The organism is Butyrivibrio proteoclasticus B316 (assembly GCF_000145035.1).
In the GTDB taxonomy this organism is placed as follows: domain Bacteria; phylum Bacillota; class Clostridia; order Lachnospirales; family Lachnospiraceae; genus Butyrivibrio; species Butyrivibrio proteoclasticus.
Genome location: NC_014387.1, coordinates 115344 through 576716, shown reverse-complemented (window position 1 = coordinate 576716; position 461373 = coordinate 115344). Strand labels below are relative to the sequence as shown.

Below are 461373 nucleotides of genomic sequence, written 5' to 3'. Positions count from 1 at the left end.
TTATCCCATGAATTCCTATACTTTTTTTCTTCAATCCTACAAGCAACAGGCATAATCATAGCGGCTTGAAGCATTTGTATTCCTCTATACGAATTAGCCTCACTAAACTTTAATGACAAAATACACCATAGTGCTTCAAAAAGAGATACTCCCGGCACATAGTCTTTGTGTTCAAACCTATGTTCAGAAATGCAAAATAAGGCATCATTCTGATAAGATTCTCTTACAAACCATCCCCAATGGGAAAATTCATCCCACATATTGTAATGTTTACCAACATTCAAAATAAAAATAACGCCGTACATAATAATAAACATTATGACGGCCCACTCTATAGTACCTTTTTCATTCAAATATACTTTTTTTATAGCATCAAATGACTTCTCTCTAACCAATTTAGCAAAAATCGTCATAGAAGAACATATAACGCCAAGCATTATTCCAACAGATAATTTTTCTACTACTATCCCAGAAACTATCATCAATATAATCTGGATAAAAAAAGCTGGTGCCAGAGAGTCAATAAGCTTCCTCTTGAAAGCCATGCTATAAGCCGTTCCAACTAAAATACAGTATAAAAAAGGCAATAATATTTTTATTACAAACATAACCTCAATTCCAGTCTCCCTCAACATAATGTACGCTCCTAAACACGCCAAGGCTCTCACGTACCCAATCCTTAAATACATAGTAAATACCTTTGATTCCAGACTTCTCAACCTGTTCCCCAAGGTAATCCCAGTAACTCTTTCTCTTAAGTGGCATATCCTTGCATGGCGACTTCTTGTAATACTCAAGCCATACATCGTCATAGAGGAAGCATGAATACTTCCATGGCTTGGCTGCTCCATCAAAGTGGATTACAACCGCATCCTCAACGACCTCTTTATGGCTCCTGTAGTTAGTTCCATAGAAGGCATTAAGATCAGCAAGCTTGTAATACATTCTCTCATACACTAGCTTTCTGATTGGAAGATCAAACTTGATTGGCATCTTCTTAAAGCCAGCTCCGAGGTACTCATTAAACGTAGTATTATCCATGGACTTACGATTACCAAGACTTACTCTATAGTCAATCAGCTTCTGAGGAATATCATCCTCTATCATCTTCTTGGAATCATATACATATGCTCCAGTAAGGAACTGTCCTTTTCCACGCACGATATCTACAGTATTCTGAGGGCCGCCAAGATAATAACCTGTCAGATCTTCCATAAAGAACTCTGTCAGATCCTGCATGATAAGTACATCGCCATCAATGTACAAGAGCTTATCATACTCTGTAACAAGCTGTGGAAGATTGAACTTAACAAGAGAAGCCTGAGATACATGTGATACCTGACTGATACTTGCATATGCAGACATATCAGCGTTTCTGAAATGAATGTCTACATTTTTCTCATTTCTAAATGCCTCAAGGCAGCTAAGATCTGCATCTTCACAGTCTACTCCAATGAGGAAGATATCATAAAATGTGTCTTCATTTCTGTTCTCAAGCATTGATGTAATCGCAACACTTGTAGGCATTATAAAATTCTTATCATAAATAAAACAAACTGGAATTACCATTATTCACTCCTATTAATTAAAACTTAACTACAACAACCCCATTTATAACTTTAATCGATCCATCCTTGGGATAATTAGGCATGCTCTCTATTTCACTGGCATTACCAATTTCTGCAGCATCAACCACATTAGGCTTATACCCACACCAGTTCTGCATAAAATCAAGCCACGCATAATTATTTATAGATTCATCAACTGACCAATAAGGTATTAGATTGATGTCATCAAATACACCTCTTCTAACCTTTTCAACTCCACCAAGAGATGCATCATGTATATTCCCCACATTAACAAAAGCTACTGGATACTCGTCATCATATCCTTCAGCACTTTTTATTCTGGTAATCAATGTATTGTAATAGCTGATTGCCTCTTGCTGTGCGTAATTTGCAAGGAAATAACACTTATTATCATATCTGATATACATGACTAAAAGAATGCAACACAACGTAATAAATATTCTGTTAGCATGCACTGAATCTTTGACGTGAATATTCTTATCAAACAGATACGCAACCAGCACAAATGGCATAACGGATGCATACATCATATATGAATGCAAAACATTCACACCAGTCATAACTATAATGAAATTTGTAGCTAATGGAACTAGCGCAAACAGTCCTGCCAACGCAACTGTCAGAATCATGGATTGTTTAGTTTTTCTGTAAATGCAGTACCCTACAAAACAAACGCCAATCATAGCAAAAATGTAGTATAAAACGCGTACATTCGATGGATACATATAAAAATCAGTATCTTTTGATGGCAATATGAACTGTTTATAAGCCACACATACCCTTATAAAGTATTCTGAAATAGAGATATTGCCAACATCATTAACGCCCTTATAATTGGACATCTCTGCCCCAAGAATTCTCAAATATATTTTATTGATAATGAAGTAAACTGCCATAAAGCCAATAATATATACAGGCTTAAGCAATATACTTATGATTGTCTCTTTTTCTGTAGTATGATCCGCAAGGATAACCCTATGTATACAGTGAAAAAGGATAAATGAAAGAATCATCGGAATAAATGCCTGATATATTCCTACAGATATGGCAGCTAACAATATACCGCCCAGTATCCATGTCAGCTTCTCTCCTTCGCACATTAGATATGCACCAAGAATGCCAACCAACAATCCAAACATTATTATATGTGCACCATAAATAAAACCAAATGCTGTAGTAACTGTCGGAAAGCATGCCATTACAGCTCCGATAAAAGCACTAATATAATTACTACTAATATCCAACGCCCTAACTATTATGCATGCAGTTAACGCTATAAACATCAGACTTAACAGCCCGTTATATAATGGCAAGCTGTAATTAGCATCTCCAAAAAAATCCTTCTCAAATCTGCCAATAAAATCCAACGCCCATCGGCCAACATTATAGGTGGATCCTAATCCAAATAATGAGTTAGCATCGTCATGTACTGAGAATTTATTGAACAAGCCCATTCCCTGAGACATAACTCCAACTATGATACACGTCAAAAACGCAACTTTTTCCTGTTTTCTAAGCTTATCTGCAATAGGCATAAACACTCGCTCCCAAATAATAATCAATTATCCATACTTTTTGGCCCATTTTTCAATAATATATCTATTTAGTAACCGTCACTAAAAAAGCCATTTATCACTCCCAAGCTTTTATTTTCTTTTTCTTCCTGTTTCTTCTGTCAGATAAGATCTTAAAAAAACCAGCTAATCCCTGCTCATTGACAGATTTACGCATTTTATCGAATCTGTAGCTCCATATTCCCCTTAACTTAAATTCAACATTTTTGTATGGAGACATCATGTAGTACTTGTACCACTCCTTGGCCCATGGCCTAAAGGTATACCTCCATGGCTTTTCTCCTGATGCATAGTGTATAATAACAGCCTTATCCACCAAGTCCTGAAGACTAGTATAGCTGCTGCCATACAGCTTGTTTATCTTAGCCACATCACTTTCCTGCATAGCAAGAACCCTAGGCGGAATGCAGTTATATCTGATATCCACGTATTTATAATTCTTGCCGGTGGCAATATTATAAGTCTGCTGATCCATTGAAGATCTATCTCCAAGACTACGCCTAATCTCGCGCATCTTGATGTTAAGCTTCTCATCACGAATGCGCTTAGCATTAAACACCATAATACCTGCGTTAACATTGCCTGTTTCTTCAGTAATATTAGCAAGCTCTTTTACACCAGCTGCGTAGCTGTCTCCAAGTTCAACATTGTAAAGCTCACTAAGATCGCCTCTTACAATAATATCACCATCCAGATATAGGAGCTTATCATAGTCAGGAACAAGCTCACTTACATCGAATTTTAGAAGACAAGCTATGGAAATATGCGCAAGCTGCTTGATATCTCTGTACTCATCAAGAGATGCTCTGATCAGATTGACACTTGTCCCAAGGTCATTAAGTTCCTGAATCTTGGCATACGATTCATCGGAGCACTCTGCCATTATGATGTAAATCTCATATTCTGTCTCAGGGGCCTTATTCACTATGAGTGAAGTAATTGCGACACAAGTGGGCATAATGAAGTTGTCATCACTAATTAGTACAACAGGTATTTTTCTATTCATATATATCCTCTATCTGTAAAACAAATCCTCAACAGATATGCTCTTCACTCCTAAATCATTCAGCTTGCCTTGAATTAACTCATATTGAGAAATATCGGTTACTATTACCACCTCAGATCCAATACAGTTTTCCATTTCAGTCACAAACTTATACTCAACGCCTGCTTTATCAAGTTTGGATCTAAGCACAGCTGAAATTGAATTATCTCCAAGAATACAAATATCTTCATCAAGATTAGTGATAGAACTGACAAGCGATTGTCCCTGCTCTTCTGCTACCATCCACTTGCCCATGAACTTGAAAAGCCTCAGATATTTATCATGTTCTTCTCTCTCTATCTCAAGCTTATAATGAGTAGAGCTATAAGCTTTAATCCCAATTATCACCGATAAAGCAACCAGGATACCTAACACTATATATCCAATCATTTAGTTTTCACCTTACTTAAACAAATCCTGTTTGTTTTTCAATTCAATCTTACCATCAGCAACTTCATAAATATAATCACAGTTTCGAATTGTTGAAAGTCTATGTGCTATAATAACCAGCGTTGTCTTACCCTGCAGATAATTAATAGATTCCATAACCGCATTTTCAGTTTCTGTATCCAACGCTGAAGTAGCCTCATCCAGGAAAAGAACTGAAGGCTTAGTGTAAAGAGCTCTGGCAATACCTACTCTCTGTCGCTGTCCACCAGACAACTTAACTCCTCTATCACCTACTACAGTATCAAGACCATCTGGAAGACCCTTCACATAATCCTCAAGTCTTGCTTCTCTTAAAGCTTCCCATATCTTGTCATCATTAGACCTGCTATTATCGAAAGATACATTTGCTCTAATAGTGTCATCTATCAGATAAATATTCTGCGGAATATAACCAACAGCCTTGTGCCAGGAATCTTCATTTTCAAAAATGTCTCTTCCATCAACTGTAACTGTACCTTCATATGGTTTTAATAGTCCCAGCATTATATCTGCAAGAGTTGTTTTTCCTGCTCCAGACTTTCCTACAAAGGCAACAGACTTGTTCTTACCAATGCTAATATTGGCATTTTCAAAAACACTCTTTACACCCTCTGGATATTTAAATGAAACATTATGAACCTCAATAGAATCTTGAAAGTTCATCCTCTCTACAGCCGATTTATCTGCACCACTACCTATCTTAAGTGCCTCAATCTGTCGAAGATCATCATATACCGCATCTACAGATGCTTTTCCATATAATACATTTCCTGTGTATTCCGTGATTCTGTTAAAACTAGGAAGCATCTTCATAGCAGCCAATGCAAACGCCGTGAGTGTTGTGGCAAACTCCATAAGATTAACACCCATCAGCATTCTGATTGAGACTGTCAGAAGTAACGCAGTCATAGCTAGCATCTCAGTAATATATTTAGGTCTATACAAATATAACTTATATCTCTTATTAGCATCAGCATTTTCATCAAAAGATCTGCTGAAGTTATCCAAAAAGAACTTCTCCATTCCAAGAACCTTAAGCTCTTTTATTCCTCCAAAAGACTGTAATATCCACTTATTCATCTCAGCATAAGATAAACGTTCCTGTTCTCCAGCCTCTATCTGCTTCTTTTTATTTATTTTATAGATTATAACAAAAGAAACACCAAAAATAAGGCCAATCAGTATTGTTGTAACCACATCATTGACAAGCAGGAATCCCATCATACATATGCAGGTAAATATTTCTACAACTATGCTAACTACAGCAGAAATAACTGCCATAAAATTCCCGACGTCATTATGAACATTTCTCTGGAGATCTATAGGATTGTGATTAACATGAAATAGATAATCCTGATCAAGATATGTTGTCATAAGCTTATAAGAAAGCTTTTTGCGATTATTATATATAAAATCCAACTGAATCTTATATCGTTGTATCAAATAGAGATTCTTTATCACATAAAGAACAATCAGAAAAACTGAAAAAAGCACGATAAATTTTGTAAGAGTATGCGCATTAAAAACATCTGCAAACAAACTATAATACTTGTTCGTCTCAATAGCAGAAGAATCAAGTATTATATTAACCAATGGAATCAGCGCTGATACGCCTAGCAACTCAAACAATCCTGCTATCAGCGCAAGAACGATATTTACTCCCAACTCCATTTTCTGTTTTCTATTAAAAATATAATTTATTTTCTTTATAACATTCATTACAAACTATCTCCAACAAAACTCCCGTTTTATTACTTTACCAATGCCAACATAGCATTTGCACGAGCTTTCCACGAATACTTCTGTACATCTAATTTGGCCTGCATAGCTCTTTTAGCCGCCGCATCACTATGAAATCTAATATCATCAATACACTTAACCCACTCATTTTCATCATTAGCATTAGCCAAATAGGCATTTGCTTCGCTCAGTACTTCTCTGATTACTGGCAGATCAGAAGCGATAATACATCTACCACTTGCCATATACTCAAACAGCTTAAGCGGAGATGTAAATCTTCCTATGTCTTCTCCCATATTCATCAGCTTGTCCTGATTGGGCAGTATAAGAACGTCCATATCACACATAATGGCAGGAATATCCTTATTATTTACTCTTCCATGAAATATGACATTAGACGGAAATTCATGTCCCGTTTCTTTTATTGCTTCTTCTATTGTTCCACCATAAATTTCAAATATATCATTTTCATCAGCAATAGCTACTCTTCTGACCAATTCTATGCCCTTGCCAACTAATATTTTACCAAAATATCCTATATGTAGGCTATCTTTATTTACTATAAGCTCTTTACCTGCAAATGGCATAAAATCGTCCAAATCTGCACCGTCTGCAAGGACTGTTATTCTATCGTCATTCAAGTCATAGTTCTCAATATAGTAATCTTTAAGTCCCTGAGATATAGTAACAAGATGGAACCTTCTATTATCTACAAACCATTTCCATCTCAGCATTCTATAAAATCTTCCAGTCAAATGCTTGATATCTCCATGAAGGTCAAGAACTGCATCTATTCCTCTTATAACAGCAATCAGTGCTGTAAAAGGGTCTCTAGTCACAATAATATTACATCCATTATTCCTTGCCTTATTCACAGCCTTCATAGCCCATATAATCTGTCCTATCCTACTGTTTCTACCCGGCTTTATCCTATACACAGGAAAATCATTTCTAACTCCATATATTTCACGCATAGTAGCCTCTGCATCTCCTCCATGAACAATAAGAATAAAGTCCTCAGAAATTGATGCAAAGGCATCTGCTATTTTCGCCACATGTATGCTGTTTGTTGAGCCAGATGGAACTGATGCTCTGGCTATATAAGCAACTCTTTTTTTCATTTCAATTGATTAACGGGATATCTGATATATTATACAAATATATATCATACGCTCCTATACTAGCCCCATTCATAATGTCTAATACTGCTGATACATTGTTTACAACCATCTCAAAATCATTAAAGCTAGAATCGCCATTCCAAAATGGTATGCCAAAGACATCCGGATATTCAGCCTCTCCAGTCCAAACGCATAAATTCATATCATCAAGTGTATTTATTAGTTCTGGCTTTTCATATCTGGTAGAATAGGCTACATAATCGTATTCTTCAATTTTATGCATCATTCCACTTTCATCCACAGTTAATATGTCGCTTAAATCCTGGGATGTCATATTACCATCACCTGTGCTTCTGATTCCTCCAGGACAAAAAGCAGAATAATACATTGACTTAGTTTTCTCATTGGATATACCATTTAGCAGACAATAGTCTTCCTGCTGCGCTCTAACATCTTGATTCTTATAATATGCCGATGCACATACCACAGCTGAGGCACTTATTGATTCACTTATAGTAATAACTGTAAATGCAATAGTAATTACTTTGATCAACTTTGAACGCATATTCCACATCCATAGAATTCCAGCAACCATAAGTATAATTTCCGCAAAATACAACTCCAGAGCCCATCTAGGAAATGTTCTATTCATCATACATAGAATCACCACTTTGATAACAGCTAATAAAAGAATTGTATATCTTTTGTCTCTTTCCGCTAATACAACTAATAATCCAATTATTATCAGCGCAATTAAAGCCATCCCTCCGATATGTATATAGCCGTAATTTAAATATGCTCGAAGATTATTCCACCATCCAGCTCCTTGCCCACCATCATATACAGCTACTCCCAAAAAGCCATCAATAATAGCCGTCTTATAATTCAAAACTATGTTTGGTGCTATAGCTACAATTCCGACTAAAAAACTCAACAATGCAATGACTTCTCTGAATAAAAAATCCTTGACCGACTTAGAGTAAAACAAGATTATAAAAGCTACCATACCGTAACATGCCCCGCCATGCCATTTCTCCATTATAGCCATAGAAGATGTCAGCGACATGAGCACAAGATATCTATATAGTCTGGCTTCTGTATATTTGAGCGCTAATAGCATTGTTAATGAGGCAAAAAAAAGTGAAGCAACATCACCTGTATCCTGCTTAGCAAGGCATACCATATGCGGTGATACCGAAAGAAGCAGTGCACTGATTGTCCCTAGTCTGCTTTTTAGTTTATTGCCAATAAGAAAAATCACATATATTGTAACAACTCCTGCAACAGCTGTGATTATCCTACATATCCAGTACTCCTGAACTGAACGATATGATATCTCATGTCCAGAAGCATTAGAATATATCATCAAAACCAACGCTTGTATCTTGGAAAAAGACTGCGCAGGATAATAAAAAGTATCCCAAATAAGCCTTTTGCTTGAAGCCATAGCAATTGCTGGAGCAACCATCCATATTTCATCTGGCTGATATATTGATTCTCTTCCCCAGTCAAATCCTATGAGACGCAAAATAGCACCTATTAACAGACTAACAAACAACACTACAAAATCTATCCTATCCAGTTTATATTCAGATTTTGTTTTCTTACTCACGATCCTATAATCCCTTACATTTTAATCAGCCAAAGCCTTTAACCTAAGTTCAATTTCTCCCTGGTCATTATAACCAACGCCATATATTCGTCCATCTATAATTTCATCAGCAAACAGACTTCCATACATATCCTTAAATTCTTCATTCGTGTTAGCAATATACACATTTGTACACTGGCTCAAAAGCCCTGCCCATTCTTCAACAGTCAAATATCTCTCTTCGCTATCATCTCCAAGCCATTCACCATCAACTGTCATATCACTAAAATAATAATTCTGCATCGTACCTGGAGATACCCTAAAATTAAACCTTGAATAATCAGTTTCTTTTCTCTGATCTATTAAAAAGAATTTACTGAACTGATCAACATACACATAGTTGAGCCCATCAAAATTATAAAAATCATCTTCAGCAAAAATCTGAGTCCATAGTCCTGAAATATTGCCTATAAGCAGCACTACCGCTACCATAAACACAGCGATAATTCTATAAATACTCCTGCTTATATCTGAATATTTCAAATATAAAAACATGAACACTATAAGATACACAACAATATAAGCATATAAGTATCTCTCTGCCTCTTTAGCCCTCGCTGCCTGCCCTGCACTTCTAGCAAAGTAACCAGACATAAAAACAAATGACGCAAAAAGCGCAAATCCTGAATGAACTGATATAACCATTCTCTTATCAAGAACAGTTACTTTATCATTAGTATTCTTTATTAATTCCCATATAAAAACAAGTAAAAAAATAAGTAAAGCGTATGGAACATAAAACCTATACCCAAACCCAAAATTTCTGTTTGGTGCACTAGTTGAAAAAATAACACTTGAAAAATTCTTTACTGCTTCATTTCTTATATCCACTGGCATTATCAGGTATGCTGCAAAAAATACAAAAAAGCCTCCTACAATCAATAATGCACAATACTCACGGAACATTCCTTTTTCTGCAATTCTTTTTAAAATCAGTAATGCTACAGCTAAAACAATTATCCCCACAGGGATCAAGTAAATATGCCTCATTATCATCTGCAAAAGCAGTAAGATAGATCCTTCAAACTTATCTTGCCCGTCATGAGCGCTTACGAATATCTCCCATGGCAATCTTATCGCTATTATACTTGCTATGCATGCAATAGAAAACTTCACTCTATGTAGAGACATTTTCTTATGCCCATCAATTATATCCATTCCTACTAACATAAGCACTGTAATTCCCGCAAGAAACATGCCCGTTGATTTAGTTATGGTCAAAAAGCCAAGAGCAAGACAAACAGCGACATAGTAGTATCTATCTCCATATTCACGAGCTTTATGGTACATACATAGTATATATGCAACAGTAACTCCCATCACAAAGTCACTCTGTAGCACAAAGTATACGTCGCGTTTCAATGTCATAAGAGGCAATAAAACTATAAAGAGCACAACAAAAATATAATGCCATATATTTTTCTTTTCTCTCGATGAAAAAATAGCTAATAGCATCGCCACACAAATCATAGCAACTGCCCAAAACAAAACGCTTTCAGAAAAAACTCTCCAGAATTTCTCTGACAAGTATTCCCACATCATCATTCCAGGGATGTAATCATATCTGTATATCTTACCCACATGATAGAAATCAGAGACATACTTGCCATAGGCCATAAGATCATCCTGTTCAGCCAACATTCTCCCTTTACAAACAAGGCCATAATATATGCCAAGTATAAGATAAGAAACACCTCCAAATGTCAGCATATCCTTGAATGACTGCTTTTTTGACACAAAATATACCGTAAAAATGCAGCTTATAATAGCCAGACCTCCAACTAGTATAGTAGAGTATGCCAAGATGTCTAAAATCCCGCATGAATATGCCAAAAAGGTAGCTATAAACATAGCTACCGGAATTCCCTCTTCAATTCTTTTGTTATATGCCACTGCTATGGCTCCAGCAATCGGCAACACCACTAAAAAGGCCATATTTCTCCTATATTTTATAAAATATCTAGAATATCATCTCTAGTTGCGTCATATCTGCCAATAATCATAGGCTTTGTTCTGGACGCTTTTAAATCCTCTTGTAAAGTAAGTGCAATCGTCTTAAAAAGACTCAGTTTGCTAATTAACTTAATATTTCCAATAGTAACAGCATACGGTGAACCATAAGGAAAAGCAAAATGTACAACCTTTTTACCAGTTATATCCTCCAAATATACATTTGCTTTTCTTACTTCCTGCTCAAGCTTCTTTTTATTACTCTTCCTTGCCATGATATGATTCATTGTATGATTACCTATTGTACAAAGAGTATTTGCAGAAAGTGTCTTCAAATCCTCCTCTGAGAGATATCCGACGTCTCCAATCCTAGAAGGAATCACATATACGCAAAAAGGTATATTGTTATCATTTAAGTATGGCACACAATCAAGTGCACTCTTATATCCATCATCAAATGTAACAATACATTTTTGCTCAAAATTATCCACATTTTCCAGGTCATTAAGTGAAATAAAAGAATACCCCTTTTTCTTATGTGCATCTAATATTTCCTTGAATCTCTCCAGGCTGATAGTAAGTTCTCCACCCATGTCAGAAACATCATGAAACATGAGCACATGCCCATTAGTAAACTGAGGTTTTTGAGAGTTTCTTCTCTCTATTCTGGCATTTACCAGTTCACTCTGTTTATGAGCAATCTTATCTTTAACACGAGTAATCCTTTTTTCAACTTTTGCTAAATAAGATTTTCTATATTCTTCTTTTGAATAGGGTAATAGTCTTTCTTTCCAATGATTATAAAGCTCATAGTGAAGTCTTGTATGATTCTCAACATCACGTTTTAGTTCATAACCATCATATGGCAACTTATATAGAAAGATATCATCTCCGTCAACGCCTTTTATCACATTTTCTTCTATAGGCCTTAGCATAAGTGCATATGATGCTATAAGTTCCAGCTCATCACGCCGTTCAAGCGTCAACACATACTTAAATCCGTTAACTTGTCTATGCTGTGCATTGAGATCAAAACAAATATCATTAGAGTTTATTCCGGCTATAATAGTATTACGTAATACTCTTTCAAAGAACATATCATACTTGATAGCCTTATCCATCGGAGCAAATCTATACTCATAATCTCTATCAGCATATAACAACATTACCTGATGAGCAGTATTCATTGCCGCGCCATGAACTCCTGCTTCAGAATAATTCGTAGAAAGCGATGTGTAAGGAATTACATAATACCTATCAGTATCAACCACATAGCATGCATAGTATCTTCCCCAGGACTGATCTCCAAAGTACTCAATCTGCTCTGGTACATTATAATTAGGCACTACAAATTTCTGATGTTCCATGTACCAAGCCCTGAAACGCTTCCAATGCTCTCTGGTCCAACACTGTCCCCAGGTAATAGAGAACTGTCCAAGATAAGTATCATATTGGTTTTTCTGGGGCAAAAACTGATAATTGGAATAGCCATTCCATGCGTGACTGTACAAAGATATTCCAGCAATAGCATCCTCGTCATGATAATAATCCAGAGCCTTACATACATACTCATAGAATGATCTGGCTACAACTAGGTCATCTTCTAAAATTATCACTGCTCCGAACTCTTCTGTCATATCTCCACATTTTAAAATGTGATCTTTTAGTCCAAGCCGCTTGGGATATGTTCTGATATCCATAATTCCATGGCAAAATCCAATTCTCTTAACCTGCTTAATTATGTCATCTGTCACATCAGATTTATCCAGACTAACAATAAGATGTATATCTTCAGAAGGATAGTATGCTTCATTAACACTCTCAAGAAGTCTTGAAATACAGTCTATTCTATTGTATCCAACCAGAACGATTGCTGGTTTGCTACTATATCCCATATAAAATGATTTTTCCCACTTTCACTTCAATTAGTATCTGACAGTTTTATAATAAATAAATAATAATAATCTGCAATGGTATAAAAATAACGCAAGTCTTATACTTCGTTTTATTCCTCTTTCATAATTAAGAACTTCTCTACATTCATTCCTAATTTGTTCTATCTTGTAAAATTCTCTAAACAACTTGCAAAATGACTTCCAGCCTTTAAAAATAGCCTCTTCTCGCAGCAGTCCTATTATCAGTTCAGTTCTCTGATCTATAATAAAAAACTTTTTTGAATCGGATATTCCATTTTGTTTGTATAGAGATTCTTCCAGATCAATTCTGTTACTTACAGTAACAAATGCATTCTCTCTATAGGAATAAGTAGTACTGCCTGTTCGCTGATAGTAATAATATAATGGCTTATTAATATAATAAATCCACTGGGCATTCATAAATGCATCGAGTGCAAATGCTCCGTCTTCATTAAATCTATATTTCCTATCAAACCTTATCTTATATTCTTCTAAAAACTGCCTTCTATAAATCTTAGTGCCCATACAAGAAACGATATTCATAGGTAATCTCGTATGAAAATTCTCGATCAGTTCTCTACATTCATACAGCCTTTCGTTTAAATCAGCTAGAACCCTGTACTCCTTACCAATATCGCTTAGGCTATAGCAAAAACCAGTCAAAATGAAATCAACATTTTCATAATTATCAAATACTTTTTTGGCAAGTTTTAATGTTGTGTTATCAATACTGTCATCGGCATCCAAAAAAAAGACATACTCTCCATTAGCAATATCCAGTCCCTTATTTCTGGTTGCCTCCACTCCAAGATTAACACGTTTATTACTAGTATCCTCAAGATGACAAGCGACAGTTATATTATCGTATTCACGTTTCAACTGAAGGCATTCTTCATATGTGCCATCAGTTGAACCATCATCAACAAGAATAACTTCAAAGTTTGTGTACTCCTGCTCCTGAAGCTTTTGTACACAATGCCTAACATATTTCTCTACGTTATAGCATGGAATAATTATACTGAACATTCCTTTCTTCAAGCACTTTTCCTCTCCAATTACCTTCCAAATAATAGTCTTCCAAATTCATCATTTCTCACTATTCTAGATATACATAACGGAATAAGTATGCCTGTTACTACTCCAAGTACAATCTCCACTGCAAATACACCAATGTTAATCATATTAATAAAATAAAAATGAAGCAAATATATCTCCATTGTATTACGTCCAACATACTCCGTATATTTTGTAGGAATAAAATGCATTAATATATCTGTCATTGATACTAACATCATTATTCCAAATAACGCATTCAAATATGAAACTCCTCTCCCAGCTATCATTGTCATAACAGATGACAAAATTTGAGTATTACTATTATCTGCCATCACATTTACGCAACCACCTCTTTTCCACATTGATAATAATAGCAACCATATTCCGCCCGAAAAAACAAGCACAATTATCTTGTATGTTATTTTATTAACCTTTGAAACGATTTGGAACTGATTTACATAATATCCAATTATGTAGAAGAAATAGTAATATGATATATTAGCTATCCCCAATGGTAAATGTATCAAATTTAGGACACTCGCCAATGCAACAATAGCCATATCAATCATTACTATTTTTAAAGTAATTACATCACTTTTAACCTTGAAAAAGCTACGAGATAAAGCATAAACTGCGTGGTTAAAAAACAAGCTGATCAAAAACCAATATGTAATTGTTGGATCCCAAAAAACTTCCAACAAATAGTGCAAAAAGCCACTCCAATTACGCTTGAATACCCAAGGAATAATAAGCCACACTACAAATGGAATTATCAATGCCTTGGCCTTTCTGACAATCCATTTTCCCCACTCATTTTGCTTATTGCTTATTGTTATTCCACTAATAAACATAAATAATGGCATATGGAAAGAATAAATCGCTTTATAAATCCAAATTTCATCATAATTATCCGTTGCAAACTGTATCGCATGCCCTACAACAACTAGTATTATTGCAAATCCGCGCAAACAATCTATGAATGAATTTCTTTTCATCATAGACCCATCTCCCATCACTTCTCCAATCTTAGCATTTCAATTATCAAAGCCTGAAAAAAGATATGAAACACTATCATCACTAATTGCGCCCGAATAATATAACATAATGACAACGCTAGGCTTATAAGATTCAATTAATTCAGGCGTAATGCTGGACACATTAACATTATCAACAAAATATACTTCCTTGAATCCCAAAGAAAGATACTGATTAACTGCTTTTCCAAAAGAATCTGTAATTACAAGCAGCTTAACATCATTCTTGGCTTCAAGGTTCACATATTGTCCTAATGTTTTTCCTAATACAAAATCATAAGTATATCTGGATGTGTAGTCTTTAACCTTCAGCGGATCTGTATTGATCATCATTTCCTGCATAGTACCTACATTACCATTTGCATCCTGTAGTCTTGTATTAAAATCTGGCAAAATAAGATCGAAATCATCAATTCCTGCATAATATATTCCAGTCCTCTGGCCATTAGATCCCAAATGCCATTTATTGTACCTTGTAACCGTATAATTGCTGATATCTGATATTCTGCTATCAACATCACAGCCAGTCTTATCCTGAATATAATCCTCTAATACACCATAGGCATAGAATCCTGCCTCTGTAGTCCAATGATGATCTGTCCTATACATCATATCATACTGATCAATGTCATCATCATGCATCTCTTCTCTGAAATCGATAGTATCTATCCCTGCCTCTCGCATACCTGATACCAATCTATCTACATTAGAATTACCATAATCCTCTATTCCCTTTGGCAACTCATCATCATATTTACTACACGTATACGGCGTTGCTGCATAAACAAGTTGTATACCTTTTTCTTGAAGATACTCATTAAATGTTGCTGTATTATCAACACACTCATTTATCTTTTCATCTGAACACTTATCCATAGGTGATAATAAGTAGCCATTATTGAGCTTTATAACTCCATTCATTTCTGGCTGGTTCAATACATTTCTAATGGCACCATTGATATTAACAAACCACATCTTCTTATAAAAAGTGCTGGCTATATTAGTTTCAAACTCATTACCCAGTTCAGGAGTCCACTCATTGTAACTGACTACATCGTTAATATAATAATTTAGTAATTTCCCAAAACTCGGAACACCTAGTCCAAATATAGCTAAACCAAGCACAACTATGTACAGATAATTAGAATGTTTCCTATTTATCACTGTTCCAAAAAATCCTTTTCTTATTCCACATAGCATTTATGCGTTTCTATCCATAAAGCCAATATCAATAGTTCCCACTTTGGCCAACCTTCTGCACCATCTAATACTTGTTGAGCACCATTATAATCTATAACTGAGAACACTTTACCATTTGGATTTCTCAGTAAATCTCCAGTCATAGCGACTATTTCTCTATCCTTAAGCCACTCCCCCATTGGAGGTGAAAAACCATTTTTGACGTTATGCTTAATTTCATCTGTCCACTTATCAGAAAAAGCTTTCCGGAGAATATATTTATCTATATTCCCTTTTACCTTATATTCGAATGGCAACGAGATACAAAAATCAGCAAGTTCATAGTCACAAAAAGGTGTTCTACTCTCAAGAGAAACTGCCATAGTTGTCCTATCTGTCTTGAGGAATCCATTTCCTGGCAAATACCCAACTATATCGTATCTCAATAAATTATCCAATTGATTTCCTGGCAGATACTGATCACTAATAAAATAGCTTTCATCAAATGGTAGTATTCCAAGTTTGCCAAGCATGTCTTCATCCATTATCCTATTACTATTGCGGTAAAAATCTATAATATCAGAGAGATCCAGCTTGGCATTTTTAGCTGCATTGTGCTTCAAAAAATTATCACGCCTTCTTATATCGGTAAGTGAGTCATATCTTCCTTTTTTCTCTAGAGCTTTCATACTCCTATAGTCAAAGTGTTCTATCACATGTAATAAGAATTCTCTCAATCCCAAAGGTATAGCACTCTGCTGATATTTAAGAGCATACGCCATAGTCCTATATGCATAACTGTATCCACCTAGCAGTTCATCACCTGCATCCCCAGTTAGCACTACCTTGACATTATCTCTTGCAGCCTTGGATATCAAGTACGCTGGAACAGTAGCAGGATCAGCTAAGGGTTCATCAAATAAAACATTCATCTTATTGAGCAAATCTGCTATATTATAGTCCCCACTATGTAAAGTGATGTGGTTAGTACCATATTTCTTGGCCATTCCCTCCGCATATTTGGATTCATCCACACCATTTTCAAATGCAAAAGAAATCGTTGTAAGATTAGGCTTATATTCCGATGCTACAGAAACCACTGTGCCGCTATCAAGTCCGCCGCTTAAAAAAGCTCCTAGAGGAACATCTGCAACAAGCTGATTCCTTACTGCCTTATGAAAAAGCCTTGTAAATTCTTCAACTGCCTCTTCCTCTGTTATTAACTTGTTCGTTTGAGGTAAATCCCAATACCTTGATATATTAGCCTCACCCTCCAAATCAAATATCAATTGATGAGCAGGTGGTAAAGCAAATACATTTTTATATATCGTCTTCGTAGGATACACGTACGAACGTTTTAAATATGATCCTAGAACGTTCTTGTCCAATACCGGTTCCACCAGTCCTGTTGCCAGTATTGCCTTTATCTCAGATGCAAATATGAATTCTCCATTTCTTCCGAATGCATAATAAAATGGCTTCTCGCCAAATCTATCTCTTGCGCAGAACAAACGCTGATTAAGATCATCCCAAATTGCAAATGCAAACATTCCAGGGACTTTCTTCATCATATCAGTTCCATATTTTTCATATAGAGCCAACAATACTTCTGTATCACAACTAGTGGAAACTCTATTAGTAAGATCCTCTTTAATTATGATATCTCTATATCCGTATATCTCTCCATTAAAAACAACAGCCGTTTTATTCCTATTATTTAACATTGGCTGCTGACCATTTTTTATATCAATTATGCTTAATCTCACATGGCCAAGTGCACAATTATCAAAATAATACTCACCTTCTTCATCCGGCCCTCTATAGCGAATAGACTCGCGCATATTGTATAATTCATTCTTATATTGTCTAGCACGCTCTTTTATAACAATTCCTGATATGCCACACATATCTAACTCTCTTTCATCGTTTCATATAACAATATCTATAGCAGTATGTCTCTTCCTGCCATTCTATCTCATATCCATTTCGTTCAAACTCTTTGGTTTGGTCAAAGTCCAATCTATTAACTAGCAAAATAGCATCTGGAAGGCTTGGGCAAATTTCATCTATATCCGTATACATCAGTGGCATAATACGAGCGTCTGCAGACAAATTATAGGCTGCCTCATATATTATCTCTGCATCCAGATTATGAATATCCTGTTGAATAGCTACGACATCTTCTATTCCAGACTCCCTAACATGCTGTAATGGTTCCTTGTCCTGAGAAAAAACAAAATCCACTCTCAGTCCACTAACTGAAGAATAAACGATAGACGCAATGATAAATCCAACTATAATCTTAGAATATACTGATTTATTAGTAATGTTAATAAATGCTACCAAAGTACTAGCACTAATCAGCGCAAGAATAGGGTATATGTAGGAGGTGTACCTTGTCTGCACATAGAAATTGAAACATGTAGCAACGACCATAAATAGAGCAAATGAACTTAAAATAACTTTCTCCATCGTTCCAGAAAGAAGTTTTCCTTTGGTTTTAATCATTGTATACACAAAAATGATAACAAATAAAAGGAAAACTGGCCAAAAGCCAAATCCATACTTACCCATATACAAAAATGTATGTGCTAATCGATTAATAAAAGCTATGGGATTCAATGACAAGTAACTATCTAACATCCATATTGCGGGCCCAATAGCAACATCTATTGTTTCTGATGGATCAAACAACATGTCTAAATAATATGAATTCTTGTATATATATATCCCCCCACCACACAACATTGGAAAAAAATACAAAATAAATTTTGTAATATGTCTATGGGATAATAAAGCTATACCATAAATGATTATAAATATTGAGTAAAAAAATAAAGTAAGCTGCGTAGATCTCACGGACAAATACGCGCTCAATAGTGCCATTGCCTCAAACAACAATCGTTTGAACCAGTCTTCTGTTTGTAAATCCCACATAATTACATGAAAGCCTACGAACAGCATTAAGAGCATAGTAGAAAAGCTATAGAATCTTACATATGTAGCCATAGATACTGCCATCCCACTAAATCCATACATTACTATAGCTAATAACGCTTTATTATCATCTCTGAATATCTTCTTTACAGCATTCCATAGTACAAATTGTGATACAAGAAATGAGCCTATATTAAGCCACACTCCCGGCCATTTTGAAACTTGTCTTGGCGAAAAGACTGCTTCTAAAGCATTTAAAAGTACAAAATATGGATCTTTAAGAAATGTTTTTGCTAAGAATGGCAACTTAACAAAAAAAACCGACTCTCTTCTATCTACGAACAGAGTGTACTGAACATAACCTGCGCCAAGCCACTGATTGATACTATACTCTTTGTCATCGTTAATATAATGATTTCCATATTCTGTATCAGTAATATAGTGAGTTTTCTCAAAACTATAAAAAGTATCCCAGTATAAGCTACCTTGCCTAGATACCCAAACTAAAACTAATAGAACCTGCACAAAAACAACAAAAACACCTATCTTCTGTTGTTGTGAAATATCTATTTTATTATCATGTGCAAATAACCTATCTATCATCAAAAACATCCCCAATCAATTGATTCTATGAAGCCAATCCAAATATACAAGTACATACCAAATACTTTCATTCCACTTACCACCATCTATATAATCACGCCACATTTTCAATATACTATTAGTATCAAGAACCGAAGCGCTCTCTATAGATGCTGGACTCATCAGTGCCTCAGCCCATTCCCGCAACTCGCCATCTCTCATCCACTTGTCCAGTGGAATCGAGAAGCCAGTTTTAGGGCGCTCTAATAGTTCCTTTGGTACATATGTGTAAACAATTTTCCTAAGAACTCTTTTGGTAACGCCATTATGAAACTTATACTCTAAAGGTAGTCTCCAAGCAAATTCTATTACATCTCTATCCAAAAAAGGCACTCTTGTTTCCAACGAATGAATCATTGATGCTCTATCTACCTTAGCTAAAATATCGTCCGGTAAATACATCTTGAAATCCATTGCCATCAATCTGTCTTGATCAGAAAGTATATCATCGCTAGGAAATAGATCAAAATAGTCTTGGTAATTATCAGGATTCTTTAAAAAACTAGTATCGGAAACAGAAACAGCCGCATATAATTCAGGCAAAGAGCTTGCCATAAGTCTCTTAACATATGGATCATTTTTACTCTTTCCCGCCAACATCATTGCTCGCGCCCTAGCATGCTGTATACCAAAAGGCAATTTCTTTTGTTTGCTCCAAGAATCCGTAACCCAACCATTATACCTAGGATAGCCGCAGAATAGCTCATCTCCGCCGTCGCCACTTAGAACAACGGTAACATCTTGTTTTGCTATCTGACTGATAATACTCGTCGGTATTTGTGATGAATCTGCAAAAGGTTCTGTATATATTTTACTTAAACTAGGAATAACTGATTTAAGTTCTTCAACGGAAACATATTTTTCAGTGTGTTTTGTACCCAAAATCTTGGCAGTCTGAGCAGCTATAGGCGCCTCATTATACTCTGGAGAGTCAACTCCTATAGTAAATGATCTAATTGGCTGTGAAGAAACTTGTTGCATCAAAGAAATAATCGTAGTGCTATCTATCCCTGCAGATAAAAACGCTCCTAGTGGTACATCAGAAATCATTTGTCCGCTTATAGAATCTTTGAGCAATGACTCAATTATTTCTGCCGCTTCATCCATGCTTCCATTAAACTTGTTTTTTTGACACTCCACATATTTATCATATGAAGACCAATATGTAATATCCTCCACCGTATCATACGGCTCTTTTATTTTCAGATAATGTCCTGGTTCAAGTTTCTTAATTCCTTTATAAATAGAGAATGGCGCAGGAATATATCCTCTTCTAAAAAACAATTCAGTGGCCGAATAATCTATTTCTCGTTTAAAATCATCTAGCGCTGTGAAACATGATAATTCTGATGCGAAAGTAAATCTTCCATTTATAAAACCATAGTATAAAGGTTTTTCCCCAGCCCTATCCCTAACTAGAAATAGCTCTTTATTCTTTCTGTCATAAAGAGCTATAGCAAACATTCCCTTAATAGCTTCTAGAGTTTTATCAATCCCAAGATATTCAAAAGCTTCTAGTAATATCTCAGTATCTGTAATACTTCTAAAATGAATATTCTTATTCCTAATCTTTTCAGTCAACTGCTTATGATTATATATTTCACCATTAAACGCAATCACATAATCACCGCTAGCTGAAATCATCGGCTGCGAACCAGCCTCCGAGACATCCAATATAGCAAGTCTTCTGTGCCCAAGAACTACAGAATCATCTTCAGTTTTCCAGTACCCAAATGAATCAGGCCCTCTGTGCCTGATTCTATCTGTCATATTCTTTATATTATCTATTGAATCATCTTTTCCGTGGCAAAAGCCTGCTATTCCACACATGTATCACCAGCCTATTTATCTATGACCGTCATCCATTCAAGATTGGATATTTTTCCTTACTTCGGCAAAACCGCTCACATTCTCAAACAAATACTCCCCTATAACTTCCATTAACACAAAATCATTCTCATGATCCAAATCCAGAATACCCGTATCGTACATCTCAACCACTTCGCAATATCCGTCCAAAACGCCTTTTCCAGTTCTCAAATAATCTGGGTTGTACGCGTAGATAGATGCATTCATATCATAAATTTCAGGAGCCTGCTGTCTGGATGTAAAATCAGATGAAATAACTTTTTTAACCCCATGTTCAGTTCTCTTGACTTGGTTGAAATATGGATTACGTCTAGCTAGCGCAACTGTGGTAGTAACATCTGCTTTTTTCTCAACATGAAGATTTATTACATTCTCTATATCTTCAACAGTTCTTAGCGGAGATGTGATATCAAGGTCTACAACTACATCATAATGAGTACGTGCCTGCTGTTCCATTCTAGAAAGACAATCATTAATTACATCTATCTTGCCTATGGTATCCCCTGCCAAGCAAGAATCTCGTTCAATCTTATTCACTTTCATAAACTTGTTATTGCTTACAAGTTCCAATAGTTCCTGGCTATCAGAGTTAACAACCACATCATACTCAATTTCTGGATGTCGTTTTACATACAAATCAATAGCAGATAATGAATAATGAGCCAAATAATATCCGCAAAACTTACGAAGATTTTTATTCTTTATTCCTTTTGAACCAGCTCTTCCGCAAATAGTAAATAATATTTTCATTCTTTATATATTTCCTTGTGTTAATTCCAGCACTTTAAGTGCATGGTAATAATCACTATCACAAGACGTCTTCCCTTCTATAATATCTAAAAAATGCATAAGTTCTCTCTTTTGATAGTCATCGCGATTCTCATCAAAAGAAATCTCTCTTCCTTCTTTCAAAAATCTTATGCTATTCCCTACTATGTCTCCAATAATAGTATCTTCTCTTGTAAAAAGCTGTATCTCTCGGATTGTATTCCTGCCAAAATAATCCAAGTGCAATTCCGCTACCATTTTATCATACTGTGCGATATAAATAGCGTAATCATCACTATCGATTTCCAAGTCAGAAACTCTTCCAATCATAGATTTTACACTATTAGGGAACCCAAAAAGATATGACAGATAATCCCATTCATGTATTAAATCTATGCTGACTCCTCCTCCTAAATCTCTGTGTGCACTGTATGTATCTCTATAATCCTGTCCAGGTCTCCAGTCCGGAAGATAACTCGAAGATATACTTCTAACAGATATTACGTCATTCAAATCAATATTATCTTTTATGTAATTAATGACAGCATTATATCTTAGTGGGCATGCCACATAGTACACCGAATCTATTTTCGGTTCAAATTTCCTTGCATTACTAATCTGGCCAAGAGAAACAACAGGTTTTTCGATAAAAAAGTTCTTGCCCTTTTTATTAAACTGTTCTATCGAGGCTAGATGTAACTCCGTAGGATTTGTTATAAAGACTATATCATAATCATCCGGAACATCCGATATTTCCTGATAAACATCGCTGATTCCATAGTCCTTATCGGTACCGCGTCTAAACGCATCAATTTCAAATTGTGCTCCAATCTGTTCTCCGATGTCCAGCATATTCCTTATATGCCTTCTTGCTATAGAACCTATTCCCACAAAAAGAACTTTATATCTTTTCATCTCCATTAAGCCCCTAGTTCACCTATCAGCTTTATTATCTTTTTATCCTTTTCAAAACTATGAAGCGGTTCTCTACCACTTTTTATCATTTCAAAAAAGTCCTCAATCTCATTTTTGTAGGCATTTTCAACAACAAAAGAGCTATAGCCTTCAACATGCTCTGTCTCTTCCGCAAATAACACTTTTTCAAGGCTATTACTGTTCTGTTTATACTCAAATAAACTATCTGGCGTACCACTCCATGATAAATACTTGCCTTCTGAATAAGCCTCAAACTTTCTCACTGCCACCGGAGATACAACATCAACCATTAGAAGACCTTTGTTTCCATTTTCGTGAAGAAGTTGTATAGCGTAATTATCATCATAATCTATGCCTAGGGCTGTTATCCTATCCGCTACCGCACTATACTTATTGACATTTCCAAATGTCTCTACAAGCCAAGGGAGTTCAATTGCTAATATTTCGCGACAACCATTTGTGCGCTTATTTCCTACAAAATAGTCCTTATAGTTCTCCCAAGGATGCCAATCAGGAAGATACTGCCCTATGTGGTAAACGTAATTCCATTTGCAACTATCATCTACTTTAGAGCGAATGTACCTAGTCTCATCTCTATAAAGAAATGTTGAAGAAAGAAAGAGTTTACAGCCATTGTTCCTCGCAAGCTCTATATTGTCATCGTAACCATCGTCCACCAGATTTATCTCTGTAAAAACATTCCATTTTTTTGAAAGACAATCTCGTATTATTGCAGCATGAGAAAGCGGAGATGTACATACAAAAGCACAATCCACATTTTGCAATAAGTCAACGGATTCAAACGAATCTACGCCTAGTTCTTCTTTGGCAACATTTCTTCTATCTTCTCTGCTATCAACTCCATATACTGTATACTCGGGATATAACGCCTTAATCAGCCTTATTCGACGCTTTCCCATGGATCCAAGTCCGATTACTACTACATTCATATATTATATTAGATCATAAAATTTCTTTTTAAGATCTATTCTCCCCTCTTTTATTACTTCAACAATCTTTTCAGCTATTCTTTCCGCAGCATGTCCATCACCGTATGGACTTATCACATCCTTGCAAATAGCTTTATGCTCTTCAGACATAGCCTTCTTGATAGCACTGATAATGCTCAAACTATCTGGTTGGCAATTGATTATGCTATCAGACTGCAATCGGCCTCTCTGCCGATCTCCAATATTTACAGTAGGAACATGAAACGCTGGTGTCTCTATAATTCCACTAGATGAATTTCCAAGAACAAATTCAGAATACTTCATAAGAGATAAATATCTTTTCACTCCAAGCGAAGTATATACATGCATATTATCCATGTTTTCAGCCGCTTCATCTAACAGTTCATTGATTCTATTTCCGCCCTGATCTGCATTGGATTTGGTCACAATAAACTGGATGTCAGGAAAAGCTTTTATAGCCTTGATAAACTCCCCAATTTGATAATCAACACTTTCGTTTTCCATGGTCACAGGATGGTACGTGCAAACTGCATATGTACAATCGTAAAGTCCCACACTCCTGAGTGCGTCTACTTTACTCATATCAGCAATCCGCATTATATTGTCGATGCTCGTAGAGCCGAAATTAAATACTCTCTGAGGATCTTCACCAAGCTGAACCACTCGTTTCCTGCTTATTCCATTAGTAGTAAAATGAAGATAGCTCATCTTGGTAATGGAATGTCTTATCCACTCATCAATTGCGCCTTCTGTGGTATCTCCTCCGCACAAATGAAAAATCGGCGTCTTAGTATTGCCAGCCGCAATAGCTATTGCAAGCATTTCATATCTATCTCCCAAAAGAATTACTGCATCATACCGCTCTTTTGCAAAATGTTTAGTAAATTTTACAAGCGTATCTGCTTGATTAAAAGATACGTCAACATCTGATGCGTTATCTACAGAAATATTGATTCTATAATCAACCCTTATATTATCATTTTCTATTTCGCTGACAGTGTTGCCGTATGTGTCGCTTAAGTGCGTACCAGTTACAATCAAATCCACTTTGAAATCGGATGACTCATATTCTCTTAGCTTTCTGATAACTGGTGACAACAGCCCATACTCAGCCCTTGTAGCCGTTACAATAGCAACCTTTTTCATACTTCTATCAACTCATCCTCTGCAAAATCGCGCTTAGCTTTTTGGCCTAGTATTTCATTCCATCTCATAGGGTTAATTCCTGTACCTGGGCGCTTAGTAGTTATATTCTCTTCAGAAAAAACCTCTCCCGCCTTGATTTCCTTCAATGCAATAATACTCTTTCTTGCAACAGCAATATTTGCAATCTCGGATTGAGAAGGAGTCTTCTCTCCATTTCCAAGCGCTTTTTCAATATTTCGAATTGATTTGACCATCTGTGCAAATTCATCCGGTTCAATGCTGGCTTTATGATCAGGGCCTTCCATATTTTTGTCTAAAGTGAAATGTTTTTCTATAACAGTAGCACCTAATGCCACAGCAGCTATTGGAACTTCAATACCCTGAGTGTGGTCAGAATAACCTATCTTGCATCCAAATTTCTCTTTCAAAGTGAGCATAGCCCTCAAGTTAACATCCTGCATAGGTGTAGGATAATTGGTTGTGCAATGCAAAAGTATAATTTCACTTGCACCATTTTGCCTTAATACATTAAGTGCATCTTCTACTTCCTGAAGTGTACTCATCCCAGTAGAAAGAATAATGTCTTTTCCTGTTCTAGCAATTTCAACCAAATAAGGATAGTTAGTTATTTCACCTGAAGGAACTTTCCATATATTCTGCATGGAATCAAGGAATTGTATACTTTCAATATCAAAAGGTGTAGATAAAAACTGTATTCCAACTTCCTTGCAATAATCTGCCAGCTCCTCGAATGTCTCAAATGATAGCAATAGCTTGCTAAGCATTTCTTTTTGAGATTCTTCTTTGCCTATATTTTCCTTCTGGTACTCTGCCATCTTTGCTGTCTTTGAAACAAGTGAATCAAGCTTAGCTGTTTGGAACTTAACAATATCTGCACCGCATTCCTTAGCCTTAACTATCAATTTCTTTGCAATTTCAATGTTGCCGTTATGATTAACACCTGCCTCTGCGATTATTATAGTATCATTCATTACTTTTCCCTATTATTCTTAATCACTTTTGCAGGAACACCTACCGCTGTAGTCCTAGCTGGTATATTTTTCGTAGCCACTGCTCCTGCTCCTAAGACTACTCCCTCTCCAATAGTTAACCCTTGTATTATTTTGGCTCCAGTACCAATAAATGTATTAGAATTTACTGTCACTTTTCCAGAAACATTAACACCAGGATTAATAGTAACATAATCCCCAATTACAGTATCATGGCCCACAGTACAGTTTAAATTTATAATATTATGATTTCCAATTGTAATATCTACAGTCAGTATATTTCCAGCGCATACAATATTACCCTCGCCTAAATCTAGGCTATCAGACATAATCACGCTAGGATCAATAAGATTTGCAAAATATATTTTAGGATTACGCTTATACTTTTCAACTATTCTTTTCCTAATATCCGGAGATCCAATTGCTACAACTGCATATAATTCCTCTCTTGCAGATAGCATATATTCATCATTCCCAATCACATCGGGATTGCTAACGTCATTGTCAATGAATCCTAAAAAATCCCAAATATTCTCGGCATGATTGATTCTTTCAACTAGCCACTTTACTTCTCTTGCGAATTCTCCACTTCCAACAACAACTATTTTTTTCATCATGCCACCTCCTTAAGAAGCGGCTTAATTACTGAGTTTCGGTCCCCCCCCCGAATTTTTAGACAATATTCCGCAAACCTTCATTTCATCTCCAATATTGTAAAGTACCGTACTATTAGCTCCTATAACTACATTCTTCCCTATACAAACACTTTGAATAATTGTACTCCCTGCCCCTACAAAACTATTGTTTCCAACATGAACTCCCCCGCAAAGGATTGCCCCTGTTGCAATATGGCACTTATCTCCAATTACAGATTCATGCTCAATAATGCATCCTGTATTTATAATACAGTGACTACCAATAGATACACCAGTATTTATGGTCGCATTTTTCCCTATGAAGGTTCCTTGGCCTATATGGACATCATCAGCAATTACAGCTGTAGAATCAATAATGATCGGACTAAGAAAACCCAATTTCTCTATTTCCTCTACTAGAGAAGCTCTAACGTTAGGTTTGCCAACGCTTCCCATAGTAATAAATGCATAATCAAATCCGTTATTTTTCAAATCTGGTAAGCAATCGTCATTACCTACAACATTGCATCCATTAACTATTGTGCCTTCTGGAAGAGAATAGTCCGTGATAACAATCTCTGAATACTCGCTTTTTTCTGATAATGAGTCAATTACAGATTTGCAATGACCTCCACCGCCTACTAATACTAGTTTTTTATCCATTTACTAATGCCTCAAGAAGCTTTTTTATCTCATCTGCAACATAATGAATCTCATCTTCTGTAATGCTAGTACTTGAAGGAATATTAAGAATCCTATCAGCATAATAAGGAGCTTTCTCAAGCTTATATGTCTCATAATTCAAATATGGCTTTTGCTCGTTTATAAGTCCCCATATTGCCCTGGTCTCAATGCCTTTTTCTTTTAACATCAGAATAATATCGCGCATTGGCGTTATTATAACATTCCTGTCAATACACAAAGAATAAAACCACTTATTAGAAGATACCCCCACTCTAAATGGCATCAATTCAGCATACTTACAATCAACGAATTCATTTTTATATAATTCAAAGTTTTTTTGCTTTCTCTTAATGAATTCCGGCAATTCTTCCATTTGAGCAACGCCAAGTGCTGCTTGTAAATTAGTCATTCTATAGTTATATCCAATTTCATCATGAATATAAAAATGTGGATCAGTCTTGGCCTGAGTTGAAAGAAATCTTATATGGTCTACTACTTCCGGATTATTGGCAGTAATTGCCCCGCCGCCTCCAGTTGTAATAATTTTATTACCATTAAAGCTAAAGCATCCAAAATTACCAATAGTTCCAGCATATCTGCCTGAATATTTTCCCTCAAGGTAATATGTGCCCAAAGCCTCTGTAGCATCTTCTATTACCTTAAGTCCGTACGTCGAAGCAACATCCATAACTGCTTCCATGTCTGCCATGTTACCAAACACGTGGACAACCACTATGGCTTTTACTTCTTTTCCATTATGTTTAAGAGATTCGCCATCCCAATCACACTCATCCTGACAAAAATCTCTAAGCTTATCAGGATCCATGCAGAAACTATCATCACAATCAATGAATACAGGTTCTGCAAACTGATATCTGACAGGATTAACTGCCGCTATAAACGTTAGCGGTGGGACTAGTACAACGTCTCCAGGTTTTACCCCTGCCTCAACAAGCGCCATATGAAGCGCAGATGTTCCACTTTGACAAGCCGCTACATTTTCCACATGCATAAAATTTGCCAGCTCTTTTTCTAACCTAGAAATATATGCCCCGCCTGTAGATACCCAGCCCTGATCTATTGCATCATCAACATACTTTCTTTCATTCCCCTCAAAATTGGGGACTGAAAGGGGGATAAACTTATCCATTAGTGCCTCTCTATATTACATTTTACTATCAAGTGATTTTCCGGTTTCGATGTGTTCAAAATTCGGTAAGTATTCATGCATTATTCTAACCACATCTTCTTTAGATGCTTTATCCTGATCAAATACTTCTTTCAATTCAGCAAATAGTTTTTCAATTCTAGTCTTATCTGGAATTATCTTATCAGTGATTACTCCTAAAGAAGAAAATCTATTTAAATCAGTCTTTTCCTCTTCTGTAACAAATTCCTCGAAAGCCTTTTCACCAGATGTATTTGAAACAGAATAGTGCACGGGATACTTCCTACTTCCCTTTTTTAGCTCCTCTGCATGATCAATAGCTTCCTCATCTGAATCACATTGCAAAACTTCATATCCATATGCTTTTAGAAGCTCCGTTCCAATTGCATCAAAAGTCATCATCTGAGCTTCTTCAAGTTTAGGATAAAAGATTTCTCTGTTATTACCTAACACGCAGGAAAGTAGGCATATTTGGCCCGATTCCTCGGGAGAAACAAAAAATCTTCTAACATCTAAAGGTGCTGATAATGGTTGCAATTTCTGTATTCTTGCTATAAAGCCTGCCGGAAGCGAGCCATTTGAAAACGCCACATTAGCAAATCTGGCAGTTTTAACTGGGAATCTGTCTGAATAAGAAAAAATGACATCTTCCATTATCCTTTTACTAGCTCCCATTATGTTAACGGGATTTGCAGCTTTATCGGTGGATACACAAAAGTATTCTTCCGGTGGATACTCTGAAAGAAGATCCAGAAGCTTTTTAGCATGCAGCACATTATTCTGAATCAATGCCTCTACAGAGTATATATCTTTCTCAGATCTGACATGTTTATGTGCTGAAAAATTACCTACTATATCAAATCCGCCTCTATCTCTGAACATCTTCTCAAAAACAGGAGACGAAAAATCCATTGGATATGGTACATAATCATCTGGGACATACATACCCTTTGTAGATCTAAGATCTCTAGTAAGTTCTGCCAATGCGTTTTCGTTTGTATCTACCACAACCAATGACTTTGGCTTAAATGGAAGAAGCGCTTTTATAAATGAGGAGCCAATAGATCCAGCTCCTCCAATTACTAAAACGGATTTATCTTTTACTTTCCCTGTGATTTGCTCACTATTATTCTTAATATCTTCAGCAAACATCGACACAGGTCGTTTGATTACTTTTTCAGATATAAATTGATCTAAACTAAACATCACTTCGCCTTAATCCATTGATAGTCTTTCTGCGCCTTTAAACCTCAATATACACTTCTCGCATATCGTTCCCTTATCATCCGCATCGTCAATAAAAATCTGCCTAAGACGCTTATATCCATCACTATACCATGCTTCTTCAAGGTCAAGTTTCTTGTTCAGATCATATACATAATAATCTGTATAAGGCGCATTACAACAAGGTATAACATGTCCATCGCTATTGATATACATTGTATTAAACAGTATTGGACACTTAAACTCCTTATTTAGTACCATTTCACCCTGGTCATATACACCAAATTCCTCTTTTGCTTTGTCCATATCACTAAGGTTGTCCAGCATTACTGGAATAAAGAGAATATCATCCACTTTATCAGCAAACAGTTCTCTAACTTTCTGCTGAAGATCCGGACCCTGTTTTTTGGTTACGACGCAGGAAATAGAGGTAGCAACATTCAAATTGTTCTCTTGAATATAATCATGCATAAATGTGATATTTCTAACCACTGCATCAAAATCATCAGAGCCGTGAATAGTCTTATATGTTTCTCTATCTGCAGCATTAACAGAAAACCTTATGCTATCAAGTCCTGCATCCAATACAGCTTTTATTCTTTCAGGTGTAGCTAGAGCACCATTTGAAGTAATAAACGTATACTTAAATCCTAGTGCTTTAGTATATGCCACAACTTCTGCAAAATCAGGATATAAAAAAACCTCACCACTTAAATAAAAGCCTACTTCCTTCTCGCCAATGCCTACTCTCTTTGCTTCTTTTAAGATTTCTTTTACGAAATCCAGCTTAAGCATTGATGGCTCAAAATCCCAAGTCTTATACTTACCATGATACCCACAGAATTCACATTTTTGATTACATACGTTATTAAGCTCTATGTTTAAAGAGTTAGGTAACGGCGGGTTATAGGATAAATCGTTGTTAATCTTGCCAAACCTTTCTTTCATGTGCTCACGCATTGTTTGTTTACTCATAATAGTTTTCCCCTGATATTTTTGAATAAATATCCATATTTGCGACTTGTTCCTTCAACGTACACAATCTATTATCCATATCATCATTTAAAAAGGCGATAACTTCACGATATAATCCAGGTTTATATTTCTCGTCCAGACTATAATCTGTGTCAACTTCGTAAATCTTCACACTTCCCCTATCTTGAAGTTGCAATTTCTCTAACGGTCTAAAAATCAACCTATGTTCTGAAGTATTAAGTTCAATTCCCCATCGACCAGGGGCATTCCAATTGGCTGAATATGTAAAAATCTGCTTTTTATCTGTAAATCCAACGCCGCCAAAAACAGAACCACTTCTATGCCATTCAATTATATCTTTCCCACTTATCACTGGCGAAACTGAATCTATTTTTCCACCAGATAAAAACATTGCCATATCAATTACATGTGATGAATTAGCCAAAACCATTTTATCAAAACAGTCTTTGTTTTCCATCTGATCGAATATGTGCTTCCATTCTGTAAATTCAATGTTAAAAGAAGATACTCCGCCATCCTGGTTTATTATTTCTTCAGCAGCATATGTTGATGCATAAAAGCGTCTGTTATATGCAACATAGATACTGCAGTTTTGAGACAAACATAATATTTCTTTTCCTTCGTTTACATCAATTACACCAGGCTTTTCAACTAAAATATGCTTACATCCAGCCTGAACAAGCAATTTGGTAACTTTTCCCAAAGCTCGTTCATTAACAGCAACTATTGCATAAACATCGTCGTCTATTTTTAAACTCTCCAAATATTTCTGTATTCCGCCATATCTTACTTCAATTCCGCATTCATTTTGAAGTTTTTCAGCGTTTTCCTTGCTATTTCCAACTACTTCTAAATTCACTTCCAAATCACGTACAACCTTAATGTACTCTCGCGCCATAAATCCTGCACCAATTAGCAGAATCTTTTTCCTATTTACGTTATTTGACATACATCATTCTCCAAATCACCTGTAATCATATTTTCTTTTTCTAGCAAGGTTTTTAAAAAAACAAGATGCGCTTTCATGCTAATATCAAAAACAGGCAAATCACATTTTCCATAATCAAGGATATCTGAATATATACCTGTCATTGCAACACTTGTAGGCAAGTTACCAACCTCACATGATTTAAGCTCATAACCATCCTCAGCAATTCTATATCTACATTCGTCATTACTTTCAATTATTTCAAAAAAACCTTTATCAGAATGTATGCTAGTAATCATCGGGCAATCACTATCGTGAATACAAGTCAATGTTAGACTTCCTTTTGATCCAACGAAAGAAACAGTACCATTGAATTCTATGTATCCATCTCTTTTTGACTTATATATTACATTATCAAGCCCACTATTTCTTGCTTCTAGTTCTTCACTATCCGCTAATAACATGTTATACAAATCAAGATGATGGATACCATTACAAGCCAATCCCCACTTTCCACCTGTTACTAGCATATTCAAATACCTAGCATCAGACAAATGTTCTGCCAATTTTTTATAGAAAGGAATTGCTCTATACGTAGTATTTACCCACACACTAACATTATATTTTTCAAAAATTTCTCTTGCCCTATAAAAGTCTTCCTCTCGATTGAACAAAAACTTTTCTAATACCATTTTTTTGCATTCTGTTTTTGATAAGAATTCTGTAATAATATTCAATCTAGGCCCTGATGACGTCGCTATTATAGCCATATCAACTGCTTTAGGTATTATATCAATATTTTCTCCAAATATAACATTATGCACATCACTATTATCTATTTGGCGAAATCTTTCGTCAGCTAACGATAATGAATCCTTATTTGGATCAATTACATAAATCTGTAATGGCGTATCTACGTTTGCTAAAGCTTGCAGGTGCCTACTTCCAATATTACCTGCTCCGACTAAAGCTATCACCTTTCTTTCACTCATATTACTAATTTCCTTCCCATACAAACTCTAACATCCCAAGCAATTAAGCCATAAACTCGAAAGCTTGTGATTTAGGCGGAAAATCATTACAATCATATCTTTTTATTTGTAAATCCAATTTGCCGCCTATTGTAGCAATACCTCTTTCAGTAGTAAAACCAGCAATTGCTCCATTTTTCTTAACAAACTCAAGCACATTCTCATTGTAACTACCATATGGATAATTCATAGTCCACTCATCATGATTAGTAAATTCATCCATTACCTCAAGTGCTTTTTTTATATCATTTTGAGCGATTTCATTTGACGCTCTTCCAAGCCACATGTGGCTATAACCATGTATTCCGATATGCATACCATGCCTCTTAAGAGTACGAATCTGGTCTCTTGTCAAATACAAATCTCGAGCCATGATTTCTTCAGAGACATCTAGATATTTTGCAAACAGCTCTGAAGATATTATTCCTCTAAGCTTTTCTGGTAATGCTGTTTGCAATACTCTTTTAATAAAAATAACTTCTTTAGTGTCCCAACTGTTCGCATGTGCAAATTCATTTATGAGTTCATCGTTTGAAGGAAAGTCATACTCAGTCCCTCTATAATAATCCAGTTTTTCTAGCAAATCATTTAACAGCGAATCTACATTAGCTACAGCTAAGATTAAATGAATCTTGTTAACGTCTAACAAGCAATGCTCTTCCACCGGCTTACCAGGAATAAAAAAAGAACCTTGAAATCCATATTCTTCAAGTAATGGTAAAGCATAGGTATAGTTGTCTACATATCCGTCATCAAATGTAAGAAGTAACGCCTTTTCTGGCAAAGTGTACTTCCCTTTTATCGCCTCTATTACCTCTTCCATTCTGACAACATTAAAGTTTTCCTTAAAGAAGGATAGCTGCTTTCTAAAACTCGCCAAATCCATCCCCTTAATTTGTGGATAACGACTATATTGCAACTCCCTCGTATAATGGTACATTGATACTGTTAACTGCTGATTTTGATTTGGCATCTCTTTTTCCCTTATGACATTACATATATCAATTAATATATCTCTTTATCATTTCAAGAATCGCTTCCGCAGACTCAAAATTATCTGGATCTATCTCAGTAGGATCAATTTCAATAGAATACTCTTCTTCTATAGACGAAACAATGCTTATAATATCTATTGAATCTAATACACCATCAGTAACTAAACTCTTGTTGTTTTCAAAGTCCACTTCTGAATTTACCTGTTTTAATAAAGTCAGTAATCTCTCCATAGTTATCCCTCCGCATATAATTTATTAAGTTTAACCCTGTCTATTTTGCCATTTATATTCATTGGCATTTTATCTAAATACTGATATTTGTTTGGATGCATATACCCAGGCAGCTTTTTGCTAATATAACTAGCTATGTTTTCAGTTTTGTTCGTACCGGAGTATACAACTATTATTTCACTAGTATCCCTATTATATAAACAGCATGCACTATCTACGCCCTCTATAGAAATAACTGCATTCTCTATTTCCCCCAATTCGATTCTATGTCCTAAACGCTTAATCTGATAATCTCGTCTACCGGAAAAATAAAAAACATCCTCTGTTCTGTATGCCAAATCCCCTGTCTTGTACATTATTTCCATCCATTTATCATTCGTAGGATTTTGAACGAATACTTCTTTTGTCCTTTCTGGCGCACCATAATAACCATTTGACAGACACTGTCCCAATATACACAGTTCTCCTATTTCTCCCTCTTTAGCTACATTCCCCTCGTCATTTATTACTAGTACAGCACTATTTTCACACGCTTTCCCCAATGGGAGTACTTCCTCGTCACTAAATGCTCTTTCAATATCATAATACATGCATGCATATGTTGCTTCTGTAGGGCCATACATATTAACATACTTTGCCAAAGGAACATTTTTTATCCATTCATTTAAATGTTTACATGGCATAACTTCTCCGCAAAAAATAACAAGCCTTATAGTTGATGGCTTTATAATTTCAAACGCCTTACAATTAACAACATTACACAGCGCTGAAGGCACCCATACCAATGTATTTATCTCATTTTCGACTATATATTGAAGTATCTTTTTAGGAAAAGTATACCTCATTTTTGATGGAATAAATGTTGTTGCACCCGTTTTCAGCGGGATAAAAAGATCCGGAACCGAAGCGTCAAAATAGAATGGTGCCTGATTGCATAGCCTTACAGCCTCATCAAGTCTGTACCTTTCACAAATCCATTCCATAAAATCTATAACTGCCAAATGAGATATTGTAACCCCCTTTGGCACGCCAGTAGAGCCGCTTGTGAATAAAACATATAATAAATCAGTGCTTTTTGATTCACATCTAATGCTGTCAAGCCTTTTCTGATCAATATTTGTCAATACCGCTTCGCTTATGTGAACCCTATCAATACTACAATCAATATCATCTACTTCTTTAGAGGTAGTATCGTCATAAATTATAAGTGCCGGTTTTAATGTCTCAAAAATAAGCTTTACCCTATCCAACGGCATTTGACTATCAATCGGCACATAAAAGCAACCTGCATAAACAGCCCCCAAAAATGCTGCAACACAGCTTGCTTTTTTCTCGGTATATATCACAATTGGGGAATGCTGCCCCACTTTAAATGCAACCATAGTTCCAATTCGTTTTGCACAATCTAGGAGTCTTGTAAATGAGTATTCCTCAGATTCATCTGCATATGCTATCTTATCTCTATATTTTGCTTCAGTTTCTTCTAAATATTGTAAAATATTGTAATACATGCCCATATATCCCATAATCTTTCTAATAATGTCTAATTTGGTCTATCCTGATCGCCATCAGCTTTGGTAAATAATCCCGTTTCAACATTACCAGAAACCCATATTTCTACATTTCTACGTTCAAACGGATTAAAATAATCTGGAATAACTATACTATCGTTTTCCATTCGTTCTGTAAAGCCAGCTTCAAAGATATACTCATATTGAAAACCATAGGTGTAAAAATCTACATATTCGCAATCGTTCTCAGACAAAAGTTCCCGGATAAACGAATTAATTCCAGAAAAGCATATCTGCTCCCCAATATAATCGACAATTCTAACAACGCTTCGTTGCTCATATTCTTGTTTTCTTATAACTATAAGAGCTTTGGAATCATCTAGCTGAATCCCATATACATCATAATTGTATATAGGATGCTTAAAATACCTATGATTTATATATGATAAATCTTTATATGGCACTACACCATGATCATAGAAATTGACATACTCTTGGGTTTCACTAATATCATCTATTTTTTTTACTTTAGCTACTCTGCTTATGTATTTTGGCTCTTGTATATATTTGTCTTTTACATCAGCAATAAAAAAATCATTTCTATCAGCTAAATAATAGAAATGTCTCATTCTCCACGTATTGAATGTTTTAGTTAGTTTTCGTAATAATGGTCCTGTAGTTGTCTGAGAGTCACCAACACCCAGAATTGTCCGTGCCCCAACCATCTGTGGCAATCTTTTATACAACTCCATCCCCAAAAGGGGTAGCACTCCATCTCTTACCTTCCATATACCGGTCCATATGTCAAAAGTACTTGCATCGTGCGATGCCGGCAAAAAGCCCAATATTCCCTCAATCTCTTTACTTTTTCTGTCTATAGCTAAAAGGAAATTAATTCTATCTTGGTCTGCATGTTCATATAAGAAAAACTCTTTATTATTCCCTAATATATGGCCTTTTTTCCAATACTCATCTATAAAACACATAATCCCGTCCACATCAGCCATCTCTGCTAGACGTATTATATACTTATCATCATAGTTCAAAGTAATAACCTAACTGCCATATCATTCGTGATATGGCATACTCCTTTCTTTGCCAAAAAACTCAGCCCATTTCACCACCGCTTAATCAATATATCTTGCCTCGTATAACCAAATGGTAGTTCTACACTTTGTGGTAGCAAAAAAGATTCATAACCCCAATTTCGAATCTCAAGCAGTAAGTCACAGACTTTTTTATCGTCCATAATATCAAAAGGCTCGGTTACGTTGTTTTCAGACTTAATTATATCCTCTTGGGTAAGATTTGTTAATTGGTGCTTATACTCTTTATCAATTTTTCTGCCTACCTCACTATTGGAATATCGTTCCTTAACACTAGTATTCACAACATCCCCAACAAGCATTCTCCCACCTGGTTTAAGCAGATCACAAGCTTTTTTTATAAAGTTTCTCTTGTTATCATATCCATCTATATACATAAGAACACTATAAATCAAAATACAATCATATTGTTCTTCAATTTTTAATTCTGAAAAATCTCCAACTATAAAGCTTACATTATCTAAGTCTTGCGTTCTTTTTTTTAATCTTTCTATTGCAGATTCACCATCAACTCCCGTACAGGAATCGCACATAAACGATAATGGTATTGTAATATCTCCACAATTGCACCCTATATCAAGAAGCGAATCTTCCGCTCTAAGTGACAACTTATTAGCAATATCAACCACAACATGTTTCATAGCGCTTTTCTGAAACGAAAATCTTCCAGATACATTTAAAGATGAAGACAAATGCTTCGCATCTTCTTGAAATTTGTTCATTCTGATATTGTTCATTTTCTGTAGCATGAACTCAGTATATATTTCATGCATTCCTTTCTACATGTTCAATCAAATATTTAGACTGTTATTTTGTATTTATAGACAAACACATTCAGTATCATCTTGAATCACTAAGTCTTTTCTCCATTCGTTTCATTTCCTCAAACTCGCCCATGTCCAAAAAAGAATTATCATCTATAGGATACATTCCGACTTTTTTTTGTGAATCTATCAATTTCTGCGCTAACTGTGTCATATGAAACACTTCCTTTTCGGGTATCCAATCGATAAATTTCGGATTGATTATATACATTCCAGTGTTCACCATTGTCGGAATAGACGGTTTCTCCCTCATCGATAACACTTTTCCATTTTCTCCAGTCTCCAGTACACCATATGGAATAGAAATATTCTTCAATGAAGATACAATTGTCATATCATTATTCAGTTGTTTATGACATGATATGATATCTTCATAATCAGCTTCTATAAGAATATCACAATTAGTCACTATAACCGGAGAGGTAAACACTCTATCAATTAATCTTATCCCTCCAGCAGTTCCCAAAGGTTCTTCTTCATTTACGAACTCTACCTGATAAGGAAGCTTCTGATCCATAAAATAGGATTTTATCATCTCTCTTTTGTAATTTAATACTAGATAAAAATCACACGCTCCATACTTATGGAACTGATTCATAATACGCTCTATAATTGGTACTTCACCTATCGGAATAAGCGGCTTAGGAAGAATCTTTGTATATGGGTACAACCTAGTCCCCTTGCCTCCCGCCATAATTATTATAGGAACATCTTTAAGGCAATCATTTAATCCTGCAGAAGAATAAAACTCGTCAAATACTATATCTTTGATAAAACCATTATCATCAATTATAGGGAGAGATCTAACCCCTAATGTATTCAAAACATTATCTGCTATATCTCTCTGGCTCTCCATTATGCACTTTGCATTTCTATTCAAAAACATGGAAACGGTGCCTGTTATATTGCCGGTCTGGATAACCCAGCGACGAATATCTCCATCGGTTACACTTCCCAAAAACTTTCCATTCTCATCAACAATATACAAGACTCCTCTAGCATTGTCTTGTATTTTTTTCATAGCATCCACAACAGTAATGTTTTCTGTACTCAGGCAATTTGCAATATTCTTTTTCATATATATTCTTCTCATCAAATTCTTTTTTCGGACAGTACTTAATTCTATATAACTTCCTTAATCGTACATTCTAACTCACTTATGGTAGTTGGTGTGTAATTGATACACCCCTCTTTTTCGATTTCTTCCAATGACCATTTCCAGTACTTCTCGTCCAACAACCATTCTTTATATGGTTGTATGTCTCGCAACCAAATAACTTTCATTTTACGGTGCATTAATAGCGCTGATAAAAAAACTGCACTAGTATCATCTGCAATAATAACCTTATCACTCAATTCATTATTCATACAATACAATTCCCATGGATAGGCTTTTTCGGCTACTCTAACCCTATATTTGTCATAATACCCAACCGGAGTTCTAGGATGGGGTTTTATATACAACTTTTCAGGTTTTATCCATTTTAAAATCACGTTCAACTCGGAAATCAATGTTTCTTCCGCTTTGGTTTCACCTGGGACTCCTAATAGTAAAATATACTTCTGATTTATAGTATATTTAGAATCATAACCAAATACATTATTGATAATCTTTATCATTTCTGGTCTTCTAAATAAATCTGTAGAAACATCGATGGTCCGTCTCCTACGAATTATTGGCGAAATATCACTTCTGAACATATAATAATCAAAACTAAGCTTATTATACGTAAATTCGCCATTTCTAAGTCTAAATAATCTGTCATATGTTCCATCACAATACACAGGATACCCACATTTAAGAAGAGCAAATGGATCTTCACGAAAAAAGCCCACAAAACAATCACTATACACGTGAACATTCATGTCTTTATTATTGTTTTTCAAGTATAAATATATGCATGTAAAAGCTGTATTCGGATTCCAAAAAAATAAATCATCGTATTGTCCAACCAAATCGGTACCAATAATTTTATTAATCGCACATTTTAAACTCAAAATGCCCCAAATTTTCTTGTCCATTCTATTAAGGGCATCTGTATTTGCCAAATAAACCTCGTCAAATATAGTTTTTAAAGTGCAACTGCTGATAATTCTTTCAACTTCTGGAATACTATTACTAAGTACAATATCAAAAACGCAATCCCTAAAATGCTGTGTTCTTATTGCAATTGCAATCATCAAATTTGGAAGGCTATCCACAATTATAATCTTTTTAAACTTTTTTTCCATGTACAAATAGTCCTTCAACATTTATTTATGCAGAAACAAATCCCCTATAACGAGATCCAGCCCCAATATGCAATATTGCTATTTTCAAAACAATTCATCCACCTATTAGGTGAAACAACAACTTTCCCGTTGTTGTATTCAAGATACGCCCCCCACCAACTAAATGAACTATTTGCAATTATATTGTTTTTACATTTACTCATAAGAATCAGATCGTAAATAGCACCTTTTTCAGAATTATAATCAATCCAATTTATTTTATGCTTTGCTAACAATGCTGAAGCTTTATCGACATCATCTGAAAAGCCGTAATATACAGGATTAGATATATTTCCTTCAATATAACTAAAAGCTCTATCATAATAATCGGCATCACAAATTCCGCCGTACAAATCTTGGAGATTTAAATAATCCCCCATACGAACATGCACGGCTACTGAATTCTCATTTTCCATCTTCTCTGCTAACTTTTTTTGTTCTAGCGGCAAACATGGAAACTTCATATGTTTTAATAATTCATCTTTTATATCATCAAAATACCTGTAATTTTGCCAATAGCCTTCTAAATAACAATCATCATAGCTTAGAATCTTTTTATTATATACATATGGTTTCTTTTCAAAATAATAATGCCTGTGTTGAAGAAATCCCGGCACAAATCTAATGGTTTTTCTATTCAAATATTCAGCTATTTCATCTGCACTAGCAATATTAAATTCAATGCCCAATTCGTCTAAATAAAAAAACCTTTTTTCGTTCCCATCCCCAAATGCACTTATATCAGCCTTTACGTCTTTTCCAAGTATCCTCATCTTTTCGTAAAGTGCATACTGAAAAAGTTGATTTCCCAAAGCTCCACAAAATTTAATAATTATCATACTACATTCCAAACATGTTAATTATAATAACCTAATGGTATTTCCGGTAACTGATCGATATTTTTCTCATCTAGATCCGTAGGGAAAAATCTATTAGAATCCTTAAATTGATAGTTATTCCTGTTAACATACGTCACTTCCAACATGTCTGGGAGTATCCAGCCATCCAAATTTATAGCGCCTCCCCAATTATTTGCGTGTACATGAACCAACTGATGGGTTCTATTAAGATTCTCTAGTCCCGCAAGGATCAAATCCTTATGCCCTAGATTATGCATTCCATGCAGTTCCATCACAATCTGATCAAATGCCTTAAACGTATCGCTACTGACATTTTTTAACACTTCCCACTCAAAACCTTCTATGTCCATTTTTAGTATCATATTCTCTTCACTATCGTGGCAATTATCATGAACAATTTCTTCAAGCGTTTTCATATTACTGCTAGAATTACACTTTCCGCATATCCCTATTGGCTTCCAGTGTAGGAAATCATTATGAACCGGAATATCCTTAATTGTATGGTCATACATATAAACATTCACTTTTCTATCGGAAAAGTACGTGTCAAAAGATATCTCATCACCTATTCCTATACTATATATTTCCGTAACCTTATCCATGTCGTCAACCATAACATAACCGCCATCAGCAGGGCTACCTACTCTAGTATAGTTTTTTCCATTTACATCTTTTACTTTTAACGCTGATCTCAGCTTACGTGTATACTCAACTTCCTCTAAAAATAAAGGGCGTAAAAAGTCATCCGTATTTTTCTGCTTTAATAATTTAGTCTGAATCTTTTCTAAAGAATCCAGGTTTCTATTCATGTTCTTTAAAATATTGGCATATTTTTCAATTTTTTTCATCGTTTTACCTCATTTATTTTTCATTTCGCCTTACAGAACTTCTTCTTTTTGACGTTCAAAGGCAATCCCATCTTTTATTTCATACACTCTATCACAATTTCGTATTGTTGTAAGCCTATGCGCTATTATTATAAGTGTTTTTTGCCCAATAAGCGCATCTATAGATTCCATAACGGCATTTTCTGTCTCCGTATCAAGCGCTGAAGTAGCTTCATCTAGAATCAATATTTCTGGATTCTCATATAGCGCTCTGGCTATTGCTATACGTTGCCTCTGACCACCAGAAAACTTAACTCCTCTTTCACCTACAACAGTATTTATTCCATTTGGCAAACCGCTAACAAAATCTCCCAATTGAGCTTTACTAATAGCATCCCAAACTTTATCTTCCTGAACCATATCTTCTGGAATACCAAAAGCCACATTCGCTTTTATTGTATCATCTATTAGATAAACAGACTGTGGTACATATCCTATTGTTTTAGCCCACTCATGCGGTATTGAATATATGTCTGTTCCATCAACAATAATACTACCACTTTGGGGTTTAAAAAGACCTAATAGCATATCTGCAAGAGTAGTTTTCCCCGATCCAGAAGCACCAATAAGCGCAATAGATTCTCCTTTATTTATCTTCAAACATAAGCCATTTAATACGCTATCATTGGAATTTTTATATCTCCATACAACATCTTTAATCTCTATATTATTCTCAAATACAAATGTATTAGAATCTGTCAAATACTGAGAAGATGTATTTTCTTCACGCATTCCAATATTGTCTTTTTCTATTTGCCTCGCCTCTCGAATATTATCATAGCATATGGTCAATCTCGCTTGGTTATACACTATGTTGTTAATTCTAGAAGACATCTTGGAAATTGATGGAAGTATCTTAAAAGCGCCCAAAGCAAAAGCACCTAAAACCGGAATGAAATGAATTGCATCTGTTCCTATTGCTATTCTTATACACGCTATTCCTATGAATCCACCAACACACACTCCTTCTAATATTCTATCTGGGCATGCGTTAATGAAATTATTTGTCACATTTAATTTTTCAACTATTTTGGAAGCCTTTTCGTACTGCTCAATAAAAATACCTCTCCTATCCATAACAGTTATTTCTTTAATACCATTTACAGCCTGATAGCTATACATGAACTGTTTTGTATTCGCATCTATAAAAGCTTGTCCTGCATATTTAAGCTTCTTTTTAAAGCCGTACACTATTACCAAAAAACATATTCCAGCTAAAAGAAGAGCTCCCACTGCAACAAACAAATCTGTGTATAATAAATAAACACCTATCATAACTGCAGTCAAAAAGCTGGTTAAAAACTCAAATATACTCAGCATTACCTGATAAGCAGCTGAGGTATCTCCATTTATTCCTCGTATTATGACCGCACTATTAGTGTTTACAAAGAATTCATATGGTCTTTTTAAGTAAGACTCAAGCATTAGTGTTGACAGTTCTCTAAGAAAGCTTGCAGAAAATTTCTGTTGAATATAAGTGCATAATAACGCAACACAATTTTTCAGCAAAAAAACAATGATTATAATGATACCAATGAATAATACCATCGTTACAGGTGTGATTTCTGGCCAAATCTTATATATTATGTGTGCGTACCACTTTTCGCTCATATTATCCATATCTACCATGGCATCAAGAAATGGATATATCACAGATACACTCAGTAATTCTAACAATGAACATATAATCATTGAAGCAAAGACTATTACTGATTTCTTTTTTTGCTTCTTTGTCATTATTTCTGTTAATTCACTAATTATTCTTTTAACAGACTTCAAATCTTTCATGCATCAACCTTTTTTATCTGAGTTTTATTCTTTTTGATAGTATCATACACATACTGTGCTAAAAAGGCTATTACAATGCACAATATGTACAGAATTATGTGCGATAAATAGCCATGATTTATTCCATGCTTATTCAATAATTCGATATAAATCAAGCTGATTGCCTCGTGAAATAAATATAATGGAAAACTTGCTCTTCCTAAAAAGCTAAAGATTTTATGGCTAAGTAGGCTATCATCAGTACCCCCGCTAAAAGATATCGCAACAGCTATTGTCAAGAGCATAAACATAGGATATTCAAATTCTATCTGTAAGTCTGAACTAATATACACTATTGTCAACAAATAGATTGCTGCTTCGGCTATTCGCAATGTAATTCCATGTCTATATATCTCTTCAGTATTTTTAATATTCTTTGCAAGTTCATAAGCAATGCATCCAGCACACATCACAGCAAGCGGATACCATAAACCACTAGCTATTCTAAATCTATTCTTATAATTCAATAAAACATATAGGCTAGCAATTGAGGTTAATGGGGCAATAATTCGAATAAAAATCTCTCTCTTCCACAGTATTAGCGGAAATAAAACCAATGAACAAATCATTAGCGCAGATAAATACCATGAAGCAGGCACATAAAAGCCATTAGGATATAATTCTCCGCCATTTAACCCTATATACTGCATCATAAAAAAGCCTGAAATATTGTATAGCGAATGCTTTATTCCTCCAGAAATGCTTTCTCTCATGCAATCCCAAACAAAATTCAAGATAAAAGCTGGAATATACCACGTCATAAAATACTTATATTTCTTCCAAAGATATTGCGTAGTAACCTTTGGAATGTCCGCAGAATCAACTATTTTGTCAGTTGACTTTGCCAACAAAGCTCCAGAAACAAGAAAGAAGAATACTACTGCAAAACCACCGCCTCTTTGACTAACTACTTGAAAATGCAAACCAAAAGCATCAAAAAGGTCTGTTCTCATTCCAAGATGGTGTAGCATTATTACTATTGCAAAAACAAAACGTAATAAATCTATTTTTCCATTTCTTTTCATCTTATTTTATCCCACAAAATTGTTAGTTTATTGGTTTTTATACCTATGTTCTTCTTTTTTCACACTTATAATCGAAGGTACTGAACATATGCTAAACAGCTTAAATACTCCCCATGGCTTTTTTTCAGCTTTACTTACATGCATTATTTTCTTATACCAGTAATATCTAAACTCCCGTTCAAATAGATATTTGTTAAACTTCTGTAAATGTCTATTAATTTGAAACATACTCTTTAATGCCATTATTGTCTCTTTAGGAGAATATTCACTATCATTATATGGTAATTGAGAAATAATCCTGCATTCTCTTTCTGACAAGCCTTCAAATGTATTAAAAAGTCGTTTCGAAGCTGTCATTATAGAACACTCCATCTGCCCACCATTAAAACCATTTGATATTTGACCTTCATGCTCTCGATATTTGAGCAAGGATTTCTCTATTCTATGGATTTTACCGTCATTTAGTATAATATCAGTTGTAATAGCATAATCCTGTGCGTATCTTAAGCTTTCATTATATCGTATTCCATGTTCAAACAAAAAGGATTTTCGCATCATATATGTCGAATGCGCAAATCCTGTGTTTTGAACCAGCATTCTGATTTCTGCAATCTCTGGTCTTCTGACCCTGCTATTTATTTTGCTCTCATCAAATAGTATCTTATCACCGTCAAAGCCTATAGAATTAGCGCCCAAAAGGCTCACTTCAGGATGCGTCTCCATATACTCAATCTGAATTGCAAATCTTTCAGGCATTGAAATGTCATCAGCATCCATCCTGGCTATGTATTTGCCCTGACAACTATCTAGTCCGACATTAAGCGATTTGGTTAAGCCAATGTTTTCCGAATTTCTGATAAGTTTTATTCTGCTATCTTTGATACTATATTCCTTCAGGCAACTTACAGTATCTTGATTAGAGCAACCATCATCAATAATAATAAACTCATATTCTCTAAATGTCTGGTTCAATATACTATCAATTGACTCATGCAAATATTCAACAGGTGTTTCATATACTGACATTATAACAGATAACGTCAATTCATTATGTTGCATATATTCAAATCCTCAAATACTTAATTACCTAAAACCTTAGTAGCCTGTTGTTCTATTTCTTCGCGTAAAACTCCGTCCCCGAAATGAATCCATTCCAAATCCTTACCTTTATGTTTTTCTGCCACAATTCCCAGTGCTTCAATGATAAGATTTACTCTTTTCAAAGGAATCAACGAGGCGCAGCTAACAATTCTATGACAATCATCGCTTTGGCTAGCAACAATATCTTCATTTTCTCTTGTAGCATTTTCTACCGGAGTATAGCTACCTGATCCCAAAAAACTTACAATACATTTACTATCGTCAATGCTATGCCTTTTACAATAGTACTCTTTTCCTGTATTGCATACAAAGACCATTTTATCAATCAATGTATCTATCACAGGAGCAAATGGCTTGCGCATTCTTTTTCCCCATTGTTCATCCTGGTAATCGTAACCATGTACTCTAGTTAATATCTTGGATATTCCTATTTTATTTCTATTAAGGCATAGTCCCAAGACTGGCGGAAGGTTCCAAAACGAATATATGATTGTATCCTCTTTATCAAATTCAGTCTTGAAAGTCTCACTATACCAATTATAGAAAGCCAGTGCTTCTCCATAATACTTTATAGATTCCCATAGTTTGATGCTCATTTTGTTTTTACTATGGACAATTTCTTTTCTTTCCAGTTTTACCCTTTTATCAAAGAAATAACTCAGGGCACAGGGAATTAGTGCCAAAAAGCTGTATTTATATGTGTACTCACAAAAAGTAACTTTGCCCTTTAGTGATTCAGAGTTTAGCAGTTTTAGAGCATTAGCTTCGAAAATTCTTTTTTTAGAATCATCTATCTCAGTTGTTATACAGGCAATAATTGTCACATCAAAACTTTTTAATAATTCCTTAAGTTCAGCTTGTAGAAACCCAATCTCACTACCAAGATAAGGATATCCATTTGTAATGAGAATGATATTCTTTAGCTTTTTGCCTCCTTCTTTGCCAAGAAAGCTCACAAATTCCTTGGCATTTTTCTCAGCATCAAGCTTTTCTTCCCATATTTGCCTTGATTTCTTTCCTAATTTTTCTCTTTCCTCTTTAGGCAATTCCAAGAGTTCTACTATCTTATCAGCCATTTCTACTGGTGTGAAATTAATAGGTAATAAAAAGCCATTACCATCTATCATCTCCTTAACTCCACCTACATCTGTAGAGATAATCGGGATTCCAGCACTTTCTGCTTCCATAATGGAAACAGGCGCCCCCTCTAGCTCAGAAGCATGCACAAAGCAGTCTATTCTGTTTTTGTTATAGTACTCTAATACCTGTTCATTGGAGACCTGCCCCATAAACTTATACTTTATCATCACGCTCCACTTCAAACAGAAACATTAAATATCTTAACCCAATGCGCCGAGTCAATTATTCTCCAGATCATGAAATTGCCTCTTTTGATATTATCCTTATTATCATCAAACCATCGTAATACTCTATCTGTGTCAAACAAATCCCTGTATATCTCCAAGGCATCCACTAATTCCTTGCGGAATACATCACTATTGTCCTTGATCCACTGATTTTCAGGCGTCACGAATCCAAATTTGCTGATACGCATCCTAACTTTTTCAGGTAGAATACCTTTAAGTCCATCTCTCATAACAGCCTTGCTATAGCCATTTCTTATTTTGTACTCGTAAGGCATCTCATATACGCTGTTCACCAGCCTATAATCCAGAAAAGGCAATCTGGATTCTATTGAAAAAGCCATAGAATTTCTATCACACCTATGTAACAGCTGCAGTAGCTCATTTTCCATATATGTCTTAATATAGTTCCTAGGCTTTCCCTGTGGATAAATCAACTCACTGGACACCACCTGCTTAATCAATTTCTTATCAAACGGTATTTTAGCAACTTTCTCAAGATATACCTTCTTTATATGCCTATGAATTGCTCCTGGCGTAAAACACTCTCTTATAGCAGACAGTATAACCTCTCTTGATGAAATGTGCTTTTCAGAGTTTGCACGCAGTGCAAGATAAGCATCAATTTCTTTTTTTAAGTATTTAAACTTACACTTCTTAATTGCATTAACAAACAACACTGTATAGAAATCAGTATACCCAGCCAGTTGCTCATCAGCACCTTGTCCATCCAGCATTACAGTAAGGCCATTTTCCTTGGCCGCCTTACACACTGACCACTGCGCATATGTAGAGGTTGATCCCAATGGCTCGTCCATATGCCAAATAATCTTGTCCAGGTCATTCCACAGATTATCTGTATTAGGAAAAATTTTATGCGAAGTAATATCTGTAGCCTTTATTACTTCATCCATATACTCCTGCTCATCATAGTTTTTGTCCTCAAAACAGGATGAGATTGTATGCTGCTCTTTAAAACCATCATTTACACTCGCGTTACCAATGATTTTATCTGCGGCGCAAACTATAGCGGAACTATCCAAACCTCCAGATAAGAAATATCCGACTGGAACATCCGACCTAAGCCTTAGTTTTACAGCTTCGAAAAAAGCATCTTTAAATTTTGCACAGGCATCCTCATACTTAATATTTTTTTCTCGACTATCGCCTATATCATAATATCTTTCTTTTGAAAAAGAATGCGATTCAAGGTCATATACCATATTGTATCCAGGCTCTAACTGATAAATATCATCGAACATAGTATAAGGAGGAACATCGTTAGTGCCACGAATAATATACCGTAAAAGCATGTCTCTGTTCGCACGTGGCCGCTCCTGTAGTATTTCAAAAAACTGTTTAATCTCAGAAGCAATCAAAAAAAAGCCTTCCTGATCGGTATAATATAATGGTTTAACACCAAATCTATCTCTGGAACAAAATAAACTTTTATTCTTCTTATCATACAAAACAAATGACCACATACCATTAAAATGGCGGACGCATTCGTTCCCCCATTCTATATAGGAATGAATTATTATCTCTGTATCCGTCTGTGTTTTGATATGATATCCTTTTTGAGATAGTTCATTTCTTAACTCTATATAATTGTATATTTCGCCATTAAATATCAGAACATAGTCATCAATTTTCTCAAATGGCTGATGCCCATCTGCAGAAAGATCTATTATAGAGAGCCTCCTATGCCCTAATGCCAAACCATCGTCAAAATATACTCCTCGATCATTCGGCCCTCTATAACTGATTATATCAACCATTCGATCAAATCTGTTTCTATCGATATGTCCAGTCTTTTTAATGCAAGCTGCTATTCCACACATATATATCTGATTACCTACACTCTATTATTAGGTTTACTTATTATCAAAGCGCCCCTCAAATTCCAGTGTTGAGCATTCCGCTAAAGGAAACTTCACTATTTCTCCGGATGCAGCAGACTTATATATAGCTAAAACAAGCTCGAGAGCTCTTTTACCAGCCTCTGCATCTACATATGGCTGTCTATCACTCTGAATCGCATCAATAACATCAGCATATAATGGTGTGTGCCCAAATCCATATACATTTGGTGGATTTTCATGAAACCTTGCCTTAACTTCATCTGGATCATCAAGCATATCTGAGAAACGCCACTCTTCAATCACATTAACTGATGTACCTCCAGCTTTTACCGTTCCCTTTTCTCCAAAAAGATACAACGTTTCCTCAAGATTCTTGGGATAAATGTTGGTAGTTCCCTCTACTATACCGTAAGAACCATTTCTAAACTTAATAAGTGCAATTCCTAAGTCTTCTGCTTCAATGTAATCATGTTTGAGGCGATCAGTCATCCCAACAACGCAATCAATCTCATCTCCCATCATCCATCTGAGAAGATCGATATTGTGAATACATTGATTCATAAGCGCGCCACCGTCCTGAGCCCAAGTACCTCTCCACTTAGCACGAGAATAATACTCATAATCTCTGGCCCACCTAATATGTGCTGTTCCATGGAGCAGTTTACCAAATCTCTCCATATCAACAGCTTCTCTAATCTTCTGAATAGACTTGTTAAACCTATTCTGATGGCAAGCACATACTTTTAAACCTTCCTCTTTTGCTGCAGCAATTATCCGATCAGCATCTGCAAGCGATAAAGCTATAGGTTTCTCTACGATAATATTAGCATGTCCTTTTTTCAAGCAATTAATCGCGATTTCAGCATGTTTGCCTGATTCTGTCGCTATAGCGACAAGTTCAGGCTTTTCCTTATCTAACATTTCAAGGTAATCAGTATAGCAATGTACCTGTTCAGGCAACTTGAACTTCACCATCTTGTCATGCATATTTTGCTCAACAATATCACAAATAGCAACAATCTCAAGGCCGTTATTCTGCGCTGCCACAATATGGTTAGGTGATATACGGCCACAGCCAATTAACGCATATTTCATAAACTACTCCCTTTTAAATCCAAAAAAGATGAAAAATATTTAATCAATCATTTCATTATAGCAATATTTCCCCTAAAAGCCAAAACGCTTTATACTCATTTCTTAAGATACTCTAGAACTGGCTTCATAGTAATATTCATATCAGCATTTTTTCTACAAAAATCAACGATAGTCTCCTTCAGTGTTTCCTTTGTTCCATATTGTTCTAAGTTCTCATAAAAATGCACTATTTTGTCCATATCTATAACAGAACTATCATTATTGAACTGGATAAAAAAAGGAACGTCTTTACCTATAAAAATATCTTCTCTACATCCCGACACTATAGGTAGTCCATGTAATAGATACTCTCTAATTTTAAGCGCACTGGATAGGTATAGTTTTCTTTTATATGCGCCAAAGATTCCAAGCCCAATATCTGCCTTTTTATATACTTCTTCTAGCCTTTCCCCTGTTAATTTCCCATAAAAAAAAATCGAATCTGTCAATCCGAGTTTTTGAACTAATTTCTTGTAATAATTAAGTTCTGTTCCTTCACCTACCATATGAAACAAAAATTCGACTTCATGCTCTTCTTCATTGTATTGTTTCAGACCTTTAATAACGCGCTCATACCCATGAGACTTTTGAAAATTCCCCACAGTGAATAGATTTATTACTTTTTTCTCCATTTCACATTCCTATTCCATTAATAATTCTTATAGTCTTTATTCCCCAAATATAATCATCTTCAGAGAACGTCACCAATCTATCAACGTACTTTTTTAGTTGCTTCCTATAATGTCTATCCTTAAAAAACCATGGCCACATAGTGCCATTCTGAAAAAGCTCACGATCATAAGGATAGGTCGGTAGCTCAAATACCACTTTAGCATCAGGATAATTCCCCCTGATTTTGCTCAAGAAATGCATGTATTTCCTGTCCATTACCTGAGCTCGAATATAGAAAAAATTCACTTTATTCCCATTAGCTTTTTCTTTTATTTCATCCAGCGCCTCTTCATATTTAGCCCCCCATGAGCCACCAGGAAGACGCCATAAAATGGATTTTATAATGTTTGATTCTTCTTTTTCGATGACTATCCTATCTACATCATACTCCTGTGATAAAGCCTTGATTTGTGCAAGAACTTTTTTCTCAACGCCCAGAAATGCTGTTTTAGAGCCAATATGTATATAAAATCCTTTTTCCAACTAACCTACCTCTTTTATACAGGAACAATCTTCCATTTATCACAAATAAATGCTTTCATCAACTTCGTATTTTTCTCTTCATCTTGAAGCCATTTATCCGGAACAAGTACAATCTTATCATCACGATCTGACAACCAAGCAGACCACCAACTAAAAGTCGAATTTGCTGTAATAAGGCACCTGGATTTTTTCATCATCAGCATATCGATATCAGCTGAAGAACTGATAGTATTATCTACAAAGGTAACATTTCCGATGTCCGCAAGATTCGCTTTACACCAATCTATATCGTCAGAAAAAACATACAGGGGAATATTATTATCTCCTAGTTCCTTACAAGCAATTGAAACTGCTCTTTTATAGTATTCTTTGCTCAAAGAAATATAGATTTTATTATATCCTTCCTGAGTATAATCGCCGCGTCTTACATGAATTGCTATGGCATTATGCGCTTCCAACATATTCAAAAGTGCATTTTCTTTTTCTGAAACATTCCCAATATAAGACAATTCGTTTCTTATGTCATTTGAAATATTCTCAAAATACTGCTTGTTCTGCCAGTAGCCATAGTAAAATCTATAATTAAACAGAAAAACCCTTGGATCCAACTGATATTCAGAATACTCTTTGTAGGTTCCTGCTAGCCAAGCCACAAACGGGATTTTCTGAAACAGCAGCCTTATTTTATTATAGTATTCATGATTGCAAAAATCATATTTATGAATGTTATAGTTTTGAATGGCTAATTTCCTATCATTTACCGTACTATAAAACCCAGTATCAAATTCAATCAAACAATGTTTCCTGTCTTCTAGCATTCTAGCAAATGCATACTGGAACATCTGATTTCCAAGTCCACCATTCAAGGCAATTATTCTTTTTCTCATAATTTATCTCAGCGATATACCATCTTCTTAAAACGAAAAAGCATCCTATCTACCATATGAAGCATCACGAGTTTTTTATTTATGTATAGACGATATCTTAGCTTATTTATAAACTTCAACTTTATTTCCTTTTTATTAGACACGAAGAAGTTCTTATTATCTTCCAAAATGCCACTTAATGCCACTTTCTTTTCACTCAAGCTTATATCTCGTTTATTGTATTTAAATAAATGCTCCATTACAGTATTCAGCGCATTGGAATCATACGATAATAATAGTTCATTGGCTTCAGATGAACTATACTTTTGATCATCACAGATTTTCTGTACAATTCCTCTCACCTTGCTATATATATAAATCGCATCCCTAATATCCTTTTCGCTTTTATAATGAACAATACTATCATCCCTCAATATATAATTGTAAAGGCATTCATTTATTAACAAAAAGTCAGAAGCATATTTGATAATATATGCTGTCTGAAGCTTATCTTCACCAATATTAACTGCACAATCATAAATTTCATCTATGTGTTCTTTAAGGAAGTTCCCTTTTACAACTTTCCCCCATACACGATTATATTTGTCAGTACCGGCAAATTTCTCTAGCATTGACTCTTTAGATATAGATTCTGCTTCAAAATCAGTTACGATGCATCTTTTTTTATTGCATCTACCACATAAAAAATATCCACACACCAACACATCTGGATGACCATCACTTATGTAGTGATCAATCACATCCAAAAAATTATTTTCTATAAAATCATCAGAATCAACGAATATATAATACTCTCCTGACGCATTTTTCACTCCTGTAGCTCTGGCCTGCAAAAGTCCAGAATTATCCTGATGAAAAACAAATATGTTCGGATATTTAGCAGCATATCTATCACACATTTCGCCGGAATAATCTGTAGACCCATCATCCACTAAAATCACTTCGCAACTAGACGAAAACTGCCTTTGGATTATAATTGATTCCAAACACTTTTCTAAGTATTTATCTACGTTATAAACTGGTACCAAAAAACTGTATTTTATGTTCAACACTCAATCCTTATTTCGTTCTTACATTACATATTGCTTAATCTTTTTAGGTACTATCTGCGACAACAGAAATGTAGCTATTCCACTAATAACATATACTCCCAAAGCCCACATTGCATTTCGCTTAGGAATATTTAAATTGAAAGCAATTCTAATTCCACATAAAACTTCATTGACTAGTACATGCAAAACATAAATTCCCATAGTTAGAGAAGATAGTTTCTTAATTACTTCTCTTATCACGATAGGTATCATCTCACCATCAATTTGATAAAATAAGCCAAAGATAATTGTCGAAACCAACATTATTTCAGCTCCAGCATACTCAAAGCTTTTCTCACTGATATTCACGAATATTCCGCAATATCTAATAACCGCAATTGATATCAAGGCAGGTATCCAAAAGACTCCCTTAATATGATGTAAATATCTTTGAGCAAAAATTCCAATTATCATATAAGGAATCATTTCAGTAATTCTTCCTAACGAATACACCAACTCAATCCTGAGTTTCCCAAATAGCATCATGTTGATGCCACTATATTGCATAAATATAGCAGCAATAAACAATAATACCAATAAATATGTCCGTTTTCTCTCTGGTATTTTATTAAGTAAAAATACCAGTATCGTTAGAATCAATAAAACAAAATTAAACCACAAAGGTGGATTCAGATTTGGAGAATGACCTGTAATAGATTGCCAAAAAAAATCGTTAATCGAAACATCAATACCATCGGCAGCGCTACTACCAGCCAATCTGGCTCCAGCAGCCATCATTTTAAATACAATATAATATATTACCGCCCAAACAAGCATTGGTAAATACAACCTTGCCATACGGCGTCCTAGTTCTTTCCTTGTCGTCACATAAGTAAAGTAAAAAGCTACTATTACAAAAACTGGCACCGCCATACTTGTTAGATAGCTTAGCCATCCAAGAACTCCGCTATCGTACATATCTGAGCAATGTAATAGCACCACTTCAAAGCACATGATATTCTTCAATAACGCCAGTCCATAATTATAAGTGTGATTACTTTTTCCCTTTTCAGTCATTTTTCCCTTATTTATAAAAGATCAATTTTAATATTGCGCCCAATATAGTATATTGTTTTCGAAAACCATTTGATTCTTAGGATTAAATGTGTCAAAATCCTCCCATTTCATATCCGAAAACAGCCTATTTGCATCTTCTTCCGACATATCCTGTCTTTTATAGTTCTCACTATTAACATAGTTTAAAAATTCCACATCGCACCATTCCTTGTTTATTACCATGTGTGTACTAGGATATCCCATATATTTCATGTATGTATTCACCTTATCATATGCATATATCCCAGTTTTTAGATGCGTTACAACAACTGTATCAACGGTATTTCCTGATTCTTGTTCATACTCCTCAATGATGTCCTGCATCATCCGCATTTGAGCCATTTCCATTTTATTTGTAACGAGCACATCAGCAGCTGTTGTCTGAATAGAATAAAAATTCACAAGAAAATATATCGCTATCATTCCCTGCACAATAGCAGCTACTATTCTAAAATTGTTATAATATTTCTCTATAACCTTATATGTCATCAGTAATTGAGCGCTAAATGCTACAAAAATACCAATCAGAGTCCTGCTAGGCAGATATATAGTTGCCATAACTATACTAAACGATGCTGGAATCATCCAAATGATAATCGAAGTCACAATATAGGATATTATTCTATGTCTATCATTCTTAATCAAAATGCAAATACATACTAATTGAAACATTATGATCAATACTGCCAAAAAATACATTGGAAGCAATCCATAATTATGTTTCAAAATATTTAAATACTCTCTATATGCATAAAAAATATTGAGTCCTAAAGAATGTTTATCTGTCTGTCCGATAATTGTCTCTTTAACTTCATTGCTCTGTGTAATTAATGAATAGAATTTTGGACACAGCAATACTATCATGGCTGAACCACCTGCAATAATAAAAAGTCGAATTCCTTGTACCAAAGTTTTTTTATTCCAACTTGTTTCACATATAAAAAGAAGTGCTAATCCATAGATTAAAAATATTTGATAATTGATCTGATAAGTTCCAACGGATAAGAAGCAAAAAAGAAATGATATCTTATATTTTCCTCTATAGAAAAAAAGGAGCCCCATAGCAGCCAATAACGCTCCCACGCCACCTGTTGGGCCTCCAAAGACAAAATACTCAACGTAAAAAGGAGAAATTAGCCCCAGCGCAATAATAATCCATATCCACTTTTGGCTAATCTTCTCGAATTCATCTGAAAACGTTGCATACAAGACAGTTAAACCTGCAGAAAGAAAAAACATCAGCATTAGCTGCAAAACAAAAACATTATTTAAATAATTAATTCCTAATCTGTCCAAAGGAATCGTGATTGCCATCAATAAAACGCCTATCGGCCTACCTCCCAATAAGCTATTAATCATCATATCAGGCCAATTCACATTATATCCATAGCCTTCCCAAAGTGCCGCTGTATTATCAGGGTCATATGTCTGGTTAATAAAAAGAACAAATGACATATACACAAGCAAAAAGAAATAAGCAAATATAACTAAATATTTATATAATCCTTCCTTCTTAGTTTCCATTTCTCACCATTAAAATTAGTTATGAATTTAATCCTGTTCTGTGCGCTTCCAAAACGCCATGTCTAAAGTACGGATACTTCTGTTCCCCCATGCTAGGAACAAGCCTGTACCCTTTTCTAACATTGAACTCATAGCCATCTAATATACTCTTAATCTCTTCTTCTGCATCTTGTGAATGATAAACACACACAAGTAAAATAGCATTAGGATTTCGTTCCAATACCTTCTTCATACCACGAAGAGCGCTCTGTTCAGCCCCTTCTATATCCATCTTGATCAAGCCTATATTGTCTGGTATTTCGTCACCAAAGAATCCATCAAGTGATATTTCCTCTCCCTGATTCTTATCTGATACATATTTTTTTACTATTTCAACTTTATCCTTATACTTCTCGAATGTTCTATTTAAACACTCTATATAACTATCATTATATTCAAACAAATATACTTTTTCTGCCTTATCAATGACATCCGCTGTAAAAATACCTTCTGCCGCTCCAAGATCTATCACAGTTCCATAATTATCTATCTTTTCCAATTCATCAGTAAAATAAGCATGACTGCTATTCTTGTCTTGCTCGACAAGTAAAGATCTCATGTAACTCTTACACTTAGTTTTTGTCCATTCCCCTGGAAAATAAAGACAGAAATTTTTATATTTTACAACTTTATGCCCATTATTAGAATCAACCTCTATTTCAGCACCCCTCCTTATTTTTTTCCCGATTTCATCGTTATATGGAAAAAAATAGTGCTTAACAGAAATACTCTCCCCAAGTTCCCTGTACTCAGGTACATCTGATGTGCAAAGTTCTGATTTTATCCTTTTTAAAAATCCTCTGTATTTAATTTGGGAACAAAAGCCTATAAAAAAATCAAAAACAGATTCAGGGAAAATGCTAAAAATCGAAACTATAAACTCATACATAATTACTAATCTTCCTAATACAGTTCTATTGTAGAATATATTTTAATTCCTTTTGTGCCATTGAATTCAGAGTGTAGTGATTTCTAATATATTCGCTTCCATTTTTTCCCAAGCTAGCTCTTAACTCATAAGACTCATTGACTTTCAGCACTCCTCGTGCCATAGCATCTATATCCAAAAACGGGCAATAAATAGTTCCTTCGGGGAACAATCTTTCAAATATTGGCAACCTATATGCCACGACAGGAGTACCTGCTGTTAACGCTTCCGCTACAGCCATTCCCCAACCTTCCTCATGACTGGTAAAAAGAAAGCAATTAGATTTTTTTATTACTGACCATGCATCTTCTGAAGACATGAATCCCAATAAGTCTATCGATTCAGATACTCCCATATTATCAATCTTACTACGTAGTTCCTCTTCAAATTCTTTATTTCCTTTACCCATTATTGCAAGTTTAGCACCTGGTCTTTCAGAAATAACTTTTTGCCATATCTCAGGTAGTTCTAAAACTCCCTTTGAATAATTAAGTCGTGCCAAAAAACATGCATCGTATCCGTTCACCTCACTATTAGCTCTGTCAATAGCCTCAATATCAACAGCACAGTCTGTCAAATACACCTTTTTTGATTTGCATCTTTTTTCTAAGTAATTGAGTACAATCGGACTAGTTGTAAAATACTTATCTGCGTACTTTACTCCGCTAGATATTGACGCTTTCTGCTGTTGGCATGATAAAAAATTAGTAAAAACATTTCCAGGTCGTTTGTAAAATTTTTCAAACAAATGATAAGTTGTTATTTCCCATATGACAGTCTTGTTTTTTTTCTTGATCCAACACCCAGGCATAACATCAGGCATAATATCAGTCGATGAATATATTATATCATTAGTTTTAACTCTTTCTTTTAAAAGCCGGTAACACTCTGCCATTCTTTTAAAGTACTCAACGATTATATTCTTTCCATTCTTTTCTTTATCGGTATAAACTATTTCATATTTATCAATTCCTTCTTCAGTAAGTAATCTTGCAAAATCATGCGTTGTATATACCAAAAATCTATACTCAGAAGTATTATTCCACCGGCGTAACATCTCAATTGTGCGTCTGTCTCCACCGCTCATACCACTTCCCCAGTAACAATTAATCAATATATGTATAGTCTTCATCTTAATCCTCTTCTGCCAAAGTACTATCGAATCGACATAGTCTTTCGTAATTTCCCTTTATTCTCTCTTCAGACCATTCCCACCATCTTATTTTTTTCATTAAAGCTATCTTTTCTTTGTCAAATCTCCATTTAATGAATTTCGCTGGTACACCACCAACGATTGAAAACGGCTCCACGTCCTTAGTGACCACACTTCTAGCCGCTATGATGGATCCATCTCCAATTTTCACACCACCTTTTACAGTAACATTCTCCCCAATCCAAACATCCGAACCTATGCTTGTAATCGGGTATTGGGTTATTCTAGGCTTAATTATGTTATCATCATCTATTTCCGCACCTATCATATCAGGCAATTCATCATTGATAGAAAAGGCATCATATTCATGAACAAATCCCAAAACTCTAAATCCTTCAGCAAAAACCGTGTAATTTCCCACTTCTATATTGGTGTATACCGAATAACCAGAGACTTTTGTTCCACGTCCAAAAGAAACTTTACCGTAATATGTTTTAGGTCCATAACTAAACTTGACCTTCTCCCCAAACTTTGGTTTCCAATATAGCTTAGAAATTAATGCCTGAGTTCCAAACGGTAGCCTATATAAAAGAATCTTGCAAATATCATAAAAGCCTTTCATTCCACCAGTGTTCCCCACCGCTTATTTCGTACAACCATCTCATTAATTATGTCATCAATAGTTTTATCAAATGGTATTTCCGGTTTCCATCCAACCGAATCATATATCCTATAATTAGCTCCAATGATTATTGGATTTTCATTTGGTCTAACTAATTTGGCATCAATACTACACTCTATCTGCAAATCTAGATGTGTAGCAATAGACTCTATAACGCTCTCCAATGATCTTCCTTTTCCACTGCAAATATTGTATATTTCGCCTTTGGTTCCACGCTGTAATAGTAACCAATAAGCTCTTACAACATCTCTAACATCAATAAAATCCCTTATGACGGATATATCCCCAGTAACAATTGTCCCCTTTAATAGACCTCTATCTTTTATATCTAATATTTTTCTAACAAAACTAGGAATCGCAAAACGTTCATCCTGCCATGGACCGATATGATTAAATGAACGAGTAAGAATTATATCCAGACCAAAACTATCCACAAAAAGTTTTGAAAGCATTTCCTGTGATACTCTAGCTACTCCATATGGGCTAGTAGGGATAAGCCGTTGTCTTTCTTTGATTGGGATATCATCTTTCCCTACGTTACCATATTCCTCAGAAGAACCAACAGATAGGATTCTACATGTAGGCACATATTTGGCCACGGCATTAACTACATTCAGAAATATATTTGTATTATTCATAAAACTTTCTGTAGGATGTTCCCAACTATAAGCCACACTACTAAATGATGCCAAATGCAGCAGGTAATCAGGCTTATACTCTTGTATAATCCTCTCAACACTATTAACATCTAATAAATCAACCTTCTGAATCGATATTTGTAAAATGTCACCATATTTATCAGTATTATAAAGCGGCATGGATATATCAAGGCCAAGAACATCCATCTCTTTCCGAATATCATATAGATACTGTAAAAAATGATGTCCTACAAACCCAGAAATGCCCGTGATTATAATTTTTTCCATTGCTATCCCAATCAATTGTCAATTATTTTTATATGAACAGTAATACCATTTCACGATTTATATAATAATTTGTTTTGTACAACTTGCACCAACTCAGGAAAAAGCTTAATCAAAAGTCCCTTAGTCTTCGCTGTGACTTCTTTTACAATAGACATCCTCCGTCTAGCTGAAAAATCTATCCAATAACCATTCTTCTTGCAATGCTTAACTCCCTGATTAAGCCACTCCCCTTTTCTAACTGCCTCCATATATGGAAATCTATATGCTCTACTTTCAAGTAACAGTATTGGCTCATCTTTACATTTCATACTGTACAGCCTTTCAAATTCCCACGCAGTCATACCATCCTTCAAATAGCGCAATAAAAAAGAACTGTCCCAAATCCCTGCCTGTGTAGATAAGCAATAAGATGACCCCGGAATAAGCCTCATATATTTACTATTTAATGCAAAAGGCTCCATCTTACTAACATTTGTTTCTAAAAGGCGTATATTCTGAGCCTTATAGCATTCCATATCTGCCAATGCTTCACTAAGCTTATCTTCATCTATATAGTCAGTCAGCAAATAATCATCCATGAATAGCATAACATATCCCGTCCCAGCTCTTTCAATTGAAGCCTTTATCATTTCTGCCCAACTACTATCTAATTCTACAACATCGTCAAAAGCGTAATTGCCTTCTTCATATTTATCCGTAGCCAATATTAGTTTGCAAGTACTTTTACTATAATAACGTCTATAAAAGAAAGAAAAAGCAGCCCACATATCTTTATTTTTATAACACGAATATACTATTATCGCCAAATCAATTCTATCATTCATCTTTTTTCACTCTTAAATAAATTATAGATAAAAATACCGAAAGGACCATTACTATTGACATTCCAATAGGAATGTATCCGATATTTGGTTTATATAATACAACTCCTATCCCATAAACTCCACCCACTATAGCTGTAATTATGGAAAAAGATTTTATGAGTGAGGTGACAACTGCATATTGATAAAAAATCCAAAACATTCCTAGAACAATCGAAAAGCCAGCGCATGGAGCTATGTATGATGCGCTTTCAATATAATTCTTGCCATACAAAACTTCTATAAGAGTTCCTCCAAGCAAACAGAATACTATTGAATAGACAAGCATCAACACAAAAGTAATAACTTCAGCAAAAAGCAATATCTTTCCTTGCTTTCTTACATTTTCATAATTATGGGCTATTTTAGGCATAATCATAGTTGCTATGGGTGAAGCAATGAGGAAATAACTTATTTTTGCAAGGTTTATTGCAACAGAATAAAGTCCCATTTCCGTTTTACTACAGTAAAGATTGCCTAATAATAAATCGCCATTATTTAAATAAAGAGACACAACTGCATACAAAAGCAACGTCCATGCAAAGCTTTTTAAGACCTCTTGATCCAACCCAAACTCGTAATTTTTCCAGTGACGCCTAGCCCCCTTTATACTACTAAGCAAATACCAAATACATACTAGCTCAGAAAATGCCATTCCAACTATTACTGCCTGATAACCATTTCCTATTATTCCAAGTCCCCATCCAATGGCTAACTTAACAACATAAAATATTATTGTGCATGTTCCTAACGGTATGAATAACTGTTTCCCTTGTAACACTCCATTTAGCAATAGAAAAACATTATTAGTGATGACTAAAAACGCAAACAAAACGTACACAACCAATTTCTCAAAATGCAAATATTGCATAAGAATTTTCGAACCAAAGACCATTACAAGTGTAATAAGTATATTAACCAAAATAAAGAGGCTTATGGCATTGTAAACATCTCGAGATTCTTTCTTATCTTCAGCAATACTTTTACATACTATTATCTGAATCGGAATCACTAACACGCCTAAATTTGTCACAGCAGCCTGAAGTGTAGACACCACGCCATAATCTTCAACAGAAAAAACTCGTCCAAAAATAATAAGCGTAAAGAAATTAATTGCTGAAGCAATAGCCACCAACATACTATAAGTAAGTGGGGACTTCCTAAGAAAACTAACTAATCTATCTATCATCTGTAAACATTACCCATAATTCATTTATCCGTATTGCTGATTTTCTATTGTTTTGCCAATTATTTTCAAACAATATTGGATTATTATTTCTATCATTACATACCAAGAATACAGTGGATGTAGTAAAAAACTAGCATCTTTGTAATAAATGCTCATCCGCACAGCATCTATAACTGGGAATACTATACTAATACAATATAGCGGATATCCCCATTTTCGACGATTCAAAGCCACATTATTCTCTGCCACAGCAGAATACCCAGAACCATTTTTATCAAAAACATTATTAACAACACGAAATTTCAATTTTTTAAAATATGTTGATAGACTTGAAGACGTATAATGAACAATATCATCGCCCTCAATACAACCAATATATTTAGTATCTCGAACAGTTTTTTGAAACAATACTGTAGAATTAACTTCGTCAAAAAGATCCGAATATTTCGTTCTTAAATATTCTCCTCTAAAAAGAGTGCAACTATCTCCTATAGGAATTATATCATCATCCTTAAACTGGCCAATATAATAACCTTTTTGCTTAAGAATATCTGTTTTTTTAATAAGACCTATATTTCCATCTATAAACCAATTATATGCATATGCAGTAAATGGATCGCCCACAGCACTTATATACTTACCACTTATTCCGCTCTTCTTTGGAGGAACATAACGCGCCAGCAAACAATTCACCTCGGTGTGCGCATCCATAAAATCTATTCGTCTTTTTAAAACATAGGATGTAGCAAAAACTTCATCGGAATCCATTATCTGTATATATCTACCAGTACATGCTTTTAGTCCGATTCTCTTTGCAATTTCAGGTAAACGCTTCGAATTATCAAATATAATACAATTATATTTTCGAGCTATTTCCCTTGTATTGTCAGTTGATCCTCCATCTATAACCAAGACTTCAACTTCAGACTGTTCGAGATTCTGTTCCCGAATACTCTTAAGAGACATTTCTATAGTACGCTCTGAATTATACGCTGCCATAATAATACTTATAATTGGCTTGTCCATATATTACCTTCTTATCTATTGCAAGAAATTATCTTTTCTAACACTTCATCTAGAATGGAAATATAGTCCTTTCCTAAATAAGTCACTGTGTAATCATAAGCTGCATCTCTCATCTTATCATAATCGGCTTTTTCCTCAATTACCATTCTCATACATTCTGCTGCTGCATCTGCCGACCTTTCTTTGGTGACATACCCCGCTCTTCCAAAATTAACAGCATCTCTAAGTCCGGGACTATCAAAAACAATGCTAGGCGTTCCAACATATGCTGCTTCAGATATCGGAATTCCCCAGCCTTCTCTAACCGACAAAAATAGCAGTGCATGAGCGCTGCCTAGAATTTCTACCTTCTCTTTTTCTGAAATGAATCCTGTACAACGTATATCATAAGTCTCATCATTTGGGCTTGCTCCTATAGTCATACCATACTTTTTGCAAATAGGAATAAGATTATCTGAAACATATTTTTCATCATACTTTCCTATAATAGACAACTTAGCAGAAGGATATTTTTTCTTTATAATTCCCAAAGCCTCCACAACTATATCTATCCCTTTGTATGGAATAAAACGTCCAACATATACAAATGATGGAAATTCTGTTTTTCTTGGAAATTCTTCTTTAGGCAATGGTTTTTGTCTGAGTACCTGTGGCACAATCAGTATCCTATTCCTATCAAAGCCTAACTTTACCAAATCCCTGGCCGTTGATTCAGATACAGTAATTGTAAATCCTTTTCGATACAGCCTTGTCATATATTTCTCAGCAAACTGCCCCACTACACTAAATGGAAATTTCATATTAATTTTCCAAATTTCTTTGGTCATCTGGTGTATGTAAAATATTCTCTTTTCCAATGGAACATAAAATGGAGTAAAGAATCTATGGGTATTGCATTGATCTAGCACAAAATCTATAGCATCTTGGTTATGCTTATAAAAAGCATACGCCAAAGCTATTACTGAAAAAACATTTCCAGCTCTATAATATGTTATTCCATCTATTTCAGAATAATCATCCATGCCATCATATAACGCAGAAAAATGAATTATACGATATTTACCTTTTGGCAACAATGAAAGCATTGCATGCGTCTGTACTTCTGCCCCTCCTTTGTTGGGAGACTCTATATCTCGCCATGACAAGGCTAAAATAGTTATTTTATTGTGATCCTTTTGAATTCTTAATGATTTTATATTCATAGTCATTGCTCAATGAGAAAATAATATAACATTATCAAACTCATTTTATTCTATCAGCTTTTACTGTTTTTTATCCAGCTTATATATTTAATATTGACTGTAATTTTGCGTATTAGTAAATTAATAAGCCCCGATGTAAATAGTGTTAATAGCACTACAACAAGTACGTACAAAGTTCCATTTAGTACCGGTTTCAATATCTCAATCCATATTCCATGAATAAAGAACATAATCAAACTCATTTTTCCAATGTACTCTAACATGCTAAAACTCATAGTTACGAACAGCATTACCTGCACAACCATTACAAGCATCATCAATGTCGCTATATTGCGCTCAATTTGCATCACAACAGAAACATTTGGATATGAACCATTTATTATGTATAAATAAATCATTCCTAGCGATATAAGAGCACAAAAAATTATAATTCCATATCTGTAAGCTCTTTTTTTCTGAATTAGTTTATTTGCTACTAGTACATAAAACACACTTCCATACGCAAACCCTAATGACTGATGCGGCCACCAGAAAAATGGATTAGGAAAAACATGCACCACTATACTATATGCTGTCCAAAAAACAACAATTATTATCCAAGCTCTATCAAGTAACAACTTATGCGAAACACCTTCAATAACATAGGATAATAAAAACGCATTAATCCACATCATTCCTGAAGAAGCAACAGAGATATTTAATATCATCTTTAGAAAGCAGAAGCAGATATAGAGAACTATCACGTTAAAAAACTTCTTTATAAGCCATTTATAAAATCCTGCCTTGTCTTTTTGATACTTAATTTCTATTCCGTATGATGATAAAAATGAGAACAATCCTACCGCTATAGCAGAAACATAATTATCTACCACTTGCATTATTCCTTGATGTATCTCCATCTCGAACGAAGAATGGTATACAACAATAACAAGTATTAAAAAGCCTTTTAAAGCAGTGGATTCCTTGGCAGTCCAAAAGGTATCTATCGGATCCTTACGTAGTTTCAGGGCTAATAGCAAGACTATAATCAATATTATTTGAATTAGCAATTTCTCTATTTACCTTTTATTTTTTTATAGTAATAATTCAAGTGCTCAACTGTGCGTGTCATATAACAATTCATCAAGCCAAGCTGGTCAAATAAGCTGTATAAACAGTTATTTATTTTACCATTTTGCCAATGTTACTTGCTTTTGCAATATAGATTGGCCTACCCTTAAGTTCCAAATATATACGAGCCATATATTCTCCTATAACCCCTAGAAGTGTAATGATCACTCCACCTATAAGCATCAGAAGAAGTAAAATGGTCGTAGTATCTTCCCAGGCTCTTACACCCGAAAGAGTATTTTTTAACAAAATAACTGCATAAACAACAGTAGCAGATACCAAGCAAATCCCAAGCCATATAGCTGCACGAAGGGGTGTCGTAGCAAATGATACAAAGCCATGCCATGCATATCTTGCCAGCCCCCAGAAAGACCACTTACTATTTCCTGCAAATCTCTCAACATTTTTGTACTCAATCCATACCGTATCAAATCCCACCCATGACATGATGCCTTTGATAAATCTCTCTCTTTCAGAAAGAGAGACTATGGCATCAGCCATCTGCTTGGTCATTATTCGATAGTCAGATCCTCCTGGAACTAATTTCATAGAGGTCACTTTATTGATAATCCGATAGAAGCCTCTAGAAAAGAAGCTTCTGATTATTGGCTCGCCGTTTCTACTAACTCTCCTAGCCCCACAACAATCATGTCCTTCTTCCAACTTAGCTATCATATCAGGTAGTAGAGCTGGAGGATGCTGAAGATCTGCATCCATAAGTGCAACATAATCTCCCTGACAGTTTTCGAATCCGGCATATATAGCAGCCTCTTTGCCAAAATTACGAGCAAAAGATATGTACCTTATCTTGTCATCACCATAATCACTTGCAAGTTTTTGTATTTCAACTAGTGTATCATCACTACTTCCATCATTTATGTACAATAAAGAAAATGAATAGCCAGACAACTGGCTAAATACCTTATTAACCTCTATATATAGTTTTGCTATACATTCTTGCTCATTATAGCAAGGCACAATTATTTCTATATGCTTCATTATGATATTTCGCCTTCATCTTTTGATTCTGCTTTTCAATTCTTATATCAGGTTCAAATAGCCATCTACCATTGCTTCAATGCTAAATTTCCCTACTGCTTCATTAGCTTTTTTTTCACACTCATGTACAGCATTCTCTCCAGACAATGCCTGTATAACAGCATTTGCAAGATACTGTTCCTCAATTTGCAATGGCTCTGCCGCTGAACACTCTTTTTCGCTACATATTGGAGAAATAATACCATATTCTGCTTGGTATATATTGCCTAAAAGTTCGTCTTCTAATGGCAATTCTGGTGCCAACACCTCCCTGGCGCCGGATTTAAAGTCAGTGGCTACGCAAGGCATGCCCAATACCAATGCTTCAATCAGCGAACTCGGTAATCCTTCAAAAATAGATGACATGACAAATAGGTCTGCTCTAGCCACATACTTAAATGGATTATCTACTGCACCTTTAAATACAACTCTGTCCTGAATACTTAGGTCCTCACATAACTGCTTAAGGTATTGCTCCTGTTCCCCAGCACCTAGTATTAGTAATAGCGCATCAGGAATATCTCTGACTATTAACTGCATGGCTCTGATAAGGTGCCAATATCCTTTAGCCTTGGTCAATCTTCCTACACTAATCAAAACGGTATGACCATCAAACATTTCACTCTCATCATCTGACAATTGTTCTTTTGACTTAGTCCTGATTTCGTTAAAATCAAATCCATTATATATTGTCACAAGATTATTGCCTTTATAATGTATCTGCTCTCGAAGGTCCTTCTCAACTCCCTTTGATACTGCAACCACATTATTAGCGTGTCCATACAGAAGTCTAACTAATGGAAAAACTATATATTTGTATTTCCAATCAAATCCTGAAGCCGAAAGTTTCGAATGTACTGTTGTGATTACTTTGGTATTTTTTTTGCCAGTAATAATATTTGCTACATTGGCACTATCAAGGAAACTAATAGCCGCATCATAATTTCCTGTCTTTTTTATCTTGTGAAGCTTAGATAGCCTTCTAAAAAAAACACGTATCTGATAGGATAATTTGCCTTTATCGTCTTCATGAGGCATTCCTAAATCTATGATATTGCCTTTGTACGGATAGGATACGTCGCTTGCATCATTAAGCAGAATATCCACTTCACAATTTTCTGGCAGTCCCATTATCAGGTTAGACGCCACTCGCTGCGCACCACCATTACTTAAACTGGATACTATAATCAGTAACTTCATTATTGTCCTTTATGTCTTTATTTGATGAATGCATCCTTCCAACCGCTTGAAGGAACAAATCTCCAATTTGTATCATCATCCAAATCATCTAATAATCCACAGTATCCCTTAATATTTGATGAGATACACGGATTGATATTCTTACTAAATCCGTATTTTTCAACATTTAGCGCCGTCTGAATAGTTGGTATTTTTTGAATATCTGCTCCCATTAAAGAAGCAATTACATAATCAAAAGCTAATTGATTTTCTCCTAATGCTATAACTCCAAGATTCTTGGGTGACGGCATTACAGGGCCTTCTTTTTCTCCGGATATTATCATATCTGCAATTATCACCACTTTTCGCTGTGGTGTTTCACAAAGTTTGCCATTTTTATCTGCATACACGAGAATCTTGTTTAAATCATTTATCGTCCTACTTATAGTATGATTACCGCTCCAACTGCCTTCTCCAGGTTCTCTATGTATAACATTAGCAAGGATTTTGAATCCATAAGCCAGAAAGAAAGCAGGTCTGGCTATCAAGTATTTGCCTTCCCCTTCTTTCATGTTCTTGTAATCATATAATTTATCGCTCATTACGCGAAGTATACTCTTGTGTTTGTACTCATCTCCACCATTTTCCACACTACCTATTGTATGATGAGGAAGATACTCTTTTCTTGCATTTATGCCCACCATATTTTTCATGGCTATAGTGACACCTGCTTTACGATGTGTTTTAGGCTTTGGCATGTTGATTACGACATCTGCAGCAAGAAGATGATTACTAACATAATACTCATGTTTTTCTGAATTATGATGAGAAGCAAGCCTTCTAGGATCGTAATTTGTAATTCTCAAATTCTCCAATGATTCTGCGCTGTCATCATAGAACTCACTATCTTCAGCCAGATTTATTATTGTCCCAGAATTCCTATTGTCTATAGTCTGCTTATGGGTGCCCATTACAATATCAGATTTAAGCTCTCTGAAATCAACTAGTGAAATATCTATTCCCTTAGATTTGTAATAATTAACCAAATCCTCTAATCCGCTTTCACGGATGAGAACATCAAATTTGCATTCCTGCATCGGGGCATCGCCTATTGTTATAGTCCCTTTACCATTCTGTGCCTTAATCACATAATCTATAACTGGCGCTATAACAGATGGATTAGTAAACAGACAGTCAGTTCCCTCTCCAGACCGGTTATTATCCATTACTAGATTAGGTTTGATTAGTACATTTGATGTCTCATTTATAAATTTTCCAAACGGGTTCCAATCTTCCAAGCCATAATGTTCTGCATCATAGCCATACAGATGAATCGCTTCCCTCACAGAATTATATACATCATTTTCACCTGAAGAAATCTCTTCAAAAATGTATTCCGGATATTTTTGAGATGGTCTGAATAATTCTCTCTTAGACGGATAATAAGTCTTTTCGGTTTTATATATAGAAATATCACACTGTGTCATAAATAATCTCGCTATTTATTAGGTATTTTTATATAATCGCCCATTGTCTTACCAAATTCAGCTGGCTTGAATGTCTCACATCCTGATCCATGATAAAGTGTTATCTCTCCGAAATAGATTTTGTCATAAATAACGTATAAATCCACTCTAGCCTGTGTTAAGCCTTTGGAAAGTTTAGATGCCACCTCAAGCATTTCTCGCAAACATTCTGGTCTAGTAATTTGATGTCTGGGGTTAGTAGGATACTTGATCTGCGCTGGAATATATTCCCATTCAGGTGTATACAGATTTCGTTCATGCTTGGTAAATCTGCCAAAATCCACTTGGATAACCTTGGGTACTCCATCAAAGCAAAATATCTTATAGTCTTTTAATTCGGTACCAGACTCATCCACCAAGTATTTCTCTGCATATACTCTTGGCACCAACCCCTTATATGCCCATTCTCGTCCATGAAGATAATAGTCTCTTTTAATTCTGTTTCCTAGAAATCTGCTCGCCCTCTTACTATCAAAAGAATCCTTATTATGGCAGATTACGATTCCCCCACTATCATGCGTGCATTTTAGTACAAACTGATTGGGTAGTTTATCATAGTCAATATCGTCGCAAGAATCCCATGGTCCTCCCACTACTGGAATGAGGTATTCTGCACCAATTCTATCTGTCACAAATTTTCTTACTTCAAGTTTATCAGCCAATTTATGATAATCAGGGTTGTGATCATATATCTTAATCCATTGTATTTTATCATTATATGTCTTTGGATTTTTTAAATTAAGTTTACCACCATTCACAAGTCTATACTGCAATTTAGCAAATGATAAGTCATCAATTGGCGAAAGTAAAACATATATTAAATGGGTTAACTTATCTCTTATTATCTCGTTCATCTTTTCTCTGGCAGTATAAGTTTCTGTCCTAATTTGAAATCCCAATCACCTGGAATAAATTTAAAGAAACCATCCCAGGTATAGAAAGTCATTTCACCAAAAATATAGTCATCTTTATCTACATAAAAATCTACTCTTACTGTAGGAAAATCCTGTGCAAGCTTCTCCGAAGCATTTATCATATCTTTAATACATTGGGGCATTACATTTTCTTCTTTAGAATTAGCATAGTAATTTGTTACCATATCTAGTCTGTTTAAATCTCTATCATAGAAATCATTTGTCCTAAAATCTAATCTACTATGTGCAATTCCCTTACACACAGTAATGAACTCTACTTTACCATTTAGGCATGTAATCTTGTATTCTACTGAGCTACTTTTTCCCAGCGTATCAACATATGGCTCCGCAATAATTCTAGGCTTTACGTTCTTATACTGCCACTCTCTTCCAGCATAATAGAAATTTCTCTGTAATCTGGAATTAAGAAACGCATTAGTTTCTTCTACATCACACTGCTTCTTATCCCTTATAATACGTAAGCCCCCACTGTCATGCGTTACTTTAAGTACAAATGCATCTGGTAGCCTGTCATAATCAATATCTTCTGCATTATCCCATACCCCAATGCATGGAATTACATGGCTTTCGCCAATCTTATCCGCAACATACTTCTTTACTTCATACTTATCCACCATCTTTGTAAGAAGTGGATCATGGTTATTAACCTTAAGCCACTGCAATTTTTCTGAAAAGGTCTGTGGATCATTAAAATCCATTTCTTTTCCATAAAAATATTTACATAATTTATTAAGATACTTTTCATCTGGAACATCATGAAAATGACCGTGAGCTCCAAGATATTTGTAAATACAATATCTCAAGTTGGTCGCTTTAACCATCTGGATGTTAAAAATCAAGCTATTTAATCCCATATTTAATCACTCCCCCTTATCGCCTATTATATTTCTAGACAATAAGACTTCTCCCCTATAGTACCCTTTTATCATTAGTTCTCAGATAAACAGTTATTTTCTTTTGAATACGAGTGTCCACAGTCTGGACATATATATTTTCCATTTTCTGCCAAATCAAGTACCTGCCCACATTCGCATACCCAACCTATCTGCTTTGCAGGAACTCCAGCCATAAGAGCATGAGGTTTTACATCACAGGTCACTACCGCTCCTGCAGCAATCGTTGCATGATGCCCAATCTCGTGTCCGCAAACTATTGTGCAGTTGGCGCCAAGGGTAGCATCATGTCGAATTACAGTAGGCAAATATTTGTGATTCTTTGGATAACGAGATCTTGGAGTAAGATCATTTGTAAACACGCAACTTGGCCCACAGAACACATAGTCTTCTATAGTGACACCTTCATAGATGGATACATTGTTCTGTACTTTTACCCCGTCCCCAAGGGTAACGTTATTGGAAATGTTTACATTCTGGCCCAGAGAACAATTTGCACCAATAACTGCACCTGATTGAATATGACTAAAATGCCAAATCTTGGTATTATCACCTATCTTGACATCGTTATCTACTATTGACGATTCATGTATATAGTAATTACTATCATTCATCTTTTTTATTTCCAAATTCCTCTATCGACTTCACGCTATATGGCGCATCAACATGTACACCATAATATGTCTTGATAAGTATCTCGCTCATAAGTCCAAATATGATCATGATGAGACCAATGATAACGAAAAAAATGGTTAGCAGGGGAGGGAAGATATTGTTGGACATTTTCCTTCCCATTGCAAATAACGCAATTGACCAAATGCCACAGGCAAATCCCAACAATTCAAAAATCATTCCCATTCCACCAAGAAGATGCAAAGGCCTGGTTGCAAACTTATTCCAAAACCATACAGAAATCATATCAACAAATCCCTTGATCGTACGCTTCCAGTTGTATTTTGTGTAGCCTGAAGTCCTAGGTCTGTGGTTAACAACTACTTCTCCTATGGTGAAACCTTTAATCTTAAGGATCGCTGGAATAAATCTATGCTGTTCTCCATAGAGGTTTACTCCCTTGAAGCACTCTCTTTTGTAAACTTTAAGAGAGCATCCACTATCATGAATTCCATCATGTACAAGGAGATATCTCAGGAAATTCGCCCCTCTTGAAACAAATCGTTTCATAAAGGTATCCTTACGGTTCTTGCGCCACCCGGAAACTACATCAACGCCTTCTTTTTCCAAATATTCCAGCATCTGAGGAATATCAGCAGGATCATTTTGGCCATCTCCATCCATAGTTACTATGTAGTCATACTGCGCAGCCTTGATTCCCGCATCCATTGCAGCTGTCTGTCCAAAATTCTTGCGCATTTTGATATATTTAAGTGGACTAAGTGTTCTACATACTTCATCAGTTCTATCAGAAGATCCATCATTAATAAATATAATCTCATATATATAATTGTTCTTCTCACAGACATCCTTAATTTCTCTGTGAAGATTTGCTATGTTGCCTTCCTCGTTGTAAACAGGAACCACAACAGATATTCTGTATTGCATAAAAGTCTCTCCCTACATATTTTGGTTAATGCATAATAACATAAAAATAATAAACTAATGAGAAAACGTTTGCAATCTTCAACTCAGTGAATCCATCACATCTTTTAAAGCCTTGCAAATATAATCGACTTCATCATCATGCAAATATGGATGTATCGGCAAACATAGAACAGTACTACAAAGTTTCTCAGTATTTGGACATTCTGCCTCAGCACTTCTTGTCTTTTCAAATGCTCCCTGCTTGTGCATAGGTTTTATATAGTAAATATTGGTTGGGATACCGGTTGAGCGCAGCTCTTTTTGAACTACAGATCTGTCAATGTTTTCTGGAAGCTGAATTGTATACTGAGCCCAAGAACTATAGTATCTATCTGTTATATGTGGCACTGATAATCCCATAACATCTTTTAATAATTCATGATATTTTTCAGCAACATGGTTGACCCTATCAAGTTCATTAGAACAAAATGTTGGAAATTTGGCCAACAGTACTGCCGCCTGCATAGTATCAAGGCGAGAGTTCATACCAAGTCTTATATTATTATATTTGGCATTTGGATCATCCGGATGTTCCATATCCTTGCCATGTACTGCTATTGACCTGCATAGCTCAGCCAGCCTGTCATCATCTGTGAAAATAGCTCCCCCATCTCCATAACAGCCAAGTGGTTTAGCAGGAAAGAAACTGGTAGTAGAAATTGTCCCTAATTTACCAGCCTTTATCTTTTCTCCATTATCCATTGTATATTCACCGCCGAATCCTTGAGCAGCATCTTCCAACAATATAAGCTTATATTCTTCACATATATTTTTGACAGCCTGATAGTCAAATGGCTGTCCAAAAAGGTCGACTGCCACGACAGCCTTAGGCTTTAATTCGCCTTCTTCTAAAATTGTATCTATGGCCTTTCTAAGTGAAGAAGCTGAAATATTATATGTATCTAAATCAACATCAACAAATATCGGAGTCGCGCCAACAGAAGCAGGACACTCTCCCGAGGAAAAGAAAGTAAAATCGGGAACAAATACTGCATCCCCTTTGCCTACTCCAGCTGCCATTAATGCAATAGAGATAGCATCTGTACCATTAGCACAAGAAATGCAATGTTTGCGTCCCACGTAATCAGCAAGCGTTCTCTCTAGTTCTTTTACCTGTGGTCCACTAATAAAATGGCAACCTTCTATTACTGAGGATATCTCTGTGTTTATCTCATTTTTAATTACTTCATACTGTCTTTTTAAATCTCTAAATTCTATAGTCAAAATAATTCACCTCTTTTACTTAATACCATTCCAATCAGAGAATGTCTTTTTATCCAAGGATTCCACATCAGGATAAACTATTAATGGATTCATACTATCATTAAGGTATGCTGCCCATAACGAGAACGTGGAATTAGCAATAATATTGTTTTTCATTCTGCTCATCAAAAGCATGTCCACATGCGCTAATTCATTATCATACCCCGCCACAACAGTTTTATTATCAATCCATTCAAATGCTGTCTCAGCATAGTACTTGTCATCTGAGAAAATGAAAAACTTAGCCTGATCTACCCTATCCAGTACATACTCAACCGCCTTCTTATAATAGGACAATCCTACTTCTTTTTCATATTCACTTCCAACATAATCTCCACGTCTTACATGCAATGAAACAGCATTATCCCTGAGCATTTCATCAGTTATGTATTTGTCACATTTCTCAGAAAATTTGAGTTTATTCCTCAAGTCTTCGATATTGCCTTTGAAATAATCTATATTCTGCCAATATCCATCAAAATACCTTATACCATTGTTTAGCGCATTTATGACCTCTGATACATCTGTATTACTAATTTCTGTGTAGTACGAATGTTTTCTCTTGCTAAAAAATCTGTCATTCACATTTGTTCTTACAGAATTAAGCCTGTCAGCACCCTTTCCCCCATACATTATGGGAATTTGATCAGAATATTTAATGATATCCCAATTAGATGCTACTTCAATATTTATATTTGGAAAGATGTTCCAAATACCAAGTTCACCATGCGCTGATCTTATCTTGTAGTATGACAAATCTGCCAAGACTTCATAATCTGAATATTGTTGTCTTAGCCATTCGCAAAATGCATATTCATATAATTGATTTCCAAGTCCTCCTTGGAATTTAACTATTAGCTTCTTTTCGTTTTTTGTCACTTTTGTTCCTTTTGCACAATAATCTTATCAAATAAAGCCATATATGCTTCTGCTGTCTTTTCCCATGAGAATGCTTCTTTAATAAGGTATTTGCTACGTTTTCCCATAGTCTTTAATTCATCCGGTTTAGATAACATATCAACCAGTATTTTTCCAAATTCATATACTTTGGCAACTTTTCCATTGCCATCAACTAACTCATCACTTCCCTGGCATGGAGTCATAAGGATAGGAAGCCCATAGGACATAGCTTCTAACACAACATTTGGCATCCCCTCTTTTCTAGATGGGAATACAAATATGTCTGCATTTCTATAGAACTCAGGAAGTTCTTTTTTGTTTTTTTGACCATAAAAAGCTACGACGTCCTGTAGGTTATGTACTTCTGTGAGTTTTTCTAGTGTTTCCCTATAAGGGCCATCACCAACAATCTGAAATTTTATATTTTTACCAATATTTTGGCTCTGTTGCTGAATCTCGGAAAGCTGCGGAATAATATCTTGTAAACCTTTTCTTTCTATAAGCCTAGAAACAAAAAGAAGATTGATGTTTTCGTCATGGCATGCCTCAGTGTATGCAATAGATTTATAGTCGTTATCTTTTTCTTCAAAGGCATTCAGATCTGCGCCATTGGGTATTACCAAGATTTCTTTTTTATCATAGAAATCTTCAGCTAGTTTTTTAAGACCTATACTATTTGCAACAAGAGCGTCTGCTTTTTTCCAAATCATCTTAATTGCTGGTCCTATAAGCTTATAAACTTTAGTAAATCTATCCTGGAATCCAGGGATATCTCCGCCACCAAATCTTATCACATATGGCAGTTTATATTTCTTTTTTAGATAATAACCGACAGGGCCACTTGGAATACCAAAAAATATCTGACATATATCATAATTGTTCTCTTTTTCCAGTCTATCAGCTACTGGAATCGCCTTTTTCAAATAATCAAGCATTTCTGAGAAGCTACAATGTTCTTTATGTTTTCTTTTGGCTTTGAGCCTAGTGATGGTTATTTGACCGTTTGTTATGCTATCCTTGATTGTTTCATGTTCATCAAGACCATCAAACCATACCGTTACAATATCTACTATATGCCCTTGCTTGGCATATTGCCTCGCAAGGTTCATACAAGCATTGGCTCCGCCTCCACCAACGGGAGGATATTCGTGGGATATTATTATTATTTTCATTAATGGTTGTTCCCCTGTTATATACGCTTATAGGCCAAGTTCCGCTTTGGTTTTTTCAATAAGTTTTCCATTAGAAACCTCGTATATTCTATCGCAGTTTCTAACTGTTGATAATCTGTGAGCTACAATAATCAGCGTTTTTTCTCCATGAAGCGCATCAATTGACTCCATAAGTGATTTCTCGGTTTCATTATCGAGCGCAGCAGTAGCTTCATCAAATACAATAACCTGAGTTTCAAAGTAAAGTGCTCTTGCTATCGCAACTCTCTGTCTCTGCCCTCCAGAAAACTTGACACCGCGCTCACCTACTATTGTATCAAGGCCATCATCTAATGTCTTCACAAAGTCGCCAAGCTGAGCCTGCTCGATTGCTTTCCATACTTTATCATCATCAATTTCTTCCGGAGTAAGTCCAAAAGCTATATTATTTCTTAGAGAATCATCTGTAAGGAAAATGCTCTGTTGAACATACGCAAGCATATGACTCCAAGAGTCTATGCATTTTGTAATATCAATTCCATTTACTTTAACTTCTCCACTTTGAGGTGTGAACAGGCCTAATATAATATCAACAAGTGTTGTTTTACCGGAACCAGAGGCTCCAATGAACGCTACTGATTCCCCTCTTTTTATTTCTAGTGATAACCCGTTAATGACGTCTTTGTCTGCACCTGTATATCGCCAATGAATATCATTAAGTGTTATATTTTTAAATTCCATTTCTGGAGTAATGGCAAGAGACGATTTATCAGCTTCTATCACTCCTTCTGCATTAAAGCTTACTAGATTATCATACGCTTCATCAACACCAGGTTTTTGGAAAATAATCTGCGTCGCAGATCTAGAAATTGTTGACATTGCTGGAAGCATCTTGATTCCACCAACAGCGAATACCGCAAGCTGAGGCAGGAACGACGTAAGATCTGCACCCTGCAGCACTCTTACATACAGAATAAATATGATACCAGACATGAATACTGTTTCAATAATTCTGATTGGAAATGTCTGTACAGTGATGTATTTGGCTTCTAGTTTTCCTTTATTTTCAAATGCTCCTTCATAGGCATCAATAAATCGATCTTTCCTGCGCATTGCCATTATCTCTTTGATACCTTCAAGTATCTCATAAGAATACTTGGTAACACGTGTTTCAGCAACTCGCTGTTCTCTACCTAGAAAGCTTGTTTTTTTCCTGAGGATAACTACAAGAATATACACGCAAATCAATGAAATGCCAAGAAGTCCCATAGCCATTGTCAGATCTGTATATGCTAGAAACGCTGCTATCATGAGCAGTGTCAGTATCTGTGTAACAAGATCAAATAATGTTCCAAGTGCATCTTTCACACAGCCCACATCATTACCTATTCCACGGATTATCACAGAACTGTTAGTCTCTACAAAAAATTGATATGGCTTATTCATATATGCTCTTAACATCTTAACAGATAGCTTTTTCTGCAATTTGAATCTGTATGAATTCTGAAAATATGCTGAATACATCAAGAATGCATTCTTAAGTATATAGAATATAACTAGCGCAAAGCTCATGAACAAAACAAGCGATAAACCACTTATTCCCATTATGACAATGATATTGCCAATTACAGGATATTCTCTAACCTTCTCAGGTGACGCGATGGCATTAATAAAAGGGACTATAAGGCTTACTCCGACTGTCTCCAAAACTGCGCACAACAAAATATCAGCCAAAACCACATAGGATCTTCGCCTGTCTCCCTTATCAAGGATTCCAAATATTCTTTTTATTACATCGATGAATTTTTTAATGTCGTTAGTCATTTTGTGTATCCACTTCATTTATTTACATTAAAACTATTATGGTAATACTTTTCCTCTGATATCTGAATGGTATAAGGAATATTTGCAAATACATTTTCCATGTTCTTGAGTATATCTTCGGTTTTTCCCTCCCTCGCAGCTCGCTTTATCAGATCAACTGTCGCTGAAAAGTCCGCGATATCCTCATCCACAAAAAGAGAAACTATATTTTTCTGAAATGAGTCTCTTACTTCTTTACCCAAACATACAGGCGTACTTTTTATCCATACTGATATCCGTCAGACTATTCAATTTACTAAAGATAGATAACTTAGCGAACTTAATAACACCAGTCATGAATACAAAACGTTCATACTGCTCATATCCTTTGATCATCTGATAGAACGCTTCCATAAAGTCACGAAAGGTTTCCGCCTCACTCTCATTTTCGAGATGTTCCATGATAGGCTTATCATATTCATCTATAAGAACTACTACTCCTTTTTGATTCTTATGATATAACGTCTCAATGAGCTCCCCAAATAGAAGCGCAGGGTCTTCATTGTTAACATCTACTCCATATTTACCCGCTATAGTCTTAAGCGTCTGGACAAGCCACGAAGACAGCAAATCTATACTTAATACATTTGCTCTGCCAAAATCAAGATGGATAATCGGATACTCTTCCCATTTATAATCTGTTTCCTTACAAATATAGCAGTCTTTAAATAAATCCTTTTGGCCGCTAAAAATGGCTTCAAGAGTTGAAATTGTTAGACTCTTACCGAATCTCCTTGGGCGGGCGCAAAAATATTGCCCCTTTGCAGTTGTAATGGCATCATACAGATACTTAGTCTTATCAACATATATACAGTTATTTTCAATTAGATCTCTAAATGAATAAATTGACGTTGATATTTCTTTTCTCATGGAATATCTCCAATTTCCTCTTTACCATCTATTTTTCAACAGAGAGCTCTTGCTCTTGAAAAAATGCGATGTGGAAAATCCACACCGCATCCACTCTAGACATTATACAACATCCCGAAGATGATAGATAGAGTTCGTATATCTTCTACTTAATCCTAGCTTCAGTATTAACTTACACTTCTTTAACCCACAGGCCGTGAAGATTGCAGTACTCGTAGACTGCCACAGCTTTTTCGCCAGCTGGAAGTACAAATTCAGCAACTGGTTTCTCGGAAGGCTTCAGGTACTTGATCTGAGCACCGGTTGTTGTCTCAAGTGCTATGAACTGGATGTAGTGGTTATCCATCATAGGATGTTCCACTTCTCCAATCTGAACTTTAACAGTGTTTCCCTCTACTGTTACATCTGGTACGTGCTTTTCTACTGCACCGTCAACAGCGCCAGGTACAAGCTCTTTCATTGGCTGTCCGCAGCACACTACTGGAACGCCTGAATCATTAAGCTTGGTGATAATGTTTCCGCAAGTTTCACATCTGTAGAATTTCATGAGAACGCCCTCCATATACACTTATATTTGTAATGTTTTGAAATATCTTCTAGACTCCATTATTAGTTCTATCTCTGTTCAATGCACTTCTTTAGATATGTTGCTCTGGTACTAGCAAGGTGCTTATTTATAAATGTACTGTAGATATCTTTATCTATTTCTTTTCCCGAAATGTACTGATCCATAGTGGCTTTGAATTCTTCATAATCCTTGATGTTAGGGCATATCTTGTTAAGCTCGAGTTCTCTTGTCTCTTCGTTGTCGGTGTATCTGCCTATGAGGTGGCAGTAGAAAACTGCGCTCTCATAGAATCTTGCTGTAACGAGATCTGCTCCGCCGAATACATTTCGGCTGTTGTCACACTTAGGTGTAGAGACAATGCTGACTCTTGCTCTTCTCATCATATCAACAAACTCAGGTCTACCTGGGAGCTTACCTATATCCCCTCTGGTTGTTGAGGTGTAGTGCAGAGAAGCGTTCTCGCCCTGGTAAATGTACTCTACATCAGGATGTTCCTTGCAGTAATCCAGCATGTATTGGTGCATTACTGGGTTCTTCCTGCCTATCTGGATTACATCTATATCTTTGTCCGGTACTTCCTGTGTATAGTACTGATCTGATACACACTGATGGATGAAGTATACGTTCTGGCAGCCCTTGGATTTCATCTCGTTATAGATATCCTTGGATGCTACAAAGAATGCTGGAAGGGCTCTGGTCGCTTCCATAATCTCATCAATCATGTTTCTGGCGAAATCGAGATATATGGGGATGATGTTCCTGGTAGGAATCATATAGTAGCCTTCAGCATCCATTATGATAAGAACGCCCATCTTATCTGGGTCAGTTATTATATATTTCCATACTTTCTTAGGTAACAGTTTTTTGGTATATCTTTTTAGTCTGCGTAAGATTTTGTCAAACAGGTTGTTGGTAAGGCTCTCTACTGTAGTGCCCCACTCTTTGGCCCATATGTCTTCCCACTCGAATAGTACATCCCATGATGGCCATGTGATGTAGCCTCTTTCTGAATATACTTTCATTTGTATGTCCTTCTTGCTAGAACCGTTTTGAATACAAGTCTATTTTCTATGATATATTCACAGACCAAGTTCAGCCTTAGTTCTTTCTATAAGCTTACCTTGAAAAACTTCATATATTTTGTCGCAATTTCTAACTGTTGATAATCTGTGTCGCAGATCTTGAAATTGTTGACATCGATGGAAGCATCTTGATTCCGCCGACAGCGAATACCGCAAGCTGAGGAAGGAATGAAGTAAGATCTGCGCCTTGTAATACTCTTATATACAAAATAAATATGATACCAGACATAAAAACAGTTTCAATAATTCTGATAGGAAATATGCGGTGTGGAAAAACCACACCGCATCCACTCTTGATATTATACAACATCACGCTACCGAATGATAGAATGCATCTGCCTTCTCACTTATCACTAGATGTTGCATTTGTATATGTATCTGGAATAAATATGTCAACCATCCCATCTTCAGATATTACTGCCACTACAAAATATATTTTACCAGCGTCCTTAACTAAAGATGAGCCATATGTATAAAGCGAGTTAAAACGTGCACCTCTGCCTGGATCGCCTTCCAAGATGGCTTTTCCATCGACTATTGCTCCTACGCCGTAGCATTCACCCTCTAAATTAAGCAATATAGCGCCATCTATCGCAGTAACTCCAGAAGATTCTATTAGCTTTTTGTCCAATTGCCTAGGCTGAATTTTTCTTGCTCTTTTTAGATTTGTTAATCTGTCAACCTCGATCAGCAAGTGCTTATTCTTATTTTTTCCCTTATCCCCGATAAAAACTAGGCCTGTCCCATGAGAAGCAAACTGACTTGCGCACTCTATTACTGCTTTTACTGTAGCAGCATCTTTAGATTCAAGATATCCATCCAGTTTAGACAACTGAGCAGACACTTCGTTTTTTGGCTCCAAGAAAGGAATGTGGAACACGCCTTCTCTATAGTCCAACAAAACATCCTGCTGTTTTGACACATTTCTGTATACCACCCAGGATAACTTACTTTTGATGTCTATGTATACACTTCCTTCTTTCAACCTATTATTTTTGACAATTCCCAGCATCTTATATTCATATTTGCCGTCTTTTTTACAAACAGAAATCAGTAAACTATTATTCTTACCCGCTAATTCCATATATTTCTTAATAGTCCTGAGATTATCAGTTGCAAATAACAGCGGTCCATCATCACTGATAAATTTAACTAGCATTTTATTATCGCATTTATCTAATCCCTTAGTAAAAAAGCATAGCGTCGATTTATTAAATCTTTTTTCATATTCCATGGCAGAAACATGTATCAAAAGCTCAGTCTCAGGTAACTTATACTTCTTCATTACCTTCTTGCGATACTCTTCTATAAACCAATCTTTCTTTGAAAAATTACCTAACAAATAGTTGACTCGGTTGGCATCGCATCTTCTGTTGAGATTATCCACCAGCAATGATAGTACTAAATCATCCTTTAGTGATTTCTGTAATTCGTCACATATTACTTCCAGTATAAAGCTTAATGAATCTGCTTTTTTCTGATATTCTTTAGCCACTTCCCAACATAAAACGTGTTTTACAGCTTTACACGATATTTTGTCAGAAATATCCAGACTCTGCTTCATATCAAATATTTTTTTTATTCTTTCAGAAATGTCTTCCAGTACCTTTTGGCTGTCAGTCTCAGTGTTCCCCATTTTTTAGTAGTTTCTCCCAATTATTCTCACCAATTTCGTTATAGTAATTAGCAATATGTTTATGAATATCAATAATAATATCGCTTATTCCAACTCCACCTTTTTCAACAGAAAAGAGCTCAAACATTTCTTTTACACTTTTCCGTTTCATATCTCTCTTTTCATTCTTTTCGGAATTAAGTTCATCCAGCTTGCTTACGCAATGCATAAGGTACTCAGCTATAAGTTTTAAAACGTACTTATCTTCCATGATGGTTAAACTAGATATTCCATCCCTTGTTAGTTCCTTTTTATTCTTAATAGAATCCGCTAACTTTTTTATTTCTTTTCCCTTTTCTTGTCTTTCGCGAGATAGGTATTTGTCCATTTCCTCCTTGGCTATTCTTGCAGTTTTAACGCAGTCGCTATCTGTAAAAGCGTTATCACCACACTGTATATCTCCTTTCTTCCAATGATACTTTTGGCAGTGGATCATACAATAAGTAACAAGTGCTGATCTAAGTGAAAAAACTGTAATGCAATCAAAATCCTCTTGTCCTTGGTATTTAAGTTCTCTTACAACCAACTCTATATACTCACTAAATGAATATTGTAAAGTCTTTATACAAATTAGATCTGCTATGCATTCTTTGTATAAGTAAAAGAGTATAGAAAAGACACCTTTAATATCAAATAATCCTCTAAGAGTTTCACCTGTAAATTCCTGTCCCCAGCGATGTATATCCTGTGACAATTCTTCGATTTTCTTGTCAGGTTCTTCATTGTCCAATTGATAATAGTATTCTCTTTGCAACAGAGAATGCCATATTTTCTTCGGATCCATCTGTACAATACAGACCATCACGTTCTTTTCCCTTGGCACCACCCATTCTCTATGATAGATTCGTTTTTTTAAATGATTTGACATAGGGTCATCTTTACTGAAGTTTTTGGCTATCCATATTTCATTAGCCTCTTCTGCTAAAGTTTCTATATTCTCTGCCATCTCGTCCCAAATATCATCATAAAGCGCAAACATAAATCTCTTATCTCTGCCTTTTTCCTGCCTGGATTTCTGAAATGATAATCTGATGTATTTTACATACATATATGCCATTATCTTCGTAGTAATCTCAGCACGCTCTTTCCTGTTTCTTATTCCTCCCCCGACGTTATGTGCCACCTCATGTCCCAAAATAAACATCAAATCACGTGGTCGATAGGTATTTATTTCCGGAAGTTCCATTAGAAATAGCCTCTTTGTGTCAGATATTGTGCTAAACTTTTCTCTTAATTTCACAAAATCAGAGACTCCAGGATAAGCCAGAAAAACATATTCATGTTCCTCTTCGTTATCATTCACAAATGTACCGAGATATTCCTTCATGTTATAAATATAGGCATTGTAAAATGCCAGTAGTTTCACAGGAGTTTCATACACTCTCACATCAAAGTCTGGAGCCTGAGTAAACTGACGATCAGACCTAACAGAATTCTGAACCAACAAGCTGAATTCTCTAACAAACCCATAAGCCGATCTAAAAAAAGCGTTACGTATTTGCTCAATTCCTCTATCTGCAGCTTCTGGGTTTTCCTTGTAATAATCAAGCATTTCTTCTTCATCGTTCAATGCCTGCTCGGCCAAGTCTATCAAAATTGACATCTGCGTAAGCATCGTTTGAAATAGATAATCATGAATAGGGCTTACCTCAAATTTGCCTAAAGAATTTAAAATACTCAAAAAATATCGTCCAAGATGAGAGATTTCCCCATTTTTACCAGCTCTACTCTGCCATTCTTTACATCGATCAACCAACACTCTACATAAGACAGGCTCATTTTCACATATCTTTCCAGTCTTATTCGCCACAGGGAGTCCTTTATTGCTGATCTTATTCGCATCATAATCCGAACCTATGATTGTAGTAACTCCAACTAGATTGTCCTGATATATTTTACTGGTATGGTTGAAAATGCCTTCATTCTGCTTATAGAAAGAAAGGAAAATATCCCACGGCAACTCTCCTATCTCAAATTTGATATCATTGCAGCCTAGCACACCCTGTTTACTAATAGTTCCAATATATTCTTCGCCACCTTTTTCTTTTATCTCCTCAAGCATATGGTTATAAACAACATCAGCCAATTCTAGTTCTAGCGCAATAATATATATCTGTATATTTCTTGCTATTCCAAGCTCCTTTCTACATTTACCTTTATTGATCATTTTCATATTGATTGAAGCAAAAGAATAGCCATAGCTCACTCTAAGCCCAGCTTTTCCTAAATGAATATCTTCTATTATCTTGGCTCCATCTTCATATTTTTTGCATTTGAGAACAAGTATAATATCACTATAGTCAATGCTAAAATACGTTATAGCCTTAACATCTGTATTTTCGACACTGTCCTCTAATGCCGCAGCCCTTTTTAGTGATTCCTTGGAGCAAATGTCCTTGTCTATTTGAAGCATGGAAAAAAACAGGAATGGATAATCTGCAGTTTCACTATCCTTCCAGAAAATAGCATCCCTCTGTTTTGTATCATCGTCATCTCTAAATCCAAACACCGTTTGTATGGAATAGCTTCCGCACAGCTCCTCGCTTTGAGATCTCTGTGCATGCCATAATTTTTCAAAATCTAAAGCGCCTTCCATGTTTTCAAAAAGATTTTCACCCACCAACATGTCGTCATAATATCCCAGTATTTTCCACTGTACGTCCTCTACAGCCGGCTTAGAAGGTGGAAGATAATCATTAAACAAATAAAACGGTCTACATACTTTTCCCATACTTTTCCCCTAACAATCCCCATGTTTTATAATAAAAAAACTGGCAAGAACCTTCGTCCTGCCAGTCAAATACTAACTTCACAAAAATATTTAATACACATTAACACTATCACACCTTAACCAGCTCACCCAACTCATTATGTCTTGCTCTACTACGTGTTACTGTCCTACCATTTACATCTCTTCTATCAATAAAGCAACTGTACTCTTCATCCTCTTGATCACCATATATCAATTCATACAAATCTTCTATCGAGTACGGTATTTCTCTTCTAACATCTGCTCTCATAATAACGCCTCCACTTGGTTACTCTTTCCAAAAAAACAAAGTTGGGTTAGTGGTATCTGCTATTATAGCAGAGCACTATCACTACATCAACAATTTTTTCTGAAAAAAAGCATTAAAAAAAAATAATCCTCCCTAAAATTACCTACAATAATAATATAATAATAGTATATTACAAAAAAAATAATATATTTGTTAAATCTATCAAAACTGTAACATTTTTTCGATACTTCTCTTCTAATAATAACATATGTACTGTATTTTGTGTTTATTTTCTCTTTTTTCATATATTTAGTATTTTCCTTGCATATGAACACGTCGCTGTAACTTTCGCATTGTTACGCTCAGCTTCTTCCAATACTTTATATACCAAACGCTTAGCTATTCCTTTGCCTTGATAAGCTGAGGATACGCCTGTGTGGTAAATATTCCAAACGTCATCAGTAATCTGATAATCGCACTCACCTATTTCTTTTCCATTGTCTAGAGCGATGCTTTGGTTACTTTCTTGATCAAACGTCACATCTATATCATGTCTATACAAGCATGTCAGTGCGCCTGATGGGCACTGACTAATTGCCTGCCAAATTTCTTTGGTCTCAGCATTATTAAGATTGATCCATGGCTTTTGCCCTGGACAAAAGGTCTTGGGGCTACCATTGACACATCTTCTCGCATGAAAACACTTATCAGAATTCCAAAATACTACGATATCATCATTCTCATAGGTTCTGTGCATAAGATATCTCCGTAATTATCGCTTTTTGCATCTATCTACAACAACTGATAATAACACCGTTAAAACGAACGAGATCAAGCTCCATAGCCATATATTAACGTCACCAATACGTCTTAGAATACCATGCATCAAGCTGATAGCAGGAACATGTATGAGAAATGCATATTGGGATAATGAGGCTATTACAAGAAGCGGCTTGGTTATCATGTCTATCGTCCTGCTGTCATTAAGCTTAAGTGCGTTTATGCCCTCTAGTGTAACCAAGTGATAAATCAGGATTACTGAAGGTATAGTAAAATAGAACCCAGAATTCATTATCCAGCTATAATCTGCTGGAATAACGTTGTTTCGCGGAATTCCAACATAAATGAGGAATATTGAAACTGCTAATGCCATTACTACGATGATAACCGGTAATGCCATATGCTGATACTTTTGTTTTTTTCCCTTTTGTCCATAAAAGTATCCAGCCTGCATTGCTATAAGATAATCCCCTACTCTTGATAGAGGGCTCTCGTATATATATAGCATGGATGAATCCTTGTAGTGATTAACAAGCATAATGTTGATCACTATTGTAAGGGCATATATCAGTGCTGAAATAAGTAGCACTCTGGGCAGCATAAAAGCTTTAGCCTTTTCTGAACCATAGAATCTATGCATTATTCTAAGGAAGAGCGGTGTTAAAAAGAATAATAACAAGCTCAGTGATAAATACCATGAGACAATGTTGTATTCGCTAAAAATATTGTACCACCAGCCACTCTTAGGTCCCCAGTCAGAAATCAAAAGGGCATTGGATGCTAGTTTCCCAATTGCTATTGGTAATCTCTCCCATAGCACATCCCTGATAGCATCTTTTACGCTATATGCGTATAGTACAAAGGCAATGACCAGCATCACTAGGTGCAGCGGATAAATACGACCTATTTTCCTCTGAGCATATTTCCAAGAAGCTCCAGGGTTGCAATCTATATCCTTATCGCATCCATGAACAGCATTCAAGAATCCACTTAGCATCAGAAACACTGTTATGCTCCACCTGGAGAATACGTCAGGCAGGAGAGTTGTGTGGAAGAAGAAGATGCCAAGGAAAGCTAGCGCGCGTAGTATTTGTAATGTGTTGAAACATCTTTTAGACTTCATTATTTGTTCAATCCTGTCTTCTGGTACAAAAACCATACATATCTGTCCATGTCACTTTGGCTGTAGTCATCAGATTCTTTTACCAAAGTATATAAATCTTGTTCGTTCTGAAGCTGGATACGTTTATAAGCATTCTTGTCATAGAAGCGTAGAGCTCTCTGATTAACTGGATCAACACACCAATATACTTTGGTAATTCCAAGTTCTGTGGTAGCTTTATCGAGAATTGCAGCCATCGCTGCCCTAGAATAGTCTTTACCCATAGCTGCCTTTCTGATTGTGATGCCGAATTCAGCTGACTTATTCTCTTTATTAATATTCTTGAGGCTTATTGTGCCCATATATTCATCAGTATCGTCATCTGCTATAGCAAGGTGAAGGTTCTGATTCTGACTTTCCAGGCTTTTCCTGATAAAGTTCTCACAATCCTCTAATGTGAGCTTGGAGAAGTTTCTGTGAAGGTCATGGACGACAGAGTCGTCATGCATCCATTCAAGCATGAGTGGAGCGTCTTGTAATTGTAATGAGCGAAGTTTCATTGTGTTATGCCTCGTTTTTCTATAGTTTTCAGGATCATGTTTGCCACGTTTTCGCTAATGCAATCAGCATACAGTTCCTCTATCTGGCTATGGTCCACTGTTTGACCTTTATATTTCTGAGCAAACTCTTTCAAATTCCTTGCAATATCATCTATATTCTGATCAGGTGATGCGCTAAGTGCCATAGGGTATCGTTCCATATATGGAAACGATGGGCAATTAGGAATCTGACATATATTCAGAATAGGCTTACCTGTGTTGATATACTCAATGAGCTTTGAAGGCAGCATGTTCTTGATATTGTTATTTAGATTAATGAGTACATCAGCTTCCTTCTGAGCCTTGATAGATTCTGATGAGCTTACCCATCCATGAAGGATGAGTCTATCTCCCAATATTTCTTTGTATCTAGCTAGAGTTTTCTCAGATCCGCCTCCGTACAAGTTGAGAACATAGTTCTCAGGAAGCTTAGTGAATAGCTTCAGCATAAGTTCTGGATTTCTGATATCGTCATATAACTGGCCCACGTAAACGAAGATAATCTTAGTAGTAGCATCTGTAAATTCTTGTATCTTTTCTATGTTTGGCTTTAAAGAATGCTCACTTGCAGTTGCTGTCTTCATATCCAACTTCTGAACTTTTGGCACACGGAAGGTTACTACTTTCTGTTTTAATTCAGCGGGCAGGTAGTCCATGTCATTGCCTACAAAATCTAGCGCGAATACCTTCTGGGCTGCTTCAAATACGTTCAATTCTTTTTGCAAATGCTTATCTTTTAATCTCTGCGTTGTAGATGGATTATTGGTATATGGATCCATCATTATGACGTATTTGTCGTTGCCAATATTTGCATTAGCTAGTGCTTCTGCAATATAAAATGGCTCTGTTACAGCAATTACTGCATCAAAGTTATCCTCTGCACACACAGTCTCAATCTGTCTCTTATACTCATTTCTGATCTCAGATGATTCAAAATACTTCTTATCTACTAGCTTTTGCAAAAATGACAGATGTGATGCTGCAAAAAAAGCTTTACCAAGTGACGAAGCATTGATCCACCTATCACTTTTGGTAACACCGTTGAGCACGTCATCCTCGAGAACTTTGAATGTCCATACACCGCTCAGGGTAGTCTCTTTTTCTCGATCTAGTTCATGGAATTTATCTTCTCTAGCCAGGCAATATACTTCATTTCCGTAAGCAAGCCATGTCTTGGTAAGCTCATAGATTATACCGACATTTGCGCCACAGCTAGATGATAAATTGTCTAGTACAAGCAGTATTCTCATATTTATCGCTCCATTTTTATTTTCGTTCCTATTATACTATGGTTTAATTTCCACTTCCATTTTAGATAATTACATGATAGGATACTTTTTTATATTATAGTTTCCAAACAACTATTGTTCCACACCCCCACAGATTCACGTGGCGTTCCACCTTTTATTTACCATTTATTTCAAAACAAAATTTCACATTTTCATAATACCGTGTTATTAATTATCATTTTTCACATATTGTTCATAATTTTGGCATTGTTTTGACTTGCACAAAAATACAAAATACAGTATTTTATTTAAACGTTGTAGCGACAAATATATTTGTCGTAAGCAGTCGTTACCCCAATACCTCGTTTTGCCCCTGCCCCAAATCTCGCGAAACGGTATTGATTCTGTGGTAACACGCATTAAAAATATCAAAATACTGTTTTTTATATAAAACGCCCTGCCAGATAACTACAAGCTATCTGACTGGGCGTTTTATAATTTATATCAGTTTAGATGCTATTTCATTAGCTACTGCTTCTGGTGCAAATTTTTCTTTGCATTTCTCTGATACAAATTTCATATGCTCACTACTAAATCTACTCGCATTGCTTTCATAGTCTTTTAGCATTTCCTTCATAGCTATAGCAAGGGCATCCACGTCATCGACTGGCACAAGAATACCGTTTGTACTATCCACAAAGTCTTCTGGTCCACCACATTTAGTTGCTATGACCGGAATCCCGGTTGCAAGCGCCTCAATATAAACAATACCAAAGGTTTCAGATCTACTCGCAAGGACGAAGCAGTCACTCCTTGTCAGGTTATCTGCAAACTCTTTTCTCACATAGGAACCAGTAAAAGTGATGTTATCGGTGATTCCAAGCTCTAGAGCCAAATCTTGGATAATGGGAAGTTCTGGGCCATCGCCCATAATTGTAAGATGAGTCTTAGCAGAGGTTTCGCCTATGAACTTAGCATATGCCTTAACAAGGATATCAAAGCCCTTTCCATGATTAGCACTAGCTGCGGATAAGAATTCAAATGTATTAATTTTCTGTGAGCCTAAATCCTGCTGCCTGGGCTTTGTATCACTGTACTTAAATTCTCTAAGATCCACGATATTAGGGATTACGACGCTATCTGCGCCGTAGTTTCTCATAACATCTCTTGCAAGCGCGTTGCTAACTGCTATAACAGTTCTGGCACCTTTAAGAGCCTTTTCTTTTCTCTTTTCTATAGCATCTCCCTCGTTAAGAGGAGTGATATGCTCAGTTACAATGTATGGAATGCTTTTCTTTTCGCAGTAGCTCGTCACCGATATTGCCTGCTGACAACAGTGCACATGTACGCAGCGCGGTACTCCAAATTCTTTTTCTATTTTCTTGATTGCTCTTTTAAAAGAGAAGTCCTGAGCTTGGTATTTGAGCTGCGGGGAAAAAGGCCCCCATGGAAAATTATATTCGATGACAGGAATTCCTGCCTTCTCAAATCTGTTATAGCCCCACTTACGAAATCTCCTAAATGATCTCATATCAAGGGCCAAAAATACTATCTTTTCCCCAATACTATGAAGGGCCCTAGCTTGGTCAAACTGAAAGAGGCCATTTATAGGATATTTCTCTGACGGGCATCCCCATGACACCTCCAAAATGTAGCTATTATCATTCATTCTTCTTATTCAACCCTCATATAATGCCATAAATTACCAATAATGCATTATACGTGCATAAAATAGTTTTATCCGTTATATGCGAATAATTTTAAAAACATTACACCTTCTACATTCCATTTCCGGAAAGAACACCCTCAGTGTCATAGATGTGGTAGTAGATTGTCTGTCTGTCATAAAAAGAGTCTCGGCTTGCTGAGTAGATAGTTCCAGCAATTACCTCGAAGAGAGCCATAATACTAAGGGCAACCAGAACTGCTGCTATGCCTTTTCTAAGAGCCAGAGCACCTTCTGATCTGATTATCATCGCAAGTGATGATGCAAAGCCGATACAGATAAGAAGAAGCGGCAACTGGAAAATTCTGTTGGCAAAACCTGCTGCAAAGGTCATAACGTATACGCTGACAAACGCAAGTAAATAAAATAGTGCCTCCTCCGGGATGTTTATCTTTCCCCTGGTTGAAGCAGATTCTGTATTAACCTGCTTGTAATGTCTGTATACTGTATGTCCCAAGGCTATTGCAAATGGTATCATCAAAAACATGAGTGTGTAAAAAGACTCTCTTCCAATTCTAAAAATATAATTCCTAATGATGTTATTAGATTCTGCGTTTGCAGCTGCTGTCCTTGTTGAGTTTCCTGGTGCAAGTATCAAAAATGCTGCTCCTGCAGCGCAGGAAATCGCTCCAAGAATCTGATAAATCTCGGTTCTGTGTTTTTTTATAACCATATAGTTAAAAAAAAGCATAAGCGCAAATAATATAGTGCAGGCTCCAGCTTCATTGGAGAGACCTGATAGGAAGCCCAGCACTATATATGCAATTATTGATGAGACCACACTAGCTACGCTCTTGCTAGCATCCTTGTACTCAACATTATCTCTTTTTCCTGAGACGTCACAATACGCTTTGTAGTACATGATCCCAAATATCAGAATGATCAGGTTAGTCCACAGGTATGTGACTGTTCCTGTGATCCAGGTGACAACTTCTGAAAAGTCTGGCATAAAAAACCACAGCACGAGATAAATTGCAGATATCTCGATTATACTTGCGATCATAGACACATCACCTGCTGCCACTTTTTCTTTAACCATCTTGTTATGGAAAGCAAGCGCATACTGGTGAATGACATTGGCAACAGCTATGTAGATAAGCGCATTGACCACCACGAAAACCATCTTGGGAAGCATCAGCATGAGCTGAATGAAAAACATTGAAATCGCTCTACCGCCCCAGGTCATGTAATAGGTGGCAACCGATGGGAATATCTGCGCAACACTCACAATCCTACTGCCATCTGCAAATGATGTCTGATGCTGATAATCATCGACGAAGGATGGCATTCTGTACGCTAAAAATGCGATAATGCATCCCCATAGGATATTTACAAGTATTAGTTTTAGTGTGTTTTTCTTAGCACTACTCAAGTTAAGCTACTCCGTGTTTTATCTTATTATTTTCTCGAAATCATCCTTGCCATGCTTACAGATAGGGCAGATGAAATCGTCAGGCATCTCTTCACCCACATACTCATAGCCGCAGATAAGGCACTTCCAGATGGTCTCACCCTTAGGAGTTGTGCCAACAGGCTGTGGCTTGGGCTTGATGTTGTTCTGATAATATTCATAGGTACATGATGAAACATCAGATAGCACAACCATCTCAGTTGGCTCGCAGATAAAGAGAGTGTGTGATCCAAGGTCTACCTCTTTTTCTACCTTGAGAGAAAAGTATGCATTTGTTCCTAGCTTGATATATGGGATTCCATTCTCAGCTATAGCATAAGAATCCGCAGGAAAATCAGGAGCGAACTTATCCACATCTCTGCCTGACTGGAACCCAAAATGCTTTAAGATGTCAAAAGAAGCCTCTGTGCTGAGGACAGAAATATTGCAAAGGCCGGTATCTTTGATCATGTCATGAGTGTAATTGGCCTTGTTGATAGCAATAGAAATTCTGTTGGGATCAGATGCCACCTGAATCGCGGTGTTGGTGATACAACCGTTCTTCTTGTCGCCTCTGACTGCGGTACACACAAATAAACCATACGATAATTTGTACATTGCCTTAGTATCCATGCTCGCTCCATCCTTTCATTTAATCAATTACTAGTTCTAATTATAACATGCCTTGATAATTGCTGTGATATCAATAATTCTCAGCCTTGAGCTGGAAGTATGCCTGTGGGTGATTGCAAACTGGGCAAACTTCTGGAGCCTGCTTGCCAACTACGATGTGACCACAGTTACTGCACTGCCATACGCAGTCACCATCTCTTGAGAATACAAGCTTATCCTCTACATTTTTGAGGAGCTTTCTATAGCGCTCTTCATGCTCTTTTTCTATGGCTGCTACGCCCTCGAAGAGCTCTGCAATCTCATCAAAGCCTTCTTCTCTTGCCTTTTTAGCAAAAGATGGATACATCTCTTTCCACTCGTAAGCCTCGCCATCAGCTGCATCCTTGAGGCAATCTACTGTTGTTCCGATTCCAGAGAGAATCTTATACCAGATCTCAGCGTGCTCTTTTTCATTAGCTGCTGTCTCTGCAAATATATTAGAGATCTGAACATAGCCCTCTTTCTTGGCCTTAGACGCAAAGAAAGTATATTTGTTTCTTGCCTCTGACTCACCAGCGAATGCTGCCAGGAGGTTCTTCTCTGTCTCGGTTCCCTTTAAATCCTCTGCTCTACATCTCCATTTGTTCTCTGCCATTGATGTTTCTCCTTCCTATTCTTGTATGTAATATTTTATAGTGTCATAAAAAAGAAGGTTATGAAGAACATAACCCTCTCTTTATTATACTTGTTAATTGTGTGCAATTAAAGTTCATTTTTCCTGTTTCCCAACCTCAATTTTCTGTCTAGTCATGGCAAGGAACTCATCATAATCTCTGATATAGTCGCTCTCATCATAGAGTTCTGATGCAAGTACCATGAGTACTGCATCTGGTGAGAAATCGTACATCTCTCGCCACATGTCATTTGAGATATACAATCCCTCGTAAGGCTTCTCCAAAGGAACCACCTTGGTCTCTGAACCATTATCAAGCTTGATCTTGCAGCTTCCATGAATACATACGAGAATCTGCTCCAACTTCTTGTGCGCGTGTTTGCCTCTTACAACACCAGAAACTGTATCGTACATGTAATAAACCCTTTTTATCTGAAATGGTATATCCTTAAATTCCTCAAGCGCCACAAGCTGACCTCTGTCATCGCCGTGTGGCTGGAACATATACTTAACAACCTGCATCTTCAATCATCCTCCGACTAGTATTTTAGCATGTTTATAGGCTATGCTCAACCGCGATACCACTGCTCTGCCATAAGCATGTTCCATACAAGCTTGGTGTAGCCTGGATTCTCGGCTATATGATTCCAACAATATCTGACAATCTTACCATCCAGTATTCCATCACGAATGAGCTTACTGTTATCAATCATTTCCTGCGCCCACTCTCTTGTCTGACCTTCCTTAAGCCACTTCTCAAGTGGAACAGCAAAGCCCTGTTTAGGCCTCTCCATCATTTCCTGAGGAACATACTTGTACAAGATGTTTCTCAGAACACGCTTGCTGACTCCATCGCTGTATTTATACTGAGTTGGAATTCTCCATGCAAACTCAATGACATCTCTATCCAGCATTGGCACTCTGTTCTCAAGAGACACTGCCATTCCGGCACGGTCAACCTTAACCAGAATGTCGTCAGGATGGTAAAAGAGCATATCGTAGAGCTCCATGTCTGAGACTTTGTCAGAAAGGATACTTTGTAACTGGTTTTTAAGGTCACTACCTGTTACCACCTTTTCAAGTCCAACATGCTTCCTGTCAAAGATTACATCCTTTAACTGGCATATATTCTGCGCCTGGAGTGTTCCTATTATCCTGTGAAGTTTAGGATTGCTGATACTATCAAAAGGAGAAAGAACTGCTGCCCCGGCGTATCTTAACCCCATAGGGATTTTGTTTATCTTATCCCAGAATCCATCGCACTTCCAATAGCCTTCATAGCCACAGAACAGCTCATCACCCGCATCTCCGCTTAGGGAAACTGTAACCTTCTGTCTTGCTATCTTGCTGACAAAGTAAGTTGGAATCATTGAAGCATCGCCAAATGGCTCAGAGAAATAGTATCCCATTTGCGGAATTGCTTCCTGCATCTCTTTTTCCGAGATGATCATCTCTGTGTGATCTGTACCTAAATGGTTAGAGATATCTCTGGCATAATCAGCCTCGTTATATTTAGGATTATCAAATCCAATGGTGAAAGTCTTGATCTTCTGATCTGAAACATCCTGCATAAGAGACACTATCGTAGCACTATCAATTCCTCCAGACAGAAACGCTCCCAGAGGAACATCTGCAATCATCTGATCTGAAATAGAGCTTCTAAGGAGCCTCTCCAGTTCCTTCGTAGCCTCTTCCTCTGAACCTGTAAAAAGATTGTTCTGACCAACCTTAGCAGCATCTACCATGGACCAGTACTGCTCTATCTCTGGCTCAGAATCTGGATTTCGTAATGTCAGGATTGTACCTGGCATCAGCTTATTGATTCCCTGATAAATTGACATTGGTGCAGGAATGTAGCTATGGAGCATGTAATAAGACAATGCATCCATGTTCATCTCATTCCTAAATCCCGGTATTTCCTTGAATAATGCTATATCGGATGCAAAGGCAAAAAAGGATTCTCCGCCCTCTGCCTGTACTCTTCCGTAGTAAAGAGGCTTCTCGCCTACTCTGTCCCTGGATAGCTGCAAGGTCTTTTTTTCTCTGTCATAAACAGCAATTGCAAACATGCCCTTACAGATTTTCAAGGTTTCTTTGATACCATAGCACTCTATTCCCTCGAGGAGCACCTCAGTATCAGATGTACCACGGAAAGAAACGCTAGTGTTGCTAATAGCAGCATCATTTATCAGCTTATTCTTTAGCTCTTTTACATTATAGATCTCGCCATTATAGGATATAACAAGCCTTCCAGAGTGAGATACCATGGGCTGCGCCCCAGACTCACTAAGGTCCAGTATTGATAATCTCCTATGCCCCAGCGTCCATCCAGACTGCTCATCAAGCCAGTGTCCTTGGGCATCAGGTCCTCTGTGGACCATTCGATCTGTCATCTTCTTTATTACTTCAGCTCTATTTATTTTGTTATTGTAGAATCCAGCAATTCCGCACATTTTTTAGTTTTCCAATCAATCTGTGTATTTCTTGACCTATTCTAATCCATTATAAAGTTATTACCTCTCTCCCACAATCCCCCGAAACATGTTAAACTGTGATGAAGGCGCATATAAAGAATTCGCGCCAAGAAGGAAAACAACTATGGACAAGAAAGTTATCGTTGCAAACTATAGATATCACATTACAGGCGGACCGGAAGTGTACATGTTCAAGTTTCTGGATAAGTGCGGAAGCATTGGATATAAGGGAATTCCATTCTCAGTGCGCTACAGCGTAAATGAGCCAACTGAGTATTCCAAATACTTCATCTCCAGCAGGAGCGGTGACAGCGTATACTACGACTCTATCAAGAAGACTCCAAGTGCTATTATCAAGACTCTTCAGGGGGCATTCTATAATCCAGAGACAGTCAGGAACATTAACAAGCTGATTGACGATGAGAATCCTGAGGTTCTATATGCACTTCAGGTTATAAACACTCTTTCACCCAGCATTTTCAAGGCAGCCAAGAAAAGAGGTCTCAAGGTAGTTCACAGAATTTCAGACTTTAACCTTGTGTGCCCTAGAAGTGATCTGCTTCGTGGCACTGATACCTGCAATGAGTGTGTTTGCGGAGATCTCAAGAAGTGCATCGAACACAGATGTTATCACGATTCCAAGGCTGCATCTATGATAAGGGCCTACTCCATGATGTATCACAGATGGAAAAAGCTTTATAAGTACGTGGATTATTTCGTAACTCCCACAGACTTCACCAGATATAAGCTGATCGAGGGAGGTTTCCCAGCTGAGAAGGTTGTGACAATTCCAACCTTTATCGATGCAGATGCTATTACACCTAATTATGAGAATTATGATTATCTCTTATTCCTCGGCAGAACAGTTAAGGAAAAAGGCCTTATCTATGCTGTTGAGGCCATGAAACATCTTGCAGAGTATCCAGACTTAAAACTTAAGATTACTGGCAACTACGAGGATCAGGATCCTGAGGTTAAAGAGTTTATTGAGGCCAACAACCTCTCAGACAGAATTCAGTTCACAGGCTTTGTGAGAGGTGAATCTCTGACAAATCTCATCTCTAACGCTATGTGTGTTCTTTGTCCTGCCATCTGGTATGAGAACATGCCAAACACAGTAATAGAGGCCTTTGCCTATGGCAAACCTGTTATAGCATCTAACTTTGGTTGTTTCCCAGAGCTGATTACAGACGGTACAGATGGATACTTATTTGAACCCAAGAATCCACAGGATTTAGCTTCAAAGGTTAAGCTTCTGTTGGCAGATGAGAGCTATAGAGAACTTGGCAAAAATGCCAGAAGAAAAGTAGAAGAAGTCTTCAATCCAGAGCAGCATTTTGAGAAACTCAAGAAAATATTCGAGCTATAAAAGTTTCAAATCATTATGATGACATAATAATAGCTCCAAGTAGACCATATATTAGTCTACTTGGAGCTTTATCATTCTCATATTCTATTTTCTCTTTGATCAGGCCTCAGCAGAAAAGTCTTCCTTACCTACGCCGCAAAGTGGGCAAACGAAATCAGCTGGAAGATCATCCCATTTTGTTCCTGGAGCAATCCCGTTATCAGGATCACCTGCTGCCTCGTCATAAATGTATCCACATGTGTTACATACATACTTCATAGTCTAATCCTCCTTAAGTTTCATAATATAATCGGTGTTCATATAAGCGCCTAATATGATTATATCAACATTTAGAAGAATTGTTTATTAATATATTGTAAACAATCAGCGTCTCTTCAGATAATCAAAGACGAATCCAAAAATCTTGGGAATTGACCTGACATATACGCTCTTATAAAAAGGCTTTCTGTATCTCTCAGGGATAGTCTTAATAATCTCGCCATAGCCCTTGAAGTCTCTGCTGACGAGCATACTAAGAAATCCTGGAGCAAAATAGGTATCATACCAATTAGAGAAGTCTATCTCATCGCCCCACAGCTCGCTCATTCCATTCAAAAGAGATATGTGATGGCTGAACTTCTCAAGACGGGAATATCTGGAATTGTAGTTCATCTTCTCAATATCTGCATCAACTACCCTGTGAGCATCTGCTACGAAGTCCATGATATAAACAGGGCCTTTTCTAAGGAGAAGGACTTCATCTACAGCATCATCTACAAACTCACTGATCTTCTTGGCCTGAGCAAAATACTCTCTGCCTTCCTCAGTCAGGAAGTAGTTCCTAAGGAACATTCCCAGAAGTCCAAGTGGCTTACACTGCTCATAGTCCTTAATAGAATACTCGCTGTTAAGCTGAGAAAGATCATGAGGAAGAATGTCATAAGCATGATCCTCAAAGTTCATCCTGAGCTCAATCCTGCTAAAGCAGGCCACATACTGAGGATGTTCATCCATGAATTTGGTCTCAACTTCAATCTTGTTCTCGTTTATCCAATAGTCATCGCCAGAAAGATTCGTGATATATCTTCCCCTGCACATAGTACGGGCTTTGTAGATATTCGCTGGGATTCCCTCATTCTTTTCATTGAAATTAACTCGAATAATATCAGGATACTTCTCCTGATACTCCTTGATAATCTCCCTTGTACCATCCTGTGAACAGTCATCAGATATGATGAGCTCATAGTTGTAGTGCGTCTTCTGCGCAAGAACGCTCTCGATGGCCTGTCTGATATATTTTTCATGATAATAGGTGAGCATGTATACGCTCACATCAATCTGTTTCTCTGACATAATTTCTCTCTATTTCTTCCTGGTATCAACTACCTTATTTCACTCTGCCGTCACTGGCTTACTCCGTACGCTTCACCGTACTGCTCTATCCATTCATCTCTTGGAATCGCCCAAACCTTCTCTTTTCCATAGAAGATTCTGGCCATATAGTTATCCACATTGTCTGGATCGCTGACAATTGGCATCTGCATAAGTGGGCCCTGCTCGTTATTGATCTCAGGTACAACTGCCTCAGTTCCTTCGCCGTTTAGAATGCGCCTCTGGAGCTGAATCTGTTCCTTATAATCATCCGCCTGTCCTGACAGATAATACTCCATGCACACATAGTCTGTGTACTTCTTAACTCCATGCCTTGACGTAAAAGCGATAACCAGGATCAAACAAGCAAATCCTGTCCACGACAATATACTCATAACCACATGATTATCATGAGCACCCTCAGAATTTTCCTTGCTGGTGACTAGCTTCCTTCGCAAGCTGATCTCCGCAACCAGCATTCCCCAGCCTATCAGATATATCTCCACACCTATAGCACAGGCAAAGAATGTCCAGAAGTTGAAGTTCACATATCCACTGGATACTATTCCTCCCGCATATACTCTTGGCGCATAAACGCTGGCATTTAAGCAGAACATAACAACCACGAACAGAATAGGATGGGAAAAGACCTTCTTGATAGCCTCATAATCCCTGTCTGCCACATAGTTATGTGAAACTGCAAGGCTCTTATCTGAAACCAGCTTAAACATAGATACAGTAAGAGGAATGATGAGCAGTAACGCGATAAGTATAAATCCCTTCTCGCCAATAAATACTGTAATTGCCTCTTTTACTGACAGGGTAAAAGAACTGACTATTGTATCAAGAATTCCATTAGCAGGATCAGCACCGTCCTTAATATCAGATGCTGCTCTTACTGCATTTCCAGGTGCGATCATACTGACCACAAGGCCTGCCACAAGTGCAGCAAATGGAATCAGCAGTAATATATTTCTCTTATCTCTTTTGCCACCGATGACAAAATCCGCAAGCCACAACAGAAACAGTGCCATTGGAAGAAGAAGTGCTGCTGGATATGTAGCGCCTCCCATAAGCGCACTTACTATGAACAGGAGCGCAAGGTCTTTGGCCTTATGATCCATCAGAAATCTATCGCCCCAGATGATTCCGAGGATAGCCATCAGCATTGGCATCACGTAGTGAACACATCCAACCCACCAAAAAAACGCTGATTTCTGAGATGGAACAAGCTGAATCTCGAATAGTAGATAAATAAGTCCTATCTGAAGCCAGTAGTTTCCAGCAAACTTCCACCTTACTTTTAGGAAGTGATGGGAAAGTAGCAAAAAACCAACAAAATGCATTAAAAGGAAAATATACGGAACAATCACATAAGCTCTATCCGAGAATACCTCTGGATGCAAGCAGAATACAAAGCAGTCAAACCATGTTCCCTGCCAACTCTTCCACGTTGACAGAACTGTTCCAAAAGCTGCTTTAATAGCGGCAAATACAGACCCTGTTGCCAAGAATGCCTGATGACCAGCTGCGCCATAGTTGTAGTCATCACCTGCTGCCGCATCATATCCCGAGATAATAAATATCGGAATTAGGGACAAAGCCAGCATCGCTCCAAGTACGATACATATTAAGTTTTGATGCTTTCTGATAAATTTCAGCAATTCCTATACCCCATCCAAATAGTTATTTACCACAATGCGTTTCTCGCATTTACATAATCATCCATACTCTCAAAGCTATAGATGTATGCGCTATCGTTTCCATAAACCAGATGATCTGACATTCCAAAGATCATAGCTGAGCCCTGATTTCCAAGGTCATAATCCCTGGCACTTACAATTACAAAGAACTTACCCTCCGGAAGTTCCTCTGTATGTCTTACTTCCTGAAGCCATGGATACTCTGATCCCAGATCGTCAATATGATCAACATCCATTATAGTGCGCATTTCTATTCGTCCATTTGTAAGAGCCATTATAACATTGCTAGACCAGAACATTCCAAATCCCTGCTCGTAATCTGAATTCTTGAGCCATTCAATCGCATCTACAATGGCATAGTCCTGGTACTGATCCTGTGGATTAGGATCTGCATAGACAGAAACGCTTGCAAGAGCTATAGCTGCGGCTATCAGGCCACATACCACATTTCTGTAGTTGCCGATATATGCGGCTACTGACTTGTGGGTTCTGTTATCATCTGCACTAAATACCCCAAGTCCCAATATCACTAGGAAATAAGGAATAACAGGAAGCCAGTAATATGAATAATACTTATTACTGCATGACAATACTACAGTCGTAATGAGTGTCAGCACTCCTGCATAAACAAGAAAGAGCTGAACAATTGGCTGGAATCTCCAGAACTTCTTATACACATAGATAATGCTAACTACAATTCCAACTATCAAAAGGAAATTCAGGCAGTTAATAAGTCCCTGCCAGCTCACAAATCCAACCTCTGCGTGCCATCCAAAGAGAGTCAGTGAATCAGAGAGTGTATCCAGTATTCTTGAAAAAGAGAAATCTCTCCAGGTCTCTCTGAATTGATCTTGAAAATGATATTTATTACAGAGTACCTTTCTGTTTATTCCAAGTCCGATGCAGGAAAAGGCAAAAGGTATAAGCGCATAAATAAAGGCAGCTTTTGCAGATGTGCCAAATTCTTTTGCCCCATTCCATCCTGCAAATTTGGCAAAATGAGCAAAAAGAACAACAACCAGACTGGTCGCAAACAGCGGCGCATAGCAGATCATCAATAGTCTTACTCCGCCAAGGCCTGCCACAAAAGAAATCAACGCAAGAAGAATTCCGTAAATACCTAGAACAACTATATTATTACCACCAGTGCAATCACTAGCACTATCTCCATTTTTAGCAGAAGCAGCTTTTCCTCCCTGAACTGCTCTAAAGAAAAGCCCCATGGAAACAAACGCAATGATAAAGTAAGTTACGTAGCTCTGGCCAAAGGTTACAATTCTCACATACCACTGTCCAAATGGCCATGTAAGGATACTTGCTGCAAGAAGTCCCTCTTTTTCAAGTCCAAGTGCTCTTGTCATAAACAAAAATGATGCAACTATGAGGATCAAGAAAACCACAGCCGCTGCAAGTCTTACCATCAGCCAATTATCAGGCCAGATATGAAAAAGAAGTTTATACAGAAGCTGTGTATGAACCACATGAAGTTCAGTTGAATAGAACCAGTTCTTACTAAGGATTCCGCCCTCCTGTGACAAGAGCTTACCCAGGATCATGTCGGATGCTATATCGCTGTTTTCCATGTAGAAATCTTTTTTCCATATGAGAAACAGGGTAAAAAGAGCTCCCAAGACCATGAAGGCCCACATAAAAATATTTAACTTTTTATCTCTGTCGTTTCTGTTATCAACTACCTTCACTTCAGACATCTGCATTCTCTCCCGCAAAACTTTTTTTCTCATACCTTACAAGTATCACCAGAAGCACTACCCCAAGTATCAGCATCACAAATCCCGGCAAGAGCCCCGGTGTGTGGTATCTAAGCTCAATCACGTGATCACCGGCTGGCATTTCGATTCCCATGAACATTGTGTTGACCTTGATAATATCGCTCTTTTGACCATCCACATAAGCTGTCCAGCCCTTGGTGTAAGGAAGTGTAAGACACATGATGCCTGTATCTTCAAGTGTGATATTGCCTGTAATCTTATTGGTTGTATAAGAAATAGGATTCTTATTAAGCTCTATATCAGTGAGCATGTTGCTGCGAAGTTCGCCGAGCTGCTTCTGATAATTCTCCATCGGCTGACAATATACGCCAAGGTCTTCAAAGGTATAGGTTCCTGCCTCAGTAAAGGTAACCACGATCTCATCCCTTGCTCCCTGCGCATATCCCATGTTGAGGAAATAGTCGTGCCAGTCACTATAGAACTGGTTATCCTCTGTCTTATACCAGATGTCCTTGTGTGTAACTTCATTTCCCTCAGCAAAAGCCCTGACATTCATGATTGGATAGTTAGTATCTGAGTCTGATACATACAAATTATCAAGCCACAGATATGTCTCGCAGTTCTCTGCACCCTTGAATTTGATATGTACTGAGGAACCGCCTTCTGAAACGATCCATTTGCCATCACTTGCCTCAACTGCTCCCTCGTAGCTTATTTCTACAGGGCAGTTTATAAGTGAATACTCAGGCTCAGCCATCTGAAGATTACTATCTCCATCCTCGACAACAGCTCCATACAAAAGAGCTTCCTGCCTGTTCATAGTCGGAATCGACTCGTATTCAGACCTTGGAATAATTGAATAATAAGTATATCCAAGAGAAAGCGGTGCCTGATTCTCAAATATCGCAAAGTTATATCTATCGTGAATATGTGCATAACCAAAAGGCACATATCTCCACTCTTCCTCTGTATTAAAGCGAAGTGAATAATATCTTACTCCGGCAAGAGAATTAAGTATAGTTCTGTCATCAAGCGCAAAATATGCAAAGTTCTGCTGATCATTATTACCCATTTCCTTGAAATAGTCTGATACAACTCCATTTGCAAGGGACCAGTAGAACTGTGTTGAAGAGATACCCTCAATAAGAGATGCATTCCAGATCATGTCTCTTCCTGTGTATCTGTAGAAGCTGTAAGGATCTGTCCCTGTTGCCTCTGCTGCCTCCATGACAGACTGAACCTCTGTACTCTCAAGGAGAATATGCATGTCATCAGGTGTAACATCTGAATAATACTCAACGATCATATTTCCCTGGCTTGGATCGTAGCCATAATATCCGTTGAAAACTATTGCTACCAGAGTTGCTGCAAGGAGCGCAACCTCTGCAACTTTCTTAACTCCAACTATCTTGATAAAACTTGCTATAATGCACAGCACAAGTCCGGCGCCGGCAATTATCAGTTCAGTTCTTGCATTAGCGTACCCGAGATTGTGAGTTGTACGGCATATGAGTATAAACATAACACTCATGATCACCATTCCAACTATCTCTTTTACCTTCATGTTAAAGAGATCATCCCACAAATCTACCAGCATAAATGACCCCGCCAGGGCAAATGCAAAGGTCCATCTGTTGATAGTATAGGCAAATCCTGTAAGTGCATAGCCTGCTGCCGGAATACACACAAAGAGTACCAACAGTGCCATAACAACAAAAAGCTGCCATCTTGAGCTTCTCTTTTCCTTATCAGCACCCTCTTTTCCCTTAGAAAAGAGCATAAGCACAGCCTCAACTATTAAGAGAATAAAGGGCAGAAGTATGACTCCATGGTGGCCAATCTGGGTATCATATAGCCCGTGATACACAAAGCTAAAGAAGTTGCGGATCAGCTCGTAGTAATAGTCCTTGGTATAAAAAAGCGGAACTCTTATTCCTGTACTGACTCTGGGATTGGCAGGAAAGGCCATAATAACAGGAAGAAGCGTTATCATCGCCATCATGCTTCCTATAATTCCTGAAATCATGAATTTAACAATTAGCTGTCCCCATTTAGCAAGATCCCTGCCGTGTATAAAGATAGCTCTAACTATCACATACACTATAGTTAGGAGAACCATCATGTAGAAGAAAAAGAAATTGTTACTTCCTGCAAGGAAAATAGAAAATGCAAAGAAACCGCTTCTTTTTTCCCTAAGGATCTTCTCAGCTCCCAGAATAACAAGCGGGAAGTAAATAAGCGGGTTTGCAAAAAACGGATGCCAGATTCCAAGGAACAAAAAGAATGTACAAAATGCGTAGGTAAACATTCCCGCCATTACACCAATCCTGGAAGCCTTGGGCCTTAAATAGAAAACAAGAAGTGAAAAAGTGATTCCTGCAAGATATGGCCTTAGCATCATTACTACCTGGAAATAAATGTAGATGTACTGATTCTTGACGAAAATTGCCGGGAGATTTAATAAATCTCCAATTGCGTAGTACTGAAGCGTAGGATATATGTCTGTTCCATATCCCATACCAAGAGAAAAAGTCTGTATGTCCAAAGAATGCTCTGTAAATATTCTATACAGAACTCCCCTCATCCACTTGGAGTAAAAAGCCAGCGCCTTAAGGTGCTGCCTGAAAGCATCAGCCATGTTCACAAAAGTTGCATTTGCTTCAAAGAATGCATGGAACACAGCAAATACCATGGCTGCAAAAATAGCGGTATATATCAGATAAAAACAAGCAAAACTTTTCTTTTTCACTAGAACTCCCCTAACCAAAAATATATTGGCTCTCACAAATAGGAATTACCTACTTGTTTCAGAATCGTATTATTTATTATTTGAAATCATTGATCGTATCAATTACATATTGAATCTGCTCATCAGTCATTCCGTAGAACATAGGAATACTAAGTTCTGTTGTGCTGATTTCTTCAGCAATAGGGAAATCTCCCTCTTTATAGCCAAGATCCTTGTAGCATTCCTGAAGGTGCATAGGAATCGGATAGTGTTTGTTAGTTGTGATTCCGCGGTAATTCAGGAACTTCTCAAGCTCATCCCTTCTCTTGCAGCGGATTCCAAAGATATGCCACACCGGAACTGCATAGTCAGGTACAAAAGGCAATATAACCTCAGGATTTGTAATGCCCTTCAGATACTTATCTGCAATACTGCGTCTGTTTACATTAACCTTATCAAGATGAGGAAGCTTGGCAGATAAAAAAGCTGCCTGCATCTCATCAAGTCTTGAGTTGTTGCCTTTATAGATGTGATGATACTTATAATCAGAGCCGTAATTGCCAAGAGCTCTGATCTTGGCAGCAAGATCTTTATCATTTGTGACTGTTGCACCGGCATCACCAAGAGCACCAAGATTCTTGCCCGGATAGAAACTAAAGCCTGCGGCATTACCAAAAGAGCCTATAACCCTGCCCTTGTATGTAGCCCCATGAGCCTGAGCACAGTCTTCGACCACATACAGGTCATGCTTTCCGGCAATTTCCATAATAGGATCCATATCGCAAGCCTGTCCATAAAGATGTACAGGCATAATAGCTACAGTTTTGTCTGTTATCTTTTCCTCAATACGCGCAGGATCAATGTTAAAAGTCCTGATGTCCGGCTCAACAAAAACAGGAGTTGCTCCAACGTAAGTTACTGCAAGAGCTGTAGCAATATATGTATTAGATGGGACAATTACTTCATCCCCCTCCTTTACTCCCAGGGCTTTAAGTGCCAGCATCAGGGCGTCGAGGCCGTTTCCAACTCCAACACAGTACTTGCTCTTACAATATTCAGCAAATGAAGCTTCAAATTTTTCGTCTTCTTTGCCCTCAATATACCAGCTGTTCTCGTATACTCTTTCAAAAGCTACTCGAAGATCACCATCAAGCTCTTTTTCCAAAGGTTTAAAACTTACAAAAGGAACTTTCATTGTGTTATCTAAACTCATATTTTTATCTTCTTTCTGTACCCAATAACTTCAAAATCTATATTGCAATAATCATATTTCCAACTATCACATAACACCACTCAGTATCTGAATATCATTATACTCAAACATTCATTTTACCAAGCGCCTCGATTATCTCATCAACGCTCTGTGGAATTACCATGCTCTTATCCGACTTAAGCGTCTCTCTACATCCGCCTGTGTCGTATGTAATTACAGGTGTTCCGCAGGCCTCAGCCTCCATATTGACAGTGGGGAAGGTATCCTCGTAGGTTGGATTAACAAACACATCTGCTGCCGAATAAATCTCTACGATTTCCGATACACTGTTAGTCCTCGGAATTCCCAATATATCTGAACCCTTTTTTCTAAGGTCTTCCATCTGCGCTTCGCTAAGTCCCACAAGCACAATCTTGAATTTGGATCTGTTACCTTTTTCCGTTCCATGTGCACTATTCTGTTCTGATGCCAAGTCTGTACTTTCGCTTTCATCAATACTTCTCAGCTTCTTGTCCAGCTCTATAAAATCATCCAACCCTTTTCTCTCATTCCAGAAACTGGCAACTCCCAGGATCATCTTTTTATCCTCTATTCCATGATTCCTTTTAAAAGAGTTATCCACAGGCCTGAAAACTTCAGTATTTATCGTGTTGTACTTCACTTCTACAGGGTACTCTGACATATAGCTTTGCTTCACCATATCTTTAAGCCATTCGGATGGAGTGATCAGAGTCATATCAGAAACTCCGGTAAAAGCTGCTTTTTTACGCCTAAAGTTTCCTACGCTGTTATCCCTTATAGCCGCAGGGTATGTTGCACGCTGTGGGCAGTCATGGCACCCTTCTTTCCATTTATCACACTTAACATAAGCAAAGTGTGCACAGTGCCCGGTAAAAGACCAGCAGTCATGCAGTGTCCACTTGACCTTCATCTGTGGCCTTGATTTGATCCAGTCAAACAACATCTCATAGTTGATATAGTAGCCGTGGATATTGTGCATCCACAAAACGTCCGGATCATACTCACTTGCCCATTTCAGGAACTTCCTGGTGGACATCCTGGAATAAAGCCCGTGTTTATCTGTGATCCTTGAAAGAATTCCATGACAATAGACGTCCATATCGTTTCCGATACGCACGCCCATATTTCCGTACAAAGCAGCTCTTTTGCCATCTGATGACGTTGCCGCCTGCTTCATGATCCTGCCAAATGCTACCTTAACCTCGTAGCCCTTCTGTTCGTATTCCCTGGCTATGTTCATGACTATTTTGCCTGTTGAGCCAAAGCCCAGAACAGAATTTACTATCAGTAATTTGCTCACGCCTGTTTCCCAATCTGTGAATCAAATCAGTTTTTGTGTTTCTCAGCCTCAAGATACTCTCTCTTCATCTTGTTATGAATATCGTGAAGTTTCTCATTAGCCTGTGTTCTGTCGATGATTGCCTTAACCAGGCAGTCAAGCTCGCTTCCGTCTGTATAATCAGCAGGAGCAAAAAATCTGATCCTGTCTTCCTGCATCATCTTGTAAACCTTGGTCTTATCACCTGTCTCTGAGTTATAAACTCCGATAGAATGACCGCCATAAGCATTTACAAGTCTCATGCATGGCACATCCGTATCACTGTCGCCAATGTAGATCATATTTCTAAATGGAATTCTTACTTCCTCAAGAGGAATGTAATCGTTGACCATTGGATCATTTGGATTTAAGACCCCCTTCTCAATTCTAAAGAGGAACTGAGTCTTGTTGGTGTAGTTGACAACCTGAGCCGGCCACTTAACCTCGCCCCTGTTATCATAATAAAAGCTGTTTGCGTAGATCTGCTCAAACACGCCCTTCTTGGCAATTGAGGTTCCCTCGATCATCTCCTTAAGGCCTGAAGAAATGATGTAATGCTCAACAATTACACCGTTATCTGCGCCGTACTGACGAATTCTGTCAAACCACTCCTCAACACCCTTAAAGAGCTCAACCTTAGAACCATAGTCCATAAGTGCCTGCTTGTTGAATACAAATTTTCCCCTTGCTTCATCAAGCATCTTGTACATGTAAGCAAGATTCTGGTCCATCTCATTTGCAAAAGCAACGCTGTTGGAATCCTTCCAGAATTCATCAACATCATAGCCTACAGACTGTATGTACCCCTGAGCCTGCATATCATTAGGCGAAAGAGTTTTATCAAAATCGTAGCAGATAGCCACAACCGGCTTATCTTCCTTTGTTTTCCTTGTGAACATAATACACTCCTTTTCTGATTCCCCTTAACTATTATGTTCCCCCTGTATCTCAACCACTAATACAGAGTGTTACTCGACAATCTCCCTGTATGTCTCAGGCTTATTCCCATCAAAAATTTCATTTGCCCACATAACAGTTACGAGGTTTTCTGTATCTGAGAGGTTTATAATATTGTGAGTATATCCGGGAAGCATCTGAACCGCCTGAAGCTTGTCACCCGATACCTCGAAGTTTATAACCGGATACTCTTTGCCCGTCTCAGGATCTATTCCAAGCTTCCTCTCCTGTATAAGAGCTCTTCCCGATACTACAATGAATATCTCCCATTTGGAGTTGTGCCAATGCTGGCCCTTGATCACACCGGGTTTTGATACATTTATGCTGATCTGTCCACAGTTAAGTGACTTGTAAATCTCGGTAAAAGAGCCTCTGTCATCCTCATGTGTAGGAATATCAAAGATCATCTTCTCTTTTGGCAGATATGAAAGGTATGTTGAATACAATTTCTTGGCAAAAGAGCCGTCTGGAATCTCAGGTACAATAAGAGTTTTGGGAACTTCCTCAAAAGTATGAAGAAGATTAACTATCTCTCCAAGAGTAGCCCTGTGATAAACCGGAACGCAGCAATATCTTTTACCATCGCCGTAATCACTTGTCTCTTCGCTTGCGTTTAATAATACATCTGTCATGTAATGCTCTTTGTTCTCAAGTGCATCAAGCATCTCTTCTACAAGATCGTCGATATATACAAGTTCCAATTCTGTACTCGGGTCATTAACCTGAATAGGAAGGCCATTTGCTATGTTGTTACAAAATGTAGCTACAGCAGAGTTGTAATTAGGTCTGCACCACTTTCCAAAAAGGTTAGGGAAACGGTATACAAGCACCTTTGCCCCTGTCTCTTCACCATATTTGAAAAACAGTTCCTCACCCGCAAGCTTGGATTTACCATATTCAGAACCTGCAAATCTTCCTGTAAGTGAAGCCTGAATTGATGATGAGAGCATAACAGGTGCTGTGTTTTTGCATTCCTTTAATGTATTAAGAAGTACACTTGAAAATCCAAAGTTTCCGTCCATGTACTCTTTAGGATCCTTAGGTCTGTTGACACCTGCAAGATGGAAAACAAAATCTGCATTTCTGCAGTAGTCCTGTAACAGATCAGGATCAGTATCTATGTCATATTCGTATATCTCATCTATTGTCAGATCTGGCCTGGTACGGTTCTTGCCATCTCTGACATTTTTGAGATTCTCAACCAGGTTTCGTCCAACGAATCCCTTAGCTCCTGTTACTAAGATTTTCATTCTGAACTCCTTGTATCATTATTATCTTTTCTCGAATCAAATTCTCACGACATCCGCTACTAGTGCGGTTTCCGTAATCAACTTCAAGATATCATCAATTCTTACATTACTCATTCAAATTCAATGTCTATCTGTCATCATATTGAGAAGTCTTTCGAGTTCCACAAAATGCTGCTCTTCCATGAAATTCTCTCTGAAATACTTGCGAGCCTTTTCGCCGCAATCAGAGTACTTTTCTTTATAATCTGCAAAGTCCAGAAGCGCCTGTCCATAAGCCTTGTCATCTCCTGCTGCAACGCACTTGCCACACTCTGCCTCTTTTATGATGTCCATGGCTGCGCCATTAGCCGCCGCCAGAATTGTCTTACCTGCTGCCATGTAGGTCTGAAGCTTACCTGGAAGTGTATCTCCGATGTGAGTTGAACCATCCAGTGTCAGAACACAGGCATCAGCCTTGTTGTAATAAGCTACTGCTTCTTTAAATGGCTTAGGTCCATAGAAGGTAACGATATCGCCTATTCCAAGGTCCTGTGCCAGCTTCTGAATATTCTCAAATTCTGAGCCGCCACCTACCATATGAAGACGTACATCTGTCCGTCCCTTGAACACGGTCATGGCTTTCATCAGGCAGTCCAGATTTTGAGCTTTTCCTATGTTACCAATAAAGAGAAAGTCTGTATGATTTATTCCGTCATTTCCAACTAAATCATCTGCATTATCATTAGATTCAGAACTAGTATTAGTCACATTCTGATTACTAATCTTACTCGTATCAAGCTCCAACAGCCCCACATCTGCATACTGGGGCAGATAGCTCATCTTGTCCCTTTTTATTCCATTCTTTTCCTCCATGTACTGGAAGAATGGCTTGGAAGAAACTGCGATGTGATCGCACTGTCTGTATATTCTCTTGGTCCACCAATGAATGAGCTTGTAAGGAAGTGTTCCTTCCTTGATACTCATAGCTTTGACACACTCAGGCCAAATATCCATACAATACAGGAAAAGAGGCTTTTTGTACCTCTTTTTAAGGGCGATCGCCGGAACTGCCATAGTCACCGGAGATACCTCCCACACATATATCACATCAAAGTCTGCATCATCTATATCACTAGATCCATTACTTCTAGTCTCAACATAACTACTATTGTCTATATCTGACTGGTTCGATGTATTGCCAATTCTTTTTTCTTGGTTTTCAGAATTCCCCCATACCTCTGTATGCTTCCAGTCCTGAGTCTTAGCTCTCATCCAGCCTGCTACAACAAATGACAGATAGCTAAGGCTCCTCCAGATTGGTCCATGGTGCCTTGCAATTGTCTGAACCCTGTAAACATCAGCACCCTTGTAGTTCTGGTGCCTGTTCTGCCCATGTCTGTACTCAGGCGGAATCTCAGTAGTGGTGTAATCCGGAAGTCCAGTTAGAACTGTTACCCTATGACCTCGCTTAACCAATTTCTCAACTATATCATTGATTGCATATATATCCGGCCAGAAGCACTCTGTAACCACAAGGATACGCAGCGATCTATTTCCATCATTATTCACTTTATCTATCCCAACTGCGCTTGTATCCGTCATCGTCTCTTGTTATATCCACATAGTTAGCCGCAAATTACTCATTTTCCTCTTGCGGCTAATCGAATTTCACTACTACTCACTCTTTCTTTAGCCGCAATCACCTTTTATAACTACTTGCGGCTAATCGAGCTCCACTGCTACTCACTCTTTCTTTAGCCGCAATCACCTTTTATAACTACTTGCGGCTAATCGAGCTCGACGCTACTCGTTTTTCCCTTAGCCGCAATCGCCTTTTATAACTACTTGTGGCTAATCGAATCCCACTTCGCTTGTCGTCTTTATTTACCCATTGCAGCAAGCTCTTCCTGAACGTAAGTTGTAGAAAGGAGCTTTTTAACTGTGCCCTCAACATCAAGTCTTGTAGTATTGTGGCTGGTATAAGCCTCCTTGGCTGCTGTCTGAACTTCTCCCTCTACATAGAACTTGTCATAGTTAAGATCTCTTGCATCAGCAACTACTCTGTAGTAATTGCCCATATCCTCTGAGCGGAGTCTCTCTTCCTTGGTAAGAAGTGTCTCATAAAGCTTCTCGCCATGTCTTGAACCGATTATCTTGGTATCAGTCTCGCCAAAGAGCTGCTGAACAGCTGTAGCAAGATCTCCGATTGTAGAAGCATCAGCCTTCTGAACAAAAAGATCTCCAGGATTACCATGAGTAAATGCGAACATAACAAGATCAACAGCCTCATCAAGGTTCATCATAAATCTTGTCATGTTAGGGTCAGTAATAGTAATAGGGTGTCCGTTCTTTATCTGGTTAATAAAGAGCGGAATTACAGAGCCTCTTGAGCACATAACATTTCCGTATCTTGTGCAGTTGAGGATTGTTCCTCTTTCAGCCGCCATTCTGGCATTAGCATATACGATGTGCTCCATCATAGCCTTGGAAATACCCATTGAATTAATAGGATAAGCAGCCTTATCTGTTGAAAGACATATAACATGCTTAACACCATTCTCAACAGCTGCATGGATCAAATTGTCTGTACCCTCAATATTGGTACGTACAGCTTCCATAGGGAAGAATTCGCAGCTTGGAACCTCCTTAAGAGCTGCTGCGTGGAAGATATAGTCAACTCCAGGCATACAATCTCTGAGACTCTGAATATTTCTAACATCACCGATAAAGAACTTAACCTTGCTATAATGCTCAGGATGAAAAGCCTGAAGCTCATGTCTCATATCGTCCTGCTTCTTCTCATCTCTTGAAAAGATTCTAATCTCCTTGAGGTCACTGTCAAGGAAGTGGTCAAGTACGCAGTGTCCAAAACTTCCTGTTCCACCTGTAATTAGAAGTGTTTTATCCTTAAATTCGCTCATTTTTTTATCTCCTATCTGCAAATTCAACTACTAATTTATTTACATATATCTTTTCTTACTAAATAATATCTGACTTGATTATTTACTCACTCATTATCAACTTAATCAAGCATTTTCTTACTCTATTATTTGTTAATTATGCTTCTCTTCAACACTTTCTTCTAAAGTTGCCGAATCATGCATCTCCTCAGTTCTTTCCTCCAAAACTGCCGCGTCATGCATCTCCTCAGCCCTTTCCTCGGAAAAGCCTTCGGTACTCTCTTTCTGAACCAGTATCTTGACAGTTTCAAAGAGAATCTGTAAATCCAGAAGAAGTGAATAATTTGTAATATAGTACAGGTCCATCTTAAGTTTATTAAGAGGGCTTGTGTTGTATTTACCAAAAACCTGCGCAGGACCTGTAAGTCCGCCCTTAACTTTAAGTCTGTAACTAAACTCAGGAATCTCCTCGCAGTATTTGTGCACATGCTCAAGTCGCTCCGGCCTTGGGCCAACTATCGACATATCGCCCTTTAATATATTGATAAGCTGTGGAAGCTCGTCTATTCTGGTAGCCCTGATAAAGTTACCAACCTTGGTAATTCGTGGATCCTTTTCTCCGGCGGGATGTGGTCTTCCATCCTTTTCAGCGTCAACTATCATCGATCTGAACTTGAGAATACTAAATTCCCTACCGCCAAGTGTAGCTCTTTCCTGCCTGAAAAATACAGGACCGCCATCTTCAAGCTTAATAGCAAGCGCTGTCACTAAGAGTATCGGGCTTGTAATTATTATTCCAATCAGGGAAAAGACAATATCACAAACTCTTTTTACAAAAGACTGTGCAAAAGTCAGGCCTGAATTTCTGCAAAGGTAAAGCGGTGTATCAAAGAGGTTTATCTCTTCTGAATTCTTGCCGATAATGTCTGAAATCTTAGGAGTAAAATAAACTCTCTTATTTCTGTTAAAGCATTCCTTGAGGATATCGTTCTTGATCTCCGATGGAATGTCATTGATGAGAACTGCATCATAGTCTTCCATCTTGTCAAAAATCTTATCAAGTCCCTCATTGATATTGATAATGTCCTTGATGTGGAACTTATCAGGTCTGTCATTCATAAAGTGAAGCTTCTCATAAGAGGCTTCCTGATATACTTCCAGAATCTGATGTGCCTTGAAAAAGTGCCTGTACAGGTCAACCAGAGGTATTACCAATAAACACAGCAGTATCGACTGAACAAGCGCCAATAGTACATATCTCCACAAGAAATCCGGGAAGAATCTGAACTGTCCGGTAATAGCACAGGACACCAGAACTTCAACTGCGTCAACGCTAAACACTGTCAGCACCTGACTTGCAAGGAGATTAGCCTTTCTGTCAACACCAATCCTGAAGGCCTTGAGTGCCTTGCCAATTATGTGATACAAAAGGAAATAGATGCCAAAGGACATGAGCAGGTTACCCTTACCCATAAGGCTTCCTGTCTGGTTGTTATACCTTACAAATCCTATCCACACCCAGATGAACATCCCGGTAGCAATAAGCGATAAGACGACCATGCAAACCCATCTGTAGACATATTTATTTTTTAAATGAATCTGCCCCATGAATCCCCCTGTCTGTTCATATCCAGATTTTTTATCATACTAATCATCAGCTAATCAGCTCTTTCTCCAGACCATTTTGTTGACAACTCCGGTAAAGCTCTGGATTATCTTAACAACCTTGTCTGAAACATTTTCATCAACATAATCAGGAACTGGAATACCATAATCCCCGTTCTCGTTCATTGATACAGCTGTATCAACCGCCTGAAGAAGGCTCTCCTCAGTGATACCTGCCAGAATGAAGTTACCCTTATCCATAGCTTCAGGTCTCTCCGTACTGGTCCTGATACAAACTGCAGGGAATGGATTTCCCACACTCAAAAAGAAACTGCTCTCTTCAGGAAGTGTTCCTGAGTCAGAAACAACTGCATAAGCATTCATCTGAAGGCAGTTATAATCATGGAATCCAAGCGGCTCATGCCTTATAACCCTCTTATCAAGCTCAAACTCAGAAGCTTCAATTCTCTTCCTGCTCCTTGGGTGGCATGAATAGAGGATTGGCATATCATATTTTTCCGCCATCTTATTAATTGCTGTGAAAAGAGATGTGAAATTCTCTTCAGTATCGATGTTCTCCTCTCTATGAGCTGAGAGAAGGATATATTTATGAGGCTCGATATTAACGCCTGTCTCTTTGCTAAGTCTTGCGTGAACGTCACTAGCCTTGATCTTATCAAGATTATCATGAAGAACTTCTGCCATAGGTGATCCTGTAACAAAGGTTCTCTCCTTGGGAAGTCCGCAATCTGCAAGGTATCTTCTGGCATGCTCAGAATATGCCATGTTGACATCAGAGATAATATCTACGATCCTGCGGTTAGTCTCTTCAGGAAGACACTCGTCCTTGCAGCGATTGCCTGCCTCCATATGGAAAATAGGTATATGAAGACGCTTAGCTCCTATAACTGACAAACAACTGTTGGTATCACCAAGAACAAGCACTGCATCAGGCCTACACTCTACCATCAGCTTATAACTCTTGTCTATGATATTGCCCATTGTTGCACCGAGGTCATCGCCTACAGCATCAAGGTAAACCTCAGGCTCATCAAGCTCTAAATCTCTAAAGAAAATTCCATTTAAGTTATAATCATAGTTCTGTCCTGTATGTGCCAGAACAACGTCAAAATACTTCCTGCACTTCTTGATAACTGCCGCAAGCCTGATTATCTCAGGTCTTGTTCCCACTATAATCAATAATTTCAATTTGCCATTATTCTTAAACCCTACAAAATTAGACATATTATCTCCCATTTCAAAAAAACGCCTATTGTAAACTATATCTAAATATTTTTGCTAAAGGACATATTTTTACGAATCATTCGCACACGGAAGATGATTTTCAAATCGAAAGATCAGAAAAATGTCGATTGTCTCGAATAACATGAGATGAGACATTTTTCTGAGATAGAGATTATGAAAATCACGACACGGAGAAGTGAGTAAAAATATGTTTTAGCATAATTATTTACGATACCAGTTCACGATCTTCTTGACTGCTGCGATAGAAGATTCGACATCCTCATCTGTAAGCATTGGATAAAGAGGAATACTCATGATTCCCTTGTAAATCTTCTCAGCGTTAGGACAAAGTCCCTTTGTGTAGCCCATGTTCTGATAGAACGGGAACCAGTAAACAGGCACATAGTGAACCTGGCACTGAACATTCTCCGCACTCATGGCGTCAAAGAACTCGCGTCTTGTACATGTGAGCTTATCAAGATCAAGCTGAATGATATAAAGATGTCTTGTTGTATCAGATTCAGGAATCTCTTTCTGAACGATGATCTCAGGTACATCCTTGAAGGCTTCATTATATTTGTTAACAATCTCTTTTCTTCTGTTTGAGAACTGCTCAAGCTTATTAAGCTGGCTTGAGAGAAGAGCAGCCTGGAAGTCTGTCATTCTATAGTTATATCCAAGTGTCTGCATCTCGTAGTACCAGATTCCCTCAGGATTCTTCTCAACGAAATCATCAGGGTTACGGACAATACCGTGCTGTGACGCAAGACGGAGCTTTTTGTAAAGCTCAGGATCATTAGTAGTAATAGCGCCGCCCTCACCGGAAGTAATAGTCTTAACAGGGTGGAAGCTAAAGCATGTCATATCAGCGATAGAACCTTCAGGCTGACCCTTGTATCTGGTTCCGATAGCATGTGCTGCATCGCAGATATATACGAGATTATGCTTCTTGCAGATCTCGCGGATCCTGTCGTGCTCAACAGCCTGACCTGTAAAATCAACAGCAACTACTGCTCTTGTCTTGTCTGTGATATGTGCCTCAATGCTGTCTGGATCAATGTTATAGGTTTCAGGATTAACATCAGCAAAAACAGGTCTTGCACCAACATATACAGCACAGTTAGCAGAAGCAGCAAAAGTAAGAGGTGTTGTGATAACTTCATCTCCCTCACCAAGTCCAGCTGCAATTGCTGCGCAGTGAAGAGCTGCTGTGCCATTGGCAACAACTACAGTATACTTAGCACCTGTAACTTCTGAAATCTTCTTTTCAACGGCATCTACAGATGGTCCGCAAGTGATATAGTCACCCTTAAGGACTGCTGCAATTGCCTGCACGTCGTCATCCTGTATCCACTGACGTCCGTAAAAAATCTTATTTTCTCTAACAGGCTTACCGCCATGTATCGCAAGTTTTTCTTTTTCCATGATGTTTCCTTCTTTCTATCTGCAAGAGGCTATTCCTTGTAGTCTCTTAGTAGTCTCTTAATTTTTATGTCTCTATGGTATTCATTATCAGCCAAAAATCTTGTTTATGAATATACCTTTTTATCATCTTCGTAACAGATTTTATTCCTTCATATAGAGCCTTAGAGTCTCATCAACTACGCGGTCCCAATTGTATTTATCACAAACATAGTCCGAGGCTGCACTTCTGTATTTATCAACAATTGCCGGATTAGCCAAGAGGTTCTGCATCTTGGACTTGAGGTCCTGTACATCTCCCTTGTGGAAGGTCAGTGCCTTGTCACCGATAACATCCGCACATTCAGGGATATCTGAAACAAGACAACACTGTCCGTAACTCATTGCTTCCAAAAGAGTGAGTGGCATTCCCTCAAGGTCTGACGGAAGTACATACAGATAACAGTTACTCAGTAATTCCGAGAGGACTCTTCCCTGTACAAATCCGGTAAAAATGATCCTGTCATCAGAAGCTGCCAGATTCTTCATGTTCTCCTCAAATTCCAGAGAATCGCTGCTGCCGCCTGCAATCACAAGCTTCTTGTTGGTATTAAGGTCTTTAAATGCCTTGATGAGGTATTCAATTCCCTTTTCCGGAACCAGTCTGCCAAGGAAAAGAATGTAGTCATCCTTGCCAAGTCCGTATTTATCACTTATAAGCTGAGGCTTATGAACCTCCGGTCTGTTGACACCATTTGGAATGAGCACTGTATCTCTTCCATAGGTATCCTTAAAATACTGCTGAGCACTCTGGCTAAGAACGATTATCTCATCTGCCATTTTGACAGCACGTATCTCGCCTTTCATGATATATCTGCTCGCAAAATATCCCCATTTCTGACGTTTATGGTCAAGACCGTGGATTGTCGCGATACATCTTTTACCCATGAGCTTGGGAATCCACATGGTAGCACATGGTCCCTCGGCATGGAAATGAACAACATCATACCTTCCAAAAGCAGCAATAAGTGCTCCAAAAAAGGATGATGTAGCTGCTGCAAAACCTTTTAAATTAATGGTTGGTACATTCTTAAGGCGAACGCCTTTGTAGATATTCCCAACATAGGCATCATACTCTTCCCCGGCCACGTGATGACCGCTTCTGTTAATGCAGGTGACCTTATGTCCTCTGCCGGCCATCCTGACAGATAATTCCTCAACAACGACTTCCACGCCGCCTTCTCTTGAAGGAATTCTCTTATGCCCCAGCATTGCTATATTTAGTTTTCTATCTATATCAGTTGTGTTCTGTCTACTCACAAAATCAAGCTCCGTACGCACAAAATATAATAAAGCTAATTATACATAATTCGACATATTATTATACCATGCCCGTCAATACAATTAAAGAACGCCGCCAGCAAGCCTTTGAAAAATTCAAAAAGAAAAGACGAGCAGATCATCTATAATCTACTCGTCCTCTTAGTCGTCATTTCAATGTTTGTGTCCCCACGCCGTGATCAAAGATCAAAGCTGCCTGTGACATCATTGTTAACAACGTAGTAAGCCTTGCACTCCTCTGGCTTAACATAGATATCAAGGTTCTTAACGTCCTTTTTACCGTATGCATTCTTAGCCATGGAAACAAGCTGCTCTTCGTTTATTGCCTTGTCACCGAACTGAAGCTCGATCTTGGCGTTAACCTTAGCTGCCATCTTATTTCCTCCTCATAAAATTGTTTGGATATATTATAACTCTTTTTTGATAAAAGTGTGAATTTTTATTGATAAAAATGTGCAAAATTTGATTTTTACCACTTTATTTGTCTATTTTCAGACTTCTTGCAATTTGATGCTTATGCAGCCATTCTGCTGATGAGAAGGCACATAGCAGCCAAAGCGATCACTACGATTGACAGGATCCTCATCCATTTGTTAGTCTCAGGTTCCTCAACCTCTTTATCCTTTTGTAATTGCGCATATGTAAAAAGAATCACACCACCTATGAAAATAACAGCAGCGTAGATTAATAGAATTTTATTCATACAGCCCCTTCTCTGATCATATTACGCAATGACCGTAAACGTTTTTTCATGTATAATTATAACATATGATATAACTCACATCCTAGGAGCAGGCCATGAATATCAATTTTTCTCTTTTTGATCTGAACACCAAATTTCGTTATAGTCTCAAGCAGCTTGTAGAATTCGAGAACACCACTGCTGTCAAGGAACAGAAGTGCAAAACTTCCATGATCCTTCTGACAGGTTTCATCATCTACAGTATCATTGCCACTTTCCTGACTTCAGATAATTACAATCACGGTAAAGTTACCAACATCAGTATCGCGATGTTTATGTTCTGCGTTATCCTGCTGCTAAAAAAGGCACACAGGCACACAATGCTCACTATCTATTGTTCCTTTGGAGTCTGCATCATTCTCTTTTTCCATCTGATCATGGAAGTTGACTGGACAATTGGAATGGACGCCTATTGGCTCTTCATCCTGATCCTGCCCTTTATCACTAACTACGTGGCAGGAGTCGTGTACGGATCAATAAGCGCTCTCAGCGGCCTGTTATTAAGTCTTTTGCTGTTTGATACCAGATTGATTGGCTACCTTCAACCTTATGGGCAGAACATGATCGACTGGTTTCCTATTATTTATATTGTAGTAATGCTATCAGCCGCCATTATGGAATATGAGCTTACTTTCTATCAGATTGAGAAAAAGATATCTGATGAAAAGATAGCTTATTTCCAAGCCGAGCGTACCAAACGCCTCCGCGAGCAGCTGTCAATTTATGAAAGTAACGAACTCACGATCAGAAAATATAAACACGACATCAGACATTTCAACAGAGTTTTACTGGGTTTTATCAATGACGGCGAATATGACAAGGCCAAGGAATACCTGCGAGAATTAGATTCAATGCTAGAGCAGGTCACTGTTGTATCTTTTTGTGACAACAAGGTAGTAAATGAACTCCTGACAATCTACTCCTCAAGGTGCCAGAAACACGGTTTCAAGCTCCGCGCCAAGGCAAATGTCCCCGAGCGCTTTGCTATGGAAGAAATAGAGCTTACTAGTCTTCTTGCAAACGCTCTTGAAAACGCTCTTGAATCCCAGGAAAAAGCTCCTGTAAACAAGAGATTTATTTCTGTTGATATTTCCTATGACGGACGCAAGTTAAGGCTTCAGACCAAAAACTACTGCCCTGAAAAGATTTCTTTTAACAAGGACGGAATGCCTATCAGCACCAAGGTAGTACAAAGCGGCATCGGAACCGCACAAATACGCGCAATTGCAAATAAATACAGCGGCGTTGCAAACTTCACCCTCGAGGGCGATACCTTCGTGGTAAAAGCAGTTATGACCTGTCTGTAAATTATAGGGTGCGCCACCCAGGCACAATTTCTGATTTTATAATAAAAAAGAAAGAGCGCCTTACTGTTTAGCAAGGTGCTCTGCAATTTTATCTTTAATTCTTTTTTCTACTATTCGTGCTATTTCCTGGGTCTTAAGATCCTTGTACTCTTCATACATTATAGGCTCCAAATAATAAACGTATGTGGTAACAGGGCCATAGTGTTCATCACTGTTGTAAACCTTGTAAGAATCAACAAGAGCCACAGGAACGATCGGGACTTTGGACATCTTGGCAAGCTTAAAGCTTCCCGGCTTGAAGCTTTCAACAACATTGTTGTTATTCTCTTTGTATCCGCCTTCAGGGAATAGAATAAACTTCCTGCCACTTTGGAGTTCCTCTGCCATTTCACGGAAAACTTCTATAGTCTGTCTGGGATTATCCATCTCAAGTCTCTTGCCATCCACAAGATCAAGAAACTCTCTGACCAGAATAATGTGGGATCTCTTTTCATCCATGATAAAGGACAAAGGCTTTTCATGAGTATTAAAAATTCCAAGCACGTCATACTTGCCCTGATGGTTGGGATACAGCATATATCCGCCTTCCTTGGGCAGGTTTTCAAGTCCATAGCCAATAGTCTTATAACCGGATGACCTGTTCATCTTGGTAACCATCTCGTTAGCAAGCTTGTAACGAGCTTCCTCGCTATGTTTATCCTTGTGTCTGATCCAGATTCTGGATTTCAGGACATAGTAAATAATCCTGAAGATATTAATAATGATTGTGTGGTAATAATTACGCATAATCCATTTCTCTTTCAAATATCTGTTTGAGGATCGTCACAGCTTCTCAATTAGTGACTTGAAGCCATATTCAAGAAAGAGCTCTTTGGCTCTATCCTTGTTAATATTGATCCTGAAATCTTCCAAAGTCTTGCCGGTATCATAATCTCTTCTGATCTGAGCAAGCTCTTTGGACAAAAAAGCCATATCTCTGTATTCGGTAAGTGCCTTCATAGGGCTTCTGGAAATTCCAAGATCCTCTTTCCAGTGTGCTCCAAGCGCCTTGAGCGCCTTGGCATCACCGCCGCACTCATCAATAGCTTCATAAATCTTCTCAATAGTTCCATATTCAGCCAAAAGAGGTATCGCAGCACTGCTGACTCCCTTGACTCCCGGAATATTATCACTTGTATCTCCCTGAATTCCCTTAAGGTCAGGAATCTGCTCAGGCTTAACACCATATTCGGACAGGCAAAGAGGCGGTGTTACTTCAAAAGCCTTGTCCGGAATCGCTGCAAGCTTACTGTTCCAGCCGTATTCTGCGCCATATTTATTTAAAAGCTCATCAGCTGTTTCCTGCTTGGTCTGAATAAGCCATACTCTGGTATAGTCACTTACAAGCTGCAGATAATCATGGTCCTTGGTAATGATAAAAGAAGGAATCTCTTTTTCAAATTTGGTAACCACACTTCCTACGATATCATCAGCCTCGAACTTATTGTCAAAAAACACCTGAAATCCCATCTCTAAAAGAAGCTTCTCCATGTTCTCGAACTGCTCCTTAAGAGGCTCGGGAGTCTCTCCACGATTTCCCTTGTAGTCAGGATATTTCTCTCTTCTAAAGGTATCTCTTGTCATATCAAAAGCAAACATCATGTGTGTAGGCTTCTGCTCAGCAATGATCTTGAGAATCGTACGCATCATTCCATAAATGGCATTTGTATACTGCCCTTTGTCATTGTGCAGGATCTGAGAATATAACTTTTCCTTTTTCTCAGGATCCTTCTCAAATAGAAGTGCCTTGGGAAGATTGCCGTAGTAATTTGTCACCAGCATGGAACTTCCATCTATTAAAATAAACTTTTCATTTGCCATAATCAGTACCCATCGCCATATATTTGCTATGATCTGCACACTTATTTGTAGCACAAACCAAAGCTTATTATATCTTAAAAAAATAAATTTGAAAATAAGGCTTGCACAATCTGTTAGCATATGCTAATATGATTTTGTTAGCAAAAGCTAACTTGTAAAAAACGTCAAGCCAAGGCGTTAATTACATATGACATACAATAGTCATAAAAATCTCCTACCTAAAAACAGGTGCATCTTGCCAATGCACCTGTTTTCTTTTGACACCTATATCAATCAAACACATCTTCCCCAAATCTTACTCTTGCGTGAGCCTTGATAGCTTCTACGCATTTATCAAAGCCAAGCTTACCAGAGTCAAGGCACAGGTCGTAGTTCATAGCATCTGTCCAGTCATGCCCTGTGTGGTGCTTGTAATAATCTGCGCGGAATTTATCCTCTCTTGCGCAGAATTTCTCAAGCTCTTTTCCCTTAAGAGGCTGAACCTTGCCGGCCTGCTCCATGAGGAAATCATGAGGCGCATGTACAAAGACGCTCAGCACATTGTCATAATCCTTGAGTACAAAATCTGCACACCTTCCCACTATTACGCAGGGCTCATTCTCAGCCAGTTCCTTGATACATTTGGCCTGAAGATTAAATAAGTTGTCAGGTGATGTATAGTCAGGGCTGTCAGGGCCTATGATCTCCGAATTGTAGACATGAATTGGTGTCTTGAGAAAGCCTTTTTTCCTGAATTTCTCATCCGTATCCAGAAAAAGACTCTCAGAAATCCCGCTTTGTTCTGATGCAATTTTGGTCAGTTCCTTATCATAGTAGTGGATCCCCAGCTCATTGGCCAGTCTGATTCCAACTGTTCTACCGCCGCTTCCGTACTGACGTGCAATTGTAATTGTGATCTTCTTCATATTTCCTCCTACTCTGGGATTCTCACTAAGCTCGTAAATACCTCGCTAAGTGTTCACCCAAGGTTCGCACTAGATTCGAAACTACCTCATCAAGTGCTCTACTCTCCAAGATAAGCTTTCTTTATAGATTCATCATTTAAAAGTTCGCTGGCCGGACCTTCCTTGACAATGGATCCCGTCTCAAGTACATATGCTCTGTTAGCAATTGAGAGAGCCTTCTTGGCATTCTGCTCAACAAGAAGTACTGTCACTCCGTCCTTGTTGACGTCCTGAATAATCTTAAAAATCTCATTTACAAAAATCGGCGATAATCCCATCGAGGGTTCATCCATGAGTATAATGTCAGGATGAGACATAAGCGCCCTTCCCATAGCCAGCATCTGCTGCTCGCCACCTGAAAGAGTTCCCGCTAGCTGACTCTTTCTCTCCTCAAGCCTTGGAAATCTCTTGTAGATCATCTGAAGAGTTTCCTCTATCTCAGCCTTATCCCTTCTGGTATAGGCTCCCATCTTAAGATTCTGCAGAACAGTCATCTCGGCAAATACGCGTCTTCCTTCGGGAACCTGCGCCATTCCAAGACTGACTATTTTGTGATTGGCTATTTTTCTGAGATTCTGTCCTTTATAAATGATATCACCCTTATCTGCACTTATCAGACCAGACAGGGTATGGAGCGTGGTTGTTTTGCCTGCGCCGTTAGCGCCAATAAGTGCCACAACTTCCCCTTTATCAACGTGAAAAGAGATCCCTTTCAGAGCCTGGATCACGCCATAATATACACTTAAGTTTTCTACTTCAAGTAATGCTGACATTTACTACCTCATTCAAAAAAGTATTTGACCACTCATAAAAATGTCGCTTGCGGTCGTTTCTCACTCTCCAAGATAAGCTTTGATAACTTCCGGGTTACTCAGTACTTCCTTCGTACTTCCCTGACACAGAACTCGTCCAAAGTTAAGAACCGTAAGCTTTTCACAGATTCCTGATACCAGCTTCATATCATGCTCGATCAAGAGGATTGTCATATCAAACTCCCTGCGGACAAGAGCAATAGTATCCATCAGTTCTTTAGTTTCATTAGGATTCATGCCTGCTGCGGGCTCATCCAATAATAAAAGCTTGGGATTTGTCGCCATAGCTCTGGCTATTTCAAGCTTTCTCTGTTTACCATAAGGAAGGTTTGAAGCCATGGTGTCTTTTTCCCCGTCAAGATCAAAGACTTTCAGAAGCTTCTCAGCTTCCTGATCCATCTCTTTTTCCACTTTTCTGTACTTTCCAAGATGAAGAATTCCTTCAATCGTGCTGTACTTAAAGCGCTCTGTAAGTCCAACCTTAACATTATCAAGAACCGACATATCCTTGAAAAGTCTGATGTTCTGGAAGGTTCTGGCTATTCCTGCGTGATTGATCTCGATTGTGGATTTTCTGGTAATATCCTCTCCATCAAGCCTGATGATCCCTTCGTTTGGCTTATAAACACCGGTCAGCAGATTAAAAACTGTTGTTTTTCCCGCGCCATTAGGACCAATCAGGCCATAAAGCTCACCTTTTTCAATATTCAGATTAAAATCGTCAACGGCTCTTAAGCCGCCAAACGCTATGCATAAATTGTTAACTTCAAGTAGTGCCATTCAGGTACCTCTTTACAATTTTCTTTTAGATTTCGCGCTTCTTCCATGGAAGCCATCTGTTTAAAACCGTCTCTCTAAAGTTGATCACAGCCGGTGACCAGGTATAGATCATCATAACAATAAGAACAATTGAATAGATCAGCATTCTATAGTTACTAAAGCCTCTCAAAAGCTCAGGAAGCAGATACAAAATGCATGCCGCTATGACGCTTCCTCTGATATTGCCGATGCCGCCCAGAACTACATATACCAGAATCATGATGGAAGCATTATAGCCAAAGTACTGGGACGTAGCAGTAAGTGTCGTAATATTATGGGAAAAGAGAACCCCTGCAGCCCCTGCAATTGCTGCAGAAATAACAAATGCCATCATCTTGTACTTGGTAACATTTATTCCTGTTGCCTCTGCTGCAATGTAATTATCCCTGACAGCCATGATGGCACGTCCATCCCTTGAATTAACAAGGTTCTGAACAACGAAAAGAGCCAGTATAAGCACTACAATTCCTACTGTGAAGCTTGAATTGTGCGGAGTTCCTGTAATTCCCATAGCGCCGTTAACTATAAGCTGGCCATCCGGCTCAAGTCCAAGCTCCATAGAATTTTTGAGAGAAAAGTGAACTCCCTTACTGTCAACGCCAATATAAAAGGCATTTATAACGTTTTTGATGATCTCGCCAAAAGCAAGAGTTACGATTGCAAGATAGTCACCCTTAAGTCTCAGAACAGGAATACCAATGAGAAATCCGAACAGGGCCGCCATCGCGATACCTATTACAAAAGCCAGAATAAATCTTGGCACTGTCGGAATCCCCTCTTCCGTAACCTTGGAAAAGAATGCGCTGGTAAAAGCTCCTATACACATAAATCCGCAATGTCCGATACTAAGTTCTCCAAGTATTCCCACGCAAAGATTAAGCGCAACTGCAATTACCGCATAGTATGTCATAGGAACCAGAAGGCCTTTCATGTGGCTTGAAAGATTCCCTGTGGATGCCAAAGTCTGGAACACAATGTATGAAGCTATCACGATTCCGTATGTTATAAAATTATCTCTAGTCTTCTTAGTCAATTTCATATACTCTGATCTCCTGACACCTTAGACTTTTTCCTGAATCTTCTTGCCCAGAATTCCTGTAGGCTTCACCAGAAGTACTATGACAAGAATTCCAAATACTATCGCATCAGATAACTGCGATGAAATATATGTCTTACTCAGAATCTCAACTATTCCAAGCACCAGTCCGCCTATCATGGCTCCGGGGATTGAACCAATCCCTCCAAGAACCGCTGCGACGAATGCCTTGATACCAGGCATTGCTCCTGTATACGGTGAAAGAGATGGATAAGCCGAGCACAGTAAAGCGCCTGCAACGGCAGCAAGTGCAGAGCCAATTGCAAAAGTCAGCATGATCGTCTTGTTGACGTTAATTCCCATAAGAGCTGCAGCGCCCTTATCTTCAGCAACAGCCAGCATTGCCTGTCCCTGTTTGGTTTTATTAATGAAAGCTTCCAGAACTATCAGAACTATGATACTTATGACGATTGTAATAATTGTTACGCCCTGAATTCTGAGATTTCCATCAGCAAATGTCAGGCCTTCCCACTTAATAACAGAGGTAAAAGATTTAATGTCTGCGCCAAAGATCAAAAGGGCGACATTTTCGAGAAAATAGCTGACGCCAATTGCTGTGATCAGAACTGCAAGAGGAGACGTAGCTCCTCGAAGAGGCCTGTAAGCCACGAATTCAGTTGTAATTCCAAGAAGCGTACACAAAACAATCGCTACAAGGATTCCCACCAGCGAATTCCCGCTCAGAGCGCCGCTTACGGAAAAGATGATGTAGCATCCCACCATGATAAAGTCGCCGTGAGCAAAGTTAAGCATCTTGGCAATGCCGTAAACCATGGTATATCCAAGAGCAATTATTGCATATATGCTCCCAAGACTTAATCCGCTTATAAAATATGTAAGAAAACTACTCATGTTCTCGCCTCTCTTACTGTTTTGACTTATTCTCGCAATTCCATATCTTTATTATATGATAATTTCAATCAATAAATCGATGCTTTTATTATCTTTTTTACAACTAATTCCTAATATATTTACCAATTCATTATCAGTAGATATAAAAAGTGGCTTTTGACATCAAATAGGCTATATATTTACTTGTCCTTGTAATAGAAAGCGAAGGATACCTGTGACAGCATCCCTCGCTGAAAGTCTCACCTAATTTTATTAATCTGTAAACTCATCAGGTTAGAATGTCATGAAACCATTACTGAGCTGAAACATAAGCTCCGTTCTTGATAACAACAGCTCTTGGCTCCTTGTTAGGCTCTCCGCTTGCATCCCAGGTCATCTTGGATGAAGTAACACCGGCAACCTCGATTTCAATCATAGCACCCTTGATAGCTTCGCAGATATCAGAAACGCTCATGTCAGGAGTTACGTTCTTGGCTTCAATAGCTTTTTTGATTATATAAACTGCATCGTAAGCATCAGCCGCAAACTGGTTTGGAACCTCGCCATATTTTTCTTTATACTTGCTAACAAAGTTAACTGTAAGATCATCTGTAGCATCAGCTGCAAATGGAGTCAGAAGCATTACGCCCTCTGCAAGTGATGTGTCAAAGTTATCAACTGTAAGGATACCATCGAGACCATCTACACCAAAGAATGTAGGTGTATAGCCCATTGTCTTGGCCTGTGTCAGGATAAGTGAAGCTTCCTTATAGTAGATTGGAAGGAAAACAAGATCTGCTCCTGCATCCTTGGCTTTCTGAAGCTGAACAGAAAAATCTGTACTACTGTCTGATGTGAAAGCCTCTACAGATACAATCTCGAAATTCTTGCCTTCAGCCTCCTGGATGAATTTCTGGTTGATTCCATCTGAATAAACATCGGAACTGTTGTAGATAATACCAACCTTAGTTGCAAGACCATTATCTGAAATATACTGAGCAGCCGCTACGCCTTGGTTAGGATCTGAGAAGCATACTCTGAAAGCATTGTCATATTTAACGCAGTCAACAGCTGAGCCTGAAGGTGTGAGCTGGAACATGTTATCAGCCTTGGTATATTCAGAAACAGCGATTGAACAGCCACTTGTAGTTGAACCAACGAGAATCTGCATTCCCCAGTCCTTGAGAAGATTATAGGCATTTACTGATTTCTCAGCATTTGTCTCATCATCTTCCTTATTGTACTCAACCTGATAGCCATTTATTCCACCTGCAGCATTGATTTCTTCAACTGCAAGTTCTGCAGCGTTGCACACTGCGCTACCATAAGCTGCGTATTCACCTGTAAGTGGTCCGATAGCACCAATCTTAAAGGTTGTTCCTGCTGCAGCTGTACTTGCAGCGCCTTCTGTCTGTGAATCGCCAGCGGTTGTAGAAGCATCTGCACCACATCCTGCCATCATACTAACAGCCATCATGGAAGCCATTAATGTACTAACCACTTTGTTTAACTTTTTCATAAATATTGTCCTCCTCTTGAAAATTGACGTTTTATAGAAACATTTAATTGTTGGGAAATAAATAAATGTACGTCTTCGATACCATTTTTTGCTTAAAAACGCTCTGAATATGTAAGAAATTAATGTGTGTATTGTTGTATACAATCTTATACTTTTAAAGATTAAAGCATTGTAGTGTAAAAGTCAACCCATTAATAATACTCCCTTATATTTATCTTAAAGTATGTCACGGCCTTTGTAGTTAGTAAAAGATTCCGTATTTTCCCCCAGAAATACATTCTTTTCCAAGCAGTTTCTATAGTTTCTCATTTGTTTATGCACTATATATTGATTAATTATTATATTCAATTTAGTAGATTGCAATAGTACATTAACATTGTTAGAATTAATACATAGAGGGGGAATTGAATATGCTTCAATTATCTTATTTGGGAATTGCCTTTGCGGCAGTTTTCTATTTGGTATTTGGAATTACCGTTCGTCTTATGGCGCTTAGCGATTCTACGCGCAATAAGGCTAGACTTGGTATCCTGATTACCTCGTTTTCCTTAGTTTTTGTTTTTTCTCTTTTTGCCGGGTTGCTTAACCTTAATAGTAGCAGGCTATTTTGGGGTGTGTTTTTTCTCTTACTTTCTTTCACAGCCTTGTTTATTCTTGTCGGAATTTTCATCGAGCTTCACCACATTAGAACAAAAGTTAAAATGAGAAGATTTATGGTCCTGTTTGATATTGTCGATAGATTTATCACCGAGGGTAAAACTCAGGACGAGATTCTGAAATACCTTGTAGAAATACAGAAATTAACCTTAAAAGAAGCCAGAGATTTCCTGGATTTTATTACGGATCCTCAGAATCATCAGTTCCTTGCTGATGTTAATGAAAAGATTCATGAAGCTCAGCTCTTAAAGCGCGTAACTAAATAACTGAATTGAGACTTCGAGCCGCTGGTATAAAACGTATCAGCGGCTCTTTTTTAATTCTATAACAAAGAGACGGCACCAACCCGATAACATCAAGTTGTGCCGCCTCTTTCTCTATATGTATTTCCTACCTTTTTATGCAAACAGATCCAGATTTCCTCCGGAAATACCATAGGATAGTGCTCCCTGATTCTGAGAGTATCCTACTGTCATCCCTTGGAATTTCTGTGCCACGTCATTGTACATTTTCCCGGCTTCCTGGGATTTTTTTACCATATCAATTGCCATCTGCATCGGATCTTCTTCATCATCCTCTACAGTTGATACAGCCTGAGCATTGGGATATCCAACAGGTGTAACATTTGGAACTAGCCCCTTCGCTCCATGGTTGGTGAACTCGTCTGAAACCTCTGACTGATTCTTAATAGTATAATTCATGGGTTTCACAAAGCTCATTCCATATGGACTGCCGATTGATCCTATAGAAATACCCATAAATCTCCTTCTCTTTTTCTAAACCCGTTTATTCCTAGTTACATACTAGCCCAGAGGCTCTCTTCTTGCAATTATGCCCCTCAGAATTCTGTGTAAACTTTTCATAGCATTTTATTAAATTTCGCTAAATTTTATGATATTATAATAAAGAGGGGTATTTTGACCTTCGGACCTATATTAACACTTCAACTATTATTACTTCATTTTGCAACTGGAAAGGAGCACAGACAGATGGGGAACAACCAACTGCAGTATTCTCCGTTCAAACCAAATTTGAAGACAGCAGAAGTATTTGCGTGGGGCGATCCGGAGTATAATTTATTCGACCAACTTAATGAGAAATATGAAAAGAGTCATCCAGAGTATCACAATCTCTCTTCATATGAGAAAATGGTGATCAAACAGCAGATCCACCACGAGGCAATTGGCCTCACACCTCTTAACCTGATCAAGGCATTTGTTGAAGATCCGCAGTTTGATGAATTTCGTTCTATAGACTCTATATAAAACTTAAAATCGAAAATAATCCAAGATAATGGTTTATGGGCTCTAAAAAGCCACCGGCTTTCAAATTCCGGTGGCTTTTTTATTTGATAGAATATAATCGACACTCTTTTTTTATTTGGTTTCACGGTTCACATATTTGTTGTGGAACTTGGAATAAGCAATTTTCTGGCTGCTATAAAGGCTTGAGTACCCGGAGAAGGTATAGCTGAGCGCAACTGCCAGAAGATAATATGGCATTCCCTTAAATCCGAATAATTCAAAACAGATAAAGAGCGAAGAAATCGGGCAGTTCGTTACCCCACAAAACAGCGCTCCCATTCCTATAGCAGCGCAGAGAGCGGGGTCAAACCCAAAGAGCTGGGAGTACAGGCATCCAAAAGTTGCTCCTATATAAAGTGAAGGAACTATCTCGCCTCCCTTATATCCTGCCCCAAGAGTAAGCGCCGTGAATATTATCTTAAACAGAAAAGCCATGTAAGGAGCTTCGCCTTTAATAGCCATCTCTATAACATCCATTCCGGCGCCGTTATAATATCTTATTCCCTGAACATAATGGAATCCGCTTCCATCAATTCTAATCCCCATCAGATAGGTCAGTGCTACAACTATGCATCCGCCTACAAAAACCCTGACATAGGGATTTGGGAAAAACTTCTTATAATTTCTACCTGCAAATTTAAGTGTCTGGCAAAACAAAACACTGACAACTGCACACAAAATCCCAAGAATTCCGGTAAATACTGCGTTATAAACATCAAAAGCAGGAACTATTGTTACGGTAAAGACTTCTGCGGAGACTCCCAGTATCTTGGCTATTCCCTGAGCTGTGAGAGCAGAGATAACGCAAGGGACAAGTGCTGAATAGTACATTACTCCTACATTTTCTATCTCCATCGCCATGAATGCAGCAGTCATTGGCGTTCCAAAAAGCGCCGAAAAAGCTGCGCTCATTCCGCACATAGTTATGATCTTGATATTTCCCTCTTTTAACTTAAAAAGTTTTCCAAGATTGTATCCAAGACTTCCGCCCATCTGAAGAGCTGCGCTCTCTCGTCCTGTAGAGCCGCCAAACAAATGAGTCAGTACTGTCGAAATAAAAATAAGTGGGGCCTTAGTTATTGGAAGATTGTCTCCCTCCTGTATCGATCTGATAACAAGGTTTGTTCCCCTATCCTCGTAGTCCTTGCACAATCTGTACATAAATACGATGAAAAGCCCCGCAAAGGGGAGTGCAAGAATTATAAGATCGTGCCCTTTTCTAAACGCAGTCGCCCAGACTACCCCATAGTAAAAGGCCGTACCTATAACTCCTACAATGAGTCCTGTAAGACATCCCAAAAACAGCCATCTTCCCAGAACTCTGATTCGTCCAACCAGATCAACCTCCGGTATGTGCTCGATAATGTACTCTAGTGGATTTTCTCTTTTTTCCATAGCTACCCCTTAAGCCTTTCTAAGGCTTAGTTCCTCATAGCCTGCCTTACACTATCTTATTTGTCAATTTCCTTATAACAAGTTTTACTAGAATCTGATTGTTACTTTTCTTATTTCCGGCTTTGCTTTTATTCTGATTGATGCTTTTTCTTATTGTTAGCTTTGCTTTTATCCAGATTTATGTTTTTCTTATTGTCAGCTTTGCATTTATCCAGATCTATGTTTTTACAACGTCATCGCAAGATGTATGACACTGCTTGCCGGAATTTTGATCAATATTTCTCCGTTTCCAAGATTATTGTAATCCTTAAATTCTTTTACCACAACATTCTCGGGCTCTTCAAAAGTATTGTGAAGATGCATTTCACCGCCAACTATCTGGCCCGCGATCTCTTTTACCTCAGAATCAGCAACCATAACCTTAACCTCGTAATCTTCAGTACAGGAGAGGTTTGTAACTGTTGCATGAATCTTACCATCTGTTCCCAGAGATACTGACTCTGTAAGGTTTGGAACCTGATACTCCTCTGTAACACCAATTTCCTTGGTCTCGATAAAGCTCTCGAGAAGTTCAGCATCCTGATGATACTTGTACATATTGAAAACGTGGTAGGTTGGAGTCTTGATCATCTTCTCGCCATCTGTGAGGATAACCGCCTGAAGAACATTGATCATCTGGGCAATATTAGCCATCTTGACTCTGTCACAGTGCTTGTTGAAAATATTGAGGTTGATACCGGCAACAAGAGCATCTCTGATTGTGTTCTGCTGATAGAGGAATCCCGGATTTGTGCCTGGCTCGCAGTCATACCAGGTGCCCCATTCATCTACAATAATGCCAACCTTGTGCTCTTTATCATACTTATCCATGATTGCCTGATGCTTGCTGATAAGAGTCTCCATGAAAAGAGTCTTGCCAAGTGTTCTATACCACTCTTCCTCGGTGAAATCTGTAGCACTTCCCTTGTTCTCCCATCCGCCCGGATGTGTATAGTAATGAAGGGATATTCCATCCATAAAACCATGAAGCCATGCAGGTGAATCAAAACAGGTCTTCATAACTCCTTCTGTCCAATTGTAATCATCTACGTTTGCTCCGCAAGCGATCTTGTTAATATGCTCTCCCTGCTTATAATCGCGAATGTAGGTCTGATATCTGCGGTAGAGATTGCCATAGAATTCAGGAGGCATATTACCACCGCATCCCCAGTTCTCATTACCTACTCCAAAATAATCCACTTTCCATGGGTTCTTATGACCATTCTTTTCCCTGAGATCTGCCATCGGTGAAACTCCTTCGAATGTCATATACTCAACCCATTCTGACATTTCCTGGACTGTTCCGCTTCCAAGATTACCATTTACGTATTTCTTGCAGGAAACCTGGTCGCAAAGCTCCATGAACTCATGTGTTCCAAAGCTGTTATCTTCAACAACTCCGCCCCAGTGAGTGTTGATCATTTTTTTACGGCTCTCCTTTGGTCCAATACCATCTTTCCAATGGTACTCATCTGCAAAGCATCCCCCCGGCCATCTCAGCACAGGAACCTTCAGCTCCTTAAGAGCATCCACTACGTCTTTTCTCATTCCATTGATATTCTCAATTCCTGAATCCTCTTTTACATAGAGTCCTTCGTAGATTCCCCTTCCAAGGTGCTCAGCAAAATGCCCCTGAAGTTCAGGATTGATGTGCCCTTTGTGACTCTTTGGGTTAATACATAGTTTAAACATACCTTCTTCTCCCTTATTATTGCTTAGTATTATATAAAAGTGCTATGAATAAATTACAAAAGCTTTAAAAGTCCCTGAATTCCCTGCTCTTTATAAATGCTCTTATAGAAGCTGACTTCATCCTTGATAATCAGATCAATCTGTTTCATACCAAGGAGTTCTACAGGAGCCTTGTCATCAGTTAAGATATGGCCAGTTCCTTCATAAGATATAAGTGTATCTTCTACATGTTTCATCATAGCCTTAAGATCATCATCCTTCTCAAATGCAATATCATTGCCAAGTCTGGTTGCAAGATCATCTCCGTTTGTTGCAAATAATTCCTTGTTGGTTGAACCCTTAACATCGACGATCATAACCTGATCAAATACAGACGAAATGGTATCAGCAAGATAAGTATTGATTGTGGTATCGCCTGAAGAAATATTGCTATCTTCGCTATACATATTCATATTCACAACCATCACGCCCTGCTCTGTAAGGTGGTCTTTGACCAGGGTAAAGAATTCCTGTGAAGACATCTGAAATGGAATAGTAATATCCTGATATGCATCAACCATGATAACATCGTATTTCTTATCAACGGCATTCAGAAAAGCTCTGCCGTCGTAAGTTGTAACCTGAGTACTCTCAGGAAGCTCGAAGTATTTATGCGCAAGATCTGTGATCTTATCATCAATCTCAACGCCTTCTACATTAACATTATCAAAGTATCTGCTAAGCTGAGTTGCGTAGGTTCCTGATCCCATTCCGAGGATGAGAACATCAATTTTTTCCCCATTTGCCTGCTGCCTTATTTTTGTATTTGCCATGTAAGGCGCAGCCAGAGCATAGTCATAATACATCCCGGTAAGTGATCCGTCTTTTACCAGAATAGACTGAACTCCAAACAGGACATTAGTAGATAGGATCATGCTATTGGGAGTTTCTTTTACCTGAAGATAGTTATAGACAGACTCCCCTTCAAAAGTAAGATTCTTTTCCCAGAAAGCAAAGCTTCCGTTATGTCCAAAGACGCAGCAGAGGGCAAATATCAAGACGCTTGTAATAACCTTGGCAACAACACTGCTCTCTCTTCGACCATCATGTTTTTCCCTGTTCGGGCTTACAAAATACAGAATAGAAAGGGCCAGCAAAATCCCCGCAAAGATCAAAAATGTGATAGCAGTTCCAACAGCCGGAATTGTAACAAATGTCGGCATGAAGGTTCCGATGATACTTCCTATTGTATTGAAAGCCCCCAGAGTTCCGATAGTCTTACCATTATCCTGAAGTGAGTCGGTTGTGTACTTGGCAAGGCTTGGCGTTACAGTTCCCAAAAGAAAAAGCGGAAAAACAAAGACTATCATGCAAGCCGCAAAGGCCGCTATTACAAGGAAATTACTGTTGACAGCAAAAATAAGTACTGCAGAAATAGCAAGGATTATGTACTTGCCAAGAACAGGAATTGCCGCTATCCATAGAGATGCAATGATGATCCTGCCATACAGTTTATCAGGATTCGGATCTTTATCAGCCTTTCTTCCGCCGTAGATATTTCCCAGTGCCATGGCGATCATGATTGTTCCAATAATAATTGTCCACACTATCTGCGAGGAACTAAAATACGGTGCAAGAAGTCTGCTTGCACCCAGTTCCACCGCCATCACTGACATTCCGGCAAAAAACTCAGTCATATATAAAAATATTTTGTTTCTTAAAATTGGTTTCTTTTCCATACTTTCCTCTTTTTATGACATATTTGGAATATTATTTAAAAAAAGTGGTCACCTTCTTGACCGTAGTCCATACCCACTTACTTGACTATAATTCAAGTCCACTTATATCATACATATTTCTGCTCACTATTATCAAGGTTATAGATGCCATGTTATGCCCAATTTCTGCTATGATTCCTCTCCTCTATTCAATACTTATCAGTTCACTTGTGAATAATCACTCATAAATACGTCAAAAAAAATTATAATATTCACTTCCACAGAAAAAAGAGTTCTATATTTACGAAAATTAATATATATATTTTCGTTTGTTTTTATAATTAAACCGCCTATAAATGCTACAATTTATCTGTGAAATTGTGCAACCACGCAAATTATAAACAATAATCTATATTTATCCGGAAAAGAGTATGTGGAACAAAGCCCAGGAAAGATTTAGAACCCGAAGCCTCATAGCCACTATAGTTCTGATAATTGCAGCAATCATCGGATCACTTTTTTACGTCATATATATCAGAGGCTATACCCGGCAGCGAAGCTATCTGGAACTCAAGAAAGCAACCGAAGAAACCATCGATTCCATCGAGGGTGAATTTCGTACGAGCAGAAATATGCTCCGTCTGACCGGGCGTATTATTTCAAATTCCAACGATTCTCTCCATTCTCTTAGAACCAATTCCTATCTGACCACAGGCCAGGTCACTTCAACAATTTCCGACATAGCAATTCTTACTCCCGAAAACAAAGTTATCCGAATAACGGGAAGCGATTTTGACGCAACAGGAATTCTTGATTTTGACAGCATCAATGATAAAGGCGAACATATATCATCTCTTTTCCCTGATCTTGATGAACCGGAAATAAATGACATCAGGATATTTGTGCCAATAAGGCGCAGAGGCGAAACTATTGCATTTATCTACGGAACAGTAACTCCTACAGATATCCTGAGCGCCTGGGTTCCGAATATCTACGACGGAAATGCCAAAGTATCCGTAGTAGAGAGAGATAGCGGCAAATTTATAATCGACGATGAAGGTCGCCTTCTTGAAACCATCGAAGATGCTGATATTCAGATAAGTTCCATCAGCACAGATGCATCTTTTACAGATTCAATAAGAGAAGGCAAGCGGGGCTATGCCATAGGAAAAGACATATCCACAGGCAAAAATCGCTATTACTGCTTTCTTCCCATGAACATTGCCAAATGGGAGCTCATTGTAAGCGTTCCTGAAAAAGATGTATATGGAGCCGTAAGGCCTATTCGTACTTATCTCTATGTCTTTTTGTTCTTTGCAGGTGTAGGTCTTGTCATCTACTTCCTGTACATTATCCACATAACAACAGGTTCTCTGGTAGGTATCGAGCGAAGAGCAAACATGGATGCCCTGACCGGTCTTCAGAACAGAAACCGCTATGAATACTTCTGTTCGCATCTGCAGCAGGGGACCGACGGACTTGCCTGCATCTATTTCGATGTAAACGGGCTCCATGAACTGAACAACACTCAGGGGCATCTCGCCGGCGACAATATGCTCAAAACAATTGCAAAGCTGATTGTGGAGGAATTTGGAGATTCTAACACTTATAGAATAGGCGGTGACGAGTTTGTGGCCTTTAGATATGAGCGCGACGAAAATCTTGTAAGGGGCGATCTTGCCAAAGTAACAGCTGCTATCGAAGAAAACGGCTATCACGTAGCCTGCGGCCTTGCAATGGCCACTCCTGACAAAAAGCTCCTAACTGTGATCAAGACCGCAGAAGAAGAGATGTACGAGAATAAGCGCAAGTACTATGAATCTATAGGAAAGGAGATGCGCGGATGAGTCAAAAGAGATTTCGCATAATTTCATATGTCTGCGCGATCATGCTCCTGGTTTCAGGATGTAGTTACTCTCTTCCTGACATAGAAAACCATCTTATCGAAGACTCTTTTTCCGAAAATGCAACTGTCTATAGGACTTTCTATGCATCTGAAGTAGTAAGCCTTAACTATCTGACTTCTGACTCAGATGTTGACTGCGGGATCAGCGTCAATGTGATCGATGCTCTTGTTGATTACGATGAACACGGAAACATCATTCCGGGGCTTGCAACCGGATGGGAATCGAACGATGATCTGACTCAGTGGACTTTCCATCTAAGGGATGACATAGTTTGGGTTGATTACAATGGTGAGTATTACGCAAACATCACAGCGGATGACTGGGTATGTTCCTACGAATATGCCAATTCTTCTATATCAAAAGATGTTTCTATATCCAGCGTTGTTGCTAATAACACCAAAACTCTTGTCTACACCTTAAAAGAACCATGCCCGTTTTTTACAAGTATTCTGTCTTACTCATGCTTTCTTCCCGTATGCAGGACCTATCTTGAGAAAGCCGGAAGCATGTTTGCAAGAGATTATAAGCATCTTCTGTATAACGGTGCCTATATTCTCCACTATTTCCAGCCCTTCGAGCAGCAGATCCTGGTAAAAAATCCTAAATATTGGGATAAAGATAAGGTATACATAGACAGGATTGAAAACTATTTCGACTACGATGCAGCTTCTGTCTCCACCGAACGCTATCTTAAGGGAACTGTTGACAGGGCTATTGTGCCCTCAGATAAGCTGACCGCATACCTTGATAATCCTGAGATTTCAAAGCACATCCACAGAGCTCGCCCTGATAACACCATTTCCACCTTCTACGCATTCAATTTTTATCCAAGGTTTGACCCCAAATACGAGCCGGAAAACTGGGCCAAAGCTGTTGCAAACCAGAACTTCAGAAAGGCCATCAAGGCTTCGATTGACAGGATCACTCTGTTATCAATATATGAGCCTTACACGCCTGAAATTCTCCTTAATAACACACTTACTCCAAGAGGCGCCTTTTATTATGATGGTCTAGATTATACGTCTCTTCCTGAGTTAAAAGAAATAGCTTCCAGAGATTCGTATAGTCTCGCAGCCGCAAGCTATTACAGGAAAATAGCACGAAAAGAGTTAAGAGAAGAAGGTGTCACATTCCCTATTAAAATTCTCATGCCCTATAATCCTTCTGTAGAGGGTTGGGGAAAAGAAGCTGATAAAATAGCCACGCAGATTGAAGCTGCAATGGGAAGAAATTTTGTAGACGTTATAGTAGAGCCCGCAAGCTCTACCGGCTTTGACATGTCTGTAATCCACAGCGGAAAGTATGCCCTGATAAAGTGCAGCACAAGCTCTGCCTACTATGACCCACAGACCTTTGTCAAACCGCTTCTAAATGACAGCGATTATATTTTCTGGGATAAATGCGATGATCCAAATGTACACGCCCTCAACAAGGAATGGAATAACCGAATTCAAAAAGCTTCCAATACGACCTCAGATCTTTCGCTTAGATATTCCACTTTTGCCCAGGCTGAAAAGCTTGTCATAAGTCACGCGATCATCATCCCTTTTTCCATTATGAATGGTGACGGCTACGAAATGTGCAAACTAAATGAATTTGAAGGAGAATTTGCTCACTACAGCTTTATCAGTAAGCGCTACAAGCTGCACAGGCTTCATGATAAATCAATGAATCTCGATGAGTATAACAAGGCCTTCGAAGAGTGGCTGCAAGGTTTCTAAAAGAGCAATTCTTATTTCTTTTGATACTTACATCATTTAATAATATGAGTATTAAGATTATAGTACTCCGAAGCTAGAGAAAACTTGTCAGCTACACCCTCTGTAAGATAAACCTCCCTGTCATCAGTGACAAGTACCATATCAAATTCCTTATCTCTATTTTCCTGATAGTACCTGATTGCTTCGTCAAGCCCCTTTACAAAAAGAGCTGTGGACAGGCCATCACATAAAAGGCCATCCTTACCTATAATAGTAACAGACACAAGCCCATTTTCTGCGGGCTTCCCGGTCTTAGGATCAAGAATATGCCAGTAGGTCTTTCCATTCTCTTCAAAATATCTCTCATATCCCCCCGATGTCACAACAGCAAGATCACTTACGGAGAGCACTCCAAGAATGCCGCTTGAAGAGTCTATAAAAGGACTCTTAACTGCCACTTTCCAGTCATCACCATTTATCTTACTGCCTATGCACTGAACATTTCCGCCAAGATTTATAAGACCGCTTGTCACACCCTTATCTGTAAAAAGATTGTAGAGAGACATTGACGTATACCCCTTGGCCACACTTCCAAGATCAACCTGAGTTCCAGAAGGAATCTCGCATATTATACCAGCAGCATCGGAAAGCTCGTCGCTATCAATAGTTGCATCAAAACTCGTGATATCTACGCCATGATAATCCACATTTTCAAGGAGCTCCTGAATCTCTTCATCTGCCGGAACCCTGTATTCACCGGTGGTAAATCCCCAGGTCTTCAGAACCGGATAAATCGTAATATCAAGGGCACCATTTGTGCTATCACAGATATCAAGCGCCTTACCCATGAGTTCTGCCACATCTTCTGTAAGCGCAGCCTTGCCATCCTTATTAAGCCTTGCTATCTCACTGTTTTCATCAGTTACAGACAGCTCTTTTTCCAAAGAGCGGATAAGCGCCTCCCCTTCGCGAAGAAGCTCCTCATCCCCCTGAATCTGCAACTCCATTACAGTGTCCATAGCAAAAAGAGTTGACGTCTGCATGTTCTTTCCGGCAAAAGAGCTTACTGCTCCGTCTGATTTTCCATCTAAGCCTGCATTTTGCGCGCCGCCTGAAACATTTCCGCATCCGCACAGAATGGCAGTGCATAGAATCACTGCCATCAGGCTCTTTTTCATATGATAATTTATATCTGAATTCATCTTGCCCGTAACCTTTAGGATTTATTTTATCATAGCCTCTGATGTAAAACCCATAAACAATATGAGCCGGCATTTAGAACTTGCGCAGCTCTGAATAAGCCATTGGAACGGCAATAAAAAGAGAGAGTACATCTGCACATGCCTGAGCCATTTCAACACCTGTTATTCCAAGGAATACAGGAAGGATCAATATCATAGGAATAAAACAGATTCCATTTCTGGCAGAAGCCGTGATTGAGGCCTTAATCCCCTTGCCAATAGATTGCAGCATCATGTTACTGATGACTATTGCTCCGGATAAAGGCAATGTAAATGCCTGGAATCTGAGAGCCGCAACACCAACTGTTATAGCCAAAGGGTCCTTGGAGAAACCAGAAATGATATATGGTGCAAAGATATAAGCTATAGCACCGATTCCAACAAGCACAATAGTTGAATACTTGACGCAAAACTTAAAGCCTTCTTTTACACGGCCGGTGAGACCTGCACCATAGTTAAAAGAGCACACAGGCTGATAGCCCTGTCCGAATCCAATAAGTGCCGATGCCAGCATCATCATGATCCTGCCCGCAACGCTCATACCTGCAATTGCTGCATCTGATCCAATAGAACCGGCAGTGTAGTTGAGGATAAGAGTTGCTATGGCTGCAAGCCCCTGACGGAAAAGAGATGGTGCTCCGCCATTAACAATCTCTTTAATATAGTGCCAGTTAAGATGAACATTTTGCGGAAGAAGCTTGATGTTCTCCCCTTTGCTGGTACCAATAAGAAGAACCATAAAGCTGGTCGCCTGTCCCATGACTGTAGCAATAGCTGCACCTCTGACTCCCATATGAAATACCAGGATAAGAAGCGGATCCAGGATCATATTCATTACCGCACCGCACATAAGCCCTATCATTGCATAGTAAGCAGCCCCTTGGAACCTCAACTGGTTATTCACTACAAACTGAGCCATCATAAATGGAGCTCCGAAGAGAATGATCCTCATGTACTGCATAGTAAATTCAAGCGTCTGAGCAGAAGCCCCTCTTCCTAAAAATGAAGCAATTGGCTCTGCCAAAATATTGCCGACTATTGCAAAAATAGCACCAAGAATAAGTGCCAGAGCAAAGCCGGTTGAGGCCATCTCACTTGCCTCCTTATGGTTATCTGCTCCAAGCATTCTGGATAAATAGTTGCCTGAACCATGCCCGCAAAAGAATCCTGTTGCCTGGATCAGTGCCATTACTGTAAATACAAGTCCTACAGCTGCTGTCGCAGAGGTGTTTATTTCTGCCACATCAGATACTCTGGCAACAAAAAAGGTATCTGCAGTATTGTAAATTGCTGTCACCATCATACTGATGATAGTAGGAACTGACAGTGTCAGTATCAGTTGTGGCACAGGAGTCTGTGTCATATATTCTCTTCTGTTTTTACCAGTAACTTTTATTGCCATTAAATCAAACCTCTTATATTTGTAGAATTGCGAAAACGATGTTGAGCCAGGAGCAATTAGTATATTTTATTATATTTAGGTATCACTCGCACTCAAGCAATTATCTGCGCTTTACTTCCGCCGCTCTTTTCCTTGGTAACTACAATCTGCTTATCAATCTTATCCTTGAGCTCGGATACATGGGAAATAATACCGACAAGTCTGTTACCTTCTGTAAGTCCTGCAAGCGCATTATATGCAAGCTCCAACGAATCCGAATCAAGGGTTCCAAAGCCCTCATCCACAAACATGGTATCAATCTGGATTCCGCCTGCGGAGGACTGGATTTCATCAGAAAGACCAAGAGCAAGCGACAGCGCTGCCATAAAGGACTCACCACCTGACAAAGTCTTGACGCTTCGCTGGCTTCCATTGTAGTGGTCAATAACGCCAAGGTCAAGCCCACTCTGTGAACGGTTGTTGCTTGCTTCTTCAAGACGTTTTAACTCATACTGAGCATCAGACATCTTCATAAATCTGAGGTTTGCTCTGGCAATGATCCTGTCAAAATATGTAGTCTGAATATAGGTTTCCAGCATTATCTTTTCTTTGCCGCTAAGCTTTCCATTTGCAGTATCTGCAAGGGAAGATACATAAGCATATCTCTTTTCCGCCACGGATAGCTCATCGCACTTTTCTTCTATTCCTGCGCGCGCCGTAGTATTTGTTTCAATCCTAAGACTGGCACTTGTAGCTCTCTTAGTGAGTTCGCTCCTGGTCTCCTCCAGCCTTGTCTTATTATCAAGCTCTGTAGCAAGCTCGATTTGTTCGGACTTCTCTATAGTTTCTGAAAGCGCCTTGATCTGTCCTTTTAAAAGACTGATCTTCTCTGTATGCTCTTTCATATCCTTATCAGCTTTTTCATATTCTGACTGGATATCGATAATCTTCTTTTTAAGCTCTATTATTCTATTCTCTGCTGCAGCTTTACTATCAAACCTGAAGTTTTCCTTGAGTTTATCTTTCCTTCCCAGAACAGCTTCAAGGGCCGCTTCATCCGCAGCAAGTTTTTCCTTAATAGAAGATTCTTTTTCCCTGCTTTTCAAAGTTTTGTTCTCAAGATCAGGAAGCTTATTCTCTATTTCTTCCTTGCGCTCTAGAAGTTTATCCATTTCGTCAAGCTTACTGTTTATGCCATCAACAATCTCTTTGGTATCAGCTATGATAGAAGCTGTACTTTCCCGCATCGCAGAAAGGTCTTTTTCATCCATATCAGCTATAGCTTTAAGCTCATCTGACAGGTTTACTTTATTGGCATAAAGTGTACTTGCAAGCTCTCCGCACTTTCTGCTTGCCCTGGTGGCTGCATCTCTGGCTGCATCTGCCGCATTCTTGGCATTCTTAAGTTCAGCATCAGTAGGGACTTCTCCTTCCGATGTCGCAGGGTTTGGATGGGTCAAAGAACCGCACACAGGGCAGGGTTTTCCCTCCTCCAAAGTCTTAGCGAGAACTCCTGCCTGACCATCGCGATAAGCCTTGAAAATATGCTCATAGCATATGTTTTTTTCCTGATATTCTCTGTCAAGCTCAAGATAACATTCTCTTTCCGCTTCCAGTTTCTGCTCATCCTGAATAAGCTTTTTGATTCTGTCAGAAATCTCCAAAAGACGCTTGTACTTATCTTCTGCACTCTTTTTTTCCGCCAGATATTTCTCTCTGTCAGCTCCGGCATTCTGATAGCCCTCAAGCTCAGTCTTTAGCTCTTCCTGCCTAAGCGTATATTCCTTGATATTATCTGCTTCTTTCTGAGCACCTGTCTTATCCAGCTCTATCGCATTATTAAGCTCTTTTTCTCTATCTGTCAGCTGTTCATATTCTATATAGCCCGGAAGCTCAGCTTCTATCTGCGCCTGCTCCTTATGATATTCTTCTTTTTCAGGCAGCTTTTTTTCTATAAGAGAAAGCCTATCTTTAAGCTCTTCCTGCATCGGAAGCTCTTTTTCATAGATTTCAGATGTTACCTTAAGATTTTCCTCAGCCTTCCTTAGCTGCTCTGCCTTACCGACTTTCTTGTTGACTTCTTCAAGTTCCTTATTTAGCGATTCTATCTCTTTCCTTGTCTCGTCAAGAATCCTGCTATCGCTGTCAATCAGCTTTTTTATCAGCTCCAGAACGTCGCTTGTCATCATTTCACCGGCTCTTGCCTTATTTACTTCAATTGACAGAACGTCTTCTTCATCACACATAATTCCGGAAATGTAGTGTTTAACGCTTTTTTGTGCATCATCACAGATGCCATAACACTTTTTTCTCTCTTCTTCGAGTCTTGCCTGAAGAGTCTGATAATAGCCTGTTTTAAAGAGTTTTCTAAATATTTCCTGACGTTCCTTGGTATCTGCAAGAAGGAGTTTTAGAAAGTCCCCCTGAGCAAGCATGGCAATCTGCGAAAACTGCCCTCTGTCTATGCCAAGAAGCTCCTCTACTGCGGTGTTCACGTCCCTGACCTTGGTAATTACTTTTCCGTCAGGCATATGAAGTTCCGCTCCCGGAAGTTCTTTTTTAACGCCGTCTCCACGCTTGGCAGGGCGCATATATTCAGGGTTTCGCTTAATGTAATACTCTTTTCCTCCATGGGTAAAAGACATCTCGACAAATGTCGGCGTATCCGCCTCTGCATACTTGGATCTGAGCATAGCGGCTTCCCTGCTGCCTCCGCTTGCTTCTCCAAAAAGCGCAAAGCAAATAGCATCAAAAATAGTGGTCTTTCCGGCTCCTGTATCACCCGTTATAAGATAAAGTCCCTTATCTCCAAGGTCATCCATATTCAGTTTAATCTCCCCGGCATATGGGCCAAAGGCAGATAAATTCAAGTTTATTGGTCGCATATATTCCTTCCTGAAATTCTGTTATTTAAAACCCTGCTTCCAGATATCATAATGATTTTCGTGTTTCACATATCTCTATTAGTCCCAAATACTATCAATGAGGCTTGTCACAAGCTCTTTTTGCTCATCTGACATTTCCTGATTGTTCTGCTTCTCATAGAATTCTTCAAAGAGCTCAATGGGCGATTTCCTGTCCACATCAGCACCGCCCTCTATTATTCTGTTCTCTCTTGTCCTCTTGTTGTCGTAAGTAAGCTTCATCAGATTCGGATAGATGATCCTGAGTTTACTAATTGCATCCGGCACATCCTCTTCATCTGTCAGAACCGCGTGGATATAATCCTCTCTATTAGTGTTTTCGTAGTTCTTTTTATCAGAAAGCTCCTCGTAGGTTCCCTTTATCTGGCGCAGGTCTCTCTTAGCTTCAAGCGGTATCTTCTCAATCTCCACATTGTCTTTTTCTCTGATTGTTATGACTGTGACGGACTTGTGGTGATCTTTTTCAGAAAAAGAATATTTGAGAGGAGTTCCACTGTATCTGATCGTTTCTCTGGAAACCTTCTGTGGTCCGTGGATATGGCCAAGTGCTACATAGTCGAAGTCATCAAACACTGATGTATCCACATTATCAAGTCCGCCAATTGTGATCTCCTCTGACTCGCAGCGCTCCGCACCCGTAACAAACTGATGAGCTACCAGAATATTTCGGCTTTTACTATCGATATGCTCTTCATCAGCCCCCGGATGGGCAAGTGCAACGCGAACAGCTGAGGTGTAGTCAGTTATTTCCTCATCAGGGTAAAAAGACCTTACATTTGCAGGCTTGATAAAGGGCAACATGTAAATGTTCACATCCCCACACTTATCAGAGTATTCATCGGAAAATGTGTAGTGGCTCAGATGGCCTTTATATGCAGGAGACAGATGAATTCCTGCACCATCCACGATTCTCGAGTGCTCAGCAAATCTAACTGCAGAGTCATGGTTCCCGCTTATGGCATAGACCTGTAAATGCCTGATTGCCAGCATATTTAAAAAGTCATCCCACAGACGAACTGCATCTTCGCTTGGAACTGACTTATCATAGACGTCACCTGCAATAATAACTCCGTCAGGTTTAACTTCATCTATTATATTAATGATTTTTTTAAGGATAAATTCCTGGTTCTCTATCATGGAAAACTCGTTAACTCTTTTTCCAAGATGAAGGTCAGATAAATGAACTAATTTCATAGAATCCCCCATACTTATGATTCGTGTTAGTAAACGTACATATCATATTATACTAGAGTACTGATTCATTCATAAATAGCCAAATTGAATCTGTTGCTAATATCTGAGAGCTTTACCCGAAAAATGGTTATATTTACGATTTCGGGTAATTACCTGCCAGAAGCATGTTGTTTATCCTATGGCTTTTGCTGATGTTTACAGTGACTTATACCCCAATAAGGCACAGGGTTTGCTAGTAATATTATTAATATGATAATATGTGTTTGACAAAATTCTTATTCGTTTTTACAATTGCATAAACGTAAGGTGTCTGCAGGTGATACATTTTTGTTCACTGTGCAGGTGAAAAGGGAAGCAGGTGCAAATCCTGCGCGATCTCGTCACCGTATTTCACAAGTTTAGCCAATAAGCCACTGGGCATTGCCTGGGAAGGATGTCTAAACGCCGCATGAAACATTTTTTTAACTGGTTATAGCATGCCGAAGTGATAAGTCGGGAGACCTGCCTTTCGTAGTACATGGGTTGACCGGGCCACGAGGAATTGGCTGTACGAAACAAATGCGCAAATAGCAATTGCTGCTATTTGTTAATTTTGTGTGCAGACCTCCCTATCAGGAGGTTTTTCTTTTGCTTGTACTTCTATATTCCCGATAATTCCCGTTTACCAAGATAAAAAAAGGAGAATAATTATGAAAAACAACACAAGAAAAATCGTAATCGGAGTAGTATGCCTTGTAGTTTTAGTAGCTGTTTTCGCAGTTTGCTGGAAGGTATTCGGAGCTAAGCCTACTAAGGGAGCTAAGCACATCACTGTAGAAGTTGTAAACAGCACAGGCGAGACAACTGACTACTCTCTTGACACAGACGCAGAATTCCTTCGCCAGGCTATGGATGAGCTCGGAGATCAGGGCTTTAGCTATGAGGGACAGGAAAGCGAGTACGGCATCATGGTTGAGAAGATCAACGGTGAGCAGGCTATCTACGCAACAGACAACGCTTACTGGTCACTCTATGTAAACGGTGACTATGGTCAGTATGGTGCTGATTCACAGCCTGTAGTTGATGGCGATACATACACATGGAAGTATGAGCTTGCACAGTAATACTAAATTTTCGATAAAAGATATAGCGCAGATAGGCCTTATGGTTGCAATCATTGAAGTTTGCAAGGCTGCTCTTGCTTTTCTTCCTAACATTGAACTTACAAGCTTTTGGCTTATCATGTTCACATTGTTTTTTGGATGGAAAATTGTGGCTGTAGTCCCTGTTTTTATCCTGATCGAAGGTGCTATTTATGGCATGAACCTGTGGTGGATAATGTATCTGTACATTTGGCCGCTTCTGGTGCTGATAGCATGGCTTTTCAGAAAAAATGATTCTGCATTTTTCTGGGCTATAGTTTCAGGAATCTTTGGACTATGTTTTGGAGCTCTCTGCTCTATTCCTTACATTGTAATAGGCTGGAGCTCAGGAGGCTTTATTTCAGGTCTTCGAGCAGGCTTTGTGTGGTGGATAGCAGGAATCCCCTGGGATTTTATCCACTGCGGTGGTAACTTCGTATTGATGCTTGTTCTGTATGTTCCAATCCGCAATGCTATGCGCAAGATCAAGTCATCGGGCGTTATAAATTAGTATCGCCTCATCTACAAATATCATTTAAATAGTACTAGGAATTCGCTTTATTGATGATAAAATGAATCTTAGTACTATTTTTTTGTATTGAGGTGAATAGAAATGAGAGATAAAAATAAGCTGATTCAGGCTGCTATGGACAAAGCTGTTGCAAATAAAGAAGTGGCCGGTGTTAACCTTTTAGTTATTCAGGATGGGAAAGAAACACATTATGCCCAGAGCGGACATGCGAACATAGGTGAGGACATTCCTATGAACAGAGATACTATCGTTCATCTGTACTCTCAGTCCAAGCCAATAACTGCTGCCGCCGCCATGCTTCTAGTACAGGATGGAATCGTTGATCTCAACGAGCCTGTCGCAAACTATTTTGACAGCTTCAAGGATCAGACCTGCCTTATTGATGGTGAGATTAGAAAGCTTCCCTGGGATAAGTTTGTCCGTATAGCCGATCTTCTGAACATGACATCAGGACTTGTTTATCCCGGCATGAATACTCCTGCAGAAAGAGCTACTTCTCTTTTATTTGCTGATGCTATCAGAAGGCTTGAGTGTCCTTACGAGAACACATCTGATTCTTCCTCTGCTGTCGATAACAGCCGCAAAGACTATCAGATGACTACACTTGAATTTGCGGAAGAAATCGGTAAACTTCCCCTTCAGTTCATTCCCGGAACTCAGTTCCAATACGGCACAAGTGCTGACGTACTCGGAGCTGTTATAGAGAAGGCTACAGGCCAGAAATTCGGCGATTTCCTCAAAGAGAGAATCTTTGATCCACTTGATATGAAGGATACCGGATTCTACGTTCCTGAAGATAAAAAGAACCGTCTCGCTCTTGCATATGAAGTAAAAAATGGCGACTTTAGTGAATTAAATGGAGATAACCTTATCATCAGAAAAGATGGTAATAAGAACAGATTTGAATCCGGCGGTGCAGGTCTTTTCTCAACACTTGATGACTATTCACACTTTGGTCAGATGCTTCTTAATGGCGGTACTTACAATGGAAATCAGATACTGACTCCCAGAACAGTAGAGTTTATGACAAATAGTGCCATTATGGATGGTCCTCAGCATGCCTTTGATAACTGGTATGGTCTTGAAGGTCACACATACAGTAATCTCATGAGAATCCTTGTAGACCCTGCCAAGGCTCTTATCATTGGTAACAAGGGCGAGTATGGCTGGGACGGATGGCTTGGCGCTTACTTTATGAACGACCCCGAGTCCAGAACAACACTCCTTATGATGACACAGATGCGTGACTACGGTACCGGTAATCTCACAAGGAAACTTAGAAATATTGTAATGTCTTAAATAGCAAAAGCTGCAGTTTTAAATGATAAAAATCATCTGGTACTGCAGCTCTTTCTACATATCTAATATATTATCACAAGCTCATCTGCGTCTTGCTGCTGCGCGTTTCTCCGCGATATTAGCAAGGCGCTTATTTATCTGATTCCTGATAAAATCCTGATCTGACTCCTTTACCAGGAAATACATATATGAGTCTAGTACAAGACTTTGAGGGAGACCTCTTCCTACAAGCTTGAAATTCCTAAAGCCCATATCTATATAGTCTCTTAGCTGCTCTTTGGAAATAAAGGCAGGCTTATTCATGCAGTCCGCAAAGGATTTCTTTTCCTGTCTGTTAGGGCAGTTAAAAGGCCTCGCTATCTCGTATTCAAGCTGCTTGGCTGCTTCATCGCGATAATGCTCAAGGCGTCTTGGGCAGTTAGGAAAGCAGATTTCATCAACAAGTATCTCCACTCTTTCTGCTACCGGCTCAAGACTTTTAAGTATTTCTTCGTCGTGGTTCATATCATAATCAAGAACCACCATAAAATAGTCTTTTTCAAGCTCTGCATGGAGTTTGTCAGGATCTGTGATCCTCTTGGTTGTTGAGGATATAAACTTAAAATTCGGATACTCTTTTCTCAGATACTCCTCAAGTACCGGTGTGTTCACAAGGACTTGATTTTCTCCATTATCAGCAAGTCTCATGATGAGATTGCAGTAGGTATCGTTTAGATGCTTTTCTTCTATAAGCGGATTGGTCCAGGTAAAACGCACTGGAACATGCTTGGAGTTAAAGAGTTTAATGGTGCGCTCAATCTCATTCTTGGGACAAAAGCCAAGAACTGTTCTGCCGCCATTCCAGATTGCTCCCGGAAATGTGCCGTATACACTTCCAACGCGATAATTATCATAAAAACTATTCGGAAACTCCCTCATCAGATCGATAAGAGTGCTGTTAAGATCCCTGAATACACTAAATCCAGGTAAATGCCAATAAATGTAATCCTTCATATTTTCCCCCAAAAGCCCCCAGTACATTAACTATAAGCCTGTAGTGCTCAGTTAATTTCATACATTTTTGAATGAAACATTCATGATATCATACTCAATTATATACGATTAGTCAGTTTTGAATGCACTCAAAAATGCTGATATTTGAGCATGTTTTCTATCACTTTTTCACGAATTTTTTATGCGTATTTTTTTGAACTATTTTTAGAATATAAAAACTTTGCTTCTTTATTGCGATAAAGTCTGTCAGAATAGACCAAAATGTGATAAAGTTATTAGCGTGTGCAGTTAATATCTTTTCTTTTTCTGCCATAACTTGAATATGATGATTCAAATCACATTTTTTTGAGATAGGAGACCAATACCATGAACGATAAGAAAATCGGAACAAAATGTGTACAGGCCGGATATACACCGGGAAACGGCGAACCACGTCAGATTCCTATTATCCAGTCTACAACTTTTAAATATGATACAAGCGAAGATATGGGTAAGCTCTTTGACCTGGAGGCTTCAGGCTATTTCTATACAAGACTTCAGAACCCAACTAATGATTATGTAGCAGCCAAGATTGCTGCTCTTGAAGGAGGATGTGCTGCAATGCTCACATCTTCAGGTCAGGCAGCTAACTTTTTTGCCCTGTTCAATATTTGCGAGTGCGGAAGTCATATCGTAGCTTCTTCATCTATTTATGGCGGAACCTTTAACCTCATAGCCGTTACTATGGCCAAGATGGGAATTGAAGTAACATTCGTTTCACCCGATGCGTCAGAAGAGGAATTAAATGCAGCATTTAAAGATAATACTCGTGCTGTATTTGGCGAAACTATCGCAAACCCTGCTCTTACAGTTCTCGACATAGATAAATTTGCCAAGGCTGCTCACAGCCACGGAGTTCCGCTTATAGTGGATAACACATTCCCTACTCCTGTTAATTGCAGACCTATCGAGTGGGGCGCTGATATTGTAACTCATTCTACAACCAAATATATGGACGGACATGGCGCAGGTGTAGGCGGTGCTATCGTTGATTCAGGCAACTTCGACTGGATGGCTCACGCAGACAAGTTCCCTGGTCTTTGCCAGCCTGATGATTCATATCACGGAATTACATATGCAGAGAAATTTGGTAAAGAAGGGGCTTTCATCACTAAGTGTACAGCCCAGCTCATGAGAGACTTTGGCAGTATCCAGTCTCCTCAGAATGCATTTATATTAAATCTTGGACTTGAGTCACTTCATGTTCGTATGCCAAAGCACGTTGAAAACGGACTTGCAGTTGCCAAGTTCCTTCAGTCTCAGCCAGGCGTTGTTAAGGTTAATTATCCCGGTCTTGAGGGAGATAAGTATTACGAACTTGCCAAGAAGTATCTTCCAAATGGTGGATGCGGAGTTGTTTCCTTCGAACTTGCAGGTGGACGCGCCGCTGCAGAGAGCTTTATGAAGAAGCTCAAGGTATTTGCAATTGAAACTCACGTTGCTGATGCCCGCTCCTGCTGCCTGAACCCGGCAACATCTACTCACCGCCAGATGACTGATGAACAGCTTGCTGCAGCCGGAATTCCTGCAGGACTTATCAGGATCAGCTGTGGTCTTGAAGATAAAGAAGACCTTATTGCAGATCTGGAGAATGCACTTAAATAACTACTCTGTGTAGTACCGGGCCTGAGACAAGAGGTGTTTGCTCAGATAGCGACACCTTTTGTCTCAGGCCACTTTTTTACCATATTCAAACATCGCTTTCTGTCTGCTTGCATTTCAACTGATCAGTTTATTCTGGCACAGGAATACTGATCAAGTGCGTGCCCTAAAAGTTCTATTATTCTGAGTTCGTCCACAGCATCATAAATAGCATTATGAACTTCACAATATCTGCTATCTCCTGAAAGCATCCTGGTTATTGGTTCAACTCCATAATTTGTCTTAAGACGACCGGTCTTACAACAAGGCATTTCTTCTGTAATTGCTCTGTTATACTGCTTGTAGGCAGCAAGTCTCATTATGTCATACCACTCAAACGCAGATAATTCCCTCAGATGCGAATAGTCAAACTTGGCATTGTAGGCAAATATTTTGGCTATATTGTTGTTTTCCAGAAACTGTACAATATCATTTAATGCCTCACTTCGAGAGCAGACAATTTCGCTATTTCCAATCGGTGCTGATATATTAGCAGCTCCTTTGAACTCATTACTGACACCCTCAGTCTGATTATTTCGCGTGTCCTTGTCTCCATAATTTTTACTATGGTAATTTATGACATTAGAGTAAATACCACCCACCTTGTATTCTGGATCAATTATGTAGTATCTGGTATCAACACATTTGAAACTATCAGCATCAGCAAGAGCTACACCAATTGACATAACTTCATCACGCCAGTTAGTCTCTGTATCTATAACCGTGATCAATTGGTTACTACCTATTTCTTTTGCCTTTGAATCATTCGTTTTTGGTTTGCTCGTATCCGGCTCTTTTGTTTTACTGTTCTTGAGCATTTCAAGGAAATCTAATGAAGCATTTGAATACATGTTTTCTTTCTCTTATTCTTTCGTATATTTATTATTGTTACTCACGCAATTCTGCATTAATACTCATTTTCCATCTTTTGCCCAATAAAAACAAGGAGTATATCTGATCAAGATAGCGACTAATATCATAAGTTTTTACATTGTACACAGATACTTAATGTCTTTAATGTAGGCTGCTATATCGAAGGGATGCTCATAATCTTCAAATGTCATAAGAAGATTCTTTCCCTGAATCAGTCCCCATTTCTCAAAATTTTTCATTTTCCAGAAAAATGAATCTCTATAGCTTTCTGAATCCATTTTACCAAAATGTTCTATATATACGATTTTTCTTTTCCTAACATTAAGAATAGTAAAATCCGGTCTAAAAACTACCTCTCCACGATATACATATGGGAGTTCATATTGGTAAGGAATTCCGTATCTCAGAAACGTATCCGCTAAGATAACCTCTGATTTAGATCTTACCGTCTCTCCCTTAGCAGTTGTAAATGCAAGATTTTCTACATGACTATGGGCTATATAGTCTTTACTCTGTTTGTATTTCTGTAATTGTTCTGTAGTTTTTCTAATCCATTCCGAAATGTATTCTTCATCATTTAGTTCATAGGGTGTGATCAATTTGCGTCTAGCCTCATTATACCCACTAGTGATGGTGTGAATACTACTATCTCTATAGGCTTGAGTTACATTATCAATTAATCCTGCCATAGGCTCCAGATAACGAATTACGTCCATGGCATATCCTTTTTGAGCAAGCTTCCTGGCAAGATCAATCTCTTTTGCATTTATATATGTACCTGAGCGATCAGATGAATTCTTGCGATAGTAATAGCATGGAGTTGATTTTGATCTAGTTATCCTCAGAGTTCCTTCCGGAGACTTTTCTATATCATTTTTTGCCTTTGACAAAATGTCATTTATACGCTTTTGCTCGTTAATTAATTCTTCTATGTTCATTTTAGTCTAAGTACTGCTCCGCTTTCTTTTATATTCTTACTATTGGTACGTATACTCGATATCAGCAGAATAATAAAAACGGTAGACATTTTGCTTTCATTCTAATTTATTAATCTGATAAATCCATGTCATAGAAGAATTCTATGTCTTACCAAATATAAGAACTAACTGTCATCGGTACAAATGACACCAATTATATAATTTAATCAATATGTTTTGGTGGAATGTGCATTTGAAGGTCAGATACAGACGCACACTATCTAAGAAACATATAGAAATTGAAAAGTAGTTTACTCCATCTCGGACCATGTTGTCAACAGAAGACTTAATAGTCATAATCGATTTATTTGATTTTACTTGAATGTTTACTGAAGGAATTAGCCGAAAATTGTAAAGTCACGTACAAGTGGCTAATGAAATATTGATTTTCCCAACCCATCATAAGCCTCAATTACTCTATTGCCATAAATGTAGCTTATAATCTCAGAAATATTCAAGAGTTCCATCAGCCTCATTCACTGTGTAATCCTTTATGTGGCTGAAAAAAAATTGTCCACATAATTTACTTTTTAGCCTCATTTGGACTTTCTATACTTCTGTGGCTAAGCAGATTCAGATCTTTCTCAATTTGCTATTAGCCGCATTATGACTATCTAAACTTTTGCGGCTAACTCGCTTCAAGTCTTTACTTATTTGCATTAGCCGCAATGGTCCCTTCAATATTCATGCGGCTGACAGGTATCATTGCTTGCCGCTCTTGTGCAACAGAAAGCCCCAGCGCTTCTGCCAAAGGCATCTAACGCTGGGGTATATCCTTATATCAAAACTATTTCTTCCAACAAACCTATAGAATCTTGAATCTCTCTAGAAAGTCTTATTATTACTCCACTACACCAAATCCAAGAATAGCAAATTTCTTGTTCTCCATGCCTGGAGCCATCTTGATTTCTATTACATGTGAAGCTGATTTATTCTCGTCAAATAAAATTACTGCGTTGCAGTGAGTCCAGCCAACCTTGAGTGGATCAGCATCCATCACCTTCTTATCATCGACATAAACTTCTGCAGTACCGTAAACAGTGCTTCCGGAATCCTTAAACAAAAGAAGAAGTTTACTGCATGTGATCTTCATTTTAAAACTTGCGTTATCTATAGCCTCATCTGATGCGCTGTCAGAATTCTGAACGCTCTTTGGTAAATGAGCCCAGTTATATGGGAACTCAGGAACAGGCTCAATGTTTGTATCCATCTCGACCATCTGAAGTTCCTTATCGATGTTGTTAAAAGAGCCTTCTTCAAGCATGCTGATGTGATACTTTTTCTTAAGTCTTGCAAGCTCGTGTCTGTCGATTAGTTCAACATTCTCAAAATCAGCACCGATTATAGGCTGAATCTTGGAAAGCTCAGTCTCATCTATTCCTGTATCAAGGCTTGTAGCTTTGCCGTTTACTTCATCCATAAGATGGATCAGGCAATCGCTCATGATCTGGTGTCCCAGATTACTTGGATGATAAACATCATAGAAGAACTGATTCTTGGATATTACTCTTCCATCCTCAGGAAGAAGGTTAAACTGTGGTGTTACAGCATCCATGATACTAACCATAGGAATGTCGTAGCGTACACCAACCGGGCCCAGTCTGTCCTGGAGGTTCCAGTCAAAAGAGAATACGGCAAAGAGTAACACTACAGCCGGCTTCCATGGAAGTGCAAGTGCCTTACGCACAAGGCTCTCGTAGCAAACACCCTTGGTCTCATCTCCTTCATCATTAACAGCAAATTCAATTACAATAAGATCAGGCTTTCTCACGCCTCCTCTTAGGACATCTCTTTCAAATCTGACCATTCCAAGCTCTGAAGGGGTTCCGCCGACACCTGCCTTAATAAGTGTCACCTGACCGCCATTAGCGTATTTCTTTTCAAAGTTCTCTGCAAATACTCTGGGATAGCACTTTTCATGAATTGGAATCGCTCCTGCTCCCTGAGTAATTGAACCACCGATAAATCCAAGTGTTACATCCTCGCCTTTTCCTGCCTTTTGAAGAACCTTTTCAAGTCTTGCAGTATTTCCCATCTGCATAAGACTGTGGCTGATCATGTCAGAATAGTTCTTTGATTCAAAATCAACCATAGATTCCATGGGCTGGATTGGTGCAACAAATCCGTTATTAAGGTAGAATCTTACATCTACGGATGCCTGAATACCAGGTGTTGGGAACTCAAATCTGATCTGACCGGGTTCCTTGTCTGACTCCTTCCAATCAACGTCAGACATTTTGATGATTCTCTCCATTCCATCCATCTCGAAATCGAGGGTTATCTGTGTCGATGTTGGATCGCTCTGAGTTGCTCCATACATCTGAAAAACAAATCTTACTTTTTCTTCTTTGACTCTGCCTGATACACTTACTCCAATTGAATGTACCATTTTCCTAAAGCCTTCAGTAGTCTTGAGAAGACCAAGCATATAGTCATCTGTTATATTTCCAGAAAGCCTCGCTGCATCAATGAGTCTTCCATCACTTTCGTAAATAAATTGTATGCCTCTTCCGTCAGGCTGAGGTGCACCATATATTTCTTTACCCTGCATTATAAAAAAGAATGGTTTCTTCTTGATAGGATCCTTAGGTGCTTTGGGTCCTCTTACTTCAACTGCGTCCATCTTAAAATTTCCCCTTAATTAGTAGTTCGTTAATACATATCTAATATTCGGTTACACAATAAATTCATGATATATGTAACATGTACCTGGTGCGGATCAATTTCCCATAAGATAAAAATATAAGGCGGCGCCAAACGACGCCGCCTCAAAAATCCTTTATTAAAACCCTATAAAAGCTCTAATTATTTGTTAGCTTCGTCAACATAAGCCTTCCATGTATCACGGATAGCTTCAACCTGCTCTGATACTACAGCGCCAGGTCCAATGTTCCATACGAAGTCAGAACCAAGGTTAAGGTTAGGAACCATTCCGTGGAATGCAACTGTTCCCTTTTCTGTCATCATCTGGATTGTCTCATCAACTGCTCTCTCATCGAACTTACCGTTTCTAGCTGTTGAAAGGTATCCGTTGTAATCAACGTACTCAGCAGCTGGAGCGTTTGTCCAGAGGTTCCAAGCAAATGCAAGCTTCCAAGCCTTGTCTGCATCATAGCAAGCAGGGATAGCAACTGGGTTGTTTGACCAAACGTTGATGTAGTCGTTCATCTTAGGTCCCTTAGGGAACATTACGAAACCAATTTCATCCTGCATATCCTCAAGGAAGTTACCTGGGCATCCAGCGTACTCATCCTCTACAAGGAATGCTGCCTGACCGTTAAGGAACTGCTCTTTGTAGTAATCCCACTCAGCACCCTCTGGGTTAGCTACTTCTGCATCATACTTATCAAAGATGTTAACTGTCCACTCAAGAGCTTCAAGTGTCTCAGGTGACTCAAGGTTGTATACGAACTTTCCGCTAGCATCCTTGTCGATGTAAGAACCGCCGTTTGAGAAAACAGCTTCTGTTGTCATAACACCTTCGTTAAGTGTAAGACCATAGATATCTACTGTACCATCGTTATCCTTATCCTGCTGAACCTTTGAGAGAAGGTCTTCGAACTTATCCCATGTCCATGTTCCATCAGCCTGCATATCGTAGATAGATTCAGGATCGATACCAGCCTCTGTAAGGATTCTCTTGTTGAAGTAAACGCCTGTACGTGCCTCTGAATAGCCAGCGAACATAGCGTAGATTGCATCTCCCTTACCATACTGCTCGTGAAGAAGGTTTCTCTGGAACTTGTCCTGTGAGAAATCAAGGCAATCAAGTGTAGAAAGGTCATACATAAGACCGTTAGCCATAGCAGATGTGATAGCTGGATCATCACGAAGTGTGAAGATATAGTTCTCATCGCCACCTGTTGTAGCATAATCTACGAAATCTGTAGGTGTTGAACCCCAGTCAGACATAGCTGTCTGTGTAAGTGTGAAGTTGTATGTCTCCTGAAGCCAATCATGGTAATCCTTAACAGCCTCTTCATACTCATTCTGTGGTTCTGTTGGATCACCTGACCACCAGTCGCGGATAACAATTTCCATACCACCAAGATCTACTGGGTTGCCATCTGCATCTGTGATAACCTGATATGGGTCATACTCGTCAGATGGTGCTTCCTCAGCAGCTGCCTCTGTTGTAGCTTCTGCTGTAGCTGTCTCAGCTGTTTCTGTTGTTGTTTCAGCTGGCTGCTGTGTGTCTGTTGATGCTGGTGCTGTCTCAGCTCCGCATCCTGCCATGCTTGTGAGCATAGCTGCTGCTGCGATAGCAGCTGTTGCTTTTGTTGTTAGAGACTTTCTCATACTCTAATCCTCCTTGTTAATGTAATCCCCTTAGGATATGTTTAACGAAAAAACTACTAACTTATATTATAAGTTTGTGCATGTTTTTCCGATAACCAACTATTGCTATTTTATTCCCACACTTCTCAAATATTGCTAAAATTACATTTTTATACCAGTAGCAGCAATACTCTCTACGAATGATCTCTGAGCGAAAAGGTAAAGAACGATAAGTGGAACGATGATCATAAGTGTTCCTGTTGCAAGGATACAGTTAGAATAAGCAACAGAAATTGTAGTCTTAACACCGTTAATTCTCTGGATATAAGCACCAAGGCTGTCTACGATTCTTGAAAGGCCTGTGCTGACAAGCTTGGTATTTCCAAGGAACATTCTGGAATAGAATCCGTCTGTCCACTGCCATACAAATGCGAAAAGGAAGCAAGATGTAAGGATTGGTGTTGCCTGTGGAAGCATGATCCTGATGAATGTCTTAAGTGTTCCGCATCCGTCTACATAAGCGGCCTCTTCAAGGTCTCCGGGGATGTTACGGAAGTACTGACGGATCATGTAGATATACAATCCATTCTTAAGTCCCATGCAGCCTGCACTCATCAGATAGTAAGGAATCTTGGAACCACGGAGGTTAATGCTTTCTCCGGTGATAAGTTTGAATATTCCTAAGATATCAAAGTATCTAAAGTGCAAGTGAAGTGAGCTGGCAATTGTCTGTGGTGGAATCAGGATTACAAGAATAACCATTACGAACCAGAATTTCTTAAGCGGAAATTCGAATCTTGCAAATCCATATCCAACAAGTGTACAAACTGCAATCTGAAGAGCAGCGATTGTGAATGAAATAAGAAGTGAATTAAGTACTGCGCTCTTGTAGCTCATAAGTTCAGCTGCAAGTCTGTAGTTTGCAGTTGTGAAATGCTCAGGGATTGAAACTACTATAGGGTTATACAGGTCTTTTTCTGTCATAAAGCTGACAGATATCTTGTTGAAGATTGGCTGAAGGATCAGGAAGCACATTCCGAATAAAAGAATGAATCTTATAATGCTTACTGCTCTCTCCATAACTACTTTCTGAAGCAGATAACCACCAGAGAGTTTATTTCTTTCCCAAAATGTTAATTTTTTGAATTCAGTTGTATTTTGTACATTAGTCATAATAATAAACCCTCTTAGAAATCAGGAATGATGTTACTCCTACGAATGCCAGAACTATCAAAAAGTAAATCCATGACATCGCTGATGCATTACCATACTGCTGCTGATCGATCATTACCTTCTGAATCTTCTTAATAACTTCGTTATCAGTTCTCATACAGAAATCAACTACTGTGTAGAGCCAGTTTACAAGGAACAGTGAACTGATCATTGGGAATGTGATCTTCCAAAGGCTCTCCCACTTTGTACATCCTTCTATATCAGCTGCCTCATACATACTTGATGAGATTGTCTGAAGTCCTGACAGGAAGATGATGATCTGAATACCTGATGAAAGAGCTACATCATAAATATTATCTATAACTTCGAATACCTTCTCATAAGCTCTTACACCAATACCTGCTGTTCTGAGGACTTCCTCAAGAGCATCTGTAACACTTATGCCCTGAGTTGTCTGCTCAATTGTCTGTGCAAGCTGATCCATAAGCTGGTTGTTAGATTCAAGTCCGATGATAACGCCGGAAGAAAGAATAACCGGTAGGAAGAAAATCGCTCTTACAAGTGCTCTTCCCTTGAACTTCTGATTGAGGATCAGCGCTACGAAGAAGCTAAATACTATGATTGCCAGGGAATAAACCATCATTCTGGTTATTTCTTCCCACAGAAGTCTGTTATATTCAGGATCAACCCTGAAAGCGAATATGTAGTTTGTAATACCATTCAGAGTCTTTGTAACGTTTCCGGCTGCAAGATTAACCTCACAGAAACTCATGTAACAAGACTCGAAAAGCGGCTTGACCATAAAGACCAGAAAACCGATTATGAACGGAGATATGAAAAGATATCCCGATATAGCCTTACGCTTTTGCAAGCCGGCTAACTTATTCTTTTGTTTACTCATGATAAATGCCTCTCTTATCTTTTGTTACTGGCCATTTCTGACCAGTAACTTATGTGACTATCTTGTTACAACGTAATCTCTTGCAGGAACCTTAACGCCGTCTGCAGTGTAATCACTGTATCCATAGTTAACATATACCTTGGTTCCATCTGCATATTCTGTGCAGGATACATCAGATGTAAGGTTGTCATGACCTGTCATTTCCTGATTAAAGGTATGACCAAGCTCCTTGTTGTATCTGGTGTAAATGTTTACGAGGTTATCTTTAACAGCATCGAAGTATGCTCCGTAGTACTGTGTGTAAAGAGTCTTCTGAGTTGCAAAAGAGCTTTCGTTCATGAGTTCGAAGCAAAGGCCTGCGCCATACTCTGCTGAATAAAGGATCTCATTTTCCATGTTTCCACATGTGTTGATTGCTCTTCCTGTGTAATCAACTCTTCCGTGTACTGCAAGCTGGTAGAAAGGAATGCACTCATCAATTATTGTGTACTCGCTTCCTCTAAGGTCCATGCCTGTAACCATCTGGCAGAATGGAACTGCATAGTCATTACCCATGTTGATCATAAGTGGAGTTCCATTGTTATTGTAGTTTTCAAGCTTGGCAACCTGTTCATTCAGAACTGCCTCTCTGCTGTATGTCTTTTTCTTATAGAAGTCAGATGAGAGGTCCATTCCTAGATCCTGGAATGATGCACCTGCGCCATATTTCTGTGAAGCTTTTACAAGGTTGTCTGCATACTTGTTAGCAACGTCTGTGTGAAGCAGGAAGTACTTGTGGTCTGCATTTTCTCTCTGTCCGTATGTTACATTACTGTACTCATACAGCTCAGCTCTCTCTTTACTGATGAACTTAGCAGCATCTCTATATGAGAAGAAACCATCTAAAATATTGCTGTTAAATGCGTACTGTGTAATTCCATTGAGGTAAACTGTGTTACCATTTGCTTCTGCAGTGCTTATCAGATTCTGAAGATCTTTTTTGCTTCCAAGGGCTCCAACTGTCTTGGTCTTGGAAAGAACCTTCTGCTGAACACCACCGTTGCACCAGCCTGAAAGCTTAACGTGCATATTTGTAAGGCCTGCTGCTGTAAGCTGATCAAGAATATTTGATGCTTCTGAATAGCTTGTAAGCTTAAGTGGTCTTGAAACAGGAACACCAACAATCTGTTTAACCTTATCGATGGCACCAACCATCTCGATTGCTACAGGAGTACTTGTATCACTTACAAGATCAAGGTATCCTGCGTATTCCTTCTGTAAATATTCGCCATATGTCTTGGCCATATCTACATAGCTGCCTGAGTTAACAAACTTGTATCTCTGAGTAATTGTTTCATCAGGAAGGTCTGTTGCGTACTCGTAGATTTCACTGTTAGCAATATCACCTACGTCGTACTGCTCTCTCTGACAAACGCTGTACTTGGCATTTACGAAGTTGTAGCTGTGATTCTTACCAGCGATATCTGCCTGGATTGAAGCATAACTTCTGCCGTTTTCCAGAATACATACAAAGGAATCATTTCCTTCTGAAATACCATATACTCCGTAGTAAGCTCTTGTATTGTGTACTACCGCATCTCTTGAAAGACACATGTCCCAACCATATACGTTAGTGTAGTAACTACTCTGTGATGTCTTACCATTATTGAAGTTTATGATTGCTCCGCCGCCTTCAGGAACCAGCATGAAGCCCTGATCCTCAGGTCCGCCAGCTCCGAAGTACGGAAGTGGAGTTACAGTGTAAATAGGTGTCTCAGGATCGAAGTCCAGATCTTTAAATGGAACTTCTACAACCAGGTCTTTTCCGTCAAGCTTATAAATAACGCTTGCGTTGAAAACAGGTGTGTCTGATGAAGAAGATGAAAAATCCAGTTCCTTATCAGCAAGGTAATCATCATATGTATATCCTGCTGCTTCGAACTTATCCTGAATTGTCTTACGTACGTTATCCTTGGTTCCTGAACGAAGTACATAGATAACATCTGTCTCAAGTACGGGATAGCTTGCAAGGAGCTCATCCTTGTTATCCTTTGGTGTCAGTTTGTTGATATCGTACTTTTTGTAGTACTGCTTGATCAGATCTACTTCTTTTTTATCAAGGTTACCCATGAACTTTTCGAAGTTTGTCTTGGTGATTACAGGAGGAATTGTGAACTCCTTCTGGACACTACCAAGTGAGTAGTTAACTCTGATCTCATTCTCTCCGGGAACTATCTCATAAATTCCGTTCTGAGCACTGAAGGCAAAAGAGTTATAAGTTGTTTCAAGTCCCTGTGTGATTGAGTAGGACAGGATAAATGGAGACTGAAGGTAGTTTTTCTGATCATCAAGGGCTGCTGTATCTTCTGCTGCATCCTTGGGATTTGAATACCAAACCTTGCCGCTGTCCTTAACTTCAACAGTGAACTCTGTCGTTGCCGGATCCATTGTAAGCTTGAGCTGTCCGTTATCGATAACTACCGGCTTATCATTGCCATCAAAGGCATATGGTGGAATCGGTTCCTTAACCTCTGTAGGAGCTTTTGTATTTATTACATAAAGAGCAGCTCCAACTATTATCAAAAGAACTATGATTGAAGGGAGAAGTTTTAAAAAGCCCTCCAATATTTTTTGAGTAAATGCATTCTGCTTTTTATTTTTATCTTTTTTCAACTTGGTCACCCCTTCATTCCTACATTCGGAACATCAATTCTTTTGCCAGGGAAATGAAATACGCAACTCCCTGTGAAATCATGCTAAAGAAGATCATCAGAATAAAGATCATGACTAGCATTGCAAACAGTGTAGCTACAGTAAACAAAAGGTTCTTGCCGGCTGAGTACTCATGAATCTGTCCCATGGCTGCTATTACCAAAAGAGCTGCCCAGACAAGTGATAAAGCACTTACTACGCTGTAAAATTCGGCTTCGTCTACTGTTACAAAGTTACTGAAAATCATAAGTGGGAACTGGATGAGCGGATAAGGAGTAAGTGCATAGCATGTAGCCATGTAAACCTGTCCGAGCCTTCCTTTACCATCAAACAAAGTGGTAAGTCCCCAGTTACCTACAACCCAAAGAGCCAATGGGAAGAGGATACTTGCAAGGTAGAGGAAAATATTCAAATCTTCCCAGTAAACCTGAATGAAAAGGAAACTAGTAAATCTCAGCTTGAGAACACGGATCAAAAGTGTAAGGAAAAGAATCGTGTTGGCAGCTGCATAAGTTCCTCTCTTTTCGTGAGTCAGATCCCAGAAACCATCTAGTGGATGCGTAATGCAATAGAACGCAAATTTCAGGGAGTCAAAATATTTATCTTTAGGATTATCTAATTGTTTTGTATTTGCTATCATATTTCTCACCCTTTTTTCTCTAGAACAAATATATCTGCTGTATCTATCTCATGTCTGATTGCCTTGACCTTGCCAATTGATAGAGGAACAAGGAACAATAACAGTATTACCAGTACTATCCAGAAGATGTGCTCTTCTACCCAGATTTTTCTGTACTGCTTATATGCTTTGGAATAGTTTTCCGCATCATACTTAAGTTCAAAGTACTTCATAGCTTCTTCATACTGTTCCTGACGAAGAAGTGATCTTCCGATTCCGATGTAAGCAAGATCATAGTTACCATTCTGGTTCATAACTTCCTGCCATGCTTCTCCGGACTCTTCGTACTTACCTTTATCGAAGTCTTCGATGGCTTTATATACAAGCTCTCCGAACTGTGTAGGAACAAAGGCTGTGATTGAGCAGTCAAGACTGTCTACTACGTAGAGCTCGTGACCTACATGATCGATAGCTGAAGGTCTTCTGAAGTAACCATCCATGTTACCGTTACCACCAAAGGCAAACACCATGCGGCCCTGATCATCATAACCAAAAAGTCTTCCTCTGTTACGGTCAAGACATACATAAATGTCATTGTCCATTACAGTTACGTCTGTGAGTATTGATGGACCCTCATAACCACCGCCGGATCCCAGATAAAGATCTCCGCCTACTGACCAGTCACCGTTAGAAACAAGGATGTCGCTACCAAGAAGGTTTAATTTTCTAACAGCATTTTCATCGTCATGTGCCTGATCTTCTGTACGAGCTTTTGTTGCATATATGAAGCCTTCATAGTCCATGAAGATGTTCTCATACTCTGTAGGAACGAAGGATTCCATCTTGGCTCTCTGTTCCTGAGAAGCGAGTTTCTTCCATATATAATCTGTCCAGTCAAAAGATACCGGTGTAGCTCCTACAAATCCTGAGAAAGTACCATCATTCTCATATTTGATAAGACCTTTGTTGATACCTGTCGCTATACAGTAAACACGTTCTGCTGTATCAACTGCCAGCTTGGTTGGCTGGAATACCAGCTTAGGATCAAGTGTGTTATCTGTTGGTTTAACAAAGTCCATTATATAATTTAGATCTTTGTCAGCCTTAATAATTCTTGCATTCCCATTATCAGCAATGAATATATTTCCATCCTCTGATATAGAAACATCTGTCGGGTTATTGAGAGTAGAAGGATTTGCCCCCTTAATGGAATCAATTATTCTTACTACTTCCATCTGCTCAGGTGAAACCCTGTTAAGCTCTATTATTCTGTTGTTTCCACTGTCACACAAATAAAGTGTATTGCCATTTGCAAATAATCCCTGAGGATTCTTGAGCTTGGTATCAAGGCCAAGTTCAGTAGATGTGAACACTTTGCAGGAGTTGTAAAAGTCTGCACTGTCCATGTAATCGCCCCAGTAGTCATAGTTGTATGTGTAACTACCTTCGTTTGTGTTGGCCTTAACCTGAAGTGGCTGAAGAAATGCGGATGCTATCGCAAGTATTGCCATTCCAGTTCTTAAAAAGAAATTCTTTTTACGCATATGCATTCAACCTTTCAAATTAGTCCTTAAGTCCTGAGCTAGCCATTGTCTCGAGGATCTGGCTCTCAGAGAATACGAAAATCAAAATAGGAACTATCATTACTACTACAAGAACCGCAGCTCCCTGACCTGTTCTTGCGATACCACCACTCTGAATCTGCTGAAGTGCAAATACGAGAGTTTTCTTTTCCTCAGAGTAGATGTATGTTGATGCCTTGTTGTTCCACAAGCCCTGAACAGAGAAGATGATAAGTGTCATCCATGCAGGCTTAACGTTTGGCATAACAATCCTTGAAAATACTGTCCACTCATTTGCGCCATCAATCTTGGCAGCTTCGATAAGTGCTGTAGGAAGTCCTTCCATGAACTGTTTCATAAGGAAGAGTCCCATCGGTGAAGCAAATGCCGGAATGATGATTGCCCAATAAGTATCGATCCAACCGAGCTTGTTCAGGATCAGGTAGTTAGGAATTGCTGTAACCCAACCTGTGAACATCATAGCTACTGTTACAATCTTGAAGAATGTCTGGTTTCCGGGGAATTCGTACTTGGCAAGTACGAATGCTCCCATTGAAGCTATGATAAGATGTCCTGCTGTTCCAACAAATGTAATAAATACTGTGTTGAACAGGTATCTTGTAAATGTAACCCATGACTTACCCATTGTTACAAATAAGTCTGAGAAGTTATCAAGTGTAGGATGCTGTGCGAAAATCTTAGGCGGGAATTTGAACAATTCATCCAAAGGCTTAAGAGCACTGCTCACTGCATATATGATTGGGAATGCCATTACAAAGGCAACCAACAACAGGAAGAAGTAAAGTGCTATATCGCCAGCAATTGATCTATTTGGCTTTCTTTTCTTAATTATTTTTGCGCTCATATCAAGTACCAACTCTCCTTAACAGACTCTGGATTGCCTTGTTGCAAAGTATCATCATAAGGAACAGGATTGTAGCTATTGCACAGGCATAACCCATTTCAAATCTTGAATAACCATAGTCAAACAGGTGTGTTACGATGGTACGTGCAGCGTAGTCCGTACTAGGATATCCGCAAAGAGCCATTGTTACATCTGCAACACCGAAAGAGGAAGTGATTGTCATAACTGCACCGAACATAAGCATTGGCTTCATGCTGGGAAGAGTGATGAACCACAACTCCTGCCATCTGTTCTTGATTCCATCCATGTATCCGGCTTCGAACATTGATCTGTCGATACCCTGAAGTCCGGCTACGAATGAAAGGAATCCGGTTCCCAAACTCATCCAGAGGATAACGATCATACATATAGGAAGCATGTACTTAGGATCGATGAGCCACAACCTTGCTGTATCAATGATTCCCAGATTCATCAGGAATGCGTTTACATATCCGTATGCATCACCTCTGAAGAAAACAGAGAAGATTACATAGCAGTTACCTGCAATGGAAGGGGCGTAGAACACGATGACCGCGATACTTCTGATCCATACGGGTAGCTCATTTATGAGCCAGGCAAAAAGGAAGGATAGAATATATCCAAGGGGGCCTGTGATCAGAGCTATCATCAACGTGTTCTTAACGCCTATCAGAAAGATATCATCCTGGAGAACCAGAGAGATATAGTTCTGCAATCCTATGAACCGAGGAGGTTCAAGTATGTTGTAATATGTGAAGCTGTAGTAGATAGATGCTACTACAGGGAACACATAGAACATCGTGAACAGTATTGCATATGGTGCCAGGAAGAGGTAACACATCTTACGGTTCTTGGCCTTCTTCCAGGCTACGTTTATATTATGTTTGCGAAGTGTAAAATACTTCTGAAGATATTCCTTCATCACCTTATCTCCCAATAAACTTGTTCTTTAGTCAACCGGCATACCAAATTCGATACGTTTCTTCTTGATCTCTTCGTCGATCAGGATTGAATAGTCGATAATTGTTTCTCTGGAATCAACTTTTTCATTTATAACCTTTCTGATCGCATTGGAAATATGTCGGCCAGTGAAGTATCCACCGGGAACCTCTCTGATTCCTACTGTGTTATCCCACTGTTCATCAAGAACCTTGATGTCCTCTGTACTCCAGGAGAGATTTGCGAATGCATCTCTGTTTGCTGTTGCATATCTTGCGGATGATCCCAGAAGAGCTTCGATCTCACGACCAAATCTAACCTGTGTATCAGCCTTAGCCCACCACTTCATGAATTCCCATGAAGCAAGTCTGAGAGCTTCATCATCAGTCTTGATCATCATTGTTGCGCTTCCTGTGATAAAGTCTGATCTGTCAAGATACTGTTTGCCATTTGCATCTTTTCTGTAGGTTCCAGGGATAAGAGTGAAATCCCAAAGTCCTCTGATCTCAGGTGCTGAAACCATCAGTGTGTTGTAAGTAGAATAAGGAGCAATTCCTATTGGCATTTCTCCTGAACGGAATCTGCTTACGAAGTCATATACTGTAGGGATACCATAATCATTAAAGTATCTTACATAATCATCAAATGCTGCCACACCGGCTTCTGTGTTAACAGTTGTCTTGGTTCCTTCCTCATTGTACATGTCTCCACCGTACTGATAGAGAAGCGCGAAGTACATTGAAAGGTCTGGTGCGTTTGACATTATTGATGTAGATGCTGCTGCAGCTCCGCTACTTCCTGCTGCTGTAGGAATACCTACTGAAAGGTTGTTACCCTGAATTGTAGGAAGGAGCTCAATAAGTTCTTTCCATGTATTTGGAACTTCAAGTTCCATTTCTTCAAGTACGTCTTTTCTATAGAACATTACGTTGAAGGTCTGTGTCTCAGGAATTCCGTAAATGTGTCCGTCTAATCTGTACTGTTCATAAGAACTTTCTGAGTAGTGACTCATTACTTCCTGCCAGCCATCAAACTGTGTAATATCTTCTGCTGCACCTCTGAGTGCGTAGTTAACCGGCTGATCTGCACCAACTGAGAGAACTACGTTTGGTCCACGTCCTGCAAGTACTGCATTAAGAAGTGCGCCCGGATCAACGATCTCTACGTTAACTTTGACTCCTGTTGAAGTAGTAAAATCATCATCAACCATTGTCTTTAAGATTGTTCCCTGATCACGTCCTGTAAGTACCCAAACCTTGACTACCTGATCAGAAGACTTTTCATCATATACATCACCGACTGAGTTGTAATCTACAAAGAAGGATGCGATGAAAGATTTGATCTCATGTGCTGTCTTTGTAAAGAAGTTTGCCTTGTCCTTCTTGGGTGTAACATCTGTTCCTGAAACTACGATGTAATCTACATCCAGTTTAGTTTCACTTAAGTTAAGTGAAGCAGTACCAAGTGAAGTGATGTTATCCTTAAATGTTGTAAACTCTGTAGTAATTTTCTGTGGTTTATTGCAGAATCTTTCAAGCTGCTGTGCTATTGTCTGAGCTGTGGCGATGTTATCTGCCATCTGTCCTGAGTACTCAACCATGTCATCAACAATCTTGTAAAGTCTCTTGGACTCAAGTTCCATTGCCTGCATGATCTCAGGATATGTTGTATCAATGTGATAATCTCTGTATACATCAGGTGAAGCTCCTGTATATACAAGGATTCTTCTGTAAATCTGGTTAAGTCTGTAAGTAGAATCTTCCATTTCCTCAAGGATTCCACCCATTCCGCCAAGAGTTGCCTCAAGTCTTATTGTGTGCTGTCCCTTTGTGAGGTAGAAGTTAAATGGAGTTCCGTCCTCACTTGCCAGATCCTTGCACTCCCAATCGTTCTTGTAATCAAAAGCGATTTCAGAAAGATCAGCAAATGGAACCTCTCCATCGATAAGTACTGTTCTGCTTGATACAGATCCTCTTGAGTAGTTCTGTCTTGCTTTTACCATGATGTTGTAGTAACCATCTTCAGGTACTTCAAAGTTCCACTCAATCCACTGGCCTGAACTTCTCCAGGCTTCTCCACCAACGTAGTTAAGAACTGTTGTTGTTACGCTGTTAGGAACTGTGGTTGGCGAGGAACGGTCGTATTTAGCATATAAGGAGGACTCAGATCTGAGAGTCGAATCCTCGCCCTGTACCACCAAATTGAATTTTGCAGCTGTATCAGATCCTGCGTTCTGTGGCTGAGCTGCAAGATATTCCTCGTAAGTAGGTTTATCCTTGATCGCCTTAAGTTCTACATTAGATAGAAGCATCGGCTCGTTATCAGCTATAAATGTAAGCTTGTTGTCGCCCTTTTCAAAATAGAATACATAAGGCTCAGCAACAAATCCCATATCATCTTTGAAGTAAGCTTTCTGCCAACCGAAGTATTCAACCTGACGAGGTCTTATTTCATTGCCCTGGTTATCAACCTTGACATCGCCACCGTCCATCCACATTCTTGTGAAAGAAATGTTTCTGGCATCTTCAAATGGAAGCTCGTCGTTGATCATTACAGTTCTCTCAGCAGGAACTCCTCTGCTCTCTGTGATCTTATAATCAATGAAGAGTCTGTACATTCCGGCCTGTGGAACATTTACGTTCCATGTAACCTTTGAACCGGTATCAGTAAAAAGAGCATCCTTCTTGTCATCAGTAGCAGCCTTTTCAACTCTGACTGTTCCTTCAGACTCATAGTCAAAGAGGTCAACCTTTACATCGTTTGCAGGGTGCGCATCCTTTTGATGTTCGTTTATATACCCTGTATAGGCTCCTACTCTTTCCATGCCTTCAACTTCCTGTGAAAGATCAACTCCTTCATATTTATCATGGAAGTCTGCTTTCTCTCGTCTTGTCAAAACAAGACACAGGCAAATGATTGCCGCCAAAATACCAAGTACGATCAATAATTTTTGTAAAGTCTTATTCATATTTTTAAGTCCTTTAGTTAGTTTCTGCAAAAACCCAAAATGCAGGTTTTGGCTTGTACAGATCATCGAACAGAAGTGGGCACTGTGCTTTTTCTTTGTTACTGCCACCGCCTACTGTAGATCTGTGCTGCAGCCATGAATACTTGTCAACTGTTCCCCAGAAGGTAATACCTGTCACATTCACACCGGAGTTTTGAACTGATTGAAGTGCATAATACTGAAGGTTGTATGTCTTACGCATCTTCTCATATTCTTTTTCCTTAGCTTCAGGACTGCCATCGTAGTCGTCACTGGAGCTCAGATCCCATTCTGTGATCTGAATGTTTCCTACTACATCGCCGTAGGCCTTGGCAGATGTCTCGACCTCTGTGTAGGAAGGAGAATCAACTCCGTAATGTCCCTGCATTCCCATCGCTGTTATTCTGGTTCCTGTTCCAGGCTCGCCCTCCTGCTCCTTGACCTCTTTCAAAAGAGCTACAATTCCCTCTCTCTTCTTGGCCATACACTCGTTGTAGTCGTTGTAGTACAGCTCAAGATCTGCCGGAGCATATTTGTTGGCGTATTTAAATGCATTTATAATGAACTCTTCGCTTTGGTAAACGTGCCACCAGCTGGAGTTATTACCATGTGTATCATTTGAGAGGTCTTCGTTTGGATTCTCATTGTCAGTTCTGTAAGTTCCCGTTGCATCTGAAACTGCTTCATTGACAACATCCCATCCATAAAAAAGATCTTTATATGGACTATCCTCTCCGGTGAAATGAGTAAGGACTTCTCTTATATACCACTCCTGTCTCTTATCCATTTCCTCTTTGGAAACATATGGTTTGGTCTTGTCGTAATCCTGATGAAAAAACCATTCAGGTGTCTGTGAATGCCATACAAGTACATGGCCTCTGACTTTTATCTCCCTGTCCGGATGTACCTCATTCCACTTAACGAATTTATTAAGTATCTTTTCCGGATTATCAAAATTCAGGACCGGAACCATTATTGTTTCTCCGTTAAGCTCAGCTTCCTGTGTTCCCGGACATTTTCCATTGCTGTATCCGAAAAGTGAATCCGGTTTGAGTTCGTTTCCAAGAGTAACTGCATTAAAATGTGTTGTGACCAGATTCCATAATGGAATGTCCCATGGTTCCTTGCCTGTGATCGCACAACCGATCCGACATCCCATCTTTTGTTCAACGCAATCTCTCAGCGCCGGCACGTTGTCCTCATCGCCCTCCTGCTCGCTCGAACTGGATTCTGATGATGCATCCGTTACATCTTTATTCGATTCTTCTGTGGAAGTACTGTTAAGTGAATTATCTGACGTTGCTGAAATGCTCTCCGCTTCCGATACCGCCGCTGATTGATGATCCGTGGTCCCCCCACAGGCTGTAAGCGTCAGCATCACTGAAGCTGCCATGACAGCAACTAAAGATCTGCCCTGTTTATACACTTCTTTTTGCCTCCCAGTAATTAATACTCAAAACTTGCTACCATCGACCCCCATCGACAAGTATAAGCATAAAGGCTTTGGGCGGCTGTCGCTTACCAATTTTTGCCTGACTATTTGCAGATGTTGCTTTTTACAGTCAAAAAATGCGGTGTCTTTTTTGTGCATTTTATACAAAATGACAGCCTAAAATTAGACGTCGTTTATTTAATGTGAGCATTAATTGATTAGGAATAGCAATATTTGATAAGAATGATTTTTTAGAAAATGTTATTATTTTATAGACAATTATTGACAGTGTGGTTATTTATGGTTGTAATAGCGTTCGCAATATTTTAGCAAATGGGGTGCATGATATTGCGCAATACTCATATTGAGTATCGTCACCGCTACCAGTTGTTATTTGATTTAAGGGAGGGAATCACAATGGTCAAACAATCAGGCAGCAATGTAACTTTGGATTATTACCAGCAGAACACTGATTTCAGTTCCCGTGTACTTGATGGTAATAATGAGAAATCTATTTTCCCTAAGGATAGTTCGATCAGAATCTGGTATAACGAACAGACTTATGACTATCCGTCTCATTGGCACAACGCCCTGGAGATCATCGCTCCAATCGATAATTATTACGATGTAGAAATCGAGGGAGAAATACACAGGGTCAAGGCCGGAGAAATTGTTTTTATTCCACCGAGAAAATCTCATTATCTGCACGCTCCAAGTTCAGGAAGCAGATATGTATGTCTTTTTGATATAGACTTCTTTTCATCAATGAGAGGCTACTCAGGACTTATGAATATGCTCAATGACTGTATTCATATCACTCCTGAAACTTATGCTCCTATATATAATGAAATAATGGGTCTTTTTTCTCAGATTTGGAACGAGTATTTCCAGAAAACAGAGTTCTATGAGTTTTCTATTTATTCACATCTCTTCCAGATCATGACTATCCTCTCAAGGTATAAGCTCAACAAGATCAATCTTTTCACTGAGTCTACACCTGTTAAGAGAAGAGAATACTTCGAGAAGCTCAATACAGTTATTGACTATATCGACGAAAACTATGCTTATGATATAACTCTTGAAGATGCTGCTTCTTACAGCGGTTTCTCCAAGTTCCACTTCTCAAGGCTGTTCAAGGAATACATGGGATGTACTTTCTATGATTACCTTATCGGCCAGAGGATCAAGGCAACTGAATTGCTTCTGACAAGAGATGATCTGTCAATCACTGATATAGCACTGCAGTCCGGATTCTCAAGCATTTCTACTTTTAACAGAACCTTCAAGCTCAAAAAGGGTTGCACACCTGGTGAGTATCGTTCATTATTCTCAGGGGGTCTTGGTAAAGAAAAAGGTGATGTCTCCGCCAAGGTGGCAAAGTGATTCTCGCCTGTATATATAAATTTGCTCACGTCGTTTTCGTGTAAATTCATTGTAAATATCAAATCGGTTTGAATTCCTATGGTTCAAAATCAGATGAACCCAAAACAGGAATCCAAACCGATTTTCTATTCACTAATGAATTATTCACTCAATCCGAATGATTCGCAAATTTACATATCTACAGGCTTATTCTCATTTTGCGCCTGACTTCGACATGCGTTTAAAAGCTAGAATTGATATTTGCATGTATTCTAGATCATGCACTTGCCATCGCTCTTTCCATTTTGCTCTACTTGGATTTCTATCTTGTTTTTTATTTTGTTTTCTATTTTGTTTTCTATTTTGCGCCTGACTTCGACATGCGTTTAAAAGCTAGTTCGCTCATCGTGCTATCCAGGAATATACGTCATATGCTTCACCTGCGTATACGAAGTATACGCTGTGCTCGCCGGTTACAGGCTCTGCAAATTCTGCAACAGCTTTTACTCCATCAGCTTTTTCGTTTGGAATAACAGCATAGCCAACAGCCTCTGCTGATGGGCTATCAAGACATACCTTGATAGCTCCGCGATAGTCGCTATCTGTATTTGTCTCTTTAACATCCACAGTAAACTCTATTTCTTTTGCTCCATCAGATCCAAAGTCAGCACCTGAAACGCTTGTCCATGCTCCGTCAGATATTCCTGTGAGGATCATGTCTCCTGAACCGCTCTTTACAGCACTTTCTCCGTACTGTTTGGTGCTGATACCGGCAGCATTTGAAAGTGTCACAGCCTTTACTTCTGTATAGGGGTCGAAAGGCTTAAGCTGTGGAACACCTGCTCTTGTGCCTGTGCTCTTGGATGGTTCATTATTATCATTAATTACAAGTTTATCTACATTAGTGCTGCGATATCCGCCGTTAACTCCAAGCTTTTCCTCAAGAATTCTTGAATGATATGTGATGTAATACTCACCATTAAACTCAAACATGCAATGATGATTATTTCCGCCAAGGCCAAAGAATCTCTCAGGGTTCTTAAGAACTGCGTTACATCTCTCAAAAGGTCCCATAGGTGAATCAGACTTCATTGTAACAATTTCGCCTGATTCAAAGCCAAGCTCTGCTGTTGCTTCCGGAGTTACATTAAAGTTTGAGCAGTATGAATAATAGTAAGTATCACCGATCTTATTGATTCCTGAGTCTTCAAACAGGTAGTCAACATTTTCAATTGCAATAGGATCACCATCAAGGCTCATCATATCTTCGCCAAGCTTGCATACTCTTGCTGTTCCCGGGTTTGAGGCCTTGTCAGGAGAAGGAACTCCGCCACCAACATAAATGTAGGCTGAACCGCCATCATCCATAAGGACTGCCGGATCAAAGAGCCATGTTACTTCTGCACAGTTTGGTGTTTCTCTAGAAATAAGCGGGCCTCCAATCTCATCAACGAAAGGTCCTTCCGGTGAATCTGATGAGAGAACTCCTATTCCATTTCCGTTATTAGCAAAGTATAAAAAGAACTTATCCTTGCCATCTATGTTCTTGTAAGCTGCTGCAGGCGCCCATGAATTTGGTCCCCAGCTCGCTGCACCTTTACTTCCTGCAGCATATACTGTTCCGTGGTCAGTCCAGTTAACAAGATCATCAGATGAAATAACGCATATTGTATTGATATTGCCATATGTATTTTCTTTTACCGAACCATCTGCATTGTATGAAGGCTTATCTCCTGTCATGTAGAGATATACTCTTCCGTTGTATACAAGTGCATATGGGTCAGCGCCATATCTCTGAGTCATAACCGGGTTATGATCGGTTATTGGCTTAGCACTTTTCTGAACGCTGATATCCTGAAAGATTTCCTCAGGATTTACAGTTGTAATATTATCGCTTTTCATTTCTACAGTCTCCTCTGCTTTTGTTTCTATTAGTTCTCCATGAGAACCGCAGCCAGTGATCAGAAGGCCCGCAGCCAATGCTGCACTAATAGTTCTAGTCAGGCTCTTCATTGCCCATACCTCCCGTAGTTCATTGTTTTCATAATTGGCTTGACACTTTCTCAAGTAATGCTAAATCTTCCAACAGGCTTACAGAATTTCTCCACATTCACCAGTTTGGGTATTAAAAATATAAAGGTTACAAACTAACCTTATCCACCAAAAAGTTGCTGATTTAATATCGCAAATTGCGAAAGGCCCAAAGATAGCAAATCATGAAAAAGAAAACGCAATTTTTAGGAAATAACAGATAACCTGCAACTTAGCAAAGATTCGAGAATATGTAGCAAGAATTCGGTGGATAGAGCTTATGGGAAAAGATACATTTATATTGAGTAATCAGCATGAATACTGATAATTCGAGGAATTGCATTATGTTATTTTGATGTTTTATAGCAAATATTTTATTGGGGAGAATAATACAAATGCTAAGAGAAACTACTGTTAAAAATGGTAAGGTGAGAGGCCTTGCCGGAACTGATCCCAGAATTACTGTATATAAGGGAATTCCTTTTGCAGCCAAGCCAATTGGCGAAAACAGGTGGCGTGCACCTCAGCCATGTCCTGACTGGGATGGAGTTCTTGATGCTTACAATTTCGGTCCTATTTCCTATCAGGACAGACCCGGCATGGGAACAGATATCTACTGCAGAGAATGGCATGTAGATCCAAGCGTCACTCTTTCTGAAGACTGCCTGTATCTCAATATCTGGACACCTGCCAAAAAAGAAGGCGAAAAGCTTCCTGTTCTTGTATGGTACTTTGGCGGCGGATTCCAGTGGGGCTATACATCAGAAATGGAATTTAACGGTGAGCAGCTTGCCAAAAGAGGCATCGTAGTTGTGAGTGTTGCGTACAGACTCAATTGTTTTGGTTTCCTTGCTCACAAGGATATTACTGCTGAAGCTCCGGATGCTCCAGCAAACTTTGGTCTTATGGATCAGTGTGCAGGTCTTAACTGGGTTCACGACAATATTGCCGCCTTTGGTGGAAATCCTGATCAGATCACTATCGCCGGCCAGTCTGCAGGTGGATCAAGTGTAATGCATCAGTTAACACATAAAGGCAATGAGAAACTCATAAAAGGTGCTGCTATCTTTAGCGGAATCATCAGACTTGCTGATCCAAAGGATGATATCTTTAAGCCTCTGAACCTTGAAAAGGCTGAAGATCTCGGTGCTCAGTTCTTTGAAAGTCTTGGAGTAAAGAGCCTTGAAGAAGCCAGAGCTCTTTCTCAGGAAGAAGTATTTGACGGCTACAACCGTTTTGTTAAGGATCATCCAAGAATGTTCCCTATTCAGGATGGTTCATTTTGTGAAGGTGACCCGGTACAGCTATTCATTGACAGGAAATGTGCTGACGTTCCTGTTATTGCCGGAAATACTACTGATGAGTTTTCTTTTGCAGGAGTTAACAGCGTTGAGCTTTCTGTCAAAACTGTTTTTGAAGCCGCCGATAAGAATGCGCCTTCACAGAAGTTCTATTACTATAGATTTGATCCTGAAATCCCAGGAGACGGAAATCCAGGCGACAGCTACCCAGGCACTTTCCACTCCTGCGATCTGTGGTTTTTCTTTGGTTCGCTGGATAAATGCACACGTCCCTACACAGGCAAACAGTTAGATCTTGCAAGGCAGATGTGTGACTATTTTGCTAATTTCATTAAGACCGGTGACCCTAATAATAATGGTGGAAATGACTTCCTTCTTAGAAGCGAGAACTATGAGAATGTTCACAGAAGTGCAGTTACAGGTTGGGACTGCGATAATTTGGTTTCAATTGACGAACTGTCTCCAGAAAAAGTTGGCATAGATTATGTCTGCAGAGACAAGGCTTCTCTCCCTGCATGGGCTCCATACAAAGTCGATAACCGTTATGAGATGGAGTTTCTCTCAAATGGTGCAAGGCCTAAATTCGAGGGCGGAATCAGACAAGGCAGCAAGAAACAGGCTGTTAACCCTTATCTTCCATCCTGGGAATATATTCCTGACGGAGAGCCTTATGTATTTAACAACCGTGTTTATGTGTATGGTTCTCATGATCTGTGGCAGGGTGAAACCTTCTGCCTTGGCGATTATGTAACCTGGTCGGCTCCTATTGATGATCTTGGCAACTGGCACTACGAGGGAGTTATCTATCCTAAGACTGCAGATCCTCTTAATAAGGAAGGCCGCATGTGCCTGTATGCTCCTGATGTAACAGTAGGTCCCGACGGACGCTACTATTTGTATTATGTCCTCGACAGAGTATGCGTTGTTTCAGTTGCTGTTAGTGATACTCCTAATGGACCATTTAAATTCTATGGCTATGTCCACTATGAGGATGGAACAAGACTCGGCGAAAAAGAAGGCGATGAGCCTCAGTTTGACCCAGGTGTACTTACTGAAGGAGATAAGACATATCTTTTCACAGGCTTCTGCGGACAGGGCGATAAATCAAGACATGGCGCTATGCTTACTGTTCTTGATAAAGATATGTTCACGATTACAAGAGCTCCCGAGTTCGTTGCTCCGGGTAACTGCTATAGTGAAGGAACCGGATATGAAAATCATGCCTTCTTTGAAGCTCCTTCTATCAGAAAGCACGATGACACATATTACTTCATCTATTCTTCTGAAGTTTGCCATGAGCTGTGCTACGCAACTTCCAAGGATCCTCTTGGCCCTTACAAGTATGGCGGCGTGATTGTCTCTAACTGTGACCGCGGAATTGACAGCTACAAGAAAGCTGATGATGCAACAGCTTACGGTGCTAACAACCACGGAAGTATTGTTCAGATTGGTGATGATTGGTATATCTTTTACCATAGACATACAAATGGAACATGGTTCAGCCGTCAGGGCTGCGCAGAGAAGATCAAATTTGAGGCAGATGGCTCGATCAAGCAGGTTGAGATCACATCCTGTGGTCTTAACGGTGGTCCTCTCTCAGATGTCGGCGAGTATCCTTCATACATTGCCTGCAATATCTTCACAAAAGAGCATGTGGCTTATGTTGAGTCATCTGTTCCAAGGGTAGTTCAGGAAGGTGCTGACGGAGATGCTAATCCGGGATATATCAAGGCTATCGTTGATGGCACTACTGTAGGATTTAAGTATTTTGATGTTAAGGGAGCTACGGGTCTTAGAATCAAGACCAGAGCTTACTTTGACGGAGATTTCGAGGTTAGAACATCTCTTGATGGAGAGGTTCTTGGTAAGATTCACGGCGTAAATTCAAATATGTGGGAATCAAATGAATGCACGTTTGACGCACCTCTCACCGGGGTTCATGCACTGTATCTGACATACTGCGGCACAGGAAACGCCTCCCTTAAGAGTATTGAATTTCTCCACTGATTAGACGATAGTTCTGCGGCATGATCTATAGCAGGATACACAGGTCTGTACTCGCGTATCCACGCTACTAGCCCATGCTCGCAGAACTTTTTTAACCTCCATTAGCGCTTACGACATTCTTTTTAAGCACCGAAACTTCTCAAGTTTTCAATCTTTCTATATCCCAGAAATACACAAGAGCGAATAAATCTGATAAAATTACAAGGGCAAAGGCTCAATAATGCTAGCTTCGAGCGATAACAATACAAATAATAGCTGCCTACAACCGGCATAACAACACTACAGATATGGAGACACAATTATGACAGCTGAAGAACTATGGGCAGAATTTTGCTCAAAGAAAAATGTAGATATTAACACTCCTTATGAGGCGTGGAGCTTTGGAGGCTCAGGAGATAATATTGCAGATAAGCTTGCTAATCTTGTAAAAGAAGGAATTAAATTCGGAACAGCAAGTAGTTATGACCAATATGAATTAGAAGATGCACTAGATGAACTTCCTAAGATTGGGGATTATAGTGTAATACTTGATGGTAATGATGAAGCAGTCTGCGTTATCAGAGATTATGATGTATATGTCAGACCCTTCAATGAGGTAACACCTTTCCACGCTTACGCAGAGGGCGAAGGTAACAGGTCTTTACAGTACTGGCGAGAGGTGCATAAAGAGTTTTTTGAAGAGGAACTTGAGGGAACAAAAAATTCTTTTACCGAAGATATGCGGGTTATATGCGAGAAGTTTTCTCTAGAGTACGTTCCGGGAAAGGATACAGAACAGGATCTTTTATTTGCCGAACCATCAATGGATTTTGCAGACGAAATTGTTGCCTATAGAAAAGAAATGCTAGAAGCAGGCTCAAGCTTCGATGGGTGCTTTTCTATGAAAAAACATGAAGATGTTAAGGACTTTATTGAGCACTGCAAAGGGTGGTCTAATCCTAGCAGGGAAGCAGATGAACACGGAGCCTGGGGCAACGTTATTCTGGTGATCAGAAAATCCGACCACAAAATGGTAGGCTGCATGCAGGTTCACAATGTTCTTACCGACAGAATGAAAAAGTATACAGGTCATGTAGGCTACAGCGTGCGTCCATCAGAAAGAAGAAAAGGCTACGCAACTAAAATGCTGGCAAAAGCCTGCGATTTCCTAAGTAGCTTTGGATTTGATGAAATTAGTGTAAGCTGCCTTCCAGACAATGAGGCCAGCAGGAAAGTAATCCTGGCAAATGGCGGCGAGTACATTGAAACAGTATTCTTAGAAGAAGATAATGTCCATCTTGAAAGATACAGAATTCATGCTGAAAGTGAGGTATAGAATGCACAAACTCAAATTAGTTTCTAAGTTAATGATACCAATGATAGCCGCAGGTTTACTTGTTGGATGTGGCAATTCCTCAGAGGCCGATAAAGCAAATGGCTCTGCAGCTAGTAGTTCCGCTATCGCAGAGGCTGGTCCTGCAAGCAGCAGTGTTGACAATACTACCGAAGATACTTCTAATAATACAGCAGAAACAGAGGCTACCTCTGAATCCGCTAACACATCATCAACAATTGAAGAAGATATTCCTATAGAAATCAAAGGTATTACTGAGAGGAGCGATGAGATGCGTGATATTTCTGCAAAAGAGCTAGTGGCTGAGATGACAGCAGGCTGGAATCTTGGAAATACACTTGAAGCTACAGGCGACGCCGGGCTTTCCTCAGAGACAAGCTGGGGCAATCCTATGGTTACCAAGGAGCAAATAGATGCAGTATGCGAAAAAGGCTTTGATTCCATCCGAATTCCTGTCACATGGGGAAATCACGTAAGTGAAGCCCCTGACTATACTATAGATCCGGAGTGGATGGACAGGGTTGAGGAAGTTGTTAACTACGCTCTTGATGATGGCATGTACGTTCTGATAGACTCCCACCACGAGGAATCCTGGAGAATTCCTGACGAAGAGCATATTGAAGCTGTTGATGCAGAGAATATTGCCATTTGGAAACAAGTTGCCGAGAGATTCAAGGATTACGGAGACCACCTGATATTTGAGGGACTTAATGAGCCCAGAATAAAGGGAAGTGCAGACGAATGGAATGGAGGAACTTACAGCGAAAGACTTCTCGTGAACAGACTCAATAAGTCTTTTGTTGATACAGTACGCGCCACTGGCGGCAATAATGAAAAAAGACTTCTCCTTATCACCACTTATGGAGATTCACATCTTCCGGGAGCCATCACTGCTCTTGAAATCCCTGAAGATGAGCATATCGGTGTTGCTATACATGCCTATGAGCCTTATGCTTTCACCTACGAAAGTGGTGAGAGCTGGGAGCTCTTTAAATGGGACGGAAGTCACAACGGAGACATTATCAAGGTTATGTACCGTCTCGACTCAACATTTATATCAGAAGGCATTCCTGTTCTTCTAACAGAATACGGCGCTGTAAATAAAAATGAGAATACAGACGAAGTTGTTAAATGGACTGAATCTTATGTTTCAGCAGCAACTAAGAGAGGCATCCCCTGCTTTTGGTGGGACAACGGAATCTATGATCAGCAGGGCGAAAAATTTGCAATCTTTGATCGCAAAAATCTGTCATGGTACAGGGAAGAAGTTGTAGATACTATCATCCGCGAAAGTTACAGTAAATAATTCGCAGTTACTATCATCCGCGAAAGCTACAGTAAATAATTTGCAGTTACTATCATCCGCGAAAGCTACAGTAAATAATTTGCAGTTACTATCATCCGCGAAAGCTACAGTAAATAATTTGCAGTTATTATCATCACACATTATTTATTAAGGAAACTGCAGAAGAGTTTTGTACATTGGATTGTACAAAACTCTTTTTATGTAAAAAAACTTGTGTTATAATCTGTTTAATTTGGAGCTGTTAGCAATGCGAAACAAGCTCCCGTATAATCGAATAATGGACTTGATAAAGATCAGCCCAGAGGAGGAATTTAGATGAGTACTAGAATCGGAATTTTAGGATATGGTAACCTCGGAAGAGGTGTTGAACTTGCTGTAAAAGAAGCCCCTGATATGGAGCTCGTTGCAGTATTTACCAGAAGGGATCCATCTTCTCTCAAGATACAGACAGCAGGCGTACCGGTTGTTTCTGTTAATGATGTAGCAGATTGGACTGATAAGATCGATGTTATGATTCTCTGCGGAGGAAGTGCTACAGATCTTCCTACTCAGACTCCTGAGTATGCTAAGCTTTTCAATGTTGTTGACAGCTTTGACACTCACGCAAGAATCCCTGAGCACTTTGCAAATGTTGATGCTTCTGCAAAAGAGGCAGGCAAGATCGCTGTTATTTCCTGCGGTTGGGATCCAGGAATGTTCTCACTTGCAAGAGTTTACTCAAATGCTATTCTTCCTGATGGCAATGACTATACATTCTGGGGCAAGGGTGTTTCACAGGGACATTCAGATGCAATCCGTCGTATCAAGGGTGTTAAGAATGCCAAGCAGTACACTATTCCTGTAGACGCAGCTCTTGAGGCAGTTAGAAGCGGCCAGAATCCTGAGCTTACAACTCGTCAGAAGCACACAAGAGAATGCTTTGTAGTTCTCGAAGAAGGTGCAGATGCTGCAGCTGTAGAAAAAGAGATCAAGGAGATGCCTAACTATTTTGCTGATTATGATACAACAGTTCACTTCATCAGCGAAGAAGAGCTCCTTACAAACCACAGCGGAATGGCTCACGGCGGTTTCGTATTCAGAAGCGGTAAGACTGGTGTTAACAAAGAGCACAACCACATCATTGAATATAGCCTCAAGCTTGATTCTAACCCTGAGTTTACCACTAGCGTTCTTGTAGCAGTTGCTAGAGCAGCTAAGAGAATGCAGGATGAGGGCATGAAGGGATGCAAGACAATCCTTGATATCCCACCGGCATACCTTTCAGATAAGAGCGGCGAAGAGCTCAGAGCTCACCTGCTGTGATATGTAGCATTTTTCAGCACACTTACTAATATGAGCATTCATATATTTGTTTTTTGTCTGCTTCGTAAATGAGCAATTATTAAGACACCCTTGCAAGTGCTTGGGTGTCTTTTTTAATCTCAAACTGTTATACTAATTTATGCTGATCTTATTGCAAGCAGTAGTTTTATTTATTGGGGTGGTGCATGTGATATATCAATAGATCAGCTGAAGTTTTCACACGCACCGGGAGGTTTTCTAATGTCTAAAGTTAAGTTTCATTTACCGGGGTTACGCTACAATTACCCGCTGAACATGTTCTGGCTGAACATGATGAAGCAGTATCCACATTATTTCAGAGAGGGTGTTGAAATTGCTTCATTTTTTGGGTGTTTCCCATTTTCTCTTTGGAACGGGGGACGTCTTATAACTGATGACCAGTGCGATGCCGGCTTTGTTAAGCATGTCATCAGCAGTATTAATGCGCAGGGAATTCCTGTTCGTTTCACTTTTACTAATCCGCTTATCAAGGAAGAAGATCTTGATGATGAATTCTGCAATTTCTGCATGAAGGCCGGAGATAATGGCAAGAATGAAGTACTTGTCTTTTCCCCGATTCTGGAAGAATACATCCGCAAGAACTACCCTTCCTACAAGATAGATTCCACAACCTGCAAAGAGATCAGGGATGTTGATACTCTGAATAAAGAGCTGGAGAAGGATTATAAATACGTCGTTCTTGACTACAACATGAATAATCAGTGGGATATCATCGAAGGCCTTCAGCACAAGGAAAAGCTCGAAGTTCTGATAAACGCCCTCTGCGTTCCTAACTGTAAGAGACGCGGCGATCACTACAAGAATATAGCTCTTAATCAGGAGATAATGCGTGAGAACAAGACTCTTCCTCCTGAAAAGAAAAAGCACATCATTCCATGGACCTGTGAATACGGAGATAAGAATAATCTCTACACAATCCAGGATTACTGCACTTTCGTTTCTCCTGAACTTATCTGGGAAAAATATGTTCCAATGGGAATCAACAATTTCAAGATTGAAGGAAGAACTGCCAACCTCTTCTCTCTTATTGAGACTTATTGTTTCTTTATGATCAAACCTGAATACGTGGGTGAAGTAAGACTCCTTCTTCTGCACAACCTTGAGAGAAATCACTTTATTCAAGTTAACAAGCCAAGACCGGGAGTATTTAAGCAGTAATAGTAAAACCAGAATTAATCAAATCATTACTGATTAATTCTGGTTCTTTTATAGTCACATGATTTCATCGTCCGGTGCTGATCAGTTGTTCCTTCTGTTTCCTCGTCAGCTGCTTAATGTGCCACTCTCTGCTCTGAGCTTCTTCTTTGGTCTCAAACTCTTCATAGTACACAAGCTTAACAGGAGTCCTTGCCCTGGTATATTTACCACCTTTTCCGGCATTATGCGTCTCAACTCTTTTCTCAAGGTCATTCGTCCAGCCGCAGTAATAGGTGCCATCGGCGCACTCCAATATGTAAGTGTAATTCTTTTTCCCCGTATCCATAGTCGCTACCAATCATCTAACCAAGTTACTTACTAATACATTACATAACCAGTTTGATGTCTCTATAATATCCACATAAAATCTGCAGTAGATGAACACCTTTTAAATAGTTCAATTCAAGAAGTCTGCAAATTCGCTTACACTTTTGAAAACATAAGGTGTATTTGCTCTCATATGCTGCTCATTCTCAGGAATATCAAAGCACCAGCATGCAGCGGCAAAGTCGATACCTGCTGCCTTTGCCATGTCAAGGCCTGGTTTGAGATCATCGATCATCAGGATGTCTTTTGGCTCAAGGTTAAACTTTTCCTCAATCTTATAAATCGGAACGGGAGCCGGCTTTCTCTCCTCAAGAGGCTGCTCCCATCCAAAGATAATATCAGGCTTTGGAAGTGCGTTATGCTCGTAATCTCTTAGGATATTCTCAGCGTAAGAATGTGACACTACAGCAATATAGCCGCCTTCAGCCTTCTGGCGCTCCATTATCTCTTTTATCCCCGGAAAAGCATCTGCTACATGAGTTCTGGCATACTCATACCAGAAAATCTCTTCCTCTTTCATTTCTTCATCTGAAAGCCCGCACATTTCCTTAAAAAACTCCAATACTCCGGGATAAAAGTTGTATTTAACATATTCCTCCAAAGAATAATTGATCTCCGGATGATACCTTTTCATGTACTCCACAAAGCTGGGATAATGTATGGTTGCAGTGCTGTTAACTGTTGTATCATCATGGTCAAAGACCAGACATTTATATTTCATGTTACTCTCCCCTGTCGACTAATTATACAAAACTCTTTTCTTATAATATGATATACGAATTGCTCCATGATATCATTGTTTATCGTTTCAGCAGTAGTCCCTGCATCTTCTCAATAATATCCTCCGTATCTGCAAGGAGTTTTTGTTCTGCCTTGGTCGGATTCTTGTCCTTGTCATAAGTATAGACAAAAACCGGCACTCCGGCAGCATGGAAGGCCATCTTGCCCTTGTAGCTTGCGACAAATCCCGGAATCTTGCCGGAATCAATCTTGGCATTTGGACTTATCTTTATCTCAATCTTGCCGTTTCCGCCCTTGATCTCCGGAATATAGAGCGCATGCGCTCTTGTTCGCAAAAGAGATATGCGAAGAAGGTTGATCGCTGTCTCCGGAACTTCTCCGAATCTGTCTATGAGCTCGTCCTTCATATCATCACACTCACCCTGATTCTCAAGGCTGGCAATTCGCTTGTATATCTCAAGCTTCTGCTCCTCATTAAGGATGTAGTTATCCGGAATAAAGGCACTTACGTCAAGGTCAATACTGGTGTTGATATCATCAAGTGTATAATCCCCGTCAGTATCATCACTCTTTTTGTGTCTGACTGCTTCTCCCAACATCTTACAGTACAGATCATATCCTACAGCCTGCATATGTCCTGACTGTTTTCTTCCAAGAAGACTTCCGGCACCTCTGATCTCAAGGTCTCTCATGGCAATCTTAAAGCCGGAGCCGAGGTCTGTGAATTCACGGATAGCAGATAATCTCTTTTCCGCTACCTCTTTTAACATCTTATCCTTCTTGTACATAAGGAAGGCATAAGCAGTTCTGTTGGAACGTCCAACTCGGCCACGGAGCTGATAGAGCTGTGATAATCCCATCTTGTCGGAATCGTGAATGATCATGGTATTTACATTAGGAATATCAAGTCCAGTCTCGATAATTGTAGTCGATACCAGAACATCAATAGTTCCGTCAATGAAATCGTACATGATACGCTCAAGCTCTGACTCTTTCATCTGTCCGTGGGCAAAAGCAACGTTAGCCTCAGGGACAAGCTTCTGTATCTGAGCGGCAACATCAGCAATAGTATTTACTCTGTTGTAAACATAGTAAACCTGGCCGTTTCTGGCAAGTTCTCTTGCTATAGCTTCTCTTATGAGCTCGTCATTATACTCCATAACATAAGTCTGAATAGGCATTCTGTCATTAGGAGCTTCCTCAAGAACGCTCATTTCGCGGATACCCACAAGTGACATATGAAGTGTTCTTGGAATAGGCGTTGCGGAGAGCGTCAGTACATCGATGTTTTCTTTTAATGTCTTGAGTTTTTCTTTATGGGTTACGCCAAAACGCTGCTCCTCATCTACAATCAGAAGTCCAAGATCCTTATACTGAACATCCTTGGATAAAAGTCTGTGCGTTCCTATTACAATATCTACAAGACCTTTTTTAAGGTCTACTATAGTTTTCTTCTGCTCGGCTGCAGTCCTGAATCTGGACATGAGGTCCACTCTTACCGGGAAGTCCCTCATTCTCTCGGAAAAAGTATTGTAGTGCTGCTGCGCAAGGATAGTCGTCGGGACGAGAACAGCAACCTGCTTGCCATCCTGAACTGCCTTAAAAGCTGCTCTTATGGCAATCTCGGTTTTGCCAAAGCCAACATCACCGCAGACCAGTCGGTCCATGATGATGCCAGACTCCATGTCACGTTTGGTATCTTCTATGGCTGTAAGCTGATCATCCGTTTCCTGATACGGAAATGCATCCTCAAATTCCTGCTGCCAGACTGTATCCGGACTAAACTGATGTCCCTTGGCTTCCTGACGTTTTGCATAGAGCTCTACAAGGTCCTGAGCTACCTCTTCAACTGCTGCCTTGACCTTACTCTTAGTGTGGCTCCACTCCACGCTTCCAAGCTTATTAAGCTTGGGCTTATGTGTAGTCTCGCTGTCATCTCCGCCTGATGCATATTTCTGTATAACACCAAGGCCTGTTGCAAGAACATAGAGATTTCCACCATCTCCATACTCAATCTTGATATAATCCCTTACAACATGGTCTGTTTCAATCTTCTCTATGCCTCTGTAAATTCCAAGGCCGTGGTCCTCATGTACCACATAGTCGCCAATCTTAAGGTCTGAAAAGCTTGATATCTTCTCGCCCTGATACTCGCTCTTTTTCTTCTTTTTGCGCTTCTTGACATGCTCTGTGAAAATATCACTCTCTGCAATTACCGCAAACTTTATCTCAGGATACTCAAAGCCCTTAAGTATCCTCCCATAATAGGTCATGATCTCTCCGGGCTTAAGGACACGTCCAGGATCTTCACTGTAAAAGGCTGTGACAAGGTTATCCCTTAAATCATCTACGATTCTCTTAGCTCTTGTTCTTGAACCGGATAGTATCAGGACTCTGTAGCCCTCTTTAACATACTTTTTAAGATCTGAAACAAGTGACTCAAAGCTGTTATTATAAGGGGCTATACTCCTTGCCCTTATATCCCAGGTCTTCTCAGGTTCAAAAAGATTCTGTGATTTTGGCATCTGAAGCGCTGAAATCAGCACTCTTCTTCCATTTCCCATTCTTGCAATACAGTTATCTATGGAATAAAGAAGATCCATCTGCCCCGGAAGCGTATATCCTTTTTCCGCCCTGTGGGTCATACTCTCTTTAAACTCGGTCTCTACCGCCCAGGCATGCTCCTGAACCCTCTGAGGTTCATCTATGAAAATGCAGCTCTTTCCCTTGGGGAACATTTCCTGCATTGTAACTGTATCCGGGTAAAAGTATCTTATGTAGCTCTCAAGATTTACAAGGGACTTAAGTTCAAAGAGCTGCTCTCGCAGTTCCTCGGTCTGAGTCTTGAGCTGATGAGCTTCCTTGGTCTTAAACTCAGAGCGAAGAAGCTCCACTCTTTTATCTGTATCCTCCTGGATCCTGTCCATTCCTTCAGACAAAAGCTGCTCAGTCAGAATAATTTCAGAGGCAGGATAAATCTCGATAGATTCAAGCTTCTCAAGAGATCTCTGGGATAAAATGTCAAAGCTTCTGATGGACTGTATCTCATCTCCCCACAGTTCAATACGGAATGGATTCTCCTCCGTCAGGTCAAAGACATCCACAATATCACCACGAACAGAGAATTCGCCCGGACCCTCGACCTGGTAGTTCCTGATATACCCCATGGTTGTAAGACGTTTTGCTATCTCTATTTCATCGATAGGCTTGTGCTTATCTATTTCCAGAATGTTATCCCTGATAATCTCCGGTCTGATCTGAGGGGCCATCAACGCTGCAAAAGTAGTTACTACTGTAACAGGCCTTCCTTCCAACAGCCTTCTCATGGTGCGGATACGCTGTCTTACTATCTCATTACTGTGGACATCCGCCTGGTAAAAGATAAGGTCTTTGGCGGGATATACTGTGACATTCCTGTCATAAAACTTGTAATCCTCATATATCTCTTTTGCCCTCAGGTCTGAGTAGGTTACTATTATCCTGTACTTAAAGCCTGCTCCTATACTGTCTATAAAATGCAGCTTTTGCGAATCGACGCAGCCTGTAACCTCAGCGCAGGCAAAGGGTTTATCCAAATATTCATTTATTTCCTGAAACTGTCTCAGTTCGGTTAATGGAGTTTGAATAGCTCGCATATTCTTTCCTCATATAAAAAGACAAACAGATAGCTTATGACTCTTTTTTCTTAATTGTGTTGTACTTATTCATCGCTGAATCAACACCGGCTGCCATGATCTCTTCAACTGCAGCAACTGCTCTGTCAATTCCTTCCTTGATTGAAACTGCATCCTCACCCTGGAAGGTACCAAGAACCCAGTCTACCATATCCCATTCCTTTGGCTTCTTGCCAACTCCGACACGGACTCTGTTAAACTCACTGTGTCCAAGCTGAGCTATAATGCTCTTAAGCCCGTTATGTCCTCCGGCGCTTCCCTTAGGACGAACTCTGATATTTCCAACATCAAGTTCTACATCATCAGAGATAACTATGAGCTCTTCCTTGGAGTCAACCTTAAAGTAATCGCAGATAGGTCTAATAGCCTCACCACTCAGGTTCATATAGGTAAGGGGCTTAACTAAAATGACTCTGTCATTTCCTATTCTTCCTTTGCCAAATGCAGCTTTGAATTTAGTTTCTGTAAGCTCAATTCCATATTTATCTGAAAGGGCATCAATTGTAGCAAAGCCCACGTTATGTCTTGTCCCAAAGTATTTCTTTTCCGGGTTACCAAGTCCCGCAATAATATACATCTTACCAGTTTCCTCTTCTTTCTCTTTTCCTGATCCAAATATCTTTTTAAAAAATTCAAACATATCTGCCAACTTCCCCGTCTCCCCAAATCTACCCATTTAAGGGCATGCGTATATGCGCCGGATGCATAATAATGCCCCCTGCGTAATTATATAATCGGCTCTGCAATATAATAACATAAGGGGGCTCAGAAATCTAAGCCCCCAAATTATTATTTACTATTTAATTATATACGCTTACTCTACTGTAGCCTCTGCAGAATCCCCCTCTGCAGCTTCATCAGCAGCCTTGTCATAAGCTTCCAATATGGTGTCCTGAAGGACCTTTCTCATATCGGAGTTGATAGGATGTGCAATATCTCTGTACTCTCCATCAGTTGACTTCTTGCTGGGCATTGCAATGAATAAACCTCTCTCGCCCTCAATCACTTTGATGTCATGAACTACAAATTCATTATCAAAAGTAACTGAAACTACTGCACGCATCTTGCCCTGCTTGGTGACTTTTCTTACTCTAACATCTGTTATCTTCATTTGGTAACCCCCTCTTGGTTAGTTAGACTGAAGCTGTCAATTGTTACAGTACGTATCTTTCATTGTTCTCGACGACAACTTTGATGCCGTTATCCTCTTTATAATAAGAGTTAGCCTGGATGGTTCCGTGGCTCTCAACAATGCAATTCTCGATGTGTGAATTATCCCCGATATACACATCATTAAGTATTATGGAGTTTTTGATGTAACAGTTATTTCCGATGAACGCCCCCTTGAATATCAATGAGTCTTCTACAGTACCATTGATAATGCATCCACTGGAGATCAAACTGTTCTTGACGTTAACGCCTACGTTGTATTTGGCAGGTGGAAGGTCTACTACCTTGGTGTAGATTCCCGGATAATCGCGGAAGAAGTAGTTACGTACTTCAGGTTTGAGGAAGTCCATGTTGGTTCTGTAGTAATCCTCAACTGATGCGATATTGTTCCAGTACTCCTTGATCTTGTAGCCATAGATACGTTTCATATCCTTGTATCTTACAAGAATATCTCTAACGAAATCGTATCTCTCCTCTGCCTCAGCTCTCTCGATGAGTTCGATGAGCTGTCTACGTCTGATCACATAGATACCACAGGAAATCGTATTGGATCTTGATACAACCGGTTTCTCTTCGAATTCCTCGATTCGGCTCTCCTCGTTCATACGGATAGTTCCAAATCTCTCTGTATCAATGCTTGCAGGCATATCCTTGCAAACAACTGTGATATCTGACTGCTTCTGAATATGGTACTCAAGCAGTTTAGCGTAATCCATCTTGTATACACAGTCACCTGATGTGATGATCACGTATGGTTCGTGACAACTTCTAAGAAACTCAAGATTCTGTGCTATTGCATCTGCTGTTCCTCTGTACCAGAGATTTCCTGATGCCTTAACTGCCGGAGTAAATACATACAAACCGCCCTGTTTACGTCCAAAGTCCCACCACTTGGATGAGCTAAGATGTGTATTAAGACTGCCTGCGTTATACTGTGTGAATACGGCAACTGTCTGAATGTGTGAGTTGGTCATGTTACTAAGAGCAAAATCAATACTCCTGTAAAAACCTGCCACCGGCATAGCACAAACCGCTCTGCGCTTGGAGAGCTCCTGCATTCTGCTACTGCTACCGCCTGCTAAAATAATGCCAATCGCCCTCATGTCAATCACCTGCCTTATCTAATGTTCTGCCGCTGTCAAGGATTCCATCATGGTAATCCTCCGGAACAGTCTTACCTGAAATCATTGTATTCTTTCCAACCTTAACATTGTCCGGAATAACTGACTTCTCACCGATAGTGCAGAGACCTTCACAATAAATACCGGGCTTGGTCTCGTTCTCTTTTTCCTCGAAGGCTCCGAGTGTAACATTGTTACCAATCTTAACCTTCTCAGCTATGATGCCTTTTTCTATGTTACAGCCCTCGCCAATCTCTGTCTCATTCATGATGATGGAATGGCTGACAACTGTATCCTTGCCAATCTTGACACCTGGTCCGATTACTGAATTGTAAACCTTACCGTAAATCTCGCAGCCTTCACCTACGATACTGCGTTCTATAGCACTTTCAGGGCCAAGATACTGCGGCGGCTGAACATCGCTTGCTGTATATATCTTCCAGTACTCCTCATAGAGGTTAAACTCAGGAACGATATCAATAAGTTCCATGTTAGCTTCCCAATATGATGTGAGTGTTCCAACATCCTTCCAATAGCCATCAAATTCATAAGCATAAAGAGCCTGTCCCTGTTCCTTGCAATAAGGAATGATATGCTTACCAAAGTCAAGTCCTGCCTGATCCTTGTTCTTGATGAGAGCTTCCTTGAGTGCCTTCCAGGAGAAAATGTAGATACCCATAGAAGCAAGGTTGCTACGTGGGTGCTCCGGCTTTTCTTCGAAATCAATAATGCGCTTATTCTGATCAGTGATCATAATACCGAATCTGCTGGCCTCTTCCATCGGAACCGGCATAACAGCAATGGTAGCATCAGCGCCACTTGATTTGTGGAAATCAAGCATTGTCTCATAATCCATCTTATAAATATGATCTCCTGAGAGAATCAATACATAATCAGGATTGTAATTCTCCATATATTCTAAGTTCTGGTAAATAGCATTGGCTGTACCGGTATACCATTCACTGTTGGAGCTCTTCTCGTAGGGCGGTAAGACTGTTACACCACCGAAGTTACGGTCAAGATCCCACGGAATACCAATGCCAATGTGAGAATTGAGTCGAAGCGGTCTGTACTGTGTAAGGACACCTACAGTATCCACTCCTGAATTAATACAATTACTAAGAGGGAAATCGATAATTCTATATTTTCCCCCAAATGATACGGCTGGCTTAGCCATCTTGGCTGTCAGCACGCCTAACCTGCTGCCCTGGCCCCCTGCCAAGAGCATTGCGATCATTTCCTTTTTTATCATGTTCCACCTCGTTGCAAAAAATCGCTTTATTTCCCTACATAAAAGTATATCATAAGATTTGCACAAGTGGCGGCAACATTAATGATTTTTTAAATTTATATTTACTTAATATTTGTTTTTTTGACAATGTCATTATAAGTGCTAGAATATAATCCGTTAAAGAGATATTAATTATAAGAAGAATCGAGGTTCATTTATGTATCAAATAGATTTCAAGACCCCTGTTCATGTGTATTTCATGGGTATTGGCGGAATATCCATGAGCGGACTTGCTCAGATATTAATAGAAGAAAACTTCAAGATTTCAGGCTCTGACAATAAGGAGTCTGATCTTACAAGATCCCTTGAGAAAAAGGGTGTAACAATCTTCTATGGTCAGAAGGCTGAAAATATTCGAAATGCAGGTGATATAGATGTTGTAGTTTATACAGCGGCTGTACATCCTGACAATCCTGAATTTATGGCTGCCAAGGAAGCAAACCTTCCAATGCTCACAAGAGCTCAGCTCCTTGGCCAGATCATGAAGCAGTACAAGCTTCCGGTAGCAGTAGCCGGAACTCACGGCAAGACTACAACAACTTCCATGTTATCCAAGATTCTTCTCGAAGCTGACACAGACCCAACACTTTCAATCGGTGGTATTTTCAAAGATATAGGTGGAAATATCAGAGTTGGCCAGTCAGAATATTTTGTAACAGAAGCCTGTGAGTACACTAACAGTTTCCTCAGCTTCTTCCCTAAGATCAGTATCATTTCCAATATAGATGCTGACCATCTTGATTTCTTCAAAGATCTTGATGACATCAGACATTCTTTTAGAAAGTTTGCCCAGCTCCTTCCGGCTGACGGTACTCTTGTCATCAACGGCGATATTGATAATGTAGAAGAGATCACAGATTCACTTCCTTGCACGATCATTACTTATGGTTCCAGGGACTCTTTTGACTATTATCCAACTGACATAACATACAACGAGCAGGGTAATCCTTCATTTACTGCTCATCTTCCCGGAGGAGAGACTCTTGATATCAGTCTTGCTGTTCCCGGAATCCACAATGTTTACAACGCTCTTGCTTCTATAGCAGTAGCTAATCTCTTTGGTATTTCCAAGGATAACATTGTAGCAGCTCTTTCTGCCTTTGGCGGTACAAGCAGACGTTTTGAGTACAAGGGAGAAATTGGCGGAGTTACGATCATTGACGACTACGCTCATCATCCAACAGAGATAAAGGCAACACTAACAGCTGCCCAGAATTATCCACATAATAAGATCTGGTGTGTATTCCAGCCACATACCTACACCAGGACCAAGGCACTTCTTGATGAGTTTGCAGATGCTCTTTCTCTTGCAGATCACGTGGTTCTAGCTGACATATACGCAGCCAGAGAAACAGATACTCTTGGAATTAGTTCCAGAACTCTGCGAGATAAAATTGTCGCAAATGGACATGAATGTAATTATTTTCCAACAATTGAAAACTTTGGTGAAATAGAAAAATTTCTTTTGCAAAATTGCACTAAGGGAGATTTGTTGATAACCATGGGTGCCGGTGATGTTGTGAAAATAGGGGATGAACTCCTCGGAAAATAAACTTATCCACATTTCCACCATTAATAGGTCAAAATATTAAACGATTTCGGTGGATAACAGCCTAACATTTTCCACTTACTTTTTAAAATGGGTAAGGGTAGATGATTAGGCTGTTTTTTATAATTTTTTTATTAAATAATCCACGTTATCCACATTATCCACAGAAGTGTCCACAATTGGAAACCGCGCATGGGTACTGAATTTCTTCGTCACTTTTTCCAATATCATTTAAAAAATGGTCATGCTATAATTTCAATTGTTCAAGGGAGTGCGAGTGAAAAAAGCTTGATTTACGTCTGACGTCGGATCGGACAGTAATATGACCTCAGAACACCTAAATTTATTTAAGAGGTGATCAGATATATGATGGGGAAGGTAACAATAAGTCATAGTATGGGGGAGGATTCTACCAATGTTTCCAATATTTTCATTGACGAATACATGCAGGATGCAAATGATGCGCAGCTCAAAGTTTACTTGTTTCTACTGCGTATGATGGCATCGAATTTACCAACAAGTGTTCCAGATCTTGCTGATAAATTCAACCACACTGAGAAGGACGTTATACGTGCTCTCAAATACTGGGAGAAAAAAGGTCTCATCAGTCTTGTTTACGATGCAGATCAGAACCTTACCAGTATTCATATGGAAGAAATAGTTACTCACAAGGGTTATGGCAGGAGAAAGGAAGACAGTGTTATCCACGCCCTTCCTCCTATTCAGAAAGCTCCTGTAGCAGAGGTTTCTGAACCTGTATATGAGAAGCCACATTATACAGCAGCTCAGCTTCGAGATTTCAAAGAGACTTCCGGCAGCGGAATCATGTTCATTGCTGAGCAGTATTACGGCAGACCACTTAATCCTTCTGAGATGTCTACAATTTATTATATTCATGATGAACTTAAGTTTAGCGATGAACTTTTGGACTATCTGATGCAGTACTGCGTCGATAATCATAAATCTGATTTCAGATACATGGAAAAGGTTGCCATTAGCTGGAATCAGGAAGGCATCAAAACGCCAAGACAGGCTCGCGCGGAAAGCTATAAGCATGATGGGGACATTATTTCAGTAATGAAGGCCCTGGGTATGGAAAATTCACCAACTGTAACGGAAGGCTCCGTTATCAGTTCGTGGCGTGGGGAGCTAGAATTTTCGATGGATATCATTATGGAAGCCTGCGAACGCACTGTCATGGCCACACAGAAGAATCGCTTGAAGTATTGCGACAGCATTCTTCGTTCCTGGCATAAGAGCAAGGTAACATCAAGGGAGGATATTGCCAGGTTAGACGATGCGCATACCGCTGACCTTCGCAAGAAGAAGGCTAAGGCTTCCGTTTCATCCATCGATGTTAAGGCCCGCTTAGACGAATCATATATTCGTCCTAACGGTTCCCAGAATCATTTCAATCAGTTCCAGCAGAATACATATAATTTTGCTGAACTCGAGTCGAAACTTCTGGACAACTGATATACGTTTCTCTCATGTCTGCCTGGGAATCAGATATGAGCATCACAAGAGCCCAGCCCTGTACTTTGTTCTGGTGGCGGCAGTCATGCCCTTCCCCTGAACACGTACGGGGCTATATTGTGCAATGACACACCACAGAATCCGCAACATTACTATTAAGGAGACATCATGGCATTAACCAACGCTCAGTATGACGCTATAATGCATGAATATGAAGAAAGGCGCTCTCTCCACAGGCAGGAGCTTGAGGACAGACAGCGCTATGTTTATGACAACGTTCCAGGTTACAAGGAACTTGAAGACGCCATAGCTACCACAAGTGTTAACTTTGGCAAAAGACTTCTCTCTGGCGAACGTCTCGACAGATCTGCTCTTAAAAAAGAAATTGCAGAACTTTCCAGACAGAAGCTCACTCTTTTAACCGAGGCAGGTTTCTCTTCTGATTATCTTGATATGGGCTATACATGCCAGGACTGCCAGGATACCGGTTATATAGGAAATGAAAAATGTCACTGCTTCAAACAGAAGATCATTGAAGCTCTTTACGATAAATCCAACCTTAAGATAATGACAAAATCCGCTAATTTTAAGCTTCTCACCGATAAGTATTACACTGGCGAGGACCTTAAAAGATTTCAGGGTGCCGTTCGTACTAGTGAAGATTTTGTTAAGAATTTCAACTCTGACTACCAAAATTTATTCTTTTATGGTACAGTTGGTACTGGCAAATCATTCTTATCGATTTGCGTTGCCAATGAATTACTTAAGAAAGGGCATTCAGTCATATATTTTAGTTCCCTGGGGCTATTCACAATGCTTTCAGAATATGCCTTTGACTACAAGGCCAAACAGGAACTTCACGACATCTACGAGGATTTGTACAATTGTGAACTTCTTATCATCGATGACCTTGGAACGGAACGCGTCAACAGTTTTGTGCTATCGGAGTTTTTCTCCTGTATCAATGAACGTGATATCAGGAAGAAATCAACTATCATAACCACAAACCTTTCTCTTGAAGACTTGCAGGCTATCTACTCGGATCGTATTGTTTCGAGAATTGTGAGCAATTATAAACTTCTCAAACTAACAGGTCCGGATATTCGTAAATTAAAGAAAATTGCAAAAAAAGAAAGTGAGGATTTGCAGTAATGCCAAAAAGAGAAGAGAAACGTAATCTGGAGACAATTCCTGTAGGATCACTTGGAATTATCCCACTTAAGGGTGTCAAGCCACTTGCAGAAAAAGTCGATTACTATCTCGTAAAATGGAGAGCTGAGAGGGAGAACGAACACAAGGGGAGTCTTGCATTTACAGGCTATGAGCGTCCATCTTATATTTTGGATGCTGAGGTTCCAAGATTTGGTACCGGAGAGGCCAAGGGTGTTATCAGAACTTCGGTTCGTGGAGATGACCTCTATCTTCTAGTTGATGTATGTAACTATTCACAGACATATTCTCTTTTTGGTCAGGAGAACCACATGTCTCCTGATGATCACTATCAGGATCTAAAAAGAATTATTGCCGCTGTAGGTGGTAAGGCCAGACGTATCACAGTTATCATGCCTTTCCTCTATGAGTCCAGACAGCACAAGAGAAGCTCAAGAGAATCTCTTGACTGCGCTATCGCTCTTCAGGAACTTGTAAACATGGGTGTTGATAACATTATCACCTTCGATGCACACGATCCTAGAGTTCAGAATGCTATTCCACTTAACGGATTTGAAACCGTTCGTACCACATATCAGTTCATCAAAGCTCTTTTGAGAAACGTTTGGGATCTCAAGATTGATTCAGATCACATGATGGTTATTTCTCCTGATGAAGGCGGAATGGGCCGTGCAATCTATCTTGCCAGCGTACTTGGTCTCGATGTAGGTATGTTCTACAAGAGACGTGATTATACACAGGTTGTTGATGGACGTAACCCTATCGTTTCACACGAGTTCCTCGGAACAAGCGTTGAGGGTAAGTCAGTTATTATTGTTGATGATATGATTTCATCAGGAGAATCTCTTCTTGATGTAGCCAAGGCTCTTAAAGAGCGTAAGGCTGCCAGAATATACGCATTCTCAACCTTTGGTCTTTTCACCAGCGGACTCGAGGCATTTGACGAAGCTTATGAAAAAGGTCTCATTGACAGAGTTCTTACAACAAACCTTGTATACCAGACTCCAGAGCTCTTATCCCGTGAATGGTATATTAGCTGCGATATGAGTAAGTATATTGCTTACCTTATCGATACACTTAACCATGATGCTTCTATCAGCGATCTTCTCAATCCTGTAGAACGTATCAACAGCATTATCGAGAGATACAACAGCGGAGAACTTCGTGCTTCACTTGAAGCAGAGAAAAAGCTCTGATAAGAATAATTTGATTAATCAAGAAAGTCGCCCATATCATGAGCGACTTTCTTTTTTATTCCCCTACATTATATATTCGAAATTATTTGGAAAATGTCAGTGAATCTATGATCATTGCCATGCGATCAGAAACTTCTATATCAAGAGCTTCATCTCCACTATTATGGCCAATCAGCTCAAATGTGAGTGATCCATCCATATAGTCTCTTGAGATAGAAGTCATGTAAAGGCCTGAACCTTCTTCAGCGGGAGGACACATTGCCCAATAGCCGGTAACATCCTCTGTTCCCGGGAATATACCATCTGATGTAACAGCGTTATCTCCGTACTCTTTGGCATATTCATTTCTTATCTCTGCTCCAATATGGTCACAATCATAAGTAACCATCACCATATTTGTTCCGGCACATTCTCCGGTATATACAATAGCAACCTTATTACCATCCTGTGTTATATCAAAAAGCTTAGGATCGTACTTGATGCTCCATCCATTAGCATCGTTATAAATATAATCACCATCACTTGCATAATTAACTGCGTCAAATGTATCAGGATCAACATCAGGAAGATACTCAAACACAAGTTCAAGCTTCATATCATCGTCGTAATGACCATAAACAAAGCCATCCTCTACAGAAGTGACAATAAATACATCTTCTATAGCATCAGCATTCCCAAAAGAGAATTTTACCTGTCCATCTTTCTGTTCACAGCTAAAGGGAACGCCGGCTCCATTAGCACTCTCCTCTGTATGTCCCCAGCTCTCATCATTAAAAACATAGAAATAGTTTTTTGGTGGATTCTCGGCGTCCTTAGAATAATTCGCATAGACGCCTTTTTGGAAGTAAACTTCTTTTTCTTTATCGGCTTCAGCATCTGCTGCCAATGCTACAGGCTCGTCGGCAATTGATTCCAGCATAGAAGCCTCTTCTACAGCTCCGTTCTCTGAAACATCCTGTGCCTCTTCGCTACCACAACCTACAAGTACCATTGCTGAAAGTGATGCTGCCACAGCAATAGTAAGGATCTTACTTACTACATGCTTTCTCATAATAGTTTCCCTCCTAATATTTTTTCACTACCTCACCCCTCATGTGAAATAATGTTTCAACGCTATTCATATTACACTACTTTCATGCACAATAAAATTAAACAAATCTAAAATAAAATTTAAAACTTTATATATTCATCCCACCCCTCCCACCATTGTAAAAAGCCCCCTCTCCCCACATCAGCAACGTCTTTCGCTCACGCATGAGGTATTTTCTTACCACTCCTGCCGTGATTTCATGGCCTTACAAATTCAGCCTTCTATTCTATGGCTCAAAGGACTCACATCCTCGGCCCGATTTCAAACAGATGTTTTCGCGCGGCGAGTCTGAGATGGCAAATGCGATTTTCTAATGTTTCCATGGCATTTTTTCACGATGCATGCGAAGCTTTGTTTGAAGCAGGACGGAAAGATTATACTAACAAATGAAAATGACATATGATGCGTAGCATCTATAAAAAGAGAAAGTATCAACTTCTTCAAGCTAGCTTGGAAGATTGATACCTTCTCTTTTTTACGCCCGCTTAGCGGGCTATGTCATTTTCAATTAGAAACAACCATCCGTCCTGCAAGTTTAGCTGAGCATGCATCAATAAAAGAAAAAATGCGGAAACATCTAAGAAAATCTGCATTTGTCAGTGACGAGCTGGTGAAAACACTATGCGAATAAAGGGCCGTCGGATGCTCAAACATGTTGAGCCATAAACAAGAATATCCGGCTGAATTTGTAAAGCTCATGAAATACCCCGGCACTCACAAAGGCGCGAAAATACCTCATTGCGAATCGCTTATTTCCCTGCTGATGCGGGGGCCCGAGGGTGCGGTTAATCAGTGCATGTGATGAGGTTTTTGATATCTAGTAGGGTTGGGACGCAGGCATATAGTTTAGTACTTAGTTCTTCATCGGGCTCTGTAAGGTCTGGAACCATTATTACGTTACAGCCGGCAAGATATGCACTGGTGACTCCGTTTGGTGAGTCCTCTACTGCAAAGGTCTCATCTGGAGAGAGTTCCAACTGCTCACAGGCATATGCATATATATCTGGAGCAGGCTTACCTAGTTTAACCATATCGGAGCATATTATCCTGTCGAAATAGTCGAATAATCCGAGTTTGTTAAGATAACCCTTGGTCCTCTCATAATCATTTGCTGTAGCAATACATGTAAGAATTCCTTGCTCTCTTAGCCATACGAGAATTTCCTTAGCACCTGGCTTAAGAGGAATTCCCTGCTCCTTGATAATATCAACAACCAGGGCTTTCCTATATTCTCTGACCTTGTTGTAATCAAAATCCTGGCCAAACCATTCTTTGAACTTCTCAGGTGCAAAAGGTCTTCCAAGAGATCTTAGTTCTAGGGGCATCCAGGGCTCACATTTATAGCCGAAATGAGCTAGTGCCTCAGGCCATGCCTTTTGATAGAATTTCTCTGTATCTGTCAGTGTGCCGTCCAAGTCAAAAATAACGGCCTTTATATCTTTTTTCATAGAATTGTTCCTTGCTGTTAATATATTTAGATTATTGGACCAGGTCCTCGTATATGGAGCGATGTATCCTTACAAACATTTAAAGTTCATAGTATTCAGCATTAATATATTTGGTATCATCCTCGAAGGCTGAAGGAGCTGTATTATCATAGCTTTCCTCTGCCCCGCTTCCAAAGAGGTTTCCAAATAATGATTTTATACTATCTGTTCCTATAAAAGCAACGTCGCTGGATACAGAGCTTACCGCAGCTTTTTGTTCGCTTGTACAGGTGACTTTGGCGCAATCTCTAACCTTAAGCCTCTGCCTGATAAGTTCAGGTGGTACATCCTTATCAATCTTGAGAAGAGCACAATCTCTTACTATTATTCCGCTCAACGCATCCTCAAGTGTACCTTTATCTATTGTTGCTATTGCCACATCCTCTATAACTTTACCTCGGCTGATAATAAGCTTGTCGCATTGAACATATATCTCTTTTAACATCTGCTCACAATCAGCATCAGCAGTAATGTTGCCTTCTACGATAAGTGATTTGATTCTTCCAAGAGCTTCTTTGTTGCTCGCAGAGATATGTACATTTCCGATAATATAAAGACTCTCCCCGTTAGTATCAACAAAGTTTGAATCAATCTCATTCTGATCAGCGACAACAACGCTGCAATCATCAGGAATTTCAACTATTTCAGCCTCTATATTAAATAGCGGAATTGCTGTTTCAATGTGGCTCTTTCTGATATACACCTTCTCTGTGGAAAACTTTATATTTTTTTCCACAAGCTTGCCAAAATCAATTGTAATATCTGAGTCATAAATAAAACTGGCGGCATAATATCCGCTATTTTCAGGCACTCTCATAGGAAAATACTTATCCAGTTTGTACCTGTTCTCAAGAAGAACATATTCATCCGGGTAAGCTTTGGTCATTCCATTGATGGTCAGTCCCGGAAGAGGCAAAAGAGCTGCTATTGACTTAGGGCACAGTATAAGTCCGTTTACAGTAATCCTGCTAAACTTTTTAAGTGCTTCCTGAGAGCCCGGCGCAACCTTGAGCACGCCATTTATCACTATAGCTGTTCCATCGGCTACACTTGATTCAGGTGTAATTTCATAAATTCCATTTATATTTATATTTTTGTTTGGGCCATCCTCGCTCAGATCCTTGCTTCTTACTTCCTCTGCCTTGATGTTGAATGGAAGTCTGTTGAGCACTTCTTTGCTCCTGTCGTCTACAAGCAGTTCCTCAGTGTAGATCTTGATCTGGCTAAATTCCTTGTAATTCTCTTCATTGATTTTTCTGGCATCACAAGTTTCACAATTGATCCTAAGCTTCATCTTTCTCCTCCTATAACATATCCTTTAAATGTTTTCTTGCTTCGTGTAATTTACTTCTGACTGTTCCGGGTGGAAGTCCTAGCAGCTGTCCTATCTGCGTTGACGAATAGCCGTCAAAACATCTAAGAACCAGAATCTTTCCTTCAAGTACAATATTAAAAATTGCGGAGTGCGTCAAAACAGCACTCCGCCAATATTTACAATACAAGATGTAGTTTTAGAATCCAAGATTGTCATTAACAAGAATTACATGAATTCTGTCTTTGTGTCTTGAAAAGCGTGTTATGAGGAACTGACAGCAGATAGTATCCGGAGATTTACAATTCATGCAAGAACCGGTCTTGGCACACGGTGTATTAAGCCCAAAGCGCTGTACATTGATAGGTGCAGCAACATTTCTCGCTCTCTTCATAGCGCCGTCAATGTCATCGCAGATCTTGTTCATGCCGACAATAAATACTACCTTTTTGGGCCCCTGAGCTATCATAGAAACCCTGTTGGAATTACCATCAATGTTAACGATCACTCCATCTTCTGTCATTGCATTGGCACTTACAAGGAATACATCAGCATCGTATCCTTTAAGCATCGCAGCTCTCTTTTCCTCAGGAGTCTTAGCTGTCTCTCTGTCTATAAAGTTGTAATTGCCATTCTTAACAGCTTCTACAAGTCCGATCTCATGAGCACTCATAGCTCCGCCCATAGTCACACTGCTGCCCTCAGGTATAAGCTCAAGAGCCTTCTTAAGAGCTTCCTCTTTATCAGCTGCATAGTAACCTGACATATTTCGTGACTCAAGCCCTGCAATAACCTTTTTTGCCAACAGTTCATTTCTCTTTGTAATGTTCTCGTTCATGCCAATCTCCTCCTATTTATCATTGGGAATCACATTCTCAAAATATCATCAGATTCCTCTAAAGCTCATAACAAAAGTAAGCTTTTCATCGTTTGGAAGCAGGAATTCAGGATGTGTCTTGGCTCCCCATGTGTCATCCCCCGCTATTCCCATCTGCATACAACTGCAGCGTACAATAGTCTTGGTTACGCGTGGAAGCTCATAAGGATGATCTGCTGCCTCCAGTTCATCCGGCAAATATGGAATAGCGCTGAAATTCATGGTATCCGGTGCTTCGAACAACAGGCCTCTTCCCCTGTTATCAGTTACCTTAGCCCATCTTACTCCTGTCCTGTTTCCTGTTTCCTCAGGAAGCAGATACTTCTCCATAGCTTCTGTGGTTGTAGTATTGAATATTCCAAGCTTAGCTCCTCTGTTCCTGTCCACATAATTCTCCATAGGGCCATTTCCGTAATACTCGACCTTATTGAACTCAGGACTAAATCTAAAGAGCATACCAAATTCAGGCATTGGAGTAAGTCCCTTAACAGGCTCGTATTCCTCTTTGATCCATACTCGTCCATCCCCTGTAACTGTATAAGTTACAAGAACAGATGCTGCAGGAGTTGTAGGAAGATAGAATTTGCACACTACACTGACACTGTTCGTATCCTCAATAACCTTAGGATACTGCCACCTCTCTTCCATACTGCCGTTTACATATCCTGTAGATTCCTCATAAATAGGCGCTGTTGAAGCGTATGAACTTGCAATCTTCCACTGAGCATATCTTCCTGCCAGATTATTTCCCCTGTCATTTTCTACAGGAGCACGCCAGAAGTTTGGTCTTGGAAGTCCAAGCCCCTGTATCAGCTCTTTTCCGCCATAATTATATGATGTAATATTGCCCTTATCTCTTGAGAACATTACGCTAAAGTGATTTCCCTTAACGCCAATATTATAGTCACCCTTTATCACCTTGAGCGGTGCGCAGCAAATGGATGTAGAAGCTGCAAGTCTGAACACTCCCTGACCAAAGGCTACCTCGTGTCCTCTCTCTGCCCATAATGAATCATCGCGAAGTCTGAAGGAAACGGTTACAACATACTCATCAAGCGGGAATGGGCCGTTTTCGTTATAGCCTTCAACTCCCATAACTGACATTCTTGCTGTTATAGCCTCAGGAAGCTCATACTCTTTTTCTGAAAGAGGCTCTACAGCTGTAGCCATGTGCTTTTCAAGAAGTTTCTTGCCGTCTCTTTCAAGAATTACCAGGCAATCGTACTCACTTGTATTTGTGAAAAGAGAATTGTTAACAACTTTAACCTTGTCTCTTTCTACAGTTACCCTGATGTTCTGATAGTTGAACTTAACATCCTGCATCTTGGCATAAGGTTCACGATCAGAATTAACGATACCATTTCCACTAAAGCTATAATCTGTCGGTCTCTCTCCATGGTCTCCACCATAGGCCTGATAATCTTCGCCAAAGCAGTTCTTGGCCCTAATTGTCTGATCTATGAAATCCCAGATAAATCCGCCCTGATAGCGGGGTTCTCTTTCGGCAAGATCAGTATACTTGAACATTCCGCCAATGCTGTTAGCCATGGCATGTGAATACTCGCAGCAGATAAAAGGCTTCTCAGGGTGCTCTGAGAGGAACTTCTCAATAGCCACAACAGGAGGATACATCTGGCTCTCCATGTCACTGGTATCATTGTAAGTTCTGTCATGACAGATTCCTTCGTAGTGTACAAGCCTGTCAGGATCAAGTTTTCTGAACAACTGAGACATCTCATAAGGAACTTTGCCTCCGTGAGACTCATTTCCGATAGACCATATAAGCACTGAAGGATGGTTCTTATCAAGCTGATATGTGGAATTGATCCTATCAAGCATCATCTCCATGCAGTTCTCTCTGCTGCCCGGAATTGCATAGGGAATTGCTGCCTCATTTCCAAGATGTGACCAGCTTCCATGTGACTCCAAGTTATTCTCGGCAATCATATATAAGCCGTAAATATCGCAAAGTTCATAAATAGCCGCAGAATTCTGATAATGACTGGTTCTTATGGCATTTATATTATTTCTTTTCATTGTGATTATGTCTTTGAGTGTATCTTCATAAGAAACAACACGTCCGCTATCGCAGGAAAATTCATGTCTGTTGACACCCTTAAACACAATTCGCTTGCCGTTTATCAGCATAAGGCCATCTTTCATTTCAAAGCGCCTAAAGCCAACATTCTGGCTAACTACTTCGAGAACATTTCCATCCTCGTCTGTAACTTTTATAACAAGCTGATAGAGTTGAGGATCCTCAGCACTCCACAACATAGGAGATGTCACCTTGTCTTTTACCACATTTTCCGTGCGATCACCAGGTAGTTCCACTTTGCCCCATACAACAGGGTGATTGTTTCTATAAAGCTTGTATTCCAGATTGCCCTGTCCTGAAGTCTTATAAGTAACCTCAAGCTCAGCCTCTGTAAACTCATCATTTAAAAGAGTTCTGATCTTAACGTCCTCAAGATGTGCTGATGGAATAAGCTGCAAAAAGACATTTCTATAAATTCCTGAAAATCTAAAGAAATCCTGATCCTCCATCCAGCTTGAAGATGTCCACTTAAACACCTGAACAGCCAGCTTATTTACACCCTCTTTTAAGAAAGGGGTAAGATCAAACTCTGAAGGAGTAAATGTGTCTTCGCTATATCCGACATAATGGCCATTGAGCCAGAGGGCATAGCCGCTTTCAACGCCATCAAATACCACATGAACTGTCTGTCCATTCCACTGGACAGGAAGATTAAAATACTTAACATAACTTCCAACAGGATTAAACTCCTCCGGAACCTGCCCAAGCTCTATCTTCTCATGTCCATCCCACGGATACTGAACATTTATATAGGCCGGAATGTCATAGCCTTCCATCTGCATGTGGGCAGGAACATGTATATCATCCCAGAAATCGCAGTCATAATCCTCTTTTTCAAATCCAGGAACTACTGCTCTGTAGTTCTTGGCATAATGAAATTTCCACAATCCGTTTAAAGAAATCCTCAGTGATGTATCTCCCTCAGCAAGCTCATCCTCAGTCGCAAAGCTCACAAAATCTCCATGAGCAGGGAGCACATTGTCTTTAAACACTTCCGGATCAGCAATAAAAGAATACTCAAATTTATCCATTAGTCTTCCTCCATAATGTAGGTAATAAAATGATTACCGTTTTCTTCGAAAAGCTTCTCTGAATCATTCATTCCATATTTGTATACAGCGCCGGTAGTAGGATTCATCAACACCGTATTAAGATCATTAAAACCGATGATCAGAACAGCTGTACCGTCATTTAACATAGCCATTACAGGAATGTCTTTGTTGGTATAATACAACATAGCTGACATTGGGCACCCATCAAGATCAAGTATCCTTGCATCCGGGAGCGATGATTCAAGTATCTGATAAACACTGTCTCCGCCCGCAAGAAGCGATTCAACATTTCTGTTAACACCCTCATAATTAAGTATCAGATCCAGACATACTGATACAGGATCCTTACTTGTCATATTTGGATATATTTCCGCAGATCTTGTTATTGACATGTTCTGATTGGATCTCAGAAGATTTCCTTTTATCCAAACATATTTATTATTATCACCTACTACAGTTCCCGGAGAACGAAAAGCAAGTTTCACTGCCTCAGCAGGATCACTGTATATCCCCTCTATTCCCATGAGACCATACACATAATAAAAAGGCTTCTCATCTGCATTTCTCTTAGTATCAATATTTACGTCCCTGTCGCCTTCAAAAAGAGTCTGAGCCGGGGTAAGAACTCTTATCTGCTTGGTCTTTATCTCGCTCTTGGTTGAAATCTGAACTATCTTTTCATATATATCAACAGAAACTACAGAGACAGTATTACTTCCCTTCTCTGCCTTCAAAGTACTCATGATCTGGTCATCATAGGTACTGATATATTTTCCTGCCTCCTCATCCTTGACAACTCTCGTCATCCTGATCTGATTATCGCTGATAGATACTGAAGTTACATAAATGCCATCAGGGTGATAATTCTCTAAGATATTGCCATCGCCATCCTGAATGAGAATATTGTACATAGCATATACTGGATTTCCCATCTGGTCATTGAGAACATCCGATTCATGCACGAGACCATAAACCATGTCCTCTCCCATGAAGCCCAGTACCCTGATCAGATCACCATTTTCTGCTGTAACCTCAGATACAGTCTTGGTTCCAAGATTCATCATATTCAGACTCTTAAGATCATCGCTCTGCCAGGCAATAGTGTTCATTGATTCAGAAATCTTGTATTCTCCCTGTCCAATGTCATCCACAACTGAAGTAGATGTCCTATCATTTAAGTCTATCGCATATATATTCTGATCAAGCATAACGTAAAAGACATCACTGTTATTTACATAAGCTATTGTATCCACATACTCCATCAGAATCTGCGGATCACTCTTACTCTGAACAAAAGCCTGCTCTTCAACTGCATTGATGGTAGCGTTATAGTCATAGACAGCTATTCCCACCTGGCCTTCATGCGTGCCCCTGTTCATATAACCGGCCACAGCAAACTTAACATTTCCGGCCTCATCGACCTTGAGAATCTTGATGCAATTCTGATCCCATCTGGTCCTGATATCATTGTTGTTATCATCGTAAAAGCCAAAAAGATAAGCCAGTCTGTTCTCAGAATTGTTGAGCATATAGAGTCTGTTCTCAGAAACAAAAGCAAATGCACTTCCGCTACTACTCTCAACGAGCTGTAAATCAGGGTCTGAAATACTAAGGCCGATCACATTTTTGGTAATGGAAAAAGATTTAGTATCAAAAATATAATTAACAGTCCTCTCGAAGTTGAGAAGATATATTCTGTCACTGGTAAACCTTAGTCTGTATGCCTCACATACATTATAGGTTTTATTGAGAGCCCCTTCTTTAATACTAATCTGATATTTCAGAAGATAGCTTCCCGTCTGACCATGTATATCTGTAACATAGACCTCAGGATCTGAGTGGTCTACAATCTGAAGATCCCCCCATGTAACCTGATTGAAACTGCTATGAATGTTTACTTTGTTAAAAGAAGTATTGTCTCCCTCTGAATTAGATTCAAGATATCTGGAATATTCTGATGCCGCTTCTTTATCAAAAGTAGCAATGCTAAAATTTCTGACAAAATCTACTTCTTCATCAATATGATATCTGCTCTCATCGTTAGTCCATACAATCCTTGAATAAAACCTTGCCCTGCCAATCTCTGTATCCATCAGCATTACCAGCATATATTCCGAACCTGAAGAGATCAGATCTTTGAGCTGAAAAGAACCTGTTATAGTATCTTCACTTTCTTTGTAATCCTGAAGATCAGTATTCTCAACAAGACCGCTGCCATCTATATTTCTAACTTCAAAACTCAGGTTGGTAACCTTCTGGCCATAGGTTTTTATCTTGTAGTTAATATCTCTTCCACTACCTATAGGGAAAATAGTTCCCCTGATGTGGCTGATATCCATCTCTTCAAGATAGCCGTGAAGCGGGCTGACTTCTCTGTAATTACTGACAAACGAAACTGTTGGCAGAGTCGCCTCAGACATCTGCGCTGTCATATCCGCATTATCGCCAGTTGAAAGCCTGCTAATAATTAAAACCGCAATTACGAATATTAATATGGCATATATTGATTTAAATATAGTGAGTTTTACTGATTTTCCCTGCATAATTGACTTTCAATTTGAATAATAGTAAGATTTTTGTAATACAATTTCAGCTGTTTGCAGTTTTCTCGAAAGGAGACAATATGGATCATCCAATCTTGTACCGCAAACGCTTCATTCCTGATGAATGCCTTGAACTCAAGGATGATATCATTCTGGAATGTAACGGCAAACAAATTGTAACCAAGTGGAATACCATTCACAGCAGATGCGATCTGGCCAGGGGGTATTCCTGCTATTATCTGGATCGCGGCTACAAGATCAGCAAATTCCTGCGTTCTGACGATTCACTCCTATGCTGGTACTGCGATATCATAACCTATGAATACAATCCTGATAAAAATTCCCTTTTAGTAATTGATCTTCTCGCTGACGTGAAAATTTATCCTGACGGACGACAGCGGGTTGTTGATCTTGATGAGTTATCAGAAGCTTTTGAGAAGCGACTGATTGATGAAACACTTCTGAAAAAGAGCCTGCTCTCACTGAACAAGCTCCTTAATGATCTGTACGAAGTAGGCATTATTGAACTGGCCAGCCCGATTGAAAAACTGGCCGATAAAAATGATCAATAAAATACATGCCCACCTATATTTATTCCACTCAGCCCCGGAACCGGTGTCCTGAAATAAACACAGTTTCCTACATTTGAATAGCCTTTCATAGCTTCATCGGCAGCCTGGTAACAGGCTGCTGTTGCTTTGCCCTCTGCCAGTGCAAGCGCAAGTCTTCCGCTGCTCACAGGCGAAAACTGTTTATTCTGATAAATAACACCCACAACAGTATCCGGATATACTGAACTCAAAACTCTATTGATTACAACAGCTCCTACGGCTACTTTACCTTCATATGGCTCTGATCCTGCCTCACAATAAATCAGATTAGCCAGAAGATATCTGTCGCCATCTGCAAAAGAAACCTCTGAAATATTCCTCCAGGCAGAAGATGCTGCCAGTTTGGAAAGCCTTATTTCTTCTGCAAGCTTAGCTTCCAGTTTCTTAATATCAGCTTCCTGAGCCTTGATCTGATCCTCCAAAGCCTGAGCCTTGGCTTCTGCATCAGAGATATCATTGGCATATTGCTTGATACTACCGGATGTCTGATTAACTAGTCCGGAAACTCTGCTCTGTTCTGCCTGAGCCTTGACCTTGTATTCATCAAGCTGCTCTTTTTCCTCTTTCAGCTTGGCCTCCTTGGCCTCAATGCTCTTCCTTGTTTCTATATATTGCAGAAACATCTTCCTGTCATAAGCTGATAACTGCTCAACATAGTTGTTCTGATTGAGGAAATTTGCAAAGCTTGTTGCACCCACCAACATATCAAAAAGAACAAAGTTCTGTTTCTCATAGATGAACTGAACACGCTTTTTCATGCTGGCATACTGAGAAACTTCTGTTTTTCTGGCTGCTTCCAGTTCCGCCATTGTATTCTCAATTTCTATTTCTTTATCATCAATCTGTTCTTCCAGATCTTCCAGATTATTACTGACTTCTGTAAGCTGATTGTTCAGCGAACTGAGCTGATTCTGAAGGGATGACTTTTCCTCATTCATTTCGGCAATGTCATCCTTGGTATTGTCCAAATCGTTTTGTGACTGTTTCTTTTTCTCTTTAGCATCTTCAAGCTGTTTCCTGGTTGATTCTGTAGCAGTAACCTTCACAGAAGATGTGGATCCTAAACCAATAACAACCGCAGCCAGTATCGCTACTATTCTTTTACCACAAACCCAGTTTGTCTTCTTCATATTCGTCTCATATGGTAATTTTAATATTTCTGCCGCTTGGCTGGTACTGATAGTATCTGACTCCTGCAGCATCAAACATCTTCTTTGATGCTCTGGTGCTGGCAGAAGTGCTGTACTTATCACTATCATATACCACAGTGCGAATACCTGCCTGTATTATAGCCTTGGCACACTCATTACAAGGAAAAAGAGATACATATATCTTGGCACCTACAAGGCTTCCGCCCCTGTAATTAAGTATTGCATTGAGCTCACTATGAGTAACAAAAGGATACTTGGTCCCAAGTTCATCCTCTCCATCTCTTTCCCATGGAAACTCCTCATCAGAGCATCCCTTAGGAAATCCATTGTAGCCCATGGAAAGAATGTTATTATCTTCGCTTACAATGCAACTTCCAACCTGAGTATTGGGATCCTTGGATCTCATTGCAGCGAGTTTGGCAACTCCCATAAAATACTCATCCCAAGAAATATAGTCTTCTCTTTTCATGTAACCTCCCCAAAAAACCAAGTGGTGCATCTACATGCAAGCATGCATACGTGTGACTTTATTTTCGTCCCTGTATCACTCATTTCGTACCGAAGATCCTGTCTCCTGCGTCGCCGAGACCCGGAACGATATATCCATGCTCGTTGAGCTTCTCATCGAGTGAACCTACGTAAATATCAACATCAGGATGTGCTGCCTTCATAGCCTCAAGTCCTTCAGGAGCTGCGATGATGCACAGGAAATGAATATGTTTACAGCCTCTGTCCTTGAGCATCTGGATAGCTGCAACTGATGAACCGCCTGTTGCAAGCATTGGATCTACTACAAAAATTTCTCTCTCTGCAACGTCTGCAGGCATTTTGCAATAATACTCTACAGGCTTAAGTGTCTCAGGATCTCTATAAAGACCGATATGTCCAACCTTAGCGGCAGGAATAAGAGCCAGCATTCCATCAACCATACCAAGACCTGCTCTAAGAATAGGAACTACACAAAGCTTTCTTCCCTTAAGCTCCTTGACTGTTGTCTTGCAGATAGGTGTCTCAATCTCGACATCCTGAAGCTGAAGATCTCTTGTTGCTTCATAGCAGATAAGTGTTGCAATCTCTGCAATTGTGTCTCTGAAATCCTTAGTACCTGTGTCAGTTCTCCTAATATAACCAATCTTGTGCTGAATCAGTGGGTGATCCATAATAACTACTTTTGCCATTTCATGCCTCCTGGATTTAAAAATCATTATCTATTATTTTAAAAAATGATAATAGTCTTAATTATTTCTCAAGCTCAGCAATTTTAGCTATTCTGCGGCTATGCTTCTCAAGATTTGAAAAAGGTGTATCAAGGAATGTATCTACTATCTCATTTGCAAGAACAGGGCCAACAAAACCGCCGCCCATTGCAAGCACATTTGCATCATTGTGCTCTCTTGTAAGTCTGGCTGTAGATACTTCTGAGCAAAGAGCGCATCTAACGCCCTTAATCTTGTTAGCAACTATTGAAATGCCGATTCCAGTTGTGCAGATCACAATGCCTTTCTCGCACTCTCCTGCTGCTACTGATTTAGCAGCTGCAGCTCCAAAATCAGGATAGTCACATGAGTTCAGATCATAAGTTCCGAAATCCTTATACTCAATCTTCCTCTCATCAAGGTGTCTCTTAACTGACTCCTTGAGTTCAAATCCGCCGTGATCACTTGCTAATGCTATCATTTTCATTCTCCTCTTTGGTAATACAGCCTCTAGGCTAAAGCCTCATTGACGACTGTACCATATATATTATAATGTTTTTACATTTATTCTCAAACAGTTTTGATATTATGTCCCGCAGCTTTTAGAAGTCTGTTCATAATAGCCTGTCCGATTCCACTGTCGTCAAAAGATTCAGAGAACATAACATCAATATTCTCATCATCAAATTCGCGAAGAACCTTGAACAGTTCATGAGCTATTGTACGCTCATCCTGTCTGTTTCCTACACTCTTAACAACATCTGCCTTGTACAGTTCTCTGGTAGTATCTGTGGCAATGATTCCCACTCTTTTACCTTCTGAAGCTGCCAATGCAGACTGTTCATTTATATAAGAAACTACCTGCTCCTGAGCGCCCTGTACTATCATAAGGTCTCCCTTTGGAGCATAGTGCTTGTATTTCATACCCGGAGCCTTGGGTCTCTCAGTTGATTTACTGTCGATAATCGTCTTATCTATGCTGATTTCTCCAAGAACATCTTTTAGCATCTGTGCTGTAATATAGCCTGGTCTAAGGATCATCGGAACAGGCGATGTCAGATCTACAATTGTTGATTCAAGGCCTATACCAACCTGGCCTCCATCAATTATCATCTCTATCTTACCTGAGAGGTCCTCTACGCAATACCTTGCAACCGTAGGGCTTGGTCTTCCAGATGTATTAGCTGAAGGCGCTGCTATATAACCTCCTGACTGCCTGATAAGTTCAAGTGCAATCTTATTGTTAGGCATTCTGATAGCTACTGTATCAAGTCCCCCGGTTGTTTCATAAGGGACTTTGTCATTCTTATTCATGATCATTGTAAGAGGGCCTGGCCAGAATGCATCAGCCAGCTTCCTTGCTGCTTCCGGAACCTCTTTTACAATGCCTGCAAGATCATCCATATTGGCAACATGCACTATTAGCGGATTATCGGATGGTCTGCCCTTTGCTGCATATATTTTCTTGGATGACATTGGATTAAGTGCATCTCCACCAAGACCATAAACTGTCTCAGTCGGAAAAGCTACAAGTCCGCCATCCCTTATTATCTGTCCTGCTCTTTTCAGGCCTTCAAAGGCCTCTTTGTTCATTTCACTTTCTTTTATTACTATTACTTCTGTTTCCACTTCTTTATTCCTCGATATAACCTGCAATAACGTCCCAAACATCTGGTGTTTCCATGCCAAGTGACCATTCTGCAATTCCGGCAATATTCTGAGCTCTCATAGAATCAATCTTCTGGCCGATGGAAGTAGCATCCTCCATCCAAATCTGATTGAAGGTTCCTTCTGAAGATGTAAATTCTCCATAGTTCTGCCCGGCTTCTACATCCCAGGTCAGCTCAATACTATGATTAGAAATATAATCCTTGGCAGTCTGCATTGACACTGCTTCACTTGAAAGAGCGCCTCCAGAAGTATGCCATATTCTGGTATAAAATGGAACAGCATTAATAACTTTGGATGGATCAACCTTGGCTGTCGTATTAATTAGACCATTTTCTACATAACTAAGAGAAGCTACAGATCCGGCCTCAGCAGATCCGGCGTAATGCTCATCATATCCCATGATGATCACATAATCTGCTACAATTCCCTGTTCTCTAAGGTTGTAGTGGTCATTAAAATGCATAGGCACATAGTCATCTATTGAGTAAACAAGCCCATTTGCTCTGCAGGCAATAGATAATTCTCTTACAAATTCCACGTAAGACTGTCCATCTTCATAATCGATAGTCTCAAAATCCAGATTGATCCCATCAACACCCATTTCAGTAGCAAGAGCCATAAGCTGATCAATAGCGTTCTGTCTGCTCTTGTAACGAGAAAGAAACTCTGTTGTGGAAAAATCTCCTGTTCCTGTAAAGTTATCGAACAAAGCCCACACTTCAAGACCCTTGTCATGAGCTGCTCTAACATAAGAAGCTGACGCTATGCTTGTCACATCTCCATCATTGGAATTAAGTTTGAACCATGTTGGAGAGATTACATTAAGGCTCTTTGCTCCGGCAACAACCGATGAAAATGTATCGTTACCCGCAACACCACCAATATTATGGAAGCCCAGGTTGATCTTATGCCCTCTGTTAAGTGATGTATACTCTTCTTCTACATAATCAGTTACAGGAATCGGGCTCTTAGTTGTAATGTCAGAAAGTCTCTTATTCTCTACATATCCAATATAAGAATCTGAGCTCTTAACTTTTGTCCAGTTCTCAAGCTCTTCCAGAACTGTAACAGTATCTCCCTTGGCAAGATCAATAAGGATTTCACTCTTAACACCACCACGAAGTCGAAGCTGTGTATCTTTATTAATAGAAGCAATCTTCTCATCATCCCAACTTGTAGTGAGCTGCATATGATTAGGCTCTGTAAATCCCTCGTAAAAGAAATTTGTATATTTCTTTACATAATCAAGAGCAACATAGAGTTCTTCGCCTTCTGTTCTGGCAATCACGTAACCCACATCCTCAGACGTACCTGTTGAATCTGTCCATGTTGTGGAACCAACCTCTGCTATGATCACCTTACTTGCAGTTGTGTAAAAGAGAGAATTATCTGCCTCTCCATAGTAGAATCTATCGTTAAGATACTTCTGTACTGATGCAAAATCCATATAATAATGGCCGTCCAAAAGTCTTGCTCTCTCTTCTATCCTCTCATTTCCAAGGATAATAGCAACATCTGTATCACTACTGATATCAAAGTAGTTGTTAAGATCAGCCCTTTCATCACTGTATGAATAATGCTGATAAGCTATTTGCGCGGCATATATTCCGCCAATAACTAAAATAAGAGCGATTATAATAATCGCTGGAATTACTTTCTTTTTCATGTCCTAGCTCCTTTACAATCGCTCTATATTATAGCAAACTATTCAATATACGTCATTATTTAAGTCTCTGTGCATATCGCATTTTTAATATGTATATGTAAGGCGGGGTCCTCTTTATATATTAGCGATGATTATTGATAGTTTTTATGCACTTTTTCCTTATTATATTGTGTCTTTTTCAGAACCAAAAGGTATTATGCATGTGATAAATTCTGAAGCATTCATGTAAAAGCCACATTTTCTTTTGACGTATATTAATATCCGAGGCGCCACTTGCCTAGTCCTTAGTTTTGGTGCATGTCGATTTCACCAAATATGGTATAATAGTATTAGGAAAATACTATAAATTGTCTATGCAATTAACGTTGTTTTTGTGAAAATAATTTAAGAAACTAAATCGAATAAATCTTAGTAAGACATTTCATACTGGCATATGAAACAATGAATAAAAGAAAATAACGATTATGTTTCTGATTCTCGCCTCCTTTCCGGACTGTAATGTCCAGGCAGGCGCCTCACAAAATTTATAGTACTAGGAAATTATTAAGATTTACCATCGAAATTTCTTAAGATTTTATTAAGATGGAAAATTTTTTCCTAATTCCAATCGTTAAATTGTACAAAATTTAATTTTTTTGTAAAATCTGACGATAACTCTATTGACATAGAATACTCAATAAATTAGTATCTATGTATTCCAAAGTCAGGAGGTAAGCATCATGAAAATTGAAAAAGTCAATGATCATCAGATTCGATGCACACTTACCAAAGATGACCTTGCGAAGCGCGACCTTAAGATTACAGAGCTTGCATATGGAACCGAGAAAGCCAAAGAGCTATTTCAGGACATGATGCAGCAAGCAAATTTACAATATGGTTTTGACGCTGAGGACACTCCTCTTATGATCGAAGCTATCCCCATCAACTCAGAATGTATTGTTCTTATTATTACCAAGGTAGAGGATCCCGAAGAGTTGGACACACGTTTTTCCAATTTTGCTCCATCCGTACACGAGGAAGATGAAGAGGACGAATACGATTACGACGATGAGGACGAAGAATATGAGGAGGATGAGGAAGAAGATGTAATGGGTCTTTTCCGAAGACTGCAACACAGCAATCTTAGTGATTCATTAGATTCCTCAATGAGCAGTCCTTTCTCAGATTCCAAGAAGCTTAAGGAAAAAACTACTAACCCTCGCAAGAAGGGACAACCTAGCAGAAAAGGTTCCAGAATCTTTTCATTTGACTCTCTTCACGAGGTTACTAGATTCGCTGCAATTGTTAGCAGGAAATTCAATGGTATCAACACATTGTACAAGAATGAAACAAATGGCAAGTTCTATCTGATACTTCATCAGGGCGAGCTTGAAGATAATGTATTTGCTAATATCTGTTCTCTTCTCACCGAATATGGTAAGACCGAGATTGGTTCAACTGCAGAGGAACAGTATCTTGCAGAGCATTATACAACACTTGTCAGAGATAACGCTGTACAGGCACTTTCCAAAATTTGATCATATCAGTGCTATGTAATTTAAATAGACAGAAGGCATCAGCCTTCTGTCTATTTTTCTTTGTATTAATTCCTATACTAAATAACTTACGTTAAAGGAGCCGGTCCATTACTGAACCGACTCCTTATTATCAGCATTTATTTAATTAGTTCTTGCCATAAAGAGAAACGAGTTTCTCAAGGTAAGCTCTGTGCTCCTTAGCATGCTCAGCAGCAGCAGCGTTGAGCTTAGCAGCTCTCTCAGGATTCTTGAGCTTAAGTGAAAGGTATCTAACCTCACCATCAAGGAAGCTCTGGAAGTCTTCTGTAGCTGGTTTAGAATCAAGAGTGAACTTGTTCTCTGCCTGAGGATTGAATCTGAACATATCCCAATATCCTGTAGCTACAGCCTTCTTCTCCTCATCCATAACCTTGTTCATGCCGGCCTTAAGACCCTGGTTGATACAAGGAGCATATGCGATGATAAGTGAAGGTCCTGGATAAGCCTCAGCCTCTTTAATTGCATTGATTGTCTGCTGCATATTAGCGCCCATAGCGATCTGGGCAACATATACGTAGCCATAGCTCATTGCGATAGAAGCAAGATCCTTCTGCTTGATCTCTTTACCACCTGCAGCGAACTGTGCAACAGCACCTGTAGGAGTAGCCTTAGATGACTGTCCGCCTGTATTTGAGTAAACCTCAGTGTTTACAACGAGAACGTTAACATCCTTACCGGAAGCAAGTACGTGATCAAGACCACCAAATCCGATATCGAATGCCCAACCGTCACCACCGAAGATCCACTGTGACTTCTTAGCTGCGAAGTCTTTGTTCTTGATGATGTACTTAGCTGCATCTGAGTTGTCACCCTTAAGAGCCTCGATAAGAGCATCTGTAGCAGCTGAGTTCTCAGCGCCATTTGAGAATGTATCAAGCCACTTCTGAGCAGCATCCTTAGCAGCGCCGCCAGCAGCTACAACAGCCTCAACCTGCTCCTTGATAGCATCACGAAGTGCGTTCTGAGCAAGTACCATACCCATACCAAACTCAGCGTTATCCTCGAACAATGAGTTATCCCATGCAGGACCCTGGCCCTTAGCATTTACTGTGTATGGTGTTGAAGGTGAAGAGTTACCCCAGATTGATGTACATCCTGTAGCGTTTGCAACGTACATTCTGTCACCAAAGAGCTGAGTAACAAGCTTAACATAAGGAGTCTCACCACAACCTGCGCAAGCGCCTGAGAACTCAAGGAGTGGCTGCTTGAACTGTGAGCCCTTAATTGAGCCTTCGCCAAACTTAGCAACAACGTCTTCCTTAATAGGAAGTGTTACAGCATAATCGAAGTACTTCTGCTCGTCCTTGTTAGCTGCGATAGCACCCATCTTAAGTGTCTCGCCCTTATTGTTACCAGGACATACATTTGCGCAAGAACCGCAACCTGTACAGTCAAGAGCAGAAATAACAACTGAATACTTATATCCATCCATTCCAACAAGAGGCTTAGTCTGAAGTCCCTCTGGAGCCTTAGCAATCTCATCATCTGTCATAGCGATTGTACGGATTGCAGCGTGTGGACATACAAGTGAACAGAATCCACATCCAATACATGTTGTAGCGTCCCAAGCAGGAACGTTAACTGCAATACCTCTCTTCTCGAATGCAGCTGATCCTGAAGGTGTATCACCAGCAACGTAAGGAAGTACATCTGAAACCTTAAGAGTGTTACCTTCCTGAGCGTTAACCTTAGTCTGGATATTGTTAACGAAGTCAACAACGTCCTTTCTGCTGCCTTCAGCCTTCTTGAAGTCAAGACCTTCATCCTGTGCATCCTTCCATGACTCAGGAATCTCAACCTTGATAAGGTTCTTAGGATCTGCACCGGCATCGATAGCAGCCCAGTTCTTCTTAACAACATCTTCACCCTTACGGCCATATGTCTTCTGAGCAGCGTCCTTCATGAACTTAATAGCATCTTCTTCAGGAATGATCTTTGTGATGTTGAAGAATGCAGACTGAAGAATTGTGTTAATTCTTGTAGGTCCCATTCCAACTTCAACACCGATCTTAGAACCGTTCATGATATAGAAGTTGATCTTGTGATCATACATGAACTTCTTAACCTGACCAGGAATCTCAGCCTCAAGCTGATCTACTGTCCAAGGGCAGTTAAGAAGGAATGAACCACCATCAACAAGTTCCTGAACCATGTTGAACTTACGGATATATGATGGATTGTGGCAAGCTACGAAGTCAGCCTTCTTGATAAGGTAAGTTGACTTAATAGGCTTCTTACCAAATCTAAGGTGAGACATTGTAACACCACCAGACTTCTTGGAGTCATAATCAAAGTATGCCTGTGCATACATGTCTGTGTTATCACCAATGATCTTGATAGAGTTCTTGTTAGCACCAACAGTACCGTCAGCACCAAGACCCCAGAACTTACAGTTTGTTGTTCCCTCTGGAGTTGTAACAAGTGGAGCACCAGCATCAAGTGAAAGATTTGTTACATCATCCTCGATACCGATTGTAAACTCTTCCTTCTTGTCGTTCTCGAATACAGCAACGATCTGTGCAGGTGTTGTATCCTTAGAACCAAGACCATAACGGCCACAGAATACAGGAACTGATTCAAACTTAGTTCCCTTAAGAGCTGCGATAACATCAAGAGCAAGAGGCTCACGATATGATCCAGGCTCCTTAGTTCTATCAAGAACTTCGATTCTCTTAACTGATGCAGGGATAGCATCAACAAGAGCCTTAGCTGAGAATGGTCTGTAAAGACGAACCTTAACAACACCAACCTTCTTGCCCTGCTTCTCAAGATAATCGATAGTCTCTTCGATTGTATCGTTTACAGAACCCATAGCAACGATAACTACTTCTGCGTTAGGATCTCCATAGTAGTTAAAGAGCTTGTAATCTGTACCAATCTTAGCATTAACCTTGTCCATGTACTTCTGAACAATTTCAGGAAGCTCATTATAACCTGTGTTACAAGCTTCTCTTGTCTGGAAGAAGATGTCAGGGTTCTGAGCTGAGCCCATCTGACATGGATGGTTAGGATTAAGAGCGCTAGCCTTGAATGCATCAATAGCATCATGGTTAACCATCTCATCAAGATCCTTGTAGTCCCAAACCTCGATCTTCTGAATTTCGTGTGATGTACGGAATCCGTCGAAGAAGTTGATGAAAGGAATTCTACCTTCAATAGCTGCGCAATATGCTACAGGAGTAAGGTCCATTACTTCCTGTACGCTGGAATCACAAAGCATAGCAGCACCTGTCTGACGGCAAGCGTATACGTCTGAGTGATCACCAAAGATGTTGAGTGCGTGAGAAGCTACACAACGAGCAGATACGTTGAATACTCCAGGAAGTCTCTCACCGGCTACCTTGTAAATATCAGGGATCATAAGAAGAAGTCCCTGTGAAGCTGTGTATGTAGATGTAAGTGCACCTACTACCAGTGATCCGTGTACAGCACCAGCTGCACCAGCCTCAGACTGCATTTCTGTAATCTGTACTGTACGACCGAAAATATTCTTCTTTCCGGCTGTTGCCCATTCATCTACATGCTCAGGCATAACAGATGATGGTGTGATTGGGTACATAGCAGCAACTTCAGTAAAAGCATATGATGCATATGCAGCTGCTTCGTTACCGTCCATGGTTTTCATGTTTCTTGCCATTTTGATTCCTCCTACCTTAAATTTTTGGATTATTTTGGCTTATATAATAAGTTGTATAGAAAACCTAAGAAACCGCGCAAAAATTCCGTTCACATTTTCTTCCTCCCATGGAAAACAGATGTGACGGATATTTCACTCGTATTCTGCCGTATTCAATAGTATCATCAAATCTATACTGATGTCAATGTTTACAAGGGTTTGACGGCAATTTATGTAAACGCTTACATTTCCCTTGTTTATCCATATTGTCAGTTAATTTATTTTAATTTAATCTTTTCATCTGATAAAAGTTTTCGTTAATAGTCTTGCGCAAAAACTTCTGTTATATTATCATAATCATGTATCAATGAACGGTATGGCTAACCGTTCTGCAATTTGACACAATATGGCATTTAAATAATGGAAGGAGACTATTATGGCATACGTTATTAGTGATGGTTGCATCAGCTGCGGTTCATGCGCTGCTCAGTGCCCTGTATCAGCAATTTCTCAGGGAGATACACAGTACGTTATCGATGCAAATACATGTATCGACTGCGGTTCATGTGCAGCTCAGTGCCCTGTATCAGCAATCTCTCAGGGTTGAGTCCAAGCAGAAAATGATAAAAGAGCAATTCTCAAGTTCACTTGAAGAATTGCTCTTTTTTTATTTGATATTTGACGCAACCAAATGAACGAGGAAATGCTCTGCATTTCCGAGTGCGAAGGGCTCGCATACTCTTATTTTCGCTCATTAGTGACCCTTCTCAAGATTAGCAAATTTAGTATACTGTGGAAGCCAGATGAGCTCTACCGTTCCGATAGGGCCATGTCTTTGCTTGGCTATAATAACTTCCGCAATTCCCTTTTTCTCAGTATCCTTATTATAATAATCATCTCTATACAGGAACATAACCATATCTGCGTCCTGCTCGATAGCTCCGGATTCTCGAAGGTCAGACAACATAGGTCTGTGATCAGGTCTCTGTTCAACTGCTCGTGACAGCTGAGAAAGCGCTATGACAGGGACATTGAGCTCTCTGGCAAGAGCCTTTAATGATCTTGAAATCTCAGAAATCTCCTGCTGTCTTGATTCCGACGCTCTTCCCGTACCGCCTGACATAAGCTGTAAATAGTCGATCATAATAACCTGAAGATCAAACTCCATCTTATATTTACGGCACTTGGATCTGAGCTCCTGGATAGAAATACTCGGAGTATCATCGATTATAAGCTTGGACGAGCCTACAACATCAGCACTCTCAATGAGTTTCTCCCAGTCCATATCCGACATATTACCTGTTCTGATGTGCTGAGAATCAACATGTGATTCCATAGAAAGGAGACGGTTAACAAACTGCTCCTTGGACATTTCCAGTGAGAACATTGCTACGCATTTATTATCATGGAAAGCCATATGTTCAGCTATGTTCAGTACGAATGCCGTCTTACCCATAGCAGGTCTTGCCGCGATCAGAATAAGGTCCGAAGGCTGGAATCCGGCTGTATTATAATCCAGATCTGTAAATCCTGTTGAATGGCCTGTAACATTGCCTTTCATCTTACTTGCAATCTCAATTCTGTTAAGGGCATTCATAACGACCTGATCAATTGATACAAAGTCACCCGTATTACGCTTCTGCGTTATCTGGAATACCTTCTTCTCAGCGTCATTCAAAACGCCTTCCATATCATCTGCGTCATTGTAGCAGGCATTGATTGTCTCTTCACTTACATGTATAAGTTTTCTGAGAGTAGATTTATCTGCTACTATCTTGGCATAATACTTGACATTAGCTGATGTTGGAACTGCATTTATCAGATCACCGATAAACTCAACACTACTAACATTCGGTGGAACATTCTTTTCACGAAGTCTGTTCTGAAGTGTAACTATATCGACTGCGCTGCCTTCTCTATTAAGTTCAACCATTGTCTCAAAGAGCACACCAAGCTGCCTGTTGTAGAAGTCATCGGCAGTTACTATCTCTGCAGCAATCTCGATGGCATCTTTATCCATGAGCATAGCTCCAACTACTGACTGCTCCGCTTCAAGGCTGTTAGGCGCAACCCTTTTTAACAGCGTCTCTTCTGCCATATTACTGTTCCTTTACACAAACCTTAATTGTAGAGGTTACCTGAGGATGAAGCTTAACAGGTATCTCATAAGTTCCAAATGACTTGATTGGTTCAGGCATCTGAAGCTTCTTCTTGTCGATATCAAAGCCAAACTGCTGCTTGGCAGCTGTAACGATTTCCTTGGTGGATACTGAGCCAAAAACTCTTCCGCCCTCTCCGGCCTTCATAGTAAGCTGGATTGTCTCCTTACTGATCTTCTCACCATAAGCCTTAGCTTCATCGAGCTGCTGCTGAGCAATGATAGAATCTCTCTTCTGCTGATTCTTAAGCTCATTGAGTGCCTTCTGTGTTGCCTCTACGCCCAACTTCTTGGGAATTACAAAGTTCTTGGCATAGCCGTCACTTACCTTGACGATTTCTCCTTTTTTGCCAAGTGTCTTAACATCTTCTAACAAAATTACCTGCATTTATTATAATTCTCCTTCTTCCATCATTTTATCCAGTGTCTGCTTGACTATCTCTATAGCCTGTTCAGCATTCACATTTTCTATCTGACAACCGGCTGAACTCATATGTCCGCCGCCACCAAGCTTCTCCATGATGACCTGAACATTAACTTCGTCGATTGATCTGGCACTTACATAAACCTGATTCTGGTACTCAGTACAAATAAAGCTTGCTCTTACGCCCTTAATATTGAGTAGCTCATTGGCAGCCTGAGCGCCAATGATCGTCGGGCTCTGAATCTCATCGTTCTTGAGTACGGAAATAGCAAATTTGCCTTTATATACCTGAGCCTGACTTACAACATCAGCCTTGGCCTTGTACTCAAGAGCATCCTCTCTAAAGAGCTTACGAACACGTGTGACATCTGCACCATTTCTCCTAAGGAACGCTGCTGCCTCAAAAGTACGCACGCCTGTCTTATTCATAAAGTTATTGGTATCAACGATCATTCCTGAATACAGGCTGTCCGCCTCTTCATTCTTGATCTTGACGTTTTCACCAATGTACTGAAGAATCTCTGAAACCATCTCACAGGCAGATGAAGCATAAGGCTCAACATATGACAGAGTAGCGTTCTCTATAACTTCCGTGCCAGCTCTGTGATGATCGAGCACAACTATAGTCTTACAAAATCTGAGAAGCTCAGGGCACTCTGTAATACTGGGCTTATTAACATCGACTACTACCAGAACTGTGTTGCTGCCAGCCATGTCGATAGCCTGCTGATTGGATATGATCATATCCTCTTCATAATCAGGATTATTCTTGAACAGGTCAACAAGTGGCTGCATTGAAGTAGTTACATCATTTAAAACAATATGACACTTTCTATCTAGTGTCTTGGCAATTCTGTAAATACCGACTGATGATCCGAAGCTGTCTACATCACCAATCCTGTGTCCCATTACAATAACTGTATCCTTGCCGGAAATAATTTCTCTAAGAGCATGAGCCTTAACTCTCGCCTTAACTCTGGTGCTCTTCTCAATCTGCTGGCTCTTACCGCCATAATAAGAAATATTGTCATTGCTCTTAACAACCGCCTGATCTCCACCTCGACCAAGAGCGAGGTCTATGGCATTTCTGGCAAATTCATAATTCTGCGCATAAGACAGTCCGTCAAGTCCGATTCCAATACTGAGAGTCACAGCCATCTCATTACCAATATTAACTGTCTTAACATCCTCAAGAAGGTCAAATTTCTGATCTCTTAACATCTCGCATGACTTCTTGGGCATTACGACAAAGTACTTGTCCTTCTCTATTTTCTTGGCAATACCATTGCAGGAAGCAATATATTTATTTATTTTTCTATCGATAAGCGCTGTCAAAAGAGATCTTCTGACCTCTTCTACACTATCAAGGGCCTCTTCGTAGTTATCAAGATAAATAAGGCCGGCTGCCAGGGACTGATTGTCAACTTCTTCTATAGCCAGTCTGAGCGCTGTCTCATCAAAAAGATATATCGCAATAAGGCTGCCTTCATACTCCTGAGCATCAATAATATCGCTGTTAACAGCCATCTCATGAAGAGAAATTCTCTTGATCTTCATTGTATAATTGCTGTTCTCATATTCAATTTCGTAGGATAGCTCCTCGTATCCTTCAGGGAACTTGTCCGGTGTAATACTTGGGAAAAGAGTTGTTATAGATTTTCTATAGCCTCGCTCCAAATGAACAATTCGCTCAAATGCCTGGTTGGTCCATACGACCTTACCTGTATCATCAAGTACAGCATGTGCAAGATCAAGCTCTCTTAAGAGCTTTTTCTGGATCTGACCATACTCAGTAGCAAAGCTCACAAGCTCATTCATAATGAGCGGCCTATTATAGAAATTAATATAAAGAACCACAACGAAATACAGACCGGTGAATGCCAATAAAATAAGGCCGGCTGTAAAGTCGACGGTAAACACTGCTATATTTATAAGAAATAGCAATATTCCAAGATATGAAAAGACACGCAGATATGTCCTTAATTTCCCCTTTAGCTTAACTCTGTTCTTGTTAGACATTATTCTAAGTCCTCTTCCCCAAAAATTTGGACATGTTTTCACTTACTATAGTATAGCACAAAACTCCGTGATAGAAATCTCTATCACGGAGTTTGAAATAAAACACATTATTTAACTAGTTCTGATGATCACTTAACCAAATGGCCATTCTCATCAAAGGTATACTTCTTGAAGTATCTTGTGATTGTCTCTGATACTGCAAGTGTGCCGTCCTTCTTGGCATAATATGTATATCCGTCAACTGTGAACATATAATCCTTGGCTACTCTGCCGTTGGACTTGCAATAATATCTCTGTCCATCATAGGTTGTAAAGCCCTTAACTGCCTTGCAGTCAGAACCTAAAATGTACTCTGAGAAGTATATGTCTGTCTTGACGTCATGCTTTAGTGTTCCATCTGAATTTGGAATGTAGTATTCTCCGTCAATCTCAAGAAGTCCACTCTTTGCAATCTTGCCATTTGACCTTGCACAGTACTTATTGCCATTGTATTCAATAATTCCTGTTACAAGCACTCCATCTTCGCCAAGATAGTAATCTGAGCCATATTCTCTGATGATCTCATTAGCTGCGATTCTTCCATCTTCAACAGCTCTGTACTTCTTACCATCAACAGTAATCCACTTGTTAACTGCCATTACTCCGGTGCTCTCATTAAAGAATCTGAGCACTCCGTCTACTGCATGGAATCCTGTGAGTTTCTCACCATCTTCAGTCATGTAATAGTACTTGCCATACTTCTTAACAAGCTTAGCTTCTGGTTCATCCGAAGTCTTAACAAGTTCAATCTCTGCTCTGTCACGAACTCTAAGACATGCTCCGTCCGGATTATAGTATGAAAGTCCAACAGCGCTTATTGTGTTTCCAACCTTAACATCTTCGCTAACTGTATCATTTCCGTCAGAAGCAAGGATATAACCATCAATGAACACTCTTGCCTCTACGCCAGACTCGTCAACAACATAGAAGTAATCAACACCTGAAGAGTTAGTAACAACTTTTGTTACTTTTCCTTCTACCTTGAGAAGCGAGCCGCCAAGAGCGTTGTAATCAGCAGCCTCTTTAGTAGTAACCTTGGCAGGTTCAATGACCTTCTTTTCACCATCAAGGATCTTATAATTGTAAATCTGAATTTCGAGATCGCCCTGATAGCCATCAACAAATCCTGTAAGTCTTACCTTAGTACCAACTTCAATTCCTGTGTCCGCAACAGGGAATACAGTTGTTCCTGCTGTGTCATCCTGTACATAGATGGTATCAAAGAACTTGTTTCCTTCAACTGCAGTACCTGCTGTTACATAACCTTCTACAGTGAAGATGTCTCCAGGATTACCCTGTCTCATCTCAGCAATTGTGCTAACCTTTATTTCCTTTTTATTCTGAGCAAGATAATTCAAAAGAATATTTCTGTTAGCGTAGAATTCCTGTCCGCCGTAATCAAGCTCTGACTTAACTTCGAAGTTTGAAAGGAATACAGTACCTGTTACCAGTACATCTGATCCGCTTGAAAGTGTCTCTCTTGCAGCAGCCACAACACTTCCCTTAGGAACTTCAACATAATGCTCATCAAACTGCTTGCAATCCTTGGTGTAGGTTGTTTCATGTCCATAAACAACGGCCTCTGCAGTACCTGCAGCTACAGCAGCAGGATCAAGTCTTACTGAACATCCGCTGTAAGCGCTGTATGTCTGGGTACTTGTAACGCCTTCTGTAAGATAGCAGTCTCTGTTAAAGTTGCTGAAGTACAATCTGTACTCCTGACCACCATTTTTGTCATTATCTACTATCTCATCAGAGTTGATCCTTGTAGTAGCACCTATTGCAGCAAGGAGCTTGTTGATCTCTGTGGATGACTGTCCGTCCTTGGTGTCCTGATAATCTGCAAGACCGCATACTATAAGGTTTCCACCTCTTGCAACATACTCTTTTACCAGTTCGATAAATGAGTCTTCAAAATGCTTAACTTCACCATACTTGGTGTTCTTATTTGGAGCGGAAACAACAAATACAGATGCATCTGCAAGTGTCTGAGCTGTGATCTCGCCGGTAACAACATCAACCTTAACATTGTCGCCTGCAGCGATATCAGCAAAGTTTCCAACGTTACCGCTATAGTAACCGTTAACATAGTCGTTCAGATGTGAGCCATCTACAACAACATGAGTAACCATTTCAGGTGAGATAAATACAAGATCCAATGTAGCAGTATAAGTCTTGGAAACACCATTAAGGTATCCTGTCATTGTAACTGCAATCTGCTTCATTCCTTCGTCGTTTTGAACAAGTTCAAAGCTATCTACAAGTTCGCCCTGAGATTTGATCTTATTGTTCTCATCTGTAAGCTCTGTAACATGTACAATTTCGCCTGAAACTGTGTAAGTGATAGATGTGATATCAAAATCACTTGCTTCATTATTGTAAAGAGCAGCCTTGATATTAAGAGCTTCTCCGGCTACAGGAAGTGCAGTATCTGTTGAAAGAGAGCTGATTCCTACAGCCTCAACATCTGAAAGCCATACAGGAGCTGTAACAGCAATATTGCCATCAGCCTGAGTTACTCTAATGTAGTAGTAGTTGAAATTAGGCTCAAGTGTAAATGTTGTCTCAGCAGCAGCTTCATCTACTGTCTTGGAAGCAACAGTAACACCTCCGTTTGCAATTACTTCTACATTCATCCTTCCTGAGTCAGTAGCATCAGATGTCTTAACCTTGATGTTAACCTCAGAAGGCTGCTCATCAAGAATAGTACCCATCTCCATACCATTTAATGTGTAGTAGATATGAAGGTCGTTATCTTCTGTCGCATATACACGCATATTGCGGATAGCGTCATAAATATTCTCACGTGTAAGAGAATCTGCAAGGATTACTGTTCTGCCTGTGTTTGCATCTCCCCATCTTCCCTTATGGTTATCCTGGTTGTTAGCAGGAGCGATATGCCAGCCCTTATCAAGTGCTCTTGTGTAATACTCATATGAAGGGAAGTAACCTGCACTGCCGATTGCACCTTCACCGTTACCAACTTCGATAAGTGTTATCTGCTGGTCATTAGCCTTGCTGTAATAAGCAAAGTCATAGAAATCACCGAAAGTAGTTCCAGGATGGTTGAACATACTGATTGATTCAGGTGTGTTAACAAGCTGAGCATAATAGTTCTGAAGAGCAGTTCTGGACTTACTCTCATAGCCTGTCATGTTACGGCTCATGAATCCGCCTGTGTTAAAGGTGTTCATGTGTCCTGGTGCTCCACCTGACCAAGTCATCTCATAGCCATAAAGACCTACGAAATCATCTGATGTGTACTTATCAGCAAGCTCATGTCCCTCTTTCCACTCAGAAGATGCTGAACCATCTGTGATGGTTGCGGAAGTATCATTGTCAAAAGAGTTAGAGTGGTCTGTTACTGCAAGGAAATCGAGGTTATCTACTTCGTTTGCAGCATGATTAAATGCTTCGTCGCAGCTACCTGCACCATCAGAATAGTTGGTGTGTGAATGGAGCTGACCAAAGTAAATATTGTATTCTTCATTAATTCTCTGTGTAAACTCAAATGTTGCTACAGGGCTCTCTGCATAGCCTTCAAGGTTTGCCTTGGCAAGTACAGTAGCAGGAAGCTCTTTAAGAAGAAATGGATCAGTATACTCTGTCCATGTCTCACCATTATCCAAAGAGTACTCGATCTTAGCGCCCTCTGTAGCTGTTGCAAGTGTAACTGCGCTGTTTAATCTTACTGCACCGCCGTTAGGGCTTGCCTTAACTGTGGCAACCTGTGCCTGTGTGTAAATGTAATCTTTCTTAACGCTGTCTTTTCTTCCGTCGCAAGTAGCATATGTTGTTACAACAGCTTTTTTTACAACATCAAGCTCAGAAGCTGCAACAAACATTTCCTGTGTAAGAACAGGCTTATTGGCATCATCATATACCTCAAAGTCACTGCCATTTACTGAATAGTAAATTGTTGCTCCCTCTGTCTTACATGTCATTGTAAGAGCTGTATCATAAGGAATTTCTCCGGCTACAGGCTCTACTTCTGCAGGAGCTGTAATATCAGGAGCTTCTACAGGGCTTCCTGTTACAGATATAGGTGTTAATCTATTAACTCCGCCTGTTCCTATCTCTGCACCTTTTATAGATGTGTTGTCTGAAGGTCCAACTCTGAAATATAACTTGTCTACATGCTTAACTACAGCAGGTACTGAGAATGAATACTCAGCCCAGTTTGCAGAAACTGTAAACTTATCCCCAATATTTGAGTAATTCTCGCCATCTGTACTATAAGATACTGTCCAGTTCTTGGCTCCTGTATTAGATCCCTTCATTGAGAATGCAAGTTTGTAAAGACCATAACCCTTACCTGAAATAGTAAGCTGGTAGTAGTCACCTGACTTCATTCCCTTAGAACCAATAATGCTGTAGGAGGTTCCGCTTGAACTGTATGTATATACAGGAGATGCCTGCTTGCCGCCTATGTAAGCTGTGATCTCATGATCCTTGTTGGCACCGTCATTTGCTACAGTTCCATCAGCATATACTACAAGGTCACCGTCAAACGCAGATACATCTGATCCGGCAAAAGAAGCAATGTTAAGGGTAACTGAATCGTCAATCTCTATTACTGATGGATCAGTTGGCTCTGATGGCTCTGAAGGAACGACTTCAACCATCTTGTGACTGTCATCAGAATAAAGAACTACCTGAAGTCCCTTATAATCGCTGACAACTGCTGTAACGTTAACCTTAGTTCCCTCTTCAATATCACCAAAAGCCTTGGTTATATTGCTCTTGTCAAATACAAGAACGCTTGAAGAGCCACTGGTAAGTGTAACCTTTGATTTACCGATATCGGCCTTTGAGCCTACTGTTACATTTTTGAGTATTACTCTCTGGCACTCATAGTCATCATGGTTTGCTACAAGTGTTGCAATCTCATCTCCATCAAATGTAACAAAAGGATAATCCTTGGTATTTGTTGTGTCATTTTCTACAAGTGTCGCACCTGACAGCTCCAGAAGTCCGTTATAGTCCTGGTAAGTTCCCTTTGCGGTAACAAGATTTCCTACTGCAAGTTCACTTATTCCGTAGAGGCAAATAGCACCTGTATCATCCTGTAAATATGCGTTCTTGCCATTTACATAGACTATAACACCCTTTACAGTGAATTCTCCGGATGCTTTTTCTTTAACTTCCTTAACTGTTGAAATAGAAACCTCTGCCTGAGCATCTGCTGCCTTATCAACATCCTTTTCTGCTTCTTTTGTTTCTTCTGCTCCCTCTAAAGCTTCTTCTGTTACTTCCGGATTTTCTGTAACTTCTTTTTCAACGGAAGTTCCTTCAGAGCTAGCAAGTGAACCAGCCTCTGAAGCCTCAAGGCTCTCATCAACTACAGCATCCTCCTGGGATGACGCTGCGCTTGATGCTTCCACAGCTATTTCAGTTCCCTCTGTAGCGTATACTACAGCACTGGTGGACTGAAACGCTGTTGTTACTGACATAAATCCGGCCAGGATAAACGCCAGTATGCGCTTTCTGTTCTTCATATCTTCCCACCTTTCAATACTTTTTCGTTACTGTTCCTACGCAGTCAGTGCCGTAACGCTTCCTACATAAACTAAGCAGTAACAATTTTCCGCTGCACTCTCATGTCCCCAGCAGCTTCCTCACCTCTCTCTTTTGTAGGTTTCTATAGTGGCAGAGAGAAAAGCCACTATCGGTACAGTAAGGACAATACCAATGCTGCCTGAAAGCCCCTGTATCACTTCTCTCGCAACCATATCAGTGTTGATCAGCTGCGTAAATCCAATGTTGTAATAGTAAATAAGCAGGAGAAGTGTAAAAGAGGATCCTGCAAATGCAAGGATCAGGGTATTTGCCATAGTTCCCATCGCATCTCGTCCAATATTCATACCCGAGCGAAAAAGTTCCATGGCAGACATCTGATCATTGACCTCATGAAGCTCATGTACGGCAGATGCAATACTCATTGCAACGTCCATGACAGCTCCGAGAGATGCGATCAGAATACCCGCTGTAAAAAGACCTGAAATTTTCATCCCATGGTCTGTACCGATCAACAATAATTCTTCAGCCTCATTAGTCTGAAATCCTGAAATGTGAGAAATAAATCCGGCGAATGCCGCAAAAATACTGGCGATAAGAACTCCCGCAAGAGTTCCAAGCGCACCACTGATAGTTTTTTTATTGATTCCATCAATCAAAACAAACGTGAATACCGTAGTATAAAAGACAATTAAAATAGTAGCAGGTATAGCCGGAAAACCATACTCAAGAAGCGGGAACAAAATAGACACAATGGCAAAAAGAGTAAATATAAGCGATACAAGTGCCATTGCACCCTTGCTTCTTCCAATTAATATAAGAGACAACGCAAATACTCCAAACATCACGAGCAGTATCCCTGTCCTGTCATAACTATAGATAAAAGCACTATAGCCATCACTCTGTGGATCAAGGCGCACTATCACCCTCGTCCCCTCCTGCGCATTAATATTAAAAAGCGCACTCAGGTAATTAGTTGTCTGATACTTCTTGCCCTTAAAAGGACCGGAGGATATTTGAACGATCACTTCCTGCGATCCACGCAGAATTCCTTCCGTATTCTCATCTTTCTGGGTATTATCCTGAATCAGTTGTGATACTGTAGCTCTGACAAAATGTGATGTAGCACTACTCTCAGACTTCTCTACCAGACCAAATCTGATAAAGCAGACAGACACGACAAAAATAGCCATCAGAACAAAAATGGCTACGATACGTTTAAAGTCCCATTTAGAATTAAGAGTTCTCGTCCCCCGAACATTCCCCATTATTCGACAGTTGCTCCTCTAAAAAGCATGACTAAAAACCGACAAAAAACGCACGCCTGAATTAGTATAATTCAAGGGGTGCGTTCTCTATTCTATCAAATAAAATTCATAATTTCCACAGAAATGTTTAATATAATTTTAATATTTTTTACTGAAGGAAAGTATATTATGATCGTCCTCGTATTTATAGGTCATGTTATCCATTGTCTTCTTGACCATAAATATACCATAGCCGCCAATCTGCCTCTCACTGGGCGGTTTAGTGACATCAGGGTCAGGCTTTTCAAGCGGATTATACATTATTCCACTATCAATAAACGTGATCGTTACCACTCTGTTTTCATCAGAAACAATCACTTCCACCGGCCCCGTTCCCGAATCAGGGATGGAATCACCGTTTTCGTCCAATTGCCCATAGGCATAATGCGCGACATTAACGTATATTTCCTCTACGGCCACTATTATCTGGTCATGAATAAGCTCGTCAACAACATTCCCGCTAATCAGGTCGTCCACAAACTTACTCACCACCTTGAAATTATCCATCGTAGCTTCTAATTTAATATTTTTTTCCATCATTCAATCTTCAAAAAGTCTGAGAAACCTGTAATTTCAAACACTTCCAGAATCTGCGGGCCTGAATTTTTTATTACAAGATCGCCCTTCTCATTCATAACCTTCTGTGCATTAAGAATTACTCTGAGTCCTGCAGATGAAATAAACTGAAGATTTGCAAAATCAAGTATCATCTTCTTGGCACCACTAAAGGATTCCTTAAGCGCAGCATCGAGATCAGGTGCAGTCGTTGTATCAAGCTTACCCTCAAGAGCAAAAATAACTTCATCACCGTTTTGAGTCTTGTTGATTGTCATGGTTGCATCTCCTCCAAGTTCTTTTAATGGTTATTCTTATAGTAACACATTAACGAGTTTTTGTGCAAAAACATCCGGATTATCCATAATAAACATATGGTTTCCTTTGAATTCCTCAGCCCTGAATTCATTAACAGAATTATCCCTATACCAGTTAACCAGCTTGGGAGAAAAGATAGATCCCGGATTAGCATAAAAGTAAACAAGCGGGACATTCATCTTTTTGAACACTTCCCTGTTATCCTGTGCATCCAAAGACTTAATAAGACTTCTAAGAACCGTCTCGTTACATTCATCCAGTCTCATTCTGATAAGCCTATCCAGAACTTTTCCCGGAACCTCTACAAGCTCCGGCATTGATTTAAGAGAGAAATCCTTATATATGGTGTAAAAATCACACTTCTCGTAACCACCTGTCTCTTTGATGATAGAATCCTCAACCTTGCTGCCAAGTTTCCACTCTGCATCATTGAGCTGTTTGGGCGACATATCGCATATTATGGTCTGCTTGATCTTGTCGCACCCATACATATCAATATACTTGAGCGCCACAGCTCCGCCCATAGACCAGCCAAAAAGATTGATATCCTGAAGTTCAAGGGTTGTTATCAGCTCATTTAGATCAGAAGCAAGAGTTTCTATTCCAACCTGCTCCTTACATGCATCTTTACTCTCTCCATGTCCGCGGAGATCATAAATGATAAATCTTGCCTTTTCCTTCATAAGCTCTACTGGCCTTGAATAAATCTCATGGGAGCTTGCCCATCCATGCAACATCACAACAGTTTTACGACCGCTTCCGATATCCTGGTAAAATAGTCTTTCTCCATCCTTTAATGTAAGCCAGCTCATTTAGTCCTCCTGGAAAAATCGGGTCACATCATCAATTACTTCAATACTTTCCGGTAAAAAGCTCTTTTGAGCAGGGAATGCATGAGTAAGTTCTTTGTTTCCTCTATAGAACATTACTTTACATTTTATTCCAGCCTTTTTAAGAGCGTCAGCAAAAGACAAGGTATATTTGCCAAGGAAGTCCGCATCACTCGATGTAAGATGCATCGGTGGAAGATTATTAATTATCTCCGGGTGCTCCGGATTCATCATCTTCATAAATTCCTTGTCCTTACGCATATCTTTGAATATCTGCTGCGGATACAGCATTCCAATAAGATCAAACTTATCTGTGTAGTACATTCCGCTAAAACACGCCATCCTTCTAACGTTTAACGTAGAAGTTCTACAGTTTATCTTCTCCCATAAGGCCTGAGATCTGTGCATAGCTACTGTGTATATTGATAAATATGCACCGGCGCTTTCTGCGACCACATTCACCCTGCCCCTGTCACCATTAAAATTATCCAAATGCTTGTCGACATATCTAAAACCGGCAGCTACATCTGCAATTTCCTGCATGAGTGTTGCGTCAGTCATCAGACGATAAGAGATGGAAAAAACCAGAAAACCTCTTATAGCCATAAGCTGACAAAGGTTATACTCAATTGTCTGATTGCCTGTATACAAGCCTCCTCCATGCACCATGATCATTACCGGGAGTTTTGCACCAGACTCAGCATGTTTTTTACCTCTGTATATGTCGACCTTAAGAGTATTTCCATCATCTCCTTGGTATTCCAGGTTCAGCTTCGCTTCAATATCATCGCGTATTACCGGCGTTATGGAATTAAGTATCGGGTCCGCTTTCCTTTGGATCATCCGGGAGAAATAATAGATAAAGCTGTTCATTTATCATTCCTCGTAATAATAGTCTGTCTGGGATGGCTCAAACATAACTGCCAGTATGCCCATAAGCTGCTTAAGCCCTTCATCTGTATTTCCATTTGGTTCATTCGGGTTTAAAGCTTTCTTCTTAGGCTTATTCATCATTTTGGTTGCTATAATGCCTATCTTTTCCACAATCTTACTAAGATCGTGTTTGTTTCCATTGATATCCTTCCATACCAGAGGATTAGGCATAGAGCCTACAGATGGCAGTTTTCTTGGAGAAGCGCTCAGTGCCGAAAGACCTGCCGGCGCGTATGGAGTAAGAGGCATTGTCATTGGCTTGGCTGCAGGAATCGGTCTTAGAGGTGCAAGCGTAAATACAGTTCTTGGCTTAGTTCTCTTACCTACAAGCATTGAGCCCGAATTGCCCAGAACTACTATCTGCGGATGGCCTCCATACATTTCAAAGAAATCCTGAATTGCATCAGTCTTTTCTTTTGTCATTTTTTCAGCAAAAAGATATAACACATCAATACTGGACGCATTCATTCTCAATCCTTTAGCAGAAGCCATGATCTTTTTCATATCTATTTCTCTAAGGAACAGATAATTAACATAATCACCACAGGCTTTCTTAAAGAAATCCTTGTTATAAATAGTCTTGTGCGTTATAACAAGCTGATTGCCGATAAAAAGCGTAAGCTGCAGCTGGTTTACCAGGACACTTCGCGAAAACAGATCGCATGACAAACCTGCCAGAGCAGTGCTTGTATCCTTACTATATAGCGAGGATAACTCATATACAATCCTGTTAAGCGCTTCTTCTGCCAGTCCAAGTGATGCAAACTTATTTTCTTCTGCCTGCAATTCATGGAAGATCAAAGTTTCGTCAGAAGTGTTATCATCAATGACAATCTTCGATGCTTCATACTTGACCAGAAGGTCAGACATAAAGCTTACTCCTTGTACCTTCTTAAGCTGACTGATATTGCTTCGGGTCAGCATCAGTTCTTCTTTACTCATCTCACTTTCAGGGAGCTGAGTATCCAGTATTATAATGTTATTAAGGCCCAGCTCTTCTTTGCTACTTGCCAGCTTCCTTGCATATGCAGGAGATGTTTCATAATCAGTCAGTATCACATCTGTGATTTTTTCTCTCTCTATAGCACTTAACATATCCTCAATGTTTCCCATGATCCTGTAAGGATACAAAGAGATGACTGCGCCAGTCATATTAAGGGCATAGAAACTGTAAATAGCTTCCTTGGTCATAGCACCGGGGATGATCACACGAGCTTTTTTCCCGCCTGTCATATTAATAGCAGAAAAGACTTCAGCATATTCGTCCCATTTTCTGAACATCTGCCTATAAGATACTGTCTTTCCATCACATTTAAGAGCAGGTGCATCCAATCTGGTTTCATCAAAAGAGTTAAGAGTCTTGATAGCCTTGTACATCTTCATATTGCCAGACTTACCCGTCTCAATACTCTTTTTAAGCTCTTTATACTCTTTTTCCTTCTGTACTGAATTGATCTGCCTGTCAGCGTAAATAGCAGCCTGTTCTTCAAAGAAAGCAAGCATCTTGGTATTAGCATCCTTACTCTGTGGAAAATCAGGATGAGCAAAGTTGAAGGTATGGTTAAGATATTCCTCGCTGTAGTACAGCAGCTTAGAGGTCTTACCTGCGCGTTTGAGAGCTTTACTATAAGAAATAGTGTACTGATTAAGGAAATCTCCCCTGCTGGTAACAAAAAATGTCGGTGGAAGATTATTAACTATCTCAGGATGTTCAGGGTTCATGTACTGGATAAAGTTAGAGTCATCCTTTCTGTCACCATAGAACTGTTCTGACAAAAGAGCTCCCAAAATATCGTCCTTGTTGGTATAGAACATTCCACAGGAAATACCAAGAGCCTTAAACACCATTCTGCTGGGTTCGTGCCCTATTACGCGCTGCAATTTAACTGAATTCTTCATGGCAGCGGTATAGATTGCCAGGAATGCACCCGCACTATCAGCAGTCAGGAAAATCCTGGAGTAATCCACATCGTACTCAACAAGCTTACTTCCAACAAGATCAAGCCCTGCGCAGACGTCATCAAGCTGTTCACAGACATTGGCTCTTGGGGCGAGTCTGTATTCTATAGCAAATACGAGATAGCCTCTTGAAGCCAGATCTCTTGACAGATTCAGTGAGATTTTACGGTCACCGGTAACAAGGCCTCCACCATGTATTGTTACTATTACAGGAAGCTCTCTCTCATCATATTCCGGTCCAACAGGCTGAAATATATCCATTGCAAGAGGAATTCCTTCACGGTTAATGTATGGGAAGTTTCTTGCTTCCTTGACATTATCAGGCGCTTTTTCCTCAGGCGGCTGTTCACCGCTGCTACCAAGTCCCTGTATAACCTCAAGTCCAATACGTATGGCTCCCCTTCTGATCTTTCCAGCCATCGTCTTATCATTACCAGCCATCTAGATTCCTCCTTTCCGGATATCATTTAAGCTTTCCCAGTCCTCTTTCGTTCATTACATCTACAAAAATCTTGTCATAAGTAGGTATCATTCCAGGATCATTATGCAAACTAAAGTGATCCCTGTCAGGGAAGTCTATAACCCTGAAATCTGCTGAGTTCTGTTTAGCAAGTGCTATTCTGATCTCAATCTCTTCCTGAGTGTTGTTCTGTATTGCAAGAAGGAGTATTGTAAGACCCTCATAACATTCAAAGGTCTTAGGTCCTGCATTCAGGAAACTCAACATACTGTAAGCAAATAACATATTCTCTTCAGGAATATTGTTTTCCTCAAACTTCTGAACAAGGAACTCATCCAGATCCTCATGTTTGTACGTCTTGGCAAAGCTCTCACCCTGTGATGGAACCATATCAGAGTCGCCAAGGAATACTGTAGGTGCACTTCCTCTGATCCTCCTTATCTTGGATGCCAGGCTATGTCCAAGTTCTCCTCCAAAGGAATAACCAATAAAGCCAAATATTCCGTCATCCTTAGGAAGTGACAGCTCAAGTAGTGTTACTACTGAATTTGATACCTCATCAAAGTTCTCTCCCGGGAACAATTCGTTGTAGTTGTAGTTAATATCCTCTACTACGATCACATTGAATCTCCTGCACCAGTCATCAACAAAGTGCTGAATACTCATCTGAAGGACAATTCCCAGCACGATGACCATGGTAGGTTTCTCAGGGTCGTACTCGTTATAGTATTCAAATACTCTCATTCCCTTGCGCTCAAGCTTTCTGACAAAGGATGTACCAAGCATGTCAGTAAGCTTGAAGTTGCTCTTAGTAATATCAGCAAGATATGACATTACCTTGGAGGATAAAAGATATCCTGTGAGCCCTGTACATGCACTTATAACAGGATGACAGGCAATTACAAGGAAGCTTTCATCATCTTTTCCTGTTATGCAGAATACGTTAAAGAGCTGCTCAGTAAGCGTGTTGATCTTCTTTTCAAGAAGCGTTTCATGAAGCTTCATTGCTTCTTTTTCAGGATCACTCTTGCCGGCATCTATGAAGGTTGCAGTGAGCCTTCGGCTTGTAAATACGAGCCTGTCTGCTTCCACATTCTCATGAGCAAAGGCAGTATTAACAACTGTAAATCTGCTGTTTACCTTATCAAGAGTCTTCTGAAGGTCTTCTTCACCAATCTTGGTACCAACCTTGAATACTCCTGCGTAGTTGTACTTACTAATGTCGCTGCCTTCAAGTATCTGAGTAAGATCATCTGCTTCAGCCTGTGACAGAGGTCTTATACTCTCAATTGCTTCTCCTGCAGAAGTTACCTCATTCATTACGTAGTCAAACTCTTTCTGTGACCACTCCTTCTCCTGATAATCTTCAGCAGTGTAGATAGTTTCTTTCTGAGCATTCAGGAAAAGAACTTCATCCTGCAGCTGAGTTAAGATATTCTCTGCAATACTCTCTATCTTGTTCTTACTGTAAATAGCCTCATTGTAAGTAATATCGATTCCGAAGTTACCGCCAGTAACTACGCAGTTAATGTTAATATCAGAGCCAAAGCCATTTTCGCCAGGGTTACTATATGCAAATTCTGGAAGCTCAAGTACTCCCTGAACCGGTTCGAAGTATCCGCCTGACCTGTCGGCATCATCCATTTCGCCCAGATAGTTAAAGCTGATCTTGGCAATATGATCTGCTGAGTATGTAACCTTATTATCTCCATCTATGAAGCGGAGAATGTTGTAGCCAACGCCCTTAACAGGAACTCTGTGAAGAGTTTCCTTGGTAAGTACCAGATCAGCTTTAAGGTCATCTCCCATACCACCTGTGATTCCGCTCAGTACAACTGGGTAGATAGAAGTAAACCATCCAACTGTTCTGTCAGTAGCAAGCATTTCAGAGATATCCTCTCGTCCATGGCCCTCAAGCTGAATAGAAACGTCAGATACTTTTTCTTCCTGACAATAAGCTCTGGCAACTGCTGTTATGAGAACATCGTTCATATCAAGATGGATCACATCTCTCTTAGCACCCAGAAGTGCCATTGTATTGCTCTTGTCCATCTTAAGGCTTACAGAGCCAAAGGTTCTGTTATAATCCTTGGCATCTGAATATGGCATTGAAGAAAGCTTCTCCTGAACCTTATTCCAATATGGAATCTCTGATGCAAGAACGTCACTGTTTCTATAAGTCTTAAGAGCATTTACATAATCTCTGTAAGTACTTGTCTTGGAATCAAGAGTAATCTCTTTATCCCTGAGTGTAAGCTTATAAGCCTTCTCAAGATCCTGAACAATGATTCTCCAGGATACACCATCGATGATAAGGTGATGCGCTGCAATAAAGATCATATCCTGATCATTACCATGAATAAGTGCTACTCTTACAAGAGCCTTCTCCATGTTGATACCATTCTTTACATCACTACAGATCCTTGCCACATCACTATCTGATGAAGCTGTGTACTCCTCGAGTGGCACGTCACTACTTACGCCATTTACAAGGAGCTTACCATCTCTATAAACTGCCCTTAACAGGTCATGCTGATAGAAAATAGCCTTAAGTGACTCTTTTAACTTATCTATTTCTGCACGTTTCTTCATACCAAGCAGAATCTGCTGTGTGAAGTGTGCGCCCTGTGGAAGATCAAGGTCCTTATAGAAGGCTACGATCGCACTGTCTTCAATCTCTCCCTCTATTGGATTCTGATCTATGTCGATGAGGAACATTTCTTTCTCAACCTTGGCAGCAATATCACGTGCGGTCTGCAGGCTGAGGATATCGCCAATCCTGAGCTGTATTCCCTTGTTATGAAGAATACTTACAAGTCTGATTCCCTTGATGGAATCGCCGCCAAGTGCCTGGAAGCCTGCTGTTACGCTAACCTTATCAGTCATTCCAAGAGCTTCCTGCATAGCATCAGCTACTATCTCTTCATACTTGGTCTCTGGCTCAACATAAGCATCTTCATTCATTATCTCTGGCATAGGAAGAGCCTTACGGTCAACCTTGCCATTGACTGTCATAGGAATAGCATCAAGTGCTACAAATATGGATGGAACCATGTAATCAGCAAGCTTCTTGGCCATATACTTGCGCAGATCTTCACTTACCTTATCTGCTTCAAGGCTTGCCTTCATAGCTTCCTTGAGTGTGAAGTACAGGATCAGCTGATTCTTTCTGACATCAGCTACTGCCTGCTCTACAGCGTAGTGGTCATCAGCAATCTTCTCAATTTCACCAAACTCTACTCTGAAGCCGCGAAGCTTAACCTGATTATCTATTCTGCCCACATACTCAAGCTGATCGTCAGCATTGTATCTTACAAGGTCACCAGTCTTATATGCTCTAAGCTTGTTTCCAGCAACTGTTATCTCTACGAAACGATCGCGGGTAAGTTCATCCTGATTCCAGTAACCCTCTGCAATCTGAGGTCCTGCCAGGTAAAGCTCACCTACCATCTGCTGAGGAAGGAGCTTGCCATAAGGATCACATACAAGGCTCAAAGTTCCTGGAACAGCTCTACCGATAGGAATATCTTCCTCATCTCCGTTTACTACATAGTAGGAAGAACATACTGTAAACTCAGTTGGTCCATAGCCGTTTATTACCTTAAAGGCTGTAGCAGCAGAAGGAAGAAGCTTCTCACCGCCCATCATCAGGTAATCGAGGTCAAGATCCTGATCATACTTCATAAGCTCCATACCAATAAGTGTGGATACAGTAAGACCAGCAATCTTGTGCTCTGCTATATACTCATCCATCTCAGGAATATTCCTACGGAGGTCTTCGCTGAAGATGTGAAGTGTTGCACCAACTGCAAGTGGACATACAAGGTCATCAAGTGATCCATCAAATGCAAAGCTGTTAAAGTGTCCATAGCTCTTTTCCGCACTTATCTCAAGCGCCTTGGTTCTCCAGCTTGCAAAATGTCCAAGTGATCTGTGGCTCTGAACAACGCCCTTAGGTCTTCCAGTAGAACCTGAGGTATAGATCATGTAAGCATAGTTATTAAGAGTAGGAAGATTTATCTTCTCCTTACCATTTCTTGCAACTGCTTCGTCAATGATCTCCTGAGTCACAACAACCTTGGCTCCTGAATCCTCCAGCATATATCTGATTCTCTCTGGTGGATACTCAGGATCAACAGGAACATAAGCTGCTCTTGCCTTCATGATACCAAGTGCTGCTATTACAAGCTCTTTGCAGCGGTCCATCTTAACTGCAACAAAGCTGTTCTCTTTGACCTTCTGTGAAATAAGGTAACGTGCAAGGGCATCAGATCTCTCATTAAGCTCCTTGTAGGTCAGGCTTCCCTTATTATCAATGACTGCCACATGCTCAGGATATTTTTCTGCCGATGCTACAAACATATCAATCCATGTAGCCTTATTCTCAGCTGCCTTTTCTCCCTTGGACAGTTCAAACAGAGCCTTTTCTGTCTTCTTATCAACAGTCTGAACAGCTGAAAGCTGCTCTTCTTTTGCAAGAGACTGTGAAGTCTGTGCGATGGCTTCTGCGAAGATCTTCATATCTTCCTCAGAGTATCTGTTTCCGTCATATTCGATAGCGATATTGTAGTCATCGCCCTCTGGATATACAGTTACAGCAATCGCAAACTTAGTAGTATCTGTTGAAAGAGCTATCTGCTCTATTCCATCAATCTGACCACCTTCGAACAATCCGCCCTGGAAGATGTACATGATCTGAGCATGCTCACCAAGGTCTGTGGCGATCTTAGTGTATGGATACAGCTCGTTAGCTGTTGTCGCACGCATCTGCTCATTCACATCCCTTACAAAGGAAAGTGTATCTGCAGGAGAAGCGCTTCTGTCTACCAGAACAGGAAGTGTTCTTGCGAACATACCTACGCTGTTCATAAGTCTTGTATCTGCAGATCGTCCGCTGCTGATAGTTACATAGAAGGACTTATCCTGTCTTGTTACTCTCTTTAAGGTTTCTGAGAATGCAGCCTGCATGAAGCTTGCAGCAGTAACCTTATTCTTCTTGCAGTACTTATCTATTGTCTTGGCACTGGTCTTAGTATTGATTATTCCGTAGGCCTTTCCATCAGGCTTAACAGAATCCATGTAGGAAGCTGCCTCTGCGCCGCTAAGAAGCTTATCAAAGTATGTCTTGGCGTCATTGTAGGCCTGTCCCTTTATGTAATCCTGTTCAAAGAGTGCATACTCACAGCCTGAAACAGTCTCTTTTTCCAGAGTCTGTCCATTATAGGCTGCCATAATATCGCGCATGAGAACTCCAGCGGAAATTCCATCGTAGATAATGTGATGGATATCCATAAAGAGCCATGTCTTCTTAGGTCCGGCAATTACTCCGATTCTGTAGAGTCTGTCACCGATAAGGATAAATGGCTGAACTCTCTTCTGGAATTCTTCAACTGGTGGCTCTTCTGGTGAAGCGTTAAAGAGAATCTGAGGTTCCTCATCTCTTCGCTTCTGCATCAGCTCACCATCCTCGAATACAATCCTTGTACTAAGATATGGATGGGCATCAATTGCCTTAGCAACAGCACCTGCAAGGCGCTTAGCATCAACACCTTCAAATACGTACAGGTTAGGCACGTTGTACTGGAGGGTTGATCTGTTAAGCTCCCACTCAACATAGATACCGCGCTGGTTCTCAGAGATAGGATAATATTCCTGCTCCTCATAATCAGGGATGCCGAGAGCCTTCTTATCAGCGCCGCCATCAAGCATAGTTGCCACATCGCGGATTGTAGGAGTCTTTAATATATCTGTTACAGTAATCTTCCTGCCGAGCTCTTTATTTATCGCTGCAGCAAATCTCATGGAAACGATAGAACTCATTCCTGCTCCCAGAAGATCATCTGTAACACCAAAGTTCGAGCTTCCGATAGCCTTGTAAGCAAGGTCAAGGAGCTGCTTTTCAAGCTCTGTTTCTGGCTCAACCTTCATGAAGCCTTCAATCTCAGGCTCAGGCATAGCTTTTCTGTTAACCTTGCCATTAGGTGTAAGAGGCATGTCATCCATCAGTACGTAGACTGTAGGAATCATGTAGTCTGTAAGTTCTTTAGCCAGGAACTTACCAAGCTCCTTGGTATCTACCTTCTTACCATTTACACATGAATAGTAGAGTACAAGCTGTTCATTCTTAACAAGAGCAACAGCCTGCTCAATACCATCAAATGCAAGAGCTCTGTTCTCAATTTCTCCAAGCTCGATTCTAAAGCCACGGAACTTGATCTGGTTATCAAGTCTTCCCATGTATTCAATATCGCCGTTAGGAAGGTATCTGCCGAGGTCTCCGGATTTATAAACACGCTCTACTCTGCCGTTTATAGCAAAGTCAATAAACTTCTCAGCTGTAAGATCCGGCTTATTAAAGTATCCGGCACCAACGTTTTCACCGCCAAGATATAATTCACCAGCCATACCATTTGGCAGAATGTGACCAGCCTTATCAACTACGTATACCTTACAGCCGGCCATAGGCTTTCCGATAGGAATGATCTTGCCATCAAAACCTCTAGGTATCTCGATATCTGTTACGTCTACAGTACACTCAGTAGGTCCGTAAGTATTAAATACTCGTCCCTTACATTTTGGTACACTTGTCATGGCTTCACCAGAAAGTCTGATGTAGTCCATCTCAAGATCATACTGAGCTCCGAGAAGCTGACCGATCTGAGTCGTAATATGAGTACCAGTTACCTTGTGCTCTCTAAAGAAAGCATATAGAAGGTCAACATCTTTACGTACTCTTTCAGGTATGATAACCAGACATCCACCGCTACTAAGTGTAGGGAAGAAGTTATCTCCTGTTACGTCAAAAGAGAAGCTTGTGTGAATAGCAACTCGGCTCTTACTATTAAGTTTCATTCTCCTGATATCATGCTGAACAAGATTCAGGATTCCGCTCTGAACTACCATAGCGCCCTTAGGCTTACCGGTAGAACCAGAGGTATAGATCATATACGCAATGCTCTCAGGCCTTGCAAGGTTCTCCTTCTTGCAACGCTTTCCTGCGTACTCTTTGTAAATATTCTTAATAAGGCTCTCTGTCAGTACAATTTCTGCCATTGAGTCTTCGAGCATGTACTGAATTCTGTCTGCAGGATAGGATTCATCAATAGGAACATAGGCTGCTCCTGCCTTATGAATACCTACTACTGCTACTGCAAATTCTTTGACACGTCCTACCTTAACAGCTACAAAGCTTCCCGGGTTGATGTTCTGAGCTTCGATATATGCTGCAATCTCATCTGATCTTTCATCCAGTTCTTTGTAAGACAGACTGCTTGTATCGTCTTCTACAGCTTCACTGTCAGGTGAGCTTTGAACAATACTCCTAAACATATCAAGCCATGTGCTGGTTCTGTCATACTTAAGAACTTCACCGACTGATACCTTAAGTGCTTCCTTCTCCTGCCCCCTGTTAGCAAGGCCAATTGCCTTAAGCTCTTTTTCCTTAGTAAGTGAAAGCGCCGTATTACCAACTGCAGTTGCAAAGGTAGTCATATCCTTCTGACTGTAACGCATTCCGTCATACTCAATCATAATGACAAGGTCACCCTTTTCAGGATAAACTGTCACAGAAATCGGGAACTTAGCTCCATCAAGGCTAAGCGGAATCTGCTTGGTTCCTTCTACCTCTCCGCTCTCATAGAGGCCGCCCTGGAATACGAAGAGCATCTCAGCATGAAGACCTGTATCCTCAACTATTCTTGTGTATGGATACAGCTCATGGCCCATGGTCTTCTGCATCTGAGCAGATACCTTCTGAACAAAGTCAGAAGTCTCAAGGCTTCCATCCTCAGGAATACCTACTGCTACAGGAAGTGTTCTTACGAACATACCCATGGTACTAAGGAGTCTTGCATCTATACCTCTTCCGTTACTGATAGTTGCATAGATAAGGTTATCCTGTCTTGTTGCTCTGTTAACAGTAAGAGCAAAGGCTGCCTGCATAAAGCTTGCAGCTGTAACCTTGTTATCTCTGCAGTAATCATCGATATTCTTAGCGTCAAATCTGTATTCTATTCTGCTGTATAAGCTTCCGTCAGGTTCTGGAGAATTAGGATAGGAAGCTGCTTCCATTCCACTTAGAAGTTCTCCATAATATGCCTTGGACTCTGCGTACTCTTTACTCTTAAGGTACTCTCCTTCAAACAGAGCAAAGTCATAAGCTGATACAAACTCACCGTTTGCTGCATTTCCCTTGGCAATACTAATAATCTCTCTAAGGAGAAGACCATTAGAAAGTCCGTCATATAAAATATGGTGACAATCCACAAAGAGATATGTCTTTTTCTTGTAAGAAGCAACTTCAATCCTGTAGAGTCTGTCATTTAGCAGATCAAATGGACATACCTTATCCTGGAAGTAGGAAACATCAGGATCCTTATCAAAGTCTGTCCTCTCAACAACAGCTTCTTCATCACATGGTTTCTGAACCAGTTCGCCAAGGTTAAAGGCAAATCTGGTCTTAAGATATGGATGAGCATCAACTGCTGCCCTGGCTGCGTCTGCAACCTTATCAGCATCCATTCCTTCAAGCACAAGGAGTGATGGAACATTGTACTGAAGGCTATCCTTGTTCATCTCCCATGCAAGGTAGATACCGCGCTGGTTCTCTGTAATAGGATAGAAATCTCTTGGTGCATTTACCTTAATCTGGCTTGCGAAGGATGTGTCTCCACCCTCAAGGGCACTAGCCAGATCGCGAATAACAGGAGTCTTCATCATCTGAGCTACGGAGATCTTTCTGCCAAGGTCCTTCTGAGCCTTAGCAACGAATCTCATCATTGCAATAGATGACATTCCAAGACCAACCATGTCGTCGGTAACACCAAATTTATCTGTTCCAAGTACCTCAGTAGCAATCTCAAAGAGATTCTTTTCAAGTTCGCTAGCTGGAGCAACCATCTCAAGATTCTGCCATACAGGATCAGGAAGGGCCTTTCTATTGACCTTTCCACTTGGTGTATAAGGCATAGCCTCAAGGCATACGTACTGCGATGGCAGCATATAATCAGCAAGAGAAAGCGCCATATGCTTGCCAAGCTTATCCTCGTCTATAGTTTTTCCATTCTTTGGCACATAGTAGAGAATAAGTTTGCCCTGTTTAACAGCAGCTGCTGCCGTCTGAATTCCTTCAAAATGAGAAGCTCTTGTCTCAACTTCTCCAAGCTCTACACGGAAACCATTTATCTTGATCTGATTATCAATTCTTCCCAGGCACTCTAAGAGACCATCCTTGTTGTATCTGCCAAGATCACCTGTGTGATACATGGAAACTCCCTTGATAAACGGGCATTCCTCAAATACTTCTTTAGTCTTTTCTTTCTGCTTCCAGTAACCTCTTCCTACCTGTGGGCCTGCGTAGCAGATTTCTCCCGGCACAGACCTTGGAAGAAGATGTCCTGTTGCATCAACTACGAACAAGTAGCCATTAGCAACCGGTCTTCCAATAGGAATTCTCTTATAAACAGTGTCTTTTTCCAGATTGAACATAGATATGATATTTGTACATTCAGTAGGACCATACTTGTTCATGATCTGTGTTCCGGTGCTGACCAGATCTGTAAGAGGCTCACCGATAAGAGTCATGTATCTCATATCAAGGTCATAACTCTTAGCCAGCATCTTACCAATGGATGTAGTAAATCCGCAGCCTGTGATCTTATTCTTTTTGAGGAACTCATATATAAGCTTGGGCTCCCTACGGATACTCTCAGGCATGATGAACATACCTGCACCTGTTGCAAGTACGGGGAATACATCCTCAATATGTGAGTCAAAAGAGAAGGAGAAGTGGTGACCTATTCTGTCCTTATCCGTAAGCTCATTATGACGTATCGTAAGCTCTACAAAGTTCATCAGGCCCTTATGGTGGAGCATAGCGCCCTTTGGCTTTCCGGTAGTACCTGACGTATAGATCATGTAAGCAAGTCTCTCCGGTGAAGCAAGATTAACTGCCTTGGTATTCTCTTTCTCTTTAACAATTGTCCTTATCTTATCCTCAGTCAGGACGAGCTTAGCTCCGCTATCTTCGAGCATATAGTCGATTCTGTCCTTAGGATATGCAATATCTATAGGCACATAGGCAGCGCCTGCCTTATGAATGCCCACAACTGCTATGACGAATTCAAGACTTCTATCCATCATAACAGCAACAAAGTCATCTTCTCTGACCTTATGACTGATCAGATAGTTTGCAACAATATCTGACTGCTCGTTAAGCTGGGCATAGGTAATACTGCCCTTTTCATCAGTTACGGCAGTCTTATCTGAATGTGTCCTGCAAATCTTCAGGAACTTATCCATCCAGGTCTGAGTTCTCTTATAATCGAGCTTATCGCCTGCAGAAAGCTTCATAATAGCCTTTCTGTCCAGCTCGCTTATCAGTTCAACATCTCCAAGATGCTCAACTCTCATCAGAGATTTAGCAGCATTTTCAATAGACCTTGCAAAGGTCTCCATGTCAGCTTTGTTATATCTTTGACCGTCATATTCGATGAAAGTTACATAGTCACCATCTTCCGGATATACAGTAACTGAAACCGGGAACTTAACAGTATCTATCAAAAGAGGTATCTGAGTGGCGCCCTTGGTCACTCCTCCTTCAAAGAGTCCGCCTTGGAAGGCATACATGACCTCAGCCTTAATGCCCTGCTGCTCAACAATCCTTGTGTATGGATATAATTCGCATTCCATTGTAGCCTGCATCTGGGCATAGACACTCTTAATATAATCTATAGCTGTAATTTGAGACTCATCACCGGCATAAGAAACCACAGGAAGCGTTCTTGCAAACATACCAACACAGTTCATAAGCTGTGAATCTATGGATCTGCCATTACTGATAGTCGCATAAACACACTTATCTACTCTGCATATTCTCTTAAGACATTCTGCAAAAGCTGCCTGCATAAAGCTTGCAGCAGTGACTCCATGTTTTCTGCAAAAAGCATCTATTCCGGAAGCTTTCATTCTGGTGAGTACTGTGCCATACTCATATCCATCACACGGTCCACCCTCTGGATAAACTGCTGCCTCGGCACCCTTAAGGAGCTTGTCAAAATATTTGCCACACGCGCTAAAGGACTTGGACTTAACATACTCTTTTTCAAAGATCGCAAAGTCGTAAGCTGTAATAGCTTCACTTGTAATCTCTCTGCCTTCATAAGCTGAGATCACATCGCGGCCAAAGATTCCTGTTGAAAGACCGTCATAGATAATATGATGAATATCAGTAAACAGCCAGGTCTTGTTCTCAAAAGTAACTACTTCTGCCCTATAGAGCTTGTCATTTAACAGGTCAAAAGGACATACCTTTTTCTGGAAGAAGGCTGTGTCGGGCTCTTCCTTAAGTGTGAATACAGGAACCTTAGCCTTTTCCGTGCCAGGCTTCTGAACAAGGTCGCCGTCAACATACTCAAGTCTTGTCTTAATATACTGATGAGAATCGATTACCTTCTCAACTGCCTTGGCAAGCTCAGTAGCATCCTTATCTTCGAAAAGATAAAGTGAAGGCACGTTGTACTGAAGTGTTCCACGGTTCTTTTCCCACTCAAGGTAAACACCTCTCTGGTTCTCGGTGATCGGATAATGATCCCTTGTTCCATAGGATGTGATAACTGCTTTATCTGCAATGATTCCGCTGCTAGCACCAAGCTTATCAGCAATGCCTCTGATAGTAGGCGCCTTCATGATATCAGCAAGTGCTATCTTAAATCCCAGATTCTGCTGGATGGCAGCCACAAATCGCATCATTGCAATAGATGACATACCCTGACTTACCAGATCATCTGTAACACCAAAGCTTTCTGTTCCAAGGACCTTGTAAGCATTTTCTATAAGGTCCTGTTCAAGTTTATTCTGAGGCTTAACCTTCTCAAGATTGCTGACCTCAGGTTCAGGAAGAATAAGTCTGTTGATCTTGCCGTTTGCATTAAGAGGAAGCTTATCCATCTTCATGAATACAGTAGGAACCATATAAGCAGCAAGGGTCTTTCCCATAAAATCCTTAAGATCCTTCTCGTCTACTTTCATGCCCTTCTTGGGCTGATAGTACAGAACAAGCATATTGTTCTTAACAGCAGAAACTGCCATCTCAATGCTGTCATATTTACATGCACAGGTCTCAACCTCGCCAAGTTCAATTCTGAAGCCGCGAAGTTTGACCATATGATCTATTCTGCCATGGTATTCAAGCTCTCCGCTTGGGTTATATCTTACAAGATCACCCGTGCGGAATACTCTTACCTTCTCTCCTGCTATTTCAAGAGTAGGGAACTTTTCAGCTGTAAGCTCTTCTCTGTTCCAGTAGCCAAGACCTATCTGTGGTCCGGCAAGGCACAGTTCACCAATAGATCCCATAGGAAGAAGGTTTCCATAGCTATCACATACAAAGCAGGAATGTCCATCATGCACATTTCCAATAGGAATATTTTTGACACTTCCATCCTCTACAGTCAGATGTGTAACGAACATTGTACACTCTGTGGGGCCATAAATATTGATGAGTCTGGCCTTAGGAAGCTTTGTCGATGGCAGTTTTTCACCACCGATCATGAGATAGTCAAGCTTAATGTTCGGATAATGCCTAATGATCTCAAGACCAAGCTGCGTTGATGCAAAGAAACCATTTATATGGTTCTTTTCAACATACTTATTGATGCCCTCGAGATTCTTTCTAAGGTCTTCACTGAAAATATGCACTGTTGCGCCGATAGAAAGAGAGCCAATGTAATCAATAAGAGATCCATCAAATGTAAGTGGAGATAAAACGCCATAACTTCCGTTACGCTTTATTCCAATATCCTTTTCCATAAGTCTTACAAAGTATCTAAGACCTTCGTGGGTAAGTACAGCACCTTTAGGCTTTCCGGTAGATCCGGAAGTGTAGAGAAGATAAGCCTTCTTATCTTTGTGACTTATGTTTATAGGTTTCTCGTATGCATACTTCTTCTGAGCCTTCTGTACATCCTCAAGTGTGATAATGAGTTTTGCACCAGAATCCTCCATCATGTACCTGATTCTCTCTTCCGGATATGCAGAATCCATAGGCATTCCGGCAGCACCCGCACGTTGGATACCGATGAGGGCTGTAAGAACTTCTTTTACTCTATCGAACTTAACTCCTACGAAGTCGCCAGGCTTAACACCTTTTTCAATGCAGTATGCAGCTACTGCATTTGAATTCCTGTCAAGTTCTTCATAGGTCATGCTGCTGGAACTATCCACAACAGCTGTCTTGTCTGGATATTTAGCAGCCATCTTGATGAAAAGATCTACCCATGTGGTATCAGGTTCAAGCTTAACAGGCTTTCCAGATGACTGTTTAGCAACACTCTTTTCTTCTTTTTCAGTGATAAGGCGAACATCCTTAAGATATTTCTGTTCAACAAGTGTTGTTGCACACTGGCCAAGAGCCGCTGCAAGCTGCTCCATATCTTTAAGGCCATAGCGAGCCTTATCATATTCAATTTCAATCCTATATTTACTACTCTCAGGATATACAGTTATAACAATTGGGAACTTGGAGGTTCCAAGTGAAAGCGGTATCTGAGATACTCTCTTATTTCTGCCACTTTCCAGGATTCCACCCTGGAAGGTAAACATTATTTCAGCCTTTATATCATGGGAGGAAACCATCTCTGTATACGGATAAAGCTCACATGCAAGGCTCTGCTTCATCTGGCTGTAAATGCCGCTAATAAAGTCTTCTGTGAGTTCATTAGCATCAGCCTTAGTTTCTACTGCAACAGGAACAGTTCTTACATACATTCCGACACTATCAAGGAGTCTTGTATCTGCTCCGCGACCACCACTTGCTGTAACGTAAACAAGCTTATCTCTCCTTACAAGTCTCTTAAGGGTCTCTGCTACTGCAGCCTGCATAAATGCTGCTTCTGTAATATTTTTATCTCTGCAGTATTCTTCAATATTCTTTTTACTGATGATAACATCCGCATGGCCAACACCCTTGCCATCCGGAACACAGGAATCAGGATAAACAGCAGCCTCTCCATCAGAAAGAAGCTCATCAAAATACTGCTTATCCTCACTATATTTCTCACTTTCTCTATACTTCTGTTCATAGAGGGCATAATCAAAGGCCGTGATTTCTTCAGGTTTAACTGCCTTTCCATCGTAGGCATCGAGTATTCCTCTCATCAGTAGACCATTTGAAAGGCCATCATATATAATATGATGCGCATCAATAAACAGCCATGTTCTGTCTTTGTATGAAACAATCTCTATCCTGTAGAGCCTGTCATTTAAAAGATCAAATGGCTTAACCTTTTTCTGGAAATAATCAGCATCAGGTTCAGTTTTAACTGTAATTAATTTAACCTCAGGTTCTGCTGATACAAATTTCTGCATCAGATCTCCATCGATATACTCAAACCTGGTTTCAAGGTATCTGTGGGCAGAGACCGCTGTCTTTACAGCACCTGCAAGGCGCTTTGGATCTACATTTTTGATCTCATAAAGAGAAGGAATGTTATACTGAACTGCATTCCTGTTCTTTTCCCAATCAAGATATACGCCCCTCTGGTTCTCTGTTATAGGATAATAGAACTGTTCCACATGAGTGATATGAAGGTCAGATGCCGACTCTTTTTCCAGAATCTTTGCAATATCCCTTACTCTGGGGCTCTTCATTATCTCTGATACTGTAATATTTTTGCCAAGCTCTTTCTTGATCATTGCAGAGAGCTTCATGATAGAAATGGATGTAAGACCAAGTCCGATAATGTCGTCTGTAACACCAAAATGTTCTTCTTTTAGTATCTCCGAAATCAGATCAAGAACCTTATCTTCCATCTCAGTTTCAGGAGCAACCATGAGAACATCACTGGATACAGGGTCAGGAAGCTGCTTTTTATCCACTTTTCCATTGACACTCTCCGGAATAGCATCAACCTGAACATAATAGGTTGGTACCATATAATCGGGAAGTGCCTCTTCCATAAAGAGGCTTAAATTCTCCTTGAACTGCTTGTCTTCTTTCTTATTTGTTTTAACAACATAGTAGAGAATAAGCTTGTCTTTTCTTACATCACAAACGCAGCTGCCTACACCGGCAAATTGCGCAGCTTTACCCTCAACTTCTCCAAGCTCAACTCTGAATCCGCGAATTTTTATCTGGTTATCTACTCTGCCCTTATACTCCAGAAGATTATCTGCGTTATATCTTGCCATATCTCCTGTGCGGTAGACAGGTATCTGCTTACCATTTACTGTAATACTTACAAATCTCTCTTTGGAGAGTTCTTCCTGGTTTCGGTAGCCATCTGCCATTTGAGGACCGGACAGGCACAGCTCACCTGTGATTCCCTTAGGAAGGAGCTTACCATTCATATCACAAATATAACTACTTGTGCCGGGAACAGGTCTTCCGATAGGAATAGTAGTCTCATCTCCCGTTACTTCATAATACGACGAGCAGACCGTGAACTCAGTTGGTCCATAACCATTGATGATCTTATAGCTTGTCTTATTTGTAGGCAGAAGTGCTTCTCCGCCCATCATAAGATATTCCAACTTAAGGTCAGGATCATACTTGATCAGCTCCATTCCAAGAAGGGTTGAAAGAGTAAGTCCCGATATATTATTTTCTTCTATGTAACTGCATATACCAGTGATACTGGTCCTAAGTTCTTCGTCAAAAATATGGGTTGTGGCACCGACAGAAAGTGGGCATGCAAGGTCATCTAATGATGCATCAAAAGAGAAATTGCTGAAATGTCCATATGCTTTGCCGTTTCTGATATCAAGTTTATCAGTTCTCCAACTGACAAAATGAGAAAGGGATCTGTGACTCTGGATAACACCCTTAGGCATTCCGGTAGATCCTGAAGTGTAGATCATGTAGGCATGATCTGAAATTTTTGCATTATTTATAGGAGCAGCGTTTTTGTAATTGGCTGCAATTTCTAAGACAGATTCTTTAGTCAGAGTGATCCTGGCACCTGAATCCTCCATCATATACTTTATCCTGTCCTTAGGATAATCTTCATCAATCGGAACATAGGCAGCGCCTGCCTTCATGATGCCAATGACGGATGCTGCAAACTCTTTTACACGGTTCATTCTGACCGCAACAAATTCACCTGCTTTTACCTCATTATCCAGAAGGTAAGCAGCTATTGAATTGGATATATCATCAAGTTCCTTGTATGTATACGTTCCGTACTTATCAACTACTGCAAGATGGTCAGGATAGGTCTTTGCAGAAGTAATAAACTTATCCACAAAGGTTTCCTTTGTTCCGGTTTCAAATCTCTCTCCGGCAGAAATCTTAGCGATCTCTTTTTCCTCTGAAGCAGGCAGAACAGACAGCTCTGTTAGCGGCTCGTCGACTTTTTCGATCATCTCAAGAACAGTATGCCTGATTGAATTGACAACTGTCTCAAGCAAAGTAATATCATTAAGCTTTTCACTGGACTGAGCACGGATTTCATACTGATTATTCGATTTGAAGATTGTGATCAGAAGGTCTGACGTACCATAGTCGATTGGAATTTTGGTCGGGCATCTTTCTTCTCCAAAATAGAAATATTCCTCATTCTCGTTAGTGGAAAAGAAATTGTAGCCAATACCAGGCTCCGTACCAAGATCCCTGCAAAAGTCCGTAAATGGATAATGATGATGGCGGATGCTCTTCATCTTCTCCATGACACAGTCATTTATAAGCTGACGGCACGTCATATCTTCCTTTTCCTCAATCAGGAGAGGGAGGTTTTCAACATACATTCCGTAGCTTTCTTTGATCTTCTGATCAAAGCGTCCACTTATGGCGATTGTATACGCTATCTTTTTTTGACTTAAGAAGGAAGAAATAACATGGCTAAAGGCTGCCTGAAAAAGCCCATCAACAGACAGTTCCTGGTCATCGGAGAAATTCTCGATCTCATCCGCATCCAGAAAAGCAGATTTCATTATGATATTGCCCAGTGGATCCACATTTCCTGCAGAAAGCGTGGACATAGGAATCTGCGCAAACCTCTCTGCATAGTACTGCTTATCTCTTTCGTAGCCGACGCTGTCAACAGGATGCTCGTCGATATATTCCAGCATGCCATAATCTTCAGGCACAACATGCCCTTTGTAGGCTGCTGACATATCTCTTTTTGTAAAGAGTCTGCCTGAGGATTCGCCATCCATGATAATATGATGGTAATTACCCAGAAGATAATTACCCTTATCTGTCTCAACAAGCTCAAACCTTACAAGAGGCTCAGTTCCAAGAGGATCCATTTTTCTGGCAAAAAACTCCTTGGCAAAGGCATCTATGTCTGAACTTTTTACTTTCTTTCTGGTTACCTGTAATTTGGCATCTGATACATATTGAACAGGATTTCCATCCTCATCAAGCTTAAAAAGAACACGCAGTTCCTTACGGTTTGCATAAATCTCCTGTAGTCCCTTTTCAACTGCATCCAAATCCACATTATCAGTAAGCTTAGTATAGCTTGGTAAAAAGAACTGTCTCGACTCCGGATATTTGACACAATCCATGAAGATTCCAAGCTGAGATTTAAGTAATGGATAAGTTTTTGTCATGTTAGTACCTTCCAAGATTTTATAGTCTAGCCTAAGTACTTCTTATATCTTCCAGAACATAAACATCTGCCAGTAGCATACAAATACTACCGCCACGACAAGTAATACTGCTACAAAGAAGTTATATACCTTCTGCGACTTAGTAATGCCATCTGCAGATATATTTTTCATACAGCCATATATGATCATTCCAATCATTATAAGAGCCAGGATTGCAATTACAGCAAATGCCCAAACATAATGATTTGAAGTTGTTTTAAGAGATGACTGTGCATAAAAGTACAGAAGTACTGAGCAAAGCGGCAGGATACATCCAACTGTGCTCCAAAGCGCAAGTTTTCTCTTGGTCTTATCTCTTTTAACAAGTCTTATCAAGCACAAGATAAGTCTGCAAATAAGAGATACAATGCCAATGAGAGCCAGAATAGCCATGATCAGGACAAGTCCAACTTCAAATGCCATCTTACCAGCAGGCTCTTCTGCAAAATCAAAATACGATCTTTCAACAACTGTCCTATCGCCCATCTTGCTGACAGCCCAAAACTCATTATCCACATTAAATGGGGTCAGTATTCCTGCATAGAAGCCATAGAACTTAAAAGCGCCATTTTCAATTGTTGTAGAGTTCTGATAGGATGCCTTTGGAAGATCCGGCATAGTTGCATAGTTTGAATAAGAATAATCGCCATAGAGAAGTGGTCTGATATTCTCTGTATATTCAAGGTCCTGCCCCTGATTTGAAACAAAGAGAGATGCCACTTTATTCTGTCTGTCCATGAGAAGGTAGTTTGAGCATCCGCTTGTTCTTCCAATATGCCCTATTGTAGGAACCGCAAAGTACACGCCCCAAAGTCCATGATAGTTTTTGGGAACACCTGTATCCGCAAAGTAATCCGTAGGAGTATACATCTCTTCCCAGGTCTCTTTGCTCATGATCCTCTCGTCTTCTCTAAGCATAGCCTTGGCAAATTTCTCGTAATCTCCAAATGTAGACGCGCATCTTCCTGCAGGGTAAAGAGCTATGTACTTAAAGGCTGCACTATATGGCTTTATTGATAAGTCAGTGTTATAGCTCACAAGTTTCTTACGGTTTTCCTGAACCCAGGGATTATCAGAAAGGTCAATATAAAGCGCGCTATGCTCCATTCCGAGTGGTTCAAAAATATTCTTATGAACATAGTCGCAATATTCCATTCCGTTTACACGTCCAACAATATAGGCTGCAAGTGCTGAGCCCCAGTTGGAATAGGAATTTATTGTACCCGGCTGATATATCTGGTCAGGTTTATGGGCACTAAGTGCCTCTTCAAGATTGGCAAAATATGTAGGATCATCAATATTAAGATCTGCAGCTACGTCCTGGAAACCAGCGGAATGATTCATCAGATCGATCATTGTGATCTTGTCATCATATTTGCGATTAGACAAAAAGCCTTCCGGGAGATACTCATTAATATCTGTATCAAAATCGATGAGTCCCCTTTCTTTGGCCTGCATCACACATACCCAGATCAGAACCTTCGAACCTGATCCCCACTCAAAAACTGTGTCTTCGCTGACAGGAATCTGGTTCTCTATATCCTGGTATCCATAAAGTCCTCTGGAAAGATCTTCATCTTCCGTAAAAACTATATATGCAAGGCCTGCTGTTGTTTCCTTTCTCTCCTCAATAAATTCTTTTATAGCTGAGTCCACCTGATCATAGGCAAGGCCTGAAGCTAGCGTCTTGTCTGCGGCATAGGCGCGAATTCCAAAAGCCTCTGTCAGGATCAGTAAAAGAACCATCAATAAACTAAGTTGCATAGCTACGATTTTCTTTTTCATATCAGATTTCTCCTATCTTGTTTTTGACAATCTACGGATTATTTCTGAGCTGACTGATCTGGTGCAACAGGTCCCATATATGCCATAGGAGGAAGCTGTGGCTGTTGACCCTGCTGTGAGAGCTGTCCCTGGAAGCTCTGCAGGAATTTCTGAATATCCTGTGCCTGTTGTTCCTGAACCTTCTTGGCGTAGTCTGCAACCTGTGCCTGATATTTCTGGTAATCCTGAACAAATTTCTGACACTGAGCAGCCTGATATTCCTGTACTTTCTGTGCATAATCTGACCACTGTTTCAGATAGGCCTGAGCATCCTGTGTGAATTTCTGATACTGAGCAACCTGATACTCCTGTACTTTCTGAATGTATTCCGCCTGCTGTTTCTGAAGCTTTTGTGCCTGCTCTGCCTGCTGTTGCCATAGATTCTTTAAATACTCTGTCATATCCACCTCGTACTTCCGGACATCCTGTACAAACTTGCTATACTGATGCACCTGATAATTATTAACATCCTGAATATACTTGTTAGTCTGAAGGACCCAATTGTTATACTCAGAAACTACATACTGTATATACTGTGAACTGAAGCTGATAAACTGGTTCTGCGCATTCTGGAGCATGCTCACGAACTGTCCTATTGTTGCAGGATCTAATGAAAGTCCCGGTATTCCCGGCAATCCCTGCATCATATGAGCTCCGGCAAACAGACTCATGAGTCTTGCGTTATACTGGTTGGCTGCCTGATTCAAAACGGTTTTATCCATTGTGGATTCTCTGATATCATCCCAGACATTGCTAAGTTCAACAGGAACCTCACCATTTGTAATACCTTCATCTGCATTCTGGGTAAGCTCTAACACAATATCCTTGAGATCATTCTTAACTCTTACAGGCCTTATAATGTATCTATCACCCTCAACGCCGCCATTTGTAATCCTGTAAATATCAACCTTGCCGTTCCTGTTGTGTGGAATCTGCTGTGCAATCACACACTGCATAGGCAGATTGGATTCCTTGGCTGTTCCCTTCTTTATAAATACGTTTACCAGTGCATTTTTGACAATTTCGGCTGCATTTTTGTCGTTGCTTACCGGCTGAACATACAATACCGGAACAGTGTCGTGAGTAAGGAGCTTGTCATACCATGGAGTCATGGCGCAGGCTTCGATTCCCTCCTCTGATGCGACTTGATTTTCAATAATGCCTGCATTAAATTTGATTCCATCGTTATTAACAAAGTATCTGTTAGCACGGCCCTGGCAGGAAATACTGCCATCTTTATTTACGGATACTACATCGTTTGTGCAGATGTATGGCACTCCGTCAATCTCATCAAGCTTAAAGAATTCATTATCATCAATTTTTCCACTGCTAAGTGAATCAGAATGTATATAAAGAACGCCTGTATGCTTGTCTTTTACCGAATAAAATTTCTCATCGATCTCGTCGTAGATCTTAAGATCTACGCCAGGAAGAGGAAATCCTATAGAATCGTTATCAACCTCTTCGGTCTGAATAATGCAGGCTCCGCAGGTTTCTGACATGCCGTAGCCATTTACAAATTTAACGTCTTTGGCTCCGTTAGCTTCCATGAACTTTGTATATCTTTTCCTAGCCTCTGCTGAAAGATAGGCGCCACCAATAATAACAGCATTTACGGATGAGAAATCCGGAATAAAGTCCTTGGGGAGTTTACTCCATGCCTCAAAGTAGAAAGGAGTTACAAACATTGCATTTATTTTGTAATGACTTATCGATTTAACAAAAAATGGATTCTGATTAGCCATTGGAAGCAGAACAACGCTGCAGCCAAAGGCCAGCGGTTCGTGGAGCTGATTTACAAATCCATAAACAGACGTTGCAACCATAGTACAGAGTGTTACGCAACCCTTCTCAAAGGCTACGAACTTTCTGCTCTTTTTCATATTCTCTGAAGCCAGGTTTAATGCCTCATCTGAAAGAGGCGCAGGTTTACTGATACCCTTAGTTGTTCCTGATGTATGGAACACAAATGATGAAGGATCATTTGTCTTTTTACCATAACTGATAGGAGTCCCTTCATACTTCTCAATGAGATCATCCATGAAAAGAGCTCCATCTACTGTCTTGAGTTCTTTGTAGTTACTGTTACTAAAACTAACAAGGCCAGGATCCATCTTATTGCTGTCAATCGGAACTTTAACTACTATTACATTACGAAGCCCAAGTTCTGCCTTGATCTTAAGTGCATGGATCAAAAGTCTCTTATTTACTGCCAGATCATTTATAAAAAGATCCGTTATTCCCTCTTCCTTGATTGCCTTTGAAAGCGGGAATTTCTCTGAAAGGTAAGCAGGTGTAAAGCCTGCAATTGACGATCCTGTCATATTTGCAGCGTATACGGCAAAAGATGACTCGATACAGCTGCAGTCAAAAATAGCAAGCCTTGAATGGTTTGCCTCTGTAATTCCAAGAGCTGAAAAAACTTCTGCGTACTTCTCCCAGTTTCTAAACATCTGTCTGTAGGTGTAGGTACGCTCCATATCAATAAGTGCAACTCTGTCAAGGCGCTCCTTGCTGGCAGAGTTAATATCAACTATATATTTCCAGCTACGCTGATAAGCAGCTTTGCTGATAACATACTCAGGCTCCGGTCTTCTTGCAGAGCTGGTAGCCGGCCTTGCTCTCCTTGCTGAACTCGTAGCGGGCTTGGCTGCCTTCTTAACCGGTGCTTTCTTGGTTGCAGCCTTTACTTCCGTTTTAGTTGTCGTTTTTCCTGAAGCTTTGGCTGCTGCCTTTACTGGTGCCTTCACAGGTGCTTTTGCTGCTTTCTTTATGTTATCGTTCTTCTTCGCGCTCATTACACTCTCCTCTTCCCATGTCAATTCCAACAAATGCCTATTAAAATGAGAGGCTGTCTGTTTGTAGGCAGCCTCTCAATGAATTAATAGACTCAAATCAATCTATGCTCCATGTTTCTTATAGCCGCTCAAGTAATTAAATTACTCTTCGTCTTTATTAGGTACATTTGGAGCACCAGCATAAACCGGTACAGGTGGCTGCTGGTTAGGCGCAACAGGCATACCCTGAGCATAGTTATATGGTGTAGGTGGAATTGGCATTTCGCCCTCAGGCTTAGCCTCTTCTCCATTTACCATAGGTGCTCCCTGATATACAGGTGGCATAGGTGGCATCTGTGGCTGCTTAGCCTCATCAGTCTGTGCCTCCTGTGCTGGTGGTGGAGCTATTGGGCCAAAGAATGGCAAAATTGGAATTAGCATGGTGTATCTCCTTTCTGATGGTTGATGATGTATTTAAATGTACTCTTTCGCACAATTAAATCTTTTTTTAGACATGGTCTTATTTCACCCAGTTCATGAACAGCATGTTCTGTCCGTAGCTGTATTTATAATCCAGATCAGGACAAAGACCGTTTAGTATCTTAAGTCCACTTCCTTTTTTCTCAGCAGTTATAGGATCAAACTGTTTTCCGTCATCCTTGATGATCGCGGAAATTTCCTGTTCATCTACTACAATCTTTAGATCAAGGAACTGATTCTTTTTCCTGCCTCCAAACTCGACAATGTTCGATACCATCTCTTCTATACAGAGTCTGACGCGCATTCCAAGCTTTTTATCTATATCCTGACCGTCAAAAAATGTGTTGAGTTCTCTGAGAGTATCTACAAGTCCATCCTTGTCGCATGGTACCGAGATATCATATACATTTGGCTTATTCTCCGGCACTGGGAGCAAGCTGATAAAGCCTAGATTCTCACTTGCTTTTTTCCTTACGCTCTCTGATAAGCAAACAACCAGAAGGAATATCAGGACTGCTGAAATCGGATATCCTATCCACATAAAATCATTGCCAATGATGCTTCCGCAGGCTATGAGCCCAAGTCCAGTCAGAACCGGCTGAGATATGCTAATTATCGGAAGAATTGATAGCTGTCCACCGAGGGCATATATGTTGGGTATTATCCATACAAATGAAACCGGAATAATAAACGGAAGCGCCATTCTAAGTGACCTTACCGAATATCTCAAAAGCTCTTCGTCTTCAGCACCCATGAGCATTGCATAAGGCCTTGCAAGTATCATAAAAACTGCAACAAAAACAACTGCAACAAGTACCGCTACCTTCATTCCCTTTTTATATAGCATAAGAACACCGGCATCATCCTTTTGTCCCTTTAGCATTCCGCCAATGGCATTAAATGCTTTACCCATACCTCCTGATACACCCTGTCCAAGAGATGTAGCCTGTGCAAGAAGTGATCCTACAAAAGCTCCATAAACGCCGCAGTAAATCTGAGCCAGGATAGCGCACACATAGGAATAAATAACTATCGCAAAGGTCTGGGATGTAACAGATACTCCATAGTGAACTATTTCTTTTAAAATAGGGCCCGTTTCCGAACCAACTCTGCAGAATTTAAAGGGACTTCCCTTGATCTTCCAATCAGCTATGACAATAATGGCTGAAAGTAATGCTCCGGTAATAGTAGCCAGAGCCGCTCCCTTAATTCCCATTCCCAGGATCTTTACATAAAGGACGTCACATACGATATTGGTGATAACGTTAGTTAAACTGGCTCTTGTAACCAGCTTGGGCTTACCACCGACATTTCCAAATCCCAGAAGCGCTGATACGAGCATGATCACAGCAGTTCCTGCAAAATACACTAAAAGATAATCCCTTGTGTATTCTCTAAGTGCTTCTTCTCTACATATCACCGCAGTCACAAGGTTTACACCAAGAATAGCTGTGATTGTAACCACAACACTCAGTATTCCAACACTCGTCATGGAAACCGTATATATGCTGTTAGCCCTTTTTTCCTCTCTTGCTCCAAGCGCAACTGATGCAAGGACATTAGCTCCTGTATAGAACAACATGGCAATCGTTGTTAACAGGCCAACTACAGGAAGACACAGATTGACAGCTGAAAAAGCTTCTGTTCCCAGGAATCTTCCCATGAGAATTCCATCAACAATAGCGTTGACATTTTGTATCAGCATTGCTGCTATGGATGCTGTCAGGAACTTTTTCATCGAAGATGATACAAGGTAGCTGTTTCTTTTTTGTTCCAAGGTTGCTCCTTTCTGTCAAAAGACTCAGGTGCTACTGGATACTACATATTCTCATTCAACAGATGAACGAAGAATTTTCATAGATGAAGTTCTGGCAAAAGGCTTGTCTCTGAATTCAACTATCTGGATATTCTTGAAAGAAGCAAGCCTTGTGTTAACATCATCTACATAATTTTGAATATCTTCTTTAGCCTTTTCTATATTTCCATCCGGAAGCTGCTCAGGGTCTATATAAATCTGGGCAGCTATCGTATTGTCTTTTTCATAAACTACGACTTCATTTATAGCAGGCTGATTCATAAGAACATTCTCAAGCTCCTCAGGAGATACATTTTCTCCATTAGGAAGGATGATCAGATTCTTGATTCTGCCACTTATATGAAGAAATTCATCTTCATCAAAGAAGCCTATATCGCCTGTGTGGAACCATCCACCGCGCATCGCCTCCTTGGTAGCTTCTTCATTCTTGTAATAGCCAAGCATTACGCTTGTTCCCTTTACGCAAATCTCACCTTCGCCTCTTTCATTGGGATTTTCAATCATTACTTCAAGAGAGTCCATGATAAGACCTACAGCATTTGGCTTGGTGTATTTCAAGGTGTCTGATGAGATGATCGGTGAACACTCCGTGATTCCGTATCCATATACGATCTCTATTCCAAAATCTTTAAGGCCGTAATAATACTTGTCCTCAAGAACAGCTGCTCCCACATCAAATTCAAAGAAATTTGTTCCGAGAATTGACAGCGCTTCCTTGAACATGGCCCGTTTTTCTTTAGGAGTAAGGTTTGGGTTTTCCTTATTTTTTGCAAGCTGCTTTTTGACCTCTTCCTCTATGCCCTTTTCCTTGATATTTTTCCAGATCATCTTGTAGCACAGTTCCACAAAAAGAGGCACTGTTACCATAAGAGTCGGATTATCTGTTGCCATGTCCCTAAACATATATCTGGCATTTGAAATAAGCCAGACAGTATAACCCGCAATCAAATGCGGTATTTGGGTGCAGTTTAGCCCCAAAACATGATGCTGAGGAAGCACCATCATGGCGCCATCTGTAACTCCCAGATGATTAGTGATGGCTATGGAATTATCTATAAAATTCCTCTGACTCAGCATTACGCATTTGCTGTCGCCAGTTGTTCCGGAGGTAAACATAAAAAACGAAGCTGCTTCCGGATCAAGTTTCTGTTTATAATATTCATCAAAGCCTTCTTCGATGAGCTTTTTCCCTTCTTCTCTAAGGCCAGGAATCTCATCAAGTGAATGGATTTCAATTCCAAGGTCTTTTTCAATGCTCTTTGCCTTTTCTTCATACTTGTGATCATAGAAAAGGACCGTAGCATCACTTAGTTTCAACATCTTTTCAAGGGTTTCCACTTCGAGCCCCTTGTCGACGTGAACAGATATGTTATTACTGCAGCCGATGCTCCAGAACACATTCATAAGTTCATAAGTGTTATCACCCATAAGGGCAATATGTGCTCTGGTTCCATATTTCCTGATAAAAAAGCTGCCAAGAGCCTCTACATGCTCTTTTACCTCCTTAGGCATTCTGTCATAATGCCTGGAATCATGATCATAGTCGGTATATGTATAAAAAGGTGTCTCAGGGTGAGTTTTAACTCTAAAGTCAATTACGTCTCTTAAATTCTTGATCTCCTCAAAACTTTGTAAATACAGGTTAGTTCTTTTGCCTTTAACTATGATGTTTTCTGACATATGCCCTCCTAAGCATGCTTTTTGTTTTCATGGATCAACCAATCAGATCAACAATGTCCTTGACAGTTTTGATCCTTGCGAGCTGGTCATCATCAATTCTCACATTGTAGCGCCTCTCGGCCTCATCAATCATAGTGATCAGTGATAACGAATCAAATCCAAGTTCTGATCTGATCCTGGTATCCATAGTGACTTTTTCTGTGTCGAATTCTGCATACTCCCGGAGAAAATCAACCACGTCTTTAAATAAATCCTGCATTTTTCCCCCTTATTTGTTGTAATATTTTTTAATAAGATTTGTAACGTAAAAACGCATAGTATCAGAGAATCATTTCCAGATACTATGCGTTTTACTCAGAATTACTATGCTTATTCATAGTCTGCACCCCATAAAAACAAGCAAAATCCATATACGCCACATAATTAATTGTATAACCATAATACGTACACGGTCAATCGTACGCGCGTATTTTATTACGTTTTTTTATAAAATTTTTATATTTAATTTTATTGCATTTTATCGTTAAAAACGAAACCCCTGTAACAGCTATTCCGCTTGGTTACAGGGGTTTTAAGAACTATATTTTACTTAACCATCATAAATCCTTAGGCCACCACTCTTCTACAGGAGGAATTTTATCAAACTCTTCAAAGAATAATTCTTTTGCTCTGCCAATTTCCAGCATCTTGGCCTGAGGATCCTCATCCGGAAGCTGCAAGATTGTAATGAACTGCTTTAAGCGCCCGATGCCACGGAAATATGAGTCATAGGTTGCAATCTCTTCATCACTGTGGCCTTCAAAATACAGGTGCAGAAGTCTGTCCCAGTAAGTTTGCATGAATTTCTTTCTCTCTTCGTACTCTTTGTCTGAGCCAATGTGGAAAAAGTCTCTAATCATTGCGTCATTATACTTACTTGCATAGGCTCCAAGTTCATCTGCAAGAAGGAATACCGGATACATGTCATAGAATTCAAAGAACGGATGTGACGTTGACATATCTCCTACGTCGATAAGCACAAGTTCTTTATTCTTATCCACCATGATATTTCCGGGATGGTAATCGCCATGTATTGCAGTTTTACGGTCAGGCACCTCGGATAAAAGCTTCTGGAAACGGGCCATCTCATCTTCCGAGAAAATCTGAGCAAGAGCTGCGGTAGAAGCCAGCATCATATTCTTCATGGATGGAACATTATCCCCTGTAAGTTCAGCGCTGTGAATCTTTTTAAGAAGTTCACATACCTTAACTGTCATCTCATCCTTCTCATCAGGATGCTCCAACATATAATCCATTACTGTAACAGGTGAAAGGAGTTCAAAAACAACGCCAAATGCATTGTTTGCATGTACCATTTCATAGGAAAGCGCTGTGGATATTCCCTTTACAAAAACCTGACGAGCCATTTTCTTTTCCTGTTCGACACGGTCATAAGGGACAGGGGCCCCTGCATTATAAACCTTAACAACTCTTTCATCGTCCAGCTTATAAACTGTACCAAGGGTACCTTTTCCAATAATCTTGAGCCCCTCAAGAGATATTTCTCTAGGCTTTCTGTGTACATTAAATACATCTATAAAACCTGTCAGATCAAAGATCTCATAGATTTTTGGGGAGATATTGATAACATCATATGGCTTATCTATCTGTTTCCTGATGCCAAGAAGCACTCGAAGTCCGGCACTGGAAATATAATCCAGTTCTTCTCCATCCATAACAATTCCCTGGAAATCAACTCCGGAAATAATATCCTGTAACTCCTTGTTTACAGCATCGCTATTGCTTGCATCAATACGTTCAGGTAATAAAATGATCAGTTTGCCGTTTTCCACCTGTGATTTCATAGTATTCTCTCCTTCATAACACTTAGCAATAATGCTACTATTGACTATGAGATACGCCATAATTATAACATTAGCGCTCACTATTCTATGCTATACCGACTATATTTTATATAATATTTATTTTTATATTATTATTTAATTATCAATAAACCGTATTTTATGAGATTATAAGACTATGGGAGATTGTGTAAACATGAAAGTAGCATATGTAGGAATCGACATTTTATATCCGGTACTGACAAGCCTGTACGATACGGGCTGTGACATTATAAAAATATTTACCTGCAAAACCGATAACATTACTGAGTTCAACACCAAAACAATTGAATTTGCAAACAGTCACAATATACCTCTGCAAATTAATAAGATCACCCAGGATGACCTGTATGATCTGGTTGCAAATGGCTGTGAATTTGTGCTCTTTGGAGGATATTATTATCGCATTCCTGTAATTGATGAGCTCAGGATTGTTAATACTCATCCAGCTCTTTTGCCACTTGGAAGAGGAGCATGGCCTATGCCGCTCACTATATTGAAAGGTCTTAATGAAAGTGGCGTAACTATGCACAAAATGGTCCTTGCTCTTGATGAGGGTGATGTAATACTCCAGGAAAAAGTCCCCGTATTTCCTGACGATGATCTGATCACTCTCACTCAAAGACAATGGTCTGTCATTCCAAAGATGGTAAATACGCTGGTTTCAGATTTTGACAATCTCTGGAACAGCGCCAAACCTCAGGTTGGCCAGGCTGAATATTGGGAAATGCCCGAAGAATCTGAATATACAGTGACAGATCAAATGAACTTTGATAAGGCTGACCTGATACTTAGAGCATTTTTATCATATGAATGTTTCTATATTAATACTACTGCAAATGAAAAATATGAAATGATCGGAGCCACTGCCCACAAGGGAAATGCTCCGGGTAGTTCGTGCAACACTCATGTTTTCCCTCTGATTGACGGATATGTACTCTGTGACAGAGTCAGGAGACTTTAAACCCTTTTATGATGAACACGGCTGAAATATCACTTGATTTAAAAAATACAGTTACTGATATATATCGCCGCTACGGTAATAAGGACAGTGCCCACTGCTTTGAGTCCATATATATATGGAGACAGGAAATGGGCTTATCTGTAGTGTGCTCAGATGATATATATACAGTTCAGGAAGCTTCCAAAGGACCTTTTTCCTGGTTCTTTCCGGTAGGAAGCGCTGATGCCAAAGAAAGCTTTATCAAAAAGCAGCTTGAAGACGATGATCCTCAGTTTTATTACATGACTCCTGAGGATGTCACTTTTTTAGAGCAGCGTTTTCCAGGCAGGTTTGATATTTATGAAGCTCCCGAGAGCAGCGAATATATCATGAGCAGGGAGATTATGGAGAAAATGCCCGGCAGCTCTTTTTCCAAGGACAGGGGTCATATTAATAAGATGCTCCGCGATCATTCTTTTGAAACAGTTAATATCAGGGCAGTTCCCAAATCAGTCGTATACGATATTTCAGCTGAATGGGATGCCAGCAAGCATATATTCGATAATCTGCCTGATAAAGATGCAAATATCAGCGTAATCGAGCACATGGATGATCTTGATATAGAAGGAATTGTCTTGTACATGGATGGATCTCCTTGCGCTGTATGCGGCGGCTTTCAAATAAGCGCCAACACTGTCGACTGCGTTATACAAAAAACTTCGCTCAAACTCCAGGGATTGACCTATTACCTGCGGCAGGAATATGCCAGATCTCTTTCTCCTGACATAGTGTTTTTAAACTGGGAAGAAGATCTTGGCATTGAAGGGCTTAGAAGAGCCAAACAGCTTATGCAACCCATCGATATGATCAAGATGTATACAGGTAAAGCCAAATGAAATTTACATCGGGAATCTCTATCTTTTCAAGACAAATGTTTATACGCCAGTATATTCCGGCCTTAATTTCCGCCCTTGTCTTTGCTGTAGCAGATATGGCAGATGCGCTTGTTGTCGGTAATCGCATGGGAACTGTAGGTCTGGCTGCAATAGCATTTTCTCTGCCTATCTACATGTTCTATAACGTGATCATGCATTCCTTTGGACTTGGCGGCGCAATTCACTTTTCCAATAAGATGGCTTCCGGTGATGAAGAGGGTGCCCGCAGATCTTTTCAGGGTGTTTTCATCACTCTGATGATCATTAGCGTTTTCATAGCTATTTTCGGAAATCTTGGAATAGAAGGGCTTATGTTTATTCTTGGTGCCCCAAAGTCTAATCCGGTTCTTTATTCTGCAACCAAAACATATCTTGGAATCATTCTTGCGGCTGCGCCTCTATTCTTTTTTGACTATAGTATTGGTTATTACCTTAGAAATGACGATTTTGAAAAAGAATCATCTATTGCCTCCGGAATAGGTAATGTTCTTGATCTATCCCTTAATATTATACTGGTCCTGTTTTTGGATATGGGGGTAAAAGGGGCTGCTCTTGCTACACTCTTCGGCCTGGTTGTCGGAAGTTCTATTCAGTTTGCCTTCTTATTTAGAAAGACATCTCACCTGAAACTATTCCCATTTAATCCTGAGTTTTGTAACCTTCCCAGCATCTATAAGATCGGAATTTCATCGTTTGTCAGCTATATATACTCCTTTGTTTTCATTTTAATTGGAAACAACGCCATGATAAGGCTTGCCGGTGACTCTGGCGTTGCAGTATTTGATGTTGTTATAAACCTTGGGAATATGGCTTACTACCTCTTTAATGCAGTATCTACATCTACTCAGCCAATAATCAGTACCTATGAAGGGGAATGTAACTATGATGAGTGCGATAAAATCGAAAATGTATCTACCCTTGTCAACTCTTTAACATCACTCATCCTGATGTTCTTATTTGTAGTATTTGCTCCGCTTATATGTAATCTATTTGGTCTTTATGATCCGGCAACTGTCGAATACGGCAGCCTGTCAATCAGAATCTATTCACTTTGTCTTTTGTTTGTCGGGCTAAACCTTGCCATGTCAAATTACTATGCTGCCAGAAATATTTCTATTGAGCCATTTATGATCGCAACGCTTAGGGGAATAGCCATACTGGTCCCTGCAGCTCTTATCTGCATAAGGCTCGGCAAAAATGCCTTCTGGTTCGCTTATATATTTACGGAACTCTTCACCTATATCATTATCAGGATCCATCGAAAAAGACATCCTGTTATCAACAAGCGAATGGACAAAGAAAGGATTTTGGACATCAAGCTTGGAAGTGATATAAGCAGGCTCGGTTCTGCTATAGAAGATATAGAGATGTTCTGTGAAAAATGGGACGCCAATCCCAAACAGCTATATTATATTCAAATGACTGTTGAAGAAGTGTGTTCAGCTATTATCACAAATGGCTTTAAGAGCCCTTTAGTAAACAGAACAAATTTTGGATACAACGTCATAGAACTTACACTTGTTGCCGCAGAAAACAATGACCTGTTTTTACACATCAGGGACAACGCAATCTTTTTCAACCCATTTGATATGAACAAAAAAGCTCTAAAAGATATCGAGAACAAGGATAGCGACTTTAACGCTCTTGGTATGGATGTCATTAAGCAGAAAGCTAAATCTTTTTACTATAGACGTTTTCAGGGATTCAATACAATGGTGGTGAAAATATGAAAAATTCAAAGACTAAGAAACTTTCACTAAGTACAAAAATGTCGCTCCAGATAACTATGGCGATTCTTTTGCTATGCTTACTGCTGGAGCTCATTACATCGAGCCTTGTTAACTCGCAAATCGACAAAGAGTACATGAGCAGAGCCGTCAGCCTTGCCAAAACTGTGGGAGTGACTCTGGACAAAGAGACAACCAAAGCTCTAATAGACGAAGTAATGTCTATATATAGCTCTGTTGATAACAAGGTCGGAACTCAGAACATGGGCACTGATGCTTATGATCAGTATATTTCCAATTTTGCCTCTGTAAGCTCAAGTCCTAACTATGTGAATATTCATAATCAACTGGATAACATCAGAAATGTAAACTTTGCCAAGTCCATTTACATTATCTGCATTGATCCAGTATTAAAAAACACTGTTTATATAGCTGATAGTTCCGATGAACCTTGCAGCCCCGGAGATTTTGATACTCTGCTTGAAATAAACTATTCAATTTTAGATAATCCCGATGCCGGATTTGATCCATATACTACCAACACCACGGAATATGGATGGCTGGTATCAGCCGGCTCTCCTATATATGATGAAGCCGGAAATGTAATTGCCTACAGCTTTGTTGATCTTTCTATGGTCGATATCAAGAGAGCTATCGCCAATTTCCTGGTCATTCTTTTTGTTGTATCGCTGATAGCTGCAGCTATTATTTGTGCTCTTCAGATCATCATGTCGCAAAAGACAATTGTAAGTCCTATCAATATTCTCTCTAACGCTGCCATTGCTTACGGAAATCACGAAGAGGATGAAATATTCTCCAAAGTTAATATTCATACAGGAGATGAAATCGAAAATCTTTCTGATGCTATGAAGCGTATGGAGCAGGATATCAAAGATTATATTGCAAATCTGACTGCTGTTACTGCCGAGCGAGAGAGAATGGGAGCAGAGCTTAATGTCGCCACCAAAATACAGGCTGACATGCTTCCCAAGATTTTCCCCAAGTTTTCAGATAAAAAAGAATATGATGTTTTTGCCTCGATGAATCCCGCAAAAGAAGTTGGTGGAGATTTCTACGATGTATTTGAGATTGATGACAGTCATCTTGGACTTGTCGTTGCAGATGTATCAGGAAAAGGAGTTCCCGCAGCTCTATTTATGGTCATTGCCAAGACTCTTATCAAGAACCGCGCTCTGCTTGGAGGTTCACCTTCAGAAGTTCTCGAATATGCCAATAATCAGCTCTGTGAAGGCAATGAAGCAGGATATTTCGTCACAGTATGGTTTGCTATATTAAATATCAAAACCGGAAAGGGTGTTGCTGCCAATGCAGGCCATGAACATCCTGCCATTAGAAGAGCCGGTGGAGAATTTGAGCTTTCTATTTACAAGCACTCCATGGCCGTTGCTACACTTGAAGGTCTCAAGTTTAAAGAACACGAATTTGAGCTTGGTCATGGTGATGTCCTATTCTGCTATACAGATGGTGTTACTGAAGCCACAGATGCAAATAACGAGCTCTTTGGTAATGACAGATTGATCGAAGCTCTCAATAATGCTCCTGACGAAAATATGGGAAGTCTTTGTGAAGGTGTCAAGAAATCTATTGATGACTTTGTAGGCGAAGCTCCGCAGTTTGATGACATCACTATGCTCGGCATCAGGTTCTACTAACTTCTCATCGAACCGGAAAATCAAAATATGTATCCGGAAATGGCTCATCTTGCAGAGTAAAATGCCACCATTCCTCCGAGTAAGGAGTAAATCCATTATTAGTCATTATATCTTTTAACAACATGCGATTATGACGCTGAGTCCTTGTGACTTTGTCATAATCGCTTTTGCTTGCCTCTCCAAATAAATCGAAATAACCACCCATATCTGCATCGCAGCCCTTGGCCATATCAAATAAAGTAATATCAACTGTACTTCCTCTGCTATGCCCTGAATGCTCAGCGATAAAGCCCAAGGCAAAAAGCTTGTCTTTATCCACATTTGGGTAAAAGATATCCTTCATTCGCTGATCTGATAGATCACCGGCCCATCTTACAAAATGATCCACAGCCCTCTGCGGCCTGAAGGCATCATAAATCTTAATCCTAAAACCTTCCTTAAGAAAATCATCACTTGCGCTTTTAAGGGCACGTGCCGCTTCTAAAGTCAAAAGAGCTACAGGCGCTTCATATCCATCAATTCTGTCTCCGATAAAGTTATATGATGAATAATAGCGTATTTCATAAATAACGTCAGAAGCTACATCTGCGATATTTACAAAGTCTGATGAGTCATTAGATATCACATTCTTTTGTTCAACACTCATATCATGCTCCTAATATTGATCCGACAACAATACCCAGCCATGTACCAATGACGTAACCAAAGGTTCCCACAAGCATACACGGCCCAACAAGTTTACTCCAGCCCTGTGATATAGCCATTCCTGCTGCCGTTGTAGGGCCTCCAATATTTGCATTTGAGGCAACAATGATTTCCTCAAGATTAAATTTAAATAGCTTACCAAATACAAAGCAAAACAGCATATTGAAAACAACCAGGATAAAGCAGAAAAGCAGAAGAATCGGTGCATTCTTTATTATCATTAAAATTGATGCCGGAACACCAATAACAAAATAAAACAGATAAATGAGCCATGTTCCCAATTCCTTAGCCCCATGGATCTCTTTTGCCTGCTTCTCAAAACAAGATGCAAATATCATAGATATATTAGTTATCCACACATACTGGCTTCCAAAGAAGGTATTAAGCATCTTTAGAAAGGCGTTACTCTGAGGAATAGTGTCTGATAAAAAACCTGCTATAAGCTTAGAGAACATAACAACTATGGCTGCATACGCAAAAGCTGCCGCTATGTCTTTTAACGAAATATCTGACCTTTCCCAGTACTGCGCAGCCAGAGTCTGTCCATTTTCAGTATTTCCATTCTGCTCTACTTCTTCAATATGAGGATGAGGAAAGTGCTTTCTAAACCAAACGCTTGAAGCGATACCTATAAGGATCATAAAATATATAGCCATGTTCAGGTTATCAGCTACAGTGGCGGAAGAAATAAGCATCCCATCTACATGAAAGGCATCTGCAACGGCTGTGAAGTTCACACCACCACCTATATATGAGCCTGTCATCATCGCCGCAACACCGGGAAGCCCATCTACTACTTTGCCTAATAAAGCAGTGCCTGCAATTGCTCCTACCAGCGTTCCTGCTGCCCCTATCAGGAATATAAAAAGAAGTCTGCCTGTATCCTTCCATATCTTAAAAATGTTGGCATTAAGCAGCAGTAATGGAATTGCCAGCGGAACCGCATACCCCCAGACTATATCGTCAAACACCGGTGCGCTTGCCGGAATGACATTGATATTTGTCAAAATAACTGCTATTAAAAGCGTTATGACTGCGCCTGAAATTTTGGCTGCCCATTTGTATTTCTGCTCGAGATAAATTGCTACAAAGCTTGATAAGAACATTATTGAGATCAGTGCCCAATTGTTACTTTCAGAAATAATAGACATAAGAAATTCTCCCCCTAAAATGGCTGTTTATTTTTTCTACCTAATTTATGATACGATAATAAAAGTACTATGGTTATAAAAAAGAAATTAATTTTATCTTTTGTGACATTTGCTTGCCGGTCTTGTGCAACAAAAAAGCGCTTCTTAGGATTTCTCCTAAGAAGCGCTTTTATATATCACATTATCCTTCGATTGCTATCAGATTCTTTTCCGGAATCTTCTTTTCCAATGCCTTCTTAGGCATTGTCAGCGTCAATACTCCATGTCTATAGGTAGCTTCGATGTCTTCCTTCTCAACATTTTCGCCAATATAGAAGCTCCTTGTCATAGACCCTGCGTATCTCTCCTGTCTGATAAGTTTGCCCTTCTTATCATTCTGATCTTTATCAAGACCTTTTGCTGCGCTGATAGTAAGGTAACCATTATCAAGTTCTACTGTTATCTCTTCCTTCTTAAAGCCAGGCAGATCAATTGAAACTTCATAATTGTTTTCTTTTTCCCTTATGTCAGTCTTCATCATCCGGTTAGCTTTTCTGCCATAAAGCTTGCGCTCCATGTCGTCAAACTCTTTCATTGGGAAACCAAACAGATCATCAATAAAATTCTCTTCAAAAATACTAGGTGCTAACATAATACTTACCTCCTTTGCACAAAAACAATTGTTAACTGTTAATGAGCATTGGGACGGAGGGTTTAGATCTTCGGAAACTGTAAGTCCTAACGGTCTTCTCTGTTCCTTTGTTCTACTTTATGTATAACACTATAATTAGCACTCGTCAATAGAGAGTGCTAATTTGGATAAAAATGGCTTGTATCTTACAAGACAAAATTAATATCTCAGCAAGTACCTAATCGCTATTAAAAAAGACACTTTTTAGAATCTCTTCTAAAAAGTGTCTTCAATACTTATCTTATGTATTACTAATTACTCAGCTACGTAAGGCATGAGTGCAAGATGTCTTGCTCTCTTAACTGCTGATGTAAGCTCTCTCTGGTGCTTAGCGCAGTTACCTGTGATTCTTCTAGGAAGAATCTTGCCGCTCTCAGAAACGAACTTCTTAAGCTTAGCTGTATCCTTGTAATCAATTACATTATCCTTGCCACAGAAAACGCAAACTTTCTTTCTTCTGTGCATTCCGCCCTTTCTCCTCATAGGAGCATCGGACTTATCAGACTTTGTGAAAGCCATTGTATTTACCTCCTAAATTAGTTAAAAGGAAGCTCCTCGTCAATTCCTTCAGGAATGTTCATGAAGCCATCCCCAGCTGCTGAAGGTGCAGGTTCGTTATTACTTGGCATTTCTGATCCGAAGTTTCCACCGTTTGAAGCAGATGAATTCTTGGATTCAGCGAATTCCTGATCTTCCGCAACTACATCAGTTGTGTATACTTTTACGCCATCCTTGTTGGTATAGCTACCAGTCTGGATGCGTCCCGTTACGATAACTTTGGTACCTTTTCTGAAATACTTCTCAGCAAATTCACCAGCCTTGCCAAATGCTACGATCTGAATGAAATCAGCTGTCTGAGCATCCTGGCTGTCTCTTCTGGCAAATCTCCTGTCAACTGCGAGTGTATATCTTGCTACGCAGCTAGCTGTCTCTCCCTGAGAATATCTAACGTCGGGGTCTCTTGTAAGACGACCCATAAGTATAACTTTGTTCATATTTTCGTCCTCTTCTATTTAAGCCTCGTTCTTAACGCATAAATATCTGATGACGCCATCCATAATACGCATACGTGATTCGATCTCTGCTGGAGTTGTTGCCTCAGCGTCGAACTGGATGAAGTAGTAGAAGCCTTCTGTCATTTTCTCGATCTCATAAGCGAGCTTCTTCTTACCCCAATCATCTACGTTAGTAATCTGACCACCATGCTTCTCGATAGTCTTCTTAACCTTCTCGATGACTGCTGTTCTGGCATCGTCTTCGATCTTTGCACTAACAACAACGGCTAATTCGTATTTGTTCATGCTATTGTTACCTCCTTTTGGTCTCTGGCTACATTTTTCATTAACGTAGCAAGGAATTTATCACAGAATGGAATATTATCATAATTTCGCAAGAATTGCAAGCATTATTTTACCTAATGCCACGTATGTTTTTTTCCACATTTTTTCTTGGAACCATGATCTGATGGCCGCACCCCATGCACTTAAGCCTAAAATCCGCTCCCACTCGTAATACTTCCCATTCATAGTTACCGCAAGGATGTTGTTTCTTTAATTTAATAATGTTTCCTACTTGTATATCCATATAAATTGATACTGCTTATTTCCTATATTTATTCTGAAATATACTGATCATAGAGATAATATTTTTATAAACTAATACCCTGTAATCCAGCCAGTTCACGGAACACTTTGCCGATTTTCTCTTTTATCACAAGAGTATTCTCAGCCGCTCTTACGGATATCTCGCTTTCATTAATAATGACCAGATACTTGCCCCTGAAATAATTAATAAAAGAAGCTGCCGGATAAACCGTAAGTGATGTGCCTCCGATGATCAGCATTTCTGCGGCTGAAATTGCTTTGATCGCACCATCCACCTGGTCATCAGGAAGTCCTTCCTCATACAATGTGATATCAGGACGAATTATTCCGCCACAGCTACATCTGGGAATAGGCTCTTTAGATTCAAAGATATAATCCTCAGGATACTCTTTTCCACAGCTCATACAATAGTTTCTAAGAGCACTTCCGTGAATCTCGTATACAGCCACGCTTCCGGCCTTCTGATGAAGTCCGTCAATATTCTGAGTTACGATACCTTTGAGCTTACCAAGCTTCTCAAGAGCTGCCAGATATTTATGAGCATCATTGGGCTCAATGTTCCTGGTATCCATCTTCTGTCTATGGAATTCGTAGTAAACCTGCGGCTCATAGACCAGACAGCTATGGCTTAAAAGATATTCCGGCTGATACTGATCAAATCTCACATCATGCTGATTGTACAGACCATCTTTACTTCTAAAATCCGGAATCCCGCTTTCCGTAGAAACACCTGCTCCGCCAAAAAATACAATATTGTCGCAGGCATCTATCATCTCTTTTAACTTTTGTATCTGTTCTGACATGTTTCCCCCTTTCCTTATTTGTTGCATATATCCCATTTTCAAGCATTTTTTCTGCTTAGCAAATCTATTTTATCACACTTTGAGACCTATTATCGGGCTCATCAGGAAGTTTTTTACCTTGGGAAAAGACAGAAAGAGAGGCCAGACTTTTTTAGCCTGACCTCTCCAATTATTCAATATTGCAATTTTCCCTATTGCCCTGTGATTACTGAAGCTTTGTTGTGTTACCAGCGTCAAACATTTCCTGTCTCTCGTCGATAACATCCTGATATCCTGCATCAAGATACTTCTGTGAAAGCTCATCATAAAGAGCATCAAACTCTTCTGGAGCACACATTACAAGCTGATCACGGTACTCAGGATATACTTCTTCCTTAAGAGCTGTTCCGTTCTCTGTTACAGACTCAAGTGAGCCACCAAACAGACAGTCAACGTTAGCGTATCCAGCCTCGTAAAGAGCGAGCTGACCCTTGTAGTTAGCAAGAAGGTCATCATAGAAGTCCTGAGGAAGTCCCTGAGGATTGATAGCTGCGATATCCTTCTCGATATCACCAAATGACTTAGAAGCTGTAACTACCATCCAGTAGTCTACGTTGTTGTTGTGACCCTGCTGCTCTTCAAGACCAGTCTGATCGCCAACTGCTACAGGGTTGCCATTCTCATCATAGTTGAAGTTTACGCCTTCAAGACCCCACTGCATTGTGAAGAGGTTCTCATCCTGAGCCATCCACTCAAGGTACATCTCACCAGCCTTAACTTCGTCTTCTGTTGCATTGTTTGCAAATGCAATCATAGCACCAAAGATATTGTTAGGACGGAAAGCATTGCTTGAGCCCCATGTTGAATCCTGTGTGAACTTGCCATCACATACAACTACACCAAGCTCTGCATCTGGGTTAGCCTCATAGAATGACTGAAGAACCTGCATGTTAGATGAAACGTATCCGCTCCATGAAAATGCCTTGCCATTGATGAAGTCAGCCTCTACATCAGATGAAGCTCTGAGGTAGTACTCTGGGTTAATGTAGCCTTCGTTGTAAAGCTTGTTGTTCCACTTAAGAAGTCTCTTCTGAGCTTCTGTTGAAAGAGCAGGAATCTGGTAGTCGCCTGTTGTGCACCATGTCTTCTCATCCTGTGGATAATCTCTGAAGCTGTAGTTCTGGTCAGCGCCTGCGCCTGCTACCTTAGATCCTGAAAGAAGGTTCTCATGGCCATTTGCTGTCATCTTAGCATAAGCATCAAGGAGCTCTGTTGCTGTAGCAGGATACTTGTCAAAGCCAGCATCTTTGAGCCAGTCCTTACGATACCATGTTACGAATGTGTAGTTTGTGTTACCATATGGTCTCATACCAAGAACCATGTAGTCTTCATCGCCAAACTTTGTGTAGCCTGTAAGGCCGTTAGCTTCCATATTTCCCCAATATGTAGGAGCGATTGTCTTGAACTGCTCGATGTCGATAGGCTGAAGATATCCATCAGCTGCCCATGTAGCAAGCTTATCATAATCGTACTCCATGCAAAGAGTAGGAAGTGTATTTGTTGAAGCAAGCATAGAATAGTCAGTCATAACGTCTGAACGTGTAATTCCAACATATTCAACCTTGATATTGTACTTATCACCAAAGTTCTCCTGAACCCATTTTGTCCAGTAGTTGTTCTCTACATCTGAGCATCCGTTACCAGCATCGCCTCTGTCATAAACAGCAACACGAAGTGTAACTTCATTGTCAAATGGTGTCCATCCATCAATACCTGCAACTACGTCTGACTCTGTAGCTGTCTCAGCGGCTGGAGCCTCTGTAGTTGTTTCAGTTGTCTGTGCAGCCTCAGTCTGCTGTGTATCTGTAGTAGTTGTATCAGCAGCTGTGTCACCACATCCTACGATTGTTCCGGCTACCATAGCACCTGTAAGTGTTGTAGCAAGAACCTTCTGAAGAAAATTCTTCTTCATAATTCATACCCTCCTTTAAACATAAAGAAAATAAAGTTGTATTTTATGCCATATCCATGGCTTAAAATCTATTCATATAGTTTATTGCTATCCTTGTGCTCTGCTCAGCCCTTTACTGCTCCAATCATTGTACCCTGAACGAAGTACTTCTGAAGGAAAGGATAAATAATAATGATAGGTACAGTTACGAACATAATACATGCAGCCTGTAAAACTTCAGGTGTTGACTGTGAAACACCACCTGTATCAGCAAGTGAAGCATTCTGTGCTTCTGTTGCTGAAGCAACAAGCTGATAAAGCTTATACTGAATCATCTTAAGATCAGCAGATCTTGTGAAGTACATATTATCAGCGTATGAGTTCCAACGTCCTACAGCGTAGAACAGTGACAGTGTCGCGAGGATTGGCTTAGACAGAGGTAAAACAATTTTCCAGAGAATCTGGAAGTTTGTAGCTCCGTCGAGAAATGCTGATTCCTCCAAGCTGTCCGGGATAGTGCTTGCGAAAAAGTTCTTCATGATAAGCATATTATATGGTGAATAAATAAGCGGAAGAATCAATACCCAAAACGTATCCAAAATATGAAGCTGATAATAAAGTATGTATGAAGGAATGATACCTGCTGAGAAATACATTGGAACCATCAGCAGAAATGTCAGTACAGGGCGACCCTTCAATCTCTTTTTTGATAAAGGATAAGCTGCGCAGGTACAAACAATCATACCAAGCAATGTGAATAATAAAGTGATCCATACTGAAAATACCATTGATTTTGTCATGGATTCATCTTTAAAAACTCTTGTAAAAGCATCAAATGTTATATCTTTTGGCCAGAAGTATACTGACTGTGACATTACTGCTGTATTACCTGAAATTGACTTGGCTGCAACATGTACAAATGGAAGTACACATGTAGCACACAATAACACGATGATCAGCATCATGATCGCATCACTTATTTTAAATCCTATAACGGCATTGGCTCCACCTGAGGAGAAGCTCTCTTCACCGTTTACTGTCTTACTCTTTCCCATTGTGAGTCCCCCTTATTATAGCAAGCCGTCTTCGCCAAGTTTCTTGGCTATTCTGTCTGATAAAAGCACCAGTATAACACCGATTGCAGATTGGAAAAGACCTACTGCAGTTGCCATACTAAACTTATTGTTACTGATACCTTTCTGGTAAATATAAACAGCGAGCTGATACTGGAACTCTTTAACCTGAGTATTTCCAAGGGCTGTAAGTCTCTCGAGGTTACTGCCCATAACTCGTCCAAGGTTCATAATAAGCAGTGTAACAATTGTGCTCCTGATTCCAGGAAGTGTAATGTGAACCATTCTCTGCCAGCGGTTAGCGCCATCGATCATTGCCGCTTCATAAAGTTCTCCGCTAATACCTGTGATAGCTGCAAGATAGAGGATTGTTCCCCATCCCATGCCCTGCCAAACACCAATCAGCAGATAAGTTACTGCCCAATGCCATTTCTCATTGAGGAACGGAATACCCTGATCAATGAGACCAGTCTGCATCATTGCTACGTTCACAAGTCCGCTTGAAGGCTTGAACATTGTAAGAGCAACACTACCGATGATAGCCCATGATAAAAAGTGTGGCAGATAGAGGATTGTCTGTGATACCTTTTTGAATCTCTTATATCTGAGCTCATTGAGAATCAGAGCCAGGATAATAGGCATCGGAAATCCTACAAGCAGGTCAGCCAGGTTAAATACAATTGAGTTTCTAAGTGCTCTGCTAAAATCAGCATCTTTGAAAACCTTCTGGAATGTAGCCCAGCCTACCCATTTACTACCAGCGTATCCCTTAGCAGGTTTGTAATCCATAAATGCCATTCGAAGTCCGGGATATGCACCATAACTAAATACTATTACTAAAACTAATGGAATTAAGAGAAGTAGATAAAGCTGCCAGTCCCTCTTTAAGGCGCTTTTCCAAGACGTGGTAACCACCGCTCCCTTATTTTTACTTTGTATTTTCATACCTTTATTGCCCCTTCCCCTTGTATATGCTAATCCTAAAATAATTTAGACTGTATATCTAATCACTTAGTCAAAAAAACTTTGCATAAACAACCATTTAACCAAAACTTTTTAGTGCCTTATGTCCCTTTTCCCTAAAAGCTAACTTTGATTTTTGTGCACATTTACTACTCAAACGTTTTCGTTCATTCGTTCATTTTGAGCAAGCAAAAAGAGTCCAAATTAAAAACCGGACTCTTTTTTCTAATTATAGTAATGTTTTTTATTTATCTCTGCTCTCAGTAAGGGTCTGCGCCTGCATCCAGCCTGTATACTCCAGTATTGATGCGCTATCCACCCTTGCCATCTTATGTCTCCACTCACTAGGCTGTGTTCCCATTATTTCAGAAAAATGTCTGTTATAGCTGGACACAGACCTGAATCCAACCTGCTCAGATATAGACAGGATCGACTCTTCAGTTGTTCGCAGCAGAATGCAGGACTGCAGTATTCTCGTTGTGTTCAGATAGTTAAGAGGGCTGGTGTTCATGATCTCATGGAATACACGCCTGAAGTGGGTTTGGCTCAAATGGCACAAATCTGCAAGTTCCTCCATAGGAAAGTTCATCATATAGTTCTCTTTGATATAATCAAGGGCCGGAGAAATCACAATTGCGTTCTCATGAGCGTCCTTATCATCCAGCTTTTTGCCCTTGTTTTCAGAATAAACTCTCATAACCTTCATAAAAAGAGATAGCATAAGTCCCTTAACCGAGAGCTGATAATTGATTCTCTTGTTCTGCAGTTCATCCATTGCTGTTCTGATAATAAAGTATATTTCAGGGTAATCCTCTTTATTAAGAATAAGCTGAAAATTCTGCAACATATCAGCGAACACTTCCGCATATGGTGAAGAATCAGAGTACACGCCCTTTAGCAGTTCATCCGGTTGTATGAAAATATATGACCAGAGACTCGCTTCTCCCTTATTACTATATGTAGTATGTGGAACATTTCTGGAAATAAAGGTAATATCCCCAGCCTTGAACGGATAAGGAGTATTATCAAATTCGATGATTCCGCTGTCTGAATGACAAATGCCGATTTCAAGGCAATTATGGAAATGCAGCTTACCTGACTTAACATCAGAAATATGCCAGCGATCTCCTGTCAGAAGCAGTACCGGGAAGTTTAAAGGGAGCTCGTAATTTCTGTATTCTATAACTGTCTTTTTTGGTTTTGCCATAATTATTCCCCCAAAATATTTATCGCGAATGCGTTTATTTTACCTAATACATTATACTAAGTCAAATAGTTGAAATTGCACAGTATTTTTATTTAGATGAATAGACATTTCGACCACGTACTTTTAAAATTTACTCAAAATGACCATATAAGGTGGCATTCAAGGAGTAACAAGGCATGGCAAATTTAACATATGACAAAAAAGAAGTTGAAAATGCGATAGATTCCATTGTAAAACGCACTATGCGCATGGATCTTACCTGGGACTGGCCAGGCGGTGTCGCTTATTACGGTGTCTGCGAGGCATATCTTGCAACCGGCAAAAAGGAATATATCGAAATGCTCAAAGAGCGTATTGATGAGTATATCGAGCTTGGACTTCCTTCATGGACAGTCAACACCTGTGCAATGGGACACGCCATGCTTACATTATACGAATATTCAGGTGATGAGAAGTATCTTGATATCGCCAAGAGCAAAATTGATTATCTTGAGAACGATGCTCTGAGATTTGGGGACAATGTTCTTCAGCATACCGTTTCTGTTAATAATGATTTTCCTGAACAGTGTTGGGCCGATACTCTTTTCATGGCAGCATTTTTCCTGTTAAGAGCCGGTGTTCTTCTCAAAGATGAGAAGCTGATCGATGACGCACTCAATCAGTATTATTGGCATATCAAATACCTTCAGGATCCTGCATCCGGATTGTTCTATCATGGCTACAACAATATTACAGGTGACCATATGTCCGGATTCTATTGGGGAAGAGCTAATGCATGGGCTGCATATACAATGTCAGAAGTAGGAAGAGTTCTTCCGGAATGCTATCTGTACCCTAAGTTCCTTGATATTGTTGGCTCTCTCAATGAACAGCTTGCTTCCATCAAGCTCCTTCAGACAGAAAATGGCCTATTCAGAACAATTCTCGACGACGAAGAATCTTATGAAGAAGTATCTGCAAGCTGCGGAATAGCTGCAGCCATGATCAACAAGGGCAACCCTCTTCATATCAAGTATATTGATAAAGCCACCAAAGGCATTCTTGCTAACATATCTGCTGATGGCAGAGTTCTCAATGTTTCAGGAGGAACTGCAGTCATGAAGGATAGAGAAGGCTATCGCGGCATTTCAAGAGATTGGATCCAGGGTTGGGGACAAGGCCTTGCTCTTGCTTACCTCGCAGGAATTATCAACTATGACAAAATCAGAAGCGATGGTGCGCTTTAATAGCTTTGGGGGTTAATATGGGTGTTATAAACAGTAAAGGAGGATTCACTCTTCCGGGTGAATCAGGTTATGAGAAATTAACGCTTGAATTAGCAGAGAGATGGGGTGCCGATGTTATCAGAGATAGCGACGGTACTGTCTTATCAGACGAAATCTTAAATTCAGGCTACGGAATATATTCTACAATTTGTATCATCAGAGATCACAATGAATGGGCCAAAAAGAATCCTGACAAACTTCAGCAGACTTTTCTTATGACTCAGCCCAAAACAGCAGATGACGGTTTTCTTACCTTCCATCTTCTCGATGACTTTTTTGATCAGCAGTTCAAGGTTAATGATTCAGCTGATTCAATGAAATACTGGCAGGTATTTGACCGTACAACTGGTCGCGAGATCAGCAGCAATTTCTGGACCTATGAAAAAGAAGCCGGAAATGTAACAGTCAACAATGTTATCCCCTGGCATAGATATACTGTAAGCTTCCTTGCATATCGTATTTGGGAAGAGATTTCCATGTACAATCACACCACCAACAACTGGGATAAAGAGCATCTTATGCCAATCGATCCAGTTCATCATGAAACACAGGAATACATGACAAAATGGCTTACTGACTGGTGTGAATCACATCCAGCTACTACTGTTGTCAGATTCACATCTATGTTCTATAACTTTGTATGGATCTGGGGAAGCAGCGAAAGAAATAGAAATCTATTCACTGACTGGGGTTCTTATGACTTCACTGTAAGTCCTAAGATGCTTGATTCTTTTGCAGAAAAATATGGATATAAATTAACTGCAGAAGATTTTATCAACAAGGGATCTCTTCATGTAACACATATGCCTCCGGTTAAAACACAGCGCGACTATATGGATTTCGTCAACTCTTTTGTCATATCTTATGGTCGTAAGCTTGTAGATATTGTTCATAATTATGGCAAAAAGGCTTATGTTTTCTATGACGATAGCTGGGTAGGCGTTGAGCCTTACAGTTCAAGATTCAAAGATTTTGATTTCGACGGTCTTATAAAATGTGTTTTTTCAGGATATGAGGTACGTCTCTGCGGAGGTGCCGATATTGAAACTCACGAGATCAGATTGCATCCTTATCTGTTCCCTGTAGGTCTTGGTGGTCTACCTACATTTGCTCCAGGTGGAGATCCTACCCGTGATGCCAAGGAATACTGGAACCACACAAGGCGAGCTCTTCTGAGAACCAAAATTGATAGAATAGGTCTTGGCGGATATCTTCATCTTGTTGAAAACTATCCTGACTTTGTTGAATATATAGAGAAAATATCCAATGAATTCAGGACTATAAGAGATCTTCATACCGAAGGGTCTCCTTCGACTATTGGCGCTAAGGTAGCTGTACTTCACAGCTGGGGCAAACTTCGCAGTTGGACTCTAAGCGGACATTTCCATGAAACATACATGAATGATCTTATCCACATTAACGAAGCCCTGTCCGGACTTCCTGTTGATGTAGATTATATAAGCTTTGAAGATGCTGTTAAAATTGATCTATCCAAGTATAAGATCATCATAAATGCAGGCGCTGCCGGAACAGCTTGGAGTGGCGGAGACAACTGGAATAATCCAATTTTGGAAGAGATTCTGTCAAAATGGGTATTTGAAGGTGGTACATTTATCGGTGTTAACGAACCATCAGCAATTGAGGGGTATGATACAGCTTTCAGATTAGCTAATATTCTTGGTGTCGACAAGAATACTGTTGATAAGATATGTCACGGTAAATGGAGCTATGAGCTCACAACAATAGATAAGCTGATTCCTGAGGGTGCCTATATTCCTAAGAGATGCCGTGTTCATCTCACAGACGGTAAAGCCAAGGTAATCCTTGAAAAAGATGGAGATCCTGTATTTACTGTTAATGACTTTGGAAAGGGAAAAGGTATTTATCTATCAACCTTTGAAACTACTCCTATAAACAACAGACTTCTATTTAACATCATTCTATATGCAGCAGGTCTTCCTATGGATGAGAACTATACTACAGATAACGCTAATACTGAATGTGCTTACTTTGCATCATCACGTAAGCTCATAGTGATTAACAATTCCGATTCCAAACAGAGTACATCTGTTAAAACCGAATCTGGAGTATACAAATTTGAAGATATCGAACCATTCGATACAGTTATTAAACAGCTTTAACTCATTTCCTATATTCCATAGAAAAAGAGCGGTGTTTTCCTCCCAAAATAAAAACAAACCGCTCTTTTCTTATGCTCTAATTTAATTAAAATCCAGCTTTCCTCAGAAGATCTGCCATTGATGTTGTTGCTTCTCCATCACTTTCATATTCGATCTTCTCTTCTGTAATTTCAGTGGCTGCAATTTCTTCAAGTGCTTTCATGCTAAGGCTTAACTTGCCATCTTTAATGGCTGTAACCTTGACCTTAACCTTCTGTCCAACCTTAAGAACAGATGAAGGATGCGCAATTCTCTGATTGCAGATCTGAGAAATGTGGACAAGTCCTGTCATACCATTACCCAGATTAACAAATGCTCCATAATTCTGAAGGCTCTCTACAACTCCTTCTGTAACTAGGCCAACTTCAACATTAGATATCATCTCAGCTCTTCTGGCATCAGCCTGCTCTTTGAGATACTCTCTTGCTGACAATACAAGCTTATTAGCTTCCTTGTCCGCTGTGATTATCTTAACCTTTAAAGATTTGCCGACATAGTTTGGAAGATCTTCCTCCTCTACAAATTGAAGATCAAGTTTAGAAGCAGGGATAAAGCCTCTGATTCCCTCTAAAAACGCAACACAGCCTGCCTTAACAGCCTCTGAAACCTTAACATCAATATATGAATCAGCCTCTTTTAATTCATTAATTTTATCCCAGGATAATACCTGATTAGCTTCCTTTTTGGACAAGAGAATGTTGCCATTACCATCATCAGTGCTTATGACTGTTGCTGAAACCTCATCCCCTACATGTACATCTCTATGAACAGAAAATTTGGGATCATCGCTCATGTCCTCTACCCTGATAATCCCCTGAGTATAGTATTTGAGATCAAGTGTGATCTCAGTATCAGAAACATCTATTACTGTTCCTTCAAGAATATCCCCTTCCTTAACCTTTCTAAAGGATCTGTCAATTTCATCCTTGAAATCATTCATTGTCTCTTCCGGCATGTTAATTACCTCCCAACATTTTATTAAACACCTTTTTGATTATAACAAAAAGCTTATGGATTAATCCATAAGCTTTATTAGAGGTGACAGGCGGATTTGAACCGTCGATCAGGGTGTTGCAGACCCACGCCTTACCACTTGGCTATGTCACCATATTTAATTAAATGACTCCGACGAGAATCGAACTCGTGTTACCGCCGTGAAAGGGCGATGTCTTGACCGCTTGACCACGGAGCCGCATCAGACCATTTCGCATTGAGTAACGGTCTTCAAAACTAAGCTCCCCAAGTAGGACTCGAACCTACGACACTTCGGTTAACAGCCGAATGCTCTACCGACTGAGCTATTGAGGAATACAGGTACTATTATAACACAAAACACATGCGATGCATGTGTTTCTTTTTTTTGTACCTTCAAAACCGAACACTGATAATCTAAATCCTAACCTCTTTTGTTCCTAACCTTCTTTGGATAAGCCCTCGACCTATTAGTACACATCAGCTGAACACGTTACCATGCTTACACCTTGTGCCTATCTAACCTCATACTCTCTAAGGGGTCTTACTGCCGAAGCAGGGATATCTCATCTTGAGGGGGGCTTCACGCTTAGATGCCTTCAGCGTTTATCCCTTCCGGACGTGGCTACCCAGCCTTATGCATCTGGCGATGCAGCTGATACACCAGCGGTCCGTCCATCCCGGTCCTCTCGTACTAAGGACAGCTCCTCTCAGATATCCTACGCCCGCGCCGGATAGGGACCGAACTGTCTCACGACGTTCTGAACCCAGCTCGCGTACCGCTTTAATGGGCGAACAGCCCAACCCTTGGGACCTGCTACAGCCCCAGGATGCGATGAGCCGACATCGAGGTGCCAAACCACTCCGTCGATGTGAACTCTTGGGAGTGATAAGCCTGTTATCCCCAGGGTAGCTTTTATCCGTTGAGCGATGGCAATCCCACTTTCATACCACCGGATCACTAAGTCCTACTTTCGTATCTGTTCCACCCGTCGGTGTCACAGTCAGGCTCCCTTATGCCTTTACACTCTTCGAATGGTTTCCGTCCATTCTGAAGGAACCTTTGAGCGCCTCCGATACCCTTTCGGAGGCGACCGCCCCAGTCAAACTCCCCGGCAGACATTGTCCCCGGACCTGTTTCAAGATCCTTGGTTAGAAGCCCAGCATCATAAGGGTGGTATCCCAACAGCGACTCCGCAGCAACTGACGTCACTACTTCAAAGTCTCCCACCTATCCTGTACATATGGTACCGGACCCCAGTATCAACCTGGAGTAAAGCTCCATGGGGTCTTTCCGTCCTGGCGCGGGTAACCAGCATCTTCACTGGTACTTCAATTTCACCGGGTGCATTGCCGAGACAGTGCTCAAATCATTACGCCTTTCGTGCGGGTCGGAACTTACCCGACAAGGAATTTCGCTACCTTAGGACCGTTATAGTTACGGCCGCCGTTTACTGGGGCTTAAATTCAAAGCTTCGATTGCTCTAACCTCTCCTCTTAACCTTCCAGCACCGGGCAGGCGTCAGCCCATATACCTCACCTTTCGGTTTCGCATAGACCTGTGTTTTTGCTAAACAGTTGCTTGAGCCTCTTCTCTGCGGCCTGATTTCTCAGGCTCCCCTTATCCCGAAGTTACGGGGACATTTTGCCGAGTTCCTTAACAATGCTTCTCCCGTCGGCCTTAGGATTCTCTCCTCATCCACCTGTGTCGGTTTACGGTACGGGTTATGTATACGCTATAGTGGCTTTTCTTGGCAGTCATATCTGTCGCTTCTCTACTTATTTTCGTTCCCCCTTGCGGGACCGGTTCTTCCTTCCCCGGCTCGACCCTTTTGCCTGCGTCCCCACAGTTCTGATATACATAAGTGCAGGAATATCAACCTGCTGTCCATCGCCTACGCCTCTTCGGCCTCAGCTTAGGTCCCGACTTCCCCAGGGCAGATCAGCTTTACCCTGGAATCCTTGGATATTCGGCCTGGAGGATTCTCACCTCCATCTCGCTACTCATTCCGGCATTCTCTCTTCTATACACTCCGCTGCTCCTTTCGGTACAGTTTCTATGCAGTACAGAATGCTCCCCTACCGATCACATGTACCCGTAGATACATACAATCCCTAGGCTTCGGTGTCGTGTTTCAGCCCCGGTAATTTTCGGCGCAGGACCTCTCGGCTAGTGAGCTATTACGCACTCTTTGAATGTGTGGCTGCTTCTGAGCCAACATCCTAGCTGTCTATGAAATCCCACATCCTTTTCCACTTAACACGCACTTTGGGACCTTAGCCGTAGATCTGGGCTCTTTCCCTTTTGACTACCCAACTTATCTCGTGTAGTCTGACTCCTGCGCTCAGCCTATATGGCATTCGGAGTTTGATAATCTTTGGTAAGCGGTGAAGCCCCCGCGGATATTCAGTGCTCTACCTCCATTAGGCATGCTACAGGGCTAGCCCTAAAGCTATTTCGGGGAGAACCAGCTATCTCCGAGTTCGATTGGAATTTCTCCCCTATCCACAGCTCATCACCACCCTTTTCAACGGATGTGTGTTCGGACCTCCACAGCCTTTTACGGCCGCTTCATCCTGTCCATGGATAGATCACCCGGTTTCGGGTCTATGTGAAGTGACTTGTCGCCCTATTCAGACTCGGTCTCCCTTCGGCTATTTACCTTAAGTACTTAACCTCGCCTCTCCACATAACTCGCCGGACCGTTCTACAAAAAGTACGCGATCACCCTCGTATGGGGCTTTCGCAGCTTGCAGGCACAGGGTTTCAGGTTCTCTTTCACTCCCCTCCCGGGGTTCTTTTCACCTTTCCCTCACGGTACTGTTTCACTATCGGTCACCAAGTAGTATTTAGCCTTACGGGGTGGTCCCCGCGTGTTCAGACAAGGTTTCACGTGTCTCGTCCTACTCTGGATACTGTCTCGCTTCGACCGCTTTCGGATACGAGGCTTTCACTCTCTCTGGCTGGCCTTTCCATGCCATTCTTCTAGCAGTCTCCATCGATTATACAGTCCTAACCCCAGGAAGCAAGCTCCCTGGTTTGGGCTCTTCCGCGTTCGCTCGCCGCTACTTACGGAATCACTTTTGTTTTCTCTTCCTCCGGCTACTTAGATGTTTCAGTTCACCGGGTTCCCTTCCTTAACCTATGGATTCAGTTAAGGATGACAGAGGTCTTCTCTGCCGGGTTGCCCCATTCAGATATCTGCGGATCAAGGATTATTTGCATCTAACCGCAGCTTTTCGCAGCTTATCACGTCTTTCATCGGCTCTTGGTGCCAAGGCATCCGCCCTGCGCCCTATATAGCTTAACCATTTTCAGTCAGCTTATAGGAACTGTCCATTATCTCTCGATAATCTTAGTTCTCATTTCTTATGATGTATAGCGTTACTCATAAGAATGATTTATTTTTTCTTGTTTTGGATTTTCGATGTCTTTTAATCGTAGATTATATCTGGATTAAAATATTTCTCAGTATTCGGTTTTCAAGGTACAAACACAACCTGATAAGTTTTTATCGGGTTGAATGGAGATGGAGAGATTCGAACTCTTGACCCCCTGCTTGCAAGGCAGGTGCTCTCCCAACTGAGCTACACCCCCATTTAATCTGGCAGTCACCTATCCTCCCATACCGTTGCCAGTATAGTACTTTCGGCCGTTTAGGTCTTAACCGTCGTGTTCGGGATGGGAACGGGTGTTACCCCTAAACGCATCACCACCAGAAATATTTCGATGCCCTCGGCATCTAAACAGTAATACAACTCCCTACTTCATTCCTTCTCTTTTCCTTAGAAAGGAGGTGATCCAGCCGCAGGTTCTCCTACGGCTACCTTGTTACGACTTCACCCCAGTTATCCGACCTGCCTTCGACGGCTCTCTCCTTACGGTTAAGTCACCGGCTTCGGGCATTTCCGACTCCCATGGTGTGACGGGCGGTGTGTACAAGACCCGGGAACGTATTCACCGCAGCATGCTGATCTGCGATTACTAGCGATTCCAGCTTCGTGCAGGCGGGTTGCAGCCTACAGTCCGAACTGGGTCGTTATTTTTGAGATTTGCTCCGGATCGCTCCTTCGCTTCCCTTTGTTACGACATTGTAGCACGTGTGTGGCCCAGATCATAAGGGGCATGATGATTTGACGTCATCCCCACCTTCCTCCAGGTTATCCCTGGCAGTCTCCATAGAGTGCCCATCTTACTGCTGGCTACTATGGACAAGGGTTGCGCTCGTTGCGGGACTTAACCCAACATCTCACGACACGAGCTGACGACAACCATGCACCACCTGTCTCAGATGTCCCGAAGGACTAAATGCATTACCACTTATTCATCTGGATCTCAAGATCTGGTAAGGTTCTTCGCGTTGCTTCGAATTAAACCACATGCTCCACCGCTTGTGCGGGTCCCCGTCAATTCCTTTGAGTTTCATTCTTGCGAACGTACTCCCCAGGTGGAATACTTACTGCGTTAGCGACGGCACTGAATGCCTATGGCACCCAACACCTAGTATTCATCGTTTACCGCGTGGACTACCAGGGTATCTAATCCTGTTTGCTCCCCACGCCTTCGAGCCTCAACGTCAGTTGCTGTCCAGTAAGCCGCCTTCGCCACCGATGTTCCTCCTAATATCTACGCATTTCACCGCTACACTAGGAATTCCGCTTACCTCTCCAGTACTCTAGTCAAACAGTTTCCAAAGCAAGCCCACGGTTGAGCCGTGGGGTTTCACTTCAGACTTGCTTGACCGTCTGCGCTCCCTTTACACCCAGTAAATCCGGATAACGCTTGCCCCCTACGTATTACCGCGGCTGCTGGCACGTAGTTAGCCGGGGCTTCTTAGTCAGGTACCGTCATCTCTCTTTCGAGCCTTTCTTCCCTGCTGATAGAGCTTTACATACCGAAATACTTCTTCACTCACGCGGCGTCGCTGCATCAGAGTTTCCTCCATTGTGCAATATCCCCCACTGCTGCCTCCCGTAGGAGTTTGGGCCGTGTCTCAGTCCCAATGTGGCCGTCCGACCTCTCAGTCCGGCTACAGATCGTTGCTTTGGTGGGCCGTTACCCCGCCAACTGGCTAATCTGACGCGGGCCCATCTCATACCACCGGAGTTTTTCACACTGAGTCATGCGACTCTGTGCGCTTATGCGGTATTAACAGCCGTTTCCAACTGTTATCCCCCAGTATGAGGCAGGTTGCCCACGCGTTACTCACCCGTCCGCCACTAAGATACAACAAGCTTTGACCGAAGTCTCTGCAGCGTTATATCTCCGTTCGACTTGCATGTGTTAGGCACGCCGCCAGCGTTCATCCTGAGCCAGGATCGAACTCTCACGTTTAAAAGTTTGATCAGGCTAGAACTAAGCTTGGCTTTTGTTCTGTCCGTTATTTACTAATTCTTTGTTCTGAATAATTCTCTTGGAATTTTTCAGGGTTGCATTACTGTTTATTTGTCAAGGAACTTTGTTGTTGTAGCTCTCAGCCGCAACTCATTTAGAATAACACAGCTTCAAGTTCTTGTCAACAACTTTTTTAAATTTCTTTTGCCCTTTTCGTGGAAATCAACTACCGGGTCAAAGCCTCTATCTCAGTAAGTAGCTGCCCTTCCGCAACGGGCAAGAGCTATTATAGCAAAGCGATTTTATAAATGCAACTACTTTTTTCAATTGTTTATAAAACTTTTCCTAATTAGTAATACAATCTTATAACATGTCGTTAAGACAGGGGTTACTATTTCGATATTTGTAGCATACTGGATCAGAGCTATAATCAAGAAGGCTTCTGCAATTCCAAGGATCGCACCAAGTGCGCCATCTACTCTTCCAACTATCGGAATATTTTTTATTTTTCTGAAGGCATCCGATATAGCAACCATGATCTTATATACTACAAAGGCCACCACCAGATATCCTATCTTGGGAATAATCTTTCCAAGATTAACCGTCAGTACATTCTCTACTATATTGATCGAATAGTATACCGCCACAAAAGATGCAATGACAGCAATCAGTCCAGCCGCTTCAGCAAACAGGCCGTTATTTATGCCATAAGACATTCTCCACAGTATCAGACAGATAACCACAACCGTCATGACTATTTGTGAAACATCAAATCCCACAATCTTTCCTCCAACAATAAAGCTTCATCATCCAATTTATTGATTTTGCATAAATCATATCCATAAAAGAGTTTAACATGAGAAATACAAAATAATACGGTGAACTATCCTATATCATAAGAAATAATTGCGCCAATAATATCTTACCGGCGCAATTACAATCATTTGTCATTATTCATACTTCTTATTTAATCATTCAAAAAAAATCTTTAAATCAGTTTGGTTATATCCAAGCCCATCAATGCATATATTACTTTATCATCATTTGATTGCTTAAAGTTCTTTATCTCTACGCATGACAACATCACTTCAAATTCATTGTCGCAACATTCTTGGATGTAACAAGGGTAAACCTGCTCCTAATGTTCGTAGGAATCATAACCTTAACAGGCTCATCAAACGAGCCAACATATTTATCATGCCCTGACATATCTTTGATCACGCATTCATCTTCGTTATAAATGATTATCTGCTTATCATTAAAAATAATGTCAGAATATGCAATATCAAAATATGTTGTGAGTATCAGGTCTCCCTGCCCATTATAAACCTGCAGCCTGTAATCTCCATCTTCGGTTCCGTTCATGAACACAAGTCCAACATAACTGTCATTATAATATACAGCCCTTACCTGCTCATCACCCATAAGGCTTTCTGACTTACTGACAGGTTTCTGATCTCCCGCATAAAACATTATCCTGTCATCTGACAGAGCGAAAGCAGTATTACCATTAATAAATTGAACATAAGGAACTACAACTCCCGGATAATCATATCCGCTGGCATAGTTATCGATAGAGTTCTGTCCGACTGATCCAAAGTTAAAAAATGCAACGCTTGTCTTGAGTGCCCCTTCTTCAGGATACAGATATGATACACACAAAAGCTCCGCATTAGGCGATAAGCTTATACTTATCGGATACCCGCTATCCTTCATGGTAGTCTTAAAGTTCGCTAGGGTATTTCCTTCCGAGTCATAAAGATAAATCCAGGTCACATCCGTTCCATCAAGCACAGCAGCTACAACGCCCTGAGAAGAAACACAAAAATCCCTGATCGGCAAATTAGTGTCAACTACCCCCATTGCGCCATTTGTGTTACTGACATAAATGTTATGGCCGTTATAATCGCCTATAGCAATTACTGAATTACAAGTATGTGCGATAGGATTCTGCATTTCGTAGGTCTGGTTCCACACAGGCTGTCCTGTAGAGCTATAACAGCTGACACCATCTTTACTGTACTGGACGATATTGCCTCCAAGGCTTATCACCTTGGAATCCGCACTGTTACTGATTGTAGCATCAAGCGATATTTCCGCCTCAGAATACTCCCTGTCTCTCCAGCTCACATACACCACAATTACAGTTAAAAGAACTATCGCTGCAATAGCAATAGTTCTAAAAAACACCTTGAGCTTATGGCTACGGATTTTCTCTTTATAAGAAGTATCTACCCCTGAAGATCCTGGCGTACTGTCATTATTCTTTTTTCTGGCATATGAACTAAAATCCCTGACTTCTGCCAATTCTATTCTCCATTTACACTATCAATTAAACTGATATACAGTCACGCAATCATATTCTCTGTCTGGTCCAAAAATTGGATCCGGGAAGCCTTTCTGATTAACAGAGTTAGGATAAAACTGTGTCTCAAGGCAGAAACCATCTCTTGGCTTGTACTCAGTATTCTCTTTTCCAACCTTGCTCTTAAGGAAGTTACCAACATAAAGCTGAATTCCCGGAAGAGTTGTGAGGCACTTAAGTGTAATTCCACTCTTAGGTGATTTAGCAAATGCTGCCTGTCTAAGCACGCCTTCTTCTCCGTCTACGCAGAAATTATGATCATATCCGCCAACACACTGAAGCTGCTCTACATCTGCATTAATATCCTGCCCGATTTCTTTGGCGTTAGTAAAATCAAAAACAGTTCCTGCCACTTCCGCAAGTTCGCCTGTAGGAATAGCTGCTCTGTCAATTACAGGTGTAAATCTGGAAGCATTTAATGTAAGCTCATGATCAAGGATACTTCCTGAATTATGTCCTCCAAGATTGAAGTAAACATGGTTAGTCATGTTAATAAGTGTCTTGGCATCACTTGTTGCATGATAGTGAAGTTCAAGATTATTGTCCTCATCGAGAGTATATGTAAGAGTAAATACTCTGTTTCCGGAAAATCCCATATCGCCATCAGCAGCTTTGAGAGTGAACTCTACGCAGTTATCACCCTCTTTAGCATCCCAAATGCGCTTGTGGAAACCAATCTCCATATCTGTATGAAGGTTATTAGGGCCATCATTGACAGGAAGCTTAAACTCTTTGCCATCTATAGAATATCTTGCACAAGCAATTCTGTTAGCTGTAGGGCCAACTGTTGCTCCAAGGAAGCAGTCATTGTCAAAATAAGCTTCTGCTGTATCATAACCAAGAACAACGTCTACTTTCTTGCCATCTTTTGTAGGAACAAAAACATTTTTAATGGTACATCCGTAATTGAGGATAACAGTCTCTACGCCCTTGCTGTTAGCAATGTGATAAGCGTAAATTTCTTCCCCTTTTTGTGTCTTCCCAAACAACTCTTTAGTCACTGCCATTTCATATCCCTCCTGGTTATTATCTTATAACTCGGTTCTACCTTCCAACGCTCTTAAAAGAGTGACCTCATCTATATACTCGAGATCTCCTCCAACCGGAACTCCACTGGCAATCCTGGTGACTTTAATACCTGTCGGTTTGATAAGCTTGCTGATATACATTGCAGTAGTCTCACCTTCAAGGCTGGAATTGGTAGCAACTATAACCTCTTCTACCTCATGAGTCTGTAATCTCTGCATCAGCTCTGCCAGCCTAATGTCACCCGGGCCTACGCCAAGCATCGGGGAAATAGCCCCATGCAATACATGATAAACGCCTTCGAATTTACCAGTCTTCTCATATGCTGCTAAATCTCTTGCATTTTCTACAACCATAATAGTCTTATGATCTCTGCCGGGATTACTACATATTGGACAGATATCATCATCAGTAAGGGTACAGCACTCCTTGCAATAATGAACATTTTCTCTTGCATTAACAATTGAATCTGCAAGCTTATGCACTCTGTCCTTGGGAAGTCCGATCAGATAAAAAGCCAGTCTCTGCGCGGATTTACCCCCAATTCCCGGGAGAGAAGATAACTCATCTATCAGCTTATTGATATGTCCGCTGTAAAGCTCCATTAGAAAGGAAATCCTCCGCCAAGACCACCAAGGCCGCCTGTCATCTTGTTAACAAGCGCTCCGCTGGCTTCATCAGCCTGCTTCATTGCCTCATTAACTGCTGCAACTATCATATCCTGAAGCATTTCTACATCATCAGGATCTACTGCTTCCGGTGAAATAGTCACAGATTTAAGTGATTTGTTACCAAATACTGTTACTTCTACAGCACCGCCACCGGCTTTAGCTGTAAACTCTTTGGTCTCGAGCTCTTTCTGGCTCTCCTCCATCTGACGCTGCATTCTCTGCGCCTGCTTCATTAAATTACTCATATTGCCAGGCATTCCTCCACCTGGAAATCCACCTCTTTTTGCCATTGTTTCTTTCTCCTTCTAAAAATATAAGATTACGAATTACTCCGTTTCAATGTCATCCTCAGTTACTATATCAAAGTTTATAGCCTGAAGGTTAACATAGTTTTCCTCAAAAACCTGTGTAGGTTCAAGATATCTTGTTTCAAATTCTACATGTTTACCTGTAGCATTGTCCAGAAAGTCCTGCAATTCTTCCTTGGATTCTCCCTTGGAATACTTATCAGCGATCTGTCTGTTCTCAAGCACAATCTGAAGAGTATCATCATTACCCAGACTAAGTCTTGCCTTTTGAAGATATATCTTCATCGGATTATCCATTCTCATGAGAAGTCCGGGCCAGTTGCTGACAACCTTCTGTATATCCTCCGGAACTGCCCTGTCCAGCACTTTCTTTTCTCTTGGTGTTCCCAGCTGCTGCGCAGCAGCTGCTCCACCCGCTACAGAAACAGCTACCTGCCCTGACTGTATACCCTTTAATAGTCGGCCATTTTCCTCGTCATGCTGCTCAAGGATCCTGATCCTATCCTCAAACGCTCCCTCACTGTCTTCCATCTGCGGCTTGCACAGTTTAATAAGTGTTATCTCTATGAGTATACGCTTCTGAGAAGCATATCTTATCTGCGAAGACAATTCGGAAAAAACTCTGATGTATCTCAGAATAGTGTCGATATCCGCAGTGCTCGCCTGCTCTTTGAGTGCTACCAGATTATCAGAGGAAATATCTATAACATCTTCCATCTGATCAGAGGCTTGCACAAGCATCAGATTTCGCAGATACCATACAAAGTCATTAACAAACTGCGACAGCTCTCGTCCCTGAATGACAATATCAGCCAAAAGAGTAAGTGCTCCGTTAATATCCTGTGTATATAGCGCCGAAAAGAGCCTGCTGAAAACTTCTGTATCTACCGCGCCAAGCACATTAAGCACCTTGTCGTAGGTAAGTTCTTCCCCATAATTAAAGGCAATGCACTGATCCAGGAGACTAAGCGAATCTCTCATGGATCCGTCAGCTGTCTTGGCAACATATCTGAGAGCTCTGTCCTCTACCTTGATGCCTTCTGCATCTACTACTTCTCTAAGTCTTGCCTCGATAGTATCAATTGTGATCCTGTGAAAATCATATCTCTGACATCTGGACAAAATAGTAATAGGCAGCTTCTGAACTTCAGTCGTAGCCAAAATAAACATTACATAAGACGGTGGCTCTTCCAACGTCTTAAGAAGCGCATTAAAAGCGCCTGTCGAGAGCATGTGAACCTCGTCGATAATATAAACTTTCTTTTTACCCTTGGTAGGTGAATAAGAAACTTCGTCGATGATTTCTCTGACATTATCCACACCGTTGTTGGAAGCAGCATCAATCTCGATAACATTCATGCTGTTGCCCGCAGCTATTTCCCTACACATCTCACACTGTCCACATGGACTTCCATCCACAGGGTTCTCGCAGTTAACTGCCCTTGCAAGAATTTTGGCAACAGAAGTCTTACCTGTTCCGCGAGTTCCGCAGAACAGGTAAGCATGTCCAACTCTATCCGATTTGATCTGATTCTTGAGTGTGGTAACTATGTGATCCTGGCCTTTGACATCTTCAAAAACCGGTGGTCTGAATTTTCTGTATAGTGCTACATAACCCATTAAAACTAAACTCCCGCAGCATTTCTCTTATGCATAAGTATCTGCATAAGATTTCAATGCCCTGCACGCAGGCCATTAAAGTGGCCTCATGCCATAACTTTTTTCATATTATGATCATTAATCCCCGAAGCATACTCCAAGCATCTTGGCTTCCTGAATAATGCTGGCATCCGGAGAAACATATTTAAGTTTGCCTGCAATATCTGAAAGAGGAACCTTGACGATTTCTCTGTTCTTGTAAGCAACCATATAGCCATATTCCTTGTTGAGAATAAGCTGGCCAGCCTCCGCACCAAGACGTGAAGCAAACACTCTGTCGTATGGATCAGGTGCTCCACCTCTCTGCATATGTCCGGGCACAGTGACACGAACCTCATGTCCTGTCTTATTCTGTATCTTCTCAGCTATTTCATAAGAAACAGAAGGGTACTTGTAATCTGCCATCTTCTCCTTGTACTCTTTCTTGGAAAGCTTGGCATCCTTCTTGGATATCGCACCCTCAGCCACAGCAATTATAGTAAATCGGCTGCCTCTCTTGTCTCTTGCCTCTATAGCCTCGCAAATCTTGTCAATATCATAAGGGATCTCAGGAATCAGGATAACGTCGGCACCTCCCGCAAGTCCTGCGTTAAGTGTCAGCCATCCAACCTTATGTCCCATTACTTCTATAATAAATACACGGCCGTGAGAATCAGCTGTCGTGTGGATATTATCAATAACCTGCGTTGCCACATCAACCGCGCTCTGGAATCCAAATGTCATGTCAGTTCCCCAGAGATCATTGTCTATAGTCTTGGGTAAAGATACTACATTGAGTCCCTCTTCGCTCAACAAATTAGCCGTTTTCTGAGAACCATTGCCCCCAAGAACAACCAGACAGTCAAGCTGAAGCTTGTAATAGTTCTGCTTCATTGCCTCAACCTTATCCAGACCATTCTCATCAGGTTCTCTGATTGTCTTAAAAGGAGTTCTGGAGCTGCCAAGAATAGTTCCACCCTTGGTCAGGATTCCCGAAAAATCCTTGGATGTGAGCATTCTGAAATCGCTGTAAATAAGTCCCTTATAACCGTTTAAAAAGCCATAGAACTCAACCTGCTCACCACTGTGCGCAATACACTTAACAACGCCGCGCATTGCCGCATTCAAAGCCTGACAGTCACCACCACTAGTCAACATACCGATTCTCATCATTGTGAAAAGGCCTCCTTTGAAAAAGCTCAATTGTAAACGCACATACTACTAACAATTATACAAAATTATTATGTCCATGCCAAGTTACACGGTTGACTGTCAATCATTAAAAAAGTATAATAAAAAGCGCTTTGGAGCTTAGTCCAGGCGCTTTATCATTTGTATTTTGGAGTTGTACCCAAGTGGTTGAAGGGTCCGGATTCGAAATCCGGTAGGTCGGCTAGTCCGGCGCAGGGGTTCAAATCCCCTCAACTCCGTTTTTCAGTTTTAATTTTTCAGTTTATTCCTGCAAATTCCATCCAATAGTATTTTTCATCGTTATCAGAAATTATAAGTAAGAATAAGGTCACTTAACTGTCTGTAGGTTCCTCTCGGAACTGAGAACTCCATTCCATCCTCCATCGACAATATATCCTTATTTATCTTGAGTACTTTTTTCAGATTTATTATAGTCTTGGTCCCAAGGGCATGAAAATACGGCTCTACCAGATCTGCCATTAGTGCCTGCATTGTGCTTCGCACAAAATAGCTCTTTTCCACTGTCACAATCCTCTTGTAATGGTCTTCTGACTCTATGTACATGATGTCCTCAACAGGTATTCTGCTGACTACTCCGCTTTCTCTGACTACCAAAAATCTGGTCTCCTGCTCCTGGCATACTCTGTCCATGGCGTCAAAAAAATCTTCTTCAAGTATGGGCTTTTCAAGATAGTGAACAGCGTGAATCCTGAAGGCCTCTTTATAAAATGCATTTGAAGAAGTCATAAAGATAATATGGCCATTCTCATCCTTGCCTCGAATGGACTCAGCAATTTCTATTCCGTTTAGTTTGTCTATGTAAATATCCAAAAGATAGACGTCATAGGAATTCTTCTCTATGGCATCTAAAAGATCTAAAGAAGTATAAAAGATATCGACACTCATCTCCACTCTGGGATGAGCTGCCTTATACTTATCTAAAAGCCCTGCTGCCTCAGCAGCAGAGCTCTTCTCATCATCACAAATGGCAATTTTGTACATAATACCCCCAACGAAAAGTCATACAAACTTACACTTATATTTCAATTATCAGTTGACTATCCCCTAAAGTCAATGCTTTGTCCGACTAACTTTTCTTCAGGCGCCTGTATATTATTGGCTCTCATATTATAGTTATAAGCCTCAATCTTGGATTTTAATTCTTCTACAGAACTTGCCATGATGATTTCTACATCATCATCGTTTTCAATATCTTCCCAGTTCTTTACTTTGTTTGTGCCATCGGAAGACTTATCTTTTATTTTCTGCAGCTGTTCTTCATGCTGCTCTTTCTTTTCCGCTTTCTTTTCAGCCGCTTTCTCTGCTTTCTTTTTGGCTTCTCTCTTAGCGGCCAGCTTCTCTGTCATGCTCTGTGACGATTTCTGCATAACGGCAAAGAAAGATGCTGTTCCGTTGTCATTGACCTGCATTCCGATCGATTTAACATTGCCCTGCTGCTGAGCAAGTGATTTAAGCGCTGGCATCTGTGACTGAGCTCTTGAAATAAGCCCTTCATACTTGGCTCTGAAGTTCTCATCCGTGGCCATTCTCTCGATCTTTTCCTCATCTATGAGAACAACCATTTTATTGGCATTTCCATAAGAAGCCGCATTCTGCTTGGCATGTTCCTTCATATCTTTACTGACAAGAACAAAATCCATATTTGAATACTTCTTTTTAAGTTCTTCATAGTATTTGGCACCAGCTTCGCTAAGCTGAGCCTTTCCAATGGTCTTGCCATAGTTGCCGGATTTAACACCGCTATTTTCTTTTACCCCGGAATTTTTTATAGCTTCTAATGCGCCAGAATTCGCTGCTATTTCAGAAATATTACTCATGGTTCCCTCCATTTCTCAAGGCTGTTCCTTGACCGCTTCCCTGCTACAATAATATTTATGTCAAAAAAGATTAGACTATACTATTTCTCTAATCTATTTATCGGAAAACCTTCATTATTTCTTTAGAAAAAAATAGCCAAAAGAGAAAAAAATCCCTTTTGGCTAGTCATATCATTTCCACATATCAGAAACAAAGTACATTAGTGCTGACCAGGTATATACAGAATAAAAATGCCCCTTGTCATCAACGCCTTTTTTAAGAAGCTCTCTTGCCTTTTCTTTATCAATTAGAGAAAAGCCGTCAAAACACTCTGAACCTACACCGCCCTTTTGATTCATTTCATCAAGGTTATCTAGGTGAAGTATCACAAGTGCCAGTGCATTGCTCTCATCAGTCATTCCGGGTGTGCTGAAAAGAAGCGGATTTATAACTGATACACTGTCTCTTTTGGTATCCACAACAATTCCTGTTTCTTCGTGAATCTCTCTTATGGCAGTTGTTGCTATAGGGTTTTCTTCATCCCTATCCTCAGGATCCATAAGGCCTGCCGGAACACTCAAAAGAAATCTTCCTGTAGGATATCTGTACTCATAGGATAAAAGAAGCTGCGGCTCTTTGCCCGGAAGTTCAACAATAACCACACAACTGACTGCGTCAGGCAGCATTGTTTTAAATTCCTCTTCTGTCTTGGTAGCAACTATATTATCCAAAGGACGTCTTGTCGCATCAAAATAATGCTTGCCCTCCTCATATTGCAGATCAAAAACACGGATAAATTTCTTATCAAGTATGGTTTCTACCTTATCTTTGGTAATAATTGGTCCAGTCATCACATTCTCCTTTGGTCTTACTTAACGTAGTAGTGCCTTGCTATCCACTTGGAGAGTCCTTCAAGCCCGGGGTATACTATTCTCTCGCTCATGTTAAGCTGATCCAGCATATCCCTTACTCTCCAGCGCAGGTTCTTATCAATAACATATTTAACAGTATCCTTGGTATTCTTATCAAGGAAGCCTTCTATATCTTCTATTCCCATTGGAACAACAGCAAAAAATGAATGCTGATTGATGATTCTCTGATTAAGAGATGGGGGTTCTATTATAACCATTGCAGAATTGCCCATGTCTCTGTCATACTGCTTTAAACTGTTTCCTGTAAGCTCTTTTAACATATCTACAGTAAAAATAGTGGAATGCTTGTCATAGACGGCATATTTATAATTGTTTGGAAGAAGCTCGACCATCTCTGACATATTTATTCGCCAGACCATACAGTCATGCTTATCCATTTCTTCCAGATTTTCCTCTGTCATGGCAAAATTAAGTCCGACAAGTGCAGACTGTGTCCAGTCCAGAAGTCTTGTAGGAAGACCATAGTGCTGTCCCAGTATCATCTGCCTCCATACAGATGAACCAATTGAAGGCTCGTCATTTATCGCATATTTGGCGAAGTTCTCCAGAATAGCAGGCTCCAGGTGGTTCTGCCTGCTCTTACAATTCCTGCTAAGACTTGTATACATGGTAAAAGAGGAATCAGACATTCCTCTGTAAATATATGGGCTCCTGTTTCTGTCCAGATCCGCTCTGTATTCCTGCTCTGTAAGAAGCGGCAAAAGTTCTTCTAAAGTATCAATATGTACTTCTTTTATCATGCCCGGCCCCTTTCAATTAGTATTCCGTATTACTCTTATTAACTCAATTATACACTTTAGGGGAAGTGCTTATCAAATACCTGCCGCAAATACCAATAATATGCAGGCAAACTAAATGAGGCGCAGCCATAAAGCTGCGCCCCTAGTCTATAGTCGGTTAAATAATTGGTTTTTTTATTATTTTACTGTAACGTTTGTAAGGTGTGGGTTAGCTCCCTCATACCAGTAAAGGAATCCCTCTACATCTACTGTCTGGCCAGCCTCAAGTCCGCTTACGAGGTTGTAGAACTTCTCGTCCGAACCATTGAGATAGTACTCAAGGCAGAACTCATAGTTAGCACCATCTTTTGAAAGTGTAACGTAGATATCATCACCAGGCTGCTCATTCTTGAATGCAACTGCCTCAACTGTCATATCTGAGAAAGAAACAAGCTGGTTCTGAAGGTCGATGAGCTCATCCTTGCCAAGAAGGTCTGTAGCATCCTTAGCTGTTGCTACAAAGTTACCATCCTCGATCTCGTAAGTTGCATCTACGATCTCAACTTCACCAGACCACTCAGACTTAACACCTGTAACCTTGATCTTTGTTCCTGGAACAAGCTTGTCATAATCTTCCTGTGAGCAAGCCATCTCATAAATGAAGTAAGCGCCATCCTGATCCTGTGTATAGAATGTAGCCTTATCTTCCCACCATGACTGCTTAGCCTGTACATAAGTCTCAACTACAACTTCTGAATCAAGCTCAGCTGCTGCGTACTCAGCGTATGTCATAACGCCTTCTGACTTAGCATCGTCTGCTGTCTCTGCAACTTCTGTTACTTCTGCTGCTACAGACTCTGCTACAGTTGCTGCCTCTTCTACTGCACTAACTGCCTCAGTAGCTGTTTCAGCAACTTCTGTTACTTCCTGCTTGCCGCATCCAACGAATGCAAGTGCAAGACCCATTGTCAATACTACTGCTAATGTCTTCTTCATAATATTCCTCCTATTATGTGGGCGAACGCCCATGAATAATTACAAACAATGCAATTATACTAACAATATTTCATAAATACAAATATTTATTCATTTTTTTGNAAGTTTTTAGTTTCTCTTTTAACGAATACAGTCCAATCAGAACCCACGCGGTTACAAGAACTGCTATAAGCGCAACAGATGCTGCGGGAAGTTTCCCAAGTTCTGCTTTGCCGCCTATATTGCCTGTAGAACCCTGGTCCAGATGATAAAGCGCCTTAACATCTTCATAAAGCTGGTCAATATAAGCATCATCAACTGTCTTTTTCCTTCTGACAGATTTAGTCACGTTCTCAATAAGCTGTCCGGCCGCATCTCTCACAGAAGCTGATCCGTTAAATACAGGTGTAACAAAGGTGTTCTCAGTATTATCCATGAGGATCTTTGTAGCCTTGATCTTAACGTCATAGTGTTTGTCATCATCACTTCCGGCCCCGGCAAGGTAATCCTGATACTCTGCGGTGCTCTGAGCCTTGGTTGTGACAGGAAGATAACCTTCAGTCTCTGAATAAGCAATCTGAACATCATTAGTCAAAAGATATTGCGCAAAAAGCCAGGATGCCAGTACTTCCTGAGAATCTTTTTTATTGAAAATACATACGGATGGCCCCTGCGAGATCATGGAAGGCTTCTCGGGATCATACTGAGGAATTGCCATTACTTCGGTCTCAAAATCAATAACCTTATCTTCTGAAATATCAAGAAGTGGCGCCTTGGATCCCATCCAGGTAGCCCCTGCAGTTGAGTCAATTGCAAAGATGCACTGTCCTGCGTTTAAAAAGTTAGCCGGATATCCGGAAATCTTAAATGTTGAAAAAGCTCCGCTACCTGTGTGTTCTGCAATAGTCTTCAGAATTCCTCTGGTATCATCGTTAAAAAGAAGAATGTTTCCTTCCTGGTCTGAATAACCTGCCCCGAGCTGCTTAAGGGATTGTATCATCATGTTATCTGTGGACTTGTAAATAAATGGTATCATTACGTTCTGACCATTTACCTTGAATGTCCCGTCTGCATTCTTTTCCATAGCAGCCTCTGAAACCTCCCAGATAAAATCCCAGGTAAGCGTATCCGGAAGCTCGTATCCAAGCTTTTCCACATATGTCTTGTTAATATAACAGGCCTCAGTTGACCTCATGTAGGGAAGAGCATAATGCTTATCCCCAATTACGCACTCTGATAAAAACTCAGGTACTATCTCTGAAACTGCAGGTGAGTCAAACTTAAGGGCGCTTCCACCAAGCCCGTATTTCTCATCAGCAAAAAGATCATCCAGCGGAACTACAGTGTTATTGCCCATAAGATAGGTTGCAATATGATCCGGATAAGTGATACACACATTTGGTGTGGTTCCCGTTGAAATATTGGTGATTACATCGTTGTATATTTTGCCGTAATCCGTATACAGACGCATATTCACTGTAATATTAGGATATAGCTTCTCAAAGTCTTCTATTGCCTTATTATAAATTGCAGTCTGAGTTACATTCGTGTCATTTTTAGCCCAGAAAGTCAGTTCTATCTTCTTATTCTCATCAAGCTCCTGCGGTATCTCAAAGCCTGCGCTGTCTTTTGCTCCGTGGCACCCTGTGAGAATACACGAACTGGCTAATACGCATCCCAAAAAGACTGTTATCTTTCTTTTTATATTGATTACCATATTCTCTCTGATACTCTTTCTCATAAAATATTGACAAGGCTCTTAAATCAGCCCTTCGTTCCGCCTCTTGCTACACCAGCCATGATCTTGTGTCTGAAAATGAGGAACAAAACCACAAGCGGTACAGATATTACAACTACTGCTGCCATCATAGCAGGTACGTTTTCTCGTCCAAAGCCGTTTTCCCTTATCTCCTGGATACCGTTTGAAACAAGGAAATAATTGGAGTCATCTGTGATAAGTCTGGGCCATACATATGAATTCCAGCACTCGATGACCTTTAGGATAGTGATCGTCACTATAGTTGGCCTTGAGATCGGGAGCATAACTTTCCACAAGTATCTAAAATCCGAGGTTCCATCAACCTTAGCGGCTTTATATAGTTCTTCCGGAATCTGCTCAAAATTCTCTTTTAAAAGATATATGTAGAACACAGAAGTTACCGATGGCAAGATCAGTCCCATAAAGGTGTTTCTAAGGTCCAGGTTTGTGATTGTAACGTAATTAGTGATGATAACAAGCTCATTAGGTATCATCATCAGCGACAGAAAAAGAGAAAACACTATATCTTTTCCCTTAAAATCAAGCCTTGCAAAAGCAAACGCCGAGAGGACTACAACCACCATCATAAGAAGGGTTGTGAGCACCGTAAAAACAAAGGTGTTAAAAAAGTATCTTCCGAGTGAAACCGCAGTAAATGCAGTCACATAATTCTCAAGCGTCGGGCTGAGGGTAAAGAATCTGGGCACATATTCTGAATTGTATGCGCCATATCCCTTGACTGAAGTTAGAAGCATCCAGTAAAAGGGAAACAGTACAAGAATTGCCCATAGAGTCAGAAGAAAGTAGATCACTACCTTTCTGAGCCTCTCGTTTCTCACTGCCTGTCTTTCAAGTTTTTTATTGGCATTTTCGTTCATATCTAACCGATTCCTTATTATGACAATTTATTGATAATATACAGTCTTTCTGCTGACCATCAAGTTGATGGTTGTGATAGTAAATACGATTGCGAAGAGGATAAGAGCTGCTGCCGACGCATAGGAAGGATAGCCTCCGCTATTACCGTAGAGCATATCATACACGTATCCGACAATTGTATTCATACCTGCTGCATTAAGATCTGTTCCAAAAAGAGCCACTTCATCGCTATATGCCTTGAAAGCTCCGATAAATCCAGTGATCACAAGGTAGAAAACCATTGGAGATATCATTGGAAGCGTGATCTTATAAAAGATTCTCCACTTTGGAGTTGCATCAACTTCAGCAGCTTTGTAATACATAGGATTTACTGAAGCCAGCGCACTTGTAAGGATCAATATCTTAAATGGCATAACGATCCAAATGGTATAAAAGCACATTACAAACATCTTGGCCCAGTAAGGTCCGTCAATAAAATCAACTGATGGTCCGCCAAATAGCTGGATCAAAAGAGAAATAAGTCCGTCCGAATACGCTGTCTTTTTAAACAGGATCATGAAAACAAGACCTACAGCCAGTGTATTTGTAACATAGGGCAGGAAATATACAGTCTGGAAAAAATCTCTCAAAGCCTTGATAGAACTAAGTTCAAGAGATATCAAAAGAGCTATCCCCGTAGATAAAGGGACAGTGATTATAACGATTATGAAGGTGTTCTTGAGAGCCTGAATAAAGTATGGATCATGAAGAACATAAGAATAGTTATATAATCCGGTTCCCCAGAAGGTCTGGGATGCGAAATTATATCCTTCCTCAAAGGAGTAAACAAATACATCGATAAGAGGATACACCATGAATACTCCAAGGAAAGCTATGGCCGGTAAAAGACACAGCCAGGCAGTCAGATTCTTTTTCATAGGATTATCCTCTCATTGGTATTCTCATCAAAAACATGAACTTTGGACGGTTTAAGTGAAAATCTTATCTTGCCGTCAACTCCGGTACTGACTACTTCTGATGGAATGATGGCTCTGATATTCTCACCTACAAAAAGCGGGTGCTTAGCCACGTAGCTTGTGTCTCTTCCCATTACTTCGCGGTTTACAAATTCGCATTCAAGCGGCCCGTTTTCATCAACAATAAAGCCTTCCGGTCTGATGGATACGGACACATTTCTGTCAGAAACGCCACCGGCGTCAAGGACTCTTGCATCGCCAATATATACCCCGCCGTCTGCAATCCTTCCTTTAAAGGTATTGATCTGCGGAGTTCCCAAAAAGCTTGCAACAAAAAGATTTATCGGCTCATCGTAGATCCTCTGAGGATCTCCCATCTGCTGCAAAACTCCATTTTTCATAACAACGATGGTATCACAAATGCTCATGGCCTCTTCCTGATCATGAGTTACAAAAACAGTTGTAATACCGGTCTCAAGCTGTATTCTCTTAAGTTCCTCTCTGGTCTGAAGGCGAAGTCTCGCGTCAAGGTTTGAGAGTGGCTCATCCAAAAGAAGCACCTGAGGCCTTTTTACCAGCGCTCTTGCAATAGCAACTCTCTGCTGCTGACCGCCAGACATCTCACTTGGCCTTCTGTCCAGAAGTTCCTCAATCTGCACAAGTCTTGCCGCCTCTAAAACTTTTTCTTCCATTTCTTCCTTGGAGAGCTTCTTGTCGCCTCTAAAGTTCTCAAGCGGGAATCTGATATTCTCACGGACAGTAAGGTGCGGATAAAGAGCATAATTCTGAAAAACCAGTCCCACTCCTCTGTGCTGCGGCGGAAGGTCTGTCACATCCGTATCTCCAAAAATGATCCTTCCTTCTGTAGGCTTCTCAAGTCCGCAGATAAGGTTAAGCGCTGTACTCTTTCCACAGCCTGAAGGACCCAAAAGACCTATAAGCTTGCCATCAGGAATCTCAAAGTTAAAGTCGTTAACAGCAATGACGTCCTCTTTAATTTTCTTATTTCTATTAGGAAAACGTTTGGTAACGTGCTCCAGTGTTACTTTCATTACATGCTCCTCCATCAAATATTGACACTACTTATTCTAATGACTATTATGCACTCGCTTATACGCAATAGTCACATCTGATGCCTTACAACCTTGTACTCATCGCCATCCTGATAATATGGGCACTCCTTATTACCGCCAGCTACCATGCGGCCATAGTCATCCTCATCCATATTGACCATACATACGTAACATTCCCAGTCATCATCATATGCATAATTTGCACAAGTATCACAAATCATATAAAACCTCTTTCATTTCTCTTAAAACACCTTATGATGTATATTTTTGACTTTTAACACCTATATCATAATACCTCAAAAACTCATAGCTTCCACATATTTTTCTGCAAAATCTGCTTTGTTTACAAGTTCCACTACCTGCGCAGTTTCCGCTATCTTCTGCAGTCTCTTAACAGCCTTATCACCGGCTTCCCTGCTCGTCAAAAGATCTGTCAAAAGATACATGCATCCCACAAGCGCCGCATTTGACGCACCAAGCACAATCTTGGAATTCTGCGGAAAGAGCTTAAGATATTTAATTTTTTTTGCGTCAAAGCTGCTTGAATATCCACCGCTTATTTCTATATACTCAGGGTCTGTTTCTCCAAGTAGCTGACTCCAGGCCGCTGCTATTGCCGCCTTGCCAAGCTGGACATTCCTGATGTCGCTCTGATAAATCCTGATCCCGTTTTCTCCATCTGTAAGCGGAAAACCGGTCTCGAAATACTCTTTGGTCAAAAGACCTGTTTCATCAACTATCCTGTTTCTGACAAGTTCTGAAACAGCCTCTAAAACGCCGCTTCCACAAATTCCGGAGGGCTCCTTATTTTTGATTGTTTCAAGCTCTACCTTGTACTTGCCATCTTTTTCCTCAATATGGACTCCATAGATTGCTCCCGGGATAGCTGCTGTCCCACATACAATTCCTCCTGCTTCAAATACAGGCCCCGCTGCCGTAGAGGTCACAAAAAGCTTGTGTCCGTCCCAATAAGCCATCTCGCCATTTGTTCCAAGATCCACAAATAAAGCCTTGTGCTTCATCTTTGTCATACTTATAGCATCGATACCCGACACTATATCTGCACCGACAAAAGCTGATATTCCGGGCATCAGTACAGCTCTGGTTTCTGATAAATACGGAAAGTCTTTTTCTGACAGGTCACCTAAAAGTTCCCACGCACTTATATTTTCCACATCAAGATTTACCGCCTTATAGGGATACTCTCCAAGTCCCGCCACATCATAACCTCTTAGAAGATGAAGCATCGTCGTATTGCCAGTGATGCAGATATAATCAAGCTTATTAACTTCTCTTCCATTAACCAGTTCCACAATTAGAGTCTTAATATCTTCCCGAATACTCTGACAGAGCTTTTCTCCATCTCCTCCTGCCGCTGCAGAAATCCTTGCTATTACATCTGCGCCGTATTTCCTCTGATGATTTATCCCGGAAACAATATCAAAGACCTGTCTGGTCTTTTCATCATTCATTCCTACAAGCATAGCTTCCAAGGTTGTTGTCCCGATATCAACAGCTATGCCCCATCCGGTTATGTCTTTTTCATCAAGAGGCTGCTTTACTCTGATTTCAAAGCTTTTCTTAACTTCAATTTCTTCCTCTTTGACAGCCACATCATCAAGAACAATTTCACAGTCACTTGTAACAATGCATCTGCACATAAGTCTGAAGCCATCAGATATCTCTTTTTCCGTCAAAAAAGACTTATCAAGAGAATTCACATCCGGAGCTCCGCTGAGAAATCTGACTCTGCATTTTCCGCATCTGCCGAGGCCGCCGCAGGGAAGCACATATTGCACGCCAGCATCACTTAAAAGCCCCTTGAGCTGTCGCCTTTTGGGAGCTTGCAACCTTATCTTTTTTCCATTTGTATTAATAGTAATAAGCAACTTATTTTTTTCCATAAAACAATGATACACTATTACGCCTTTATTTATCACAAAAAAGGTGCATTTTGAGCTAAAGTGTGCGAAAATATTAGTTGCTTAGGTAATTTTATCAAACAGAATATGGGTATGTATGAAAGGAGATAGTTATGGGACTTTTACAGGCAGCTCTTGTTGCTGGTGGTAGCGTTCTTGCTGATCAGTGGAGAGATTATTTTTACTGTCCTGCTCTTTCAAGCGATGTGCTTATGACAAAGGGTATCAAGAAGGCAGGAAAGGGTAATGAGAACATTATTTCTAATGGTTCTATCATTGCCGTTAATGAAGGACAGTGCATGATCCTTGTTGATCAGGGACAGATCACTGAAATCTGTGCTGAAGCAGGCGAATTTGTTTATGACGTTTCTACAGAGCCTTCAATCTTTTATGGCGATCTTGGAGAGAATATTGTTAATTCCTTCAAGCAGTTTGGAAAGAGACTTGGTTTTGGCGGTGCTACAGCCAAGGATCAGCGTGTTTATTTTGTTAATACCAAAGATATTCTGGGCAACAAATACGGAACAGTTAATCCTGTGCCTTTCCGCGTAGTTGACACAAATATCGGACTTGACATGGACGTTAGCCTTAAGTGCCATGGCGAATACAGCTACAAGATTGTTGACCCTGTTCTTTTCTATAAGAATCTTTGCGGCAATGTTGAGGGTGAATTTACAAGAGACAGAATCGAGTCTCAGCTCAAGTCAGAGCTTCTGACAGCCCTTCAGCCAGCATTTGCCAAGATTTCAACTATGGGCATCCGTTACAGTGCTCTTCCAGGACACACAACAGAGATTGCTGATGCTCTTAACGAAGTTCTTTCACAGAAGTGGACTGAGTTCTATGGAATCAAGATTTCAAACTTCGGTGTAAGCTCAGTTACAGCTTCTGAAGAAGATGAGAAAACTATCAAGGAACTCCAGAGAGCAGGCGCTCTTAGAAATCCAAATATGGCTGCAGCTACTATTGCAAGTGCTCAGGCTCAGGCTATGCAGGATGCTGCCAAGAACACAGCAACAGGCCCTATGATGGCATTTGCCGGAATGAACATGGCTCAGCAGGCTGGCGGCATGAACGCGCAGAATCTCTTTGCTATGGGACAGCAGCAGGCTCCTCAGATGGCAGCTCCCGGTGCAACATGGACATGCTCTTGCGGCGCACCTAACAGCGGCAATTTCTGCACTAACTGCGGTAAGCCAAGACCAGCTACCGGCGCATGGACATGCTCTTGCGGCACAGCTAATTCCGGAAACTTCTGCACTAACTGCGGTGCTCCAAGACAATAAAGCAATCATTTATCAGCAGAGGAACTTATGGCTTTACATGAATATGAATGCCCCGCTTGTGGCGGGGCAATGGAATTTAATCCCAAGACTCAGAAACTTAAATGTCCTTTTTGCGATTCTGAGTTTGACGTCAAGGATTATGTAGCTAACCACAACTCGTCCAGTACCGGAGAGCTTGCAGACGAATATACAAACGAAAATACAACTGATGACGGACAACAACTGTATATCTATAAATGCGGCTCCTGTGGTGGTGAGATTCTCACGACAGAATCACTTGGTTCAACCAAGTGCCCCTTCTGCAGTAACAACGTCGTTGTAAGCGAGAAGTTCTCAGGACAGTTTAAACCTGACTACATAATTCCTTTTAAATGCACAAAAGAAGACGCCATGAAAACCTACAGAGAACATGTAAAATCCAAAAAACTTGTTCCAAAGGTCTTTCTGGATGAAAACCATATAGATGAAATCAAGGGTGTTTATGTTCCTTTCTGGCTGTTTGACGCCACCATGAGCTTTGACGGTTCCTATGAAGGCACCAAGGTCAGAACCTGGCAGGACAGCAAGTATATATACACAGAAACCAAATACTATGATGTAAAGAGATCCGGAACAGAGGACTTTGCCTTTGTGCCTGTAGATGGTTCCAAGGAAATGCCTGATGATCTCATGGAATCCCTAGAACCATTTGATCACAACGAGATGGTTCCCTTTAATATGGGATATCTCGCCGGCTTTTTGGCAAATAAATACAACAATCCGGCAGATGCCATGAAACCACGTGCTATGGACAGGATCAAAGCCTCCATAATATCTGATTTCAAGGCTACCATTAACGGTTATTCCGGTCTCAGGTCACTTAGGGAGAATACCGGGGTTGTAAGTTCATCCTACAAGTATGCTATGTATCCTGTGTATATACTAAACACAACCTGGAAAGGTGAAAATTACTTATTTGCCATGAACGGTCAATCCGGTAAATTTGTTGGAAACCTGCCATTTAGCTGGCTTCAGGCAATCAAATACTATATACCGTTCGCAGCAATAGGCACTCTTATTTCATTTTTGGTTTATTACTTTATAATCTAAAATCAAATATTTAGGTATCATTACAACTTATGAGAATAATTATCAAAATACACAAAAAAATAGCTTTAGCGCTTCTTGCCATCATGATTGCTGCTTTTTGTGTTCCGACTGTCACATCTTTTGCAAGTGACGGACAATTGTGGGATGACTACGTCATGCCATCCACGAGACAAAAAGAGAGACTTCTTGATAATGCAGAGCTCTTAACAGCTTCTGAGAAGCAGGAAATACTTGGTCTTCTGAACAGTATCAGCTCGACCCATCAGGCAAATGTCGCCATCCTGACTGTTAATTCTCACCGTGGTTCTATTCAGGATTATGCAGATGACTATTTTGACTATAACGGCTTTCAGGCAGATTATGACGGCTCAGGTATTCTCTTTATGCTCAGCATGGAAGACAGGGAATGGGCAATTTCAACTCATGGAACTGCTGCCTATGTTTTTACTGATTATGGTCAGGAAGAACTAATGGATGAAATGATCCCGTATCTGCGTGACGACGATTATTACGATGCCTTCAAGGCCTTCATAGATGTATCTGAGAGATACTTCACTCTCTATGAAGAAGGCACTCCATATGACGTGGACTACAAGGACACAAGTCCTGCTGCCGTTACAAGGGCATTACTGATATGCATTCTAATTGGACTTGTAATTGGATTTATTCCAATTGGCATCATGTCTTTGGATTTGAAATCAGTCAAGGCAAGTGTAAACGCAGCAGGTTACCAGATTCACAACGGACTCCATATGGGGCTTCATACAGATACTTACATAAGATCATCAACTTCCAGGACCAAAATTCCGGAAAATAACTCTAATAGCGGCGGTGGAAGTTCTTTCCACGTCTCAAGTTCAGGCTCCAGTCACGGTGGAAGTTCAGGACATTTTTAAAAAAATTTTACAAGGCCAACACATTCTTTCATAGATTGTGTTGGCCTTTTTATATTTTATTAAGTGTTTTTATTATCAGTTAGCTGTATACTATAAGGTAGACAATAGGAGGTCTGTGGGTGAAAACAAAACGCAGGATCAGAACTATCCTTCTGACATTATGTGCAGTTCTCATAATGGGGTTGGCTATTGCCTTCCTTGGAACAGACAGTTTCAAATCTCCCATGAATTATGACTTAGTCCAGCTTGAAGACGGCTGGACTGTTACTCATGCAGATAAAACCTACACTCCTGAGCAGTTGTCCCTGGCAGATATAGGAATTGCTAATATTGGTGATGTGATCACTCTTACCAGAACACTTGATAAGTATGATATTGATCCCGTCACTATTCATTTCAGAAGCATACTATCTACTGTTGATGTCCTGCTGGATGGAGAGTCAATCTATTCCTATGGCTGGGACTATGTCGAAAAAAAACAGATGCTTCCCAAAAAGCAGCATTTTGTTCTTCTCCCAAAAGACTATCCCGGAAAAGAACTGACAATTATCATAACACCTCAGGAAAATGAGGCTTTTTCCGGCATATCTCCAATCATTCTTGGATATATCGAGGACATTGCAAGAGATATATCGCAAAGTAACAGACTTGCACTTTTTATTGCCGTATTCCTTGTCATGTTCGGATATATGATGATTATCATATCTCCTATCCTTATGTACAGAGGAAACCATGATCTCAGCATTACTTTTAGCGGAGTTATTTCTGTCCTTTTAGGACTATACATTCTATGCTTCAACGATCTTTTCTGGTTATTTACTGAAAATGCAGCTTTCTATACTTTCCTTGAATACATCACTTTATTCCTGCTGCCCGCTTCAATTCTCTTATTCCTCTATACAGCCAGGCAGATAAATGGTCATTTAATAGCAATGATCCTCGGCATTATCAATTTCGGATTTGCAATTACCACAGCTATACTTCATCTGACCAACACTATACACATTTGCCATTTTGTAACTACTCTTCATGTGATTGCTCTTACAGAAGGCATATTTGTCATTTCTTCACTGGGGGGTTCTGTTTATAAAAGATACAGATATCCGGACGAATTCAGATCAAAAAGCATGTCGACCAATATGCTTCTCCTTGGTCTTTTATTGTTCCTTGGATGCTCTGTTATAGATATAGTCAAATTCAACATCAAAAAATATTTCAGTTCAGGCGAAATGAATACCAACATTAACTTCCTGACTGTAGGGGCGCTTCTGTTCATGATGTGTCTTGTTCTGAATTATTTCTTCCACTGCATCGAATACATAAATGAATCAAACATGAAACAGCAGCTTGAAGGTCTTGCCTACACAGATAGTCTGACCTCTCTTGCAAATCGCTCAAGGTGTGAACTTACTTTGGCTGAACTAAGCGGTGATTACACCATCATCAGCATTGACCTTGATTATCTCAAATATACAAACGATAACTTCGGGCATCTTGAAGGAGACCGCCTGATAAGTGATTTTGCTGATATCCTGTCCAATAGTTTTACTGATGCCTCCCTTCTTGGCAGAATGGGCGGGGATGAATTTATTGTAGTACTGCCTTATGTTAACGATGAGCGTCTTCAAAGAGATATCTCATGCTTCGATGACCTGATGAAACACAAGAACAGTAAGGAAACTCATCTGAAATTCTCGGCATCCTATGGCTATGCAGACAGTCATGACGAGAAATTTTATCATACAGCTACTGCTCAGGACGTTTATCTTCTTGCAGATGCCAGAATGTACCAGATGAAAAACACTCACCATAAACAGTCTCTTGGAAGACTGTACGATGATCTGCTAAAACATGCAGATAAGGAAGGAGGCTCAAATGAAAAATAAAAAGAGACTCCCTTATTTGCTTGCTTCTTTATTCATAATAGTAGTAGTTATCATAGGCTGCCGCATCACTTTATATCGATCTGCAGACTATGAAATGATCGATCTTAATGACAGCTGGCTTATGAGTATCAACAACTCTGATTTTCATGAAGTATCCATGTGGGACAGCTATAAATACTTTGAGGGGGAGCTAAAGCACGGCGACCACATAATTTATAAAACTGTACTTCCCCAGAGCAATATACCTAACCCCGTACTGTTTTTCAGAAGCAGATATACAACCCTTGGATGCTATATTGACGGCACCAAAATCTATAGCTACGGAGATGAGTACTATAAAACCGGAAAATTTATAGGCAAAATGTACCACATGATACCACTGCCTTCAGACTATGCAGGTAAAACCTTTGTTTTTGACATGTACGTAGGGGAGCCTAATGCCTTCAAGACTCTTACTGCACCGATCCTTGCAGCGCAGACGGATATAAGCGGTAAATTCGTAAGAGATAATCTCCTGATAATAGCCACCGGAATGTTTACATTTGTATTCGGCCTTATGTTCTTATGCATTGGTTTAGTCTTTGTAAACTATGTTCCTGAAGTCAGAAGTCTTCTTGTAGGTTCGTGCTTTTGCATGAATCTGGCAGCCTGGCTGATGACCTACTATAATATTCTTTCTCTTTTTATATATACAGAAAAAGAGACTGAAATAGAATACTTCTGTATGTATATTGTGGTTCCTTACTCATACCTGCTGCTGTATTACATCAAGAACCTAAAAAATGATAGGGGATACAAGGCAATAATGCTCGTAAGCACCGCTGTGCCTATACTTCAATATGCTCTGCACTACTTTTTCGGCATACACCTTCGAGTAACTCTGCCTCTTTATCATGTAGTAGCTGTTCTTGGTTTTGTGATACTGATTTATTATGTAGCAGTCAGTAACAAAAAAAATACGAAAGAATCTCCTGCTACTCTAATACAGCTTGTAGGGCTTTTTGCCTTTGATTTTGGCCAGTTTTTCCACCTTATAATGTATGGCTTCGAGGTTGCCGGCCACCAAACCAATCAATCAGCCAATAAAATAGTAATTTCTTCAGCCTGCCTGATATTCGCCGCCTGTCAGTTATCTACATACCTTATGTACATAACAGAAACCTATGCCAAAAGAAGAGAGAATCAGTCTCTTTCTCATCTGGCTTATGCAGACGGCCTCACTAATCTGGCCAACAGATCCAAGGCAGACAAGCTCATGGAAGAACTAAACAGCGCAACCGATGATTACTGCATAATGAGTATTGATTTAAATGGTCTTAAAGATGTAAATGACAAATTCGGACATCCTACAGGAGACAGGTATCTTAAAGAATTTGCCAAGGTTCTATCCAATACTTTTGGTGAAAATGACTTCTCTGCCAGAATAGGCGGTGATGAATTCCTTGTTGTTCTAAGAGATGCCAACACCAAGGATATAAGCGCACTTATCGGAAGAATGAACAGCGCGCTCAATGTCATGAATGCTCTTTATCCTGATTATAAGCGAAGTGTAGCCATAGGCTTTGCTTTCAAGCATGAGAGCGAAAAAGGAAACTCACATCAGGTCTACCTCCTGGCGGATCAGCGAATGTATGAGAACAAACGCAAAATGCACCAGGAGCTGGGAATACACCCTCGTCTGTGACCTGATATCAAGATCAGATAAATAAGTGAAGCAGTACAAAAACTGCCAGGAATGCCAGATTAGCCACTGTGAAATAAACAATGTAGGCTTTCTGGCGTTCTTTATAGGTAGCAGAATAGAATTTAAAAGATATGAGACTTGCCATAGAAGCTATTAAGGTTCCAAGTCCTCCTGCGTTAACTCCTATGAGAAGCTCCTTATAATTCGATGTAAAGCCGGACAGCAAAAGTGTAGCCGGAACATTACTGATAAACTGGCTGGCAATCACTGCTACCGTAAACTCCTTACCGGAAGTAACAGAATTAAAAAACTCTTTAACCGAATCAATTCTCGCCATGTTCCCTGTAAATATAAAGAATCCTATAAAAGTCAAAAGAAGCATATAATCTGCTCTTAACAGGATCTTGTAATCCATTCCGGCAACCATAACAAGTACGACTGCTGCCATCACATACCAGGGAATAACTCTAAGTACCGAGAGAATTGCTATTACGAACAATACAGTATAGATAACTATCTGCCTGCGGCTTCCAAACTCTTTGACTATGCCGTATTCCGAGTTTATGACTATATCTTTGTTCTTACCAGGCAAAAGAAATATGCACAATACCAGCATCAGGGCAGCTGCCGCTGTAAATGGGAGCATGCAGAGAACAAACTCTCCAATTGACATCTGAGTGATGCCATATAAATACAAATTCTGTGGATTTCCTACAGGTGTTGCCATGCTTCCGAGATTCGCTGCAATCGTCTGGAAAACAATAACAGGGATCATAAGATCTTCTCTCTGACAGCTCTTTAAAACAAGCATTCCAAAAGGTACAAAGGTAATCAGCGCCACATCATTGGTAATCAGCATACTTCCAATAAAACACATAAAAATAAGTGCTGCGGATAACTGCCAAGCCTTGGAGGCTCTGCCCATCAGTAGCTGTCCGATCTTCTCAAATACTGAGTTTTCTTTAAGTCCCTGAATAATTACCATCAGTCCCCATAGTATTCCAAGTGATCTGAAATCAATATAGTCCAGGTATCCCTTGTCAGGTCTTACAAAAAATGCTGAGATAAGAGCCAGTATCCATGCTATGTATAATACCGGATCTGATTTGATCTTCTTCCATAAATCTGCGTAGCTTCCCATTACAAACCTCTAAATATCTATCTCTTTTATCTTGGAAAGAAATCTCTCTATAATACGGATTCCATCTTCTCTTCCAAGCGTTATGTTAAGGCCGAACACTAAAGGCTCAGCCTCACCTATTATACCCCGTTCATAAACCTGCGCAATAGCATTTGAACATACACGGCAATCATAGATATCTTTAAGGTTTGCAGCATCTCCCCACTCCAGATCTTCCCATTTAAGTACATAGGTCATGAATTCGTGTAAGATTCTTGCTGCAACTTTTTTGGTAATCTTAAGCTCAAGTTTCTCAGACGGATAGTGATCAAGAAAGTATTCAAGATAATATCCGAGTCCCTCAGCAGGAAGATCTTCGGAAATTTCTTCCGAATACCTTGTCAAAAGAAGGTCAAAAAACTCTTTTTCAGTCATTGTCGTCCTCTATAATAAGAATTATTTCATTTCTACAGGAGATGCCGGTGAAACAATAAATGTAACATTATCGCAGGCGGCAAGACCATTTACAGAAAACTCTCCTGTCTCATTTTCTGTTGTTTCGCCAGTCCATATATCTTTGACCAGATATTTATCACACTTATATATCCAATCTCCAAGAGCCTTTTTAAGATCACAGAGTTTTATAGTATAGGTTTTATCAGTATCTTTTTCACTTACATTTATAAAACTGAGAGCAAATCTGTTTCCTGAAAGAGGCTTGCAGAGAATGTCCACTCTGTCGATATCTCTTATGTATTCTTTATCAGGCTCCTTGGCAGCAAGACTTGAAAAAACTCGCTTGGCCTGAATTCCAAGACTATCCTGGTTAAGGGAAATGGCATCCTCATTGGCGATAATATTATACAATGTATCCCCCTTGTGTACCCTTCTAAGGTCAAGTCCGAGCATAAGAGGTGAATTCATCATACACCACATAGTCATGTGGGTTTTATTCTGAACGTCGTTTAGGCCGTTCATTCCAATCATCATCATATCCGGGTCATTCCAGCCTTTATCAAGTCCTGCAAACTCATCCATTATAACAGCCTTGCTGTACTGGGTAGCAACACTTGTTGTGTAATCTCCTGTCCAGGTACCAACACCCGGATCTCCGTCACGGCCCACTCTAAATGTTATATCATTTAGTATTCTCCAGGAATCACATACCTTGTAGGCCCAGTTCTGAGGCTGAGTCTTACCCCATTCACAGGCTGAATAAATAATGTCATTATCAGGAGCTAATCTATTCAGCTTTTTTAACAACCTTGCATAGGAATTAAGAGTATTCTCCTGGCGGCGGTGATTCATAAGACGAATTCTGTTTTCGCCTTTTTTAAGTTTTATAGATATTTCCCTGCTCCAGATAAAGTCTCCCTCAGATGGTGTTTCATCAAGGAAATCATCCCAGTAATACTCATCTCCTACCGCAACCTGAAGCCACGCTCCTACACCTTCTCTTTTGCCTGATGCGTAGTTAACGCAAAGGGTAGTATCCATATCCCTGTCTGCGTTTACAACAAATACCAGCTCGCTGCTGCGAAGTCCGACAGGAGAAGCTTCCGGACCTGTACCATCAAAAGTCCCGATTCCGGTAATGTAGTCCTCTTCTCTGGAAGCCCTTTCCCCTGTGAGCTCTATCCCTGCAAGGCTAACCTCACCGCCATCATGGACTCCATAGATTACCGGGAATTCTTCAGCCCCGATCCTGATACCCCTTATGTTAGGAGCAAATGTGTAACGGGCATTTTCAGGATTTGAAAAGGTCGCATTATCCCACAGATAATAACAGTTATCCACCTTGAGGAAATCAACTCCCCACTCAAGGTAGTTCTCTGCGTCCTCTTTCTCATGTCCGCAGGTTCCAACCTCTGCTCCGGCACACAGATTGGTTCCTATATCGTTGTACATTCCAAACTTAAGGCCCTTGGAGTGAATATAATCTGAGAGTGCCCTAAAGCCGCCAGGAAACTTGCCATCCTCATTGGACAGCCTTCCGTCTACACGTTGGTCCTTGTAGCATCCATCATCAAGAACAATGTATTTATATCCAAGCTTATCAAGGCCAAGTTCTATAAACTTATCCGCCATAGCCTTGGTAAGTTCCTCTGTATTTCCACTGCCAAAAGCATTCCAGCTATTCCAGCCCATTGCCGGGAGCCTGTATTTCTTTTTCCCAAATAGTACTTTTCCATTATCAAATGAGTCGAATCTTCCCTCTGCCTCTAATCTATCCGGTGTCATGTCATATCTCCTTATGTCTTTATGTGTTACTCATACGATTATCTCACTACCGCAATCCCCTGTCATTTCACTACTTGCTCATACTTTGCAAAATAATGCTATGTGCCAGTTGAGAGATTTACTGTTAAGAAAAAGCGCTATGGTATATAAAAACCATAGCGCATTTTTGGTCCAAATATCTGCAAAATTATTCGTTTGCATTTCCTTTAAAAATTACTATTCCCTTTTTCTTGAACTTCTTAACCGGTTCAGCGGAAGGAGCAGCAGCTTTCTCAGCAGGCTTTACTTCGCTTGAAGTAACTGCCTTCTTGGGAGCTGCAGGCTTTTTAGGTGCTGCAGGCTTTTTGGAAACGCCAGCTGCCTCTGCAACCTGAGCTACAACTGAAGTTCTCTTAGGTGCTGTCTTCTTCTCTGTAGTCTCTGTCTTGGGTGCCGGGCGTGTAGCTGCCTTGGCTGCTGCCTCTGCTGCAATCTTGGCAGGGTCTCCAAGCTTCATAGTAAGAGCAATTCTCTTTTTATCAAGTTCAACGTCAAGGACCTGAACATCTACAATATCACCGACACTTACTGCTTCAAGCGGATGCTTGATGAACTTGTCTGTGATATGTGAGATATGAACAAGGCCATCCTGATGAACACCTATATCTACAAAGCATCCAAAGTCAATTACATTTCTGACTGTACCCTTCAGGATCATTCCAGGCTTAAGGTCCTTCATATCAAGTACATCACTTCTAAGAATTGGTGCAGGCATATTCTCACGAGGATCTCTTGAAGGCTTTTCAAGCTCGCTCAGGATATCTGTAAGAGTGATCTCTCCAATTCCAAGCTCCTCTGCAAGCTTTTTCTTCTCAGGCTCTGTAACCTTTTTAGACAAACTTCCTACTGCTGAAGCTCCTCCCTGATCATTTGCCTTCTGCTCATTCTTCTTATTAGTTCTAACTTCATCATCATCTGTAGCCACAAGATTGCTGCCTGCAAGGGCTGCTGCAAGAGCTGCTCCCATTGCTGTGCTGGTATTTCTGATAACAACCTGCTTGGGCTTCTTGGGTGGACGAGGCTTCTCCTCCTTGGCTGCTACAGGCTTCTCAAGAGCTGCCTTGGCTGCATTCTTCTGAGCCGCGCGAACATCATCAAAAGTAATACCAAGCTTATCCATAAGTTTGAGTGTAGCTTCATAGGATTCAGGGTGAACACTGGTTGCATCAAGTGGATTCTCTCCATCAGCTATTCTGAGGAATCCTGCGCACTGCTCATAAGCCTTAGGTCCAAGCTTAGGTACGTTCAGAAGTTCTGCTCTACTCTTAAACTTACCATTTTCCTCTCTGTAATCTACGATATTCTTGGCAATAACCTTGCTGATACCGGATATATACTGAAGAAGAGGAGCTGATGCTGTATTTAAGTCAACACCAACCTTGTTAACGCAGTCCTCTACTACACCTTCCAGTGTCTCGCCAAGCTTCTTCTGGTTCATGTCATGCTGGTACTGACCAACACCGATTGATTTAGGATCGATCTTAACGAGCTCTGCAAGAGGATCCTGAAGTCTTCTTGCGATTGAAGCGGCACTTCTCTGTCCTACATCAAACTGAGGGAACTCTTCTGTAGCAAGCTTACTTGCTGAGTAAACAGAAGCTCCAGCCTCATTAACAATAACGTATTGTACAGACTTATCAAGTTCCTTGATAAGTTCAACAATAACCTGCTCAGATTCACGGGATGCTGTACCGTTACCAACTGAGATAAGATCAACATCATATTTATCAATAAGTTTCTTGAGTTCTGCCTTGGATTCCTCAACCTTGTTCTGAGGTGCTGTAGGATAAATAACCTTAGTATCAAGAACCTTACCTGTTGCATCAACTATAGCAAGCTTACAGCCTGTCCTGAATGCAGGGTCCCATCCAAGTACTGTCTTGCCTGCGATAGGAGGCGCCATGAGAAGCTGTGTGAGGTTCTTGCCAAATACTGAAATAGCACCATCCTCAGCCTTCTCTGTAAGCTCATTTCTGATATCACGCTCAATAGCAGGTGCAATAAGTCTCTCATAAGCATCCTGATTGATCTCCTCGATTACCGGAGTTGTGATAGGGTTGTCATTTTTGAGCATCTTCTTGTTAAGGTACTGCAAAATCTGCTCTTCCGGAGCTTCAATCTTAACAACAAGGAATTTCTCAGCCTCTCCTCTGTTAAGAGCAAGTACTCTGTGACCAAGAACCTTTTTGATAGGCTCTTCGTAACCATAGTACATCTCATATACACTCTGAGCCTTCTCATCCTTGGCCTTACTGGTGAGAATTCCCTGTTCCATAGTAGCTTCTCTGATATATGTTCTGAAATCAGCGTTATCGGAAACATCCTCAGCAATGATATCCATAGCACCCTGAAGAGCTTCTGCCGCATCATTGACACCCTTTTCAGCATCTACATATGCAGCTGCCTCCTCAGCAAGAGGTTTGGTAGTCTCCTGTGCCAAAAGGATCTCAGCAAGGCCTTCAAGTCCCTTCTCCCTTGCAATGCTGGCTCTTGTCTTCCTCTTAGGTCTGTATGGAAGATAAAGATCTTCGATAGCAACCATCGTCTCAGCAGCAACGATCTTGGCTCTGAGTTCGTCTGTCATCTTGCCCTGTTCCTCAATTGACGCAAGAACCTGTTCTCTTCTCTCCTCAAGGCTGCGAAGATACTTGAGCCTCTCATCAAGATTTCGAAGCTGCTCATCATTAAGTGAACCGGTAACTTCCTTACGGTATCTGGAAATGAAAGGAATAGTGTTTCCTTCATCGATCAGCTTGACAGCTGCCTCAACCTGCCACTTCTCAACGTTTAGTTCTTCTTTGATCTTTAATACAATATCCATTTTTTCCTCGCTAATAACTATAAGTCATATTCTGCTGTTCCTAGAAAAAAAGACTAATTTTTCAATTAATTTTTCATTAACAGCGCACACTCCTTATTATACCAAGCCTTTTGCTACGTTTTCAAGACTTGGCAGAAGCCCAGAATCATTGTAAAAGCCGCTCTTTTATTGTAAAATCTATAGTAAGAACCTATGTTTGAGAGGAAAAGTTTTGATGGGAGACGAGGATAACCAGTACTTTTACAATAACTACAATTACAATAAAGCTCACAACGAACTTGATAAACACGTTAATTTAGCGACCCTCAGCCTAGTACTTGGGCTGATTTCCATTCCCTTTTGTTTCTTCATGTACACAGGAATCATCCTTGGCGGTATCGCAGTAGTGATGGCAATCCTGTCCAAAGGAGCTGCGGAAAGATTTCTTCCGCAGGCCAAAAAGGGAATAGTATATGGCACTATTGGTGTAGTTTTGGGATACGGAGTGCTTGTTTCCAGCATTCATAATATCATGACTGATCCTTCGTATCGCCAGCAGCTCAACCAGTTTTCTGAGCAGTATTATGGCGAAAGCGTAGATGATATGCTTAAGGAACTCGGAGTACAACTGGAATCCCAGTGATCCGGCTTCTCTTTTGCCATAGAAAGAGGTGCCCATGAGTATGATAGGTGCAATAGGAAGTGGATACGGTGCATACGCAGGTCTTGGTGTTACAAACCGCACACCTGCCGAAGGATCCAAGCCTATACTTAATCCAAATGAATCTACCAATAAGGCTCCAGGTAAGCTTTCATCTCCGGCAGAATGTGAAACCTGCAAGAACCGCAAATATCAGGACGGTTCAGATGAGATGGTTTCTTTTAAATCGGCGCAGCACATCAGTCCTCAGTCAGCAGCTTCCAGAGTTCGCGGACATGAGGCTGAGCATGTCAGTAACGCTTACAAGGATGCAGCCATGAATAACGGCAAAGTATTACAGGCATCTGTTTCTATCAAGACAGCAGTGTGTCCCGAGTGCGGACGCGTTTATGTCAGCGGTGGGGAGACCGCAACCAAGATCAAATACAGTAACGAAGATAACCCATACCAGAAATCCCGCAAGGCTATGGACCAGCAGGGACTTTTGGGCGCCAATATAGATCTGGCAGGATAAGGAGGTTGTCGGGGGAGTATAAATGTCAACAATATCAACAGCACAGCTTAAAGCTATCGCCAAAGAAAGAGCTCTGGACAGATACGGAACTCTTATTTTTGCGAACATTCTTATTTTCATTATTCAGGTTTTAATCTCGGGTATTACCACAGTTGCATCCTACGGTAATATCCTCATTTTTATCATCAATCAGTTCATCAACCTCATAGTGAGCATTCTTCTGGGTATCCTTGCATCAGGCAAGGCTTATCTTTATATGAATCTGGTTTACTCACAGACAATTTCTGCATCTGATATTTTCTTTGGTCTCAAACAGCAGCCGCAGAAAGCTGTAGTTATTCAATCAGTCTTTGTAATAGCCAATTATCTAGTGACTCTTCCATCTTCACTGATCCTTTTTTACGCGGATCAGACATCTTCTATCGACCTGTATCTGACCAACATTATTATTCTGATAGCTGGCATAGTGATCAACATATTTATTTATTTGATGTATTCACAGGCATTCTTTTTGCTCCATGATTTTCCTGACAGGTCTGCCCTTGAGCTTCTTAAGACAAGCCGTAGATTAATGCAGGGCAGAAAAGGAAAGCTTTTCCTCTTGCAGCTAAGTTTCGTCCCACTATATATCTTTGGAATAATCACGCTGTTTGTTCCTCTTTTGTGGATCAGCGTCTACAGATATGCCAGTGTAGCTGTCTTTTATCAGAATCTGATCTCAGAAGCAGCAAATGTCAGCAGCAGTAAGGAGGAACAAAATGGACTTAATTGATGCTATACGTGCTATCGATAAGCCACACGAGGACGACGTTTTAAACAGACTATATACACCCTGGGGTGAGAAACTCGACAGGAATAATGTACTCAAAGAGTATCCACGCCCTCAATTTCAGCGAAACAGCTACTATAATCTCAACGGCGAGTGGGAATATGCTATAGTTCCTCAGGAGTCAGGCGAGTCAATGCCTGCACAGATGGATGGCAATATTCTTGTACCTTTTTCACCGGAAGCAATCCTCTCCGGAGTTGAGAGACGCCTTGAACCCTATCAGTTTCTATGGTACAAAAAGTCTCTCCCGACTCTTACCAGGAAAAAAACTGATTCCAGATTTTTACTTCACTTTGGAGCAGTTGACCAGTTCGCTGAAGTTTTCATCAACTCTGTTTCAATCGGTAATCACAAAGGTGGCTATCTTCCATTTACCCTTGATATAACAGAATACCTTAATTATAGCGATGACAAGCTCAGTACTCTTGATAATATTCTTGCTGTTAAAGTTTCTGATACAAGCGATTCTTCATATCACAGCAGAGGCAAGCAAACTCTTAAACGCGGCGGTATGTATTACTCTGCGCAGAGCGGAATCTGGCAGACTGTATGGATTGAAGAAGTTCCTGACACATACATAAGAGAACTACGTATCAGACCAGAAGATGACCTCAGAACCGTGTCGATTGAAGTATCTACCAATAAGCCCAGCCGGGTTACAGTCAGGATTCCGGGAAAAGAGCTGGTGAAATCACCTTCTTCATCTGATTCCTATGACACTACATTCACAGGTGATTTTTCTTTTTCCTCAGATACCTATCCCAGCATAGGCGAAGACCACTCGGCAATAAGCCCAAGCTATTATCACTTTATTTTTAAACTGGATAATCCACATTTGTGGAGTCCTGAGGATCCATACCTTTATCCTCTCCAGATCAGCACTGCCGAGGATCACGTGGATTCCTATTTTGCTATGCGCTATTATTCCATAGAAAAAGACTCACTTGGTATCAGCAGATTCTGTCTGAACCACACTCCATATTTCCTTATGGGTGTATTAGATCAAGGCTATTGGCCAGATGGACTTTATACTGCCCCATCAGATGAAGCACTGATTTTTGATATCAAAGAGATGAAGCGTCTTCATTTCAATATGATGAGAAAGCACATCAAGATAGAAGCAGCCAGATGGTATTATCACTGTGACAGACTCGGCATGATAGTCTGGCAGGACATGGTAAGTGGTGGCTCATCTTATGCCAAGCCTGTTGTATCATATCTGCCAACTCTTTTCCCGGGTATGTTTGGTCGTATGCCGGATGGACCATCTACCTACAAGGCATTTTCCAGAAGCTCTGCAGAAGGCCGTAAAGAATGGCTCAAGGAAATGCAGAATACTATAAGACACCTCTACAATGTGCCGAGTATTGCCACCTGGGTTCTGTTCAACGAGGGCTGGGGGCAGTTCAATGCTGCCAGCGCAACTATAATGGCAAGGGAACTTGATGATACCAGACCAATCGATCAGGCCAGCGGATGGTTTGATGAAGGAAGTGGCAACTACAGAAGTGTTCATAACTACTTCAGGCCGCTTGCTGTTGAGCATGACAAGAACGGAAGAGCCTTTGTAATTTCCGAATATGGTGGATTTACACTGCACATAGATGGACACAGCAGCGTAGACAGAGTGTACGGATATAAAAAATACGACACCCTGGATCAACTGGGTGTCGCATATTATAACCTTATAAACGGCTCCATCAAGCCTCTTATTACCGAAGGTCTTGCCGGCGCTGTATACACGCAGGTAAGTGACGTAGAAGAAGAAGTTAATGGTCTTATGACCTACGACAGGCGTATAACCAAGATCAACCCTGACCTTGATCCAAGCCTTTCTCAGAACATCAACAATGCTCTTAATAAGCTTTAATAAACTTCTACCTGACCATTGAATATTCTCTGAAGCTTATTTCTAACTGTAATAAATGCAGGGATCAGAAACGCATCTGCCAATATCCATGCCACCGGGCTGGCGAGGCAGATTGCGGTAAATCCCAGATGTGGCACCAGTAACACCGCCACAAGCGATCTTCCAATCATCTCCATGACACCGGCAAGTACTGCAAACATAGAATATCCCATACCCTGAATAAGGAATCTTACAATATTAACTAGCGCAAGCGGTATATAGAACAGGCTGTTATATATCAGGAAAAGATGCGCATTATCAAGGCATGTAACTTCACTTGCATCAAGGAATATCATGGCAAAATTTCTTCCAAAGAAAGCAAGAACAACAAATGCCAGTATAGAATAAATACTGCCAATCTTAACCGCCGCTCTAAGTCCCATTGTCAGATGATCAAGCTTCTTGGCACCTACATTCTGTCCACCATAAGTTGCCATAGTTGAACCAAGAGCATCAAAAGGAATACAGAAGAACATGCTGACCTTACTTGCTGTAGTGACAGCAGTAACCGCATCCTCTCCAAGCCCATTTATAGCTGTCTGTAAAATAACACTTCCTATTGCTGTAATTGAATACTGAAGTCCCATAGGAACTCCCATATTAAGAAGGATCAGGAAATGAGATTTATCAGCCTGCCAGTCAACTTTTGAAAGCCTTAGAATATCTATTTTCCTGACAATATATAAAAGACAAAGTGTTCCTGCTATCAGTTGTGAAACAACGGTAGCAAAGGCCGCACCGAATATCCCCCAGTGGAATACCAGAATAAACAAAAGGTCAAAAGCAATGTTGGCAACAGAACCTATTATCAGATACTGCACAGGATGCTTACTATCTCCAAGTGCACGAATTGTAGCTGATAAAAGATTGTACATATAAGTTGCCGGAATTCCAAGAAAGATAACGATTATATACTTATAAGCATAAGTCAATATGGAATCAGGAGTTCTCATTACGACAAGGATCTGTTTGCAGAATATGCTGACAAAAAAGGTCATAACTACTGCAAATACTGAGCAGAGAATAATTGCATGAGTGAAGAATTTACGCATGCTCTTGTAGTCTCTTGCTCCAAACCTCTGCGCTATAGGTATGGCAAAACCATTGCACACTCCCATGCAGAAGCCCATGATCAGGAAGTTAACAGCACCTGTAGATCCCATTCCGGAATAAGCTTCCTTACCAAGAGTCCAGGATACTATAGCCGTATCGATTATATTGTAAAGCTGCTGGAACAACATTCCCCAGAAAAGAGACATTGCAAATCCCATTATGAGTTTCATAGGATCTCCGACAGTTAAATCTCTTATATTACTTGTCTTCGTCATTTTGTTTTCCTTTCACTAATCAACGAAGATACATACTACTACAAATTGTTTATTATTGTAAAGTGGTTATTAATTTTGTACAATGTACTTAAATTTTTTATCTGAAATCACGCGGAAATGGAGACATTATGGATAACATTAAAGCAGTAGTTTCTCTAGGACACGACGCTCTCGGTGTTACAACCTCAGAGCAGCTCACAGCTACCAAAGTCGCAGCTACGGCTCTTGCAGATCTTGTAGAAGCCGGTTACCTTCTTACAATTACACACAGTAACGGACCTCAGGTCAGCATGATACACAAGGCCATGACTGAGCTTCACAGAATGTATATTGATTACACCGCAGCTCCCATGTGCGTATGTAACGCAATGAGCCAGGGCTATGTAGGATATGATATTCAGAATTCCCTCAAGGCAGAGCTCACAGCAAGGGGTATTTCCAAGGCTGTCAGCACAATCCTGACACAGGTAACAGTTGATCCTTATGATGAAGCATTTTATGCGCCAACCAAGGCCATCGGCAGATATATGTCCAAGGAAGATGCCGATAACGAGATAAAAAAAGGAAACTTTGTTAAAGAAGATCCCGGCAAAGGCTACAGACGTATAGTCGCAGCGCCCAAGCCAATTGATATAGTTGAAATTGATGCAATCAAAGCCCTTGTAGATGCAGGCCAGATCGTAATTGCATGCGGAGGCGGCGGAATTCCTGTTATCCAGCAGGGACACATCCTCAAGGGTGCATCAGCAGTCATAGAAAAAGATGCCATCGCCGGCAAGCTTGCTGCTGACCTTAAGTCAGACAAGCTCATAATCCTCACATCCGTTCCTTATGTATACAAGAACTTCCAGAAAGAGGGCCAGGAGGAAATCTCCAAGATGTCCGTTTCTGAAGCTAAGGCATATATTGAGGCAGGTGAATTTGGCGAGACAGACATGCTTCCCAAAATAGAAGCAGCAATTGAGTTCCTTGAATCCAACCACGACGGCGAAGTTGTTATCACTTCTCTTGGAAGCGTCAAGGATGCGCTCAAGGGTAAAGCCGGTACTCGTATCACTTTCTGAAACAAAGAAAAAAGAGCTGTGAAATAATGAGAAATCATTACTTCACAGCTTTTATTTTTTAATCAGGTATTTGTAGCCTGCTCTACGTTTAACTGAGGAAGCCTTGGCTGAACAGATTCTCCTCTTATCTCAATTAGAGGAGATGCCTTACCCTCAATATAGTCACGTGTAATTGTCACTCTTCCGATATTGTCATCCTTGGGAATCTCATACATGATATCAAGCATGAATTCCTCGATAATAGCACGGAGAGCTCTTGCTCCAGTATCCTTTTCAAGAGCTTTCTCTGCTATAGCTTCAAGAGCTGTATCATCAAATAATAAATCTACTTCATCAAGAGCAAGGAGCTTCTGATATTGCTTGAGGATAGCATTCTTGGGCTCTTTTAATATCTTGACCAGCATATCCTTGGTAAGAGCCTGAAGGGAACAGATTATAGGAAGACGGCCCAAAAACTCAGGAATCATGCCGAACTTCTTGAGATCATCAACTGTTACCTTGGACAAAATGTTAGGATCATCTTCATATTTATCCTTAAGATCAGCATCAAATCCTATGGATGTCTGCTTATTAAGTCTCTGAGTAATGATGTCTTCAAGATCAGGGAATGCACCACCACATATAAAGAGAATATTTCTGGTATTAACAGTAGCAAGCGGAACCATGGCATTCTTGCTGCCGGCGCCTACAGGAACTTCCACATTGGAACCCTCAAGGAGCTTGAGCATTCCCTGCTGAACAGATTCTCCGCTTACATCTCTGCTGGTAGTATTTTTCTTCTTGGCAATTTTATCTATCTCATCGATAAAGATAATACCATGCTCAGTTTTCTCAACATCATTGCCTGCTGCAGCAAGAAGCTTACTTACAACGCTCTCGATATCATCTCCAATATATCCGGCCTCTGTAAGTGATGTAGCATCTGCAATGGCAAGCGGCACATCAAGGAGTTTGGCAAGAGTCTTGACCAGATATGTCTTACCACTTCCTGTTGGTCCCAAGAGAAGGATATTGGATTTCTCAATTTCAATCTCATCCATTGTATCCGTTGCTACTCTCTTATAATGATTATAAACAGCAACAGACATTACCTTTTTGGCCTGATCCTGTCCAATAACGTACTCATCAAGCTTAGCCTTGATCTTGTGCGGAGCAGGAATATTCTTGATGTCTATAGCAGCTTTACTGCTCTTCTCACTCTTTTTCTTGATCTTCTGAGAATTAGGGATTCCGCCGCCCATATTGAAATTGCCGTTCGTGAGATCTCCCATGTTAAAAAATCCCATGTTAGGCATTCCTGTCTGTTTGTTAAGCTCATTCATGAGATTAGGATTATTAAGCATATTCTGATAATCAAACTGGCTCACTGTATCCATCGTCTTGTGCATACAATCGTTACAGATTGATATATTGTTCGGAAGATGGAACATCTTACCAGCCTTACTCTCAGGTCTTCTGCAAACAAAGCATACGTCTTCAAATTCCTGCTTGTTGTCTTCGTCCTTAATATCTACGCTCTCATCATCTGTAACTTCTCTGAAATCGAAATCATCATTTCTGTTGTCTGTCATCCGATAATTCTCCCTTATTTCCTGTGAAAAAAGAAATTGCTATGGATGGCTCCTCGTCATCCATAGCAACCATATAGTTCTATTCTTGATCAATGTCCACCATTGCCTGATCCAAAGTTTCCTGATCTGTCTTCAGGCTTGGCTGGTGTCTGCTTGCCATCATACTGTCCTGAGCTTCCACCGTTTTCAGCTGCGTGGAGTCCTGAGAACTAGTCTCGGTTGCTCCTCCTAGTGTAACATTATATGTAACTTCTGTATACTCTGAACCGTTCTGTCTCATAACAGTTACAGGCACTGTAGCTCCGATCGGATAATACTGAAGTCTGTTCTTGAGATCATCCATAGAAGCAATTTCCATTCCATCAAATGAAACGATAACATCGCCCTTTGTGATGCCAGCTGCCTCAGCACCGCCTCCATTTGTTACTTCTGCAATATAAACACCAAGTGGAAGTCCATAAACTGCAGATACTTCAGATGTAACACTTACTCCTGATATTCCGATATAGCCTCTTTTATCTTCGGAATACTTGATCTTGGTCTGCTCATTCATAAGCTGTTCAATGATAGGTTTTGCAGCAGAAATCGGAATTGCATATCCCATTCCTTCTACTGTATCTCCACCAATCTTATTGGAGTTAATACCAATTACTTCACCCTGAAGATTCAGAAGTGCACCACCTGAGTTACCAGGATTGATAGCTGCGTCAGTCTGAATGAATTCTCTTGAAGATCCATCATCAAGTTCTACCTGACGGTTAAGTGCTGAAATAACACCTGTTGTAACTGACTGTCCATAACCAAGAGCATTACCAATTGCTATAGCCGGTTCTCCAAGTACAAGAGCATCACTATCGCCAAGAGTTGCCACTTTAATACTACTCATTGTATCGCTTGAAATCTCATCAAGAGAAACTGCGATAACAGCAAGATCCATGTCTGAGTTTGTACCCTTAACATCAGCTTTTATAGTAGATTCATCATTAAAGATAACTTCCAAAGAATCAGCACCCTCAATTACATGATAATTGGTTGCTATCAAAAGTTCTGAATCATTCTGTCCAACTATAATTCCGCTTCCTGATGCTGTAGCTTCCTGAGTCTGTACATAGCCAAAATAGCTTGCTGAAGCTGTATAGTTGTTGTGGATAATTACCATTGCTGGCATTACCTCTTCTACAACGGCTGTAACATCTGTAACAACAGCCTTAGTTTCTGCAGAAACAGTAGTTGTCTGAACCTTGTCCTCAGAAGTTTCTGTCTGTGCCACCTGAGCCTTCTCAGTTGTATCTTCCTGAACCTGTGTTGTCTCTGCAACTTTATCAGCTACCTTATTGGCGATTGCAAAATAAGAAGCACCAACACCGCCTACAAGGAGAGCAAGAATAGCAACTGCTGCTACAACTATTGCTGCTGTATTCTTCTTGGCCGGTTTAACAGGAGCTGCAGTCGCGTTGCTGTTATTGTACTGATATGTACCATATGTGCGAGTCTGCTGCTGATTGTAAGTATATCCATTTCCTGTATTGCCATAGCTGTAAGTATTCTGGCTCTGCTGATTATTACCATAGGAGTAAGGATTATAAGAATAGGTATTGTTTGCCTGTCCCTGTCCACTTCCATAAGCACCATAGTTCTGAGAATATGTCTGTGAGTAATTCTGAGAAGTAGAATTTACTGTATTACCCTGTGTGTTATTCTGAGAATTATCATTTGTGCTATCGTTAGTTTTTACACCACCCTGTTCCATCTTATCATCTTCGTACATGATAACTACCTTCTTCCTTTCTGGATTATGGCTTTAGTATAAAAAGATAATGTGACGGAATTGTGTTTTAATTATTATAAAAAAATAATATTTTCTTAATATTCGTCCTCAATGACCTGAATTTCCATATAATCAAAGGGAATCTGCTCAATAAAAGCATCTCTTGTAAACCTGCATTTTGAGTGTCTTTGAAAGTCCTTGACTGTTGTATCAAGCCAGATTGGCTTGGACAGATCAAGCTCATAGCAGGCCTTCTCTATTGCATTCATCACCTTATGTGTTCTGGTATCCATTGTACTGTCACATATTACAGTATCTTTAATAAGATGATTATCCTCAATCAGTTTGACCCATAACCTAAACATATCTTCTCCCTTTTTCAAATAAAGCTTACTCCTGTTAAAGAGTAAGCTCTATTCCGCATTCTGAAAGTCCCTGAAGGAAACTCTCTCTGGTTCTGTTAATTATAAGCTCCTGTGGAAAACCTATTTCCTCAAGCATGGCCTGAGCTCTTCCTGTCTCCCCAATTTCAAGAGCCATGTGCGCATCTGTATTAACACATATAGAAACTCCAAGCTCTGCACATCTGACAGCAAGCTCTCTGCATACCATCTGATGATGACCTTCCCACGAAAAGCTGTGCTCATTGATCTCAATAGGCTTGTGAAGGTCTCTGGCCCTTTTCAGAACTTCATCCATTTCAAAAGGGACTCCTGCTCTTCCTATGTGGCCGATAAAGAAAACCTTGGGATTCTCAAGTGCCTTGATATACATATTAGTATTCTCAGCTACACTCTTTCCTATAGTATGTCTCTTGGCGTGAACTGAAGCAATAACAAAATCAAGCTTCTCAAATACCATCTCCTGAAGATTCTTCTCAGGATCATATGTATCTCCAATGACCGATTTCCTGATGGCTATATCATGGCCAAAGAAGTTACCCTCCATATCCACAATATCAGCTTCGCAGCCTCGAAGGAGTGTTACGCCCTTCCACTGCCTGGGCCAGTTATTACAGCAAAAGAAATATTGATAATTCTTGACGTTCTCATAATCTCCAAAGAGCATGTCGCTGAAATGATCTGTGCTTGCAAGAAGCTTAATTCCCTTTTCACTTGCAGATCTGATATTCTCTTCAATTGTCGAATATGCATGACGTGAATATAACGTATGTGTATGGGTATCGCATTCAATCTTGTACATTAGTATTACCTCTTACTTAATCTTATTACCCCACAATACCCCAACATAGCACTCAATAAAGATAGCTACCTGCGAAATACGCAGATAGCTATAATAGAATATCATTATATTGTTATTTCAGCAATAATATGTGGTCAGTCCTCATATCCATTAGGATTCTGACTCTGCCATCTCCAGGAATCAGCACACATCTCCTTGATACCATTCTCAGCCTTCCAGCCAAGTTCCTTCTCAGCTTTGTCCGCATTTGAATAGCAGGTTGCGATATCACCGGGTCTCCTGTCTCTGATAACATAAGGAATCTTAACGCCTGTAGCCTCTTCAAAGTTCTTGACTATATCAAGAACACTGTAGCCTACGCCTGTTCCAAGGTTGTAGATATTAAGTCCGCTGCCCGGCTCAAGCTTTTTAAGCGCCTTAACATGTCCAAGTGCAAGATCAACAACGTGGATATAATCTCTTACTCCTGTACCGTCATGTGTATCATAGTCATTACCGAATACATTAAGCTCAGGAAGCTTTCCAACTGCAACCTGTGTAATATAAGGCATAAGGTTGTTAGGAATTCCGTTAGGGTTCTCGCCGATTGTACCGCTCTTATGCGCACCGATAGGATTGAAGTAACGAAGAAGTACTACATTCCATTCAGGATCAGCCTTCTGAATATCAGAAAGAACCTGCTCGAGCATTGACTTGGTCCATCCATAAGGGTTAGTACATGTTCCCTTAGGGCACTCCTCTGTGATAGGAATAAATGCAGGGTTACCATATACTGTTGCTGATGATGAGAAAATAATATTCTTGCATCCGTGCTGTCTCATAACATCAACAAGTGTAAGTGTACCGGCTATATTATTCTCGTAGTATTCCCATGGCTTCTGTACAGATTCGCCAACTGCCTTAAGTCCTGCAAAATGAATAACGCTATCGATCTTCTCATTTGAAAAGATCTTCTCAAGACCTTCTCTGTCTCTTATATCTGTCTCGTAGAATGGAACCTTTTTACCGGTGAGAGCTTCTACTCTTCCGATAACCTTCTTGCTGGAATTAGCCAGGTTGTCCATAACAACAACATCATATCCCGCATTCTGAAGTTCAACTACTGTATGTGATCCAATGTATCCTGCTCCGCCTGTTACAAGAATAGCCATAGCATACCTCCGTATCAAACTATTTGTTTTATTCTGGTATCATTGTATATTTGAGTCGCTTGATTATCAACAGGGTTATGTTATATATACCTGTCAAAATGTTGTATTATAGCTCAATTCCATTAAGCTTGCAGAGCTCTCTTGCTGATTCTACTGAATCAACACCTGTTTTATTCTTGATAGGAGCAAACTCATGCTCTCTTACAACTTCGTATGGAAGGCATGTATCAAGCTCATGGATCATATCAAGAACCAGCTGCTCAAACTTGCATCCATTTGGAGCCTCAGGCTTGATGAGGTTTGCATTCTCATCAATATATGGAATCTTCTTCTCAACAACGTGAAGAGGAAGAGTATTCTTGGCAATGTTGAAAAGTGCCTTCTCATTAAAGAGGTAGTTGAGGATAACACCATAGTTATACGCAGGATCACCATTTTCATCCTTGGCATCCATCATCTCCTGTGAAAGCTCATAGTACTCAACGATGGAAGGTCTGCCATCCTCAAGACACATTACACCAACCTTCTCATCAGGAGCATTCTTTCTGACAACCTTGGCACCACATGAAACACCTGCATTAACAGTTGCTCCAACGAAGCAAGGATCAGCAATTCTCTGAAGCACGTTATCCACTGCAAAAATGTCGATCCACTCAATCCCCTCTTTTAACAGGACATCACGAAGGCCTGCCTTGAGCATTGAAGAATACCAGCCTGCATTTCCATTAGGAGAAGTTGAAATCCTGCCCTTAGCTTCCATATAAACCTTGCCGTCATAATCAGAAGCAGGAGCCATATCCTGTTTGAAGAATGTGATCTTATCCTCAGGATAACCGAAATAGTTGTGTTCCTTGAGGAAGTTTACTGTAGCATCATTATTCTTCTCACTTGTCATGATAAAGAGATGAATATATGCACCGTCGGCCTGTTTAACAGTATCCTGAAGGTTCTCAATGATTCTCTGGAAAATATATACAGGCTTAGTAAGTCCGATATCATACATTCCCTTAGGGTTGTCAGATCCAAGTCTTGTTCCCATTCCACCTGCTAAAAGAACTGCAGCTACCTTACCGGCCTTAATTGTCTCAACACCAATCTTTCTGAACTCTTCTTCTCTTTCCTTGATCTCAGAAACCTGCATTGCAGCAAGTGGAGAAAACTCTCCTCTTCCCTCACTCTTACCAAGGTTCTTGCAGTTCTCAAGTACAGCAAAATCTGTCTCATCTATCTGATTCAGAAGATCTTTCTGCTCAGCTTCTGTAAGCTCATCATAATATTTGAGGACATGCTCCTGTCCAAACTTAGCGAGTTTCTCTCTAGCACTCTGTAAATCCATTTATAACTCCTCCTCTTTCTGAGTTAGTTTTTCATTTTTTGCCGTACCATTGTAACACAAATAGCACTTTATTACTATTTTTTGTATGAAAGCATCAAAAAAGGACTTACACTCAAAGCAAAGTGTAAGTCCTGTACTATTTACTGCGGAACTGCTGCTGACTTCTGAGCAGGAGCCTGCGCAACTACTGCAGGATCTACAGGAGCCGGAGTTCCCGGAACCCAGCCTGCAGGTGCAGTCAAAAGTCCATTTTTATCAAATGAACATGCCACATTGTCAAGAACTGCAGAAGTATTTGCTAACATCTTGCCATTATTGGCATCAAAATATCTCCATCCGTCAGGAAGCTGAACCCATCCTACAACCATATGTCCGTCTGCAGGATCAAGATAGTATACTCCATCTTTAAGTGGAGCAAGTCCAAGTGCCATCAAACCGTCAGCGCCAAAATAGAAGGCTCTTCCATCAATAGCATTCCAGCCTGTAACCATCTTGCCGTCCGGGCCAAAGTAATATCTGGCTCCAACATCTCCTGACCATCCGGTAAACATAACACCATCGTCGCCAAAAAGATAAACTGACTTGTCTATAGTTGCAAGACCAACTGTAGCCTTGAAATCAGGGCCAAAGTAGAATCTCTGTCCAAGTTCATTGGCAAACCACCCGGACACCGCTGCGCCATCTGCGCCAAACATGAACTTACCAATCTCAAATGCAAGCATTCCTGTCTGCATAACACCGGCTTCATTAAAGTAATAAAGCTTATTACCAATAGGAGTAAGACCAACATGCATAAGATACTGATCATCAAAATAGTGGACACCATCCGCAAGTGGTATAAGTCCCTTCTGGCAAACGCCCTCTTCGTTAGCGTAGCAGATTGCACCGCCAACATCTATAAGACCTGTTCTTCTGACACCATTTGCATCAAAGAAATATCTGCTTCCGCCTATATCTGCAAATCCAACCTTGGCAAGACCACCTTGTGCAGGATCAAGATAATAGATTCCAGATTCATCCTGGAACCAGCCTGCATTGATTATTCCGCTTGCATCTGCATGATATCTTCCATTTGAAAGATTAAGCCACCCTGTCATTCTCCTGTAATTATGATAGTAATAAATGTTACCACCATAACTATTAAAGCCCTCAGGAATCATGCGGCTGAAATAATCTGTGTACAGGTGATTGATATCTACCCTTGATGGAATACCTGCAACTGAACCATGGCTGGTTGACTGCCACATTGCATAGTCTCCGGGATACTCACATGCATTGCCATACTGAGCAACCCACTTAGGTGATGAAACTACTGGCATTCTACCCATAAACCAGTTCTTGCTGGCATAGACCATAGGCTCGTAACCATTGGCATAAATTATTCCGCAGAAGGTGTCTGCTATAGCCTGAAGCTGTGCAGGATTAAGTCCTTTCTGACAGGAATCCTCTATATCTATTGCAATTGGAAAAGAAACAGTATACGGAGCTATCCATGCAAGAACTGTATTGGCCTCTGCTGCTGCCTGCTCTGGATTGGTAGCATATGAATAAATATAGATACCTGTTCTGATCCCTGCTGCGTTAGCATTGACAACATTATTAACAAACTGTTCGTCGATACCCTTTTTGGTAGTACCAACTCTGATCATCGCGAATTTAACACCGGAATTTTTGACCTGCTGCCAGTTGATTCCTCCCTGATACTTGGAAACATCGATACCCATGGCAATTTCAGAGCCTCTTGCCTGAACATCCACTTTGGCTACAGGTGATAAAGACAGGAGCGCCACCACACCTATAAGCGCGCCCGCAGAAAGTAAGGCTTTCTTAATACTTTTTATCATACTTATCCCCTCAATTTTTAAGTTTTTCTTAACATATAAAATTATAAAGAAAATAGCATATCCAGTCAACGAATCAGAACCACCGGCTTAGCCGGTGGTTTGTTCTGGCCCTATAAGGGCCTGTTGCCGGCACTGAGTCTAAAGACTCGCCGAATGGTTCGCCAGCCGCAACATCATTTTCCTACAGAGCCCCCTGGGCTCATTTTTATTTGTTTTGCTTTACCGGCTCACCCGTGAACGGGTCAATATACTCTTTTAGTGTCATTTGGTCGTACTCTAAATCCTCTTTTAACTGATTCTTTATGTACTCCTCAATTTTCTTTGCATTCTTACCTACAGTATCTACATAATAGCCTCTGCACCAGAAATGTCTATTGCCGTACTTATACTTGAGATTTGCATGCCTCTCAAATATCATAAGCGTACTTTTTCCTTTCAAGTAGCCTACGAAGCTTGATACACTCATACTCGGCGGGATCCTTACCAGCATATGTATGTGATCTGGGCATACTTCTGCCTCTATAATTTCTACACCTTTCCTCTTGCATAATGTACTGAGAATATTTGCTATATCCTGCTTGATCTGACCGTATGCAACCTTTCTCCTGAACTTAGGTGCAAATACTATGTGGTACTTACACTCCCATTTTGTGTGTGATAAACTATTCATGTCCATTTTGGACTACCTCCTGTGATTTTACTTTGGTTGGCGAACCGTAAGTAATTCTATCACGGGAGGTTTTTTACTGTAAGCTGAAGCAGCTGTTATCCCCCTGCAGAGCAGGGGGTTTATTAAAAGATGCTACACAAAAAAGACCATTCGAATCTTGATCCGAATGGTCCTAAATAATCGTAGTAATCACTTTTCCAGATACTTGATAAGTCCGTATGCGCCTGTTCCGGCATGAGCATTGAACGTAATAGTAGTCGGTTCATCATCAAGGTCAGGAAGTATTTCATACGCGCCGCCAGATTTAACATAAACTACCGCATAACTGTTTTTTTCTCCCATAAACGCTGTTGGGATCATTACCTTTGTAGTAATCTGCATTTCATCATTTTCAAGCGGATACACCTTCATGGAAAAATATCTGCTGACTGTCATCTGGAATGTGGCTCCAAGTTCAGCTTCATGAGCCTTAGCTATAGTATCCATCGTCTCAAGAGCCATCGGTGCTGTATACTTGTACAGATCCCAAGTTGAAACAAAGAAATACTCAAGCACCATAAAGTTAGCCTGCTTCTGAAGATCAGCCAATGGTGAAACAACCGCAAGCCCCGGTATGCTATAAGCATAATAGTGGCCATCCAATGTTGATTTTGTGATATTTCCATTTACAACTACAGTATTATTCTGAGGAATTTCAACCACTTCTTCCTCTTCAGCCACAGTAGTAACAGGCTCTGTTCTCTCAAGTGCAGCCTGCGCAGCAGCTTCTCCTGCTGATAATCCTCCTTCTGTAGCATACGCTGTGACAAGACCAGAATTCATACTAAGGACAAGTGCACTACTTATCGTTAATAAAGTACTTATAGTTCTCTTTAATAATTGTCTTTTCATCAGTAATCTCCGTGTTCTGTTATCTCTTTTACCCATGATTTCAATTTAATATTAGCACCCTCGCTTCGGATTATAAAGAGAAAATATAGCAAAATCTGTTAAATTAAGGCAATTATGTGATAGGCGAAATTCGTGCGAATAGCTTAAAATACAAGTCTCAGAGAAATCTTACAAGAAAGGACTCATTATATTTACATGAAAAAGAAAATAGTAATGGCAATGATGATCTCATGTATGGCACTTACTGCTTGCGGAAATGAAATAGAAAAAGCAATAGCTGCAGAAACCTCATATTCAGCAGAAGCTGACTCTGCCGAAATAGTTGAAGATAGCGCTTTAGAAGGATCTACAGGTTCAGCTGCAGAAAGTGCTTCAGCTACAACATCAGGCAGCTCAGATGATGCATCCTCTGATGGTAGTACAACATCACAAGAAACTAAGGCTGACGATCAGCATGCTGAAGTTGGAAACATGGTTCTCCCCAAATATACCGCTCTTAGAACCGGTGAAGATGCAGGAACAATAGAGAGGATCACTTACACCACTCATGACTATGCAGGAGATGGCAGCGAATACACCAAGGAAGCCAACATCTATCTTCCAGCCGGATACAGCGAGGATAAAAAATATAACGTAATGATCCTTCTCCACGGCATCGGCGGAAATGAAGATGAATGGGGAATGAACAAGAGTACCTCAAGGGTTAAAGCCATCATGGATAACCTTGCTTATTATGGAGATATTGAGCCATTTATCGTTGTTACACCAAACGGAAGAGCAGGCAAGACTAGTGATAAACCCGGAGATAAGGGCACAGGAATCGAGTCTTTTTATCTCTTTGGTCAGGAACTTAGAAACGACTTGATTCCTTATATCGATTCACACTACAGTACCTATGCAGATTATTCGGAAGGCTATGATCTGTCAGAAGCTCGTGCTCACAGAGCTATCGCAGGCCTTTCCATGGGAGGAATGCAGACAATCAACATCGGCATCGGAGAATGCCTTGATATGTTCGGATATTTCGGAGCTTTTTCTGCTGCTCCCACAAGCAATGTTGCCTCCAAGACAGCTAGCATTCTTGAAGGCAACGAATATCCTATATACTATTTTTATAATATCTGCGGACTTCAGGACAGGACAGCCTATGCCAGCCATTCAGCTGCTGCCAAGACATTACCTGCAGTCTGCGATCAGTTCGTTGACGGCGAGAACTACATGTGGCAGGAGCTTGACGGACATCACGACTTCCGCATCTGGTATCTTGGATTTTACAATTTTGCCCAGCTCGCATTTAACGAAAAATAACGTGACTAAATTGCCTCATATTAGTTCAGATTTTGTACTTACAATCATGGATTTACAATATTTCTTATCTCACCGCGCATATAAGCTTCAACATTCTTTTTGACCTCTTCAAGGCATCTTCTGCGGGCCTCTGTGCTTGCCCAGGCAAGATGGGGAGTGACAATAAGTTTTCCACTATCCTGTATCTGTAAAAGAGGAGAATCTTTGGCCATGGGTTCCGGATTTAAAACATCCAGACCTGCGGCCTTTATTTTATTGTTCAAAAGAGCCTCTGCCAGATCCTGCTCGCTTACAACCGCGCCACGGGCTACGTTTATAAGAATTGCTGTCTCTTTCATCTTGTCAAAAACATCTCCACTAAAGAGGTTTCTGGTTCTGTCACTCAATGGACAGTGGATTGAGATAACATCAGAGCGTCTCAAGAGCTCATCAAACTCTACTCTCTCATAATCTGTACAAGTACTATTTCCTGAAGCAGAGTAAAAGATAACCTTGGCACCAAACGCCGTTGCAATCTGAGCAACCTTTCTGCCAATATTTCCCATACCGACTATCCCGTAGGTCATTCCATCAAGCTCATGGAAGGGAATATCAAGACAGCAGAAGTGACTTTGGTTAGCATAGCTACCATCCTTGACAAACTCATCATAATGTCTCATGTTCTCCATCAGGTAAAAAAGGAGTGCAAAAGTATGCTGAGCTACAGATGCAGTTGAATAGTTGACTACATTGGCAACCTTGACTCCATGCCTGTTGCATGCAGGAATATTTGCATTATCAAAGCCGGTTGCAAACTCGCATATAAGCTTTAGATCCGGCGCATCATCCAATATCTTATCAGTTATGGCACTCTTATTTATCATCAGAACTTCTGCTCCAGCAAGCCTCTCTCTGGCATTATCCTCGGTGATCTTGTCATCATAATAGGTAACTTCACCCAGATCATCATAAATGTTGTAATCCATGTCGTTTCCTACACTATCCTTGTCAGCAACTACAATTTTCATATTATACATACCTCTGAATCCTATGATATATGGACTGCTCAATGATTGAGGTCATTCTCGCAACTCCTATCATACTTTTTTAATCACGTCATTAGTTTACTGTGCTAAATCATATCACACATCTGCACAAAATATAAAGGGGATACGAGAAAACTCGTATCCCCTAAAATAATTAAACTTTAAAAGAACTCTTCAGGCGCTTTACGCGAATGGGTTCTCTGTAGGGTATGGAAGTGATGCAGGCTGGTTGTAACCAATAACCTCAGCACCAACATACTTGAATACTTCGAAGAGAGCCTTTCCGAAGTGACCAAACGCAACTGCTCCGTGGTGAGGGAAGTTGTGCTGGATGAGAATGTGTCTGTAGAATCTTCCCATCTCCGGAATAGCGAATACACCGATACCACCGAATGACTGTGTAGCAACAGGAAGAACTTCACCCTGTGCAACATAAGCCTTAAGATGATTGTCAGATGTGCTCTGAAGTCTGTAGAATGTGATATCTCCAGGAACGATATCTCCTTCAAGTGTTCCCTGTGTAACTTCCTCAGGAAGGTTTCTAGCCATAATTCTCTGGAACTTCATCTCGCAGCTTGAAAGCTTGCTTGTGCATGTATTTCCGCAGTGGAAGCCCATGAATGTATCTGTGTGCTTGTAGTCGAACTTGCCCTTGATTGACTGCTCGTACATATCAGCAGGTACAGAGTTGTTGATATCAAGAAGTGTAACAGCATCATCAGAAATGCATGTTCCGATGAACTCACTGATTGCACCGTAAATATCTACTTCGCAAGATACAGGAATTCCTCTGCCTGTAAGTCTTGAGTTAACATAGCAAGGAACGAATCCGAACTGTGTCTGGAATGCAGGCCAGCACTTACCAGCGATACAAACGTACTTCTTGCCGCCTCTGTGCTCTTCGATCCAGTCAAGAAGTGTAAGCTCATACTGAGCAAGCTTCTCAAGGATTTCAGGCTTCTTGTTACCAGCGCCGAGGTCTTTCTCCATGTCTGCCTTAACTTCTGCAATTCTAGGATCTCCTGCATGCTTGTTGAATGACTCGAAGAGGTCAAGCTCTGAGTTCTCTTCAATCTCAGCACCCATGTTGTAGATCTGCTGAATAGGAGCGTTACAAGCAAGGAAGTTCATTGGACGAGGTCCGAATGAAATAACCTTGAGGTTAGCAAGTCCATCAAGAGCTCTTGCGATAGGTACGAACTCGTTGATCATCTTAGCACACTCATCAGCTGTTCCAACTGGATACTCAGGAATGTAAGCCTTAACTCCACGAAGGTGAAGGTTGTAGCTTGCATTGAGCATTCCGCAGTAAGCATCTCCTCTGCCATCGATAAGGTCACCCTGTGACTCCTCTGCAGCTGCGCAGAACATTACAGGTCCATCAAATTTCTCAGCAAGAAGTGTCTCAGAAATTTCTGGTCCGAAGTTTCCAAGGTATACGCAAAGTGCGTTACATCCTGCCTTCTTAACATCTTCAAGAGCCTCAAGTGTCTGAGTCTCGCTCTCAATGATACAAACAGGGCACTCATAAACGTCCTTGTCGTTGAAATTCTTCTTATAAGCCTCTACTAATGCTTTTCTTCTGTTGACAGCAAGTGATGCTGGGAAGCAGTCACGGCTTACTGCAACAAGTCCAATTTTAACTTCTGGAATGTTAATCATAAAAATCCCCTTTCCCGCGCTATTGCGCATAAATAAAACTTTATCTCCCAAGAACCCCTTGGTTCTGCTTGGTCTATACACATGTGCGTTGTACCTGATCTGCCAACTGAAATAATGAAAAAATACAACTTTGCACTTGTATACATTTGTTGACGATACTAATTATCTGTCATAGATAGCCAAATTACAAGCAGACAAAACGTAGAAAAATTGCATACAAAATTATTCAATTTGCTTGTAACTTGTATTTATGTTATTTTGAAATCAATACATGTCATTCTTGCAAACCAAACCATTATTGCTAATACATGTATCTCTAAACACAATTCTTTATTACGCTGTCTCACATTACCTTGCTATTGCAAAATCTACTGTAATACACTTATGACCTGTGAGTTCCTCTGAGCGAGCGCCAGGCTGCTGAGTTCCGGCATATAATCTGAAGTTCTTGCCAAAGACTGCTCTCTCACCTTCTTCATTTACTGAAGTGAAGGCTTTCTCTGAAACTGTAAGAGTAACCCTGGTCTCACCGCCTGCAGGAACGTGAACTCTCTTAAATCCGACAAGACTTGGATTAGTTGTAGCGAAATAGCTGTCCATATCTTTGATATAAAGCTGTACAACTTCATCTGTATCAAGCTTGCCATCGTTGACAACTGTCACAGTGATCTCAGCGCCAGAAACCTTGTCTGCATCTGCATACTTAACATTAAAGTCATAATCTGGCTTAACATAACAGTCACCATATGTAAGACCATATCCAAATGGATAAAGTGGTGTGCCTGTAAAGTACTTGTATGTCCTGTTCTTCATGGAATAATCCTTGAAGTCAGGAAGATCGTCAGCTGACTTGTAGAATGTTACAGGAAGCTTACCTGATGGTGATACATCTCCAAAGAGGATATCGGCCACATCTGCGCCACCTCTTGCTCCGGGATAGAATGCCTGAAGAACTGCATTAGCCTCATCCTGGGCCTTGGACAGATCAATAGCACTACCAGCCATATCTATAACTATCGTAGGCTTACCACAGTCAAGAACTGCGTTGAGAAGCTGTCTCTGTGAAAGAGGAAGATTAAGATTGATCTTATCTCCTGATGCAAACTGGTTACCTGCATCGCCCTCTTCACCCTCGAGGTTCTCATCAAGTCCTACAACTACAACAACTACATCAGAGTGATCTGCAACTGCCTGAGCTTCAGACAATCTGTCAGGAAGATTAGGATCAGCAAGATTACTGATGTTATTCTGGAAAATGTCGCAGCCTTCTGAATACAGGACGCGTACGTCATCTCCAACCTTATCCTGGATACCCTCAAGAACTGTGATATATCTTGAAGATGTTCCGTGGTAGTTACCGATAAGTGAAAGTCTTGAGTTGGCATTTGGTCCAACTACACCAATTGTCTTAATACTATCCTTATTAAGAGGAAGAAGTCCGTCATTCTTGAGAAGTACTACTGACTCTCTTGCTGCTCTCTTGGCAACTGCAAGGTGCTCTTTGCACTCGACCTTCTCGTAAGGAATCTCATCAAACTCAGTCTTATCAAACATTCCAAGAAGGAATCTTGTAGTGAAGAGTCTTTCGCAAGACTCAGTGATAAGCTTCTCATCAATAAGTCCGGCCCTTACACCATTCATGATGGACTGATAAGTACATCCGCAGTTAAGATCACATCCCATCTCAAGAGCAAGCTTAGCTGATTCCTCAGGGCTTGATGTAACCTTGTGATTCTCATGGAAATCCTTGATAGCCCAGCAGTCAGAAACAAAGTGACCCTGGAATCCCCACTTACCTCTAAGTGTATCAACCATGAGAGGCTTGTTTGCACAGCAAGGCTCTCCATTTGTTCTGTTGTAGGCACCCATTACAGCCTCAACCTCTGCCTCTTTTACAAGAGCCTCAAATGCCGGGAGATATGTCTCCTCCAAATCCTTTTTGGAAGCCTTGGCATCAAAAAAGTGTCTCTCTCCCTCAGGACCTGAATGAACTGCAAAATGCTTGGCACATGCAGCAGCCTTCATGTACTCGCCATCACCCTGCATTGCCTTAACAAATGGAACTGCGAGTCTGCTGGTAAGAAATGGATCTTCTCCATAAGTCTCGTGACCTCTGCCCCAGCGTGGATCACGGAATATATTAACGTTAGGAGCCCAGAAAGTAAGTCCCTTGTAGATATCTCTGTCTTCTCTTTTGGACTGCTCATTGTACTTGGCACGAGCTTCCTCAGCAATTACTTCGCCAACTTCACTCATGAGCTCTTCATCAAATGCTGCCGCAAGGCCGATTGCCTGTGGGAACATTGTGGCTGTGCCGGCTCTTGCAACGCCATGAAGTGCTTCATTCCACCAGTTATAAGCGGGGATACCAAGTCTATCAATGGCAGGCGCATCATAACGAAGCTGTGAAGCCTTCTCTTCAACAGTCATTTTGGCAACAAGCTCTTTAGCACGCTTTCTTGCTTCTTCTCTGTTCATATTATTTCCCTTCTAATACATGTGTAATCTACTTTTATTATTCTCACATAGAAGGGTTGTCATTTCTTACCATTTTTTGCCTTCCTACTCTTAATACTTGCGGCAAAAGACTTCTAAAAAATCAGAACCACCGGCTTAGCCGGTGGTTTGTTCTGGCCCTATAAGGGCCTGTTGCCGGCACTGAGTCTAAAGACTCGCCGAATGGTTCGCCAGCCGCAACATCATTTTCCTACAGAGCCCCCTGGGCTCATTTTTATTTGTTTTGCTTTACCGGCTCACCCGTGAACGGGTCAATATACTCTTTTAGTGTCATTTGGTCGTACTCTAAATCCTCTTTTAACTGATTCTTTATGTACTCCTCAATTTTCTTTGCATTCTTACCTACAGTATCTACATAATAGCCTCTGCACCAGAAATGTCTATTGCCGTACTTATACTTGAGATTTGCATGCCTCTCAAATATCATAAGCGTACTTTTTCCTTTCAAGTAGCCTACGAAGCTTGATACACTCATACTCGGCGGGATCCTTACCAGCATATGTATGTGATCTGGGCATACTTCTGCCTCTATAATTTCTACACCTTTCCTCTTGCATAATGTACTGAGAATATTTGCTATATCCTGCTTGATCTGACCGTATGCAACCTTTCTCCTGAACTTAGGTGCAAATACTATGTGGTACTTACACTCCCATTTTGTGTGTGATAAACTATTCATGTCCATTTTGGACTACCTCCTGTGATTTTACTTTGGTTGGCGAACCGTAAGTAATTCTATCACGGGAGGTTTTTTACTGTAAGCTGAAGCAGCTGTTATCCCCCTGCAGAGCAGGGGGTTTATTAAAAGATGCTACACAAATAAATGGGCGTGACCAGATAGGTCACGCCCAAAAGCAATCTCATAAAATTCTAAATTATTTAAGATTTATGGAAGCATATCAGCATCGCCGAAGTACTCAGCCCATTTCTCTGTACGCTCATCAATGATAGCCTGTCCACCTGCTGAGAGGTAATCTGACATGAAGCTATCCCATGTTGAATCGAAATCTGCTTCTGCAGCAACTACAGCGTTGTCATAAATCTGATCTCTCTTTGATGAAAGAGTATCACCAACACCTGCCTCAGCTGTAACTTCACCAACGTTAACATTCTTTGGCTCAAGGCCATCTGCCATAGCAATCTTGTTAGCCTGATCTACAAGCTCAGGATCAGCTTCTGCATAACCATATGCCAGTGAAAGAGCAGCAAGCTTCTCATCACCAAAGTTTGTTCCGTTACATGTGATTGTGTAGTCGATGTTCTTACCTGAGTTCTGGATTGCATCACCTGTTGCAGCAATGATCTGGATAGCACCGCTATCAAGAACTTCATGTGTTACGCCCTCATCACCTGCCTGAAGGTACTTGATTGTCTCAGGCTTGGAAATGAAATCAAGATAAAGAAGAGATGCAAGAGGCTCTGTGTTTGTTGTAGGGAAGAAGATCTTTCTGTCGCCTGCTGAGCTGTACAGCCACTTAGAATACTTGTTAGCTGAATTCTGGAAGCAATCTACAGGAACAAACTTAGCATCTTCGCCAACGTTTCTCTTAAGGTTTGCATTGATTGAATCTTCACCGTTTCTGAATACATAATCCCAGTTGTGCTGGAATGCACCAACGTAACCAGCCTTGATCATGTCATCCTCTGTTGTGTCTCCGCTTCCATACAGAGCGAAATCTTTCCACATAAGGCCTGCGTTGTACCACTTGTTGAGAAGTCTTACAGCTTCCTTGGTAGAAGTCTGTGTAACCATTCTGTCATCGAATCCGTTGATGTAATACTCTTTATCTGTAATATTAGGATCCATGTAGGATGTGATAAGGTTTGATGCTCTCCAACCGATATCATAGCTTGTTGAGAAAGGAACAAGCTTAGAAGCATCGCTTCCAAGGAGCTTATCAGCGTTATCCTTGAATGCTACGAGCATATCTTCGAATTCCTGAGTTGTCTTAGGTGCTTCAAGTCCGAGCTTATCAAGCCAGTCCTGACGAACAAAAGTTACGATTCTCTGCTGTTCAGCTCTCTTACCTTCGATTGCCCAAACAGTACCTGTCTTGGGATCCTTATCCCAGAGCATGTTTGTCTCACCAAGCCATCCCCAAAGGTTTGGAAGCTCTCCCTTGTAAGATTCGATCATCTCGCTAAGGTCGATAACACCGCCCATCTGAGCATATGTGAGAACTGTTGGATAAGAATATGTTACGCAGATATCAGGAGCTTCTCCTGCTGCAAGAAGGTTGTTGATATCATCAACCTCTGTCCATCTTGGAACCTTCTTGAAAGTAACTTCTACGTTATGCTCTTCAAGCATTCCCTTTTTGATGTACTCTGTGTACATGTTGTTCTCAGGATCTGAACCGCCGTCATTTCCTCTGTCGTAAATCTCGACTGTGATCTTTCTTGTGTCCGCAAACTTACCATCTGTAAGCTCTGAAGCCACTTCCGGCTCAGCAGTCTCTGCTGCAGGCGCTGCCTCTTCTTTTGTTTCTGCTGCAGGAGTCTGCTCACTTGCTGCAGGCTGTGTGTCAGCGCCACTGTTTGATGATCCGCAGGCCACTATAGAAAGTGCCATTGCAGATGCAAGAAACATGGATAATACCTTTTTCTTCATAACTCTACCTCCGTTATATTAATAATTATCCCACTACTGGGTTGGTACCATATAGACCATCTCCCACAATACATGCAACGTCACTCATAGTTCTGTACATTCCGATAAGCCAAAACAAAGGTTTTGTCTTATCTCCATAGAACTAAAATCGTTCCTTATGCATGTACTTGCGGTCGACTCCTCTCGTATCACTACATCAGAAGTGCAGAGATTGTATTTCTTTGTAAATAAATCTATATACTGCTTAAGTTAATTAAAGATAACTCAGTCAGTGCACTTGTAGTCGGTAAGTGATTCAGAATTACTCCTTCACCGCTCCGAGAGTTACTCCATGTATGAAGTACTTCTGAAGGAAAGGATAAATGCACAGGATCGGAACTGTTGAGAACATTACGATCGCTGCCTTTAAGGACTCCGCAAGTCCCGGAGCTGAGAAGCCTTCCTGTGTAGCAACTTCTACCTGATTTATGTTATTGATGATGTTGTACAAGAGAAGCTGTAATGTGTAGAACTTGTCATCTCTCATGTACATAAGAGCATCAGAGTAACCATTCCATCTTCCTACCGCATAGAAAAGAGCCAGTGTAGCCATAACAGGCTTGGAAAGCGGAAGGTAGATCAGCACTAATATCTTAAAGAAAGACGCTCCATCAATCTCAGCTGATTCACGCAGGCTATCAGGAATTCCGTAAAAGAAACTCCTCATGATGATCATGTTATAAACGCTCATAACACCGGGGATAATCAGAACCAGCGGGTTACTGAGAAGTCCCAGTTTCTGCATCAGCAGGTAGTTAGGAATCGTACCTGCGTTAAAAAACATCGTGATCGTTATAAATACGTTTATAAAACCTCTTCCTCGCAGGTTCTCAAATATAAGAGGATATGCGCAGAGCGTTGTCATTGTAAGTGAGAGTATTGTGCAAACCACAGTCAGAAACACTGTCCATACAAACGCTCTTATATATTTGGAATCCTTTAATACAGTTGCATATGCATCAAAGTTAAAACCCTTTGGAATTATATAAACTTCATTTCTTACCAGAAAATCTGTCGCGCTAAGTGACTTGGCAAGAAGATTCAGCATAGGGATCACGCACATCGCGCTCACTATAAGGCAGATGATAACGAACACTATATCCCATGCTCTGTCTGCATTTGATTTAATCTTCATCTCTTTTGTCCTCCCTTACCATATTCCTCTCTCACCGAGCTTACGTGAGATGAAGTTTGCCATCAGCAGGAAGAACACGCCAACCAGTGACTGGAACAAGCCTACCGCTGTAGTCAGGGAGAACTGAAGTCCCTTGATACCTACTCTGTACACAAATGTTGCAATAACGTCAGCAACTCTCATTACAAGGTTATTCTGGAATGCGAATGGTCTGTCAAACCCACCGCCAAGGATATTTCCAAGGCTCATTATCAGGAGAACTACGATAGTTGGCTTGATTCCGGGAAGTGTAATGTGCCACATCTTGCGAAATCTTCCTGCTCCGTCCACAGCTGCTGCCTCATAGAGCTCAGGATTTATTCCTGCGATTGCAGCGAGATAGATAATTGATCCCCATCCAAAGTTCTGCCAGATACCAAATCCGATATAGCTTCCGATCCAGTGTGCCTCGTCATTGAGGAATGGGATCGCCTCTCCGCCAAGATCCTTGATGATCATATTTACAAGACCTGCATTTGGAGCAAGGAGCTGAAGTGCCAAGCTGTAAATGATGACCCATGAAAGGAAATGCGGCATATAGGCTATTGTCTGTACAACCTTCTTATAACGTGTAAAGCAAAGCTCATTTAAGACAAGAGCAAAAATGATAGGTGCCGGAAATCCAAATACCAGATCCAAAAGGTTAAGTGTAAGTGTATTTCTAAGAGCATATTTAAAATCGTTGTTCTTAAATGCCTGAATGAAATACTCAAAACCGTGATTCTTGGCAAGTGGCAGTTCCCATACACTCTGTACCAGGCTGTACTTCTTAAACGCAATCTGCACATAGATCATTGGTGCATACTTAAAAACTACAAGATACAAAAGTGGCAGAAATAGCATGGCATATAACTGCCAGTATCTTTTGATGTAAACGCTAAATTTAGCTTTCGATTTATTCCCCGAATTCTTAGCCATCTTCTCCTCCAAAAACTATTCTCCCTGCATGTAGCTTTCCTTTGGCCCCAGGTAGGACTCAGGAAGCCTCACGCCTCTTTTTACCAGAACAACTCTTTCCAAAACTATTCCCGGACTCATTCCATAGAACTTCAGGATATTAACTCCCTTTCTGCAAAAGACCTTATCCTCGACCTTTTTGACATTTTCTATCGCCTCTTTTTCCCATTGCGGGCTCAAAAAGAAAGGTCTGCCCGGATCCGCAACAGTATTAAGAATACAAATCTCCCCATCATTTAAGGAGTACCCCAGATACTGCTCCGGCTTGAAGGTCACTGGAGTTGTAGGCGCAAGCATAAAGCAGATATAGTACTCGCCCTCTTCCTGAATCATAAAATGATATTCAGTGTATGGTCTCTTTTTGGCATTTGCAAAATCACTGGTCACAGGATATACCTTGATAGCACTTCCGCTTCGCCCATAGGGCTTTAAAACCTTAAAGCGTGCCCCATCTACTTCAAAGCTGTCCGCAAAATGCTCTGCTTCCATACAGATGTAACCATCGCATTCAACAAACACGCCTTTTTTGCAATTACCATATTTTCCATAAGGCGCTGCCATAACTGTGACCCGGGCTTTACTATAATCTTCAGCTTCTACAGTAAACTCACCGGTTGTCTCATCTGTTAAAAGAGCTTTATCAACCGTTAATGTTATCCGCTCCCTGACCTTGACTTCACCCTCAGTCTTACTAAAGCTCATCCATTTGCAATCAGTTCTGATCATGAATCTGTAAGGAATTTCGCTGCCATTTATAAGATCAAACTCTATGCTATTCACATCAGGCCTTAATAAATCTTTCCAGGTCTGAGGTCTGTCGCACCAGAAAAGACCTGTCATGTAATGCTCATCATCTTTTCTTGAAAGTAGCATTCTGGGACTGTTTGCACCATGAACCAGAAATCTCACAGGATACTTGTTATCCTCATCATTCCAGTTAACAAAACCGATATGCTCGGATCGCCCAAAGCCCTTGTAATATCCATCATCGACTGATTCATACTCATCTATCAGCCTCTCATCCTCGCGGAAGCACTCTTCAACTTCCTTGGCAAGTTCATTGGCTTCAATTCTGTTCTGGCTTGCAAACAGTTCATTTCTCCCGGCCAGTATCCACATCTTCATCAGATTGGCTGTGCCACAGGCGGGATAATATAAAAGAGAAATAAATGCAGAAAGATCTTTATCTTCAATGCGCTTTCTTAAAGCTGCAGCCTCCTTTAATATCTCATCCGAAACATCAAGTACTTCCTGTGCCTCTCCAAAATGAAGAGGATGGTACACGTGAGCGTTCATTATTTCATGACGCCTCTTTTCAAGTAACTGTGTATAATCCCAAATGATCTTCCGGGCCTTGTTGCGCCCGGATAAAGGCATCATGGCTCCAAACTGTTTCTCAGTCCAGATGTCTATATAATCTCTTGTAACCTGTGAGTCAGAGCCGCCCCATCTGTCAATGTCATAGGCAAGGTCCAAAAAGAAAGACAGTCCAAGTTCCTGAGTCCCAACATCTCCGACATTTACCACCCAAATCTGCCTGACACCATATTCATAGGCCTGAGTCATCTGCTCCCATATTCTCGGAAGATACGCTCCACCGATCCACTGATAAGAATATGGTCCGCCGTGCATATCAAGGTGATAATACATTCCATAACCGCCTTTGTGGTCCCGCATACTCTCATCAGGCAGTGTTCTTGTATATCCACAGTTGTTATCACTCAACATGAGGGTAACGCCTTCAAGCTCCGGATCTCCCATAAGCCCTTTTGTATTACCGTCCCCGTAAAAGAATTCCTCGACCTCCGTAAAAAGAACCATCTGCCGTGGAACCTTATCCAGATCTTTATCCACAATTTCTTTTATAAGTGAGTTCTGGGTTCTAAGAACATCCCTTAACAGATCAATGTTCTCCTTAAGACCAGAATCCTCATCAAGGATTCGTGAGTCTCGTTCACCCCTCATACCAAGAGTTATCACATTTTCAAAAGGCTTATTCCTGACAAGGCCATCTCTCCAGAATCTCGTAATGCCTTCTTTGTTGGATATAAAATCCCAGGCATCTCCATAAATCGAATCCTTGCCTCTGAGAATTCCGTACTCCTCGCCACTTCGCATACATGGCTCATGGTGAGATGTGCTCATGACTACACCATACTCATCAGCAAGCCTTGCGCTTTCAAGCCCTGGTCCATCCATGCTAAAATTTGATTTCCACATGGCAGGCCACAGATAATTGCCTTTGAGTCTTAAGAGCAGCTCGAAAATCTTCTCATAGCACCTGGCATTAATTCCGCCAAAATGCTCCGTTGCCCAGTTTCCAAAGGCCGGCCATTCATCATTTATAAAAAAGCCTCTGTATCTGACAGATGGCTCCTTGGATACCATGTTACATTCATCTGTCAGAACAACATTTTTTCTTCTTCGCGGATAGCAATGATTCCAGTTAACAAAAGGAGAAACTCCCAAAAGCTCCGATAAATGGAACAAGCCATAAATTGTTCCTCTCTTATCACTTCCCGCTATAACGAGAGCATGATCAACATCCGGATACGGATCATCTACTATCTGAAAGCTGTAGGTTTCCCATTTGCCCCTTATATCGTTCAATCTGATAAGGCCACTTTTATCAAGCTCTTTAAGATAATCGCTCTTATCCACAGTTCCGAAGATTATCAGATTCTTGCACCTTGTGCCTCTAACGTATTCTCCTGCCCTAAAGCCTGTGACAAGACAAATATCTTCCCGCACAAGCTCGGCCACTTTGTTAACTCCGGGAAAAGATTTGGCTTCGTAAGTAAACATTATTCTGTTATCAAAACTTACCTTAGCCACTTTATGTCCCCCACTCTGCTGTGTTATATTCATCTCCTCTATAATAATCACTATAAAGTATAGGATTTCTATATAAATACACAAAAAGATAGAATTTTTTTGCATTTTCCGATATAATGTTGCACAACAGTATATGCATTTCAGAAATTTTGTTTATATATGTTGCACATGTTCTAAATTGATCAAATAGTTTGATTATTCTTATTTCCATTTTTTGGGGGATTTCTATGAAAAAAGATCTGAATTGCCCATATAGTCTGATTGACAGAGAATATATCTGCGAGCACAAGACTGCCCGCGTAACACCCGGTGATATTAAAACTGTTCATAACCACGACGGTTATGAGATAGTTCTTTTTCTGCACGGGGATGTTAATATCATGATAGAACCCGATATTTTCAAGATGAAAAGAGGGGATATGTTCTTTACAAGTCCTCTGGTCTTCCACGGCCTTGACCTCGAAGATATTAACAGCTATGAGCGTGTGGTTATCAACATTCAGTACGAGTATTTAAACGAACTCGGAGATGAAGATACTGATTTTTCCACGCTTTTTAGAAGCGCATCTTCTCCCAATATGAATCATCTCGTAATCCCGGAGGAAGCACTTCCTGAGTTTATAGAACTGGCAGAGAGGCTCAACAGGTGCATGGACAGCACAGACTTTGGCCACACCGTACTTGCCAAGGCTCTTCTTGTGGAATTTCTGCTAAAAGCACTCCAGTATTCCTCTAATACCAAGCCTCTTCCCAAGAACAATCTCATGCCCCAGGTGGTCTCCAGGATTTTTGATTATATCGATACGAATATCAAAGAGGATATCACTATTAACAGCATGGCTCTTGCCCTTCACTACTCAAGCGATCACCTCAGCCGCGTATTCAGTGAAGCTACAGGAGACTCGCTTAAGCACTACATTAATGCCAAAAAAATAGTTCTGGCGCAAAGATTATTACTCCAGAACTATTCTCCTTATGATGTTTGTTTTATGGTTGGATACAATAACTATTCCAGCTTTTCAAGGCGCTTCTCCAAGCAGATTGGCATGTCGCCAAAGCAGTTTCAGTTATCCCACAAGGACGATACCTGATCAATCAGAAGATTTCTCGTCCCTTCTCATCCGCAATACCGCTCTTACGATAGAAATATGAATTAACCTGATCGCACCACTCATGGGCATTATTTACCTGCAAATCAAAGCGGTGTGAGATACAGTTATAGGCACGCTCCGGCACCTTACCCTCAAAGCTCTTCCATTCATCTGCCAGTTTTCTGGCTTCTTCATACCCTTCAAAGTGACTGTCATAGATGTACTGGATAAGGCTCTGTCCACTTGAAAGCTTCCATGTGTATGGAATATGGTGGAAAAAGAGAAGGAGATTTTCAGGACATTTATGAGGATCATTGTACATCTCCGCATTCTGTGGATAGTACTGCTGTGCATAGCCTGTACCCTTATCTGTTCTGTCAACTCCAAGTCCAAGATGATCAGCTCTGTGGTAAGTTCCCCACCTGGAATACTCATATCCATCAACGCTAGGGCCATAGTGGTCTCCCGGAGTTACCATCCATCCTATTCCAAGAGGACTTGTATATTTCTCATAGATTTCTCTAGATCTTAAGAGCATATCCACAAGCTTATCCTCAAGTTCCTGCTCCAGGTTAAAGGTCAGCTTAACCCATTCTCTTGCTATTTCTTCAGCAGAAAGCTCTGTGTCAAAAGAGAGCCTTCCAAAGCCGTAAAGGTTGGCTGCTGCCAGATCATTTCCTGTCCAGTTATAGTCATTACCTGTGTTTATAACTGCTGCCATTCCGGCAAGCTTATTTCCCATTGTCCTGCCGCTTACAACATCAGCAACTGTGTCATTGTCAGACTTACAATATGTCTTAAATCCAAGAATTTCTTTAAACATCGGTATCAGATAGCATAAGTCAATCTGATGTCCTGTGTATTCCTGTGCAATCTGCACTTCCAGCATCTGGTTAGTTTGGGTAAGTCCACCCAGAAGAGGAGAAATAGGCTCTCTTATCTGGAAATCCATAGGTCCGTTCTTGATCTGCAGAATTACATTGTCATGATACTGCCCATCAAGACCTTTGAAATAATCATATCCGGCTCTTGCCCTGTCTGTCTTGGTGTCGCGCCAGTCCTGAGTGCAGTTATATACAAAGCATCTCCAGATGATGATCCCGCCATAAGGAGCAATAATATCTCCCAGCATATTAGCACCATCCGCCTGAGTTCTTCCGTAAGTGAATGGTCCCGGTCTTCCCTCGGAATCTGCCTTAACCAGGAATCCTCCAAGATTTGGAAGATGATCATAAACCTCTTTTATCTTATTCTTCCACCATTGTTTTACCTGCTCATCAAGAGGATCGCAGATTGGAAGTCCTCCAAGCTCAATCGGCGCAGCAAAGTTAAGAGACAGATAGAGCTTGATACCGTAATCTTCGAATATATCAGACAGCTCTTTAACCTTGTCAAAAAATCTGGTTGTGATCAGGTCAGTTGCTGCCCATTTAACATTAACATTGTTGATAACTATTCCGTTTATACCAATACTGGCCATAAATCGCGCATAATCAACTGTTCTGTCATCCACAATTATCTCATCATTAGCGTAAAAAAATGATCTTCCTGAATAGCCTCTTTCTATGCTGCCATCCATGTTATCCCAGTGATTCATCATTCTGAGAGGGTTTGATGGAGCACAGCTTACACTTATATCAGGATAGTCCCTGCCCATAAGCTTTTCTCTGATCAGGTGAAAAGTGCCGTATAATAAGCCATTTTCGTCAGAAGCTTCAATTATAAAGCCGTCACCATCCTGAGGTTTATTCAGGCTTCCGCCTATAATATTTCCAACTTTATAACCCTGTGCTGCGATTTTCTCATTTCTGACAAAAGAGATCTTAACCTCTTTTGTAGCATCCGCAAATGCTCTGTTTAACTCGCTTACAGCACTTTTAATAACACGGTTATTCCTATCAAAGTCCGAGCATTCAATGACTATTTTTCTTTCGGTCCCGTTTGCCACACCACTTGCGGCAAACTTTGACTCATAATCAAGCCATAGCTGTGACCATCCCCTACTCTCCATAATACCTTTCCTTCCTCACTCTTTATCTTTTAATAAATGATATACGAATTGCTCCATAACTTCGTGTTCTCACAATTATCTACATATCATATGCATAAACCATTCGCCTGTGCTAAAATATCTATTACCTTAATTTATAAATCACAATCTAACGATACCAAATATCATTTATCCGGGAGTACAAAATGATACACGATATAAACGCGCAATCAAGGGAACATATTTTTTATGATACGCTCAAGGGTGTTCTCCTGTATCATAACGATCTTGCCAACTACCCTCTCCACTGGCATAACGAAGTGGAGCTTATTTTGCTGCTGTCAGGATCGCTGAAGGTTAAATTCCACAACGATTCATCCGCAGTTGTAAATTGTATGCCCGGTGATATCATGATGATTGCTCCGGGAACTCTGCACGAATATATTTCCGATGCTCCGGGCGGCGAGAAGCTCATACTTCTCTTCGACCTTGCAACCTATTCTCAGGTTTCATCACTTGTTCCGCTCATCAAGACACTGCCGCCATATACTCACATCAGTCAGAATCTGTATCCTGTTGAGGTTGCCCGTCTCCAGAACTATTTCTGGGAAATCGACAGACTCTACGGTCAGCAGGATGAATTTCTGCAGATCTCAGTTTATTCACTGGTTTCGCTCATCCTTGCCCAGATTGGCAGTATGCACTTAAATGATGCCATTCCTAACAGAGACACCGGCGACTCCCAGTACAAGAATATTGATAAACTTGTTGAAGTTACCAACTACATAGACTCCCACAGATCAGATGACCTTACAGTTGAACAGCTCGCTGATCTTGCTGGCTTCTCCAAGTTCCATTTTGAGAGACTCTTCAAAGCCTACATGGGAGTTTCCTGCTACCAGTACATCACAAAACGCCGTGTACTGATGGCCCAGGAACTACTCGGTGATACCGATCTGTCTGTAATGGACATTGCACTTCAGTCAGGATTCTTTAGCTTATCCACATTTAACCGTGTGTTTAAAGATATCAACAAATGTTCTCCGACTGAATACCGTAAGCTCTACAGGACCGGAGCGGACTCCAGTCCCGACAGAGCAAATTCCTAAACTAAATAAATCTGAAACTCTTAAAATCGAAGTCACTTCCCGGTAGGAATACAAAAGTAATGTTCCATTTTCCAATTCTTTTGCCTATCTCGAATGTGACTTCTTTATATTCAGAAGTCTCCGGGAACTCAAGTATCTCTTTAACCTCGGTACCAATTTGATCTGCGCCTTCAATTACCTGGCCTTTGCCCTCTTCATCAGCAATTTTCACCATTCTAAGGTGCAGCGTATTTGCTCCCTGTCTGGTTCTTCCACAGATGGAAACTCCTCTTGTTCCACCTTCTCCAAAGTTAATCTCATCAAATTCCAGAGTAACATTGTTTCCAATTCCCTCAACCGCGTCAGCTGCCCTTGTAAATGTATCTCCATAGATGGAATCCGCATTCAGGACAGGCATGTCCGTAAATGCGCGGAGCTGTCTGGTAAAAGAAAAACCTTTAATGTGGAATTTCTGGAAAACCTTGAAGCTGATCGTCTGAATTCCTGTCAGCCTCTCACTTAATCTCCAAGTATCTTCCTGATACACGTTCCAAATTGACTTCTTTTGGTAGACTGCTGCTCTGAGGAGTCTACTACCATCCTCACCAGGTATTCCTTTCCATATTTCGATATCATAGGCATCATCATTAAGCGTAAAAATAGGTACTGTGATCTCATCTGAACCCTCGATTCCAAAATCAATTCCGCTATATGTAATTACCGTTTCTTCGCCTCTTGCAGAAGCTACGCCATGTTCGTTGCCATTTCCAATAGCTCCGATATAAGATGTATAAAGACTTCCCGGGATAAATCCGTACGGATCAAGAAAAGCTTTACCAAGCCCCGTTATAGTAAAGTCTATGCATGACATAACAGCCACTGCATTTCTGCCATCATAAGCTTCGCACCTAAGGGTAAAAGAGCCATCTCCAAGCCCTTCTACAATGCAGTTATTATCCTGTCCGTCTGTCTCAATTCTGCATTTTCCTGCATTTGCAGATCCTATACCTCCTGAAAGGATTGCTATGTTGGTCTCTGTACCATTTCGGTTAAGAGCTCTGAACACCAATCTCTTATCTGTAGCATTCTCAGGATATACTCTGGCAGATACAACAGCTGTCTTACAATCAGGATCAAAAGACCTGCTGCCCTTAGTTACTGTCAGTTCAATCTTTCTGACAGGCACATATTCTGCCCTTGATACACTAATCTTAACTGCATCAGGATCACCATAAGGCTCAGCTATTGCAAGGAGTTTACCGTTAAAGAGTTTCCTTGTGTCGCTCTGATAGCTGTCATAATCTGTACTGTCACCGTTATCAAGTCCAATGAGTCTTCCACCACACACATTAACCTTTACGTAGTCAGAAGCATTCTCTACAGGGTTACCATCTTTATCAATGGCACTGATCTCGGCAAAAACAAGTTCAGCACCTTCAGCCCTATTACCTTTGCTCCTATACGCATCAAGTCTATGGTCTATTGTTACCACAAAGCTATCTGTGTCTCCAAAGGATCTGTGGCTGTCTCTTGCAAGCTCGTGCCCCTCTTTGTCATAACAAACAGCTACTATCTCGCCCTTTTCATATGGAACCTGATAGTCTGCAAATATCTTATTGCCACTGTGCGGAGCATGTGTCAGTGTCTGCCTGCCGTAACTCTTACCATTTACAAAGAGCTCAACAATATCCGCATTACTGCACACTCTTATATCAATGATCTGTCCTTCGTTATAATCCCAGTACGGGAAAACATGAACAAACGGGTCCCTATCAACACTCACCCAGGCTGATTTCCAGGCATAAAAGGCATCTTTATAAAAACCTGCTGTATCAATGAGGCCAAAATATGAATTCTTGGTCTGATATGGAGTAGGCTCGCCAATATAGTCATAACCGGTCCAAATGAACTGCCCCATGGAAAACTCCATGTCTCTGTCCCTGCAGATACAGTTCTCTATACTGTCTGCTCCCCAGCTGGTTGTGCTGTTGCCAAGCGATGAACACTGCTCATCACTGTCGGATAGTGTAGGAACCGAAAGAGGGAAATGATATACGCCTCTACTCTGAACAATTGAGTAGGTCTCACTTCCATATATGATCCAGTCAGGATGCTCTTTATGATGCTTCTCATAATAATTCTCAGCGTAATTATAGCCTGCAACCTTGAGGATATCAGCACACTTCTGAGCTTTCTCCCAAGGCATGTAGTTAGAGCCTATCGTGGCTCTGCCATTCATAAGAGGATCGTGAAGTTCAACAAGACTCTTGAGATCTCTTGTAACCTCCTGTCCCCTGTCACTTGAATGGGTATCATAGATTTCATTTCCTATACTCCACAGAATAACTGAGGGGTGATTCCTGTCTCTTCTCACCCAGCTTGCAACATCTCTTCCGTGCCAGTCAGGGAAAAACCTTGCATAGTCAAACTCAGTCTTGGCTCCTTCCCACATATCAAAAGCTTCTGATATGAGAAGAAATCCCATTTCATCAGCAAGCTCCAGAACCTGAGGATCGTACATATTGTGAGTCATCCTGATGGCGTTTACTCCCATCTCTTTTAGCTGAATAAGTCTTCTCCTCATGGCAGACTTGTTAAATGCAGAGCCAAGAGCTCCCAGGTCATGATGAAGACACACACCATTTAGCTTCATGTTCCTGCCATTTAGGAAAAAGCCTCTCTCAGGATCCATGAAAGCATCTCTAAAGCCAATAGCTGTTTCCTCAGTTTCAGACATAAGACTTGTTACAAGTTTATATCTGTTTGGAGCTGTAACATCCCATTCCCTGACATCTCTGACTATATATTTATGAACAAGGATCACAGATTCCTCTTTATTGTTGATCACATTTCCGCCTGCAAGAGCACTTGCAGGTTTCTTGACATCGCCAGAAACAGGCACTTCCTCCAATGAGACCCTGCCTCCATCAGCATCATACAGGCTATGCTCTACATCAAGATTATTCTTATCCGGACCGCAAATTTCTGTCGTCACAATAATCTCATAATCAGATACAGCCTTATTATCAAAATCACCTGCTGCCTCTAAGCCGCGAATTCTCTCTCCAAGCCTGGATGAATGTACATATACTCCATTTTCAGGAATATAGGTTTTGTCATAGTCACATATCCAGACATTTCTAAATATTCCTGCTCCAGAGTACCATCTGGTATTAGGGAACTTACATCTGGCTGCAACAGCCAGTTCATTTCTTCCCTCTTGTACAAAGTCTGTGATCTTGAGTATGAACTGAGAATATCCATACTTCCATTCACCTGCGACCACACCATTTATATAGACGATACTGTCCATATAAATACCGTCGAATATCAGAAACAGCTCCCTTTTAAGATCAGCTGCTGTCAGATCCAGACTCTTAATATACCAGCCTGTACTGTCCCTATAGAGAGCATCTATGTCCGTGATCATATAATCATGCGGAACAGCCACCTCTTTAAACTCCTCAAGGTGGCTCATCATCTGCTCATAGCTGCTTCCGTATTCCGACTCCCAAAATTTCCATCCATCAACAAAAAGTCTTTTCATTTATACCCCTTCTATTAAAGGTATCGATTCAGGCTGACTGTTTACCCTTCTTATTACCGTCAATCACTTCAAGAAATGGCCCCATCGGTATTCCAGTCTCGTTTGAAATAAGTCCTCCTGAATATGTATTATCAACGCAATACATAATCTCACTGGCTTCTTCATAAGCCGCGTCATCCTCTACGTATACCAGTAGTCCCCCGTTGTCTGTATCTAGTATCACTTTAGCAAGTACCCTATCCTTTTTAGTCTTAATATATAAATCTGTTATTTCCGTTCCCTTACCTGCATCTACAACACAGAGACCCTTGGAATGACTAAGACTTATCTTAAACGCTTTTCGTCCTTCCTGATCGGTCACCCTATTAATACTTGTTATTTCAGGACCCATGTACTCTCCATTATAACAATATTTGAGATGTGCTGCCCACAAAGCAAGTCTTTCTCCGATTGGTTTTTTGGTGACAGGATGAAGATCATTATCTTCGCCAAGTCCCATGGTTATTGCAAGTCCTGTAGCAGGAAGCTCAAGGAGCCTTGCCTGAGTAAGTCTGAACTTACCCCAGTCATCTGTTACAGGTGAATCTATTGTGAAATTCGGAAGAGACACTCCGATAAATGGCAGGTTTTCTTCGTTCCATGCCTTGCGATAGCCTTCTACCTGTCTGATCGTAAGTGCATTGTAATCATAGCCATCCTCAATGTTGGATTCGCCCTGATACCAGCAAACTCCATCAATAGGGAAGTTGTGACATGGTGCAGTCATTGCATTATATAATCCTGTTGACTTCCAGTTGATAAAATCTGTAGGCGGGATCATGTCGCACCTTGCACCAATCCTGAACTTCCAATGCTTATCACAAGAGCTTTCTGTCATATCATCAAAGCTATCAAGTCTGACTGAGCATTTATCATTAAAGATCTTGTAATCCTTGTCAGGAGTAAATCTGCCAAATCCCGTTTCTACGCAGACTCTGATCACTATCGTATTATCTTTTTCCCTGGTAAGTCCTTCAGGAATATCATATTTGCGCGGCGGATACTGATAAGGTGTATCTCCCACTCTCTGGCCATTTACAAATACAACATCATTATCAACTATCGTTCCCAGGAAAAGACGGGCCTTCTGCCCTGCAAGTTCCACCGGAAGATCAAACTTTCTCCTAAACCAGACGCTTCCAATAAAGCCATCAAGCTCCGTTCCCTTGAAAAATGAAGGTATTGCAAAAGGTTTCCATTTATCATTATCAGCATCTTCGTTGCCATCCCAGGCATCCCAATGCTCTTTGATTCCAAGATCCGACTCATACAGATTACTTCTCCAGGTATTGCCGTTAACCATATTGGTCTCCATAACCTGTTTCCTGAATTCTGCATCTGAGTATTTATCTGCTTCTGCCAGGAGCTCATCATAGCCCTCAAGCATTCCTCTGCTCATCCATGAGGAAATCCTTGATCCTCCTAGACTTGCATTTATAAAGCCAACTGTCTGACCTGTAAGCTTCTGCAGATGATCAGCAAAAAAGTAGCCTGTAGCAGAAAAGCTTGTAATGGACTCTTTGCTTACACAAGTCCAGCTACCTGAACGAAGCTCCTCAAGAGGCCCTTCAAAGCTACTGTCCTCTGTGATCTTAAAGGTTCTGACCTTGTTGTTATCTGCTATTTCCAATAGCTCCGGATATTTATCCTTAACTCTGATCACAGGCAGCTCCATGTTGGACTGGCCTGAGCAGAACCACACAAGGCCAATCATAACATCACTTACTACAACCTCTTCCCCCTTATCATCTGATACTACAAGTTTGTAAGGGCCGCCACTTTCTCTGGCAGGAAGATACATATCAAATCTTCCGTTTTCTTTACATATGCAGCTTCCGGAGCTGAGAATATCATCATTCTGCGTGCTCTCTTTATCAGCTTCTGTTAATGCAACTGAAATATTCGAACCGGCTTCATCCCATCCCCAGATGTGAATGGTCTTTCTACGCTGTAAAACTGCTCCATCCGACAAAATACGCGGTAATCTAAGTCCTGACATTGTATAATCTCCTCGTTTTCGAGTACTAAATGTTCAAAACTATAACCATCAAATTTGAACATTTTATATTATACAAACAGGCGCTTACTATTACCGCGTAATTAAAGCCTATTTATTATCAATTCTTGCGTATTGTATTTATTTAAATAATTTTATCGAAAGTTTCTTTTAATGCAGGGTAAATAGTCTTAAACTGCTGATATCTTGCCTCGTACTTGGCAACAAGCTCAGGATCCGGCTTCTCTGTCTTATCAACCTTGACAATAGCTGCTGCAGCCTCTTCTACACTCTTATAAGCACCACATGCAACCATAGCAAGCATAGCACCGCCCATTCCAGGGCCTTCTTCACAAACAGGAACATCAACTTCTACGTTGAGGATGTTTGCGATCATCTTTCTCCAAAGAGGGCTCTTGGCACCGCCGCCACAGATCATTGTTCTCTTAGGAGCAACGCCGATAGACTTGGCAACTTCATACATATCCCTGGTAGCAAATGCAACGCCCTCAAGAACTGCCTGAGTCATATCTTCTCTTGTTGTATCCATTGTGATACCTGTAAATGTAGCACGGGCATTAGGATTGTTCCAAGGTGATCTCTCTCCCATAAGATATGGCAGGAAGAATACATGGTTCTCTCCAAGCTTCTCAATGCCCTTCTGCTCTGCAGCGTAATCCTTGGTCTTAAGGATCTCATCGTTCCACCATTTATTGCAGCTGGCTGCACTGAGCATGCATCCCATAAGATGGAAGTGTCCGTCAGCATGGTCAAAAGAGTGAAGTGCGTTATTGCTGTCTACAGCAAAATTGTCAGATGACATGAAGATTGTTCCACTTGTTCCAAGGGAAATATTGCACTTATTATTGCCAACTGTACCTGTTCCTACAGCTGCTGCCGCGTTGTCTCCGGCACCTGCTGCTATAACTACGTTTTCAGAAAGTCCCAGTTCCTTGGCCAATTCTGCCTTAAGCTGACCAACCTTCTCTGAGCTGTCGTAAAGAGTAGGAAGTAAATCCTCTGTTATTCCACAGATATCACACATCTCTTTGGACCACTTGCGGTTCTGTACGTCCAGAAGAAGCATTCCTGAAGCATCTGAATAATCTGTGCAGAATGTTCCTGAAAGCTTATAAGCAAGATAATCCTTAGGAAGCATTATTTTCTTGATTCTCTTGAAATTCTCAGGTTCATTCTCCTTAACCCAGAGAATCTTAGGTGCTGTAAATCCAGCAAAAGCGATATTAGCTGTGTACTTGGAAAGAGTCTCTTTGCCAATCTCGTTGTTGAGGTAATCTACCTGTTTCTGAGTTCTGCCGTCATTCCACAAAATTGCAGGACGAATAACCTCGTCATTCTCGTCAAGAATTACAAGACCATGCATCTGTCCGCCAAAACTGATACCTGCAACCTGTGACTTATCTACATTTTCAAGAAGCTCCTTAAGTCCAGCTATAGCCTGTGTGTACCAATCCTCAGGTTTCTGCTCAGACCATCCCGGCTGTGGGAAATATAAAGGATACTCCTTAGTAACTGTTCCATGAATCTTACCTGTTTCATCCATAAGCACAAGCTTAACGGACGATGTCCCCAAATCTACACCGATATAAAGCATACCTGTCCTCCTAAATTATCTGTTATTATATCTGTTATTTATCTGCTTCATGATATACGAATTGCTCCATAACTTCTTCATTCTCGCAATTCTACATCAAGTATATCTTACAAATTATCCCCCACCTTTTCATTTCGTATCTTGCTAGATACTTCTTGATTATTGTCACTTGATCCTGATATCCGTGATCGCTACAGTATCTCCTGTTATGGCCGCATATATCTTATCTCCGCCGTCTGTAACACTAGTAACGTTCTGTATTTCCACGCCAAGATTTGTAGTTTTCAAGGTCACGGTACTTCCCTTACGAGTAAAGCTTACTTCGTATTCAAGTCCTGATTTGTTGGTTTCCTTCCACACATTCCAGCCAGGGAAATCACCCGTTCTCTTCATGGAAAATGTGTTATAAGCATATATACCACTTCTGTCTATCTCACCATTTAGTTTGATAAGGGCAAACTCTTTGTATCCCGGCCCGCCAACAATGCCATTTTCGGAATAGAATATGACAATATACGGGCAGTGCCATACCAGGTCAGATGCCGGAAGTGACATTGAATGGAAGGCAAGATCAATGTAATTCTTAATTTCAATTCCATCAGTATAAGCAGACCGGTGATTGTCAATCTGTAAATTAGGAGCATCCGATTCCATGCGCTCTATATAGCTTACTGCCTCTGCAATCCTTGTGATATCATCCTCGGTAGTTTCCACTTCATCCCTTTCAACTGTGATATCACTGATCAGGCAGTTTTCACCTGTAATTGCAACTTCAGCAAATTTGGAGCTGTCAGGAAGTGCGATCATAACCTCCATATCCTTATGGCCGTCTGTCATATTAATCTTGACATGGTCCTCAAACTTGGTGGCCATGATAACGTATTTTCCTTCCGTCCAGTTGACGTCATCACCTATTTTTTCTATTGTCACCTCCATATTCCTGGCATCAGTTGAAATATGATGTCCATCAAACCACAATTCGCCATATTCTGTGTATTTGTATGCCTTGATAGACTTAGGATTACTGTGAACACGCTTGTCATAGGAGTCAAACACTATGATAGAAGGCATCGAGAAATCCCCGGGGCTCTTCTTGTTAGATGTGCAACGAAAGCTTATGGTCGTAGTAACATTGTCTACCGGTATTCCCGAAGATATCTTGTCTCTGTACTTACCGCATTCCAGCTCTTTTTCTATTTCGTTATGCAAATGAACTCCGGCAACACCTTCATCCTTGGCATCAGTATCAATAATGTCTATCATGATATCTGCTATCTGCGGGTCAAAAGAGATACCGGACTCTTTAATAAATTCCTCTCTAACAAGTGGTTCCGGCAACGGATCGCTGAATTTGGACTTAGTGGTCATGACATCATATTTATCTATAACTGCCATGATCCTTGCAACCTCAGGTATTTCCTCTCCTTTAAGTCCCTCAGGGTAGCCGCTTCCGTCATATTTCTCATTTCCATACTTGGCAGCCTCAGCAAGTATCGGATACTCGGTTATGTTAGACAGAATCTCTGCGCTTATGATCGGAGTCTTTTTAAATACCTCATACTGCTCGGGAGACAACTTATCAAGGTTTTCCACAACACCATCAGGAATTCCCATTATTCCTACGTTATGCAAAAGCGCAGCATAATATATCTCATCAATCTCATCCTGTTCTTTTCCGAGACTCTTTGCAATCCTTCCCGCGATTTCAGCTGCAATGGCTGAATGTCCCGGAGGATAAGGATCCTTTTTTTCCATAGCTGCTACAAATGCTGTTGCAGTCTGATCAAACAGCCTCTTAATGCTCTTCCTGTCTTCATCGAGCTGTTCCATCTCAATAGCGTGGGCTCTGATAACAGCCTCATTTACATCAAGATATGTAAACACATACAGGAAAATAGATACCAGGACCATAGCCATGTTGACTATAGATATACCATAAGCAAATATCTGCACAATACCGCAAAAAACAGGAACAACCAGATACAGTACCAGTGCAATGTAGATCAGTCGGCTGAATTTCTCCTTGTACTGAACAATGACAGTGTACTGAATGATAGGTCCAATTATCGGTATTATGTAACTTATCAAAAAGCCCGGACCGCGGTGATATATATTATTGGCATCAAAGCTGTAATATAAGCCTGTAAAGGCTGCTATGATCGCAAGTACCATACCAATCACTGAAATAATGTTAACAAAAGTGATTCTTCCCGGAACCTTATCCATCTTGCCTTCTGCAGTAAGAAGATCGGTCAGATACAGATTAAATCCTAACACGATCGCTGATGTCATGAAGAATACAAGGCAGTTACTGATTCTTACCATGACATAGCCCGTAGCGCTTACATCTCCGCTATATATATAAGCATATCTGTCAGAAATAAGCAGGGTTGTAGCTATAAGCTCCATCATTATCAGAATCCACTTACGCTTTTTGGTCAAGAATTTGGTGATGAGAAGGAGCAGTGCCATAGTGAAACAAGCTGAGCTTAGTTCCAACATCATATTAAGTTGATGACTTCTTATAAACTCATACATTTTTATGCTCCTGAATCATTTACTCAAATAGTGTCTCCATGGCATCCCAGTCAAAGGTCTTAAGCAGTTTGCCAAGCTTATTCAGCTTCTTAGCTGCATCTTCAGGAAGTCTGTACTCTTTCATCTGGCCCAGTATCATTTCAATCGCATCATAATCCATCTGTGAAATAGAATCTCTGATAGCGCCATATGCATCCTGCAGATCTTCATAGGATATCATCTCAAGACTCTCATCCTGCCTTATTTCCTCATCATCCTGATCCATTCTTGCAAGTCTGTCCTTGAACAGGCTGTAGTCTGAAATCAGCTTCTCTGTATTCTGATCAATGAATGCTTTATCATCATTTTTGCCAGCTTCTTCAAGGCTTGCTGCAAGTCTTGATAATTCCAGTGCTCCGATTATCCTTGCAGAGCTCTTAAGAGCATGAACCTTAATGGTATAAAGTCTTATATCTCCTGCTTCATACGAATTACTGATCACTGAAATATTATCATCAATGGTATCGTAGAACAGTCTCAGAGCGAACAAATAGTTAGTTACTCCTCCGGAATTAGCCAGACCATCATCTACAGATATCTCTGAAATTTCATTTATCCACAGCATGTTCTCAGGAATCTCTGTAAGCTCCTCTTCTGCCTCTTCATCCTCTCTCTGCATAACAATTTCAGGAGGAAGATGCTTTAAGATAGTGCTCTCAAGAGTAGCACTGTCTATAGGCTTAGCCAGATATCCGTTAAAGCCCTTGGATGTGTAGAATTCTTCACCGACTGCTGCGTTGGCAGTAAGTGCATATACAGGCAGATTCGGATGAGTTTCCCTGATCTTTTCAAGAGTTTCTATTCCATCCATTCCAGGCATCATATGGTCTAGAAGAACCACATTAAAGTCTGTTTCTTTTATCTTCTCAAGTGCTTCTTCGCCACTGTCTGCTGTTGTTACAAACATCTTGGTTGACTTTAAAAGACCCTTTATTACACTCAGGTTCATAGGCGTATCATCAACAACAAGAATATCTGCATCAGGTGCAATAAACTTAGGTACATAAGGTCCATTATCAGAAATATTATGTTCCTTGAATATTCCAATCGGTGTATCATCTACAATTCTCTGCTGCAAAGTCAGGATAAACTCAGAGCCCTCTCCGTATACACTTTCGCACCAGAGCTTTCCACCCATAAGTTCAGCAAAACGTCTGGAAATATCAAGGCCAAGACCTGTTCCCTGAATTCCGCTGTTCTTCTCCTCATCAAGTCTCTCATAGGCGGTAAAGAGCTTGTCCATGTCCTCCTCTTTAACACCGATACCGGTATCCTTGACAGAAAAGCGAAGGTCACAGATGTCATCATTCCTTGCTTCCATTGAAACCGAGAATTCTACTGCTCCTGCAGCAGTATATTTAACAGCATTAGTCAAAAGATTCAATACAACCTGCTTGATCTTACCGTTATCACCATACATCCTGGTCGGAAGTATCTCATCGATAACTACCTCAAAGATCAGCTCTTTTTCTGTACTCCTAGATCTTATCATTGAAACTATTGACCTTAGCTGATCCTGAACATCATATTCCTGCTCAACAAGATGCATTTTGCCTGATTCGATCTTGGACATATCAAGAAGATCATTAATAAGGCCCAGAAGAGACTCTGTAGCATTCTTGATATCAAGCGAATAATTCATTATGGATAAAAAGTATGCTTTGGGTACATCTCTTGCATCTTCTCTGAGGATCATCTCATCCATACCAAGAATAGTATTGATAGGCGTTCTGATCTCATGAGACATATTCGCAAGGAATCTTGACTTGGCAGTATTTGCTCTCTCAGCTTCTTCCTTGGCTTTGGTAATCTCTTCATACTGTTTGGTAACTACGGTAGCCTTTAAAATGCGCCAAACCAGAAATCCTGCAGCGAAGGCTACAACCACAAGTATGAGCAGTTTGACAGCAAAAAGCTCAACAAGACGCGGCTTTTTAACCAGGAGAAATCTCTCCTCCTGATATACTTCATTTCTCTCATTCAGCACCTGTACATGAAGGATATAATTACCATATCCAAGAGAGGTATACTCCAGCGTACTGAGTTCACTCCTTGGAACCTCAAGACCAACATTTTCTTTTCCCTCAATAAATACGCGTACCAGAGGGTTAGTCATTGTGTAGTCCATTACAGAAGCCGTGATACTGATTCGTCCGTCTGATCCTGGCAATGTATAAGTGCCCTGAGAATCAGGCAGAATCTGCTCATCATCACAGTAAACAGACTGAATGCCCAGTTTTATGCTGCCATGTCTTTCAAAGAACTTATCCACATTTAGTCTGATAGCACCTTCTCTTCCAGGCACATAAAGATATCCGTCATCCGACATGTATCCGTAGGACTGGGATGTTACAGCATAGGGCATACCATTTGCGATAGTAAAGAGCTTATAGTTCTTGACATCATTATCAATCATTTCCTGGGCATCGACTCTGTAAATACCATAAGATGACATTATCCATAGCTTGTCATCTTTTCCGGAATAGATGTCATAATTGTTATTAAAAGGAAATGTTGTAATTGTTGTAGCTATTTTATCTTTATAATAACCGATTGAGTTTGATGTAATGAACCATGTAAGGTTCCTGTCAGGATCCTTTTTAACTCTCATAACGACTTCACTGGTAAGTCCGTCAGAAAGACCTATATGGCTCACCTGACCGTTATCTATAATGTACATGCCTCCGCCGTCAGATCCTGCTATTATCTCTCCATTATTTCCCTCTTCTACGGTAAGGATCATTGGATTCTTCATGCCGGTTTCTGCACCGTAAGAGGCTACTACCTTATTGTTTCTAAGAACATCTATACCGCCATTTGTTCCTGCAACTATCGATCCATCTCTCATCTGAATAATGCTTCTGATGGCATTATCGCTAAGACCATCCTCTGTTGTGAAATCCCTGATCTCTCCTTCCGGTGAAAAACGGATCAGTCCCTTATTATCTGTATAAGTTGCAATCCACAGATTTCCTTCTTTGTCCTCCATAATACATCTGACCCTGCTGTTTCCAATGTACCTGGTCAGATTATTTATCAGCATCTTTCTATCGCTGCTCAGAATATACAATCCGCTGTCAGTACCAACATACAAAAATCCGTTACTCTGATAAATACAGTTGGTTACTGTCCTCGGCAAGCCATCAGATTTGGTCATGTCTACAAAATTATCAGAAACAATCTTCATTACACCCTGTGTCGAGGACGCATACCACATATTGCCCTGATAATCTGATGTCATCATTTCAATTGAGCTGTTAAGCGGGAGTCCTCCTACAAGAGTCATTTTTCCGTCAAGGTCCAGATATCCAATAGAAGATGTTGAAGATACCCATACTCTTCCGCAGTTATATGAAATCCAGTGCACTACGCCAAGTCCTCTGGTTGAATAAAGGTCCATTTCACCAGCCTTTTGTCCAAACTTGCCATAATATATATGATCTTTTTCAGTACAGAAATATACCTTTCCCGCGTAATACGGATCGACAAGGATCGTCGATATCTTGGGCATTCCAAGATCTTCACCGGAATATATATGAGTCACCTGAAGATCCTCTACGGAAAAGACAAGTCCATTTCCGGTATGTCCATAGATAATTCCGTCAGGACCTTTCTCAAGCTTGAGGACTCTCTCCGCTTCAAGTTCAGGCTCATACAGTTCGCGGATTATCATATCCTCGTCAAAATAGCACAGTCCGGCTGTAGTTCCGACAATGACATTTCCTGATCTGTCTTCAACAAAACTCCTTATGGAAGAAGATGGCAGACCGTCAAAAATCGTATACTGTTTTCTCTTATTGCCATCAAGAACCACTACTCCATTGTCATTAGTTCCTATCCATATTCTCTTCTTATTATCTTCGTATATAACTCTCGCGCTGGTAAGACCATTATCAGTGCTAAGTCTTTCAAATACCTTTCCATCATAACGGATAACTCCACTGTATCCGCCAATCCATATATGTCCGTCACTTGATCCGTAAATATACATGGCATCAGAAGAAGGAAGGCCATTTGTCGCATCATAAACATATGTTGCAAATCCGCCTTCATCAAGCTGACCCGTAACAGAATAGCCTCCACCATATTTTTTGACAGTTTCTCCGGGAACAAGATTAGTTTTTTCTTCAGCTCTCACCGAAAGTCCTGGCAGAACTAATACTACCGCCATGGAAATTGCCAAAAAAGCAGCTAAATATTCAGTTATCTGTCTCTTTCTCTTATATGCCATTGTTTCCATACTTCATCATGATTACCTTGATTTCAGGTAGTGCATCCATAAACGCTTCCAGGCACTTTGGATCAAAAACTGTTCCTGAAAAGCTCTCCATGATCTCTATAGCCTTGTCAAAAGAATATGCCTTTCTGTATACTCTGTCTGAAGTAATATCATCAAAGACATCTGCAATAGCCATGATTCTGGCTGAAAGAGGTATAACTTCTCCATGAAGCCCCTCAGGATAACCGCTTCCATCCCACCTCTCATGGTGGTAAGCAGCCATATTTCTTGCTTCTTTCAGGTAGTTATCACCGTTTGATGTGCTTATCGCGTTATCAAGTATCTTCTTACCCTCAATAGCATGCGTTTTGACAATTTCAAACTCTTCATCAGTCAGCTTGCCAGGTTTGAAGAGAATTTCATTAGGCACCTTGATCTTACCCACATCGTATAGAGGTGCTGACCTTATAACATCCGACATGAATTTAGGTGTCAGTTTCTCTGCGTAATAACCTTTTTTCTTAAGACTATCCAGTACAATTCTCACAATTGCTGTAGTTCTCTGAACGTGAGCACCCATATCGTAGTCTCTGTTTTCTACCATGTCTGCCATGGTCATGATAAGACCATCCTGCATCTTGGCTGTAGATTCAGACAATCTTCTGATACTTCTCATCTGCTCCGCCTGAGATAAGGTCAGGTTACAGATACTGCGATAGAGCTTTTCTGTTTCATCACCTGTATGAATATTCAGTGCTCTTATTTCTCTGACATTTTCGTCAAGCTGCTGCTGAGAATCGCTCCCCTTACTGAATCTGTCGAGCATCTCTGCCATACTACTGATTGGGTAAGTGCTATATACGTCAGTTGTCCACAGCGCATAGGCGACGATCAATACAAAGAAACCTGCAAGAATAACAACAACCTTAAAAATGAAGGTCCTCATATACACTGCCATGTATGCAAGAGAAACATCTGCACCCACATGACAGATGACATCTCCTTCCGAATTTAATACAGGGTTAAAAACTGACATTGTCCATGTACCAAATCCCCTGGTTTCTTTATAGACATATTCCCCTTTAAACAATTCTTCTTTTGGGGGAAGATTCTTCATGTCTTTATATTTGATCAGTTCTCCCGGTTCATAAGGTGTCTCTTTATCCTCATAAGCCATATCAAAAATATATCTGACACCCGAATCCTCTGCTCTTATTACATATATATGGTTAACACCATAGGCATTGTCTCTTATAGTAGATAAAAGATATTCAAAATTAGTATAATTGGCGTCATCTCTTCCATTGCTTATGAAATCATACATCTGAGAGGGAACTATAACGTTAACGGCAAATTCAGTTGCATTCCAGGCATTTTCTACTCGTTCTTCCTTCTCACTCTCAAAATACAGGCTTATTCCTATCCATCCCATAATAAAAACAAGGATAAGGGAAGCCCCAACAAGAGTCAGCGCCATTCTGGTACTGGATGACATCTTTATGTCTTTGTCCCAGTTCCTGATACGCTTTAATTCTTCGACTGATAATGGCTTTTGCTTCCAGCCGGAATTTAATACCTCTTCCGCTTCATCCGGGGGGGTAAAAAAGACAACAAGATAAGCCACAAAGGTTGTAATAGCTTTATCAAGAAGGTTTATCAGTATGCAAGCCACATAAAAGGAACCAATCGGCGTAAACCCAAATGTCCTTTCAAGTGGAATAATAAGATCTCCTACAACCGGATTTTCAGTCACTCCAAAGAGCACTCTTTGCGTCACAGCACCCATAAAGCCTGAGAATGCTCCCGCTGTAAGAGCAAATATTATAGCCTTTTTAATTTTTTTAAAATTGGAATAATTAACTGTCCCTGATGCATAAATAGCCACAAGGACATTCACGAACATGAAATAGAGCGAATTGTCATCAATAAATGCGCAAATTGTATTAGATAAAACTGCTGTAAGGATTCCGGGAAACAATCCTCCGACAACAGCTGAAACTATGGTTCCAATTGTATCCAGAAAAAAGGGAAGCTTAAAATGATTAGAAATTAAAAAAAGCAGCACATTAGATATGACTCCGCTTACTACCAGAACCACTCTCCATTTATTGCTATCTTTTTTAATTTTTAATTCTCTTTCCAACAGTCTTCCCCCTGCTGATTTTGTTAAGCAAACGCTGACTCCTTGTTACAGAGCCAGCGTTTGATATAGTAATAATCTTCTCTTAGTCTAAATGATCCTGACCATGTCCGGAGGATCCAAGTCTTACAAGCGCTCTGTAAAGCTTAGCTTCAGCACGAATTCTGGCTTCGTTATCGAGCTGTTTGTCTTTGAGTCTTTCTTCAGCTCTCTCTTTGGCTGCCTTAGCACGGGCAACGTCGATATTCTCACTCCATTCCCATGTTGTCGGAAGCACTCTGACCTCTCCATTCATTACTGAGAGCATTCCACCTATACAAGCGGCTTTTCTCTCCTTGCCATCTTCCATGGTCACCTTGGCAGTTCCCATTCCAATGGCTGTACAGTAGTTGGTGTGACGGGCAAGTATCTCGACATCACCATCAATTGTACGAAGCAGTATTTTTTGGACTTCACCCTCATATTCAAGACCATCTAAGGATACAACCTGTAAATGATAAGTTGTGGCCATATTATTCTCCGATCTCTTGTATTAACTGCTTAACACAAGGTGTTATCACTGCTTCTTAGCCTTCTCAAATACTTCGTCAATTGTTCCAACAAGAAGGAATGCAGACTCCGGAAGGTCATCACATTCGCCGTCAAGAATCATCTTGAAGCCACGGATTGTCTCTTTAAGAGGAACATACTTTCCAGGAAGACCTGTGAACTGCTCAGCAACTGAGAAGCTCTGTGACAGGAAGTTCTGTACTTTACGTGCTCTGTAAACAGTAAGCTTATCCTCTTCTGAAAGTTCATCCATACCCATGATAGCGATGATATCCTGAAGTTCACGGTATCTCTGAAGCACCTGCTGAACGCCCTTGGCTACTTCGTAATGCTCTTTTCCTACGATATCAGGAGAAAGAATACGGCTTGTTGAATCAAGAGGATCAACAGCAGGGTAAATACCCTTAGATGCGATATCTCTTGAAAGAACGGTTGTAGCATCAAGGTGTGTGAATGTTGTAGCAGGAGCAGGGTCTGTAAGGTCATCGGCAGGAACATAAACGGCCTGAACTGATGTGATAGATCCCTTCTTGGTAGAAGTGATACGCTCCTGAAGAGCACCCATTTCTGTAGCCAGTGTAGGCTGATAACCTACGGCTGAAGGCATACGTCCAAGGAGGGCTGAAACCTCTGAACCAGCCTGTGTGAAACGGAAGATATTATCAATGAACAGCAGCACGTCCTGATTCTTAACATCACGGAAGTACTCAGCCATTGTAAGTCCTGAAAGACCAACTCTCATTCTGGCTCCCGGTGGCTCATTCATCTGTCCGTAAACCAAAGCGGTCTTGTCAAGAACTCCACTTTCCTTCATTTCTCCGTAAAGGTCGTTACCTTCACGAGTACGCTCTCCAACACCGGTGAATACTGAAATACCACCATGTGCCTTAGCAACGTTGTTGATCAGCTCCATGATAAGTACGGTCTTACCAACTCCGGCACCGCCGAACAGACCAATCTTACCGCCCTTAGCATAAGGACAGATAAGGTCAACAACTTTGATACCTGTCTCGAAGATTTCTGTAGCAGGAACCTGATCTTCGTATGCAGGTGCAGGACGATGGATTGGCCATCTTTCCTTGGCACCCGGATCCGGACCATTATCTACAGGATCTCCCAAAAGGTTAAATATTCTGCCCAAGCACTCGTCACCAACGGGTACGGTGATTGGACTGCCTGTATCTACAGCATCAGCTCCTCTTACAAGACCATCTGTTGAACTCATGGCAACGCATCTGACTACGTCGTCTCCAACCTGCTGAGCAACCTCTGCAATCAGCTTACGGTCATCGATCATGATTTCTATGGCATTGTGAAGATCAGGAAGTTCACCCTCTTTGTAGCGGATGTCAAGTACAGGGCCTGTAACCTGTATTACCTTTCCAACACGATTTTCACTCATTGTTAAACTCCTTATAGTTTAGTTAAAGATTAGCTTTCCGCTCCGGCCACAATTTCCGTGATCTCCTGCGTAATGCTAGCCTGACGAGCTCTGTTATAGTACAGACTCAAGGTCTCAATCATCTCTTCTGCGTTATCTGTTGCAGCTTCCATCGCAGTTCTGCGGGCAGCAAGCTCACTCGCATAAGAGATGTTGATACTGGTATAAAGAATACCCGCCAGATATTCCGGAACAATAGCATCGAACACTGTCTCACTGTTTGGTTCATATAGGATCAGATCCTTGGGCTTACCATCATTCTCTTTTACCTCAGACGAAAGGTCTGAAAGAGGAAGGAGTGAAGTAGCTGTAGGAACCTGTGACAACATGGACACGAAGTTTGTGTAGCACAGGAACACGTGTCCAAATCCGCCACCACCATATGATCCACAGATAAGCTTGGCTATCTGGAAACAATCTGAGATTGTAGTCTTGGCAACCTCAGCATATTCCTCTGTGAGAATAGGCACATTTCTGTGTTTAAAGAACTCAACAGATTTTTTACCTATAGGAAGAACTGTTATATCAGTCTTGTCCTTGATCTCTGCCTCTACAAACTTAAACAGGTTGGAGTTATAACCGCCTGCAAGACCTCTGTCTCCGGCAATTACAACGTACAGCCATTTGTCTGCATTCTCACCCGGTTTGGTGTAGATAGACTGGAAATCTGTGTTTCCGTTGGCTATATCTGTCAGTGTTGTGAGCATTGTCTCAAGGTAAGGCTTGGATTCATCAGCTCTTTCCTTGGCTTTACGAAGCTTTGAAGCTGCAACCAGCTGCATGGCCTTCGTAATCTGCATAGTGCTCTGGACGCTCTTGATTCGGAGTTTAACAGCTTTCATTGATCCAGCCATTATTTATCCTCCTTATCTGCTCTTAACAAACTTATCTGTATAAGCATCGAGCGCTGCCTTTAGCTTATCTTCTGTCTCTTTTTCAAGCTTGCCGCTCTCGCGAATCTCGCGCATTGCTGCAATTCCGGATGGATTCTGATCAAGGAAGTCATAAAGACCTGCCTCGTACTCAGCAACATCACTTGCCTCAACCTTCATCAGGATGTTATTTACAACCGCGTACAGAATAGCTACCTGCTTCTCTACAGGAACAGGGTTATTCTTGTTCTGCTTGAGGACTTCTACAATTCTTTCACCCTGAGCAAGACGCTGTTTGGTATCTTCATCAAGGTCTGAACCGAACTGAGCAAAGCTCTGCAGCTCACGGTACTGTGAATAAACAAGCTTAAGGGTTCCGGCAACCTTCTTCATAGCCTTGATCTGCGCGTTACCACCAACTCGGGATACTGAGATACCGGGGTTAACAGCTGGCATGATACCTGAGTGGAAAAGCTCTGTCTCAAGGAATATCTGTCCGTCTGTGATAGAGATAACGTTTGTAGGAATATAGGCTGATACGTCACCGGCCTGTGTCTCGATGATAGGAAGGGCTGTAAGTGATCCGCCACCATTTTCATCTGAGAGTTTAGCTGCTCTCTCAAGAAGTCTTGAGTGCAGGTAGAAAACGTCACCAGGGTAAGCTTCACGTCCCGGTGGTCTTCTGATAAGAAGTGAAAGTGCTCTGTATGCTACAGCGTGCTTGGAAAGGTCGTCATAGATACAAAGTACATGTTTTCCTTTGTGCATAAAGTACTCACCCATAGCACAGCCTGTGTATGGAGAGATGTACTGAAGTGGGCTGGGCTCTGAAGCTGTAGCTGCTACAACGATCGTGTAGTCCATAGCTCCGCCCTTCTTAAGATCCTCAACAAGAGATGTAACTGTTGAACGTTTCTGTCCAATAGCTACATAGATACAGATAACATCTTTACCCTTCTGGTTAAGGATTGTGTCCACAGCAATCGTGGTCTTACCGGTCTGTCTGTCGCCGATAATAAGCTCACGCTGTCCTCTTCCGATAGGGATCATGGAATCGATAGCCTTGATACCTGTCTGAAGTGGTTCTTTAACCGGCTGTCTTGCAATGATGCCGGGTGCCGGTGATTCTACCGGTCTGTATTCTGATGCTTCGATAGGTCCCTGTCCGTCAATTGGCTGACCAATGGCGTTAACAACACGGCCAATCATCTGCTCGCCTACAGGAACAGATACAACTCTTCCTGTACGCTTAACGGTCTGTCCTTCGCTGATACCTACATCTTCTCCGAACAATACCGCGGATACTACTGTTTCCTCGAGGTTCTGAGCCATTCCGAATGTACCATTCTCAAACTCCAAAAGCTCTCCGGACATACAGTTCAAAAGTCCGCTAACTCTGGCAATACCATCACCAACGGTAAGAACTGTTCCGGTCTCGTTCTGGATAATTGCATTCTGATAGTTCTTTATCTGGCTTCGAATGACCTCGGATATTTTTTCTGGTTTTAGTTCCATATCATCCTCCGACGTGTTTTTATTAGATGACTGTTTCGTCTACTCGTCTGCGAAGCTCGGATAACCTTCCTTTGACTGTTCCGTCAAAGAGCTGTCCCTCCAGATCTACTCTTACGCCTCCAAGGACGCCTGGATCTGTCTTCTGTTTCAAAAGAATTTTCTTACCGCTGAGCTTTTCAAGCTTCTCTTTGAGTTGTGATAACTGTGCATCATCAAGTGCAACTGCTGTAGTCACAAGGGCATCGGCGATGCCGTTTGCCTCATTGTAGCTTCTCCTAAAGCGCTTCTGGCAAGCAGAAAACTCTCGAAGGAGCCCTTTCTCTATGAGAATTTTGATAAAGTTCATAAGGTATGGCTGCAGGCTTCCGTTAAATGCTTCATCTACAAGCTGCAGTCTTTCTTTTTTGGGGACTGAAGGTTCCGATAGAAGTGTCACGTAATCGGGATTTTCTTTGAAAATCTCTTTTACCGCCTCCATCTCGCCCAGTATTTCATCCGTAAGGTTCTCTTCCGCTGCCAGATCATACAGGCTCTGCCCATAAAGATCTCCAGCACTACTCATAATTTTTCTCCTTACTTGAAATTATTAAGCTCCAACTTTATTTATAAAGTCGTCAATAAGCTTTCTGTGATCGGCTTCGTTGATCTCTTTTTCAACTACCTTGCCTGCAATATCCATTGCAAGACCACCGATTTCATCTTTGGCCTCGTTAATTGCCTTCTTCTTCTCCTGCTCAATATCTGCAGCAGCTCTGGCCTTAATGCCTGCTGCCTGCTGCTCTGCCTCCTGCACAATTGTGTCAGCTTTTACCTGTGCTTCCTTCTGTGCTTCGGAAACTATTTCAGCAGCTTCAGCATGTGCCTTGGTAAGGCTGCTTTCATACTGTTCCTTGAGAGAATCGGCTTTATCCTGGGCCTCTCTTGCCTCTCGGATCGATTTATCTGCAAGATTTCTTCTCTTCTCAAGAATGTCATTGATTGGCTTGAAAAGGAATTTCTTGATCAGAAATACCTGGATAAACAGGTTGATTATCTGAATGATAAACGTCCAGGGCACCAAAGTAACCAGTTCCTGCGTCTCTTTTGTGTCCGCAGCGAGCTGTAAAAGGGCCTGCATATCCATATTGGTCTCTCCTTTATTTTGTGCTGTGTTTCTCACCACGTATCTGCAGTAACTCGGATTGCTACACTTCGTTCTCGCAATCCGGCGTACATTCGGAAATCGTCATTTTACTTTGTAAAATGCCTTTTTTCCTCATGTCCGTTTAGTCTTCAAAGTATCAAATCCTTGCATGCAAGCATGCGTATTTGATACCTTGAATCCATTATTACTGCAGGTAGTTCATGAACATACCAGGTGCAACGAAGATAAGAAGAAGACCTGTAACAAAACCATAGATACCAGTTGTCTCAGCAACCGCACAACCAAGAAGCATAGTACCTGTTACGTCGCCCTTACACTCAGGCTGACGTCCGATAGCTTCAAGTGCCTTAGAAACCGCAGTTCCTTCACCAATACCAGGACCAATACCTGCGATAAGTGCACATCCTGCACCAATACCACATCCTGCAAGTGCAATACCTTTAGCTAGCATCTGAAAATCACCCATAATTCTTTGCCTCCTAAATGAAGTTTTTATTAGTTTTTGTATTTAGTTAAAATTTTAGGCGTGCTATCGGATTACTTCACTTCGTTCTCGTAATCCCTATATCACCCCTCCTCTGCTGCATTTGCAATATACATTACTGTCAGCATACAGAAGATAAATGCCTGCATACAGCCGGAGAACCAGTCAAAGTAAACACCGGTTACAGCCGGGATACCAATGCCTAGGATAGGAATCTTGGAAAGGAAACTTCCAACCGCTCCCGGAATCAGTCCGAATAACGCTGCTGATGCAAGTCCCAAAGCCCAGTAGATAAGTCCGTCAATAACTACACCGGAAAGAATATTTCCAAAATGACGGCAAGCCATACTTACTGGTGTTGCCAACTCTGACAAAATATTAAACGGGGTCATAACTGCAATAGGTGTAGTGAAACCCTTCAAATATCCGCCAAATCCGTTGGTCTTAATCTTGGTGGCAGTTATCATTATGAAAACAACTACTGCCCAGGCTGCTTCTGTTGATAGGTCTGCTGTTGGACTTCGCAGTCCTATGAGGCTTATCAGGTTTGATATCACACTAGTAGCAAAAAGAGCTGAAACAAACGGGATCAGCTTATCAAACTTGTTGCCTCCTGTGTTGTTACGAACAAAATTATTGCCCGTCTCAACAAGCATCTCTGCAAAAGCCTGTCTCTTCGAAATGTTTTCGACTTTAAGATCTCTCGTAAGGAAAATACACAGCCCTGTGATTATCGCCATGACAATCCAGCTTACGATAAGTGTTTCTGTCAGTTTGAAATCGCCCAGGATCGGTATTCCAGTGTGAAAGGTCTTATAAACTACCGCATAATCGACTTCGAAACCATTACTCATGCTTTCGCCTTCAACCTCCTTTCCCCGCAGACATAATCCCGCGTAGTTTTATTGTGATGCTAGGTATAAACAGCGGAACAATGCCCGCCACCAGATTAAAAACTGGAACTACTATAGCAAGTATCACCCACAGAAGCTGCATCAGAGTGCGGTAACGAAGGCTTACGCCCATTGTTTCCCTTGCCCTCTTCTCATCCTCAATGGATGTCACTTTCTGAACTGTAACTGCCATCCAGAAAAAATTTCCGACAGCGACAAAAAAGCCGACAATTCCAGCTAGAATCACCTTGTAATCAAATGGTACATAGTATCCAAATGGCAAATTCTTTGGAAGTACCATGTGCAACAAAAAAAATACAGCAAACATTATCAGTACACCGATTCCTGTACCAATAGCTATGTTGCGGGTTTCCTTCTTAACTGCATCCTGTAATTTAAACATGCTTATTAAAGTAAACCTCCCCTGAATCTCTTTCTTTTTTCTTTTTCTCTTCCCTGTGAATAACTGATAGATAGACCTTGTAGGCGGTTGTCATAGAACCACCGAGCCCCAAAACAAACCCCGGTATATAAACCCACGCACCAACAGACAATTTGGTGACCAGAAGATAACACAACAAAAGACACAATAGAAGCGGCATGAGCAGTGACAATCCCAGCTGTCCAACCATAGCAAACTGTCCTAATAACTTGGATATTTCTCGCATTTGCATCTGGTATTATTCGCTCCTTCCTCGTCACAATTTCTTCAGTCGTTAACGCTATACCGAATATATTCCGCGCATAATATGCTGATTATTCCGCCATGGCATAGTAATTGCATATAATAAAACAGTATAACAACTTAATAATACACTTTTTGGGCTTTTTCTACAACTAATGTTAGACAATTAGTGGCTTTTTCGATTTTGCGCATAAAAAAGCCCCATACCGCGTAAATCCTAGTTTTCGCGGCATAGAGCCATATAATTAATAAAACTTTTATCAAAATTTCGGTTATATTGTGCCTAACCTCATCATAAAAATAGAATATTCATCATTCTGAAAGTCAAGATCCGGTGAATTTTCTCCTCCTCCGTTGGTACTACGCTTAATCTCGGCATAGAATTCCTCACCCTGATTAATAATATCCATAACTGATAATGGTAATCCCACATCAGTCGCAATCTCGCAAAAGTCCGCAACAGGATTAGCTGACTCTCTTGTTGCAAGGAGCCTTTCCTTAAGTTCTCTGTCACTTTGTGCAATTGTCAACAGTTTCTCAAGCTTCTCTGATGTTGTCATCGTACTCTCCCTCAATACTGATAGTTTTCACCTCAAAAAAGAGGACTATAGCAAAACACAAGCAGATTCCTTGTATGCAGTGGTAAATTAAGGCAAGACACTATCAGTATCAGTGTCCATATAACTACCGATGCCATAATGAACGGAAGTCCTTTCTTCTGTTCTTTTGCAATATCAATTCTCAGTTCATCAATACTCATATGTCCTCATCCTTCCGGTAAAAGAAAGCTCCTAATGCCAGGTGATTTCATTCCTTACTTTAGGAGCTAGTTCTTATAAAAAACAATACATATTAAACTATTTCTTCATCTGCTTCTTAAGCTCTTCTAGTTCAGCCTTTAGAGATGCATTCTCATCTGCTAACTTTGTAGACAACTTTATGTGTTAGCCTAATAATAACATTGTGGGATAATGCTGACAAGTTACCTTCCTCAAGCTCCTCATCCAGTCGATCAATAATGTTCCTGAATACTTCAGCCAGATCTTCTGTTCTCTCTGCATCTTCATTAATTTACCTTAAATTACCGCCACAAATCTGTAAAATATTATATCGCATATGTGTAAGACGAGCGACCTCATAAATGTAAAACAAGATTGCGCATATATGTTAAATGAAGTATAATCATCCTTGAGGTGAATAACATATGGATAATACAGAAAAGATATATCGCAACCGAATAACTGATTCCGCGTTAGAACTAAAGCTCGAGGCTTTTGGTGCAACATTAATCGTGGGACCAAAGGGCTGTGGAAAAACAACAACTGCAAAGCATTATGCAAATAGCTATATAGAGTTTCAAGATGAAGATACCCGAGAAGGGCTTTTGTCCGTTGCTGAAAACATGCCTTCAAAGCTTCTGATCGGAGATAAACCAAGGCTGTTTGACGAATGGCAGGATGCTCCGAAGATTTGGGGAGCAATACGTAAAAGCGTGGACGACTCCGGATTAAAAGGTCAATATATCCTTACCGGCTCATCTTCCCAGAAGGTTGAAACGGCTCATACCGGAACACTGAGGATTTCAACACTTCGTATGTTTCCTATGAGTCTGTATGAGAGCGGCGAGTCTTCGGGTACCGTTTCGCTTATGGATCTTTTTGAAGGAAAGGATATCGAATGGGAAGAGTCTAAGCTGACGATTGACGACCTGATCTATGCTATCTGTCGTGGCGGATGGCCGCAAAGTATTGATGTCGAGAACAGGGAAGCTGCGCTTTCTATCGCATCTGATCTCTTTTATCAGACTTGTCATACTGATATTTCTAATATCAGCCATGTTAAAAGGAATCCTTTATGGGCAGAACGCCTGATAAGATCCTATTCAAGAAATATATGTACTTTGGCAGAAACAAAAACCATTTTTTCAGATACTTCGCAGGCAACGGGAATATCAAAGCCTACTTTCTATGATTATTTCCATGATCTTGAAGATTTATACATAATAGACGAACTCCCTGCATGGTGTCCCGCAATCCGTTCAAAAGAAGCAATCAGATCCGGTAACAAAAGAAATCTAGTGGATCCATCCATAGCAGTAGCAGCACTTGGTCTTTCGCCTGACTACTTCAATACCGATTTCAAGACCTTAGGTTTCCTTTTTGAGTCATTATGTATCAGAGACCTAAAGATTTATTCCTCCGGAATGAACGGAGAAGTCTCATATTACCATGATCGCTATGGTCTGGAAGCGGATGCAGTACTCCATCTTAAGGATGGGCGATATGCTCTGATAGAATTCAAACTCGGAAGTAAAGAAATTGATATGGGCGCCGAACATCTATGCGAGATAGAAAGACTCATTGGAGAGTACAACAAAAAGGAAAAACAGGTCCCGCTAAGACTGCCGGATCTTAAGCTTGTCATAACCGCGACTGAATATGGTTATAAGCGTGAAGACGGCGTATATGTCATTCCTATCGGATGCCTGAAAAACTAACCACTGTTATTGAAGAAAAAGATGCTACCATCGCCGAGCTTCAAGCCCACATTAAGGAGCTTGAAGCAAATAATAGTATACCTGGCTCAACCCCAAGATTTTGATGATATCTTTGACAGCAGATATACTATTCCAGATTTAAAGACCTATGAAAAAGCCGAGGCAGCATTTGCGCTATCCAACATGAATATACCCATGTGGTACTATTATGCCAAAGAGCATAAAGGCATCTGTATAGAATATGACCTTACTGATTTTAATGCCAAGAACCTCTCCTCCCCAGAAGTAATACTTCTTCCTGTTATTTATCCAGATGACAAAACTGCCAATACATACCGCTGCTCAACTTACGAGGAGAATCATGAAAATGTTATGCTTGTTAGAAACGCACTGGTAAAAAATAAAAATTGGAACTTTGAAAAAGAATGGAGACTAATTTCTGTAGAACGACCTAACATATATCAGCATCTGAAAATTCAAGCCATATACTTTGGATTAAAGACTGAGGAAGTAGACAAAAGACTTATTCTCCAATTTAACAAGGACTACAATCTTGGCATTGACATTTATCAAATGACTTTCAACAATGTAAAATTTGAAGCTAAAAATATTATCTAATCAGAACCACCGGCTTAGCCGGTGGTTTGTTCTGGCCCTATAAGGGCCTGTTGCCGGCACTGAGTCTAAAGACTCGCCGAATGGTTCGCCAGCCGCAACATCATTTTCCTACAGAGCCCCCTGGGCTCATTTTTATTTGTTTTGCTTTACCGGCTCACCCGTGAACGGGTCAATATACTCTTTTAGTGTCATTTGGTCGTACTCTAAATCCTCTTTTAACTGATTCTTTATGTACTCCTCAATTTTCTTTGCATTCTTACCTACAGTATCTACATAATAGCCTCTGCACCAGAAATGTCTATTGCCGTACTTATACTTGAGATTTGCATGCCTCTCAAATATCATAAGCGTACTTTTTCCTTTCAAGTAGCCTACGAAGCTTGATACACTCATACTCGGCGGGATCCTTACCAGCATATGTATGTGATCTGGGCATACTTCTGCCTCTATAATTTCTACACCTTTCCTCTTGCATAATGTACTGAGAATATTTGCTATATCCTGCTTGATCTGACCGTATGCAACCTTTCTCCTGAACTTAGGTGCAAATACTATGTGGTACTTACACTCCCATTTTGTGTGTGATAAACTATTCATGTCCATTTTGGACTACCTCCTGTGATTTTACTTTGGTTGGCGAACCGTAAGTAATTCTATCACGGGAGGTTTTTTACTGTAAGCTGAAGCAGCTGTTATCCCCCTGCAGAGCAGGGGGTTTATTAAAAGATGCTACACAAACAGATTGAAACCGAGGTGACGGGACATGTCTCCTCGGTTCCAATTAATGGTGTGAAAAGCTTGACTCTTGTCAAGATACCATTAAAGCAGCGTCCTGCTCTATGATAACGACGTTATGAAAGGATAGTTTTACTATAATTCTTCTGTAGCAGTTGGATGCTTACTCAGCCCTCTCAATGAGTGGACAATCCCTGCAATTCCCATAGATACGCCAAACGTCAACACCCATAGAACAAGCATCGTTCCTACCAAAGTTCCAATTCCGCCACTTTCCTGTACTATCCAAGGTTTGACAACAAACCTCTCAAGCATCATCTGTACAGGCACAAAAATATAGAACGCCCCCCGAACGCACTTGTACGCCCCCTTAAAGAAAACACTTATCCTTGGATACATCTCATCCACTCTCACACGAACCAGAAGATCAAAACCAAATAGAGCCATAAGTGATATTCCAAAATATGTCGGCTTTATAAGATAATCAATCCCTTTTGCATTCAAAAACAGCTGTGACCATACAGTCAGCACAAAAGAAAGCACAAAAAACACCACTTCCTTGCTCCCCTTGAATATCCTCTGCATATATCTCGATACCAGAAATCCCAGGCAGAAGTAAAAGAAATAACAAAATGTCCCCAAAGACTGTGGGAAACTCATCTCTCCCCCATTGGCCTGCCCATACAGATCAAGCCCCGGGAAAAGAAAAATAAGCACCCACCCAATTATCATGAGAAACCTTAGCGTTCCAACACTAAATAGCTTTAATATCATAGAAACATAGGGGGCCACAAAAAGAAACAAAATAATAAATCTGAATATCCACGCATGACCTAGCTCTACATACTCAATCAAAAAAATCTGTCTGCACATCCTTAGCGCATCAAATCCTCTTCCATCCCAGAAGTGAAGGAAAACCTGATATGCTATCACTAGCCCTATCCATGTTGCAAACGTTGGCATAAAAACCTTCTTATAGTACCCAAGCCTCTTATCCCTTCCATCAAAATCCATAGGAAGCACGTTAAAGCCAAGCATTATAAGAAGCATTGGCACAGATATCCTTCCAAGAACAAAGAAAACATACCCAAATACTCTATGGATCAAAGACCTCTCTATTACAGGAAGCATATCCTCCGAAACTTCATTAAGCCCTATCATAAAAATGGAACTGCATGCGCTCAGAAGTATCATAAGGGAAATCATAACAACACCGGCAACAGGCTTACCCTGGATGCCTCCCCCCTGCCACTTGGCAGCAAAGGCCTCAGCCCTTTGCTGTTTCTCAGCTCTACGACGTTCTCTCTCTTTCTTCCTGTATTCTTTTTGGGCATTCAAATCATCAGTAGCCACCTCTTGCACTGGCTCTACAGCAACCTGAGCTGCATCCTTCCTCTGCTCATCCTCAAGCTCATCACGCTCCTCACGGCGTCTTGTCATGGCTTCTTCGTAATGATTACAGACTGTCTCCGTATCTCCATCTTCCCTGATCTGTCCGTTCTCTATCCAGATACACCTGTCTGCTATCTCTTTAATCTGCCCCATAGCGTGTGATACTAGTACAACAGTCACGCCAGAAGCACGGAGCTCATCAAGCTTTCTGATACACTTCTCCTGAAACGCCTGATCACCAACCGCAAGGATTTCATCAATCAACAGAATATCTGCATCAACATTAATGGCAACAGAAAAAGCCAGGCGCATGTACATTCCTGACGAATAAGTCCTTATAGGATTATCAATGAATTCCTCCAACTCAGAGAACCTTATGATCTCATCGATTCTCTTATCAACCTCTTCCTTCTTGATTCCCAGGATTGATGCATTGATATAGATATTCTCCCTGCCACTCATATCAGGGTGAAAGCCCGCTCCAAGCTCAATCAGGCTCGATACCTTGCCATTAACCGTAACAGTACCCTTATTGGGATAAAGAATCTTGGTCAGCATCTTGAGCGTTGTTGATTTACCACATCCATTCTGACCAATCAGAGCCACCGTCTCTCCGCGGTATACCTTAAACGAAATTCCTCTAAGGATTTCCCTCTCCTCATACCTGGAACGTCCCGGGTTTACGAACTGCTCTTTTAACATACTTCCCTTATCAAAATAGACACGGAAGTTCTTGTACACATCATTAACTTCAATGATAGCTTCTCTAGTTGGCATCACAGTTCCTCCGCAAATCTCTTCTCAAGTACTTTGAACACAATGCTGCCTACTATGAGGAATGCAATCGCAAAGCACACTGCCCTTCCCATGTACCTCAGGTCCGGAGCCACCTTATAATACAGAATCTGCTGGAACATACTGATAATGTACAACATCGGATTACAGTAAAAGAACTTAAGAAACTTCTCGGGTATTATCTCTATGCTATAGAACATCGGTGTCACGTACATCCACACCATCATCAGTACCGACACGATATGCTCAATATCCCTAAAATACACCTCAACTGCAGCCAGCAGAAATGCCAGCCCCAGAGCAAATACATACTCAGTCAAAAGAACTGGAATAAGCCACAACTGAATCCTCAGATTGATACCCCATCCAGAGATCAACAAAATACTATAGATAATGCCAAAAGAGATAAGAAGGTTTACAAAATTCACAGTAAGCGAAACTATAGGCAGAATCTGCCTTGGAAAATAGACTTTCTTAACCAGGTCGCCCTGATACCTGACGCTTCCAAGCCCCTGGAGAACACCTCCAGTAAAAAAATTGAACGGAAACATACTAACAATCAGATACAAATGGAACTTCTCAATTCCACTTCTAAATATCTGTGAAAAGACAAATGCATACACCAGAATCTGCATAAGCGGATTGATGTATGTCCATAAGAATCCAAGTACAGAACCCTTATACTTTCCTCTAAGTTCTCTATGTGTTAGTTCAAAGATCATATCTCTGAATATCCAAATATTCTTGATATCAGTTATGAACATAGAAAACACCTCACCCAAATGCTAAAACATATAGTTTCATAGGAGAAACAAACCACTACCAATACTGACATTGATGTTATCGACTACACCATTACACAGCTCAAACAGAAAGCGGAGATAACCATAAATTTAAAAGTTCTCTAATTATAATACGTTTCGCCAAAAGTCTTAATGCATCCGATGACTCAATCAGAGTTCAGTTAAAAGATGAATTAAAGTTATCTGGCGTAACTATTAACGAACTATTTGAGCAGATAAACGTTGAGTAGTCACTATCGCTCGATTCATAATAATGTTTAACAATCGGTCTGCCGTGGCAGACCGATTTAAAAAGTTGTACCCCATTGGATTAGTAAAGTGCAAAACATGAACTAATTCAAGAATCTTTGCATCCATTCTTAGAAAAACATATGAATAATTTTCTTTGGAATCCATAATAGAAGATACCCCAACCGGTACGTAACACTGCATTCTATTCTCTCTAGATATTCTTTTTGCAATGAAATAATCCGATTACAATCATCTACACTTTTATCTAGTTCTGTTATTCTTTGCTCTAATTCCAGCTCTTTTTCATCTTGATATTTTTGTTGCCGCTCAATATAACTATCTTTATCTTCCACGCTTTGTTCTAATTCTCTAATTCTTTGCTCTAATTTGAGCACTCTTTCATCTTGACGCTTTGTTCTGCCATCTTGAGAACTGATTCTATTACACAGCAAATCAATCGTTTGATCATAATTCATCAAACGATGTCTTTCTATAAGCATTAAGTCATCCTGCATAAATGAAGCATCTATAACACTTTCTACTGTAGGATATTTACCTGTCAGGTTCAGTATCTCTACTACTGCATCACTATGCTGTTTTATAGTTACGTCATCAAAATCGTTCTCTTCAATTCCAAAGTGCTTAAAAATCTCATTTTTCAAGAAATCATATTCTTGTTTGTCCAAATACAAAAAGTCCTGCCGGGACACTTCATTTAAACACTTTTTAACTAAAAATTCTTTGGTAATTGGGTGTTCCGATGTGGCTTCCTTGTCAAACAAGCAATAGTTCTTTCCATTTACCAAAAAACAGTTCTGCGGTTTTCCATCCCAAATTTCACCGGATAATGTCCAATCATCGATAGAAAACATTGTAAATATATATTCAAAATATTCACAAATATCCTTTAAGAGCATATTTAATCGCTCTTCTGTCTTTACTGAAAAGAAGTGCTTCTTCCAAACACAATCTAATTGTTTTCCTTCAATCCATAAAACTTTATTCTCGTTTTTGTAGATCAAGCCGTAGATTTCAACCGAATCCTCATCTGATAAGAATTTCTTCGAAAAATAAGGTTTTTCGCCTGGCTCATGTACATATTTTAACTCTGAAACGCAACCACCTCTTGGCACATATTTCCATAAATACTCGTTAGCCTTAGCCTTTTCTCTATATTTCTCGTATATACCATTTGCATTTATCAACACGTGCTTTTCAAGCAGGAACAACGAATCATAGTGCTGAACAAATCTTGAAAAAAGTTTAGGGTTGTCATATATGAGGTATTCCCAAACAATCAGAACAGATATCTCATCCTTAAACACATAAAAAACAAAGTTATCGTCAATTAAGTGTTCCCCTCTAAAATTCTGAGTCTGAAGAGATGCAGCTCCTGCATCCAAATGCAATTTGCATCTGCAACCATTGTTGCGCAAATAGTCACTCAGTAGACAACACAAATATTCTTTATCTGGTTTAAACAAAACGCCTATTTGAGGTGCTATTGTTTCCAATACAGATATATACTTTTCGTAATTCTCTTTGTGAAATAATCCATGATAAAGTAAAGTCCAAAAATACAACTCTGTATCAGGGACATATATTCCCATGTTGTTCTTTATTCGACGTTCCAAAAGTCGGGTTTCAATGATTTTATCGTAATAGTGGTCTCCAACATACTTTACATGGATAAGAATTTTCTGATCACCTATTTGTATCCAGTTAAAAAACTGATATGCATTTTCCGTCTCATACACTTGTGGGTTAATAACGCAAAGGAATACAGGAAGTTTTTCTACCAGAATATCAATGTCTCCATCTGGGTCATATCTATGTCTATCAGGTAATTTTTCATAATTTCGTAAAACAACATACTTTGTTGTTTCATTAATAGCGTAAAAGAACTCCGAAAGGCTTTTCCATCCATCGACTCCGGTGCAATTTCTTTTTAAGTAGACTCTCTCAGCAGGAAAAATACCTTCTTCTATATAATCAGTTAAACTTATACCGAATAACTTAACAAAATTGTTCCTTGTTTCTTCATAATTGATACTTGTATGGAAATTAAAGGTATGTGTAATTTCACTTCTGACTTTATTCTTGACGGTGAATGCATTATCATTCAGAAGTTCCATTCCCCTTCTGGTAGATTGCATCCGAAAATATGGCTGAGAATCTTCGACTACAAGCACTAGAAATGGCCCTGTCCCTCTTATTTTTTGTTGAAATCTATCGTAAATAAAGTTTTCTTCATATAAAGAGGTTAAATTAAAGCCGAATTTATCTTCATCCCACTGCACTTCGTATTCAGCAAGAATAGTGAACTTGCTCCTTACCACTGCTTTTATGGATTCCTCATATTTCCTTGCAGTTCCCCATATTATACATATGTGTATAGTCCGTTCCATACGATCCTCAATCATAAAATACAAGCTCAATCATAGTACATAAAATCATGCTGAAAGTCTGTTTTATGCCAATCGCATTAATCACTATGTTGGCGTTGGGTGACTTTAACCATTCAGCATCGGATTATTTTAGCCAGATATCATCGAATATAGATAACCAAGGTCTCTGGTTACATAGAATATAGCTGCAGTCAATGGATCGCTACGCTTGCTGAAGCACCATTGACTGTATCATTATTTTATGTAAGTTGGCACCTAAGGCAGCAACGGCTGCCCTTGTCACGCAAGACGCAACCAAAACCAATATAACGCATGATTATTTCATTCCGATGGATATTGGTCAAAATTCTCCGATGATGTTTGGCCAGTATCACCCGATGCTAACACTATTCAAAAACACTCATCACAATACTTAATTCGGATTATTCTAATTCAACCTTTTGAAGTTTTTTCTATAAAATATCCATATATTTCCTCAACCGTCCTACGTATATCATACTGCGGTTCCCAACCAAGTCTTTTTCTTAGAAGACTCGCATTACAACATATATATGGATTTTCTATCGGTCTTAACAGCTTAGGATCAACCTGAACAGTTATCTCTTGGTCACAAAGAGAAATAACATGATTTAATATTTCTTTCAGTGGAATACAATTACCACTGCCAACGTTATAGACTATTTCACTATCGTCACTCTCGATAATCAGTCTATATGCTCTGACAATATCTTTTACATTTGAAAAATCCCTAACTATATCCAGATTTCCGACAAACATGCACCCTGGTTTACCACTTTTAGATATTGCAGCAACCTGTTTGCACCATGAAGGAATTACAAAGTTATCGTTTTGTCCCACACCAGTATGATTGAATGGCCGTACGTAGTGAAGCTTCATTCCATATCGTTTTCTATATATTTCGCAGAATCTTTCTAGCATCATCTTTGATATTCCATATGGATTAGAAGCATTTAATAAACTATCCTCAGATAGGTCCGTATCAGAAACGCCATATTCTTCACTTGAACCGATCATTAAGATGCTAATATTCAAATCACATTCATGGACAGCTTCTATAATGTTAATTGCTCCACATACATTTGTCTCAATAGTAAGTTTTGGTATTCTCCATGAAATACCAACATTACTTTGTCCTGCAAGGTTGATAACGTGTGTGGGTCCAACTTCTGCTATGACATTTTTCACCTGATCAGTACTGTTAAGATCACAGCTATACCAACCATCATAAGGGTGATCATGATTGCCGAATCGGCTACATGCATATACCTCATAGCCGTTTTGAATAAGTTCTTCCGCCATGTACTTTCCAACAAAACCGTCCATTCCAAAAATTAACGCTTTCTTCATAGGAGTATCCTTTCTTTTACTGACATAACATATTAGATTGAATCATCGTAGCGGCTGCAGCTCTCAAAATCATTAGTCAAATCGTATTTCACTTTGTCTTTAACATCTATGTTGGTTCCAAACTGAACCTCTATCAATTCCATGTCTGTAAGAGCTTTAATTGTATGTTTATAGCCAGCTCTTATAACAACTACATCTCCTGCTTCAACAGCTTTTTCTACCCCATCTATAACAACAACTCCTGATCCTGAAGTAATATTCCAAGATTCATCCCTATTAGCATGGGCGTGATAGCTCATGCCATGACCTTTTTTTAAGGTAGCTCTTACAGTCATGCTTGATGGTTCAATATCTATGACACGGTAAGTGCCCCAGCTCTTCTCTGTAAATTTGATTGTGTTGTCAAAACTCTCAACATATTTTTTTAGATAACTGGATTCTTTTTTGTCAGAAACTAATATTCCTTCTGGAGAAGCAGATATAACTACATTTTTTACTCCCATACAAAGAACGGGAATATCCAAACTATTAACTAAATGAACGTTCTGACAACTATCTGCTATAACACCCTTCCCCAGAATAGAATCGTCCATTTCCTCAGTGAGAGTGTTCCAGGTTCCCAAATCCTTCCATTTACCTTCATATTTCATGACTTCTATCATTTTCTCTTTCTCTAAAATTGCATTATCAAAACTAATGCTATCTAGAGATGCATATTTATCTAGTAAATCACTATATCCCGTGTAATCTAATAGTTCGTGAGATTTATCTATAAGATATCCTAGTTTGAACGCAAAAACACCACAGTTCCACAAAGCGCCTTTATCGATGAACTGCTGAGCACATTCTTTATCTGGTTTCTCAGCAAATGCAGTAACCTCACTGAATTGCGCTTTGTCTACAGGAATTACATAACCATATTTTTCACTTGGGTAAGTTGGCGTAACACCCATGATTAGTATTTTTGATTCTGATAAACCAACATGTCTATACAATTCTTTAATAGATTTAAAAAAATCATCTTCCACATAAGAATCAATAGGACAGACGACAACGCTTTCATCCATGCTTATCCGCTTTATCTCATGAAGATAATTTGCTGCTAAGACAATCGCAGGAAAGGTATTTTTCCTGAATGGCTCAACTGATAGTGAATATCCTTCTTCTAGTTGATTATGGATAGTAGATACCTGATTCTTAGATGTAGCTATTGTTATATCGCAGCCGTTATCTGCATTCTTTAATCCTGTATACATACGCTGCAACATTGACTCATATATTCCATTGTTTGTTCTAAATATTTTTATAAATTGTTTACTTCTAATATCATTAGACAGTGGCCACAAGCGCTTACCTGAACCACCTGACAATAAAATTGTATTCATATACAAATCCTTCCACATTTATCCGCAAGGTATTACTAATTCAACCAAAATCGCTAAATTAATTACTCAAATGATTTTTTCTATCATTTCAATTACCCTTTTTATAGAAAACTCCCTTCGGGCAACACGCTTCAATTCATCGTAATCGAATTCTTCCTTCAACATTTTTGCGATTTCTTTCGAATCTTGTTCGTCATCATCAGATAACAAGTAACTTCCATTAAGCGTCAATTGATTCATTGGTTCTTCGTTTGTCGTCACAGGTCTACATCCACAGACTTGTGCTTCTATAATTGGCAATCCTAATCCCTCTTCTTTTGATGGAAATAATAAAACCTTACATTTACTATATAAATCGATTAAATCGACATATGAAATCGTAGGATAATATACGATTTTTATTCTTGCATCTATTTCTTTGAAAAATTCGTCAAAATCCGAAATGGCGCACCTTGGTTCACCAAAAATATAAATTTTATCAATCCAGTCCTTTATTGGATTTAATAATTTAGGTATTTTCTTTAATCCCTTTCTTAAATCAAATGGGGCTGCCAAAATTATAGAATTCTCTTTAATCTCATGTTCATTATGAAAACCACATTCAAAATGATAGGGCATAAAAGGAGGAAAAAAAGATATCTTCCCACTTGCGGAAGAGTAATACCTACGATATTGATCCATCGTTTGCTTAGAAATAGCTATAATTGCATTACAATGTTTATTGTAATATTCGTAACCAATGTTATGTTCACTAGCAAAATCTATCGGCGGAACTGACTTAACCAGAGAATATTCATTAGGAACTAAGTCATATACTATTCCTATAATCTTTGGAGATTTAATATCTACAATTGGTGTCAGTAACCAAGGATTTGTAATAATACATGCATCGTATTTTTCATTCTCTAAATCCGTCCCTAAATATTGGAAATAATAGCATTTTTTATCTAGCACTTTATTTTTTTTATTTGAGATATATTTTTTATAAGAAAATTGCCTATTATTTGTAATACTAATACTGTCAGTTTGGATATCTTTTGGCCGCTTATCCTCTAGCACCCTATACCAAAGCACTCCTTGCCGGCATGTTGAATACGTTATATAATCAACATCATATTTTTCTTCCAATGAATTAAAGATTGTAGAGAAATAGTTACGTACTCCAAAATGTTTCTCACCATATTCTGATTCAACTAAAAAAGCTATTTTTTTCATTTATACCCACCTTACTTAGATAAAATAAAATCTACCATTTTTCTATAAACTTTATTGCTCTTTAATCTCTTAGGAAAGAAAATAGCAATATATTGCAATTTTTTAACAATTTTACTATCTGCAAATTTAGGTCTAATGGAATATGGTGTATTATCATGGCCCCATGCACTGACTAAACTCCCTGTATCTTCTAATTTAAAGGTCCCCGTATAATCTGTATTCACCCCAATTGTGACAGCTTCAACAAAAAAATTAACTCTAGGAATAATAGAATGTTCTTGAAACGACTTCGTTAATTCAACATCTTCCATTTGATTCCACATAAGAAGTTTATTAAAACCAATATTTCTTAACAGATATGTTTTGAATATCAATAATCCCCCGTTTAAAAACGCACTGGGAAATAGATAATTATAATTATCAACTCTAACAGGATTCCCCCACAGCAGATAATTGTCCATCCTGCAAAACGCAGGATATTCATCTCCATTAGTGTATGATTGCCTAACTGTTACATACCCAAAATCATACCCATATTTTTCAAACCCAATAAAAAAATTTTGAGGTAGAACATATCTATCATGCGCAATTAACAAATTGTCATTCTTTGCTTCTTTTGCTATAACATTTTTCTTTCTGCTAATCTCGGCATAACAATCATCTCTAAACTCACCTAAGTCAATATATCGAACATCATATCTATCAAATTTTTCATTTTGAGGTCCACATATAATAATCTCAATATCATTTCGTTTTTCATATGCCTCATGCGCCAACTTTATCGATTCCAAAAAATGCAAAACATTTTTTTCTTTTTTACCATTTGTCAGTACAGCAAAAGTCCATGAGTCAGAAAGATAACTTTCATAATTATTTCTGGTAATATTGAATACTAGAATCCATGTATCATCTTTGAATTTGTATTCCAAATCAATTTCGCAGCTGATATCTATCTTTCTACCCAAAAAGTTTTTCAATTTAGGAATAGTGAAATGATCATTTTGCTTAGTTCTTATTATTAGCTTTCCTTCTCTTCTTAACAAACAAATTGCTTCATCTAAGGCTATCTTCCAACTCAGGGGATGAATATCACACATCATATGTTCCATAAACCACACAACCGTATATTGATGATGCAGTTTGGAACTGACCCTGCAGTTTGTACTATTCAATAAATCAATTGGTGTCATTTCAAATGGCGGTCTAGTTCCTACCCATGCTTGTTTCTGCTTATTCTCAGCCAATCTCATAAGATACTCGTCTATATATTCATCATCAAGCACTTTTTTTGTCACTTTTCCCATTATTCAACATTCTCCATTCAACATTTTCTTTGCTTAGCTTACTGTCTTATTAACATCATCCAAAAATCAACTAATTTTTCATTACGTCTATTTTTAAACCTAATTCAGCAATTAAAAAACCAAAATTAAATAAACAAACACGAAATACCTCTTTGCTACAAAATCAAACAATTTTATTACATCAATTATTCATTCAATGATTTATACATCTAGATATAGTTATTTACTATCCGCCTGGTTTACTGGATTAAAACAATACACCCCTATGCATACATTTATTATCTAATTCATTATTTTTCATTTAGTAGATTCAAAAAAATATTAAGATCTTCCGGTGTTCCTAATCCATGCATTTTTTCTCCAACATTGTGGAACACAATCTTCTTGCCATCAGCGATCATTTCATTGTAAACAGGAGCAACATAGAACTCGTTATTTACTCTTATATTTTTCTCTATCATCTGATGCGCGTACTTAACGAAATCACTACCATGTTTATAGTTGTAGATTCCCACTGTTGCTTCATGCGAAATTACTTCTTTTTCACGGACCTCTGTAACATAACCACTTTCATCAAATCTGATATAGCTCCACTTAGGATGATCTGCCGGCATTGTCATGATAAGACCATCGTTATCCTTTATCTTGGGAATATAATCGTTTATGTCTGTATCTACATACTGATCGCTGTTAGCAATCATCATCTCGTCATCGTTATCAATGTACTTTTCAGATAGGAGCACAGTACATGCCGCGCCTTCTGTGATATGGTCTATTGTGATTATCCTGCAACCAGGTGACATTCTCTCAAGCTCATCACTTAGGTTATACTTATTTAAGTGTTCTTCCTGGCAGATGTATATGAATCTGTGCTCGCATCTAGGGCTTATGTTATTGGTCACCACTTCTATCATGGGTTTACCATTTACATCTATAAGAGGCTTGGGAAGTTCATAGCCTGCATCTGCAAATCTGCTTCCTCTTCCTGCCATTGGAATAACGATATTCAACATTTATTTTCCCTCCACAAGATACTTGTCATTGTTGGCTCCAGGAATTTTTACCACCACATTTGTGCTATCCGTAATTGCCTTGAAATCCGTAGCATCACCCGGTTCCATGACTATAATGTCATCCTTTTTGTATCTGACTCCATTCATTTCTACTTCACCATCTATTATGACGGTGTATTCAGTAGCAATTTTGTGGTAGTGAGCTTCTTCGCTGTCACCTGCTCTATAGCGTTTAACAGCCACTTCAACGTCATTAGTCTTAAACAGCGATGGATCAAAGTTTCCGATAAACCAGCCTTTTGTCATAGCATTTAGTGAATCTACCTTCATTTAGCCCTCCAAATGTTTTTCATACGCCTCAACTCCTGAAGGAGACGCAAGTGAATAGTAATTATCTCTGTCTATCTGATATATCCCGAGTTTCTTCTGCATAAGCACCAGCTCATTAAAGGCAGGACATATATAAAATGAGCCATTGACTGCAGCGTCTTTACGTATCATATTCTCTGCCGCCTCAACATAGTCCTTGCCATGCTTGAAATAATAAACACCCACTGTGGCATTTTTACTTATTGGTCTCTTTTCTGTAGCTTCGATGATCTGCCCTGTTTCGTCACACTTAACAAACGACCATCTTGGATGTACGCTTTCAAATGTAACTACTCCGCCGTCAAGTTTTCTTTTCCTGAAATCATCTATGGCCGGCATAATTGACTGTTCAATGATGATATCGCCGTTGATAACCAAGAGCTCATCAGAATTATCAATACTGGCAATAGCCAGTAACACCGCACATGCAGCACCTTTTGTGATATTAGGAACACTTACTATCTTTACTTTAGGATATAGAAGTTTCGCTACAGAAGAAGTATGATATCTGTCTATTTCTTGCTGCCGCATTGTCAGTAATATTTCATCGGCACAACCAAGAACATCGCTAAAGCATCTCATGACATTCTCTATCATGGGTGTTCCACCTATCTCGGTAAGGTTCTTGGGGTACTGGAATCCACTATCTTTAAATGCCTTGTCGTCTCCAGAAAAAAGCATTAATACTCGCATTAGTTCGTCTCCTCAAACTCTCTTATGTTTTTGACTATATTGTCATATGTAACGTCATGAACATTTTCTACCTGCATAACATGAGCACCAGCTGCAATTCCTGCCTTGATGCCATTTATGTTATCTTCAATTACCATGCAATCCTCGGGTTTCATCCCCAGGTTATTGATTGCTTTTATGTATATTTCAGGATTTGGTTTTCCTTCTTTGACATCTTGATTAGAAACGATGGTGTCAAGGTACTTACTTAGATCACTCTTCTCCATCATTGTCACTATAGAATTCTTAACAGAATTAGACGCAACGCCTATCTTGTATCCTTCAGATTTTAGTTTGGATATTGCATACTCTCTCTGAAATACCGGCTTGCATTTAGAATGTACGATTTCCATCGTATACTGCTGTTTCATCTCATTGATGAATCCATGTAGTTCCTTAGGCAGATTTCTCTCTTTGGTAAGCATTTCGAGCTTTTTTCTGGTCGGAAGGCCATCATATGTTACAAGATGGTCATAACGGGTAATTGTGTAACCAAATAATTCAAGTGCCCTATTAAGAGCTTCATAATGCCATTCTTTGGCATCTATCAGTACTCCATCCATGTCGAAAATTATCGCTTTAATCTTTCCCATAGAAAAACTCCTTTGCTTTGTCCGGGTAATCTGTACAGAGAATCACTCCATCATCATCAAGTAGTTCCTTATCTTTTATTCGTTCCCACAAATCCGTGTAAGCTCTTTGGTGTAGATCTGAAGATACAATACAGACCTTCTTGCCTTTCTCTCTATGATTCTTAATGTATTCTTTGGTAATCCATGAATCTGACTCAAAGCCATCTGCCCAGACGCCATCAGCCTTTTCATAAAGGCTGCTTATTTTTTCGTATTCGCTTTCTCTAACGAAGAATTTCAAACCCGAATTAATGTATTCCAAAGTATCAGGAATAGACATATCAAAACAGAAATAATTTGTTAGATTGTGTTTAATCAGAAGCTCTTTTAAAAGCTGCTGGATTCCATCTGCCTTTACATTCAGTGCCAGCGTAAACTTCTGATCTTTGTACAATGCAAAGAAATCATCCGCATCCATGCAGGTAGGACCTGCGACATTATGTGATATGACAAGCTTTTGCATATAATCTCTAAAGTCTGTTTCTGTCCCAATCATCGCATTTCTTGCACGTTCAAAAGCTTCTTTTTGGTTCTTTTCATTAGTTTCCTTCCAAAAACCCCGATGTGCTATAATTTCCATCTCACTTCATGTCTCCTTTAGCTCATTTATATAAACACGCAATGGATTGTTTATATCTCTTGGAACTCTTTTTACAGAAAAAATCTCTTCTCCATATAATCTGTACCTAGCCACTGAATCATTCAAAAACAAGTGTGTTTTCAGAAAGGCCGATGGATTCTTTATCAGCTTCTTTACCTTATGTACAGTAAGGGCTGTCTTGTTCTTTTCAGCAAATCTATCAGAATAATCTTTTTCGAACTTGTCATATGACGCTCTGGGTATTAGCTTGTTTAGCCCGAGACGGTGATATATACCCCAAGTAACATGTTGTTTTTTCCATAATGCCCGGTCGAAATCATGAACTTCTGAATAAGTTGTTGGAAATCCTCTGTGAAGTCCTCTTTCCAGCATTAAATGATTTGCAATCGTTGAAAAGTAGACTTCTTCTCTCGTGTAGTTCTTTTCGTAATTCAGCCTTGTATTTTGAGCAGTTAATGCTCTTGCATTTTCAATAGTCTCTACAATTTCGTCGAAAAGCACTCTACTGTAAAATGAGCTTTCTACCTGAGTTGCAACAATGGAATCCTCATCAATTAGATGCAAAATCTCGGCAACAACAGGATCCTCCAATGCACAAACGCTCGGCCACCACCTACTAATCTTAAATACTTTATGCACGTGAAAACCGGCGTCAAACTGCGAAATATATTTTTCAACTCCTTTACGGATGTACATATCATTTGAGGCATGGAACATTATGTAATCAAAATCTGTAATCGATCTTAGGTATTTATAATTCGATATATGTGCATCTATAATTTTTCCCCAACCGCACATAAGATGCTCAGGATTCATGTACACGCTGTTTTCATTGGCTATAAATCTTTCTAGATCAGCGTATTCTTTCAGCTCACTGCTAACATGTATGACTAATACTGCGTCCGGAACATATTTTTTGATATTATTTATCTGATCAATGACCACATCCGGTTTTTCATGAACTGGTATAGAAATAGCTACCTTCATATACTAACCCTGTCGTTATACTATTATTTATGGAATCAATCGGATTATAAGTAATTTCCACACTAACGATACTGTATTGCTTTTGATTTTCTCTGTATCTCACTAAAACACTTATGCAACATGTTTAATAAATTTTGGGAAATACTACCGGAATCGGCATTACTGGAAAAGAATAAGTATCGCGGTACTTCAAGCACTGATGATACTCACTAATGCTGTTCCCCCTAACAATACTGTTGTGCAAACCCAGGACTTTCTGTAAGATGGGTTTACATTTTTATGTGTTACAACGATAGAGCTATACTCGAAATATAGTTATTGCCTATTATGGTATTTTGACTATCGTTTAGATGACTATTATTAATTGTAGAACAGTTAATATTCCATATATCGTTTTCTAGACTATATATTTCTATCTATAGCGTCTGTTATATGTTATAATCGATATATAGATTCTTTTTGAATGGAGTAGCATATTGTTTGATATCTATTCTGTTAGTGGATAATTCATCATATATATGGAGAAACTAGTAGTCAGATCAAGACTTTGAGAAAGGTCTATGAGAATACAACGATGTCCAGGACTAAGAGTAACAAGGAATATGAATCTGAATATATTGAGACTTTCGTAAGGCGCCTTGAGGAGATGAGACGTAATAACGGCATTTCCGCAAGGGATATGAGTTTGTCACTGGGGCAGAACCCGGGATATATCAATAACATTGAGAACAGGAAATCGCTTCCGTCTCTGTTAATGTTTTTGGAGATATGTGAATATCTGGATGTTTCGCCTTCTTATTTCATGAGCATTTATGACAAGGATGTTCATTCCATCAAGTACAAGGAGTTTATGAATATGGCAAGTCGTCTGACTCCGCAGCAGTTTGATGCGCTATTCACTATCCTGCAGGGAATGACAAGGAAACGTTTACCGTAGAATTTTTAAAATAGTGAGTGCCACGGCGATAAAACATCGCCGTGGCACTTTTTATGTCAATATAATATCTATTACTCTTCTGTAGCAGTAGTCTTAATGTGTAATTCCTCAAGCTGCTTGTCTGTTACGTAGCTTGGAGCGCCCATCATGATATCCTGAGCATTCTTGTTCATAGGGAAAGGAATGATCTCACGGATTGAGTCCTCACCTGCAAGGAGCATTACCATACGGTCTACTCCCGGAGCGATTCCTGCGTGTGGCGGTGCGCCGTAGCAGAATGCGTTGTACATAGCAGGGAACTTGGCCTTAACGTCTTCCTCGCCAAGTCTGACCATCTCAAATGCCTTGATCATGATCTCAGGATCATGGTTACGTACAGCACCTGATGAAAGCTCAATACCATTTACAACAAGGTCATACTGATCTGCTGTAATTGTAAGAGGATCAATCTCGCCTCTCTCAGCCTTGAGAAGTGTCTCAAGTCCGCCTGATGGCATTGAGAATGGGTTATGGCAGAACTCAAGCTCTCCTGACTCCTCGCCGATCTCGTACATAGGGAAATCTACGATCCAGCAGAACTCGTATTTCTCTTTATCCATGTGTCCTGGAACTGCAGCACCAAATGTCTTAACGATAACACCTGCAGTCTTCTGAGCAGCTGTAAGTTTGCCGCTTGAGAGAACTACGAGGTCTCCAGCCTTAAGTGAAAGAGCTGATACAACTGCATCCTTGATAGGAGCAACGAACTTGGAGATACCACCAACAAGTTCTCCGTTCTCATCCATTCTGAACCAGTAAGCCTTATTACCTGACTGAACTTCTACATCACCGATTGTCTTGTCGATGAACTTACGGCTCTCCTTGAAGTCAGAGATAACAACAGCCTTGATCCTGACGCCTGTTGCTGCGCCTGCAGTAAGAGCGCCCTCACTGGCCTCTGCTGCCTCAGCAGAAACAGTTGATGCGAAAGGTCCAAAACCGCAATCCTTGAGAGTTTCTGTAACGTCAGTTACTGTAAGGTCAATTCTAAGGTCTGGCTTGTCAGAACCATATTTTTCCATAGCCTCAAGATAAGGGATTCTTGTGAAAGGAGCCTTACTTGCACGGTCATAGGTTCCAAATTTCTCAAATACTGGAGGAAGTACGTCCTCACATACTGAAAATACATCTTCCTGAGTAGCGAAAGCCATCTCCATATCAAGCTGATAGAACTCTCCCGGGCTTCTGTCGCCTCTTGCATCCTCATCACGGAAGCAAGGTGCAATCTGGAAGTATCTGTCAAAGCCGGCTGTCATGAGAAGCTGCTTGAACTGCTGTGGAGCCTGTGGAAGTGCATAGAACTTGCCAGGGTGCTTTCTGGCAGGAACAAGGTAATCTCTTGCTCCCTCAGGTGATGAAGCTGTAAGGATAGGAGTAGTGATCTCCATGAATCCGTGCTCTGTCATAGCCTGACGAAGTGCGGCTATTACGTTGCATCTAAGGATAATGTTCTTCTTAACCTCAGGGTTACGAAGATCAAGATAACGATATTTAAGTCTAGCTGTCTCATCAGCCTCTCTTGAGTGGTTGATCTCAAATGGAAGCTCATTGTAACGGCAGCGACCAAGAACTGTGATTGATTCAGGAACCACCTCGATATCACCGGTCTCCTGCTTGGGGTTCTTGGAGCTACGCTCTCTTACAAGGCCCTTAACGGATATTGTGGACTCTTTATTGATGGCCTTGGCTGTCTTGACCATCTCCTCAGTTTCAAGGACAATCTGTGTAGTGCCATAGAAGTCTCTCAGAACGACAAATCCAAGTCCTGATCCAACTTCACGCATATTCTCAAGCCAGCCTACAAGAGTAACGCTCTCGCCGACATTGGAAATACGCAACTCACCACAGTTATGTGTACGTGATTGCATCATAATATCTACTCCATTTCTATAATGTACTCCGCAATCCATATGTTAATGGCATCCACCGTCACTCCAATAGCATTTCTTGCTAAATCGTTCCTTGTGTATGCCGCTTATCATATGGACTGCTCATTTCTTACTATATAATTGCATAATATAAATGTGCGTGATATTGCAATCTTCTTACAATATCACGCACAACATTTTAAATCATACGCTATATAGTTTCAAGTTTATTTTCACTTAACTTTATTTCCGCCCCACTCAACTACAGTGAAACCTGTTCTGGTGGGTGTCTCAAGATACTGTGGATTGATCTTGATAAACTTATCTGTCGGATACCAGGCCATGAATACACGGATAAGTGAATCAGGCGTCGGATTAACTGTGAGCTTGGCTCCGTTGTTGTAGGTTGCCCCCTGGAAGCTGATGAGGTTATATGGATTCTTCTCCATCATAGGAAGCCAGAATTCTATAAACTCAGCCTTCTCAGAATCACTAAGTCCCAGTATTGTTAGCTTCTCATTGAGGAAATCCCTGGTATCAGATCCCTTTACACAGAATCCTGAGTAGAAGTCATAGGAGTAATTCGGATCGCCTTCCCAAAACAGATAGTCATAAGTCTGTCCTTCAAAGGTAATCTTGCCATCTTTGTTAGCTGTAACATTCCATGTCTTATCTGCATTAAACTCAGGAATCAGGTCAACCAGATTTCCGTTGTAATCAAGGCTTACTGAAATCTCGGCATTATCTTCCTGTGGATAAAGATAAATAACCGGCTTGAGGTCATCTCCTGCCTGGGCATCACCGCTACCGGCACATCCAACGAGCCCGGCCATCAAAATGGACATAAAAATACCAACAATAGCTTTTTTGTTCATAGACATACCTCCGAAGTTGTAGTTCCACAACTTTCTCCTGATACAATTGTCAGAAGATATTCCCAACAACTATATCATATTTATATTATACGACAAATTGTCAGAAAAATATTGATAGTTTATGAACAATACATTACTTTTTTATGACTTAAACGTTTATTCTAAGCGGCTTTGAGCTTAGTCGAGTTTGAGAAGCATCTTGAGAACTCGCTCTGCGCTCTTTTCCAAATCTTTTCTCTTAAGAGCCTTCTTATCAATTGCCTCCAGGAGCTGTTCTGTATAACCACAGCCCATCTTGATATCGTTGCCTGCAAGGACTTCCTTGTAATGCTCACCAAAGCCCCACCAGTCGCTGACTACAACACCTTCAAAGCCCCACTCATCGCGGAGGATTCCTGTGAGAAGGTCGTGAGATTCGGATGATCTCTGACCGTTAACTATATTGTATGAAGACATGATGCTCCAGGGCTCTGCCTCTTTAACAATGATTTCAAAGGCCTTTAAATATATTTCTCTGATCGCACGCTCAGAAGCACGTGAATCGCTGCCTTTTCTATTGGATTCCTTGTTGTTGAGGGCAAAATGTTTAGGTGTAGCAATTATGTTGTTGCTCTGAATACCACGAACCATAGCTGCTGCCTGTTTACCTGCAAGGAATGGATCTTCGGAGTAGTACTCAAAGTTTCTGCCGCAAAGAGGGCTTCTATGGATGTTAACAGCAGGAGTAAGCCATGCACCAAAGTTGCACTCTTTGGCCTCTTCTCCGCCTGCAACTCCGACTTCGTAGCAGATATCTTCATTCCATGTGCATGCAAGAAGTGTTGAACATGGGAATGCTGTTGTCACAACACCAACTTCCGGTGCAATACGGACACCTGCAGGACCATCACAGGTCTGGGCATTAGGAACTCCAACCTCAGGAAGGTTGCCGTATCCAAAGGTGTTAGCCATTCCGACATTTGGCTGTCCTCCAAGAAGGCTTGCAAGCTGCTCGTTAGATAGCTGTGCAATAAAGTCTTCAAGTGTCACCTTGCATTCTGCAACTTCAATAAATTTCTTAGGGTCACCTTCCTTAGGTGGCAAAAAGAGCTGGAATCTGTCCTGTGGGCGAACTACAGGAGTCTTTAATACGTCGTGCTCAATTGTTTCTTTCCAGTTCTTAGGTCTTGGGAAGATTGTTGCATAAGTATCTACAGGTTCTGTCTGAGGGAGTTCCTCATATGTGCCATCAGCAAGCATTCTCTTGGGAAGAGATGTTGGAACGAGCTTGTTTGAGACCTGTTCAACTATTATGTTCTTAGAAAGTTCGTAGGTGTAATCAAGAAGCCTTGTGTCTCTTACAGATGTTCCAAGGAAGAAATGATATTCACCTTTTTCAAGGAGCCATGCAGCCTTTTTAACCTTGCCAAGGTCGTCGTAAGATGCCATATCCTCCATATAAAGAGCAATTGTCACTCTCTGGCTCTCTCCCGGCTGAAGTAGCCTTGTCTTGGCATAGCCGCCAAGGACTTTGGCAGGTTTACCGAGCTTGCCCTGAGGAGCGCTGTAGTAGAGCTGAACAACCTCTTTGCCCGGGATCTTGCCAACGTTTGTAACTGTAACTGAAGCTACAATTGCATCTACAAGGTCGCTATCAGATTTACCGACCTCGTCTGCTGCAGAAACCACAAACGGTTCTGCTTTATAGTCTTCTAAGAGAAATGTTGTATAGGAAAGGCCATATCCAAAGGGGTAGTTAACTTTCTCTTTTGCCCCGGGAATGGTCTCGAAATATCTATAGCCAACGTAGATATCTTCTGTGTAATCCACGTAGTCATCATCTTCGTGGAAGCCCTCTGTTGAAGGATAGTCTTCAAGCCTTGCTGCGAATGTATCTGAGAGCTTACCTGAAGGATTAACCTTGCCAAGAAGGATCCTGGCTGCGGCAAGTCCGCCTTCAATTCCGCCCTGCCATGCCATGAGGACTGATGAAATCTGGTCATCATTTTTAAACCATGTTGTATCTACAACTCCTCCGACATTCATGACCACAATGACGCTTGAGAAGTTCTCTTTTACCATCTTGACCATCTTCTTCTCAGCATTTGTGAGGTAGAAATCACCATGATCAAATATCTTGTTGCCCTGTTCTACGAGATCCTTAGCTTCGCACTTGATTTCTCTGTCAACGCCTGCAACCTTTCTGTCCCAGCCTTCTCCGGAGAATCTGCTGATCGCGATGATTGCTGTATCTGCATAGGCTGCTGCATCTGCGAGAATATCTTCCGGAAGAGCCGGCTCTTTGATCATGCCTGGCGCAATTCCAAGTCTGTACTGGTCTGCTACATATTCCTGATAGAATCTGACAGATTTGTCGTAAATTGAAATGTCTGATGTGTACTGAGAAAGGCCTTCGTAGAGGTTTCTGATGTAAGGAACTGTTACATCTCCGCTACCACCGCCGCCTTTTACATAGTCAAATACTCCCTTTCCAAAGAGGGCTACTCTTGTGCCCTTTCTGATAGGAAGAACGTTTCTGTCATTCTTGAGAAGTACCATTCCCTCACAGGCTGCCTCGCATGAAAGTTCAATGTGCTTCTGACTCGCTGTAACCCTTTCACCATTCTCTCCAAGCGGAAGATTTGGTGTGTATTTGATTCTTGCCCATTTCTCCATTATAAATACCTCGTTATCCTACTTATCTTTACCTTGTATATAAAGTGTTTCTGCCATAAAAGCATAGCACATCTAAGATTTGAAATATATAACTCAGGAAGAAAAACATATACCATCACCAGACATTCTGTGTTAAAGTAATATTGCATATAAAAAAGTTTCCAACAATTCTGTTTGTTTCAATCTATAAAATATGCGGTATAATTCGTGTTCATTCTTCGAATGAATAAATCTCCGAAAGAAAGGATGGTGGTTTTAATGAAGTCAGATTCACATATATGCAGTAGCGATTCTGCTCCTGGTCGAAGTACCATGCCAGCTATAACCACCAACTTAATAAAAGGAGATTATTACAATGGAATTACAAGAAGAAGAGAAGACAACCGCTGAAATACTGCAGGAGCTTCTTGAGTCCAGGAAATACACTCTGCTTCGCCAGACCATCTCAGAAATGAATACAACAGATATCGCTGCTGCTATGAGTGAGATGGAGGACGAGGATTCTCTTAAGATGTTCAGAATCCTGCCCAAAGATATGGCAGCTGATGTATTTGCAGATCTGGAACTGGACGTTCAGCAGTATATTATCAAATCACTTTCAGACCGTGAAGCTTCCAACATTATCGACAATCTGATGGCCGATGACGCTACTGACCTTTTGGAGGAAATGCCTGCCAATGTAGTTAAGCGTATTCTGGCCAATGCAAGTCCTGAAACAAGGGCTGATATTAACCATTTGTTACAGTATCCTGAGGATTCTGCCGGCAGTATCATGACTGTGGAGTACGTAGATCTTCGTGAGGACATGACTGTCGCAGATGCTATTGAGCGTATACGTAAAAAAGGTGTCGATTCAGAGACGATCAACATCTGCTACGTAGTTACAAGACAGAAAGTTCTGGTAGGAACAGTTGCCCTCAGATACCTGCTGATCATGAAGCCTGAAGAGATCATCGGTGACATCATGAACACCAACGTTATCAGTATCGGCACCCTTACCGACCAGGAAGAAGCTGCCAGAATGTTCCAGAAATACGGCTTTACAGCGATGCCTGTTGTTGATGCAGAGACCCGTATGGTCGGCATCATCACCATCGATGACGTAGTGGACATCATGGAAGAAGAGGCTACCGAGGATATCGAGAAGATGGCTGCTATCGTGCCATCTGACAAGCCCTATCCCAAGGTAGGAATATTTGAAACCTACAAGAGCAGAATTCCGTGGCTCTTATTCCTCATGATCAGTGCTACATTTACAGGCGCTATCATCACAGGATTTGAAGATGCCCTTTCTGCCTATGTTATCCTGACAGCATACATTCCCATGCTGATGGATACAGGTGGTAATGCCGGAGGGCAGGCAAGCGTTTCAATTATCCGTGCTCTTTCGCTTAAAGAAATTGAGTTTTCGGACCTTCTGAAGATTATCTGGAAAGAGATACGAGTAGCTGTACTGTGCGGATTAACTTTATCTGTAGCCAATTTTGCCAAGCTCTTATTATTTGATAAGCTTGCGCTTCCTGTAGCTGCAGTTATATGCCTGACACTCTTAATAGTTGTGCTGATTGCCAAGATGGTCGGCTGTTGCCTCCCAATGCTGGCATCCAAAGTCGGCTTTGACCCTGCTGTTATGGCGAGTCCATTCATCACAACAATAGTAGATGCGTTGTCGCTCCTTGTTTATTTCAACATAGCGACAAATTTGCTGCATCTGGCAACATGATATGCAAAAGTATGTTAGTTAACGCGTCATTTAATTTTATGCAATTATCGTTTTTTCATAAATTGTTAATATTAAAATAAGAATATAGCACTGTTATTATTTGCCTCCATGTTAGATAATTAAAGCGGTAGCTTCTATTATCAATCATGGAGGTTTTATTATGGCAAAAGAATCTAAAAATCAAAAAGGAAAAAATGATATTTCTTTAAAAAACAGCATTAAAACAAGGCTGATTGCTGTTATGCTCCTGGTAGTGGCAGTTCCTCTTATAGTGTCACTCGTGATCAGTTACATCACTTCTACCAGAAAAGCTCAGACTGATGCTGAGACTGCTCTGGCTTGGCAGGCTAAATACCTTGCAGCCAGCTATGAAGATATAATCGATAAAAACCTGATGGTTCTAAGATCAGTTGCCGATAACCCTACCACTATAGTTTATATGCAGGGAACTGCCGGAATCGAAGATGATGTCATGGTAAAGATGCTGACCGCAGGCGATAACATTCTAAATGATGGTAATGTTATGGCCATTGCCGATACTACCGGAATGCAAAAAGTCCGATCCAGTGGCAAATTAGTAGATGTCAAAGATAGAGAATACTTCCAGGAAGCAATTAAAGGAAATATATTTATATCCAACGTACTTACAAATAAAACCACCGGTGCCCGCCAGATTACAATGGCAGTTCCTATTAAGGATGAGTCCGGTAATATTCTTGGTGAAGTTCAGAGAAACTACAATCTTGATGAACTTCATAATTTCCTACAAGCAGAAACCGATGACGCTTTCATTATGGATAGAGACAAGCTGATGGCTGCTCACGCCAAATTAGAGCTTGGACCTGATGATGTTTATGATCTTACAGGCGCAGCCTATGCTTCAGGAGATGACGCAGGTACAATTATTGACTCTACCTCTTTTGAAAGTAAGCTCATTATGTCGTGGTTTACAGATTCTACTACCGGATATAGGATTGTTGTTTCAGCTAATTATGATCAGGCTATGGCTGCTGCCAAGACAACTGCCATGATCACCGTAGTAGTTGGTATTATAATGCTTATTATTGCCTCCGTAATTTCACTTCTCATGGCAAACAGCTTTACAAATCCTATCAAAGCAGTTAATGAGTCACTTTCCAAGCTTGCAGATGGACGTTTTGCCAAGATTGATAAGTTTACCCAGCAAAAAGACGAATTTGGCGCAATGGTCAACAATACAAATACAGTTATAGAAAAACTTGATGATATTGTTACCAGCATAAAAGCATCCGCCAATGATGTTGAAAGTTCTTCAATGGAACTTTCCGATATGGCCGACCAGATTTCTCAGACAGCGGAAGATGTATCCAATGCCGTACAGGAAATTGCTTCCGGAGCAACCCAGCAGGCTGACGAAATTCAGAACGCATCCGAAAACGTTGGAAATATCGGCGATGCCGTTGTAGATGTGCAGACATCTACTAATGACCTTGAAGGTCTTGCGAGCAGAATGCAGGAAGCTTCAGAAGCTTCATCAGCTTCTCTTTCTAACCTTCAGGAGTCCAGCAACGAGATGACTGGTAAGATTGATGAAATCTCATCCACAATTTCTGCTACTCAGAACGCTGTTACAAATATCAATGATAAGGTTGAAGGTATTTCTTCAATTGCGACTCAGACTAACCTGTTGTCACTGAATGCAAGTATCGAGGCTGCTAGAGCCGGTGAAGCCGGAAAAGGATTTGCCGTTGTTGCTGAAGAAATTGGCAAACTTGCTGAAGATTCCAAGAAGATGGCAGACGACATCAGACAGGAAATGGATATCCTGCTCGATCAGTCCAAAGCTGCTGTTTCTGCTGCTGAGTCCATCAAAGACAGTAATATCACTCAGCAGAGCGCTCTTGGCGAAACACTCACAAGTGTTAACAGTATGCTGGAAGATATCGCATCTACTGTTGGAGGCGTACAGAGAATATCAAGAGGAGCCGAAACATGTGAAAGCTCCAAGAATGCCGTTGTTGATACAATGAGTGCCCTCTCCGCTATCTCCGAAGAAAACGCTGCGTCCAGTGAAGAGACCGGAGCTTCTATGGAAGAACTCTCTGCAACAGTTACAACTCTTGCCGGTTCTGCTAACAACCTGAAAGAAATCGCTGCGAAGCTCAATGAAGATATGAGTTTCTTCAAATAATATTAAGCCCTTGTTCATTCAGTATAGATATTGAATGTTCACACACATAGAAAAGAGGCCGCGTACCAATCATTTGCGGATGGTGCGTAGCCTCTTTTCACATTAATATTTATTAAGCTATGTTTTTACTGCGTATATCTATATACTCGTGTTTCAAAAGGTCGAAAATATCCTTTTCGAAGCTCTATTTCGCTCAGTTCCTGCTCTATATGGTCAAATACTCCGTTATATGAGACCGGCTCTTTTGGATAATTGCACAGCACAAGCTCGCCATGTCTTCCCGCAAACTTAGATGGCTTATTGGCCTTAACAGGAAGTCTTGAAAATGAGCAAATGATCAGGTAGCTCTCTCCATTAAGACTTCGCTCATACATGTATATGTTTTTATCCTTGGGAAAATGCTCTGTGTAATCTCCATATATTAGTGTTTTAGAACTTTTCCTAAGAGCAAGGCATTTCCTGTAGAAATTAAGAATACTGTCTGGGTCGCGCTCTTCTCTTTTAACATTAACCCTCTTATAGTTGGGATTAACATAGAACCAAGGCCTTACCTCTGAAAATCCTGCATTCTCTGTGTCATCCCACTGGACAGGGGTTCTTGCTGAATCACGGCTTGATAAGTGAATTCTGTGAAGGCGCCTCTCCGGGTCCTCCTTGAGATGATAGGTCTGGTAGTTGGTTATGCTGGAAACGTCCACGTATTGGTCGATTGACATGAGCCTTATATTGGTCATGCCAATTTCCTGCCCCTGATATATAAAAGGCGTACCCTGCTGGAAAATATAGCTTGCGGCCAGCATGGTTCCGCTTTCCCGCCAGAAGTGCTCACTTCCATACCTGCTGATAATACGGGGATGGTCGTGATTCTCAAGATAAAGAGCATTCCATCCCTTGCCTGCCAATGCGTACTGCCACTTTGTAAAAGCTTTCTTGAGTTTTATCAGAGAAAATGGCCTGTGGATGTACTCTGTGTACAGGCAATCCGCCATCATGTGGTCAAAAGAGAACATCATATCAAGGGACTTGGTTGGCCCGGTCAGGTATTTCATAGCCGATTTAACAGTAGTCATCGGTCCTTCGCCCAGCTGAAAGCAGTCATATTCATCGCACACCTTCCTAAACTCGGCAAGGTACTCGTGAATATGCGGTCCGTCCTTGTAATAGGGCATTCCATTAACAGCTGGTAAAAAAGGTATTCCATTGGGAAGGCCTTCTTTTTTGGAAATGAAGTTAATTACATCCTCTCTAAATCCGTCAACTCCCATATCCAGCCAAAAGCGCATGATGTCCTTAACTTCCTGTCTGACCTTTGGATTGTCCATGTTAAGGTCAGGTTGTTTTTTGGCAAAAATATGAAGGTAGTACTGCCCTCGCTCCTTGCAATACTCCCAGGCTTTGCCCTCAAATAAGCTGTCCCAGTTATTTGGCTTATCACGCCAGATATAATAGTCGCTATAAGGATTATCCCTGCCCTTTTTGCTCTCGATAAACCATGGATGCTCATCTGAAGTGTGGTTAACTACCAGGTCCATGATGACTTTAAGTCCAAGTTCATGAGCTTTGTTCAGCATTTTTTTGAACTGGTCAAGGTCTCCGAAATCCGGATGTATGTCTTTGTAATCAGAAATATCATAGCCATAATCAGCATTAGGAGACGGATAGATTGGCGAGAACCAGATTCCATCTACGCCAAGAGATTTGACATACTCAAGCTTATCATAAACTCCATAGAGATCTCCTATTCCGTCACCGTCGCCATCAGCAAAGCTTCTGACCCATATCTGGTAGAAGCTCATCTCCTTGTACCAGTCTTTTTTCATTTCTTGATTCCTGTTCTGTTCACAGTCATTATCCATGTCTTAACCCCTGCTCTGATCATCACTTGTTATCATCATATTTTTCATCATCGAAATTGTCCGCAAACTTATCTTTTATCTTATCGATTCCTTCTGACACTCCGCCTCTGATATTATCAACGCTTTCCCTGACATCGGATCTGATATCCTCATAGCTGTCTTTGATATTGTCCTTTAATTCCAGGTAATTAGCCTTAATATTATCTCTGAAATCCTGATAGTTTTCGATCATTCCGTCCAGGAATTCCTGGTAATTTCCCCTTACTTCATCCCTGAACTCCTTGTATCCTTCGCGCATTCCAAGGTTGATTTCTTTGGGGATATCCACAAACACTCTCTGTGTTCCATCGAGGATTGTTGCGGCTGAGTTCATGAGATATTCAAAACTTTGATGTTTCCTGATTCCGAATTCTCCGCTCTTTGCCATCTCATTTATTACTTTGTATCTGTCATAGGCAAGCCTTACTGCCTTATCCCAGGAAATGTAGATTTCATCCATGGCGTTTTGGCCAATCTGATGAAGGTGATCCAGATCTCCCGATACTGCTTCAAGGAGCTGTGCCATAGACTCTGCATTTTCTTCGATCAAAAGTCCGTTTCTATCATGAGTTATTCCCTCGGCTGCGCAGGAGTCTTTGATGAGAACACTGGCAAGTCCGCAGGCTGCAGCCTCTCTGACCACAATGCCGTTTGTATCATAGGTAGATGGGAAAAGAAATAAGTCTGCCCTTGTGTTCCAGGCTCTAAGCTTCTCCCTGTCGTGGATAGGGCCTGTGAAAATCACCTTCCCTTTCCCGGAACCCGGAGTATTTGTGCCTGTCGATGCACCTTCTTTAAATACATCAAGAGATATTCCGTAGGATTTGACTTTTTCCTGCATCTCTTCCTGATCTGCACCTCCGCCAACAAAGACCATCCTGAAGTCGATATCTTTTTTGGCAAGTTCATTCATCGCATCCACAATAATTGGAAGTCCCTTATACTTCATAAGTCGTCCCACAAAAAGAAATAACGGAACGCCTTCAGGTATGTCATAGGTCTTATTCAGCTCTTTTACCATGTCATCTGAAGCCCGGCCCCTCGGGAAATCCACGCCGTTAGGCATAACTATATATTCGCCCTGATACCCCAGCGAGCGTAGGTTTTCTCCCGCGCCCTCTGAGACAACCCAGACATCATCACAGGCTTCGATGTTATTTACCATGGCTTTAATAGCCTCTTTTTTGAGGATTCCCTCGCCGACAGCCCTGGCGATATCCACATCGAACTTGGTGTGATAGGTGAAAATGATAGGCGCGCCTGTCTCTCTTCTGAGTATCCTTGCCATTACCGTGGATGCTGCGGGGCAATGGGTGTGTATAATGTCTGGCTTTGAGTCCGCCATCTGATCGATTTCTCTGATAGAAAGCGGATACCCTGTGCGATAGCCTTTGACAAAATCAGTTGTGTCAAAGCTTGGATACGCCACAACTTTATAAGGATAACCATCGTAGCTGACATTCGGGTATCTTGGAGTTCCAACAACGACATTGGCCTCAAGCTCAGTGGTCATAATGTCCGCATAGTTCATTACTACATTCGCAACGCCATCTATGATTGGCGGAAAGGAATCATTAAGTAAGCAAATATTCATAGAATCCCCCTTTGACTAAATATACGCATTTTCTGTTTATAGTATATGCAAAAAGCTTATTGTATATTTCAATAATCCATGCAACATTGAACAATTAGCCACTCTACGAGCAATAATATACACATATTAGTTTATCACATTAGGTACATTTCAATCTTTTCATTTACCAGTTTTAAATCGAGTGGCTGCTTTTCTGTTTCCATTGAAATAATTAAGTTCTTTCCCTGTATGAGACCGCTCTTTTCATAAGCATATATCTTTGGGAAATTCCTAATTGCATACTCTTCAGCATCCACACGTCCGAAATGCTCCCAATAATATGACTTCCTTGTACGTTTATTTAAAACTAGGAAATCAGGACATGCCTTATGGCCATTAGACAGCTCCACCTCAGGTTCATAAATATATGGAATATCCTTTTTTAGAAACAAATCCGCCAATATCTTTTCTGATTTGGATCTTACATATTCACCATTATCAGTTACAAACTGTCCATCAATTGGGAATGTATTCTTCTCTCCAGGATGCGTCTGTCTCCATTTTTCAATGTAGTCATCATCTGTACAGATTATTGGTGTCACGAGCTCTTTTCTAGCATCGCAGAGCTTATCATATACGTCTTCTATTGCTGTTGGGTTATAGAACTTGAGAAACCTTTCTATTTGGTACTTCTGTGTCAAGATTTCTTTTCGCACACACTCGTAGTAAGATTTCTGGAATGCTTTCCTAACAATCTCTTTGTCCTTATGCTTGATGTATACGCGTTTTCCATTATCATCCGTTTTATAATATTGGTAACCACTTTTCTGCTTGCATATCCTAATTGTAATTCCCTGCATATTTCTCAAATAAAAAAGCTGCTTGTCGAGCTTTTTTAATACTTCTTCAAGTTCCTTTACTTGATTTTTCAGTTGTTCAGTCTGATTTACTATTTTTATACCTCCTATCAATGTGTAGACCTGTTTTTCGACCTGTTTCTAATAGCATAATGCTATCGTTAAGATCATTTGCACGCACCACCGCTTCTAATCAACTATTGCGTGTATGGAAAGTCTTGATATATCTAATCCGAACACGCATTTATTAATTTCTCTCCAATTTGCGTTACCTATTAATCATGGCATATAAAATCTCAGCACGCTTAAATCCTCTTTCCCCTACCCTGCGTGATTTATTTTATTTATTTCTCATCTTGGCAACACGCAAAACAAACACATACAATTCATATGCGTTATGTTTTTTGCACTAACATTTTGTGGACTACACGCAATCACATCATCATATATTTAATGCGTTATAATCCAAGGCCTATATCCTTTATTGCATAACGCATAAATGAAACAATTTCCAACAAGCGTGTTAATACTATTTCATCATGCACTTAACAATAGTTGAATTATCATGGCAAGATTACTTCTTGTGCCACTAAGCGAAATGCTTATTCAAGATAATCAAAGACAGCTAAGAATATAACTCGAAGTAACTTCAAAGTCAATACACTAGCTAAAGAGCTCAAACTATCAGACTTTTTCCAATATGAGAATCAATGTATAATAGATTGAAAGACTAACTAAGTAATTAAGAAAAAGCATAGAATTCAGTTAAAAAAGGAAAACCATGGAAGAAAAACAGCACAAACGAAGAGTTCATTATTCTGGGAAATATCCCAAGAAATTTGAAGAAAAATATAAAGAGCAGAATCCGGAGAAATATGCAGATACTGTAGCCCACGTAATATCCAAGGGCTCAACGCCAGCAGGCATGCATATCTCTATTATGGTAAAAGAAATCCTGGAGGTTCTTAAGATTCAGCCAGGTGAGCAGGGGCTTGATTGTACCCTGGGCTATGGCGGACATACCAGAAAAATGCTGGAGCAGCTTACGGGAAAAGGATGCATCTATGGTCTGGACGTTGACCCAATTGAATCCGCCAAGACAGTTGAAAGACTCAGAAACGCAGGCTTTGATGAGAATGCATTCAAGTTCAGGCTAATCAATTTCGCCAATATTGACAAGGTGGCTGAGGAAGCAGGTAAGTTTGACTTTGTACTCGCAGACCTTGGGGTATCTTCAATGCAGATTGATGATCCCAAAAGAGGTTTCTCCTATAAAATAGATGGTCCTCTTGATCTAAGGCTTGATCCGGAACACGGAGAATCAGCAGCAGAGAGATTACACAATATCACAAGAGATGAGTTTGTTGGAATGCTGGTAGAAAACTCTGATGAACCTTATGCAGAAGAGATTGCAGATAAGGTATTTAACCTCATGAAAAAAGGCGATCCCATGGACACTACAACAGCTCTTAGAAGTGCGATAGAGAATGCTCTGTGGAAGCTTCCCAAAGAGGAAAAAGATCAGGCGATCAAAAAGAGCTGTGCAAGAGTTTTCCAGGCTCTGAGAATTGATGTAAACAGTGAGTTTGAGGTTCTGTACTCATTTCTTGAAAAGCTCCCCGGGATACTAAATCCCGGAGCCAGAGTAGCAATTCTTACTTTCCATTCAGGAGAGGACAGATTAGTCAAAAAGGCATTTAAAGAATGTAAGAAAGCCGGATTATTCAGTGAAATATCGGAGGATGTAATAAGACCGTCTGCAGAGGAATGCAGAGTCAATCCAAGAAGTAAATCCACCAAGATGAGGTGGGCAATTAAGGCGTAAGCATAAAAATAATGTGTATTGTGCAAATACTAGCGTTGGGGGAAACAGTAAATGTACGTCAATAAGAAAGCTCACTATCTGTCCAATTCACTTTTCTGGGCAGCTGGTATTCATTGCTTGGCAAATGCTGCTCTGTTTGTGGTCAGGAGAGTGGCGCAAAATGATATAGCAAGTCAGCCAGATATGGTAAACACCACCATCCTTGCTGGTCAGATAGCTGTCGCAGCAATACAGGTCATTCTGATAGCGTTTGTTTTTATCGGAGCCTTTGATAAATTAAAAAGCGCTCTGTCTGTTGTGGAAGAGTCAGACAGACTCAAGATGGCAGTATTGCAGCAGGAAGCTATGGGGAATAAGATCCCTGCTCTCACTGGAGATTCAATTGGTAAACTCTTAGAACTGTGGGGAGCAATACTTATCGCGGTGCGAATGGTATATGATATCTGCTCTCTTGTGTATCGCAGATTCATAACAGATCTTATTGATTATAGTGGAAGTATTTCCTCTTCAGGAGAAGAATTTGTTGCACTGTACAACAACACTCATGGCTTTAAGTATATAGGCCTTCTCATAGCTCTTTTACTAGGGAGTCTTATGACTGGAATCTTCTTGAACGATAAGATGATCAAGGTAATAACCTTGATTCTGTTGACTTTCTTCTTGTTATCATTTGTTCTTTTGGGAATGCATACTGTAACAGTTGCAGGCTACAGCGTTGGAATTGTCTGGACTTCTGTCATATTCCATCTTGTAGAGACAGTTGGACTGTTTATCCTGGGATTATATTTGAGAAAGAAATATATAGGGCTTTGATTTCACTATAAAAAACTGCTTACCACCATATATAAAGTGGTAAGCAGTTCATCTTTTCATTATGAAATTAACAATACCGCCACATCATTAACATTTGTGCCTGTGGGCCCGGTCATTATAAGACCATCCACCGCTTTAAGAGCATTGTAGGCGTCGTTATTATCAAGATATGAGTGTATATCAATACTCTTATTCTTGAGATCCGTCACCGTCTCACCATCAGCGTATCCGCCTGCCGCATCTGTGGGGCCGTCTGTTCCGTCGCTTCCAAGGGAGAATACTGCTGCATTGGGAACACCGCTTAGTCCAATAGCCGCAGAAAGAGCTATCTCCTGATTACGTCCACCCTTTCCAGTTCCCTTAAGATGAACAACGGTCTCTCCGCCTGCGATATACGCAAGCTTACGTCCATCCTCGTGATGAGATATTGCAATACTGGATAAAAAGCTTCCCGCATCTCTGGCTTCACAGGATAACATATCCGTTAGAACAATCGGCTCGTAGCCAAGTTCCTCCGCTGCTCCTGCTGCCGCTGTGCATAGCTCTCTGACAGATCCTGTGATTACTGTTGTCACGTTATCAAGTTCCTTAGGCGTTTCCTGTGCCAAAAGATTTCTCGCTTTATCAGAAAGCTTCAGCCCATATCTATCTGCAATCTCCTGCGCCTGTGCGCAAGTCGAAGTGTCAGGAACTGCCGGACCGCTGGCAATCATATCAAGGGGATCTCCCAAGATATCGCTTAGAACAATACTAAACACCTTAGCCGGAGCTGCTGCCTTAGCAAAGCGTCCTCCCTTTACGCCGCTAAGTCTTTTTCTGATTGTATTTATCTCAACAATGTCTGCCCCGCAAGCAAGGAGCTGCTTAGTGATATCCTGAAGCTCTTCTCCCGGAATAAGCGGAGCTTCAAACAATGCACTTCCTCCACCTGACAACAGGAAAAGGACTGTATCCTTTTCACCAAGGGGTTCCACCAGATCAAGAGCCTTCTTGGTTGCAGAGAAGCTGTTCTCATCCGGAACCGGGTGACCAGCCTCGCAGCACTCTACTCCTGGGATGTCACCTTTAACGTGATCATATTTAGTAATTACAATGCCCCCAACTATTCCTCTGGCTGTAGTCTCATTCTTATCCTGGTTGCCCAAGGCCTCCACTGCCGCAGCTGCCATCTGCCATGCAGCTTTTCCAGCTGACACAAGAACTAATTTCCCTTCACCAGGTTTGAAATCTTTTAGAGCTCTTTTAACTGCTTCGTCTGGAAGAACAGCTTTAATTGATCGCTCTATTATGATGTCTGCATCTTTTCTTAGTTCTTTATTCATCAGAGCTTCTCCTTGCCCAAAGGCTATTTCCTTATATAGATTGCAATTGGAGCGACATTTAATATTTGTTCAAATTACCAAATTGCCAATATAGATTCTTTGCTTAAAAAATATTAGTGCAGGAACAAGCTAAGGATTGCAATCTCAATGACTGCTGCTACACCCATGATAAGAGATGCTACAGTCCAGGACTTGTAGCCCTTGTCTGTGGACATTGCACCAAAGTTTGTAACAACCCAGTAATAAGAGTCGTTAGCGTGAGATACTGTCATAGCACCTGCGCCGATTGCCATGCAAACCAGTGTTACCTGAACAGGAGTTGTAAATCCAAGAACAGGAAGAAGTGGAGCTACGATTCCAGCTGTGGTTGTAAGCGCAACTGTTGAAGATCCCTGTGCGGATTTGAGGATTGCTGCAAGCAGGAATGGGAAGAAGATGCCCATTGCTGAAAGAACTGTTGCATGCTCTGAGATATAGTTAACCATATCTGAAGAAGCTATAACCTTACCAAGAACACCGCCTGCTGCTGTTACGAAGAGGATTGGTCCAACTGTCTTTAAGGTATCGTTACAGATATCATAGAATTTCTCCATCTTGCCTGCTCCAAGAAGCTGGAATACTGCAAAAATAGTACCAACTGCAAGAGCTATAATAGGTGTACCAAGGAATGTGAAAAGACGAGCAACGCCGCCTGTCATCTTAGCCATTGATACGATTGAAGAAAGAGCCATAAGGATAATAGGAACAATGATTGGAGCAAGAGCTATAAAGCCATTAGGAAGCTTACCAAATTCAGCTACGAGCTCTTCATAAGTCTTGGAAACCTCGCCGTTATCAGCTTCGTCATCAGCTTTAACCTTGCCACCAATGAACTGTGCATAGAAGTAAGCTGCGATAATAGGGAATATTGAGCAAAGTGCACCGATACCCATTACAAGAAGAAGGTTGTCACCGATGCCCAGTGTATTAGCTGCTGCGATTGGTCCCGGTGTAGGTGGGATGAATACATGTGATGTGAAAAGACCTGCTGCAAGACCTACAGACATAGCTACTGAGGAAGCTGCAGTTCTTTTTACAAGAGCCTTACGGATTGGGTTAAGGATTACAAATCCGGAATCACAGAAAACAGGAATAGATACAACCCATCCCATAAGTTCCATTGCCAGAACAGGATGCTTTTTGCCAACTATCTTAATAACAATGTCAGCCAGCTTAAGAGCTGCGCCTGTCTGCTCAAGGATGCTTCCGATAAGAGCGCCCAGGATAATTACGATACCAATGGAAGTAAAGGTTCCTGAGAAGCCCTGTCCAATTACTGTGGCAATTCCTGCCTTGGTTGTTCCGTCATCCAGCTTAATGTCGGCAATAGGAATTCCGGCAATAAGACCAAGAACCAGTGAAATCAACATGATAGAAATGAATGGATGGATCTTGAACTTGGAAATCAGAACAATCATACAGACAATAGCTAGAATGAATACGATAATAAGTGGTAATCCTGTCATATTTTTACCCTCCCGACTATTAATGTGTGAAATTACACATATCACTATATTTAGTATAACACCCTGCTTTTGTAAGTATATGTTGTATTTGATGATTTTATTGTCTGATAATTGTGCATTTTTATCGATGTTGTCGCAATAATGAGAAATAATCACATCTAAGGAATTGTCTTGTCTATCTTATAGATATAAAATGGTACTTATTATGAATATATAATCAGAAACGCGCATAAGCTGTGACTTTTGTGCGGATACAATTTAGGAGCAAATCAAAAAGGGTCATTATGGAATACATCTACGAAACGCATCTTCACACTATAGAAGGGAGTGCCTGCTCTGATACTCCGGCAAAAGAATATATTGAACACATGAAGGCAATCGGCTACAGCGGAATGATCGTTACCGATCACTTTTTTAACGGAAATACAGCTGTACCAAGGAGCCTTCCATGGACAGAGTGGGTTGAACAATACTGCAAGGGATATGAGCATGCACTGGAAGCCGCCAAAGATGCTGATTTTGATGTTTTCTTTGGAGCTGAAGTCTGCTTTCAAGGAGATGAATATCTTTTGTATGGAATAGATAAAGAGTGGCTCAAGAAGACTCCTGAGATTCTGGACATGACAAGGCCTGAGCTCTACGCCGCAGTACATGCAATTGGCGGTATTATGCTCCAGGCTCATCCCTACAGAGAAAGAGGATACCTAAACACAATTCATCTGGCTCCAAATGATGTTGATGGTATAGAGGGCTTCAACGCCGAAAATCCTGATTATCAGAACGCTCTCTGCTATCAGTACGGCTTAGAGCACGGATTTCTCATGAGTGGCGGCTCCGACATCCACCATTTAACCCAGAAGCACATGGGAGGAATGAGCTTCCCATATAGACTTCATTCAATTCAGGATTATGTTAAGGGATTTCTAAACGGGGACGGAACGCCAGTGTTTGTAAGGGATATTACTGACCATATTCCATTCTCCCCAGTCGCTGACGAAAAGGCTCTAACAGAGGTTTCACAGCAGCCTTCGCTTCCTGTTGTGATTCATTAAGGAATAATTTATCCACCTGTATAAGTCACTTATGCGCAGATATATCTATAAATAAGGATTTCATACCCATGTCAAAAGAATTCATCGAAGTTACAGATATCAATACTCCCAAGCTGTCCATCTATCATCAGTTTTCGGAGAATCAATTATTCCATATAAATGAGCCAGACCTTGGAATCTTCATCGCAGAAAGTCCCAAGGTTATTGGACGTGCGCTGGATGCTGGATATGAACCAATTTCTCTTTTGCTTGAGAAGGGTCAGACTGAAAAAGAGGCTGCGGAAATTATTGAGAGATGTGAAAACGCTCCAATTTACATCGCAGAGTCACAGGTTCTCACTCAGATTACCGGTTTCCACTTAACCCGCGGAGTTCTTTGCGCAATGAGAAGAAAAGTACTTCCAAGCGTGGAAAGCCTAGTAAAAGATGCTCATCGTATCGCTGTTCTTGAAAACGTTACTAATCCAACAAACCTCGGTGCAATTGTTAGAAACGCTGCAGCCCTAGGGCTTGATGCAGTTCTTTTCACTCACGGATCCACTGATCCATTATATCGCCGTGCTGCCAGAGTCAGCATGGGCACTGTGTTCCAGATACCATGGACATTTCTGCCTGAGGGCTCAGAAATAGACACAATAAAAGGCCTTGGCTTTAAGACTGTAGCCATGGCCCTTAGAAACGATACAAAAGATATCAGTGATCCAGAACTTAAAAATGCCGACAAGCTTGCCATTTTCCTTGGTGCTGAGGGAGACGGCCTTCTTCCTGAAACAATCGCAGCTTGTGACTGTTGTGTAAAAATCCCAATGGCTCATGGCGTCGATTCTCTAAACGTAGCCGCCTGCAGCGCTGTTGCTTTTTGGGAACTGGTAAAATAAACAAAAAAGAAAGCACCCATACCGGATGCTTTCTTGACAATAATCTATATATTGTTTTTGCTTCTTGTATTTATCTTGTCTTTATTGCTACTTCTTTTCCTGAAAAAGCCATACCAAACTTAATGATGTCAGTGACGCCGTCTTGTAACATTTCAGAATCGTAATGTTTGTCGTCTATCTGTGAAAGTGCTTTGTCAGCCAGTTTGTATAATTCGGCTTGATCAAGGTCTTTTTCCCATTTTATTTCCATAATAATTCCGGCGTGTTTTTTGTCTTTTGGAGAGAGACTGACATCATATCGGCCATCCCCGGACTCTCGGTTTGACTTAATCCTGTACTGATTATCCATTAAAGCAATAAGTCCTAGGACAAGTCCGTGATAGAAGCCTTCTGCTCCAGCGTCATAGAAGCTTATGGATTTGGTCATGTATTCACCAACCGCCTTCTGGAGTCTGTCTTTATCATTGGAATATAGGCTCTCTGCTATGACATTGGAGGTGGTGTCCTTGATAACTCCGATGTTTGCATAGTAAGACAGGATCTCTGTTTTATATACAGCAGCAATTTCGTTATTGGGAATTGCTATTTCACAGAGATAGCTACCATCTGCCTGGAGGTGTTTTTTGACGATCTTGAGGTATCCGGCAACCAGAAGGATGCTATAAATATTGGCGGGATCATCAGAAAGTGATCTGTAAACGGTGGTCTGATTGATTCTAGCTACGACTTTTTCTCCCTGCATTAGTGCAGATAATCTCTCATACACGTCCTCGAAAGTCATCTTCATAACATCTTCTATGATCTCGTTCCTGCCTGCATTAACCCAATATGCCTGGGGAACACAACCTTTGGATATGTAATTGATAACTGACCAGGGATTATAGATTTCCTGATTTCCAAAGAGGTATCCGTCGTACCATTGCTGCAGCTCTTTTCCCTTGTTGGTACATCCGTAGTATTCCATCATCTGATGTACCTCAGGGTAAGTGAATCCAAAATAACTATCGTAATCATCGTCCAGTACGGTGTTGACGGAAAGATTGTTAAGTCCGCTAAAAATACTCTCCTGAGCTATGCGAAGTATTCCTGTAAGGAAGCCATATGCAAGGAACTTGTTATCTTTAAAACCTCCGGAGAAGAGATTTCGCATAAATCCTATAATTTCATCATAGAAATTCTTGGAATAGCCTTCCTGAATAGGCGTGTCATACTCATCTATGATAATTATGGTGTTTGTCCCGTAGTGCTCATAGAGCATTCTGGAGAGGTTCTCAAGGGCGGATGAAAGATCTACTTCATTAGCTGAGCCACTTACTATCTTGTTATAATAAGCCTTCTCGTAATCAGCCAATTTGGTGCTGTCTGCCAGCTCGCTATGTCTACCGTATTCTGCCTGAAGGAGCGCTGACAACTTATTAAGGGTAGCTTCCCAGGAGTCAAACTTAACGTCCTTGAATGTCAGAAAGATTACAGGATATTTACCCTGATGCCTGGTATAGCTATCACCGCAGGACCATATTTGTTTATCCTTGAAATAAATGCTGGTGTCTTCTTCTGATATTTCAAAGAATACTCTGAGCATATCCATGTTGAGAGTTTTGCCAAATCTCCTGGGTCTGGTAAAAAGTGATACCATTGGCTTTCTGTCCAGGAAGTCCTTGATGAGCATGGTCTTATCGACATAGTAATACTCGGACTGGGCTCGAATGTAGTCAGAGATGCCGATAGGAAGAGGCTTTGTCGTGGTGGATGTGCTGTTAGGGTCGCTTTTATCTGTGTTTGGTGCAGGAGATGTTGAAATGAGATTTTTTCTGTACTCGCCTGTTCTGACTCTGCCGTCAGCTGGTTTTACCGCATCATCTGGAATTTGCCATTTTCTGCCTTCCTTGTAAGCGCCTGGAATCTTGCCCTCATTGCACATATTGAGAACACTTCTTTCTGTAATTCCCCATTCAATTGCAATTTCTTTGCTATTTTTCATGGCTATCTCCATATTTCTCTTTTATACAACATAATTATAGGTTTTGTTCGGAAGATTATCAATAGTTTGCAGATTTTATTCGGAAGATTGTCATTTATTTATAATATTATTCCGAAGTTTATCTTTTCCTGTACGCGCCTTTTGTCAGACAAAAGGCTTCCAAAACCGCTTTTGTAGGGCAGTTCTGGAAGCCTTATATTCATTTACTCAAATAATCTAGCTCAGTAGTCGCTATAAATTACTACAGATTCGTATATCCCATCAGATACTCATCAACTTTTCTAGCACAGGCTCTGCCTTCTGCAATAGCCCATACAACCAGGGACTGGCCGCGGTGCATATCACCGGCAGAGAAGATTTTGGTATTAGGGATGTGGTAGCCGCCGTCTTCGGTAACTACTGTGCCTCGAGGGCTGCGCTTAAGTGAAAAGGCATCAGCAGAGTAGTCTTCGCAGCCGACAAAACCTGCTGCGATAAGGAGAAGGTCACACTTAAGTGTTTTCTCTGAGCCGGCTACTTCTGTAAGTTTTCCGTCTTTGAATGCTACTTTAACGGTTTCGATCTGCTTGATATTTCCTTTTTTATCTGTGGTTACGCTTTTAACTGTAGTCTCGTATACTCTTGGATCATTGCCAAAGAGGTATATTGCTTCCTCATGGCCGTAGTCTGTCTTGAGAGTTTTGGGCCACTCGGGCCATGGGTTATTTGCTGCGCGCTCTGCAGGAGGCTTGGGCATCATCTCAAGGGCTGTAACACTCTTTACCCCATGTCTTATGACTGTTGCAATACAGTCATTTCCGGTATCGCCTCCTCCGACTATAACTACGTTCTTACCGGCAGCGTCGATATAGCCACCATGATTTTTCAATGTCTCTGAAGATTTATCAGCCTGATCTGATACAAGCTTAACCAAACCACTATAATCTTCTTTTTTTGCTCTATCTTTCACTCCTGATGATTCCATAAGAGCCTTAGTGGTCTGTGTAAGGAAGTCCACAGCATAATATACGCCGCCAACTTTCTCAGGATCAGCTGCAGGAAGAGGACGTGCTTTTTTAGCTCCACAGCACATAACTACTGCATCGAATTTCGCAAGTAGGTCCTGCGCTGTTACCTGTTTACTATCTGATCCTGCTTTGGCTTTTCCAGTCTTTTTCTCAGTTGCAATACTGTTATCTCCAATATTCACACCCGTATGGAACACAACTCCTTCAGCCTCCATAAGAGCACGTCTTCTCTTGATGACGGTCTTGTCAAGCTTCATATTGGGAATTCCATACATGAGAAGTCCGCCTATTTCATCTTCTCTTTCAAAGACTTCGACGCTATGACCTCTGTGATTTAACTCATCAGCAACTGCCAGGCCTGAAGGACCGCTTCCTACAACGGCAACTCTTTTACCACTTCTGATAGAAGGTACCATAGGCTGGATGTAGCCATTTTCAAAAGCAGTCTCCACCAGATAAAGCTCGTTGTCATGAACCGTTACTGAATCGCCGTACTGTCCGCACATGCATGCCTTCTCGCAAAGGGCAGGACATACTCTTCCAGTAAACTCCGGGAAGTTGCTGGTCTTGTGAAGTCTTGCAAAGGCATGCTTGTCGTGCCCCTTGTAAACCTCATCATTCCACTCAGGTATCAGATTATGAAGGGGACATCCTGTCACCATTCCGCTGAGGTTCATTGCTGACTGACAGAAGGGAACACCACAGTTCATACATCTTGAAGCCTGCTGCCTTCTCTCCTCGGTCATAAGAGGAGTATGAAACTCCTCAAAAGTTTTAATTCTTTCCTTTGGAGGTACATCTCCGTTGTTTTTTCTTTTATATTCAAGAAATCCTGTATCTTTTCCCATCGCGCTATCCTCCTTACGTAAGTTCCTTGAAAGCTTCAAGAACTGCAGTATCATGATCAATACCCTGCTCCTCGAGCCTTCCGATTGCTGTCAGCATCTTCTGATAGTCATTAGGAACGATTTTCTTGAAATCCGGAATATAGTTTTCAAAGTCAGACAGGATTTCCTTAGCAAATTCAGAGTCTGTCTCTTTTACATAGTCCTCAAGGATTCCTCTGAGCTCTGCTATATCATATTTCTCTGTAAGCTCGCAAAGTGATGCCATATCCTTGTTCATTCGAAGGTAAAGAGTATGTTCTCTATCAAGGACATAAGCAATTCCACCACTCATACCGGCCGCGAAGTTCTTGCCTGTCATGCCAAGGATTACTGCTCTTCCGCCGGTCATGTATTCAAGCCCGTGATCGCCGCAACCTTCTGCTACAGCAACAGCTCCAGAATTACGTACGCAGAATCTCTCACCTGCAACGCCGCAGACATAAGCCTTTCCTGCTGTTGCGCCGTAAAGTGCAACGTTACCTATAATGATATTCTCATGAGCTTTGAAGGTTGCTTTCTCAGAAGGTCTTACAACTACTTTACCTCCGGACAAGCCCTTACCAAATCCATCATTAGCATCGCCGTAGAGCCTAATGGTTACGCCCTTAGGAAGGAATGCGCCAAAGGACTGACCTCCTCCGCCCTGTGCCTCAACAACAATACTGTCTTCTACAAGAATATTCTGGTAATCAGCAGTTACTCTGCTGCCAAGAAGTGTTCCAAAGCTCCTGTCGGTACTGGATACATCAACTTTTACAAGCAGCCTGTTGTCAGCCTGGGCATCCTTCGTCTTACCTGCTTGCTTTCCTGTATAAATCTGCATGCCCAACTTATCTTTATTTTTCTCATACGCAGGAATCAGCACCTTTGAATCCAGTGTCTTCTCAAGACCAAAGTTATAAACTTCCTTAGGATCAAAGTGGTTATCTTTTCTGTCCACATATGCTCTGTCAAGGATACGGCTAAGATCTGCTGCCTCCTTGCGCTTTTTGATATCCATATCACTTCCGCCGTAGGTTCTCATGGCAAGCTTATCTGTTCTTCCTACCATCTCCTCTACGGTTCTAAAGCCAAGCTGACTCATGATCTCACGAAGCTGTCTTGCCACAAAGAGCATGAAGTTCATAACATGCTCTGGCTTACCCTTAAAGCGCTTTCTAAGTTCCTCATTCTGAGTTGCGATACCAACAGGGCAAGTATCCTTATTGCAGACACGCATCATCATACATCCCATGCATACAAGGGGAGCGGTAGCAAATCCAAACTCCTCTGCTCCAAGAAGGGCTGCAATAGCAACATCTCTACCTGTCATGAGTTTACCATCTGTTTCAAGTACAACACGACTTCTAAGGCCGTTATCAAGAAGTGACTGGTGCGCTTCACTCACACCAAGTTCCCACGGAAGTCCAGCGTGATGAACTGATGAAGAAGGAGCTGCACCTGTTCCTCCGTCATATCCTGACACCAGAATTACCTGTGCTCCTGCCTTGGCAACACCTGATGCAATAGTGCCTACACCTGCTTCTGAAACCAGCTTAACTGATATTCTTGCCTTATCATTGGCATTTTTAAGGTCATAAATAAGCTGCGCCAGATCCTCAATTGAATAGATATCATGGTGAGGTGGCGGTGAAATAAGGGCTACGCCTGGAGTTGAGTAACGAGTACTTGCAACCCATGGATATACCTTTTTGCCTGGAAGATGTCCGCCCTCACCGGGCTTAGCTCCCTGAGCCATCTTGATCTGGATTTCTTTTGCAGACTGCAAATACTGGCTTGTTACGCCGAATCTTCCTGATGCCACCTGCTTAACTGCACTGTTTCTCTCTGTTCCAAAGCGGGCAATATCCTCGCCGCCTTCTCCGGTATTAGACTTGCCTCCAAGTCTGTTCATAGCTATGGCAAGAGTCTCATGGGCCTCCTTGGAAAGAGAGCCGTAACTCATGGCACCTGTCTGGAAACGCTTTACGATTTCCTCTTCGCTTTCAACTTCCTCAATTGGCACCGGCTTATCTGCAGGAACAAATGATAAAAGAGCTCTCAGAGTATGAGGTCTGTCCTCATCATCCACCATCTGACTGTACTCTTTAAATCTCTCGTAGTCGCCCTCTCTGACTGCTCTCTGAAGAGTAACAATAGTCTTAGGGCTGTACATATGATCTTCCTTGTCCTCACCGCTTCTAAGTGAATGGAAGCCGATAGAATCAAGGGTAGTATCTGTTGAAAGTCCCAGAGGATCAAATGCTCTATTATGCCTAAACTCTACGTCCTGGCCGATCTCTGCAATTCCGATTCCGCCTACTCGGCTGGTTGTTCCGGTAAAGTACTTATCCACCAGCTCTTTTGACAAACCGATTGCTTCAAAGATTCTTGCTGACTGATAGGACTGAAGTGTTGAAATACCCATCTTAGCCGCAATCTTAACAACACCTCCAAGAAGTGCCTTATTATAATCAGCAATTGCTGTGTGATAGTCCTTATCAAGGATTCCGATATCTATGAGTTCTGCGATACACTCCTGTGCAAGGTAAGGGTGAATAGCTCTTGCACCAAAACCAAGAAGAGTAGCAATCTGATGAACATCCCTTGGCTCACCACTTTCAAGAATAAGAGAAACCGCAGTGCGTCTCTTGGTTCTAACCAGATGCTGCTCAACTGAAGATACAGCAAGAAGAGATGGTATTGGCATGTGGTTTTCATCAACTCCCCTGTCTGACAAGATGATGATGTTTACTCCGTCAGCAACAGCCCTGTCAACAGACACGTCAAGCTGCTCCAATGCTCTTTCAACAGGAGTATTTTTATAATACAAAAGAGAAATCTTTCTAACCTTAAATCCAGGCTGATCAAGGGCCTCAATCTTCATCAGGTCAACGCCTGTAAGGATAGGATTATTGATCTCCAGAACTCGACAGTTATCACTCTTTTCTTTTAACAGATTTCCATCAGATCCGATGTACACTGTGGTATCAGTAACAACCTTCTCACGAAGCGAGTCAATAGGCGGATTTGTTACCTGGGCAAAGAGCTGCTTGAAATAGCAAAACAGTGGCTGATGATGCATGGAAAGCATAGCCAGCGGTACGTCAGTACCCATAGATACTGTAGGTTCTATGCCATTTGTAGCCATAGGCATGATCTGATTCTTAACATCCTCATAAGAATAGCCAAATACTTTATAGAGCTTATCTCTCATCTCCTGGCTATTTGTAGGAATCTTTTTGTTGGGAATATTAAGGTGATGAAGGTGCAAAAGATATCTATCAAGCCACTCACCGTAAGGGCTTGCCTTGGAATACTTATCCTTACATTCTTCATCAGAGATGATTCGTCCCTCTTTGGTGTCTACAAGGAGCATATGTCCAGGTGACAAGCGGGATTTCTTATCAATGTTTTCTTCAGGAATGTCAAGGACACCCACCTCAGAAGAGAGAATGAGTCTGTTATCCTTGGTGACATAATATCTTGATGGACGCAGTCCGTTTCTATCAAGAGTAGCGCCGAACACTTCACCATCAGTAAAAAGAACTGCTGCGGGGCCGTCCCATGGCTCCATCATAGTTGCATAATAGTGGTAAAAATCTTTCCTGTCCTGGGCCATGAAATCATTGTGCTTCCAGGGTTCAGGAATTGTGAGCATCATAGCAAGAGGAAGATCCATACCATTCATGTACAGAAATTCCAGCGTATTATCAAGCATTGCAGAGTCTGATCCGGAAGATGCAATTACAGGATAGACCTTGGCAAGGTCTTCACCAAGAACATCCGAAGACATGGTCTCTTCACGGGCAAGCATTCTGTCGCTGTTACCACGGATTGTATTGATCTCACCATTATGAGCGATCATTCTGTACGGATGAGCTCTCTGCCATGACGGTGTTGTATTAGTGGAAAAGCGGCTATGAACCATAGCAATAGCCGTAACATAATCAGGAGAAAGAAGATCTTCGTAGAAATTACGAAGCTGTCCTACAAGGAACATTCCTTTATACACAATGGTTCTGGATGAAAAAGAGCAAATATAAGTATCCTCAGAAGATTTCTCATACTCTCTCCTAAGGCAATAAAGTCGTCTGTCAAATTCTACTCCGCGCTGAACATTGGATGGTCTTTCAATAAAGCACTGAGCAATATAGGGCATGCAGTCGACTGCCACCTGTCCCAATATTTCGGGATGTGTTGGCACATCTCTCCAGCCAAGAACCTTCATGTTCTCTTTCTGGGCAATAACTTCCAGAAGCCTTTTTGCAAACATTCTCTTCATAGAATCCTGTGGCAAAAAGAACATTCCAATGCCGTAATCACCGGCACTTTTAAGCTTCATTCCTGACTTCTCAGCTTCTTTTTTAAAGAACTTGTGAGAAATCTGCACCAAAATACCAACGCCATCACCGACTTTGCCTGTGGCATCTTTACCAGCACGATGTTCAAGCTTCTCAACAATGCTAAGTGCATCGTCAAGAACCTTGTTATCGGCATTTCCATCTATGTTAATTACGGCGCCTATTCCGCAGGCGTCTCTCTCATTCAACCATGGTTCCATGTGGGTACTCCCCTTCCCGCAGCTTCGCTGCTAACTAAAGATATAGAATTATGGGGCGATAATTGTATTTGGATCCGCAATAATCGCCCCTAATCATTTATGATATTTACGCGGCACTCAGATTATCTAAGTGAGAACAGCATCTCTCCGTATGTTGGATAGCTAAGGTACTTCTCTGGAATAAGTGCCTCTGCCTCATCAGCGTACTTTCTAAGCTCGTCCATGTCTGCAAGGACTGTGCTCTCATAGTAACTTGCTGTCTCAAGAGCTTCTGTCATGCCCTCTGCCTTCTTGGTATCCTCGAAGAGCTTTGAAAGTGCCTTGCCCATCTCTGCGCTAGACTTATCAAGAGACTTAAGAACTCCCAGCTCAAGTGCACAGCAGTCTCCATCGAGAAGGCTCTTTTTCTGAACAATCTCTTTTGACAGATCTTTTTCATATGCTACAAGACCTTCTGTTAAGTCTTTTCTGATCATCTCCTGCATTGTGAGAGACTCGATGTGAATTGACTTAGAATAGTTCTCAAGGAGGATCTCATATCTTGAGTAAATCTCTTCCTTGGTGAAAATACCGTGTCTTGTGAAAAGATCTATTGACTCATCGCTGATCCAGTATGGCATGCAATCCGGAAGAGCCTTAAGGTTTGGAAGGCCTCTCTTAGCAGCTTCCTCAACCCACTCGTCTGTATATCCGTTTCCGTTGAAAAGAACTCTCTTATGTGCTAGAAGTGTCTCTTTAAGAACTTCCTTTACCTTTTCTTTGAGCTCATTTCCGCTGTATGCTGAAAGCTTTGCATAGAGCTTTGCTACTTCTTCTGCAACTGCTGTGTTGAGAACGATATTAGCATTTGCAACAGAAACTGATGAACCAGGCATTCTGAACTCGAACTTGTTACCAGTGAAAGCAAAAGGTGATGTTCTGTTTCTGTCTGTGTTGTCCTTGGTGAAGTGTGGCAGTACTGTTGCTCCCATTGTCATCTGAGACTTGCCTACTGCCTTGTAAGCTTCTCCGGCCTCAACAGCCTTGAGTACTTCTGCAAGCTCATCACCAACGAAGATAGAGATGATTGCTGGAGGTGCCTCGTTTCCTCCAAGTCTGTGGTCGTTTCCTGCAGATGCTACTGAAAGTCTGAGGATTGGTGCATACTCATCAACTGCTGCGATAACAGACATAAGAAAGACAAGAAAAGGAATGTTCTCGCCTGGGTTCTTACCTGGATCAAGAAGGTTGATTCCTGTATCTGTGCAGATTGACCAGTTGTTGTGCTTACCAGATCCGTTAACTCCCTCAAATGGCTTCTCGTGAAGAAGACATGCATAGTTGTGCTTGTCAGCAACCTTCTTCATAACTTCCATTGTGAGCTGGTTGTGATCTACAGCGATGTTTGCTGTCTCAAATACAGGAGCCAGCTCGTGCTGAGAAGGTGCAACCTCGTTGTGCTTGGTCTTAGCAGGGATTCCAAGCTTCCAGAGCTCTTCATCAAGGTCGTGCATGTATGCAGATACCTTTGGCTTAATAACTCCGAAGTAGTGATCTTCCATCTCCTGACCCTTGCTGGCTGGAGCACCGATAAGTGTTCTGCCTGTAAGAAGCAAATCTTTCCTCTTCTTATAGAAATCCTTGTCGATAAGGAAATATTCCTGTTCTGAACCGATTGTTGTATTTACGCGGTTAACATCCTCATATCCAAGAAGACGCATCATCTTAACCGCTTCATTTGAAAGAGCCTCCATTGAACGAAGAAGTGGAGTCTTCTTATCAAGAGCTTCTCCGCCGTATGAGCAGAAAGCTGTTGGAATGTAAAGGGAACCATCCTTGATGAATGCAGGTGATGAAGGATCCCATGCTGTATAACCTCTAGCTTCGAATGTTGCACGAAGACCACCACTTGGGAAGCTTGATGCATCAGGTTCGCCCTTAACCAGCTCTTTTCCTGAGAACTCCATGATGATCTTGCCATCCTCTGTTGGAGAAATGAAACTGTCGTGCTTTTCAGCTGTAAGACCTGTCATTGGCTGGAACCAGTGTGTGAAGTGTGTAGCACCGTTCTCGATTGCCCACTCCTTCATGGTTGCTGCTACACAGTTAGCTACATCCAGCTCAAGATGTGTTCCTTTTTCAATTGTCTTATGAACTGCCTTGTAGATATCCTTGGGAAGGCGTTCCTTCATAATCTTGTCGTTAAATACTAGACTTCCAAATTCTGTTGTTAATTTGCTCGCTTCGATCATTGCCACTCTCCTCCGTTTTTCTTTTATTTATGAGCCTTTACTGACCGCTGGCTCCATAATTCGATAAAACTCTTGCTGAAGGATCTGTTACATTGCAGCCCTTCCAGCTCTTGTTAGGCATCCAGAAATCAATAACCATATCTGACTGGTCCGGATAGTACTTTTCAAATATTTCTCTGTATAACAGTGACTCCTTAGTAAATGGAGTTGCATGTTCATATTTCTTTTTGGTCGTTTCAAACTCAGCATAAGTATATTTACTGTCTGCATATTCCATAAGGTCATCTCTGAGAGAATGCCCCACGGCATCTGAAAATGCTGCCTTTTCTCTCATTAGGATCGAATGTGGAATAACTTCATCCTTTTCAAAGGCTTTACGTAAAAGAAATTTACCAATACCATAGGTATTCAATTTCTTTTCAGGATCGATTCCCATTACATAATCCACAAAATCCAGATCTCCGAATGGAACTCTTGCTTCCAGAGAGTTAACACTTATGCATCTGTCTGCACGAAGTACATCGTACATGTGAATTTCTCTGATACGCTTTTCGGCTTCTTCCTGGAAAGCCTCAGCGCTTGGTGCAAAGTCTGTGTACTTGTAACCAAAAAGTTCATCTGAAATCTCACCTGTCAGAACAACCTTTATATCTGTGTTCTCATGGATCCATTTGCAGAGAAGATACATTCCGATTGATGCCCTTATTGTTGTGATGTCGTAGGTTCCAAGTGCTGCAATAACAGGCTCCAAAGCTCCAATGACATCGTCTTTTGTAATGATTACCTCGTGATGATTGCTATGAATGTAATCAGCAACCTCTCTTGCATACTTAAGATCAATAGCATCTATGTCCATTCCGATTGCAAAGGTTTCAATTGGCTTATCGGAAAGCTTAGCCGCTACGCCGCAGACAAGGGATGAATCAAGACCTCCTGATAAAAGAAATCCCACAGGCGCATCCGCATCGAGTCTTTTCTGTATACCGGTAAAAAGCTTGTCATGAATATTTTCAACTATGACTTCTAAGGAATCATCAGTGAGTGTTTCTCTACACTCTTTTGACTTGCTCTTTGTCATATCTCTATAGCAGACAAACTTACCATCCTCATAGAAATGCCCTGGTGGGAAAGGCATTATCTGATCACAAGCTCCCACCAGGTTTTTAGGTTCAGATGCGAATATGATGTGTCCTTCTGCATCATAGCCGTAATAGAGGGGTCTGATTCCAATTGGATCTCTTGCTGCTATAAATGAATTCTTTTTCTTGTCATAGATAACACAGGCATATTCAGCATCAAGAAATCCGAACATTTTGGTTCCTAATATCTCATATAAAGGAAGCAATATTTCGCAATCACTTTCGCTCTGGAAGCTGTATCCAAGGGATTCTAAGTATTTTTTTAAATCATGAAATCCGTAAAGCTCTCCGTTACATACCACCGTATTACCATTATGATTAAAGGGCTGCATTCCTGCTTCATTAAGTCCCATGATAGACAGACGGTTAAATCCCATCCATCCACATCCTACTTTCTGGATCCTTGACATGTCAGGGCCCCTTGATATGGTCTTTGATAGCATTTCTTCAAAGAACTCCCGGGATAAATCTTCCCTTGCGTATGTAAGTATTGCGCACATAACTTCCTCCAAAAACTATAGTTTATTCGACGTCCGCTAAAGCAAGCGCCCCTTCTTCGCCAGTCCTGATCTTAACTACATTGTCGAGACTGTATACGAAGATCTTTCCATCTCCGATGTGGCCTGTATAAAGAGCTTTTTTAGCAGCTTCGATAACGTCCTCAACCGGGATCTTGCTGACAACAACTTCAAGCTTGATCTTGGGAAGGAGAGTGGCATCCATCTCGACTCCACGATACATTTCGCCAGAACCTTTCTGGACGCCACATCCCATGACTTGAGTAACAGTCATCCCTGTTACGCCGAGATCGTTCATAGCTCGTCTCAGCTTATCGTAGCGGGACAACTTGGCGATAATAACAACTTTATGAATACCTGATTCTGTATGTACAGGTGCAGATACAACAGGGACTGAAGCGTCTTTCTGGAAGGTGCTCGCCTCGCTGTATTCGCTGACACCAAGGTCTGTGTTTTCGTTAACTGACATCTGAAGAGTATTGGAAACATCCATGATGGCAAATCCTGAATAAGCGCTTGCAAGGCCATGCTCTGTTGAATCGAGACCAAGGATTTCTTCTTCCTCCGTAACTCTAAGTCCGAGTATTGCCCTGATAGCAAGGAATGTGATAGTGATCATAACTGCTGTCCATGCAGCTACTGCTATAAAGCCAACAAACTGAATTCCAAGGAGCTTAAATCCACCACCGTAGAAAAGGCCTGTCATCTCTTTTCCTGATGCATCTGCAATTGAGTAGCCAGGTGCTGTGTTTGTTGCAAAAAGACCTACCGCAAATGTTCCCCAGATGCCGTTAAGGCAGTGAACTGCAACTGCTCCAACAGGGTCATCAACGTGAAGCTTGTAATCAAGAAGCCATACACCAAAGCAAACAAGAAGTCCAGCTACAATACCGATAACAATTGCACCAAATGCATCTGTTACATCGCAAGGAGCTGTGATAGCAACAAGGCCAGCAAGGGAAGCGTTGAGACACATTGAAACATCCGGCTTACCATATTTGATCCATGTGAAGATCATGCATGTTACTGTTGCAAGAGCAGGTGCTATAGTTGTTGTTACGAAGATACTTCCAAGCTGTTCAATTGATGTTGCTGCGGCTCCGTTAAATCCATACCAGCCAAGCCAGAGAATGAATACACCAAGGGCTGCTGCCACAAGGTTGTGTCCAGGGAAAGCATTTACTTTTGTTACCTTTCCTGCCTTGTCTCTTTCAAACTTACCAATACGTGGTCCAAGGAAAGCTGCACCGATAAGTGCTGAGATACCTCCAACCATGTGAATTGCTGTAGAACCTGCAAAATCATGGAATCCCATCTGTGAAAGGAAGCCGCCACCCCAGATCCAGTGCGCTTCAATTGGATAGATAATTGCTGAAATAACTGCCGAGTACACACAATAGGAAATGAATTTAGTTCTCTCAGCCATTGATCCAGAAACGATTGTTGCCGTTGTTGCACAGAACACAAGGTTGAATACGAAGTTAGACCAGTCAAAATTTGCATAGTTTGTAAAGATATCAAATCCCGGTCTTCCGATAATACCTGCCATATCTTCCCCCAGAAGCAGGCCAAAACCGATAAGAATAAATACTACAGTTCCAATACAGAAATCCATCAGGTTTTTCATAATGATGTTTCCTGTATTCTTGGCTCTGGTAAAGCCTGCCTCGCACATTGCAAAACCAGCCTGCATCCAGAACACTAATGCAGCTCCAATAAGGAACCATACGCCAAATACACTACTATCTATAGCACTTAAGATTTCATCACTCATACATGTTCTCCTCTCCGCTTTGTTTAACATATTGTTATAAAAAAAGAGCAATGCGCAGGGCGCTACTATTCTGTAGCTAATGCCCCATCGCATCACTCTAAAAAGTCAATATGTAAACAACTTACTAATTGCAGCTCATAAAGCGCACTAGTCATATACCGACATATCAGGCACACCGCGGACTGCACCCGGTATAAAGGTAAGAAAAAGGCGCCTTAGAGATTCCTCTCTAAGACGCCCTTGTCTTTATGTTTATGAATTCTAGAACAACTAAAAACACATGTCAAGTATTTTTTGTATACGATAATACAATTTTATTTGATCAGGCTCAGATCACCTACAAGTGGAATCTTCTCAGTGCTGAGATTAATTGCCCTTATGATACCTATGACCATGCATACAAATACTGCAATTGCAGCAAGTCCGCATAATCTGGTTATAATTAGTGAACCTGCAATTTTATAAACAGCCCCTATGACCAGATTGAGAAGCTTAAGCGCTAGTGCCTGATTGAGGTGGAATTTAACTACCTCGTCATCCTTATCTCTGAATATAAAGCTTATGATCCAGCCAATCCATGTGATGTAGCTAAGTGCAGCAAAAAGCTTGGTGCTAGTATTACTTTTCATTTTTATCCCCTCCATAAAAACAAAAACTTTTCTACTTAATAATACATCTTAAAATTGTGGAAATAAAGCCTGTTTCACGTAATTATGCGAACACTTTTTTCCTCCAGTGGCCTCTCATATATCTGATAACACAACCGATTCCTGTGATTGCCCATGTAAGACCGTTAGTGTACCAACATCCCCAGAGTCCAACACCTGGAATTGCCATGAGAATTGTGGCAAAACCAATACGTCCTACTACCTCAATGATTCCGTTTATAAGGGCAAAGGCAGCATCTCCTACGCCGTTGAGCATACCCCTGAATACATATATAAGTCCCAGGAAGAAGTAGAAGCATCCCGTGATCCTAAGTCCTCTTGCACCAATCCTGATAGCCTCCTGATTAGGTGTAAAGAAGCCAATAATAGTCTCTCCGAAAACAAACATGATAACCAGCATAAGTGCGCTGAATATTGCAACAAGCATTACGCTCTTGATGCATCCGCTCTTTACTCTGTCGAGCTTCTTGGCACCTGCGTTCTGACCTGCAAAAGTTGATACCGCTGTTCCAAGTGATCCAAATGGCTGCTGAACAAGCTGCTCAACACGGCCTGTTGCTGTATAAGCTGCCATTACGCTGCTTCCAAAGCTGTTAACTACGCGCTGAAGAGCGACACATGAAAATGCAATAAGTGCATTCTGAAGGGCAAGAGGAATACCAAGACGTATTGCCTTGTCTATGATGTCTGTACTAACCTCCTTGTGCCTCTTCTGCAGCTGCAGATAAGGATTCTTTTTAACTCCCACAGCAATTGATCCAACCATTGCTATAGTCTGGGAAAAGACAGTAGCTATAGCAGCTCCTGCTACGCCCCAGTGAAGTCCTACTACTGTGATAAGGTCAAGTCCTATATTGATGACGCATGCTACAACCAGGAAAATAAGCGGCGTCTTACTATCTCCAAGAGCTCTTAGTATTGATGAGATCATATTGTAAGCTGCTACCAGGAAGGTCGCACCACACACTATTCTCATATATAAAAGAGCATCAGCCATACATTCCTCAGGCGTATCCATAATGGTCAGGATTGGCCTTGCAAACACAACGCTCACTATACTCATGAGTATTCCGGCTACAAGGGTAATGTAAACGGCATTTCCAACTATTTTTTTAACATATTCATCTTTTCCGGCGCCGAAATTCTGAGAGATCATGATTCCGACTCCTGCCCCCATTCCAAGGCACAGTGAAAAGAAGAGGAAGTTAACGCTTCCTACAGCTCCTATTGATGCAAGACCAAACTCGCCTCCAAACTGTCCTACTATTATCGTATCCGCAAGATTATAAAACTGCTGGAATAGATTTCCCAGCAGCATTGGAATTGTAAACTTGATCAAAAGAGCTATTTCGTTGCCCTTTGTCATGTCAGTTACATATTTTTTACCCATATATGACCATAGACTCCGTATTCTTTTAAAACCTGTTAATGTCCTCTTATTTCACTATAACATTCTTAATAATAAAAAGAAAACAGATTTCCCTTCACTTTTTCGCGAAAGGAAATCTGTCCTCGTCTTTTTTGTTTTATTATTGTTCGCGGATCAAATATCTAAGAAATAATAATTACTGAGCTGCTTTTCTTGCATCAAGCATTGGCTGATACTTCTCTGTATCAAATGCTGTAAGGTCATCCCATCCAAGACCCTTGAGCTGCTCTGTCATAGCATCCCACTGAGCTTCGAAATCAGCATCGTCCTTGGCAAATACCATTCTCCAGGAAGCGTCCTTTATTGTGTCGCCGCACTGCTTACGGATAAGGCTGATATCTGTAGAATCAATTGCAAGTGCGATGTTGATACTAGGAACAACTGTCATCATCTTGTTGTTGAGAAGGTACTCAACGTCGTCAGCTGCACCATACATTTCTGTCCATTCCTTAGTTGTCTTGGTCTGGTTCATCTCGATTGTTGATGACCACATATCTGTACCATAAGGCTCGTTTGTATCAGGGTTAATATCACAGCTTGCTACGATCCACTGGTTGATCTGGTTGTTACCATCGTTCCAGTTTCCGCCGCCCTGATCTTCAGGAACTGCAACTTCTGCTGAGAATCTGTTGATACCATCTTCTGTAAGCTTATACTTGCCGTTTTCTACAGTGTAGATAAGGCCTTCTGTACCACCATGCTGGATCTGAACTCCCTCAGGAGAAGCGTACCAGTCAAGGAACTCCATAAGTCTTGCAAAGTTCTCATCACTTACCTGTGAACCAACGCAGAGAACACGTCCATCACCATAATATGTATCAGAAGCCTGATAGAGGTTTGTATCTGCTACAGGAATCTCGATGTAGTTTGTTCCCTCTTCGCCCTTAGCAGGAGTGTTCCAGAATCCATACTGCCAGCTATACCAGAAGAGGTATACTCTCTTGTCCTGCATCTTGGAAACCATTGAGTTCCAGTCCTGTGTAGCTGAGTCAGGATCTACGAGACCGAGCTGATTAGCTTTGTAGAAGAAGTTGAGCATCTTGTAGTAAGCGCCAGCCTTGTCAGTAAGAGGAACGATAGAGTTATCTGTTCCGATAAGAACTGATCCGTTTACTTCCTGTCCATACCACTTTGTAAGCTGAGCTACGCACTCCATGTACTGGCTATCCCAGTCTTTCCAAAGGCTGATTGCATAAGCAGGATCACCCTTGTCGTTTGTAGGATGTGCTGTCTGAATGTCCTTGAGGCAGCTAAGAAGATCATCAAGGTTAGCGAGCTTAGGAGCTCCTGCCTCATTATACATATCCCATCCAATACGAGGATATGAATATACGTGAAGCTGTTTGTATGCTGTAGGACCATTGTTGTTCATCTCAAGAGGAATAGCATAAATCTTGGTTCCGTCACCCATCATTGAGTTAAACTGCTTGATCTGAGGCATGAACTTAGCAAGGTTAGGATACTGTTCAATAACATCTGTAAGGTCATGGATAAGTCCTGACTCTACGCACTCCTGAGCATCTGCGTTGTCGAGAATGATAAGATCTCCGAGAGCTCCGGCTGCGCAACGTGTCTGATAAAGAGCTGCGCCATCACCAGATACCTGAGGTGCGATGATATTCAGATCCATGTTAAATTTGTCTTTTACAATCTTGCCATACCATCCGGACTGTACACCCTGGAAGTTAGCAGCTACATTGTAAAAGTCTACAGTGTACTCAGTTGAATGATCAGCCTCTGCAGGAGCAGCCGCTGTGTCACCACTTGTAGTCTCTGTAGTGGTAGTTGTTGTCTCAGTCTTGGTCTCTGACTGAGCATTTCCCCCTGTGCTTTCTGCAGCAGTCTGTCCACAGCCTGCTACCATAGTAGCTGCCATAACTGTTGTCAGCGCGAGAGAAGCAATTTTCTTAAACTTCATTTTCTTTCCTCCTTTTTTTATAAAAACCTCTTCCTTTGTGGAAGTAATAACTAACTGTAGTGCTCTGCTCACCCTTTAACAGCACCGATCATAATTCCTTTTACGAAGTATTTCTGGAAGATTGGGTATACGAGCATGATTGGAAGAACAACCAATACTGTTATAGTCATACGGACACTTGTAGTTGTCTGTGTTGTTGCAGCTGCTGCCGCAAGGGACGAAGTACTGGTGTTGCTCTGGGCAAGTGATGCAAGCGAACTTGCCTGGTTAAGGTACTGATATAACACGAACTGAAGTGGATAAAGCTTGGTATCAGTCATGAGGAGCAATGTATCCTGGAATGCGTTCCACTGGCTTACAGCTGAGAAAATTGCTACTGTAGCCATGATAGGCTTGATAACAGGAATTATTACCTTGAAGAATACTGTAAGTACTCCGGCTCCATCCATCTCTGCCGCTTCCTGCAGCTCTTTTGGCACTGATTCCACGAAAGTCTTAGTCAGGATCAGGTTGAAAGGCGATACGATCGCTGGAAGAATATATCCCCAGAAATTGTTGGTCAGATGCATTGTCTTCATTACCAGATACCATGGGATAATACCTGCATTGAAGTACATTGTGGCAACAATCAGTCTGTACCATACCTTTCTCAGCCACATCTTTTCCTGAGTGAACATAAATCCAAGGTAAGCAGATGCAAAAACTGTAAACGCTGTTCCAAGGGTTGTTCTCAAGAGGGAAATCTTGAGGGCCTGGAATAATCCGTCAATCCTGAAGGCTGACATATAGTTGTGGAAATGAATTCCTTTTGGCCAAAAGAGAATGTCGCCCTTGGCACTTAAGTCGTTGGCACTGATTGTATTGATGATAATGTAGTAAAAAGGATACAAACACAGGAAAGCTGCTATTGAAAAAACGATATAACATATGATTTCCAGTGTACGGTCTCCAGCGCTTACTTTTATCTTGCTTTTTGATTCAACTTCTTTTTTCATGATCTCTTTCTCCAACTTCCTCTTAGCTAATGGATTCTTAAGAGATAAATCCGGTGACAGGTCTTTTCTCACTATCATAGTATGCTTTCTCCTCTGATCAGTTTGGATGAACCATTGACAATAACCAGAAGGACAACGCTTACAAGACTCTTAAGCATTGATATCGCAACTGAAACTGAGTATCCACCGCTGCCCATCGCCATGTTGTAAACATAGAGGTCAAGAACCTGGATGAACTCTTTGTTAAATGCGTTCTGGAATACGTAGTACTGCTCCATTCCGTTGTTGAGGAAGTTAGCAACGTTGATAACAAGCAGTACAAAATATGTTGGTAAAAGACTTGGTATAGTAATGTGCCATATGATCTGCATTCTATTGGCGCCATCTACTCTTGCAGCCTGCAAAAGCTCGTCATCAATACTTGCTATAGCAGCGATATACATGATGGCTGCCCATCCAAGGTTTTTCCAGGTAAGCCACAGCCACTGTGTAAACCATACGTGGTCTGACTGCTGCAGGAAAAGAATTGGCTGCTCAATCCAACCAGCTTTTAAAAGAAGGGAATTCATCATTCCTGTGCTGTTGAAGAGAGCAAATGCTATAGAATAAACCATTACCCAGCTGACAAAATTGGGAAGGGTTGTTACTGTCTGCACGAATTTGCGGAACTTAACTCCTCTGATCTCATTAAGAAATACAGCAAAGATCATAGGAAGCCAGCTTGTTCCAAGTGTAATACCGCTCATGGCGAAAGTATTCTTTAAAACCTGAACTATCTGATTGATCTTGGTCTGGCTGCTGACCAGTGATACAAACCACTTAAAGCCAACAAATGGGCTGTTTGCCAATGTCTTTGGCGGCTTGTAATCATAGAATGCGTACATCCATCCATAAAGTGGGTAATAGCAGAACAAAAGAACCAGAATAATGAATGGCAGTACCATTAAGAATAATTTGAATGAATAAACCTTTTTCTTTGTCACCCCAACTCCTCCTTTTAGTTTAACGTTAAACTAAATTGGTAAAAAAATACTTCAGACAGAATTTCTGTCTTTTAAAGTACATGGAACCTTTATTACATACGGTTCTGAATAGGCTGATCTTCCCCCGTCTTTCTTTTCAAGTCTATTCAGGATCAGCTCCGCTGACTTTTTTCCTATCTCAGCAAGTGGAAGCTCTGTTGTTGTCAGCGCCGGTCTGAAATACTGAGAAATTGCTTCGTTATCAAATCCTGCTACTGCGATTTTATCTTTTACCGCAACTTTCGCTTCATACAGGTAGTCATATACACCTCCTGCCATTCTGTCGGAAATTGCAAAGATAGCTGTAACCCCCTGTGTTAACAGCTTGGATGCTCCTTCATAACCTGATTCCCGATCCCATCTGCCATAGAACACAAGGCTTGGGTCAAAGAGAATCCCATTCTCATAAAGAGCTCTCTGATATCCCTTTAGTCGCTCAATGGTGTGAAGGTTCTCAACACGGCCGCCAACAAAACCAATTCTTTTATGTCCTGCCTTTATCAGATGGGAAACCATTTCCCAGGAGCTCTTTTCATCGTCAATTACAACCGATGGAATACCTGGCGAATCCGATAGTGCATAGCACATGACAACCGGAAGTTGGAAATCATCGCTAAATGACTTGATCACACGACAATGTCCAGCCAGATAAATGATCCCGTCAACCTGAGCAGATAGAACATCTCTGAGAACAGGCTCAAATACTGACTTATACTCCTCTTCGTCGTTGTACCAGGTATCGGACCATCTATCGTAAAGTCGCAGGTTGTAAACTGTAGCCCTATACTGCCTGCTCTCGCAATAAGCCATGATGTTCTCGATAATTGGCGGCGAAGTAAACTGCGCCAGATCTTCAGCTATGATCGCTATTGTTCTGGTTCTCTTAACTCTAAGACCTTTGGCCATATAGTTAGGGTTATAACCGGTCTTTCTAACGACCTCCATTATTCTGTTTTTGGTCTCTTCGCTAGTCTTGGCTTTGCCATTAATAACGTTGGACACTGTTGTTGCGGAAACATTGCAGATTTCCGCAATTTCCTTCAGTGTAACCATCTTTACTCCTAAGTGTCAGTTTTGTATTGGTAAATCGTTAAACACACCTTAAATATAACCTTTGCCCAAAACAATTGTCAATATATTTTGATAATTTGTCTATTAAACACAAACTATTTTTTAAACTTTTGTGCAATTTGACTTTGACAAGAGTACTAAAAAACAAATATTATAATAAATATTTATGTTTAACGTTCAACTAATTTGATAAATATTGTGCATTTATTCATAGAGTACTGGTTGCCAAGACGCCACTTGGCAGCCGGTATTCAGAAGGGAAATCTATGGTTTATTACGTTGATGCAAACGCTTTCAGAGATGGAGACGGAAGTAAAGAGCGCCCATTTAAGCATATTAATGACGCTGCCAAAGTTGCCATTGCAGGAGATGAAGTTATAGTTAAACCCGGAATCTACAGAGAACATGTTATTCCTGTAAATGCGGGAACTAAGGAATCACCAATCGTATATCGCTCAGAAGAAAAGCTTGGAGCCGTCATAACCGGAGCTGAGCCTGTTAGTGACTGGAAAAAGGTTAAGGGCACAACATGGATGGTTCGTATTAAAAACAGCATGTTTGGTGACTATAACCCTTATGTAGAGCGAGTATACGGAGACTGGTATTTTTCTCCAATCATCAGACATACAGGTTCTGTTTTCGTTAATGACAACATGATGTATGAGGCTTCTTCTCTTGATGAGTGCCAGAAAGGCAAAGGCGATCCTCTTGCCTGGGATCAGGTTGCTGCTCAGTATCTGTGGTATACAGAACAGGATGAGACAACTGATGAAACCATTCTCTACGCAAACTTCCAGGATCTTGATCCCAACAAGGAAAAGGTCGAGATCAGTGTAAGACGTAATGTATTCATGCCAACCAGAAATTATGTGGATTATATTACTGTCAGCGGCTTTAATATCAACAAAGCAGCTACAACCTGGGCTCCCCCTGCTGCCTACCAGGACGGAATGATAGGTCCTCACTGGAGCAAAGGCTGGATAATAGAAGATTGTGAAATTTACGGAAGCAGATGCTGTGGTATTTCCCTCGGCAAGTACTGCGATCCCGAAAATGATATGTATTTTTCTGTCAAACAGGTCAAGAGCCCGACTCAGATGGAGCGCGACGCTGTCTGCAGAGGTCAGTATCATGGCTGGTTAAAAGAAAAAGTTGGTCACCATATCGTAAGACGCTGCCACATTCATCACTGCGAACAGACAGGTATTGTTGGAAGAATGGGCGCTGTTTTTTCAACTATTGAAGACTGCGAAATCCACGACGTTTGTACCTCGCAGCAGCTTGGTGGTGCTGAAACTGCCGGAATCAAGCTTCACGCTGCAATTGATGTAACTATCAGAAGAAACCATATTCACCACTGTATCATGGGTGTATGGCTTGACTGGGAAGCTCAGGGTGCAAGAGTATCTCAGAACCTGATGCACGACAACTACAGGCATAATGGACTACAGGCCGCTCAGGGTGCAATGTTCTCAACTGACGTATTCATTGAAGTCGGCCACGGACCTACACTTATTGATAACAATATTCTGTTGTCACCTACATCTATAATTATTCCTAGTGAAGGAATTGCAGTTATCCACAATCTTGTACTTGGTGGATTCGGTCTCATTAACTCCGGCGTAGACAGTATTGTCAACGGACAGAGAGAGCCAAGATATACTCCTTATCATATCCGCCACAGGACTGAAGTTGCCGGCTTTATGACAATTCTTCACGGAGATGACAGGATTTATAACAACATATTTGTACAGCAGCATAAAGTTACAGACAAAAAGAAAACTCCTGCCGATGCAGAATACGAAGTTGTCGGAACCAAGCCTTTTGACATCTTTCCATCCTATGATGAGTGGATTTCTCAATTTGATTTTAGTAAGAATCCTGATATGGGTGCGCTTGCAGAAGCTCACTTTGGTCATCTCCCGGTTTGGGTTGAAGGAAATGCATACTTTGGCGGTGCTACGGTATGCAAACATGAGAAGAACAAGAATCATCTGGAAGATAAGAAGACTAAAGTTACAGTAGAAATAAAAGAGAAGAACGGAGACTGGTATCTTAAGACTAACTACGGAAAGGCGCTTTCTGATCTTGTAGACGGAATCATCACAACTGACACCCTCGGAAAGGCCTTTGAACCGGAGCAGAAGTTTGAAAATCCCGATGGAACACCTATTACTTTTGACAGAGACTATCTGGGCAATCACAGAAATGGTCAGACAATACCCGGACCTCTTGCTGTATCCTCATCCAAAGAAGTTCTTGTATGGAATAAGTTAAGCCTATAATAAAAAAGGGCAGCTATGCTATCAATAAGCATAACTGCCCTTATTATTAGTAGTGGTATTACTTGATATTACTTGATATTACTTAATAGATATATCAAAGTGCCTCGTGACATGTACGAGCGATAACGTCGAGCTGCTGCTCCTTAGTAAGGTTGATGAACTTAACAGCATATCCTGATACACGGATAGTGAAGTTAGCATACTCAGGCTTCTCAGGATGCTCCATAGCATCGATGAGCTTCTCCTTACCAAATACGTTAACGTTGAGGTGATGTGATCCCTGGTTGAAGTATCCATCAAGAACGCTAACGAGCTTGTTTGCTCTCTCTTCGTCATCGTGACCAAGAGCGTTAGGATTCATAGTCTGTGTATTTGAAATTCCATCGAGAGCGTACTCGTAAGGAATCTTAGCAACAGAGTTAAGTGAAGCAAGAAGACCGTTCTTCTCAGCACCGTATGATGGTGAAGCACCTGGTGCGAATGAAGCGAATGCAGGTCTTCCATCAGGTGTAGCACCTGTAGCCTTACCATAAACAACGTTAGATGTGATTGTAAGGATAGATGTTGTAGGCTCTGAATCACGGTATGTGTGATGCTTCTCAACCTTCTTCATGAATGTCTTAAGAAGCCATACAGCGATCTCGTCTGCTCTCTCATCATCGTTACCGTATCTTGGGAAGTCACCCTCTACCTTGTAATCTACAACAAGGCCAGACTCATCACGAACTGTTGAAACCTTAGCATACTTGATAGCTGAAAGTGAATCTACAACGTGTGAGAATCCTGCGATACCTGTAGCGAATGTACGTCTTACGTTTGTATCGATAAGAGCCATCTCAGCTGCTTCGTAGTAGTACTTGTCATGCATGTACTGGATGAGGTTGAGGATATTTACATAAAGTCCTGCAAGCCAATCCATCATGATGTCATATTTGTGCATAACTTCGTTGTAATCAAGAACCTCTGATGTAATAGGTGCCATCTCAGGTCCTACCTGCATGTGCTTGCCATCCTTAGTGAGGAACTTCTCGTCCTTACCACCGTTGATAGCGTAAAGAAGACACTTAGCAAGGTTAGCTCTAGCTCCGAAGAACTGCATCTCTTTACCAGTCTGTGTAGCAGATACGCAGCAGCAGATGCTGTAGTCATCGCCCCAGATAGGTCTCATAACATCATCGTTCTCGTACTGGATTGAAGATGTTGTAACAGAGATCTTAGCAGCATACTTCTTGAATGTTGCTGGAAGCTTAGAAGTATAAAGTACTGTAAGGTTAGGCTCTGGTGAAGGTCCCATGTTCTCAAGTGTATGAAGGAATCTGAAGTCATTCTTGGTAACCATGTGACGTCCGTCCATACCAAGTCCACCAACCTCAAGAGTAGCCCATACTGGGTCACCTGAGAAGAGGTTGTTGTATGAAGGGATACGAGCAAACTTAACCATTCTGAACTTCATTGTCATGTGGTCGATAAGCTCCTGAGCCTCAGCCTCTGTAAGTGTTCCCTCCTTAATATCTCTCTCGATATAGATGTCAAGGAATGTAGAAACACGTCCTACTGACATAGCAGCACCGTTCTGTGTCTTGATAGCTGCAAGATATCCAAAGTAAAGCCACTGAACAGCCTCTTTAGCGTTCTTAGCTGGCTGTGAAATATCAAATCCGTAAACCTCAGCCATAGCCTTCATTCCCTTGAGGGCTCTGATCTGCTCTGAGATCTCTTCTCTCTGACGAATGATGTGGTCAAGCATTGTGCCATCGCCGCAGTTGTTGTAATCTTCCTGCTTCTTGGCAATGAGGTAATCGATACCGTAAAGAGCAACTCTTCTGTAGTCGCCTACGATACGTCCACGTCCGTATGTATCTGGAAGACCTGTTACGATGTGGCTGTGTCTTGCAGCTCTCATCTCAGGTGTGTAGGCATCAAATACTGCCTGGTTGTGTGTCTTGTGGTACTCTGTAAAGATTTTATGGAACTTCTCATTTACCTTGTAACCATATGTCTCAGCAGCTTCCTCAGCCATCTTGATTCCGCCGTAAGGCATGAATGCTCTCTTAAGTGGCTTGTCTGTCTGAAGACCAACGATCTGCTCGAGATCCTTCATAGACTCGTCGATATAACCAGGGCCATAAGCTGTAAGACTAGATACAACTTCTGTCTCGCACTCAAGTACGCCGCCCTTTTCACGTTCCTGCTTCTGAAGCTCCTGAAGCTTGCCCCAGAGCTTGTTAGTAGCATCTGTAGCATCAGCAAGGAAGCTCTCATCTCCATCATATGGTGTGTAGTTGTTCTGGATGAAATCTCTTACGTTTACATCATCCAGCCAGTGGGTTCCTTTAAAACCTCTCCATGCTTCTTTCATAATATTCTCCTTTCAAACGGTAAAGTGACTATTTATGTTGAAAAAAAATCTTGTTAATTTTTTATCACTTCTTTATACCGAAGGATATATTATCATCACATGGCATACTAGACTTTGATTATAATCAAGTTTTAATTTTAATTTTATTTTTCACAAATTATTCACACTTTTTCTAAACAATCTTTTTCCCTTAATACTGCATGATAATAAGAAAGAATGTCGCTTGCGACATTCTCGCGCGAGGCGCGGATGCTTTAGCATCATTTTCATCTCGCGCCGATGCGCATCCATAGCGGAGCGTTTTTTATTTCATAGGAATGCGGAGCAATTTCCTATGAAATAAAAAAAACAGAGCGAAGTAGTCCGCAAACTACCTGCTCTGTCGATAATTTTTGTCATCTATACAGTTCACTTCTCGCCTCTGAGAATTGCTGTAGCATTAGCTACACGCTCAGCAGTTGGTGATTCTACGCCTTCGAGCTGGTATGGAATTCCAAGTGCTTCAAACTTGTGCTGTCCCATTGAATGATAAGGAAGAACTTCGATTTTCTCTACATTAGACAATTCCTCAATAAACTTTCTTGTCTTATGCAGATACTCATCATTATCTGTTATTCCAGGCACAAGTACGTGGCGAATCCAGATTGGCTTACCAATCTCAGATAAATATCTCATTCCGGCCTGAATGTTCTCATTTGGAAGGCCAGTGAGCTTTATATGCTCTTCTCTGTCTATATGCTTGATATCCACAAGAAGAAGATCTGTATATTTCATGAGTTCCTCAAATTTGCCAAAAAACTCACTGTTTCTGTCTTCATTAAAAGGCTGAAGTGCTGTATCAATGCAAGTGTTGATGCCACGCTCCTTGGCCATTTTGAAAAACTCAATCAAAAAATCAATCTGAAGAAGTGGCTCTCCACCGCTGACAGTTATTCCGCCATCTTCTCCCCAGTATCCACGATATCTCTCAGCAAAATCAAGAAGTTCCTCCGGTGTTCTCATATCATCAGACTGTGGATTCCAGGTATCTGCATTGTGACAATACTTGCACCTTAAGTTACATCCCTTTAAAAAGACTATAAATCTGATTCCGGGTCCGTCTACTGAACCAAATGTTTCTACAGAATGAATTGCTCCTTTTACCATAGTAATTCTAATATCTCTCCTATCTAACAAAAAACAAAACTACATTTCAAGATGCTCTTATTCAAACGTCATATTACAATTTACTGAGAAACATATATTTCTCTTAGGGCATCTCTGTCAATGACCTTGATCTTGGCGTGTCCTCGTCTCTCTATAAGCCCCATTTTCTCAAGTTCTCTGAGCTTACGCGATACAGTCTCCATTCTAAGACTTACACTCGCAGCAATGTCATCGAGTTTCAATACTATATCATCAGTAGGGCTTCTGTCTACCCTATACATCAAAAAGCCCGCCAGACGTGCCATTGGGTCTTTGGTAGACAGTAGCATGTTTCTCTCATTGGCGTCATGGAGTTTTTTACTGAGCAAAATAATGATATTCATTGCGGCAGTAGGGTTATCCACAACCTTGATGAAATCATCTCTGTGAATCTGGCAGATAGACGCATTAGTCAGACAAACTGCTGAATACGGGTAAACACTGCCATCAAGGAACATTCCTTCCCAGATGATATCGTGATCAGCCAGAATTGTGATTATCTGTTCTCTGCCAAGTGAGTCATATCGGCAAAGCTTAATTCTGCCTTTCCTGATAATACAGATGGAATCTACAACTTCACCCTCTCTAAAAAGATAGCTTCCCTTTTTAAGTGTTTCATGTTTGGAATGCTCCATGAGGCTTACCTGCGCATTAACAGGAAGTCCTTCCATAAGAGGTACGCTCTCTGTGCAGAATCCACCACATTCCTCACAAATATTAAGGCCGATGATTCCTTTTTTAAGTTCCTCGGCCCTGCTCTGATTCTTATATACTCCCAGATTCTTTGTCTGTATGAGATTTTGTTCGTCCTGTGTTTTTTCTCTCATATAGCTATTACCAATACTTATTCCTTAGACCACAAATAGCAGTAGGCCTGTGTTCTTGCTGCAAATGGTTCTTTTTTAAGCAGTTTTCTCACTTCTTCCCTGGTGTACCAGCCAGGTTCTATTTCCTCCAGTGTTGATGAACTCTTGGCAAAAGAGCCGGTGGCTTTTCCTACGCAGCACACATTTTTTTCATTGGAAAATCCTACTGCGCTGTAGCTCTCCCCAATCCATTCATCTATAGATACAAGGTCAAGTCCTGTCTCTTCCTTGAGTTCGCGCCTTGCGCTTTCTTCCGGTTCTTCACCGGGATCAATAAGTCCGGCAGGGAAATTGTAAACCCAGGTTCCCGGCGCCATTCTGAATTCCTTGTTTATGAGGATTTTTTCTCCAGTCTCATCATGCATGATGAGGACAACAGCATCTGCTTTTTTATTGTGGATATCTTCAAAACTACTAAGGTTAGGATTCCTGCTGATTATCTCATAGGTCTTTTTCTTGTCATCCTCAGTTCTGTAATGCAGATCATAGCGGGTAATGAACTTGCCCTGCTCTTTTTTCTCTATATATTCGAATTTCATATTACTCCTTATATTTCACGATACTCAGATTGCTCCATATACTATCTGACGAATTCCGCGGATAAAGCTGTAATCGCATCCACCTTCAATCTGCTGCATGTAAATAACTATCAGCTCTTCACTTGGATCAACAAAGAAATATGTTCCGGCTTTACCATCCCAGCCATATTCTCCGATACTTCCGTTAGATGAAGCCATAGCAGGATCTGTCAGTATTCTGAAGTAATTGCCATAGTTGTAGCCAAGGCACCCGTTCATATCCCAGAACTGGCCCTGAATACCTGATGGCAGCTGTGGAGTAGTCATAAAGGAAAGTGTCTTTTTACCAATCAGCTCTTTGCCGTGATATGAGCCCTTGTTGAGGAGCATCTGAGCGAAATGAGCATAATCATTTGCAGTAGAATAAAGGCCTGATCCGCCCATCTCAAACCAAGGCATGGATGTTGGATTCTCCATTTCCATGCGTCTTTTTACATCATCTTCTGCTCTTACAACTTTGCCTGTTTTATCTCTTCTATAGAGAACTGCCTGTCTGAAGGCCTTGCTCTCATCGATCCAGAACCCTGTATCCTCCATATTAAGAGGTGTAAAGATTTCTTTTTTCAAAAATTCCGAGTACTTCTTGCCTGTGATAACTTCTATGACTCCGGCCATGATATCGGCTGAATGCCCATACCTGAATCCGCTTCCAGGTTCAAAGGCAAGATAACCTTCTGCCAGCTTGTTGCACACGTCCACATTACTTCTAAGGATTCCAGACTGTCTCTGAGTCTTGGCCTCCTTATATACTCTGGTCATTGATCTCTCAGCTTCGCCAAAGTCTCCTGAATAAACGATTCCGGATGTCATATTCAAAAGGTCTTTGATAGTAATTGGATTAACCGCCTTGGTGATTCCCTCAGGTGATGCCACTTTACACTCAGCAAAAGCGGGAAGATAGTCTGAAACCTTGCTCATAAGGTCCAGTTCTCCGCGCTCATAGAGGATCATAGCCGCAACCGAAGTAATAGGCTTGGTCATGCTAAAGAGTTTATAAATGCTATCCTCTCTGTCAGGCTCATAGTGATTCTCATAAACTCTTTTACCATTGTGTTCAACGAGAATCGTAGCGCCCTGTAATCTCCCTTTTTCACGCTGGTTCTCAATAAGAGTGTCCAATCGGCCCAGCTTTCTTATATTCATTAACTAATCCACCTCATTACATCTTTTAAACTAATTAGAACTTAACTGAAGGCAACATGTACTTTCTCTCATAGAAGTCAACTGCCTGTTCAAATCCGTCACTCTTTTCTCTCTTGAGTGTTTCGAGATACTCATGAGCATCGTAGAGGTCCTCATCAACCTCAATAATTCCTACTGCAATATTACTGCAGTGATCTGCAATTCGCTCAAAATCTGTTCCAATATCAGACAGATCAAAGCCTTGCTCGATAGTACATTTACCCTTGCGAAGTCTTCTTACATGGCGGCGTTTAACCTCCATATTGATTCCATCGATTGTCTCTTCAAGAGGCTCGATTGTCTTGGCAAGGTTCACATCCTGCTCGGCAAAAGATCTGATGGCAAGGTCCATGATCTCTTTTACCGCAGAAGCAAAGATATCCATTTCTGTCTGGGCCTTGGGCGAGAATGATCTCTTTCCATCGCTCATTCCCTTGGCCTTCTCTGAAATATTAAGGGCGTGGTCACTGATACGCTCATAGTCTGTTATGCAATGCAGCAAAAGAGATAAGGTATGGCTGTCAGCTTCGCCCAAATGATGGGAGTTTATCTTCATAAGATATGTTCCAAGCTGGTCTTCATAGCTATCAATCTTACGCTCAAGGTGCTCAACTTCATCAGCAACTTCCTGATTATAATCTGTGATCAGGTCTATTGCCTTATTAAGGGCATCCTGAGACATATTAGCCATTGTGATAGCAGCCAGACGAGCCTGTTCAAGAGCAAATGGAGGGTTTGAAAGGAATCTTGGGTCCAGTGTACGGATTCCCTGCTGTTCTTCCTGTTCCTTTTTCTCTTTTTCATCGATAGGAATAGTCTTAAGTGCAAGGTTGACAAGGAGCTGTGCAAACGGAAGCATAAGTGGTGTAGCCACGAGGTTTACAAGAGTATGTATTCCGGCAATTCCAACCATGCCAATCTTATCGTCCATGAAATCAAAGTGAACTATGGCATTAAGTGCATAGAATATGATCATGAAAAGAGATGCCTTGATGATGTTGAAGTACAAATGCATAAGGGCAGTTCTCTTACCGTTCTTGTTTGCTCCAAGAGATGAAAGAATAGCTGTGATACATGTACCAACCTCAGCACCGATGACTACAGGAATAGCCATGCTGTACTTGACTTTAACAGAAAGAGACAAAGCCTGCAGAACACCGATTGTTCCGGCTGAGCTCTGAATGATCATTGTGAAAAGAATACCTACAAGAAATCCAATAATAGGATTACTGAAGGTTGTAAGGATTGCCTTGAATGAATCTACGTCTTTAAGGGGTGACACTGCGCTGGACATAGAACTCATACCAAACATAAGAACTGAGAATCCAAGAAGGATGGTTCCTACATTTTTCTTTTTCTCAGTCTTGCCGAACATATAAAGGCCAATACCTATAAGTGCAAGGAAAGGCGTAAATGATGCAGGTTTGAGTAAATTTATTATAAAGTTATCACTGCTGATTGCATTTAAAGACAAGAGCCAGGCCGTAAATGTTGTACCAAGGTTAGCACCAAGGATAACGCTGACTGCCTGCTTAAGAGTCATGATTCCTGAATTAACAAGACCAACAACCATTACGGTTGATGCTGATGAAGACTGAACCAGAGCGGTTACTCCCACTCCGAATAAATATGCGATTACTGCGTGTTTGGTAACTTTGGCAAGAACACTTTCAAGCTTGCCTCCGGCCATCTTGGTAAGTCCGCCGCTCATGACATTCATTCCATACAGGAACATGGCAAGACCACCTACTAACCCCGCAACCAGGCTGAACATTTCTAATGAACTCATTTTACCTCCGTATAGACATTCTCCCCTGAGAAGGACATCCTCTCAATGCCTATTTTTCAATATTATTTCTACTGTTACAGCTAATATATTACAGTATTAACCTAAAAATTGCCATAAAATTTGATTCAAAACAATTTTATTTTTTGATTACAGCCTGATTTCAAACTTGAGATATTCTCCGTATTTTCCCTGACTTAGTCTTATATCTGTGTTATCTTCGGTTCCCTGATAACTATGTCCATATATATTTTCTTCAACTCTGACCACATCTTCCTGATGAAATCCTAGTCTTTTACATAGTCTGATTGAAACTTCATTTTCTTTTTTAACCAGGGCCTGGACATTTTCAAGGCACAGAACCTTTTTACCATATTCGAGTATTGCCTTGCAGGCTTCATAAGCATATCCTTGCCTCTGGTACTCTTTACCTATGAGAAATCCTAGCTCTATGTTGTCAAATCCGTTCCTGATAGAATATCCTGCCCGGCCTATGACGGTATTATCTTCTGCTCTGACAACTGTCCACACACCAAAGCCCATAAGTCCATATACTTTCTCGATGTAGTCCTTTTGATAGCGTTTCTCATCCTCCGGATTTTCAAAAAGACCTTCCATATATTTGGTCATCTCAGGCTCGCGATATAATCTGTAGAATTCATCTACATCTTCTATGGTGGTCTCGCGGATAATGAGTCTGTCAGTCCTTATTACTTCCCAGGGATCACCTGCGTATCTCTGATATGCTTTGACAAAAGAGTCTTCGTCGACCTCTCCTATATCTTCAAAAACATATTTAAGTCCGTCAAATTTCTCATCTTTATTGGTGGAATAAATAGCACCGATGCAGTAGTATCCTTTGCCCGTTAGTTTTAGAGCATCAGCATTACTGTCGCATACGATAAGTGTATTCTTTTTACCTGCAGCTTTTATCTTGGAATATGAGGCGTCATCTGCCTCTAAGAGTTTAATATTATATCCACAGTCCTCAAGGTATTGTCCACAACTGACAACCTCTGCCAGGACCTTATTATCTGAAATCGAATTTTTGGAAAGTGAAAAAATGATGTTTTTAAGCAAGTTATGATCCTCAAACTAATAGAAATACGTATTACAACTCTATTATAGTACATGGAACCTGGATTTCATATCACAAGAAAGCATGTTGCATTTATGCAACATTTATCATGAAAAAAGGTCGGCATGCCGGAGAATTCCGACCCGTCGACCTTTCGAAAGTACATATTATTATGATACAGAATGATTTTCTACTATCTGATTCTGAGATTTTGTGATCACCATAGCTTCATTCATAAGCTTCATGAGCTCAAGCGCACTCCTGAAGGCAATGCTTTTATTTTCATCCGCCCACGTGAGTTTTCCTTGCCAGGTCTCATTCTGACAGCGTTCAATCTTTATTACAAAAGTTCCCTTTTCTCCATTATTTTTCATCGAATTCGTCCTCAAATCCCGGATAAAGGCTATCGCCATTTCAGCTATGAATTCATTCTATTATGTATATTATTGCTGTCACTATGCATATTTTATACTTTATTTTGCCATTTGAATATACGAAAATGCACAATAGATATAAATCTTTTATTACCGAAATATTAAAAAGATATAAACAAAAATAAGACTTCTGGTCATGACTTTTTATTTCATCCAGAAGTCTCATGTTCATAATTTGTTTACAATTAATTAAAAGAATGGTTACTCAGAATCATCTTTTAGACATATCCTCTTGTTAATATAATATTGTCAGATGAGTTAAGACAATACCAATTTTAAAAACTTTTTCATAATATGCCAGGTAAGGAAGCTTACCTGGCATCCTCCCTTTTATAGGGCTTTTTTTATGTCTAAAATTACTTGATATTTCCCTGAAGGAAATTCTCCATGTCTGCAACAGCTAATTCTTCATCAGAACCTTCAGCTATAACTGTTACATTTTCGCCTGAGTTAAGTGTCAGAGTCATCATACCCATGATACTCTTAGCGTTAACCTTTTTGGACTGCGCCTCAATATGAACAGTACTATCATATTTACTTGCAAGCTGAACAAGTTCAGCAACAGGTCTAGCCTCAAGTCCTCTTGGCAACTTAATTTCGATAGATTTTGTGATCATAATTCCCCTCCTGAATCTAATCCGTTACTTTCCCTTTAACTTATCTGCGAGTTCACTTAGTTTCCTAAGCCTATGATTAACTCCCGATTTACCAACTTCCGGATCCAGAAATCTGCCTAGTTCCAAAAGAGTTGAATCTGGATGTTCAAGCCTGACTTCTGCCATTTCCCTGAGGTTCACTGGTAAATTCTCAAAACCGTAATGGTCTCTCAAATATGTGATGTCCTCAATCTGCTTGGTAGCAGCATTGACAGTTTTGGTGATGTTAGCAACTTCACAATTAACTCTTCTGTTAATCGAGTTGCGCATTTCCTTGACAATTCGAAGATTCTCAAGATTCATGAGACTAACCGGAGCTTCCATTATATTAAGAAGATCAACAATTCCTGCGCCTTCCTTAATATATAGTACATAATACTTCTTCCTGCGGACTATCATCGCCTTGATATCAAAAGATTCTATCATCTCCTGAAGGTTCTCTGCCTGCTGCCTTCGGTCGCAGACGTATTCAAGATGATAACCTTTGTTAGGATCACTGATGGATCCAAGACACATAAATGAGTCTCTTAGGAAGGCTCTCTTGCAACAGGAATTTCTAGTTACCTGCGGGCTCATCCCATCGCTGATATCCCTTATGTGGCCTTCTGTATCTATCATTCTGATTGCTCCAAGAACAGAATGTAAATCCTTGCCATCAACTATAACAGGCCTGTAAATACGCCCATTTTCCTTGATATTAGGGACATCCTCCAAAATGCTAGTTCCTATATTAAATGCTTTTCGTAATAATGTAAAGAACTTTCTAACCACCAGCGGGTTGTCATCCTGCAAATAAAGCGCTAGTTTCCCATCTTCGCCGGCTCTTATGAATCCAGCACCATCTATTATGGCTGCTATCTCAGCCAGCTGACAATGTCTCGACGACCCGATATGTTTAGATAGTTCCTCTTTTACTTCAAGAGAAAAAGACATATGTCAATACTCCATATGTTCTAAATTATTTAGCCTGTTTAACATCTCTGTGCAACAGCTTTAATCCATAGTTTCCGTCAGCGTTCCTAAGTCGGTCATATAGTTCGTTGGCAATTGTCACGCTTCTATGCTGACCACCGGTACAACCGATTCCTACAACAAGCTGATACTTTCCTTCCTGTACATATCCCGGTATCAGGAACTGTAGCATATCTGTCAGCTTATCCAGGAATTCTCCACAGGCAGGGAAACTCTTAACATAATCCTGAACTCCCTTATCATTTCCTGTCTGATGCTTGTACTCATCAATATAAAAAGGATTCGGGAGGAATCTTACATCAAATACCAGATCTGCATCCGCCGGAATTCCATACTTAAAGCCAAATGACAGAATCGTAACCATCAAAGAATTGTAGCTCTCATTTTTGACAAAGATCCTGTCCAGTTCTTCCTTGAGCTCTCTAGTGAGAAGATTTGATGAGTCAATAACATAATCTGCTCTCTTCTTGACTTCAGCCAGAACAGCTCTTTCCTTGGCAATACCAACTTCTATCCTGTTACCAACGTCATTAACATTCATAGGATGAACACGTCTGGTTTCTTTATATCTCTTAATGAGAACCTGATCACTGCAGTCCATGAAAAGAACTTCCGTAGGAATGCCCTTTTCCTTCATCGCATCGATCATTCCGGCTACTTCTTCAAAGGCCTGGCCTGCTCTTGCATCTATTCCCAGAACAACTTTGCTGATTTCGTTATCAGGCATAGTGATAAGCTCTGAAAATTTCTCAATAAGAGAAACCGGGAGATTATCTACGCAGTAATAACCTGCATCCTCAAGCATATGAATAGCTGTTGACTTACCGCCACCACTCATTCCTGTTACAATGACAAATCTCATTTCCTATGACCCTTCTTCTTTATAATTATAAGGTTTTAGAACTTACCAAGTAAGATTACTTCCGGTTCAAGCCTGACTCCGAATTTTTCATATACAGTATTCTGCACATTGAGAATAAGTGTATAAATGTCCTTGGATGTAGCTTCACCTTTATTGATAACAAATCCGCAGTGTTTGTCAGATACCATTGCTCCGCCTACAGTATACCCGCGAAGGCCTGAATCCTCAATAAGTTTGCCGGCAAAATAGCCTTCTGGCCTCTTAAAAGTAGATCCGGCACTTGGATATTCAAGTGGCTGCTTCTCTTTTCTCTTAAGAGCAAGTTCATTCATCTGGGCAGAAATCTCATCCTTATCCCCCTTCTCAAGTTCCAGAAGAGCTGATATAACAATGAAATCCTTACCTTTTAATGCACTTGTTCTGTAATCAAATCTGAGTGCCTCATTATCAAGTCTGATGATCTCGCCCTGTGGAGAAAGAGCTCTGACCTCTTTGACAATGAGCTTCATTTCTCCGCCATAAGCTCCGGCATTCATTATGACTGCTCCGCCAAGGCTTCCGGGAATTCCTGCTGCAAACTCAAATCCTGTAAGAGAATTGTCCCTTGCAAATGCAGCTATTGCAGAATTCTTAACACCCGCTTCCGCATAAATCGTTTTTTCGTCTTCTAATCTTATATCGGTAAATTTATCTGTAGATATGATAGCTCCGTCATACCCTTTATCAGATACAAGAAGGTTACTTCCATTTCCCAGGATAAAGTAGGAAACTTCTGCCCTTTTGAGGAGGGCTACAACCTTTTTAAGCTGTTCCAGGCTATCAGGCCTTATAAACAAGCTTGCAGGCCCACCAGTTTTAAATGTGGTGTGCCTGCTCATCTTCTCGTTAATATTCATTTCCAGATCACTATCGATCTGCTTAAGTGCTTCTATAATATCGTGATTCAAAAGAATAAAACTCCCATTTATTAATACAACAGCATCTTGGCCGCGCCATATACTCCGGCGTCATTTCCAAGCTTAGCAAGAGCAAACTTGACATCCTTGCAGCCAGGGAATACATATTTCTCAAAGCTTGGCTTCAGGAGATCAAAGAGCATCTCTCCGGCTCTTGATACGCCGCCACCAAGAACAATGATCTCAGGGTTAACAACGCTTGCTGTAATAGCAATTCCTTTTCCAAGGTAATATCCATATTTTTCAGCAATCTGAAGAGCAACCTTATCACCCTTCTTGGCTTCATCGAATACATCCTTGCACTGGAAATTATCAATATGTCTAAGCGCGCTGTCTTCGTCTGTTGCCGCAAGAATTCTCCTGGCAAGTCTTACAGCTCCTGTTGCGCTTGCGTACTGCTCAAAACAGCCGTGGTTACCGCATCCGCATGCATCAGGCTCTTCATCCTCAAGATGAATATGACCAATTTCTCCGCCTGATCCCTTAGAACCGGCAAGAATCTTACCTTCGTTGATGATTCCTCCGCCAACACCTGTTCCAAGTGTTACGAGAAGCATGTTCTGATAGCCGCGTCCGCCGCCCTTCCAGGCTTCGCCGAGAGCTGCTACGTTTGCATCATTACCGGCTTTTACAGGAAGCTTTAACTTGGAATGAAGCTCGTTAACAACATTGAGATTCTCCCATCCAAGGTTTACAGCCTGATAGCACAGACCATCTACATTAACAGCACCAGGAACACCAATTCCTGCACCGATTACTTCTGAGTCATCGATTCCTCTTTCGTTCATCTTGGCTCTGATTGCATCTGCAACATCCGCAAGGATAAACTCTCCATTGTTCTCAGTTCTGGTAGGAACTTCCCAGAAATCTACCTTCTCGCCACCTTCTGTCAACAGTCCGATCTTGGCAGTTGTTCCGCCTAAATCTATTCCGAATACGTATCTAGCCACTTTTATGTCTCCTTTATATATAATTACTCATCATCCTCATCATCGCTACGTCTGCGAGCAAGAGAATTCTGAACTCTGTTATAAAGCTCCTGAGCTGCATTATAGCCCATAGCTTTCTGTCTGTGGTTAACAGCTGCAGATTCGCAGATAACCGCAAGGTTTCTACCCGGGCGGATAGGAATACGGTGACATACTATCTTATTCCCAAGATATTCTGTGTATTCCTCCTCAAGTCCGAGTCTGTCATACTCTTTGTCCTTGTCCCAGTCTTCAAGTTTAATAACAAGGTCGATTGTCTGAGTCTCTCTTACGCTTGATACACCGTAAAGAGTCTTAACATCGATGATACCAACGCCTCTCATCTCAATAAAGTGCTTGGTAATGTCAGGTGCTGTTCCGATAAGAGTCTCTTCACTTACTCTTCTGAGTTCTACAACATCATCAGATACGAGACGATGTCCTCTCTTAATGAGCTCTATGGCTGTCTCTGACTTACCGATTCCGCTCTCACCTGTAATAAGAACTCCGACACCATAGATATCTACAAGAACACCATGAATAGAAATGCATGGAGCAAGTTTAACATTGAGCCATCTGATAATTTCTGCCATAAATGCAGAAGTTGATTTCTTGGTAATGAGTACCGGCACCTTCTCCTCTATAGCTATCTTTATGAAAAGAGGATCCGGAGTAAGTTCCCTACAGAATACCACGCCAGGAATATCGAAGGAAAGAAACTCTCTGTACATATCTTCCTTCTTTTCCTCCGGGAATGACTCCATGTAGGTATATTCAACAAATCCGATTACCTGAAGTCTTGTAGCTTCGAAATGTTCAAAATATCCTGCCAGCTGAAGGGCCGGTCTGTTGATATCAGGCTGACTGATCCTGATCTTCTTGATATCAAGTTCAGGGGTCAGATTCTCAAGCTTCATTTTCTCAATGATAGTTTTAAGACTTACGCTTGCCATACATTCCTCCTTATACCATCACATATTTACATTAAAGAGATTTCTAAGTTCATTGACGATATCTTCTGTATCAGCGTCAATGCATACTGCTTCATTGATTTCTGAAAGAGCCTTAAGGTCTTCTTTATCAGAATCAGTCATCTCATAACCTATAGTATATACCGAAATTCCAAGTCCACCAACTATTGGTGTAATTCTTTTAAGTTCAAAGCCGGCATTCTGTGCTCCGTCTGAAAGAACAAAGAGCATCATGTTTGCATCCGGAACTTCCTTGCTCTTTTCCATGAGCATCTGCATTCCGACAAGAACTGCGTCGTAAGTAGCTGTCTGACCGCCAACATCAAGATCTTTTACCGCTCCACTAAAGTAAGCTCTCTGCTTATTGTCGAACTGAGCAATCGGAAGATTGATATAAACTTTATCACTATAGCTTACAAGTCCGATATAGCTGCTGGAATCAATGTACTGCATTGTGCTGAGCAGTGAATTCTTGAGGGACTTGATCCTTGTTCCGTTCATAGAACCGGAAATATCTGTAACAAATACTGCGATAGTAGGACGAGTACCATTCTTGTTGGTCTTCCATACCTTCTGAGCTGATAAGAAGTCACTACCTGTCATTCCATAGTCTTCTGAAACATAGTCTTCATGAAGGTTAAATCCTCTTTCTGTAGCCATTGACTGACTATCTGAAGTGAGGCAAAAATCAACAAACATCTTGGCAGCTTCCAATTCATCTTCGTCTGTCCAAGGGAAAGCATAAACCGGGTGATCATGACGAACACCTGCAGGTGTGTAAACATAATTCTTGAGCTCAGGAGTGTTAATGTATGTCTGCTCCTCCATTACCATAGCATCAATGATTCCCTTAGAAGCTGACTCCTTGAGGATTGATGTTGTATAAGCTGCTGTAGGTGCATTATTCTGATACTGAACAAGCTGATCAACGGCGTTATCGGAAAGTGGATTCTCATTGTCAAAAGCGTGAAGCATTGAGCAGAGGATATTCATACCTGTTGCTGATGTATATGGGTTTGTATAGGCAAATACCATATCTCCGGCAATTGCTGCCTTGAGAACACCATCCATGGTTACTTCGCCATATTTTTCTGTATAAGAGTCATAAACTTCCTTGGACATCAGAATACCTGCAGTGTTTCCGGCAATTCTGTCTGTGAGCTTGTTAGCCTTGATTCCGTTTGCTACAAGCATTTCACCCCACATCTCATTAGATGGAATGTAAAGATCAGGCTGGTATCCGCCCTCTGTGATATAAGTAAGTGTTTCACCTGATGAAATCTTCCTGATAGAAACTGATACACTCTTGCCATTAACCGTATATCCGGCCTTATTAAACTTCTGTCCAACTGCTACAAGCCACTCATCAGGATAGGACTTTCCACTAAACTCAGATGGAGCAGCTATCTCTAAATTCAAGCTGCCATTTCCTGTAAGCATCATATCGAATGTGTCAATATCTGCAAGAGAATCAGCAACAGAAGCTTCTGCCATATCTACGTCAAGTCTTGCCGGAACTGTTGAAGGATTGATCTTCCTGTAAAAAGTTCCAAGCTCTGTTACCGCATCATCATAGCTAAGTGCATTGTTAAGTGTAGTGTTGTTTGTCACATTGTTGCTGCAGGCAGTAAGCGATAAAGCCAGCACTGCTGACAGCACCCCTTTTAAGAATTTGCTTTTTTTCATAATTTGTTACCCCTCCAATTACTATATTTTATGTCTTATTAGCTTAGGTTATATCTTCAGTCGTAGGTATGTCTGAGCGACTGTCCGATGGCATCCGCATAATCCTGGATCATTGTAACTGCATCGGTATCTTCATTCTGCTCATTAGTATATCTTGCAAGCTCTAACAGGAACTCCTTGGCGTTATTGAGGAGTTCGTTATTACTCTGAATTATCTTGTCCGCTTCTGTTGTAAACTCTCCTGATGTTTCGAGCGCTACATAGAGGTTAACGATACCTCTGCAGTTATGATATAGAGCATTTCTGGCCTGGGATATTATTTCCTTCATGCTCTCAAACTCTTTCATGTCGTTATATACGAACAGTTTGTCATTTCTCTCAACAAACTCGTCCATATCATCCATCTCTTTTAACAGGATGTTACCAACAGGAACAAAATCAACTTCCTCGTCCATAAGCTGCTTAACAAGGCCTCTAACATCCTCTTTCCTCTTACGGGCTTCTTCTTCCTCGAGAGCTTTCTGGGCTTCAGCAGCCTTTTGTGTCTCCCTTGCACTCTTCATATTACTGATAAGTGGAATAAGCGTTGTTACTGCTCCTGCTCCAAATACAGCAATTCCTGCTATCATCAGCAGTCTGAAAAGACCAATTCCTATTGAAATGATGATATCTGCTCCGTTTATTCCAACAACTACTGCCAATATCGCTCCTATAGCTAAAATAACTATTCCCGGCAGTGTACTTTTTTTCTTCATAAAATATATCCGTCTCCCTTTTCAATCATTGCCATGAGATTAACTACATCAAATGTCTTCTTCTGTTTCTGAGCAAGCTTTAACTTCTCCTGCGCGGTTACAGCACCATCTATCTGAGCATCGATAGATTTCATGTATGTCTCTATGGTTGCCTGCGCGTGCTGGATCTGCACATGACTCAGCTGAACCGACTCAGAAATCTCTCCTTGACACTCAGCATCTATTAGTTCTTCAAGTCTTTGACAATCCGACCTTGTAGCCTGTTCGAGTTTGGAAAAAGAGCCTCTGCACACCTTAAGTTGCAGCATATATGCGCTAAGAGCCTTGATGGCAGAACCTATTTCTGTCGACTTGGGTGCTATGACCATGGCATATCTTTTTTGAAGCATATCGATCTGCCTTGGATAACCTGCTATTTTCTTTTGTAACAGCTTAATTTCAAGATCTGACATTTTGATAACTGATAATGATTCCTCTCAACAATCTGTGAGATATTATATATTATTCATCGCAAATTTGCACCCATGAAACGTGAGTTTCTTTCCTGTCATAATAAACCAGATGTTCCTTCATCTCTTCATCTGTTACAAGATTGATATCATAATTACCCTTGATGTCATCGCTGCCTGCCGCGGACATTTGAGAATCTATAGTATAATATGCTTCTTCGTCCTTACTCACGTAGTATTCTGTAATATCAAAAAATGCTGAAAACCTGAACTCTTCTGCTATCCTCTTAAGCTCATCCCTATTTTCCGGAGCAAAATTTTCCATTTCCTCATCTTTTTTAAGAAGGGACATTCTTTCAACCCTGTAGTCTCTATAGGCAAGCTCCAGATTCATATTTTTATCCAGCCAGTATTTATAGTGATGCTGCCTCTCATGGTCAACTATGTGTGTAAAAGAAAAACCGCCTTCGCTCCCCGCCTCAAGAGTATCTTCTTCTGAAACGCAGAAGGCATTTCCAAATATGATCTTATCGTGTTTATCATTATCTATGGTACATTTAAATGGCACATATATATGCCCCGCTTCTTTGCCCATATTATTATAGAAAGTAAATCTTACAACGCATTTCTCTTTTCCCAGGAGGGCATAATTACAAGAACAGTCAAAATATCCAAGTTCCGTGACTAAATCAGAGAGAGCACTTGAAATCTCGGTCAGCGTGTTTCTGTTTTCCATAGGAAGTTCCATCAGATCTTCCCATATATGCACTGCTTTTTGGCAGAACTCATCGTTACAATTTGCCGGATTGTCGATTCCTTCAGTTACAGCAAAATCATCTTCTCCGGTAAGTATCCTGTTTATATCATCGTTTTCAGACATAATGTTTGGAAGCTCCGGCATAGTGACAGTCTCATTTGACATCTCTTTAATATCAAGAGTAATGCCTACTTCAACCTCTCTGCCTGTTACAGAGCCGTGTGCTGATGACTTTTCAGTAGACTCATTACCAAATACCACTATCTCTTTTAACTTATTATCATCCAGACAAAAAGAGTATCTGATATTATGGGCATATTGATATCCATGGCACCCTTTACCAAAAATATGTCTTACAAATCCAATATCGCCAGATAATGTCACGTCCAGCATATTCTTCCCTTTATCCTGGGATCTGCTGACTATAGTATCTATCCCATCGAAGTTCTCAGGAAAAATCGCTTCAACATTTATGAAAGTTTCAACGTCTTTATTGCCATCATACTGATAATATGTGGTTTTCTCGCCATTTTGCGTCTGCTTGTACTGAGAAATACTAACTTGATTAGCATAGCGCTCATTCATCGAAATACTCTTGTCAGAATTATGATTCATTATATCCTTGAAATCTCCGGAATATATTGAAAGATTGTTTTCATCATCCTGATAGTATCTGCTGTAGGTAAAATTGCCTGCCTTATATTGAGTATGATCATAATAAGTCATCGAGCCATCTTTCGATGAACACTTGCTTTTATCGTTATAGCGATAGCTTCCATCGCATACTATGTATTTTGAATAGTCAAAATCCTCTTTACAGGCTTCAAACAAACGCCTTGCTGTTGTTTCTATATCATTAACCTTATAGGTCTTATCTAAAGGATCAGCATGGCCAAATTCGCATCCGGTCAGAATTGATGCTGCAAGAGTTATCGAAAGTATAAGGCCTAAAAATGATTTTTTCATTTACTGTATTTTTCCCCGAATCCCCATTTTTATCAAGAAGCTGTTTAATTAATAAACAACTAATGGCCTATGCTCTGTTGCACAGGCCAATTTACTCCACTAGTTCTCACTGTGGAAAAAGTCGTATATCTGTCTTGCTGTGCTCTCTGGGATTTCCGGAACCTGTGACAATTCTTCTACGCTGGCATTTCTGATATCTTCTATAGACTTGAAGTTTCTCATAAGGGCTTTTCTTCTTGATGGGCCAACTCCCGGTATATCATCAAGTGAGCTCTTTACCTGAGACTTGGAGCGAAGTGATCTGTGGTATTCTATAGCAAATCTGTGAGCCTCATCCTGAATTCTGGTGATAAGCTTAAAGCCTTCTGATCTCGTATCTATAGGGAGTTCTACATTGTTATAATACAGGCCCCTTGTCCTATGGTTGTCATCCTTGACCATTCCACATACCGGAATATGGATGCCAAGTTCATCCAAAACCTGAAGACATATATTGACCTGACCTCGGCCACCATCCATTAAGATAAGATCAGGAAACTTGGTAAAGCTTCCGTACTGAGCATCAATGTCTCTTACCTCAAGGTCATGTCTTTCTTCTATTCCATGAAGCAGTCGCCTTGTTAGCACTTCATGCATGCAGGCGTAATCATCAGGTCCTGCAACGGACTTGATCCTGAATTTTCTGTAATCACTCTTTTTAGGCTTACCCTTTTCGTAAACCACCATGGAACCGACATTTGCAAAGCCGCTAATGTTGGAAATATCATAGGCTTCCATTCTGTTAAGTCCCTTGATTCCAAGAAGGTTCTCAATCTCTTTAACCGCTCCGAT

Annotated in this window: 350 protein-coding genes, 5 tRNA genes, 3 rRNA genes, 1 pseudogene and 1 riboswitch (2 of these 360 running past the window's edge); of the genes and pseudogenes, 53 read left to right on the top strand and 306 right to left on the bottom strand. The window is 40.4% G+C overall.

Going from position 1 to position 461373, the window contains the following annotated elements:
• The 87 genes and pseudogenes from BPR_RS02310 to asnB (BPR_RS01870) all read right to left on the bottom strand — a co-directional run.
• Positions 1 to 635, bottom strand: partial view of a hypothetical protein gene (locus BPR_RS02310; RefSeq protein WP_042256392.1) — the start only. The gene continues 1267 nt to the left of window position 1, outside the view; 635 of the gene's 1902 nt are visible here — the first part of the coding sequence; it begins with the start codon at positions 633 to 635; its stop codon lies beyond the left edge, outside the window.
• Positions 613 to 1569 carry a glycosyltransferase family 8 protein gene (locus BPR_RS02305; RefSeq protein WP_013279852.1) on the bottom strand — a complete coding sequence of 319 codons (957 nt, stop codon included), beginning with the start codon at positions 1567 to 1569 and terminating at the stop codon, positions 613 to 615. The genes BPR_RS02310 and BPR_RS02305 overlap by 23 nt, the downstream gene beginning before the upstream one ends.
• 16 nt (positions 1570 to 1585) lie before the next feature.
• Entirely contained in the window at positions 1586 to 3124 is a 1539-nt protein-coding gene (locus tag BPR_RS02300; protein WP_013279851.1) for a glucosyltransferase domain-containing protein, read from the bottom strand.
• A 97-nt stretch (positions 3125 to 3221) separates the two neighbouring features.
• Positions 3222 to 4169 (bottom strand): glycosyltransferase family 8 protein, encoded by a 948-nt coding sequence (locus tag BPR_RS02295; protein WP_013279850.1) that lies wholly within the window; start codon positions 4167 to 4169, stop codon positions 3222 to 3224.
• Between the two features lie 9 nt (positions 4170 to 4178).
• Complete coding sequence (locus BPR_RS02290) at positions 4179 to 4598, bottom strand: hypothetical protein (protein WP_013279849.1); 420 nt, start codon at positions 4596 to 4598, stop codon at positions 4179 to 4181.
• 12 nt (positions 4599 to 4610) lie between these two features.
• Positions 4611 to 6356, bottom strand: a complete 1746-nt coding sequence (locus BPR_RS02285; protein WP_013279848.1) for an ABC transporter ATP-binding protein — start codon at positions 6354 to 6356, stop codon at positions 4611 to 4613.
• A gap of 32 nt (positions 6357 to 6388) precedes the next feature.
• Positions 6389 to 7498, bottom strand: a complete 1110-nt coding sequence (locus BPR_RS02280) for a glycosyltransferase family 4 protein (protein WP_013279847.1) — start codon at positions 7496 to 7498, stop codon at positions 6389 to 6391.
• Position 7499: 1 nt separating this feature from the next.
• Complete coding sequence (locus BPR_RS02275) at positions 7500 to 9110, bottom strand: ArnT family glycosyltransferase (protein ID WP_013279846.1); 1611 nt, start codon at positions 9108 to 9110, stop codon at positions 7500 to 7502.
• Positions 9111 to 9131: 21 nt separating this feature from the next.
• Entirely contained in the window at positions 9132 to 10469 is a 1338-nt protein-coding gene (locus BPR_RS02270; protein ID WP_143754250.1) for a hypothetical protein, read from the bottom strand.
• Between the two features lie 629 nt (positions 10470 to 11098).
• A complete protein-coding gene (locus tag BPR_RS02265; protein ID WP_013279844.1) occupies positions 11099 to 12994 on the bottom strand; it encodes a polysaccharide deacetylase family protein in 1896 nt (631 codons plus the stop codon).
• 30 nt (positions 12995 to 13024) lie between these two features.
• Positions 13025 to 14053: a glycosyltransferase family 2 protein gene (locus BPR_RS19480; protein WP_052301781.1), complete on the bottom strand. Its 1029-nt coding sequence runs from the start codon at positions 14051 to 14053 to the stop codon at positions 13025 to 13027.
• A gap of 17 nt (positions 14054 to 14070) precedes the next feature.
• The gene (locus BPR_RS02255; protein ID WP_167531137.1) at positions 14071 to 15069 is read right to left on the bottom strand and encodes an acyltransferase family protein; all 999 of its coding nucleotides are present in this window, start codon (positions 15067 to 15069) and stop codon (positions 14071 to 14073) included.
• Between the two features lie 36 nt (positions 15070 to 15105).
• Positions 15106 to 16269, bottom strand: coding sequence for an alginate O-acetyltransferase AlgX-related protein (locus BPR_RS02250; RefSeq protein WP_167531136.1), 1164 nt, complete (start codon positions 16267 to 16269; stop codon positions 15106 to 15108).
• Between the two features lie 20 nt (positions 16270 to 16289).
• A complete protein-coding gene (asnB, locus tag BPR_RS02245; protein WP_013279840.1) occupies positions 16290 to 18191 on the bottom strand; it encodes an asparagine synthase (glutamine-hydrolyzing) in 1902 nt (633 codons plus the stop codon).
• A gap of 13 nt (positions 18192 to 18204) precedes the next feature.
• Positions 18205 to 19824, bottom strand: coding sequence for a hypothetical protein (locus BPR_RS02240; protein WP_042256388.1), 1620 nt, complete (start codon positions 19822 to 19824; stop codon positions 18205 to 18207).
• Between the two features lie 15 nt (positions 19825 to 19839).
• A complete protein-coding gene (gene asnB, locus BPR_RS02235; protein ID WP_013279838.1) occupies positions 19840 to 21693 on the bottom strand; it encodes an asparagine synthase (glutamine-hydrolyzing) in 1854 nt (617 codons plus the stop codon).
• Between the two features lie 36 nt (positions 21694 to 21729).
• On the bottom strand, positions 21730 to 22482 hold the full coding sequence (locus tag BPR_RS02230) for an acylneuraminate cytidylyltransferase family protein (protein WP_013279837.1): 753 nt from the start codon (positions 22480 to 22482) through the stop codon (positions 21730 to 21732).
• Between the two features lie 3 nt (positions 22483 to 22485).
• Entirely contained in the window at positions 22486 to 23415 is a 930-nt protein-coding gene (locus BPR_RS02225; RefSeq protein WP_143754249.1) for a Gfo/Idh/MocA family protein, read from the bottom strand.
• 5 nt (positions 23416 to 23420) lie between these two features.
• A complete protein-coding gene (locus tag BPR_RS02220) occupies positions 23421 to 24386 on the bottom strand; it encodes a Gfo/Idh/MocA family protein (RefSeq protein WP_013279835.1) in 966 nt (321 codons plus the stop codon).
• A gap of 3 nt (positions 24387 to 24389) precedes the next feature.
• Positions 24390 to 25553, bottom strand: coding sequence for a UDP-N-acetylglucosamine 2-epimerase (neuC, locus tag BPR_RS02215; RefSeq protein WP_013279834.1), 1164 nt, complete (start codon positions 25551 to 25553; stop codon positions 24390 to 24392).
• Positions 25550 to 26545 (bottom strand): N-acetylneuraminate synthase, encoded by a 996-nt coding sequence (neuB, locus tag BPR_RS02210; RefSeq protein WP_013279833.1) that lies wholly within the window; start codon positions 26543 to 26545, stop codon positions 25550 to 25552. Before neuB ends, neuC begins: the two co-directional genes overlap by 4 nt.
• Positions 26545 to 27180, bottom strand: a complete 636-nt coding sequence (locus BPR_RS02205) for an acetyltransferase (protein WP_013279832.1) — start codon at positions 27178 to 27180, stop codon at positions 26545 to 26547. The genes neuB and BPR_RS02205 overlap by 1 nt, the downstream gene beginning before the upstream one ends.
• Positions 27181 to 27201: 21 nt before the next feature.
• Positions 27202 to 27861 (bottom strand): acetyltransferase, encoded by a 660-nt coding sequence (locus tag BPR_RS02200; RefSeq protein ID WP_013279831.1) that lies wholly within the window; start codon positions 27859 to 27861, stop codon positions 27202 to 27204.
• Positions 27854 to 29032, bottom strand: a complete 1179-nt coding sequence (locus BPR_RS02195) for a LegC family aminotransferase (protein ID WP_013279830.1) — start codon at positions 29030 to 29032, stop codon at positions 27854 to 27856. Before BPR_RS02195 ends, BPR_RS02200 begins: the two co-directional genes overlap by 8 nt.
• Positions 29033 to 29047: 15 nt before the next feature.
• Positions 29048 to 30202, bottom strand: a complete 1155-nt coding sequence (locus BPR_RS02190) for a polysaccharide biosynthesis protein (protein WP_242662179.1) — start codon at positions 30200 to 30202, stop codon at positions 29048 to 29050.
• Positions 30203 to 30265: 63 nt separating this feature from the next.
• Entirely contained in the window at positions 30266 to 31249 is a 984-nt protein-coding gene (locus BPR_RS02185; RefSeq protein WP_013279828.1) for a radical SAM/SPASM domain-containing protein, read from the bottom strand.
• Positions 31242 to 32219, bottom strand: a complete 978-nt coding sequence (locus tag BPR_RS02180; protein WP_013279827.1) for a Gfo/Idh/MocA family protein — start codon at positions 32217 to 32219, stop codon at positions 31242 to 31244. The genes BPR_RS02185 and BPR_RS02180 overlap by 8 nt, the downstream gene beginning before the upstream one ends.
• Positions 32204 to 33190 carry a Gfo/Idh/MocA family oxidoreductase gene (locus BPR_RS02175; RefSeq protein WP_042256382.1) on the bottom strand — a complete coding sequence of 329 codons (987 nt, stop codon included), beginning with the start codon at positions 33188 to 33190 and terminating at the stop codon, positions 32204 to 32206. The genes BPR_RS02180 and BPR_RS02175 overlap by 16 nt, the downstream gene beginning before the upstream one ends.
• A gap of 43 nt (positions 33191 to 33233) precedes the next feature.
• The gene (locus BPR_RS02170) at positions 33234 to 34202 is read right to left on the bottom strand and encodes a polysaccharide deacetylase family protein (RefSeq protein WP_013279825.1); all 969 of its coding nucleotides are present in this window, start codon (positions 34200 to 34202) and stop codon (positions 33234 to 33236) included.
• Between the two features lie 28 nt (positions 34203 to 34230).
• Entirely contained in the window at positions 34231 to 34455 is a 225-nt protein-coding gene (locus BPR_RS02165; protein WP_013279824.1) for a phosphopantetheine-binding protein, read from the bottom strand.
• A 2-nt stretch (positions 34456 to 34457) separates the two neighbouring features.
• Complete coding sequence (locus BPR_RS02160) at positions 34458 to 35981, bottom strand: amino acid adenylation domain-containing protein (RefSeq protein ID WP_013279823.1); 1524 nt, start codon at positions 35979 to 35981, stop codon at positions 34458 to 34460.
• A 17-nt stretch (positions 35982 to 35998) separates the two neighbouring features.
• Positions 35999 to 36973, bottom strand: coding sequence for a hypothetical protein (locus BPR_RS02155; protein WP_207636486.1), 975 nt, complete (start codon positions 36971 to 36973; stop codon positions 35999 to 36001).
• Positions 36974 to 37083: 110 nt separating this feature from the next.
• Positions 37084 to 37809 carry a class I SAM-dependent methyltransferase gene (locus tag BPR_RS19475; protein ID WP_167531135.1) on the bottom strand — a complete coding sequence of 242 codons (726 nt, stop codon included), beginning with the start codon at positions 37807 to 37809 and terminating at the stop codon, positions 37084 to 37086.
• A 103-nt stretch (positions 37810 to 37912) separates the two neighbouring features.
• On the bottom strand, positions 37913 to 38974 hold the full coding sequence (locus tag BPR_RS02145; RefSeq protein ID WP_042256375.1) for a sugar phosphate nucleotidyltransferase: 1062 nt from the start codon (positions 38972 to 38974) through the stop codon (positions 37913 to 37915).
• A 44-nt stretch (positions 38975 to 39018) separates the two neighbouring features.
• Entirely contained in the window at positions 39019 to 40128 is a 1110-nt protein-coding gene (locus BPR_RS02140) for a hypothetical protein (RefSeq protein ID WP_143754248.1), read from the bottom strand.
• Between the two features lie 44 nt (positions 40129 to 40172).
• Entirely contained in the window at positions 40173 to 41006 is an 834-nt protein-coding gene (locus BPR_RS02135; protein WP_052301780.1) for an alpha-1,2-fucosyltransferase, read from the bottom strand.
• 17 nt (positions 41007 to 41023) lie between these two features.
• Positions 41024 to 41875 (bottom strand): FkbM family methyltransferase, encoded by an 852-nt coding sequence (locus BPR_RS02130; RefSeq protein WP_013279817.1) that lies wholly within the window; start codon positions 41873 to 41875, stop codon positions 41024 to 41026.
• 30 nt (positions 41876 to 41905) lie between these two features.
• The gene (locus tag BPR_RS02125; RefSeq protein ID WP_013279816.1) at positions 41906 to 43702 is read right to left on the bottom strand and encodes an ABC transporter ATP-binding protein; all 1797 of its coding nucleotides are present in this window, start codon (positions 43700 to 43702) and stop codon (positions 41906 to 41908) included.
• On the bottom strand, positions 43699 to 44766 hold the full coding sequence (locus BPR_RS02120) for an acyltransferase family protein (protein ID WP_013279815.1): 1068 nt from the start codon (positions 44764 to 44766) through the stop codon (positions 43699 to 43701). Before BPR_RS02120 ends, BPR_RS02125 begins: the two co-directional genes overlap by 4 nt.
• 27 nt (positions 44767 to 44793) lie before the next feature.
• Positions 44794 to 45792, bottom strand: coding sequence for a glycosyltransferase (locus BPR_RS19470; protein ID WP_207636485.1), 999 nt, complete (start codon positions 45790 to 45792; stop codon positions 44794 to 44796).
• 53 nt (positions 45793 to 45845) lie between these two features.
• Positions 45846 to 47174, bottom strand: a complete 1329-nt coding sequence (locus BPR_RS02110; protein WP_013279813.1) for a glycosyltransferase — start codon at positions 47172 to 47174, stop codon at positions 45846 to 45848.
• An 11-nt stretch (positions 47175 to 47185) separates the two neighbouring features.
• On the bottom strand, positions 47186 to 49072 hold the full coding sequence (asnB, locus tag BPR_RS02105) for an asparagine synthase (glutamine-hydrolyzing) (protein WP_013279812.1): 1887 nt from the start codon (positions 49070 to 49072) through the stop codon (positions 47186 to 47188).
• A 33-nt stretch (positions 49073 to 49105) separates the two neighbouring features.
• Positions 49106 to 50188, bottom strand: a complete 1083-nt coding sequence (locus BPR_RS02100) for a Gfo/Idh/MocA family protein (protein ID WP_013279811.1) — start codon at positions 50186 to 50188, stop codon at positions 49106 to 49108.
• 95 nt (positions 50189 to 50283) lie between these two features.
• The gene (locus tag BPR_RS02095) at positions 50284 to 50859 is read right to left on the bottom strand and encodes a glycosyltransferase (protein ID WP_013279810.1); all 576 of its coding nucleotides are present in this window, start codon (positions 50857 to 50859) and stop codon (positions 50284 to 50286) included.
• A 1-nt stretch (position 50860) separates the two neighbouring features.
• A complete protein-coding gene (locus BPR_RS02090) occupies positions 50861 to 51382 on the bottom strand; it encodes a hypothetical protein (protein WP_013279809.1) in 522 nt (173 codons plus the stop codon).
• A 14-nt stretch (positions 51383 to 51396) separates the two neighbouring features.
• On the bottom strand, positions 51397 to 52269 hold the full coding sequence (locus tag BPR_RS02085) for an alpha-1,2-fucosyltransferase (protein WP_013279808.1): 873 nt from the start codon (positions 52267 to 52269) through the stop codon (positions 51397 to 51399).
• 8 nt (positions 52270 to 52277) lie between these two features.
• Positions 52278 to 53321 (bottom strand): glycosyltransferase family 2 protein, encoded by a 1044-nt coding sequence (locus BPR_RS19465; RefSeq protein ID WP_013279807.1) that lies wholly within the window; start codon positions 53319 to 53321, stop codon positions 52278 to 52280.
• A gap of 18 nt (positions 53322 to 53339) precedes the next feature.
• Complete coding sequence (locus tag BPR_RS02075; RefSeq protein WP_013279806.1) at positions 53340 to 54377, bottom strand: acyltransferase family protein; 1038 nt, start codon at positions 54375 to 54377, stop codon at positions 53340 to 53342.
• Between the two features lie 27 nt (positions 54378 to 54404).
• A complete protein-coding gene (locus BPR_RS02070; protein WP_013279805.1) occupies positions 54405 to 55940 on the bottom strand; it encodes a glucosyltransferase domain-containing protein in 1536 nt (511 codons plus the stop codon).
• Positions 55941 to 55959: 19 nt separating this feature from the next.
• The gene (locus tag BPR_RS19460) at positions 55960 to 56868 is read right to left on the bottom strand and encodes an FkbM family methyltransferase (RefSeq protein WP_013279804.1); all 909 of its coding nucleotides are present in this window, start codon (positions 56866 to 56868) and stop codon (positions 55960 to 55962) included.
• Positions 56869 to 56893: 25 nt separating this feature from the next.
• Positions 56894 to 57994, bottom strand: coding sequence for a glycosyltransferase family 4 protein (locus BPR_RS19455; RefSeq protein ID WP_167531133.1), 1101 nt, complete (start codon positions 57992 to 57994; stop codon positions 56894 to 56896).
• A 46-nt stretch (positions 57995 to 58040) separates the two neighbouring features.
• Positions 58041 to 58319, bottom strand: a pseudogene (locus BPR_RS21685) (CatB-related O-acetyltransferase); the annotation flags it as partial.
• 359 nt (positions 58320 to 58678) lie between these two features.
• A complete protein-coding gene (locus BPR_RS02050; protein WP_013279801.1) occupies positions 58679 to 59668 on the bottom strand; it encodes a GDP-mannose 4,6-dehydratase in 990 nt (329 codons plus the stop codon).
• A 50-nt stretch (positions 59669 to 59718) separates the two neighbouring features.
• Positions 59719 to 60492 (bottom strand): hypothetical protein, encoded by a 774-nt coding sequence (locus BPR_RS02045; RefSeq protein WP_013279800.1) that lies wholly within the window; start codon positions 60490 to 60492, stop codon positions 59719 to 59721.
• Positions 60485 to 61717, bottom strand: a complete 1233-nt coding sequence (locus tag BPR_RS02040; protein WP_013279799.1) for a lipopolysaccharide biosynthesis protein — start codon at positions 61715 to 61717, stop codon at positions 60485 to 60487. Before BPR_RS02040 ends, BPR_RS02045 begins: the two co-directional genes overlap by 8 nt.
• Before the next feature lie 24 nt (positions 61718 to 61741).
• Positions 61742 to 62743 (bottom strand): glycosyltransferase family 2 protein, encoded by a 1002-nt coding sequence (locus BPR_RS02035; protein WP_013279798.1) that lies wholly within the window; start codon positions 62741 to 62743, stop codon positions 61742 to 61744.
• 11 nt (positions 62744 to 62754) lie between these two features.
• Positions 62755 to 63945 carry a glycosyltransferase family 4 protein gene (locus BPR_RS02030; RefSeq protein ID WP_042256371.1) on the bottom strand — a complete coding sequence of 397 codons (1191 nt, stop codon included), beginning with the start codon at positions 63943 to 63945 and terminating at the stop codon, positions 62755 to 62757.
• A gap of 53 nt (positions 63946 to 63998) precedes the next feature.
• Entirely contained in the window at positions 63999 to 64823 is an 825-nt protein-coding gene (locus BPR_RS02025; protein ID WP_143754247.1) for a hypothetical protein, read from the bottom strand.
• A 283-nt stretch (positions 64824 to 65106) separates the two neighbouring features.
• Positions 65107 to 66054 (bottom strand): glycosyltransferase family 2 protein, encoded by a 948-nt coding sequence (locus tag BPR_RS02020; RefSeq protein ID WP_013279795.1) that lies wholly within the window; start codon positions 66052 to 66054, stop codon positions 65107 to 65109.
• A gap of 42 nt (positions 66055 to 66096) precedes the next feature.
• Positions 66097 to 67293, bottom strand: a complete 1197-nt coding sequence (locus BPR_RS19445) for a glycosyltransferase (protein WP_013279794.1) — start codon at positions 67291 to 67293, stop codon at positions 66097 to 66099.
• Between the two features lie 17 nt (positions 67294 to 67310).
• A complete protein-coding gene (locus BPR_RS02010) occupies positions 67311 to 68759 on the bottom strand; it encodes a DUF362 domain-containing protein (RefSeq protein ID WP_013279793.1) in 1449 nt (482 codons plus the stop codon).
• A gap of 11 nt (positions 68760 to 68770) precedes the next feature.
• Complete coding sequence (locus BPR_RS02005) at positions 68771 to 69652, bottom strand: ATP-grasp fold amidoligase family protein (protein ID WP_013279792.1); 882 nt, start codon at positions 69650 to 69652, stop codon at positions 68771 to 68773.
• Positions 69649 to 70587, bottom strand: coding sequence for an ATP-grasp fold amidoligase family protein (locus BPR_RS02000; RefSeq protein ID WP_013279791.1), 939 nt, complete (start codon positions 70585 to 70587; stop codon positions 69649 to 69651). The genes BPR_RS02005 and BPR_RS02000 overlap by 4 nt, the downstream gene beginning before the upstream one ends.
• Positions 70588 to 70661: 74 nt before the next feature.
• Positions 70662 to 71240 (bottom strand): acyltransferase, encoded by a 579-nt coding sequence (locus BPR_RS01995; protein ID WP_013279790.1) that lies wholly within the window; start codon positions 71238 to 71240, stop codon positions 70662 to 70664.
• The gene (locus BPR_RS01990) at positions 71233 to 72186 is read right to left on the bottom strand and encodes a glycosyltransferase family 2 protein (RefSeq protein ID WP_013279789.1); all 954 of its coding nucleotides are present in this window, start codon (positions 72184 to 72186) and stop codon (positions 71233 to 71235) included. Before BPR_RS01990 ends, BPR_RS01995 begins: the two co-directional genes overlap by 8 nt.
• Positions 72187 to 72264: 78 nt before the next feature.
• Positions 72265 to 73449, bottom strand: a complete 1185-nt coding sequence (locus tag BPR_RS01985) for a DegT/DnrJ/EryC1/StrS family aminotransferase (protein WP_013279788.1) — start codon at positions 73447 to 73449, stop codon at positions 72265 to 72267.
• Positions 73450 to 73464: 15 nt separating this feature from the next.
• Entirely contained in the window at positions 73465 to 74367 is a 903-nt protein-coding gene (locus tag BPR_RS01980; RefSeq protein WP_013279787.1) for an alpha-1,2-fucosyltransferase, read from the bottom strand.
• Positions 74364 to 75560, bottom strand: a complete 1197-nt coding sequence (locus BPR_RS01975) for a glycosyltransferase family 4 protein (protein WP_013279786.1) — start codon at positions 75558 to 75560, stop codon at positions 74364 to 74366. The genes BPR_RS01980 and BPR_RS01975 overlap by 4 nt, the downstream gene beginning before the upstream one ends.
• A 27-nt stretch (positions 75561 to 75587) precedes the next feature.
• Positions 75588 to 77363: an ABC transporter ATP-binding protein gene (locus tag BPR_RS01970; RefSeq protein ID WP_167531132.1), complete on the bottom strand. Its 1776-nt coding sequence runs from the start codon at positions 77361 to 77363 to the stop codon at positions 75588 to 75590.
• Positions 77364 to 77377: 14 nt separating this feature from the next.
• Positions 77378 to 77605, bottom strand: a complete 228-nt coding sequence (locus tag BPR_RS01965; RefSeq protein ID WP_013279784.1) for a hypothetical protein — start codon at positions 77603 to 77605, stop codon at positions 77378 to 77380.
• Entirely contained in the window at positions 77598 to 78272 is a 675-nt protein-coding gene (locus tag BPR_RS01960) for an AAA family ATPase (protein ID WP_013279783.1), read from the bottom strand. The genes BPR_RS01965 and BPR_RS01960 overlap by 8 nt, the downstream gene beginning before the upstream one ends.
• A gap of 172 nt (positions 78273 to 78444) precedes the next feature.
• Positions 78445 to 78819 carry a desulfoferrodoxin family protein gene (locus BPR_RS01955; RefSeq protein ID WP_042256366.1) on the bottom strand — a complete coding sequence of 125 codons (375 nt, stop codon included), beginning with the start codon at positions 78817 to 78819 and terminating at the stop codon, positions 78445 to 78447.
• Positions 78820 to 78887: 68 nt separating this feature from the next.
• Positions 78888 to 79862, bottom strand: a complete 975-nt coding sequence (locus BPR_RS01950) for a hypothetical protein (RefSeq protein ID WP_013279781.1) — start codon at positions 79860 to 79862, stop codon at positions 78888 to 78890.
• A gap of 130 nt (positions 79863 to 79992) precedes the next feature.
• Positions 79993 to 80130, bottom strand: coding sequence for a hypothetical protein (locus BPR_RS20690; RefSeq protein ID WP_207636482.1), 138 nt, complete (start codon positions 80128 to 80130; stop codon positions 79993 to 79995).
• Between the two features lie 135 nt (positions 80131 to 80265).
• On the bottom strand, positions 80266 to 81558 hold the full coding sequence (locus tag BPR_RS01940; protein WP_013279779.1) for a hypothetical protein: 1293 nt from the start codon (positions 81556 to 81558) through the stop codon (positions 80266 to 80268).
• Complete coding sequence (locus tag BPR_RS01935; protein WP_013279778.1) at positions 81545 to 84328, bottom strand: hypothetical protein; 2784 nt, start codon at positions 84326 to 84328, stop codon at positions 81545 to 81547. The genes BPR_RS01940 and BPR_RS01935 overlap by 14 nt, the downstream gene beginning before the upstream one ends.
• Positions 84329 to 84437: 109 nt before the next feature.
• Complete coding sequence (locus tag BPR_RS01930) at positions 84438 to 84617, bottom strand: hypothetical protein (protein ID WP_013279777.1); 180 nt, start codon at positions 84615 to 84617, stop codon at positions 84438 to 84440.
• 280 nt (positions 84618 to 84897) lie between these two features.
• Complete coding sequence (locus tag BPR_RS21060; RefSeq protein ID WP_013279775.1) at positions 84898 to 85353, bottom strand: GNAT family N-acetyltransferase; 456 nt, start codon at positions 85351 to 85353, stop codon at positions 84898 to 84900.
• A 15-nt stretch (positions 85354 to 85368) separates the two neighbouring features.
• The gene (locus tag BPR_RS01910) at positions 85369 to 86535 is read right to left on the bottom strand and encodes an acyltransferase family protein (protein WP_013279774.1); all 1167 of its coding nucleotides are present in this window, start codon (positions 86533 to 86535) and stop codon (positions 85369 to 85371) included.
• Positions 86499 to 87038 carry a GNAT family N-acetyltransferase gene (locus tag BPR_RS01905; RefSeq protein ID WP_013279773.1) on the bottom strand — a complete coding sequence of 180 codons (540 nt, stop codon included), beginning with the start codon at positions 87036 to 87038 and terminating at the stop codon, positions 86499 to 86501. Before BPR_RS01905 ends, BPR_RS01910 begins: the two co-directional genes overlap by 37 nt.
• Positions 87035 to 88327 carry a glycosyltransferase family protein gene (locus BPR_RS01900; RefSeq protein ID WP_013279772.1) on the bottom strand — a complete coding sequence of 431 codons (1293 nt, stop codon included), beginning with the start codon at positions 88325 to 88327 and terminating at the stop codon, positions 87035 to 87037. The genes BPR_RS01905 and BPR_RS01900 overlap by 4 nt, the downstream gene beginning before the upstream one ends.
• A gap of 478 nt (positions 88328 to 88805) precedes the next feature.
• Positions 88806 to 89837 (bottom strand): glycosyltransferase, encoded by a 1032-nt coding sequence (locus BPR_RS01895; RefSeq protein ID WP_207636481.1) that lies wholly within the window; start codon positions 89835 to 89837, stop codon positions 88806 to 88808.
• 247 nt (positions 89838 to 90084) lie between these two features.
• Positions 90085 to 91404 carry a DUF6056 family protein gene (locus tag BPR_RS01890; RefSeq protein ID WP_013279769.1) on the bottom strand — a complete coding sequence of 440 codons (1320 nt, stop codon included), beginning with the start codon at positions 91402 to 91404 and terminating at the stop codon, positions 90085 to 90087.
• 18 nt (positions 91405 to 91422) lie between these two features.
• Positions 91423 to 92055 (bottom strand): flavin reductase family protein, encoded by a 633-nt coding sequence (locus BPR_RS01885; protein WP_013279768.1) that lies wholly within the window; start codon positions 92053 to 92055, stop codon positions 91423 to 91425.
• A 70-nt stretch (positions 92056 to 92125) separates the two neighbouring features.
• On the bottom strand, positions 92126 to 92689 hold the full coding sequence (gene rbr, locus BPR_RS01880) for a rubrerythrin (RefSeq protein ID WP_013279767.1): 564 nt from the start codon (positions 92687 to 92689) through the stop codon (positions 92126 to 92128).
• 114 nt (positions 92690 to 92803) lie between these two features.
• Complete coding sequence (locus tag BPR_RS01875) at positions 92804 to 93229, bottom strand: sugar 3,4-ketoisomerase (protein WP_013279766.1); 426 nt, start codon at positions 93227 to 93229, stop codon at positions 92804 to 92806.
• Positions 93230 to 93276: 47 nt separating this feature from the next.
• Positions 93277 to 95160 carry an asparagine synthase (glutamine-hydrolyzing) gene (asnB, locus tag BPR_RS01870; protein WP_013279765.1) on the bottom strand — a complete coding sequence of 628 codons (1884 nt, stop codon included), beginning with the start codon at positions 95158 to 95160 and terminating at the stop codon, positions 93277 to 93279.
• 145 nt (positions 95161 to 95305) lie between these two features.
• Here asnB (BPR_RS01870) and BPR_RS01865 point away from each other — a divergent pair, with 145 nt between their 5' ends.
• Complete coding sequence (locus tag BPR_RS01865) at positions 95306 to 96550, top strand: glycosyltransferase family 4 protein (protein WP_042256360.1); 1245 nt, start codon at positions 95306 to 95308, stop codon at positions 96548 to 96550.
• A gap of 99 nt (positions 96551 to 96649) precedes the next feature.
• On the opposite strand, the gene rd is transcribed toward BPR_RS01865, so the two are convergent.
• From rd to BPR_RS01780, 17 genes are all read right to left on the bottom strand, one after another.
• Entirely contained in the window at positions 96650 to 96808 is a 159-nt protein-coding gene (gene rd / locus BPR_RS01860; protein ID WP_013279763.1) for a rubredoxin, read from the bottom strand.
• Between the two features lie 105 nt (positions 96809 to 96913).
• Positions 96914 to 97882, bottom strand: a complete 969-nt coding sequence (locus BPR_RS19440) for a glycosyltransferase (RefSeq protein WP_013279762.1) — start codon at positions 97880 to 97882, stop codon at positions 96914 to 96916.
• Positions 97883 to 97932: 50 nt separating this feature from the next.
• Positions 97933 to 99564 (bottom strand): hypothetical protein, encoded by a 1632-nt coding sequence (locus tag BPR_RS01850; RefSeq protein WP_013279761.1) that lies wholly within the window; start codon positions 99562 to 99564, stop codon positions 97933 to 97935.
• 26 nt (positions 99565 to 99590) lie between these two features.
• Positions 99591 to 101312 (bottom strand): hypothetical protein, encoded by a 1722-nt coding sequence (locus tag BPR_RS01845; protein ID WP_013279760.1) that lies wholly within the window; start codon positions 101310 to 101312, stop codon positions 99591 to 99593.
• A complete protein-coding gene (locus BPR_RS01840) occupies positions 101305 to 104082 on the bottom strand; it encodes a YfhO family protein (protein ID WP_042256355.1) in 2778 nt (925 codons plus the stop codon). Before BPR_RS01840 ends, BPR_RS01845 begins: the two co-directional genes overlap by 8 nt.
• Before the next feature lie 76 nt (positions 104083 to 104158).
• On the bottom strand, positions 104159 to 105274 hold the full coding sequence (locus BPR_RS01835) for a DegT/DnrJ/EryC1/StrS family aminotransferase (RefSeq protein WP_013279758.1): 1116 nt from the start codon (positions 105272 to 105274) through the stop codon (positions 104159 to 104161).
• A 103-nt stretch (positions 105275 to 105377) separates the two neighbouring features.
• Complete coding sequence (locus BPR_RS01830) at positions 105378 to 106595, bottom strand: glycosyltransferase (RefSeq protein WP_013279757.1); 1218 nt, start codon at positions 106593 to 106595, stop codon at positions 105378 to 105380.
• 26 nt (positions 106596 to 106621) lie between these two features.
• Positions 106622 to 107512 carry an HAD family hydrolase gene (locus BPR_RS01825; RefSeq protein ID WP_013279756.1) on the bottom strand — a complete coding sequence of 297 codons (891 nt, stop codon included), beginning with the start codon at positions 107510 to 107512 and terminating at the stop codon, positions 106622 to 106624.
• A gap of 69 nt (positions 107513 to 107581) precedes the next feature.
• Positions 107582 to 108820: a polysaccharide biosynthesis C-terminal domain-containing protein gene (locus BPR_RS01820; RefSeq protein ID WP_013279755.1), complete on the bottom strand. Its 1239-nt coding sequence runs from the start codon at positions 108818 to 108820 to the stop codon at positions 107582 to 107584.
• A gap of 120 nt (positions 108821 to 108940) precedes the next feature.
• Positions 108941 to 110401: a glycosyltransferase family 4 protein gene (locus BPR_RS01815; protein ID WP_013279754.1), complete on the bottom strand. Its 1461-nt coding sequence runs from the start codon at positions 110399 to 110401 to the stop codon at positions 108941 to 108943.
• Positions 110402 to 110679: 278 nt separating this feature from the next.
• A complete protein-coding gene (locus tag BPR_RS01810) occupies positions 110680 to 111720 on the bottom strand; it encodes a polysaccharide biosynthesis protein (protein ID WP_013279753.1) in 1041 nt (346 codons plus the stop codon).
• Between the two features lie 132 nt (positions 111721 to 111852).
• Positions 111853 to 113307, bottom strand: a complete 1455-nt coding sequence (locus BPR_RS01805; protein WP_013279752.1) for a sugar transferase — start codon at positions 113305 to 113307, stop codon at positions 111853 to 111855.
• A gap of 54 nt (positions 113308 to 113361) precedes the next feature.
• Complete coding sequence (gene wecB / locus BPR_RS01800; protein ID WP_143754246.1) at positions 113362 to 114549, bottom strand: non-hydrolyzing UDP-N-acetylglucosamine 2-epimerase; 1188 nt, start codon at positions 114547 to 114549, stop codon at positions 113362 to 113364.
• Between the two features lie 222 nt (positions 114550 to 114771).
• Positions 114772 to 115974 (bottom strand): UDP-4-amino-4,6-dideoxy-N-acetyl-beta-L-altrosamine transaminase, encoded by a 1203-nt coding sequence (pseC, locus tag BPR_RS01795; RefSeq protein ID WP_013279750.1) that lies wholly within the window; start codon positions 115972 to 115974, stop codon positions 114772 to 114774.
• 141 nt (positions 115975 to 116115) lie between these two features.
• Positions 116116 to 117270, bottom strand: coding sequence for a glycosyltransferase family 4 protein (locus tag BPR_RS01790; RefSeq protein ID WP_330367332.1), 1155 nt, complete (start codon positions 117268 to 117270; stop codon positions 116116 to 116118).
• A 200-nt stretch (positions 117271 to 117470) separates the two neighbouring features.
• Positions 117471 to 117665: a DUF6465 family protein gene (locus tag BPR_RS01785; RefSeq protein ID WP_013279748.1), complete on the bottom strand. Its 195-nt coding sequence runs from the start codon at positions 117663 to 117665 to the stop codon at positions 117471 to 117473.
• Positions 117666 to 117805: 140 nt separating this feature from the next.
• Entirely contained in the window at positions 117806 to 117994 is a 189-nt protein-coding gene (locus BPR_RS01780; protein WP_042256352.1) for a hypothetical protein, read from the bottom strand.
• Positions 117995 to 118089: 95 nt separating this feature from the next.
• On the opposite strand from BPR_RS01780, the gene BPR_RS01775 reads away from it, so the two are divergent.
• Positions 118090 to 119340 (top strand): sensor histidine kinase, encoded by a 1251-nt coding sequence (locus tag BPR_RS01775; RefSeq protein WP_013279747.1) that lies wholly within the window; start codon positions 118090 to 118092, stop codon positions 119338 to 119340.
• 60 nt (positions 119341 to 119400) lie between these two features.
• Here BPR_RS01775 and BPR_RS01770 read toward each other — a convergent pair whose 3' ends face one another.
• From BPR_RS01770 to BPR_RS01735, 8 genes are all read right to left on the bottom strand, one after another.
• Positions 119401 to 120126, bottom strand: a complete 726-nt coding sequence (locus BPR_RS01770) for a lysophospholipid acyltransferase family protein (protein WP_013279746.1) — start codon at positions 120124 to 120126, stop codon at positions 119401 to 119403.
• Positions 120127 to 120162: 36 nt separating this feature from the next.
• On the bottom strand, positions 120163 to 121200 hold the full coding sequence (locus tag BPR_RS01765) for a 5'-3' exonuclease (RefSeq protein WP_042256350.1): 1038 nt from the start codon (positions 121198 to 121200) through the stop codon (positions 120163 to 120165).
• Positions 121201 to 121469: 269 nt separating this feature from the next.
• Entirely contained in the window at positions 121470 to 122105 is a 636-nt protein-coding gene (locus BPR_RS01760; RefSeq protein WP_013279744.1) for a cytidylate kinase-like family protein, read from the bottom strand.
• A 98-nt stretch (positions 122106 to 122203) separates the two neighbouring features.
• Positions 122204 to 122917, bottom strand: coding sequence for an ABC transporter ATP-binding protein (locus tag BPR_RS01755; protein ID WP_013279743.1), 714 nt, complete (start codon positions 122915 to 122917; stop codon positions 122204 to 122206).
• 60 nt (positions 122918 to 122977) lie between these two features.
• Positions 122978 to 123736 (bottom strand): ABC transporter ATP-binding protein, encoded by a 759-nt coding sequence (locus BPR_RS01750; RefSeq protein ID WP_013279742.1) that lies wholly within the window; start codon positions 123734 to 123736, stop codon positions 122978 to 122980.
• A 25-nt stretch (positions 123737 to 123761) separates the two neighbouring features.
• A complete protein-coding gene (locus BPR_RS01745; RefSeq protein ID WP_013279741.1) occupies positions 123762 to 124814 on the bottom strand; it encodes a branched-chain amino acid ABC transporter permease in 1053 nt (350 codons plus the stop codon).
• A gap of 21 nt (positions 124815 to 124835) precedes the next feature.
• On the bottom strand, positions 124836 to 125723 hold the full coding sequence (locus BPR_RS01740; RefSeq protein WP_013279740.1) for a branched-chain amino acid ABC transporter permease: 888 nt from the start codon (positions 125721 to 125723) through the stop codon (positions 124836 to 124838).
• A 292-nt stretch (positions 125724 to 126015) separates the two neighbouring features.
• Complete coding sequence (locus BPR_RS01735) at positions 126016 to 127221, bottom strand: ABC transporter substrate-binding protein (RefSeq protein ID WP_042256348.1); 1206 nt, start codon at positions 127219 to 127221, stop codon at positions 126016 to 126018.
• 410 nt (positions 127222 to 127631) lie between these two features.
• On the opposite strand from BPR_RS01735, the gene BPR_RS01730 reads away from it, so the two are divergent.
• Complete coding sequence (locus tag BPR_RS01730; protein ID WP_013279738.1) at positions 127632 to 128144, top strand: hypothetical protein; 513 nt, start codon at positions 127632 to 127634, stop codon at positions 128142 to 128144.
• A gap of 132 nt (positions 128145 to 128276) precedes the next feature.
• Here BPR_RS01730 and BPR_RS01725 read toward each other — a convergent pair whose 3' ends face one another.
• Entirely contained in the window at positions 128277 to 128636 is a 360-nt protein-coding gene (locus tag BPR_RS01725; protein ID WP_013279737.1) for a hypothetical protein, read from the bottom strand.
• Positions 128637 to 128867: 231 nt separating this feature from the next.
• Here BPR_RS01725 and BPR_RS01720 point away from each other — a divergent pair, with 231 nt between their 5' ends.
• Positions 128868 to 129143: a hypothetical protein gene (locus BPR_RS01720; RefSeq protein WP_013279736.1), complete on the top strand. Its 276-nt coding sequence runs from the start codon at positions 128868 to 128870 to the stop codon at positions 129141 to 129143.
• Between the two features lie 111 nt (positions 129144 to 129254).
• Here the strand turns inward: BPR_RS01720 and BPR_RS01715 are convergent, their stop codons facing one another.
• From BPR_RS01715 to BPR_RS01705, 3 genes are all read right to left on the bottom strand, one after another.
• Positions 129255 to 130577 carry a chloride channel protein gene (locus BPR_RS01715; RefSeq protein ID WP_013279735.1) on the bottom strand — a complete coding sequence of 441 codons (1323 nt, stop codon included), beginning with the start codon at positions 130575 to 130577 and terminating at the stop codon, positions 129255 to 129257.
• A 225-nt stretch (positions 130578 to 130802) separates the two neighbouring features.
• Entirely contained in the window at positions 130803 to 132308 is a 1506-nt protein-coding gene (locus BPR_RS01710; protein WP_013279734.1) for an alpha-N-arabinofuranosidase, read from the bottom strand.
• Positions 132309 to 132361: 53 nt separating this feature from the next.
• The gene (locus tag BPR_RS01705) at positions 132362 to 134026 is read right to left on the bottom strand and encodes a spermidine synthase (protein ID WP_013279733.1); all 1665 of its coding nucleotides are present in this window, start codon (positions 134024 to 134026) and stop codon (positions 132362 to 132364) included.
• 410 nt (positions 134027 to 134436) lie between these two features.
• On the opposite strand from BPR_RS01705, the gene BPR_RS19435 reads away from it, so the two are divergent.
• Positions 134437 to 135852 carry a sensor domain-containing diguanylate cyclase gene (locus tag BPR_RS19435; protein ID WP_013279732.1) on the top strand — a complete coding sequence of 472 codons (1416 nt, stop codon included), beginning with the start codon at positions 134437 to 134439 and terminating at the stop codon, positions 135850 to 135852.
• Complete coding sequence (locus BPR_RS01695; protein WP_013279731.1) at positions 135849 to 137633, top strand: ABC transporter substrate-binding protein; 1785 nt, start codon at positions 135849 to 135851, stop codon at positions 137631 to 137633. The genes BPR_RS19435 and BPR_RS01695 overlap by 4 nt, the downstream gene beginning before the upstream one ends.
• A 32-nt stretch (positions 137634 to 137665) precedes the next feature.
• On the opposite strand, the gene BPR_RS01690 is transcribed toward BPR_RS01695, so the two are convergent.
• From BPR_RS01690 to BPR_RS01675, 4 genes are all read right to left on the bottom strand, one after another.
• Positions 137666 to 138814, bottom strand: coding sequence for an FAD:protein FMN transferase (locus tag BPR_RS01690; protein ID WP_013279730.1), 1149 nt, complete (start codon positions 138812 to 138814; stop codon positions 137666 to 137668).
• Positions 138815 to 138887: 73 nt separating this feature from the next.
• Entirely contained in the window at positions 138888 to 140255 is a 1368-nt protein-coding gene (locus tag BPR_RS01685; RefSeq protein ID WP_013279729.1) for an MATE family efflux transporter, read from the bottom strand.
• Positions 140256 to 140347: 92 nt separating this feature from the next.
• Positions 140348 to 143119, bottom strand: coding sequence for an AAA family ATPase (locus BPR_RS01680; protein ID WP_013279728.1), 2772 nt, complete (start codon positions 143117 to 143119; stop codon positions 140348 to 140350).
• A gap of 78 nt (positions 143120 to 143197) precedes the next feature.
• Positions 143198 to 144352, bottom strand: a complete 1155-nt coding sequence (locus tag BPR_RS01675) for an exonuclease SbcCD subunit D (protein WP_042256345.1) — start codon at positions 144350 to 144352, stop codon at positions 143198 to 143200.
• Positions 144353 to 144639: 287 nt separating this feature from the next.
• Positions 144640 to 144875: riboswitch (cobalamin riboswitch) on the top strand.
• 166 nt (positions 144876 to 145041) lie between these two features.
• On the opposite strand from BPR_RS01675, the gene BPR_RS01670 reads away from it, so the two are divergent.
• From BPR_RS01670 to BPR_RS01660, 3 genes are all read left to right on the top strand, one after another.
• Positions 145042 to 145455 (top strand): DUF4430 domain-containing protein, encoded by a 414-nt coding sequence (locus BPR_RS01670; RefSeq protein ID WP_026662014.1) that lies wholly within the window; start codon positions 145042 to 145044, stop codon positions 145453 to 145455.
• On the top strand, positions 145439 to 145984 hold the full coding sequence (locus tag BPR_RS01665; RefSeq protein ID WP_013279725.1) for a hypothetical protein: 546 nt from the start codon (positions 145439 to 145441) through the stop codon (positions 145982 to 145984). Before BPR_RS01670 ends, BPR_RS01665 begins: the two co-directional genes overlap by 17 nt.
• Before the next feature lie 102 nt (positions 145985 to 146086).
• On the top strand, positions 146087 to 147304 hold the full coding sequence (locus BPR_RS01660; protein WP_013279724.1) for a serine hydrolase domain-containing protein: 1218 nt from the start codon (positions 146087 to 146089) through the stop codon (positions 147302 to 147304).
• 81 nt (positions 147305 to 147385) lie between these two features.
• Here BPR_RS01660 and BPR_RS01655 read toward each other — a convergent pair whose 3' ends face one another.
• Positions 147386 to 148297, bottom strand: coding sequence for a hypothetical protein (locus BPR_RS01655; RefSeq protein WP_042256341.1), 912 nt, complete (start codon positions 148295 to 148297; stop codon positions 147386 to 147388).
• 366 nt (positions 148298 to 148663) lie between these two features.
• On the opposite strand from BPR_RS01655, the gene BPR_RS01650 reads away from it, so the two are divergent.
• The gene (locus BPR_RS01650; protein WP_013279722.1) at positions 148664 to 149941 is read left to right on the top strand and encodes an O-acetylhomoserine aminocarboxypropyltransferase/cysteine synthase family protein; all 1278 of its coding nucleotides are present in this window, start codon (positions 148664 to 148666) and stop codon (positions 149939 to 149941) included.
• A 122-nt stretch (positions 149942 to 150063) separates the two neighbouring features.
• On the opposite strand, the gene BPR_RS01645 is transcribed toward BPR_RS01650, so the two are convergent.
• The 13 genes from BPR_RS01645 to BPR_RS19425 form a co-directional block, all read right to left on the bottom strand.
• On the bottom strand, positions 150064 to 150828 hold the full coding sequence (locus tag BPR_RS01645; protein WP_013279721.1) for a 3'-5' exonuclease family protein: 765 nt from the start codon (positions 150826 to 150828) through the stop codon (positions 150064 to 150066).
• 135 nt (positions 150829 to 150963) lie between these two features.
• Positions 150964 to 151788: a PDDEXK family nuclease gene (locus BPR_RS19430; protein WP_013279720.1), complete on the bottom strand. Its 825-nt coding sequence runs from the start codon at positions 151786 to 151788 to the stop codon at positions 150964 to 150966.
• Between the two features lie 880 nt (positions 151789 to 152668).
• A complete protein-coding gene (locus BPR_RS01635) occupies positions 152669 to 154450 on the bottom strand; it encodes an SGNH/GDSL hydrolase family protein (protein WP_013279719.1) in 1782 nt (593 codons plus the stop codon).
• Positions 154451 to 154632: 182 nt separating this feature from the next.
• Positions 154633 to 156126 (bottom strand): ABC transporter substrate-binding protein, encoded by a 1494-nt coding sequence (locus tag BPR_RS01630; RefSeq protein WP_013279718.1) that lies wholly within the window; start codon positions 156124 to 156126, stop codon positions 154633 to 154635.
• Between the two features lie 141 nt (positions 156127 to 156267).
• Entirely contained in the window at positions 156268 to 157278 is a 1011-nt protein-coding gene (locus BPR_RS01625) for a carbohydrate ABC transporter permease (protein ID WP_013279717.1), read from the bottom strand.
• Positions 157271 to 158179: a carbohydrate ABC transporter permease gene (locus BPR_RS01620; protein ID WP_013279716.1), complete on the bottom strand. Its 909-nt coding sequence runs from the start codon at positions 158177 to 158179 to the stop codon at positions 157271 to 157273. Before BPR_RS01620 ends, BPR_RS01625 begins: the two co-directional genes overlap by 8 nt.
• 57 nt (positions 158180 to 158236) lie before the next feature.
• On the bottom strand, positions 158237 to 160831 hold the full coding sequence (locus BPR_RS01615) for a DUF5696 domain-containing protein (RefSeq protein WP_042256338.1): 2595 nt from the start codon (positions 160829 to 160831) through the stop codon (positions 158237 to 158239).
• A 19-nt stretch (positions 160832 to 160850) separates the two neighbouring features.
• Positions 160851 to 161510 carry a Yip1 family protein gene (locus BPR_RS01610; RefSeq protein WP_013279714.1) on the bottom strand — a complete coding sequence of 220 codons (660 nt, stop codon included), beginning with the start codon at positions 161508 to 161510 and terminating at the stop codon, positions 160851 to 160853.
• A gap of 5 nt (positions 161511 to 161515) precedes the next feature.
• Entirely contained in the window at positions 161516 to 163033 is a 1518-nt protein-coding gene (locus tag BPR_RS01605; protein ID WP_167531131.1) for an NHL repeat-containing protein, read from the bottom strand.
• A 19-nt stretch (positions 163034 to 163052) separates the two neighbouring features.
• The gene (locus tag BPR_RS01600) at positions 163053 to 163916 is read right to left on the bottom strand and encodes a carbohydrate ABC transporter permease (protein WP_013279712.1); all 864 of its coding nucleotides are present in this window, start codon (positions 163914 to 163916) and stop codon (positions 163053 to 163055) included.
• A gap of 1 nt (position 163917) precedes the next feature.
• Positions 163918 to 164856: a carbohydrate ABC transporter permease gene (locus BPR_RS01595; RefSeq protein WP_013279711.1), complete on the bottom strand. Its 939-nt coding sequence runs from the start codon at positions 164854 to 164856 to the stop codon at positions 163918 to 163920.
• 27 nt (positions 164857 to 164883) lie between these two features.
• Positions 164884 to 167841, bottom strand: a complete 2958-nt coding sequence (locus BPR_RS01590) for an extracellular solute-binding protein (RefSeq protein ID WP_013279710.1) — start codon at positions 167839 to 167841, stop codon at positions 164884 to 164886.
• 13 nt (positions 167842 to 167854) lie between these two features.
• Positions 167855 to 169285: an endo-1,4-beta-xylanase gene (locus BPR_RS19425; RefSeq protein WP_013279709.1), complete on the bottom strand. Its 1431-nt coding sequence runs from the start codon at positions 169283 to 169285 to the stop codon at positions 167855 to 167857.
• 423 nt (positions 169286 to 169708) lie between these two features.
• Between BPR_RS19425 and BPR_RS01580 the strand changes: the two genes are divergently transcribed.
• On the top strand, positions 169709 to 170674 hold the full coding sequence (locus BPR_RS01580; protein WP_143754243.1) for a helix-turn-helix transcriptional regulator: 966 nt from the start codon (positions 169709 to 169711) through the stop codon (positions 170672 to 170674).
• A gap of 381 nt (positions 170675 to 171055) precedes the next feature.
• Here BPR_RS01580 and BPR_RS01575 read toward each other — a convergent pair whose 3' ends face one another.
• On the bottom strand, positions 171056 to 172666 hold the full coding sequence (locus tag BPR_RS01575) for a glycoside hydrolase family 43 protein (RefSeq protein WP_013279707.1): 1611 nt from the start codon (positions 172664 to 172666) through the stop codon (positions 171056 to 171058).
• A 413-nt stretch (positions 172667 to 173079) separates the two neighbouring features.
• Between BPR_RS01575 and BPR_RS21555 the strand changes: the two genes are divergently transcribed.
• From BPR_RS21555 to BPR_RS01550, 5 genes are all read left to right on the top strand, one after another.
• Positions 173080 to 175992, top strand: a complete 2913-nt coding sequence (locus BPR_RS21555) for a carboxylesterase family protein (RefSeq protein WP_013279706.1) — start codon at positions 173080 to 173082, stop codon at positions 175990 to 175992.
• A 301-nt stretch (positions 175993 to 176293) separates the two neighbouring features.
• Positions 176294 to 177307, top strand: a complete 1014-nt coding sequence (locus BPR_RS20270; RefSeq protein ID WP_013279705.1) for a GNAT family N-acetyltransferase — start codon at positions 176294 to 176296, stop codon at positions 177305 to 177307.
• 31 nt (positions 177308 to 177338) lie between these two features.
• Positions 177339 to 178631: a glycoside hydrolase family 5 protein gene (locus BPR_RS01560; RefSeq protein WP_143754318.1), complete on the top strand. Its 1293-nt coding sequence runs from the start codon at positions 177339 to 177341 to the stop codon at positions 178629 to 178631.
• Positions 178632 to 178946: 315 nt separating this feature from the next.
• Positions 178947 to 179933 carry a diaminopimelate dehydrogenase gene (locus BPR_RS01555; protein ID WP_013279703.1) on the top strand — a complete coding sequence of 329 codons (987 nt, stop codon included), beginning with the start codon at positions 178947 to 178949 and terminating at the stop codon, positions 179931 to 179933.
• 240 nt (positions 179934 to 180173) lie between these two features.
• Positions 180174 to 181130 carry a hypothetical protein gene (locus tag BPR_RS01550; RefSeq protein WP_013279702.1) on the top strand — a complete coding sequence of 319 codons (957 nt, stop codon included), beginning with the start codon at positions 180174 to 180176 and terminating at the stop codon, positions 181128 to 181130.
• Positions 181131 to 181194: 64 nt separating this feature from the next.
• Here BPR_RS01550 and BPR_RS01545 read toward each other — a convergent pair whose 3' ends face one another.
• The 7 genes from BPR_RS01545 to BPR_RS01515 all read right to left on the bottom strand — a co-directional run bounded on the left by BPR_RS01545 (position 181195) and on the right by BPR_RS01515 (position 189454).
• Complete coding sequence (locus BPR_RS01545) at positions 181195 to 181455, bottom strand: GIY-YIG nuclease family protein (protein WP_042256334.1); 261 nt, start codon at positions 181453 to 181455, stop codon at positions 181195 to 181197.
• Positions 181456 to 181566: 111 nt separating this feature from the next.
• Complete coding sequence (locus BPR_RS01540) at positions 181567 to 182217, bottom strand: HAD family hydrolase (protein ID WP_013279700.1); 651 nt, start codon at positions 182215 to 182217, stop codon at positions 181567 to 181569.
• A gap of 79 nt (positions 182218 to 182296) precedes the next feature.
• Positions 182297 to 185872 (bottom strand): transcription-repair coupling factor, encoded by a 3576-nt coding sequence (gene mfd, locus BPR_RS01535; protein WP_013279699.1) that lies wholly within the window; start codon positions 185870 to 185872, stop codon positions 182297 to 182299.
• A 34-nt stretch (positions 185873 to 185906) separates the two neighbouring features.
• Positions 185907 to 186488: an aminoacyl-tRNA hydrolase gene (pth, locus tag BPR_RS01530; RefSeq protein WP_026662889.1), complete on the bottom strand. Its 582-nt coding sequence runs from the start codon at positions 186486 to 186488 to the stop codon at positions 185907 to 185909.
• Between the two features lie 237 nt (positions 186489 to 186725).
• Positions 186726 to 187022, bottom strand: a complete 297-nt coding sequence (gene spoVG, locus BPR_RS01525; RefSeq protein WP_013279697.1) for a septation regulator SpoVG — start codon at positions 187020 to 187022, stop codon at positions 186726 to 186728.
• A 43-nt stretch (positions 187023 to 187065) separates the two neighbouring features.
• Positions 187066 to 188184 (bottom strand): glucose-1-phosphate adenylyltransferase subunit GlgD, encoded by a 1119-nt coding sequence (glgD, locus tag BPR_RS01520; RefSeq protein ID WP_013279696.1) that lies wholly within the window; start codon positions 188182 to 188184, stop codon positions 187066 to 187068.
• A 1-nt stretch (position 188185) separates the two neighbouring features.
• On the bottom strand, positions 188186 to 189454 hold the full coding sequence (locus BPR_RS01515; RefSeq protein WP_013279695.1) for a glucose-1-phosphate adenylyltransferase: 1269 nt from the start codon (positions 189452 to 189454) through the stop codon (positions 188186 to 188188).
• A gap of 196 nt (positions 189455 to 189650) precedes the next feature.
• Between BPR_RS01515 and murC the strand changes: the two genes are divergently transcribed.
• The 4 genes from murC (at position 189651) to BPR_RS01495 (ending at position 194884) form a co-directional block, all read left to right on the top strand.
• Entirely contained in the window at positions 189651 to 191045 is a 1395-nt protein-coding gene (murC, locus tag BPR_RS01510) for a UDP-N-acetylmuramate--L-alanine ligase (RefSeq protein ID WP_013279694.1), read from the top strand.
• A 363-nt stretch (positions 191046 to 191408) separates the two neighbouring features.
• Positions 191409 to 192518, top strand: a complete 1110-nt coding sequence (locus BPR_RS01505) for a DnaD domain protein (RefSeq protein WP_013279693.1) — start codon at positions 191409 to 191411, stop codon at positions 192516 to 192518.
• A 168-nt stretch (positions 192519 to 192686) separates the two neighbouring features.
• A complete protein-coding gene (locus BPR_RS01500) occupies positions 192687 to 193670 on the top strand; it encodes an ATP-binding protein (RefSeq protein ID WP_013279692.1) in 984 nt (327 codons plus the stop codon).
• A complete protein-coding gene (locus BPR_RS01495; RefSeq protein WP_013279691.1) occupies positions 193670 to 194884 on the top strand; it encodes a ribose-phosphate pyrophosphokinase in 1215 nt (404 codons plus the stop codon). Before BPR_RS01500 ends, BPR_RS01495 begins: the two co-directional genes overlap by 1 nt.
• A gap of 82 nt (positions 194885 to 194966) precedes the next feature.
• Here the strand turns inward: BPR_RS01495 and BPR_RS01490 are convergent, their stop codons facing one another.
• The 7 genes from BPR_RS01490 to BPR_RS01465 all read right to left on the bottom strand — a co-directional run bounded on the left by BPR_RS01490 (position 194967) and on the right by BPR_RS01465 (position 205232).
• Complete coding sequence (locus tag BPR_RS01490; protein ID WP_013279690.1) at positions 194967 to 195935, bottom strand: hypothetical protein; 969 nt, start codon at positions 195933 to 195935, stop codon at positions 194967 to 194969.
• Positions 195936 to 196759: 824 nt separating this feature from the next.
• Positions 196760 to 197422: an HAD family hydrolase gene (locus BPR_RS01485; RefSeq protein ID WP_013279687.1), complete on the bottom strand. Its 663-nt coding sequence runs from the start codon at positions 197420 to 197422 to the stop codon at positions 196760 to 196762.
• Between the two features lie 79 nt (positions 197423 to 197501).
• On the bottom strand, positions 197502 to 198755 hold the full coding sequence (locus tag BPR_RS01480) for a hypothetical protein (RefSeq protein ID WP_013279686.1): 1254 nt from the start codon (positions 198753 to 198755) through the stop codon (positions 197502 to 197504).
• 10 nt (positions 198756 to 198765) lie between these two features.
• Positions 198766 to 198933: an RNA polymerase sigma factor gene (locus BPR_RS21590; protein WP_242662176.1), complete on the bottom strand. Its 168-nt coding sequence runs from the start codon at positions 198931 to 198933 to the stop codon at positions 198766 to 198768.
• A 39-nt stretch (positions 198934 to 198972) separates the two neighbouring features.
• Complete coding sequence (locus BPR_RS01475; protein ID WP_013279685.1) at positions 198973 to 199611, bottom strand: lactate utilization protein; 639 nt, start codon at positions 199609 to 199611, stop codon at positions 198973 to 198975.
• Between the two features lie 48 nt (positions 199612 to 199659).
• Positions 199660 to 202779: a glycoside hydrolase family 2 TIM barrel-domain containing protein gene (locus BPR_RS01470; RefSeq protein WP_013279684.1), complete on the bottom strand. Its 3120-nt coding sequence runs from the start codon at positions 202777 to 202779 to the stop codon at positions 199660 to 199662.
• Positions 202779 to 205232 (bottom strand): hypothetical protein, encoded by a 2454-nt coding sequence (locus BPR_RS01465; RefSeq protein WP_143754242.1) that lies wholly within the window; start codon positions 205230 to 205232, stop codon positions 202779 to 202781. The genes BPR_RS01470 and BPR_RS01465 overlap by 1 nt, the downstream gene beginning before the upstream one ends.
• Before the next feature lie 191 nt (positions 205233 to 205423).
• Here BPR_RS01465 and BPR_RS01460 point away from each other — a divergent pair, with 191 nt between their 5' ends.
• The gene (locus BPR_RS01460; RefSeq protein ID WP_013279682.1) at positions 205424 to 205915 is read left to right on the top strand and encodes a DUF402 domain-containing protein; all 492 of its coding nucleotides are present in this window, start codon (positions 205424 to 205426) and stop codon (positions 205913 to 205915) included.
• Here BPR_RS01460 and BPR_RS01455 read toward each other — a convergent pair.
• The 6 genes from BPR_RS01455 to BPR_RS01430 form a co-directional block, all read right to left on the bottom strand.
• Entirely contained in the window at positions 205909 to 207084 is a 1176-nt protein-coding gene (locus BPR_RS01455; RefSeq protein ID WP_013279681.1) for a cell wall hydrolase, read from the bottom strand. The two genes, BPR_RS01460 and BPR_RS01455, sit on opposite strands and share 7 nt — an antisense overlap.
• Positions 207085 to 207091: 7 nt before the next feature.
• Positions 207092 to 207574, bottom strand: a complete 483-nt coding sequence (locus BPR_RS01450; RefSeq protein ID WP_026662902.1) for a deoxycytidylate deaminase — start codon at positions 207572 to 207574, stop codon at positions 207092 to 207094.
• 79 nt (positions 207575 to 207653) lie between these two features.
• Entirely contained in the window at positions 207654 to 208283 is a 630-nt protein-coding gene (gene upp / locus BPR_RS01445; protein ID WP_026662903.1) for a uracil phosphoribosyltransferase, read from the bottom strand.
• A 61-nt stretch (positions 208284 to 208344) separates the two neighbouring features.
• Positions 208345 to 208782 (bottom strand): ribose 5-phosphate isomerase B, encoded by a 438-nt coding sequence (gene rpiB / locus BPR_RS01440; RefSeq protein WP_026662904.1) that lies wholly within the window; start codon positions 208780 to 208782, stop codon positions 208345 to 208347.
• 89 nt (positions 208783 to 208871) lie between these two features.
• A complete protein-coding gene (locus tag BPR_RS01435) occupies positions 208872 to 209930 on the bottom strand; it encodes an L-threonylcarbamoyladenylate synthase (RefSeq protein ID WP_042256331.1) in 1059 nt (352 codons plus the stop codon).
• Positions 209931 to 209934: 4 nt separating this feature from the next.
• Complete coding sequence (locus BPR_RS01430) at positions 209935 to 211638, bottom strand: glycosyl hydrolase family 18 protein (RefSeq protein WP_013279676.1); 1704 nt, start codon at positions 211636 to 211638, stop codon at positions 209935 to 209937.
• 719 nt (positions 211639 to 212357) lie between these two features.
• Here BPR_RS01430 and BPR_RS01425 point away from each other — a divergent pair.
• The gene (locus BPR_RS01425; protein ID WP_013279675.1) at positions 212358 to 213155 is read left to right on the top strand and encodes an adaptor protein MecA; all 798 of its coding nucleotides are present in this window, start codon (positions 212358 to 212360) and stop codon (positions 213153 to 213155) included.
• A gap of 145 nt (positions 213156 to 213300) precedes the next feature.
• Here the strand turns inward: BPR_RS01425 and nifJ are convergent, their stop codons facing one another.
• On the bottom strand, positions 213301 to 216831 hold the full coding sequence (nifJ, locus tag BPR_RS01420) for a pyruvate:ferredoxin (flavodoxin) oxidoreductase (RefSeq protein ID WP_013279674.1): 3531 nt from the start codon (positions 216829 to 216831) through the stop codon (positions 213301 to 213303).
• A gap of 415 nt (positions 216832 to 217246) precedes the next feature.
• Here nifJ and BPR_RS01415 point away from each other — a divergent pair, with 415 nt between their 5' ends.
• Positions 217247 to 217417, top strand: a complete 171-nt coding sequence (locus BPR_RS01415; protein ID WP_013279673.1) for a DUF362 domain-containing protein — start codon at positions 217247 to 217249, stop codon at positions 217415 to 217417.
• Between the two features lie 147 nt (positions 217418 to 217564).
• Here BPR_RS01415 and dnaB read toward each other — a convergent pair whose 3' ends face one another.
• The 18 genes from dnaB to BPR_RS19410 all read right to left on the bottom strand — a co-directional run bounded on the left by dnaB (position 217565) and on the right by BPR_RS19410 (position 261339).
• Positions 217565 to 218908, bottom strand: coding sequence for a replicative DNA helicase (gene dnaB, locus BPR_RS01410; RefSeq protein ID WP_013279672.1), 1344 nt, complete (start codon positions 218906 to 218908; stop codon positions 217565 to 217567).
• Between the two features lies 1 nt (position 218909).
• The gene (gene rplI / locus BPR_RS01405) at positions 218910 to 219356 is read right to left on the bottom strand and encodes a 50S ribosomal protein L9 (RefSeq protein ID WP_013279671.1); all 447 of its coding nucleotides are present in this window, start codon (positions 219354 to 219356) and stop codon (positions 218910 to 218912) included.
• A 3-nt stretch (positions 219357 to 219359) separates the two neighbouring features.
• Positions 219360 to 221411: a DHH family phosphoesterase gene (locus tag BPR_RS01400; protein ID WP_034475745.1), complete on the bottom strand. Its 2052-nt coding sequence runs from the start codon at positions 221409 to 221411 to the stop codon at positions 219360 to 219362.
• Between the two features lie 128 nt (positions 221412 to 221539).
• A complete protein-coding gene (locus BPR_RS19420) occupies positions 221540 to 226948 on the bottom strand; it encodes a CehA/McbA family metallohydrolase (RefSeq protein WP_013279669.1) in 5409 nt (1802 codons plus the stop codon).
• A gap of 120 nt (positions 226949 to 227068) precedes the next feature.
• Positions 227069 to 228235 (bottom strand): YibE/F family protein, encoded by a 1167-nt coding sequence (locus BPR_RS01390; RefSeq protein WP_013279668.1) that lies wholly within the window; start codon positions 228233 to 228235, stop codon positions 227069 to 227071.
• Between the two features lie 138 nt (positions 228236 to 228373).
• A complete protein-coding gene (locus BPR_RS01385; RefSeq protein ID WP_013279667.1) occupies positions 228374 to 228814 on the bottom strand; it encodes an ATP-binding protein in 441 nt (146 codons plus the stop codon).
• Positions 228811 to 229107, bottom strand: coding sequence for an STAS domain-containing protein (locus BPR_RS01380; protein ID WP_013279666.1), 297 nt, complete (start codon positions 229105 to 229107; stop codon positions 228811 to 228813). Before BPR_RS01380 ends, BPR_RS01385 begins: the two co-directional genes overlap by 4 nt.
• A gap of 36 nt (positions 229108 to 229143) precedes the next feature.
• Entirely contained in the window at positions 229144 to 229959 is an 816-nt protein-coding gene (locus BPR_RS19415) for an alpha/beta fold hydrolase (protein WP_013279665.1), read from the bottom strand.
• Positions 229960 to 230850 (bottom strand): alpha/beta hydrolase, encoded by an 891-nt coding sequence (locus tag BPR_RS01370; protein WP_013279664.1) that lies wholly within the window; start codon positions 230848 to 230850, stop codon positions 229960 to 229962.
• Positions 230851 to 230853: 3 nt separating this feature from the next.
• Positions 230854 to 233310 carry an alpha/beta hydrolase gene (locus tag BPR_RS01365; protein WP_013279663.1) on the bottom strand — a complete coding sequence of 819 codons (2457 nt, stop codon included), beginning with the start codon at positions 233308 to 233310 and terminating at the stop codon, positions 230854 to 230856.
• A 22-nt stretch (positions 233311 to 233332) separates the two neighbouring features.
• The gene (locus BPR_RS01360; protein WP_042256325.1) at positions 233333 to 250879 is read right to left on the bottom strand and encodes a non-ribosomal peptide synthetase; all 17547 of its coding nucleotides are present in this window, start codon (positions 250877 to 250879) and stop codon (positions 233333 to 233335) included.
• Between the two features lie 42 nt (positions 250880 to 250921).
• A complete protein-coding gene (locus tag BPR_RS01355; protein WP_013279661.1) occupies positions 250922 to 252703 on the bottom strand; it encodes a serine hydrolase domain-containing protein in 1782 nt (593 codons plus the stop codon).
• A 38-nt stretch (positions 252704 to 252741) separates the two neighbouring features.
• Complete coding sequence (locus BPR_RS01350) at positions 252742 to 255540, bottom strand: AMP-binding protein (protein ID WP_013279660.1); 2799 nt, start codon at positions 255538 to 255540, stop codon at positions 252742 to 252744.
• 141 nt (positions 255541 to 255681) lie between these two features.
• Positions 255682 to 255960, bottom strand: a complete 279-nt coding sequence (locus BPR_RS01345) for a hypothetical protein (protein ID WP_013279659.1) — start codon at positions 255958 to 255960, stop codon at positions 255682 to 255684.
• 79 nt (positions 255961 to 256039) lie between these two features.
• The gene (locus tag BPR_RS01340) at positions 256040 to 257776 is read right to left on the bottom strand and encodes an MATE family efflux transporter (protein ID WP_013279658.1); all 1737 of its coding nucleotides are present in this window, start codon (positions 257774 to 257776) and stop codon (positions 256040 to 256042) included.
• Between the two features lie 51 nt (positions 257777 to 257827).
• Positions 257828 to 259495: an AMP-binding protein gene (locus tag BPR_RS01335; RefSeq protein WP_013279657.1), complete on the bottom strand. Its 1668-nt coding sequence runs from the start codon at positions 259493 to 259495 to the stop codon at positions 257828 to 257830.
• A gap of 34 nt (positions 259496 to 259529) precedes the next feature.
• Entirely contained in the window at positions 259530 to 259754 is a 225-nt protein-coding gene (locus tag BPR_RS01330) for an acyl carrier protein (protein WP_013279656.1), read from the bottom strand.
• A gap of 337 nt (positions 259755 to 260091) precedes the next feature.
• Positions 260092 to 261339, bottom strand: coding sequence for a phosphotransferase (locus BPR_RS19410; RefSeq protein ID WP_051525950.1), 1248 nt, complete (start codon positions 261337 to 261339; stop codon positions 260092 to 260094).
• 193 nt (positions 261340 to 261532) lie between these two features.
• Between BPR_RS19410 and BPR_RS19405 the strand changes: the two genes are divergently transcribed.
• Genes BPR_RS19405 through BPR_RS01305 form a run of 4 tightly spaced genes read left to right on the top strand, consistent with a single transcriptional unit; the run spans position 261533 to position 266653 of the window.
• Positions 261533 to 262339, top strand: a complete 807-nt coding sequence (locus BPR_RS19405) for a formyltransferase family protein (protein WP_052301776.1) — start codon at positions 261533 to 261535, stop codon at positions 262337 to 262339.
• An 8-nt stretch (positions 262340 to 262347) separates the two neighbouring features.
• Positions 262348 to 263214, top strand: a complete 867-nt coding sequence (locus BPR_RS01315; RefSeq protein WP_013279653.1) for a DUF2156 domain-containing protein — start codon at positions 262348 to 262350, stop codon at positions 263212 to 263214.
• Complete coding sequence (locus BPR_RS01310; protein WP_013279652.1) at positions 263211 to 264983, top strand: MATE family efflux transporter; 1773 nt, start codon at positions 263211 to 263213, stop codon at positions 264981 to 264983. The genes BPR_RS01315 and BPR_RS01310 overlap by 4 nt, the downstream gene beginning before the upstream one ends.
• Positions 264980 to 266653 carry a PP2C family protein-serine/threonine phosphatase gene (locus BPR_RS01305; protein WP_013279651.1) on the top strand — a complete coding sequence of 558 codons (1674 nt, stop codon included), beginning with the start codon at positions 264980 to 264982 and terminating at the stop codon, positions 266651 to 266653. Before BPR_RS01310 ends, BPR_RS01305 begins: the two co-directional genes overlap by 4 nt.
• Before the next feature lie 4 nt (positions 266654 to 266657).
• On the opposite strand, the gene BPR_RS01300 is transcribed toward BPR_RS01305, so the two are convergent.
• The 12 genes from BPR_RS01300 to BPR_RS01250 form a co-directional block, all read right to left on the bottom strand.
• Entirely contained in the window at positions 266658 to 267299 is a 642-nt protein-coding gene (locus BPR_RS01300; protein ID WP_013279650.1) for a M15 family metallopeptidase, read from the bottom strand.
• A gap of 1 nt (position 267300) precedes the next feature.
• A complete protein-coding gene (locus tag BPR_RS01295) occupies positions 267301 to 268509 on the bottom strand; it encodes a DUF819 family protein (RefSeq protein WP_013279649.1) in 1209 nt (402 codons plus the stop codon).
• Between the two features lie 181 nt (positions 268510 to 268690).
• On the bottom strand, positions 268691 to 269140 hold the full coding sequence (locus tag BPR_RS01290; RefSeq protein ID WP_013279648.1) for an Hsp20/alpha crystallin family protein: 450 nt from the start codon (positions 269138 to 269140) through the stop codon (positions 268691 to 268693).
• Positions 269141 to 269434: 294 nt separating this feature from the next.
• Positions 269435 to 269698 carry a 30S ribosomal protein S18 gene (rpsR, locus tag BPR_RS01285; protein WP_013279647.1) on the bottom strand — a complete coding sequence of 88 codons (264 nt, stop codon included), beginning with the start codon at positions 269696 to 269698 and terminating at the stop codon, positions 269435 to 269437.
• A gap of 17 nt (positions 269699 to 269715) precedes the next feature.
• A complete protein-coding gene (locus tag BPR_RS01280) occupies positions 269716 to 270174 on the bottom strand; it encodes a single-stranded DNA-binding protein (RefSeq protein WP_013279646.1) in 459 nt (152 codons plus the stop codon).
• Between the two features lie 18 nt (positions 270175 to 270192).
• Positions 270193 to 270480, bottom strand: coding sequence for a 30S ribosomal protein S6 (gene rpsF / locus BPR_RS01275; protein ID WP_013279645.1), 288 nt, complete (start codon positions 270478 to 270480; stop codon positions 270193 to 270195).
• Between the two features lie 109 nt (positions 270481 to 270589).
• Positions 270590 to 270763 carry a DUF951 domain-containing protein gene (locus BPR_RS20260; RefSeq protein ID WP_081441732.1) on the bottom strand — a complete coding sequence of 58 codons (174 nt, stop codon included), beginning with the start codon at positions 270761 to 270763 and terminating at the stop codon, positions 270590 to 270592.
• Between the two features lie 64 nt (positions 270764 to 270827).
• Positions 270828 to 271586 carry an NAD-dependent protein deacylase gene (locus BPR_RS01270; RefSeq protein WP_042256319.1) on the bottom strand — a complete coding sequence of 253 codons (759 nt, stop codon included), beginning with the start codon at positions 271584 to 271586 and terminating at the stop codon, positions 270828 to 270830.
• A gap of 205 nt (positions 271587 to 271791) precedes the next feature.
• Positions 271792 to 273537, bottom strand: a complete 1746-nt coding sequence (locus BPR_RS01265) for an extracellular solute-binding protein (RefSeq protein WP_013279643.1) — start codon at positions 273535 to 273537, stop codon at positions 271792 to 271794.
• A gap of 104 nt (positions 273538 to 273641) precedes the next feature.
• Positions 273642 to 274571 carry a carbohydrate ABC transporter permease gene (locus BPR_RS01260; protein WP_013279642.1) on the bottom strand — a complete coding sequence of 310 codons (930 nt, stop codon included), beginning with the start codon at positions 274569 to 274571 and terminating at the stop codon, positions 273642 to 273644.
• A gap of 15 nt (positions 274572 to 274586) precedes the next feature.
• Positions 274587 to 275534, bottom strand: coding sequence for an ABC transporter permease (locus BPR_RS01255; protein ID WP_013279641.1), 948 nt, complete (start codon positions 275532 to 275534; stop codon positions 274587 to 274589).
• Positions 275535 to 275796: 262 nt separating this feature from the next.
• Positions 275797 to 276759 (bottom strand): AraC family transcriptional regulator, encoded by a 963-nt coding sequence (locus tag BPR_RS01250; protein ID WP_013279640.1) that lies wholly within the window; start codon positions 276757 to 276759, stop codon positions 275797 to 275799.
• A 176-nt stretch (positions 276760 to 276935) separates the two neighbouring features.
• Here BPR_RS01250 and BPR_RS01245 point away from each other — a divergent pair, with 176 nt between their 5' ends.
• Both BPR_RS01245 and gnpA read left to right on the top strand, forming a co-directional pair.
• The gene (locus BPR_RS01245; RefSeq protein WP_013279639.1) at positions 276936 to 277985 is read left to right on the top strand and encodes a glycoside hydrolase family 88/105 protein; all 1050 of its coding nucleotides are present in this window, start codon (positions 276936 to 276938) and stop codon (positions 277983 to 277985) included.
• A gap of 17 nt (positions 277986 to 278002) precedes the next feature.
• Positions 278003 to 280165, top strand: a complete 2163-nt coding sequence (gnpA, locus tag BPR_RS01240) for a 1,3-beta-galactosyl-N-acetylhexosamine phosphorylase (RefSeq protein WP_013279638.1) — start codon at positions 278003 to 278005, stop codon at positions 280163 to 280165.
• 85 nt (positions 280166 to 280250) lie between these two features.
• On the opposite strand, the gene BPR_RS01235 is transcribed toward gnpA, so the two are convergent.
• From BPR_RS01235 to BPR_RS01165, 15 genes are all read right to left on the bottom strand, one after another.
• Complete coding sequence (locus tag BPR_RS01235) at positions 280251 to 281159, bottom strand: S1 RNA-binding domain-containing protein (protein WP_013279637.1); 909 nt, start codon at positions 281157 to 281159, stop codon at positions 280251 to 280253.
• An 81-nt stretch (positions 281160 to 281240) separates the two neighbouring features.
• Positions 281241 to 281311: transfer RNA gene (locus tag BPR_RS01230), tRNA-Cys, on the bottom strand.
• Between the two features lie 13 nt (positions 281312 to 281324).
• Positions 281325 to 281396: transfer RNA gene (locus BPR_RS01225), tRNA-Glu, on the bottom strand.
• Positions 281397 to 281439: 43 nt separating this feature from the next.
• A tRNA-Asn gene (locus BPR_RS01220) sits at positions 281440 to 281512 on the bottom strand.
• Positions 281513 to 281626: 114 nt separating this feature from the next.
• Positions 281627 to 284487, bottom strand: a 23S ribosomal RNA gene (locus tag BPR_RS01215).
• 214 nt (positions 284488 to 284701) lie between these two features.
• Positions 284702 to 284774 (bottom strand) — tRNA-Ala (locus tag BPR_RS01210).
• A gap of 5 nt (positions 284775 to 284779) precedes the next feature.
• Positions 284780 to 284897 (bottom strand): 5S ribosomal RNA (rrf, locus tag BPR_RS01205).
• A gap of 69 nt (positions 284898 to 284966) precedes the next feature.
• Positions 284967 to 286511, bottom strand: a 16S ribosomal RNA gene (locus tag BPR_RS01200).
• The 16S, 23S and 5S rRNA genes sit together here with 4 tRNA genes alongside, the layout of an rRNA operon.
• Before the next feature lie 323 nt (positions 286512 to 286834).
• Positions 286835 to 287290 (bottom strand): CvpA family protein, encoded by a 456-nt coding sequence (locus tag BPR_RS01195; RefSeq protein ID WP_013279636.1) that lies wholly within the window; start codon positions 287288 to 287290, stop codon positions 286835 to 286837.
• Positions 287291 to 287594: 304 nt separating this feature from the next.
• Positions 287595 to 288818 (bottom strand): DUF5711 family protein, encoded by a 1224-nt coding sequence (locus tag BPR_RS01190; protein ID WP_013279635.1) that lies wholly within the window; start codon positions 288816 to 288818, stop codon positions 287595 to 287597.
• 21 nt (positions 288819 to 288839) lie between these two features.
• On the bottom strand, positions 288840 to 289883 hold the full coding sequence (locus tag BPR_RS01185; protein WP_013279634.1) for an aldose epimerase family protein: 1044 nt from the start codon (positions 289881 to 289883) through the stop codon (positions 288840 to 288842).
• Positions 289884 to 289907: 24 nt separating this feature from the next.
• Positions 289908 to 290507, bottom strand: coding sequence for a recombination mediator RecR (recR, locus tag BPR_RS01180; protein ID WP_013279633.1), 600 nt, complete (start codon positions 290505 to 290507; stop codon positions 289908 to 289910).
• Positions 290507 to 290863 carry a YbaB/EbfC family nucleoid-associated protein gene (locus BPR_RS01175; RefSeq protein ID WP_013279632.1) on the bottom strand — a complete coding sequence of 119 codons (357 nt, stop codon included), beginning with the start codon at positions 290861 to 290863 and terminating at the stop codon, positions 290507 to 290509. Before BPR_RS01175 ends, recR begins: the two co-directional genes overlap by 1 nt.
• A 36-nt stretch (positions 290864 to 290899) precedes the next feature.
• Entirely contained in the window at positions 290900 to 292501 is a 1602-nt protein-coding gene (gene dnaX, locus BPR_RS01170; RefSeq protein WP_013279631.1) for a DNA polymerase III subunit gamma/tau, read from the bottom strand.
• 117 nt (positions 292502 to 292618) lie between these two features.
• A complete protein-coding gene (locus BPR_RS01165) occupies positions 292619 to 293692 on the bottom strand; it encodes a 6-phosphofructokinase (protein ID WP_013279630.1) in 1074 nt (357 codons plus the stop codon).
• A 168-nt stretch (positions 293693 to 293860) separates the two neighbouring features.
• On the opposite strand from BPR_RS01165, the gene BPR_RS01160 reads away from it, so the two are divergent.
• Positions 293861 to 293949 (top strand) — tRNA-Ser (locus BPR_RS01160).
• 64 nt (positions 293950 to 294013) lie between these two features.
• Here the strand turns inward: BPR_RS01160 and BPR_RS01155 are convergent.
• The 11 genes from BPR_RS01155 to BPR_RS01110 all read right to left on the bottom strand — a co-directional run bounded on the left by BPR_RS01155 (position 294014) and on the right by BPR_RS01110 (position 304725).
• On the bottom strand, positions 294014 to 294712 hold the full coding sequence (locus BPR_RS01155) for a LytR/AlgR family response regulator transcription factor (protein ID WP_013279629.1): 699 nt from the start codon (positions 294710 to 294712) through the stop codon (positions 294014 to 294016).
• A gap of 56 nt (positions 294713 to 294768) precedes the next feature.
• On the bottom strand, positions 294769 to 295548 hold the full coding sequence (locus BPR_RS01150) for a DUF6033 family protein (protein WP_143754240.1): 780 nt from the start codon (positions 295546 to 295548) through the stop codon (positions 294769 to 294771).
• A gap of 171 nt (positions 295549 to 295719) precedes the next feature.
• On the bottom strand, positions 295720 to 296379 hold the full coding sequence (locus BPR_RS01145; protein ID WP_013279627.1) for an NUDIX hydrolase: 660 nt from the start codon (positions 296377 to 296379) through the stop codon (positions 295720 to 295722).
• A gap of 17 nt (positions 296380 to 296396) precedes the next feature.
• A complete protein-coding gene (locus BPR_RS01140) occupies positions 296397 to 297200 on the bottom strand; it encodes an FRG domain-containing protein (protein ID WP_013279626.1) in 804 nt (267 codons plus the stop codon).
• Between the two features lie 177 nt (positions 297201 to 297377).
• A complete protein-coding gene (locus tag BPR_RS01135) occupies positions 297378 to 298175 on the bottom strand; it encodes a hypothetical protein (protein WP_034475364.1) in 798 nt (265 codons plus the stop codon).
• Between the two features lie 70 nt (positions 298176 to 298245).
• Entirely contained in the window at positions 298246 to 299871 is a 1626-nt protein-coding gene (locus BPR_RS01130) for an extracellular solute-binding protein (RefSeq protein ID WP_042257284.1), read from the bottom strand.
• Positions 299872 to 299918: 47 nt separating this feature from the next.
• On the bottom strand, positions 299919 to 300791 hold the full coding sequence (locus BPR_RS01125) for a carbohydrate ABC transporter permease (protein WP_013279623.1): 873 nt from the start codon (positions 300789 to 300791) through the stop codon (positions 299919 to 299921).
• 27 nt (positions 300792 to 300818) lie between these two features.
• On the bottom strand, positions 300819 to 301709 hold the full coding sequence (locus tag BPR_RS01120; protein ID WP_013279622.1) for a carbohydrate ABC transporter permease: 891 nt from the start codon (positions 301707 to 301709) through the stop codon (positions 300819 to 300821).
• On the bottom strand, positions 301706 to 302800 hold the full coding sequence (locus tag BPR_RS01115; RefSeq protein ID WP_042256311.1) for an ABC transporter ATP-binding protein: 1095 nt from the start codon (positions 302798 to 302800) through the stop codon (positions 301706 to 301708). The genes BPR_RS01120 and BPR_RS01115 overlap by 4 nt, the downstream gene beginning before the upstream one ends.
• A 71-nt stretch (positions 302801 to 302871) precedes the next feature.
• Entirely contained in the window at positions 302872 to 303042 is a 171-nt protein-coding gene (locus BPR_RS20930; protein ID WP_013279620.1) for a DUF6472 family protein, read from the bottom strand.
• Positions 303043 to 303117: 75 nt separating this feature from the next.
• The gene (locus BPR_RS01110) at positions 303118 to 304725 is read right to left on the bottom strand and encodes an ASKHA domain-containing protein (RefSeq protein ID WP_013279619.1); all 1608 of its coding nucleotides are present in this window, start codon (positions 304723 to 304725) and stop codon (positions 303118 to 303120) included.
• 131 nt (positions 304726 to 304856) lie between these two features.
• Between BPR_RS01110 and BPR_RS01105 the strand changes: the two genes are divergently transcribed.
• From BPR_RS01105 to BPR_RS01085, 5 genes are all read left to right on the top strand, one after another.
• Positions 304857 to 306029, top strand: a complete 1173-nt coding sequence (locus BPR_RS01105) for an SPFH domain-containing protein (RefSeq protein ID WP_013279618.1) — start codon at positions 304857 to 304859, stop codon at positions 306027 to 306029.
• 27 nt (positions 306030 to 306056) lie between these two features.
• The gene (locus tag BPR_RS01100; protein ID WP_013279617.1) at positions 306057 to 307118 is read left to right on the top strand and encodes a hypothetical protein; all 1062 of its coding nucleotides are present in this window, start codon (positions 306057 to 306059) and stop codon (positions 307116 to 307118) included.
• 29 nt (positions 307119 to 307147) lie between these two features.
• Complete coding sequence (locus BPR_RS01095; protein WP_013279616.1) at positions 307148 to 308014, top strand: TPM domain-containing protein; 867 nt, start codon at positions 307148 to 307150, stop codon at positions 308012 to 308014.
• Positions 308015 to 308133: 119 nt separating this feature from the next.
• Positions 308134 to 309900, top strand: a complete 1767-nt coding sequence (locus BPR_RS01090) for a GGDEF domain-containing protein (RefSeq protein WP_013279615.1) — start codon at positions 308134 to 308136, stop codon at positions 309898 to 309900.
• Entirely contained in the window at positions 309890 to 311584 is a 1695-nt protein-coding gene (locus tag BPR_RS01085) for a GGDEF domain-containing protein (RefSeq protein WP_013279614.1), read from the top strand. The genes BPR_RS01090 and BPR_RS01085 overlap by 11 nt, the downstream gene beginning before the upstream one ends.
• 13 nt (positions 311585 to 311597) lie before the next feature.
• Here BPR_RS01085 and BPR_RS01080 read toward each other — a convergent pair whose 3' ends face one another.
• From BPR_RS01080 to BPR_RS20255, 4 genes are all read right to left on the bottom strand, one after another.
• A complete protein-coding gene (locus tag BPR_RS01080; protein ID WP_013279613.1) occupies positions 311598 to 312725 on the bottom strand; it encodes an SLC13 family permease in 1128 nt (375 codons plus the stop codon).
• Positions 312726 to 312734: 9 nt separating this feature from the next.
• Entirely contained in the window at positions 312735 to 313139 is a 405-nt protein-coding gene (locus BPR_RS01075; protein ID WP_013279612.1) for a hypothetical protein, read from the bottom strand.
• A gap of 21 nt (positions 313140 to 313160) precedes the next feature.
• Entirely contained in the window at positions 313161 to 314945 is a 1785-nt protein-coding gene (locus tag BPR_RS01070) for a glycoside hydrolase family 27 protein (RefSeq protein WP_013279611.1), read from the bottom strand.
• 187 nt (positions 314946 to 315132) lie between these two features.
• The gene (locus BPR_RS20255; protein ID WP_013279610.1) at positions 315133 to 317805 is read right to left on the bottom strand and encodes a Tex family protein; all 2673 of its coding nucleotides are present in this window, start codon (positions 317803 to 317805) and stop codon (positions 315133 to 315135) included.
• Positions 317806 to 318019: 214 nt separating this feature from the next.
• Here BPR_RS20255 and BPR_RS01060 point away from each other — a divergent pair, with 214 nt between their 5' ends.
• From BPR_RS01060 to BPR_RS01045, 4 genes are read left to right on the top strand one after another with little or no spacing between them, the layout of a single operon-like run.
• On the top strand, positions 318020 to 318427 hold the full coding sequence (locus BPR_RS01060) for a DUF4190 domain-containing protein (RefSeq protein WP_013279609.1): 408 nt from the start codon (positions 318020 to 318022) through the stop codon (positions 318425 to 318427).
• 34 nt (positions 318428 to 318461) lie between these two features.
• A complete protein-coding gene (locus tag BPR_RS01055; RefSeq protein WP_013279608.1) occupies positions 318462 to 318959 on the top strand; it encodes a hypothetical protein in 498 nt (165 codons plus the stop codon).
• A gap of 22 nt (positions 318960 to 318981) precedes the next feature.
• The gene (locus BPR_RS19400; protein WP_013279607.1) at positions 318982 to 319731 is read left to right on the top strand and encodes a DUF975 family protein; all 750 of its coding nucleotides are present in this window, start codon (positions 318982 to 318984) and stop codon (positions 319729 to 319731) included.
• Complete coding sequence (locus BPR_RS01045; RefSeq protein WP_013279606.1) at positions 319718 to 321658, top strand: glycoside hydrolase family 2 protein; 1941 nt, start codon at positions 319718 to 319720, stop codon at positions 321656 to 321658. The genes BPR_RS19400 and BPR_RS01045 overlap by 14 nt, the downstream gene beginning before the upstream one ends.
• On the opposite strand, the gene BPR_RS01040 is transcribed toward BPR_RS01045, so the two are convergent.
• Positions 321655 to 323025, bottom strand: coding sequence for an MATE family efflux transporter (locus BPR_RS01040; protein ID WP_013279605.1), 1371 nt, complete (start codon positions 323023 to 323025; stop codon positions 321655 to 321657). The two genes, BPR_RS01045 and BPR_RS01040, sit on opposite strands and share 4 nt — an antisense overlap.
• Positions 323026 to 323153: 128 nt before the next feature.
• Here BPR_RS01040 and arcC point away from each other — a divergent pair, with 128 nt between their 5' ends.
• The gene (arcC, locus tag BPR_RS01035) at positions 323154 to 324089 is read left to right on the top strand and encodes a carbamate kinase (RefSeq protein ID WP_013279604.1); all 936 of its coding nucleotides are present in this window, start codon (positions 323154 to 323156) and stop codon (positions 324087 to 324089) included.
• A gap of 62 nt (positions 324090 to 324151) precedes the next feature.
• Here arcC and clpX read toward each other — a convergent pair whose 3' ends face one another.
• The 9 genes from clpX to BPR_RS00990 all read right to left on the bottom strand — a co-directional run bounded on the left by clpX (position 324152) and on the right by BPR_RS00990 (position 334523).
• Complete coding sequence (gene clpX, locus BPR_RS01030; protein WP_013279603.1) at positions 324152 to 325660, bottom strand: ATP-dependent Clp protease ATP-binding subunit ClpX; 1509 nt, start codon at positions 325658 to 325660, stop codon at positions 324152 to 324154.
• A 79-nt stretch (positions 325661 to 325739) separates the two neighbouring features.
• Positions 325740 to 327428 (bottom strand): S1C family serine protease, encoded by a 1689-nt coding sequence (locus tag BPR_RS20250; protein ID WP_013279602.1) that lies wholly within the window; start codon positions 327426 to 327428, stop codon positions 325740 to 325742.
• Positions 327429 to 327523: 95 nt separating this feature from the next.
• On the bottom strand, positions 327524 to 327793 hold the full coding sequence (locus BPR_RS01020) for a hypothetical protein (protein WP_013279601.1): 270 nt from the start codon (positions 327791 to 327793) through the stop codon (positions 327524 to 327526).
• A gap of 34 nt (positions 327794 to 327827) precedes the next feature.
• Positions 327828 to 328631, bottom strand: a complete 804-nt coding sequence (locus tag BPR_RS01015; protein WP_013279600.1) for a phosphatase — start codon at positions 328629 to 328631, stop codon at positions 327828 to 327830.
• A 134-nt stretch (positions 328632 to 328765) separates the two neighbouring features.
• Entirely contained in the window at positions 328766 to 329782 is a 1017-nt protein-coding gene (gene galE / locus BPR_RS01010; protein WP_013279599.1) for a UDP-glucose 4-epimerase GalE, read from the bottom strand.
• A 106-nt stretch (positions 329783 to 329888) separates the two neighbouring features.
• A complete protein-coding gene (locus tag BPR_RS01005) occupies positions 329889 to 331118 on the bottom strand; it encodes a UTP--glucose-1-phosphate uridylyltransferase (RefSeq protein WP_013279598.1) in 1230 nt (409 codons plus the stop codon).
• Positions 331119 to 331258: 140 nt separating this feature from the next.
• Positions 331259 to 332962: a GH25 family lysozyme gene (locus BPR_RS01000; RefSeq protein ID WP_013279597.1), complete on the bottom strand. Its 1704-nt coding sequence runs from the start codon at positions 332960 to 332962 to the stop codon at positions 331259 to 331261.
• A 205-nt stretch (positions 332963 to 333167) separates the two neighbouring features.
• Positions 333168 to 333638 (bottom strand): IS200/IS605 family transposase, encoded by a 471-nt coding sequence (tnpA, locus tag BPR_RS00995; protein WP_013279565.1) that lies wholly within the window; start codon positions 333636 to 333638, stop codon positions 333168 to 333170.
• Positions 333639 to 333821: 183 nt separating this feature from the next.
• On the bottom strand, positions 333822 to 334523 hold the full coding sequence (locus BPR_RS00990; RefSeq protein WP_042256308.1) for a hypothetical protein: 702 nt from the start codon (positions 334521 to 334523) through the stop codon (positions 333822 to 333824).
• Between the two features lie 195 nt (positions 334524 to 334718).
• On the opposite strand from BPR_RS00990, the gene BPR_RS00985 reads away from it, so the two are divergent.
• Positions 334719 to 335831 carry an alpha/beta hydrolase gene (locus BPR_RS00985; RefSeq protein WP_013279595.1) on the top strand — a complete coding sequence of 371 codons (1113 nt, stop codon included), beginning with the start codon at positions 334719 to 334721 and terminating at the stop codon, positions 335829 to 335831.
• A 44-nt stretch (positions 335832 to 335875) separates the two neighbouring features.
• Here the strand turns inward: BPR_RS00985 and BPR_RS00980 are convergent, their stop codons facing one another.
• The 8 genes from BPR_RS00980 to BPR_RS00945 all read right to left on the bottom strand — a co-directional run bounded on the left by BPR_RS00980 (position 335876) and on the right by BPR_RS00945 (position 348651).
• Positions 335876 to 336838: an NAD(P)-dependent oxidoreductase gene (locus BPR_RS00980; protein ID WP_042256305.1), complete on the bottom strand. Its 963-nt coding sequence runs from the start codon at positions 336836 to 336838 to the stop codon at positions 335876 to 335878.
• 201 nt (positions 336839 to 337039) lie between these two features.
• Positions 337040 to 338518, bottom strand: a complete 1479-nt coding sequence (locus BPR_RS00975) for an L-fucose/L-arabinose isomerase family protein (protein ID WP_026662132.1) — start codon at positions 338516 to 338518, stop codon at positions 337040 to 337042.
• A 348-nt stretch (positions 338519 to 338866) separates the two neighbouring features.
• Positions 338867 to 340996, bottom strand: coding sequence for a glycoside hydrolase family 3 C-terminal domain-containing protein (locus BPR_RS00970; protein WP_013279592.1), 2130 nt, complete (start codon positions 340994 to 340996; stop codon positions 338867 to 338869).
• A gap of 253 nt (positions 340997 to 341249) precedes the next feature.
• Positions 341250 to 341720, bottom strand: coding sequence for an IS200/IS605 family transposase (tnpA, locus tag BPR_RS00965; protein WP_013279565.1), 471 nt, complete (start codon positions 341718 to 341720; stop codon positions 341250 to 341252).
• Positions 341721 to 341921: 201 nt separating this feature from the next.
• Positions 341922 to 343646: a type 2 periplasmic-binding domain-containing protein gene (locus BPR_RS00960; RefSeq protein WP_013279591.1), complete on the bottom strand. Its 1725-nt coding sequence runs from the start codon at positions 343644 to 343646 to the stop codon at positions 341922 to 341924.
• Positions 343647 to 343947: 301 nt separating this feature from the next.
• Positions 343948 to 344820 carry a carbohydrate ABC transporter permease gene (locus tag BPR_RS00955; protein ID WP_013279590.1) on the bottom strand — a complete coding sequence of 291 codons (873 nt, stop codon included), beginning with the start codon at positions 344818 to 344820 and terminating at the stop codon, positions 343948 to 343950.
• Positions 344821 to 344835: 15 nt separating this feature from the next.
• Entirely contained in the window at positions 344836 to 345777 is a 942-nt protein-coding gene (locus BPR_RS00950; protein ID WP_013279589.1) for an ABC transporter permease, read from the bottom strand.
• Positions 345778 to 345792: 15 nt separating this feature from the next.
• Complete coding sequence (locus BPR_RS00945; protein ID WP_052301774.1) at positions 345793 to 348651, bottom strand: glycosyl hydrolase 115 family protein; 2859 nt, start codon at positions 348649 to 348651, stop codon at positions 345793 to 345795.
• Positions 348652 to 348878: 227 nt separating this feature from the next.
• On the opposite strand from BPR_RS00945, the gene BPR_RS00935 reads away from it, so the two are divergent.
• Complete coding sequence (locus tag BPR_RS00935; RefSeq protein ID WP_013279587.1) at positions 348879 to 349742, top strand: AraC family transcriptional regulator; 864 nt, start codon at positions 348879 to 348881, stop codon at positions 349740 to 349742.
• 4 nt (positions 349743 to 349746) lie between these two features.
• Here BPR_RS00935 and BPR_RS00930 read toward each other — a convergent pair whose 3' ends face one another.
• On the bottom strand, positions 349747 to 351753 hold the full coding sequence (locus tag BPR_RS00930) for an alpha-glucuronidase (protein ID WP_013279586.1): 2007 nt from the start codon (positions 351751 to 351753) through the stop codon (positions 349747 to 349749).
• Between the two features lie 185 nt (positions 351754 to 351938).
• Between BPR_RS00930 and BPR_RS19390 the strand changes: the two genes are divergently transcribed.
• Positions 351939 to 352841 carry an AraC family transcriptional regulator gene (locus BPR_RS19390; protein WP_013279585.1) on the top strand — a complete coding sequence of 301 codons (903 nt, stop codon included), beginning with the start codon at positions 351939 to 351941 and terminating at the stop codon, positions 352839 to 352841.
• A gap of 1 nt (position 352842) precedes the next feature.
• Here the strand turns inward: BPR_RS19390 and BPR_RS00920 are convergent, their stop codons facing one another.
• From BPR_RS00920 to BPR_RS20685, 18 genes are all read right to left on the bottom strand, one after another.
• On the bottom strand, positions 352843 to 356367 hold the full coding sequence (locus tag BPR_RS00920; protein WP_013279584.1) for a glycoside hydrolase family 2 TIM barrel-domain containing protein: 3525 nt from the start codon (positions 356365 to 356367) through the stop codon (positions 352843 to 352845).
• Positions 356368 to 356395: 28 nt separating this feature from the next.
• On the bottom strand, positions 356396 to 358405 hold the full coding sequence (locus BPR_RS00915; RefSeq protein WP_013279583.1) for a sialate O-acetylesterase: 2010 nt from the start codon (positions 358403 to 358405) through the stop codon (positions 356396 to 356398).
• Positions 358406 to 358547: 142 nt separating this feature from the next.
• Positions 358548 to 360017 (bottom strand): xylulokinase, encoded by a 1470-nt coding sequence (gene xylB, locus BPR_RS00910; protein WP_013279582.1) that lies wholly within the window; start codon positions 360015 to 360017, stop codon positions 358548 to 358550.
• Between the two features lie 165 nt (positions 360018 to 360182).
• Entirely contained in the window at positions 360183 to 362555 is a 2373-nt protein-coding gene (locus BPR_RS00905) for an HD-GYP domain-containing protein (protein WP_013279581.1), read from the bottom strand.
• A gap of 19 nt (positions 362556 to 362574) precedes the next feature.
• Entirely contained in the window at positions 362575 to 366825 is a 4251-nt protein-coding gene (locus tag BPR_RS00900) for a hybrid sensor histidine kinase/response regulator (RefSeq protein WP_143754317.1), read from the bottom strand.
• On the bottom strand, positions 366815 to 368956 hold the full coding sequence (locus BPR_RS00895; RefSeq protein WP_013279579.1) for an HD domain-containing phosphohydrolase: 2142 nt from the start codon (positions 368954 to 368956) through the stop codon (positions 366815 to 366817). The genes BPR_RS00900 and BPR_RS00895 overlap by 11 nt, the downstream gene beginning before the upstream one ends.
• Before the next feature lie 82 nt (positions 368957 to 369038).
• Positions 369039 to 369464 carry an ATP synthase F1 subunit epsilon gene (gene atpC / locus BPR_RS00890; RefSeq protein ID WP_013279578.1) on the bottom strand — a complete coding sequence of 142 codons (426 nt, stop codon included), beginning with the start codon at positions 369462 to 369464 and terminating at the stop codon, positions 369039 to 369041.
• Between the two features lie 45 nt (positions 369465 to 369509).
• On the bottom strand, positions 369510 to 370904 hold the full coding sequence (gene atpD, locus BPR_RS00885) for a F0F1 ATP synthase subunit beta (RefSeq protein WP_013279577.1): 1395 nt from the start codon (positions 370902 to 370904) through the stop codon (positions 369510 to 369512).
• A gap of 29 nt (positions 370905 to 370933) precedes the next feature.
• Positions 370934 to 371797 (bottom strand): ATP synthase F1 subunit gamma, encoded by an 864-nt coding sequence (gene atpG, locus BPR_RS00880; RefSeq protein ID WP_013279576.1) that lies wholly within the window; start codon positions 371795 to 371797, stop codon positions 370934 to 370936.
• A gap of 12 nt (positions 371798 to 371809) precedes the next feature.
• A complete protein-coding gene (gene atpA / locus BPR_RS00875; protein ID WP_013279575.1) occupies positions 371810 to 373330 on the bottom strand; it encodes a F0F1 ATP synthase subunit alpha in 1521 nt (506 codons plus the stop codon).
• Positions 373331 to 373352: 22 nt separating this feature from the next.
• Positions 373353 to 373892 carry an ATP synthase F1 subunit delta gene (gene atpH, locus BPR_RS00870; protein ID WP_013279574.1) on the bottom strand — a complete coding sequence of 180 codons (540 nt, stop codon included), beginning with the start codon at positions 373890 to 373892 and terminating at the stop codon, positions 373353 to 373355.
• 24 nt (positions 373893 to 373916) lie between these two features.
• Positions 373917 to 374453, bottom strand: coding sequence for a F0F1 ATP synthase subunit B (gene atpF, locus BPR_RS00865; protein ID WP_242662175.1), 537 nt, complete (start codon positions 374451 to 374453; stop codon positions 373917 to 373919).
• 205 nt (positions 374454 to 374658) lie between these two features.
• Positions 374659 to 374940 carry an ATP synthase F0 subunit C gene (gene atpE, locus BPR_RS00860; protein WP_013279572.1) on the bottom strand — a complete coding sequence of 94 codons (282 nt, stop codon included), beginning with the start codon at positions 374938 to 374940 and terminating at the stop codon, positions 374659 to 374661.
• Between the two features lie 101 nt (positions 374941 to 375041).
• A complete protein-coding gene (locus tag BPR_RS00855) occupies positions 375042 to 375812 on the bottom strand; it encodes a F0F1 ATP synthase subunit A (protein WP_013279571.1) in 771 nt (256 codons plus the stop codon).
• Between the two features lie 10 nt (positions 375813 to 375822).
• Positions 375823 to 376254, bottom strand: a complete 432-nt coding sequence (locus tag BPR_RS00850) for an ATP synthase subunit I (RefSeq protein ID WP_013279570.1) — start codon at positions 376252 to 376254, stop codon at positions 375823 to 375825.
• Positions 376247 to 376525 (bottom strand): AtpZ/AtpI family protein, encoded by a 279-nt coding sequence (locus tag BPR_RS00845; RefSeq protein WP_013279569.1) that lies wholly within the window; start codon positions 376523 to 376525, stop codon positions 376247 to 376249. Before BPR_RS00845 ends, BPR_RS00850 begins: the two co-directional genes overlap by 8 nt.
• Positions 376526 to 376808: 283 nt before the next feature.
• On the bottom strand, positions 376809 to 377096 hold the full coding sequence (locus BPR_RS00840; protein ID WP_013279568.1) for a hypothetical protein: 288 nt from the start codon (positions 377094 to 377096) through the stop codon (positions 376809 to 376811).
• A gap of 32 nt (positions 377097 to 377128) precedes the next feature.
• A complete protein-coding gene (locus tag BPR_RS20685) occupies positions 377129 to 377296 on the bottom strand; it encodes a DUF7010 family protein (protein WP_154649883.1) in 168 nt (55 codons plus the stop codon).
• Positions 377297 to 377740: 444 nt separating this feature from the next.
• Here BPR_RS20685 and BPR_RS00835 point away from each other — a divergent pair, with 444 nt between their 5' ends.
• Positions 377741 to 379033, top strand: coding sequence for an ATP-binding protein (locus tag BPR_RS00835; protein ID WP_013279567.1), 1293 nt, complete (start codon positions 377741 to 377743; stop codon positions 379031 to 379033).
• A 9-nt stretch (positions 379034 to 379042) separates the two neighbouring features.
• Positions 379043 to 379651: a DUF2971 domain-containing protein gene (locus BPR_RS00830; RefSeq protein ID WP_207636480.1), complete on the top strand. Its 609-nt coding sequence runs from the start codon at positions 379043 to 379045 to the stop codon at positions 379649 to 379651.
• Positions 379652 to 379783: 132 nt separating this feature from the next.
• Here the strand turns inward: BPR_RS00830 and tnpA (BPR_RS00825) are convergent, their stop codons facing one another.
• The 14 genes from tnpA (BPR_RS00825) to BPR_RS00760 form a co-directional block, all read right to left on the bottom strand.
• Entirely contained in the window at positions 379784 to 380254 is a 471-nt protein-coding gene (gene tnpA / locus BPR_RS00825; RefSeq protein WP_013279565.1) for an IS200/IS605 family transposase, read from the bottom strand.
• Between the two features lie 267 nt (positions 380255 to 380521).
• Positions 380522 to 382555 (bottom strand): ATP-binding cassette domain-containing protein, encoded by a 2034-nt coding sequence (locus BPR_RS21520; protein WP_013279564.1) that lies wholly within the window; start codon positions 382553 to 382555, stop codon positions 380522 to 380524.
• Positions 382555 to 383337 carry an ABC transporter permease gene (locus BPR_RS00815; protein ID WP_013279563.1) on the bottom strand — a complete coding sequence of 261 codons (783 nt, stop codon included), beginning with the start codon at positions 383335 to 383337 and terminating at the stop codon, positions 382555 to 382557. Before BPR_RS00815 ends, BPR_RS21520 begins: the two co-directional genes overlap by 1 nt.
• A gap of 398 nt (positions 383338 to 383735) precedes the next feature.
• Positions 383736 to 386015 carry a hypothetical protein gene (locus BPR_RS00810; RefSeq protein ID WP_042256297.1) on the bottom strand — a complete coding sequence of 760 codons (2280 nt, stop codon included), beginning with the start codon at positions 386013 to 386015 and terminating at the stop codon, positions 383736 to 383738.
• 432 nt (positions 386016 to 386447) lie between these two features.
• Positions 386448 to 387383 (bottom strand): GDP-mannose 4,6-dehydratase, encoded by a 936-nt coding sequence (locus tag BPR_RS00805; protein ID WP_013279560.1) that lies wholly within the window; start codon positions 387381 to 387383, stop codon positions 386448 to 386450.
• 32 nt (positions 387384 to 387415) lie between these two features.
• Complete coding sequence (locus BPR_RS00800; RefSeq protein WP_042256294.1) at positions 387416 to 388768, bottom strand: sugar phosphate nucleotidyltransferase; 1353 nt, start codon at positions 388766 to 388768, stop codon at positions 387416 to 387418.
• A 66-nt stretch (positions 388769 to 388834) separates the two neighbouring features.
• Entirely contained in the window at positions 388835 to 389983 is a 1149-nt protein-coding gene (locus BPR_RS00795; protein WP_013279558.1) for a glycosyltransferase, read from the bottom strand.
• 11 nt (positions 389984 to 389994) lie between these two features.
• The gene (locus tag BPR_RS00790; protein ID WP_013279557.1) at positions 389995 to 391287 is read right to left on the bottom strand and encodes a hypothetical protein; all 1293 of its coding nucleotides are present in this window, start codon (positions 391285 to 391287) and stop codon (positions 389995 to 389997) included.
• A gap of 290 nt (positions 391288 to 391577) precedes the next feature.
• Positions 391578 to 392300 (bottom strand): glycosyltransferase family 2 protein, encoded by a 723-nt coding sequence (locus BPR_RS00785; protein ID WP_013279556.1) that lies wholly within the window; start codon positions 392298 to 392300, stop codon positions 391578 to 391580.
• Complete coding sequence (locus BPR_RS00780; RefSeq protein ID WP_013279555.1) at positions 392301 to 392630, bottom strand: cupin domain-containing protein; 330 nt, start codon at positions 392628 to 392630, stop codon at positions 392301 to 392303.
• Entirely contained in the window at positions 392631 to 393362 is a 732-nt protein-coding gene (locus BPR_RS00775) for a glycosyltransferase family 2 protein (protein WP_013279554.1), read from the bottom strand. It lies immediately after the preceding gene.
• The gene (locus tag BPR_RS00770; RefSeq protein WP_013279553.1) at positions 393362 to 393994 is read right to left on the bottom strand and encodes an HAD family hydrolase; all 633 of its coding nucleotides are present in this window, start codon (positions 393992 to 393994) and stop codon (positions 393362 to 393364) included. Before BPR_RS00770 ends, BPR_RS00775 begins: the two co-directional genes overlap by 1 nt.
• On the bottom strand, positions 393981 to 394613 hold the full coding sequence (locus tag BPR_RS00765; RefSeq protein WP_013279552.1) for a PI-PLC domain-containing protein: 633 nt from the start codon (positions 394611 to 394613) through the stop codon (positions 393981 to 393983). The genes BPR_RS00770 and BPR_RS00765 overlap by 14 nt, the downstream gene beginning before the upstream one ends.
• Positions 394614 to 394619: 6 nt before the next feature.
• Complete coding sequence (locus tag BPR_RS00760) at positions 394620 to 395621, bottom strand: hypothetical protein (RefSeq protein ID WP_013279551.1); 1002 nt, start codon at positions 395619 to 395621, stop codon at positions 394620 to 394622.
• Between the two features lie 574 nt (positions 395622 to 396195).
• Between BPR_RS00760 and BPR_RS00755 the strand changes: the two genes are divergently transcribed.
• Positions 396196 to 396558: a helix-turn-helix domain-containing protein gene (locus tag BPR_RS00755; protein ID WP_013279550.1), complete on the top strand. Its 363-nt coding sequence runs from the start codon at positions 396196 to 396198 to the stop codon at positions 396556 to 396558.
• A gap of 71 nt (positions 396559 to 396629) precedes the next feature.
• Here the strand turns inward: BPR_RS00755 and aspS are convergent, their stop codons facing one another.
• The 3 genes from aspS to BPR_RS00740 form a co-directional block, all read right to left on the bottom strand.
• A complete protein-coding gene (gene aspS / locus BPR_RS00750) occupies positions 396630 to 398468 on the bottom strand; it encodes an aspartate--tRNA ligase (RefSeq protein WP_042256290.1) in 1839 nt (612 codons plus the stop codon).
• A 230-nt stretch (positions 398469 to 398698) separates the two neighbouring features.
• Positions 398699 to 399340 (bottom strand): hypothetical protein, encoded by a 642-nt coding sequence (locus tag BPR_RS21180; RefSeq protein ID WP_052301773.1) that lies wholly within the window; start codon positions 399338 to 399340, stop codon positions 398699 to 398701.
• Positions 399341 to 399517: 177 nt separating this feature from the next.
• The gene (locus tag BPR_RS00740; protein ID WP_013279547.1) at positions 399518 to 401995 is read right to left on the bottom strand and encodes a glycoside hydrolase family 3 C-terminal domain-containing protein; all 2478 of its coding nucleotides are present in this window, start codon (positions 401993 to 401995) and stop codon (positions 399518 to 399520) included.
• A gap of 355 nt (positions 401996 to 402350) precedes the next feature.
• On the opposite strand from BPR_RS00740, the gene mgtE reads away from it, so the two are divergent.
• Both mgtE and BPR_RS00730 read left to right on the top strand, forming a co-directional pair.
• On the top strand, positions 402351 to 403718 hold the full coding sequence (gene mgtE / locus BPR_RS00735; RefSeq protein WP_013279546.1) for a magnesium transporter: 1368 nt from the start codon (positions 402351 to 402353) through the stop codon (positions 403716 to 403718).
• A 160-nt stretch (positions 403719 to 403878) separates the two neighbouring features.
• Positions 403879 to 405888 (top strand): methyl-accepting chemotaxis protein, encoded by a 2010-nt coding sequence (locus BPR_RS00730; RefSeq protein ID WP_013279545.1) that lies wholly within the window; start codon positions 403879 to 403881, stop codon positions 405886 to 405888.
• Positions 405889 to 406013: 125 nt separating this feature from the next.
• Here BPR_RS00730 and BPR_RS00725 read toward each other — a convergent pair whose 3' ends face one another.
• The 3 genes from BPR_RS00725 to BPR_RS00715 form a co-directional block, all read right to left on the bottom strand.
• The gene (locus tag BPR_RS00725; protein ID WP_013279544.1) at positions 406014 to 407744 is read right to left on the bottom strand and encodes an alpha-glucosidase; all 1731 of its coding nucleotides are present in this window, start codon (positions 407742 to 407744) and stop codon (positions 406014 to 406016) included.
• 22 nt (positions 407745 to 407766) lie between these two features.
• Positions 407767 to 409377, bottom strand: coding sequence for a glycosyltransferase (locus BPR_RS00720; RefSeq protein ID WP_013279543.1), 1611 nt, complete (start codon positions 409375 to 409377; stop codon positions 407767 to 407769).
• 134 nt (positions 409378 to 409511) lie between these two features.
• On the bottom strand, positions 409512 to 410327 hold the full coding sequence (locus BPR_RS00715; protein ID WP_013279542.1) for a hypothetical protein: 816 nt from the start codon (positions 410325 to 410327) through the stop codon (positions 409512 to 409514).
• A 667-nt stretch (positions 410328 to 410994) separates the two neighbouring features.
• On the opposite strand from BPR_RS00715, the gene rsmH reads away from it, so the two are divergent.
• Together rsmH and BPR_RS00705 are read left to right on the top strand one after the other, a co-directional pair.
• On the top strand, positions 410995 to 412038 hold the full coding sequence (gene rsmH / locus BPR_RS00710) for a 16S rRNA (cytosine(1402)-N(4))-methyltransferase RsmH (protein WP_013279541.1): 1044 nt from the start codon (positions 410995 to 410997) through the stop codon (positions 412036 to 412038).
• A gap of 51 nt (positions 412039 to 412089) precedes the next feature.
• Positions 412090 to 412851 (top strand): hypothetical protein, encoded by a 762-nt coding sequence (locus BPR_RS00705; protein WP_013279540.1) that lies wholly within the window; start codon positions 412090 to 412092, stop codon positions 412849 to 412851.
• 59 nt (positions 412852 to 412910) lie between these two features.
• Here BPR_RS00705 and BPR_RS00700 read toward each other — a convergent pair whose 3' ends face one another.
• Complete coding sequence (locus BPR_RS00700; protein WP_013279539.1) at positions 412911 to 414173, bottom strand: glycerate kinase type-2 family protein; 1263 nt, start codon at positions 414171 to 414173, stop codon at positions 412911 to 412913.
• Positions 414174 to 414286: 113 nt separating this feature from the next.
• Complete coding sequence (locus BPR_RS00695; protein WP_042256287.1) at positions 414287 to 415678, bottom strand: GntP family permease; 1392 nt, start codon at positions 415676 to 415678, stop codon at positions 414287 to 414289.
• Between the two features lie 284 nt (positions 415679 to 415962).
• Here BPR_RS00695 and BPR_RS00690 point away from each other — a divergent pair, with 284 nt between their 5' ends.
• Together BPR_RS00690 and BPR_RS00685 are read left to right on the top strand one after the other, a co-directional pair.
• A complete protein-coding gene (locus BPR_RS00690) occupies positions 415963 to 416730 on the top strand; it encodes a PHP domain-containing protein (protein ID WP_013279537.1) in 768 nt (255 codons plus the stop codon).
• A 68-nt stretch (positions 416731 to 416798) separates the two neighbouring features.
• Positions 416799 to 417608: a TrmH family RNA methyltransferase gene (locus tag BPR_RS00685; protein WP_013279536.1), complete on the top strand. Its 810-nt coding sequence runs from the start codon at positions 416799 to 416801 to the stop codon at positions 417606 to 417608.
• A gap of 70 nt (positions 417609 to 417678) precedes the next feature.
• Here the strand turns inward: BPR_RS00685 and BPR_RS00680 are convergent, their stop codons facing one another.
• The 12 genes from BPR_RS00680 to BPR_RS00625 all read right to left on the bottom strand — a co-directional run bounded on the left by BPR_RS00680 (position 417679) and on the right by BPR_RS00625 (position 438773).
• Positions 417679 to 419589, bottom strand: coding sequence for an AAA family ATPase (locus tag BPR_RS00680; RefSeq protein ID WP_052301772.1), 1911 nt, complete (start codon positions 419587 to 419589; stop codon positions 417679 to 417681).
• Between the two features lie 241 nt (positions 419590 to 419830).
• Positions 419831 to 421444, bottom strand: coding sequence for a glutamate synthase subunit beta (locus tag BPR_RS00675; protein ID WP_013279534.1), 1614 nt, complete (start codon positions 421442 to 421444; stop codon positions 419831 to 419833).
• Positions 421445 to 421457: 13 nt separating this feature from the next.
• Positions 421458 to 426026 carry a glutamate synthase large subunit gene (gltB, locus tag BPR_RS00670; RefSeq protein WP_013279533.1) on the bottom strand — a complete coding sequence of 1523 codons (4569 nt, stop codon included), beginning with the start codon at positions 426024 to 426026 and terminating at the stop codon, positions 421458 to 421460.
• Between the two features lie 122 nt (positions 426027 to 426148).
• Positions 426149 to 428257, bottom strand: coding sequence for a glutamine synthetase III family protein (locus tag BPR_RS00665; RefSeq protein ID WP_013279532.1), 2109 nt, complete (start codon positions 428255 to 428257; stop codon positions 426149 to 426151).
• Between the two features lie 37 nt (positions 428258 to 428294).
• A complete protein-coding gene (asnB, locus tag BPR_RS00660; protein ID WP_013279531.1) occupies positions 428295 to 429896 on the bottom strand; it encodes an asparagine synthase B in 1602 nt (533 codons plus the stop codon).
• A 22-nt stretch (positions 429897 to 429918) separates the two neighbouring features.
• Positions 429919 to 431688 carry an ammonium transporter gene (locus tag BPR_RS00655; protein ID WP_042256284.1) on the bottom strand — a complete coding sequence of 590 codons (1770 nt, stop codon included), beginning with the start codon at positions 431686 to 431688 and terminating at the stop codon, positions 429919 to 429921.
• A 314-nt stretch (positions 431689 to 432002) separates the two neighbouring features.
• The gene (locus BPR_RS00650) at positions 432003 to 432317 is read right to left on the bottom strand and encodes a hypothetical protein (protein ID WP_042256282.1); all 315 of its coding nucleotides are present in this window, start codon (positions 432315 to 432317) and stop codon (positions 432003 to 432005) included.
• A gap of 82 nt (positions 432318 to 432399) precedes the next feature.
• Positions 432400 to 433746: an MATE family efflux transporter gene (locus tag BPR_RS00645; RefSeq protein WP_013279528.1), complete on the bottom strand. Its 1347-nt coding sequence runs from the start codon at positions 433744 to 433746 to the stop codon at positions 432400 to 432402.
• Between the two features lie 175 nt (positions 433747 to 433921).
• On the bottom strand, positions 433922 to 435703 hold the full coding sequence (locus BPR_RS00640; protein WP_042256280.1) for a type 2 periplasmic-binding domain-containing protein: 1782 nt from the start codon (positions 435701 to 435703) through the stop codon (positions 433922 to 433924).
• Positions 435704 to 435771: 68 nt separating this feature from the next.
• Positions 435772 to 436776, bottom strand: a complete 1005-nt coding sequence (locus BPR_RS00635) for a carbohydrate ABC transporter permease (RefSeq protein WP_013279526.1) — start codon at positions 436774 to 436776, stop codon at positions 435772 to 435774.
• The gene (locus BPR_RS00630) at positions 436773 to 437681 is read right to left on the bottom strand and encodes an ABC transporter permease subunit (protein WP_013279525.1); all 909 of its coding nucleotides are present in this window, start codon (positions 437679 to 437681) and stop codon (positions 436773 to 436775) included. Before BPR_RS00630 ends, BPR_RS00635 begins: the two co-directional genes overlap by 4 nt.
• A 51-nt stretch (positions 437682 to 437732) precedes the next feature.
• Entirely contained in the window at positions 437733 to 438773 is a 1041-nt protein-coding gene (locus BPR_RS00625; RefSeq protein WP_013279524.1) for a LacI family DNA-binding transcriptional regulator, read from the bottom strand.
• Positions 438774 to 439057: 284 nt separating this feature from the next.
• Here BPR_RS00625 and BPR_RS00620 point away from each other — a divergent pair, with 284 nt between their 5' ends.
• Positions 439058 to 441076, top strand: a complete 2019-nt coding sequence (locus BPR_RS00620; protein WP_013279523.1) for a right-handed parallel beta-helix repeat-containing protein — start codon at positions 439058 to 439060, stop codon at positions 441074 to 441076.
• Between the two features lie 94 nt (positions 441077 to 441170).
• Here the strand turns inward: BPR_RS00620 and pflB are convergent, their stop codons facing one another.
• The 19 genes from pflB to uvrC all read right to left on the bottom strand — a co-directional run.
• Positions 441171 to 443435, bottom strand: coding sequence for a formate C-acetyltransferase (gene pflB, locus BPR_RS00615; protein ID WP_013279522.1), 2265 nt, complete (start codon positions 443433 to 443435; stop codon positions 441171 to 441173).
• Positions 443436 to 443843: 408 nt separating this feature from the next.
• A complete protein-coding gene (pflA, locus tag BPR_RS00610) occupies positions 443844 to 444581 on the bottom strand; it encodes a pyruvate formate-lyase-activating protein (RefSeq protein ID WP_042256278.1) in 738 nt (245 codons plus the stop codon).
• A gap of 80 nt (positions 444582 to 444661) precedes the next feature.
• Complete coding sequence (locus tag BPR_RS00605) at positions 444662 to 445447, bottom strand: Crp/Fnr family transcriptional regulator (RefSeq protein WP_013279520.1); 786 nt, start codon at positions 445445 to 445447, stop codon at positions 444662 to 444664.
• A 17-nt stretch (positions 445448 to 445464) separates the two neighbouring features.
• A complete protein-coding gene (locus tag BPR_RS00600; RefSeq protein ID WP_013279519.1) occupies positions 445465 to 446025 on the bottom strand; it encodes an NUDIX hydrolase in 561 nt (186 codons plus the stop codon).
• A 24-nt stretch (positions 446026 to 446049) separates the two neighbouring features.
• The gene (locus tag BPR_RS00595; protein ID WP_013279518.1) at positions 446050 to 447207 is read right to left on the bottom strand and encodes a serine hydrolase domain-containing protein; all 1158 of its coding nucleotides are present in this window, start codon (positions 447205 to 447207) and stop codon (positions 446050 to 446052) included.
• Between the two features lie 34 nt (positions 447208 to 447241).
• Positions 447242 to 449035, bottom strand: coding sequence for a Na/Pi cotransporter family protein (locus tag BPR_RS00590; RefSeq protein ID WP_013279517.1), 1794 nt, complete (start codon positions 449033 to 449035; stop codon positions 447242 to 447244).
• Between the two features lie 147 nt (positions 449036 to 449182).
• Entirely contained in the window at positions 449183 to 450112 is a 930-nt protein-coding gene (locus BPR_RS19385) for a GNAT family N-acetyltransferase (RefSeq protein WP_013279516.1), read from the bottom strand.
• Between the two features lie 168 nt (positions 450113 to 450280).
• Entirely contained in the window at positions 450281 to 450484 is a 204-nt protein-coding gene (locus BPR_RS00580) for a hypothetical protein (protein ID WP_042256275.1), read from the bottom strand.
• 416 nt (positions 450485 to 450900) lie between these two features.
• The gene (locus BPR_RS00575; RefSeq protein ID WP_013279514.1) at positions 450901 to 451161 is read right to left on the bottom strand and encodes an HPr family phosphocarrier protein; all 261 of its coding nucleotides are present in this window, start codon (positions 451159 to 451161) and stop codon (positions 450901 to 450903) included.
• 24 nt (positions 451162 to 451185) lie between these two features.
• Entirely contained in the window at positions 451186 to 452133 is a 948-nt protein-coding gene (gene whiA / locus BPR_RS00570) for a DNA-binding protein WhiA (RefSeq protein WP_013279513.1), read from the bottom strand.
• 25 nt (positions 452134 to 452158) lie between these two features.
• Positions 452159 to 453034: an RNase adapter RapZ gene (gene rapZ, locus BPR_RS00565; RefSeq protein ID WP_013279512.1), complete on the bottom strand. Its 876-nt coding sequence runs from the start codon at positions 453032 to 453034 to the stop codon at positions 452159 to 452161.
• Positions 453035 to 453069: 35 nt separating this feature from the next.
• Entirely contained in the window at positions 453070 to 453981 is a 912-nt protein-coding gene (gene murB / locus BPR_RS00560) for a UDP-N-acetylmuramate dehydrogenase (RefSeq protein WP_013279511.1), read from the bottom strand.
• A gap of 20 nt (positions 453982 to 454001) precedes the next feature.
• A complete protein-coding gene (locus BPR_RS00555) occupies positions 454002 to 454940 on the bottom strand; it encodes an ROK family glucokinase (RefSeq protein WP_013279510.1) in 939 nt (312 codons plus the stop codon).
• Between the two features lie 23 nt (positions 454941 to 454963).
• Positions 454964 to 455911: an HPr(Ser) kinase/phosphatase gene (gene hprK, locus BPR_RS00550; protein WP_013279509.1), complete on the bottom strand. Its 948-nt coding sequence runs from the start codon at positions 455909 to 455911 to the stop codon at positions 454964 to 454966.
• 18 nt (positions 455912 to 455929) lie between these two features.
• The gene (locus tag BPR_RS00545; protein WP_013279508.1) at positions 455930 to 457615 is read right to left on the bottom strand and encodes a vWA domain-containing protein; all 1686 of its coding nucleotides are present in this window, start codon (positions 457613 to 457615) and stop codon (positions 455930 to 455932) included.
• A gap of 56 nt (positions 457616 to 457671) precedes the next feature.
• The gene (locus BPR_RS00540) at positions 457672 to 458370 is read right to left on the bottom strand and encodes a hypothetical protein (RefSeq protein ID WP_013279507.1); all 699 of its coding nucleotides are present in this window, start codon (positions 458368 to 458370) and stop codon (positions 457672 to 457674) included.
• Positions 458367 to 458822: a hypothetical protein gene (locus tag BPR_RS00535; RefSeq protein WP_013279506.1), complete on the bottom strand. Its 456-nt coding sequence runs from the start codon at positions 458820 to 458822 to the stop codon at positions 458367 to 458369. The genes BPR_RS00540 and BPR_RS00535 overlap by 4 nt, the downstream gene beginning before the upstream one ends.
• A 49-nt stretch (positions 458823 to 458871) precedes the next feature.
• Entirely contained in the window at positions 458872 to 460542 is a 1671-nt protein-coding gene (locus BPR_RS00530) for a hypothetical protein (RefSeq protein WP_013279505.1), read from the bottom strand.
• A 99-nt stretch (positions 460543 to 460641) separates the two neighbouring features.
• Positions 460642 to 461373, bottom strand: the 3' end of a protein-coding gene (gene uvrC, locus BPR_RS00525) for an excinuclease ABC subunit UvrC (protein WP_013279504.1). It continues 1140 nt past the right edge of the window; only the last 732 of its 1872 coding nucleotides appear in the window; its start codon lies off the right edge, out of view — the gene reads right to left on this strand; its stop codon occupies positions 460642 to 460644.

Bases quoted from the DNA above. Each gene is read 5' to 3' on its own strand.
- BPR_RS02305 (WP_013279852.1), bottom strand. From the start codon at position 1,569: ATGGTAATTCCAGTTTGTTTTATTTATGATAAGAATTTTATAATGCCT.
- BPR_RS02300 (WP_013279851.1), bottom strand. From the start codon at position 3,124: ATGCCTATTGCAGATAAGCTTAGAAAACAGGAAAAAGTTGCGTTTTTG.
- BPR_RS02295 (WP_013279850.1), bottom strand. From the start codon at position 4,169: ATGAATAGAAAAATACCTGTTGTACTAATTAGTGATGACAACTTCATT.
- BPR_RS02290 (WP_013279849.1), bottom strand. From the start codon at position 4,598: ATGATTGGATATATAGTGTTAGGTATCCTGGTTGCTTTATCGGTGATA.
- BPR_RS02285 (WP_013279848.1), bottom strand. From the start codon at position 6,356: ATGAATGTTATAAAGAAAATAAATTATATTTTTAATAGAAAACAGAAA.
- BPR_RS02280 (WP_013279847.1), bottom strand. From the start codon at position 7,498: ATGAAAAAAAGAGTTGCTTATATAGCCAGAGCATCAGTTCCATCTGGC.
- BPR_RS02270 (WP_143754250.1), bottom strand. From the start codon at position 10,469: ATGGGAGTTACTGTTGCATATATACTATGTATGTACCATAAAGCTCGT.
- BPR_RS02265 (WP_013279844.1), bottom strand. From the start codon at position 12,994: ATGGGATATAGTAGCAAACCAGCAATCGTTCTGGTTGGATACAATAGA.
- BPR_RS02255 (WP_167531137.1), bottom strand. From the start codon at position 15,069: ATGATGAAAAGAAATTCATTCATAGATTGTTTGCGCGGATTTGCAATA.
- asnB (WP_013279840.1), bottom strand. From the start codon at position 18,191: ATGTGTGGCATATCAGGAATTGTTATAAAAGAGCGTGCTAGACAATAT.
- BPR_RS02240 (WP_042256388.1), bottom strand. From the start codon at position 19,824: ATGATAGATAGGTTATTTGCACATGATAATAAAATAGATATTTCACAA.
- asnB (WP_013279838.1), bottom strand. From the start codon at position 21,693: ATGTGTGGAATAGCAGGCTTTTGCCACGGAAAAGATGATTCAATAGAT.
- BPR_RS02230 (WP_013279837.1), bottom strand. From the start codon at position 22,482: ATGAAAATATTATTTACTATTTGCGGAAGAGCTGGTTCAAAAGGAATA.
- BPR_RS02225 (WP_143754249.1), bottom strand. From the start codon at position 23,415: ATGAAAAGATATAAAGTTCTTTTTGTGGGAATAGGTTCTATAGCAAGA.
- BPR_RS02220 (WP_013279835.1), bottom strand. From the start codon at position 24,386: ATGAATGTAGTAGTAATCGGACTTGGATCCATGGGAAAGCGTCGAATA.
- neuC (WP_013279834.1), bottom strand. From the start codon at position 25,553: ATGAAAAAGGTTGCTATTGTAACGGCTACAAGGGCTGAGTATGGGCTG.
- neuB (WP_013279833.1), bottom strand. From the start codon at position 26,545: ATGAATGATACTATAATAATCGCAGAGGCAGGTGTTAATCATAACGGC.
- BPR_RS02205 (WP_013279832.1), bottom strand. From the start codon at position 27,180: ATGATGAAAAAAATAGTTGTTGTTGGAAGTGGAGAATTCGCAAGAGAA.
- BPR_RS02200 (WP_013279831.1), bottom strand. From the start codon at position 27,861: ATGGATAAAAAACTAGTATTAGTAGGCGGTGGAGGTCATTGCAAATCT.
- BPR_RS02195 (WP_013279830.1), bottom strand. From the start codon at position 29,032: ATGGATAAGTTTATCCCCCTTTCAGTCCCCAATTTTGAGGGGAATGAA.
- BPR_RS02190 (WP_242662179.1), bottom strand. From the start codon at position 30,202: ATGTTTGCTGAAGATATTAAGAATAATAGTGAGCAAATCACAGGGAAA.
- BPR_RS02185 (WP_013279828.1), bottom strand. From the start codon at position 31,249: ATGAGTAAACAAACAATGCGTGAGCACATGAAAGAAAGGTTTGGCAAG.
- BPR_RS02180 (WP_013279827.1), bottom strand. From the start codon at position 32,219: ATGTCAAATAACGTAAATAGGAAAAAGATTCTGCTAATTGGTGCAGGA.
- BPR_RS02175 (WP_042256382.1), bottom strand. From the start codon at position 33,190: ATGAGTGAAAGAAAGGTGATAGCTTTAGTCGGAGCAGGTAATATTGGA.
- BPR_RS02170 (WP_013279825.1), bottom strand. From the start codon at position 34,202: ATGCCAAATCAAAATCAGCAGTTAACAGTATCAATGTACCATTATACG.
- BPR_RS02165 (WP_013279824.1), bottom strand. From the start codon at position 34,455: ATGGAGAGATTACTGACTTTATTAAAACAGGTAAATTCAGAAGTGGAC.
- BPR_RS02160 (WP_013279823.1), bottom strand. From the start codon at position 35,981: ATGGGATATATGGGCATGTATTACAATATTTTACAATATTTAGAAGAA.
- BPR_RS02155 (WP_207636486.1), bottom strand. From the start codon at position 36,973: ATGGCTGATGTGGACGGGATTATGTGTTTTATAGATGAGTATTGGAAA.
- BPR_RS19475 (WP_167531135.1), bottom strand. From the start codon at position 37,809: ATGAACAATATCAGAATGAACAAATTTCAAGAAGATGCGAAGCATTTG.
- BPR_RS02145 (WP_042256375.1), bottom strand. From the start codon at position 38,974: ATGAAAAAGAATATTGCAAATTGCCTGAGTACAGAAAACATTACTGTT.
- BPR_RS02140 (WP_143754248.1), bottom strand. From the start codon at position 40,128: ATGGAAAAAAAGTTTAAAAAGATTATAATTGTGGATAGCCTTCCAAAT.
- BPR_RS02135 (WP_052301780.1), bottom strand. From the start codon at position 41,006: ATGATAATTATTAAATTTTGTGGAGCTTTGGGAAATCAACTTTTTCAG.
- BPR_RS02130 (WP_013279817.1), bottom strand. From the start codon at position 41,875: ATGAAAAAAATTGAAAAATATGCCAATATTTTAAAGAACATGAATAGA.
- BPR_RS02125 (WP_013279816.1), bottom strand. From the start codon at position 43,702: ATGAAAGATTTGAAGTCTGTTAAAAGAATAATTAGTGAATTAACAGAA.
- BPR_RS02120 (WP_013279815.1), bottom strand. From the start codon at position 44,766: ATGAAAAGAAATGGAAAAATAGATTTATTACGTTTTGTTTTTGCAATA.
- BPR_RS19470 (WP_207636485.1), bottom strand. From the start codon at position 45,792: ATGTCAGTATATGAAACACCTGTTGAATATTTGCATGAGTCAATTGAT.
- BPR_RS02110 (WP_013279813.1), bottom strand. From the start codon at position 47,174: ATGATAAAGTATAAGTTTATGGGGCAGGTCTCCAATGAACAGGTATTA.
- asnB (WP_013279812.1), bottom strand. From the start codon at position 49,072: ATGTGTGGAATAGCAGCTTGCATTAAAAAGACTGGACATATCGATAGA.
- BPR_RS02100 (WP_013279811.1), bottom strand. From the start codon at position 50,188: ATGAAATATGCGTTAATTGGCTGTGGCCGTATATCACCTAACCATATT.
- BPR_RS02095 (WP_013279810.1), bottom strand. From the start codon at position 50,859: ATGGAGAAAAAAGTAATAAATCTATTCACTGTGGGGAATTTTCAAAAG.
- BPR_RS02085 (WP_013279808.1), bottom strand. From the start codon at position 52,269: ATGAGAAAAAGAATAATTGCCTTGAATGGTGGACTTGGAAATCAGATG.
- BPR_RS02075 (WP_013279806.1), bottom strand. From the start codon at position 54,377: ATGACTGAAAAGGGAAAAAGTAATCACACTTATAATTATGGACTGGCG.
- BPR_RS02070 (WP_013279805.1), bottom strand. From the start codon at position 55,940: ATGGAAACTAAGAAGGAAGGATTATATAAATATTTAGTTATATTTGCT.
- BPR_RS19460 (WP_013279804.1), bottom strand. From the start codon at position 56,868: ATGTATGAGTTTATAGTTTCGATTTTTAGCATTTTCCCTGAATCTGTT.
- BPR_RS19455 (WP_167531133.1), bottom strand. From the start codon at position 57,994: ATGAGCGGTGGAGACAGACGCACAATTGAGATGTTACGCCGGTGGAAT.
- BPR_RS02050 (WP_013279801.1), bottom strand. From the start codon at position 59,668: ATGGAAAAAATTATAATCACGGGCATTTCTGGGTTTGTAGGACATCAT.
- BPR_RS02045 (WP_013279800.1), bottom strand. From the start codon at position 60,492: ATGAATGATAGAATTGATTTGGCGATAATAGTATATTCGTGTTATAAA.
- BPR_RS02040 (WP_013279799.1), bottom strand. From the start codon at position 61,717: ATGATAGATAGATTAGTTAGTTTTCTTAGGAAGTCCCCACTTACTTAT.
- BPR_RS02035 (WP_013279798.1), bottom strand. From the start codon at position 62,743: ATGGACAAGCCAATTATAAGTATTATTATGGCAGCGTATAATTCAGAG.
- BPR_RS02030 (WP_042256371.1), bottom strand. From the start codon at position 63,945: ATGAATATAAAATCATTAAGAATTCAAAAGGATCACAATAAAATAACT.
- BPR_RS02025 (WP_143754247.1), bottom strand. From the start codon at position 64,823: ATGCAAGTGGTAGATAATTATGTTTCTGCTATAGCGGTAGGATTGTTC.
- BPR_RS02020 (WP_013279795.1), bottom strand. From the start codon at position 66,054: ATGAAGCATATAGAAATAATTGTGCCTTGCTATAATGAGCAAGAATGT.
- BPR_RS19445 (WP_013279794.1), bottom strand. From the start codon at position 67,293: ATGAAGTTACTGATTATAGTATCCAGTTTAAGTAATGGTGGTGCGCAG.
- BPR_RS02010 (WP_013279793.1), bottom strand. From the start codon at position 68,759: ATGACACAGTGTGATATTTCTATATATAAAACCGAAAAGACTTATTAT.
- BPR_RS02005 (WP_013279792.1), bottom strand. From the start codon at position 69,652: ATGAACGAGATAATAAGAGATAAGTTAACCCATTTAATATATGTTTTA.
- BPR_RS02000 (WP_013279791.1), bottom strand. From the start codon at position 70,587: ATGGGATTAAATAGCTTGATTTTTAACATCCAGATGGTTAAAGCGACC.
- BPR_RS01995 (WP_013279790.1), bottom strand. From the start codon at position 71,240: ATGAATGATAGTAATTACTATATACATGAATCGTCAATAGTAGATAAC.
- BPR_RS01990 (WP_013279789.1), bottom strand. From the start codon at position 72,186: ATGCAATACAGAATATCTGTTGTGGTTCCTGTTTACAACGAGGAAGGC.
- BPR_RS01975 (WP_013279786.1), bottom strand. From the start codon at position 75,560: ATGAAAATAATAATAATATCCCACGAATATCCTCCCGTTGGTGGAGGC.
- BPR_RS01970 (WP_167531132.1), bottom strand. From the start codon at position 77,363: ATGACTAACGACATTAAAAAATTCATCGATGTAATAAAAAGAATATTT.
- BPR_RS01960 (WP_013279783.1), bottom strand. From the start codon at position 78,272: ATGAGAAAAGAAATATCAACGTCAATTTATTCATTTAGAGATCTAATT.
- BPR_RS01955 (WP_042256366.1), bottom strand. From the start codon at position 78,819: ATGAAATTCTACAGATGTGAAACTTGCGGAAACATTATCACCAAGCTT.
- BPR_RS01950 (WP_013279781.1), bottom strand. From the start codon at position 79,862: ATGAAAGTATATTCAGAAAGAGGCTACATCACATGGCCATCATGGGAT.
- BPR_RS01940 (WP_013279779.1), bottom strand. From the start codon at position 81,558: ATGGGGAACACTGAGACTGACAGCCAAAAGGTACTGGAAGACATTTCT.
- BPR_RS01935 (WP_013279778.1), bottom strand. From the start codon at position 84,328: ATGGGAAAAGTATGTAGACCGTTTTATTTGTTTAATGATTATCTTCCA.
- BPR_RS01930 (WP_013279777.1), bottom strand. From the start codon at position 84,617: ATGAGAGCAGATGTTAGAAGAGAAATACCGTACTCGATAGAAGATTTG.
- BPR_RS21060 (WP_013279775.1), bottom strand. From the start codon at position 85,353: ATGCACAGAACCTATGAGAATGATGATATCGTAGTATTTTGGAATTCT.
- BPR_RS01910 (WP_013279774.1), bottom strand. From the start codon at position 86,535: ATGGTTTTTGTACCAGAAGACAGGATTGAACAAATAATGAAGTCTAAA.
- BPR_RS01905 (WP_013279773.1), bottom strand. From the start codon at position 87,038: ATGAAACTTCGCTCATTACAATTACAAGACGCTCCACTCATGCTTGAA.
- BPR_RS01900 (WP_013279772.1), bottom strand. From the start codon at position 88,327: ATGAGAATACTGCTTGTACTAGACAATTTATCATCTAGCTGTGGCGCA.
- BPR_RS01895 (WP_207636481.1), bottom strand. From the start codon at position 89,837: ATGAGATCATTTAGGAGATTTCGTAAGTGGGGCTATAACAGATTTGAG.
- BPR_RS01885 (WP_013279768.1), bottom strand. From the start codon at position 92,055: ATGGATACTAAGGCAATGTACAAATTATCGTATGGTTTATTTGTGTGT.
- rbr (WP_013279767.1), bottom strand. From the start codon at position 92,689: ATGGCAGAGAACAAATGGAGATGTAGAGCAGAGGATTTAAAGGGAACC.
- BPR_RS01875 (WP_013279766.1), bottom strand. From the start codon at position 93,229: ATGCAGGTTGTTAAGTATATGTTCCAGCCACACGGCGATGACAGAGGT.
- asnB (WP_013279765.1), bottom strand. From the start codon at position 95,160: ATGTGCGGAATTGCTGGATTCTACAATAACAAAATAAATAGAGCTGAA.
- BPR_RS01865 (WP_042256360.1), top strand. From the start codon at position 95,306: ATGGACAAGAAAGTTATCGTTGCAAACTATAGATATCACATTACAGGC.
- rd (WP_013279763.1), bottom strand. From the start codon at position 96,808: ATGAAGTATGTATGTAACACATGTGGATACATTTATGACGAGGCAGCA.
- BPR_RS19440 (WP_013279762.1), bottom strand. From the start codon at position 97,882: ATGTCAGAGAAACAGATTGATGTGAGCGTATACATGCTCACCTATTAT.
- BPR_RS01845 (WP_013279760.1), bottom strand. From the start codon at position 101,312: ATGTCTGAAGTGAAGGTAGTTGATAACAGAAACGACAGAGATAAAAAG.
- BPR_RS01835 (WP_013279758.1), bottom strand. From the start codon at position 105,274: ATGAGTTTAGATAACACAATGAAAGTTCCTTTTGTAAGTTTTAAACCT.
- BPR_RS01825 (WP_013279756.1), bottom strand. From the start codon at position 107,512: ATGTTCACAAGGAAAACAAAGGAAGATAAGCCGGTTGTGGCTATCTGC.
- BPR_RS01820 (WP_013279755.1), bottom strand. From the start codon at position 108,820: ATGAAAATCTTAGTAACAGGAGCTAAGGGATTCGTTGGACGAAACCTG.
- BPR_RS01815 (WP_013279754.1), bottom strand. From the start codon at position 110,401: ATGACGGATACAAGCGCAGTTGGGATAGATAAAGTGAATAATGATGGA.
- BPR_RS01810 (WP_013279753.1), bottom strand. From the start codon at position 111,720: ATGAGCGAATTTAAGGATAAAACACTTCTAATTACAGGTGGAACAGGA.
- BPR_RS01805 (WP_013279752.1), bottom strand. From the start codon at position 113,307: ATGGGGCAGATTCATTTAAAAAATAAATATGTCTACAGATGGGTTTGC.
- wecB (WP_143754246.1), bottom strand. From the start codon at position 114,549: ATGTCTAATTTTGTAGGGTTTAAGAATAATGGCAAATTGAAATTATTG.
- pseC (WP_013279750.1), bottom strand. From the start codon at position 115,974: ATGGAAAAAGAAAAACTTGCGATACATGGCGGTAAGCCTGTTAGAGAA.
- BPR_RS01785 (WP_013279748.1), bottom strand. From the start codon at position 117,665: ATGGCAGCTAAGGTTAACGCCAAGATCGAGCTTCAGTTCGGTGACAAG.
- BPR_RS01780 (WP_042256352.1), bottom strand. From the start codon at position 117,994: ATGAATAAAATTCTATTAATCTACGCTGCTGTTATTTTCATAGGTGGT.
- BPR_RS01775 (WP_013279747.1), top strand. From the start codon at position 118,090: ATGAATATCAATTTTTCTCTTTTTGATCTGAACACCAAATTTCGTTAT.
- BPR_RS01770 (WP_013279746.1), bottom strand. From the start codon at position 120,126: ATGCGTAATTATTACCACACAATCATTATTAATATCTTCAGGATTATT.
- BPR_RS01765 (WP_042256350.1), bottom strand. From the start codon at position 121,200: ATGGCAAATGAAAAGTTTATTTTAATAGATGGAAGTTCCATGCTGGTG.
- BPR_RS01760 (WP_013279744.1), bottom strand. From the start codon at position 122,105: ATGAAGAAGATCACAATTACAATTGCACGTCAGTACGGAAGCGGCGGT.
- BPR_RS01755 (WP_013279743.1), bottom strand. From the start codon at position 122,917: ATGTCAGCATTACTTGAAGTAGAAAACTTAAGTGTATATTATGGCGTG.
- BPR_RS01750 (WP_013279742.1), bottom strand. From the start codon at position 123,736: ATGGCACTACTTGAAGTTAACAATTTATGCATAGCGTTTGGCGGCTTA.
- BPR_RS01745 (WP_013279741.1), bottom strand. From the start codon at position 124,814: ATGAAATTGACTAAGAAGACTAGAGATAATTTTATAACATACGGAATC.
- BPR_RS01740 (WP_013279740.1), bottom strand. From the start codon at position 125,723: ATGAGTAGTTTTCTTACATATTTTATAAGCGGATTAAGTCTTGGGAGC.
- BPR_RS01735 (WP_042256348.1), bottom strand. From the start codon at position 127,221: ATGAAAAAGTTAAACAAAGTGGTTAGTACATTAATGGCTTCCATGATG.
- BPR_RS01730 (WP_013279738.1), top strand. From the start codon at position 127,632: ATGCTTCAATTATCTTATTTGGGAATTGCCTTTGCGGCAGTTTTCTAT.
- BPR_RS01725 (WP_013279737.1), bottom strand. From the start codon at position 128,636: ATGGGTATTTCTATAGGATCAATCGGCAGTCCATATGGAATGAGCTTT.
- BPR_RS01720 (WP_013279736.1), top strand. From the start codon at position 128,868: ATGGGGAACAACCAACTGCAGTATTCTCCGTTCAAACCAAATTTGAAG.
- BPR_RS01715 (WP_013279735.1), bottom strand. From the start codon at position 130,577: ATGGAAAAAAGAGAAAATCCACTAGAGTACATTATCGAGCACATACCG.
- BPR_RS01710 (WP_013279734.1), bottom strand. From the start codon at position 132,308: ATGTTTAAACTATGTATTAACCCAAAGAGTCACAAAGGGCACATCAAT.
- BPR_RS01705 (WP_013279733.1), bottom strand. From the start codon at position 134,026: ATGGAAAAGAAACCAATTTTAAGAAACAAAATATTTTTATATATGACT.
- BPR_RS19435 (WP_013279732.1), top strand. From the start codon at position 134,437: ATGTGGAACAAAGCCCAGGAAAGATTTAGAACCCGAAGCCTCATAGCC.
- BPR_RS01695 (WP_013279731.1), top strand. From the start codon at position 135,849: ATGAGTCAAAAGAGATTTCGCATAATTTCATATGTCTGCGCGATCATG.
- BPR_RS01690 (WP_013279730.1), bottom strand. From the start codon at position 138,814: ATGAATTCAGATATAAATTATCATATGAAAAAGAGCCTGATGGCAGTG.
- BPR_RS01685 (WP_013279729.1), bottom strand. From the start codon at position 140,255: ATGGCAATAAAAGTTACTGGTAAAAACAGAAGAGAATATATGACACAG.
- BPR_RS01680 (WP_013279728.1), bottom strand. From the start codon at position 143,119: ATGCGACCAATAAACTTGAATTTATCTGCCTTTGGCCCATATGCCGGG.
- BPR_RS01675 (WP_042256345.1), bottom strand. From the start codon at position 144,352: ATGAAATTAGTTCATTTATCTGACCTTCATCTTGGAAAAAGAGTTAAC.
- BPR_RS01670 (WP_026662014.1), top strand. From the start codon at position 145,042: ATGAAAAACAACACAAGAAAAATCGTAATCGGAGTAGTATGCCTTGTA.
- BPR_RS01665 (WP_013279725.1), top strand. From the start codon at position 145,439: ATGAGCTTGCACAGTAATACTAAATTTTCGATAAAAGATATAGCGCAG.
- BPR_RS01660 (WP_013279724.1), top strand. From the start codon at position 146,087: ATGAGAGATAAAAATAAGCTGATTCAGGCTGCTATGGACAAAGCTGTT.
- BPR_RS01655 (WP_042256341.1), bottom strand. From the start codon at position 148,297: ATGAAGGATTACATTTATTGGCATTTACCTGGATTTAGTGTATTCAGG.
- BPR_RS01650 (WP_013279722.1), top strand. From the start codon at position 148,664: ATGAACGATAAGAAAATCGGAACAAAATGTGTACAGGCCGGATATACA.
- BPR_RS01645 (WP_013279721.1), bottom strand. From the start codon at position 150,828: ATGTATTCAAATGCTTCATTAGATTTCCTTGAAATGCTCAAGAACAGT.
- BPR_RS19430 (WP_013279720.1), bottom strand. From the start codon at position 151,788: ATGAACATAGAAGAATTAATTAACGAGCAAAAGCGTATAAATGACATT.
- BPR_RS01635 (WP_013279719.1), bottom strand. From the start codon at position 154,450: ATGGACGCAGTTGAAGTAAGAGGACCCAAAGCACCTAAGGATCCTATC.
- BPR_RS01630 (WP_013279718.1), bottom strand. From the start codon at position 156,126: ATGAGAAAGTCTCTAACAACAAAAGCAACAGCTGCTATCGCAGCAGCA.
- BPR_RS01625 (WP_013279717.1), bottom strand. From the start codon at position 157,278: ATGACTAATGTACAAAATACAACTGAATTCAAAAAATTAACATTTTGG.
- BPR_RS01620 (WP_013279716.1), bottom strand. From the start codon at position 158,179: ATGAGTAAACAAAAGAATAAGTTAGCCGGCTTGCAAAAGCGTAAGGCT.
- BPR_RS01610 (WP_013279714.1), bottom strand. From the start codon at position 161,510: ATGATAGCAAATACAAAACAATTAGATAATCCTAAAGATAAATATTTT.
- BPR_RS01605 (WP_167531131.1), bottom strand. From the start codon at position 163,033: ATGCGTAAAAAGAATTTCTTTTTAAGAACTGGAATGGCAATACTTGCG.
- BPR_RS01600 (WP_013279712.1), bottom strand. From the start codon at position 163,916: ATGAGCGCAAAAATAATTAAGAAAAGAAAGCCAAATAGATCAATTGCT.
- BPR_RS01595 (WP_013279711.1), bottom strand. From the start codon at position 164,856: ATGAAGGAATATCTTCAGAAGTATTTTACACTTCGCAAACATAATATA.
- BPR_RS01590 (WP_013279710.1), bottom strand. From the start codon at position 167,841: ATGAATAAGACTTTACAAAAATTATTGATCGTACTTGGTATTTTGGCG.
- BPR_RS01580 (WP_143754243.1), top strand. From the start codon at position 169,709: ATGGTCAAACAATCAGGCAGCAATGTAACTTTGGATTATTACCAGCAG.
- BPR_RS01575 (WP_013279707.1), bottom strand. From the start codon at position 172,666: ATGAAGAGCCTGACTAGAACTATTAGTGCAGCATTGGCTGCGGGCCTT.
- BPR_RS21555 (WP_013279706.1), top strand. From the start codon at position 173,080: ATGCTAAGAGAAACTACTGTTAAAAATGGTAAGGTGAGAGGCCTTGCC.
- BPR_RS20270 (WP_013279705.1), top strand. From the start codon at position 176,294: ATGACAGCTGAAGAACTATGGGCAGAATTTTGCTCAAAGAAAAATGTA.
- BPR_RS01560 (WP_143754318.1), top strand. From the start codon at position 177,339: ATGATACCAATGATAGCCGCAGGTTTACTTGTTGGATGTGGCAATTCC.
- BPR_RS01555 (WP_013279703.1), top strand. From the start codon at position 178,947: ATGAGTACTAGAATCGGAATTTTAGGATATGGTAACCTCGGAAGAGGT.
- BPR_RS01550 (WP_013279702.1), top strand. From the start codon at position 180,174: ATGTCTAAAGTTAAGTTTCATTTACCGGGGTTACGCTACAATTACCCG.
- BPR_RS01545 (WP_042256334.1), bottom strand. From the start codon at position 181,455: ATGGATACGGGGAAAAAGAATTACACTTACATATTGGAGTGCGCCGAT.
- BPR_RS01540 (WP_013279700.1), bottom strand. From the start codon at position 182,217: ATGAAATATAAATGTCTGGTCTTTGACCATGATGATACAACAGTTAAC.
- mfd (WP_013279699.1), bottom strand. From the start codon at position 185,872: ATGCGAGCTATTCAAACTCCATTAACCGAACTGAGACAGTTTCAGGAA.
- pth (WP_026662889.1), bottom strand. From the start codon at position 186,488: ATGTATATTATTGCGGGACTTGGTAACCCGGAAAAGAAATACTTTGGG.
- spoVG (WP_013279697.1), bottom strand. From the start codon at position 187,022: ATGAAGATAACAGATGTTAGAGTAAGAAAAGTCACCAAGCAGGGCAAG.
- glgD (WP_013279696.1), bottom strand. From the start codon at position 188,184: ATGAGGGCGATTGGCATTATTTTAGCAGGCGGTAGCAGTAGCAGAATG.
- BPR_RS01515 (WP_013279695.1), bottom strand. From the start codon at position 189,454: ATGATAAAAAAGGAAATGATCGCAATGCTCTTGGCAGGGGGCCAGGGC.
- murC (WP_013279694.1), top strand. From the start codon at position 189,651: ATGTATCAAATAGATTTCAAGACCCCTGTTCATGTGTATTTCATGGGT.
- BPR_RS01505 (WP_013279693.1), top strand. From the start codon at position 191,409: ATGATGGGGAAGGTAACAATAAGTCATAGTATGGGGGAGGATTCTACC.
- BPR_RS01500 (WP_013279692.1), top strand. From the start codon at position 192,687: ATGGCATTAACCAACGCTCAGTATGACGCTATAATGCATGAATATGAA.
- BPR_RS01495 (WP_013279691.1), top strand. From the start codon at position 193,670: ATGCCAAAAAGAGAAGAGAAACGTAATCTGGAGACAATTCCTGTAGGA.
- BPR_RS01490 (WP_013279690.1), bottom strand. From the start codon at position 195,935: ATGAGAAAGCATGTAGTAAGTAAGATCCTTACTATTGCTGTGGCAGCA.
- BPR_RS01485 (WP_013279687.1), bottom strand. From the start codon at position 197,422: ATGAAAAAAGATATAAAGGCCGTTATTTTTGACTTGGACGGCACACTG.
- BPR_RS01480 (WP_013279686.1), bottom strand. From the start codon at position 198,755: ATGAAGCTTAGGATCAATTGTGAAACTTGTGATGCCAGAAAAATCAAT.
- BPR_RS01475 (WP_013279685.1), bottom strand. From the start codon at position 199,611: ATGAACGAGAACATTACAAAGAGAAATGAACTGTTGGCAAAAAAGGTT.
- BPR_RS01470 (WP_013279684.1), bottom strand. From the start codon at position 202,779: ATGGATAAATTTGAGTATTCTTTTATTGCTGATCCGGAAGTGTTTAAA.
- BPR_RS01465 (WP_143754242.1), bottom strand. From the start codon at position 205,232: ATGACAGCGCAGATGTCTGAGGCGACTCTGCCAACAGTTTCGTTTGTC.
- BPR_RS01460 (WP_013279682.1), top strand. From the start codon at position 205,424: ATGGATCATCCAATCTTGTACCGCAAACGCTTCATTCCTGATGAATGC.
- BPR_RS01455 (WP_013279681.1), bottom strand. From the start codon at position 207,084: ATGAAGAAGACAAACTGGGTTTGTGGTAAAAGAATAGTAGCGATACTG.
- BPR_RS01450 (WP_026662902.1), bottom strand. From the start codon at position 207,574: ATGAAAAGAGAAGACTATATTTCTTGGGATGAGTATTTTATGGGAGTT.
- upp (WP_026662903.1), bottom strand. From the start codon at position 208,283: ATGGCAAAAGTAGTTATTATGGATCACCCACTGATTCAGCACAAGATT.
- rpiB (WP_026662904.1), bottom strand. From the start codon at position 208,782: ATGATAGCATTAGCAAGTGATCACGGCGGATTTGAACTCAAGGAGTCA.
- BPR_RS01430 (WP_013279676.1), bottom strand. From the start codon at position 211,638: ATGAAAAAGAAAGTAATTCCAGCGATTATTATAATCGCTCTTATTTTA.
- BPR_RS01425 (WP_013279675.1), top strand. From the start codon at position 212,358: ATGAAAATTGAAAAAGTCAATGATCATCAGATTCGATGCACACTTACC.
- nifJ (WP_013279674.1), bottom strand. From the start codon at position 216,831: ATGGCAAGAAACATGAAAACCATGGACGGTAACGAAGCAGCTGCATAT.
- BPR_RS01415 (WP_013279673.1), top strand. From the start codon at position 217,247: ATGGCATACGTTATTAGTGATGGTTGCATCAGCTGCGGTTCATGCGCT.
- dnaB (WP_013279672.1), bottom strand. From the start codon at position 218,908: ATGGCAGAAGAGACGCTGTTAAAAAGGGTTGCGCCTAACAGCCTTGAA.
- rplI (WP_013279671.1), bottom strand. From the start codon at position 219,356: ATGCAGGTAATTTTGTTAGAAGATGTTAAGACACTTGGCAAAAAAGGA.
- BPR_RS01400 (WP_034475745.1), bottom strand. From the start codon at position 221,411: ATGTCTAACAAGAACAGAGTTAAGCTAAAGGGGAAATTAAGGACATAT.
- BPR_RS19420 (WP_013279669.1), bottom strand. From the start codon at position 226,948: ATGAAGAACAGAAAGCGCATACTGGCGTTTATCCTGGCCGGATTTATG.
- BPR_RS01390 (WP_013279668.1), bottom strand. From the start codon at position 228,235: ATGGGGAATGTTCGGGGGACGAGAACTCTTAATTCTAAATGGGACTTT.
- BPR_RS01385 (WP_013279667.1), bottom strand. From the start codon at position 228,814: ATGATGGAAAAAAATATTAAATTAGAAGCTACGATGGATAATTTCAAG.
- BPR_RS01380 (WP_013279666.1), bottom strand. From the start codon at position 229,107: ATGACAATCAACAAGACTCAAAACGGTGATGAAGTTATTTTTGCTCTT.
- BPR_RS19415 (WP_013279665.1), bottom strand. From the start codon at position 229,959: ATGAGCTGGCTTACATTAAAGGATGGAGAAAGACTATTTTACCAGGAT.
- BPR_RS01370 (WP_013279664.1), bottom strand. From the start codon at position 230,850: ATGAACAGCTTTATCTATTATTTCTCCCGGATGATCCAAAGGAAAGCG.
- BPR_RS01365 (WP_013279663.1), bottom strand. From the start codon at position 233,310: ATGGCTGGTAATGATAAGACGATGGCTGGAAAGATCAGAAGGGGAGCC.
- BPR_RS01360 (WP_042256325.1), bottom strand. From the start codon at position 250,879: ATGACAAAAACTTATCCATTACTTAAATCTCAGCTTGGAATCTTCATG.
- BPR_RS01355 (WP_013279661.1), bottom strand. From the start codon at position 252,703: ATGAAAAAGAAAATCGTAGCTATGCAACTTAGTTTATTGATGGTTCTT.
- BPR_RS01350 (WP_013279660.1), bottom strand. From the start codon at position 255,540: ATGAGCGCGAAGAAGAACGATAACATAAAGAAAGCAGCAAAAGCACCT.
- BPR_RS01345 (WP_013279659.1), bottom strand. From the start codon at position 255,960: ATGCTAATTCCAATTTTGCCATTCTTTGGCCCAATAGCTCCACCACCA.
- BPR_RS01335 (WP_013279657.1), bottom strand. From the start codon at position 259,495: ATGTCAGAAAACATCATAGTTAAAGGCAAAAGAACTAACCTGTATTTA.
- BPR_RS01330 (WP_013279656.1), bottom strand. From the start codon at position 259,754: ATGCAGGATTTATTTAAAGACGTGGTTGATTTTCTCCGGGAGTATGCA.
- BPR_RS19410 (WP_051525950.1), bottom strand. From the start codon at position 261,339: ATGAAATCACAGGTGGAAAACGGCAAACTGATCATTTTATTACCTGAA.
- BPR_RS19405 (WP_052301776.1), top strand. From the start codon at position 261,533: ATGAAAGTAGCATATGTAGGAATCGACATTTTATATCCGGTACTGACA.
- BPR_RS01315 (WP_013279653.1), top strand. From the start codon at position 262,348: ATGATGAACACGGCTGAAATATCACTTGATTTAAAAAATACAGTTACT.
- BPR_RS01310 (WP_013279652.1), top strand. From the start codon at position 263,211: ATGAAATTTACATCGGGAATCTCTATCTTTTCAAGACAAATGTTTATA.
- BPR_RS01305 (WP_013279651.1), top strand. From the start codon at position 264,980: ATGAAAAATTCAAAGACTAAGAAACTTTCACTAAGTACAAAAATGTCG.
- BPR_RS01300 (WP_013279650.1), bottom strand. From the start codon at position 267,299: ATGAGTGTTGAACAAAAGAATGTGATATCTAATGACTCATCAGACTTT.
- BPR_RS01295 (WP_013279649.1), bottom strand. From the start codon at position 268,509: ATGTCTATTATTTCTGAAAGTAACAATTGGGCACTGATCTCAATAATG.
- BPR_RS01290 (WP_013279648.1), bottom strand. From the start codon at position 269,140: ATGTTAGCACCTAGTATTTTTGAAGAGAATTTTATTGATGATCTGTTT.
- rpsR (WP_013279647.1), bottom strand. From the start codon at position 269,698: ATGGCTTTCACAAAGTCTGATAAGTCCGATGCTCCTATGAGGAGAAAG.
- BPR_RS01280 (WP_013279646.1), bottom strand. From the start codon at position 270,174: ATGAACAAAGTTATACTTATGGGTCGTCTTACAAGAGACCCCGACGTT.
- rpsF (WP_013279645.1), bottom strand. From the start codon at position 270,480: ATGAACAAATACGAATTAGCCGTTGTTGTTAGTGCAAAGATCGAAGAC.
- BPR_RS20260 (WP_081441732.1), bottom strand. From the start codon at position 270,763: ATGGATATACAAGTAGGAAACATTATTAAATTAAAGAAACAACATCCT.
- BPR_RS01270 (WP_042256319.1), bottom strand. From the start codon at position 271,586: ATGTCAGAACAGATACAAAAGTTAAAAGAGATGATAGATGCCTGCGAC.
- BPR_RS01265 (WP_013279643.1), bottom strand. From the start codon at position 273,537: ATGAAGAAGAATTTTCTTCAGAAGGTTCTTGCTACAACACTTACAGGT.
- BPR_RS01260 (WP_013279642.1), bottom strand. From the start codon at position 274,571: ATGGGAAAGAGTAAGACAGTAAACGGTGAAGAGAGCTTCTCCTCAGGT.
- BPR_RS01255 (WP_013279641.1), bottom strand. From the start codon at position 275,534: ATGAAAATACAAAGTAAAAATAAGGGAGCGGTGGTTACCACGTCTTGG.
- BPR_RS01250 (WP_013279640.1), bottom strand. From the start codon at position 276,759: ATGGCAAAACCAAAAAAGACAGTTATAGAATACAGAAATTACGAGCTC.
- BPR_RS01245 (WP_013279639.1), top strand. From the start codon at position 276,936: ATGGCAAATTTAACATATGACAAAAAAGAAGTTGAAAATGCGATAGAT.
- gnpA (WP_013279638.1), top strand. From the start codon at position 278,003: ATGGGTGTTATAAACAGTAAAGGAGGATTCACTCTTCCGGGTGAATCA.
- BPR_RS01235 (WP_013279637.1), bottom strand. From the start codon at position 281,159: ATGCCGGAAGAGACAATGAATGATTTCAAGGATGAAATTGACAGATCC.
- BPR_RS01185 (WP_013279634.1), bottom strand. From the start codon at position 289,883: ATGGCAGTGACTAAAGAGTTGTTTGGGAAGACACAAAAAGGGGAAGAA.
- recR (WP_013279633.1), bottom strand. From the start codon at position 290,507: ATGGAGCTTTACAGCGGACATATCAATAAGCTGATAGATGAGTTATCT.
- BPR_RS01175 (WP_013279632.1), bottom strand. From the start codon at position 290,863: ATGGCAAAAAGAGGTGGATTTCCAGGTGGAGGAATGCCTGGCAATATG.
- dnaX (WP_013279631.1), bottom strand. From the start codon at position 292,501: ATGGGTTATGTAGCACTATACAGAAAATTCAGACCACCGGTTTTTGAA.
- BPR_RS01165 (WP_013279630.1), bottom strand. From the start codon at position 293,692: ATGATGAGAATCGGTATGTTGACTAGTGGTGGTGACTGTCAGGCTTTG.
- BPR_RS01155 (WP_013279629.1), bottom strand. From the start codon at position 294,712: ATGTACAAAATTGCCATTTGTGATGATGAGAAGAGCTCTGCTGCTGAG.
- BPR_RS01150 (WP_143754240.1), bottom strand. From the start codon at position 295,548: ATGAGTAATATTTCTGAAATAGCAGCGAATTCTGGCGCATTAGAAGCT.
- BPR_RS01145 (WP_013279627.1), bottom strand. From the start codon at position 296,379: ATGACTGGACCAATTATTACCAAAGATAAGGTAGAAACCATACTTGAT.
- BPR_RS01140 (WP_013279626.1), bottom strand. From the start codon at position 297,200: ATGATAAAAGAAGTACATATTGATACTTTAGAAGAACTTTTGCCGCTT.
- BPR_RS01135 (WP_034475364.1), bottom strand. From the start codon at position 298,175: ATGAAGAAGACATTAGCAGTAGTATTGACAATGGGTCTTGCACTTGCA.
- BPR_RS01125 (WP_013279623.1), bottom strand. From the start codon at position 300,791: ATGAACGAAAATGCCAATAAAAAACTTGAAAGACAGGCAGTGAGAAAC.
- BPR_RS01120 (WP_013279622.1), bottom strand. From the start codon at position 301,709: ATGAAAAAGAATCTGACTGCCTGGCTGTGTCTTTTACCGGCCATAGCT.
- BPR_RS01115 (WP_042256311.1), bottom strand. From the start codon at position 302,800: ATGAAAGTAACACTGGAGCACGTTACCAAACGTTTTCCTAATAGAAAT.
- BPR_RS20930 (WP_013279620.1), bottom strand. From the start codon at position 303,042: ATGATTTGTGATACTTGTGCAAATTATGCATATGATGATGACTGGGAA.
- BPR_RS01110 (WP_013279619.1), bottom strand. From the start codon at position 304,725: ATGGAAAAAAATAAGTTGCTTATTACTATTAATACAAATGGAAAAAAG.
- BPR_RS01105 (WP_013279618.1), top strand. From the start codon at position 304,857: ATGGGACTTTTACAGGCAGCTCTTGTTGCTGGTGGTAGCGTTCTTGCT.
- BPR_RS01100 (WP_013279617.1), top strand. From the start codon at position 306,057: ATGGCTTTACATGAATATGAATGCCCCGCTTGTGGCGGGGCAATGGAA.
- BPR_RS01095 (WP_013279616.1), top strand. From the start codon at position 307,148: ATGAGAATAATTATCAAAATACACAAAAAAATAGCTTTAGCGCTTCTT.
- BPR_RS01085 (WP_013279614.1), top strand. From the start codon at position 309,890: ATGAAAAATAAAAAGAGACTCCCTTATTTGCTTGCTTCTTTATTCATA.
- BPR_RS01080 (WP_013279613.1), bottom strand. From the start codon at position 312,725: ATGGGAAGCTACGCAGATTTATGGAAGAAGATCAAATCAGATCCGGTA.
- BPR_RS01075 (WP_013279612.1), bottom strand. From the start codon at position 313,139: ATGACTGAAAAAGAGTTTTTTGACCTTCTTTTGACAAGGTATTCGGAA.
- BPR_RS01070 (WP_013279611.1), bottom strand. From the start codon at position 314,945: ATGACACCGGATAGATTAGAGGCAGAGGGAAGATTCGACTCATTTGAT.
- BPR_RS20255 (WP_013279610.1), bottom strand. From the start codon at position 317,805: ATGGATATTGTATTAAAGATCAAAGAAGAACTAAACGTTGAGAAGTGG.
- BPR_RS01060 (WP_013279609.1), top strand. From the start codon at position 318,020: ATGGGAGACGAGGATAACCAGTACTTTTACAATAACTACAATTACAAT.
- BPR_RS01055 (WP_013279608.1), top strand. From the start codon at position 318,462: ATGAGTATGATAGGTGCAATAGGAAGTGGATACGGTGCATACGCAGGT.
- BPR_RS19400 (WP_013279607.1), top strand. From the start codon at position 318,982: ATGTCAACAATATCAACAGCACAGCTTAAAGCTATCGCCAAAGAAAGA.
- BPR_RS01045 (WP_013279606.1), top strand. From the start codon at position 319,718: ATGGACTTAATTGATGCTATACGTGCTATCGATAAGCCACACGAGGAC.
- BPR_RS01040 (WP_013279605.1), bottom strand. From the start codon at position 323,025: ATGACGAAGACAAGTAATATAAGAGATTTAACTGTCGGAGATCCTATG.
- arcC (WP_013279604.1), top strand. From the start codon at position 323,154: ATGGATAACATTAAAGCAGTAGTTTCTCTAGGACACGACGCTCTCGGT.
- clpX (WP_013279603.1), bottom strand. From the start codon at position 325,660: ATGACAGACAACAGAAATGATGATTTCGATTTCAGAGAAGTTACAGAT.
- BPR_RS20250 (WP_013279602.1), bottom strand. From the start codon at position 327,428: ATGTACGAAGATGATAAGATGGAACAGGGTGGTGTAAAAACTAACGAT.
- BPR_RS01020 (WP_013279601.1), bottom strand. From the start codon at position 327,793: ATGTTTAGGTTATGGGTCAAACTGATTGAGGATAATCATCTTATTAAA.
- BPR_RS01015 (WP_013279600.1), bottom strand. From the start codon at position 328,631: ATGTACAAGATTGAATGCGATACCCATACACATACGTTATATTCACGT.
- galE (WP_013279599.1), bottom strand. From the start codon at position 329,782: ATGGCTATTCTTGTAACAGGCGGAGCAGGATACATTGGATCACATACA.
- BPR_RS01005 (WP_013279598.1), bottom strand. From the start codon at position 331,118: ATGGATTTACAGAGTGCTAGAGAGAAACTCGCTAAGTTTGGACAGGAG.
- BPR_RS01000 (WP_013279597.1), bottom strand. From the start codon at position 332,962: ATGATAAAAAGTATTAAGAAAGCCTTACTTTCTGCGGGCGCGCTTATA.
- tnpA (WP_013279565.1), bottom strand. From the start codon at position 333,638: ATGGACATGAATAGTTTATCACACACAAAATGGGAGTGTAAGTACCAC.
- BPR_RS00990 (WP_042256308.1), bottom strand. From the start codon at position 334,523: ATGAAAAGACAATTATTAAAGAGAACTATAAGTACTTTATTAACGATA.
- BPR_RS00985 (WP_013279595.1), top strand. From the start codon at position 334,719: ATGAAAAAGAAAATAGTAATGGCAATGATGATCTCATGTATGGCACTT.
- BPR_RS00980 (WP_042256305.1), bottom strand. From the start codon at position 336,838: ATGAAAATTGTAGTTGCTGACAAGGATAGTGTAGGAAACGACATGGAT.
- BPR_RS00975 (WP_026662132.1), bottom strand. From the start codon at position 338,518: ATGATTAACATTCCAGAAGTTAAAATTGGACTTGTTGCAGTAAGCCGT.
- BPR_RS00970 (WP_013279592.1), bottom strand. From the start codon at position 340,996: ATGAACAGAGAAGAAGCAAGAAAGCGTGCTAAAGAGCTTGTTGCCAAA.
- tnpA (WP_013279565.1), bottom strand. From the start codon at position 341,720: ATGGACATGAATAGTTTATCACACACAAAATGGGAGTGTAAGTACCAC.
- BPR_RS00960 (WP_013279591.1), bottom strand. From the start codon at position 343,646: ATGAAGAAAAAGGTATTATCCATGTTTCTTGCATCTGCAATGGCACTT.
- BPR_RS00955 (WP_013279590.1), bottom strand. From the start codon at position 344,820: ATGAAGATTAAATCAAATGCAGACAGAGCATGGGATATAGTGTTCGTT.
- BPR_RS00950 (WP_013279589.1), bottom strand. From the start codon at position 345,777: ATGGCTAAGAATTCGGGGAATAAATCGAAAGCTAAATTTAGCGTTTAC.
- BPR_RS00935 (WP_013279587.1), top strand. From the start codon at position 348,879: ATGAAAAAAGATCTGAATTGCCCATATAGTCTGATTGACAGAGAATAT.
- BPR_RS00930 (WP_013279586.1), bottom strand. From the start codon at position 351,753: ATGGAGAGTAGGGGATGGTCACAGCTATGGCTTGATTATGAGTCAAAG.
- BPR_RS19390 (WP_013279585.1), top strand. From the start codon at position 351,939: ATGATACACGATATAAACGCGCAATCAAGGGAACATATTTTTTATGAT.
- BPR_RS00920 (WP_013279584.1), bottom strand. From the start codon at position 356,367: ATGAAAAGACTTTTTGTTGATGGATGGAAATTTTGGGAGTCGGAATAC.
- BPR_RS00915 (WP_013279583.1), bottom strand. From the start codon at position 358,405: ATGTCAGGACTTAGATTACCGCGTATTTTGTCGGATGGAGCAGTTTTA.
- xylB (WP_013279582.1), bottom strand. From the start codon at position 360,017: ATGCTTTATATCGGTGTAGATTTGGGGACATCGTCCGTTAAGCTTGTG.
- BPR_RS00905 (WP_013279581.1), bottom strand. From the start codon at position 362,555: ATGTATGAGTTTATAAGAAGTCATCAACTTAATATGATGTTGGAACTA.
- BPR_RS00900 (WP_143754317.1), bottom strand. From the start codon at position 366,825: ATGGCATATAAGAGAAAGAGACAGATAACTGAATATTTAGCTGCTTTT.
- atpC (WP_013279578.1), bottom strand. From the start codon at position 369,464: ATGGCCACAACTTATCATTTACAGGTTGTATCCTTAGATGGTCTTGAA.
- atpD (WP_013279577.1), bottom strand. From the start codon at position 370,904: ATGAGTGAAAATCGTGTTGGAAAGGTAATACAGGTTACAGGCCCTGTA.
- atpG (WP_013279576.1), bottom strand. From the start codon at position 371,797: ATGGCTGGATCAATGAAAGCTGTTAAACTCCGAATCAAGAGCGTCCAG.
- atpA (WP_013279575.1), bottom strand. From the start codon at position 373,330: ATGGAACTAAAACCAGAAAAAATATCCGAGGTCATTCGAAGCCAGATA.
- atpH (WP_013279574.1), bottom strand. From the start codon at position 373,892: ATGAGTAGTGCTGGAGATCTTTATGGGCAGAGCCTGTATGATCTGGCA.
- atpF (WP_242662175.1), bottom strand. From the start codon at position 374,453: ATGGATATGCAGGCCCTTTTACAGCTCGCTGCGGACACAAAAGAGACG.
- atpE (WP_013279572.1), bottom strand. From the start codon at position 374,940: ATGGGTGATTTTCAGATGCTAGCTAAAGGTATTGCACTTGCAGGATGT.
- BPR_RS00855 (WP_013279571.1), bottom strand. From the start codon at position 375,812: ATGAGTAATGGTTTCGAAGTCGATTATGCGGTAGTTTATAAGACCTTT.
- BPR_RS00850 (WP_013279570.1), bottom strand. From the start codon at position 376,254: ATGTTTAAATTACAGGATGCAGTTAAGAAGGAAACCCGCAACATAGCT.
- BPR_RS00845 (WP_013279569.1), bottom strand. From the start codon at position 376,525: ATGCAAATGCGAGAAATATCCAAGTTATTAGGACAGTTTGCTATGGTT.
- BPR_RS00840 (WP_013279568.1), bottom strand. From the start codon at position 377,096: ATGACAACATCAGAGAAGCTTGAGAAACTGTTGACAATTGCACAAAGT.
- BPR_RS20685 (WP_154649883.1), bottom strand. From the start codon at position 377,296: ATGAGTATTGATGAACTGAGAATTGATATTGCAAAAGAACAGAAGAAA.
- BPR_RS00835 (WP_013279567.1), top strand. From the start codon at position 377,741: ATGGATAATACAGAAAAGATATATCGCAACCGAATAACTGATTCCGCG.
- tnpA (WP_013279565.1), bottom strand. From the start codon at position 380,254: ATGGACATGAATAGTTTATCACACACAAAATGGGAGTGTAAGTACCAC.
- BPR_RS21520 (WP_013279564.1), bottom strand. From the start codon at position 382,555: ATGCCAACTAGAGAAGCTATCATTGAAGTTAATGATGTGTACAAGAAC.
- BPR_RS00815 (WP_013279563.1), bottom strand. From the start codon at position 383,337: ATGTTCATAACTGATATCAAGAATATTTGGATATTCAGAGATATGATC.
- BPR_RS00810 (WP_042256297.1), bottom strand. From the start codon at position 386,015: ATGGAACGGACTATACACATATGTATAATATGGGGAACTGCAAGGAAA.
- BPR_RS00805 (WP_013279560.1), bottom strand. From the start codon at position 387,383: ATGAAGAAAGCGTTAATTTTTGGAATGGACGGTTTTGTTGGAAAGTAC.
- BPR_RS00800 (WP_042256294.1), bottom strand. From the start codon at position 388,768: ATGAATACAATTTTATTGTCAGGTGGTTCAGGTAAGCGCTTGTGGCCA.
- BPR_RS00795 (WP_013279558.1), bottom strand. From the start codon at position 389,983: ATGAAAAAAATAGCTTTTTTAGTTGAATCAGAATATGGTGAGAAACAT.
- BPR_RS00790 (WP_013279557.1), bottom strand. From the start codon at position 391,287: ATGGGAAAAGTGACAAAAAAAGTGCTTGATGATGAATATATAGACGAG.
- BPR_RS00785 (WP_013279556.1), bottom strand. From the start codon at position 392,300: ATGTTGAATATCGTTATTCCAATGGCAGGAAGAGGAAGCAGATTTGCA.
- BPR_RS00780 (WP_013279555.1), bottom strand. From the start codon at position 392,630: ATGAAGGTAGATTCACTAAATGCTATGACAAAAGGCTGGTTTATCGGA.
- BPR_RS00775 (WP_013279554.1), bottom strand. From the start codon at position 393,362: ATGCGAGTATTAATGCTTTTTTCTGGAGACGACAAGGCATTTAAAGAT.
- BPR_RS00770 (WP_013279553.1), bottom strand. From the start codon at position 393,994: ATGGGAAAGATTAAAGCGATAATTTTCGACATGGATGGAGTACTGATA.
- BPR_RS00765 (WP_013279552.1), bottom strand. From the start codon at position 394,613: ATGGAAATTATAGCACATCGGGGTTTTTGGAAGGAAACTAATGAAAAG.
- BPR_RS00760 (WP_013279551.1), bottom strand. From the start codon at position 395,621: ATGAAGGTAGCTATTTCTATACCAGTTCATGAAAAACCGGATGTGGTC.
- BPR_RS00755 (WP_013279550.1), top strand. From the start codon at position 396,196: ATGTCCAGGACTAAGAGTAACAAGGAATATGAATCTGAATATATTGAG.
- aspS (WP_042256290.1), bottom strand. From the start codon at position 398,468: ATGATGCAATCACGTACACATAACTGTGGTGAGTTGCGTATTTCCAAT.
- BPR_RS21180 (WP_052301773.1), bottom strand. From the start codon at position 399,340: ATGAACAAAAAAGCTATTGTTGGTATTTTTATGTCCATTTTGATGGCC.
- BPR_RS00740 (WP_013279547.1), bottom strand. From the start codon at position 401,995: ATGGAGAAATGGGCAAGAATCAAATACACACCAAATCTTCCGCTTGGA.
- mgtE (WP_013279546.1), top strand. From the start codon at position 402,351: ATGGAATTACAAGAAGAAGAGAAGACAACCGCTGAAATACTGCAGGAG.
- BPR_RS00730 (WP_013279545.1), top strand. From the start codon at position 403,879: ATGGCAAAAGAATCTAAAAATCAAAAAGGAAAAAATGATATTTCTTTA.
- BPR_RS00725 (WP_013279544.1), bottom strand. From the start codon at position 407,744: ATGGATAATGACTGTGAACAGAACAGGAATCAAGAAATGAAAAAAGAC.
- BPR_RS00720 (WP_013279543.1), bottom strand. From the start codon at position 409,377: ATGAATATTTGCTTACTTAATGATTCCTTTCCGCCAATCATAGATGGC.
- rsmH (WP_013279541.1), top strand. From the start codon at position 410,995: ATGGAAGAAAAACAGCACAAACGAAGAGTTCATTATTCTGGGAAATAT.
- BPR_RS00705 (WP_013279540.1), top strand. From the start codon at position 412,090: ATGTACGTCAATAAGAAAGCTCACTATCTGTCCAATTCACTTTTCTGG.
- BPR_RS00700 (WP_013279539.1), bottom strand. From the start codon at position 414,173: ATGAATAAAGAACTAAGAAAAGATGCAGACATCATAATAGAGCGATCA.
- BPR_RS00695 (WP_042256287.1), bottom strand. From the start codon at position 415,678: ATGACAGGATTACCACTTATTATCGTATTCATTCTAGCTATTGTCTGT.
- BPR_RS00690 (WP_013279537.1), top strand. From the start codon at position 415,963: ATGGAATACATCTACGAAACGCATCTTCACACTATAGAAGGGAGTGCC.
- BPR_RS00685 (WP_013279536.1), top strand. From the start codon at position 416,799: ATGTCAAAAGAATTCATCGAAGTTACAGATATCAATACTCCCAAGCTG.
- BPR_RS00680 (WP_052301772.1), bottom strand. From the start codon at position 419,589: ATGAAAAATAGCAAAGAAATTGCAATTGAATGGGGAATTACAGAAAGA.
- BPR_RS00675 (WP_013279534.1), bottom strand. From the start codon at position 421,444: ATGGGAAAAGATACAGGATTTCTTGAATATAAAAGAAAAAACAACGGA.
- gltB (WP_013279533.1), bottom strand. From the start codon at position 426,026: ATGGAACCATGGTTGAATGAGAGAGACGCCTGCGGAATAGGCGCCGTA.
- BPR_RS00665 (WP_013279532.1), bottom strand. From the start codon at position 428,257: ATGATCGAAGCGAGCAAATTAACAACAGAATTTGGAAGTCTAGTATTT.
- asnB (WP_013279531.1), bottom strand. From the start codon at position 429,896: ATGTGCGCAATACTTACATACGCAAGGGAAGATTTATCCCGGGAGTTC.
- BPR_RS00655 (WP_042256284.1), bottom strand. From the start codon at position 431,688: ATGAGTGATGAAATCTTAAGTGCTATAGATAGTAGTGTATTTGGCGTA.
- BPR_RS00650 (WP_042256282.1), bottom strand. From the start codon at position 432,317: ATGAAAAGTAATACTAGCACCAAGCTTTTTGCTGCACTTAGCTACATC.
- BPR_RS00645 (WP_013279528.1), bottom strand. From the start codon at position 433,746: ATGGGTAAAAAATATGTAACTGACATGACAAAGGGCAACGAAATAGCT.
- BPR_RS00640 (WP_042256280.1), bottom strand. From the start codon at position 435,703: ATGAAGTTTAAGAAAATTGCTTCTCTCGCGCTGACAACAGTTATGGCA.
- BPR_RS00635 (WP_013279526.1), bottom strand. From the start codon at position 436,776: ATGATAGTGAGAAAAGACCTGTCACCGGATTTATCTCTTAAGAATCCA.
- BPR_RS00625 (WP_013279524.1), bottom strand. From the start codon at position 438,773: ATGGTTACACTGAAGGAAATTGCGGAAATCTGCAATGTTTCCGCAACA.
- BPR_RS00620 (WP_013279523.1), top strand. From the start codon at position 439,058: ATGGTTTATTACGTTGATGCAAACGCTTTCAGAGATGGAGACGGAAGT.
- pflB (WP_013279522.1), bottom strand. From the start codon at position 443,435: ATGAAAGAAGCATGGAGAGGTTTTAAAGGAACCCACTGGCTGGATGAT.
- pflA (WP_042256278.1), bottom strand. From the start codon at position 444,581: ATGGTAAAAGGAGCAATTCATTCTGTAGAAACATTTGGTTCAGTAGAC.
- BPR_RS00605 (WP_013279520.1), bottom strand. From the start codon at position 445,447: ATGAGAGAAAAAACACAGGACGAACAAAATCTCATACAGACAAAGAAT.
- BPR_RS00600 (WP_013279519.1), bottom strand. From the start codon at position 446,025: ATGAAATTCGAATATATAGAGAAAAAAGAGCAGGGCAAGTTCATTACC.
- BPR_RS00595 (WP_013279518.1), bottom strand. From the start codon at position 447,207: ATGAATATAAGAAAGCTGGGCCGATTGGACACTCTTATTGAGAACCAG.
- BPR_RS00590 (WP_013279517.1), bottom strand. From the start codon at position 449,035: ATGAGTTCATTAGAAATGTTCAGCCTGGTTGCGGGGTTAGTAGGTGGT.
- BPR_RS00580 (WP_042256275.1), bottom strand. From the start codon at position 450,484: ATGAAAAATAATGGAGAAAAGGGAACTTTTGTAATAAAGATTGAACGC.
- BPR_RS00575 (WP_013279514.1), bottom strand. From the start codon at position 451,161: ATGATCACAAAATCTATCGAAATTAAGTTGCCAAGAGGACTTGAGGCT.
- whiA (WP_013279513.1), bottom strand. From the start codon at position 452,133: ATGTCTTTTTCTCTTGAAGTAAAAGAGGAACTATCTAAACATATCGGG.
- rapZ (WP_013279512.1), bottom strand. From the start codon at position 453,034: ATGAGATTTGTCATTGTAACAGGAATGAGTGGTGGCGGTAAGTCAACA.
- hprK (WP_013279509.1), bottom strand. From the start codon at position 455,911: ATGGCAAGCGTAAGTCTTAAAACTATCATTGAGAAAATGAAGCTTGAG.
- BPR_RS00545 (WP_013279508.1), bottom strand. From the start codon at position 457,615: ATGAAAAAAAGCAAATTCTTAAAAGGGGTGCTGTCAGCAGTGCTGGCT.
- BPR_RS00540 (WP_013279507.1), bottom strand. From the start codon at position 458,370: ATGAAGAAAAAAAGTACACTGCCGGGAATAGTTATTTTAGCTATAGGA.
- BPR_RS00535 (WP_013279506.1), bottom strand. From the start codon at position 458,822: ATGTCAGATCTTGAAATTAAGCTGTTACAAAAGAAAATAGCAGGTTAT.
- BPR_RS00530 (WP_013279505.1), bottom strand. From the start codon at position 460,542: ATGAAAAAATCATTTTTAGGCCTTATACTTTCGATAACTCTTGCAGCA.